This window comes from Pantoea sp. OVA07A (assembly GCF_019969975.1).
Classification (GTDB): Bacteria; Pseudomonadota; Gammaproteobacteria; order Enterobacterales; family Enterobacteriaceae; genus Pantoea; species Pantoea agglomerans.
The window spans coordinates 1-461,373 of sequence record NZ_JAHXYM010000002.1; the positions used below are offsets into that span (position 1 = coordinate 1).

Consider the following 461,373-nt stretch of genomic DNA (forward strand, 5'->3'; position numbering starts at 1 on the left):
CTGTAAAACGTCATAATGAATTTCATTATGTGTTCACTCGTGAGGCTTGATATTTTTTACGTCCGGAGACGCTGATATCAATCCTGCGAGTGCCCACACAGATTGTCTGATAAATTGTTAAAGAGCAGTGCGAACAGTGCGTTAGCGTCCTGTCGCGAGGTGGCGTATATTACGCTTTCCTCCTGCAGAGTCAACCTCTTTCTCAGAAGTTTTTCTCCGGCGGCGCAGTCTCCTGTGCCTCCTGACCCGTTTTCCGTTTCCGGTTTGCCGTGTCAGTGGAGGCGCATTATAGGGAACGGCTCAGATAGCGCAAGTGCAAATTGAGACTTTTTTTCTGTTCGTCTGAAATTTGCACAAAAGCGCCATTTTACCCCTTTTTAATGCGCGCCGGAAGCTCTGCCAGGCTATTAATCACCCAATCTGCTGCTGCTTCACCTTCAGCGGTGACCGGTTTGCCGCTGCGCACCAGTACTTTCATGCCGACACCGGCAGCCTGCCCTGCCAGCATGTCTTCCAGCTTGTCACCCACCATATAAGAAGCGGCCATATCAATATTCAGTTCTTCCTGTGCCGTCAGCAGCATACCCGGCTGAGGCTTGCGGCAGTCACAGGCCTGACGGAACTCTGCTACTGTTGCTTCAGGATGGTGAGGACAGAAATAGATGCCATCAAGGTCAACATCGCGATCGGCCAGCGACCAGTCCATCCATTCTGTCAGCCGCATAAAGGTATCTTCAGTAAACATACCGCGCGCGATGCCAGACTGATTGGTCACGACCACCAGCGCAAAACCCATTGCCTTCAGTTGTTGCAGCGCTTCAATCGTGCCGTCAATAAACTGGAAGTCATCGATCTCATGGACATAGCCATTGTCGACATTAAGGGTGCCATCACGATCAAGAAAAATAGCGGGGACTTTATTCGCCACGTAGAAACTCCTGCTGTAAAAATTGCCGATCAGTATCGCATGATTGCTATAAAAGGGAGAATGTCAGATTGAATCACTTCCATTGATTTAGACGTCTGGATGCCTTAACATCCATCCAGCTTTTATACCGAATAAAAGCGACGAGGCTTCCCACACCACGGACAACGCAACACGATAATAAATAACATAATGATTAAAATAGAAAATATCACCAAGGTGTTTCAGCAAGGCACGCGGTCTGTTCCGGCGTTAACGGATGTCAGCCTGCACGTGCCTGCCGGACAGATTTATGGCGTTATCGGTGCTTCCGGTGCCGGTAAAAGTACGTTGATTCGTTGCGTTAACCTGCTGGAGCGCCCTACTTCGGGCCGCGTACTGGTAGACGGTGCTGATTTAACCGCACTCAACGAACGTCAGTTAACCCAGGCGCGCCGCCAGATCGGCATGATCTTCCAGCACTTTAATCTGATGAACTCCCGTACCGTCGCGGGTAACGTCTCTCTTCCACTGGAACTCGGTAATCTCTCCCACGCTCAGATCACGGCTCGCGTAACTGAACTGCTGGAACTGGTGGGATTATCAGATAAGCATGATGCCTGGCCTGCGAATCTCTCGGGCGGTCAGAAGCAGCGTGTCGCGATTGCCCGCGCCCTGGCCAGCAATCCCAAGGTTCTGTTGTGTGATGAAGCTACCAGTGCACTGGATCCCGCGACGACCCGCTCTATTCTGGAATTGCTTAAAGACATTAACCGCCGGCTTGGGCTGACGATTCTGCTGATCACCCATGAAATGGATGTAGTGAAACGCATCTGCGATCAGGTTGCGGTCATCAGTCACGGTGAGCTGATTGAGAAAGATAGCGTCAGTGAGGTCTTCTCTCATCCTAAGACACCGCTGGCGCAGCAGTTTATTCAGTCTACGCTGCATCTGGATATTCCGGATGATTACCAGCAGCGCCTTTCTGCCACCGCCGCTGAAGGCACCGTGCCCCTGCTGCGACTGGAATTCACCGGTAAATCGGTTGATGCGCCGCTGCTGTCTGAAGCCGCGCGCCGTTACAACGTGAATAACAACATTATCAGTGCCCAGATGGATTACGCCGGTGGCGTGAAGTTCGGCATTATGCTGGCCGAAATGCACGGCACAGAAAGCGATACCCGCGAGGCGATAGCCTGGCTGAAGGAGAATCATGTGAAAGTAGAGGTGTTAGGTTATGTCTGAAGCGATGATGTGGTTGCTGGGACGGGGCGTGTGGGAAACGCTGATGATGACCTTCGTCTCGGGCTTTTTCGGTTTTGTGCTGGGTCTGCCGGTCGGCGTTTTACTCTATGTCACCCGTCCGGGCCAGATTCTGCAGAATCAGGGACTTTATCGCGTGCTCTCCGCGCTGGTGAATATCTTCCGCTCCATTCCTTTCATTATCTTACTGGTCTGGATGATTCCTTTTACTCGCGTAATCGTCGGCACCTCAATCGGACTGCAGGCGGCCATCGTGCCGTTGACCGTTGGCGCGGCACCGTTTATCGCACGTATGGTTGAAAATGCCTTGCTGGAACTGCCAACCGGACTGATTGAAGCGTCACGAGCTATGGGCGCCACGCCAATGCAGATCATCCGTAAGGTTCTGCTGCCGGAAGCGATGCCTGGCCTGGTGAATGCTGCGACCATCACCCTGATTACCCTGGTTGGTTACTCCGCCATGGGTGGCGCGGTGGGTGCCGGTGGTCTGGGCCAGATCGGTTATCAGTATGGTTATATCGGATATAACGCCACTGTGATGAATACGGTATTGGTGTTGTTAGTGGTTTTGGTGTATCTCATTCAATTCTGTGGCGACCGCATCGTGCATGCGGTGTCCCATAAATAAGCCAGCAATATCACATTATTAAGAAGGAAAGGATATGTCTTTCAGATTCAAGAAAATTGCCGCTGTGGGTGCACTGATTGGCGCGATTGCGCTGGCAGGATGCGATCAAAAAGAGAAAGACCCTAACCACATCAAAGTGGGTGTGATTGTCGGTGCTGAGCAGCAGGTTGCTGAAGCAGCGCAGAAAGTTGCCAAAGAGAAATATGGTCTGGACGTTGAGCTGGTCACCTTCAACGATTACGTACTGCCGAATGAAGCGCTGAGCAAAGGCGATATCGACGTCAACGCTTTCCAGCACAAACCGTATCTGGATCAGCAAATCAAAGATCGTGGCTACAAGCTGGTTTCAGTGGGTAACTCCTTCGTCTACCCAATCGCGGGCTATTCGAAAAAGATTAAGTCACTGGATGAGCTGCAGGATGGCGCTCAGGTTGCCATTCCAAACGACCCGACCAACCTGGGCCGTACGCTGCTGCTGCTGCAGAAAGTGGGTCTGATCAAGCTGAAAGATGGCGTGGGCCTGCTGCCAACCTCGCTGGATATCACTGAAAACCCTAAGCATCTGAAAATTGTTGAGCTGGAAGCGCCGCAGCTGCCACGCTCACTGGACGATCAGCAGATCGCGCTGGCGGTTATCAACACCACCTACGCCAGCCAGATTGGCCTGACACCAGCCAAAGATGGTATTTTCGTCGAAGATAAAGATTCACCGTACGTGAACCTGATTGTGGCGCGCGAAGATAATAAAGATGCGGAAAACGTGAAGAAATTTGTCAAGGCTTATCAGTCTGACGAAGTCTACGATGCCGCTAACAAAGTCTTTAACGGCGGCGCGGTTAAAGGCTGGTAATTCAGCTGTTCATCTCCTTAAGGGCGGCGCTATGCCGCCCTTTCTGTTATTGGGTGCCCTGCCCGACTTGTTATTTATTCTTGTCCTTGTTTCAATAACGCCACTTTTTGAAACCTGAGGATGTTGCCATGCGTTTTTTACCGCTCTGCTTGTTAGCATTGATGCTGACAGGGTGTGTTCATGAGTATCACCCGATAAGCAGCGCACCGTCCCGGCCGCAGCAATCCAGTGAACCCACCCGCAAGCCTGTGTCACGACCGGCACCGGTTAAGCTCTATACCGATGCCGCCGATCTGGTCAGCAAGCCGTTCCGCGATCTGGGTGAAGTCTCCGCTGAAGATTGCCAGATGAGTAATCAGAACTCCCCAGCCAACATCGCTACTGCACGTAAACGTCTGCAGATCAAAGCGTCACAGATGAAAGCTAATGCGGTGCTGCTGCATCAGTGTGAAATCGTCACCGGCACGCCAGGCTGCTATCGTCAGGCGGTGTGTCAGGGTTCGGCACTGAAAGTCAGCAATCAATGAGTGAATTCGCCTTTGCGCAAATTGGGGTAATCCGCTCACCGTGGAAGGAGAAGTTTGCCGTGCCGCGCCAGCCAGGGCTGGTGCAGGATGGCGGCGGCGAACTGCACCTGCAGCCACCTTACAATCAGCCGGAAGCGGTGCGTGGACTGGAAGCGTTCAGCCACCTCTGGCTGCTGTTTGTCTTCCATCAGACGATGGAGGGCGGCTGGCGTCCCACGGTTCGCCCTCCCCGGCTGGGCGGCAATGCGCGCATGGGTGTATTTGCGACACGTTCAACGTTCCGTCCCAATCCCATTGGCATGTCGCTGGTTGAGCTAAAAGGTATCAGGATTGAAAAACAGCAGGTGATCCTGCAGCTTGGCAGTCTGGATCTGGTCGATGGCACCCCGGTGGTGGATATCAAACCTTATCTGCCCTTTGCCGAAGCATTGCCGCATGCCCAGGCGGGTTTTGCTCAGGCGGCACCTGCGGCTGATATGCCGGTTCGCTTCTCCGCGCTGGCACAACAGCAGCTTCACCAGCAGTCGCGCTACCCCAATCTGGCTCGCTTTATCAGTGAAGTGCTGGCACAGGATCCCCGTCCCGCTTACCGTCAGGGCGAAACGCAGGCGCGGGAATATGCGGCCTGGCTGATGGATTTTAATGTACGCTGGCGCATTGACGATGCCGGTACTGAAGTGATCGCTATCGACCCGCGTTAAAACCCGCTTTTGAGCCGGTGATCTCACTGGTACACTAGCCGCCAGCAAAATTCTGTCTGTGACTTTCCGATCAACTGGAACCGTAATCAATGCGTACTACTCAATATCTGCTCTCTACTCAGAAAGAGACGCCTTCCGACGCTGAAGTGATCAGCCACCAGCTGATGCTGCGCGCCGGTATGATCCGCAAACTGGCTTCTGGCTTGTACACCTGGTTACCGACCGGGGTTCGCGTGCTGAAAAAAGTCGAAAACATCGTGCGCGAAGAGATGAACAACGCGGGCGCGGTTGAGATTTTAATGCCGGTTGTGCAGCCCGCCGACCTGTGGCAGGAGAGCGGTCGCTGGGAGGAGTATGGCCCGGAACTGTTACGTATTGCAGATCGCCACGAGCGTCCGTTCGTGCTGGGTCCGACGCATGAAGAGGTGGTCACTGACCTGATCCGCAATGAGCTGAGCTCTTATAAGCAACTGCCGCTCAACCTCTATCAGATCCAGACCAAATTTCGTGATGAAGTCCGTCCGCGCTTTGGCGTGATGCGGTCACGTGAATTCATCATGAAAGATGCTTACTCGTTCCACGTTTCGCAGGAGTCGCTGCAGGAAACGTATGACGCGATGTACCGCGCCTATAGCCAGATCTTCAGCCGTATGGGTCTGGATTTCCGCGCCGTGCAGGCCGACACCGGCTCGATTGGCGGCAGCGCCTCCCATGAGTTCCAGGTTCTGGCGCAGAGCGGTGAAGATGATGTGATCTTCTCTACCGATTCTGATTACGCGGCCAACATTGAGCTGGCCGAAGCCGTCGCACCCGCTGGTGAGCGCGCAGCGCCGTCGCAGGAGATGCAACTGGTCGAGACGCCAGACGCAAAAACCATCGCGGAGCTGGTTGAGCAATTCAATGTGCCTGTTGAAAAAACAGTGAAAACGCTGATTGTTAAAGGTGCTGAAGAGAGCGGCCACGCGCTGGTTGCCCTGCTGGTACGCGGCGATCATCAGCTTAATGAGATCAAAGCGGAGAAGTCAGAGATCGTTGCGTCACCGCTGGTGTTCGCGACCGAAGAAGAGATTCGCGCTGCAGTGGGTGCCGGACCGGGTTCAATCGGCCCGGTTGGTCTGCAGATGCCTGTTATTGCTGATCGTACCGTGGCGAAGATGAGCGACTTCAGCGCCGGTGCCAACGTCGATGGTAAGCACTACTTCGGCATTAACTGGGAGCGCGATCTGCCGCTGGCCAGCGTTGCGGATATCCGTAACGTGGTCGAAGGCGATTTAAGCCCGGATGGTAAAGGCACGCTGCAGATTAAGCGCGGCATCGAAGTCGGTCATATTTTCCAGCTCGGCACCAAGTATTCTGACGCGCTGAAAGCGTCTGTTCAGGGCGAAGATGGCCGCAATCAGGTGATGAGCATGGGCTGCTACGGCATCGGCATCACCCGCGTTGTTGCGGCAGCCATTGAGCAGAACCATGATGACCGCGGCATTATCTGGCCAGCCGCACTGGCACCTTTCGAGGTTGCGATTCTGCCAATGAATATGCAGAAATCGTTCCGGGTTAAAGAGCTGGCGGAAGAGCTGTATGCCACCCTGCGTGCTAAAGGCGTTGAGGTTATTCTGGATGACCGTAAAGAGCGTCCGGGCGTGATGTTCGCTGATATGGAACTGATCGGTGTGCCACACACCATCGTCATTGGTGACCGCAATCTCGATAATCAGGAGATTGAGTACAAATCACGTCGTGCCGGTGAGAAGCAGATGATTAAGCAGGATGAAATTGTTGAATTCCTGCTGAAGGCTCTGAGTAAGTAAGTTCTTAGCGTTAATCAAAGCGGGCTGAATCTGGCCACAACAGATGAGCTCAACACGAAGGGAACCGGGTCAGGAGAGGAAAGCGTCCCGCGCCAGGGACGGTGCGGGCCGAGCGGCCATGGATGGCGTTAGCGACTTTCCGATCTGACCCCGTTCCCTGAGCAGGCTCGATCTCTTCGCCGCTCGCCCCTGACGTTGTAAGTACTCAAACGCCCCGCCTGCGAGGCGTTTTTTATTGTACCTTGCCGCGCATAGATTTAGTTGAACTGCGGCGGGCTTTTCCTTCCAGACGGCGCTCTTTTGAGGCGCGGGTCGGCCGCGTGGCGCGCCGGGCTTTTTCCACGGTACTCAGCTCCTGGATCAGATTAACCAGACGTTGCAGCGCCGCTTCACGATTCATCTCCTGACTGCGATACTCCTGCGCCTTGATCACTACAACGCCATCACCGGTAATCAAATGATGAGTGGCGGTGAGCAGCCGCTCTTTATAAAACGCGGGCAGTGAAGAGGCAGCGATATCGAAGCGCAGATGAATGGCGGTGCTGGCTTTATTGACATGTTGTCCGCCTGCGCCCTGAGCACGAATCGCCGTCAGCTCAATCTCACTCTCCGGAATCTCAACCGAACGGGATAGCATAATCATAAGCTCGCTCCCCACACCTTAACCACGTTGACCTCCGATAACCTGTTCATCAAATTAACCTTTTGTGCTCTGATTTATTCCGCCTAAGACAGCGGAATCTGTCACTTTAGCAGTGATTCGCGCACTGTTCCTGCTTTACGCAGGCTGATTTCCTCTAAATGGCTATGATATAGTCGCCAGTTAACCAGAGTATTTACGCTCTGCCGAGGAGGGCCACGTGCAAAATTATTGTGAGTTAGTTCGCCGGAAGTATGCCGAAATCGGCAGCGGGGATTTAGGTTACATACCGGATGCGATTGGCTGCGCATTGAAGGCACTTAATGATGTTGCCGCAAATACTGAGCTAAACTCTTCTGTCAGGGAACAGGCGGCCTACGCCGCTGCTAACTTATTGGTGAGCGACTATGTTGATAAATGAAGCGTACCAACCTATCAATTGCGATGATTACGATAATCTGGAACTCGCCTGCCAGAACAACTGGATGCTGTCGCTGGAAATGAAAGATGGCGAGCAGCTTAAGGCAAAAGCCAAAGAGATCTTTTCACGTAAGAACGTTGAATATCTGGCTATCGATCTTTCCGGTGAACATCGCGAATTACGTCTCGACCATATCGCCAGCTTCACCCATCCCGAGTTGGGTACGGTGGTTGTCAGCGCAGAGTAACCTACGCATTCAGGGCGGGACCTTTCCGCCCTGTTAAACTTCAGGGCTGCAACGAACTGTAGTACGCCGCTAAATCCGCCATATCGCTGTCACTCAATCCCGCCACAAACGCCTTCATGACTTCAGCCTGACCGCCACTGCGTTCGCCCTTTTTATAGGCCTGCAGCGCATGTTCCAGATAAGGTGCGTGCTGCCCGGCCAGGTCAGGATAGAGCGGCACCGCCGCTTTTCCTGCTGCGCCATGACAGGCCATGCAACTGCCCGCTTTCTGTGCGCCGCGCTGCGCATCACCCGCTGCCCATGCCGGTAACACGGTGACCGCTAAACAGGCAATAAGCCACTGTTTCATTATTGTTGTTCTCCTGCGCCGGATGCCCCATCCCAGACTATCTGCCAGCCCTGCTGATCAGGGGCCGCGCCATCACGGGTGACAAAGAGAGTCGGAACGCAGACCAGCGTCTGGTTATAAAAAATTAACGGCAGCCGTTCACGCTGCCACGGCGGTATCTGCAACTCCTGCCACAGTTTTTTCATTTCCCTTCCGCCACGACGGCCCACCAGATGGACATGACCCTGTGCGTGAAACCGCACGCTGACCTGCTCATCCGGCTCAGGATAGCGCAACAGGCTCTGCGACTGGCTGGCACGCAGCGTGCCGAGATTCTGCGGTAACGCCAGCGGCTGGCAGAGATCGGGCCATGCCAGCGCGGTGTCGCGCAGTGAATTGAACAACGGCAGCCAGTAGAGCTGCTGACGGTAACGACGGAGTTCAGCCTGACCGAATCGCAGCCGGGGCTGCGCATCCTCCCGGCTCGCCATCACTTCGTCGTGGATGTGTTTCAGCGCTTCACGGGACGGCATCGCCCCCCCCTGTCCGGCGATCCAGCGCCGCAATAAGGCATTAGCACGCAGCTCACTCATGGCCATTAAGGGTGGAAAGTGCAGGCTGCCATCAGGCTGGATCAGCTCTGCCAGTTGCCCGACGAGCAGTTCATCCAGCAACTGCTCCTGCTCACTGCATAACGCCGCACTGCGGGCCGCTGCCTCGGCAAAATGGGGCCAGCGCTGGTGAAGCTCAGGCAGCAGCCGCTGACGCAGAAAGTTGCGGTCGTAGCGAAGATCCTGATTGCTCTCATCTTCAATCCACACCAGCTGATGCGCGTCGGCATAGGCTTCAAGCGACTGTCGCGTCTGATTCAGCAGCGGACGCACCAGCTGATGAGAACCCAGCGCGCGTGTAGCGGGCATCGCTGCCAGCCCGGCGGGACCACTGCCGCGCTTCAGCGCCAGCAGGAATGTTTCGCACTGATCGTCGAGGTGCTGCGCAGTGAGTAACACTTCGCCCGGCTGCAGTGCCGCACTCAGCGCCTGATAACGGGCGGTTCGGGCGGCCGCTTCAATGCCGTTTTCCCGGCCATCAACGTTAACGCGGAGCACTTCACAGGGCAGCTGCCACTGCGCGCAAATCGTCTGGCAATGGGTTGCCCAGCGATCGGCATTCGGGCTAAGCCCATGGTGAACATGCAGTGCCCGCAGGCGCAACTGAGGATGCTGCTGCTGCCAGCCGCGAAGCTGATGCAGCAGCACGGTTGAATCCAGTCCACCGCTGAATGCGACCACCAGGGCGGCATCAGATTGCAACAGAGTGTCAAAAGCGGGCAAAGACATGGCAGAATCCAGAAAATCGGGCCACTGAATGTCGCCCGCTGAGCGCGCTATTTTACGCCTGATAAAGCTCCAGCGGCAAACCATCCGGATCGGCAAAGAAAGTGCATTGTTTACCGGTCAGGTCATCAATGCGAATCGGCTCGCAGATAACGCCTTTATCGGCCAGCGTCGCGACGGCAGCGGCAACATCCGGCACGGTAAAGGCCAGATGACGCAGGCCACACGCCTCGGGATGGCTGACTCGCGCCGGCGGCTCAGGAAAAGAGAACAGCTCAATGGTATAGCGATCCTGTAGGGCAAGGTCGCCTTTCCAGGAGTCCCGCGCTTCGCGGTAATATTCGCCCATCAGACGGAAACCCAGTACGTCACAATAGAATGCTTTGCTGCGCTGATAGTCAGAGGCGATGATGGCGATGTGGTGAATAGCGGTTAACTGCAACATGTTCAATTCCCTGATTCGGGCAGGCTGTCCGCAGACACCCTGCCGCTGATAGTCGTTTAAAGGTTTATGCGAGGTCGTTTTTCAGCACGCGGACGCGATACTCGCCCTCTTCGGTCAGGCTGGCACCGTGAATATCCGTTTCGAAGCCCGGATAATGCCGTCCAATGCTGCACAGCATCAGCAGAAAATCGAGCACCGCGCGGCTCTTCTCAGTAATCATCTCGCCTGGCATCACCAGTGGAACGCCTGGCGGATAAGGCAGAATCATATTGGCCGACACCCGCCCGACCAGCTCGCTGAGATCCACCGTTTCGATGTTGCCCTTCACCTGCTGCTGAAACGCCTGATGCGGCGTCATCTTCATTTCGGGCAGGACATCAAATGCCTGCAGCATCAGACGTGGCAGATCGTGATGGCGGATCAGCTGATGGATCCCCTGCGCCAGTGTCTGGATGCGCATATTGCGATAGAAGTCAGGATCTTCGGCATAGAGATCCGGCAGCATGTTTTTCACCCGCAGATTAAGATCGTAGGCGCGTTTGAACTCGGTCAGTCCGCGCAGCACGCTCATCGCTTTGGTTTTGTCGATACCGATGCTGAACAGGAACAGCAGGTTATAGGGACCGGTTTTCTCCACCACGATGCCGCGCTCATCCAGAAACTTCGCCACCAGCGCCGCCGGGATCCCCTCTTCCGCCATCTTCCCCAGTTCGCTCATGCCCGGCGTCAGAATGGTGACTTTGATCGGATCCAGGTACATGTGATCGCGATCGGCCTGAGTAAATCCGTGCCACTCTTCGTCGCCGGGCTGGATCGGCCAGCATTGCGCTTCATCAACCTCTTCCGGCTGCCAGATATCAAAGAACCAGCTATCGGACTCCTCGCGCAGGCGCTGGATCTCCCGACGGAAGTGCAGCGCGCGCTCCACCGAGCGATTGATCAGTCGTTTACCGGGATTGCCACGCAGCATAGCAGCAGCAGTTTCAATAGAGGAGACGATGGCGTAATTGGGCGAGGTGGTGGTGTGCATCATGTAGGCTTCGTTAAACGTCTGTTCGTCGTAGTCGCCCTTAATGTGAATCATTGATGCCTGCGAAAACGCCGCCAGCAGTTTGTGGGTCGATTGCGTCTCATACACCACTTTGCCCGGGATGCGGTCGCCACTCATGCCACTTTTACCGGCGTAGATCGGATGGAAATTGGTGTAAGGCACCCACGCTGAATCGAAATGAATCGACGGTACATCCAGTGTCTCTTTGATGTACTGGGTATTGTAGAGCAGCCCATCATAGGTGGAGTTGGTGATCACCGCATGAACCGGCCACGTGGCACGGTCGGTGGCAGCCACCTTGAGCGAAATACTCTCGCGGGTGAACTCCTGCTTCGGGATACCGCCGAGAATACCCAACGCATTGCGGGTCGGCTTCAGCCAGATGGGGATAAGATCGCTCATCATCAGCAGATGGGTCAGTGACTTGTGGCAGTTGCGATCGATCAGCACGGTGCTGCCCGCCGGTGCGGCATACATGCCGACAATTTTGTTCGACGTTGAGGTCCCGTTGGTCACCATGTAACTCTGCTCGGCACCAAAAGTGCGTGCAATGTACTCCTCCGCTTCAAGGTGCGGACCGGTGTGATCAAGCAGCGAACCCAGTTCGGTAACGGAAATTGAGATGTCCGATTTCAGGGTATTGGCCCCGAAGAAATCGTAGAACAGGCAGCCCACCGGGCTCTTCTGAAACGCGGTACCCGCCATATGGCCCGGCGTGCAGAAGGTGTACTTGCCCTCTTTCACATAGGTGAACAACGCTTTAGTCAGCGGCGGCGTAATGTGGTCGAGATAGTCATCGGTATATTGCCGGATATGCAGCGCGATATCGTCAGCGGCATTCAGCGCGTACTCAAAAAAGTGCAGCGGCATACGCATCTCATTGACGCTGATGTCCATCTGCGAGTGGGTGTTGATAAAGGCGTACAGCGGCAGGTATTCGTTGAGCTGATTAATCTCACCGCAGAGTTCCGGACTGTTGTGCGCGTCCCAGTCGAAGATGACGCCGCTGATACGCGGATTGTGCTCGATCAGTTTCAGCAGATCGTCACTGTTTTTCGGGTAAAGCAGCCTGAAGCCTTGCAGATTTAACGCCGCGTCGAGTTCGCGTAACGGTTCATCTTTATAAAACACGCCGTGCGCGCCCATGATCGCCAGAATATTCAATGCCCATCTCCCTGATTATTGTGGAACCGGACAAGCATAACCGCTAACCCGCGGAAGGTGTAGCAAGGCGGCTATCGGATGGCGCTGAAAGAGAGGGGAATAGCGTGCGGAGATAAACCGGCGGCATAAAAAAGCGGACCGGAGTCCGCTTTTATGGATGGGGCTAAATCAGGCGTAGCCGTAGCTCATCAGGCGCTGATAACGACGATCCAGCAGCTCTTCAGTGCTAAATCCATCGAGATCGGCCAGATCGGCCAGCAGCTGCTGCTTCAGTGACTGCGCCATATCAACCGGACGGCGATGCGCGCCACCCAGCGGCTCAGGGATCACGGAGTCAATCAGCTTCAGCTCTTTCAGACGGTGAGCGGTAATGCCCATCGCTTCAGCGGCCAGCGGCGCTTTGTCAGCGCTTTTCCACAGAATAGATGCACAGCCTTCCGGCGAGATCACTGAATAGGTGCTGTACTGCAGCATATTCACTTTGTCGCCCACGCCAATCGCCAGCGCACCACCTGAACCACCCTCACCGATGACCGTACAGATCACCGGCACTTTCAGGCCAGACATTTCACGCAGGTTGCGGGCAATCGCTTCAGACTGCCCACGCTCTTCCGCGCCCACACCCGGATAGGCACCCGGTGTGTCGATGAAGGTGATGATTGGCATTTTGAAACGCTCAGCCATCTCCATCAGGCGCAGCGCTTTGCGATAGCCTTCCGGTGCTGGCATGCCGAAGTTACGGCGAATTTTCTCTTTGGTTTCACGGCCTTTCTGGTGCCCGATGATCATCACCGGACGTCCATCAAGACGTGCAATCCCGCCCACAATCGCTTTGTCATCGGCATAAGCACGGTCGCCCGCCAGCTCATCGAAATCGTCGAAGGCGTTGCGCACGTAGTCAAAGGTGTAAGGACGCAAAGGATGACGCGCCAGCTGAGCGATTTGCCATGCGCCCAAATCGGCGAAGATCTTACGGGTCAGCTCAACGCTTTTCTCACGCAGACGCTGAACTTCTTCATCCAGATTAACGTGTTTATCATCCTGACGACCAATTGAGGTCAGCGAATCGATCTTCGCTTCCAGTTCTGCAATTGGCTGTTCAAAATCCAGGTAATTAAGACTCATAATGTTCCTGTTCTAGTCAAACTCCAGTTCCACCTGCTCCGATCCAATCAACGAGCGCAGATCGTTAAGTAAACGATCGCTGGGCGAAATTCGCCACGCTGCACCAAAGCGCAGCTTCGCTCGCGCGTCGGCTCTCTGATAGTAGAGATGCACCGGAATAGTCCCTGATCGATGAGGTTCCAGAGACTGACGGAGTCGGTTTAATAGCTGGTCATCAATTTGCCTGTCCGTCAGCGAGATAGCAAGTCCGCGCGCGTATTTTTCGCGAGCTTCGTCGATGTCCATGACTTCACGAGCGGTCATTTTAAGGCCACCACTGAAGTCATCAAAGCTGACCTGTCCGCTGACGATCAGAATTCGGTCTTTCTCCAGCAACTGCTGGTATTTATCTAACGCATCGGTAAATAACATCACCTCAAGACGACCGGAGCGATCGTCCAGAGTACAGATACCAATTCGGTTGCCGCGTTTGGTGACCATTACCCGTGCCGCGATCACCAGACCGGCCGCCACGGTAATTTTACCCCGATCGGTAGGATGCATATCTTTCAGCCGCACCCCGCCAACGTAACGCTCAATTTCTTTCAGGTACTGATTAATCGGGTGGCCGGTAAGGTAAAGCCCCAGCGTTTCCCGTTCGCCATCCAGCTGCACCTGCTCAGGCCACGGCGTGACGCTGGCGTACGATTTCTCAACCTGCTCCGGCTCTTCCGCCAGTACGCCAAACATATCAGCCTGGCCAATCGCTTCCGCTTTCGCGTGCTGATCGGCCGCTTTTAACGCGTCACTGAGTGAACTCATCAGCGCAGCACGATGCGGTCCAAGGCGATCAAAGGCCCCGGACATGATCAATTTTTCCATTACCCGACGGTTGATCTTTTTGGTGTCGGTACGGGCGCAGAGATCAAATAACTCGCGGAAATAACCGCCTTCGTTACGGGCGTCGATGATCGCTTCGATCGGGCCTTCACCGACGCCTTTGATCGCGCCGATACCGTAAACGATCTCGCCCGCGTCATTAACATGGAACTGATAGAGACCGGAGTTGATATCAGGCGGCAGGACTTTCAGTCCCATCCGCCAGCACTCATCGACCAGGCCAACCACTTTCTCGGTGTTATCCATATCGGCGGTCATGACCGCAGCCATAAATTCAGCCGGATAGTGCGCCTTCAGCCACAGCGTCTGGTAGGAGACGAGTGCGTAGGCCGCAGAGTGTGACTTGTTAAAGCCATAACCTGCAAATTTTTCTACCAGATCGAAGATCTTCATCGACAGTTCCCCGTCGATGCCCATGCTTTCGGCACCGTCGCGGAATACAGAACGCTGTTTGGCCATCTCCTCGGGTTTCTTTTTACCCATGGCGCGACGCAGCATATCCGCACCGCCCAGCGTGTAACCGGAGAGAACCTGGGCGATCTGCATCACCTGTTCCTGATAGAGGATGATGCCGTAGGTCGGTTCCAGCACCGGCTTCAGGCTTTCGTGCTGCCACTGAATGTCAGGATAGGAGATCGCTTCACGGCCATGCTTACGGTCAATGAAGTTATCCACCATGCCGGACTGCAGTGGGCCAGGACGGAACAGCGCCACCAGTGCGATCATATCTTCGAAGCAGTCGGGCTTCAGACGCTTAATCAGATCTTTCATGCCGCGCGATTCAAGCTGGAACACCGCAGTGGTTTCCGAGCGCTGCAGCATATCGAAGCTTTTCTTATCGTCCAGCGGGATAGAGGCGATATCGATCGGCTCCAGCCCCTGCTTTTCCCGGCGCGGGTTGATCATCTTCAGCGCCCAGTCGATGATGGTCAGCGTACGCAGACCCAGGAAGTCGAACTTCACCAGGCCGGCATATTCCACATCATTTTTATCGAACTGAGTTACCGGGAACTGCCCATGCTCATCACAATAGAGCGGCGCAAAATCGGTGATCTTCGTTGGCGCAATGACCACGCCGCCCGCATGTTTACCGGCGTTACGCGTGACCCCTTCCAGCTTGCGCGCCATGTCGATCAGCGCTTTAACCTCTTCGTCCGCGTCATACATGGCGGGAAGCTGCGGTTCAGCAATAAAAGCTTTTTCCAGCGTCATGCCGGGATCGGGCGGGATCAGTTTTGAAATGCGGTCAACGAAGCCGTAAGGATGTCCCAGCACGCGGCCCACATCGCGAATGACCGCTTTCGCCGCCATGGTGCCAAAGGTAATAATCTGGGAAACCGCTTCACGTCCGTACATATCTGCAACGTGTTCGATCACCTGATCGCGCTTCTCCATGCAGAAGTCGACGTCGAAATCGGGCATCGAGACGCGTTCCGGGTTCAGGAAGCGTTCGAACAGCAGGTCAAATTCCAGCGGATCGATATCGGTGATTTTCAGCGCATAGGCCACCAGCGAACCGGCACCGGAACCACGCCCCGGCCCGACCGGCACGCCGTTGTCCTTGGACCACTGGATGAACTCCATTACGATCAGGAAGTAGCCGGGGAAACCCATCTGGTTAATAACGTTGAGTTCAATCTCCAGACGTTCATCATATTCCGGGCGTTTCTCAAGGCGTTCGGCTTCGTCCGGGAACAGGAACTCCAGACGCTCTTCCAGACCCTCACGGGATTTCACCACCAGATAATCTTCGGTGGTCATATCACCGGTCGGGAACTGCGGCAGGAAGTATTCGCCCAGCCGGACCGTGACGTTACAACGCTTAGCAATCTCTACGCTGTTTTCCAGCGCTTCCGGGATGTCCGAGAAGAGCTCGCACATCTCCTCTTCGCTGCGCATATATTGCTGAGGACTGTAGTTGCGCGGACGCTTGGGATCATCCAGCGTATAGCCATCATGAATGGCAACGCGAATTTCGTGCGCATCGAAATCTTCTGCATTGATAAAGCAGACTTCATTGGTGGCAACCACCGGTATTCCCTCTGCAATCGCCAGTTCAACTGCCGCATGCAGATAGCTCTCTTCGTCCTGACGGCCGGTACGTATCAGCTCCAGGTAGTAGCGATCGGGGAAATGTTGCTGGTAAAACGACAGGCATTGCGAAACCAGGGCATTGTTGCCGCGCAGCAGGCTGCGACCCACATCGCCGCGCCGTCCGCCCGACAGCAGGATTAATCCTTCCTGCAATTCAATCAGCCAGTCGCGGTCGATGATCGGTCCGTCCACGCCATACCCACGCTGATAGGCACGGGAGATCAGCAGCGTCAGGTTCTGATATCCGGTATTACTGGACGCCAGCACAGTAAGCTGTGTCAGTTCATCCCCCATCAGCTCACTGGCAACGTTGAAATCGGCACCAATGACCGGCTTTATCCCTGCGCTATGTGCGCCACCGTAAAATTTCACCAGGCCACAGAGGTTAGTGAAGTCGGTAATCGCGATAGCCGGCATGCCAAGGGCTGCCGCCTTCTTGATTAACGGCCCGGTTTTCGCCAGGCCATCAATCATCGAATAGTCACTGTGGACACGCAGATGTATAAAACGGGGTTCAGCCATATCAGTTTCCGGTTAAAACAGCGTCAGGCTATTAAAGCGTAAGGGTCTGGCGTGCAGCCAGTACTTCAGCATCGAGCAGCGCATTGCGTACGGGCGCAAAACTGCGACGGTGGTGCGGCGTGACGCCATACTGCGTCAGTTTTTCCATATGCAGCGCCGTCGGATAACCTTTGTGCTGCGCAAAACCATACTGCGGGAACAGCAGATCGAGTTCGGTCATCTCCTGGTCACGCGACACTTTGGCGATGATCGATGCTGCACTGATTTCGGCAACCAGACTATCCCCTTTAACTACCGCCTGTGAAGGCATTGGCAATGCCGGGCAACGATTACCATCAATCAGCACATAATCGGGCTGAATGCCAAGGCCAGCTACGGCGCGCTGCATCGCCAGCATAGTGGCATGCAGAATGTTGAGCTGATCGATCTCTTCAGGCTCTGCGCGTCCCAGACTCCATGCCAGCGCTTTCTCTTTGATTTCGTCATACAACGCGAGGCGGCGCTTTTCAGACAGTTTCTTCGAGTCGGCCAGGCCGGTAATCGGGTTTGCCGGATCGAGGATCACCGCGGCAGTAACGACCGCGCCAACCAGCGGACCGCGCCCCACTTCGTCCACACCGGCAATCAGTCTGGCGACAGGATAGATAAAATCAGGCATTCACCAGCTCCAGTACCGCATCCGCTGCCTGCTCATCGGCGTTCCAGCGGATCTGTTGATGTAATTCATGAAACGTCTGCAGGAGTGTTTCTCGCTCAGGCCCGGCATGCAGCAGCGGATCTAACGCTGCGGCCAGGGCTTCAGGCTGACACTCATCCTGCAGTAACTCTTTGACCAGCTCACGCCCTGCCAGCAGGTTTGGCAGCGAGACGTAAGGGGTTTTGACAAGCCGTTTCGCCAGCCAGAAGGTGGCCGGCTTCATGCGATAACCGACGACCATTGGGCATTTTGCCAGCATGCACTCCAGTGCGGCAGTGCCTGACGCCAGGAGTGCGGCATCGCTCGCAATCATCGCCTCACGTCCCTGACCATCAAGCAGATGCATCGGCAGTTCGGGGGCGGTTTCGGCTTTAATCTTCTCAAACTGTTCGCGGCGACGGGCGTTGACCAGCGGCACCACGATTTCCAGCGCCGGATAGTGACGACGCAGCAACTGAGCGGTTTTCAGAAAATCGGCGCTGAGCATTTCCACTTCCGCACCCCGGCTGCCGGGCAGCAAGGCCAGGCAGAGCGCATCATCGGCAATGCCCAGATGACGGCGTGCAGCCAGCTTATCGGGTTGCAGCGGCATGGCATCCGCCATGGTGTGACCGATAAAACGACAGGGAACGTTATAGCGATCGTAAAAAGCTTTTTCAAATGGCAGGAACGCCAGCACCAGGTCGGTGTTACGACCAATCTTAAAGACACGCTTTTGCCGCCATGCCCACACCGAGGGGCTGACATAATGGATAGTGCGAATGCCAGTGCGTTTAAGATTGCCTTCCAGCGTGATATTGAAATCGGGCGCATCAATCCCGACAAAGACATCGGGTCGGAGTTCGGTAAAACGCCGGGTGAGATCGCGACGGATTGTCAGCAGGCGTCGCAGGCGACCGAGCACCTCGACAATGCCCATCACCGCCAGCTCTTCCATCTCATACCAGGCTTCACACCCTTCTGCCTGCATCAGGGGACCCGCCACGCCGACAAAGCGTGCATCCGGATGACGGGCTTTCAGGGCACGGATCAGACCTGCACCAAGAATATCGCCGGAGGTTTCTCCGGCGACCAGGGCAATCGTTAAGGGACGCGCTGACATGGATTAACGAATTAATCCACGGGTTGAACGGGTGAAGAAATCGTAGAAAGGTTGCACTTCGCTGTGCTGTTGTGCGATGGCTTCGATCTCCGGTTTCACTTCCTCCAGCGTTCTGCCGCTGCGATAGAGCAACTTGTAGGCGTTGCGGATAGCGTGCAACGACTCTTTGCTGAAGCCACGACGCTTGAGACCTTCGATATTGATCCCGAACGGCGTAGCGTGGTTGCCCTGCGCAATAACGTAAGGCGGCACATCCTGCGCCACGCCCGAACAGCCGCCAACCATCACGTGAGCACCGATGATGCACCACTGATGTACCGCTGTCATGCCGCCAATAATGGCGAAATCATCGACCGTCACGTGACCACCCAGGGTGGCGTTGTTGGCGAAGATACAGCGGTTGCCAATCACGCAGTCATGCGCGATGTGAGCATTAACCATCAGCAGATTATCGCTGCCCACTGTGGTGACCTGGCCACCCTGCGTGGTGCCGCGATGAATCGTCACGCTTTCACGGATGCGGTTACGATCACCGATCTCAACCCGTGTTGGCTCACCGGCATATTTCAGATCCTGATTCACTTCGCCAATTGAGGCGAACTGATAAATCTGATTATCTTTACCGATGCGCGTGTGGCCGTTCACCACAACATGTGACTTCAGTACCGTTCCTTCACCGATCTCAACATTCGCACCAATAAAGCAAAACGGGCCAATGTGAACGCGGGCGCCAATAATAGCGCCCTCTTCGATGACAGAACTGGGATGGATAGTGGCTGTTGGATCAATCACGAATTATGCCTCCCGGCTGCGGGCACACATCATGGTCGCTTCACAAACGATTTTCCCGTCGACAGTCGCCACGCCTTTAAAGCGGGTCAGACCACGGCGGGTTTTCTCGAAAGTGACTTCCATGATCATTTGGTCGCCTGGTACCACAGGGCGCTTGAAACGGGCACTGTCGATACCGGCAAAGTAGTAGAGTTCGCCTGGCTCCAGTTTACCTACGCTTTTAAACGCCAGAATACCGGTAGCCTGCGCCATCGCTTCCAGGATCAGAACGCCAGGAAAAATCGGTTTACCAGGGAAGTGCCCCTGGAAAAACGGTTCATTAACAGAAACGTTCTTCACTGCACGCAGGTATTTGTGCTCTTCAAATTCCAGCACGCGGTCTACCAGCAGAAACGGATAGCGGTGCGGCAGCAGCTCTAAAATCTCTTCAATTTTCAGAGTATGAGTTTCAGTAGTCAAAATACTCTTCCTGTCCTAAAAATCTGATGACATCAATAACACGGCCTGCACAGATCAAAATGATCTTCCGCAGGCCGCAAATAGGTTCTGTGGCGCCGGGCTTCCCTGCTTAACATTTTTATTATGAAAGCCGGTCAGTTTTGGGATGGCGGTTAGTCGTCTTTGCCGACCTTGCGCTCGATGGCTTTTAAGCGTTTGCTCATGTCATCGATGTTCATCACCAGCGCTGCAGTTTTGCGCCAGGTTTTGTTGGGTTGCAGCGGAATGCCTGATGAATAGACACCAGGCTCTGTGATAGGACGCATGACCATACCCATACCGGTCACCGTTACTTTGTCACAGATTTCCATATGGCCGTTAATAACGCTGGCACCGCCAATCATACAGTAACGCCCAATTTTCAAACTACCCGCCATGATCACACCGCCTGCAACCGCAGTATTGTCGCCAATAACTACGTTGTGAGCGATCTGGCACTGGTTGTCTATGATAACACCATTGCCGATCAGAGTGTTATCCAGCGCACCGCGATCGATAGTGGTGCAGGCACCTATTTCTACGCGATCGCCGATTATCACCGCGCCTAACTGCGGGATTTTCACCCAGTTACCACGATCGTTGGCATAGCCGAAACCATCAGAACCGATGACGGTACCTGACTGAATCAGGCAATCCTGACCGATTTCAATTTCGTGATAAACAGAGACGTTGGCCCAGAGACGGGTACCGCTGCCGATACGGGTTTTTTTGCCAACAAAACATCCTGCACCAATGACCACGTTATCGCCCAGCTCAACATTCGCTTCGATCACTGCATTGGCGCCAATGGCGACGTTGCTGCCGAGTCGGGCTGAGGGATCGATCACTGCACTGGGGGCAATATTTTGCGCTGGCTGTGGCGTGGTATCGAGTATTTGTGCCATACGCGCATAGGTCAGGTAGGGATCTTTCACCACCAGCGCTGCGGTATTGCACCACTCCAGATCCGCTTCCGTCAGCACCACGGCTGAGGCCTTAATCAGGGCGAGTTGCTCGCGGTAACGGCTGTTTGCAAGAAAAGTGATTTGGCCAGTTGTGGCGGATTGCATAGAAGCAATGCCGGAGATGACGATATCGCCATCTCCGTGCAATTCTGCATCCAACTGCTGGGCTAAATCAGCCAGTCGAATAGATGACATGAATTATTTAACCTGTTTCAGCACGTCAGCAGTGATGTCTTTTGCGTTTGACGCATAAGCCACCGCGTTAGCGTCGATCACGACGTCGTAACCATCGCTGTCAGCGACTTTCTTCACGGCATCCTGAATACGGCTCAGCAGCTTGTTACGCTCTTCCATCTGACGACGGCGATTATCCTGCTCAAAAGACTGGGCTTTTGTAGAGAAAGCTTCACGCTGAGACATGACATCTTTTTCCATACGGCTGCGTTCGCTCGCCTTCATGGTAGAACCGTCACGCTGCAGACGCTGCATTTTGGTTTGCAGATCGCGCTCCTGGCTCTGCAACTCAGTTGCACGGCCTTTGAACTCGTTTTCCAGCTGCTTAGCAACAGTCGCACGTTGCGGTAACTGTTGGAAAATGCTGGACACGTTTACCACTGCAATTTTGTCGGCAGCCTGAACACCAGCGGAAACCGCTAAAGCAAGACCCAGACCTGCGGCACACAACAACTTTTTCACTATAAACTCCTTACCATCAACGTTTGTGTCAGCGACACAGTGTTTGCCCCGGAACAGCAACAGGTGCTGTCCGGCAGCAATACTTCAGCTATGCATCCATGCTCAGAACATTACCAGGTTTTACCAATGTTAAACTGGAACTGCTCTGACTTGTCTCCATCGACTTTCTTCATCGGCTGGGCGTAAGAGAACACCAGCGGGCCGAGCGGTGACATCCACTGTAGCGCAACACCGCTGGATACACGGATATTGTTTGGATCGCTGTAGTCAGGAATGCCCGCCGCACGCGTTTCCGCGGTATTTTCCCAATGGGTATCCCACGCTGTACCGGCATCGACAAACACCGAGGTACGAACCGAGTTAGCATACTTCTCGCTCAGGAACGGCGTTGGCGTAATCAGCTCAAGGCTGGCAATCGCCATGGCGTTACCGCCCACCGCATCGTCAGACTTACAGACGCCATTTGGATCGGCGATTCGGCAGTTCGACGAGTTGTTATTTAAGTAGGCTGCTTTCGGTCCAATGGTGTTGGACTGGAAGCCACGCACGGTGCTTGAACCACCGGCGTAGAAGTTCTCGTAGAACGGCATTTCTTTGCCGTCGAGACCATCGCCATAACCTACGCGACCACGGCCTAACAGCACCCAGGTACGATCCTGGTTAATCGGCACATACTGCTGAGTATCCAGCGTGGCCTTATAGAAGCTGTTATCCGAGCCCGGAATCGTCACCTTACCGTTCAGGTTGGTACGGTTACCGGACGTCGGGAAGAAGCCGCGGTCCAGGGTGTTATAAGTCCAGCCGTAGTTAAAGGTGAAGTCATCTGCTGAGAAATCACCTTCATCATTGAGCTGCTGCGGCTTGCCGACCGAGTCAAGATAACGCCACATCGCCACCTGCGGCTGCATGTTTGACAGGTCATTGTGGACATAGCCCAGACCGACACGCAGGGTGTTGTTTTCGTTAACCGGGAAGCCAAGCGTGCCATCCAGACCATAACTTTTGTTGGTATAGTCAGAAAGGTCCGCGTTATCTGCTTTAAAGTCGTTGTAGAACAGACGACCACCCAGACTGACACCATCAACGGTAAAGTAAGGGTCAGTCAGCGAGAATTCAGCATAGGTCTGGTAATCGTTCTTGGTCCCGCTGATGCCCACGGTATTACCGGTGCCCAGCCAGTTATCCTGCGTGACGCCGACCTGGAAGCTCACACCACTTTCGGTGCCGTAGCCGACGCCGAAGTTAAAGGTACCGGTGTTACGCTCTTTAACCTTGTAGACCACGTCAACCTGGTCCGACGAACCTGGCACACGCTGAGTATCCACATCAACGGTTTCAAAGTAACCGGTACGGTTCAGACGCTCTTTACCCTGTTCAACCAGATCGCTGCCCAGCCACGCGCCTTCCATCTGACGCATTTCGCGACGTAACACGGAGTCTTTCGACGTGTCATTGCCTTCGAAACGGACGTTACGGACATAATAACGGTTACCTGCATCCACATTGATATGCAGTTTTACGGTTTTGTCGGCGTCGTTGATTTCTGGCTGTGTTGCCACGCGCGGATAGGCATAGCCGTAGCGGCCCAGCAGTTTCTTGATGTCATCTTCCATTTTCGTGACTTTGGCGCCGTTATAGAGCTCGCCTGCCGGAATCTTGGTCAGATGTTCAATTTCTGCTGAATGGCCCGCCATGCTGCCATTGACGATCACGCCAGCGATTTTGTACTGGTCACCTTCGGTGATGTTCACCGTGATGTAGATACCTTTTTTATCAGGCGTCAGGCTGACCTGCGTTGAATCGATGTTAAAGCGTGCATAGCCACGATCCAGATAGAAGCTGCGCAGGGTTTCAAGGTCACCCGCCAGTTTCTGCTTCTGATATTTACGATCGCCGACCACGTTCCACCATGGCACTTCATCGCGCAGCTGGAAGCGGGAAATCAGCTCATCGGAGCTAAAGGCTTTATTACCGACGATGTTGATCTGCTGAATTTTTGCAGAGACACCTTCAGTAAAGACCAGCTTCAGATCCACACGGTTACGCGGCAGTGGCGTGACCACGGCTTTCACGTTGGCGGTATATTTACCTACGCTGTAGTAGAAATCCTCAAGTCCCTTCTCGATAGAGGAGATGGTGGTACGGTCCAGCGCTTCGCCGACACGGACACCTGAGGCTTCCAGATTTTGTTTGAGCTGATCCTCTTTCACCGCTTTGTTACCGGTGAAGGTAATGCTGGCAATGGTAGGACGTTCTTTGACCTGGACAATCAGCGTTGTACCGTCTCGCAGGACCTGAACATCCTCAAAGTTGCCAGTAGCGAACAGCGAGCGAATGGTATTTCTGACATCATCGTCATTCACCGTATCGCCAACCCGTACTGGCATGCTCAGCAGAGCCGCGCCGACGGCGACTCGCTGCAGCCCTTCGAAATGAATATCCTTCACTACGAAATCGTCTGCACCGTAAACGGTGGCGCTGCTAAACAGCAGCGACGCTATGAGCAACTTTTTCATCGCCATCGTTGTTATGCGTTTTCCTAACACATCCCTCGAATGTTCGCGTTCCAGCGGTTACAAACGTGAGAAATCATTGAAAAGTGCAAGCCCCATTAACAGCACCAGTAAAATTGAACCGATGCGATAACTAAAGTCCTGAACTCGCTCGGACACCGGTCCACCCTTGATCTTTTCGATCGCCAGGAAGAGCAAGTGCCCACCATCTAAAACCGGCAAAGGGAACAGGTTGATGATGCCCAGGTTGACGCTAATCAACGCCAGGAACATCAGGTAGTAAATCAACCCATACTCTGCTGACAACCCTGCACCCTGCGCAATCGAAATTGGCCCGCTCAGGTTGTTCAGCTTCACATCACCGGTTATTAACTTGCCCAGCATGGAGACGGTGAGCTTCATCAGTTGCCAGGTTTTTACACTAGCCTCACCGATAGCCGCAAACGCGCCATACTGTCTTACCGTCTTGTACTCTTCTGGCAGAGGAACAATGCGCGGAATGACACCCGCAAATCCCGCTTTACTGCCAGATTTCGCTTCTGGCGTCATCGTCAGCGCAATAGACTCACCGCCGCGATCCACCTCAAGCGCCATGCTTTTGCCGGGGTTATCCCGGACCTGCGTGACAAAAGTCTGCCACTGCGATAATGGCTGACCATCGACTTTAACGATCCTGTCGCCTGCTTGCAAACCGGCTTCACTGGCTGGCGAGTTCGCCTGCACTTCTGCCAGCGTGGTCTCAATCTGCGGACCGCGTGGCTGAATCCCTAACGCGACGACCGGATCCTGCTTATCAGGCTCAAACTGCCAGTTACGCAAATCCAGCTGTTTCTGCTGGGTCGCGTCCTCGCCAAATCGAGCCACCGTTAAGGTGGTGCTGCTGTCGCCGATTTTACCCACCAGCGCCATACGCACAGCATCCCAGTCAGGCGTTTCGATACCGTCAACAGCCTTAAGTTCCATGCCGGGCGTAATTTGAGCTTCCGCAGCCACCGAACCGTTTAAAATTTCACCGATTACCGGGCGCACGCCGGGCACGCCGTGAATAAACACAACCCAGTAGGCAAAGATGGCAAAGATGAAATTAGCGACAGGACCTGCCGCAATGATGGAGGCGCGTTGCCAGACGGCTTTGTTGTTAAAAGCCTGATGACGAAATTCGGCTGGCACGCTTTCAACACGCTCGTCGAGCATTTTAACGTAGCCGCCAAGGGGAATCAGCGCGATGACAAATTCGGTGCCGTGGCGGTCACGGCGCTGCCAGAGCGACTTACCAAAACCAATGGAAAAGCGCTCAACTTTGACGCCACAGCGACGAGCGACCCAGAAATGGCCAAACTCATGAACGGTAATTAATACGCCCAGCGCAACGATAAAGGCGACGAAACTCCAGAGTATGCTCAACATCTTTGCCTGTCCTTAAAGGGTGCGAAACACCAGCAGCAATAAACAGGCAAACACCGGCACCGCCGCAGTCAGACTATCAATACGATCAAGAATGCCGCCGTGACCAGGAATCAGATTACCACTGTCTTTGATGCCCGCTTCACGTTTAAACATGCTCTCAGTGAGGTCGCCCAGCACAGAGGCCAGCGTCGCGATAATCGCGCAAATCACCAGCGTACCGGTGGAAACCGTCAGTGGCGCCAGCGTCGCAAACAGCACTGCAATCAGCGCCGAGGTGACCAGACCGCCCAGGAAGCCTTCCCAGGTTTTGCCTGGTGAGACCTTTGGCGCCAGCTTGTGCTTGCCGAACATCTTGCCAAACATATAGGCACCTGAATCCGCTCCCCATACCAGCAGCAATACAAACAGCAGCCACCAGGCACCGGCGAAGTGGTCGGTGTCATAGTGATACTGGCGCAGCGCCACCATGCCCCAGAAAAAAGGGACCAGCGTTAACACGCCGAACAGTAAGCGAAGGGGACGCGAATGGCGCCAGAAGGCCGCAGAAGCGGGATAGGAGAGCACCAGCAGCAGTGCAACGACCCACCACACCAGCGACGCCCAAAGCGATGTCGCGATCTGTGGCAGATGCACCGTGTGTTGATAAGGTGGCAGCGTAAACTGCATCAGCGCCAGCAGCAGACCACAAAGTACAGCCAGCCAGACGCGCTGTTGCCGTGATGCCATCCCTGCAAACTGGCCCCATTCCCAGGCTGCCAGCATACAGATAACGATGGTTGTCAGGGCGAAGCCAACAGGCGGTAACCAGAACAGTGCAGCTATTACCAGCGGAATTAAAATCAACGCGGTAATCAGACGAGACTTCAGCAAAGGTTACCCCCAGATTGCTCAGGCGCCGCCTGGTGCAGCGCCGCCAAAACGACGCTCCCGCAGAGAGAATGCATTCAGTGCACCTTCAAAAACGTGTTCATCGAAATCCGGCCAGAGCACATCGGTAAAATAGAATTCAGCATAGGCAATCTGCCACAGCAGGAAGTTGCTAATCCGATGCTCTCCCCCGGTCCTTATCACTAAATCCACTGGCGCCAGCTCCTGCATACAGAGCTGCGACGTCAGGCTCTCTTCGGTAATCTGGTCAGGTCGCAGTAATCCTTCCTGAACCTGTTCAGCCAGTTTTTTCACGCCTTCGATAATATCCCAACGGCCGCCATAGTTGGCAGCAATGTTGAGCGTCAGGCCACTATTATTTGCGGTCAGCGTCTCAGAACGGCGAATACGTTCCTGAATACGCGGGCTGAAACGGCTGGTATCGCCAATGACGCGTAAGCGAACATTGTGTTTGTGCAGGCTCTTCACTTCACTATCAAGCGCCCAGACAAAGAGTTCCATTAACGCGGTGACTTCCTGCGGCGGACGACTCCAGTTTTCACTGCTGAAGGCGTAAAGCGTCAGGGCTTCAAGATTGTTACTGACCGCAAAGCTGACGGCACGGCGTACCGATTTAACGCCAGCTTTGTGGCCTGAAATGCGCAATTTTCCCTGATTTTTGGCCCAGCGGCCATTGCCATCCATGATGATAGCGACGTGGCGCGGACCGTTTCCCTGCTGGTCATCAGTGTTGTTGTGATTGTTAGACGACATAACGCTTAACCAATTCCTTTCATCAGAAATGCTGTGGTTTCTGAATACATTGCGCCCGATTCAAATCCCGACACACTCTCAGTGCCGGGCCACACCGAATTCGGTGACAGACCGTGAAACGCGAGCCAGCGACTATATCATTTTCACCTGAAGCGAACAAATGGCCTCATAACGATCGGCATCACGACGTGAAACGCGGCAACATTTCTGTCGCCAGCGCGCGCGCAGTGCGATCGATTTCAAGGACAGCGTCCACCGAATCCGGCTCCGGACACACTTGTGCCGCCATCACCTCACTATTAAGCGCGGCAATGTCGGTGAAGCGGATCTGGTGATTCAGGAAAGCCGCGACGGCAACCTCGTTGGCTGCATTCAGCGTGGTGGTCGCCGCCTGCCCTGCATCACAGGCATCAATGGCCAGTTTCAGACAGGGGTAGCGACTAAAATCAGGTTCTGCAAAGGAGAGCGCCGACATGCGGGTAAAATCCAGCGGCGTCACGCCTGCATTGATGCGCGAAGGCCAGGCCATGCTGTGGGCAATCGGCGTACGCATATCAGGAGAACCTAATTGAGCCAGCACGCTGCCATCGCAGTATCGCACCATGGAGTGAATCACCGACTGTGGGTGGAGTATCACTTCCATCTGCGCTGCGCTGGCATTAAACAACCAACGGGCTTCAATGTACTCAAGACCTTTATTCATCATGGTGGCCGAATCGACAGAGATTTTTCTCCCCATCGACCAGTTCGGATGTGCACAGGCCTGATCTGGCGACATGGCGCTGAGATCCGCTAAATCTGTGTCACGAAAAGGACCACCCGATCCCGTAAGGATAATCGACTCAATGCCATTATCCCGCAGGTCAGCGTAACCTAACTGATGCTGGATGGTAGCCGGTAAACTCTGAAAAATGGCGTTATGCTCGCTGTCGACCGGTAGTAACTGTGCGTTATGATGACGCACGGCCTCCATAAACAAACGGCCGCAGGTGACAAGCGATTCTTTGTTGGCCAGCAGCACCGTTTTTCCGGCGCGAATGGCCGCCAGCGTCGGCAGCAAACCCGATGCGCCAACGATCGCCGCCATCACCTGATCCACCTCATCCAGCGCGGCCAGCTCACAGGCTGCCTGAACGCCGGAGAGCACTTCAGTATTGACCCTGATTGCTCTCAGTCGCTCACGCAACGCAGCGGCGGATGCCTCGTCTGCCATGCAGGCGTAGCGCGGTGTAAAGGCCGCACACTGCTCGGCCATCAGCGCCACGTTATGGCCGGCAACCAGCGCCGTAATCTGATAAAGCGCCGGGTTGGCGCGCACCACCGCCAGCGTACTGGTGCCGATTGATCCGGTGGATCCCAGCAGAGTTAATCGCTTCATGAAGCTATCCGTGTGAAGTCAGCGTGCCCACAGGCACAATGTAAAACGCCGCCAGATGTCGCATTCATACGAATACCTCTCTGTACGGCGTTTTGTCCGGCAGTGATGAGATTAGAAATCCATCAGCTCCGTCTCTTTTTCTGACAGTGCAGCATCAACTTTCTTGATGTACGCATCGGTCATTTTTTGCACTTCATCCTGCGCACGACGTTCGTCGTCTTCGCTGATCTCTTTATCTTTCAGCAGCGCTTTGATTTTATCGTTGGCATCGCGACGGACGTTACGTACCGACACACGGCCCTGCTCGGCTTCGCCGCGCACGATTTTAATCAGATCTTTACGACGCTCTTCTGTCAGCGCAGGCAGCGGAACACGGATGTCGGTACCGGCTGAACTTGGGTTCAGACCGAGATCGGACTTCATGATCGCTTTTTCGACTGCCGGACTCAGTGAACGATCAAACACGTTGATTTTCAGCGTGCGTGAATCTTCCACAGTGACAGAAGCCAGCTGACGCAGTGGCGTCGGCGTGCCGTAATATTCGACGACGATGCCGTCGAGCAGCGAAGGTGAAGCACGACCGGTGCGCACTTTGCTGATGGTGGTTTTGAATGCTTCAACGCATTTTTCCATGCGCGTGTCAGCATCTTTTTTGATGTCGTTAATCACGTTGAAACCCTTGGATTCGGTTTGACCTGGCCAGTTCCGGCGTAACCGGAAGCGGGATCGATAATCATCGATAATCCTGACTGGTGCGCGATGCATTATCATCGCGCTGACAGAATATACCTTATTTTATCTCGCCTCGGGTATTAATGCGTAATCAGGGTGCCTTCTTTTTCACCCATCACTACGCGACGCAGTGCGCCAGGCTTATTCATGTTGAAAACACGGATAGGTAATTTGTGGTCACGCGCCAGGGTAAAGGCCGCCAGATCCATCACTTTCAGCTCCTGATCCAGCACTTCAGCATAGGTCAGTTGCTCATACAGCGTTGCGTCCGGGCTTTTCACCGGATCCGCAGAGTAGACGCCGTCCACTTTGGTCGCTTTCAGCACGACGTCCGCTTCAATCTCAATGCCGCGCAGACACGCTGCAGAGTCAGTGGTGAAGAACGGGTTACCGGTACCGGCGGAGAAGATCACCACGCGGTTGTTACGCAGCAGGCTGATTGCTTCTGCCCAGCTGTAGTTGTCACAGACGCCATTCAGTGGAATCGCTGACATCAGGCGTGCATTCACATAGGCGCGGTGCAGTGCATCACGCATCGCCAGGCCGTTCATCACGGTTGCCAGCATACCCATGTGGTCACCCACAACGCGGTTCATGCCGGCCTGCTGCAGGCTCGCTCCACGGAACAGGTTCCCTCCGCCAATCACCACGCCAACCTGGATGCCCAGTTCAACCAGCTCTTTTACCTCTTGTGCCATGCGGTCAAGCACACTCGCGTCGATACCAAAACCTTCAGCGCCTTGCAGGGCTTCGCCGCTGAGTTTAAGCAGGATACGTTGATAAACAGGTTTTGCGTTGGTCGCCATGGTCAGTTCTTCCTGGAAGATTGGGTGTAAAGGAGAAGTAAATTCTGATCGATCATCCGCTTACCGCAATGAAATTGCTATTGGGATGAAACTGAAAACGTATCTGTTGCGATTCACAGACAAAAAAGAACCGCCATCTGGCGGTTCTTTCAAAGCATTAAGACTGTTTGGACATTGCTGCAACTTCTGCAGCGAAGTCAGACTCAACTTTCTCGATGCCTTCACCAACTTCGAAGCGGATGAAGTTGATAACGTCAGCGCCCTGCTCTTTCAGAGCCTGGCCAACGGTTTTGCTTGGGTCGATAACGAAAGCCTGACCAGTCAGAGAGACTTCGCCGGTGAATTTCTTCATACGGCCTTCAACCATCTTCTCTGCGATCTCTTTTGGCTTGCCAGACTGCATCGCGATGTCCAGCTGAACCTGGTACTCTTTATCAACCACGTCAGCAGAAACGTCTTCTGGCTTAACGAATTCAGGCTTGCTTGCCGCAACGTGCATCGCGATCTGTTTGATCAGATCTTCGTTAGCGCCTTTGGTTGAAACCAGAACGCCGATACGTGCGCCGTGCAGGTAGCTGCCCAGCTCTGCGCCTTCCAGGATAGCAACGCGACGGATGTTGATGTTCTCACCGATTTTAGCAACCAGTGCAACGCGCTCTTCTTCGAACTGCGCTTTCAGAACTTCAACGTCGGTAACGCGATCAGCTGCAGCCACATCCAGAACTTTGTCTGCGAACGCCTGGAAACCGCCATCTTTTGCAACGAAGTCAGTCTGGCAGTTTACTTCCAGAATCACGCCGTAGTCGCCAACGATCTTGGTTTTGATTACGCCATCAGCAGCAACGTTGCCTGCTTTTTTCGCTGCTTTGATTGCGCCAGACTTACGCATGTTCTCAATCGCCAGCTCAATGTCGCCGTTCGCTTCAGTCAGCGCTTTTTTGCAATCCATCATGCCAGCGCCAGTACGCTCACGCAGTTCTTTTACCAATGCAGCGGTAATGTCAGCCATTCCAGAATCCTCGGTTCGTGCCTGTGTACGTTTGCACCAGCAGACACTTATTTGCGGAAAATTTACTCTGTCCCGCCGTCCGGTTGGGGGCGTAACAGACTTAGATAAAATAAAGGGGCCAGTATAGGCCCCTTACAGATCACATCTGAATGCTAAGGGCTCTTATGCAGAGCAAACCTTATTAAGCGTTTTCTAAAGACGCTTCTTCAGCTTGCTCAGCCAGGTCCTGAGAGCGGCCTTCGCGAACGGTGGTCGCAACGGCAGTCAGGTACAGGTTTACAGCACGGATTGCATCGTCGTTACCTGGGATAACGAAATCAACGCCATCTGGATCTGAGTTGGTATCAACGATAGCAAATACCGGGATACCCAGGTTGTTTGCTTCTTTGATTGCGATGTGTTCGTGGTCAGCATCGACAACAAACAGCGCGTCTGGCAGACCGCCCATATCTTTGATACCGCCCAGGCTGTTTTCCAGCTTGGCCAGCTCACGCGCACGCATCAGCGCTTCTTTTTTGGTCAGTTTGTCGAAAGTACCATCCTGAGACTGAATCTCCAGATCTTTCAGACGCTTGATTGACTGACGCACGGTTTTCCAGTTAGTCAGCATGCCACCCAACCAGCGGTGGTTTACGAAGAACTGGTCGCAGCTCAGTGCAGACTCTTTTACCGCCTGAGCAGCAGCACGCTTAGTACCTACGATCAGGATCTTACCTTTACGGGAAGAGATCTTGTTCAGTTCAGCCAGAGCTTCGTTGAACATAGGTACAGTTTTTTCCAGGTTGATGATGTGAACCTTGTTACGAGCACCAAAGATGAATGGCTTCATTTTTGGGTTCCAGTAACGGGTCTGGTGACCGAAGTGAACACCAGCCTGGAGCATGTCGCGCATGGAAACAGTTGCCATGATAAAACCTCTAAAGTTTGATTGGGGTTGGGCCTCCATGTATCCCATACGACCGACCTCTTTCAAGGCACCCCGGCGTATGTGTCGATACATGTGTGTTTTATTACACATAATGAGAGTTATGCGTTTCCTGCTGACCGAAACGGCCATACAGAGAATCGTCGGCGCGCTTTATACCACAACCAGCCCAGGGACGCCAATAAATGATCGCTGACGGAGGTCAGCGCGTTCTCTATTTGGCAGCCCATTTGCTGGCTGCTAACATGACAGCACAGAACTTATTATTGTCGAAAATTTCGACAACTGCGGATTAATTTAATGGCAATTTCAATTAAAACCCCTGAAGAAATCGAAAAAATGCGCGTCGCGGGCCGACTGGCCGCCGAAGTGCTGGAGATGATCGAGCCTTACGTAAAACCGGGTGTGACCACCGGTGAACTGGACCGCATCTGCCACGATCACATTACTCAAAAGCAACAGGCTGTCTCCGCCTGCCTCGGCTATCACGGCTTTCCGAAGTCAGTCTGCATCTCGGTGAATGAAGTGGTGTGCCACGGGATCCCCAGCGATGATCGTCCGTTAAAAGATGGCGATGTAGTGAATATCGATGTCACCGTAATTAAAGATGAATACCACGGCGATACCTCAAAGATGTTTATCGTCGGTAAGCCGACCATTCAGGGCGAACGCCTGTGCCGTGTCACGCAGGAGAGCCTCTATCTCTCACTGCGTCTGATCAAGCCCGGCATCCGCCTGCGCGAACTGGGCCGCGCCATCCAGAAATATGTTGAAGCCAACGACTTCTCTGTGGTGCGCGAATATTGCGGTCACGGTATCGGCAAGGGTTTCCATGAAGAGCCTCAGGTGCTGCATTACGATGCCGATGATGGCGGCGTAGTACTCCAGGCGGGCATGACCTTTACGGTAGAACCGATGGTCAATGCCGGGGATTACCGCATCCGCACCATGAAAGATGGCTGGACGGTAAAAACCAAAGATCGCAGCTTGTCCGCGCAGTATGAGCATACTATTGTGGTGACGGAGAACGGCTGTGAGATTTTAACCCTGCGCAAAGACGACACGCTGCCCGCTGTGCTTGTCGCCGAAGGGTAATTCCCCCATTACAGATCAAGCCGGCGCTGAGCCGGCTTTTTTTTGGCTAAAAAAGAGAAGAGCTGCATGAGCGTGAGTCTGTCAGAAGATGTGAAAAACGGTCTGGTCGATTCGCCAGCCGAATGGGGTGACGACCAGCTGACGCGTGACATTCTGAAGCCGCGGCTGGAGCAGTTTCAGCAACATCTGGCCGCCGCGTTTGATGCCGGTGAACCCGTTGAGCCGCTGATTGATGCCCGCACGCTGTTTATCGATCGGCTGCTGCGTCGCCTGTGGCGCTTCTTTGGCTTTGATGAGATGCCGGCTATCGCGCTGGTCGCCGTTGGCGGCTATGGCCGTGCCGAACTGCATCCGCTCTCTGATATTGACGTCCTGATCCTGAGCCGCCAGCCGCTGGATGAACAGGCTGCGCAGCGCACCAGCGACCTGTTAACGCTGATGTGGGACCTTAAGCTGGAAGTGGGTCACAGCGTTCGCACGCTAGAAGAGTGTCTGCTTGAGGGGTTATCTGACCTGACCGTTGCCACCAATCTGATTGAGTCACGCATGCTGACCGGCGATGTGGCGCTGTTTCTGGAATTACAGAAAAACATCTTCAGCGACGGTTTCTGGCCCTCATCCTGCTTTTTCGCCGCCAAAATTGAAGAGCAGCAGGAGCGCCACAAGCGTTACCACGGCACCAGCTATAACCTTGAACCGGACATTAAAAGCAGCCCCGGTGGCCTGCGGGATATTCATACGCTGCAGTGGGTCGCCCGACGCCATTTTGGCGCCACCACGCTGGATGAGATGGTCGGCTTTGGTTTCCTCACCGACGCCGAGCGCAGCGAACTCAACGAATGTCAGGCATTTCTCTGGCGCATCCGCTTTGCCCTGCACCTCTCCCTGCCCCGCTACGATAATCGCCTGCTGTTTGATCGCCAGCTCAGCGTGGCACAACGCCTGAATTATCAGGGCGAGGGCAATGAGCCGGTCGAGCGGATGATGAAAGATTTCTATCGGGTCACGCGGCGTATCGGCGAACTGAATCAGATGCTGCTGCAGCTGTTTGATGAGGCGATTCTGGCGCTCTCCACCAGCGAAAAGCCCAGGCCTATTGATGACGATTTCCAGCTGCGTGGCGATTTGATCGACCTGCGCGACGAAACGCTGTTCCGGCGAGAGCCGCAGGCGATCCTGCGCATGTTCTACGTCATGGTGCGTAACGACAGCATCAAAGGGATCTACTCCACCACCCTGCGTCACCTGCGCCATGCGCGTCGTCATCTTAAACAGCCGCTGTGTCAGATCCCGGAAGCGCGCCGCACCTTTATGTCGATTCTGCGCCATCCCGGCGCGGTCAGCCGGGCGCTGGTGCCAATGCATCGCTATAGCGTGCTGTGGGCTTATACGCCGCTGTGGGGCCATATCGTCGGACAGATGCAGTTCGATCTGTTTCACGCCTACACCGTAGATGAGCACACCATTCGGGTGTTGCAGAAGCTGGAAAGTTTTGCCAATGAAAGCACCCGCCCGCAGCATCCACTGTGCGTCGAGTTATGGCCGCGCCTGCCGCAACAGGAGCTGTTGCTGATGGCCGCGCTGCTGCATGACATTGCCAAAGGGCGCGGCGGCGATCACTCTATTCTCGGCGCGCAGGATGCGCTCGACTTTGCTGAAATGCACGGTCTCAACTCACGTGAAACCCAGCTGGTGGCCTGGCTGGTGCGTCATCATCTGCTGATGTCGGTGACAGCACAGCGGCGCGATATTCAGGACCCGACGGTGATACAGCAGTTCGCCGAGGTGATGCAGAATGAGAACCGGCTGCGCTATCTGGTTTGCCTGACCGTAGCCGATATCTGTGCCACCAATGAAAGTCTGTGGAACAGCTGGAAGCAGAGCCTGTTGCGTGAGCTCTTTTTCGCCACCGAGAAGCAGTTGCGACGCGGCATGGAAAACAGTCCGGATCTGCGTGAGCGGGTGCGTCATCATCGCCTGCAGGCGCTGGCGCTGCTGCGGATGGACAACATTGATGAAGAGCGTCTGCACCAGATCTGGAATCGCTGCCGCGCTGACTATTTCCTGCGCCATACGCCGAATCAGATCGCCTGGCATGCCCGTCACCTGCTGGTTCACGACCTGAAAAAACCGCTGGTGCTGGTCAGTCCGCAGGCCACGCGCGGCGGGACTGAAATCTTTATCTGGAGTCCCGATCGCCCGCACCTGTTTGCCGCCGTGGCAGGTGAACTCGATCGCCGTAATCTCAGCGTGCACGATGCGCAAATCTTTACCAGCCGCGACGGCATGGCGATGGATACCTTTATTGTGCTGGAGCCGGATGGCAGCCCGCTCTCTCCGGATCGCCATCCGATGATCATTCAGGCGCTGGAGCAGGCGATAACCCAGTCAGAGTGGGCGCCGCCGCGTACCCGCCGTCCGTCGGCCAAACTCAGGCATTTCAGCGTCGATACCGAAGTCAATTTCCTGCCGACGCATACCGATCGTCGCAGCTATCTGGAACTGGTGGCGCTGGATCAGCCAGGCCTGCTGGCGCGGGTCGGTGAAGTCTTTGCCGATCTCGGAGTCTCACTGCATGGCGCACGCATCAGCACCATCGGCGAGAGGGTCGAAGATTTGTTTATTCTGGCCAACAGTGAACGTCAGGCACTGGACGAAGAAATGCGAAAAGCGTTGCGACAACGGTTGACAGAGGCCCTTAATCCAAACGATAAAGTGTGACCAGACTCGATTTGTAAACATTAATCTCTTTACTTGTGTCGGGGTATTGCCCGGCATCGCACATGACAGATCAGGAAAAAAATATGCAACAGTTACAGAGCGTTATTGAATCCGCCTTCGAACGTCGCGCTGACATCACACCCGCCAGCGTCGACAGCGAAACCCGTGATGCCATCAACCAGGTGATCGCCCTGCTGGACAGCGGTGCACTGCGCGTTTCTGAGAAGATCGACGGCGAGTGGGTAACGCATCAGTGGCTGAAGAAAGCCGTACTGCTCTCTTTCCGCATCAATGACAATCAGGTGATGGAAGGTGCAGAAACCCGCTTTTACGACAAAGTGCCGATGAAGTTTGCAGGCTGGGATGAAGCGCGTTTCAAAGAAGCCGGTTTCCGCGTCGTGCCGCCTGCGGCTGTGCGCCAGGGTGCCTATATCGCCCGCAACACGGTGCTGATGCCTTCTTACGTCAACATTGGCGCCTTTGTGGATGAAGGCACCATGGTGGACACCTGGGCGACCGTTGGCTCCTGTGCACAGATTGGTAAAAACGTTCACCTTTCTGGCGGCGTGGGTATCGGTGGCGTGCTGGAGCCGCTGCAGGCGAACCCGACCATCATCGAAGATAACTGCTTCATTGGCGCGCGCTCTGAAATCGTTGAAGGCGTGATTGTTGAAGAAGGTTCCGTGATCTCAATGGGCGTTTACATCGGTCAGAGCACCAAAATCTATGACCGCGAGACCGGCGAAGTGCATTACGGCCGTGTTCCTGCGGGATCCGTGGTGGTCTCAGGTAACCTGCCCTCTAAAGATGGCAGCTACAGCCTCTACTGTGCCGTAATCGTGAAGAAAGTGGATGCGAAAACGCTGGGCAAAACCGGCATCAACGAACTGCTGCGCACCATCGACTGATTTAAGTGACGGGCTGGTTTCCAGCCCGTCATCTTTTCTTTACAGTGATTCCCAAATAACATGCTTCGCGTCGCGAATTAACTGGTGCGTTTAGTTTTTATCCAGGTCATAATCCGCGCCAGTTAAATCCTGTCGCGCAATGTTCATCCCGCTTATTTATGTCTACAGTTGACGGACGTCATGAACAAGTCTGCGCGCTTCTCACTTTTGATGGAAACAACGCTATGTATGACAATCTGAAAAGCTTAGGTATCAGTAACCCGGACGACATTGACCGCTACAGCCTGCGTCAGGAAGCCAATAACGACATTCTGAAAATCTACTTCCGCAAAGATAAAGGTGAGTTTTTCGCGAAGAGCGTCAAATTCAAATATCCGCGCCAGCGCAAAACGGTTGTTGCCGATCACGCGACCCAGGGCTACAAAGAAGTTCAGGAAATCAGCCCGAATCTGCGTTATGTCATCGATGAACTGGACCAGATTTGCCAGCGCGATCAGGTTGAAGTGGATCTGAAACGCAAAATTCTGGATGACCTGCGTCACCTGGAAAGCGTGGTTTCTCACAAGATCACTGAAATTGAATCGGATCTGGAAAAATTAACCCGTAACGGTCGTTAATTTCCTGCCCGACCAGAGAGGCCAGCATTGCTGGCCTTTTTTATGCCGCAAATCTTCACTTCAGCCCTGCTCATCCAGTTGCAAAGCAACATAGAGCAACAGCCTGTCATCAAAATGGCCAAGATTCAGTCCGGTCAGTTCAGAAATCCGGTTCAGCCGGTATTCCAGCGTATTACGATGAATGAACAGCGCACGCGCGGTGGCGCTCGGCTGGACGTTATGGGTGAACCAGGCGATCAGCGTGCGGCGCAGCAAGCCGTTGTTATCCATGCTCTTGAGCTTCGCCAGTGGCCGGGCGAGCTCATTGGCCTGCCAGCCACCCCGCAGGCTGTCGAGCAGCACGGGCAGCACCAGATCCTGATAAAAATAGCTGCGCACCTCGGGCATACGTTGCTTGCCCACCATCATCGTGGTGCGCGCCGTCCGGTAAGAGCGTGCGATGCTGCCGGGTCCGGTAAAGAAGTTGCCCAGCGCGATACGCATCCGAAGATGACCGCTCTCTTTCATCCGCTGTAGTAGCTGCTCTACGCGGCGGCGATGATCTTCCTGATCGTGACGCCCATGCCCATTCAGGGCCGGTTTCAGCACCACCATTTCGGTCAGTGACACAATCGCGATCAGATTGTCCCGCTCCGGCGTGGTCAGCAGCGTTTGCAGCTGCTGTAACTCTGACATCGCGCTGTCTACCCCGAGCTGACCACTATCCACTTCCACCACGGCGACCACACGCGGCTGATTGAGATCGATACCGAGCCGCTGCGCCCATTCGGTCAGCTGTGGCGACAGGGTATCGCTGCGGATCAGGTTCAGCACCAGCTCTTCACGCAGACGGCTGTCCTGCGCCAGCATATGCAGCAGCCGGGCCTGCTCCAGCATCATCTCTGCGGTCATGCAGACCAGCTCGCCATAATGCCGCAGCGCCAGCGGCTCACCGGTCAGGCCGATCACCCCGACGATGTCACCATCAATGCGCAGCGGCAGGTTAATGCCAGGCCGCACGCCATGGAGATGTTTAGCCACGGCCTCATCGATGTCGACAACGCGCCCCTGAGAGAGCACCAGCAATGCACCTTCGTGCAACTCCCCAATACGTTCCCGGTCACCGCTGCCGATAATCCGGCCCCGCGCATCCATCACGTTGACATTGCTGTCAATAATTTTCATGGTGCGCGCCACGATATCCTGTGCCAGCCGGGCATCAAGGTGATAGGTAGCCATCCATTACTCCTGAAAAAGAGGGGGAGAAACAGAATACGCATGCACAGCACGCAGAACATTGTGCAATTGCACAGAGCCAGGCCGTCATTTGCCGAATTTGCGGTGAGCATCACACTCTGAGGAGGCAGAGAGTGGACATAAAAAAGGCGGACCGCAGTCCGCCTCTTCATCCGTTGCTGTTCGCTTACTGCATCAGCAGATAGATACTGCTGTCGCCGCGTTTCACATTCAGCGCCAGAACGGACGGCTTGCTGTCGAGAACTTTGCGCAGCTCACCCAGGTTGGTCACTACCTGCTGGTTAACGCCCTGGATCACATCGCCCTTTTTCAGGCCGATACGCGCCGCAGCACTGCCCGGTTTCACGTTATCAACCCGGACACCTTTGGCACCCGCTTCGATATTACTGAGATCGGCGCCTTCAATACCGGTGTAGATGGTCGCGGACTGCACTTTTGACTGGCTGCTCTGCTGCAACTGAACAGAGACATCGACCGGTTTGCCGTCACGCAGCAGTCCCAGTTTCAGGGTGGTGCCAACCGGCAGTGAGCCCACTTCCGCACGCAGCGAAGCAAAGCTGCTCAGCGGTTTACCGTTCATCGAGACAATGACGTCACCCGCCTTAATACCGGCTTTGGCGGCCGCTGAGTCTGGCAGCACCTGGCTGACAAAGGCACCACGTTGTGCGTCGACCTTCATCGCTTTTGCCAGCTCAGAGTTCAGCTCAGTCCCCTGCACGCCCAGCTCGCCGCGTTTCACCTGACCAAACTCGACCATCTGTGCCGTCAGGTTTTTCACCATGTTGCTGGGGATAGCAAAGCCGATACCGATGTTGCCGCCATCGGGCGCCAGAATGGCGGTGTTAATCCCGATCAGTTCACCGTTGAGGTTAACCAGCGCACCACCGGAGTTGCCCCGGTTAATGGCCGCATCTGTCTGGATAAAGTTTTCGTAGTTTTCCACGTTCAGGCCACTGCGTCCCAGCGCGGAGACGATACCTGAGGTGACCGTTTCACCCAGACCATAAGGGTTGCCGATCGCCACGGTATAATCGCCGACGCGCAGGTTGTCAGAGTCAGCGATTTTGACTGCGGTAAGATTTTTGGCTTCCTGCAGCTGAATCAGGGCAATGTCAGAGCTGGGATCTTTACCGATGACTTTGGCGTCATAGCGACGACCGTCGCTGAGCTGTACCTGAATTTTGGTGGCATTATTCACGACGTGGTTATTAGTTACCACATAGCCTTTTTCAGCGTTAATGATGACGCCCGATCCCAGAGCACGGAATTTTTCCTGCTGGGTATCAGGCACTGGCGCGCCGCCGTTACCGCCTGCACCGTCGCCGTTCTGGCACATCGGTGAACCCTGGAACGGGGAACCATCCTGGCAGAATGGCGAATTGTCGCCAAAGAATTGCTGAAATTGCTGCGGCATACGCGGGGTTTTCACCGTGGTGGTCCCCTCGACGCTGATACTGACCACAGACGGCATCACCTTCTCCAGCATCGGTGCCAGACTTGGCTGTTGCAGGCTATCGGAAGAGGCCGTTTGCGCAGCAGAAACAGTAACAGGGGCGAGCGCCATGCTCAGGCTCAACGCCAGCGCACTTAACATTAAGGTCTTTTTTTTCATTTTTCGTTTCTCAATAAGATTACTGTTCAGACCATTGCTGTGGTCGAAAGGTGAGATAAATGTTTTAGCGCGAAGTTCCTTTAAAAGTTTAAGGCAAAAGTAAAAATTTATTCGCGCTCTTTACAATTGGCGGCTTATTCTACCGCCATCAGTCGCCGGTACTCATCCCAGGCATAGAGATCGGTCATACCACTGATATAATCCTGAATGAGCCGGAAGCGATAATAACGTTCCCACAACAGACGCTGATATTTATGTTCTACAACCAGATTACGCATCTTATGCAAATAGGCTTTACGGTGTTTACCCGAGAGCTTATGAAAAAGCCGGGTTTCGATCGGATGCTGACGCAGGAAATCTTCATTTATTAGCGTGGTAAAGGCTTCGTAATTAAGGCGCATCAGCGGCTGATAGATCTCCAGCAGCCCTTTAATCACCCGGTAACCCTGCAACTCCAGCTGCTCTACTTCAGAATGATTAAAGACCTGCTGGCGCGCAACGGTTTTAAACAATTGCAGTAAGCGGCCCTCTTCACCCTCATCTTCCAGTAGCGCATGGTTAAAACTTCCATCGAATATAGCAGGAAGATTATCAACAAAACGTTTCACCGCATAGCTTACCAGCACGCTCTGAACATTTACGCGGAGTGACATAAAAAATTGATCGCTGCGGCTTCGGCGTTTTTTACTGCAGGCTTCACGCCAGGCTTCGCCAATAGTCCGGCTGAAAGCGTCATTATTTTTAACCGGCCCCCAGGCTTTATTGAGAAACTCATACAAACTTTCAACATTAAAGATATCTTTTTCTACAGCGTCGTCCAAATCGGCAATACAATAGGAGATATCATCCGCAGCTTCCATTATATAAGTCAGCGGAAAACGGTGGTGTTCTTCAATATTGGTGGCAGCACGCAGGTCGGCAATATAATCCTGCTCAGAGAGATAAAACCCAGGCTTCTTCATGAGTACGCTAAATTCGGCGGGCTTTTCCCCCTGCCACCAGGCAGGCGCGGTATATTTCAGGATGCAGGCGACCTGAGAATAACTGAGATTCAGTTGCAGCAGCGTATGCACCATCCGGATCGCCTGCGCATTGCCTTCAAAGTGACAGAGATCCTGGCGGATCATGGCGTTGAGTTGATCAAAGGCTTTACGCTGTGCTTCTCCTTCCACGCCGGCCACCAGCGGATCCACCAGCTCGGCTGAGAGGTTCTCTTCAAACCAGTCGTTAATCGCCGCCTCGCCAAAATGGCCAAAAGGTGGATTACCGACATCATGCATCAGACAGGCCATCTCAATCAGACTTTCAAACGCGCCTTCCAGCTCATCAAGACCATACAGCGCCAGCCCGCCCTGCATCTTCAGGGTTTGCAGGATCTCTTTGGTGATGTAACGCCCGGTCTGCTGCACCTCCAGCGAATGCGTCAGGCGGGAACGAACGGCAGCGTTACGCTCCAGCGGAAACACCTGCGTTTTTTGCTGCAAACGCCGGATTGCGGCGGAGTTTATAATCCGTCCGCGATCGCTCTCAAAATGGCGCGTAATGTAATATTCGCCTTCCGGTTCCTTGCGGCTGTTATAAGGGCGCGAGAAGCTGATCTTCTTCCTGAAATTGATCGCTGACATGGATTACCCCTTATTTTTTCGTGAATTAATCCCCTGAATGCCATGGTAGACTATGCCCTAAATTTTGATTCTTTACATTAGCGGAACTCACTATGAAAGCAGGCATTATTGGCGCGATGGAGCAGGAAGTCACACTGCTGCGCGACAAAATTGAAAACCGTCAAACGCTGTCGCTGGCGGGTTGTGAAATTTATACCGGCACCCTGCAGGGCGTTGAGGTGGCTCTGCTGAAATCGGGCATTGGTAAAACCTCTGCCGCGCTGGGTACCACGCTGCTGCTGCAGCTCTGCAAGCCGGATGTGGTGATCAACACCGGTTCGGCTGGCGGTTTAGCGCCGTCGCTCAGCGTCGGCGATATCGTGGTGTCAGAAGAAGTGCGTTATCACGATGCTGACGTCACCGCTTTTGGTTATGAGCCGGGTCAGATGGCAGGTTGTCCGGCCGCGTTTGTGGCAGACAGCAAGCTTATCGCCGCTGCAGAAGCCTGTATTCAGCAGCTGGATCTGAAAGCCGTACGCGGTCTGGTGGTCAGCGGTGATGCCTTTATCAATGGTGCCGAACCGCTGGCGCGCATTCGTAATCTGTTCCCGCAGGCGATTGCCGTTGAGATGGAAGCCACCGCTATCGGCCATGTCTGTCATCAGTTCCAGGTGCCTTTTGTGGTCGTTCGCGCCATTTCCGACGTGGCCGATAAGCAATCTCACCTCAGCTTTGATGAGTTCTTAAGCGTTGCGGCGAAGCAATCTTCGCTGATGGTGGAGAACCTGCTGGCGCATCTGGCGCGTGGCTAAAACGCTACTCCTCTGCTGGCTGCTGCTGTTAAGCGGCAGCCTGCTGGCTTCACCGCCACGCGTGATTACCCTCTCCCCCCATCTTACCGAACTCGCCTTTGCTGCCGGGATTACCCCGATTGCGGTCAGCGCCTGGTCCGACTATCCGCCGCAGGCGAAACAGATTGAGCAGGTCGCAAACTGGCAGGGCATCAAGGCTGAACGTATTCTGCAGCTTAAGCCGGATCTGGTATTAGCCTGGCGAGGCGGTAATCCGCAGCGGCAGATTAACCAGCTACAGCAGCTCGGCGTGCCGGTTAAATGGATTGATCCGCTGACGCTGGATGAGATGTTCACGGCGCTGGCCGATCTGGGCCACTGGAGTCCCAGACCGGAGCAGGCAACTCGCGCTGCCCACCAGTTACGTCAGCAGGAAGCCGCGCTGCGTCAGCGCTATGCTCATCTGACTGCGGTTCCGCTTTTTTTGCAGTTTGGTCAGCAGCCCCTGTTTACCGCCGCCAGAGCCACGCTGCAGAATGAAATTATTACGTTATGTGGTGGCAGGAACATCTTTGCTGACAGCCGCGTCAGCTGGCCGCAGGTCAGCCGTGAGCAGGTGCTGATGCGCCATCCTCAGGCCGTTGTGACGGGTGGCAGTGCGCAGCAGGCGGAAAACATCCGGGTGTTCTGGCGACCGCAGCTGGATGTACCGGTGATTGCCATCAACGAGGACTGGCTTAGCCGGCCAGGCCCGCGACTGCTGCTGGCCGCGCAGCAACTCTGTGCGGCCCTGCATCCCGATGAATAAATCGGCGAATTGATTAAAGTCACTGCGATTTTTGCCGTTGATCAATACCAGAGACGAACGCGCCACGTATGCTCGCCGTCCTTTTAGCGCCCCGGCGCTTTTTTAAAACACCAGGAACCTTATATGACCAGAGCACTGCTGCTGGCCATAGGGCTGTCGATCGCCGGTTCTGCCTTTGCAGGATCGATAAATGGCTCTATTGGCGCCAGACTTGTCATCTATTCACGCTGTGAAATCAACACGGCTAACGGCCAGCCCGCACCGCAGATCAACTGCGGCAGACAGGCAAGCGCGCAGCCGCGCGTAACAAACGGCCAGATTCAATCGCAGGGAAGTGTGAAGCAAAGTAACCGGCTGGTCACAATAGAATGGTAAACGAGGCCGTCTGTATGACGGCCTGCATTATCAGATACTGAAGGAAGAGCCACAGCCACAGGTGGTTTTGGCATTCGGGTTGGTCACGATAAAGCGTGAGCCTTCCAGACCTTCCGTGTAATCCACTGAACCGCCCACCAGATATTGCAGGCTCATCGGATCAACCACCAGTGAGACGCCCTGCTTTTCAATCGTCATGTCGCCATCATTCATCTGGTCATCAAAGGTGAAGCCGTACTGGAAACCACTGCAACCGCCACCGGTGATATAGACGCGAAGTTTCAGCGCCGGGTTCTCTTCGTCGGCAATCAGGTTCTTCACCTTGGTGGCTGCGGCGTCGGTAAACTGCAACGGCAGTGCTACTACTTCATCACTCATGTTTTACTCCGGTAAACGCCCAGGTCAGAAAACGACCTTAATTACGCTATTATCAGCCAGCACCTCAGCGCAATCAAGCTCTGCCCTTCGCACTCTGTGCCGCTTTCGCTCCTGTTAAGGGCACAGGGGGCGAATCCACCTTTCGTCTGCTGCCCCTCTTCCGTAGAATGGCGCAATATTTTTATGAACCGCTGGAGCCGAAAATGAGTAAGTCCGAACAACTGTTTGCAGAGGCACAACGCCTGATCCCGGGTGGGGTAAACTCGCCAGTACGCGCATTTACCGGTGTGGGCGGCGTTCCGCTGTTTATTGAACACGCTGATGGCGCCTATCTCTATGACGCTGACGGCAAAGCCTATATCGACTATGTCGGCTCATGGGGTCCGATGGTGCTGGGTCATAACAACGCGGCGATCCGTAACGCCGTGATTGAAGCGGCACAGCGCGGCCTAAGTTTTGGCGCACCAACCGAAATGGAAGTGACCATGGCGCAGCTGGTGTGTGAGCTGGTGCCGAGCATGGAGATGGTGCGGATGGTCAACTCCGGCACCGAAGCGACCATGAGCGCTATCCGTCTGGCGCGTGGCTTTACCGGCCGCGATAAAATCATCAAGTTTGAAGGCTGCTACCACGGCCACGCCGATCATCTGCTGGTGAAAGCCGGCTCCGGTGCGTTAACACTGGGTCAGCCGAACTCGCCGGGCGTACCGGCCGATTTCGCTAAACATACCCTGACCTGCACCTTTAACGATCTCGACTCAGTGCGCAGCGCTTTTGAGCAATACCCCGAGTCGATTGCGGCCATCATCGTTGAGCCGGTGGCTGGCAACATGAACTGCATCCCACCGCAGCCAGAGTTCCTGCCGGGTCTGCGTTCACTGTGTGATGAGTTCGGCGCACTGCTGATTATTGATGAAGTGATGACCGGTTTCCGTGTCGCGCTGGGTGGCGCGCAGGCTCATTACAATGTGCGCCCTGATTTGACCTGCCTTGGGAAAATCATTGGTGGCGGCATGCCCGTCGGTGCGTTCGGTGGCCGTCGCGAAGTGATGGCGGCGCTGGCTCCGACCGGTCCGGTTTATCAGGCGGGAACGCTATCCGGTAACCCGATCGCCATGGCGGCGGGTTTCGCCTGCCTGACGCAGATCGCGCAGCCGGGCACCCATGAGAAGCTGGATGCCCTGACCCGCAAGCTGGCAGAGGGTCTGCGCGAAGCAGCACAACAGCACAATATCCCGCTGGTGATTAACCATGTTGGCGGGATGTTCGGTCTCTTCTTCACCGATGCTGACAGTGTGACCTGTTACGCCGATGTGACCCGCTGCGATGTGGAGCGCTTTAAAACCTTCTTCCACCTGATGCTTGAAGAGGGCGTTTACTTTGCGCCTTCAGCCTATGAAGCGGGCTTTATGTCGCTGGCGCACAGCGAAGAGGATATTCAGCGCACTGTCGACGCCGCGCGTCGTTGTTTCGCGAAGCTGTAATTGCGGCAGCGTTAGAGGCAAAGACCGGCAGCGGCACCCGGTCCAGGATCTCACAGCAACATAAAACTCAACGCGCAGGGAACACGGGCAGAGGAGGAAAGAGTCCCGCGCCAGGGACAAAAGCGCCGGGAGCGCTTTTGAACAACGCAAAGCGTTGGCCCGTTTACGGGCGCACCTCAAGGATGAGGTGCGTAATAGCGCGGGCCGAGCGTGTCAGGGATGACGGCTTTTGCGTCTTTCCGATCTGACCGTGTTCCCTTCGCAGGCTCAGTCTCACAGCCAATCGGGCCAGACTTTGTTAATAATCTCAGACCGGTTTGCGCCGGTCGTTTTTTAACCTGAACGCCGCAGCAGCCAGATAAAGTAAGGCGCGCCTAAAAAGGTCGCCATCAGCCCGGCTGGGATCTGATCCGGGAATGCCAGCATTCGTCCGCACCAGTCAGCCAGCACCATCAATCCCGCCCCCAGTAATCCTGACAGCAGCAGTTGCGGCAACGCCCGCCGGAATCCCAGCATGCGTGCCATATGGGGCGCCATTAGTCCGACAAAACTCAGCGGGCCGATAGTCAGTGTCGCGCTGGCGGTCAGCGCGGCCGCCAGCAGCAGCAGACTCAGCCGCGCAGGCGTCAACGCCATACCGGCCGAGCGTGCGGTAGCGCTTCCCAGCGGCAGCAACGTCAGCCAGCGACTGGCCAGCGGTGCCAGCGACACCAGCACCAGCGCGCAGATTGCGCTCTGAACCGCCTGAGTGCCGCTGATGTTATAGGTCGAGCCGGAGATCCAGCTAAGCAGCCCGCCCATACGCGGATCGCCACTCGCCAGCAGTAGCATCAGCAGGGTGACAAAGGCGCTGTTAAGCGCCATGCCCGCCAGCAGCATTCGTTCCGGCGAAAAGCCGCCCCGACTGGCTACCGCCATGATCACCAGCAACGTCAGCGCCGCGCCCAGCGCACCGGCGGGCAGCAGCCAGGCCAGCGCATCGCCCGGCACAAAGAACATCATCATCACTACGCCAAAAGCGGCACCCGAACTGATGCCCAGCACTTCCGGGCTGGCCATGGGATTGCCGGTCAGCCGCTGAATCAGACTCCCCGCCACGCCCAGCATCAGGCCGGTCACCAGCGCGGCCAGCACGCGCGGTGCGCGCCATGGCAGCAGCGATTGCAGCATCTCACCCGCAGACCAGACCCAGCCCTGCGCATCACGACCAAACGCCAGACCACCCCACCCCAGCAGCGCCAGGATGGCAAGTCCCGTCAGCGCCCAGCGCAGCAGGTTCTGTCGCTCGGCGGGCACCTTATCACCCTGATTCAGCGCGGGCGGCACCGAACCGGTGCGCAGTCGCGGCAGCAGCCACAGCAGAATCGGTACGCCGAGCAGCGCCGTGGCGGTGCCGGTCGGGATATCGCGCCAGTGAGTGCTGAGCCACAACACGCAACTGTCCGCCAGCCACAGCAGCAGCGCGCCAGTCAGCGGAGCCAGCAGCATCCGGGTGATGAGCCGTCGTCCACCCAGCAGCTTCGCCAGCAGCGGCGCAAACAGCCCGATAAAGCCGATGATACCGGCGACGTTGACCAGCTGTGCGCTGAGCAGAATCGCCAGCCCGAGGCCACCGACACGCGCCACGGAGAGTGCAAGGCCAAGGTTTTTCGCTACGCCATCATCCAGCCCCATCAGCGTCAGCGGACGCAGCAGCGCCAGCGCCAGCACAAACGCCAGCAGCAGGCGCGGCCAGAGTTGCTGCACATTTTCCCAGCTCATCTGATTCAGCGCGCCGGTGCTCCACAGAAACATGTTCTGCAGCTGATCGTGATTGAAGATAGCGAAGATTTGATTCACCGCGCCGCTGTAGAGGCTCAGCACCAGCCCGGCCAGAATCAGCGTTACCGGCGACAGACGTTTGCCCCAGGCCACACCAAACACCAGCGCGCCCACCAGCAGCGCGCCACTGAGCGCGGCAAACTGCTGTGTCAGCGCCCCGCCCGGCAGATGCCACAGCGTCGCCACAGTAATGCCCAGCTGTGCGCCGGAAGAGACGCCCAGCGTGGTTGGCTCCGCCAGCGGATTACGCAATATCTGCTGAAACAGCAGACCGGCTAACCCCAGTCCACTCCCCACCAGCAGCGCCAGCACGATACGCGGCAGCAGGCTGTGGTGAAACACCATCTGCGGCAGGCTATCGACCGCCGGTGACCAGAGTGCCTGCCACCATTCAGCCTGTGGTAACGCCTGATGCAGATTGACCAGCGTCAGGCTGAGCGCCAGCAGAAACAGCAGACTGAGGAGGCCTGCGGGAAACAGAGCATGGCGCATCAGTGCGTCTCCAGCGCGCATTCCAGCACGCGAACAAAGTGCAGCGCCGAGAGCGTCGCACCGTAATACCAGACGGCCGGGACGCGCTGAAAGCGTCCGGTGCGTACAAACGGCAGCGACTGCCATAGCGGGCTGCGCATCAGTTGCTGCATCTCCGCATCGTTATCATGATCAAAGCAGATGACATCCACATCCCCGACCTGCGCCAGCTTTTCAATGCCGATCACCGCGCTGCCCCAGAAATTTGTTTCGCCCTGCCAGCCATTTTTCAGGCCCAGCAGAGTCATCACTTCCAGAAACAGACTATTTTTGCCGAAGGTAATGGCGTGACGACTGTCGAGCAGCGACATCAGCAGGATAGTGCGTCCGGCATAGGGCGCCAGCCGCTGGCGCGCCGCCGCCAGCTGATCATCGACCTCGCGCAAATGCTGTTCCGCTCGCGCGCTTAATCCAAGGCGCGCCGCCAGCTGACGCAGCGATGCGCGCGCGGCAGTGAGAGGTTTCCCGTCGCCGCTGTGGAGGTCGAAGCCCATGATGGGCGCGATGCGCGTCAGTTTCTCTTTAGGCGGGCCGTAGCCGTTGGAGCAGAGGATCAGCGACGGCTGCATTTGCGCCATCAGCTCAAGATTGGGTTCGGTGCGCAGACCTACATCGATCACACCCTGAGGAAGCGGCGGCTCCCCTACCCAGATATTGTAGTTGTGCAGATCGGCCACGCCCCAGGGCGTGACGCCTAGTGCTATCAGCAGTTCGGTGGGTAACCACTCCAGTGCAATAATCCGACCCGGATTTGGCGTGGCGGCACGCAGGGGAAGCGCACAAAACAGCGGAGAGACTGCCAGCGCCAGCATCAGTCGGCGGCGATTAAAATCGGGCATGATCCTCTCCTTAACAGACAAAACTGACCGGCGCGCCACCCTGCGGGTGCGGTAAAATGCCCATCGGAATGCCATAAATCGCACCGAGCACCTCAGGCTGCATAATCGCCTCTGCGTCACCTTCGGCAATCATCGCGCCCTGACGCAGCGCCACCAGATGATCGCAGTAGCGTGCTGCCATATTGATATCATGCAGCACCGCAATCACGGTTAAGCCGCGCTGCTGGCTCAACGCTTTTATCAGCGCCAGCACCTCAACCTGATGGGCAATATCCAGCGCCGACGTCGGTTCATCCAGCAGCAGACAGCGGCTGTTCTGCGCCACCATCATCGCCAGCCAGGCGCGCTGACGCTCGCCGCCCGACAGGCTATCTACCAGCCGTCCGGCAAAGGCGTTAAGTCCGACCTGGGCAATCGCATCCTCTACCCGGTCGCGATCTTCCTGACCAAAGCGCCCCAGCGCGCCGTGCCAGGGATAGCGGCCAATCGCCACCAGTTCACGCACCGTCATCCCTTCGGCTGCCGGTAACTGCTGCGGAAGATAGGCTACCTGACGGGCAAAGGCTTTGCTGTTCCAGCGCCCGACGGGCCGCTGATTCAACAGCACCTCTCCGCTGCTGGCCGCGTGGTGACGACCCAGCATTTTTAACAGTGTTGATTTGCCCGAGCCGTTGTGACCGATCAACCCGGTCACTTTTCCCGGCGGAAAGGTCAGCGACAGTGGCTGAAGGAGAGTCCGGCCCGGCACTTCAAAACTGGCGTTTTTCAGCGTAAAGGTCGCCTCTTCTGCGTGCGGATGCGGCATGGTTATCCCTGTGAACGGGCGCCGAAGCGCCCGGTTAAATCAGAATCTGAAGGTCGCGGTGCCGACAATCTGGCGCTCCGCACCCCAGTAGCAGGCGTATTCACGGTAGCAGCTGGCGACGTAGTCGCGGTCAAACAGATTGTTGACGTTGACGCCCACTGTCGAACCCGGCAAACCGAAACGACCCAGATCATATTTCAGCGCCGCATCCACCGTGGTGTAACCGGCAACTTTAAAGTTCTGGTTCTGCTCAGTGCCAGTGCTGTAAAGGCCCTGACTCTCACCGACATAACGCACACCCGCGCCGATCGTCACGCCTGACAAAGCGGTTTCGTGGAAGGTGTAGTCGCTCCACAGTGAGGCCATGTGTTTCGGCACCTGTACCGGCGTTTTGCCTTTGAGCTGGGTGTCTTCGGTATATTCCGCATCGGTGTAGGTGTAGGACGCCGTCAGGTTAACGTTGGCATTCAGCGCCGCTTTAGCTTCCAGCTCTACGCCCCGTGACCGGATCTCACCGCTCTGCACGCTGGCAAACGGGTGATTAAACGTATCAGGGTCCGCAGTCAGGTTTTTGGTTTTGGTCAGCTGATAAAGCGCGGCGGTGAGCACCACCGGACGATCTTTCGGCACATACTTCACGCCCGCTTCATACTGCTTAGCACGTGACGGATCAAATGCCTGACCCTCATAGGTCGAACCTGCATTCGGAATAAAGGCTTCGCTGTAGCTGAAGTAAGGCGCGATGCCATTATCAAACACATAGTTCAGGCCGCCGCGCCAGGTAAAGGCCTGATCGTTCTGGCGATCAACGCTATCCGCTACCCGATCGTAAACCGAGTTCATGGCATAGTCGTAGCGGCCACCCAGCGTCAGCACCCAGCGGTTCCACTCCATCTGGTCCTGAGCATAGAGGCCGGTCTGACGCTGTTTGTTGAGATGCTGATAGGGATCGGCAAATGGCGTTACGCTGTTATCGCCATATTGCGGATTAACCGCATTCAGGCTGGAGGCAGTGCCAAACTGTGCGTCGATATCATTGCGGGTACGCTGGAAGTCCACGCCCAGCAGCAGCGTATGATCAACCTGGCCGGTGGCGAATTTCGCCTGCGCCTGGGTATCGACCGCCAGTTGGTTGAGTTTCTCTTCTGAAACCGCCGAACCGCGCGTGATTTCCTGAGTCGCCGGCAGGAAACCATTGCCATAAATGCTGCGGTAATCGGTGCGCAGGTCGGCATAACGCAGGTTCTGGCGCAGCGTCCAGGTGTCGTTAAAGCTGTGCTCGGCGTTATAACCGACCATTTTGGTGTTGCGTGAAATCTTGTTGCTCTGCTCGCCCTCATCGAAGTTGGTCGGCAGTTTGTACTGGCTGCCATCAGCGCGGGTGATCGGTACCACCGTGCCCTGACGCGGCAGCCAGCCGTAATAACCGGTTTCTGGCTCGTTCTGGAAATAGGTCAGCAGGTCAATGCGGGTGCGATCGTCGGGACGCCAGCTGAAAGCCGGTGCGATGGTGTAGCGCTTCTCTTTGTTCATCGCCTGCTGCGCATCCTGACTGCGCGCCTGGCCGGTCAGGCGATAGCTGTAGACGCCGTCGTCGTCCAGCGCGCCGCCAAAGTCAAAGCCGGTCGAGAAGAGGTTATCGTTGCCCATCTGGAACTGCACTTCGCGCAGCGTTTCCTGGGTCGGACGCTTACTCACCAGCGAGACCACGCCGCCGGGATTGCTCTTACCGTAGAGCACCGAAACCGGGCCGCGCAGCAGTTCAGCGCGTTCCAGGAAGTAAGGATCGATGGCAAACTCAGAGTAGTTGTCACCCTGCAGTTTCAGACCATCCAGATACTGATTGGTGTTGGTTTCGCTGAAACCGCGAATCGACAGCGCATCAATCACGTCTGAGCTGCCCCGGTTACCGGTCAGCACGCCAGGCGTGTAGTTAAACGCCCCTTTCACGCTGGTTACGTTACGCATCTCCATCTCTTCACGGGTGACCACGGAGATGGACTGCGGATTTTTTTCAATGGGGGTATCAGTTTTGGTCCCGGTGGCGCTGCGTTTCGCTGCCACGGTGGGTGCCGGTCCCCAGGCGCTTTCCGCCTCGACGCCGCTGCCGCCATCAGCCGAGACGACCATCGTCTCCGCCTGCGCGGCGTAAAGAGAGGAGCTCAGGCTCAGTGAGATCATGATGCCCAGAAGCGGTCGGGAAAATGTTTTTTTGGTGTTGTCAGAAAAAGTCGTTCGCGCATTCATAAAAGTGTCTCTTAACAATAGGCTCAGGCAGGCGAATCGAAACGATAATGATTATTATAACGCTTAGATAATATGCGAAATTCAGCAGGCACTGCAAGAAGAAATCCCAGTAGTGACGCCGTTTGCAGGCCGATTGACGCGTATTGATCAGGAACAAAAAAAGGGCGCCGAAGCGCCCTTTTTAACCTGTCTGACTGATTTATTTGCCAAACATATCTTTTATCCACCCTGCTACGCCGTCGCTATCTTTCTGCTCCTGCTGTTGCTGGGCCGGTTGTTGCGGCTGCTGCTGCTGCTGTTGTTGCTGCTGATCGAAGAGCTGTTGTTGCTGCTGAACCTGCTGCTGCTGTTGCTGACACAGCGCATTCGGATCCAGCGCCCACACCGGCAGAGAACGCCAGGTACTGCTGCCCGTGCCGCAGACAAAGTTACCGGCAGAATCCACATTCATCAGCGACACATCTTCCGGTGGCGTCAGCTGTAATGGCATCGGGGCCTGAATGTCCAGGTAGCGACGGTAGAGCTGCATCGCGCCGCTGGCACCATAGAGTTTGGTCGGCTGGTTGTTATCGCGTCCCACCCAGGTGATCGCCACTTCTTTACCATCAATACCGGCAAACCAGCTGTCCACCAGATCGTTGGTGGTACCGGTTTTGCCCGCCAGATGCGCATTCGGGAAACGCGCGCCCAGCGCACGGGCGGTACCGTGGTCAGCTACCTGTTGCATGGTGTAGAGCGTCAGATAAGCGGCCTGCGCCGGCTCAACACGCTGCGCCTGCGGATAGCTCTGATAGAGCACGCTGCCATCTTCCGCAATCACCGAACGCACCGCTGACAGCGACGCGCGGTTGCCGCCGCTGGCAATCGACTGGAACGCCTGAGCCACTTCAACCGGCGTCAGGTTTAAGGCACCCAGCAGCATCGATGGCACCGGATGCAGCTGCTCTTTCGGCACGCCCAGTTTGTTCCAGGTATCCACCACCGCATCCAGCCCCAGCGTCATGCCGAGGTTTACGGTCGGCACGTTCATTGAGTTGGTCAGCGCATCCACCAGCATCACTTTGCCGCTGAAGCGACGATCGTCGTTCATCGGTTTCCAGATGCTGCCGTTTGGCTGTTTCAGCGCAATCGGTTCATCGGCGATCCAGCTGTTCAGCCGGTAGCTGTTTGGCTGACTCAGCGCGGTCAGGTAAGTCGCCGGTTTCGCCAGTGAGCCGATAGAGCGGCGTGCCTGCAGCGCACGGTTGTAACCGGCATACTGCGGATCGGCACCGCCGACCATAGCGCGGACTTCGCCGCTGAAACGGTCAACCACCACCATCGCGGTTTCCAGATCTTTCAGACCACGCTGTTTTTTCAGCGTCGGAATGCCATCGATCACCGCCTTTTCGGCCGCATCCTGCGACACCGGATCCAGCGTGGTGAAGATTTTCACCCCGGAGAGATCTTTCACCTTGTCGCCCAGTTTCGCCTGAAGCTCGTTACGCACCATCTGCATAAAGGCCGGCTGCGGCGTAATCACGCCGCCTTTCGGCTGCACGCCCAGCGGACGGGCCGACAGCATGTCATACAGCTCCTGGTCGATTACTTTCTGCTGCTGCAACAGGCGCAGCACGAGGTTGCGTCGTTCCAGCGCCAGTTTCGGGTTACGCCACGGATTATAGAGCGACGCACCTTTCACCATGCCGACCAGCATCGCCTGCTGATCCAGACTCAGCTCATCAACCGGACGGCCAAAGTAGTAGAGGCTGGCCAGCGGGAAACCGCGGATCTGATCGCTGCCAGCCTGACCGAGATAGACCTCGTTCAGGTAGAGCTCCAGGATGCGATCTTTGCTGTAGCGCGCATCCATGATCACCGCCATGTAGGCTTCACGCGCTTTACGCCACAGCGAACGCTCGTTGGTGAGGAACAGGTTCTTCACCAGCTGCTGCGTCAGCGTACTGCCGCCCTGCACCGCTTTCCCGGCCGTGATGTTCGCCAGGAAGGCGCGGCCGATGGAGTAAGGGCTGATGCCATCATGCTCATAGAAATGGCGATCTTCGGTGGCGATCAGCGTATCGACCAGCAGATCCGGGAAACCGGCGCGCGGTACGAAGAGTCGCTGTTCACCGTTCGGCGACTGCAGCATGGTGATCAGACGCGGATCGAGGCGGAAAAAGCCAAAATCACGACCGGTTTCGAGGTTTTTAATCTCGCTCAGCTCATCTTTACTGAAGCTCATGCGCGCGTGGATCTGCCCCTCTTTACTGTCGGGGAAATCAAACGGGCGACGCAGCAGATCGATGGTGTTGCCCTTCACCGAAAACTCGCCAGGGCGGGTAATACGGGAGACTTCGCGATACTGAGTACCTTCCAGCAGCGCCACCATTTCACTTTTGTTGTAGGCCATGCCGGGTTCCAGGCTGACCATGCGGCCATAGACGGTGGCGGGCAGTTGCCACACTTTACCGTCAATCCGGCTGCGAATTTCCGAGTCGAGGTAGATGCCCCACGCGGCCATGACCACCACAAACACCAGGAACAGTTTGATTACCCATCCCAGCCAACGGCGTTTGCCGCGCGGCGGTTTTCCACCTTTACCTTTACGTGGCACCGGCGCTTCCTCCTCGTCATCATTAAAATCGTCCTGATCGATATCCTGTTCGATATCCCTGCGTCGTCCCCGGCCCGCACTGCTGCGCGGCGGCAACGGTTTACCTTTGCGCCCTATTGGTTCGCGATCGTTCCCAGACATTACTTTTCTTCTCCAGGCAGTGCTTACGGCAGCGCCGCTACTCTAACTGCTTTCTCGCGTGCCGCATGGCAGAACCCTCTGAATTCGATCCAGCGGACTCAACCCTGCGGGGACATTTTTTTGGTTCGCCTTGTTGGCAAGGCGGTGGCCGGATCCTCGGGCCAGGGATGTTTAGGATAACGTCCCTTCATCTCTTTCCTGACCTCCGGCCAGGCACCGCGCCAGAACGCCGCCAGATCGCGGGTGATCTGCAACGGGCGCTGGGCGGGCGATAACAGCTCCAGCACCAGCGGAATACGTCCTTCCGCTACGGTGGGATTCTGCGCTTCGCCAAACATCTCCTGAATCCTTACCGCCAGCGCGGGCGGCTTCTCCGCATCGTAGCGGATTGGCAGCCGGCTTCCGGTGGGCACAGTGTAATGAGTTGGCAGCACAGTATCCAGCCGCTGACGCTGTGACCATGTGAGTAAATGTAAGAGTGCCGTGGTCAGGTTCACCGCCTGCAGGCTGCGGAGATCGCGTACCGCTGACATCTGCGGCAACAGCCACTGCGGCAGGCTCTCAAGCAGGGTTTCATCGTCGGTCGCGGGCCAGCTCTCTTCCGGCAGCCACCGGGCCGCACACTGGATGCGCAGACGCAGCTGTTCGGCCTCCGGCGTCCAGCCCAGTACCGACAGACCTTTTTCAGCGATCCAGCGCAGCATGGCCGCGTGCAGCACCTCTTGTTCCGGGCGCGCCATCGGCTGGGTTTTCAGTATCAGCGCGCCAATCTGCTCACGTCTGAACGCACGCAGCGTGCCTTTCTCTTCGTCCCACTCTACTTCGGTCCGGCGCTCAATCAGGGCGGGCTTCTGCTGGCACAGCGTTTCAATATCGACCGGCAGTGCCAGCAACATCCGGGCATCCGGTGTGGCACTGCCCTGCAACAGAGCAGGCGCAATCAGCCATTCATTACGCGTCAGGCCATCCTGCTCATCGAGTCTGGCGCCCAGCCCGTTGGCCAGCTGATAGCGACCACTCTGATCGCGTCGCCGCGCCAGCCGATCGCCAAAGCCCACCGCCAGCAATCCGGCGAAACGATCTTCATCGATGCGCCCGCCACGGATTTTAAGCCGCTGCTGCCACTGCTGCGCCCGCCGCTGCCATTGCGCCTGCAGCCGATGCAGCGCATCACGCAGGTCGGCGCTGCCGCTGCGGGGAGGATCTTCCAGAATCGCCACCAGCAGCGCGGCGCTGGCGACCGCATCCGGCTCATCGCCTGCGGCACACAGTATGGCGGCGAGTCGGGGATCGCATCCCAGCTGCGCCATGCGCCGTCCCAGCGTGTTGAGCAGGCCGTTGTTGTCCAGTGCTCCCAGTCGGGTCAGCTGCTGCTGCGCCGCATCCAGATTTCTGGCGGGCGGCAGATCCAGCCACTGCAGCTGTTGCGGCTGGGTACAGCCCCACTGCAGCAGATCCAGCCACAGTGACGAGAGATCGCTGTTAACGATTTCCGGTTCGCTCTGCGCCGCCGCTCGTGATGCCTGCTCCTGCGGCACCAGATGCAGGCAGAGCCCCGGCATCAGTCGCCCGGCGCGACCCGCTCGCTGGATCATCGATGCCTGGCTGATTCGCTGGGTCTGCAGACGCGTCACGCCGCTGCGGGCGTCAAACAGAGCGCTGCGTTCCAGCGCACTGTCGACCACCAGCCGAATCCCCTCAATGGTCAGGCTGGTTTCGGCGATATTGGTGGCAAGCACCACTTTGCGGCGGCCGTCAGCGGCAGGCAGAATTGCCCGGCGCTGCGCCGCCAGCGGCAGTGCGCCATAGAGCGGCGTCAGATCAACGTCGTCACTGATGCGTGATTCCAGCTCGCGCTTCACCCGTTCGATCTCCGCCACACCCGGCAGAAACAGCAGCAGCGAACCGCTCTCATCCCGCAGCAGCTGGGCGACTTCACGCGCGACCGCCTCTTCAAAACGCACATTCTGATTCAGTGACGCGTAACGCCGCTCAACCGGATAGCTGCGCCCTTCTGAGACGATCAGTGGCGCATCCGGCAGCAGCGCCGCCAGCCGGGCGTTGTCCAGCGTGGCGGACATCAGCATGATTTTAAGGTCGTCGCGCAGCCCCTGCTGCACATCAAGCAGCAGCGCCAGCGCCAGATCGGCCTGCAGGCTGCGCTCGTGAAATTCATCGAGGATCACCAGCGACACGCCTTCCAGCATCGGGTCGTGCTGAAGCATGCGCGTGAGCATGCCTTCGGTCACCACTTCCAGCCGGGTCTGCGGCCCGACGCAGCTTTCGCCACGCATCCGGAATCCCACCGTGCCACCCGGCTGCTCGCCGAGTTGCTCCGCCAGCCGCTGCGCCACATTACGCGCCGCCAGCCGACGTGGCTCCAGCATGATGATCCGTCCCGGCAGCGCCGCCTGCTGTAACAACTGCAGCGGCAGCCAGGTCGATTTGCCTGCCCCCGTGGGCGCGGCCAGCAGGATTTGTGGGGCGTCACTCAGCGCCGCCAGGATGTCAGGCAGCACCGCGCTGACCGGTAAATCGCTCACAGCAAACTCCGCTTCTGCCTGTGCTAAGATGGCGCGCATTGTAGCATCCATCCGTGATATTTGCCGGAGAGCGCCATGGCGACACAACGCTTATTTTTTGCCATCAGCCTGCCTGACGAGATGCAGCAAGAGCTGGTGCGCTGGCGGGCCGATACCTTTCCTGCGGAGGCGGGCCAGCCGGTGGTCGCGGCGAATCTGCACCTGACGCTGGCGTTTCTGGGTGAAGTTGCGCCGGAAACCTCACAGCGCCTGCAGACGCTGGCCTCCCGTATTGTGCAGCCCGGTTTTGATCTCGACCTGGATGATGCCGGACACTGGCCGCGCCCCGGCGTGGTCTGGCTCGGCTGCCAGCGCGCGCCACGCGGTCTGTTGCAGCTCGCCAGCCTGCTGCGGGCCCAGGCCGCCCGGCATGGCTGTTACCAGAGCCCCCAGCCGTTTCATCCGCACATCACGCTGTTACGCCACGCCACGCAGCCGGTGACGTTACCGCCGCGCGGCTTTCACTGGCGTTTTCGCGTCTCTACCTTTTCTCTGTTCGCCTCTGAATATGCCCGGGGCCGCACCCGCTATCGCGCCCTGGCTAGCTGGCCATTACATTCTCAGGATCCACATGCACTTCTCTCCGCCCCTTAAACCCGCCCGTCTGATTGCCCGTTACAAACGTTTTTTGGCCGATGTGGTGACGCCAGAGGGCGACGTTCTGACGATTCACTGCGCCAATACCGGCGCCATGACCGGCTGCGCCACGCCGGGCGATCGGGTCTGGTATTCGACGTCCGATAGCCTGACGCGCAAATACCCCCACAGCTGGGAGCTGACCGAAACGCAACAGGGCCACTGGATCTGCGTGAATACGCTGCGCGCCAACCAACTGTTGGCTGAGGCGCTGGAGCAGGAACGGCTGCCGGCGCTGGCCGGTTATACGCATCGTCAGGCGGAAGTGAGATATGGCACTGAAAAAAGCAGAATTGATTTCCTGCTCAAAGCAGAGGCCCGGCGCAACTGCTATATTGAGGTGAAATCCGTAACCCTTCTACATGAAGGAAAAGGGTATTTTCCGGATGCGGTGACGATTCGAGGACAGAAACACCTGCGTGAACTGGCAACAGTTGCGGCAGAGGGTCATCGGGCCGTTTTGTTGTTTGCCGTTTTGCACTCGGGGATTGAGGACGTTTCTCCGGCACGTCACATTGATGTGGCGTATGCAGAACAACTGGCTCAGGCGCAGCAGGAGGGCGTAGAGGTTTTAGCGTATCAGGCAGACTTATCGGCGGAGGGAATGTTTCTTAAATCGCCGATCAACGTAACCTTGTAATATCTTTTGCAATTTTATGTGTTAAGAATGTTCTGAGCTAAGGGCCAATTACGCTGTTCCTCACAGGCTTGTCAAGGTGTGTTCATGAAGAATTGCCAACCCTGACTGCTTCTGTTATTTATAGCGGCCTGTTTTTTTCCCCAATGGGGGATCGATGTACCCCGCAGACGTCAAATGCAGGCTGGCAGCAAGGCCCCTGCGAGACGAAATTCGAAGGGTATAGTGCGTGTTATCCAGGAGAAGCAACATGCAAGAAGGTCAAAACCGTAAAACATCGTCCCTGAGTATTCTCTCTATTGCTGGCGTCGAACCTTATCAGGTGAAGCCTGGCGAAGAGTATATGAATGATGCGCAGCTGACCCATTTTCGCAAGATTCTGGAAGCCTGGCGTAATCAATTACGGGACGAAGTCGATCGTACCGTTTCTCATATGCAGGATGAAGCCGCTAACTTCCCGGACCCGGTTGACCGTGCCGCGCAGGAAGAGGAGTTCAGCCTGGAGCTGCGTAACCGCGATCGCGAACGTAAACTGATCAAAAAGATCGAAAAGACGCTGAAGAAAGTTGAAGATGACGACTTCGGCTATTGCGATTCCTGTGGCGTTGAGATTGGTATCCGCCGTCTCGAAGCCCGTCCTACTGCCGATCTCTGCATCGACTGTAAGACGTTAGCAGAAATTCGTGAGAAACAAATGGCCGGCTGATGCCGCGTCCAGCCTGTTACCACGCAGTGGAACAACTGCTGTTTTGTCCGCTGCGTGGTCACTTCTGAAACCTATGTCATCCTCCTGTATCGGTCGCTTCGCCCCTTCTCCCTCTGGTGAACTCCACTTCGGATCGCTGATTGCTGCCCTGGGCAGTTACCTGAGCGCGCGTGCGCAAAACGGCGTCTGGCGGGTGAGAATTGAAGATATCGATCCGCCACGGGAAGTACCGGGTGCCGCCAGCCGTATCCTGCATCAGCTGGAGCACTACGGTTTAGAGTGGGATGGCGAGGTTCTGTGGCAGTCACAACGTCATGAGGCCTACCGTGACGCGCTGGCCTGGCTGCAGCAGCATCGTCAAAGCTATTACTGCACCTGCCCCCGGCGTCGCATTCAGCAGATTGGCGGTTTCTATGATGGTTACTGCCGTGAACGGCAACGCGGACCGGAGAATGCCGCGCTGCGTTTACGCCAGCATGCGCCGGTCTTTGCGTTTGACGATCGTCTGCGTGGCCGTGTGGAGGCGGACAGGCGTCTGGCACAGGAAGATTTTATTATTCACCGCCGTGATGGCCTGTTTGCCTATAACCTGGCGGTCGTTGTCGATGATCATTTTCAGGGCATTACCGAAGTGGTTCGCGGCGCAGATTTGATTGAGCCGACGGTGCGACAGATTGCGCTCTGCCAGCAATTTGGCTGGCCGGTGCCTGACTGGCTGCATCTGCCGCTGGCGCTTAACCACGATGGTCATAAGTTGTCGAAGCAGAATCATGCACCTGCGCTGCCGGATGGCGATGCCAGACCCCTGTTGGTGGCGGCGTTACGCTTCCTCGGACAGCCGGTTTCAGGCGGCTGGCAGGACTTAACGCAGGACAAACTGCTGTCTGATGCGGTGTCGCAGTGGAATATCGCTTTGATGCCGCAAGAGAACGCCCTGAAACCGGATGCATAGACAACAGCATTCTCAAACGGTTCTCAACAGGCTATGATTAGCCGCTGATTTTACCTACACCCTAATTGCCACTGTCGAGGTGTCCCATTTTTACCCGAGTAGCTAATTTTTGCCGGAAAGTCCTGAAGCGTGATGAAGAGGAAGCCCCAGCAGAGGTTGAACCAGAGCGTCTGATGACCATCATTCCTCGTGAAAGCCATACCATCTCACGTAAAGACATCAGCGAAAATGCCCTCAAAGTGCTCTATCGCCTGAACAAAGCCGGTTATGAAGCCTATCTGGTAGGCGGTGGCGTGCGCGATTTGCTACTGGGGCAAAAACCCAAAGATTTCGACGTGACCACCAATGCCACGCCTGAGCAGATGCGTAAGTTGTTCCGCAACTGTCGCCTGGTTGGCCGTCGTTTCCGTCTGGCGCACGTGATGTTTGGCCCGGAAGTGATCGAAGTCGCCACCTTCCGTGGACATCATCAGGCGGAAGAGCCGGAAGAGGATCGCAACAGCTCGCAGCGTGCCCAGAGCGGTATGCTGCTGCGCGACAACATCTTCGGCTCAATCGAAGATGATGCCCAGCGACGCGATCTCACCATCAACAGCCTCTACTACAGCGTGGCTGATTTCAGCGTGCGTGACTATGTCGGCGGCATCAGCGATCTCGAACAGGGCATCATTCGCCTGATTGGCGATCCGGAAACCCGCTATCGCGAAGATCCGGTCCGCATGCTGCGCGTCGCACGCTTTGCTGCCAAACTCAATATGAGCATTGCGCCGGAAACCGCCGAGCCGATTCCACGTCTGGCCTCGCTGTTGCGTGATATTCCGCCTGCTCGCCTGTTTGAAGAGTCGCTGAAGATGTTGCAGGCTGGCTACGGCTACAGCACATATCTCAAGCTGTGTGAATATCAGCTGTTCCAGCCACTGTTCCCGACGCTGGCGCGCAACTTCACCGAAAACAGCGACAGCCACATGGAGCGGATGCTGGCGCAGGTGCTGAAAAACACCGATAACCGCATTCACAACGACATGCGCGTTAATCCGGCGTTCCTGTTTGCCGCGATGTTCTGGTATCCGCAGCTTGAAACGGCAGAACGCATTGCGCAGGAGAGTGGCCTGACCTACTTCGAAGCTTTTGCGATGGCGATGAACGATACGCTGGACGAAGCCTGCCGTGCGCTGGCGATTCCGAAACGTATTACGTCGCTAATCCGCGATATCTGGCTGCTGCAGTTACGCATGTCCCGCCGTCACGGTAAACGCGCCTGGAAACTGATGGAGCATCCGAAATTCCGCGCCGCTTACGATCTGCTGGCACTGCGTGCAGAAGTGGAAAATAACCCGGAACTGCTGCGCCTGAGCCAGTGGTGGGGTGAATTCCAGGTGGCTGCGCCGCCGCATCAGAAAAACATGCTCAATAACCTGGGTGACGATCCGGTGCCGCGTAATAAATCGCGTCGTCCGCGCCGCCGTCCTTCCGCACCGCGTCGTGACAACCAGAACGTCTCATGACACGGGTTTACCTCGCGTTAGGCAGTAACCTGGCCGATCCGCTGCATCAGGTTGATGCAGCGCTGACCGCACTGGATGCGTTGCCGCAGACGCAACGCATCGCTACCTCGCCGTTCTACCGCACGCCGCCTTATGGCCCGCCCGATCAGCCCGATTTTCTCAATGCCGCCGTGGCGCTGGAGACCGATCTCAGTGCCGAAGCCATACTTGACCATACCCAGCGGATCGAGCGGGAGCATGGCCGGGTGCGCAAGGCAGAACGCTGGGGGCCGCGCACGCTGGATATCGATCTGATGCTGTTTGGCGAGGCGCATATCAACACGGAGCGGCTGATTGTGCCGCACTATGATCTGCTTAATCGTGCGTTTATGCTGGTGCCCCTGCTGGCGATTGCGCCAGACGCCCGCCTGCCCGACGGTCGCGCACTCAGCACAATCCTGGCTAACCTCGACAGTAGCAGCATCGTGCTGTGGCACGGCTGAGCAGACAAACGCACATCTCTGATTCCGCTCTTTCACGCTATCCAGTAAACTGCGCCCATCAGAATTCCTGAGTTGAGAGCGCCATGAAACCCACCACGATTTCACATCTGCGTCAGGCGAAAGCCAGCGGTAAAAAATTCGCGACCCTGACCGCCTACGATTTCAGTTTTGCCCGCTTGTTTGCCGATGAAGGCATTCAGGTGCTGCTGGTTGGTGATTCTTTAGGGATGACGGTGCAGGGGCATGATTCCACCCTGCCGGTCACGGTCAGCGACATCGCCTATCACACCGCCGCCGTGCGCCGTGGCGCACCACAGGCACTGCTGCTCGCCGACCTGCCGTTTATGAGTTATGCCACGCCACAGCAGACCTTTGACAACGCCGCGCAGCTGATGCGTGCCGGTGCTAACATGGTGAAGCTGGAAGGCGGCAGCTGGCTGGCTGAGACCGTGCAGATGCTGACCGAGCGGGCCGTTCCGGTATGTGGTCATCTGGGCCTGACACCGCAGTCGGTCAATATCTTTGGCGGCTATAAAGTGCAGGGCCGGGATGAAGCCGGTGCAGAGCAGTTGCTGGCCGATGCGCTGGCGCTGGAAGCCGCAGGTGCACAGCTGATGGTGCTGGAGTGTGTGCCGGTGTCGGTAGCGCAGCGGATTACCGACGCGCTCACCATCCCGGTGATCGGTATCGGTGCCGGCAATGTCACCGATGGTCAGATTCTGGTGATGCATGACGCGCTGGGCGTGACCGGCGGCCACATTCCCAAATTTGCCAAAAATTTCCTGGCGGAGACCGGCGATGTTCGCGCGGCGATTCGCCACTATATCGCCGAAGTCGAGGCCGGAACCTATCCGGCGGCAGAGCACAGTTTCCAGTAATCCAGGAGAGTCACCGTGTTGATCATTGAAACGCTGCTGATGCTGCGCCAGGAAGTCCGTCGCTGGCGCCAGCAGGGTAAACGCATTGCGCTGGTGCCGACCATGGGCAACCTGCATGAAGGTCATCTGACGCTGGTGGATGAAGCACGGGCGCGCGGCGACATCGTGATTGTTTCAATCTTTGTCAATCCGATGCAGTTCGATCGCGCCGATGATTTAGCGCGCTACCCGCGCACGCTGCAGGAAGATTGTGAAAAGCTGAATCGCCACCAGGTTGACGTGGTCTTCGCCCCCTCACCTGCTGAAGTCTATCCGCAGGGCGCGCAGAATCAGACCTTTGTTGAGGTGCCGGTGCTCTCTTCCCTGCTGGAAGGGGCCACACGTCCAGGCCATTTTCGCGGTGTGGCCACTATCGTCAGCAAACTGTTTAATCTGGTACAGCCCGATATTGCCTGTTTCGGTGAAAAGGATTTTCAGCAGCTGGCTATCATTCGTAAGATGGTGGCCGATATGGGCTTCGACATTGAGATTGTTGGTGTGCCTACGGTGCGCGCTAAAGATGGCCTGGCGCTGAGTTCGCGCAACGGCTACCTGACGGCAGATGAGCGTAAGCTGGCACCGGCCCTGAGCCAGGTGATGCATCAGATGGCGACGCAGCTGGAGAATGGCGAGCGTCATGTTGACGAGATCATTGAGGCAGCCAGTGAGGCACTGCTGGCGCAGGGATTGCGTCCTGATGGCCTGGCGATCTGTGATGCGGAAACGCTGCAACCGCTGACGGTGGACAGCCAGCGCGCGGTGGTGCTGATGGCCGCCTGGCTGGGCAAGGCCCGCCTGATTGATAATCAAACCGTTGACCTGACGCAGTAATCAATCCCGCTGCAGGTTATTTTATTTCTCTGACAAGGTTTCTGGCTATGATTCGCACAGTTCTGCAAGGCAAATTGCACCGCGTGAAGGTGACGCAGGCGGACCTCAATTATGAAGGTTCCTGCGCTATCGATCAGGATTTCCTGGATGCTTCCGGCATTCTGCAATATGAAGCGATCGATATTTATAACGTCACCAACGGTCAGCGCTTTTCCACCTACGCTATCGCGGCTGAGCGTGGCTCGAAAATCATCTCGGTCAACGGTGCGGCCGCCCGCTGTGCCTGCGAAGGCGATATTTTAATTATCTGCTCCTATGTGCAGGTAGACGATGCCGAAGCGCGTCAGTGGCAGCCTAAGGTCGCCTATTTCGAAGGTGACAACCAGATGAAGCGTCTGGCGAAAGCGCTGCCGGTGCAGATTGCCTGATTACAACCTGATTAAAAAAGGGCCGCCGGTAAAACGGGCGGCCCTTTTTATTTCTGCTGCAGTAATTAAACCGGTTTGGTTGTCATCGGCTTCGATGACTTTTTCATCGTAAAGAGGAAATTAAACCAGCCGCGTTTTCTCATCAGACATAATGTCCACGGTAACGCCAGCGCCACCAGGAATGCCGAAATAAACTTCAGGTCATTTACCCAGGCAGACGGGCTTTCAAACTTCACAATCTTACTGAAGAACTGAATCGCCAGATAATGCGACAGGTAGAAGACGATAGAATTGACGCCTATGTAGTAGACCAGTTCAGACTTCAGTTTCAGCGCAATCCAGACAAAGAACGGAACCGATAATAGTGCCAGCGGTGACAATAACGCCTGGGAATGACGCTCCAGTACAAAGATATTCAGGCAGGAGAGCAGCACAAAACTAATTACCGAGATAAACAGCGTCGGGCCATGCTGCACTTTCTCTGCGATATCCACCTGCTTCCTCACGACGTAATCGCCGAGATAGAAGAATACAAACAGATAAAGCGATTTATTGATGTGGGTATTGTCGAAGCTGGCAAACACGCCATCCGCCTCAATCGCTGGCAGCGCCCAGCTCAGCGTCATACAGATGGCAAATACCAGCAGGAACGGCAAGTGACGGGCAAAGATAATCACAATAAAGAAGATAAACAGCGAATGCAGGAACCAGGTCATATCACCGCCACCGGTCAGGTGGGAGAGAATAATATTCATCGGTGATTGCGGCGTATTAGCCATCGAGCTGAACAGGATTTTCAACCCGCCGTAGACTGCAACCCAGACCACAAATGGATAGAGAATACTGCGCACCTTGTTATTAAAAAAAGGACCCAGGCCTTTTCTTAACCCGGCATCGACAAATAAACCTGAAACAAAGAACATCAGCCCCAGCCTTACCGGTGCCAGCATCTCATTTAACAGGCCGCTGAAGGCGGTAAAGTGTCCGGCGTTATTATGTACGGCAATAGTGCTGTGCAAAAAAATGATTGCGAGAATACTCAATCCCCGCAGATTATCGATCCACGTTATACGATTCATCTTTTCCTGCCTTTGATTAAAAACTGGCCCTGATTCGGTTGCCATTTTTCTTATTAAGAAGACGCTTAGCCTACTCATTCGTCCCTGAGCAGAGGAATAACCTTATTCCGGCGCTATTCTGATAATTCATAATCAAATAAACAACAGCCAGACTTTAAGGCTATTCTTAAAAAATATTTAATAGTTAAGAATCATTCAGATAGCGAAAGATGTCAGAGTATTATCAGATAATACTTAGGGTTATTTTTTGTGAGCAAGGGTGTAAGCGAGGCGTCGGGCGGCTTCAGAGACAAAATATAACGAATGAGGCGGGTTTTAAGGTGATTTTTAAGGCCAGGCAGAACCGTAGTCAGCGTGATTTGCTCTCCACCCAAAAAAAAGCCACGCCCTTATCGCAGCGTGGCCCTTACCATTCAGCTTAACGTCAGGTGCGTAATCCGCGTCCGCGCTGTATCAGCGCATAGACCAGCCAGTAGAACACCAGAATAAAGGCCACCAGCACCGAGAGGGTAAACACCAGCGGCACATCATTAATGCCGAGGAAGCCATAACGGAATCCGCTAATCATATAAACGATTGGATTGAGTTTAGAGACAGCCTGCCAGATCGGCGGCAGCAAACTCAGTGAATAGAATACGCCGCCCAGATAAGTCAGTGGCGTCAGCACAAAGGTCGGGATCAGGCTGATATCGTCAAACGTGCGCGCGAAGACAGCGTTCAGCAGACCTGCCAGTGAAAACAGAATCGCGGTCAGCAGCAGCGTGACCGCCACCATTGTCCAGGAATGCACGTGGAACGGCACAAAGAACAGCGAAATGGCCGTCACCAGAATACCCACGCAGACACCACGCGCCACCCCGCCGCCAACATAACCGGCAATAATGATGTGGGTCGGCACCGGCGCGACCAGCAGCTCTTCAATGTTGCGCTGGAACTTGGCGCTGAAGAACGACGACGCCACGTTGGCATAGGCGTTAGTAATGACCGCCATCATAATCAATCCCGGCACGATGAACTGCATATAGCTGAAGCCGTGCATCTCACCGATGCGCGACCCGATCAGGTTGCCAAAAATGATGAAATAGAGCGTCATGGTGATAACCGGCGGCACCAGCGTCTGGATCCAGATGCGGGCGAAACGGTTAACCTCTTTGGCCCAGATGCTCTTCAGCGCCACCCAGTAGAGATGTGTCATGCTTTTGCTCCTGTTTTTCCCTGCGTCGTCAGACCCACAAACAGCTCTTCAAGACGGTTGGCTTTATTGCGCATACTCAGCACCTGCACACCCTGCGCGCTAAGCTGGCTGAAGACGCTGTTGAGCCCCTGCTCACGCAGCACTTCCACTTCGAGCGTTGAGGTATCGGTCAGCCGGTACTGGAACCCTTCCAGCGAGGGCAGCGGACTGCGGGGTGCCAGATCCAGGATAAAGGTTTCTGATTTGAGCTTGGAGAGCAGCCCTTTCATTGAGGTGTTCTCCACCAGCTCACCGCTCTGGATGATGCCGATGTTGCGGCACAGCATCTCCGCCTCTTCCAGATAGTGGGTAGTGAGAATAATGGTCGTGCCTTTGGCATTGAGATCTTTCAGGAACACCCACATCGAGCGTCGCAGTTCGATATCCACGCCAGCGGTGGGTTCATCCAGAATCAGCAGCTTAGGCTCATGCATCAGCGCACGGGCGATCATCAGGCGACGCTTCATCCCGCCGGAAAGCATGCGTGCACGTTCAGCGCGTTTTCCCCACAGATCGAGCTGCTTCAGATACTTTTCTGCCCGCTCATTGGCTTCACGACGCTCAACGCCGTAGTAACCCGCCTGATTAACGACGATTTGCATCACCGTCTCAAACGGGTTGAAGTTAAACTCCTGCGGCACCAGGCCGAGCTGGCGCTTGGCATTCACCACATCTTTTTCAAGATCGTAGCCAAACACCCGCACGCTGCCCTCGGACTTGTTAACCAGCGAACTGATAATTCCGATGGTGGTCGATTTACCGGCACCGTTTGGCCCCAGCAGCGCATAAAAGTCACCCGCTTCAACGTTAAGATCGATGCCCTTCAGCGCCTGCACGCCGCCGGGATAGGTCTTGGTCAGCCGGGAAAGTTCCAGTGCATAAGTCATTCTGCATCCATACCCTGTTTTGATGGCATTGCAATGCCGTTTAAATTTATCAGGCCCTGTCATATAGTACGCGCGCGCACTCTGCGCAGTAACCGGTCGCTCAACACCATGACAGACATCAACACCCTGATCAGAAACAACCGCGAATGGTCAAAATTACTGGTTGAAGAAGATCCCAGCTTTTTTGAGCGGCTCGCCCAGGCACAAAAACCGCGCTTCCTGTGGATTGGCTGTTCTGACAGCCGTGTTCCTGCCGAACGTCTGACCGGGCTCGAACCCGGCGAACTCTTCGTTCACCGCAACGTGGCCAATCTGGTGATCCACACCGACCTGAACTGTCTGTCCGTGGTGCAGTACGCTATCGAAGTGCTGGAAGTGGAACACGTTATCGTCTGCGGCCATTACGGCTGCGGCGGCGTGCAGGCGGCGATGGATAACCCGGAACTGGGATTAATCGACAACTGGCTGCTGCACATCCGCGACCTCTGGTACAAGCATAGCGTGTTGCTGGGGGAACTCCCGCCGGATAAGCGCCTGGACAAACTGTGCGAAATCAACGTTATTGAACAAGTCTATAACCTGGGGCACTCCACCGTACTGCAATCTGCCTGGAAACGCGGAAAGGATGTCTCCCTGCACGGCTGGGTATACGGCATTCAGGACGGCTGTCTGCGTAACCTTGATGTGACGGCAAACAGCCGGGAGATCCTCGAACAGCGCTACCGCCACGGCATTGCTAATCTGCGGAAGAACGGCGAGGCCTGAGCCGATCGCAGCGCAAAGCGCGGCATAGCCTACACCAGGCAACAGGTGCAGGCCTTGGAAGAATGTGCGGTAGAGCGGTATCAGGATTCCAGCGGCACCACTTTGCCAATATAAGGCAGATGGCGATAGTGCTGAGCATAGTCGATACCAAAGCCCACCACGAACTCATCCGGAATCGCAAAGCCGACATATTCGACGTTCACTTCGACTTCACGGCGCTCTGGCTTATCCAGCAGCGTACAGATCGCCAGGGATTTTGGCTGACGCAGTTGCAGAATCTCACGCACTTTGCTCAGGGTGTTGCCGGAGTCGATGATATCTTCGACGATCAGCACATCCTTGCCACGAATGTCTTCATCCAGATCTTTCAGGATTTTCACATCACGCGTGCTGGACATCCCGCTGCCGTAACTGGAAGCCGTCATAAAGTCGACTTCATGCGGCACATCGATGGCGCGACAGAGATCAGCCATGAACATAAAGGAGCCGCGCAGCAGCCCCACCAGCACCATATCGCTGCCGCTGTCGCGGTAGTGGTCGTTAATCTCTTTGCCCAGTTCAGCGATGCGCGTGGCGATTGCCTGTTCAGGGATCATCACTTCAACAGTGTGTTTCATTGCGTTCAGCCCGGTTACGTCAGAAAAGCCCCGGAGTCTATCACAGACGCAGCAGCGACGGCTGCGCGGCCCTATAAGCAAACGATTACGTCGCGAAAATTATTACCCGCCGCCTGCGGCTCGCTGAAATGCGCATTACCTTAGAACATTCTGGCATTTACCAGCATGATTCGCTGCATGGTAGCCTTTATCCAACAGATCGTTACCCTACTCGCGCCGCTGGCCGGAGATCACAATGACTTCATCTTCAAGCAAAAAAACGCATATCGGCGACAGGCCGCTGCACCCTGAAACCCAGATGCTGAACTATGGCTATGATCCCCGCCTCTCTGAAGGTGCGGTGAAGCCGCCGGTGTTTCTGACATCAACCTTTGTCTTTGACAGCGCCGAAGAGGGACGGGATTTCTTTGATTATGTCTCTGGCCGACGTGAGCCGCCGGAAGGCAAATCGGGTGGGCTGGTCTATTCCCGCTTTAACCACCCTAACAGCGAAATTGTAGAAGATCGGCTGGCGGTCTATGAGCAGGCGGAGAGCTGTTCGCTCTTCTCTTCCGGTATGGCCGCCATCTCCACTGCCCTGCTGACGTTTGCCCGTCCGGGCGAGGTGATCCTGCATTCCCAGCCGCTGTATGGCGGCACCGAAACCCTGCTTAGCAAGACGCTGCACAATCTGGACATCAAAGCGGTGGGTTTCAGCGACGGCAATGATGAAGTCAAAGTGCGTGAAGCCGCTCAGCAGGCGATGGCCCAGGGCCGGGTAGCGGTGATCCTGATTGAAACGCCAGCGAATCCCACCAACAGCCTGGTCAATATCCGTCTGATGGCGCGTATCGCTGATGAGATTGATCAGCAGCAGGGTTCACGACCGATTATCGCCTGTGACAACACGCTGCTCGGCCCGCTGTTCCAGCAGCCGCTAACGCTGGGCGCTGACCTGTCGCTCTACTCGCTGACCAAGTATGTTGGCGGTCACTCTGACCTGATTGCAGGCGCGGCGATGGGCAGTAAAGCGCTGATGGCGAAAGTGCGCGCCCTGCGCAGCGCTATCGGCACGCAGCTGGATCCACACTCAAGCTGGATGCTCAGCCGCTCGCTGGAAACGCTGTCGCTACGCATGGAGAAAGCCTGGCAGAATGCGGAAGCGGTCGCGGCGTTTCTGCGCGATCACCCGAAAGTGGCGAAGCTGCACTGGCTGCCCTATCTGGATGCGGAGAGCGCCGAAGGGAAAACCTATCGCGAGCAGTGCAGCGGTGCCGGTTCGACCTTCTCATTTGATATCGTCGGCGATCAGCCCGCTGCGTTCCGTTTTCTTAATGCGCTGTCGCTGTTTAAGCAGGCGGTAAGCCTGGGCGGGACCGAGTCGCTGGCCAGCCATCCTGGCAGCACCACCCACTCCGGCGTGCCGCAGGCGGTGCGTCAGCGTATTGGGATCACTGACGCCACGGTGCGGCTGTCGATTGGCATCGAAAACGCCGGCGACCTGATTGAAGATGTGAAGCTGGCGCTGGAGCAGGCGTAATCAGCTGACGGTAAAACCCAGCATCATGCCGGTGTCTTCATGCTCCAGCAGATGGCAATGGGCCATGTAAGCGTGTTCTGCGGCGGCGACATAGTTGAAGCGTACCAGCACTTCACTGCGCCAGCCGTCGACATTCACCATATCCTTCCAGCCCTGCCGGTGCGGGGCTGGCGGTTTGCCGTTTTCTGAAAGAATACGAAACTGGGTGCCGTGAATGTGGAACGGGTGCAGCATCGCGTCGCCTTCACCTGAAATCGTCCACTTCTCGTAATCACCCAGCTTCACCGCAAACGACGGTTTCGTCATATCAAAGGCCTGGCCATTAATCTTATTGCCGTTGCGGAAATCGTAACCGGCGGGCGGCGTATTGCCGTGCATGCTGTGATCCATGCTTTCCATAGGCGGCATCGGCTCTGCCGTCGTTTTCTCCTCCGGCGTCTGCGACATCGTGTGATGACCGCCCTTGCCCATCGCTTTCTCGCCGTAGCGCTGCATCAGCGCCTGCATGCCCTGCTGGTCCAGCTGCGGGTCCATCATCAGCTGCAGCCAGCGTGTCGTCAGGCCGTCGGTTGAGGGCAGCGCTGGCAGCGTCGCCAGCTGATCCGGCAGCGTGGCGCTGGCCATCACCCGCAGCGGCAGGATCTGCACCAGCGGCAGCGGCTGGTCAAACGGCGGCAGCGTCATGCCCATCTGCTCTGTCGGCAGCGTCACCAGATCGAAGCTGTTACCGTCAGAAGTATCGATCATCACCTCAAAACGCTCGCCCGGCAGGATCGGCAGCGAGTCGAGCTTTACCGGCTCAGCCAGCAGGCCACCATCGCTGGCGATCACGTAGAGAGGACGTTTATCGCTGGCGGCAACATGCAGCGAACGGGCATTGCAGCCGTTGAGCAGGCGCAGACGCAGCCAGCCACGCGGCACCGCATGCTGCGGATAGTGCACGCCGTTGGTCAGCATCATGTTGCCAAACCAGCCCACCGCGGCGCGCATCACGTCGAGCTGATAATCAATGCGGCTGCCATCTTTGGTCAGTTGCTTATCCTGAAAAATCAGCGGCACATCATCCACACCCCACTGCGAGGGCAAACGCAGCGTTCCGCTCTCTTTATCTTCCAGCAGGATCAGTCCCGCCAGCCCCTGAGCCACCTGATGCCCGGTCTTGCCATGCAGATGCGGGTGATACCAGCAGGTTGCAGCGGGCTGATCGGGCGTAAAAGAGACCTGACGCGAGCCGCCAGGCGCAATCACTGCCTGCGGGCCGCCATCCACTGCGCCGGGGATTTCCAGCCCGTGCCAGTGCAGTGTGGTCGCTTCGCTGAGCCGGTTATGGATGTTCACCGTCACCGGTTTACCACTCTGCATCTTCAGCACCGGTCCCAGCAGGCTGCCGTTATAGCCCCAGGTCGGCACCGCTTTGCCGTTCCACTGGGTGGTACCCTGCATCGCGGTGAGGCTGTAGCTGCCCCTGGCATCGGGTTCCAGCAGAGACGGAATCGGCAGCAGCGGACGGGTGGCTGCCATCAGCGAACGGCTCCAGAGCGGTAATGCTCCGGCTGCACTCAGTGCGGCAGTGAGTTTCAGGAAATGGCGACGTTGCATGGTGATCATCCTTGTGGCATCAGAGCGCACAGCCTAAACCCTGACCTTATGGGAAGGTCAAGTCTTACCCGTGCGAATCTGACGAAAAAAGGCGGTGCAGCAGCCCACAGCGGCAAATTAATCGAAAACCTGAGAGCAACTGTGCTAACGTCATTAGCAATATCCATTGAAGAGAACGACTATGAAGCAAAGTATCAGGATCCTGCTGCTGACGGGACTCCTTGGCTTCTCCTCCACCAGTTTTGCCCTGAGCGAATCCGAAGCGGAAGATCTGGCCGATCTGACGGCGGTTTTCGTCTATCTGAAAAATGATTGTGGCTATCAGGATTTACCGGACGCGCAGATTCGCAAAGCGCTGGTCTTTTTTGCTCAGCAGAACCGCTGGGATTTAAGCAACTACAGCAACTACAACATGAAAGCGCTGGGTGAAGATAGCTATCGCGATCTCAGCGGCATCGCCATCACCAACGACAAAAAGTGCAAGTCACTGGCCCGCGATTCGCTGAGCCTGCTGGCCTACGTCAGGTAACGATTCTTCCCTCTGCAGCCGGACATTGACCGTGCAACCACGGTCAGTGTTAGCTATCATATGCCGCCCATCTTCATGGCGATGTCATCAGAGGAGAGCACCATGGCCCACAATGAAACGTGGTATGAAACCCTTCATGCCGGTTTTGGCCAGTATTTCACGGTCGATAAAGAGCTGTACCGTGAGAAGACTGCGCATCAGGATTTAATCATTTTCGAAAATGCCGCGATGGGCCGCGTAATGGCGCTGGACGGCGTCGTTCAGACCACCGAACGCGACGAATTTATCTACCATGAAATGATGACCCACGTTCCGCTGCTGGCGCACGGCGCGGCGAAGAGCGTTCTGATTATCGGCGGCGGTGACGGCGCAATGCTGCGTGAAGTGTCACGTCATCCCGGGATCGAAAAGATTACCATGGTGGAGATCGATGCAGGCGTGGTGACCTTTTGTCGCCAGTATCTGCCGAACCACAGCGCGGGTGCCTATGACGATCCGCGCTTTACGCTGGTGATTGATGACGGGGTGAACTTCGTTAATCAGACGCAGGAAAAGTTTGATGTCATTATCTCCGACTGCACCGATCCGATTGGTCCGGGCGAGAGTCTGTTTACCTCGGAATTTTATGCCGGGTGCAAAGCGGCCCTTAATGAAAATGGCATCTTTGTGGCGCAGAATGGCGTCTGCTTCCTGCAGCAGGATGAGGCCGTTAACAGCCATCGTAAGCTGGGACATTACTTTGCGGACGTCAGTTTCTATCAGGCGGCGATTCCGACCTACTACGGCGGCATTATGACCTTTGCCTGGGCGAGTGATAATCCGGCGCTGCGCCAGCTCGACACCGCGACCTTAAAGGCGCGTTTCGAGGCCGCTGGCCTGACCTGCCGTTATTACACGCCAGCAATCCATACCGGCAGCTTTGCCCTGCCGCAATATCTGTTGAATGCGTTATCTGCCGCGTGCTGATAGTGCATTTCTAAGGGGGTGAACGAAATTGCAAAAGCTAAAACTACATGGCTTCAACAACCTGACGAAAAGCCTGAGTTTTTGTATTTACGATATTTGCTATGCGAATACTGAAGCTGAACGCGATGGTTACATCGCCTACATTGACGAACAATATAACGCTAACCGTCTGACGGAAATTCTGACTGAGACCTGCTCCATTATCGGGGCTAACGTGCTCAACATTGCGCGCCAGGATTATGAACCGCAGGGAGCCAGCGTCACGATTCTGGTCAGCGAAGAGCCGATCGATCCGAAAGATATCGATAACTCAGAGCACCCCGGTCCGCTGCCCAACTCGGTGGTGGCTCATCTCGATAAAAGTCATATCTGCGTGCACACCTATCCGGAGAGCCATCCGGCAGGCGGCCTGTGCACCTTCCGTGCGGACATTGAAGTCTCAACCTGTGGCGTCATTTCGCCACTGAAAGCGCTGAACTATCTGATCCACCAGCTGGAGTCAGATATTGTCACCGTCGATTACCGGGTGCGAGGTTTTACCCGTGACGTGAAAGGGATGAAGCACTTCATCGATCACGAGATCAATTCGATTCAGAACTTCATGTCTGAAGATATGAAAGCGATGTATGACATGGTGGATGTGAATGTCTATCAGGAAAACATCTTCCATACCAAGATGTTGCTGAAAGAGTTCGACCTTAAACACTACCTGTTTAACACCCGCCCGGAAGATCTCACTCCGCAGGAGCACAAGCGCATTACCGATCTGCTCTGGAAAGAGATGCGCGAGATCTACTACGGCAGAAATATCCCCTCAGTGGGCCTGAAGACCCTCTGATTATCAGGCGCGCAGCGTTATAACCCATAACCTGCGCGTCTGCCCTCCTTGTTCCCCCTGCTTTTTCATCACGGCAACCGCCGGAATGAGGTTTGAGCGGGTTTCGGTGGACGCCCCCGCGATTACGTGCGAAGAGAATGATACCTACGCGCGATAAGGGCACGCGTTAACGGCGAGAGTTAAAGATAAACGCGCGGTGCTGTTCTCGTCCTGCTGATCAGGTCAGAGCAACACGGCGCGTTCTGTTCAGGCGGAGGTCAGCGCCAGCGTAATCCCGCGCTCGCGCAGCGTGCGGCAGACAGCCTCATCTAACCGGCTGTCGGTCACCACATCGGTCAGGTCATCCACCGGAGAAGCGCAGAATAACGACCAGGAGCCATATTTACTGCTGTCCGCCAGCAAGACCCGACGAGCCGCATTGGCCAGAAGATCGTGTTTCAGCCCCGCTTTCTCCTCCGTCGGCGTGGTAATGCCGCGCTCAAGGCTCCAGGAGTTACAGCTGACAAAGGCGATATCGGGATTGATGCTGCGCAGCAGCCGCCGTCCATGTTCGCCCACACAGGACTGACTGGAGTCGTCGATACGTCCGCCGATAATCGTCACTTCGATCTGCTTAAACTCAGACAAAAACAGTGCAATGTGCAGATCGGCAGTGATGACCCGCAGCGGCAGATGCGTGAGCTGCCGCGCCAGCTCCAGCATCGTGGTGCCCGCATCCAGCACGACCGCATCGCCCGCCCGGACAAAGCTGGCGGCACATTCTGCAATCGCCTGCTTCTCGGCCAGGTTACGCTGCATCTTCTCCAGCGTGGTCGGCTGGGCAGGAATAAAACGATTCAGGGTAACGCCGCCATGACTGCGGCTGATCACGCCCTCTTTATCCAGCTTAATCAAATCACGGCGAATCGTGGCGGGTGAGGCGGAAATCGCACTGACCAGTTGCTCAACAGTCACCAGATTATGGCTTTTCAGGTAATCCATAATCTGGTCAAGACGGCTCTGTCCCTTCATATATCCCTATGCGAGCTGCATCGCGAGTTTAATAGAGATCGCCATGCTGTCAGACTTCGCTTTACCTGTCCAGGCGATATCAAATGCGGTGCCATGGTCAGCAGAGGTGCGGATAAACGGCAGGCCTGCGGTGATGTTAACGCCATCATAAAAGCCCAGCAGTTTAAGCGGAATATGCCCCTGATCGTGGTACATCGCGACCACCATGTCATACCGTCCATCCTGGCACTGCAGGAACACCGTGTCCGGCGGACAAGGCCCGTAGACATCAATCCCCTGCGCTTTCATCGCCTCAATAGCGGGTGCCACGGTGGTGATCTCCTCATCGCCAAACAGGCCGTTCTCACCAGCGTGCGGATTAACGCCCGCCACGGCGATACGCGGGGCGCTGTAACCGACACGACGCAGGAAAGTGTCCGCCATACCAATCACGGTTTTGATGCGCGTCTGGTTCAGCGTATCGAGGAACTTACGCAGCGCAATGTGGGTCGTGACATGAATCACTTTCAGCTTATCGGTGTAGAGGACCATGGCGTAATCTTTGGTCCCGGTAAGATGCGCCAGCAGTTCAGTGTGACCAGGATAGAGATGGCCCGCCGCATGCAGCGCCTCTTTGTTCAGCGGCGCGGTGGCTATGGCATGCACGTCGCCTGCCAGTGCCAGCTCTGTAGCACGCTTCACGCAACGCCACGCCAGATCTCCCGCCTCTTTCTGCACCACGCCAGGTTTCAGCGCGTCGGGATCGGCCAGGGGCTCATCGATGACGTTGATAATGCCGGGTGCAAACCGCGCATCCTGCACCCGGTCCAGCACCCGCAGCTCGGCCTGTGGCGTAATGTTCATCGCCATAATGCGGCGCAGCGTACTGGCACAGCCTATCACCACCGCAGGAATGCCATTCAGCTCACCTTCAGAGAGTGACTTAATGATGATTTCCGGGCTGATGCCCGCCGGATCGCCCATGGTGATCGCAATAATTTTACTCACTCGACTTCTCCTCAATAAAACCAATGGCTGCTACCAGGGTATTTTCATCACCAAAGCCACCCGCTTTGGTCATCACCGGCAGAGTAAATTCACTGTTAAGCAGAACCCCGTGCGGCACACAGCCCGCCACCAGACCCTGAATTTTAAAGCCGCTGGCCCCCAGTGCCTGGGCAACGGCAATCGCCACGTCGCCTCCCGACAGATAGAGCGCATGCGGCAGCTGTGTCCGGCACAGGCTGTGGGTTATTTCGCCCAGCAACTGACTGATCCCCTCGCCCAGCTGCTGGCGGGTCACGCTGTGCTGCTGGCTGAGATGCCCGATGTCGTGACGCTGGGATTCATGCTGGCAGGTGCGGATCACCGTATGGCGACCGGCACGCAGTGCGGCGGCAGCCTGTTCGATCCAGCGATCCCGGTCGGGCCAGGCGGGCTGCTGAAACAGCTGACGGATATCGACATCCACGATCTCAACTGCCCGCTGTTTAAGCAGCGTGGCGATCTGCTGCTGCGCGCTGCTACTCATCGATCCCACTACTGCCAGCACGGGCCGCGACGGGCGAACAGAGAGCGCTGCGCCCAGCGCATCGCTTAATCCGGCGGCTCCCACCAGCAGCGGCTTCTCTGCCAGCCGCGCCGCAGCGGTTATCAGTCGCGCCAGATCGGCTTCATTTTCGGCATCCACCACCACCACGCCGTGCACCGCCGCTAACACCGCATCAAGCCGATCGCTGCGCAGCGTCGGGAGATCGATCTCCGTGCCGTCGATCTGCATCTGATCGAGTACGCGGGGGCTGAGGATCGGGGTTTTCGGATCGCTGGCAAATTCGGTGTCTGTCAGTAAGCGCTGATTGACCCACACTTTACCTTCGCATGTGGTGCGGCCCAGTCGTGGCACGGCCGGTGCCACCAGCGCCAGCCTTTTGCCGCTGGCGTGCAGCGCAGCCGCGGTTTCAGCACCGACGTTGCCGCGCAGCGTGGAGTCGATCTTTTTAAACAGCCAGCCCTGCTGAAGCTGTGCGGCGAAGTGCTGCACCACCTGAGCCACGCGCTCTGCGGCCTGGCTGGCGCTGACTGCCCGACTGTCGGTGCTGATAACCAGCACATCCGCAGCGTCGTCTGGCAACGGTGCCTTAGTGCCAAACAGCACATGTACGCGGGCGCCAGCCTGTGCCAGTCCGCTACCCGCATCATTGGCACCGGTAAAGTCATCAGCGATGACCAGCACCGGGGTTTTCCATAATGATGAGCCCATCCTCACTCCTGTCAGGCGATTGCCGCTGCATTTGATTATATTCAATCATGATTGATTATATGTGAGCAAGTTCAAATTAATCGAAATCGATATGCCTTATAAAATTAGCCACAGAGAGTGACTGACTTCGCATTGCGCTGAGCAAGATTAATCATCTGCTCAGCCAGGACAGAAATAAGGGTATGAAATGAACATTAACAGCACGGTGATTAGCGGTTATCAGGCGTTAAACGACATGCGCTATCTGCTGAAGGGGATATCGACAGCAGTCGTGGTCACTGACCGGAACATTGAGGCTATTCCGGCAGTGCAGGCGCTGATGGGTCAACTTCGGGATCAGATTCCGGGTATCAGCGTGGTCAACAGCGTCCCGCCTGAACCAAGCCAGCATGATGTGGCAGCGATTATCGCGACGCTCTCCCGGCCCCATGTCGATATGGTGATTGGCATCGGCGGCGGCAGCGTGCTGGATGTGGCGAAGCTGCTCTCAGTGCTGTGCATCGACGCCGCGCCTTCGCTGGACGCCCTGCTGGCAGGCGAAAAACCGCAGCGCCGTACCCGTTCAATACTGATCCCTACCACCGCAGGCACGGGTTCTGAAGCGACGCCCAATGCGATCCTGGCGATCCCGGAGAAAGAGACCAAAGTCGGCATTATTTCACCGGTGATGCTACCCGATGTGGTGGCCCTGGTGCCGGAACTGACCACCAGCATGCCGGCCCACATCGCCTCTTCAACCGGTATTGACGCCCTCTGCCATCTGATTGAGTGCTTTACCGCCAATGTCGCCAACCCGGTCAGCGACAACTATGCGCTGACTGGGATGAAGAAACTGTTCGCTAATCTCGAAACCACCCTGCGCGAGCCAGAAAATTTGCAGGCACGCCTGGAGATGCTCTGGGCTTCTTATTATGGCGGTGCATCGATTGCCCATGCCGGGACACATCTGGTGCATGCCCTCTCTTACCCGCTCGGCGGCAGATATCATCTGCCACACGGCGTCGCCAACGCCATCCTGCTGGCTCCCTGCATGCGCTTTGTCCGTCCGGCGGCGGTGAGCAAATTCGCTCAGGCCTATGATCTGCTGCCCGACGCCGACGTCCGTTTAAGCGATGAAGCGAAATCACACGCGCTGGTCGACTACTTCACCGCGCTGGTGGCGCGGCTGCAGCTGCCTGCCAGCCTGGAAGCACTGGGCATCAGCCCGGATCACCTGCCCTGGTTAGTGGAAGCCGCGCTCGACGTCCAGCGTCTGATGAACAACGTGCCGATGGCGGTCACCGCCGACGATGTGCGCGCCGTCTACCTGACGCTTTTCCCTTCCTGCCAGGCGTAATGAGGATTGTCATGAATAAGAAAATAAACGGCGTACTGACCGCCATCGTCACCACTTTTGACCGGGAAGGTGCCTTTGATCCGGAGAGGCAGCGCGAACAGGTCAGACGCCAGATCAACGCCGGTAACGGCATCTTCTGTGGCGGAACCAACGGCGAATTCTTTGTGCTGAACGAGCAGGAGAAGATCGCGGTTACCACCACCTGCGTCGATGAAGTTAACGGCCAGGCGTCGGTGGTGGCGCATATCGGGGAGATTTCGACCCGTGAAACTATCCGGCTCGGCAAACAGATTGCCCGCCTTGGCGTAGATGCTGTTTCCGCGATCACCCCGTGGTTTGTTCCGCTTAAGCAGCAGGAGCTGATCGACCACTATCAGCGCGTGGCTGACGCGCTTACGGTACCGCTGTTCCTCTACAACATCCCGGCGCGTACCGGCAATACCTTGCAGCCAGAGACCGTTCGTACGCTGGCCGCGCATCCGAACATCATCGGCATTAAAGATTCAGCAGGCAGCTATGAAAGTCTGAGCGGCTTTCTGCAGGCTACCGCCGACTGTCAGGACTTTGCTGTGCTGAACGGCCCGGATTCGCTGATCCACCAGGGTTTTGTGGATGGCTGCTCCGCCTCAATTTCCGGGCTGGCAAACGTGGCACCGGAGGCGATTAACGCCATCTGGGCGCGCTTCCATGCGGGCGATATTGCCGGTTCGCATCAGGCACAGGAGAACGTCACCGGCCTGCGCACCGCGCTTTACAGCATCGGTTTCTCACCGGCCGCCGTGAAAAAAGCGGTCAGCCTGCAGGGCTTTGAGGTGGGTGAAAGCCGCTATGCGGTGCAGTTCAGCGCCGAAGAGCAGCAGCAGATCCGCCAAATCGTGAACCACTACCTGCAATAACGTCCATCACCTTTGCACCCTACCGGTCAGATGAGAACGAACCTGATGGTCGCCATCTGCCAGAACAATCGAGGTCATGATGAAAGCATTTTCAACTGAGAGCACCTTACTGATCGTCGGCATGGTGGTCGCCTATATCCTGTTCACCACCTGGCTCACCTGGCGGCTGCGCAGTAAAACCAGCGGCGACTTTATGGAAGGCTCGCGCGCCATGCCTGCTTTTATCGTCGGCATTATGCTGATGTCTGAATATATCGGGGCAAAATCCACCATCGGCACCGCGCAGGCGGCCTTTGAAGATGGCTTCGCCGCCTCATGGTCGGTGATTGGCGCGGCAATTGGCTTCCCGCTGTTTGGCCTGATACTGGTCAAACGCATCTACAACACCGGAAAGATCACTATTTCCGGTGCTATCGCCGAGAAATATGGCAGTTCGACCAAAAATATTATTTCGCTGATCATGATCTATGCGCTGTTGCTGGTGAACGTCGGCAACTACATCAGCGGCGCGGCGGCGATCTCCACCGTGCTGAAGATTGACCTGACTCAGGCTGCCTTTATCACTGCGGTGGTCAGCACCTTCTACTTTGCATTTGGCGGCATGAAAGGTGTGGCCTGGGTCACGCTGCTGCACAGCGCCATCAAGTATATGGGGATCCTGATTATCCTCTATGTGGCGCTGAAGATGACCGGCGGCGTCGCCCCGATGATGGAGAAAATGCCGGCGTTCTACTGGACATGGGATGGTCACGTCGGTGCCAGTACCATTGTGGCCTGGCTGATCGGGACCGTAGGTTCGATCTTCTGTACCCAGTTTGTGATTCAGGCGATATCCTCCACCAAAGATGTGAAGTCAGCGAAGCGCGCCACCTGGGTCGCCTTCTTCTTCTGCCTGCCGATTGGTCTGGCGATGGCGCTGATTGGCGTGGCAGCGAAGTTTGCTCACCCGGATATCAAGAGCCTCTATGCGCTGCCGGTGTTTCTGCAGGATATGTCACCGTGGCTGGCGGGCATTGTCACCACCTCGCTGGTGGCCTCGATTTTCGTCAGCGTCGGTACCGTGGCGCTGGCCATCGCCTCGCTGGTGGTGAAAGACTTTTACGTGCCTTATCGTAACCCGACCCCAGAGCGCGAATTTAAAATGACGCGCTGGATCTCGATTGGCATCGGCTTCTTCCCGCTGCTGTTTGTTCTGTTCTTCCCGGAAGTGCTGAAGCTCTCGTTCTTTACCCGTGCGATTCGTCTGTCGATTACCGTTGTGGCGATCATGGCGTTTTACCTGCCGTGGTTTAAGAGCACACGTGGCGCCAATGCCGGTCTGATTGGCGCCTGCGTTGTCACTTCCGTCTGGTTCCTGATGGGTAACCCGTTTGGTATCGACAATATGTACGTGGCGCTGATCACCCCGGCAATTATTATGGTGATTGACCGCTGTATCCCGTCACGCCAGTCTCAGCCTCAATCGCAACACAATGCACAAAATAGTGGAGCCTAAAATGACTCAGGAAACCGTCACCGCAGAACGCACCGGCCTGCTTGCGCCTCACCCGCAGGATAGCGCGCAGCAGGTTGCGATGCTGCCCTCCTCCTGCCCGCAAAACCACGCGGCTAACCTGCTGCCGCTGCCCGATGGCGATCTGCTTTGCGTCTGGTTTGGCGGCACGCAGGAAGGGATTGCCGATATCTCTGTCTGGTGTTCACGGCTGCGAAAAGGCAGCGATCGCTGGAGTGAAGCCCAAAAACTCTCTGACGATCCGGGCCGTTCAGAACAGAATCCGGTGCTGTTTCTCGATCCCGACCAGGTGCTGTGGCTGCTGTGGACGGCGCAGAAATCGGGCAATCAGGACACCGCAATTGTGCGCTATCGCCAGTCTCACGATCTGGGCCAGAGCTGGGGGGAGATCAAAACGCTGCTGGATAAGCCCGGCACCTTTATTCGCCAGCCGATTGTGGTGCTGCCCAACGGTAACTGGTTGCTGCCAGTGTTTTACTGTCTGACCCAGCCCGGCGAAAAGTGGGTCGGCAGCTATGACGTGAGCGCGGTAAAAATCTCAGAAGATAAAGGCCAGAGCTGGCGTGACGTCAGCGTGCCTGACAGCACCGGCTGCGTTCATATGAACGTTACCCTGCTGGATGATGGCTCGCTGCTGGCGCTCTACCGCAGCCGCTGGGCCGACCACATCTATCAGAGCCGCTCATTTGATCAGGGCGAAAGCTGGAGCGCGCCACAGCCGTTATCGCTGCCCAACAATAACTCCTCAATTCAGGTCACAACACTGCGCAATGGTCATCTGGCGCTGGTGTTCAATGCCATGAGCGCCGAAGGTGCCAGCGAACGCCGGTTGTCGCTGTATGACGAAATTGAAGATGATGAAGAGGAAAGTGATGTTGCCGTCGCCGCTGAGCCGGTGGTGCACAGTGGTCGCACCGCTTTCTGGGGTGCGCCACGTGCGCCGATGACGCTGGCTATCTCAACGGATGGCGGTAAAAGCTGGCCGCTGCAGCGCAATCTGGACGAGGGCGATGGCTACTGCATGACCAATAACTCCCAGCAGAAATTAAACCGTGAGTTCTCTTATCCCAGCATTAAACAGGGCCTGGATGGCGAACTGCATATCGCCTACACCTGGTATCGTCAGGCGATTAAGTATGTGCGGGTCGCGGAGTCATGGGTGAAGGGAGGTGATGCGTGATTGAACGGATGGCGCTGGTGACCGGGGCCAGCTCCGGCATCGGTCAGGCGATTGCTGACCGTTTACTCGATGAGGGCTGGCAGGTTATCGGCCTGAGTCGCTCGGCGATAAGCCGGGCAGAAGCGGGCTGGCAGAGCCATCAAATCGATATCAGCGACAGCGCGGCACTGCAGGCTTTACTGGACGCGCTACCGGTGCCGCAGGCGGTAATCCATGCAGCCGGTATGATGCAGGCCGCGCCGCTTGGGGAGCTGGATCTGAACGCCAGCGCACGCTTATGGCAACTGCACGTTGCCGCTGCTGAGCAGCTGGCGAATCATTTTGCACCGCGGATGCGTGTGGGCGGCAGAATTGTGCTGCTGGGCAGCCGGACATCAGGCGGTGCGGCGGGCCGCAGTCAGTATGTCGCCACCAAATCGGCGATGATCGGTATGGTGCGCAGCTGGGCGGCGGAACTCGCTCCGCGCGGCATTACCGCCAATATTGTGGCGCCAGGCGCCACCGAAACGCCGATGCTGCAACAGCCGGGCCGTGCCAGTTCACCGCCCCGTCTGCCACCCATTGGCCGCTATATTCAGCCGCAGGAAGTGGCCGGGCTGGTCGATTTCCTGCTCTCCCCTGCGGCGGCGGCGATCACCGGCCAGCAGCTGGTAATGTGCGGTGGTGCATCACTGAGTTAGTTAACAGGCCGGGCTGCTGAGTTCGCCCGGCCTTATAACCGTAAAAGATTGCCTTTCTGTATTACCGTACGGGTTTGCCGTACTGGTTCATAAACTGGCGATAAGCAGCGATCACCAGCTGAAAATCTTCAATGCCGCAGAACGAGAGGCTCTCTTCGTCGTAGTAGTTCATCCCCTCTTCCATACCGTCATCTTCCAGAGCCAGCAGGTTGGCGCGGATCATCACCTCCTCTTCATCCAGCAGAATGGTGTACTCGCTGCCGATCCGCTGCCACTGACGTACGCTGCCTTTGACATCTTCAATGGCGGCTTCAACTTCATCCAGCAATCCCGGATCGTTTTTGACCTCTTCGTTGAACCAGTGGCCGACCGCTTCATGATCCATCGACATGCGAACCTTAATCTGTCCGGTCACATCGCGTAAAAATTCATATTCCATCGCCCGTTCCTCTCAACGTCGTCGTCTCACCTGGTAAGTGTCCGTGCTGCTCTCGCGGCAAAGTGTGACACGTCGCGCATTATTACAGGCTGTCTGCCGAAAGCCAGCTTTTGATCGTCTCTCTACCCCATGCTGAGACGAAAAAAAGGGGCGAATCATCGCCCCTTATTCATGCCTGCAAGGTGAAGAATCAGACCGCAGTCTGGAAAATCACGCCATCAGCTTTGTCGGTGTACTGCGTCAGCTGGTCGAAGTTGAGATAGCGATACGTGTCGCTGGCCGTTTTATCGACCTGCGCCATGAATTGCTGATACTCATCTGGCGTTGGCAGTTTGCCAAGCAGAGACGCGACCGCAGCCAGCTCCGCTGACGCCAGGTAGACGTTAGCGCCGTTACCCAGACGGTTCGGGAAGTTACGGGTCGAAGTCGAAACCACCGTCGAACCATCTGCAACACGTGCCTGGTTACCCATGCAGAGTGAACAGCCTGGGATCTCGATACGCGCACCGCTTTTGCCGAATACGCTGTAGTAGCCTTCTTCGGTCAGCTGTGCCGCATCCATCTTGGTTGGCGGTGCCACCCACAGACGGGTTGGCAGCTGGCCTTTGTGGCTATCCAGCAGTTTACCCGCAGCACGGAAGTGACCAATGTTGGTCATGCATGAGCCGATAAACACTTCGTCGATCTTCTCACCCTGAACGTCAGAAAGCAGACGTGCATCGTCCGGATCGTTTGGCGCACAGAGGATTGGCTCTTTGATTTCAGCCAGATCGATTTCGATCACGGCGGCATATTCAGCATCGGCATCCGGCTCAAGCAACTGAGGATCGGCCAGCCATTTCTCCATACCTTCAATGCGACGCTCCAGCGTACGACGATCGCCGTAGCCTTCTGCGATCATCCACTTCAGCAGCACGATGTTGGAGCTGAGGTATTCGATAATCGGCGCTTTATCCAGCTTGATGGTACAGCCCGCAGCGGAACGTTCTGCTGACGCATCGGACAGCTCAAACGCCTGCTCGACTTTCAGATCCGGCAGACCTTCAATCTCCAGGATGCGACCAGAGAAGATGTTTTTCTTACCTTTCTTCTCAACGGTCAGCAGACCCTGTTTGATGGCATACAGCGGAATGGCGTGAACCAGATCGCGCAGGGTAATGCCCGGCTCCATCTTACCTTTGAAGCGCACCAGAACCGATTCCGGCATGTCGAGCGGCATTACGCCAGTCGCGGCGGCAAACGCCACCAGGCCTGAACCCGCCGGGAAAGAGATGCCGATAGGGAAACGGGTGTGCGAGTCACCACCGGTACCGACGGTATCCGGAAGCAGCATACGGTTCAGCCAGCTGTGGATAATGCCGTCACCCGGACGCAGTGACACACCACCGCGGTTCATGATGAAGTCTGGCAGCGTATGGTGCGTGCTCACATCCACCGGCTTCGGATACGCGGCGGTGTGACAGAACGACTGCATCACCAGATCGGTCGAAAAGCCCAGGCAAGCCAGATCTTTCAGCTCGTCACGGGTCATCGGGCCGGTGGTATCCTGCGAGCCAACCGAGGTCATCTTAGGTTCGCAATAGGCACCCGGACGAACGCCGGTCACGCCACAGGCGCGGCCAACCATTTTCTGCGCCAGCGAGAAACCACGGGTGCTCTCCGCGACATCTTTCGCCTGACGGAATACGGTGCTGTGTGGCAGACCCAGCGACTCGCGCGCTTTGGTGGTCAGGCCGCGACCGATGATCAGCGGAATACGGCCACCGGCGCGCACTTCGTCAATCACTACTTCGGTTTTGAGCTCGAAGCTGGCCAGCAGCTCATTGGTTTCATGGTTGCGGACTTCGCCTTTGAATGGATAGATGTCGATCACATCGCCCATGTTCAGGTTGTTTACGTCCACTTCAATGGGCAGAGCGCCCGCATCTTCCATGGTGTTAAAGAAGATGGGTGCAATTTTGCTGCCCAGCACCACGCCGCCGCCTTTTTTATTTGGCACGTTCGGGATGTCGTCGCCCATAAACCACAGCACCGAGTTGGTGGCGGATTTACGTGAAGAACCAGTTCCGACAACATCACCGACATACGCCAGCGGGAAGCCTTTGGTCTTCAGAGCTTCAATCTGTTTGATCGGGCCGATATTGCCCGCGTCATCAGGCTCAATGCCTTCACGGGCATTTTTCAGCATCGCCAGGGCGTGCAGAGGAATATCTGGACGTGACCAGGCATCCTGAGCCGGAGAGAGATCGTCGGTGTTGGTTTCGCCAGTGACTTTAAACACGGTAACCGTGATCTTCTCTGCCAGTTCAGGCCGTGACAGATACCATTCCGCATCTGCCCAGGATTGCATCACCTGCTTCGCGTATTCATTACCCGCTTTCGCTTTCTCTTCGACATCATAGAAGTTGTCGAACATCAGCAGCGTGTGTGAAAGGGCTTTCGCGGCAATCGGAGCCAGTTTGCTATCGTCCAGCGCCTCAATCAGCGGATGAATATTGTAACCGCCCTGCATGGTGCCAAGCAGTTCAACCGCTTTTTCAGAAGATATCAGAGGAGAGGTTGCTTCGCCTTTGGCGACAGCCGCCAGGAAACCGGCTTTGACATACGCCGCTTCATCGACGCCAGGTGGGACGCGGTTGACCAATAAATCGATCAAAAATTCTTCTTCACCCGCAGGTGGATTTTTTAGCAGTTCAACCAGCGCGGCCATTTGGGAAGCCTCTAAAGGCTTAGGTACAATTCCCTGGGCAGCACGCTCGGCAACGTGCTTACGGTATTCTTCTAGCACGACGTTATCCTCGCTCTCATTATGTAGGGCTTTCCGACCACCTTGCTCACTTATGGAGAACAATCTTCCCTTTCTCGTCCAGGTTGAGGTGCCCGGTTTCGCGGAGGGCAGAATAGCAGTATTTCGTCTGTTTGTTAATCTGTTTACAAAAATACAACATAATCCACTACGGCCATTCTGCCCGTTTAACTCCCTGCATCAGCCAGCTGAGTCGGCTGAATGGGTCTCTCTGCAGCGTACCGTATTCCACACAAATGGCTGCAGGTTTATGTCAGTTTTGCCGTGGCTTTAGCGAAGTGATTCAGGGAAATAGATAACTGGCAGGAATAGAAGCCGGCGTGTTTATGGGGTACAGCGGAGGTGAGCTCAGGAGGATAACAACACCAGGCCGGAAATCAGCCTGATGCAACTGACACCGAATCCGTCCTGCTGATTACTACTGATAAAACCCTGGTCGGTAAAGCTCTTTTTCATTCTCGTAAGTTACACGTCAGAAGCTACAAGACAGAAACTGCTATTCAGAAGAGGTCGTCATGACCTCTTCTGTGCATGTTTAATTTTTCAGATTTTCCGGAAAATTGGCGGGCAACTGGTCAGGCGGACAGTCGATCACGCTTTCGTTATTTTCGCCCACATCGCGGATTATGGTCAGCGTCGCGAACTCATCAATCACTTCGGTTGGATAAGCCGGACCCGCTTCGCGGAATTTTGCCATCTCTTCCAGATGATCATTCTGGAAGCAGACGGTTTTCTCCGGATTATTCATTACCCAGCGTGGGAAGAAGATGGTGCCGTGGAAAATTTTATCAGCCAGATTAACGGCCAGGCTGACATCGGTACCGGTTGGTTCAGTCCAGGAAACTTTATAGACATCCTGCGCCAGACGAACGACATAGACATGCTGGTTTTTAACCCAGCGATTACCGACCATACCGCTGTGAATGCGATAGTCGATGGTGCTGGCATTTTTAATATAGAGCTCGTAATTCCAGCCGTTGTCATAGGTGTAAACCAGATGTTTGCCGACGATGCCAGACAGGTCATGTTTATCGAAAGTGCTCATGGTTAATTCCTCATTTGTTTTCCTTGAGGAGATTATTGCGCGTTACAAAACCGATTAATAACGCTATTTTTAGCACTAAATCATTTAATTTTTAGATGAGTTATCATGTACAAGACAACACTCGAACAGTGGTATCTGCTCGACGCAGTAGTGAATGAGGGGAGTTTTGCGCAGGCAGCGGAGAAGAACAATCGCAGCCAGTCCTCACTGAGTTATCAGCTGAGCCTGTTACAGCAGCGGCTGGGTTTGACCCTATTACAGCAGAAGGGCCGCCGCGCTGTCCTGAGTGCAGAGGGACATCAGTTGCTGGCACAGGTGCGTCCGCTGCTGGAGGGATTCGGCGCGCTTGAGGCGCAGGCCAGTGCACTGCAACGCGGCGAGCGTTCGCGCATCGATCTGATGGTCGATGCGACTCTACCCAAACCCTTGCTATTCGATGTGCTTCAGACCTTTCAGCAACGCTATCCGCATGTCCGCATCTGGTTTAGCGAAATCGTCCGAAGCGAAACGCCGGAAAGACTGGCGGAGCATCAGGCTGATCTCTGGCTGGTAGCGCAATATGGTGACACGCCGTTAGCAGGCGAAAGCCTGATGAGTGTCGATTTCGTCGCCGTCGCCCATCGCGACCACCCGCTGCACCGCGAACCCGCCCCGCTTAATGCTGCTACGCTGGCACGCTGGCCCTGCATTACCATTCTGGATCGTCAGCAACAGCAGCAGTCAGAGGTCAATGGCGATCAGGCGGAGAACTGGTCCTTCACGACGCTGTCGGCAGCCATTGAAGCGGTCCAGCATCAGTTAGGTTATGGCTGGCTGCCGGAACAGAATATCGCCGCGCTGTTAGAGAGCGGTGAGCTCCGTCCCCTGCCGCTGCTGCAGGGCCGCCGACGCAGTAGTTCGCTGGTGATGTATATCAATGAAGAAAGACTACCCGGCAACAGCGCCATTACTGCCCTGGCGCAGATGTTTATTGAACGGGTGGCTGCATGGGAGATGCGTGGTTAGATGAAGGTTAGCTTGCTGCCTAATCTTCTGAGAATTTGACTGTCAGAGAGCCACCGTCCAGCATCCCATATTGTGTTTACCGGGTGTACTGGAAACAGTGAAAGGGATAAGCCAGACCTTAGCCGGCCCCTGAATTTTAGCATCCAGGAAGGTTATGCCCTGCTGATCTGCAGCCCTCTTCGCTTCCTCCCAGGAACTCCACCTATCCTGATGTTTAAGCCAGGAGCCCCGGTAATTTTGTCATAACAGTCGAATTGCTTTGTGATGAGTTTCGGGAATGGCAGAAAAGCACGCTCGTAATTATAGTCAGTTAACCTAGGAGACTGTGTCAGCGCACTAACTGATGAGCAGCGCCTGCGTTTCATTAAATTTGTTAAGCCCTGTAGTGCAGGGCTTTACGTTGCCGAGCCGTTTTCTGACATCAAAATCAGTGACGGATCTGTGAAAGTTCATCTTCTGAGAGACCGGTCATTTTCATGACGGTGTTACGGTCGATGCCGTTCTGCAGCATAGTGCGGGCAACCTCGAGTTTGCCTTCATTTCGGCCTTTCTCGATTCCACGCTGTTCACCAAGCTGAATACCTTTCTCGATACCCTTCTGCTCCAGCTGCTGTGCGATGGTCATAAGTGCGTCTCCGTGTTGCGGCACTCGCTGTGCCAGTTCGCGCACGAAGGCTTCGGAGTCAGCCGACTCGCCTGCCTGCAGTAAATAGTGTATCAGCGCTGTTACCTGGGGTGAAGAAAGATAATCGGCCATCAGTAACGTGGCCAGCCGATCGGTGAGAGTCGCGATGTCACGCTGATGTATGTGCTTCTGTAACAGCGTCAGCGCCGCCATGCTGCGGTGCCCCATGATTTCCTCATCCGGGATCACCGTGACATCCACCAGTGGAAAGGTACTGCCATAGAGGTTTTCCGCCAGCGAAGGGTCTTCAAATTCGTCGAGCCAGCGTGTTGAATACGGATAAGGGCTGCGTTTGCCGGTATAGAACAGTACCGGTATAACCAGCGGCAGCTGCTTATGGCCCGCTTCAAGGTGGCGGTGCATAGCCGCCACAGCGTATCGCATCAGCCTGAATGCCATATGCCTGTCCGGCGTAGACTGATGCTCAACCAGGACGTGTATGTACCCATCCCCGTTACTGGTCTTCAGGCTGTAGAGGATATCGCTGAAATACTAGCGAAGATCGTCTTCAACGAACGAACCGGATTCAAGTTTCAGGGTGCTGAGGTCGCATATAGCGCGCAGTTCGGCGGGCAGATGCAGTTCCATGAAGTTGCGGGCAATGTCCGGCTGTGAGAGAAACTGCCGGAAAGTGGCATCGTGAGGTGTGGGAGTGCTGTTCTTTTTTTTCATCGGGCCTGACTCTGATATTCACATTCGTAGGGGATTACAGGCCAGATGTCTGGCCACCTCCATCATCAATGCGGTTTATCCCCGCTAGCGCGGGGAACACTCTTAATGTATGCGGCTGTAAAATATGATGATTTTGCCCTCATAAAAAAATCACCACTAAATTCACGTATTTAAAGATCAGTAACTCACTGATTTGTAAGAGTCAGGAAGAGAATCAGCAGCAGTCCATCCAGATTCACCGGAATATGCATTCTTACGCCGGTTTTATCAATCTGGATAAAAGCATCATCAAAGACATCAACCTGACCATACGTGAGAAAGATCATGGCAACGGCTTAAGGGGTAAAAACTCATAAACGGTGCCTTTTGATTCCTCTGCCACCAATAAATTTAGCTATCACGCGGACTTACTTTTGTGGCCTGTTAATCGGAGCAGTAATACGCTCAAGCGCTACCTGAGCCAGAAAGCCCGAGCGACTTTTGTATTCGGGGTGTGAAGCCACACAACGATCAATCCGATCAATTAACGACTTGGGTAAAGTGACATTGATTTTTTCAGAGCCGCCCAGCAAACGAATGACATCTACATCAACCAATGCCCAGATATAACCCTGATAGTCAGGATTCGTGGCCAGAGTCTCAATGGTGGACACGGCAGGGATCTCATGACCGAGCTCTACACATAATTCGATATGCCCTGTGATAGCCTCTTTGGCGTTTTTAATGGCTTCATCAAGAGTATCCCCGGCAGAGAAACACCCTGGTAAATCGGGAACGATTACGCCGTATGCGTGTTCGTGATCACCCGCTTCAATCGCGATTGGATAAAACATATTTATACCTCTACGGGCAAGCGGGATTAAATTCTCGCTTGTTTCCTGATGCTCTTTACCGTACCGATCGGTAAGTCTTTTTTAGGATGGGGTACTGTAACCAGCCCCGGTTTTGTCGGATGTGTGAAATGGTGATGGCTACCGTCTATCCTTGTCAGAACCCAGCCATCAGCCTTCATTTCGGAAATTAACGTGCTGCTATCCATCCCTGTGTCCTGTCGCGTCCCGATGAAAGCACGATAACTCTAATAACTCTCACAGGCAACGTTTTCAGGGTTATTGGGGTTACCTTTAGTCTTAACCCAAATCGATTCTTGCCATACAGCACCAAACTCCAGGCGAAAAAAAAGCCCCCATAACGGGAGCTTTCTTCTTTAGTAGCAGAAAGTTATTTCTTCTTCGCTTTCGCGTTAGGCAGATCGGTGATGCTGCCTTCGAAGATTTCTGCCGCCAGACCGACTGACTCATGCAGGGTCGGGTGAGCGTGGATGGTCAGCGCAATATCTTCCGCATCACAACCCATCTCAATCGCCAGACCGATTTCGCCTAACAGCTCGCCGCCGTTAGTACCGACAATCGCGCCACCAATAATCCGGTGCGTCTCTTTGTCGAAAATCAGTTTGGTCATACCGTCTGCACAATCAGAAGCGATAGCACGGCCTGAGGCTGCCCACGGGAAGGTGGAGGTCTCGTAGCTGATGCCCTTCTCTTTCGCTTCTTTCTCGGTCAGACCGACCCAGGCAACTTCTGGCTCAGTATAGGCAATTGAAGGGATCACTTTCGGATCGAAGTAGTGCTTCAGACCGGAGATCACTTCTGCCGCCACGTGGCCTTCGTGCACGCCTTTGTGCGCCAGCATTGGCTGACCGACGATGTCGCCGATAGCATAGATGTGTGGCACGTTGGTGCGCATCTGCTTGTCGACGCGAATGAAGCCGCGATCGTCCACTTCCACGCCCGCTTTACCGGCATCCAGACCTTTACCGTTCGGCACACGACCGATGGCCACCAGCACCGCGTCGTAACGCTGCGCTTCGCCTGGTGCTTTTTTACCTTCCATTGAAACGTAAATGCCATCGTCTTTTGCTTCAACGGCGGTCACTTTGGTTTCCAGCATCAGGTTAAATTTCTTGCTGATTTTCTTGGTAAAGACTTTCACCACGTCTTTATCCGCAGCCGGGATAACCTGGTCGAACATCTCAACCACATCAATCTCTGAACCCAGCGCATGATAAACCGTCGCCATTTCCAGACCGATGATGCCGCCGCCCATGACCAGCAAGCGCTTCGGCACTTCTTTCAGTTCCAGCGCATCGGTAGAGTCCCAGACACGTGGATCTTCATGTGGAATGAATGGCAGTTCGATTGGACGTGAACCCGCAGCGATAATGGCATTATCGAAGTTGATGGTGGTCGCGCCGCCTTCTCCTTCAACCACCAGGGTGTTAGCACCGGTGAATTTGCCAAGGCCGTTAACCACGGTGACTTTACGACCTTTTGCCATTCCTGACAGGCCGCCAGTCAACTGGTTGATAACCTTCTCTTTCCAGCTGCGAATCTTGTTGATATCAGTAGATGGCTGGCCAAACACAATGCCGTGCTCTTCAAGGGCTTTCGCCTCTTCAATCACTTTAGCAACGTGCAGCAGCGCTTTAGATGGGATACAACCGACGTTCAGACAAACACCACCCAGGGTGCTGTAACGCTCTACCAGTACGGTTTCCAGACCTAAATCCGCACAACGGAAGGCTGCAGAGTAACCTGCAGGACCTGCCCCAAGTACTACGACCTGGGTTTTAATCTCTGTACTCATCATGACCTCTTAATTGATATCCGGCGGGTCAGACTTTCTTATAATGCCCTTGTTCCACCGGGACTTTCACCGCAAGAGTTTACAGAATTGTTAACAAACTGCCAACCGCGGCGCGACGAATCGTTACAGGAAGGCCGGCTTCCGCCGGCCTTCTTTACATTTACATAACTAAACGACGAATGTCAGACAACATATTGCCGATGATGGTGATGAATCGTGCACCATCAGCACCGTCGATTACGCGGTGGTCGAAGGAGAGAGAAATCGGCATCATCAGACGCGGAGTAAACTCTTTACCGTTCCACACCGGCTCCATCGCCGATTTAGAGACACCCAGGATAGCCACTTCCGGCGCGTTCACGATCGGCGCGAAGTGCGTAGTGCCCAGGCCGCCCAGGCTGGAGATGGTGAAACATCCGCCCTGCATGTCACCCGCTGTCAGCTTACCGTCACGCGCTTTCTTCGAAATCGCCATCAGTTCACGCGACAGCTCGGTGATGCCTTTCTTGTTCACGTCTTTGAAGACCGGAACCACCAGGCCATTTGGTGTATCAACCGCCACACCGATGTTGATATATTTTTTCAGCGTCAGTTTCTGCGCATCTTCAGACAACGAGCTGTTGAAGCGTGGCATCTGCTCAAGCGCCGCCGCGACCGCTTTCATGATGAACACCACCGGGGTGTACTTCACATCCAGCTTACGCTTCTCTGCTTCAGCATTCTGCTGCTTACGGAAGGCTTCCAGATCGGTGATATCGGTTTTGTCGAAATGCGTAACGTGCGGGATCATCACCCAGTTACGGCTCAGGTTCGCGCCAGAAATTTTCTGGATACGCCCCAGTTCGACTTCTTCGATTTCGCCAAACTTACTGAAATCAACTTTCGGCCATGGCAGCATGCCTGGCAGACCGCCGCCGCTGGCTGCAGCTGGTGCCGCTTCAGCGCGTTTCACGGCCTCTTTCACGTAAGTCTGCACGTCTTCTTTCAGAATGCGACCTTTACGGCCGGTGCCTTTGACTTTCGCCAGGTTAACACCGAACTCGCGCGCCAGGCGACGGATCACCGGGGTAGCGTGAACGTAAGCGTCGTTCTCTGCGAACTCACCTTTGCTTTCCGCTTTAGCTGGAGCGGGTGCCGCGGCTTTAGCGTCAGATTTGGCAGCAGGGGCCGGTGCGGCTTCCTGTTTCGCGGCCGCAGGGGCAGCCGGAGCAGCACCTTCGACTTCGAACACCATGATCAGTGAGCCGGTGCTGACTTTATCGCCGGTCGCCACTTTCAGCTCTTTGACGGTTCCTGCAAACGGCGCAGGCACTTCCATAGAGGCTTTGTCGCCTTCAACCACAATCAGTGACTGCTCAGCTTCAACTTTGTCGCCAACTTTGACCAGGATCTCGGTAACTTCAACTTCATCACCGCCGATATCCGGAACGTTAACGTCTTTTGCGCCTGCAGCCGCGGCAGGTGCCGATGCCGCTTCTTCTTTCACTTCTGGCTTCGCGTCAGAGGCCGGTGCTGCGCCTTCTGCTTCAAAGACCATGATGGCTGAACCGGTGCTGACTTTGTCGCCGGTGGAAATAGTGATCTCTTTGACCACACCCGCGAACGGAGCCGGGACTTCCATCGACGCTTTATCGCCTTCCACCACAATCAGTGACTGCTCGGCTTCGACTTTGTCGCCAACCTTAACCAGAATCTCAGTGACTTCAACTTCGTCACCGCCGATATCCGGCACAGCCACTTCTTTGCTGGCAGTGGCCGCAGCAGCGGCTGGCGCTGGCGCCGCGTCCGCTTTTTTCTCTTCGGCGGCGGCAGGTGCTGCTTCCGCAGCGCCTTCAGCATCAAACACCATGATCAGTGAGCCGGTCTCAACTTTGTCACCGGTAGAGATTTTGATCTCTTTCACTACGCCAGCCTGCGGCGACGGCACTTCCATTGAGGCTTTGTCGCCTTCCACGGTGATCAGCGACTGCTCGGCTTCCACCTTGTCGCCAACTTTCACCAGAATCTCGGTGACTTCAACTTCGTCAGACCCGATATCCGGTACCTTAATTTCGATAGCCATTACTCTATTACCTCTTAAGCCAGACGCGGGTTAACTTTATCGGCATCGATATTGAATCGGGTGATCGCGTCGGCCACCACTTTCTTCTCGATCTCGCCGCGTTTAGCCAGCTCACCCAGCGCGGCAACCACCACATAAGATGCATCAACTTCAAAGTGATGACGCAGGTTCTCACGGCTGTCAGAGCGACCAAAGCCATCGGTACCCAGTACGCGATAATCGCTGGCCGGGACATAGCTACGAACCTGCTCAGCGAACAGTTTCATGTAGTCGGTTGAGGCGACAGCAGGTGCGTCGTTCATCACCTGAGCGATGTAAGGTACGCGCGCTTCTTCTGTCGGATGCAGCATGTTCCAGCGCTCACAATCCTGGCCATCACGTGCCAGTTCAGTGAACGAGGTGACGCTGTAGACATCAGAGCCGATACCGTAATCTTTCGCCAGGATCTGCGCAGCTTCACGCACATGACGCAGGATAGAACCTGAGCCCAGCAGCTGCACTTTGCCTTTGCTGCCGTCTACCGTTTCAAGTTTGTAGATACCCTTACGGATACCCTCTTCTGCACCAGCGGGCATTGCTGGCATATGGTAGTTTTCGTTCAGCGTGGTGATGTAGTAGTAAACGTTCTCCTGCGCTTCGCCATACATACGCACCAGACCGTCATGCATGATGACAGCGACTTCATAGGCGTAAGAAGGATCGTAGGAGATACAGTTCGGGATAGTCAGCGACTGAATGTGGCTGTGACCATCTTCATGCTGCAAACCTTCGCCGTTCAGGGTAGTACGACCTGAGGTGCCGCCGACCAGGAAGCCGCGCGCCTGTTGGTCGCCCGCCAGCCACATCAGATCGCCGATACGCTGGAAGCCGAACATCGAGTAATAGATGTAGAACGGGATCATCGGCAGGTTGTTGGTGCTGTAAGAGGTCGCCGCAGCCAGCCAGGATGAACCTGCGCCCAGCTCGTTGATCCCTTCCTGCAGAATCTGGCCTTTCTCGTCTTCTTTGTAGTAAGCCACCTGCTCGCGGTCCTGCGGGGTGTACTGCTGACCGTTCGGGCTGTAGATACCAATCTGACGGAACAGACCTTCCATACCAAAGGTACGCGCTTCATCGGCGAGGATCGGAACCAGGCGATCTTTGATCGACTTGTTCTTCAGCATCACGTTCAGGGCACGTACAAAGGCGATGGTGGTTGAGATCTCTTTGTTCTGCTCATCCAGCAGCGCACTGAACTCTTCGAGTGCTGGCATTTCCAGCTTTTCAGTAAACTTCGGCTGACGCGTTGGCAGGTAGCCGCCTAACTTCTCACGCTGACCGTGCAGATACGTGTGCTCTTCAGAGCCCTTTTCAAAGGTCACGTACGGCAGGGATTCAATTTTGTCATCTGCAACTGGCACGTTGAAGCGATCACGGATATAGCGCACGCCATCCATGTTCATCTTCTTCACCTGGTGGGCAATGTTTTTGCCTTCCGCGGTGTCGCCCATACCATAACCTTTGATGGTATGCGCCAGGATCAGTACTGGCTTGCCTTTGGTGTCCTGCGCTTTTTTCAGTGCCGCGTAGATTTTCTTCGGATCGTGGCCGCCACGGTTCAATGCCCAGATTTCATCATCGGACAGATCTTTAACCAGCGCGGCGGTTTCCGGATATTTACCAAAGAAGTGCTCACGCACATAGGCACCATCACGGGATTTGAAGGTCTGGTAATCGCCGTCGACGGTTTCGTTCATCAGCTGAATAAGCTTGCCGCTGGTATCTTTGCGCAGCAGCTCATCCCAGCGACCGCCCCAGATGACCTTGATCACTTCCCAGCCAGCGCCGGCAAAGATGCCTTCCAGCTCGTTGATGATCTTGCCATTACCGGTAACCGGACCATCCAGACGCTGCAGGTTGCAGTTGATGATGAAGACCAGGTTATCCAGTTTTTCACGGGTCGCGATGGTGATCGCGCCTTTAGATTCTGGCTCATCCATCTCACCGTCACCCAGGAAGGCGTAAACGGTCTGAGCAGAGGTATCTTTCAGTCCACGGTGTTCCAGATACTTCAGGAACTTCGCCTGGTAGATAGCCGACAGCGGACCCAGACCCATTGATACGGTCGGGAACTGCCAGAATTCCGGCATTAATTTCGGGTGCGGATAAGAAGAGAGGCCTTTACCGTCAACTTCCTGACGGAAGTTATTCATCTGGTCTTCGGTCAGGCGGCCTTCAAGGAACGCACGGGCATAGATGCCGGGAGAGATGTGGCCCTGGAAATAGACCAGATCGCCGCCATCCTTCTCACTGCGCGCGCGGAAGAAGTGGTTGAAGCACACTTCATAAATCGTCGCAGAAGACTGGAAGGAGGACATGTGGCCGCCGAGTTCCAGATCTTTCTTCGATGCGCGCAGCACCGACATGATGGCGTTCCAGCGAATTGCGGAACGGATACGACGTTCAAGAGAGGTATTGCCCGGATAATCGGGTTCATCTTCAACGGCAATAGAGTTGATGTAGTTGCTGATTGCAGAAGATCCTGCAGCCACGTTTACGCCGCCTTTGCGGGCTGCACCCAGTACCTGATCAATCAGATACTGTGCACGTTCAACACCTTCTTCACGGATGACCGATTCGATCGCCTGTAGCCAGTCACGAGTTTCAATCGGATCCACGTCATTGTGTAAACGTTCTGACATGGGTGTGTTCCTTATCTGTGTCTAATACGTTGAATAATCGGGAGCCTGTTAAAGCAGATGCAGGCAGGCTCGTCGCACATGTCCGTACGATCTTTGTCGCACGTTATTCCTTACGTTGCTGTAAACGACGCAGGGAGCGTTCTCGACGGCTCTGCTCCCGACTTCTGTCCAGCAAGATTTCCTCTATGAACGCCAGGTGACGGTGTGAAGCCTCGCGCGCTTTTTCTGGCTCACGAGCCACAATCGCCTCAAAGATTCTGGCGCGGTGACCGCTCACTTTTGCCAGCATTTCCCGGCGCGAGTAGAGCAATTCGAAATTCTGGCGAACGTTTTGTTCCAGCATAGGGCCCATTGAGCGTAGCAAATGTAAAAGCACAACATTATGGGCCGCTTCTGTGACAGCGATCTGATACTGCATCACTGCGTCCGCTTCGGCGTCTAAATCGCCGCTGTCCTGCGCCTGCTGGATATTCACATGGCAGTCGCGAATGCGCAGCAGGTCTTCCTCTGTGCCGCGCAGCGCCGCGTAATAGGCGGCGATGCCTTCTAAGGCATGGCGCGTTTCCAGCAGATCAAACTGTGATTCCGGATGGTCGGCGAGAAGCTCAACGAGTGGATCGCTTAAGCTTTGCCAGAGATTCTCCTGCACGAACGTTCCGCCACCCTGTCGGCGCAGCAATAATCCTTTGGCTTCTAAGCGCTGGATCGCTTCGCGGAGAGACGGACGTGAGACATCGAATTGTTTGGCGAGTTCGCGCTCAGGCAGCAGCTTCTCTCCCGGACGCAGGGTCCCTTCCATAATCAGCGATTCGAGCTGTTGCTCGATAGCGTCGGAGAGCTTAGGTTGGCGAATCTTACTGTAAGCCATCATCCCTTCTTATTAAGCCAATCGTCCTGAGTAAATTGGTAATACCAATTGAAAAGAGGTGCCGGTAAAGTAACAAAGTATTCACCTTGTGTCTATATGGTGTCTGCGACATTCACCTGCCCCCAAAGCCTGTGCTGGCGCTAACTTGCGGTTAAAAAAATGAAAAATTCGCGTTACCGCAAATGTTAAATAATTTCACTTTTACCAAACCTTACACCCGCTTAGCGCGTTAGCGCAGCGGCAGACATAAGTGAAAGCTATTCGTCATTAACGGAATTTCATGGCAGAAGTTGCTGTGGGCAGACGTGACCAGGACGGCGTTTTTTCAGTCAACTCTCAGCACGAAAGGCGAAAGCAGGTGCAAAGCGATTCGCTTATCACTATTCTTGTCGCCAGGGTAGCAGATGGCACTATTCAGCACGCCAGATACCGTAAAATAATCAATACGTTATTGTAACCACTTCATTACAGCGTCCTGCGCTGCGAACGAAGAATAAAAACATCACGAGGTTTGTATGGAACAACAGCAAGGCGAAGCGCTGAAACGTGGTCTCAAGAACCGCCATATTCAGCTCATCGCGCTGGGTGGTGCAGTGGGAACCGGCCTGTTTCTGGGCAGTGCATCGGTCATTGAATCCGCCGGACCGGCCGTAATTCTGGGCTATGCGATTGCCGGTTTTATTGCCTTTTTAATCATGCGCCAGTTAGGCGAAATGGTCGTGGAAGAGCCGGTCGCCGGCAGCTTCAGCCACTTCGCGTATAAATACTGGGGCAACTTTGCAGGCTTCGCTTCGGGCTGGAACTACTGGGTGCTCTATGTGCTGGTCGCCATGGCGGAACTCACCGCCGTTGGCAAATATGTCCAGTTCTGGTGGCCAGACTTTCCGACCTGGGCTTCGGCTGCCATCTTCTTCGTGATGATTAACGCCATTAACCTGACCAATGTGAAAGTGTTTGGTGAGATGGAGTTCTGGTTCGCCATCGTTAAAGTGGTTGCGGTGATTGGCATGATCCTGTTCGGAGGCTGGTTGCTGTTCAGCGGTCACGCGGGTCCGCAGGCTACCGTGCGCAACCTGTGGGAACAGGGCGGATTTTTCCCGCATGGCATCGGTGGTCTGGTGATGGTCATGGCGATTATCATGTTCTCGTTTGGTGGGCTGGAGCTGGTGGGTATCACCGCCGCCGAAGCGGATAACCCGGAAGTGAGCATTCCAAAAGCGACCAACCAGGTGCTGTGGCGTATTCTGATTTTCTATATTGGTTCGCTGGCGGTGCTGCTGTCACTGATGCCGTGGACGCGTGTCACGTCAGAAGTCAGCCCGTTTGTCTTTATCTTCCACGAACTGGGCGATGCCATGGTGGCGAATGCGCTCAACGTGGTCATCCTGACAGCGGCGCTGTCGGTCTATAACAGCTGCGTTTACTGTAACAGCCGTATGCTGTTTGGTCTGGCACAGCAGGGTAATGCGCCAAAAGCGCTGCTGAAAGTCGATCGTCGCGGTGTGCCGGTGTTAACGATTCTGGTCTCTGCTGTCGCCACTGCGCTGTGTGTGCTGATCAACTATCTGATGCCGGGTGAAGCGTTTGGTCTGCTGATGTCGCTGGTCGTCTCTGCGCTGGTGATCAACTGGGCGATGATCAGCCTGGCGCACCTTAAGTTCCGTCGTAAGAAAGATAAGCAGGGCGTAACCACGCGCTTTAAAGCGCTGCTCTATCCGGCCGGTAACTGGATTTGCCTGATTTTCCTGGCGGCGATTCTGGTACTGATGGCGACCACGCCGGGCATGGCGATCTCTGTCTGGCTGATTCCGGTCTGGCTGGTGATTCTGGGCGTGGGTTACTTTATCAAGAACCAGACACAGAAAGCCTGATGCTTTACCACGTGCTGCGACCTCCTGCGGGGTTGCAGCACGTCACCCGCGCCTCTCTGACCGTCTCAACTGTCCCGATCCAGTTCACACTTCTCTCCCCGCAACTGTTTTGTCCATCTTCATAACGAATTACTCCCGTTCATCTCGCTGATTTCCTGCCAATAATTCCTGTTCACACTGGATGCGCAGGAGAAAACCATGAAAGGTACAGCCCTCCCGTTTCGGGAAAAACTGGGATATGGCATGGGCGATGCCGGATGCAACATGATTGGCGGTGCCATCATGCTGTTCCTGAACTACTTCTATACCGACGTTTTCGGCCTGGCCCCGGCGCTGGTGGGGACCCTGCTGCTCTCGGTCAGAGTGCTCGATGCGGTAACCGATCCGATTATGGGCGCGATCGCCGATCGCACCCAGAGTCGCTGGGGACGTTTTCGTCCCTGGCTGCTGTGGGTTTCCGTACCTTATGTGGTGTTCAGCGTTTTGATGTTCACCACGCCAGACTGGACCTATCACAACAAGGTGATCTGGGCCTTCGTCACCTACTTCCTGATGTCGCTGACCTACACGGCGATTAACATTCCTTACTGCTCTCTGGGCGGCGTGATTACTAACGATCCCGGTGAGCGCGTCTCCTGCCAGTCATACCGCTTTGTCATGGTCGGCATCGCTACGCTGATACTCTCTCTGTCCCTGCTGCCGATGGCAGAGTGGTTCGGTGGCGAAGACAAAGCGCGCGGCTACCAGATGGCGATGGCGGTACTGGCAACCATCGGCCTGGCGATGTTTCTGTTCTGCTTTGCCACGGTACGTGAACGTATCCGCCCTGCCGTGCCGAGTAATGATGACCTGAAAAAAGATCTGCGTGACGTCTGGAAGAATGATCAGTGGGTACGCATTCTGCTGCTGACCTTCTGTAACGTCTGTCCCGGCTTCATCCGCATGGCGGCCACCATGTATTACGTGACCTGGGTTATGGGCCAGTCGACGCACTTCGCCACGCTGTTTATCAGCCTGGGTGTGATTGGCATGATGGTCGGCAGCACGCTGGCGAAACTGCTCACCGATCGCTGGTGCAAACTCAAAGTCTTCTTCTGGACCAATATCGCGCTGGCACTCTTCTCCAGCGGTTTTTACTGGATCGATCCCCACGCCACCGTGATGGTCGTGGTCGCCTACTTTGTGCTGAATATCCTGCATCAGATCCCCTCTCCGCTGCACTGGTCACTGATGGCCGATGTGGATGACTACGGCGAATGGAAAACCGGCAAACGCATCACCGGCATCAGCTTCTCCGGCAACCTGTTCTTCCTCAAGGTGGGACTGGCGGTTGCCGGTGCGATGGTCGGCTTTCTGCTGTCGATCTATGGCTACAATGCGGGCGCTAAGCAGCAGTCACCTGAGGCGATTAACGGCATCATGCTGCTGTTCACCATTATTCCTGGCGTCGGCTATCTGATTACCGCAGGTGTGGTACGACTGATGAAGGTCGACCGCAAAATGATGATTACCATCCAGCAGGATCTCGCGCTGCGCCGCGAAAACTTCCATGATTTACACACTGTCCGCCTGCGCGACGGTGCTGCCCCGCAAACAGGAGATGTAAAATGACCCCAGACTGGCCGAATCCTTTTATCGAGCAGCGCGCCGACCCCTTTATCCTGCGTCATGAACATTACTATTACTTTGTGGCATCGGTGCCGGAGTATGACCGGCTGGAGATCCGTCGCGCCACGACGCTGGCTGGCCTGCGCAGCGCCGAGCCGGTGGTCGTCTGGCGCAAGCCCGAGAGCGGCCCCTTTAGCGAGTTAATCTGGGCACCTGAGCTGCACTACATTGACGGACAGTGGGTCATCTATTTCGCGGCAGCACCGACGCGTGAAATCAAAGAGGGACTGTTTCAGCACCGGATGTATGCGCTGGTGTGTGAGGCGGAAGATCCGCTGCAGGGCGATTGGCAGCCCTGTCGCCGGGTCTTCAGCCAGTTCGACAGCTTCTCACTGGATGCTACCCACTTCGTGCATCAGGGTAAAAACTGGTATCTCTGGGCGCAGAAAGATCCATTGATTCCCGGCAACTCTAACCTCTATCTGGCTGAGCTGCTTAATCCCTGGACGCTGAAAGGCACGCCGGTGATGCTGAGCCGGCCAGAATATGAGTGGGAGTGCGCAGGCTTTAGCGTTAATGAAGGACCGGCGGTTATCCGTCACGGGGATCGGCTGTTTGTGACCTACTCTGCCAGCGCCACCGATGAGAATTACTGTCTGGGGATACTGTCGATTGACGTTGATGCCGATCCGCTTGATGTCGCCGCATGGCAAAAGTCTGCACGGCCGGTATTTGTTTCCAGCTGGGACAACCATCAGTATGGACCGGGTCACAACAGTTTTACCCAGGATGAGGCGGGACGCGACGTGCTGGTATACCACGCGCGTAACTACACTGAAATTGAAGGCGATCCGTTATGGGATCCGAACCGCCATACCCGACTGAAATATTTCAGCTGGCGGGAAGATGGCACGCCTGATTTCGGCGTGCCGCCTGCCGATTACACCAGCGTGCCGTAAATCGTCAGCAACGCGACAGCGACCACCAGTACCAGTGAGGTACGTTTCGCTAACGCCACGGCAACCCGTGGCGTTTCGACTTTATCGGTGTGCGGATCGCGTGACAGTGAGAACTGCGCCAGAGTCGTCAGCACCTGATACTGAGAACGATGCCGATCGGTCAGCGAAGCAAACCAGGCAGGCAGCGCTTTCTCGCCATGACCCAGCAGGGCGTAAGCCACACCCGCCAGCCGCGCCGGGATCCAGTCGAGAAGATGCAGAATGGCATCCACGCCAGATTGTGAACGCGCCATCGGTGTTCCATGCTTTGCCAGCCAGCCTTGCCAGGCCCGCAGAAAAGCGTAACCCACCAGCAGCACTGGCCCCCATGGACCGCCCGCCACCAGCCAGAACATTGGCGCAAGGTAGAAACGGAAGTTTATCCAGATCAGGGCATTCTGCAGTTCACGCAGGAACTCGCGCTCGCTGCATTCCACCGGCACGCCATGAATCAGCGTCAGTTCAGCCGCCATCGCCTGATGCGCAGCGTCGTCATCATGACTGGCCGCTTTCAGGTAGCTGTGGTAGTGCTGTCGCACCGACCCCGCACCGATACAGAGCAGTCCGGCAACAATCCAGAAGAGCAGTTGCAGCACGCCAAACAGCAGCCCTTTCAGACTCCAGATCACCAGCGCGGTCAGCGCCATCGCCAGCACGGTCATCAGCAGGGTACGCATCATTGAAAAATGGTGGCGCTGGCGAAAGATCGGCTCCAGCCGGTGTTCGAGTTGCCAGTGCTCGCCCAGTTTAAACAGGCGCTCCCAGCCTAAAACCAACAACAAGGTAAACAACGTCATACTGACTCCGCAAAAATCAGGATTTTTGCTGCGTTAACAGCTGTTTGTAGTAGTCCCAGTCAAAAGCAGGTCCGGGATCGGTTTTGCGTACCGGTGCGATGTCACTGTGCCCCGTGATACGTGCAGGCGTTAACGGGTAGTGTTGCAGCAGTAATTGCGTCACCTGCTGCAAGGCCCGATATTGCGCCTCGCTATAAGGCTCACTGTCTGTTCCTTCCAGTTCGATGCCTATGGAGAAGTCGTTGCAGTTCTCACGTCCTTCGAACTGCGAAATGCCTGCATGCCAGGCGCGTTTATCAAAGGGGACATACTGCACGATCTCCCCGTCACGGCGAATCAGGCAGTGTGCCGCCACTTTCAGCGCGGCGATATCCGCAAAATAGGGATGGGCATCGGGCGGTAAGGTGCCGGTGAACAGTTTATCGATCCATGGCCCGCCAAATTCACCGGGTGGCAGGCTGATATTGTGGATCACCAGCAGTGAAGGTGCCTCATTATCAGGGCGTTCGTTGCAATGCGGCGACGGCACATGACGCACGCGGGTCAGCCAGCCCTGTTTGATTTTCATAGCGGTTTTCCTTATTTCACCTGGCTGAGAATAGCATGAATAATAAAGGATTCTTGCTTCTTAGTGTGCCGGTCTGATGACATTCACGCACCGCGTGTTAAGGATACTAAACAAAATGCTATCAGTTGCTGGAACCGAATGGCGGTTCAGGCTATTGTGACCGCCTCTGTCATTCCCCTTTCAGGAGTAAAACGTCTATGTCATCCCGTGGTTATGATCCCGACAGCCGTCGTCAGGCGCTGATTAAACGCATTGAAAGTGACATTCCGGATAGCGTTGCGCTGGCGTTAAAAGAGGATCTCGGGGGCGAGATCGACGCTGACCGCGATATCACCGCGCAGCTGTTACCCGCCGATACCCAGGCCGATGCGCAGGTCATCACCCGCGAAGCCGGTGTTTTCTGTGGTAAACGCTGGGTTGAAGAGGTGTTCATTCAGCTCGGCTCAAACGCGACCCTGATCTGGCATGTCGAAGATGGTGATCAGATCGAGGCTGACCAGCTGCTGTTTGAAATCGAGGGGCCTGCCCGGCTGCTGCTGACCGCCGAGCGAACGGCGCTTAATTTTGTGCAGACGCTCTCAGGCGTTGCTACCGAAGTCAGCCGCTATGTCGCGCTGCTGGCGGGAAGCCAGACGCAACTGCTGGACACGCGTAAAACCCTGCCCGGACTGCGGACTGCGCTGAAATATGCCGTGTTGTGCGGCGGTGGCAGCAACCATCGGCTGGGCCTCTCTGACGCTTATCTCATCAAAGAGAACCATATTATTGCCAGCGGCTCGATTCGGCAGGCAGTGGAAAGAGCGCAATGGCTGCAGCCCGATGTGCCGGTTGAAGTTGAGGTGGAATCGCTGGAGGAGTTACGTCAGGCGCTGGAAGCGGAAGCCGATATCGTGATGCTGGATAACTTTAGCCTGGAAGCGATGCGTGCCGCCGTCGAACTTAATCAGGGTCGGGCGTTGCTGGAGGTCTCCGGTAACGTCACCGAAACTACCCTGCCACAGATCGCCCTGACCGGCGTGGACTATGTTTCGGTTGGCGCGCTGACCAAGCATGTGCGGGCGCTGGATCTCTCGATGCGCTTTAAACAAAAATAGCCTGCCTCGCCGTCACTCAGCACGGCGATTTTGCGACCCTGCTTCCGGCGCAGTTTCGACTGCGCTGTAAGTCTGAAATCTGTTCACATCACGCTTTCCAGTTTGCCCATCTCTGCCTGTCTTTTACTGCCCCCGATTTTTAACCTGTCGCCTTCTTAATACGGAGACGATGTGATGAATTATCAACGTGGATTTACGCTGGTTGAACTGATGATTGTGGTGGGTATTGTGGCAATCTTAAGTGCCATCGGCCTGCCCGCTTATCAAAATTATCTGCAGCGTGCTGCCCTTACCGACATGCTGCAAACCATGGTGCCCTATAAAACTGCTGTTGAGCTTTGCGCCATGGAGCGCGGCGGCCCGACGCAGTGCCAGGCCGGAGAAGCGGGTATTCCTGCTGCCAGGGGATCGCGCTATGTCTCGGCACTGAGCGTGACCAACGGGGTCATTACGCTGACCGGCCAGGAGAGCCTGAATGGCCTGAGTGTTGAAATGCTGCCGCTCTGGGACAGCAACGAGGGCGGCATCAGCTGGCAACGCAGTTGCACCAGCAGCAACAATAGCCTGCGTGACAATTGCCTGCAGCAGTTCCGCTTTGCGGATAAAGGAGCCAGCGATGAGCAAGCCTGATGAGGCGATCGCGGCATTATGTCAGCGCTATCGCGCCCTGGTTTTGCACCATGATGCCAGCCAGCTGCGTGTTGCCGTCGCGGAGAGCGTGCCGCCAGGGCTGGCTGAAGCCCTCCATTTTGCCAGCCAGTGTCAGATTGAGATTGAATGCTGGCCGCAGGCCCGGCTCGACCAGCTTCAGCACGCTGACACACCGCTGGTGGCGCGCGAAGAGGCACCAGCAGAATCAGCGATCGAAGCGACACAGCTGATCCTGCGTCAGGCGCTGGAGCGTCGCGCCTCTGATGTACATATCGAACCCGGCCGTGATGGCCTGCGTGTGCGTCTGCGTATCGATGGTGTATTGCACCCTCTATCTTCCCTGCCCGCCACCCAGCCTGCTGCGCTGCTGGCGCGACTGAAGATCCTCGGCGGACTGGATATCGCCGAACGCCGGTTACCGCAGGATGGTCAGTTCAGTCTGGAGATCGCCGGTAAACCTGCCTCTTTTCGCCTGGCGACCTTACCCATCTACGGTGGTGAGAAAGCGGTGGTCCGGCTGTTGCAGAGTGAAAGCGCGGCGCTGTCGCTGGATAAACTCGGCTTACCCGCCGCGCAGTTGCGCCTGTTCTGCGCCGCGCTGGCGCAGCCGCAGGGGCTGATTCTGGTCACCGGGCCTACCGGCAGCGGCAAGACGTTTACGCTCTATAGCGGACTCAGTGCCCTGAATACGCCGGAAAAAAATCTGTGCAGCGTTGAAGATCCGATTGAGATCCCCCTGCCCGGCATTAACCAGACGCAGATCCATGCTAAAAACGGCCTCGATTTTAACCGCGTGCTGCGGGCGCTGCTGAGACAGGATCCGGATGTAATCATGGTCGGGGAGATCCGCGATGCTGAAACGGCGGAGATTGCGGTTAAAGCGGCACAGACCGGGCATCTGGTGCTGTCGACGCTGCACACCAACTCCACCGCCGAGACCCTGACCCGGCTGCGACAGATGGGTATTCCCGGTTATCTTCTGGGGTCGGCGCTGAAACTGATTGTTGCTCAGCGCCTGGTTCGACGCCTCTGTCCCCACTGCCGTCAGCCCGCTCAGGCGGTGGCGCACTATCCTGCGGAACTCTGGCCCGGTACCTTGCAAACCTGGCGGGCATCCGGCTGCGACCACTGTTTTTCCGGCTATTTTGGCCGGCTGGCGCTGTTTGAACTGCTGCCGATCAATGCCAGGCTGCAAAATGCGATCGCCGCCGAAATGCCGCTGGAGAATCTGCTCAGCCTGGCGAAACAGCAGGGATTACGCACCCTGCTGGTGTCTGGCCTGGAAGCGGTAAGCCGGGGTGATACCTCGCTGGAAGAGATGCAACGGGTGATTGGGCTGGACGATGGCTGATGCGTCTTTATTTCGCTGGCAGGCGGTCGATAGCCAGGGCCAGTTAGTCAGTGGCCAGCTACTGGCTATCGACAGTGATAACCTGCTGCTGATGCTGGCGCAGCGCGATCTTCTGCCGGTGAGCTGGAAGCGAGAAAAAGTGTGGCGTCAGAGGGAGTGGAAGTGGCAGCACAAAACCGATCTGATTCGTCAGCTGGCAACCCTGCTCAAAGCGGGACTGCCGCTGGCAGAGAGTCTGGCTTTGCTGGCTGAGGGCCATCCGCATGCAGGCTGGCGTGCTCTGATGCTTGTCCTGCATCATCGGGTACTCAGCGGTGCCCCTTTTTCGCAGGCTTTACGTGAATGGCCGCAGATTTTTCCGGCACTCTATCCGGCCCTGATGGAGGTGGGCGAACTGACCGGTCAGTTGGATACCTGTTGCAGTGAGCTGGCCCGGCAGCAGATCCGGCAACAGCAGTTATGGCATCAGGTGGCGAAGGCGCTGCGTTATCCTCTGTTCATTCTGCTGGTGGCGATTGCGGTCACCTGCGGCATGCTGCTGTTCGTTCTGCCAGAGTTCGTTGCCGTCTATGACTCCTTTGATGCCCCTCTGCCCGCCTTTACGGCAGCGGTAATGCAGTTATCTGCCGCGCTTCAGGAGTGGGGAGCGGTGTTAGCCATCAGCGTATCGCTGATGCTGGCAGCCTGGCATCAGTTACGACGACGCTCTGCGGGCTGGCAGCGCCGTGAGCAGGCGATTTTCCTGCGCATCCCGCTGCTTTCCGGGTTATGGCGTGGCACGCAGCTGACGCAGATCTACACCATTCTGAATCTGACACAGCGCGCCGGGTTAACTTTGCTACAGGGACTGGCTGCCGTTGAAGTGACGCTCTCATCATTGCTATGGCGGGAAGCAATGGCCGGACTGCAGCAGCACATTGCTCAGGGGAATCCTCTGCATCAGGCGCTGATGCATCATCCGCTGTTCACACCATTATGCGGTCAGCTGGTTCGCGTCGGCGAAGAGGCGGGCGCGCTGGATTTAATGCTGGCTCGTCTGGCGGAATGGCATGAGGCAGAAACCCGTGAGCGCGCTGACACACTGGCTGCTTCGCTGGAACCGATGATGATGGTGGTGATTGGCGGCATTGTCGGCACGCTGGTGATTGCGATGTATCTGCCGGTGTTCGGGCTGGGTGATGCGATGCATTAAGGGGCGCAGGCTGCGCCCCGGATAACTATCGGTTGAAAACGCGGTTTTCCTGCTCATTAACCCGAATAAAGGTGGTGCGCTTGGTCAGCTCTTTCAGCCGCTCCGCCCCCACATAAGTGCAGGCGGAACGCAGTCCACCCAGGATATCGCGCGCGGTGTCAGCAACCGGGCCACGTAATGGCAGCTTCACCGTTTTACCTTCTGCTGCGCGATATTGCGCCACACCGCCAACGTGACGCTTCATCGCCGATTCGGAACTCATGCCGTAAAACAGCATAAAGCTTTCGCCATTCTCTTCGACCACCTGCCCTTCACACTCATCATGTGCCGCCAGCATGCCACCCAGCATCACGAAGTCGGCACCGCCGCCAAACGCTTTCGCAATATCGCCAGGCACTGAACAGCCGCCATCACTGACAATCTGTCCGCTTAAGCCATGCGCCGCATCGGCACATTCAATGACAGCGGAAAGCTGCGGATAGCCCACGCCGGTTTTCACCCGGGTTGTACAGACCGAACCCGGGCCAATGCCGACTTTGACGATATCCGCGCCAGAGAGAATCAGCTCTTCCACCATTTCGCCCGTTACCACGTTACCGGCACAGATGGTTTTAGCCGGGAAGGTTTCACGGGCGCGCTGCAGAAAATCAACAAAATGCTGAGAATAGCCGTTGGCCACGTCGATGCAGATAAACTGCAGATCGTCTGACAGCGCCATAATCGCAACCAGTTTATTGAGATCGGCCTCCGAGGTGCCGGTTGAAACCATCACATGTTTCAATACCGTCGCGGGGACGCGCTGAATAAACGCGCGCCACTCATCTACGCTGTAATGCTTATGGACTGCTGTAAGGATATTGAAGCTGGCCAGCGCCTCAGCCATTGAAAATGTGCCGACGGTATCCATGTTGGCGGCGATAATCGGTACGCCGCTCCAGCTCAGGCCCGAATGTCTGAAGGTAAAGCTGCGTTCCAGCTCAACCTGTGAGCGACTTTGCAGCGTGGAGCGTTTGGGGCGGATTAAGACATCTTTAAAGCCCAGTTTTAAATCTTCTTCAATACGCATAAACAGTGTCCTGGTAAGTGGCAATGAATCGTCGTTCACGAAGTAAGCACAGCTCCAGTGACGTTATGATACGCGCCTCTCGCTGCGCGACAAGACTGCGAATTTCACTTTATTTACGCTACAATCCGTTAAATTTAATTGTGCTTTATCGGTGTGATCTGAAGCGCATTTTTGCGTTTTTTATACAGATCATTACCCTGAAGCCCTGTCGAAAAGAGAAGTCAGGTGAAAAACATGCCCTATATCGTCGCGCTTACAGGGGGGATCGGCAGTGGTAAAAGTACGATTGCCCAGGCATTCGCAGCGTCTGGCGTGGAAATTATTGATGCTGACCTGATAGCACGTGAAGTTGTCGAACCCGGCACACCCGCTTTGCAGGCCATTCAGGCGCGCTATGGCACGTCGATAGTGACTGATGAGGGGAAGCTTGATCGTAGCCGGCTTCGCGACATTATTTTTCAGCAGCCGGAAGAGAAAAGCTGGTTAAACGCGCTGCTGCATCCACTGATTAATGCCCGGACGCGTCAATTGATCGCCGAAGCCACCACACCTTATGTGCTCTGGGTGGTGCCGCTACTGGTGGAAAATCAGTTACAGCACCAGGCTGATCGGGTACTGGTGGTGGATGTTGATGAGGCAACGCAGTTAGCGCGCACCCGGCAGCGTGATCATCTTTCCGTCGCGCAGGCGAAACGCATTCTTGCCGCACAGGCGACGCGCCAGCAGCGCCTCGCCTGTGCCGATGACATTATTGATAACAGTGGCGAGCCCGACGACGCCTTGCCGCAGGTTGCCGAACTCCATCAGCGCTATCTCAGGCTGGCGGCAACGAAACAGGATTAATACCATGAGCACACCCGTTCTGTTTGAACACCCTCTGAATGAAAAAATGCGAACCTGGTTACGGGTTGAGTTTTTGATCAATCAGTTAGATGAAATTGTCCCACTGGATAAAACCGTTAATGCGCTGACCTTTTTTCGCCTGATTAGCGAACTGCTCGACATTTTTGAGCGTGGCGATATGCGTACTGAATTGTTAAAAGAGCTGGAGCGTCAGCAGCAAAAGTTACGTGCATGGGCTGATGTGCCAGGTGTTGATATGACGCTGGTTAATGCCCTGCGCGATAAACTCAAAATTCAGTCGACGCAGTTAATGAATGCCCCACGTATGGGCCAGCAACTACGCGAGGACCGTCTGATTGCCCTGGTGCGGCAGCGCCTGAGCATCCCTGGTGGATGCTGCAGCTTTGATTTGCCGGGCCTGCACATCTGGCTCCATCTGCCACAGGAAGCACGCGATGCGCAGGTCGAAGCCTGGATGCTGACGCTGGAGCCACTGCATCATGCGCTGGCGATGATACTGGATTTGATCCGCCAGTCCGGCGCGTTTCATGTGCAGACCAGCCTTAATGGTTTTTATCAGGATAATGCCGAAGGCGCCGATCTGCTGCGACTGCAGTTGTCGCTGGAGGATGCGCTCTATCCACAGGTGTCCGGACATAAAAGCCGCTACGCCATTCGTTTTATGCCGCTTGATAGTGAGCGTGGTGAAGTTCCGGCCCGCCTTAATTTTCAACTGGCCTGTTGTTAGAGGTAAAAATGCAGCAAGAAGTGATGACCGTTGCCTGTCCGCAGTGCGGCAAAGATGTGATCTGGGATGAACTCAGCCCGTGGCGCCCCTTTTGCAGTAAGCGCTGCCAGCTCATTGATTTAGGTGAGTGGGCCGCAGAAGAGAAACGCATTCCCAGCCGCGACGATATGAACGACAGTGACAACTGGAGTGAAGAAGATCGCTGACAGCCGAACCGGATGGGGCACGCTGCCCCATCCGCTCAGAGTTCGCCGGCGATCAGACGCGCAATCAGCTGATGATTCGCGGGCGGAAACTCCTCCGCGACCAACGCATGCTGATCAACCCAACGCTGCGGCTGACCCTCTTTGCCCCACGGCTCTCCTTTCCACCCTTCGACCAGAAAGAAATGCAGCGTCACGCGCAGATCGTCATAACTGTGGTCTGCATGACCAATCGGGCGTGCCTCGGTGACCTCAATCCCGGTCTCTTCCTGAAGTTCCCTTATCAATCCCTGTTCGGCGCTTTCGCCCACTTCAATCTTACCGCCAGGAAACTCCCACTTGTTCGCCATGTAAGAGGTCGCCGCGCGCTGGGCAAGGAAAATTTGTTTACTGGCATTGCGAATGATGCCAACTGCAACCTGCAGGTGCTTCATGGAGACTATCCGGTAGTAATGGGTGAATGAAGCCTGATTTTAGAGCATGCCGTAGCGGATGTTAACCGCTTTAGCTCAGCGGAGTCACAGTTGCCTGGGTGGCAGAGACCATAAAAAAAGGAGCCAGCGGCTCCTTTTTTATTAGCATTCAGTCTCAGGCGATGCGGCCATGACACTGCTTGTACTTTTTACCGGAACCACATGGGCAGGGATCGTTGCGGCCGACTTTGCGTTCACCACTCTGCTCCGCCACAGGCTCTGCGGCTGCCAGCAGATCCTCTTCAACATGGCTCAGCTGCTGTTGCTGTGCCAGACGTTCAGCTTCTTCGCGACGTTGTTGCTCCATCGCTTCAACTTCTTCTGGCATGCGCACCTGCACTTTGCTCAGTGTACTGATCACTTCATATTTCAGTGATTCAAGCATCGCAGCAAACATGGCAAAGGATTCACGTTTGTACTCCTGCTTCGGATCTTTCTGCGCATAGCCGCGCAGATGGATGCCCTGACGCAGATAGTCCATCGCTGCCAGATGCTCTTTCCACAGCGAATCCAGCGTCTGAAGCATCACGCCTTTTTCGAAGTTGCGCATCATTTCTGCGCCAACGATCTCTTCTTTCTCAGCGTAGCTTTCCATAGCATGGGTCATGATGCGCTCACGCAGCACTTCTTCATGCAGATCGGGCTCTTTATCCAGCCACTCTGCAATCGGCAGGTTTAGATCGAAGTCGGTGCGCAGACGCTCTTCCAGGCCTGGCACGTCCCACATCTCCTCCAGCGACTGCGGCGGAATGTAAGTATCGATGGTGACTTTGTAGACGTCGTGGCGAATGCTGTTGATGGTTTCGCTAACGTCAGACACATCCAGCAGCTCGTTACGCTGACTGTAGATCGCGCGACGCTGGTCATTAGCCACATCATCATATTCCAGCAGCTGCTTACGAATATCGAAGTTACGGCTCTCAACTTTGCGCTGGGCATTGGCAATCGCTTTGGTGACCCACGGATGCTCAATCGCTTCGCCTGGCTTCATGCCCAGTTTACGCATCATATTCGAGACGCGGTCTGAGGCAAAAATACGCATCAGCGCATCTTCCATCGACAGGTAGAAGCGAGAAGAACCGGCGTCACCCTGACGACCTGCACGACCACGCAGCTGGTTGTCGATACGACGCGATTCGTGACGCTCAGTACCGACGATGTGTAAACCACCTGACGCCAGAACCGCATCATGACGAATCTGCCATGCCGCTTTAATTTCTTCGATTTGCGCTTCAGTTGGCTCTTCCAGTTCGGCCACTTCAGCGTGCCAGCTGCCGCCCAGCATAATATCTGTACCACGTCCGGCCATGTTGGTGGCGATAGTGACCGCACCCGGCTGACCGGCCTGCGCCACGATATCCGCTTCGCGGGCGTGGAATTTGGCGTTCAGAACGTTATGTTTGATACCGGCACGGGTCAGTTCGTTAGAGACCACTTCTGATTTCTCAATCGAGATGGTTCCCACCAGCACCGGCTGACCATTGGCGGTGCGCTCACGGATATCTTCGATAATGGCATCGATCTTCTCTTTCTCGGTCATGTAGACCAGGTCAGCCAGATCTTTACGCACCATCGGACGGTTGGTCGGCACGACAATGGTGTCGAGCTTATAAATGGAGCTGAATTCAAATGCTTCGGTATCAGCGGTACCGGTCATACCGGCCAGCTTCTCGTAAATACGGAAGTAGTTCTGGAAGGTGATAGAGGCCAGCGTCTGGTTCTCGTTCTGGATCTCAACGCCTTCTTTCGCTTCAATCGCCTGATGCAGACCATCAGACCAGCGACGACCCTGCATGGTACGGCCGGTGTGTTCATCAACAATCACCACTTCACCATCTTTCACGATGTAATCCACATCGCGGGTAAAGAGTGCGTGCGCACGCAGCGCCGCAGTGACGTGGTGCATCAGCATGATGTTGGTCGGAGAGTAGAGTGACTCGCCCGCTTCCATGATGCCCTCGCTGACCAGCAGCTCTTCCACTTTGACCAGACCGCGCTCAGACATGTGAGCCTGACGCGCTTTTTCATCGACCCAGAAGTCGCCTTCACCCTGATGGGTTTCGGTATCTTCTTTATCCTGGCGCACCAGATGAGGGATGATCTTGTTCACTTTGGTGTAAAGTTCAGAACTGTCTTCTGCCGGACCAGAGATGATCAGCGGCGTACGCGCTTCATCGATCAGGATGGAGTCGACCTCATCCACCAGCGCATAGTGCAGTTTACGCTGTACACGCTCTTCCGGGCTGAAAGCCATGTTATCGCGCAGGTAGTCGAAGCCATATTCGTTGTTGGTGCCGTAGGTGATGTCTGCTGCGTAAGCTTCACGCTTTGCCACCGCCGGCAGCCCCGACATGTTGATACCAATGGTTAAACCCAGGAACTCAAACAGCGGACGGTTGTTTTCCGCATCACGCTGTGCCAGATAGTCGTTGACGGTAACCACGTGAACGCCTTTGCCGGACAGCGCATTCAGATAGGCTGGCAGCGTTGCGGTCAGCGTTTTACCTTCACCGGTTCGCATCTCAGCAATGCAGCGATCGTTCAGCACCATGCCGCCGATCAGCTGCACGTCGAAGTGACGCATCCCGAACACGCGTTTACTGGCTTCACGCACGGTTGCGAACGCTTCCGGGATCAGGCTTTCCAGCGATTCACCTTTTTTCAGGCGTTCGCGGAACAGGTCAGTTTTCGCTTTCAGTTCATCATCAGAGAGCTTCTCAAAATCGGGCTCCATCTTATTGATGACGTCCACCACTTTACGCATACGACGCAGGGTACGATCGTTACTGCTACCAAAAACCTTGGTTAATATTTTGCTTAACATAATAAATATATTCTCAATTCAGCCGGAGCATTCCGGACTGCGAAATCTTAACAGAGTGAATAAAACCAAAAATATTAGCAGAACAATCGGGCAGGTCCGGCGCGAATGCCATGCACGCTGGCATGCCACTCTACCCATGAACGGGTAACGGCCGTGAAAAGAGGCGGCGTAGAGATCTGCTGCGGTGCAGTGTGCATCGCAGAATGTGATGTCAGTAAACTATGCAGTGAGTCGATCAGCGCCAGCTTTTGTGCCGCCAGCGGTAATGTCTGTTGCTCCGCCTGCGCCTGGGGCGCCAGCGTGAAAGAGAGATGACGAATAACGGTGCGGATGGCGTGCTGATGCCAGTAATCCACGCTGAAGCTCGGGCGTCGGGACGCTTCCTGCAGCCGGATCAGGTGATCAAAGCGTGTGGCACTGCCAAGAAAGAGACTGCTGGCCGGAGATTCAGACGACGCGTTGAGTTCGGAGCTTTGCGCACAGGCTGGCAGGCCAAAGCTGGCCGCTACCATCCCTAACAGGAGATGAGGCCAGAAGTAGCGTCTACCTAATTGTCGCCAGCGCAGAAGAATCCCGATCACAACCTTTCCATCGCGCATGCTCTGTTGCGCTCTTGTTTTCTGGTACCCGCCGCGAGCCGCAACGGATTTCGGCCTGTAAAAGCGCCACAGATAGTATCATTAATGTGGGGCATCCACACCTGGGATTAAAGTGATGGCGAGAGAAAACGCGTGTGATTGTTCAGCAAATCAGCAGAACAGACAACGCTTTGCGAGCGAGGTCGCAGTCATCAGGCGTGTGATAAGAGGCAATAAAAAACGGCTGGCGCCGCTGACCGGAGAGGGTGTCAGCATAACCAGCCGTTTCACGTTCCGGGGTAATTAAGCCAGAACCAGATTCGGTGCTTTGAATGCCAGCGGCAGTTCAGCTTCGTCTTCGAAGGTTGCCCATTCCCAGGCTTCCTGCTTAGCCAGAACCGCTTGCAGCAGCTTGTTGTTCAGCGCGTGGCCCGATTTGAACGCAGTGAATGCGCCAATGATGTTGTGACCACACATAAACAAGTCGCCAATCGCGTCCAGCATTTTGTGACGGACAAACTCGTCCTCAAAACGCAGGCCTTCTTCATTCAGTACGCGGAAATCATCCAGACCTATCGCACAATCTAAGCTACCGCCCAGGCACAGGCCTTTAGACTGCAGATATTCGATTTCACGCATAAAGCCAAATGTACGCGCCCGGCTGATTTGACGAACAAAGGCGTCAGCAGAGAAGTTCATCGCATAACGCTGTGAGCTGGAATCGATAGCCGGGTGTTTGAAGTCGATGGTGAAATCGAGTGAGAAGCCGTTAAACGGTTTGATCTCGGCCCATTTGTCACCCTCTTCCACACGCACGGTCTGCTTAACACGCACAAATTTCTTCGCGCTGTTGAGCTGCTCGATACCCGCATCCATCAGCAGATAGATAAACGGTGCTGCGCTGCCATCCATGATCGGGATTTCTGGCGCATCGACTTCAACAATAATGTTGTCGATACCCAGACCCGCCAGGGCGGCATTGAGGTGTTCAACCGTGGAAATACGCACGCCTTCATCATTCACCAGGCAGGTACTCAGCATGGTGTCGCGCACGTATTTTGCATCAGCCGGAAAATCTACCGGTGGATTCAAGTCGGTGCGACGATAGATGACCCCGGTATTAGCCGACGCAGGGCGTAATGTCAGGGTGACTTTTTTGCCGGTATGTAAACCGACACCAGTCGCCTGAACAATACGTTTTAATGTCCTTTGTTTGATCATCGTATTATCTCGCAATATCACCTGTCCGACCGCCAGTATACTTTACCAGCGGACAGAGACTTTAGCACAAAGAGCGGAGAATCCCAATTATAGGGTTAATCCTAATCGGCCTGCTTACGTAAAAAGGCCGGAATATCAAGATAGTCGGGCTCTTTGTTCGACTGCGCAGCCTGGTCGTTAACGACTTTGGCAGCAGGTTTCTGCTCCTGCGGCAGCGGTGACATACCGTGCTGCTGATAGCGATGATCCATCACTGGCTGACTGGCTGGCTTGTTGGTTACCAGGGTGATTTCAGGACGCTTGTCCATGCCGATACCGGTTGCCACCACGGTGACGCGCAGTTCGTCATTCATTTCCGGATCCAGTGAGGTACCGATCACGACGGTCGCGTTGTCAGAGGCGAAGGCGCGGATAGTGTTACCCACGGTCTCGAACTCATCCAGACGCAGGTCGAAGCCCGCCGTAATGTTGACCAGCACGCCACGCGCACCAGAAAGGTCGATATCTTCCAGCAGTGGGCTGGAGATCGCCATTTCAGCCGCTTCTTCCGCACGATCTTCACCGCACGCGACGCCTGAACCCATCATCGCATAGCCCATTTCGGACATGACGGTACGCACGTCAGCAAAGTCGACGTTCATCAGGCCAGGACGGGTAATCAGCTCAGCGATACCCTGAACGGCGCCTTTCAGCACGTCATTAGCTGCACCAAACGCATCCAGCAGAGAGATACCACGGCCCAGCACTTTCAGCAGCTTGTCGTTTGGAATGGTGATCAGTGAATCGACATGCTTAGAGAGTTCGGCGATCCCCTGCTCGGCAAACGCCATGCGCTTTTTGCCTTCGAAGTTGAACGGCTTGGTGACAACCGCCACCGTCAGGATACCCAGCTCCTTAGCCACTTCAGCCACGACAGGCGCTGCACCGGTACCGGTACCGCCGCCCATACCTGCTGCGATGAAGACCATGTCTGCCCCTTCCAGCGCAGAACGCAGTGCTTCGCGATCTTCTTCTGCAGAGTTACGGCCCACTTCCGGGTTCGCACCCGCACCCAGACCTTTGGTAATGTTATTACCGATCTGAATGGTCTGGCCGACAGCTGTTTTACGCAGCGCTTGCGCGTCGGTATTCACAGCAAAGAATTCCACACCTTCGATACGCTCGCGTACCATGTGCTCTACGGCGTTACCGCCGCCGCCACCGACGCCGATGACTTTAATCACCGCGTCGTTGGTTAATTCCATAGGTTCAAACATGATTTCTCTCCGTTATGTGCCTGTCGCCTGGAGATCACTAAAGAAAACAGCATGATCCCCTTTCACAAAAATTAAAACTCTTTTTTTAACCAACTGTTAATACGCTTGAACCAGTTACCTACTGAGACCCGTTTTTCGGTCTCTGCATCACCGTTCATGTGCGACTCTTTGCCGTAATGCAACAGTCCCACGGCAGTGGAGTAGTACGATTCCTGCGCATAGTCAGTCAGGCCGGTAATATTCAGCGGCTGTCCGATACGCACCTGCGTATGGAATACGCGTTGCGCACAGGCCGCCAGTCCTTCGATTTGCGCTGCACCACCGGTCAGGACAATGCCTGCGGCTAAGTGATGCTTCACGCCCTGCTGACGCAGTTGTTCCTGTAACTGCAGAATCTCGTCATTGACCAGATTCAAAAGTTCGGTATAACGCGGCTCAATCACTTCAGCCAGCGTCTGACGTTGCAGGCTACGTGGTGGACGTCCGCCCACACTCGGCACCTCAACGTTCTCGTCTTTGCCGACAATCGAGCCCAGCGCGCAACCATGGCGCACTTTGATCGCCTCAGCATCCGTTGGTGGTGTGCCAAACGCATAGGCGATGTCGCTGGTAACGACGTTGCCTGCATACGGAATAACCTTAGTGTGCCGTAAAGCGCCGCCGGTATATACGGCTATGTCCATTGTACCGCCACCAATATCGACAACACACACGCCCAGCTCACGTTCGTCTTCAGTCAGAACGGCAAAACTGGAGGCGAGACCGGCAAAAATCAGCTGATCCACTTTCAGCCCGCAACGCTCAACGGCTTTAACGATGTTCTTCGCCATATCGTTGTGGCAGGTGATCAGATGCACTTTCGCCTGCATACGCACGCCGGAAAGCCCGACCGGATTTTTAATCCCTTCCTGATAGTCGATGGCGTATTCCTGAGGAATGACGTGCAGGATGCGATGCTCGTCACGTACTCTCACCGATTTGGCGGTATGTACGACGTTCTCTACATCATCCTGAGTCACTTCCTCTTCGGAAATCGGAACCATCCCGATTTCGTTCTGACAACTAATATGTTTGCCCGATAAAGCAAGGTAGACGGAGGAGATCTGGCAATCTGCCATCAGCTCAGCCTGATCGATGGCGCGCTGAACGCATTTCACCACCGACTCAAGGTCGTTTACGCCACCTTTATCCATACCGCGGGAAGGGCAGCTGCCCACCCCAATAATGTTGACCATACCATCGGGCAGAACTTCCCCAACCAGGGCGGCAACCTTCGCAGTGCCGATTTCGAGTCCAACTACCAGTTTTCTGTCCGTTGCCTTGATCATTGTTGTTTAGCCTGTGCCTGGTTCTGTTGCTGATTACTGTCCTGTGGCTCCATCACGATCGGTGTCCAGCCAACAGAAGCGCCAGAGTCGTATCGTAAATCCACGTAGCTGATACGTTTGCTCTCGTTCTGACCTTGCTGTTGCAGCACCGGGTAGAGCTCAATAAAGCGATTCAGTCGTTTCATGGTGTCGCTGCGGCCCAGTTCGATACGAACATCGTCGCTGGTGACCAGCTGCCATGAACGCCGCGCCGTCATCGACGCCACCTTCAGAGTAAACTTCCGGGCTTTCAGCACATCATCCATGCTGTGATAGCCCGCCAGGACCTCTTTCTCACTCCCTTCCGGCCCGTACAACATCGGCATTGTCTCTTTGCCGACATGACTGGCGGGTACGCTGAAGGAGACACCCTCAGCATCCACCATGTGCAAATCGTTCCAGCGCGCCACCGGTGTGTACTCCACAAGGTGGATCTTCAGTTCGTCCGGCCACTGCTTACGTACGCTGACCTGCTTAATCCAGGGCAGCCGCTCAATCTGCTGCTGCAGGATGTCCACGTCCTGAGACATAAACGTACCAGGCGGACCCAGCGACAAAATCGCCTGACGAATATCATCGTGTGTGGTGTAATGCGTCTGTCCTGTCACCACCAGTTTTGACAATGGCAGCCGGGACGCATCGTTCATCCACTTCAGTACCACCAGCCCGCCAGCAACCATAATCCCGATGACGATCAGCAGAAAAATAATGCCGAACAGTCGGGCACCGTTACTGCGCCCGGTGCGAATACGCTCCTGCGGTTCACGGTTTCGAACTCTCATCGCCGCCTGTGACATATCAGTCGGCCAGCTCCAGAATATGGGCAACCAGCTGCGGGAAGCTCATGCCCGCCTGTTTCGCTGCCATTGGCACCAGACTGTGGCTGGTCATGCCCGGTGAGGTATTGGCTTCCAGTAACTGAAAGCGCCCTTCCCCGTCGGTCATCACATCAACCCGTCCCCAGCCGCGACATCCCAGCGCACGCCAGGCCGCCAGTACCAGCTGTTGTAATTCCGCTTCACGTTCAGCGCTTAAATCGGCCGGACAGACGTACTGAGTATCGTCAGAAATGTATTTAGCTTCATAGTCATAGAACTCGCTGGCGCTCTTTATTTCAATCGAGGGCAGAATACGATCGCCCACAATCGCGACGGTGTACTCCGCGCCGCTGAGAAACGCTTCGACCAGCACGTCATTGTCGTGCTTAAACGCCATGTCCAGTGCCGCCGGCAGCGCGCTCAGATCGTTAACCCGACTGATGCCCACGCTGGAGCCTTCACAGGCTGGCTTGACGAACAACGGCAGGCCAAGTGCCGCAATTGCCGCGTTGTTTTCTGCGTCCAGACCGGCATCAAACTGCTGACGCGTCAGCCAGACAAACTTTCCTGACGGTAAACCACGTCCCTGCCACAGCAGCTTGGTGCGCAGCTTATCCATAGTCACGGCCGATGCCATCACGCCGCTGCCGGTATACGGCAGTTGCAGGAACTCCAGCACCGCCTGCAGCGTGCCATCTTCTCCGCCCCGGCCATGCAGTGCGATAAAGGCTTTGGTAAAGCCCTGCTCTTTCAGCGTCAGCACAGAGACATCACGGGTATCGATGCCATGCGCATCAATGCCCATTTCCCGTAATCCGGCGAGGACGGCCTGACCTGAGTTCAGCGAAACCTCGCGCTCTGCCGAGGTGCCACCCATTAATACTGCAACTTTATCCGCCATGACGATCCTCCGCTTTGCGTTCCGGCTGGAGCTTAGTGTCAGCCAGCTTGCGGGCAACCTTGCCGACGTTACCGGCTCCCTGCACCAGAATCAGGTCATTGCCTGACAGCAGCGGTGCCAGCATCTCTGGCAGCGCGTCATGTTCCGGCACCAGAATCGGATCCACCTTGCCGCGATTACGAATCGCACGGCACAGCGACCGGCTGTCAGCACCCGGAATAGCGGTTTCACCGGCAGAGTAAACATCCAGCATCAGCAACACATCCACATGCGACAGTACGTTGGCGAAATCATCAAACAGATCGCGGGTGCGGCTGTAACGGTGCGGCTGAAACACCATCACCAGTTTTTTATCCGGCCAGCCTGCGCGCGCGGCTTTAATTGTCGCGTCCACTTCGGTGGGATGATGACCGTAATCATCAACCAGCATCGCGGTGCCCGGCTGTCCGTTGACCGGCTCTGTCGGGAATTCACCCAGCAGATCAAAGCGACGGCCCGTGCCCTGGAAACTCTCCAGCGCAGCCAGGATAGCATTGTCTTCAATGCCCTCTTCACTGGCGACGGCGACGGCGGCTGCCGCATTCAGGGCGTTGTGGCGTCCCGGCGCGTTCAGCGTAATCTGCAGCGGTGCTTTATCCTGACGGATCAAGGTGAAATGCCCCTGCGCGCCACTCTGTTCATAATTTTCAATGCGCAGGTCAGCATCATCACTGAAACCGTACGTGGTGATATGGCGTCCCACGCGAGGGATCAGATCACGAATAACCGCATCGTCCACACACATTACCGCACGACCGTAAAACGGCAGGTTGTGCAGGAAGTTAATAAACGTCTGCTTCAGGTTCTCAAAATCGCCCTGATAAGTGTCCATATGATCAGCTTCGATGTTGGTCACAATCGCCACCATCGGCTGCAGATGCAGGAACGACGCATCGCTCTCATCCGCTTCAGCAATCAGATACCGGCTGTGACCCAGACGGGCATGGGTGCCTGCTGCTTTGACCAGTCCACCGTTAACAAAAGTCGGATCGAGACCCGCTTCCGCATAAATACTCGACACCATCGCCGTGGTGGTCGTTTTGCCATGGGTACCCGCAACGGCGATGCCGTGACGAAAACGCATCAGCTCAGCCAGCATCTCCGCGCGACGGATCACCGGGATACGCTGTTCACGTGCCGCCACCAGTTCGGGGTTATCCTGCGAAACGGCGCTGGAAACCACCACGACGCTGGCATCGGTCACGTTTTCGGGGCGATGGTTAAAATAAATGGTGGCACCCAGCGCAATCAGGTTCTGCGTCACCGGGTTAGGGGCCAGATCTGAACCGCTGATATGGTAGCCTTCATTTGCTAACACTTCGGCAATACCGCCCATGCCAGCACCGCCGATGCCGACAAAGTGGATGTGCCGGACGCGACGCATCTCGGGCACGATAGAACGCAGTTTTGCCAATTGTTGTGTATTCATCGCTCTCAGTTACCTGCTATTTCAGTTTGTACCCAGTCCGGGTACAGGTCAGACGCGCTGACCGGAATGATTACTTTGCGGCGCGAGCCACTTCCTGAGCGACCCGTTCAGTCGCATCGGGGATCGCCACCTGACGGGCCTGCTCAGCCATCGTCAGCAGTGTTGCGCGATCCCAGTGGCGTAGCTGATCCGCTACAGCCTCCGCAGTAAATTGCGGCTGCTCAAAAATTCTGGCGGCGCCCGCTTTCTCCAGCGGCAGCGCGTTCCAGTACTGCTGGCGATCTTTGTGCTGAAATGGCACGAAAATCGCCGGTAAGCCAGCGGCAGCGACTTCGCTCACGGTTAACGCGCCGGAGCGGCACACCACCACATCAGCCCAGGCGTAGGCGGCAGCCATGTCATCAATAAACTCGGTCACCTTGTGCTGCGTCTGCCCGACCTGCTGATAAGCTTTCTCTGTTTCGGGCAACGACCCTTTACCGGTCTGATGCCACAGGGTGATCTCATCACCCACCAGCGCGGCAACCTGCGGCAGCGTCTGGTTCAGTATCCGCGCACCCTGACTGCCACCGATCACCAGCACCCGTATCGGGCCATGACGATTCGCGAGACGTTGCGCGGGTAAAGGCAGTGCCAGTACATCAGTGCGAACCGGATTTCCCACCACATCGGCGGCCGGAAACGCGCCCGGGAACGCCTGCAATACTTTCGTGGCGATTTTCGCCAGCCATTTGTTGGTCAGCCCGGCAATGCCGTTCTGCTCATGCAGCACCACCGGAATACCGCAGCTCCAGGCCGCTAAGCCGCCAGGACCGGAAACGTAGCCACCCATGCCCAGCACCACATCCGGCTGCCAGGCTTTCATGATGCGACGGGCCTGACGCCATGCATTAAAGATGCGCAGCGGTGCCAGCAGCAACGCCTTCATGCCTTTACCACGTAATCCGCTGATGCGGATGAAGTCGATGTCGATGCCGTGCTTTGGCACCAGATCGGCTTCCATACGGTCGGCAGTGCCTAACCAGCGGACCTGCCAGCCCTGTTCCATCAGATGATGGGCGACAGCCAGACCGGGAAAGACATGTCCGCCGGTTCCGCCTGCCATCACCATCAATCGCTTACCGCTCATCGACCACCTCGGGTAAACGCCTGCGCTTTCGCCAGGCGCGTTTCATAATCTATGCGTAATAAAAAGACGATGGCAGTCGACATAATGATCAGACTTGACCCACCGTAACTGATCAGCGGTAAGGTCAGACCTTTGGTCGGTAACATACCGGCTGCCGCACCGACGTTAACCAGCGCCTGAAAGCTGAACCAGACTCCGATTGAACACGCTAAAAAGCCGGAAAAACGCTGATCCAGTTCCAGAGCACGACGGCCAATCGACATCGCACGAAAAGCGACGAAGAATACCATTAAAAGTGCCATTACCACACCGACGTAGCCGAGTTCTTCCCCGATGATGGCGAAAATAAAGTCGGTATGCGCTTCGGGCAGATATTCCAGCTTTTGCACGGAGTTACCAAGCCCCTGGCCCCAGAATTCCCCGCGACCAAATGCCATCAGTGACTGGGTCAGCTGGTAGCCGCTACCAAAGGGATCTTCCCACGGGTTCCAGAACGAGGTCACACGGCGCATACGGTAGGGTTCTGCAATGATCAGCAGGATCACCGCAAAGATGCCGGAACCGATGATTGCCAGGAACTGCCACAGTTTGGCGCCCGCCAGGAACAGCATCGCCAGGGTCGTCACAAACAGCACAACCACCGTACCGAGATCCGGCTGCGCCAGCAGTAACACGGCCAGCACCACCATCACGCCCATCGGCTTACAGAAGCCCCAGAAGTTGTTACGCACCTCTTCCACTTTGCGCACCAGATAACTGGCGAGATAGCAGAACAGAGAGAGCTTCGACAGCTCTGCAGGCTGAATACGCAGCGGACCCAGCGCGATCCAGCGCGATGCACCGTTAACCGAGCTACCGACTACCAGAACAATCAGCAGCATCGCGACCGTGACCATCAGCATCACGTTGCTGTAGCGCTGCCAGAAATCCATCGGCACCCGCAGCGTGACCAGCGCCATACATACAGCCAGCACGATGTAGAAGGCATCGCGCTTGGCGAAATAAAAGAGATCGTCATTCAGACGCTGACCCACCGGCATTGAAGCCGACGTCACCATCACGAAACCAATCACCGCCAGGCCCAGCGTCAGCCATAGCAGTGTGCGGTCATAGAGCACCAGCGAAGAGTCATCACTTTCGCGTGCGCCCATGACCCAGTCTTTCAGGCGTCCTGAGAAATATCCCGCCAGTCCGGCGCCAGGAATACGCATCAGCTCAGCTCCTTCGCCAGTTGCGCGAACTGCTCACCGCGCTGCTCAAAGTTACGGAACTGGTCAAGGCTGGCGCAGGCTGGCGACAGCAGAACCATATCGCCTGCTTTAACCTGCGGCGCAATCTGCTCCATCGCCTGGCGCATGGTCTCAGTGCGCACGGCGATTTCAGGACGCAGCGCCGCCAGCGCATCGCCATCGCGACCAAAGCAGTAAAGGCGCACATTGTCGCCCTGCAGCCAGGGGATCAGCGGCGTAAAATCGGCCGACTTGCCATCACCGCCCATCAGCAGCCACAGCGTTCCCTTCACCTGCAGGCCATTCAGCGCTGCTTCGGTGCTGCCGACGTTGGTGGCTTTGGAGTCATTGATCCAGCGCACGCCCTGATGCTCATGGACCAGCTGGAAGCGATGCGCCAGACCGTTAAAGTGCGTTAAGGCGGCCAGACTGGAGGCACGTGGCAGACCCACCGCATCGGCCAGCGCCAGCGCAGCCAGCGCATTGGTGTAGTTGTGCTGTCCCACCATCTTCATTTCAGCCGTGTTCAGGACCTTCTCGCCTTTTACCCGCAGCCAGATACTGCCCTGCTGCTTGTTAAGGTGGTAGTCCCCGAAATCGACACCAAAGCTGACGCAGCGGGTGTCCGCGCCGCGTACCGGCATCGTCAGGGCATCATCGGCGTTAACGATGCAGACCTGTGCATTCTCATAGACCCGCAGCTTAGCAGCGCGATACTGCTGCATACCCAGCGGATAGCGATCCATATGATCTTCGCTGACGTTAAGTATGGTTGCCGCCGCGGCTTTCAGACTGTGCGTGGTCTCCAGCTGAAAACTCGAAAGTTCCAGTACATAGAGTTGCGCCGGTGACTGCAGCAGACTCAGCGCGGGAAGACCAATATTGCCGCCGACGCCCACCTGCCAGCCTGCGGCTTTCGCCATTTCACCCACCAGCGTCGTGACCGTGCTTTTACCGTTGGAGCCGGTGATCGCCACGATCGGCGCCTGCGCCTCGCGGCAAAAGAGCTCAATGTCACCGACAATTTCGATGCCGGCTTCGACGGCTTCGCTGAGAATCGGATGCGCCAGCGCGACGCCAGGGCTGGCAACAATCAGATCGGCCGCCAGCAGCCAGTCGCCGTTGATGCCGCCCAGATGGCGTTCAACCTGCCCGGGCAATTTATCCAGCCCCGGCGGCGAGACACGGGTGTCCATCACGCGAGGCGTAACGCCCTGCGCTAAAAAGAAATCAACACAGGAGAGCCCGGTGAGGCCCAGCCCGATGATGACGACTTTTCTACCCCGATAGTCAGCCATGATTAACGCACCTTCAGCGTGGCCAGGCCAATCAGCACCAGCATTAGCGAAATAATCCAGAAGCGCACAATGACGCGCGGTTCCGGCCAGCCCTTAAGTTCATAGTGGTGATGGATCGGTGCCATGCGGAAAATACGCTGGCCGCGCAACTTAAACGATCCCACCTGCAGGATCACCGACAGCGTTTCAACCACAAATACGCCGCCCATGATCACCAGTAAAAATTCCTGACGCAGCAACACCGCAATGGTGCCCAGCGCGCCGCCCAGCGCCAGCGAACCCACGTCGCCCATAAAGACCTGAGCCGGATAGGTGTTGAACCACAGGAAGCCCAGCCCTGCCCCGACAATGGCGGTACAGACAATCACCAGCTCACCGGCGTGACGCAGATAGGGAATATGCAGATATTCAGCAAACTTCACGTTACCGGTGGCCCAGGCAACCAGCGCAAAGCCCGCGGCGACAAAGACGGTTGGCATAATCGCCAGCCCATCCAGGCCATCGGTCAGATTGACCGCATTACCCGTTCCGACAATCACAAAGTAAGCCAGCAGCACATAAAACAGACCTAGCTGCGGCATGATGTCTTTGAAAAAGGGCACGACCAGTTGGGTCGCGGGGGTATCTTTACCTGCCGCATAGAGCCCGAACGCGACGCCCAGCGAAATCACCGACATCCAGAAATATTTCCAGCGGGCGATCAGGCCTTTGGTGTCTTTGCGTACCACTTTGCGGTAGTCATCGACAAAACCGATGATGCCAAAGCCGATTAACACGAACAGCACGCACCAGACATAGGGATTCGACGGATATGCCCACATCAGCACCGAAATAGTGATGGAGGTCAGAATCATGATGCCGCCCATGGTCGGCGTGCCGCGCTTACTGAAATGCGATTCCGGGCCATCGTTACGGACGACCTGACCAATCTGTAATTTCTGGAGCCACGCGATCAGGCGCGGCCCCATCCAGAGAGAGATGAATAACGCGGTCAGCAGGCTGACAATGGCGCGAAACGTCAGATAGGAAAAGACGTTAAATCCCGAATAAAAAGCGACCAGATGCTCGGCCAGCCAAACTAACATGTTCCTTTCTCCTTTAAGCTCTGTACTACCTGCTCCATGGCGGCACTACGTGAACCTTTTATCAGGACGGTAATTTCTGAGTGTTCGGACAACAATTGACGCAAACGTTCAGTCAGCGCAGTCTTATCGCTGAAATGTTCGCCAACTTCACTGCTTTCACTGATGAAATGGCTGAATTTTCCGGTGCTCAGCACGCGATCAATGCCTGCGTCACGTGCCGCTTGCCCCACTTCGCGGTGACAACTTTCGGTCTCTTCACCCAGTTCCGCCATATCACCCGTGACCAGCACCCGGTAACCCGGCATCTCTGACAGGACCTGAACAGCTGCTGTCATCGAACCGACGTTAGCGTTATAGCTGTCATCCAGCAGCAGCTGATGCGCAGAGAGGCGAACCGGGAACAAACGACCTGGCACCGACTGCAGGTTTTTCAGCCCCTGCTGAACGGCGCTAAGCGGTGCATCCACTGACAGAGCCAGTGCCGCCGCCGCCAGGGCGTTGGCGATGTTATGCCGACCCGGCAATGGCAGCACGATCTCAGCTTCGCCACGCGGCGTTATCATCACAAAATGAGTACCATCCTGAGCAATGCGGATATCACGGGCGGAGAATTCACACTCTGCCGCCTGCGGTGAGAAACGCCACACGGTTTTATCCTGCAGCGTGCTCTGCCAGTTGGGCCAGTCATTGCTCTCTGCGTTCAGAATCGCAATGCCGTGAGCCGGTAAGCCCTGGAAAATCTCGCCCTTGGCTTTAGCAACACCGGCCAGCGAACCAAAGCCTTCCAGATGCGCCGCGGCCAGGTTATTCACCAGCGCGCTTTCCGGTTGAACCAGTCCGGTGGTGTAGGCGATTTCGCCCTGATGATTCGCACCGAGTTCGATGACCGCATACTGATGTTCTGCGGTCAGCCGCAGCAGCGTCATCGGTACGCCATAATCGTTGTTAAGATTGCCTGCGGTGTAGAGCGTTTCGCCACACTCACGCAGAATCGCCGCCGTCATCTCTTTAACCGAGGTTTTGCCGGAGGAGCCGGTCAGCGCCACTACACTGGCGTTCGACTGCTGACGAACCCATGCGCCCAGCCTGCCAAAGGCGAGACGGGTATCTTCAACCACCACCTGTGGCACAGCGACAGGTAAATGCTTACTTACCAGCAGCGCCTGTGCGCCATTCGCAATGGCATCGCCGACGAAGTCGTGCGCATCAAAGCGTTCGCCCACCAGTGCAACAAACAGGCTGCCCGCCGTCACTTTGCGGGTATCGGTGGTCACGTCACTCAGCGTTAAATCGCTGCCGTGCAGCGTGCCGCCGGTGATCTCTGCCAGGGTTTTTAATGAAACCGGAATCATGCAACGCCCCCCAGCAGTGCCGCAACGGTGGCACGATCGGAGTAGTCGAGACGGCGGTTGCCGATGATCTGATAATCTTCATGGCCTTTGCCAGCCACCAGCACGATATCGTCGGGCTGCGCCTGCATAATGGTGTTAGTGACCGCCTGCGCACGACCAGAGACCACGCGGGCGCGGCCTGGGTCCAGCAAACCGGTCAGAATATCTTTTACAATCGCCTGCGGATCTTCGCTGCGCGGATTGTCATCCGTAATCACCACCACATCCGCATATTGCTCAGCAATCGCGCCCATTAACGGACGTTTGCCTTTGTCACGGTCGCCGCCGCAGCCAAACAGGCACCAGAGTTTTCCTTTGCAGTGCAGGCGTGCCGCTTCCAGCGCTTTTTCCAGCGCATCCGGGGTGTGGGCATAATCCACGACAACCGTCGGTTTTCCTGCGGCGCTGAACACTTCCATACGCCCGTTGACCGGCTGCAACTGCGGTGCAACGCTGATTAGCGTCGCCAGCGGATAATCCAGTGACAGCAGCGTCGCCAGCGCCAGCATCAGATTGCTGACGTTGAAGGCACCCATCAGCGGACTGTCGATTTCGCCGTTGCCCCAGCTGGAGCTGAAACGAATATGTGCGCCGTTATCGTGGTAATCCACCGCATCGGCTTTAAGCCAGCGCCCGTGGCAGCCCGGCTGGAGGTTATCCTCCATGGTGACCGCAACGGCATCAGGTAAGCGCGCCAGCCAGCGACGACCGACTTCGTCATCCGCGTTAAGAATCGCCTGCCCGACCTGATGCTCAGAAAAGAGCAGCCATTTAGCTGACTCATAGCTCTGCATATCACCGTGGTAATCGAGGTGATCGCGGCTGAGATTGGTGAAGACCGCTGCGGCAAACGGCAGCGCAGCGACGCGATGCTGAACCAGTCCGTGTGACGAGACTTCCATTGCGGTCAGGGTCGCCCCTTTTTCAGCCAGATCGTGCAGCAGATGCTGAACATCAACCGCTGAACCCGTGGTATTTTCTGCCGCCGCTAAGTGACCTACCAGCCCATTACCGACGGTGCCCATCACCGCGCTGGTCTCACCCAGTAGCGTCGCCCACTGCGCCAGCAGCTGGGTGGTGGTGGTTTTACCGTTGGTGCCGGTGACGCCAATCAGCTTCTGTTTTTCGCCCGGCTGCTGATAAAAACGGCCTGCCAGGGCCGAAAGGCGCTGATGCAGCTGCGCCAGATAGATAACCGGTACGCCGTGCATTTCACGGATTTCGCCGTCGACCGCTTCACCCTCAGCTTCCGCCACCACAGCGGCAACGCCCTGCGCAATTGCCTGCGGAATGAAACGGCGTCCATCAACCTGATGGCCTGCAACAGCGACAAACAGATCGCCAGAAGCCGCAATGCGGCTATCCAGGGTCATGTCACGCAGTGGGCGCGCCGGCGCGCCTGGCACCCAGGGGCCGAGTAAATCGCGCAGGTTACGATCTGTCACTTGATTCCTCACTTCTGTTAGTCACCAGCTCATTCTTGTCATTGGTCGGTAACGCGTCCGGCTCGATGTTCATGGTACGCAGTACGCCACCCATGATGGCTCCAAATACCGGTGCAGAGACCGCACCGCCGTAATACTTGCCGGCCTGGGGATCGTTAATCACCACCACCAGCGCGAATCGGGGATGACTGGCAGGCGCGACGCCTGCGGTGTAGGCAATGTATTTATTGACGTAGCGGCCGTCCGGCCCGACCTTTTTCGCCGTACCGGTTTTTATCGCAATGCGATAACCCTTGATTGCCGCTTTGACGCCCCCGCCACCGGGCAGCGCCACGCTTTCCATCATGTGCATCACGGTTTTCACCAGTGACTCATCGAAAACGCGTTGTCCCGCGACGGGCGGATCCACTTTGGTGATCGACAGCGGGCGATTAATGCCATAGCTGCCAATCGTTGCGTAGACTCGCGCTAACTGTAACGGCGTTACCATTAGCCCGTAGCCGAAAGAGAAGGTGGCCCTCTCTATGTCAGACCACCGTTGTTTTTTAGGGTATAAGCCACTGCTTTCCCCGACCAGCCCCAAATTGGTCGGTTTGCCCAGTCCAAAGCGCGCGTAAGTTTCTACCAGCGCTGAGGAAGGCATCGCTAACGCCAGACGTGAAACACCGACGTTACTCGACTTCTGTAAAACCCCTGTCAGGGTCAATTCGTTGTAGCGCGCCACATCTTTGATCTCATGACCATTGACGCGGTACGGCACGGTATTCAGGACGCTGTTCTCTCTCACCACACCACGCTGCAGCGCCGTCATCACCACCATCGGCTTCACGGTAGAGCCAGGTTCGAAAATGTCGGTGATGGCGCGGTTACGCATCAGATCTTTTGGCGTATTGCCGAGATTGTTCGGGTTGTAAGCCGGGCTGTTGGCCATCGCCAGCACTTCACCGGTATTGACATCCACCAGCACCGCCGTACCCGATTCCGCTTTGTTAAAGGCAACGGCGTTATTCAGTTCACGGTAAACCAGCGCCTGTAACCGCTCATCAATGCTCAGCGTCAGGTTATGAGCGGCCCGGCTGTCCACCGAAGAGATATCCTCGATGACCCGACCATACCGATCTTTACGCACCGTCCGCTCGCCGGGTGCACCGGTCAGCCACTTATCAAAGCTCTTCTCGATGCCTTCAATGCCCTGCCCGTCGATGTTGGTAAAGCCAATGAGATGGGAGGTGACCTGCCCGGCAGGATAGTAACGGCGCGACTCTTCGCGCAGATGAATACCGGGAAGTTTGAGTTTTTTAACGTAGTCGCCGATAGCCGGATTGACCTGGCGCGCCAGATAGACAAAGCGGCCTTTGGGATTGGCATTCACGCGGGCGGCCAGTTGATCAAGGGGAATAGAGAGCGCATCGGAAAGCGCCTTCCAGCGGCTGTCCAGCGTCACGCCGCCACCGGCGTGCAGCTCTTTGGGATCGGCCCAGATAGCGTTGACCGGCACGCTGACTGCCAGCGGACGTCCGGCGCGATCGCTGATCATGCCGCGTGAGGTGGGCACCGCCTGAACACGCAGCGAGCGCAGATCGCCCTCTTTTACCAGCTTGCCAGGATTGATCACCTGCAGCCAGGCCACACGTGACAGCAATCCACCCAGCGCCAGTAAAATACAGCCGCACAGCAACGCAAAACGCCAGCTTACAAAGCTGGCTTTATCTTCCGGTTTCTTCAATTTCAGCGTTCTGCCTGTGCCGCTCATTCGCTATCTGAGGTCCTTATTTCTGCACCACGATATTTTCTTGTGAAGGATCAACGTGCTGCAGTTGCAGCTTCTCGGTGGCGATGCGTTCAACACGGCTGTGATCGCCCAGTGCATTCTCTTCCAGGATCAGGTTGCGCCACTCGATATCGAGTGCGTCACGCTCCAGCACCAGCTGTTCGCGCTGCGCGGTTAACAGTCGTGTTTTATGGGTGGTCGTCACCACCAGCACGGCAGAAACCACCACAGCGATCAGCAACAGCACCGGAATCTTGCCCTTTCGCAGCAGATCCCCGCCGATAACGGCAGGCAGACTGTGACGCTCATTACCGATCATGCGTCGGTTTTCTCCGCGATACGTAATACCGAGCTGCGCGCACGTGGGTTCTCAGAGACTTCAGCATCACCCGGCGACATTTTGCCGAGCAACTTCAGTTCACGCCCACCCAGGGCACGCAGCTGATGTTCAGTCATGGGAATCCCAGGCGGCACCTGCGGTCCGCGACTCTGATCGCGCATAAAGCGCTTCACCAGCCGATCTTCCAGTGAATGGAAGCTGATAACAGAGAGACGACCCTGCGGAGCCAGCACTTCAACAGCGCCTTTCAGGGCAATATCGATCTCTTCCAGTTCGCTGTTAATCCAGATACGAATCGCCTGGAAGCTGCGCGTGGCCGGATGCTTAAACTTATCTTTTACCGGCATGGCGATTGAGATCACCTCAGCCAGTTCCCGGGTCCGGGTCATCGGCTGTTCGCGATTACGCTCGACAATGGCCCGGGCGATGCGTTTGGCGAATCGCTCTTCACCGTAGGTCTTCAGGACAAACGCGATATCCGCCTCTTCTGCGTGCAGCAACCATTCTGCGGCGGAGTGCCCGCGCGACGGGTCCATTCGCATATCCAGCGGTCCGTCACGCATAAAGGAGAAGCCACGTTCGGCGTCATCCAGCTGCGGTGATGAAACCCCCAGGTCCAGCAAAATGCCGTCAATCTTTCCGACCAGATCCCGTTCAGAGACATACTCTGCCAGCGCGGAAAAAGGGCCATGAATAATTGAAAAACGCGGGTCGGTGATCTCTGCGGCAGCGGCGATAGCTTGCGGATCACGATCGATGGCGATCAGCTTTCCCTTCTCTCCCAGCTGCGAAAGAATCAGGCGTGAATGGCCACCACGACCAAAAGTGCCGTCGATGTAAATACCGTCTTCCCTGATATTGAGGCCGTTAACCGCCTCATCCAACAGCACGGTGGTATGTTTGAAATTTTCCTGCATAGCTATAGCGACAAGTCCTGCAACCGCTCAGATAAAGGCTCCTGAGCCGACTGTTCTGCGTCAATATCGTCCCTGACTTGTTGATACCAGGTCTGTTCATCCCACAGCTCAAACTTATTGAACTGTCCAACCAGCATCACTTCTTTGGTTAATTTTGCGTGCTGCCGAAGCGTATTCGCCAGCAGCAGGCGGCCTGCATTATCCATCTGACATTCACTGGCATGCCCCAGCAGCAAACGCTGCACGCGGCGCTCAAGTGGATTCATACTGGAAAGGCGTGCCAGCTTTTTTTCAATGATTTCCCATTCGGGCAGGGTATAAAGCAACAGGCATGGCTGGTGGAGGTCGATGGTACAGACCATCTGCCCCTGAGACTCCCCAATCAGCAAATCGCGATATCGCGTAGGTACGGCGAGCCGCCCTTTGCTGTCGAGATTGACTAACGTTGCTCCGCGGAACATGCCAGTCTCTTCTCCTCATCACCCATTTACGCCACTTTATCCCACTTTTTACCACGAAACGAGTTTAAGGATCCCATGAAATCCTTGTCAAGCCGGAGCGGCAGGTGAATATCACTATTTACAGAGTGAAGAATTAATCTCTGGCGACGATATAAACGAATAAAAGGGGAAAGTAAAAATTAAGCCGATGAATACCTGAATAAAAAAAACGACCCGGGAAAAAACGACTAAAAATGAAACAATGTAAAGGGCTAAATATTAATCGTGGTTTCTGAGACAGCGGCGGCATTTTAGGGGATTTCCGAAAGGAAGCCCAGCGGCTTCAGGCCAGACGGGAAAGTAAGTTTGTTGAAGTTGTAAGCAGATAATAAAAATAACCCTTTCTGCTTTGTTAGATTTGATGAGCAGAATTTACGCTTTTTTACGTCGACCTGTTTATTTAATCAGTTAAATCGTTAAATAAAATGGGCGGGCAGCGTAATACTGCCCGTGGCTCATTTAACTTTTCGGCTTAATTGTCCGCGACGGTATAAATTACGGCGAATGCGGGTTAACCCGGGTTTTGGTTTTCTGGGTTCATCCAGCGAGGCTAAAACTAATTCCAGCACGCGCTCTGCCACGTCGCGATGACGCTGACCCACCGCCAGCACCGGACACTCAAGAAAGTCCAGTAATTCGTGGTCGCCAAAGGTGGCGATGGCCAGCTCGGTCGGAAGCCGTCCGTCTCGTTTCAGCGTCACATCCATCACACCCTGCAGCAGACCAAATGAGGTGGTAAAAAGCGCCTCCGGCATCGGGTGATCTTCAAGGTATTGTTCAAACAGTGCCGCGGCGGCTGTGCGTTCGAAGCTATTGCAGTAGATATAGTCAATCGGCCGGGGATCGTCTTTCCATGCATCGCGGAAACCCAGCTCGCGCAGGAAACTTACCGACAGCTCGGGTAACGCACCGAGGAACAGCACATTTTTGACCTCAAGCTGACGCAGTTCAGCCGCCAGCATATGGGCATCGTCCTGATCGGCACCCACTACGCTGGTGAAATGTTCACGATCCAGCGCGCGATCTAACGCAATAATCGGCAGGGGATCGTTGATCCAGCGCTGATAAAAGGGATGCTCTGGCGGTAACGAGGTAGAGACGATGATCGCATCGACCTGCCGCTGTAACAGATGCTCAATGCAGCGCATCTCGTTATCGGGCTGATCTTCAGAACAGGCGATCAGCAGCTGATAGCCGCGCTGACGGGCCTGCCGCTCAAGATAGTTCGCAATACGGGTATAACTGGTATTTTCCAGATCGGGGATCACTAACCCAATTGAGCGCGTACGCCCGGCGCGCAGCCCGGCAGCCACTGCATTGGGGTGATAATTATGCTCACGTACCACCGCCATGACTTTCTCAACGGTTTTGTCGCTGACACGATACTGCCGCGCTTTGCCATTGATCACATAACTGGCCGTGGTGCGCGACACGCCTGCCAAACGCGCAATTTCATCCAGTTTCACGATAACCCCACCATCAAATCCGCTTTTACGGCAGAAATAGCCGCAGTTAAGCTATGGATAACTCATGGCTATCATCTAACAGCAGAAAAGTGCGCGGAGCAACCGCTTTTCTGAATGTAACTCGCCTGGCGCATAAAAAATAAAAAAACCCGGCATTTCGCCGGGTTAGGTGTGGATTGATGATGACGCTGCGTGATTAACGCATGATACGATCGCCGCGTGAAACGCCGACGATACCGGAGCGTGCCACTTCAACAATTTCAGCCACATCGCGAACGGTACTCAGGAAGGCGTCCAGTTTGTCACTGGTGCCTGCCAGCTGAACCGTGTACAGCGTCGGCGTTACGTCGATGATCTGACCACGGAAGATCTCGGCGTTACGCTTCACCTCTTCGCGGCCATAACCGCTCGCCTGAATCTTCACCAGCATGATTTCGCGCTCAACATAGGCGCCCTGCCCCAGCTCGGTAACGCGCAGCACATCTACCAGCTTGTGCAGCTGCTTTTCAATCTGCTCCAGCACCTTCTGATCGCCCACCGTCTGAATGGTCATCCGCGACAGCGTAGGATCATCCGTTGGCGCCACGGTCAGGCTCTCAATGTTATAGCCGCGCTGCGAGAACAGGCCGACGACACGGGATAATGCGCCGGATTCGTTCTCCAGCAGAACTGATAAAATACGACGCATAATTATGTCCTCTCCGTTTTGCTCAACCACATCTCATCCATGCTGCCACCGCGAATCTGCATCGGGTAAACATGCTCGCTACCGTCAACGGTGACATCCACAAATACCAGACGTCCCTTCGCCAGGGTTTCCAGCGCCAGCGCCAGCTTCTCTTCCAGCTCAGCCGGGTGCTCAATCGCGATCCCGACGTGGCCGTAGGCTTCCGCCAGACGCACGAAGTCAGGCAGTGACTCCATATAAGACTGGGAGTGACGACCGGAGTAGATCATATCCTGCCACTGCTTCACCATGCCCAGCACCCGGTTGTTCAGGTTCAGCACCAGCACCGGCAGATCGTACTGCAGCGCGGTGGAAAGCTCCTGAATGTTCATCTGGATACTGCCATCGCCCGTTACGCAGATGACTGTTTCGTCCGGCAGCGCCATCTTCACACCCAGCGCAGCGGGCAGGCCAAAGCCCATGGTGCCCAGACCACCGGAGTTGATCCAGCGACGCGGTTTATCGAAAGGATAATAGAGCGCAGCAAACATCTGGTGCTGGCCCACATCCGAGGTCACATACGCATCGCCTTTGGTCAGACGGCTGATGGTTTCAATCACCGCCTGCGGCTTGATTTTGTCGCTGGTGCGATCAAATTCCAGGCAGTGACGACTGCGCCAGCCCTCAATCTCCTGCCACCAGTCGTGCAGGCTCTCAGCGCGCTGGCTTTCGCTTTGCGCCAGTAACTCCAGCATCTGCTGCAGCACCTGCTTCGCATCACCGACAATCGGGATATCCGCCGCCACCGTCTTAGAGATAGAGGTCGGGTCGATATCGATATGCATCACCGTGGCGTTGGGACAATACTTCGCCAGGTTGTTGGTGGTGCGGTCATCGAAGCGCACACCAATACCAAAAATCAGGTCGGTATTGTGCATCGTCATATTGGCTTCGTACGTGCCGTGCATACCGAGCATGCCAACGCACTGACGATGAGTGCCAGGGAACGCGCCCAGGCCCATCAGCGAGGTCGTCACCGGAATATTCAGGCTTTCGGCCAGCTTTAACAGTTCGGCTTCGCAGCCTGCGGTAATGGCACCACCACCGGCGTAGATCACCGGCTTCTTCGCGGCCAGCAACGTGGTCAGCGCACGCTTAATCTGACCTTTATGGCCCTGAATAGTCGGATTGTAGGAGCGCATGCTCACCGTATCCGGCCAGTGATAAGGCAACTTGTTGGCCGGATTCAGAATATCTTTTGGCAGATCGATCACCACCGGCCCCGGACGTCCGGTGGAAGCCAGCCAGAACGCCTTTTTCAACACGGTTGGGATCTCTTCGGTACTTTTCACCAGGAAGCTGTGCTTCACTACCGGACGAGAGATGCCGACCATGTCGCACTCCTGAAAGGCGTCATAGCCAATCAGCGACGAGGGAACCTGACCCGAAAGGATCACCAGCGGAATCGAGTCCATATAGGCGGTGGCGATACCGGTAATCGCATTGGTTGCGCCGGGTCCGGAGGTGACGAGCACCACGCCGACTTCACCGGTGGCGCGCGCCAGGCCGTCAGCCATGTGCACCGCACCCTGCTCATGACGCACCAGAATGTGATCGATACCCCCGACGGTTTGCAGCGCATCATAGATATCCAACACTGCGCCACCCGGATAACCGAATACCTGCTTAACGCCCTGATCGATTAACGAACGGACGACCATTTCGGCTCCTGACAACATCTCCATCTTCTGCCTCCAGGCTTGAGGACCCGGCTCTGTTAATACGCCCGTTAGCGCGTACCACAAAGCCCCGGTGCCTGCTTTGCCAATCAAAATCTTATGTTTATGCATGACAGCGGAAACAACTGCCGCTGTCCGGTTACAGAGAAATCTGTTGAGTTTATTTTTCTGAGAGTAGGTCGATTACCATAACCGCAGTTAACCGGGCAGGCAAACCGCAAACCCACGTAAATTAAAAGGCAGGGGCGTAAAGGCTCTGCCCGATAAGAATTGGCTGCGCGGATTAAACTAATTACGCGGCAGAACCGCAGAGGAAAATGCTGATTAAGAAATTATTTTCAGCGTGATCTAAGAAATAACGAAAACTTATAACCTGGCTGCCCTGGCCCACAATCGCCTGACACTTTTCTTTTCTGGCGTAATTAACCATTAAATCGTTGAAGCGCATTCGATTATGCTAAAGAGCAGGTGATACATCCTGCGTCCTCGTAGGGCACCTTCCCGATAAAATCTTTTATTTTCAAGAAAATAAAATCAAACACCCGCAAAATCAGTGCTCATTCCCGGGTCGATTGCCTCCGCAGCCACTACGGCGCTGTTCATTACGCTGCCTGACCGTTAAATAACAGAATATCTTCCTCTGGCACCACTAAGAATACCCCTGCATTGAAGGTTGACATCCCTGAGTGATTCCAGTACCAATATGTACAGCACAACATTTTATAAGGTTTGAATCCATGTTTCGTTCTGTTCGCCTTCTCGGTCTACTACTAAACGCACTCAGCTTGCGCGGTAGACTTGTGGGCGGAATCAAACACTGATTCAAACCTGCTGAAAGTTAAAAACCCGCGCCTGTCGCGGGTTTTTTTATGCTCGTTGCCAGGCCAGAAAAAGCATAAGGATGATTACGATGAGCCAGCAAGTCATTATTTTCGATACCACTCTGCGCGACGGTGAGCAGGCATTACAGGCCAGCCTGAGTGTGAAAGAAAAATTGCAGATTGCTTTAGCGCTGGAGCGCATGGGCGTGGATGTGATGGAAGTCGGTTTCCCGGTCTCCTCACCGGGCGACTTTGAGTCTGTGCAGACCATTGCGCGCACCATTAAAAACAGTCGGGTTTGCGGTCTGGCACGCTGTGTGGAAAAAGATATTGATGCGGCGTACGAATCACTGCGTGTTGCCGAAGCCTTCCGTATTCATACCTTTATCGCCACCTCGCCGATGCACATCGCCACCAAACTGCGCAGCACGCTGCCGGAAGTGATTGAGCGTGCGGTGCATATGGTGAAACGTGCGCGTAATTATACCAGCGACGTTGAGTTCTCCTGCGAAGATGGCGGCCGTACCCCGATTGATGACCTGTGCCGGATGGTAGAAGCCACGATTAACGCCGGTGCCACCACCATCAACATCCCCGATACCGTTGGCTACACCCTGCCAGGCGAGTATGCCCACATCATCGGCGAGCTGATGAATCGCGTTCCTAACATCGACAAAGCAATTATCTCTGTTCACACCCACGATGACCTGGGTATGGCAACCGGCAACGCCCTGGCTGCCGTACAGGCGGGCGCGCGTCAGGTGGAAGGAACGATGAATGGCCTGGGTGAACGTGCCGGTAACTGTGCGCTGGAAGAGGTGATCATGGCGATTAAAACCCGCCAGCAGATCATGAACGTGCATACCAATATCAATCATCAGGAAATCTACCGTACCAGCCAGATGGTCAGCCAGATCTGCAACATGCCGATCCCGGCGAACAAGGCAGTGGTCGGCTCTAACGCCTTCGCTCACTCCTCGGGTATTCATCAGGATGGCGTGCTGAAGAACCGCGAGAACTATGAAATCCTGACGCCGGAATCGATCGGCTTACACAAAATCCAGCTGAACCTGACCTCACGTTCTGGCCGCGCGGCGGTAAAACATCGCATGGAAGAGATGGGCTATGCCGAGCAGGATTACAATCTGGATACGCTGTATGACGCCTTCCTGAAACTGGCCGATAAAAAAGGGCAGGTTTTCGATTACGACCTGGAAGCGCTGGCCTTCATCAACAAACAGAATGAAGAGCCGGAACATTTCCAGCTGCACGAATTTAACGTCCAGACCGGTTCCAGCATCACCGCCACCGCCTCTGTCAATCTGGGCTGCGGCGATGTCGCTAAATCGGATGCAGCCACCGGTAACGGCCCGGTTGACGCGGTCTACCAGGCGATTAACCGTATCACCCAGTTCGACGCTGAGCTGGTTAACTACAAGCTGACCGCGAAAGGCCACGGCGAGAATGCGCTGGGTCAGGTCGATATCGTCGTGAGCTACAACGGCCGCAAGTTCCACGGCATTGGTCTGGCGACCGATATTGTGGAGTCCTCCGCCAAAGCGATGGTCAACGCTCTGAACAATATCTGGCGTGCCCGTCAGGTTGAACAAGAATTGCAGCGCAAATTTAAAGATCAGAAGGAAACCGTATAACCATGTCCAGCTCATCTCATATCGCTGTTTTACCCGGTGATGGTATCGGCCCGGAAGTGATGGCGCAGGCTATGAAAGTGCTGGATGCCATTCGTCAGCGCTTTGATATGCAGATCACCACCCAGGAGTATGCGGTCGGCGGCATTGCTATCGATCAGCATGGTGAACCCCTGCCACCCGCAACGATTGCAGGCTGCGAGCAGGCCGACGCAATTCTGTTTGGTTCCGTTGGCGGCCCGAAATGGGAACACTTACCGCCGGCATCGCAACCGGAGCGCGGTGCGCTGCTGCCGCTGCGCAAACACTTTAAGCTGTTCAGTAACCTCCGTCCGGCTGCACTCTACAGCGGACTGGAGGCGTTTTGCCCGCTGCGCGCCGACATTGCTGCCAAAGGTTTCGACATTCTGTGCGTGCGTGAACTGACCGGCGGCATCTACTTTGGTCAGCCGAAAGGACGTGAAGGCAGCGGCCCGGAAGAGCATGCATTTGATACCGAGGTTTATCACCGTTTCGAAATTGAGCGCATCGCCCGCATCGCGTTTGAATCGGCGCGCAAACGCCGTAACAAAGTCACCTCGGTTGATAAAGCCAACGTGCTGCAGACCTCCGTGATGTGGCGTGAAATCGTCAACGAAGTGGCCAAAGAGTACCCGGACGTGCAGCTGAGCCACATCTATATCGACAACGCCACTATGCAGTTGATCAAAGACCCGTCGCAGTTTGACGTGCTGCTCTGCTCCAACCTGTTCGGTGACATTCTCTCTGATGAGTGCGCCATGATCACCGGCTCAATGGGGATGCTGCCTTCCGCCAGCCTGAATGAAGCGGGCTTTGGCCTGTTCGAACCCGCGGGTGGCTCGGCGCCGGATATCGCCGGTCAGAATATTGCCAACCCGGTCGCCCAGATCCTGTCGCTGTCGCTGCTGCTGCGTTACAGCCTGAATGCCGATGAGGCTGCCGACAGTATCGAACACGCCATCAGCCGTGCGCTGGAACAGGGCTATCGCACCAAAGATTTAGCCGGTGATGGTCCAGCGGTCAGCACAGATGAGATGGGCAGCATCATTGCCCGCTTTATCGCCGAGGAAAAATAAAAAAATGAAAACCTTATACCAGAAGTTATTTGATGCACATGTCGTCCACGAAACGCCAGAAGAAACGCCGTTACTCTACATTGATCGCCATCTGATCCATGAAGTGACCTCGCCCCAGGCCTTTGATGGTCTGCGCGCCCACGGACGTAAAGTCCGTCAGCCGGGCAAAACCTTTGCCACTATGGATCACAACGTTTCTACGCAGACCAAAGATATCAATGCATCGGGCGAGATGGCGCGTATCCAGATGCAGGAGCTGATGAAGAACTGCGCTGAGTTTGGCGTACAGCTGTATGACCTGAATCATCCGTTCCAGGGCATCGTCCACGTTATCGGTCCTGAGCAGGGCATGACGCTGCCGGGCATGACGATTGTGTGCGGCGACTCGCACACCGCCACGCACGGTGCGTTTGGCTCGCTGGCCTTTGGTATCGGCACCTCTGAAGTTGAACATGTGTTTGCTACCCAGACCCTGAAACAGGGTCGGGCAAAAACCATGAAGATTGAAGTGCTGGGCCAGGCGTCAACCGGCATTACGGCTAAAGATATCGTGCTGGCGATCATCGGCAAAACCGGCAGCGCAGGCGGAACCGGCTATGTGGTCGAATTCTGCGGTCCGGCGATTCAGGCGCTGAGCATGGAAGGTCGTATGACCCTGTGCAACATGGCGATTGAGATGGGTGCGAAAGCGGGCCTGGTGGCACCGGATGAGACCACCTTCAACTATCTGAAAGGTCGTCAGTTCTCGCCGCAGGGTGAGAAATGGGAGCAGGCCGTTGATTACTGGCGCACCCTGAAGTCTGACGAAGGCGCGAAATATGATGCGGTGGTAACGCTGCATGCTGAAGAGATTGCACCGCAGGTCACCTGGGGCACCAATCCGGGTCAGGTTATTGCCGTTGATCAGGTGATACCAAATCCGGCCTCGTTCGCCGATCCGGTTGAGCGCGCCTCAGCCGAAAAAGCCCTGGCCTACATGAACCTGCAGCCAGGCATCAAACTGACTGATGTGGCGATTGATAAAGTGTTTATCGGCTCCTGCACCAACTCACGCATCGAAGATCTGCGTGCCGCAGCCGCCATCGCCAAAGGCCGCAAAGTCGCGCCTGGCGTGGTCGCCATGGTGGTACCGGGTTCCGGCCCGGTGAAAGCGCAGGCCGAAGCGGAAGGTCTGGACAAAATCTTCCTGGAAGCGGGCTTTGAATGGCGTCTGCCAGGCTGCTCAATGTGTCTGGCGATGAACAATGACCGCCTGAATCCGGGCGAGCGTTGCGCGTCAACCAGCAACCGTAACTTTGAAGGCCGTCAGGGCCGTGGTGGACGTACTCATCTGGTCAGCCCGGCGATGGCCGCGGCGGCTGCCGTAACCGGCCACTTTGCCGACATCCGTGAACTGACGACAGGAGCTTAAGTCATGGCGAATAAATTTACTCAGCACACCGGCATTGTTGCGCCGCTGGATGCCGCGAACGTCGATACGGACGCGATCATTCCCAAGCAGTTTTTGCAGAAGGTCACCCGCACCGGTTTTGGACAGCATCTGTTCCACGATTGGCGCTTTGAAGATGACGCGGGCACCGTGCCAACGCCCGGCTTTGTGCTGAACAAGCCTGAGTTCAAAGGCACGAGCATCCTGCTGGCGCGTGAAAACTTTGGCTGCGGCTCTTCACGTGAGCATGCGCCTTGGGCACTGACCGATTTTGGTTTTCACGTGGTGATTGCGCCGAGCTTCGCGGATATCTTTTATGGCAACAGCTTCAACAACCAGCTGCTGCCGGTGAAGTTAAGCGAAGAGGAAGTGGATGAGCTGTTCAGACTGGTTGCGGACCAGCCCGGCATCAGCTTTACGGTAGACCTGGAAGCGCAGACGGTCACCGCTGGCGATAAAGTCTATTCGTTCGAGCTCGACAGCTTCCGCCGCCACTGCATGATTAACGGCCTGGACAGCATCGGCCTGACGCTGCAGCACGAAGCCTCCATTTCGAAGTATGAGCAGAATCAGCCCGCCTTCCTGCGCTAATTGAGTAAAATCAGGGCGACATTGGGTCGTAATGCTGATCAGTTAAGATTAGATTTGTAAAGGCTGTCACGGTCAAACGTGGCAGCCTTTTTTCTGGCCGAGCAAGCCGCAGTGCGGGCCAGCGCACCTCTGCTGCTGCCGGGCCGTCCTCGCGCCGCTCACGCGGTACCTTCGGCTTTGAGCCTCCACTCTCGTGCCCTTCTTAACAATACACACTGAAGTTTCAGAGCAGGCCGGTGCCGGGCAGGAGCAGGCAATCCGCAGCGCTGAACAGAATGAGTCTGCCAGGAGAGCCCGCAGGACGCGGGCGAAAGGCGGGGCGGCACAGGATGTGCCATCCCCGGCGGTCCGTCAGGCAGAGGAATGAAGTGAAGGAACCGCGCAGCGGCGCGAGGACCGCCAGCCCCTGCCCGGCACCAGACTGCGTTATCACCTGTCGCTTAACTGACTGGCATTACGCCCTTCTTCTTTATACGTCGCGCACTCGTGCCGACATCACCAGCGCCACAATAGCCAGCCCGAATGCCAGCCAGTAAACCGCCTCATGTCCCAGTCGCTCACTGAGTGTGCCCTGAATCACCCCAGCCAGAATCATGCCGGTCGAGATCGAGTTGGTGAACATGGTGGTCGCTGCACCAGGCCGTCCTGGCATCAGATCCTGAAACCACAGCATCCCTATGCCAGCAATAATCCCGACAAACACCGCGTTAAACAGCTGCAACACCATCAGCGACGTGCGGGAATTGAATAGCACCAGCCCCAGATAAAACAGTACGCCAGCCGCCACCGCGATCAGCATTAACCGGCGCTTGCCGATACGCCGCGCGTAATGTCCGGCCAGCAGCATCACCGGGATCTCCAGCCCTGCCGCCGTCCCCATCAGCAGACCGGCCAGCTTCTCGGGCAGGCCCAGCGTGGTGCTGATATAGAGCGGCATATCGATGATATACATAGTGTTGCAGGTCCACATCGCGACTGAGGCCAGGAACAGTAAACGCACATCCCGATCGCGCCAGCCACTTAGCGGCAGCCCGCCGCTTTGCATCAGGGGCTGCGAACGTGGCACCGACGGCACGGTGAACCAGACCAGCAAGATACAGATCAGAAACAGTGCGGCGGCCACCATAAATAGCGTCACAAAGCCGTAGTTCAGCGCCAGCGCGAAGGAGAGCGGCGGCCCAATCACCCACGCCAGCGACAGCTGTGCACGCATCACCGAACTGAACATCACCGCTTCACGCGCCGACTGATCGGCATATTCCCGCGCCAGCGCAAACAGCTGAGGCATCGAGACGCTGGCCAGCGCCGACAGCAGCACGCCCAGCGTCAGCAAGGTCAGATAGTGGCGGGTAAAGGCAAACAGCAGCGCATTGACCAGCGCCATCAGGCAGCAGAAGAGAATGATATGACGACGATCGCCGACGCTGTCAGAGCGCTTTGCCACCAGCATGCTCACCACGATACCGGCCACCGCATTGATGGTGAAAAACAGTCCGACCCAGAAGGGCCGCGCCTGCACCTCGCGCGTCAGAAACAGGCTGAGCGTCGGCGCCTGCAGTGCGCCCGCAATGCCCAGCATGAACGAGGCGACCATAAAAGCGAGGTAAACCGGATTGATGCGGCGCTGCCGCGTTAACAGCGATTTCATACCGAAATCCCTTACAGAACAAACAGAGGGGAAAAAGAAGGGTAGACGATACCGCGCAACATGAAAAAAGCCAGCAGAGATCATCTGCTGGCGGTGTAAATGCACCCTACTCAGAAAAGCACTCCGCTGAACAGCGAAGTCAGGGTCGAACGCCATTCAGTGCTGAATGCCTCCCGCTCTTCCCATAACGCAAAGTTTGCTCTTAAAATAGGGCAAGAAAAACAGAGCGCTTTTCACCGGGAGTTCCTCTTTTATGTCCTCATCACGTCTGAAGCAGCAGTTCATTCGCCTGTGGCAGAGCTGTCAGGGGCAAACGCAGGAGATTACCCTTAGCGAACTGGCTGACCTGCTGCACTGCTCGCGCCGCCATATGCGCAATCTGCTCAACCGGATGCAGGCCGCGGGCTGGCTGATCTGGCAGGCGGAAGCCGGACGCGGCAAGCGTTCACAGCTTACCTTCTGCTATACCGGACTGGCCCTGCAGCAGCAACGTGCCGAGGATTTGCTGGAGCAGGATCGCATCGATCAGCTGGTCCAGCTGGTGGGCGATAAAAATCAGGTACGGCAGATGATCGCCGCGCATCTGGGCCGCAGTTTCCGTCAGGGCAAGCATATCCTGCGGGTGCTCTACTATCGTCCGCTGCTCAATCTGCTGCCCGGTTCGCCGCTGCGGCGCTCCGAAACCCACATTGCGCGACAGATTTTCAACGGCCTGACGCGGATAAATGAGGAAAACGGGGAAATCGAGCCCGATATTGCGCACCACTGGCAGCAGACTTCCCCGCTTCACTGGCGCTTTTTTCTGCGTCCGGCGATTCGCTTTCATCACGGCAGAGAACTGGAAATGGAGGATGTGCTGGCCACGCTCGAGCGTCAGCGCCCTCATCCGCTCTTTTCCCATATCGAGCAGATCGACTCGCCCGCGCCCTGGACGCTGGATATCCGCTTAAGCCAGCCCGATGAAGGGTTGCCCTGGCTGCTGGGCAGCGTCAGTGCGATGATCCTGCCGCGCGAATGGCCGACGCTGCACGATTTTGCCCGCCAGCCGGTTGGCACCGGTCCTTACCGGGTGATCCGCAATCAGGAGAGTCAGCTGAAGATCGAAGCGTTTGATGACTATTTTGGTTTTCGCGCCCTGATTGATGATGTCTCTATCTGGGTACTGCCCGACATCAGCGATGAGCTGGTCTATGCCGGTGTCCGTCTGCAGGGCGATGGAGCCGATGAGATTCAGGAGGAGAGCCGTCTTGAAGAGGGCTGCTACTATCTGCTGTTCGACCAGCGTTCAGAACAGGGACGCAACGAGGCGGTCCGGCGCTGGGTCAGCTACCTGTTTAATCCTATCGCCCTGCTCAATCACGCCGGTGTCGGCTACCAGCGCTACTGGTTTCCGGCGTATGGCCTGCTGCCGCGCTGGCATCACCGGCGCGACCTGACGCCAGTGGAAAAACCGCCCGGCTTAACCCATCTGACGATGACCTGGTACAGCCAGCACGTGGAGCATGAAGGCATCGCTAACGCGCTGCGTCCGCTGCTGGCAAAGCATGGCGTCACGCTGGAGACCCGCGAGATCAGCTACGAAAGCTGGTATCAGGGCGAAGCGGAAAGTGATATCTGGCTTGGCAGCGTGAACTTTACCCTGCCGCTGACTTATTCTCTGTTTGCGCAGCTTTATGAGATCCCGTTGCTGCATCACTGTCTGCCGATCGACTGGCACAGCGATGCGGCCCGCTGGCGCGAGAAAACGCTGCCGCTGGCCGAATGGAGTAAACAGTTAGTCGAAGAAGCGGGTCTGCATCCGCTGTTTCACCACTGGCTGCTGCTTGAAGGTCAGCGCAGCATGCGCGGCGTTCGGATGAATACGCTGGGCTGGTTTGATTTTAAATCCGCCTGGTTCGCGCCACCCGCGCTGTGAGGCTTTCGCCCCGGCGCTGAAATGACTAGAATGTGACGTTCTCAACGGGGTGCCGCCTGCCACCAGCAAGCAGCTGAGAGATACCCGTCGAACCTGATTCGGTTAATACCGACGTAGGGATTTGGGAGGCCTCTGTGCTCAGATCCTTTGCGACTCATCCCCTATTCTCCTGAAGGAGCGCAAAGTGTTAAACAAAGTTCTGCCGGTGCTGCTGTTACTCTCCGCCCCCGTTCTGGCGGCTAAGCCGGTTCTCACGGTCTACACCTACGACTCCTTCTCCGCTGACTGGGGCCCTGGCCCGGCGGTTAAAAAAGCCTTCGAGGCGCAGTGCAACTGCGAGCTGAAATTCGTCACGCTGGAAGATGGCGTGTCGCTGCTGAACCGCGTGCGCATGGAAGGGAAAAACAGCAAAGCCGATCTGGTACTGGGGCTGGATAACAATCTGGTACAGGCGGCGCAGAAAACCGGTCTGTTTGCCGAAAGTCAGGTCGATACCTCGACATTAAAACTGCCCGGCGGCTGGCACAACACTACCTTCGTGCCGTTTGATTATGGCTACTTCGCGTTTGTCTATGACAAAACCCGGCTGAAGAATCCGCCAAAAAGCCTGAAAGAACTGGTCGACAGCCCGGAGAAGTGGCGGGTGATCTACGAAGATCCCCGTACCAGCACCCCCGGCTTAGGCCTTCTGTTGTGGATGCAGAAAGTCTATGGCGATCAGGCACCGCAGGCGTGGCAGAAGCTGGCGCAGAAAACCGTGACGGTGACCAAAGGCTGGAGTGAAGCCTATGGCCTGTTCCTCAAGGGCGAAGGCGATCTGGTGCTGAGCTACACCACCTCACCGGCTTACCACATCATCGAAGAGAAAAAAGAGAACTATGCCGCCGCGCCGTTTGCAGAGGGCCACTATCTGCAGGTTGAAGTTGCCGCGCAGTTAGCCAGCAGCAAGCAGCCGGCGCTGGCACAGCAGTTTATGAAGTTTATGGTGTCACCCGACTTCCAGCGCACGATTCCCACCGGTAACTGGATGTACCCGGTAATCGACACGCCACTGCCTGCCGGTTTTAGCGCACTCACTGTGCCCGCCACCGCTCTGCAGTTCTCGCCGGAAGAGGTTGCCAGCCAGCGTTCAGGCTGGATCAGCCAGTGGCAACGCGCCGTCAGCCGCTGATGCCGCGCTGGCTTATCCCCGGTTCGCTCGCCACGCTGCTGTTAATCAGCGTGGCGCTGCTGGCCTTCGGTGCACTCTGGAGCGCCGCGCCAGAGAATGACTGGCGCAGCGTGCTGCAGGATGATTACCTGCATCACGTTATCGCCTTCTCTTTTGGTCAGGCGCTGCTCTCCGCGCTGTTGTCGCTGCTGCCAGCGGTGCCGCTGGCGCGCGCGCTCTATCGACGCCGTTTCCCTGGCCGTCAGCTGCTGCTGCGTCTGTGCGCCATGACCCTGGTACTGCCGGTGCTGGTGGCGGTATTTGGTCTGCTCACCGTCTATGGTCGTGTCGGCTGGCTGGCGCAGCTGTGCCAGCTGGCAGGGATTGATTACCACTTCTCTCCCTACGGTCTGTCGGGCATTTTGCTGGCGCACGTCTTCTTTAACCTGCCGCTGGCGACCCGCCTGATGCTGCAGGCGCTGGAGAGCATTCCGGCGGAACAGCGTCAGCTGGCGGCACAGCTCGACCTGCGCGGCTGGCACCATTTTCGTCTGCTGGAGTGGCCATGGCTGCGGCGTCAGCTGCTGCCGACCGGCGCGCTGATCTTCATGCTCTGTTTCGCCAGCTTTGCTACCGTGCTCTCGCTGGGCGGCGGCCCGCAGGCGACGACCATCGAGCTGGCGATTTTCCAGGCGCTGAGTTATGACTACGATCCGGGGCGCGCTGCACTGCTGGCGCTGATCCAGCTTGGCTGCTGCGTGACGCTGGTGCTGCTCAGCCAGCGCTTCAGCAAAGCGATTCCCGCCGGAACCAGCCAGCTGAACGGCTGGCGCGATCCGCAGGATTCGCGCGGGGCGCAGCTGGTTGATGCGCTGCTGATCCTGCTGGCGCTGATCCTGCTGCTGCCCCCGCTGGCGGCGGTTATCATCGATGGTCTGCACGGCGGACTGCGCGGCGCGCTGGCGCAGCCTGCACTCTGGCAGGCGACGTTTACCTCACTGCGCATCGCCACCGGCGCCGGTCTGCTCTGTGTGGTGCTGACCATGATGCTGCTGTGGAGCAGCCGCGAGCTGCGCCTGCGTCAGCGCCCGGCGGCGGCAACCCTTATCGACACCAGCGGCATGCTGATTCTGGCGATGCCAGGCATCGTGCTCGCCACCGGCTTTTTCCTGTTGTTTAACGCCACTATTGGTCTGCCGGCGTCGGCGGACGGGCTGGTGATCTTCACCAATGCGCTGATCGCCATTCCCTATGCGCTGAAAGTGCTGGAGAACCCTATGCGTGACGTCGCGGAGCGTTACGGCAGACTATGTGATTCGCTGGATATCCACGGCTGGAACCGGCTGCGGCTGATTGAACTGCGGGCGCTGAAACGTCCGCTGGCCCAGGCGCTGGCCTTTGCCTGCGTGCTGTCGATCGGTGATTTTGGCGTGGTGGCGCTGTTTGGTACTGCCGATTTCCGCACCCTGCCGTTCTACCTTTATCAACAGATCGGTGCCTATCGCGGTGCTGACGGTGCAGTGACCGCGCTGCTGCTGCTGCTGCTCTGTTTGTTGCTGTTCACCCTGATGGAAAAATTACCAGGCCGCCATGCTGACACTGAATAACCTCACGTACCTTTATCAGCATCTGCCGATGCGTTTTAGTCTCAACGCCACCCGCGGCGAGCGCATCGCGATCCTCGGCCCCAGCGGGGCCGGTAAAAGCACCCTGCTGAGCCTGATTGCCGGTTTCCTGCCGGTGAAACAGGGCACCCTGATGATTGACGGCCAGGAGCACACCCACAGCGTGCCGGCCAGACGGCCCGTGTCGATGCTGTTTCAGGAGAACAACCTGTTTCCGCACCTCAGCGTGCAGCAGAACATGGCGCTGGGATTGCACCCCGGACTGAAGCTGAGCGCCGGGCAGCGCCAGCAGCTTGCGGCGCTGGCCGATCAGGTGGGATTAGGCGATCTGCTGACGCGGCTGCCGGGCGAGCTGTCAGGCGGACAGCGACAGCGCGTGGCGCTGGCACGCTGTCTGCTGCGTGACCGTCCGGTGCTGCTGCTGGATGAGCCTTTTTCTGCGCTGGATCCTGCGCTGCGCGGAGAGATGCTGCAACTGGTGCGTTCGGTGTGTGAAGCGCGCAGCATCACGCTGCTGATGGTGTCGCACAGTCTTGAAGATGCCCAGCAGATTGCGCCGCGCAGCGTGGTGATTGTGGATGGCCGGGTTTACTGGGATGGCGAGACCCGGCAGTTACTGTCGGGCGACACGCGGGAGGCCGAAGTGCTCGGCATCCCGCGTCGTTAAGCGATTCAGGCGAAGAAAACCTGCCACAGAAGATGACGGAAAATGGGCATCATCGGATGGAACTGAATACCGACGAAAGCCGCGACGGCAATCACCAGCCCCAGCGGCCCTGCCCAGCGCAGGCGCTCAGGCGGCAGCCAGGCTGATGCCCAGTCGCGACTCTTGCCGCTGCGCCACCAGCGCCAGCATAACCAGACACCCAGCCAGATCAGCAGTGCTGCGCCGAGTAACAGCCATTTAAAGCTGCCGCCCTGCGCGGCTTTGGGCACATCGATCGCCACACCCGCCAGAATACCGGGCAGCAGGTAGAGCGGCGGCCAGAGAATGCAGCCGATAATGTTTGGCGGCAGGAATTTACGCACCGGCAGCTCCAGCATACCGGCCGCCAGCGGGATCAGCGGACGCGTGGGGCCAACAAAGCGTCCGACCAGAATCGTAAACATGCTGTGCTGATGCAGGGCGTGCTCGGTTTTATCCAGCAGGCCTTTATACTTTTGCAGATACTTCCAGCGATGCAGCGGCCCCTGAAATTTCCAGCCGATGCCGTAGGAAACCCAGTCACCAATCAGGCAGCCCGCAAAGCCCGCCGCCCAGGCCGGGTAAAGGCCAAGTTCGCCACTGCCGACCAGCGCGCCCAGACTGGCCATCATCACCGTACCTGGCAGCAACAGCCCGACCAGCGCCAGCGACTCCAGAAACGTCACCAGCGCAACGGCAAACAGCGCCCACTCCAGGGACTGCGTAATCAGTTGTTGAATCCAGGCTTCCATAATCATCCTAAGTAAAAGCAGAAGGCTGGATTGTCCTGAGCCAGCCACACAGCGTCAAGGCAAGAATTGTAGGACAATGTTGACAAAAGCGGGTGGCGGGAACTGTATAAATATCCATGTTATACTGAAGCGGTTTTCTCATCCTGAAATGCTGAGTCCGGAGAACATCTGAATATGCCCCGCGCAGGTTTTCTGCTCACCCGCCACTGGCGCGACAGCCCGCATGGCACCGAAATTATCCTCTGGCTCGCGACCGATGCGGGCGCGCAGCGCGTGGTGCTGCCGGTGCAGGAGTCCGTCGCGTTTATTCCTGAGGAATTTCAGGCGCAGGTCAGCGAATTACTGAAAGATGAACGTCAGTTTCGGATTCAGTCGCTGGCGCTGAAAGATTTTCGGCGTCGCCCGGTTTTCGGCCTCTACTGCCAGCAGAACCGCCAGCTACAGCGCATTGAAAAACGGCTGCGCGAAGAGGGTATTCCGGTCTATGAAGCCGATATCCGTCCGCCGGAGCGCTACCTGATGGAGCGTTTTATTACCGCGCCGGTCTGGTTTGACGGCGAGCAGCGCGGTGACAGCGTGGTCAATGCACGGCTCAAACCCCATCCCGACTATCGCCCGCCGCTGAAATGGGTCTCGCTGGACATTGAAACCACACAGCATGGCGAGCTTTACTGCATCGGGCTGGAGGGATGCGGTCAGCGCCAGGTCTTTATGCTCGGCCCGGCCAACGGTGATGCCAGCACGCTGGATTTCGAGCTGATCTATCTCGACAGCCGGCCGCAGTTACTTGAAGCGCTGAACCAGTGGTTTGCAGAGCATGATCCGGATGTCTTAATTGGCTGGAACGTCGTGCAGTTTGACCTGCGGGTATTGCAAAAGCATGCCGATCGTTACGGCATTCCGCTGCGCCTGGGACGCCAGCAGGCCGCGCTGGAGTGGCGTGAACATGGCTTCAAACCCGGCGTATTTTTCGCTCAGGCCAGTGGCCGGTTGATTATTGATGGTATTGACGCGCTGAAATCGGCGTTCTGGGATTTTCCCTCATTCAGCCTCGAGTCCGTGTCGCAGCAACTGCTGGGAGAAGGAAAAGCGATTGATAATCCCTGGCAGCGTATGGAGGAGATCAACTGGCGCTTTGCCAACGATAAACCGGCGCTGGCGCGCTACAACCTGAAAGACTGCGAACTGGTGACGCGCATTTTTCACAAAACGGCGATTATGCCGTTTCTGCTGGAACGCGCGGCGGTCAATGGACTGGCGGTGGATCGCCACGGCGGTTCGGTAGCGGCCTTTGGTCATCTCTATATTCCGCGGATGCATCGCGCCGGGTTTGTCGCCCCGAACATGGGTGATGTGGCCCCGGAAGCCAGTCCTGGCGGTTATGTAATGGATTCGCGCCCAGGCCTGTATGACTCAGTGCTGGTGCTGGATTACAAAAGCCTCTACCCGTCGATTATCCGCACCTTCCTGATTGACCCGGTGGGTCTGGTGGAAGGGCTGGCTCATCCTGATGATGCCGATTCGATTGAGGGTTTCCGGGAAGCGCGTTTTTCGCGGCATACCCACTGCCTGCCTGCGATTGTTGAACAGATCTGGCTGGGTCGCGAAGCGGCGAAAAAGCAGAATAATCAGCCGCTGTCCCAGGCGCTGAAAATCATCATGAACGCTTTTTACGGCGTGCTCGGCACCAGCGCCTGCCGCTTCTTTGATCCGCGGCTCGCCTCCTCTATTACGCTGCGTGGTCACGCCATCATGCAGCAGACCCGAACGCTGATTGAGGCGGAAGGCTACGACGTCATCTATGGCGACACCGACTCCACCTTTGTCTGGCTGAAGTCGGCGCACAGTGAAGAAGATGCCGCCGCGATTGGTCAGCAGCTGGTGCAGAAAGTGAACGCCTGGTGGCGCGACCATCTGCAGCAGACGCAGGGGCTGACCAGCACACTGGAACTGGAGTATGAAAATCACTTCTGCCGTTTTCTGATGCCCACCATTCGCGGCGCGGAACAGGGCAGCAAGAAACGCTACGCCGGACTGATTCGTGACGCCGCCGGTGAGCGCATGGTCTTTAAGGGGCTGGAGTCGGTGCGAACAGACTGGACGCCGCTGGCAAAAGCGTTCCAGCAGCAGCTCTACCACCGTATCTTCCACCGTCAGCCGTGGCAGGATTATATCCGTACAACCGTGGCGCAGCTGCTGGCAGGTGAACTCGACGATCAGCTGATCTACAAAAAGCGGCTGCGGCGTCCGCTGAAAGAATATGAACGAAACGTGCCCCCGCACGTGCGCGCCGCCAGGCTGGCCGATGAGCACAATCGTAAATTAAACCGGCCCTTGCAGTACCAGAATGGCGGCCGAATCCGTTATGTCATCGCCACCGCAGGCCCCGAGCCACTGGAGGCGCGCAGCACGCCGCTGGACTATGACCACTACGTGACGAAGCAACTTCAGCCGGTCGCAGAGGGGATTCTGCCTTTTGTTGAAGGGGACTTTGCTACACTTATTACCGGACAGCTGGGGCTTTTTTGACAGGTGACGAACGTCCTGCCATCCAGTACCATAGCGCCCTTCCTGAAACTCACCGCTCTTAAGTACGCTCCAGGCCTTGTTGTCTGGCGGTAACGCTATTGCCTGAGCTTTGGGAACACCTCTAAAAACGTTAAAATTCGAGCAAAAAATATATGGTTTTTACATTAGGTCAGCGCTGGATTAGTGATACGGAAAGTGAACTGGGACTGGGCACCGTGGTGGCGATCGATACCCGCATGATCACCCTGCTGTTTCCGGCCACGGGGGAAAACCGCCTCTACGCCCGCAACGATTCGCCGGTTACCCGCGTCATCTTTAATCCGGGTGATACCATCACCAGCCACGAAGGCTGGCAGATGCGCGTCGATGAAGTACGCAACGAAAATGACCTGATGACCTATATCGGTACCCGTCTGGATACCGAAGAGAGCGAAGTGATGCTGCGCGAAGTCATGCTCGACAGCAAGCTGGTGTTCAGTAAGCCGCAGGATCGCCTGTTTGCCGGCCAGCTCGACCGGATGGATCGTTTTGCCCTGCGCTTCCGCGCCCGTAAATACCAGAGTGAGCAATATCGCCTGCCAATCAGCGGCTTACGCGGCATGCGCACCAACCTGATCCCTCACCAGCTGCATATCGCCCACGATGTCGGCCGTCGCCATGCGCCGCGCGTCCTGCTGGCCGATGAAGTTGGCCTGGGTAAAACTATTGAAGCCGGGATGATCATCCAGCAGCAGCTGCTGGCTGGCCGCGCCGATCGCGTCCTGATCGTGGTGCCTGAAACTTTACAGCATCAGTGGCTGGTCGAGATGCTGCGCCGCTTCAACCTGCGCTTTGCGCTGTTTGATGACGATCGCTATACCGAAGCGCAGCACGACAGCGATAATCCGTTTGAGACGGAGCAGCTGATTATCTGCTCACTGGACTTCGTGCGCCGTAACAAGCAGCGTCTTGAGATGCTGGCCGATGCCGAATGGGATCTGCTGGTGGTCGATGAAGCGCACCATCTGGCCTGGTCAGAAGGCGAGCCCAGCCGTGAATATCAGGTTATCGAACAGCTGGCTGAGAAAACCGCCGGGGTTCTGTTGCTGACCGCAACGCCGGAGCAGTTGGGCATGGAGAGTCACTTCGCCCGTCTGCGTCTGCTCGACCCTAATCGTTTCCATGACTTTGCCGCCTTTGTTGAAGAGCAGCAGCATTTCCGTCCGATTGCCGATGCCGTCACCGCGCTGCTGGCCGATAAAGCGATCTCCCAGGAGGAGATGAACCGGATCAACGATCTGGTCGGCGAGCAGGATATTGAGCCACTGCTGCAGGTCGCCAACAGCGACCGTGACGGCAAGCTGGAGGCGCGTCAGGAGCTGATCTCCATGCTGATGGACCGCCACGGCACCAGCCGCGTGCTGTTCCGTAACACCCGTAACGGGGTTAAAGGCTTCCCGAAACGCGAACTGCACCAGATCCGCCTGCCGCTGCCTGCCCAGTATCAGACGGCGATTAAAGTCTCCGGCATTATGGGCGCGCGCAAAAGTGCAGAAGAGCGGGCGCGTGACCTGCTCTATCCGGAACAGATTTATCAGGAATTTGAAGGCGACAGCGGCACCTGGTGGAACTTCGATCCGCGCGTGGAATGGCTGATGGGCTATCTCACCACCAACCGCAAAGAGAAAGTGCTGGTGATCTGCGCCAAAGCGGCCACCGCGCTGCAGCTGGAGCAGGTACTGCGTGAACGCGAAGGTATCCGCGCAGCGGTGTTCCACGAAGGGCTGTCGATCATTGAACGTGACCGTGCTGCCGCCTGGTTCGCCTCAGAAGAGAATGGCGCGCAGGTGCTGTTGTGCTCCGAGATCGGTTCTGAAGGCCGTAACTTCCAGTTTGCCAGCCGTCTGGTGATGTTCGACCTGCCGTCTAACCCGGACCTGCTGGAGCAGCGTATTGGTCGTCTGGATCGTATTGGCCAGGCGCACGACATTCAGATTCTGGTGCCGTGGCTGGAGCAGACCGCACAGGCGGTGCTGCTGCGCTGGTATCACGAAGGGCTGGACGCGTTTGAACACACCTGCCCGACCGGCCGGACAATCTACGACAGCGTCCATTCGCAACTGATCGGCTATCTGGCCGCGCCGGAAAACAGCGAAGGTTTTGATGCGTTTATCACCGACTGCCGTAAACAGCATGACGCGCTGAAACTGCAGCTGGAACAGGGTCGCGATCGCCTGCTGGAGCTGAACTCCAACGGCGGCGAATCGGCTCAGCTACTGGCCAATGCCATCAGCGAGCAGGATAACGACACCGGTCTGGTGAACTTCGCGCTTAACCTGTTTGATATCGTTGGTATCAATCAGGAAGATCGCAGCGATAACCTGATCGTGCTGACCCCTTCCGACCACATGCTGGTGCCCGATTTCCCTGGCCTGCCGGAAGATGGCTGCACCATCACCTTCAACCGCGATCAGGCGCTGTCGCGCGAAGATACCCAGTTCATTACCTGGGAACATCCGCTGATCCGCAACGGTCTGGATCTGATTCTGTCGGGCGATACCGGCAGCAGCGCACTGTCACTGCTGAAGAACAAGGCGCTGCCGGTGGGGACGCTGCTGGTCGAGCTGATCTATGTGGTTGAAGCACAGGCACCGAAGCATCTGCAGCTGACCCGGTTCCTGCCGCCAACGCCAATCCGTCTGCTGATGGATACCAAAGGCACTAACCTGGCGGACAAAGTAGAGTTCGAAAGCTTTAACCGTCAGCTGAATGCGGTTAACCGTCATACCGCCAGTAAACTGGTGAATGCGGTGCAGCAGGATGTGCATGCGATTCTGACCCAGGGCGAAGAGAGCGTGGTTAGCGAAGCGCGTGCGGTGATTGATGCAGCGCGTGCCGAAGCGAACGAGAAGCTGGGCGCAGAGCTCTCCCGTCTCAACGCGCTGAAAGCGGTGAACCCGAACATCCGTGACGATGAAGTCGAGGCGCTGGAAAGCAACCGTGAACAGGTGCTGGAAAGTCTCGATCAGGCCAACTGGCGTCTCGACGCGCTGCGCCTGATTGTGGTGACACACCAGTAAGCTCAGGGGCCGCATGGCCCCTTATTTTTGGAAAGCCCCATGGAACCTTACAATCCACCGCGTGAACCCTGGCTGCACATCCTTTATCAGGATGCGCACATCATGGTGGTGAACAAACCCAGCGGTCTGCTCTCGGTACCCGGTCGGCTGGACGAAAATAAAGATAGCGTGATGACGCGGGTTCAGCGTGATTTCCCGCAGGCTGAATCTGTCCACCGACTGGATATGGCGACCAGCGGCGTGATGGTCGTGGCGCTGACTAAGGCTGCTGAGCGCGAGCTGAAACGACAGTTCCGTGAGCGGGAGCCTTCCAAGACTTACGTGGCCTGCATCTGGGGTCATCCGGCGAAGGAAGAGGGATTGGTTGACCTGCCGCTGATTTGCGACTGGCCAAATCGTCCGAAGCAGATGGTCTGCTTCGAGACCGGCAAAGCCGCGCAGACGGAATATCAGGTGCTGGAATATCGTGCGGATAACAGTGCGCGTGTTTCGCTGAAACCGATTACCGGCCGCTCACACCAGCTGCGGGTGCATATGCTGGCACTGGGCCATCCGATTCTGGGGGATAACTTCTATGCGCATCCGGAGGCCAAAGCGATGGCGCCCCGTTTACTGCTGCATGCGGAGTCACTGACCATTACCCATCCGGCATTTGGTAATGCCATGACGTTTCGTCAGCCCGCCGATTTTTAAGGTTTACTGCTCGCCAGTCAGTCACCGTGGCCTCCTCTGTTGCAGAAGCGGCCACGGAACATGGTGTTTACTTAAAGCCTTTCTCTTTGCGAATCAGATCGTACGCCGCCTGGATTTCCTGGGCTTTCTGCTTCGCCATCTCCATCATCTCTGGCGGCAACCCTTTCGCTACCAGCTTGTCAGGATGATGTTCGCTCATGAGTTTGCGGTAGGCGCGTTTGATGGTGGTGGCGTCGTCGCTGCTCTTCACACCCAGCACGCTACAGGCATCTTCCAGCGTTGGCCCGCGTTGCGCCTGCTGAAAACCGCCTGAACTGCGCTGACCACCGCCAAACTGCTGGCCACCTTCCATCATGCGCAGGAACTGATCAAACTGACCGCGTGAAATGCCCAGCTCTTCGGCAATCACATAGAGCACCTGTCGCTCATTAGGATGCAGTGAACCGTCGGCAAAGGCGGCCTGAATCTGGATCTCCAGGAACATCCGAATCAGATCAAACCGGCCAAAACAGGCGCTGCGCAGTTCACGCAGTTTGCTGCGTAACGGATAATCCGCCTGCTTGCCTTCGCGGAACGCGCGCTGGGCAGCCGTGCGAGAGTCACCGTGCAGTTGCATCCGCTCCATTAACAGCGAAGCAATCTGAATATCCGCTTCCGTGACGCGCCCTTTTGACTTGGTCAGATGGCCCATCACCTGAAAGGTGGTGCTGAAAAACAGCGTCTGTCGGGTCTGATTATTTGAGAAGTAAGCCTTGCCTTGCGCGCCGCGTACTTTGTCAATCATATGGCCAATGATCAAACCGATCACAATACCCCAAAAGCCTGCGCCGGAAAGTAATCCCACCGCCAGACCCACAACTTTTCCCCAGTAGCGCATAAACTCCTCAATTCGCCATGCTTGCGGCTGAAAATTGCATTATCATACCTGTCATTTATCTCAGCGCCTAACGGCAACGCTGACTGACCAGGATTAACACTGGCGCAACGCCGGGCAGTAAGTTAGTCTCTGACCCGATTGTCGGCATGATGCCAGTTTTCATGGAATTCTCGATACCGCGTATGAAAAAACATATACCTACCCTGCTGGCCACACTGATCGGCGCAGCCATTAGCCAGCAAGCCTTTGCCGACGATTTGATGTCGCAGTGTATGTTAGGCGTGCCGAGTTATAACCGCCCGCTGGTGAATGGCGATACGAATCAGATGCCCGTCACCATTCACTCCGACGCCGCCAAAGGGAACTATCCCAACGATGCGGTATTCACCGGTAATGTGAATATTGAGCAGGGCAACAGCCGTATGCAGGCGGATGAAGTCCAGCTTCATCAGCGTCAGCAGGAAGGCCAGACCGCGCCCGTACGTACCGTCGATGCGCTGGGTAATGTGCACTACGATGACAATCAGGTCATCCTGAAAGGTCCGAAAGCCTGGTCAAACCTCAACAGCAAAGATACCAACGTCTGGAATGGTCAGTACCAGATGGTAGATCGTCAGGGACGCGGCGTCGCAGATCAGATGAAGCTGCGCGGCGATAACCGCTACACCATTCTGGAAAACGGCACCTTTACCTCCTGTCTGCCCGGCTCCAACAGCTGGAGCGTGGTGGGTTCAGAGGTAATCCAGGATCGCGAAGAGGAAGTAGCGGAGATCTGGAACGCCCGCTTTAAGATCGGTTCCGTTCCGGTGTTCTACAGCCCCTATCTGCAGTTACCGATTGGCGATCGTCGCCGCTCCGGTTTCCTGATCCCGAATGCAAAATATGGCAGCAACAATGGCTTTGAGTTCACGCTGCCCTATTACTGGAACATCGCGCCGCAGGCCGATGCGACCATTACGCCGCACTACATGAGTAAGCGCGGCATGCAGTTCCAGAACGAATTCCGTTATCTGACCACGCTGGGTGCAGGTCTGGTTGAATTCGACTACCTCGGCTCGGACAAACAGTACGATAACGACAAAGCGGTGCGCGGCATTGCCGAAAATGACAGCTCCGATCGCTGGCTGTTCTACTGGCGTCATGCCGGTGTCTATGACCAGAACTGGCGTTTCAGCGCGGACTACACCAAGGTCAGTGATAAGTACTACTTCAACGATCTCGACTCGAAGTACTACAGCTCCACCGACAACTACGCCACGCAGAAATTCAGCATCGGCTATGCGGACACCAACTGGGATGCCACGCTCTCCACCAAAGATTTCCAGGTGTTCGGCGATACCACCAGCAATAACGTCTACCGCGCCATGCCGCAGCTGGACGTCAATCTCTATCAGAACGATATCGGCCCGTTTGATGGCCGGGTTTATGCCCAGGCGGTGAAGTTCACCAACGTCAGCAGCCGCTATCCCGAAGCGACCCGTTTACATGTTGAGCCAACGCTGAACCTGCCGCTGTCAAACGGCTGGGCCAGCCTGGATACCGAAGCGAAGTTCCTGGCGACCCACTATCAGCAGACTGACGTTGATTATTACAACAATAACTTTGCGAACAATAACGGCAAAAGTGGCGATCTGGATGAGTCTGTCAACCGCACCCTGCCGCAATTTAAAGTTGATGGCCGTCTGGTGTTTGACCGCGATATGAACTCGGCGGTGGGTTATACCCAGACGCTGGAACCGCGCGTGCAGTACCTTTATATCCCGTATCGTAATCAGAGCAATATCTATCCGTACGACTCAACGTTGCTGCAAACCGACTACACCGGTCTGTTCCGCGATCGTACTTATAGCGGCCTGGATCGCATCGCTTCCGCCAATGAAGTGGCTACCGGCGTCACCTCGCGTATTTATGATAACGATCTGGTTGAACGTTTTAACGTTTCTGTAGGTCAAATCTACTCGTTTACCCCTTCTCGTACTGGTGTGAATCAAACCAGTAAAGAAGATGATACCGGCAGCCTGATCTGGGCTGGCGATACATACTGGAAAATCAGCGATCGCTGGGGCGTCCGTGGTGGGCTGCAATATGACACCAAACTCGACAACGTCTCCCAGGGCAATACCGTACTGGAATACCGTCGTGATGCCGACCGCATGGTGCAGCTGAGCTACCGTTACAGCAGCCCGGAGTATGTTGCGACCGCGCTGAACGATAGCAGCCTGGTCACAAATCCTATCTACAAAAATGGGATTTCACAGGTAGGTACCACGGCCAGCTGGCCGATTGCCGATGCATGGTCTGTGGTAGGCGCTTACTACTACGATACCCGCAACACGCGTCCGGCTTCACAACTGGTTGGCCTGCAATACAGCTCATGCTGTTACGCTATCCGGGTCGGTTATGAACGCAAAATTAACGGTTGGGAAAACAACGACAGTAAGTATGACAACCAAATCTCATTCAACATTGAGCTGCGTGGTCTGAGTCCGAACTATGGCTTAGGCACCAACGATATGCTGCGTCAGGGCATTATCCCTTACCAGCCTGCTTTCTGATGTTGTGATGTTTGACAGGCAATCCCGCAGTGCGGAACCAACAATGGATAAAGTATGAAGAACTGGAGAATGCTGATTCTTGGTGTGGCAATCAGTGCCAACACCGCGTTCGCAGCACCACAAGTCGTTGATAAAGTTGCAGCCGTGGTCAATAACGGCGTGGTTCTTGAGAGTGACGTGGATGGCATGATGAGCACCGTTAAATCTCAGGCCCAGCAGGCTGGTCAGCAGTTGCCGGATGATAAAACGTTGCGCCATCAGATTCTGGAACGTCAGATCATGGACAACATCATTCTGCAGATGGGTGATAAAGCGGGAATTCAGATCAGCGACGAGCAGCTGGACCAGGCTATTCAGAACATCGCTGCGCAGAACAAGATGAGCCTTGATCAGCTGCGTAGCCGTCTGGCTTATGACGGCATGAACTACAGCGTGTATCGTTCTCAGATCCGCAAAGAGATGACTATCGCCGAAGTGCGCAACAACGAAGTGCGTCGTCGTGTCACGATTCTGCCGCAGGAAGTGGATACGCTTGCTACCCAGATCGGCTCTCAGAACAGCCAGGGTACTGAACTGAACGTCAGTCATATTCTGCTGCCGCTGCCGGAAAACCCGACGCAACAGCAGGTTGATGAGCAGGAAACGCTGGCGAAACAGCTGGTTGGCGAACTGAAAAATGGTGCTGACTTCGGCAAGATGGCCGTGACCTACTCTGCCGACTCCCAGGCGCTGAAAGGCGGCAACATGGGCTGGGGTAAAATCGAAGAGTTACCGACCCTGTTTGCTCAGGCACTCTCAAGCGCCAAAAAAGGCGATATCGTCGGGCCGGTGCGCTCTGGTGTGGGCTTCCACATCCTGAAAGTGAACGACCTGCGTGGCGAGAGCAAAAATGTCTCGGTCACCGAAGTCCATTCGCGTCACATTCTGCTGAAGCCATCGCCGATCCTGACAGACGATCAGGCACGCGCGCAGCTGGAGCAGATTGCTAACGATATCCGCAGTGGCAAAACCACCTTTGCGGCGGCGGCTAAACAGTACTCTGACGATCCGGGTTCGGCGAACCAGGGCGGCGACCTCGGCTGGACCTCTCCGGAAGTCTTTGATCCGGCGTTCCGTGACGCGCTGCTGCGCCTGCAGAAAGGCCAGACCAGCCAGCCGGTTCACTCCTCTTTCGGCTGGCATCTGATTCAGTTGCTGGATACCCGTCAGGTGGATAAAACCGATGCGGCCCAGAAAGAGCGTGCTTACCGTATGCTGTTTAACCGTAAGTTCGCGGAAGAAGCGCAGACCTGGATGCAGGAACAACGTGCCAGTGCCTACGTGAAGATTCTGGATGGCAATGCGCAGTAATGCCCGTGTGGTGATCACGCCCGGCGAACCTGCCGGGATTGGTCCCGATCTTACCGTTCAGCTGGCCCAGCAGTCGTGGCCGGTTGAACTGGTGGTCTGCGCCTCGCCTGCCCTGTTGCAGCAGCGTGCGGCGCAACTCGGTCTGCCGCTGACGCTGCTGCCCTACCAGCCTGGTGTGGCAGCCGAGCCACAGCAGGCGGGTACACTGACTATCCTGCCAATTGAAACGGCAGCGCCGGTCACACCCGGCGAGCTTTGCGTCGCCAACAGCGACTATGTGCTGGCCACGCTGACGCGCGCCTGCGACGGTTGTCTCGACGGTGAATTCGCTGCCCTGATTACCGGCCCGGTGCATAAAGGCGTGATTAACGATGCCGGCATCGCCTTTACCGGCCATACCGAATTCTTCGCCGATCGCGCAGGCGGCCATCGGGTGGTCATGATGCTGGCGACAGAAGAGCTACGAGTCGCACTGGCCACCACCCATCTGCCGCTGAAAGATGTGCCCGCTGCGGTAACCCGTGAATGTCTGCATGAAGTGATTACGATTCTGCATCGTGATCTGCAGCAGAAGTTTGCGATTGCCGAGCCGCATATTTACGTCTGTGGTCTTAACCCTCATGCCGGCGAAAGCGGTCACATGGGTCGGGAAGAGATCGAGACCATCACGCCGGCACTCAATGAACTGCGTCAGCAGGGCATTAATCTGACCGGCCCGCTGCCTGCGGATACCCTTTTCCAGCCCAAATATCTGCAATACGCCGATGCGGTGCTGGCGATGTATCACGACCAGGGCCTGCCGGTACTCAAATTTCAGGGGTTTGGCCGGGCGGTAAATATCACCCTGGGCCTGCCCTTTATCCGGACTTCAGTTGACCACGGCACCGCGCTTGAACTCGCTGGCCTGGGTCAGGCTGAACCGGGCAGCTTCATCACGGCGCTTAACCTCGCCATCACTATGATCAAGAGCAGTAATGAATAATCGCGTCCATCAGGGGCACTACGCCCGTAAACGTTTCGGGCAGAACTTCCTGAACGATCAGTACATTATCGACAGCATTGTCTCCGCCATCCATCCTCAGCGCGACGAAGCGCTGGTGGAGATCGGCCCAGGCCTGGGTGCCTTAACCGAGCCGGTAGGCGAACGCCTCGATAAATTAACGGTGATAGAGCTGGACCGCGATCTCGCTGCGCGTCTGGAAACGCATCCATTCCTTGGCCCGAAACTGACTATCTTCCAGCAGGATGCCATGACCTTCGACTTCGCCGCGCTGGCGCAGGAGAGAGGCCAGCCGCTGCGGGTATTTGGTAACCTGCCGTACAATATTTCGACCCCGCTGATGTTCCACCTTTTCAGCTATACTGGTTCGATCAAAGATATGCACTTCATGCTGCAGAAAGAGGTGGTTAATCGTCTGGTTGCCGGTCCGGGTAACAAAACCTACGGTCGTCTGACAGTGATGGCGCAGTACTACTGCCAGATCATTCCGGTGCTGGAAGTGCCTCCGCACTCTTTCACGCCACCACCGAAAGTGGACTCTGCCGTGGTGCGTCTGGTGCCGTATGCCGAGCCGCCGTATCCGGTCAGCGATGTGCGTATCCTGAGCCGTATTACCACTGAAGCGTTCGGCCAGCGTCGTAAAACGCTGCGCAACAGCCTGAGCCACATGGTGGCCGCCGGTGCGCTGGAAGAGTTATCCATAGATCCAACCCTGCGTGCCGAGAACGTCTCGGTGGCGCAATATTGTCAGCTGGCGAACTGGCTGGCGAATCATCAGGGAAAATCGCAGGAGTAAGTCATGAGTGAAACGGCCCGCGTCTCCGTCCATGTGCAAAGCCAGTACGTCGCCTCACAATCCTCACCGGATGATGATCGCTACGTCTTCGCCTATACCATTACGATACGCAATCTGGGCCGTTCCTCAGTGCAACTGCTGGGACGCTACTGGTTGATTACCAACGGTAACGGCCGCGAAACGGAAGTTCAGGGTGAAGGCGTGGTCGGTGAACAGCCGCTTATCGCGCCAGGCAATGAATTTCAGTACACCAGCGGTGCCGTGATCGAAACACCGATGGGCACCATGCAGGGGCACTATGTGATGGTCGACGAACAGGGCGACACCTTTCACGTAGAGATCCCGGTGTTCCGCCTCGCCATTCAGACCCACATTCATTGATTCACACGCTTTTTGCCCGTTAAGTCGGGCACCTTCCTGATGGATAAAACGTTATGAGCACATACCTGATTGGCGACGTTCACGGTTGCTACGATGAATTACGTGCATTGCTGCAACAGGTCGACTTCAATCCTGAGCAGGATACCCTGTGGCTGACCGGCGACTTAGTGGCGCGCGGTCCTGGCTCACTGGAAGTCTTACGCTACGTAAAATCGCTGGGCGACGCGGTGCGTCTGGTGCTGGGCAATCACGACTTGCATCTGCTGGCGGTCTACGCCGGCATCAGCCGTAACAAGCCTAAAGATCGCCTGACCCCGTTGCTGGAAGCGGATGATGCGGATGAGCTGATCAACTGGCTGCGTCGTCAGCCGCTGTTACAGGTTGATGAAGAGAAAAAGCTGGTGATGGGACACGCCGGTATCACGCCGCAATGGGATATTGAGACCGCGAAAAAGTGCGCGCGTGAAGTCGAAGCGGTTCTCGCCAGCGACAGTTATCCGCTGTTCCTGGATGCCATGTATGGCGACATGCCGAACAACTGGAGTGAAGATCTGACCGGCCTGGCGCGTCTGCGCTTCAGCACCAACGCCCTCACCCGCATGCGCTACTGCTTCCCTAACGGCCAGCTGGACATGATCTGCAAAGATGCCCCGGAATCGGCGCTTCCGCCGCTGAAACCCTGGTTTAACATTGAGGGGCCGGTCGCACGTGACTACACTATCGTCTTTGGTCACTGGGCCTCGCTGGAAGGCAAAGGCACGCCAGAGGGCATTATCGGGCTGGATACCGGCTGCTGCTGGGGCGGAACGCTGACCCTGCTGCACTGGGAGACACAACGCTATGTGGTGCAACCCTCTAATCGCGAAAAAGCCCTGGCCTCCAGCGAAAGTCTGGCACCGCCCACGCTATAACGGCGATGCTGGCCATCAGGCCAGCATCCTGTTTTATGCGCCGATAATTCCGCCATCTTCACGGGTGATCATAATCACCGACGACCGCGGACGCGGACTGTTGTCCGGGAAGTGCGAGTCACCCTCTTCGCCGGGATGCTGCACATTCACGAACAGCGTTTTGTAATCGGGCGTGAAGGTAATACCGGTCAGCTCGCACGATTTTGGACCGACCATAAACCGGCGGATCTCGCCACTATCAGGATCACCCACCAGCATCTGATTATTCCCCTGCCCCTGATAATCCTCTTTGTTGCTGTATTTGCCATCGGTCAGGATCCATAACCGCCCCTGCGCATCAAACCCCAGCCCATCCGGACTGTTAAAGGTATTCTCCGCGGTGATGTTCGGTGTGCCACGATAGATCCCCTCAGGATGCGCTATCGGGTTGCCACACAGCGCATAGATATCCCACTCAAACGTCTGCGCGGTAGCATCGCCTTTCTCATCCCAGCGAATAATCTGACCGTAGATATTTTTTGGCCGCGGATTCGCTGCATTGACCGGCATGCCTTCATTTCCGCGCTTGTTGTTGTTGGTCAGGGTGCAGTAGGCACGGCCGTCATGCGGGTTAACCGCAATCCACTCCGGCCGGTCCATTCGCGTTGCGTTGACCACATCTGCCGCGGCACGCGCATTGATCAAAACATCTGCCTGGCTATTGAATCCCTTTTCAGCGGTGAGTCCATTTTCGCCCCACGTCAGCGCCAGCCAGCGCCCGGTGCCTTTAAGCGGCGTGCCCTGCGCATCGCCGTTGAACTGCGCCACATAGAGCGTGCCCTTATCAAGCAGTCCGTGATTGGCTTTAGCATCATCCGGAGTGACCTTGTCATCTGAGACAAATTTATAGATATATTCGCCGCGCTCATCGTCGCCCATATAAACCACCAGCTGGCCGGTTTTCGCGACCGTCACGGCGGCATTCTCGTGCTTGAAGCGGCCCAGCGCGGTCCGCTTTACCGGCACGGAGTGAGGATCGAAAGGATCGATTTCGACAATCCAGCCGTGACGGTTGAATTCGTTGGGATTCTTAGCGATATCGAAGCGGGGATCAAAGTCGGCCCAGTTGCGCTCCGGCTCAGCGGCATTCAGGGTATAGCGCTTCTGCTGTGGGGTCGGCGTAAAGTCCGCCTGATGGGTGCCAAAGTAGGTGTCGTAGTTCTCTTCACAGGTGAGATAGGTGCCCCACGGCGTTTTGCCGTTGGCGCAGTTACCAAAGGTGCCCAGGACATGCATTCCCTGCGGATCGGCGGCAGTCTGCAGCGCTTTATCCCCCGCTGCCGGACCGGAGAAGCGCATCGGGGTATTGGCGGTAATGCGGCGGTTATAGTCAGAAGGACGTACCACCTGCCAGCGATTGTCCTCACCCCGTTTGATTTCAACGATGGAGATACCATGCGCCGCCTGCGACTTTTTGACATCTTCCAGGCTGGTCGCTTTACTGCCGCCGTGGGCGAACAGCGTCGGCTCATTCACATATTCATTGTTAATCGCCATCACGCCGCGATGGTCATTAATCGCGAAGAAGCTCATACCGTCGTTGTTGTCACCGAACTGCTTTTCCTGATCTTCGGCGCTGTTATTGCCCTGCGGATCAAACGCGGCTGCGCCATTCACCAGCGGATCACCCCAGGAGATCAACACGTCGGCGCGATAGCCGGGGGCCACCACAATCTCATCGGCCGTGGACGCGGCAATCGCCTGAAAGCCCAGCAGCGGACTGCCCGCAGGCTTCTCCTGCGCCAGTGCGCTGCCCGAGAGCGTCAGGCCGCCGCTGAGAAAGCCGGTCAGGCCGATAGCACCGGAACCGGCAAGGAATTTACGACGCAGTGGATCAGGCAGGCGGTCAGTGCTTAATGCGGAGAGTTCGATTTTCATTAGTGATTGCTTCCTTTGTGTCGATCCCAGAAAAGAAGCAATGCTAATGAATAAAGATGACAGCCAGGTTACAGCCCGGCAGGGGGGGATTAGCGACGACGGTCAAGGATCTCAAAGCAGTAGCTGTGGGAATTTTGCTCGTCAGCGTCGTGGAATTCGCTGAACGTTGACTGCCACTCATCCGGCTCGTAATCCGGAAACTGCGTATCACCTTCGACTTCCGCATCAATGTGCGTCAGATAGAGACGATCGGCACGCTTCAGCATCTGCTCATAGACGCGGCCACCGCCAATCACCATGATCTCTTCAGCGTCACCGGCTGCCTGTAACGCCTCATCCAGCGAAGTGACCCAGGTAACGCCTTCGGTGGTGCCCGGCTGGCTGCTGACCACGATATTCAGTCGGCCAGGTAACGGACGGCCAATAGATTCAAAGGTCAGTCGGCCCATAATCACCGGTTTCTTCAGCGTATGGCGCTTGAACCACGCCAGATCTGCAGGCAGGTCCCACGGCATGGCGTTCTCCATTCCAATAATGCGATCTGCTGCTAATGCCGCGATAAGACTAATCATGTTAACCACTCACTGAAAAAAATTGGCGCCATGATACGTAAAGGTGAAACTTTCGTCGATAGGGGGAAAGGTCTAATTGCGTAAAGCTTTTCATGACGTCGTTTTTCACGGCCTGTGCAGCGTTTTTCACCGCCTAATCGCGTCAGTTTGCCGCAGCTCGCCAGCGATCGGCCTCAGGCTGGCACAAAAGTCGTGCGCAAAAGAAAACGGCTCCCGGAGGAGCCGTCAGGGTTATCAGAAGTCGTAGCGCAGACGCACCAGATTCATATCACCCAGGTTATCGGTGCTGGAGGTAAACACATGTTCGTAATCGACACGGAAACCGTAGTCGAGGAACAGCACCACACCCAGACCGTTGTCGATGCGCTGATAATTACGGCCTGTCGCATACTCAATGCGATCGCCCATGACATACGGCTGTACCGCTTTCAGACCATACTGCCCCACCGGAATCTTGTAACCGGCGAAATATTCAATGCCCCACGCGTCGCCGGCAAAGTAGTCATGCACATCTTTGCGTTTGGTGGTCATGAAGTTCTCATACCAGCCACCGCCGGCTGACAACGTCCAGTTACCTGGAGTCCAGCTCAGCGCGGTGCCGTAGATGTTCTGATCGTAATCGCGGCTGTCGCCGTTGTTCGGGTTACGCATCGCCGCGCGGGTGTAGTTCCACGCCGTGCCCCAGCTCAGATCGTCCGTGATGTGGTAGTCCACACCCAGCGAGCCGCCGCCTTTGCGCTTATAGCGCAGGCCGTTGCCTGGCAGATACTCGTTATCTTCGAACAGATAAGAGGCGTAAAGATCCGCATCGCCGAAGCTGTTTTTATACTTCAGCTGTTTGCGTGAGCGGTAAGATCCGTCGTAGTCGCCATTGATCCCGTTACCCGGAGCCTGGCCGACCATGTCGTAATCCCAGATATCGGTCTTGGCGCCCACGGTATCGTAATAGACACTGTTCTGCTGACCAAAGGTAAGCTGGCCCCAGGTTTTGCTTTTCAGACCGGTGTAGAGCTGACGACGCGTGGTGTTATTGGCACCGTCCGCATAGTGACGATCCCAGCTGAAGACCGCCGGGACGTTAACGCCCAGTTCGTAGTAGCTGATCCAGCTGACGTCATCAAACAGGTAGTAGTCAGCGCCGAAACGGAAACGGGTGCCGCCATCAAAACCGTCGCGCTTGTAGGATTTGTCATCCACGCCGGTCTGATGATTGAACTGAGCACGAATGCTACCGCCAAAAGTAAAGTTAAGACGGCTAAGCGGATCGCCTGCCTGCGGATCCTGTTTTAACAGGGTAATTTCCGCCTGGCTGGCGAAAGGAAGAATTGCCATCAGTGCAGCCACTGCACTCAGAGAAAAAGTACGCATTTTCATTTTTTATTTATGTCCTGATACGCTCCAGTGATGAGCGGCAGGCATAGTACTGACGAAAAATCCGCACAGGAAGTGTTTATATTATAAATTTGTGCGAACCGGCCTTATTCGCACCTATAGCTAAAAAATTAAGCCAAATCAGTCACTTTAACGCAAACTCTTTGCTTTCCCTGGACCCTATTTTCGGATTATCGCCAATAAGATGGTCAAAAAAAAACGGCTCCCGCAGGAGCCGTTCAGACAGCTGACAAATTCAATTCAGGTTTTTTTTCCACAATGCATAGGCTCAACGCGCAGGGAACACGGGCAGAAGAGGAAAGCGTCCCGCGCCATGGACAAAAACGTCAGGAGCGTTTTTGAACAACGCAAAGCGTTGGCCCGGCTACGGGCGCACCTCAGGGATGAGGTGCGTAATCGCGCGGGCCGAGCGGCCAGGGATTGGCTTAAGCGACTTTCCGATCTGACCGTGTTCCCTTCGCAGGCTCGATCTCACAGCTGACCGGGCCAGATTTTGGTCAAAAAAAACGGCTCCCGCAGGAGCCGTTTTTCACATTACATCGCCTTACATCGCCTTGATCTGGGCATGCATCTCCTGAACGGAGATAACCTGTTCCGTCGGGTCTGCATTCAGCGCCATCGCGGTGGCGAAGCCGCCGTTCAGCGTGGTGTCGTAGTGCACTTTATACTGCAGAGCACTGCGGCGAATCAGTTTCGAATCTTCAATCGCCTGACGACCCGCCGTGGTATTGACGATGTAGCTATACTCGCCATTCTTCAGACGGTCCTGAATGTGCGGACGCCCTTCGTGCACCTTGTTCACCAGGCGCGGATTGATGCCCGCTTCGCCCAGCACAACCGCCGTGCCGTGAGTCGCATCCAGTTCGAAACCAAACTTCTGCAGCTTAGCGGCCAGGTCGACAATACGTTTCTTGTCGCCTTCACGCACCGACAGCAGCGCACGGCCCGACTTCTTCATGTTGCTCTGTGCGCCCAGCATCGCTTTGGAAAACGCCTCAGCGAAGGTGCGGCCCACGCCCATGACTTCACCGGTAGAGCGCATTTCTGGCCCCAGAATCGGGTCAACGCCCTGGAACTTGTTAAACGGCAGCACCACTTCTTTGACAGAGTAGTAAGGCGGAATCACCTCTTCAGTGACGCCCTGCTCTGCCAGCGTTTTACCTGCCATCACGCGCGCGGCAACTTTCGCCAGCGGGACCCCGGTCGCTTTAGAGACGAACGGCACGGTACGCGCCGCACGAGGGTTAACTTCGATCAGGTAGACTTCGTTGTCTTTCACCGCGAACTGGACGTTCATCAGGCCACGAACGTTCAGCTCAAACGCCAGCTTCTCAACCTGCTGACGCATCACATTCTGAATCTCCTGACTCAGGGTGTAGGCCGGCAGTGAACAGGCGGAGTCACCGGAGTGAACGCCAGCCTGCTCGATGTGTTCCATGATGCCGCCAATCAGCACCCGCTCGCCGTCGCAAATCGCATCAACATCTACTTCGACCGCATCATCCAGGAAGCGATCCAGCAGCACCGGTGCATCGTTGGAAACCGAGACCGCCGTCTGGAAGTAGCGCTTGAGGTCGATCTCGTCGTAGACGATCTCCATGGCACGGCCACCCAGCACATAAGAAGGACGCACCACCAGCGGATAACCCAGGCCCGCGGCTTTCTCAACCGCCTGCTCCAGTGTGGCCACCGTGGCGTTGGCGGGTTGCTTCAGGTTCAGTCGATCAACCGCCTGCTGGAAACGTTCACGGTCTTCAGCACGGTCGATGGAATCCGGGCTGGTGCCGATAACCGGTACGCCTGCGGCTTCCAGGGCACGCGCCAGTTTCAGCGGAGTCTGACCGCCATACTGCACAATCACACCTTTTGGCTGCTCAATGCGCACAATCTCCAGCACATCTTCCAGCGTGACCGGCTCGAAGTAGAGGCGATCAGAGGTGTCGTAATCGGTCGAGACTGTTTCCGGGTTACAGTTGACCATAATGGTCTGATAACCATCTTCACGCAGCGCGAGGGCGGCGTGAACGCAGCAATAGTCGAATTCGATACCCTGACCGATACGGTTTGGCCCACCGCCCAGAATCATGATTTTTTCGCGATCCGGACTTGGATTGGCTTCGCACTCCTCCTCATAGGTGGAGTACATGTAGGCGGTGTCTGTCGCGAACTCTGCGGCGCAGGTATCCACGCGCTTGTAAACCGGGTGCAGGTTAAACTGCTGACGCAGCTTGCGGATTTCGCTCTCTGCCACGCCCGCCAGTGTTGCCAGCCGTGCATCAGCAAAGCCTTTACGCTTCAGGGCGCGCAGGAACGTCTCATCCAGGCTATTAACCCCTTCACGGGCAACCTGCTCTTCCAGCCGCACCAGTTCTTCGATCTGCACCAGGAACCAGCGGTCAATATTGGTCAGGTTAAACACGCCATCCACTGACATGCCGGCACGGAAAGCGTCTGCGATGTACCAGATGCGGTCTGAACCGGCATCTTTCAGCTCACGGCGGATGCGGGTTAATGCTTCCGGGTCGTCGAGGTGGACTTTCGGGTCGAAGCCGTTAGCGCCCACTTCCAGGCCGCGCAGCGCTTTCTGCATGGATTCCTGGAAAGTACGACCAATTGCCATCACTTCCCCGACCGACTTCATCTGCGTGGTCAGGCGATCGTTGGCACCGGCAAATTTTTCGAAGTTGAAACGCGGGATCTTGGTGACAACGTAGTCGATGGAAGGCTCGAACGAGGCTGGCGTTAAACCGCCGGTGATATCATTCATCAGCTCGTCGAGGGTATAGCCGACCGCCAGTTTGGCCGCCACTTTAGCAATCGGGAAACCGGTCGCTTTGGAGGCCAGCGCCGAGGAGCGTGACACGCGCGGGTTCATCTCAATGACAATCAGGCGGCCATCTTTCGGGTTAACCGAGAACTGCACGTTGGAGCCACCGGTTTCAACACCGATCTCACGCAGTACCGCCAGCGAGGCGTTACGCATGATCTGATACTCTTTGTCGGTCAGCGTCTGGGCAGGTGCCACCGTGATGGAGTCACCGGTGTGGATCCCCATCGCATCGAAGTTTTCAATTGAGCAGACGATGATGCAGTTGTCGTTTTTATCGCGCACCACTTCCATCTCATACTCTTTCCAGCCAATCAGCGACTCATCAATCAGCAGCTCATTGGTCGGTGAAAGGTCGAGACCGCGTTCGCAAATCTCTTCAAACTCTTCGCGGTTGTAGGCGATGCCGCCACCGGTTCCGCCCATAGTAAATGAGGGACGGATAATGCAGGGGAAACCGACATCTTCAGCCACGGCCAGCGCTTCTTCCATGGTGTGCGCAATGCCGGAGCGCGCGGTATCCAGACCGATGCTTTTCATCGCCACGTCGAAACGACGACGATCTTCTGCTTTGTCGATCGCATCAGCCGTTGCGCCGATCATGGTGACGCCAAACTCTTCCAGCACGCCATGACGTTCCAGCTCCAGCGCACAGTTCAGCGCTGTCTGACCGCCCATGGTCGGCAGTACCGCGTCCGGGCGCTCTTTTTCGATGATTTTGCGCACCACTTCCCAGTTAATCGGCTCAATGTAAGTCGCATCAGCCATTTCCGGGTCGGTCATGATCGTCGCCGGGTTGGAGTTCACCAGAATGACGCGGTAACCCTCTTCACGCAGCGCTTTACACGCCTGCGCACCGGAATAGTCAAATTCGCAGGCCTGGCCGATCACAATCGGACCGGCACCAAGAATCAGGATGGATTTTAGGTCTGTACGTTTTGGCATGAATTAGCTCCTGATTACTTCGCTTGCAGACGGAATGCGTCAATCAATTCAATAAAGTGGTCAAACAGCGGCGCAGCATCGCCTGGGCCCGGGCTCGCTTCCGGGTGTCCCTGGAAGCTGAATGCGGGCTTGTCAGTGCGGTGAATGCCCTGCACGGTTTTATCGAACAACGAAATGTGAGTTACACGCAGGTTAGCGGGAAGATTGTTCTCATCGACCGCAAAACCGTGGTTCTGCGCGGTGATCATCACGCGATTGTTATCGAGATCTTTCACCGGATGGTTGCCGCCGTGGTGGCCCAGCTTCATCTTCACGGTCTTAGCCCCGCTGGCCAGCGCCAGCAGCTGATGACCCAGACAGATTCCGAACACCGGGATCTCTGTTTTCAGGAAGGCCTGAATTGCGCTGATAGCGTAGTCGCACGGCTCCGGGTCGCCAGGACCGTTAGAGAGGAAGATGCCATCCGGATTAAGCTTAAGTACTTCTTCCGCAGGCGTCTGTGCCGGAACGACGGTCAGACGACAGCCGCGATCGACCAGCATCCGCAGAATGTTGCGCTTGGCACCGTAATCGTAAGCCACCACATGGTAAGGCAGTGATTCAGCGTCGGCCTGCTCTGGCAGCCCTCCCTCCAGCGTCCAGCTGCCCTGCTGCCAGCTGTAGGTCTCAGTGGTGCAGACCTCTTTCGCCAAATCCATCCCTTTCAGTCCCGGGAACGCCTGAGCTTTTTGCAGCGCCAGCGCGGCATCCGGATTATCGCCCGCAATGATGCAGCCGTTTTGTGCACCTTTCTCACGCAGCAAGCGCGTCAGCTTGCGGGTATCGATATCGGCAATCGCCACGATGTTGTTGCGCTGCAGGTAGGCGGATAAGCCCTCTTCACTACGGAAGTTGCTGGCAATCAGCGGCAGGTCACGGATAACCAGGCCCTGCGCATGAATCTGGCTGGATTCTTCGTCGGCGGTATTGGTTCCGACATTACCGATATGGGGATAAGTGAGAGTAACGATTTGGCGGGAATAGGAAGGATCAGTGAGGATTTCTTGATAACCGGTCATTGAGGTATTGAAAACGACTTCTCCCACTGCCGACCCTGTTGCCCCGATGGCCCGACCGTGGAATTGGGTTCCGTCTTCCAGAACCAAGAGCGCTGACTTAATCAAAACATCCTCCAGGGAATAAACAGTCACATTATCTGCATATTAATTCAAAATAGCCGCCTGAATCAATGCAAAAACCGCCTGAATTGTCGATTTTTGGCAAATTGCGCGCATTCTAATGATCGCCCTGGCCATTGTCTACCCTGCGGCGGGATTTTTTCACCCTTATCTGCCTTCTGAGGAAAATAACGGGCATAAGCAGCAAAAAGAGAGGAAAACTCGGCGGAATAATCGTTTGCCAGGCAGCGTAAAAGCAAAACAGAAGCAGCGCGGCCTTTATTTTTGACCAAATGGTCAAAAACAGCATCCGGCAGAGCAAATAAATGAAGAAAACAGGCAAAAACAGAAGTCAGAGCTAACTTTTATATCGGGAAGGCATATTTCAGATAAAATTAAGGGCAATGAAAACATTGCCCCTTTTCAATCAAGCGATTATCGATTGAAACAACCACATCACGATGGTTAACAACACTCACAACATCGACAAATCCAGCACATCACGCATGTCAAACAGGCCAGATTTCTTATCTTTCAACCATAAAGCGGACTTAACCGCGCCATTTGCAAAGGTCATACGGCTTGAAGCCTTGTGGGTTATCTCTACGCGCTCGCCAATATCTGCAAACATCGCAGTATGCTCACCGACGATGTCGCCCGCGCGTACTGTCGCAAAACCGATGCTCTGCGGCTGGCGTTCGCCGGTGTAGCCCTCACGCGTATAGACCGCATGCTCATCCAGTTTCCACTGCATCGCATCGGCAATCGCCTCACCCATCGCCAGCGCGGTCCCGGAGGGCGCATCCACTTTATGGCGGTGGTGCGCTTCAACGATCTCAATATCCGCGTACTCCCCCATCACTTTGGCAGCCTTCTCCAGCAGCTTCAGCACCAGGTTAACCCCCACGCTGAAGTTAGCGGCGAACACAATGGGGATATCTTCCGCTGCGGCGCGAATGGCCGCTTTGCCTGCTTCATCAAAACCGGTGGTGCCGATCACCATCGCTTTGCCCTGCTCACGGCAGATCGCCATATACTCCAGCGTGCCTTCCGGGCGGGTGAAGTCGACCAGCACATCAAAATCGTTAATCACCGCGCGTAAATCGTCAGCGATGATGATGCCATTTTTTCCGATGCCCGCTAATTCACCAGCGTCGCTGCCGGTCAGCGATGAGCCCGGGCGAGCCAGTGCCGCACCCAGTTCAGCGCCTTCTGCCTGCTGCGTTGCCTGAATCAGATTACGGCCCATACGGCCCGGCGCGCCCACAATAGCAATGCGGATTGTGTTCATATTTATTCATTCCTAAAACAAAACTATGCATCCAAAGCGTCATCAGGTTAACGATGAGTTAACAGTCACGCCACTATTAATCCGTGATAATAAGAATTTTATGCCAGCCGCCCGTGATTATCAGTAAAAGCAATCACCGCAGCAAATAACGACTTTTTTTGTCAGATTCAAAAAACAAAAAAGGCCGAACAGAGTCGGCCTTTTTATCAGTAATATCGCAGAGTTACTGCACGTTACGCACTTCGACACGCAGCTCTTTGGGCACTTCGAAGACAATATTCTCTTCACGGCCAATCAGCTCAATTGCCGCTTCGCCGCCCAGTTCACGCAGCCGCTGGATCACCTGCTGCACCAGAATATCGGGCGCTGACGCGCCTGCGGTGACGCCGATGCAGGCCACGCCTTTTACCCACTCTTCCTGAATATCATCCGCAGAGTCGATCAGCTTCGCCAGCTTACCGGCACGCTGAGCCAGCTCAGCCAGACGGTTAGAGTTAGAGGAGTTCTTCGACCCCACCACCAGCACCACTTCCGCATCTTTAGCCAGAGTACGAACCGCTTCCTGACGGTTGGTGGTGGCGTAGCAGATATCATCTTTACGCGGCCCGATAATCGCCGGGAAGCGCTGACGCAGAGCATCAATGATGTCAGAGGTGTCGTCCACCGACAGCGTGGTCTGCGTCATGAAGCTCAGATTGTTTTCGTCTTTCACTGTCAGTCTGAAGACATCTTCCGGTGACTCCACCAGATACATGCCGCCATTAGGGTTGTTGTACTGCCCCATGGTGCCTTCGACTTCCGGATGACCTGCATGACCAATCAGTATTGCCTCAACGCCTTTACGGCTGGCGCGAGCCACTTCCATATGCACCTTGGTCACCAGCGGACAGGTAGCGTCAAACAGCATAGTCAGATTGCGCGCTTTGGCTTCGGCACGCACCGCCTGAGAAACACCGTGCGCGGAGAAGATCAGAATCGCGTTATCCGGCACTTCACTGATCTCTTCAATGAAGATGGCACCGCGCTCACGCAGGCTGTTTACCACGTAACGGTTATGCACCACTTCGTGACGGACATAGATTGGCGCGCCATACATCTCCAGCGCGCGCTCAACAATACTGATGGCACGATCAACGCCAGCGCAGAAGCCGCGCGGATTAGCTAACAGGATTTGCATCGTTGGCCTCCAGTGCGGGATCGATTTCCAGCACCTCTACATCAAACTGAATACGACGACCTGCCAGCGGATGATTGAAATCCACGGTGATAGAGTCACCGGAGATTTCACGGATCACGCCAGGCATTTCACTGCCGCCCATGCCGCTGAACAGCATGATGGCTCCCACTTCCGGCTCACCCGCATCGATAAAGTCCCGACGCGAGAAATACTGGATCAGGTCAGGGCTGACGCCGCCAAAGGCGTCGTCCGGTTCCAGGGTAAACTGTTTAGTTTCACCCGCTTTCAGCCCCAGCAGTGCCTGCTCAAGTGCCGCAGAGAGGCTGCCATCACCGAGACGGAACAGCGCGGGCTTGCCGTTTGCACGGGTCGATTCCGCCGTCGAGCCATCTTCCAGCTTCAGCGTAAAATGCACCAACACCGCGCTTTCGCGCTGTACGGACTCAGTCATCACTTACCCTTTCTGTTTAGCCTGTTTGCCGTTCGGGCTGAAAAAGCCCTCCAGCACCACCAATGCAGCACCGATACAGATGCCGCAGTCAGCGATATTAAATGTAGCGAAGTGCCAGTTACCGACATAGAAATCGATAAAATCGACCACAAAGCCATGGTATGAGCGATCAAACAGATTGCCTATCGCGCCGCCGATGATCAGGGCATACGCGATGTTAGCGATCTTCTGACTGGCATGATTACGATACATCATCACGACCAGTGAGATCACGATAGCCAGCGCAATACCGGCAAAGAACCAGCGCTGCCAGCCGCCTTTGTCCGCCAGGAAACTGAACGCCGCGCCGTAGTTGTGCGCGTAGAACAGGTTCAGGTAGGGCATCAGTGGCTGGGTTTCATGCAGCATCATGTTGTTCATCACCCACTGCTTGCTGGCGAAGTCGACAACAATCACCACCAGCACCAGCCACAGCCAGCGCAATCCGGTTGATAAAATAGGTTTACGCATCAGGCAAATTCACGCTGTTCGCCGTCACCGGCTACGTTAGTGTAACAACGACCACAGACCTCAGCATGCTCAGGATTCTGTCCGACGTCGGTAGTGTAATGCCAGCAGCGCTGACATTTCTCGCCTTCCGCCTTGTGCAGCGCGATTTTCAGACCTTTCAGCAGCTCACTCTGCTGCGCTTCGTCGTTCGCCAGGGCGTAATCAGCCACCTGTGCGCCAGAGGTCAGCAGCACAAAGCGCAGCTCATTACCCAGCGCCTGCAGTTTAGCCGCCAGCTCCGGATCGGCATAGAGCGTTACCGTTGCTTCCAGTGCGCCACCGATACGTTTATCCGCACGCGCCTGCTCGATCACCTTGTTCACTTCGCCACGCACTTTCAGCAGCTCAGCCCAGTAGGCGTCATTCAGCGCTTCATCTTCAGCCAGGCCAAACAGCCCCTGATACCACTCTTCGGTAAAGACATACTGCGCACGTTCGCCCGGCAGGTAGCCCCAGATCTCATCTGCCGTAAAGGACATGATCGGTGCCATCCAGCGTACCAGCGCTTCGACGATATGCCACAGCGCGGTCTGGCAGCTGCGACGCGCCAGGCCATCGCCTTTCGCGGTGTACTGACGATCCTTGATGATGTCGAGATAGAAGCTGCCCATCTCAATTGAGCAGAACTGCATCAGACGCTGGATCACTTCGTGGAAATCGTAGTTCTCGTAAGAGGCAACGATATCGGCCTGTGCCGCCTGAGCGCGACCGACGGCCCAGCGATCCACCACCACCATCTCTTCCGGTTTCACCAGATCGGTAGCCGGGTTAAAGCCGCTGAGGTTAGCCAGCAGGAAACGCGCTGTGTTACGGATGCGGCGATAGGCATCGGCAGAACGTTTAAGGATCTCATCGGAGACCGCCATTTCGCCCGAGTAGTCGGTTGATGCCACCCACAGGCGCAGAATATCGGCGCCCAGTTTGTTCATCACATCCTGCGGCGCAACCGTGTTACCGATCGATTTCGACATCTTGCGGCCCTGACCATCCACGGTGAAACCGTGTGTCAGTACCTGACGATAAGGCGCTTTGCCCTTCATCGCCGTGGAGATCATCAGCGAGGACATAAACCAGCCGCGATGCTGATCGGACCCTTCCAGATAGAGGTCAGGCGCATGTCCGCCAAATTCCGGACGCGCATCAACCACGGAATAGCTGGTTGAACCGGAGTCAAACCAGACATCCAGCGTATCCGGCACTTTTACGTAATGATCGGCATCGTCGCCCATCAGTTCGCGCGGATCGAGATCCCACCAGGCCTGAATCCCCTCCTGCTCAACGCGCTGCGCCACTTTTTCCATCAGCGCCAGCGTGTCCGGGTGCAGCTCTTCGCTCTCTTTATGAACGAACAGGGCCATCGGTACGCCCCAGGTACGCTGACGAGAGATACACCAGTCAGGACGGTTCGCCACCATCGATTCGATACGCGCCTGGCCCCAGTCCGGGATCCACTGCACACCTTTGATCTCCTTCAGCGACTGCGCACGCAATCCTTTCTGATCCATGCTGATGAACCATTGCGGTGTGGCGCGGAAGATGATCGGCGTTTTATGGCGCCAGCAGTGCGGGTAGCTGTGCAGCAGTTTCTCAACGTGCAGCAGCGCGCCCTTCTCTTTCAGCAGCTCAACGATCATGTCGTTGGCTTTAAAGACGTTGACCCCATCCAGCGTCGGATAGGTGCCTGGCAGATAGCGGCCATCCGGTCCGACCGGATTGGCGGTTTCGATGCCATATTTCTGACCGATAACATAGTCATCCGGACCGTGGCCAGGTGCCGTGTGGACTGCACCGGTACCCGCTTCCAGGGTGACGTGATCGCCCAGCACCACCAGCGACTCAAGCGCCAGGAACGGATGCTGGAATTTCTGTAGCTCCAGCGCCGCGCCTTTGCATTCGCCCAGTACCTGCCATTCGCTGACGCCCGCGCGCTTCATCACGCTCTCGACCAGATCTTTTGCCAGGATCAGCGCGCGACCGTCGATCTGCAGCAGCTGATACTCAAATTCCGCGTTTAACGAGATGGCGCGGTTAGCTGGCAGCGTCCACGGTGTCGTCGTCCAGATCACCAGTGAAATCGGACCATTAACCTGTGCCACACCAAACGCCTGACGCACCGCGTCGGCATCAATGGCGTTGAACATCACATCAATCGACGGTGACGTTTTGTCGTAATACTCCACTTCCGCTTCTGCTAAGGCAGAACGGCAATCCAGGCACCAGTGCACGGGCTTAGCGCCTTTGTGCAGGTGGCCGTTGCCGATGATTTTACTCAGCGCACGAATGATGTTGGCTTCGGTACCGAAATCCATGGTCAGGTAAGGACGATCCCAGTCGCCCAGCACGCCCAGACGGATAAAGTCCGCCTTCTGGCCTTCAACCTGTTCTGCGGCGTATTTGCGGCACGCTTCGCGGAATTCAGCAGCGGTGACTTTCTCGCCTGGCTTGCCGATCATCTGCTCAACTTTGTGTTCGATTGGCAGACCGTGACAGTCCCAGCCCGGCACATACGGCGAGTCATAACCCGCCATGCCTTTCGACTTAACGATAATGTCTTTCAGAATCTTGTTAACGGAGTGACCAATATGAATGCTGCCGTTCGCATACGGAGGGCCATCATGCAGGATAAAGGTTTTTTTCCCTTTTTTGGCTTCGCGGATGATGCCGTACAGATTGTCGGCATACCAGCGTTGCAACATTCCCGGTTCGCGTTTGGCCAGATCGCCACGCATCGGGAATCCCGTTTCCGGCAAATTCAGGGTAGATTTATAGTCACTCATCAGATTCTCGATTCCGTTTTTCGCTCAGGTTAAAGCAGCCCAAAGAACTGCCGGGCCGTTACCACATCGTTCGCAATTTGTTCTTTCAACGCCTCCAGTGAGGCAAAGCGCTGCTCGTTTCGTATTTTCTGTTTCAGCACCACATCAATGTGACGACCATAGAGATCCATATTGATGTCGAGCAGGTGAACTTCAAGCTGCTGGCGTAAACCTTTTACGGTCGGACGGGTGCCGATATTGGCGACACCTGGCAGTGGCTCGGGCGTCAGACCCCGTACCTCTACCGCATAAACCCCTTTCACCGGCGAGACGCTGCGGCGTAAAGGGAGGTTCGCCGTGGGGAAACCCAGCGTGCGTCCCAGTGCATCACCGTGCACAACGCGGCCGGAAATAGTGAAAGGGTGACCAAGCAGCGACTGCGCCAGCGCTAAATCATCCACGGCCAGCGCCTGACGCACGGCAGTACTGCTGATTCGCTTACCGCCATCACAGAAGGTTTCGGTGCTGACGACCTCAAAGCCGTACTCCGCACCGGCTTTCTGTAATAACAGGAAATCACCCTGGCGACCAGCGCCGAAGCGGAAATCATCGCCTACCGCAAGGTACTTTACGTCCAGCTTTTCGACTAACAGGTCACTGATAAAACGCTGGGCGGACAAGGCCGCAAAGCGACGGTCGAACCGCACGCACAACACTTTATCGACGCCGGCTTCCGCCATGTATCGCAGTTTTTCACGCAGACGCGTCAGACGAGCCGGCGCTTTGTCACCGGCAAACAGCTCCAGCGGCTGTGGCTCAAAAACCATGACCACCACCGGCAGATTGCGCTTACGTCCCTCTTCACACAGCCGCGACATCAGCGCCTGATGCCCACGGTGCACGCCATCGAAATTACCAATGGTCAGAACGCAGCCGCGATGCTGCTCGTTAAGATTATGAATACCGCGGATAAACTTCATGGCTGGCCCAAACCGGTGGAAATCGGCGGATTATACCCTTGAAAGCGACTCAGGTTAACCCGTCAGCACGCCTTTCATGCTTTAGGCGCTGCATTTCCTGTTGCAGAAGCGCATGTTAAGAATTTTGTCGCGAAATACTGTATTCAGCGAGGGGAAGCTGGTAGAATCCTGCGCCATCAAATACGTAACCGAGTGCCGCTCTCAGGGCGACGCTTATTTGCACAAATCCATTGACAAAATCAGGTTAGAAGGGCATAGTCCTCGGCCTTTGATTTGTCTCTATAGAACACATTTGGGAGTTGTACCTTGGCTAATATCAAATCAGCTAAGAAACGCGCCGTAACATCTGAGAAACGCCGTAAGCATAACGCTAGCCGCCGCTCTATGATGCGTACCTTCGTTAAGAAAGTATACGCGGCGATCGCTTCAGGCGACAAAGCTGCTGCGCAGAACGCATTCAATGAAATGCAACCACTCGTGGACCGTCAGGCTGCTAAAGGTCTGATCCACAAGAACAAAGCTGCACGTTATAAGTCTAACCTGACTGCACAGATCAACAAACTGGCTTAATCGCCTGTTGTTAATCGCTTTGTTAAAAAAGCCGGCGCTTACGCCGGTTTTTTTTCGTCTGTCCCCTGGCGGGGAAAGAGTTCGCTGAAGTCTGCGTGACAGAGTCGCTGCACCGCCGGATGCTGAATCATCCGCTCCGCGAAGAGTATGTGATACTCCTCTGATACCGCGTCGAGCCGCCCGACTTCATATATCCCCTCACGTTGACCCATCTCCAGCAAAGGCGCGACAAAAATCGCATTCTGTCGCGCACCAAACGCCGTCATCAGTGCCGCATCATCAAACTCACCGAGAATCTCCACCTGCACTCCCTGGGTGCTGATCCAGTTGAGGATTTTGCGCCCCAGCATGGAGCGGCGCCCCGGAATCAGCAGGGGACGCGTCTCCAGGCAGACCGGAAAAGAGAGATCGCTGAGCGGCTGGGTTGACCAGAAGCTGATCGGGCATTCCCCCAGCTTCACCGAAAATAGCCCTTCCTGTTGGGTGGGGTCGATGGAGCAGTCAGAGATAATCATATCCAGCTTATGCTGACTGAGCTGCTCCAGCAGCATTTCGTGGGTCGATTCAAAACATCGCAGATGAATTTTCTCTTCTGCGACCACCGCCGTCTCCAGCACCTTGCTGACCAGCTGCTTTGAGAGCGCATCTGCCACGCCAACATCCAGCAGCAGATGGGACTCTTTGCGGTAATTCACAATATCCAGCATCTCCTGACTCAGCATAAACATGCGGTCAGCATAGCGAAAAACCAGCTGCCCCAGCTCCGTCGGTACCAGGCCCCGCCCCTGACGCCGGAACAGCTTGCCCTGCAGGCGCTCCTCCAGTGCCTTAATCTGCCCGGTAATGGTCTGTGGCGTCAGGGAGAGTGCCTCTGCTGCTGCCGTAATTGATCCCGCACGGCAGGCGTGCCAGAAGTAGTAGAGATGATTGAAATTGAGCTGATTCATAGAAAAAAGGAGGCTTACGCCTCCTCTCCATTAGCGCAGTTTAATTCGCAGCAGCGTATAGCCGATGACGGCTGAAAGCAGAGAGCCGGTCAGAATGCCCAGTTTAGAAAAGGTCACCAGCTGTTCATGCGCGGCATCAAAGGCCAGCGAACTGATAAAAATTGACATAGTGAAGCCAATTCCGCACAGCACACCAATCGCCATAATATCGCGTATGGTTGTGCCGTTGGGTAATACTGCCAGCCGCAGTTTTACCGCCAGCCAGCAGAAGAGCGTAATGCCTAATGGCTTACCGATTAACAGGCCGAAGATGATACCTGACGGTTCAGGCGAGAGGACATCACTCAGCGTAATGCCAGCAAGTGAGATACCAGCATTAGCAAAGGCAAACAGCGGCAGAATCATCCAGTTCACCCACGGCATCAGACCATGCGCCAGATGTTCCGCTGGAGAGTGCCCCTCTTTCTTCTCCAGAGGCACGAAAAAGCCCACAATGACGCCAGCCAGGGTTGCGTGGACGCCCGACTTCAGCACGGCGGTCCAGAGTACGATACCCACCAGTATGTAGACTGAGATTCTACGGACGTTAAAGCGGTTCAGGAGTGCCAGCACGACAATTGCGCCAGCAGCCACGCACAGGGAGAGTACTGAGAGATCACTGGTATAGAACAGAGCGATAATCACAATGGCACCCAGGTCATCAATAATCGCCAGTGCCATCAAAAAGACTTTCAGCGCAACGGGAACACGGCTGCCCAGAAGGGCCAGCACACCCAGCGCAAAAGCAATATCGGTTGCGGTAGGAATGGCCCAGCCGTTACGTGCAATCTCATCACCATGGTTGAAAAGCAGGAAGATCAGAGCGGGTAACGCCATGCCGCCTATTGCCGCGATGACCGGGAAGATAGCCTTGTCACGGCTGGCAAGTTCGCCGACCATCAACTCACGCTTTACTTCCAGGCCAATAACCAGAAAGAAAAGCGCCATCAGCGCATCGTTGATCCACAACAGCAAGTTTTTGCTGATATCCAGCGCCCCGAAGCGGATTTGTACCGGTTCATTCAGCAACGCCTGGTAACCCTGGGCGGTAGCGGCCGTATTGGCGAGGATCATCGCCGCGACCGCCGCCACGATCAACATCACGCCATTGCTGGCATCACTTTCAATAAAACTTTTTAGCAGATTCTTTAATTTGCGCGGCTTGTTCAACGTTCATCTTCCTGAGCAGAGACAGAATGTTAAACAGTGTAACGATTCATATAGTTCGTTAAAAGCAGCTTATACCGCGCTATATGCTCGGTTTCGCCGAGCAGTAAAAGCAGTAAACGTCGACATTTTTATGAGTGCTGCGGTGAGGGAGAGATAATGCAGCCATCACAGGCAGGGGATTTAAAGTAAAAAAAAGCGGAGCCGGGGCTCCAATGCTGGTCAGTTAAGATTAGATTTGTAAAGGCTGTCACGGTCAAACGTGGCAGCTTTTTTGTCAGTGCGAGCGAGCCGCAGTGCGGGCCTGAGCACCTCTGCTGCTGCCGGGCCGTCCTCGCGCCGCTCACGCGGTACCTTCGGCTTTGACGGCGTGCCGACGAACCGTTCGGGGATCGGCCCTCCCTGGCCGGCCCCGAACTGTCCACGCTTCCCGGCGTGGACTTCTGGCCCACCGTCACGCCTCAGCGCTGCGGATAGCCCTTTCAGCAGCAGAGGCGCTCAGGCCTCCACTCTCGTGCCCTTTTTAACACTACACACTGAAGTTTCAGAGCAGGCTGGGGTCGGGCAGGGGCAGGTAATCCGCAGCGCTGAACAGAATGAGTCTGCCAGGAGAGCCCGCAGGACGCGGGCGAAAGGCGGGGCGGCACAGGATGTGCCATCCCCGCCGGTCCGTCAGGCAGAGGAATGAAGTGAAGGAACCGCGCAGCGGCGCGAGGACCGCCAGCCCCTGCGCGGCACCAGACTGCGTTATCACCTGTCGCTTAACTGACTGGCATCAGAGCCGGGGCTCCACTTTTTATCAGGCAGACTTAACGAGTCAGATCATCAAAGAATTTTTTCACGCCGTCGAAAAAGCTCTTTGAGCGTGGGCTGTTATGCTCGCCGCTCGGGCCGCCAAAACTCTCTTCCAGTTCACGCAACAGCGCTTTCTGTTTCTCATTCAGGCTGACCGGTGTTTCCACCACGACACGACACAGCAGATCGCCGACCGCGCCGCCACGCACAGATTTCACGCCACGTCCGCGCATGCGGAACAGCTTGCCGGTCTGAGTTTCTGACGGCACTTTCAGCTTCACGCGACCATCCAGGGTCGGTACTTCAATCTCACCGCCCAGCGCTGCCATCGCAAAGTTGATCGGCACTTCACAGTAAAGATTGTTCTCTTCACGCTCGAAGATCGGGTGTTTCTTCACCGAGACCTGAACGTAGAGATCGCCTGCTGGTGCGCCCTGCTCGCCCGCTTCGCCTTCGCCGCTCAGACGAATGCGATCGCCGGTGTCGACCCCTGCCGGGATTTTCACTGACAGCGTTTTCGACTTCTCAACGCGGCCATGACCATGACAGGCGTTGCACGGATCTTTAATCACCGAGCCGCGACCATGACAGGTCGGACAGGCCTGCTGAACGGTGAAGAAGCCCTGGCGCATCTGCACCTGGCCTGCACCGTGACAGGTTGAACAGGTTTGTGGCTGCGTTCCCGCTTTCGCGCCGCTGCCGTGGCAGACGTCACACTCTTCCAGCGTTGGAATGCGGATCTCTTTGGTCACGCCGCGTACCGCTTCTTCCAGCGACAGCTCCATGTTGTAGCGTAAATCGGCGCCACGGGATGCGCGCTGACGGCGTCCACCACCAAAGATGTCACCGAACACGTCGCCAAAGATATCGCTGAAGTCTGCGCCGCCGCCACCAAAGCCGCCGCCGCCGTATCCACCGCCACCCATACCGCCCTGTTCAAAGGCTGCATGACCATATTGATCGTAGGCCGCACGCTTCTGCGCATCGGTCAGGATTTCGTACGCTTCCTTGACCTCTTTGAATTTGGCTTCGGCTTCTTTGTCACCGGGATTACGGTCCGGGTGAAATTTCATTGCCAGGCGTTTGTAAGCCTTTTTGATTTCACGCTCGTCCGCGGATTTGGCGACGCCTAAAATCTCGTAGTAATCACTCTTCGCCATGTTTATTTAGCCCTTAACATGATCGCACGGGCGTGGAGAGATCTCCTACGCCCGTGCTGGTTTCAACGGCTGTCAGGCCAACCGTCGCGCCCGGTCAGGGGCAATTATTTCTTGTTGTCTTTCACTTCTTCGAATTCAGCATCGACAACGTCGTCATCTTTCTTCGCTGACGCGTCACCGGCATCCGCTGCACCCGCCTGAGACTGCTGTGCTGCTTCCATCAGTTTGCCGGACACTTCCATCAGCGCCTGCATTTTGGCGTCGATTTCCGCTTTGTCTTCGCCTCTCAGCGCAGTTTCCAGCGCGGCCAGAGCGGCTTCGATTGGCGCTTTGTCATCAGCTGACAGTTTGTCGCCGGCTTCTTCCAGCTGCTTACGCGTGCTGTGGGCAATCTGATCGCCCTGGTTACGCGTCTGTACCAGCTCTTCGAACTTGCGGTCAGATTCAGCGTTCGCTTCCGCATCACGCACCATTTTCTGGATCTCTTCATCGCTCAGACCTGAAGAGGCTTTGATGGTGATTTTCTGCTCTTTACCGCTGTTCTTATCTTTCGCCGACACGTGCAGGATACCATCCGCATCGATGTCGAAGGTCACTTCGATCTGCGGCAGACCGCGTGGCGCGTTCTGGATACCGTCGAGGTTGAACTGGCCCAGTGACTTGTTGTCATTGGCGCGCTTACGCTCACCCTGCAGCACGTGAATGGTCACGGCTGACTGGTTATCTTCAGCAGTCGAGAAGACCTGGCTGTGCTTGGTTGGGATGGTGGTGTTCTTGCTGATCAGCGAAGTCATCACGCCACCCATGGTTTCGATACCCAGTGACAGCGGGGTAACGTCCAGCAGCAGCACGTCTTTCACGTCGCCACCCAGTACACCACCCTGAACCGCAGCACCAACCGCGACCGCTTCGTCCGGGTTCACGTCTTTACGTGGCTCTTTACCGAAGAACTCAGTCACTTTGGCCTGAACCAGTGGCATACGAGTCTGACCACCCACCAGGATAACGTCGTTGATGTCTGAAACAGACAGTCCGGCATCCTGCAGCGCAACTTTCAGTGGCGCGATTGAGCGAGCAACCAGATCTTCAACCAGTGACTCCAGTTTAGAGCGGGTCACTTTGATGTTCAGGTGCTTAGGACCAGTCGCATCTGCCGTGATATATGGCAGGTTAACGTCGGTCTGCTGTGCAGAAGAAAGTTCGATTTTCGCTTTCTCTGCCGCTTCTTTCAGACGCTGCATCGCCAGTGGATCGTTGTGCAGATCGATGCCCTGGTCTTTCTTGAATTCAGCAACCAGATAGTTAATCAGGCGGCTATCGAAGTCTTCACCACCCAGGTGGGTATCACCGTTGGTCGCCAGAACTTCAAAGGTTTTTTCGCCGTCAACTTCGTCGATCTCAATGATTGAGATATCGAAGGTACCGCCACCCAGGTCATAAACCGCGATGGTGCGGTTACCCTGGCCTTTATCCAGACCATATGCCAGTGCAGCAGCAGTCGGTTCGTTAATGATACGTTTGACTTCCAGACCTGCGATACGGCCGGCGTCTTTGGTTGCCTGACGCTGCGCATCGTTGAAGTAAGCCGGTACGGTAATAACCGCTTCAGTCACTGGCTCACCGAGGTAATCTTCGGCGGTCTTTTTCATTTTCTTCAGCACTTCAGCAGAGATCTGCGGCGGTGCCATTCTCTGACCTTTCACTTCCAGCCATGCGTCGCCGTTGTCAGCGCCGGTGATTTTGTACGGCATGATTTTAATATCACGCTGTACTTCTTCGTCCTGGAAGCGACGACCGATCAGACGCTTAATTGCGAACAGGGTATTCTGCGGGTTGGTCACTGCCTGACGTTTAGCCGGTTGACCGACCAGAATTTCGCCATCCTGTGTATACGCAATAATTGAAGGCGTGGTGCGATCGCCCTCGGCATTTTCCAGCACGCGTGCTTTAGTGCCATCCATGATCGCAACACAAGAGTTGGTTGTACCCAGGTCAATACCAATAATCTTACCCATCTAAACATCTCCCACTTAAATTCGTTGCCAATTTGGGTTGTGAACCTTTTATGTGGGCGGGTTGTTTGCATTCAACTGCCAGCACATGCTTTTTTTCCAACGTTCACAACGCTCGATGACAAGTAAATGGGGCCGCTTCGATGCGCATCAAGGGCTAAACCAAAAAAAAATTTTTACCTTTGGCCCTGTCGGGATCAAAGAACGCTGCCACAACGCTGAATATGATGCGTCGCCTTGTTCCCCTCAGGGAGCAGGACGAAATCCGTTTATTACATCAACGATCATTTTACTGCCGAGGAACTATGGCAAATTCAACGCTGGCTAACCCTGCCCCGCTGGGATTAATGGGATTTGGCATGACGACCATTCTGCTGAACCTGCACAACACGGGCCTGTTTGCCATGGACGTGGCGATTTTAGCCATGGGCATTTTTTATGGCGGAATTGCGCAGGTGCTGGCCGGTCTGCTGGAGTTTAAAAACAACAACACTTTCGGGCTGACCGCCTTTACCTCTTACGGCATGTTCTGGTTAAGCTTTGTGGCGATCCAGCTGTTACCTGAAATGGGTCTGGCAAAAGCGCCAGACGAACGTTTCCTGGGGGCCTGGCTGGCACTGTGGGGCATTTTCACGCTGTTTATGTTCGTCGGTACGCTGAAAGGTGCGCGGATGCTGCAGTTTGTTTTCGGCTCGCTCACGCTGCTGTTTCTGCTGCTGGCCGTGGCTCATCTTATGCACCTGCCGGCGCTGGTGGTCTCCGCGGGCTGGGTCGGGATACTCTGTGGAGTCAGCGCCTGCTATCTGGCGATGGGTGAAGTGCTGAACGAAACCTTTGGCCGCACCATTCTGCCGATTGGCGCGAAATCGCTTTAAGCCTGCTTTTACGCATAAAAAAAAGACGCGGAGCCAGGCTCCGCGTCTCCGCATTACAAAGAGTTAATCCCCTGCTGCAGGTCAGGCTCGTGGCTGACATCACGCCGCAGCCAGATCCCCGTCAGCAATCCTACCAGCGCCAGCGCCATCACATACCAGCAGGGTGCCATCTCTGAGACGTTCATCAGCAGCGACACAAAGATCGGTGTCAGCCCGCCAAAGATCGCATAGGAGAGGTTGTAGGAAAATGAGAGTCCGGTAAAACGCACTTCTGCCGGAAAGGCGCGCACCATCACAAAGGGCACCACGCCGACGATACCGACGCTGAAACCCGCCATGCCATAAAGCAGGAAGAGCTGCTGTGGATAGAGGGCGGTCAGGTGATAAAACTGCCAGCTACAGATCGCCAGCAGCAGGCTGCCGACACACAGCGTACGACTGGCACCAAAGCGATCGGCCGCGAGTCCGGCAATAATGCAGCCAATGCAGAGCATCACGGTGGCGATGCTGTTGGCCTGCAGGGTCAGCGCAGGCGCGATGCCCTGCTGTTTTTGCAGCCAGACCGGCGACATCAGGATCACCACCACGATGCAGGCGGAAAGCAGCCAGGTCAGCAGCATAGAGATGACAATCGACTTTTTATGCTCTGCCAGCACGGTCTTCAGCGGCAGGGTTTCCGCCAGCGCTTTACGCTGCTGCATCTCAATAAACACCGGCGTCTCATGCAGCCAGCGACGCAGGTACATCGCGACCAGCCCGAACACGCCGCCGAGGAAGAAAGGGATGCGCCAGCCGCCATCATGGATCGCCTGCTGCGACATTGAGGTATTGATCAGCGTGGCTACCAGCGACCCCAGTAAAATGCCGATAGTCAGCCCGGCCGTCAGCGTGCCGCAGGCGATGCCGATACGTTTATAGGGCACGTGTTCCGCGACAAACACCCAGGCGCCCGGCACTTCACCGCCAATCGCCGCGCCCTGTAACATCCGCATCAGCAGCATCAGCAGTGGCGCAGCAATACCAATCGTCTGCCAGGTGGGTAAAGCGCCCATCATCAGGGTCGGCAGCGCCATCAGCAGAATGCTCAGGCTGAACATCTTTTTGCGCCCGAGCTTATCGCCAAAATGCGCCATCACGATGCCGCCCAGCGGACGAGCCAGATAGCCTGCGGCAAAAATGGCAAACGTCTGCAGCTGACGCAGCCATTCCGGGATATCCGAGGGGAAAAAGAGTTCGCCAATCACGGTGGCGAAGAAGACGAAGATAATGAAGTCGTAGAATTCCAGCGCGCCGCCCAGCGCGGCCAGCGCCAGGGTCTTGTAATCCTTACCGGTCAGACGCTGAGTGTGAGTCGGATTCATAATATTCCAGAGGCAAAAGAGATAAGGTTGTAAAGATCTTATTACTATACCGTCAATCTTTTGCCACACCAGCAAGGCTATAGCTTATGCCTGAAATGGGGAATATTTAGTTATTTATCTCACGTATCGCGCTTTTAGGCCGAAATGCTGCTACTACGCTGGAATGCGTTTCGACGTAAGGCCCTTCCAGCAACTGTAAACAATAAGGTACAGATGCAAAGATGCCGTGAACTTTTACGTTGCCCTGCTCATCCTTCTGCCCTTCCAGCGTCTCTTTGATCGACTTCGGCTGACCAGGCAGATTGAGGATCAGCGACTGCTTGCGGATCACCCCGACCTGACGCGACAGAATCGCGGTCGGTACGAACTGCAGGCTGATCTGGCGCATCTGCTCACCAAAACCAGGCATTTCACGATCGGCAACGGCTAAGGTGGCATCGGGCGTGACATCGCGTCGGGCCGGACCGGTGCCGCCGGTGGTTAACACCAGATGGCAAAAACGTTCATCGACCAGTTCGCAAATCGCCTGCTCAATCATCGGCTGCTCGTCGGGCACCAGTCGGGACTCAATCTCAAACGGGCTGCTGATTGCGCTGCCGAGCCAGCTCTCCAGCGCGGGAATACCCTGATCCTGATAAATGCCGTTCGCGGCGCGATCGGAGACCGAGATCAGGCCAATGCGTAATGTATTCATGATTAGCTTCGCTGTGATTTACCGCGGTGCGGTTGGAGTAAAAGGGGAATAGCCGAGAGGATAATATAAAGTGAAAGGGTCGGAAAAGGGAAAACCGTGGCAGCCTGCGCCGCCACGGTCAACAGATTACAGCAGTTCTGCCAGCATCTTCTCAAGTTTGCCCTGATCAACGGCAAAATTGCGGATACCTTCTGCCAGCTTCGCAACCGCCATCGGATCCTGGTTGTGCTGCCACAGGAACTCAGACTCGGTCATGCGGGCCGGACGCGCTTTCACTTCGCCGCTGTAGCTCAGTTTACGCTCCAGGGTGCCTTCGCTCTCCGCCAGCTCTTTCAGTAGCGCAGGAGAAATGGTCAGGCGGTCACAGCCAGCCAGCTCGATGATTTCGCCGACGTTACGGAAGCTGGCGCCCATCACCACGGTTTCATAGCCGTGCTGCTTGTAGTAGTTGTAGATTTCAGAAACTGAAACCACGCCTGGATCTTCGTGCGCGGCATACTCTTTCTTGTCGGTGTTGGCTTTGTACCAGTCGAGGATACGGCCAACAAACGGAGAGATCAGGAACACGCCCGCTTCAGCACAGGCACGCGCCTGAGCAAAGGAGAACAGCAGCGTCAGGTTACAGTTGATACCCTCTTTTTCCAGCTGCTCTGCAGCACGGATGCCCTGCCAGGTAGAGGCCAGTTTGATCAGGATGCGGTCGTTGCTGATACCGGCATCATTGTAGAGTTTGATCAGGCTGCGGGCTTTGGCGATGCTGCCTTCAGTGTCGTAAGAGAGACGCGCATCTACTTCCGTCGAGATGCGGCCTGGGATCAGTTTGAGGATTTCCAGACCAATGTTCACGGCCAGCTTGTCAGAAACCAGCTGCAGCTGCTCTTCTTTGTTGCTGCTCTGATCACGCGCCCAGCCGATCGCTTCATCGATCAGTTTACGGTATTCAGGAATTTGCGCGGCGTTGAGAATCAGAGAAGGGTTGGTGGTGGCGTCTTGTGGCTGATACAGCTTCATGGCTGCAATATCACCGGTGTCGGCGACGACGGTGGTGAGCTGACGCAGGGAGGTAAGTTTGTCCGTCATGTTCTTTTCTCTTAGTTAACTGTCAGTGTGAAAAAAGGCTGTTGCGATAATATCACGCGGCAACGGTGGCGCAAGGTCAGGGAATGCCGTTTACGATAGCGCGAACAAATAGGTGTGATTCGTCATTCTTTGCGGCTTTTTTGGTACACTGCGAAGCCTGATAAGCAGCCAATGCCCTGTTAAACCAGGCATTAACCGAGGAAGCAACTATGTTGATGGTGATCTCTCCCGCCAAGACGCTGGATTATGAAAGCCCGCTGGCGACAACGCGTTTCACCCAGCCTGCGCTGTTAGAAAAGTCACAACAGCTGATTGAAATTGCGCGCGAGCTGTCACCCGCCAGCATCGCCTCGTTAATGGGCATCAGCGATAAACTGGCGCACCTCAATGCCGAGCGCTTTAACAGCTGGCAGCCCGATTTTTCCCCTAAGAATGCCCGTCAGGCTATCCTGGCGTTCAAAGGTGATGTCTACACCGGTTTACAGGCAGAGACCTTCAGCGATCAGGATTTCGATTTTGCTCAGCAGCACCTGCGTATGTTATCAGGCCTGTATGGCGTACTGCGTCCACTCGATTTAATGCAGCCTTACCGTCTGGAGATGGGCATTCGCCTGGCGAATCCGGCGGGCAAAGATCTCTACACCTTCTGGGGCGATCTCATCACTGAAACGCTGAATGCCGCGCTGGCGGAACAGGGCGATGAGGTGCTGATCAACCTCGCCTCGGACGAATATTTCCGGGCGGTTAAGCCGAAGACGCTGCGGGCACAGATGATTAAGCCGGTGTTCCTCGACGAGAAGAATGGCAGTTACAAAGTGATTAGCTTCTATGCCAAAAAGGCGCGTGGATTAATGAGTCGCTATGTGATTCAGCAGCGTCTGACAAAGCCGGAACAGCTTAAGGCGTTTGATCTGGATGGCTATCGTTTTGATGCAGCCAGCAGCAGCGAGAGCGAGCTGGTCTTTAAGCGCGCAGAGCAGTAACACCCCGCGCCCTCTGCTTTCCACAAACAGGCTTCCCGCAACCGGGAAGCCTTTCACAGGTTTACTTCAGCAGAAACGCCCGCAGCGAGGCGAAATCACCCTTCATCTGATGCGACAGCAGCGGCAGGTCGGCACGCTCCGCTAACTCCGGTGGCAGCGTCAGGGTCTGCTCAAGGATCGCTTCCACACTTTCGCGGAATTTCGCCGGATGCGCGGTTCCCAGGAACACACCATATTCCCCTTCCTGCAGCTGATCGCGCAGCAGACGCCAGGCGATGGCGGCATGCGGCTCGGAAATGTAGCCCATCTCAGCCAGTTCACGCATGGCGGCGCGCGTGGTCTCATCCGAGACCGCACCACAGGCCAGATCGGTTAAGCGCCAGGTTTTACGGCGGAACAGCTCTTCCACACGCGGCCAGTTATTAGGCTGGCTGACATCCATGGCATTCGACAGCGTAGAGACCGTCTGGTTTGGCTGCCACTCGCCGTTGCCCAGGAAGCGCGGCACCGTGTCGTTGGCGTTGGTGGCGGCGATAAAACGTTTGATCGGCAGGCCCAGCGATTTCGCCAGCAGACCGGCGGTCAAATCACCAAAGTTGCCGCTCGGCACTGACACCACCAGCTGATTACGTTTTTCCTGAGGCAGCTGTGCGACCGCTTCAAAGTAGTAGCAGATCTGCGCCAGCAGGCGGCTGATGTTGATGGAGTTAGCCGAGTTCAGGCCAATCGCGCGCTTCAGCTCTTCGTCATCAAACGCCTGTTTCACCAGCGACTGGCAGGCATCAAAATCGCCGTCGATAGAGATGGTTTCGATGTTGCCGCCCAGGGTACAGAAGAGTTTCTCCTGCAGCGGACTGATTTTGCCCTGCGGATAGAGGATCACCACGCGCACGTTCTTCATGCCGTAAAAGGCGTGCGCCACGGCCGCGCCGGTATCACCGGAGGTGGCGGTCAGAATGGTGATCTGCTCATCTGAGCCTGAGACATACGACAGCATCTGCGCCATAAAACGGCCGCCGAAATCTTTAAACGCCAGCGTCGGGCCGTGGAACAGCTCCAGACAGGCGATATCTTCGCTGACGGCTTTCACCGGGGCCGGAAAAGCAAAAGCGGCTTTAACACGCTCATGCAGCTGCTGGGCCGGAATCTCGTCACCAATGAAAGCCGAGAGAATTTTGCTGCTGCGGCTGACAAAATCCATCTCCAGCATCGCGTCGATGTCGGTCAGTTCAAACTCCGGCAGTTCCAGCGGAAAGAACAGACCCTGCTGCGAACCCAGACCCTGTTTCACCGCCTGGGCGAAGCTGACCTGCTCGTTGTGATCCTTAAGATTGTAGAGTTTCATGCGTTATCCCAATTGTCGTGCGCCAGCCGTGTCGAGACGGCAGATATGGACGAAGCCTTCATCATTCTGCAGATAGTGCTGGCTCAGCCAGTCAGCCATCCGCTGTGCCGTTTCCATCTGATTGCAAACGGCGAAAAGTGTCGGACCAGAGCCTGAGATACCGCACGCCAGTGCGCCAATATCTTTCGCGGCCTGCCGCGCCTCGGTGAAGCCTGGCAGCAGCCGGGTCCGGTAAGGTTCGGCAATCACATCCTGCATAAGTTTAGCTGCCAGCTGCGGCTGACGCGTATGGCAGGCGTGAATGAAGCCAGCCAGCAAGCGGCCATGCCTGATGCAGTCCTCTTTGCGGTACTGGGCCGGTAAAATGGCGCGCGCTTCTGCGGTTGAGACTTTAATGCCCGGATAGGCCATTACCCACAGCCAGTCATCAAAGCCCGGCACCGCCTGGCTGATAATGTCATTCTCCTGCAGCATCAGCTGAATGCCGCCGAGGAAGCAGGGGGCGACATTATCATAGTGCACGCTGCCGGAGATCCGCCCTTCCAGCTCGCCCATCAGGGTCAGTAACGTGCTGTCGCTGAGAGGCTTGCCGCAAAACTCGTTCATCGCCATTAAACCGGCCACCACCGAGCAGGCGCTGGAACCCAGCCCGGAGCCGATGGGCATGTTCTTCTCCAGCGTCATCGCCACCGGGATCGCTTTGCCGATTTCCTGGCAGAAACGCTGCCAGCACTGGTAAACAATATTCTCTTTCGGATCGGCGGGCAGCTTACTGACAAAACGTCCGGCGTTGGTCAGTGAAAACTGCTCTGCCGCTTCCACGGAGACGCAGTCACCCAGCAGGGAGCCATCTACCGGCGAAACCGCCGCGCCCAGCACATCGAAGCCGACGCTGACGTTACCAATCGAGGCCGGTGCGTAAATTTTTACCATGATTAAACTCCCAACTTCCATGACAGTGTCCGCAGCAGGTCGGCAAAGACACCGGCCGCTGTGACATCATTTCCTGCACCGTATCCGCGCAGCACCAGCGGAATCGGTTGATAGTAGCGGCTGTAAAACGCCAGCGCATTCTCGCCGTTTTTCACCTTATAGAGTGGATCGTTGCCGTCAACGGCGTCGATCTTCACTTTGCAGATGCCGCCCTCTTCAATCACGCCAACATAGCGCAATACTTTGCCCTCATCCTGCGCCTGCGCAACCCGGGCGGCAAAAGCGTTATCCAGCTCAGGCAGACGCTGCATAAACTGCTCAATGTCCTGGATTTCGGTCAGGCTGGCGGGCAGCAGCGGCTCAATCTCAATGTCGCTCAGCTCCAGCTGATGACCCGCTTCACGGGCCAGGATCAGCAGCTTACGCGCCACATCGGTGCCGGAGAGGTCGTCACGCGGATCGGGCTCGGTAAAGCCCATCTCACGCGCCATCGTTGTCGCCTGCGACAGTGACATTCCGTCATCCAGCTGGCCGAAAATGTAGGACAGCGAGCCAGAGAGGATACCGGAGAAGCGCAGCAGCTCATCACCGGCGTTCATCAGGTTCTGCAGGTTTTCGATCACCGGCAGTCCGGCGCCGACGTTGGTATCATAAAGGAATTTACGCCGCGATTTGGCAGCGGCGGCGCGCATCTGCTGATAGTAATTCCAGGATGAGGTGTTGGCCTTTTTGTTTGGCGTCACCACATGGAAACCTTCGCTGAGAAAATCAGCATACTGATCGGCGACCGCCTGGCTGGAGGTACAGTCCACAATCACCGGATTGAGCAGATGATACTCTTTCACCAGACGGGTCAGACGACCGAGATTGAACGGCTCTTTCGCTTCGCCTAATGCCGCCTGCCAGTTGCTTAAATCGATGCCGTGGACGTGGGTTAACAGCGCACGGGAGTTAGCGATGCCGCAGACGCGCAGATCGATATGCTTTTTCTTCAGCCACGCCTGCTGGCGATGTAACTGATCCAGCAGCGCGCCGCCGACGCCGCCGACGCCGACCACAAACACTTCGATTACCTGATCGGTGGCGAACAGCATCTGATGCACCACGCGAACCCCGGTGATCACTTCATCATTGTTCACCACCACCGAGATTGAACGCTCGGAGGAGCCCTGAGCAATCGCCACGATATTGATATTGGCGCGCGCCAGCGCCGAGAAGAATTTGGCTGAAATGCCGCGCAGCGTGCGCATGCCATCGCCCACCACCGAAATCACCGCCAGGTTTTCAATGATATCCAGCGGATCCAGCAGGCCATCTTTCAGCTCCAGGTAGAACTCCTCCTCCAGCACCTGACGCGCCCGCGCCAGCTCGCTCTGCGGCACGCAGAAACTGATGCTGTATTCGGAAGAGGATTGGGTGATCAGCACTACAGAGATGCCGGTGCGCGACATCGCAGCAAAGACTCTGGCCGCCATCCCGACCATCCCTTTCATGCCAGGACCGGAGACGTTGACCATCGCCATATTATTCAGGTTGGTGATGCCTTTTACCGGGTTCTCATCCTGTTCGCCTTCTGCTCCAATCAGGGTGCCGGGTGCCTGCGGATTGGCCGTGTTTTTGATCAGGCAGGGGATCTGGAACTGGGCAATGGGCGCGATGGTGCGGGGATGCAGCACTTTGGCGCCGAAATAGGAGAGCTCCATCGCCTCCTGATAGGACATCGACTTCAGCAGGCGCGCATCCGGCACCTGGCGCGGATCGCAGGTATAGACGCCATCCACATCGGTCCAGATTTCACAGCAGTCGGCGCGCAGACAGGCGGCCAGCACAGCGGCTGAATAGTCTGAACCGTTACGGCCCAGTACGACCAGCTCGCCTCGCTCGTTACCAGCCGTGAAGCCTGCCATCAGGATCATGTTCTGCGGCGGAATCTGACTCGCTTCAATGCGGCGGGTTGATTCGGCGATATCAACAGTGGATTCAAGGTAGTGGCCGACCGCCAGCAATTTCTCCACCGGATCGATCACGCTGACCTCATGGCCGCGCGCCTGCAGCAGCGCTTCCATGATCGCAATCGAGAGTTTTTCACCGCGGCAGATAATCGCCGCGTTGACGCTGTCCGGGCACTGTCCCAGCAGGCTGATACCGTGCAGGACCTGCTTCAGCTGCGCAAACTCCAGGTCAACGCGGGTTTTCAGTCGATCGTACTCAAAGCCCGGCTGCGCGTCAGCCAGTCCCTGCAACAGCTCGCTGAAGATGCGTTCGGCGTCGCTGATATTCGGCAAAGCATCCTGACCACTGATGGTTTTTTCAATCATCGCCACCAGATGGTTAGTGATCTTTGCTGGCGCAGAGAGCACGGTTGCAACCTGTCCTTGTTGCGCATTACTTTCCAGAATGTCAGCGACGCGAAGAAACCGCTCCGCATTCGCTACCGAGGTCCCGCCGAATTTCAGCACTCGCATAATATAAACTCTCCTGAATTTAAGCCGAAAAAAAAGCCCGCACTGTTTAGGTGCGGGCTTATTTTCTGTTTTTCCTGTATGCGTCAGCCCGCACCGTTACCTGTGGTAATGGTGGTGGTAATAATTGTGGTGTTCAGGCTGATTTTACGCATTTAGATTTATTTTCTGTCTGTTTTTGTCTGTCCGTCTTGCTTCCAGAAGTAAAGCAAAGCGCACATTAAGTCAACCCGATTTGTCCGGCGGACAGATTTCCACCACTGCGCACAGCCACCGGTGAAAGCGTAAAACGCTGTTCGATCGGTTGCTATGCAGAAATTCCCTGCGATCTGTTGCTGTAAAATCAGCTTTTTGCCGAGGATTTATCTGTGAGTTTTTTTTCAATATCGTGCAGCAGACGATGCAGCATCGCACTGTCGCGCTGTTCCAGCAGCCCTACCCGCTGATCGATCCAGTCTGACAGCTTCTCATCATCACTGACCTCCAGTTGCGCCAGCAGCTGATGGAAACGCTGACGCAGCGCCTGCAACTGCTGCCCATCCGCCGCAGAGGCTTTTGATGCCTCAACCTGATTCAGCTTCGACAGCTGATAGCAGTAGACCATCACCGCCTGTCCGAGATTGAGTGAAGGATAGTCATTCGCCATCGGGATGCCGGTCAGCAGGTCTACCTGCTCCAGCTCCTCGTTGGTCAGCCCGCTATCTTCGCGGCCAAACACCAGCGCCATACTGTTTACCCACTGGCGTTTCTCCAGCAGTTGCGTTTCAACCTGCTCCGGTGTGGCGTAATAACGAAACTTTGCCCGGCTGCGCGCGGTGGTCGCGACCGAAAAATCGATGTCCGCTAACGCGTCGGCCAGGGTTGCGAAGGTCTGAACGTTGTCGAGAATTTCGCCGGCACCATGTGCCACCCGGCGCGCGGCGGGATCCTGCCAGGCGTCACTGGCAACGATGCGCAGCTGACTGAATCCCATGGTTTTCATGGCACGCGCCGCAGCGCCGATATTTTCTGGCCGCGCGGGCGAGACGAGAATCAGGGGAAAAAGCATATTTATTCCATTGGTCCATTAACATAACGCCATATTAACATGGCTGTTAATGATTCAGTCGCCAGAAGGTAATAAGAAAATCGTGTGTTAACCATGTTAAAACTGGTTAAAAGTGATGGCCTGAATCTTTTTATCCCTGAAACGAGCTTTATTAAAGAAATCATTATTAAACCATTTAACTTCAACGAGATAGAATGTGATTTCCGGCGGGTTTTATTTTGGCCCGACTGCGTAAAAAATGTAACGAAAATGATGCTTTTTGTGAGCTAAACAGGCAATCTGCGAGAAGTTTTTCACAAAAGTGTTAACGTGCTACAATTGCATTTGATATAAGTCAACGAAGCGTTGTTTTTATGCTTATCGGTTGTAGTTGGTGCTGTTAGGTTGCTGTTAATACAGTTAGGATATGCGCCATTATCATTAACGCCCGGGGCATGCAATTTTCATCCTGACTGGCTGAGCTAATACTGTTGTTGACGTTGATAGATGGCTTATCAAAATATGATTTCGTACAACGGTTCAGCGCGGCCCGCCGCTCTCGATGATGGAGAACGCCATACCGCTGTACGCCCTGTTTTCAATTTGTTGGCAAATTTTAGGTAGCTAAACATGCAGACCCCGCACATTCTTATCGTTGAAGACGAACTGGTCACGCGTAATACCCTCAAGAGTATTTTTGAGGCGGAAGGTTATGTGGTGTATGAGGCGACTGATGGTGCTGAAATGCATCAGGTGCTGACTGACAATGACGTTAACCTGGTCATCATGGACATCAACCTGCCCGGTAAAAACGGCCTGTTGCTGGCCCGTGAACTGCGTGAGCAGGCCAATGTCGCCCTGATGTTCCTGACCGGTCGTGACAACGAAGTCGATAAAATTCTTGGTCTGGAAATTGGCGCTGACGACTACATCACCAAACCGTTTAATCCGCGTGAGCTGACTATTCGTGCCCGCAACCTGCTGTCGCGCACCATGAATCTGGCCATGCCAGGCGAAGAGCGCCGTCAGGTAGAGAGCTACAAGTTCAACGGTTGGGAGCTGGATATCAACAGCCGCTCACTGATCAACCCGAACGGCGAGCACTACAAACTGCCACGCAGTGAGTTCCGCGCCATGCTGCACTTCTGCGAAAACCCGGGTAAAATTCAGACCCGTGCCGATCTGCTAAAAAAAATGACCGGCCGCGACCTCAAGCCACACGATCGCACCGTTGATGTCACCATCCGTCGTATTCGTAAGCATTTCGAATCAACGCCGGACACGCCAGAGATCATCGCCACCATTCATGGTGAAGGTTATCGCTTCTGCGGTGACCTGCAGGATTAAGCCCCTGTCAGACGCGGCAAATAAAAAACGCCCCTGCGGGCGTTTTTTTTGTCCTTAGTGTGACGGCATAATCAGTGCCACGGCATAATTGGCACAGCGCTAATCGCATTTTTCGGTGAGCCATCAACCACTTTATCGGAATAGGTCAGATAGACCAGGGCGTTGCGCTTTTTGTCGAAGAAGCGTACAACCTGCAGCTTCTTGAAGATCAATGAGGTGCGCTGGCGGAATACCACTTCGCCCTCTGCTTTGCCCTGCGCGATTTTATCACTCAGTTCGACCGGCCCCACCTGCTGACAGGAGATCGCGGCATCAGAGGTATCTTCTGCCAGACCCAGTCCGCCTTTAATACCCCCGGTTTTCGCCCGGCTGATATAACAGGTTACATTTTTAACGTCCGGGTCATCGAAAGCCTCAACGACAATCTTGTGGTCAGGCCCGAATATCTTGAATACCGTATCAACAGAGCCAATCTGTTCGGCAAACAGCGGGCTGGAAAAGGTCAGCGTGGTCAGCGCAGCGATCATAAGTCGGAATATTGTCATGGAGTTACCATTGCAAATGGAATAGATGAGAATGTAATGTACTGTTAATCGAGTTAATGACCAAACCAAAACGGGTTGAAGCCCGTACTGATTTAGCACAACCTTCCCCGGAAAACGGCCCACGTCTTTTGAGCAATGAGTGCTAATATTCTTCGAATGCGTTTAGCTGCACCACCAGAGTATGAGGATGTTTTATGGACCAAGCCGGTATCATTCGCGATTTGCTTGTCTGGCTGGAGAGCCATCTGGATCAACCCCTTTCACTGGACAATGTTGCCCAGAAAGCCGGTTACTCTAAATGGCATTTACAGAGGATGTTTAAAGACGTAACCGGACACGCAATAGGTGCCTATATTCGTGCGCGTCGTCTGTCTAAAGCCGCCGTGGCGCTGCGCCTGACCAGCCGCCCGATTCTGGACATCGCACTGCAGTATCGTTTTGATTCACAACAGACTTTTACTCGCGCATTCAAGAAGCAGTTTGCTCAGACACCGGCGTGGTATCGCCGCTCTTCAGACTGGAACTCATTCGGTATTCGTCCCCCTATTCGCCTGGATGATGAGACGCAGCCGGAACCGGCTTTCGTCACCCTGCCGGAGACGGTGCTGGTAGGACAAACCCAGAACTACACCTGTATTCTGGAGCAGATTTCCAGCTACCGCGACGAAATGCGTATTCATTTCTGGAAGCAGTTCCTGCTGGAAACCGACACGGTGCCGCCGGTACTGTATGGCCTGCATCAGGTGCGCGCCAGCCAGGACAAAGATGATGAGCAGGAGATTCTCTACACCACGGCGGTGCCTGCTGACAGCGCGGTCAACCTGCACTCCGGGCAGAACGTGATTCTGGAAGCGGGCGACTACGTGCAGTTCACCTATACCGGCCCGCGCGTCAATCTGCAGGAGTTTATTCTGCTGCTCTATGGCACCTGCATGCCGACGCTGGGGCTGACCCGCCGTCAGGGACAGGACATCGAACGCTTTTACACCGATGGCGGTAAAAAACGCGCTGAGCCACCGACCGAGATCCGTTGCGAATATCTGATTCCCATTCGCCGCCAGACCGTAGCCAGCTGACGTTAAGGCTGCCGTCATCGCGACGGCAGCCTTAAGTAGATCAGCGTTGAAGCTCGTCGAGTGCAGGCGCATCCAGATGGGAGATATCCCCCGCCGTCTCGACAATCCAGCCTTCTGCCAGCCAGGCGCTCTGCTGATAATCAACACGTGAGAGTGAGCAGTTACGCAGACGCAGACGACGTTCCGCATAGGCGGGCAGACCGAGGATCGTGCTGACCAGCGCCCCCAGCGCCATACCGTGACTGACGAGCAGTGGACGGCTTCCGGCTGGAAGATCAAGACAGGCATTCAGCGCGGCGTGCATGCGCGTCGCCATCTCAGTCATCGACTCCCCTTCAGGAATACGGCCCCCTTCGGTGCCGTTGACCAGCGTGGCGCGCCACTGCTCTTCTTCCGCGGTTAAGCCATCCAGCGGACGCTTCTCCAGCACCCCCATATTCAGCTCACGCAACCGCGGATCAAGCGTGACTGAGCAACCGCAGGCATCCGCAATAATCTCCGCGGTGCGGCGCGTACGCCCCAGATCGCTGGCAATAATGTGCGTAATGCCCAGATGTTTCACGCGCTCACCCACCTGCCAGGCTTGCTGCTCACCTTTTTCCGTCAGCGGACTGTCGGACTGACCCTGAATGCGACGCTCCGCATTCCATACCGTTTCACCGTGACGAACAAGATAGACCTGTAGCATGTTAGTTTCCGTTATACTGCGACAAAAATCGCTTTAGAGCTTACCCCATCAGGCGTCATTGTTGCAGTCAGTCTGCACACGGAGAGCGCGAAACAACCGGCGCGTACGGAAAGTACGTGAGGATTGTGAGCACTGCCCGGGTTCAGAATGACAAATCAAACAGCCCGATAGGCCAGGCGCTTAATCACCTGAGGGTTCAACCAATTATGTACCATGTTGTCGCAGCCACCACCAATCCAGCGAAAATTCATGCGATTGCTCAGGCATTCAACGACGTTTTCGGCGAGGGATCCTGCCATATTGAAGGGGTCGAGGTCGATAGCGGCGTAGCAGCACAACCGTTAACCCATCTCGAAACGCGAACTGGCGCACGTCAGCGCGTGATGAATGCCCGGCAGGTCCGGCCAGAAGCGGCGTTCTGGGTAGCGATTGAGGCGGGCATTGAAGATGACAGCGCGTTTGCCTGGATGGTGGTAGAAAATCAGAAGCAGCGCGGCGAATCGCGCTCGGCCAGTTTCACCCTGCCGCCGGTGGTGCTGGCGGGTCTGCGTGAAGGCCGGGAGCTGGGTGAAGAGATGGCGCGGTTAACCGGCATCGAAAATATCAAACACCAGGGTGGCGCTATCGGGGCGTTCACAAATGGCCTGCTCAGCCGCTCCAGTGTCTATCATCAGGCACTGATTCTGGCGCTCTGCCCGTTCATCCATCCGCTTTACCAGCAGTGATCAGGCGCGTCCCAGACGCGCCTCCAGCCAGCGTTTCAGCTCCGGCGGCGCCTCTTTCAGGCTGTTCGAGCCACGTGTAATGGTCGCAATGCCAACGCCGAGCTCATTTTTCAGTTCGCGCTGGCTCATCTCGCCGTTCATTAACTCTTCGATAATCCGCAGGCGGGTGCCGAACGCTTCCCGCTCGTCGGGCGTCATCATCAGTTGCATCAGTGGCAGCGCATGACCATCAGCAAAGGCCTGCTGCATCAGCACGACAAAGCGTTGCCAGCTATCTTCTGCCGGATGCGCATCGGTGGGGGAATCAGAATGGGTCATGAAGAGGCTTCCGTACTCACTAAAGAGTACGGAAGCTTAGCACAGCTAGTAACGGCGATTCCACTCAGCATCTGACAGGATCTTGTCAGGCTTGCCCATGAAGTGACGATAGTAGGCGTCGTACGCCAGCACATTCTTCACATAGCCACGCGTTTCAGAGAACGGGATGGTCTCGATAAACGCGACGGCATCAAGATTGCCTGCACTGGTTTTCTGCCAGCTTCGCACCCGGCCCGGCCCGGCATTGTAGGCCGCCGAGGCGAAAATCCGGTTCTGATTGAACTGCTGATAGACATATTCCAGATACTGGGTGCCGATCTGAATATTGGTTTCCGGATCGAGCAGCTGGCTGGTGTTGCTGTAGCCAGGGATGTTGTACATCTTCACGGTATGCGCCGCCGTGGCAGGCATAATCTGCATCAGACCGCTGGCGCCGACCGGTGAACGCGCTTTCGGATTCCAGGCGCTCTCCTGACGCGAAATCGCCATCGCATAGCTCGGCGGGATCTGCTTCACCGCGGTGTTGCGCTCATAGACGCTCTGCCACGCCAGCGGGAAACGCTCTTTCAGGCTGTCCCACATTTTGGCCGTGATGGTCGCCTGCACGCTGAGATCCCACCAGTCCTGCTCATTGGCGTAGCGCGCCAGCATCTGCTGCTGCGTGTGCGTGCGGCTGCCGATCAGATTGCTCCACTCGCTGCGCGCCAGGTTATCCAGACCCCAGTACATCAGCTCGCGAACGCGGGCCAGCTCCGGTCCCTGCACCGTGGCACTGTCAGGCTTCGGCGCTTCATCCACCTGCAACGGGTAGTCAACGCCCAGCCGCTGTGCGGCCACCATTGGATAGAAGCCACGCGCCTGCATCAGTTTGCGCAGGATCTCTTCCGCTTCCTCTTTGCGATCTTTCTCAAACAGCAGATCGGCCTGCCAGTACTGCCATTCATCTTTCTCTTTGGCTTCCAGCGGCAGACGGGCGATCCAGGTGTTAAGGCCGCGTCGGTCATGCTGAGAGAGTGCCAGTCGTACCCGGCGTTCTACCAGCGCGGTAGACTCGCTGTTCATCACCACCGCATCGCGCCAGCGTGCCTGCTCAGAGGTGAGATCGCTGCCCATCATGCGCCAGACCACAATCTCCTTCAGCGCCTGCTCATCCTCCGGCCCCATCTTCTGCGCCCGGACCAGGATCGGAATCAGGCTGCGGGCATTTTCCATGTCCTGCCGCGCCACACGCGTAAAGGCGTAAATCGTCGCCTGGCGGGTAAAGTCGGTTGGCCCGACGGCGCTGGCGAAGGTGCTGACCGTTAACGGGTCCTGCTGCAGGGCCTGTATCGCGTCAGACATGGTCTGATAGTCAGTTGGCAACGTTTTCGCCAGATAGCTCACCAGGCTGTCGTTGCCTGCTTTCATCGCCAGCCGGATACGCTCCAGGATCGTAATTGGCGAAATCTGACCGGACGCCTGCCAGACCGAGAAGAGCTTATCGCAGTCCGCGGGCAGCGCCGTGCCGCGCAGCCAGATCTGCTTCGCGCCGTCAAACGCGGCCTGCTGCTGACCGGTGGCCCATTTGGCGTAATACCAGTTACAGCGTGCCTGCACCGGCTTAGGTTCGGTCGGACTGAAGTTCAGCACCCCCTGCCAGTCCTGTCGGTAAGCCAGCACATTAATAAAGCGGGTGCTGAGCGAACGCGCGGGTGGCAACGTTGGATACTGGCGAATAAAGTTCTGTACCGCCAGGGTGGTCTCCTGATCGAGATCCTGTGCCAGCAGGCGATATTGCAGATAAGGATAGAGCGGATAATCCTGTAGCGTGGGCAACAGCTGATCCACGGTGGCCATCTGATTGCTGTCCCAGGCCTGTTTAATTTGTTGATAACGTTGCCGTTGTTGATCAAGCGAATCGGCCCATGCGCTGCTGGCCGTGCCGGCCATGCAGATCCCTATTATCCAGTTACGCCACTTCACCACGTAAATCTCCTCTGTTGCTGGGGCCGGCGAGTTGCCAGACAGTCTTCATGCTAACCAGGCCACCGGACTCTTGCCATGTTCTTCACAAAATTTACGCACACGAAAGGTAAACGCACCGTCATCGTTCAGCGCGCGCGCCGTAATTGTGCAAATTATCATCAGAAAATCTTATCACTACACGCATTAAACTGTTGAATCATTGCGTTAAAAAAGTGGCACAGCCTTTGCTCTGTTGAATTCCATCTTGTATACCAGCTGGAATTCTTCGTATGACTTCAACCTTTGGCCTGACGCTTCACGCCTGGCAGCAGCGCTATCAGCAGGCGCCGCAACAGATTACTTCGCTGCTGAGCGCACACCTGGCGGCTCTCGACACGCACGATAATGCCTGGATCTATCTGGCGACACCGGAGCAGTTAGCGGCTCAGATTGAGCCACTGCTGGCGCACTATCAGCGCGATCCCGGATCCCTGCCGCTGTTTGGTGTTCCCTTCGCCGTCAAAGACAACATTGATGTGGCGGGCTGGCCGACCAGCGCCGCCTGCCCCGCCTTTACCTATACCGCCAGCGAAGACGCGGTAGCGGTCGCCCGGCTGAAAGCCGCCGGCGCGATAGTCATCGGCAAAACCAACCTCGATCAGTTCGCTACCGGCCTGGTGGGCACCCGCTCCCCGTTTGGCGAGGTCAGTAACACCTTTGATGCCGATTACGTCAGTGGCGGCTCCAGCTCCGGCTCCGCGTCGGTGCTGGCGCGCGGGCTGGTCGCCTTTTCACTGGGCACCGATACAGCGGGATCGGGCCGCGTTCCGGCGGGCTTTAACAATATTGTCGGACTGAAGCCGACCAAGGGCTGGTTCTCTGCACGCGGCGTGGTGCCCGCCTGCCGCCTCAACGACACGATTTCCGTGTTTGCGCTGACGGCAGAAGATGCCTTTAGCGTCGCCAGCGTCATGGGTGGCTATGATGCCGGTGACGCCTATTCGCGCATTAATCCGCGCACCGCCCCGGCCAGCCTGCCCGTCCATCCCCATTTTGCGGTACCTTTGAACCCGGAGTTTTTTGATGATGCCGCCGCCGAAGCCGCCTGGGACCAGGCGCTGGAGGCGTTGCAGGCGGGTGGCGTGACGCTACACCCTATCGACTTCACCCCGTTCCGGAAGCTGGCTGAACAGCTCTACTACGGTGCCTGGGTCGCTGAACGCACGGCGGCGGTGGGCGGGATGCTTGATCGCCCGGCGGAGATGGACCCGGTGGTACACGAGATTATTGCCAGTGGCCTGAAATACAGCGCAGTCGACGCCTATAAGGCGGAGTATCTGCGGGCCGAACTGACGCGCCAGATTCAGCAGACGCTGGCACAGTTTGACGCGCTGGTGGTGCCGACCTCGCCCACGATTCATACCCTGGAGGAGATGAAGCAGGAGCCGATTCACTACAACTCGCAGTTTGGCACCTATACCAACTTTACCAACCTTGCCGACCTCGCCGCGCTGGCGCTGCCCGCACCGTTTCGCAATGACGATCTCCCGGCAGGCATCACGCTGATTGCGCCCGCCTGGCACGATCGGGCGCTGGCTGAGTTTGGCATTCGCTGGCAGCAGCAGCTTGCTCTGCCGCTGGGCGCGACCGGCCAGCCCTGCCCTGCCTGGCGCACCAGCCTGCCCGCCTCCGCCGACCATGTCCGGCTGGCGGTAGTGGGCGCGCATCTCACCGGAATGCCGCTTAATTTCCAGCTCACCGATCGCCATGCCGTCTGGGTGGAAGAGACGAAGACCGCGCCACACTATCGCCTGTTTGCCCTGCTGGAGGGCGCGATCAAAAAACCCGGCCTGATGCGTGACGAACAGGGCGCCGCTATCACCGTGGAGCTGTGGGATATCCCGCTGGCGCGCTTTGGTGAGTTTGTGGCCGAGATTCCCGCACCGCTGGGCATCGGCAACCTGACGCTGGCGGATGGGCGGGTGGTGAAAGGCTTTATCTGCGAAGGCGCGGCGCTGAACAACGCGCTGGAGATTACTGAGACGGGCGGCTGGCGCAACTGGCTGGCATCACAGGGGAGTCACTGATTATGTTCACCACCGTACTGATTGCCAACCGCGGCGAAATTGCCTGTCGCGCCATTCGGACCCTGAAGCGCCTGGGCGTCAGAAGTGTCGCGGTCTATTCAGATGCTGACCGCAACGCGCAGCACGTTAAGCAGGCGGATATCGCTATTGCGCTGGGTGGCGATAAGGCCAGCGACAGCTATCTGCGCATCGACAAAATTCTGGCGGCGGCTCAGCAGAGCGGCGCGCAGGCTATCTGGCCGGGCTACGGTTTTCTTTCAGAAAGCCAGCCGTTTGCCGAAGCCTGCGAAGCGGCGGGGATCGCCTTTGTCGGCCCCACCGCGCAGCAGATTGGTGAGTTCGGCCTTAAACACCGTGCCCGTGAGCTGGCAGCCAGTGCGGGTGTACCGATGACGCCAGGTACACCGCTGCTTGCGTCGCTGGAGGAGGCGATGCAGGCGGCCGATAAGATCGGCTATCCGGTGATGCTGAAAAGCACGGCGGGCGGCGGCGGCATTGGCCTGACGCGCTGCGCCGACGCCGGTGCGCTCGCCAGCGCCTGGGAGAGCGTACGCCGTCTTGGCGAGCAGTTCTTCAGTGATGCGGGCGTGTTTCTGGAGCGCTGCATCGATCGCGCCCGCCACGTAGAAGTGCAGATTTTTGGTGACGGTAACGGCACTGTGGTCGCGCTGGGTGAACGCGACTGCTCACTGCAGCGCCGCAATCAAAAGGTGGTGGAAGAGACGCCCGCGCCCGGCCTGTCTCCGGCGACGCGTGACGCCCTGCTCGCCTCGGCGGTGCGGCTCGGCGAGCGGGTGAACTACCGCAGCGCAGGCACCGTGGAGTATATCTACGACGTCGACCAGCAGGCCTTTTACTTTCTGGAAGTGAACACCCGCCTGCAGGTGGAGCATCCGGTCACTGAGTGCGTCACCGGACTCGATCTGGTGGAGTGCATGTTGCAGGTGGCGGCGGGCGATGCGGTTGACTGGCCACGTCTGCAGCAGGCGCCGCAGGGCGCCGCCATTGAAGTGCGGCTCTATGCGGAAGATCCACTCAAGAACTTTCAGCCCAGCCCCGGCCTGCTAACCGGCGTAACTTTCCCTGACGGCGTGCGGGTCGACAGCGGCATCGAAACCGGCAGCGAGGTCTCCAGCTTCTACGATCCGATGATCGCCAAACTGATCGTGCATGCCGACACCCGCGATGCTGCTCTGGAAAAACTTCGCCATGCGCTGGATGCCACTCAGCTGCACGGCATCGCCACCAACCTCGACTATCTGCGCCAGATTACCGCCAGCGACGCGTTTCGCAGCGGCAACGTCTGGACGCGCTACCTCGACAGCGTGGTGCCTGCCTCCTCCGTGGTGGAAGTGCTGCAACCTGGTACCTTCAGTTCGGTTCAGGACTATCCAGGCCGCCTCGGCTACTGGGATATCGGCGTGCCGCCTTCCGGCCCGATGGATGACTTCGCTTTCCGGCTGGCTAACCGCATCGTCGGTAATCATGACGCGGCGGCGGGGCTGGAATTTACCCTGCAGGGGCCGACGCTGCGTTTCCACTGTGATGCCATCGTGGCGCTGACCGGTGCTGACTGCGACGCCACGCTGGAGGGCGAACCGGTCAGCACCTGGCAGCCGCTGGCGGTGAAAGCGGGAGAGACTCTGGCGCTGGGACGCGCCCGGACGGGCTGCCGCAGCTATCTGGCCGTACGTAACGGCTTCGACGTGCCGGAGTATCTGGGCAGCCGCAGCACCTTTTCGCTGGGCCAGTTTGGCGGTCACGCCGGACGCACCCTGCGGGTTGCCGATATGCTGGCGATCTCCCAGCCTGATCGGGCAGCCTGCACCACGCCTGCCCCGGTCAGCGATCCGCAGCCGCTCGATGCGGCGCTGATTCCGCACTACGGCAGCGAGTGGCGCATCGGCGTGCTCTACGGCCCGCACGGCGCACCGGACTTCTTCACCCAGGCCGCCATCGATGCGTTCTTCGCCAGTGACTGGCAGGTGCACTACAACTCCAACCGCCTCGGCGTGCGGCTGGTCGGCCCGAAACCGACCTGGACCCGCGCCAACGGCGGCGAAGCGGGCCTGCATCCCTCCAACGTTCACGACTGTGAATATGCCATTGGCGCGGTCAATTTTACCGGCGACTTCCCGGTGATCCTGACGCACGACGGCCCAAGCCTCGGCGGCTTTGTCTGTCCGGTGACCATCGCCAAAGCCGAGCTGTGGAAAGTGGGCCAGGTTAAACCTGGCGACACCATCCGCTTCCACCCCATCACCGCAGACGATGCGCTGGCGCGGGAAAAAGCGCAGATGCATCTGATTGAGACATTGCGGCCTGAGCATCCGCCCACATTTGCCGTGCCGTCACTGGCCGAAACCGCCCACGGTTCCGCCACGATTCTGGCCGCTCTGGAGGCCACGACCAGCACGCCGAAAGTGGTCTATCGCCAGGCGGGCGACAAATATGTGCTGATTGAGTATGGCGACAACGTGCTGGATCTGGCGCTGCGTCTGCGTGTCCATCTGCTGATGAATGCGCTGACGGCGCAGGCGGAGCCCGGCGTAGAGGAGTTGTCGCCTGGCGTGCGTTCGCTGCAGGTGCGCTACGACAGCCGCATCATTCACCAGTCCGGGCTGATGTCGCTGCTGCTGGCGCTGGAAGCGACGCTGGGCGACGTCAGCACGCTGAAAGTGCCCTCCCGCGTGGTGTGGATGCCGATGGCATTTGAAGACAGCGCCACGCTGGGCGCCGTCAGCCGCTATCAGGAGACGGTGCGCGCCAGCGCCCCCTGGCTGCCCAACAACGTGGACTTTATCCAGCGGATTAATGGCTTAAGCAGCCGCGATGAGGTGCGCGATACCCTGTTCAACGCCAGCTATCTGGTGCTGGGGCTGGGCGACGTCTACCTTGGCGCGCCCTGTGCCGTTCCGATCGATCCGCGCCATCGCCTGCTGAGTTCCAAATACAGTCCGGCGCGCACTTTCACCGCCGAAGGCACCGTAGGGATCGGCGGCATGTACATGTGCATCTACGGCATGGATTCGCCCGGCGGCTATCAGCTGGTGGGCCGCACGCTGCCCATCTGGAATACCTTCCTGAAAAATCCGCAGTTCGCTACCGATGCGCCGTGGCTGCTGCGCTTCTTCGATCAGGTGCGCTTCTATCCGGTGAGTGAAACCGAACTGACCCAGCTGCGCGAAGATTTCCGCGAAGGCCGCGCCAGCCTGCGTATTGAAGAGACGCAGTTTGATTTTGCCGCCCACCAGCAGTTCCTCGCCGACCACGCCGCTGAAATTGCAGCGTTCCGCCAGCGCCAGGCCGCCGCCTTTGAACAGGAAGTGCAGCTATGGGCGCAGGAGGAGCAGAACGCGCCTCCGGAGGATGAAACGCGCGCCAGCGTCAGCGAAGAAGAGGAGAGCGGGCTGGCGGTGCAGGCGGATCTCAATGGCAACATCTGGAAAGTGCTGGTGCAGCCGGGCGACGAGGTCAGCGCCGGGCAGACGCTGATTATCGTAGAGGCGATGAAGATGGAGCTGGCGATTGTCGCCCCGCAGGCCGGTCGTGTGACGCGGATTGCCTGCCAGGCGGGCCGTCCGGTCAGTCCTGGCGATAACCTGCTGTGGCTGGAATAAGGAGCGGTAATGACAACGCAACCCCACTCCCCGAAAGCCCGCCCGGAAGCGCTGGCGGAACGGGTTTATCAGGCGCTGAAGGCCGATATCTTCGCCTTTCGCCTGATGCCCGGCGATCGCTTCAGCGAAAGCGAAATCGCCGGACGGATGGCGGTCAGCCGCACCCCGGTCCGTCAGGCGCTGTTCCGGCTGGAACGCGAAGGCTTTGTCGACGTCTGGTTTCGCAGCGGCTGGCAGATTAAGAACTTCGATTTCGCCTGGTTCGAATCGCTGTATGACCTGCGCACCGTGCTGGAGTGCGAGGCGGTAAAACGCCTCTGCGCCCTGCCCGCGCCGCAGTGTGCCGCGCTGTTAAACGAACTGAACCAGTTCTGGTGCGAGGCAGAGCCGCTTACAGAGGGCCTGGTGGTATCGCAGCATGACGAGGCATTTCACATGACGCTGGTGGCGGCAGCGGGTAACCCAGAGATGGCACGCATTCACGCCGAACTCACCGAGAAGATCCGCATTATCCGTCGGCTCGACTTCACTCGCGACGATCGCATCTGTGCCACTTATCAGGAACATGCACAGATTTTACAGGCGATTTTTCAGCAGCAGACCGCCGGGGCGCAACGCATCCTGACCGATCACATCGCCGTGAGTAAGGCGGAGGTCAGAAAGATCACGCTGCACCGCCTCCAGCAGGCCCGGCTCCAGCTCACCGAATAACACAACAACTACTCAGGGGTTTCAGATGATGAAAAGACGTTCGTTGATCAAGGCTTTCGCCCTCTCCGCCACCGTTGTCAGCATGGGGTGCGCCTGGAGTGCGCAGGCGGCTGACACCATCAAAGTGGGGATCATGCATTCGCTCTCCGGCACCATGGCGATTTCAGAAACGCCGCTGAAGGATGTGGCGCTGATGACCATCGATGAGATCAACGCCAAAGGGGGCGTGCTGGGGAAAAAGCTGGAGCCGGTGGTGGTCGATCCCGCCTCTAACTGGCCGCTATTTGCCGAGAAGGCGCGGCAGCTGCTGACTCAGGATAAGGCGGCGGTGGTGTTTGGCTGCTGGACCTCGGTGTCGCGCAAATCGGTGCTGCCGGTGTTTGAAGAGCTGAACGGCCTGCTGTTCTATCCGGTGCAGTATGAAGGGGAAGAGATGTCACCCAACGTCTTCTACACCGGCGCTGCGCCTAACCAGCAGGCGATTCCGGCCGTGGAGTATCTGATGAGCGAAGATGGCGGCAGCGCGAAACGCTTCTTCCTGCTTGGCACCGACTATGTCTATCCGCGCACCACCAACAAGATCCTGCGCGCCTTCCTGCACAGCAAAGGCGTGGCGGATAAAGATATCGAAGAGGTCTACACGCCGTTTGGTTACAGCGACTACCAGACCATTGTCTCCAACATCAAAAAGTTTGCGGCTGGCGGCAAAACGGCAGTGGTTTCCACGATCAACGGCGACTCCAACGTGCCGTTCTACAAAGAGCTGGCGAACCAGGGGATCAAAGCCACTGACATTCCGGTGGTCGCCTTCTCGGTGGGCGAAGAGGAGCTGCGCGGCATCGATACCAAACCGCTGGTGGGTCAGTTAGCCGCCTGGAACTATTTCGAGTCTATTGATAATCCGACCAACGCGAAGTTTGTCGCCGACTACCGCGCATATGCCAAAGCACATAACCTGCCGAACGCCGCCACCGTCGTCACCAACGACCCGATGGAAGCGACCTATGTTGGCATTCATATGTGGGCGCAGGCGGTGGAAAAAGCGGGCACCACGGATGTGGACAAAGTGCGGGCGGCGATGGCCGGTCAGACCTTTAAAGCGCCGGATGGCTTTACCCTGACCATGGATCAGACCAACCATCATCTGCATAAGCCGGTCATGATTGGCGAAGTGGAAGAGAACGGCCAGTTCAGCGTGGTGTGGCAGACCGATCAGCCGGTACGCGCGCAGCCGTGGAGCCCGTACATTGCCGGTAACGACAAAAAACCCGATCACCCGGTGAAGACCGCGCAGTAATCGCGGGTTGCTGATAGATACGCAGCGTCACCCGCTGTGAAGCGGCAGCACGGCACCCCGCCGTGCTGCCCTCCCCTGACGAGGCTCCTTTTATGAATCTATGTCGCTGCTTTTTCAGCCTGCTGCTGCTGATGCCGCTGTTGGCCAGTGCCGGACCAGCGGCTGACTTTGCCGCCGCCAGCCGCAGTCAGCAGGCCACGCTGCTGCAACAGTGGGCCGCCGCACCGGACAGCCATCGCCTGCCGCTGCTGGAAGCGCTGCATGCCGAAACGGTGGTCATCGACCAGAATAAACAGCCGTTCAGCCAGCAGGGATCCACGCTGCAGCCGCTGGATGCGGTGGCGCAGCCCACGGGCAACCTGAAAAAGCTGTTTATGAACAATCGCCTGCGCGTGCTGGTTAACAACGCGCTGGCCGCCCACCAGCTTGTCAGCACTGATACGACCCTGCGTCTGCGCGCAGCGCAGCAGCTGCAAAGTGAGGGCGTTGCCGACCAGCTGCCGCTGCTGGAGCAGCGTTTTGCCGCCGAGCAGGACAGCCGGGTCCATGCCGCACTGGCGCTGGCGCTGGCGAACCTGCAACTGGCAGATGGCGAGCCGATGGTGCGCCTGCGGGCGGTGAAACTGCTGGGTGAGTCCAGCGATCCCAATACGCAAGCCAGCCTGCAACGCCTGACCCAGCCCGCGAATGAGCCGGACGCCACGGTGCGGTCGGCCGCGGCGGAAAGTCTGCAACAGATTCAGAAACGGCTGATGTGGGGCGATCTGCTGGGGCAGGCCTTCAGCGGCCTGTCGCTGGGTTCCATACTGCTGCTGGCCGCGCTGGGTCTGGCGATCACCTATGGCCTGCTCGGGGTGATCAACATGGCGCACGGTGAAATGCTGATGCTCGGTGCTTACGCCACCTGGTGGGTACAGAGCCTGTTTCAGCAGTTTGCGCCGCACTATTTAGCCTGGTATCCGCTGCTGGCGCTGCCGGTCGCCTTTCTGGTCACCGCCGCCATCGGCATGGCGCTGGAACGCACGGTGATCCGCCATCTCTATGGCCGTCCGCTGGAGACGCTGCTCGCCACCTGGGGGATCAGCCTGATGCTGATCCAGCTGGTGCGGGTGCTGTTCGGGGCGCAAAACCTGGAGGTGGCGAATCCGGCGTGGCTCTCCGGCGGCTTACAGCTGCTGCCCAATCTGGTGCTGCCGTGGAACCGCATCGCGGTGATCCTGTTTGTGGTGTTTGTGCTGGCGCTCACCTGGCTGCTGCTGAACCGGACCCGCCTTGGCATGAACGTGCGCGCCGTGACCCAGAACCGCGCCATGGCGGATTGCTGCGGCGTGCCGACCGGTCGCGTCGATATGCTGGCGTTTGGACTCGGCTCGGGCATTGCCGGGCTGGGTGGCGTGGCGCTGTCGCAGCTCGGTAACGTCGGACCGGAGCTGGGCCAGGGCTACATTATCGACTCGTTCCTGGTGGTGGTGCTGGGTGGCGTCGGTCAGCTGGCGGGCACCGTGGTTGCCGCGTTCAGCCTGGGCATTCTCAACAAAGTGCTGGAGCCGCAGATTGGCGCCGTGCTGGGCAAGATCCTGATTCTGGTGATTATCGTGCTGTTTATTCAGAAACGTCCGCAGGGGCTGTTTGCGGTAAAAGGAAGGGTGACTGACTGATGACGCAACCCATCACGCTTCGCGTGGCGCGCACCGCGCCGCGCCTGACCATCAGCATTGGCCTGGCGATTACCGTAGCGCTCCTGGTGATGCCGTTTCTGGCGCTGCTGCCCGCCACGCATCCGCTGGCGATCTCCACCTATACCCTGACGCTGGTCGGCAAAATCCTCTGCTACGCGGTGGTCGCGGTGGCGCTGGATCTGGTGTGGGGCTACGCCGGACTGCTGTCGCTGGGCCACGGCATCTTTTTCGCCCTGGGTGGATATGCCATGGGCATGTACCTGATGCGCCAGGCCGCAGGCGAGGGTTTACCCGCCTTTATGTCCTTTCTCTCCTGGCGGGAACTGCCCTGGTTCTGGACCGGCACCGACTATTTCGCCTGGGCGCTCTGCCTGAGCATGCTGGTGCCGGGCCTGCTGGCGCTGATTTTTGGCTTCTTCGCCTTTCGCTCGAAGATTAAAGGCGTCTACTTCTCCATCATGACCCAGGCGCTGACCTACGCCGGGATGCTGCTGTTCTTCCGCAACGAAACCGGTTTTGGCGGCAACAATGGCTTTACCGGCTTTACCACCCTGCTCGGCTTTTCGGTGACGGCAACCCCCACCCGTATCGGGCTGTTTATCGCCACGGTGCTGCTGCTGCTGCTGAGCCTGGCGATCGGCTTCGCCCTGGCGCGCAGCAAATTTGGCCGGGTGCTGACTGCGGTGCGGGATGCGGAGAACCGCCTGATGTTCTGTGGTTACGACCCGCGCGGTTTCAAGCTGTTTGTCTGGACGCTCTCCGCCGTGCTGTGCGGCCTGGCCGGGGCGCTCTATGTGCCGCAGGTCGGCATTATCAATCCGGGTGAGATGTCACCGGCCAACTCGATTGAAGCGGCGATCTGGGTGGCGCTGGGCGGACGCGGCACGCTGATAGGCCCGCTGCTGGGCGCGGCGATTGTTAACGGCGCACGCAGCTTCTTCACCGTCGCCTTTCCCGAATACTGGCTCTTTTTCCTGGGGCTGATGTTTATCCTGGTCACGCTGTTTCTGCCGCACGGCGTGATTGGCCTGCTGCGCCGGAGGAAAAAATGAGTGATGCCCTGTTTACCCAAACTCAACTGGCGGATCGCCATCGGGTGCAGCGCGATCCGGTGCTGCAACTGGAGAAGATCAGCGTGTCGTTTGAAGGCTTCCGGGCGCTGACCGATCTTTCGCTGCAGATCGGCGTCGGGGAACTGCGCTGCGTGATCGGCCCCAACGGTGCGGGCAAAACCACGCTGATGGATGTGATCACCGGCAAAACCCGGCCCGACGCCGGCCGGGTGATCTACGACCAGGACAGCGATCTGACCCGTCTCTCGCCGGTGGAGATCGCCCGCGCCGGGATCGGCCGCAAGTTCCAGAAGCCCACGGTGTTTGAGGCGTTAACCGTGTTCGAAAATCTGGAGATCGCGCTTAAAGCCGATAAATCGGTCTGGGCCAGCCTGCGCGCCCGCCTCAGCGGCGAACAGCGTGACCGCATTGATGAGGTGCTGAAACTGCTGCGGCTGGGCGGCGAACGCCAGCGTCGCGCGGGCCTGCTGTCGCATGGCCAGAAGCAGTTTCTGGAGATCGGCATGCTGCTGGTGCAGGAGCCGCATCTGCTGCTGCTGGATGAACCGGCCGCGGGTATGACCGATGCCGAAACGGACTACACCGCCGAGCTGTTCCGCAGCCTGGCGGGCAAGCATTCGCTGATGGTGGTGGAGCATGACATGGGCTTTGTCGAAACCATTGCCGACCACGTGACGGTGCTGCATCAGGGCCAGGTGCTGGCCGAGGGTTCGCTGCGCGACGTGCAGGCCAACGAGCAGGTTATCGACGTTTATCTGGGGCGCTGAAATGTTACAGGTTACTGAACTGAATCAATATTATGGCGGCAGTCATATTCTGCGCGGCCTGTCGTTTGAGGTAAAGATTGGCGAAATCACCTGTTTGCTGGGGCGCAATGGCGTTGGGAAGACCACGCTGCTGAAATGCCTGATGGGGCTGATCCCGGCGAAGTCGGGCGAGATTCACTGGCAGCAGCAGCGCATGAATGGCCGCAAGCCGCACCAGCGGGTGCAGGCTGGCATCGCCTGGGTGCCCCAGGGGCGGGAAATCTTTCCGCGTCTGACGGTGGAAGAGAATCTGCTGATGGGGCTGTCACGCTTTCCGGCTGCGCAGGCGCGTGAAGTGCCGGAGGAGATCTACCAGCTCTTTCCGGTGCTGCTGGCGATGAAGTCACGCCGGGGCGGCGACCTCTCTGGCGGTCAGCAGCAGCAACTGGCGATTGGCCGGGCGCTGGCCTGTCGGCCTCAGCTGCTGATCCTTGATGAGCCGACCGAAGGGATCCAGCCTTCGGTGATCAAAGAGATCGGCGCAGTGATCCGCCAGCTGGCGCAACGGGGAGATATGGCGATCCTGCTGGTGGAGCAGTTTTATGACTTCGCGGCGGAGCTGGCGGACAGCTATCTGGTGATGTCGCGCGGAGAAATTGTGCAGCGTGGCCGCGGTGACACCATGGAAGCAGAGGGTGTGCGCGGCCTGGTGGCGATTTAAACCCGGCTCAGAGTAAGCCGGTCTCGACAGAAAAGTGGCGCTGTTCACCGTGCGCCAGGGTGATCAGCGTGCCAGCCTGCTGCGCGGCAAGAGAGCCCTCTGGCCGGCAGGTGGCGGGCAGAATATAGGCCGCCACCTGCTGATCGTGGTTGTGCAGCAGCCAGCGAGTGGCGTGCGGGAACTGCGCGGTGGAGAAGCGCGTCATCAGCGCATAGCCCTGCGGCGCATGCAACTCAAACTGCACCTCATCGCTATACTGCGACAGGTCGTCCGCGAAGAAGACGATCTCCGGATCGCAGAGCTGCGGCTGATCGAGCTGCTGTAAAGCCTGCGGATCGCGCGCCAGCCGATCGGTGTAATCCCGCCAGGCGGGCGTCGGTCGCAGATGCGCCGGGATCGAGCGACGCAGCTGGAATGCCTGTTCGGGGATCGACTGCCGGAAGCGGCCCTGATCGATCCACGCACTGTTGAGGTGACACATATACTGCAGCGGCATCGGCGCGCCAGCCAGATTAGTGACTGTCATTTCAATCGTCAGCCGGGGCTGATCGGCCGGAATGCGGACGGCGGGTGCGGCCAGGTAGTGATGGCCGAAGCCTTTGACATATTCACACTCCCCTTCCAGCGACAGCGTCTGATCCTCCAGCACCAGCCAGGCGCTGTCCATGCGGGCGCAGGCCATCTCACCGTGCAGCGGATGATCGTCCTCTGGTGCGGGACAGCCGTTGGCCAGCAGTCCCGAATGAAACGCAAAACAGCCATAGGTGTCGATGATCGAATTTGCGGGCAGCGGCTGCTTAAAACTGTGGCCCATGGTCAGGTTATGATCGTCGAACTCTGCGTCCCAGATCATCTGCCCGAGAAACGGCAGCACGGTCACGCTGCCACGCCGGTTATGAATGCGCACCGCCTCAATGCCCGCCGGATAGCGAAACAGCTCAACCCGGAAATTATCGCTTTCTAAAAGCACCCAGGGTGTGGTGTGAAACTGTTCACGCGCTAAGGGTAAACGGGTTTTCATGGTAACTCCTCCGCCAGACGACCGGTCGCAACCGGCTGTTTTTTATGGCGCAGTTCGCCATAGAAGTAGAATCCGACCCAGGCGAAACAGAGCAGCGAGACGCCAAATGCCAGCTGCATAGAACCCAGTGAGTCCGAAACCAGGCCCTGCAGCGCCGGGACAAAGGCCGCACCGACAATCGCCATCACGATAAACGCGCCCGCGACTTCGGTGTATTTGTTATCGACCGTCGCCAGCGTTCCCGCGTAGATCGTCGCCCAGCAGGGACCAAACAGCACGCTGACAAAGACGGCAGCGTAGACGGCGGTAAAGTTCGGCACCAGCATCACATAAGCCAGCGTCAGCACGCCCAGCACCGAATAGGCAATCAGCACCTTCTCTGCGCGGAAACGGGTCATCAGGAAGTTCGCCACGAACTTGCCGATAAAGAAGCAGATGAAGCTGTAGATCATAAAGTTCGAGGCGTGACGTTCATTAGTCGCCCCCAGCGTCAGCGCCAGACGAATGGTAAACGACCAGACGGCCACCTGCATGCCGACATAGAGGAACTGGGTCACAATTCCGCGTTTAAAGTGTCGGTTGCCAGCCAGATAGCGGAAAGTCTCGCCCAGCGAGGGGCGCGACATCTCGCTGCTTTCGGGTTTACAGCGCGGATAGCGGGTGAACATAAACAGCAGCATCACCACCACCAGCACCATCACCAGATATTTGTAGGGCTCCAGCGTGTGTTCCAGCATCGTCAGGCGGAACGCATGCGCCTGCTCTGCCGTCATGGTCGCCATCTGACTCTCCAGGCTGTCGCCATCCTGGAACACCAGATATTTGCCCAGCACGATCCCCATCAGCGCACCGATCGGATAGAAGGTCTGGCTGACGTTGAGGCGCAGCGTGGCGTGATCACGATGGCCAATCATCGAGCTGTAGGTGTTGGCGGCGGTTTCCAGGAAACTCAGGCCGATGGCGATGGCAAATATCGCCGCCAGGAACATGGTGTAAGTCGCCATGTGCGAGGCGGGATAGAAGGCGATACAGCCGGCAATGTAGAGCGCCAGGCCGATCATGATCGCCATCTTATAACTGGTCTTGCGGATCACCAGCGACGCGGGGATCGCAATCAGAAAATAGCCGCCATAAAAGGCACTCTGCACCAGTGCACTGGCAAAGTCGCTCAGGGCAAATACGCTTTTAAACTGGGTGATCAGGATATCGTTAAGACTCGCCGCACAGCCCCAGAGCGGAAAGAGGCACGACAGCAGAATGAACTGGAACAGCGGCGTTTTATTCAGATAGCCATCAGATTGCTGAACAATTTTCTGTTGCATGGCAGACCCTCAGTTACGGTTGAGAAAGCGCTGGAAACTCTCTGCGTCGGGATAGGCGCGCTGGGTGCCGCGCCCGGTGACGCTGCAGGCGGCATAGGCAGACGCCTGGGTCATGGCGGCGGCCACATCGCCGGTTTCCACCAGCAGATACGCAAAGCAGCCGATAAAGGCATCGCCCGCGCCGCTGGTGTCGACCGCCTGAACCGGTGTGGCATCCACGCGATGGATCTCGTCGCCGCTCATCCAGACCGATCCCCGGCTGCCCAGGGTGATGATCAGATTTTTAAGGCCGCGCTTCAGCAGCGACTGTCCGGCGAGGATCACCTCTTCATCGCTGCTGACCGGCAGACCGGTGAGGATCTCCAGCTCGGTTTCATTGGGCATAAAGAAGTCGCATTTGCAGGCGTAATCAATATCAAGCGTGGCGACGGCCGGAGCCGGATTAAGGATCACTGTGATCTGATGCTGGCGGGCAAAATCGATGGCGTAATAGACCGTCTCCAGTGGGATCTCCAGCTGCAGGATGATCAGCTGGCAGGCTTTCAGCGCCTCAGCCGCGTCGTCGATATCGGCCGGTTTCAGCTGCTGGTTAGCACCTTTGATAATCAGAATGCGGTTCTGCGACTGGTCATCGACAAAAATCGGTGCCACGCCGCTGGAGGTGCCCGGTGCGGTGGTGACGAAGCGCGTGTCCACGCCCTGCTGTTGAAGGTTTGCAACGGTGTTCGGAGCAAAGAGATCGTCACCGACCTTGCTGACCATCATTACGTTGCCACCCATTTTTGCCGCCGCGACCGCCTGGTTGGCCCCTTTACCGCCGCAGCCAATGGCAAAGTCGGGCGCTTCAAGGGTTTCGCCCGCTTTCGGCAGGCTGTTGGTATAGGTAATCAGATCGACCATGTTTGAGCCGATGACCGCAATTGTCATGACCTTTCTCCCGGATGTTTTTTTAAACTTAAAATGTTATTAAATTAACAATAACAATTCTTAAAGGTTAAATATGTGACAAAAACCACATCCTGAGGCGGTGAGAACAGGCAGGTGACGCCATGAAAGGGGATTTTCAGTGTTATTATTATAACAAGCCAACATCACTAACCGCGGTGGATGAAAGCCACAGCCGCCCGCGGTGATGTGCCGATATCACCACGCGCTGACAGCACGGCGGAGGTTTGCGGCCCTCACGGAATGCGGGTAAGATTGACTGCCAGCCTGGCGGATGAGACGCAACTCATTCAAATCTGTGAGGTTTGTAGCGTATTGACGTCGATCCCGGCGTCTTTCCTCCGCACTGCAGGATAGGGAACAGAGAGATGACCATGGAAACCCGGCGCGACGAACGCATTCACAAGCTGACGCAGGCGCTGAAACGCACCGACAAACTGCATCTGAAAGATGCGGCCCAGCTGCTTGGCGTCTCAGAGATGACGGTTCGCCGCGATTTAACCGAGCCGGGCTCCAGCGTGGTCCTGCTGGGCGGCTATATCGTCAGCGATCCGAAAAGTCATGCCAGCCACTATTTTGTCAGCGATCAGCATGGCCAGAATGCCGCCAGAAAGCAGCGACTGGCACAGGCGGCCGCCAGCCTGATCAACGAGAACGATACGGTCTTTTTTGACTGCGGCACCACCCTGCCCTACATCGTGGATGCGATTCCTGACACTCTGTCGTTTACCGCCATCTGCTGCGCCATGAATACCTTTCTGACCCTGAAAGAGAAACCGGCCTGTAACGTGATTCTCAGCGGCGGTGAATTTCATGCCGACAACGCGCTGTTTACGCCGATTGGCGTGCATACCATCCTTGACGATCTCTGCCCGACGCTGGCCTTTATCTCTGCGGCGGGCATCGACAAAGATCAGGGCGCAACCTGCTACAACACCAATGAGCTGATGATGAAGCATCACGCCATGCTGCGCGCCCGAAAGTCGGTGCTGGTGGCTGACAGCAGTAAATATGGCAAGGTGCTGCCTGCCCGCATCGCCGAGCTGCAGCGCTTTGATCTGCTGGTGAGTGACAGCGCGCCCGATCAGGCGTTGCAAAACTGGCTGGCCCAGCAGGCGATCCCGCTGCGCCTGCCCTGACGCCTCTTTCTGACATCCTCTCCTGACCCTGTCAGCGATTGAGCGTGGAAATCAGTCAGTTATGCCTGGCATCGCCCGGCATCGGCTCCGCCACGCTAATATTCGCCGCCCCCCGGCTGGGATTAAACGGTGAAAAAGGCTAAACTTCGACATCATTCAAACGACCAACAGACCCAGAGGCTCAAACCAACGTGGCTCAATTCGTCTATAGCATGCATCGCGTCGGCAAAGTGGTTCCGCCGAAGCGACATATCCTGAAAAACATCTCGCTCAGCTTCTTCCCTGGCGCAAAAATTGGCGTACTCGGCCTGAACGGCGCGGGTAAATCTACCCTGCTGCGCATCATGGCCGGCATCGATAAAGATATCGAAGGGGAAGCGCGTCCGCAGCCAGGCCTCAAGATTGGCTACCTGCCGCAGGAACCGCAGCTTAACCTTGAACACACCGTGCGTGAGTCGGTAGAAGAAGCGCTGTCAGAAGTCGTTGGCGCACTGAAGCGTCTCGACGAAGTCTATGCGCTCTATGCTGAAGAAGGTGCAGACTTCGACAAACTGGCCGCTGAACAGGGCCGTCTGGAAGAGATCATCCAGGCTCACGATGGTCACAACCTGAATACCCAGCTGGAACGTGCTGCCGATGCGCTGCGCCTGCCTGACTGGGACGCGAAAATCGCCACCCTTTCCGGTGGTGAACGTCGTCGCGTCGCCCTCTGCCGCCTGCTGCTGGAAAAACCAGACATGCTGCTGCTGGACGAACCAACGAACCACCTGGACGCCGAATCTGTCGCCTGGCTGGAGCGCTTCCTGCACGACTTCGAAGGCACCGTCGTCGCGATTACGCATGACCGTTACTTCCTGGATAACGTTGCAGGCTGGATTCTGGAACTTGACCGCGGTGAAGGGATTCCGTGGGAAGGTAACTACTCCTCCTGGCTGGAGCAGAAAGATGCGCGTCTGGCGCAGGAAGCCTCCTCTGAAGCCGCTCGTCGCAAGTCGATTGAGAAAGAGCTGGAGTGGGTACGCAAAGGGCCAAAAGGCCAGCAGTCTAAAGGCAAAGCCCGTCTGGCACGCTTTGAAGAGCTGAACAACACCGATTACCAGAAACGTAACGAAACCAACGAACTGTTCATTCCGCCAGGTGCCCGTCTGGGTGACAAAGTGCTGGAAGTCAGCAATCTGCGTAAGTCTTATGGCGACCGTGTGCTGATTGACGATCTCTCGTTCTCGGTACCGAAAGGCGCGATTGTCGGGATTATCGGTCCAAACGGCGCGGGTAAATCAACGCTGTTCCGCATGATGTCTGGTCAGGAACAACCTGATTCTGGCGAGATTGTACTGGGTGAAACCGTCAAGCTGGCCTCTGTGGATCAGTTCCGCGACAGCATGGATAACGCCAAAACCGTGTGGGAAGAGGTTTCCGGCGGTCAGGACATCATGCGCATCGGTAACACCGAGATGCCAAGCCGCGCCTATGTCGGCCGCTTTAACTTTAAAGGCGTCGATCAGGGCAAACGCGTAGGCGAACTGTCGGGTGGTGAGCGTGGTCGTCTGCACCTCGCGAAGCTGCTGCAGGTTGGCGGCAACATGCTGCTGCTCGATGAGCCAACCAACGACCTGGACATTGAAACCCTGCGCGCGCTGGAAAACGCCCTGCTGGAGTTCCCGGGTTGTGCCATGGTGATCTCGCATGACCGCTGGTTCCTGGACCGTATCGCCACGCACATCCTGGATTATCAGGATGAGGGCAACATCGAATTCTTCGAAGGTAACTTTACCGAATATGAAGAGTACAAGAAGCGTACTCTCGGCGCCGAAGCGCTGGAGCCGAAGCGCATCAAGTACAAGCGTATGACGAAGTAACGATGTCAGGGGGAGGCTCAGGCCTCCTCCTGCTTCACCAGTGACGTTTTAAGGGCTGAATGCAATGAAGAAAAAAGCTGAGCGGCCAGTGGCTAAAAAAGCTGAAGCGATTTATGAAGCCACTAAAGTCGCAAACTTTGCCGCAAGTTCCCTGCTGGAGGGGATACGTATTTCAGCAGATGCTGAATTATCGACCCTGGAACAGGTTCGACGCCGCTATAAGCAGTAGCAGGAAGCCAACGTGAATCGTTATCTTGTCTGGCGAGATCACTACTGTTATCCCGATTCCGATGTGCTGATCAATCGCTATGATATTCGCGAACAAACCCTGCTGGATCAGGCTGAGCGTGATGTGACCGCGCTGACCATTCACACCATTAAGCTCTCTCATCCTCCTTTTACCCTTCAGTCACTGTGTCACATTCATTACTGCCTGTTTAACGAGCTTTATAGCTGGGCGGGGCAGATACGCGATATCTCTATCAGCAAAGGAGAGACCCGCTTTTGCCAGCCCGCTTTTATTCTGCGTGAAGCGGAGAAATTATGTGCAAAACTGGCATGTGAAAGATGGCTTGAGCAGGCTGACCATGAAGCTTTTTGTCATCAGGTTGCCTGGTATTACTGCGAGTTCAATATCCTGCATCCCTTTCGGGAAGGAAACGGTCGGGCATTACGCATTCTGTTCGAACATATCATTCTTCACGCAGGCTATCAGGTGAACTGGGAAGGCGTGAGCCCCAGCGACTGGTTAGCGGCAAATATCGCGGGTTACCAGAGTGGCCCGGAAAAAATGGCGGCACTCTTCCTGCGCCACATTGTACCGGTCAGCGATAAAACTCCCTGAACACCGGTGACTGCAGCGCGAACTCAATAAACCGCGCCAGCGCAGGTGAATTCAGTTTACGGCCCGGATAGACCAGCCAGAGCTCATTCCCCTCGATTTCCCATTCCGGCAATACCGGCACCAGCCGGGGATCCGCCATCGCCCCGTCGGTCAGAAAGTGCGGCAGCAGCGTAATGCCCGCATCGCCCAGCGCAGATTCGCGCGCATAGAGTAAATTATCCGTGAGATGGCCTGGCGGCAGCAGCCAGCGGTAGAACTCGTCATCGCGCTGCAACACCCATTCATTCCAGGCGCGATGCGCTATACAGCGGTGGGCCGACAACTGCTGTGGATGAACCAGCGGCGGATGCTGATCAAGATAGCGCTGTGAAGCGACCAGCAGTCGCGGGCAGTTGCCTATCCGGCGGCCAATCAGCGAGGACTCCTGCGGCTGACCGGTGCGCAGCGCCACATCAAAGCCCTCCTGCACCAGATCACGCATCTCATCGGAGATCGAGACATCCAGCGTCACATCGGGATAGAGACGTAAAAACGCCGCGTTACAGCGCGCCAGCAGCGTGGCACCAATCCCCGCCGGGCTGGTGATACGCAGACGCCCGCTGGGATTTTCACGCAGGCTGGCGATCGCCTGATCGGCGCGTTCACTGGCCTGCATCATCTCCTGGCAATGCAGCAGATAGCGCTCACCGGCAAAGGTCAGATTGAGCTGGCGGGTGGTGCGGTTCAGCAACCGAATTCCCAGCCGCTGCTCCAGCTGGCTGATGCGCTGACTGACGCTCGATTTTGGCAGCCCTGCGCGTTCTGCCGCGCCGGTAAAGCTGCCGCACTCCGCCACCAGCGCAAACAGTGCCATATCCTGCCACTGACGAAATGCCATTGTTCACCTCAGACGAACACTCTATGAAAGATTGTCCATCTTATCACTGCTAAAATCAGGTTCTACACTTAAAGCCTGTTCCGAATCATCAGCCAGTCTGCCACGGACAGCGTGGCACAGCCCCTGCGGAGTGTGAGCACTCTTCAGGGCCAGAATGGCAACCACCAGATCCAGGCTTTTAGCCTGACTAAACAGGAAAAATGTATGTCTATTCGCGCTGTCGCAATTAATCCGGAAAGTCCTGAAAACTTCACTGAAATTTTCCCTGACACCCCAGCGCCAGGGGAGTATGACCTGCGGGTCGAAGTCAAAGCCGCGTCGGTCAACCCGGTCGATACTAAGGTTCACAAAGGGGCGAAGAAGAACGGACTAGAGCAGCCACGCATCCTCGGCTGGGATGCCAGCGGTGTGGTGCTGGAAGTGGGCAGCAAAGTCAGCAACTTTAAGCCAGGCGATAAAGTTTTTTATGCGGGTGACCTGACCCGTCCTGGCAGTAACAGCACCGAGCAGCTGGTTGACTCACGCATTACCGGTCACAAGCCAGAGAGCCTGGACTGGGCGCAGTCCGCCGCGATCCCGCTGACGGCCCTGACCGCCTGGGAAGGACTGTTTGAGCGACTGAACCTGGAGTCAGCAACGGAAGATCAGACGCTGCTGATCGTGGGCGGCGCAGGCGGCGTCGGATCGCTGGCGATCCCACTGGCAAAACTGCGCAGCAAGGTGAAGATCATTGCCACCGCTTCGCGTGAAGATTCCGCGCAGTGGTGCCGCGATCGTGGCGCCGATCTGGTGATCAACTACAAAGATATGATTGGAGAGCTGGAAAAACAGGGCATTAAACAGGTCGATTATATCTTCTGCCTGAATGATACCGACGGTCACTGGGAAACCATGGCAAAGCTTATTGCCCCGCAGGGTCATATCTGCACCATCGTGGAAAACGAACATCCGCTGTCGATGGATCAGCTGAAGCTGAAGAGTGCCGCACTGCACTTCGAGCTGATGTACACCCGCAGCATGTTTAATACCCCGGATATGGCGCGTCAGGGTGAGATTCTGGATGCCGTCTCGGCGTTACTGGATGAAGGTAAGCTGCAAACCACACTGAGCGAGACGCTGCACGGCTTAAGCGTTGAGACCTTAACTGCTGCCCATCAGCGCGTACTGGAAGGCCACATGCGCGGCAAAGTAGTGATGGTGTATTAATGCGCTGACCCGGCTGCCCTGCGGCAGACCGGGTCACAGCATGCGTTACGGCTGGGCGTTTTTCTCGCCCAGCATCGCTTTCACCAGTTCAATGCAGCGCAGGAACCGGGTGTCATAATCATCTTCCTGCACGTGCAGGAATTCGATGTTGTTTTCCCGCAGCATCGTCACCAGCATCGACTGAAACTCCCGTCGATCCACGGAACTGCCCAGGCTGCGCAAGCCATCGGCAACCCACGGCACGTTGTTCTCCAGCAGGATCACCAGATCAAAGCGATATTCATCGATCAGTGCCTGCACAAATGGATGTTCACGCCCTTCATACTTCAGACAAAACGCCTGCGTGGTCACAAAGTCGGTGTCGATAAACGCCACTTTATTGGCGTATTTAACCGCGAAATCGATGTACTGCGCCTGGCCCAGCGCGATCTTGTCGTAATCTGAATATTGCAGCGCCATTTCATCACCGCCCAGGTGGGAGAAGACATAGTCGCGGCCATATTCCCAGGCACTGGTGGTATTGAAGATGTTGGCGAGTTTATTCACCAGCGTCGATTTACCGCTCGACTCCCCGCCGAGGATCGCCACGGTGCGCACAAAGAAAGGTTTCACTTCGGTCGGGATATAATCCCAGAAGCGGAAAGGATCCTGACGGATCTGCGCGCCGCTGATGCTCATAAAGGATCGGCTGGGATCGACCAGTACGGTCTGAATGCCAAGATGCTGCTGATACATCTCCGCATCGGGCGCTTCGCTGGTGTAGATGCAATCCGGCGCAATACCATGCTCGCTGAGAAACGCGCTGACGCCCTTACTCCAGACATCCCAGCCGTGCGGATAGGGCTCAATCCCCTCCTCATCAAAGGCGTGAATGCGGATATTTTTCTGATACTTAAAGGTCTGCAGCAGCCAGCGCAGTCGATCGCTGACCGTGGGCTGTTGTGACATCGCGCTGTTCTCAAACAGTTCGCGGTCACGTGGCTCGTCGTAGCCCATAATGATATGCAGCTCATCGACCTGGCTACAGGCGCGCTGAATCAGATAGATATGGCCGGTGTGCAGCGGATAGAATTTACCAAACACCACGCCGACCGTTTTATCGCGGCGCGGAAACTCCAGACCCAGAAAACGGTGCAGCGCCTCAAGCTTTTGCGCGCTGGGGCTTTTGATTTTGGCATTGAGCAACTGGCTCAGATAGCCTTTGGTCATGCCGCTGGCATCAGCGACCTGTTGCAGCGTGTGACCCTGCTGGCGAATGGCCGTTTTCAGATAATCAAACGACGACATGTCGTGCCTCCTGCATCAATGCGGTTAAGGTGGGAGCGGCCTGCCAGCGGCTTTTCGCTGGCGGCCGCAGGCGCGTTACAGATCGTCCAGAATCGCCAGCGCATCGGCCAGCTTCTTCGCGCTGAAAACCTGCATCCCGGCAATCGGTTTTTTCGGTGCATTCCCTGCCGGCACAATGGCGCGTTTGAAGCCATGCTTCGCCGCTTCAGCGATGCGCTCCTGACCGCTGGGCACCGGACGGATTTCGCCCGCCAGTCCCACTTCGCCGAAGATCACCAGATCCTGCGGTAACGGACGATCGCGCAGGCTCGACACCATCGACAGCATCAGCGCCAGGTCAGCACTGGTTTCGGTGACTTTGACGCCGCCGACCACGTTGACGAACACATCCTGATCCGCCATCTGCAATCCGCCGTGACGGTGCAATACTGCCAGCAGAATCGCCAGGCGGTTCTGCTCCAGACCTACCGCCACGCGGCGTGGATTGCCCATCATCGAGTGATCGACCAGCGCCTGAATCTCCACCAGCAGCGGTCGCGTTCCCTCCCACAGCACCATCACCGAACTGCCCGAGGTGATCTCTTCGCCGCGCGACAGGAAAATAGCTGACGGGTTGCTGACTTCACGCATGCCCTGCTCGGTCATGGCAAACACACCCAGTTCATTGACCGCGCCGAAGCGGTTTTTATGACTGCGCAGGGTGCGGAAGCGGGAATCGGCATCGCCATCCAGCAGCACCGAACAGTCGATACAGTGTTCCAGCACTTTCGGTCCGGCCAGGGAGCCATCTTTGGTAACGTGACCAACCATGATGATCGCCACGCCGCGCGTCTTGGCGAAGCGCGTCAGGTAAGCGGCGGTTTCACGCACCTGGGCGACGCTGCCCGGCGATGACTGGATCTCCGCCATGTGCATCACCTGGATCGAGTCGATCACCATCAGTTGCGGCTGCTCCTGTTCGGCGATCAGGCAGATCTGCTCAATGCTGGTTTCCGACAGCATATTCACATTTTCGGTAGGTAATCCCAGACGATGGGCGCGCATCGCCACCTGCTGCAGTGACTCTTCACCGGTGACATACAGGGTTTTCATCCCCTCTGACAACCGGCACATCACCTGCAGCAGCAGCGTGGATTTGCCTGCGCCGGGGCTGCCGCCAATCAGAATGGCGCTGCCCGGCACCACCCCGCCGCCCAGCACCCGGTCAAACTCTTTGAAGCTGGTCGAGAAGCGCGGTAACGCCTCCAGGCTGATTTCAGAGAGCTTCTGCACCCGGCTGGTGCCGGCGCTGCCAGCATAGCCACTCAGGCGCTCGTTACGCGCAGCCGCGGGCGAGGCGGCAATGCGCACCTCGGTGATGGTGTTCCAGGCGTGACAGGCGCTGCACTGCCCCTGCCAGCGTGGGTAATCTGCGCCACATTCGTTACAGACAAATGCGCGTTTTGCCGCTTTGGCCAAATCAATACCTCAGTTAACGCTCTTCGTGGATCAGGCTGCCGGTGAGGATGCAGAACACCCCCATTAAATCGGCATGGCGAATGGTGACCGCAGTCTGCTCATTCACCTTAGGTTTAGCATGGAACGCAATGCCCAGTGCTGAGGCTTTGATCATCAGCAGGTCATTGGCACCATCGCCGATCGCCACCGTCTGTTCCGGCGCGATGTCAAAACGCTGCGCCAGCTTCTTCAGGGTATCGGCTTTGTATTGTGCGTCGACAATCGGTCCCAGCACCTTGCCGGTCAGTTTGCCGTCGCGAATTTCGAGTTCATTAGCCACCACCGCCGACAGATGCAGCTTGTCGCGCAGGTATTCGGCGTAGTAGGTAAAGCCGCCAGACGCGATGGCAACCTGCCAGCCCAGCGCCTGCAGCTTCTGCGTCAGCGTCGTTAAGCCCGGCATCAGCGGCAGAACATCACGTACCTGTTTCAGAATATTGGCGTCTGCCCCCTGCAGCGTAGCCACGCGCTGACGCAGGCTGGCGGTGAAATCGAGTTCGCCGCGCATCGCACGTTCCGTGACTTCCGCCACCTGCTCGCCACAGCCCGCCAGTTTTGCAATCTCGTCGATGCACTCGATCTGAATCGCGGTGGAGTCCATATCCATCACCAGCAGGCCTGGCGTTTTGAGATGCGGGATTTTGCCCAGCGGCGCAACATCCAGGCCAGCGTCGTGCGCCAGCTTGCTGGCAAACGGCGTCAGCGATCCCGCCAGGCGAATCACCTGATACTCATCGACGTTCCAGGCGCTGACGATCACCATGGCGGCACCCAGCTGGTGCTGGTAATCGGTCAGCCGCTGCTTATCCAGCCCGCGGCCATACAGCAGCCAGCCGGTACGGCCAGCGCGATAATCCAGCGGCATCACTTCATCACCGCTAAGAGAAAGGGGCAAACCCGGCCAGAGGGAGACATCGGCGGGAAGATCGCACCAGGTTAAACGATTTGGCATCAGAGCTCCTGTAGGGACAACAAAACCACGCAAGAGGCTACCTTGTCTGCGCCGCTTCTGGCAACATAATCTCCAGGCTTTCTGTTGTGATATGACCCGGATGATTAATGGCTAAAACCGCACTGAAATTTCGCTTACATCGTACCGTGATCGTTCTCATCTCGATGGCGCTGCTGGTCGTGCTGATGCAGGGCGCATCCTGGTTCAGCCTCGGCCATCAGGCGGCGCGTTCTGAACAGGTCGAGGAGCTGGCGCATACGCTGACCAGCCAGGTGGCGTTCAGCCTTAAGCCGTTGATGGACAACAGTGAAAATAATCGGACTCAGATAGAAGCCATTCTTAATCAGATGACGGCTAACAGCCGTATTCTGGATGCATCGGTCTATGACGGCGACGGCAGCCTGGTGGCGCACAGCGGTGAAAACATCAATGTCCGCGATCGGCTGGCGCTCGACGGCCAGCGCGCGGGCAGCTATTTCAACCATCAGATTGTGCAGCCGCTGGCCGGAAACGAGGGTCCGCTGGGCTTTTTGCGCGTGACGCTGGATACCCACGTACTTGTCACCGACTCGCATCAGGTCGATAACACCACCAATATTCTGCGTCTGATGATGCTGCTGGCGCTGGCAATTGGCATCATTCTCTCACGCACCCTGCTGCGCCACCGCCGCACCCGCTGGCAGCAGTCGCCTTTCCTGCTCACCGCCAGCACCCCGGTGAAAGAGGATCGGGATGAGGACGACGAGAAGAAAGAGTAACGCTCCGGCTGCGGTAAAGATAAAACAAAAAAGGCCCGCACAACGGTAATGCTGGTCAGTTAAGATTAGATTTGTAAAGGCTGTCACGGTCAAACGTGGCAGCTTTTTTTCCGGGCGAGCGAGCCGCAGTGCGGGCCAGCGCACCTCTGCTGCTGCCGGGCCGTCCTCGCGCCGCTCACGCGGTACCTTCGGCTTTGACGTCGTGCCGACGAACCGTTCGGGGATCGGCCCTCCCTGGCCGGCCCCGACCTGTCCACGCTTCCCGGCGTGGACTTCTGGCCCACCGTCACGCCTCAGCGCTGCGGATAGCCCTTTCAGCAGCAGAGGCGCTCAGGCCTCCACTCTCGTGCCCTTTTTAACAGTACGCACCAGAAGCTTCAGAGCAGGCCGGTGGCGATCAGGAGCAGGCAATCCGCAGCGCTGAACAGAATGAGTCTGCCAGGAGAGCCCGCAGGACGCGGGCGAAAGGCGGGGCGGCACAGGAAGTGCCATCCCCGGCGGTCCGTCAGGCAGGCGAATGAAGTGAAGGAACCGCGCAGCGGCGCGAGGACCGCCAGCCCCTGAGCGGCACCAGACTGCGTTATCACCTGTCGCTTAACTGACCAGCATTACCGCTGTGCGGGCCTTTTTTATGGGAAAGATGCTGATTTGCGAGGCGTCTTGCGTTAGCCGATGAGCAGCGCTTCCAGCTCGCCCAGCGATTTGACCTGCCAGGTGGGCTTAATATGTTCCGGCAATGGCCGGGTGCCATGATCGAGCCAGCAGGTTTTAATACCGGCATTCATGCCGCCCAGAATGTCTGACTCTGGCGTATCACCCACCATCAGCACCCGCTCACGATCCGGGTTGCTCATCAGATTCAGTGCGTAATCAAAAATCTCTGGCGCCGGTTTTGGCTGGCCGACCTGCTCCGAGATTACCAGCGCCGAGAAGTAATCGCGAAAACCGGTGCGCTCCAGACGCGTCTGCTGCAGCGCAGTAAAACCGTTGGTGATGATGCCCATTTTCACCCGGCCATGCAGCTGGTTCATCAGGCTGACCGCGCCCGGCAGCGGCGTACAGATCTCTCCCATTGCGCTGAGGAAGCCGCTGTTGAGGATCTCCGGCGCAACGCTGAGCTTTTCGCTCCAGTGGTTGAAACGCTGAGTCTGCAGCTGTAACGCGGAGATAGCACCGTTCTGATAATCGACCCACAGCGGCTTATTTATCGCCTGATAATCGCTGTAATCCTGGTCGGTGAACTGCACGTCATAACCGGCGAACAGGCGCTGCAAACCGGCATAGGCGTCGAAATGAAAAAGGGTATCGTCGGCATCAAACAGGATGCAATCCCAGTTATCAATCATTAAAGCTCCTTAACACCGCTACGGCGTCAGTGCCATGAGAATGGCATCTTCACGGCCGCTGGCGGTGGGATAATAGTTGGGGCGACGACTGACCTGATTGAATCCAAGCTGCTCATAGAGCGCGATGGCGGGCAGGTTCGAGGCCCGCACTTCCAGCCACAGCGTCAGCACGTCGCGTTTGATCAACTCATCGATCAGATGCTGCAACAGCTGGCGGCCCAATCCCCGGCGCTGAAAAGCGGGATCGACCGCGATGTTAAACAGCGAGGCTTCGTCCAGTACCACCTGCGTAATCGCAAAGGCGGCCATTTGGCCGTCAACGTCGAGACGTAAATTGATAAAGCGCTCGCCCTGATTGCTGGCAAACGTCTTTTCACTCCAGGGAAACGCGTGACTACGACACTCAATGGCGAAGGCCTGCGCCAGATCGTCAGGGGTGAGTAAAGAGATGGCTGTCATGGTTACACATCTGTTGCCAGAGCGCGCGTTTGGCGACGCCGCTGCTGGTCAGTTCATTGAAAGAGGCGCTGGTTAATGCCACGCCATTGAAAGTCTGTTCGCTCTCTACGCCGAGCAACCAGCCCGCGCAGTTCAGCGTTTCCGGCAGCATTTGCAGCTGATCCGGTGTCACGGTCATTACCTGAGCGGGTTGCAGATTGAGGGCATGCAGCACATCGCACATCAGCGGTTCATGCAAACCGGGGGGCGCGTCAGCGACAATAATTAACTGCGTGTCCGGTGCCAGCGTGACGGCAATTTCGCCCTGAAGCACGCGCGGGCGGCGCAGTTGGTACTGCGTAATTCCCATTTGCTGTAAAAGCCAGTCGCGCCTGGACGTCATGGTGTTACCTGTTCTGCTGCCTGAATGCGACGCTATGCTAGCAAACCCATCGAACATGCGCCAACAAACCACTATAATCCCCGCTCAGATCTTACAGGAGCCCTACATGTCTGCTTTTACCCCGGCCAGCGAAGTCATTCTGCGCCACAGTGATGAATTTACCGCCCGCCATGTTTTATTTGCTGGCGATCTGCAGGATGACCTGCCCGCTCAGCTGGAAACCGCCTCATCGCGCGTTCACACCCAGCAATATCATCACTGGCAAAACCTGAGCCGCCGTATGGGCGAACAGGCGCGTTACGGAATGGTTGCGCAGGCCGAAGATGTGCAGGGCTGCGATACCCTGGTCTACTTCTGGACCAAGAATAAGCCGGAAGTGCAGTTCCAGCTGCAGAACCTGCTGTCGCTGCTGCCGGTGGGCTGCGACGTGTTCGTGGTCGGTGAAAACCGCAGCGGCGTGCGCAGCGCCGAAGGCATGATGGAGTCGTGGGTGAAGCTGGAGAAGATCGACAGCGCGCGTCGCTGTGGTCTCTACCACGGTCGCCTCGACAAACAGCCTGAATTCGATGCCAGCACTTTTGGTCACCAGTATCAGCTTGATGGTCTGACGATTCATACCCTGCCTGGCGTCTTCAGCCGTGACGGTCTGGATAGCGGCAGCGCCCTGCTGCTGTCGACCTTTACCCCGCACACCAAAGGTAAAGTGCTGGATATGGGCTGTGGCGCGGGCGTGATTGCCGCCTCGCTGCCTGCCCGTTCGCCTAAAGTGCGTCTGTGGCTGTGTGACGTGCATGCAGCGGCGATTGAAGCAAGTAAAGCGACGCTGGCCGCCAATGGCATCGAGGGCGAAGTCTTCGCCAGCAATGTCTTCTCTGACGTGACCGGTCGTTTCGACATGATTATCTCTAATCCGCCCTTCCATGAAGGCACTCAGACCAGCCTCGACGCCGCACAGGCGCTGATTCGTGGTGCGGTGAAGCACCTGAATACCGGCGGCGAGCTGCGTATCGTTGCTAACACCTTCCTGCCCTATCCGCAGGCGCTGGATGAAGCCTTCGGCAGTCACGAAGTCATCGCGCAAACCGGGCGCTTTAAAGTTTACCGTGCCGTCTATGGTCGCGGTGCCAAAACGCGCTAAGGGTTTTTCCTGCTGTTAACTGCTTTGCCGGGCTGAAAACGTTGCTTTTTACAGCGATCGTTTCAGCCCGACGAAATAGTTGTTGACGCAAAGAGTAAAATCTCTAGAATGCGCCTCCGTGGTTGTAACATTCTCAAGGTGTTACGGGTATGCGAAGGTGGCGGAATTGGTAGACGCGCTAGCTTCAGGTGTTAGTGTCCTAACGGACGTGAGGGTTCAAGTCCCTCTCTTCGCACCAAAATCACAAGTTTCATATCGCGAGCACTGCGCGAAGGTGGCGGAATTGGTAGACGCGCTAGCTTCAGGTGTTAGTGTCTTAACGGACGTGAGGGTTCAAGTCCCTCTCTTCGCACCATTGCGGTGATATGAACAGACAACTCGATGCGAAGGTGGCGGAATTGGTAGACGCGCTAGCTTCAGGTGTTAGTGTCTTAACGGACGTGAGGGTTCAAGTCCCTCTCTTCGCACCAACGTTGTCATCTTCAGGCCTTTCCCGCTCATCTCTTCTGTTCCCCTGTAGTTTCGTTTTACCCCCTGCTCGTTTTACCTTTTCCAGTTGTTCTGTTTTCCGGTCGCTTTACCTTTTCCAGCCGCTTTACCCCGTTCGCCGGTTTTAACCACTCCGCTTATGTTAATTCAGATGAAAATTCACAGAGACAGCCGCCAGTCCGCCCGCTAACGCCAGACAGGATGGCAGCAGCAGATAGTGACGCAGCCGCTGGTTAAACAGCATCACGACTGTCAGCAGCAGTGCAACCGTCATCACCATCCGCCACTGGCTGAAGCTTGGTTCCCATAAGGCGAACAGCGGCAGCGCAATGCACGGCAGCAACACGCCCCACGCACTATCCAGCTTTTTACCCAGCGCCCAACTGACTCCCCACAGGCCGCAGGCCGCGATAATCGCTATCCCCATGACACCAACCTCAAATGATAAGCATTCCCATTATCATATGACAGTTTTGCCTGCTCTGCAGCCTGTTTTTGTCACGCCCGGCAACGAAGATGACAGACCAGTTGGAAAATGCTAGATTGCGGCCGATAACACCTTTAATAACAGCAACAGCAATAATTTGCTCATTGTCTGGCAGAACCTGGTTTTGCCGGCGTGCGCTTTGGTATTTCAGGGTCGTCACGAGTACTTATAATGAAATTACAATCTTATGAAGAACTGAAACAGAGTAAATACCGGCTTTCAGTGATGCTTTTTCTGTTTCTGAATATCGCCGTTTCGCTATTTCATCTGCTGCCAATAATGAGCAGTGAGCAAAGTGAGACGACCCTGCCGGTAATGAGTGTCGCGGCCTTTAGCGTCATCATGTTAATTTTTCTTTTAATATGGCCTAAAGTAAAACTTCCCCTGTTAAATCCTGTGGCGCTGCTGCTTGGAATGCTCTGGGCCTGGCATATTAATTATCGCTTTCATCAGGTGTTCTATTTTGATGGTGGCTTTCTTATTATCAGTTTGATTAGTGTGTTATTTATCAGTGCCATCGCCCTGAGCGACTATCTGGGGGCTTTTTGTCTGCATGTCACGCCACCGGTGCTCACCGTTTTATTGCTCGACAATGCGCAGCACCTGCCGCTGATCCTGCTGACCATTACGCTGCCGCTGATTGGTTTTTCACTACAGCATCTGATGCGCCGCCGTGCCGACAACTTTACTCTGCGCCTGATGCATCAGCTCTACGAAGAGAAAGAGACATTCAGCGACCTCAGCATGCTCGACCCGCTGACCGGGCTTTATAACCGTCGTGGTCTTAAGAACCGGCTCGATAATATTCTGGAAAACCATGCTGGCAGCCACTATGTGCTGCTGCTGGATATCGATCACTTTAAGTCCTATAACGACAATTACGGGCATGCGATGGGCGATCAGGCTCTGGCGCGGGTCTCTGTCGCAATTCGTGATGCGGTGCGTTCACGCGATGTTGTCACCCGCTATGGCGGCGAAGAGTTTCTGGTATTGATGACCAATGTGAACAGTTCCATCGCCATGAAACTGGCAGAGCGAATCCGTCAGTACGTGCTGGATTTAGAAATTCCTCATCTTTTCAATGAAACCGTTTCAACCCACGTCACCATCAGTGCCGGCATCGCGCCTATTTACGATAATGAATTTGACCTGGCGGTCGCCAATGCTGACAGCGCATTATATGTGGCTAAAAATCAGGGCCGGAATACCATTCTCGCCTGGGAGGATTTACCCCGAAAACAGCATCAGACCGCCAGTGAACATGCCTAATTAAACGTAACGCCATCGGTAATAACGGAGGCTTCGGCGCGATATGCCCGGCTCTCTGCTGCTCTGTCCGATCGGATAACTGACCTCAAACCCGCCGTTTTCCCACCCGCAACGACGATTTTTTACACGACTTGTAGAGTTAATCAATAACGATTATCATTTGCTTTCTTATCTACACTTTTCGCGAGTCGTCATGGCAACCGTTTCAGCTCAGGAACAGCGTTTTAACGCTCAGTCGATGATCTTCCGGCAGAATGACCGTCCACTGGCGGAAAGTCTGCATGAGCGGCTGCAACAACAGCGCAGCTATCTGCTTGAATCGACGAAGCTCAGCCAGCCTGCTCCGCGCGACACGCTGACCCTCGCCGCCTGGTCACAATCAGAAGCCTTTACCCCAATTATTCAGCGCTACAGCGATTACCTCTATCGCGATCATCCTGATGCGGTTCGTGAAGCGAAACCGGTGCTGTCACTCTGGGCGCAATGGTATTTTGGCCTGCTGCTGCCAACACTGATCATGGCATTGTTGCAGGAGTCGCGTGCGCTGGACTGCTCGCCAGAGCATATCCGCGTCGGTTTTCATGAGAATGGTCATCCGGCCACTTTCTGGATCGATGTGCAGGAGGATGAAGAAGCGCGCTACCTTAACCCTCAGCAGCGTATCGATCGGCTGATTCAGCAGCATCTGATCCCGGTGGTCAATGGTATTACGCAGCATGGTGATATCAACGCCCGACTCATCTGGAACAATATGGGCTACTCATTTCAGTGGTTCCTGGGTGAGCTGAAAAGCCAGATCGATGAGTCGCTGGTGCTGCAACTGGAGCAGGCGCTGTTCTTCAACCAGCGGCTGCTGGATGGCAGCGAAAACCCGCTCTACCGCACCATGATCCCGCGCAACGGCGAACTGGTCCGTCGCAGCTGCTGCCAGCGTTATCGCATTCCCGATGTCGAACAATGCGGCAACTGCACCCTGAGCGGCAGCTAAACAGACTTAATTACGCTGAATTCTCCGTTTATCTCGTTTACAGGCACTGAGGCTTGTGGCAATTTTTACGCCTTCGATCAGCCTGGAGAGAAAGATGAGCCTGGAGTCCGTGCGCCAGTTCTTCGCCGAACACGCCCCTGAAATTGAAATTATTGAACTGGCCGAAAGCACTGCGACGGTCGGGATGGCTGCCCGCGCCCATGGCGTGACGCCAGGAGAAATTGCCAAAACCCTGTCACTGAAAGTGAAAAACGACGTGGTGCTGATTGTGACACGAGGCGATGCCCGGCTGGATAATCGCAAGCTGAAAGCGGCGCTGGGGGCGAAAGCGCGGATGCTGAGCGTGGACGAGGTGATTAACTGGACCGGCCATCCGGTGGGCGGCGTCTGTCCTTTCGGTCTTGAGAATCCGCTGACCGTTTACTGTGATGTCTCACTACGCAGTTTCGAGGAAGTCCTGCCCGCCGCCGGCGCTATCCACAGCGCCGTCCGCATTACCCCACAGCTGATGGCTGAACTGACTAACGCCCGCTGGATCGACGTGTGCGAAGCAATGTAATGCCAGGTATCAGCTAGCACCTTCTGCCCGCGTCCTGATGCTGCTGATAAACTGACGGATACCGTCAGCGTTTGATGGCAACAGCGATCTTCAGGAAACCGATCCGCCGCAGCCAGCACGCGGACGAGTTAATCGCCCACGACATCAGGATTTCAGGCGCTTAAATGCCTGTTCAATAATCGATAACAGCAGCGTGTTATCGACACGATGCAGCACATGTACCGATGCGCCGCACTGCTCAGGCACGCCGACAGTGACCCGAAGGGGCTGACGATAACGCCAGCTTTTGCCGCGCGTCGCACCGGGACGCAGTTCGATATCCACCCGGTAATCGATGCCTGAAGCGACCCGCTGATTCAGCAACCAGGCGACCACCAGCGCATCGTGGATCCAGCATCCCGCCAGCTGCCGGGTCGCCATCGAATAGTCGATCCAGGGACGCAGCGTATCGCGTACAAATTCGGTCAGCGGATGATCGACGGCGGTCAGGCGGGTCAAATCCTGCTGGGTCAGCAGCGTCTGCGTGGTGACATCCATCGGAACCAGCGTTACTGCTGCACCACTGTGCAGCACCTGATGGGCCGCTTCCGGATCCAGTCCAAAATTGGTGTCTTTGATATAATCATCCAGCGTAAATACGCCGCCCATAATGACAATTTCCGCCACAGCGTCGGCCATGGCGGGATAGCGCTGCATTGCCAGCGCCACATTCGTCAGCGGGCCAATCGCCACCAGGGTAATCTCGCCCGGATTGTCGCAAATCAGTTTGCCGATAGCGTCAGCGGCATCAATCGCATCCGCCGCGACATCCGCTGGCTGGCGCACGCCCTGCCACATCTCACCCAGCGCAAGCTGATTGACCCGGTTATCCAGCGTCTCGCGCCACGGCGCAGGATCTTCCTGTAGCGCCTGCGTCGCCCCCTGGATTACCGGGATAGATAATCCCAGCCGGACGATCAGATCTTTGGCGACGCGCGCGCCAACTTCACATGGCGTGTTACCGGCCACGGTGGTGATCAATTCCAGCGACAGTGCAGGTGAAGCTAAGGCCAGCGCAATCGCCAGCCCATCATCGGTGTTGGCACCCGCGATACCGTTGCCGGGATCGCAGTCAATAATAATTCTTTTCATATTTTTATAGGCTAACTCTGGCTTTGCGGCTCACAGCCGCAGGATTCACCGATTTCAAGGTAGTGTGGAAACTCCTTTAATTGCGCTTCGCTCTGTCCCTCTTTCAGCATATGAATCGCAGAGCGAGCCATCTCACGCAGTGGCTGGCGCACGGTCGTTAATGTCGGGACGTGAAACGACGAGTGATTGGTACCGTTAAAACAGACCAGCGCCACATCCTGTGGCACACGGATCTGATGTTCGGAAAAGGCGCGAAGCGCACCAATCGCCTGACCTTCGTTGCTGGTAAACAGCGCACGAGGCACACGACCCCGGGCGATCATGGTTTGTGCCGCAGCGTATCCGCCCTGTGGGGTGTAGCTGGCGGGAAACATCAGCGATTCATCAATCGGCAGACCGCGATCCTGCATGGCATCACGCCAGCCCTGAATACGATCCTGCGCGTTAAGCATATCGACCGGGCCGCTGATTATGCCGACCTGCTGATAACCATGACTCAAGAGATGTGCCGTCACCTGCCAGGCGGCCTGACGCTCATTGACCCGCAGCATGTTAACGCCCGGCTGAGGCTCAACCCGCTCCAGCATGACCAGTGGCGTACCGCTGGCTTTAATCAGGTCAATGTAAGGATGGCGATCGACGCTGTTGTAAAAGAGTCCATCGACCTGCCGATTAAGCAGTCCCTGAATTAACTCCAGTTCGCGCTTCCGGTCATCACCTGCATCACCCAGCAGCATAACGTGGCCGTGATTCATCGACTCCTGCAACAACACGTGCGCCATTGAGGCCACAAAAGGATTGCCGATGTTGGGCACCACCAATCCGAAGGTTTTGGTGTTACCGGATGCCAGTGCGCGTGCTGCCGCATTTGGCCGGTAACCGGTGGCTTTAATCGCCTCCAGTACCCGCTGACGGGTCGCCTCGGCAACCGGGCGAGGCCCGTTATTGATGACATAACTGACAACTGCCACTGAGGTGCCTGCCGCTTTCGCAACTTCACTGCGGGTCACTTTTCCCGTTAACGACTTAGGCACATCACGTTCCTCCATAAAAAAACAGGCCGCTTTACACGGCCTGCTGCTTTTCGCGCTATCCTGGCAGATGGCATCCTCAGGCAAAGCTAGATGGCATCTTCAGGCAGATTGAGATCCCGCCCTCGCGTTTCAGGCGCGACAAAGGTGGTAAAGAACCCAATTGCGGCCATCGCAGAGAAATAAACCGCAATCGGCCACCAGTGACCGGTATAAGAAAGCATAGCAGCGGCAATAAGTGGTGCGGTTCCGCCGGACAAAATGGAACCCAGTTCTTTAGCCACTGCCATTTTGGTGTAGCGATGATGAACGCCGAACATCTCCACGCCCCATGCCGCCTGCACACCAAAAATACCCAGCGACGCCAGCGCCATACCGACCACGATAACCGGGATCACCAGCATCGGTTCACGCGTGTCGAGCAGCGTAAAGGCGGGCCAGGCGTAGAACATCAGTAACAGACAGAACACGCGATAAACCACCCGGCGACCAAAGCGGTCAGAGAGCCAGCCCGCTAAAGGAATGATCAGGAAACCCAGCAACGACGCCAGGAACACCGCAGTGGTTGGTACGGACTTGTCGACCATCAGCACCTTCGCGACGTAACCGACGATGAAGCCCTGCGCCAGGTAGGAGGGGCCATTTTCGCCGATACGCAGGCCAACCATGGTCCAGAAGGCACGGGTACGCTGGAAGAAAGGCCGCTGATCCACCACCGGAGCGGCCAGTACGCCTGCGCGTTCCGCTTCCATTTCCGCTTTTCTGCGCTCAAACACCGGTGTTTCGCGCAGATGACGTCGAATCCACAAGGCAACCAGCGCAATCAGCGCACTGCTGAGGAACGGAATACGCCAGCCCCACTCCAGCAGGCTCTGCTGATCCATTTGTACCACCAGCAACCAGACCAGCGAAGCCAGCAGTGTGCCGCTGTTAGAACCCAGCGCGATCACGGAGGAGATCAGTCCGCGACGCTCTGTCGGCGCATATTCGCCCAGCATCACCGTCCCGCCCGATAACTCCGCGCCAGCGCCAAAACCCTGCGTAAAGCGCAGCAGAACCAGACAGGCAGGAGCCCAGACGCCAATAGAGGCATAGCTCGGGATTAGGCCGATCAACGTCGTGGAAGCGCCCATCAGAATGATGGTGGAGATCATCACCACCTTTCGGCCTTTGCGGTCACCGAGCCAGCCGAAAAAGAGTGCGCCGATAGGCCGGGCAACAAAGCCGACTGACCAGGTAGCAAAGCTGGAGAGCAGTGCCATGGCAGGGGTTGATTCCGGAAAGAAGACGTCGCCGAAGATAATACCGGCCGCCAGGCCATAGAGCGCGAAATCCGCGTACTCCATTGCCGTTCCGAGCCAGCATGAGAAAGTGGCGCGCCAGAAATCTTTGCGGCCTGAAGGGGTGTTAAACCGCTCATCGGCGGCTGAAGTGGATGACAGTGATGCCTGCTGATTAACGGAGTTGTGTGCCGTCATAACCCTATCCCTGAATGAGTATGCAGATCGATAAACGCCCGTCCATGGGTCGATTCCCTGATAAAAGCGGAAATTCCCCGGTGACGACGTTCAGTTGACTAACCATGATGAAAGGTTAAAGGATTCCCTGGTGTTGGAATCTTGTTCTTCGCCCCATTTCGCCGGTGTATTTTTCACCGGTCGCTTAAACTGAGCGAATGTAACTTAACAATCGATGGGTCTACTGTGCATCGGGCACCGTGAGCAATCACTGGGGACCTAGTGTATCTACGCGCGTAGATAAATCAATAGATCCTGATGAAAATTATTAGTAAAACTTCACTATCACATCCCGTCATCACGCATTTTTAGCGCAAATTCAGCCAGTTACCCGCAACACATCGCCTGAAAAAAATCACCATCGACTATAAGTTACCATTTTCTCTTATGATTAAGCGTTATAAGACTGACTAAAATCCTTTCATCGGGCTCTGTTGTCGCACACGCCTGTGACCATGAGATGACACGTGTATTTATTCTGAAAAATCGCTGTAAGCGCAGACAATACGTTACCCTGACAAAAAGGGCGGACAGAGATGCTATGAAAATTATCCTGATGCGACACGGTAAACCTGACCACCAGGCTGCGGGTCGCCAGAGCGTGCAGGCGCTGGCAGACTGGTGCGAAGCCTACGATCAGTCACAGGTCAGTGACGGGCCGCCGCCGCGCAGTATTGAGATTGCACGTCAGGCCGCGGTGATTGTCTGTAGTCCCCTGCCCCGCGCACAATCCTCCCTGAGCCAGCTCGGTCTGCAGCCCCATGAGGTTGATGCCGTGTTCAGCGAAGTCGCCGTGCCACTGCTGCGAACCGGCGCGGTGCAGTTGCCTACCCTGTGCTGGCTGGCCCTGTTGCGGTTATTGTGGTTCTGCGGGTATGCGGGTGAAGCGGAGTCGCTGCAACATGCGCGCAGCCGCGCCTCCGCGGCGGCAGAGAAGCTGATCGATCACTCACGGCATGGCACGGTGCTGCTGCTGGGCCACGGCATCATGAATAAGATGATTGCGCGCGAATTACGTAAACGCGGCTGGCAGGCGGAGAAGCACGCCAGCAGCCGCCACTGGAGTTCCGCGATCTATCATCGTCCGTTTATCTGACCGATCGGAAAATAACCCAGCACCTCACAGCCCGTTCCAACACGCGGCGTGGCAATCACTTTACGCTGCGCCAGATCGATGACGCTCAGCGTGCCATCATCCTGATTGGCAATCAGCAGCTGTTGCCTGTCTGGCGTAAAACAGCCATCCATCGGCATGTTACCTACCCGGATGTCGCCCAGCGGATTCAGCAGATCGTCAAACAGCGTCACCAGCGGTTCCTGATCGCCTATCGCCACCAACTGCTCGCCATCGGCGCTGAAGCGTACCACCTGACAGGGCCGCTCATGACCTGGCAGCGTCAGGCGCTGGCGAATGCGGTGGCTTTGCCGATCGATCACATAGAGCAACGGTGCATCAGCGGCGCTGGCGACCAGATAGGGGTGTTTCGGAGAGGCAGCGATGCCCGCAATCGGCCCGGGCAGCAGGATGGTGTCGATAACCCGCCCCTCTGCTTCACAGAGATCCACCACGGTGATGGTCGCATCCTCTTCGTTATCGGTGAACAGCTTGCGGCCGCTGGGTGACAGCGTCAGGCGATGCGCGTTGTGAGAAGGAACTGGAATGATTTTTTCCACTTTGTCGCTCTGCGGATCGATCACCGCCACTGCGGCACTCTGCTCACAGCAGAGATAGACTTTGCCATCGCGGCCCAGCTGCCCGCTGTGGGGTGCCCGCAGCGGCGACAGATCGATAAAGCCGCTGATCTCCCGACGCTGTAAATCGATAATCGCCACTTTGTGACCCGGATGCGGGTTATTACCATGAACGCCGTCGCCAAAAATGGGTACATAGGCTTTACCCCAGGGGGCCAGCATCAGGAGTTCATGCGGCCGCGGTGGAAAAGCGTTCAGTTCCCGCTCGACCGCGAAGGTTTCCGGATTAAGAAACAGGACGCGATTACCCTGCTTATCAACCGCCAGTAACCCGTAAGATTCACTCTGCATGCGCGCTCCTTTCTCAGTAAGTTCTTCTTAAGCGTAGACAATCCTCTTCAGGCTGTCTGATTCCGCGGATTGATGAGCCGGGCTTACACCACCAGTTAAGTACAATAGCCACTGTTCCTGTGGCCCGGGCCGCAGGATAACGCGCAGGTTAAGAATAATATTCAGATATTCCTTAACTGCGTTTATTCCCGCATTTAAATAAATGATTAACAGTGACGACATTATTATTTTCATAACGTGACCGGATTATTTCCGTATTATCCTAAAGTCAAAAAAAGACATAGCTAATGTGTAAATAATGTTTTATTAAAAAGGTGCAGTGCAATTAAACAGCCGTGAGGAAACTATCGCGCGCTCCAGCACTGCGTCGCCACCAGGGAAAACTATTCATTAATTCCCGCACTCATCGGGATTGCAGTCAGTATGTAATTCCGGCCGTTCCCGCCGCTGGCGGAACGGGCAGAGCCTGCACTATGACGGGAAAATAAAAATAACAGGTGTACCATGACTTCACATCGCCAACGTCCAGCGCATAAAATCTGGCGTAACTGGAAAAGAATATCGTTCAGTAGCCAGATGTTATGGAATAGAAAACAGCAGAAACTCTGTCAGGCACCGGAATATGATCCGGGTCAGGAAGATAATGTCGTATTGATCGCGCAGCAGAAAGATCTGCCGGAGATTCCAAAAATCGTCTGGATGGTCTGGCATAACGATCACCTGCCTGCCTCAATGGCGCTGAATATCAGTAAAATCCGGCGGGACAACCCCGACCACCAGGTTTATCTGATTACGCAGCGCACCCTGTCGCAGTGGCTGCCCGATCTCAACTTTATCTCTTCCGATCTGACGCTGGCACATAAAAGTGAAATCATCCGGCTTGAGCTGATTCACCGTTATGGCGGCATCGGCATCGATTGCAGCACATTGCTGTTTGAGAATCTCGCCTGGGTGCATCGCGTTCACGAAGCGCGGTCAATGGATCTCATTGGTTACTATGGTGAGCAATCGACGCTGAATCTGCTTGCGCCGGTCACCGAGAGCTGGTTTCTTGCTGCCGCCCCGCAAAATCCCTTTATCCGCGAATGGCTGAAACAGCTGGCGCCGGTTAAAAACGTCGGCATCCGCAACTATTTCCATGAGCTGAAGAAGCGTGATGATTTTCCGCTGATTGTGCAGAATATGGAGAATCCGTCTCGTCAGCTCCTGTCGCTGGCGCAGCAGGTTGCGATGCGGGAATACCGGCGGGCGAATCTCTATCTGCGTAAAAGTGAAGCCAGCGCCTGGTTCTATCAGCGCCTGCATGCCGACAGCAGCAGCGCCTTTGCGCAGTCAGTGATGTTTCAGCAGCGGCCACAGACGCCGCCACCCATTATAAAATTAACCGGCAACGAGCGGCTGCATCTCGACTTCAATCTGCGGCTTGGTTTATATAACCGCAGCAGCCTGATTGGCGAGATGATGCACACCACGCCACCTGCGCTGGCATTGCCTTCAACGGTCAAAGCGCGCGCGTAGCCAGTGTGTAAACGTGGTGACCGCGCGGGGCACCTGCGCCGCCCAGGGTCGTACGATCCACAGGCGAGCGGCAAAGGCCTCAACCGGCTGCCACGCAGGCAACACCTGCTGCAATGACCCTGCTGCCAGCGCCTCCCGGGCGCTGAAATCGGGCAGCATAGCGATCCCTAACCCCTGCAGGGCCGCATCGCGTATCGACTCGCTGTTGTTAGTGGCAAAGCTGCCCTGGATCCGTATCTGGACCTGTTCGCTATCCGCGGTGGTGGTAAACCGCCAGCGCGGTGATTCGACGCCGCGTGGATAGTAAAGGCAGTTATGCTGCGCCAGATCCTGCGGCGTACGCGGTATCCCCTGTTCGTTGAGATAGGCGGGTGATGCCACCAGTAATGTTCGCGTGTCACACAGCGGCAGTGCCACGTGGGTTTCCGGCAGGGTGTCGCTGTGTCGAATGGCCAGCTCAAATCCCTCGCTGCTCAGCGACACAATGCGGTCAGTCACATCCAGTTGCAGACGCACCTGCGGATAATCACGCAGAAACTCACCGATAATCGGCACCAGTTGCTGACGGGCAAACGCCACCGGTGCGGTAATGCGCACCAGGCCACGGACCGGCCCGGCGGTGTCCCGCACGCTGAAAAAACTCTGTTCAATGCGGGCAAAAGGCTCGCGTAGCTCCTCCACCAGCTTCTCACCGGCAGAGGTCAGCCGCACGCTGCGCGTAGTGCGTTGTACCAGCAACACACCGGCCATCTCCTCCAGCTCTTTGATTTTCTGACTCATCGCCGCCTTGCTGACGTCGAGCCGCTCTGCCGCGCGGGTAAAGCTGCCCTGCTCTGCCAGTACGGTCAGCCAGTGCAGATGATCCCACAGCGTATCCGTTTTCATCTCTTTCATCGTGATTGTTCACTATAGTGAATAATCATTTCAGGCTACGCGCTTTTTCCCGCCGGATAAAGGGGTCACCATAAGGTTCTTAATCACCGGGAGGAATCCGCTATGCCACTGCTACAATTTGATGTTATCCAGGGTCGTTCAGAATCAGAGCTTCGTACACTGCTGGATGCGGCACACCGCGCCGTGCTCACGGCCTTTAAGGTGCCGGAACGCGATCGCTACCAGATTGTTCAGGAAAACAAGCACTACCAGATGGTGTTTCAGGATACCGGACTGGGATTCAGCCGGAGCGATAATCTGGTGATGGTGCGGGTCTATACCAGCCCACGCAGCAGTGAACAGAAACAGCTGTTTATGGCCGAGCTGGCGCGTGAGCTGCGTGAGCATTGTGGTGTGCAGGGCAACGATTTAATGATCAGCTTTATCACCAATGACAAAGGTGACTGGAGTTTTGCCGACGGCGAAGCACAATATCTCACCGGCAAACTCTGAAAATCGCCCTGACTTCTGCTCTGCTGACGGTGCGCGCCAGCCACCGTCACGCCTGATAACCTCACTTCTGAAATGACAATAAACCAATCTGCTCTTCACCGCACAAATCGGGCCGGATATGTTGCAGCCGGATTACAGCCAATATAGATTGTCGAAAAACCATCCCCCGAAGGTGGCCGGTTGCGTGAAGCCTCGCGTAGCCCTGAAGAGAGGATTTGCCGTTGTCCGAATTGGTGTCCGTCGCGTTGTTTCTGGCCGCTATTGCAATCTATTCCTGTAAAGCCGGGCGTAACAAATTCTGGTTTATTGTCGTTCTTATTCTGCTGGTGCTTTTCGTTGTGCTGAACGCCACCCTCTATGCCAGCAACTATTTTACCGGTGACGGCATCAACGATGCGGTGCTCTATACCCTGACCAACAGTCTGACCGGCGCGGGTGTCAGCAAATATGTGGTGCCGGCGATTGGGCTGATCATCGTGCTGTTTCTGCTGTTCTGCCTGCTGTCGTGGATTCTGCAGCGGCGTAAGCGTCCGCATCACATGGGCTGGTCGCTGCTGGCTGCCGCCTGCGCACTTGGCTCAGTGCAGACCACCCCGGCCTTTCGCCAGGTCGCGACCCTGATTGTGTCGCATACCCAACTGGCAGATTCTGACTTCGACAACTTCTATAAAGTGCCGCGTAATCGCATTGAACAGCCGCACCTCAACGTGGTTTACATCTATGGTGAAAGCTTAGAGCGCACCTATTTTGACCCTATCGCCTTTCCCGGCTTAGCGCCGGAGCTGAGCCGGCAGAAAGAACAGAGCATCGACTTCAGCGAAACCGAACAGCTGCCAGGTACCGATTACACCATTGCGGGTATGGTCGCCTCACAGTGTGGCATTCCGCTGTTTGCCCCGTTTGATGGCAATGCGTCAGCATCGCTCTCCAGCTTCTATCCTCAGAACGTCTGTCTGGGCGACATCCTGAAAAACTCTGGCTACGAGAACTGGTTTATTCAGGGTGCCGATCTGCGTTTCGCCGGGAAAGATGTCTTCCTGAAATCACACGGTTTTGATCCCGCTAACCTTTATGGTTCGCAGGAGCTGAAAAGCCGCGTCGCCGATCCCACCTACCGTAATAACTGGGGTTATTACGACGATACGGTAATGGATGAGGTGTTTGAGAAGTATCAGGAACTCTCTCAGGCCGGTAAACCTTTTGCGCTGTTTACGCTGACCGTCGACACCCATCATCCTGACGGATTTATCTCACGCAACTGCGATCGCAGGAGCTACAGCATTGAGGGCAAACCGAATCAGTCATTCAGTGCGGTCGCCTGCTCGCAGGAGCATGTGGCGCGCCTGATTGCGCGCATTAAAGCGTCGCCGTGGTTCAAAAACACCGTGATTGTGGTGAGCTCGGATCATCTGGCGATGAACAACACTGCGCATCCGTGGCTGGTCAAACAGCCCCGTCGCAATCTTTTCATGGTGATCCGTGGTGACAAGCCGCAGGCGGAATTGATGGAGGCGAAGCGCAGCACGCTGGATAACGGCGCCACGCTGCTCGATATTCTCGGCGGCGATAACGCGATTGGCCTGGGCCGCAGCAGCCTCTCATCGCTTTCACTCTCCACCCAGTTCGACGATATGAAGAGTAAGGTGGCGAGCTGGAAGCCCGACATTATCCAGCTGTGGAACTTCCCGAAGAAGATAGACAACTTCACGGTGGATCAGGCGAAGAATATCTTCAGCTTCTCGGGGACCACCTTCAAATTGCCGATTCTGTTCCGCATCAGTGATAAGCACGTTGAGCCGATGCCGGAGGGGGAATATTCGGCACCGCTGCGCTATCAGCTGGCGGATTTCGCCTCAGCCGATAAATTTCTCTGGGTGGATCGCTGTTTTAAGATGGCGCGACTCTGGCAGCCTTCGCTGGCACTTTCCGGCGATCTCTGTGTGGCGATGGGACAGCTCGGCGGCACGCCGTCGGTGACGCATGTCGACAAACCGCAGTGGAAAGGCAAAGTCCGTTTCCCGGAGGGCGCTATCAGCGATGCGCGTTACCAGCAGAACCTCGCGCAGATCCGTATTGAAGATAACAACATTCGCTACAGCGCCGATAGCTTCAGGCTTGACGTGCCTGGCGCACCGGAGAGTGTTAAAAGCTTCAGCGGCATCTCACGGCCAGAGAGCTGGGGACGCTGGTCTAACGCTAATCTCGCGCCCGAGGTTCATATCGACTATATCGATGCGCTGCCCGCGAAGTTCGATCTGGTGATCACCGCGCGTGCGTATGGCCCCAACGCGCACCGGGCGATTCCGGTGCGGGTCGGCGATCAGCAGCAACTGCTGTCACTGAGTGAAGAGATATCGACACATACCCTGCATTTTGATAACCCAGGCGCCAGCCATCGTCTGGTGATTGCACCACCTGAACCGCAGCTGAGTAACACCGGCAATATCACCGGTCAGGATCCGCGCAAACTGGGCATCGGCATGGTTGAAATTAAAATCGTGCCACAGCCCTGACGCCCGCTTTTTTCTTTCCGACTCTGCGGATTTCCGCAGAGTCGCCTCATCCTGCCATCAGCTAAATGTTGCGAGACAGCCCGCACTCTGTTGCACGTTACTTGTTGTACTAATTGATATTTTTCGGCGAGGCGCGCAAAATATAACCGGCTTAGTGGCGATACGTCTTTTGCCTGTCATGATGCCGTTATCGCTGAAGTGCACAGGGAGGTGTCGTGATGACAAGCACAATGATGAGTACCCACAAAGCCTTTAAAGCGCTGCAACAGGCAGGGATCGACGATCAGCAAGCGGAGGCGATGGTGGAGGTGTTTACTGATATGCAGCAGAGGCAGCCCGGCGGACAGGTTGGAAAGCAACTCGGTCAGATTCAGACCAAAGCCAACCATATAGACATTCGGCTCGGCCAGCTTCAGGCAAAAGCCGACCAGACAGACGATCGGGTCAGTCAGCTCAGGACCAAAGTCGACGAAACAAACGATCGGGTCAGACACCTTACAACAAAAGTCGACGAAACAAATGATCGGGTCAGTCACCTTACGACCAAAGTCGACGAAACAAACGATCGGGTCAGCCACCTTACAACCAAAATCGACGAAACAAACGATCGAGTCAGCCACCTTACGACTAAAATCGACGAAACAAACGATCTGGTCAGCCATCTTACGACCAGAGTCGACGAGACAAACGATCGGGTCAGTCACCTTACGACCAAAGTCGACCTGATGGATGATCGACTCGGCAATCTTACATTGAAAGTCGACCAGACAGACAGCCGGGTCAGCCAGCTTTCAATAAAAGTTGATCAAATAGACAACCGGCTCGGCCAGCTTACAATAAAAGTTGATCAGATAGACATTCGGCTCGGCCAGCTTACAACCAAAGTCGATCAGATAGATGGGCAGCTTGGTCAGCTCACAACAAAAGTACATCAGATAGACGAGCGGCTTGGCCATGTTGAAAGAAAAACGGACAAACTGGCCATCCGTTTTAATCAGTTAGAAGCCAAGGTGGATAAGCTGGATGTCGCTCTCAGTGAAATGAATTTCCGATTAACTTCGGCTGTGGACAGCCTCAGAAATGACGTTGTTACCCTGACCACCGATATGCGCTGGATCAAACGATTATCAATTCTCATGACCACCACCCTGCTGGCGGCGGTCCTGAAAGATATTTTAATGTGATCGCGTTATCACCCGGTCAGGGTCTGTCGCGCAGCGCCTCCAGCTTTTCGCGCTGCTGACCGTCGGCGGTAAAGTTATCCTCCGCCAGCCAGCGCTGCAGGCCCTTTTTCACCTGCGGCCATTCGCTATCGATAAGCGAGAACCAGCTGGTGTCACGTGAACGCCCTTTGTAGATGATTGCCTGACGGAAATCGCCTTCATAACGAAAACCGAGACGTGCCGCCGCCTTACGGGAAGGGGCGTTACAGCTATCGCATTTCCATTCATAACGGCGATAACCCAGCGTCTCAAAGGCGTAACGCATCAGCAGGAAATGCGCCTCCGTTGCCATGCGGGTCTGTTTCAGCCGGGCCGAAAACATGACATGCCCGACTTCCATTACGCCATGTTCAGGCTGAATGCGCATTAACGACAGGCTACCCACCGCCTGGTCGGTGGCGAGCTCGATCACGGCAAAATGCAGCGGATCGCGGCTCACTTCAAGCTGTGCGGCATACGCCTGCCATGCCGGACGTTCGGTAAAGGGACCGGCAGGAAGGTAAGTCCAGTCACGCCCATCCTCAGCCAGCGCCCATGCCTCAAACAGTGCCTCAGCATGACGCGCCACACTGAACGGCTCCAGCCGACAAACTTCGCCAGTAAAAACCTGATGCTGGGGCAGAGGTCGGGGCTGCCAGTCTGGCATTGGCTCACCGACCGGCTGTCCGAACTGATTGGTATGTTGTGGCATGTTGTCTCCTGGCTGCAGATTATCTCTGCAGATTGCCACGATCATAATTGATTAAAAAGGACCAAAACTGGCGAAAATGATAGAACCATTGCCTGCGAACGCATCAGCCAGGCGATATACCAGTTACCGGGCTGGCCGGGTTAACCGCATCATTCCGCACTAATGAGGCTGGCCGGTGCGGCAATGGACTGGCGAATCATCAGACGGGCATCAAAGCGCGGCATCGGTCCGACGGCTTCGCCGTGTATCTCCGCGATCAGGCGTCGTGCCGCTTCACGGCCCATCTCATACACCGGTTGCGCTACCACCGTCAGCGGTGGCGTGACAATCTCACTCCACGGAAAATTGTCATACATCACGAATGAGAGATCAGCAGGGATTCGCAGTCCGCGCTGCGTCACTTCGCGCAGCAGCCACATCGCCACCACGCTGTCAGAAGCCACCAGCGCAGTGGGCGGCTGCGGACGCTGCCACAGCTCGGCCACGATACGGGCAATCTCCGCTTCGTCCAGCGCATTCACTTTCACCATCGTCGGATCAAATTCCACGCCCGCAGCAGCAAATGCCTGCATCATGCCGCCCACGCGCTGGGCGACCGGCGTCAGGCCAAAATCCCCTGGCGTGCTGTAGTCGGTTGCCAGTGCCATGCTGGTGATATAGGCGATGTGGCGATGGCCCGCTTCCAGTAACTGCGAGGTTGCTTCTGCAGCCACTTCGGTAAATTCGCAACAGATCGCCTCCACATCAAGGTCAGTTACTGCGCGATCAAATAATTTCAGCGCTCTGCCCTCTTCCAGTACCTGAGTCAGGTGACTGTTGTGACGGTGTTCTGAACAGCAGGGCGCAACGATGATGCCGTCGACCCGCTTTTCCAGCATCACCCGCACCGCATCCTGCTCAGCCTGCAACTTCTCATCGCTGTTACTGAGCAGCAGATGGTAACCGGCAGTGCGCGCCACATCCGCCATACCGCGCAGCGCAAGACCGAAATGGGGATTCTCAATGTCGCCGACAATCACACCAATGGTATTGGAACGTCCGGTGTTCATACTGCGGGCCAGGGCATTCAGACGGTAGCCGAGCGCGGAGGCCGCGCTGTTGACCCGCTCCTGCACCTCATCACTGACCGCCCCATAGCCACCCAGCGCACGCGCCGCCTGGGCTTTAGATACTTTTGCTGCGCGCGCCACATCCGCCACGGTAGGCGCTTTAGATTGTCGTTTCTGGCTGGTCATAATTATTTTGAATCACAGGTTGATGACAGGAATATTGACGCCGAAAAAAGGCTGTGCTTAAACTCATTGTAACCCCTTGAGACCGGTCTCACAACATCAGTGTCTTAAGGTGTCACCTGTGTTGAGACCGGTCTCAATAATAATCGCTGGCTCAACAGTCTCTGATGTTTAAACCTGCAAAAACGGATGAGCTATGAAATCGCAAACCACCCTGGGCAAACTGCTCGGCACCACGCTCGCACTCTGTTCACTGTCGTTCTGTACGCTGGCTGCCAGCGATAACAATCCCTATGGGCTGATCGAACCGGGTCAGCTACGCATCGCCAGCGTCGGCGACTCAAAACCTTACACCTTCACGGATGCCAGCGGTCAGTTCACCGGCTTTGACGTCGAATTCTTCAAAGATGTCGCCCATCGTATCGGGATCGATAAGGTCGATTTTATTGGACAGGACTTCTCGGCCATCATGCCGGCGGTGGCCAACGGTCAGTATGACGCGGCGGTGGCGGCTATCGGCATCACCCCTGCGCGTGAAAAGACGGTGGATTTTTCAACCGGCTATCTGGCGGGATTTCTCACCGTTCTGACCCGCCACGACAGCGGCGTGAAGAATGTCGCCAGCCTGGCAAAACACCGGCTCGGGGTGGTTCAGGGTACGCTGCAGGAGAGCTATGCCGTCGAACACTTCACCCAGACCGATCTCGTACGCTTCCCGGATAACAACAGCGCAGTCTCTGCGCTCAACAACGGTACGCTCGACGCGATCTTCCTCGACTACGAGGCGGCAAAAAGCTACGCCGACCGCTTTAAGCTGGTCTCTGCCGCCGACATCCCCTCGTTTGATGCACCGGCCGGCATTGCCATTGCCAAAGGCAAACCCGCCTTCAAGGCCGCGCTGGACAGTGCCATCAAAGCAGCCATGCAGGATGGCACCTGGCAACGGCTCTATCAGAAGTGGTTCCCCGGATCGCCGATGCCAAAACAGTATCTGCCTGGCGGGCAGTAAAGATGCGGACGTTCGCGTCCTGAGTTAACCGGGGGATCCCCCACTCTGCATGGAGACGGCGATGGACTTGCTCACGATTCTTTCCCGCACCTTCTTTGATTTTCCATCAATGATGGAAGTACTGCCGCAGATGCTGACCACCGGGCTGGTCAACACGGTGATTATCTCGCTGGCGGCAACGCTGCTCGGCACGCTATTCGGCCTTCTGCTGGCGCTGATGGGCATCTCGCCCTCACGCTGGCTGCGTCTGCCTGCCCGGCTCTATACCGATCTGTTCCGCGGTCTGCCATCGATTCTGACCATTCTGCTGATTGGTCAGGGCCTGGCGCGCTTCAGCTATCAGCTGTTCGGTCCTACGCCCTATCCGCTGGGGATCTTCGCCCTTAGCCTGATCGCCAGCGCCTACATGGGCGAGATTTTCCGCGCCGGTATTCAGAGTGTTGAACGCGGCCAGATGGAAGCCTGCCGTGCGCTGGGGATGAGTTATGGCCGGGCAATGCGACTGGTGGTGATCCCGCAGGGGATCCGCCGCGTATTGCCCGCCATCGTTAACCAGTTCATCGCCATTATTAAAGATTCCTCGCTGGTTTACCTGCTGGGCCTCATGACCCAACAACGGGAACTGTTTCGCGTGGGCCAGGACGCGGCGGTGCTCACCGGCAATCTCTCGCCCCTGATGCTGGCAGGGCTGTTCTATCTGATTATCACTGTGCCGCTGACGCACATGGTCAACTATGTCGATGTGCGTTATCGCACCGGCCGACGTCGCCTGACTGCCCCGCAAAGTGGCTTAAAAGAGGTGGAGGAAGTCAGAGCGCCCGGCGGCGCACTGGTCTCTCATCCCCGGATCGGAGGCAACCATGAATAATCTGAACAGCACCACTGCCGCGAGCTGGCACGGTGCCAGCCTGGAGCTGCGCGATCTGACTCTGGCTTATGGCCCGATTGAGGTGTTGCGTAACGTCTCGCTGCGGGTCGCGCCCGGCAGCACTACCTGCATTATCGGGCCATCTGGTTCGGGTAAGTCGACGCTGCTGCGCGGCATCAACCGGCTGCATGAACCGCAATCGGGGGATGTACTTCTGGCTGATCGGTCAGTGTTGCGCGACAAGCCAGATGCGCTGCGGTTACGGATCGGCATGGTGTTTCAACATTTCAATCTCTTCCCCGATCACAGCGCGCTGGAGAACGTGGCGCTGGCACCGTGGCGGGTTAAAGGCCTGCCCAAAGCGCAGGCGATGGCGATTGCGCGTCAGCGGCTGGAAGAAGTGGGTCTGGGTCAGCGCGCCGATCACCGGCCACGCGATCTCTCCGGCGGCCAGCAGCAGCGTGTCGCGATTGCCCGCGCGCTGGCGATGGATCCCGAGGTCATGCTGTTTGATGAGGCGACCTCCGCGCTCGATCCCGAACTGGTGAAGGGTGTCCTGACGCTGATGGCGGATCTCTGTCGTCGCGGCATGACGATGGTTGTGGTGACACATGAAATGGGCTTTGCGCGCAAAGTGGCGGATCAGGTGGTGTTTATGGACGAAGGCGAGATTGTTGAAGCCGGGCCGCCGGGCGCCATTTTTGATACGCCACAGTCGCCGCGACTGCAACGTTTTCTCTCTGAAGTGCTGTAACTGAGCAAGGAACCTGATAATGGCGGTAAAAACTGAAATGAAAGTAGTTGTTCTGGGCGGTGGCGTAATAGGTGTCTCGACGGCGCTGGAGCTGACAAAACGGGGAGCGGCGGTGACGCTGGTGACCGAAGCCGCGCTCTGTTCTGGCGCATCGGGACGTTCACTCTCCTGGCTCAACTCGGCGGGTGAACGCTCCCGCCCCTATCACGCGCTGCGCATGGCGGGCATTGATCGCTATCGCACCCTGTTTGCTCAACAACCTACCCTCGACTGGCTGCGTTTTGATGGCGGCGTTTGCTGGTTCAGCAATGATGCAGCCGGCACGCAGGCGCGGCACGCCTATGAGAAAGCACACGGCTACGACTCACAACTCATCACCCCTGATAACGTGGCACAGGCGGATGCGACGATCGATCCCGACGCGCTGCCGTCGCAGGCGATTTTTAACCCCGGTGAAGGCTGGGTCAGTCTGCCGCACCTGTCAGAGTATCTGGTGAATCAGTTCCGGGCGCGGGGTGGTGAAGTGATTGAACACGCCGGTAAAGCCAGTGTGATCACCGATCAGGGCCGGGCCTGCGGCATTCGCAGTGAGCTGGGCGAACTGCGGGCAGATGCGGTAGTGGTCGCCTGCGGGCCCTGGACACCGGATGTGATTGCGCCACTGGGCGTGACGATTCCCAACGGATCGCCCGTCTCCATGCTGGTGATCACTGAACCGGGCAAACATGAACTCAAGGCGGTGCTGAACACGCCTCGCGCCGCCATCCGGCCAAACCCCGGCAACCGTTACGCCCTGGATCACGACTGGTACGAGGCTGATATCCAGAAGCTGGCCGGAGGCGATTACCATATTGATAAGCAGGTTGTAGCAAAGCTGGCCGAGGAAGCGAGTCAGCTGTTACGGGGTGACGAGCCACTCAGCGTCCAGAGCTGGAAAATTGGCCTGAAGCCGATTCCGGGCGATGGCGATCCGGTGCTGGGGCAACTGCAGAAGGTGCCGGGCTGTTATGTGGCGTTCACGCATTCGGGTGCAACCCTGGCGCTGATTGTCGGTGAGTTACTGGCTGAGGAGATTGTAAGCGGTGAAAAGCATCCGATGCTGGCAAGCTTTGGTGCTGAGCGTTTCAGCTAAAAAAAGCCGGTCATCACGACCGGCTGATTTTTACCGCTTATTTTAACCGCGCTTATTTTAACCGCGGAAGAAGATATCGCCCGATTTACCCATGACGATTTTGCCGGTGTCATTAGTAATAAGAATGTAATTGGCGTTGATATAGGCCCAGTGGGTGTTTTCCTGCGGAGCAGGCAGATTACGCTTTTGCCACTCATTGATGGTGTACGTTTTATCGGTGTACTTCTCTGGCACTGTGTCACCGATTTGGTACTGTTTGTAGTCGATGATGATGGTGCTGAGGTCGTAATTAGGGTGCGCGCCATTGGAAGGTGCCGGCGTGGTCGGCGTAATACCATCATTAGATTGTGAGCTGGTCGGCGCCTGGCTTTGCGCGGCACCGGCATCCGGCTGAACGCTGCCCGTATCAGGCGTAGCGGGCTGCGCATCCGGATTAGCAGGCTGAATCTGCGGCGGTGGCGGAACGGTATCCGTTGCTTCGCCAGCGGCTTGTACAGCGGGGATCAGGCTCAGCGAGCCAACCAGTAATCCCATTGATAAAAGTACACGTTGAGTCCTGCGCATAATGATTTCCACGTTGAATTTTGACAGTCAGGCTAAAGACAATGTTTATCGCACTTCAGTTCCGGCGCACTGACGCTATGTGTAAGGAAAAACAGCGCTATTCACTTTACTGCACACAGGCCAGGTAGCGGATCACTGTCCGACCACTTTATCCTGAGTTGCCAGATCGACCAACAACGCAATGCCTAAATAGTTACTCCAGTTAAAGCCGTTCTGCAGCACCACAATCGCATTGCCGTTACGTTTATCGTAGCCGATAAAACTGGCATAGCCGCCGATATAGCCCACCTGATAGGTAATCTGCTGCTGTTCGAAAGTGTCGGTCACCCAGGCGATATTCTGCGCCTGCGCGCCCTGCTGATACCACGCCTGATCTACCGCCGCGAAAGCCCGGTCCCGCGCAGCATCACCGGTAGCGCTGAGATGTGCGCGCAAATAAGCACTCAGATCGCGCGCATTACTGTAAAGACTGGCCGCGGCCACCATGTTGCCGTGAAAATGCCAGTCAGGCGTCAGCGTGCCGCGGCGAATAAATTTCGGCTGATCGCCTGCATGGCCCAGCGCACGCAGCGGATAGCCCGTCAGCGTTTCCGGTACAAAGCTGCTTTGGTTCATTTTTAACGGTGTGAAGATAAGCTGTGACGCCAGCGTCTGAATATCCTGATGACAACGCGTGCGCAGGATATAACCGAGCAGCGCATAGCCGAGGTTGGAGTAGTGTGGCATGCGTACCGCAGGTGCAGAGAAGTCCGCCAGATAACTCAGCAGCTTGTCGCTATCAAGATTGCCATAGAAGTTCTCGCCGGTGTCCAGATAACGAACGAACTGCTGCAGCATCGTCAGATCCATATCCTGTCGCGGCAGACCCGAGGTGTGCGTCACCAGCTGCAGCAGCGTGATGCGCCGCGCGTCAGCGCTGAGGCGAACGCCTTCCGGCAGAAGATCCGCCAGTGTATCGCTCCAGCGCAGCTTACCCTGATCAACCAGCTGGATAATCACTTCTGCCGTCACGCCTTTACTCAGCGATCCCAGCGCAAACAGGGTATCGGGCGTGATCGGATAGCGATGCACACGATCGGTGATGCCAAAAGCGTAATAGCGGGTCGGGCCACCGCGATGAATGACCGCAATGCTGATGCCGGGAACCTGCTTCTGTTGCATGTAATGCTGCACGATGTCATCGACATTTTCATGAAAGGTGGCGTGTGTCAGATAAACGCGGTCGCCCACCGGGGCGGAGGTTTGCGACAGGGTTCCACATCCCGCCAGCAGGAAGATAAAGGCTGGCATGAATCGCGTCATTAATCTGCTGATCCACTGGCCGCCAGGGGTCAGCCGTGCAAGGGAGACTGCAACAGCCGGCCTGCCAGTAAATCCATTTTTAATATATTAATCATTTACTTATTATTATTTAACACGCAACTGTCTGGCTGGAGCGCAAAAATGTACCATAAAGTGCTGTGGGCTATCGCCTGCACAACGGGGTGAAAGTGGTGCTAAACGCAGTTTAATCACCGCAGCATGCCCGAACAGGGTTAGCTGTGTTGCAGTCCTCAAGGGTGTACACTGCTGCGGTTTTAAGGCTCAACGCCGCTGAAATTTTTGAAATGCCCGGGAGGCAACCGCATGAAAGAAGGCCCACTGTCCGAAAAAGAGCTGCAATGGCTGGAAGATATGCTGGAAAAATATGGCAGCGAAGCATCGATTATTGATGTCTCCGAGCTCGACGGCCTGCTGACTGCCGTTCTCTCCGGTCCCGTCACCGTCGAGCCAAGCCAGTGGCTGGTGGCACTGTGGGGTGGCGAGAAGCAGATCCCAAAATGGAGCAACGAGCGTGAAATGACGCGCTTTATGTCGCTTTGCTTCCAGCATATGAATGATGTGGCTGACCGCTTATCTGAATTCCCTGAGCAGTTCGAACCGCTGTTTGGCATCCGCGAAATGGAAGGTCTGGAATTTACCGTGGTGGAAGAGTGGTGCTTCGGCTATATGCGCGGTGTCGCGCTGACCGACTGGTCTGCCCTGCCGCAGGATCTGCAACCTGCGCTGGACGCCATCGCTCTGCACGGCGTGGAAGAGAACCTTGAAAAGATCGATGCCATGACGCCGGACGAGATGGAAGCCAGCATTGAAGCTATTCGTCCTGCTGCGCTGGCGCTGCACGATCACTGGATCTCCCAGCCAGAAGCGATTCCCGTTCCCCAGAAGCCTGTCGCGGCAGAGAAACTGCCCGGCCGCAACGATCCCTGCCCGTGCGGCAGCGGCAAAAAATATAAGCAGTGCTGTCTGCACTGATCGGCTGCTTAGCCTCACGATCTGCCGGGCGGCGATTCAGCCCGGCATGCTTCTCTCACGATCCACGACAGTTTGACCTGCATCACTCTACCCACTCCCTTACCTGAATAGACTGCTCACGACTTGAACAGCTTCGTGCTTATCGCTAAGGTAAGCGCGATTTTACCCGCCAGGAATAAACATGATCACCATCGCGCTTATTGACGATCACCTTATCGTCCGCTCCGGCTTTGCCCAGTTGCTGGGCCTGGAATCGGATTTCCAGGTCGTAGCGGAATTTGGTTCTGGCCGTGAGGCGCTGGCAGGTTTACCGGGCCGGGGCGTTCAGGTCTGTATCTGCGATATTTCGATGCCGGATCTCTCCGGGCTGGAGCTGCTGAGCAAGCTGCCGACGGGCCTGGCCACCATCATGCTGTCAGTCCATGACAGTCCGGCCCTGGTGGAGCAGGCGCTTAATGCCGGTGCGCGCGGATTCCTCTCTAAACGCTGTCGTCCCGATGAACTGATCGCGGCGGTGCGCACGGTCTCCACAGGCGGCTGTTATCTGACGCCAGAGATTGCGATCAAGCTGGCCGCTGGTCGGCAGGACCCGCTGACCCGACGCGAACGTCAGGTGGCAGAAAAACTGTCGCAGGGCATGGCGGTAAAGGAAATTGCCGTTGAGCTGGCGCTGTCACCGAAAACCGTACATGTCCATCGCGCGAATCTGATGGAGAAGCTCGGCGTCAGCAATGATGTGGAGCTGGCGCGCCGCATGTTTGATGGCTGGCAATGAGCCCCTGTGTTTCGCGGCTGATCTCCATTGTCGCCAGCTTTTTCATCTTCTCGGCGGCCTGGTTCTGCCTGTGGAGTATCAGCCTGCACCTGGTGGAACGCCCGGAGCTGGCGGTGCTGCTATTCCCGTTTGGCCTGCGTCTGGGGCTGATGCTGCAATGTCCACGCGCTTACTGGCCGGTGTTGCTGGCAGCTGAGTGGATCATGCTGATCTGGCTGGCGAAGGTGGTCGCGCTGGCGCATCTGCCGCTATTAATGGCGGGCAGTGTACTGACGCTGCTGCCGGTGGCGCTGATCTCCCATTACCGCCATCAGCGTGACTGGCGCACGCTGCTGAGCCAGGGCGCGGCTTTGATCGCCGCAGCGCTGCTGCAATCCCTGGCGTGGGCGGGACAGCAGGAGATGCTGAACGCCCTGCTGCTGACGCTTACCGGTGGTCTGACGCTGGCTCCGACCTGCCTGGTCATCTGGCACTATCTCACCAGCACCCGCTGGCAGCCGCTGGGACCGGCGCTGGTCTCGCAACCGGTCAACTGGCGCGCCCGGCATCTTATCTGGTATCTGCTGCTGTTTGTCATCAGTCTGTGGTTGCAGCTTGGCCTGCCCGCTGAACTGTCGCGCTTTACGCCATTCTGTCTGGCGCTGCCGATTATTGCGCTGGCCTGGCACTACGGCTGGCAGGGTGCACTGATCGCGACGCTGATGAACGCTATCGCGCTGATCGCCAGCCAGACCTGGCACGATCATCCGGTCGATCTCCTGCTTTCGCTACTGGCACAAAGCCTGACCGGCCTGCTGCTGGGTGCCGGTATCCAGCGGCTGCGCGAGCTGAATCAGTCGCTGCAGAGTGAGCTGGCGCGCAACCGACGCCTGGCGGAACGGCTGGTCGAGACAGAAGAGAATGTGCGCCAGGAGGTGGCACGCGAACTGCACGATGATATCGGTCAGACGATTACGGCAATACGCACCCAGGCGGGCATTGTGCAGCGCCTTGCGCCGGATAATGGCCGGGTGATCCAGAGCGGCGTCCATATTGAGCAGCTCTCACTGGGTGTCTACGATTCAGTGCGGCGACTGCTGGGACGTCTGCGACCCCGCCAGCTAGATGACCTGTCACTTGAACAGGCAGTTCGCTCCCTGATGCGTGAGATGGAGCTGGAGGATTGCGGCATCGTCAGTCACCTTGAGTGGCGTATTGATGAGACGCTGCTGAGCGAAGCGCAGCGCGTCACGCTGTTTCGCGTCTGTCAGGAGGGGCTGAACAACATTGTGAAACACGCCAGCGCCAGCGCCGTGATGCTCAAAGGCTGGCAACAGAATGGTCGCGTTTTGCTGGTGATTGAAGATGATGGCTGCGGTCTGCCGCCAGGTTCCGGTCAGCAGAGCTTTGGTCTGGTCGGGATGCGCGAACGCGTGAGTGCGCTGGGCGGATCGCTGACTATCTCCTGCACCCATGGAACCCGCGTCAGCGTGCATCTGCCGCTGCGTATGGCCTGAGGAACCACCGTGTTTAACTTTCTGAAAACGCCCGCTAACGCCGCTCCGCTGCAGGACAAAAGTGAGATTGACAGCCGCTATCGCTACTGGCGACGGCACATCATGTCGACCATCTGGATCGGCTATGCCCTGTTCTACTTTACCCGCAAAAGCTTCAATGCGGCAGCGCCGGAAGTGATCGCCAGCGGCGTGATGATGCGCACCGATATTGGCCTGCTGGCGACGCTATTTTACATCACCTACGGCCTGTCGAAGTTCTTCTCCGGCATCGTCAGTGACCGCTCCAACGCCCGTTACTTTATGGGGCTGGGGCTGATCGCTACCGGCGTGGTCAATATCCTGTTTGGCTTCTCGACCTCACTGTGGGCCTTTGCGCTGCTGTGGACCATCAACGCCTTTTTCCAGGGCTGGGGCGCGCCGGTCTGCGCGCGCCTGCTGACCAGTTGGTATTCACGTAACGAGCGCGGCGGCTGGTGGGCATTATGGAACACCGCGCACAACGTTGGCGGTGCGGTTATCCCGATCGTTATCGGCGCAGTGGCGCTGCACTATGGCTGGCGAATCGGAATGATGATTGCGGGCGGTTTAGCGATTCTCGCCGGACTGTTTCTCTGCTGGCGTCTGCGCGACCGGCCTCAGACTGTCGGCCTGCCCGCGGTAGGCGACTGGCGACAGGATGAGATGGAGATGGCGCAGCAGCAGGAAGGCGCAGGTCTGAGTCGCAAAGCGATCCTGACCCGCTACGTGCTATTCAACCCCTATATCTGGCTGCTGTCGTTGTGTTACGTGCTGGTCTATGTGGTTCGCGCGGCGCTCAATGACTGGGGAAATCTCTACATCTCCGACACGCTGGGGGTGGATCTGGTGACGGCCAACTCGGTAGTCACCCTGTTTGAGCTGGGCGGTGTGATAGGCGCACTGGTCGCGGGCTGGGGCTCGGACAAGCTGTTTAACGGCAACCGTGGCCCGATGAACCTGATTTTTGCAGCCGGTATTTTACTTTCCGTCGGCTCACTGTGGCTGATGCCCTTTACCAGTTACGTGATGCAGGCAGCCTGCTTTTTTACTACCGGTTTCTTTGTCTTTGGCCCGCAGATGCTGATTGGTATGGCGGCAGCCGAATGTTCCCATAAAGATGCGGCAGGCGCAGCAACCGGCTTCGTCGGCCTTTTCGCCTATCTTGGTGCGTCACTCTCCGGCTGGCCGCTGGCGTGGGTTATCGACGTCTGGCACTGGAGCGGCTTCTTTGCGGTCATTGCCACGGCGGCGGGGATCTCCGCCCTGCTGCTGCTGCCGTTTTTAAATGCTCAGGCACCGCGCCCCCTGCCTGAAGCGTGATACGCCTCTCCTTTTTGCCCCGAGTGGGGCAAAACTAAGAAATTTTCCTGGTTTCGCCTGGATGCTGTCTCAGGCCAGTCTGGCGGCAGGTTTTTACAATGCCAGCCATTCGCTGCCCATTGCAGCTATTCCAACCAGGAGAATCCCCTTCCATGCTGGCATTCCTCAAACAGGTGCGCAGACCGACGCTGGATCTGCCCATCGAACTGCGGCGCAAGATGTGGTTCAAGCCGTTTATGCAGTCCTATCTGGTGGTCTTTATCGGCTACCTGACCATGTATCTGATCCGCAAAAACTTCAATATCGCGCAGAACGATATGATCACCACCTACGGACTGAGCATGACGCAGCTGGGGATGATCGGTCTGGGCTTCTCCATCACCTATGGCGTCGGGAAAACCCTGGTCTCCTATTATGCTGACGGCAAAAACACCAAGCAGTTCCTGCCGTTTATGCTGATCCTCTCGGCCATCTGTATGCTGGGTTTCAGCGCCAGCATGGGCACCGGATCCGTCAGCCTGTTCCTGATGATCGCCTTCTATGCCTTAAGCGGATTCTTCCAGAGTACCGGCGGCTCCTGTAGTTACTCCACCATCACCAAATGGACGCCGCGCCGCAAGCGTGGCACCTATCTTGGCATGTGGAATATCTCACATAACCTCGGCGGTGCCGGTGCGGCAGGCGTTGCGCTGTTTGGCGCCAATGTGCTGTTCAACGGCCACGTAATTGGGATGTTTATCTTCCCGTCTATTATCGCGCTGATTGTTGGTTTTATCGGCCTGCGCTACGGCAGCGACTCCCCGGAATCTTATGGCCTGGGCAAGGCCGAAGAGTTGTTTGACGAAGAGCTGAGCGATGAGGACAAAGAAGCCGAAGATGAGTCGATGACCAAATGGCAGATCTTTGTTGAGTACGTACTGAAGAACAAGGTGATCTGGCTGCTCTGCTTCGCCAACATCTTCCTCTATGTGGTGCGCATCGGGATCGATCAATGGTCAACGGTTTATGCCTTCCAGGAGCTGAAACTCTCTAAAGAGGTGGCGATTCAGGGCTTTACCCTGTTTGAAGTCGGCGCACTGGTGGGCACGCTGATGTGGGGCTGGTTATCCGATCTGGCCAATGGCCGCCGTGCGCTGGTGGCCTGCGTCGCGTTAGCGCTGATTATTGCCACGCTCGGGATCTATCAGCATGCCAGCAACCAGTATGTCTATCTGGCGTCGCTGTTCGCCCTGGGCTTCCTGGTCTTTGGCCCGCAGCTGTTAATCGGCGTCGCCGCGGTCGGCTTTGTACCGAAAAAGGCAATTGGCGCAGCGGATGGTATCAAAGGCACTTTCGCCTATCTGATTGGTGACAGCTTCGCCAAACTGGGCCTGGGCATGATTGCCGACGGCACGCCGATATTTGGCCTGACCGGCTGGGCAGGCACCTTTGCCGCACTGGATGCCGCTGCTATCGCCTGTATCTGCCTGATGGCGCTGGTTGCGGTGATGGAAGAGCGTAAGATTCGCCGCGAGAAACGGCTACAGCGTTTGAAGATGGCGTAAAGATAAAATCTGGCCCGGCGTAAGCCGGGCTTTCCCGCCAGGTTCCGCCCTCAGCCATTGATGTAGCCCCACCAATCGGATCACTGCCAGTCAGCCCGCCAAACCCTCCCATCCCCTTTCACTTATTCTTTCACCTCGTCCCCGATTATTTAAGAAATTCACTGTCAGGTGGTCAGCCTGCACACTTAGTTGTGGCCATGTTTTAATATTTACATGGCATAGTGCCTTTGCTTAGATGATAACTGACAAGGCGAATAACGGATTAAGCGGAACCTGATGATGATGAAGGCGCTGACTGAACGGCAACTGACGATTATGCGACAGCTTATTTCTCATAACAGTTATGTGAGCCTGCACGCTATTTCAGAAAAAACAGCAATCACCACCCGAACCTTGCGCCGCGACATCGCCGATATTAACGAAAAACTTTCTGACCAGGGAATCAATCTCAGCGGAAAAAGTGGGAGAGGGATCACAATTAAATTCGCTGATGCGCAGTCGGAAATAGCCGCGCGCCGGATTTTCTCAACCGAAGTGGATGATTTCAGCAGTAACTTCAGGATGCTGAAAATAGCGTCGGATTTATTAATGCTGTCACCAAAAAGTTCATCCATCAGCGAACTGGCGGATAAATATTTTATCAGCCGCGCCTCGATAGTGAATGATTTAAAAACATTAGAAGCATGGTTACATCAGTTTGATTTAACCTTATTAAAAAGCCGTGTCGGAACCAGCATAAAAGGCAGTGACCATAATATTCGCATGGCGATGAAAGCGCTGGTGTTAAAATCGATTTATAACCGTCAGGACATGATGGAAAGCCGTCTGGATGAAAGCACGCTGCAGGAGCTTTCAGAGAAGTTTGGTCAGCAGGCTGTCCATTTTACCCTGCAATTAATTAATTTTATTGAACAGCAACTGCAATATACGATAAGCGATCCTTACTACATCAATTTATTTACGCATATTCTGGTGCTGATCCACCGCAGTCACTCGCCGATGCACAGGACCGACGCCCGCGCGGTGTCGATGAACCGGGTCAGCGACCATCACGCCTGGCAGGTGTCACTGGCGGTGATAGAACGCATTGAGACCGCTTACAACACGGTACTGGTGGCCGAAGAGTCTCACTCTATCTATCAGTATCTGGTCTCTTCCGGTAAGGCGGGCGGTGAGTCACCACAGCACGATGACTCCCTGATTTCAGAGCGTGAAACCCGCTTTGCTGAGGCGCTGATCGCCCGGGTGGCGCAGCGCATCAACATTGAAATCACTACCGACCAGAACCTGCAGGCGTCATTGTCCTCGCATATCAAGCCGATGCTGAACCGCCTCAGATATCACATCCGGATTAAAAATCCGCTGCTGCATGATATCCAGACCGAGCTGGGAACGGTGTTTGCCGCCGTGAAAGCGGTAATCAGCCAGCTGACGCAGGAGTACAGCCTGGATGAGATCAGTGATGACGAAGTGGCTTACCTGACGGTGCATATTCAGGCAGCCATCGAAAACAGCATCAAGGTAAAACGGGTCTTGCTGGTCTGCTCCAGCGGTCTGGGCACCTCGCAGCTGCTTTACGGACGCATTATCCGCGCCTTTCCCGACTGGAAAATTATCGACATCGTGCCAGGGAAAAATATTGCTGACTCCCTGAAACGACACGAGTGTGACGTGGTGATTTCCACCATCAGGCTGGAACCGCTGGAAAAACCGGTGGTGTATGTCTCTGCCCTGTTCTCGGCGAAAGATATCGCAAGAGTAACGGAGTGTCTGGTATCGAATTCGATTAATTAATGATAATGGAGAAGCAAAATGACGACAGCCGTGGCTATTAACGAAGTATTAAAAGAAGAGTGCATTATTCTCGATGTCGATTGCCAGACCAAAGAGCAGATTATTTCTCAACTGACCGACCTGCTCTGCCAGACCGGGGCCGTCACCGATAAAGTCGCTTTCCTTAAAGATGTTTATCTGCGTGAGGAATTAGGCTCCACCGGATTTGAAAATCATATTGCTATTCCGCACGGTAAATCTGCCGCCGTCGCCAAAACCCGCATTGCCGTGGGTCGTTTACGCCAGGATATTCCGTGGGAGACCATCGACGGCACTAAAGTCCGGCTGGTTATTCTGTTCGCAGTAAAAGAGTCCGATAAAGATGTGGGCCATATCAAAATGCTCGCCAAAATATCCATTGCGTTAGGCGATGAGGATGTTGTCGAGCAATTACTTAATGTCCCGCATCGCGAAGAGATGTTTCATTTACTGTTATCCCGATCGGGAGCCTGAATAAACCGGAGAGCAGCATGCAATAAAAAATAAAGGAGGTATTCCAGGTTGTAGCCATCCCTTCAGACCGAAAAACATAAATATAAAATTTTCACTGGAGAACATTTATGAACATTATTGCCATTACCGCCTGTCCTACAGGTGTCGCCCACACCTACCTTGCCGAAAGTAATTTAAAAAAAGCGGCTAAAAAACTGGGCCTGAATGTATTAGTTGAAACCCAGGGCGCGATTGAAAGCGAATATATTTTCAGCGATGACGATATTCATCGGGCGGACGTCGTGTTAATCGCCGCAGATAAAAAAGTTGAGATGGCGCGCTTCCAGCATAAAAACGTGATTGAGGTGCCCGTTACCCGTGCCGCGAAGGACGCTGAAGGCCTGTTAAACGCCATTGTTAACGGCGAGCTGGCTCCCAGGCTGGCCAACTCCGCTCCGCAGGCCAGTGCATCTGAACCGGCTAACAGTGCCCGTGAGGCATCGGGTTCCCGTTCCTGGATTTCAGAGATTTATGTGCACCTCATCACCGGCGTGAACCTGATGATCCCTTTTGTGGTGGCGGGTGGCATTCTGATCGCGCTGAGTTTTTCATTCGGGATTACGGCGGCCACACCAGGGGACGCGAACTTCAGCCCGATAGCGAAGATGCTCTCTGACATTGGTGGCGGTTCCGCCTTTGCCCTGATGCTGCCGATTCTTGCGCTGGGGATCAGCCAGTCTGTCAGCGGCAAAGCGGGCATCGTGGCGGGCGCCGTGGGCGGGATGATGGCGATCCACACTGGCTCCGGCTTTCTCGGCGCGCTGATTGCCGGCTTCCTTGCCGGATACATCACGCTGTTGATCAACAACCATATCCATCTGCCCAAAGCGGTCGCCGGGCTGAAACCTATTTTAATCGTGCCTCTGTTAAGCGTGCTGCTGACCGGCGCATTGATGGCGCTGCTGATTGGTGAGCCGATCAAAATGCTGCTCGGCTGGCTGACCGACTTCCTCAGTTCGCTGGGTAACACCAACGCGGCCATCCTCGGCCTGCTGTTCGGCATGATGGTGGCCTTTGATATGGGCGGCCCGCTGAATAAAACCGTCTGTATGTTTGCGATTGGCCTGATGTCGAGCGGGGTTTACGGACCGATTGCCGCCTGTATGGCGGCAGGCATGGTGCCGCCACTGGGCATCGCGCTGGCAACCACCCTCTTCCGCCGCAAGTTTACCGAGCAGGAGCGTGAGACCGGCAAGGTCACCTACATCCTCGGTCTGTCATTCATTACCGAAGGCGCAATCCCTTACGCGGTCGCCGATCCACTGCGCGTCATCCCGGCCATTGTGGCGGGCTCCGGTTTAGCGGGCGCCCTCTCAATGATGCTGGGCTGTGCTTCCCGCGCTCCGCACGGCGGCATTTTCGTCATCTTCATTCCTAACGTGATCAGCAATGTCATGGGTTATCTGTTTGCGATTGCCGCAGGCAGTTTGCTGACAGCGCTGATCCTGCTGTTCCTGAAAAAAGATATCTCCGTTCCTGCAAAACAAGGATAAAACCTATGCTTTACAACATGAAAGATCTGCTCAGCGTTGCCCGACAGCATCAGTTTGGCGTTGGCGCGTTTAACATCGCCAGCGCGGAGTTTGGACGTGTGGCGGTTGAGACTGCCGAGAGACTGGATTCACCGCTGATTCTGGAGATCCATCCTGAAGAGATGGCCTTTACCGGCCCGGAATTTATCGGCTATCTGCGGACGCTGGCGATTCAGGCGCGCGTGCCGGTGGTGATCCATCTGGACCATGGCCGCTCGCTGGAAGAGGTGATGAAAGCGATCTACGCCGGTTTTACCTCGGTAATGATTGATGCCTCTTCTCATCCTTTTGAGCAGAACATTGCGCTGACGAAGAAGATTGTCGAGATAGCGCACACGATTAATGTCTCTGTGGAAGCGGAGCTGGGCACCATCGGTGTGGCGGAAGGCAGCGGCGAAGGCGGCAGTAACGAGATTCTCTACACCGATCCGCAGCAGGCCGAGACCTTTGTGCGCGAGACCGGCACCGACACGCTGGCGGTTGCCATCGGTACCTCGCATGGCCTCTACCCCAAAGGTAAACAGCCAAAGCTGGATATCGAGCGCCTGCAGCAGATCCGTAAGTTGGTTGATATCCCGCTGGTGCTGCATGGCGGTTCGGGCAACAAAGACAGCGAGGTCGCGGAATCGATCCGTTATGGCGTCGGTAAAATCAATATCTCCAGTGATATGAAGAAGGCGTTCTTCGTGGCGCTGGAGCAGGAACTGAAGCTTGGGGGTCACGAGCCTAATTCCCTCTTTGTTAAACCGATGCAGGCGGCAAGTAAAGTGGTCGCGGCGAAGATGGCGCTGTTTAGTTCGGTGGGGAAAGCGGCGTTGTATCGGTAAGGGGTTGGTGGGGGATGGCTGGGGTGAGGTTGAGTTACTTCCCGGCTGAAACCTCAGCTGGCGGCGCTGAAAGAATAGCGCAGCGTTTATCCAGCAGCGACTCAACGGACGCCCGATTGCCCTTATCCCAGCCGCGCCGGGTAGTTAGCAGGATAAATCCTTTTTCTCCCGAAAACGTCGCCGGGATGAGCGCCACACCAGACTCTGCCAGCTGCGGCGGCGACAGCCGGAAATGGCGTGCCACGGAGGAGACAGGATAAATACCCATCGCCGTCGGCTGCATAACGCGACGGGCATAGTAGGTGTGGTTCAGCAAACGGTCGGGCAAGGGTCGCCAGTCATTATGAACAAAGGGGCGCTCGGCCTGAAGCTGCCGATAGACATCCTCCCGCAGGCAGGTCAGATGAATATGCAGTTGATTCTGGCTGCGGCCATAAGCGGAATTCAGCGCCATGCCGAGCCGATCCTCAGGCACTTCTGCACCATAGGCCGCCATCAGACGATAGCGCATTAACCAGGCGTAGCCGAAATAGTCGGGACGTCGGGGGTGCGTCAGCGCGATGCTCTCAATGCCGGACATCGCCACCGTCGGCACCAGAATAAAGTGCAGCCTGTGGCGAGGATTCTGGATGATGCTGTAGCCCTGCGTGCTGTCCTGCGGCAGATAGATTTGCTGGCAGGGAGCCGGATCGCGACGATAGTGATAGTTATTCATGCAGAGATCATGTGTGACCGTCCACAGCGCGTCAGAGCGGGCGCATCCTGTCAGCAGCAGCGCGATGACCAGTGGCAGAGAACGGCATCGCCACAATAATTTCCCGTTCAGCGGATGGCGTCCGGTCAGGCGACTCAATGCAGGTACAACCTCATCAACAAGGGTTCATATTGGGGGAGCGTTTATCCAGTTTAGCACGGAGCCAGTGGTAACCAGCTTCGGGTTGGTTAGTATAGCGCTGGTGTTGCAGGGTGGTTAGGGCAACTGAGTGAATGTTCTGCCTCCTTATTCTTTGGAATAAGAAAAATCAGCAGTGACTAAATGCGACACTGATTTATCAGATTGAACATCATAGGCGAAATAATAACGTTCTCCAGTTGTGAACTTAAATCCAAACACAGGAAGGCACTCACCTTTTGGAACATAAACAGGTTTGTCATCAAAAACCTTGTGAAGAGAGTTGCTTTTATCGCTGTTGATTTGAATGGCAGTAATCCTTTCTTGTGGCTCCAGTGGCGACACCACACAAACCTGCTTGTCTTTGATAAATGCCGTTGTAGATTCGCGCTCCACCATTCGGTCGCCAGGCCCAGGGCATCCCGTTAAGAGAAATACGACACCCAGCATCATCTTGTTTTTCATGATTAACGCCCCTTCCCTGTTACGATTTTCTGATAAAGCGTGGGGACATCCTGCAACATATCATTGCCCCTGTACATCCCCATGCGCCCTGGCCTCTGATAGAAAGACCACTTACTCATCCCATAAACCAGTAGTAACCAATAATCAGCTAAAATAGAGACTTGCTGTTCAGGAGAGTAATCAGGTTACTGGCCTACTTACACGACCTGATGTGCCTCCTGCTGATTAACACTCGCTTGTCATCACCTATATGGCCAGTGAAAGCGCAGGCGTTAAGCCGGCTGCAGGGTTGACCTGAACGTTTGCCATCAGGCCCTATGTCCGAAACCCACAGGGGTTAGCGCAGCAGAACTGACGACCCGATAACGCCGGGTAGCCAAAGGGGTGCATAAGCATCAGGATTTTAAAACCGTCAGCAGCCAGATACTGACTCGGTGTCTGTTTAATTACGCCTGCCAGCATGAGTTTTGTTATGAAAAATGCTGCTGTCGGTTCACTCCAGTCCGCAATAACTTAAAATCGCGAATCATTATTCGAATAATCCTGCTGTCCCCGCAGATTTTTGTGAATCCCGATAATTCATCTGTAGTCCTGTAAGCTGATCTTTACATCCGTTTTGTAAAGCAAAAACATCCAGAATATTGGTGGCAGATGTCGTTTCCACTGTCCATAGCTGGATTAAAATACGATTAGCAACAGCTAACGAAGCGGATTATACTGGTTTATCCACTCATCCCGGAGGTAGAAACTGACGTGAAGGATACATACTACAACGATACAAGAATCAATTTGTTAATCCAGAGTGAACTGAATGCATTCTTTGAGGATTACAAGGGTATTATCTATGCCTACGCCATTATGAACAAGAAAGACCCTTCACAGATGCGTATTATTAATAACAATCCTGAGTGGTTCGACATATACCTTGAAAGAAAGTATCAGTTTATTGATCCTGTCATTATTCAGAGTTTACGTTGTGTTGAAGATTTTTTTTGGGAAAACAACGTTATTCTGTCAGGCGGCTACAATCTCACGCGAATTTTTAATGAAAGCTTTCAATATAATATTTTCCAGGGACAGACATTCCCTCTGCATGACTACCTGAACAACCTGGCTTTGCTATCCATTATCAGTCAGAAAGATTCTGGTATTGACATGAAAAAAAATCGTTCGAAAATAGCTAGTTTTCTTATTAAATTGCATCAGAAGACGCTTAACTTATACAGTCAACACCATCAGAAAAAGAACGTTTTTTTGTCACCGCGTGAACGCCAAATACTTAAGTGGGTCGGCGCCGGGAAAACATACGCCGAAGTTGCGGTCATTTTATCTATTGCGGAACGCACCGTAAAATTTCATATGGGCAACGTCATGAAAAAGCTCGGAGTGAATAACGCCACACATGCGGTAAAACTCGGGACGGAGCTCCGGCTGCTGGACAACTGAGCCAGCGTTACGGGTTAAAGATGGCGTAAGTGCCGGGACATCTCACGAAGCCAGCCACTGGCTTTGTCCCTGGTGATAATATCTTCCACGATGCTCATGCTGGCAGGCATGAAAATGTAGTAGATAACTTCCCCTTTTTCAGAAAGGCCTTTCTGAATAACTTCTATTTTCCAGTTCGCATGGCGAAATATTGCATACATGCCGCGACTTGCCACAGCGTACATCCCCCGATAGTTTCTCTTCATGCAATAAAAAATCATTGCAAGGAATAACACTTTACTGGCGGGCAAGCCATGAAGGCCTGCAGAGTCACGTCTTTCTTTATCTAAAAACAGCCGGCTAATCTCACAACAGGGGATATCTGTGGGGAGACCACTTATGCCCTCGAAATATTCATGAAAAATTTCGCTCATCATCGTCGGCTGCGTCGAATCTATAAACCGTGCACCACATAGCAACTTCCCGTTATGCATGCCCAGCAGGTAAGTCGTATTTTCGTTGTCAAATTGATCCTTTTCCATGCCGTCAATGCATTCGACTTTCCAGTCGAGCCTCTCACGAAATGTTTTTCTTCTGAGCCGGTAGAGTTCGGTTGCTAATTCTGGCGGAAATTCATCGTAATCACGCAAAAAAAACTCAATAGCAGAATTCATTCATTCATTCCTGATAATCACACATGGAAACCATTACCCCTGTCTTTTAAGACAGCTTTTATTACACCTGCGCAGACCCTATACTTAAAAAAGTACCTGACCACCGGGCACTCACCATGCTTAGCGGTCAGGAGGTCAAAGACCAAGTCAACACCAGGGAAAACCCACCCGCGATTATCTGATATTTCAGGTACCGGGTACAGAGTGCAATAAGCGCTCAAACGATAATTATATTAAAATACGAAAAACATCAATTAACTATAGTTTAATTATTGCCCTTTATAATTTTAAGGGGCAAGCTTTCCTGTTGTATTGACTAAAGCAACTATTATCTAATCTGTGATACAGGTTAACCGGGGGTTTCCCCGCCTGACACTAATCTGTTGCTGAAGACATCGCCACCAAACTGTTCAGCCGTTATACGAAACCCCTCACCATTATCGTTACAGATACCGCCAGCAGCGAGTAACCGGCCGACGCCTTTGATGTTAAGCGTTCCGTAGGTTTCTGGCTGGCTGTCTCCCGCCTCCCACGCTGAGCTGCCTTAATGAGGTTGGCGCAGGTATTCCGTCAGAGCGTCGGTGATCACGCTTACTCACTGCATGATTAAACGCACCGATAGTGTTTTGTCTCCACCGAATCTGAAGGCATTTTCATTGCCGCAAATTAACTTACCGTTGTCGTCAATGTAAAACAGCCCGGCGGACAGAACACACACATCATTCAGGCATACCACATCACCACACTCTATCATGGCTTTTAGTTGTTCCTTTGACCGTTCTCCGTGTCTGGAAAGCGTTCCGGATTATCCCTCGACAGGCAAATAAGACGGTTTCCTGGCAAGCTCAATCACGTATAAACATCCCTGTGTTGTCTCTTTCATTCCCAGAGGGATAATCGGACTGCAGGAAAGTGAATTAAACAATCACGCAACGAAAACCCGATGTCCAGGTGGGGGTACACCAGAAAAGGGTCAGCAGGTTACAATGCAACTCAATCAATTGCGCATGCACGTATTTTGGGGCAAGAAAACCTAAGATTTAGCCGTACATATCATAATAATTTAATGCGCAATGTGAGCAAATTTACATCATTCAATTTATAAGCAGTTTTTTAACTTCTGCCAGAATTAATTCACATCTTATAAAATCATTGTTTAGTGTTAAGTTGCTTCTCAATGAATCTGATTATAATCTGATAACCGATGAGTGTTACCATTGTACAGATCACTAATAGCGCAATCCCCACAAAACCCTCAATATCGCGTTGATTAAATAGCCCTGCTAATTTTATCCAAAACCGCTGTTGTTCTTCTGTCGATGGATCTGACGGTCTTACCAGAAGGAACGTCATTACAAACAAAGATACTGCGATAAGGATTCTAAACCCCGCTGGGACACGTTTTGCTTCCATTTAAAACCACCTCAATTGTGCCAAAAGACATTAGTCCATTACGTAATTTCACTTGTGAAGTAGAGAGTAATACTTGCCGAATAGCGATGAAATCAGTTCTGTGTTGCAAAGTGATACAACCTAAAGATACACCAAGAGGCCCGCGAGGATGTAGTCTGAAATTCCCACGCTCTACATTATTAACCCACATATGATCATCTATCCTTCCATCATCACGATACAAAGCAAACCATTCATACTTGATAACTGGTGTTGAAGTAGGCCATGAGTAGAAATCATGCAAGTCAGTTCGGATTATACCTTTCCAGCCACCGGTTGGGCGCTTAACGATGTGATATAAACCATCAGGTATTGGCCCGTTGTCTGGAACTGCAATACATCCTGCACGATTGCGATATTCCCTGTTACCAGAATACGCCATAAACGTCCCGATCCCATACATGAGTAAAGGTGAGTAATCTGCATCATTGACAGTAAAAATTCCTTTTAATACCATGTCTGGCTCCTTCTACTTTGATCATTTTATAGATGAGTGTGATTTATCATAATGCCTCATCATAAAATGAAAATGATCTGCGTCTAATATTCAACACAATCATGAGTTAGTGATATATCTAATATTTAGTGTGTTTCTATTTCGCCAACGTGCTGAAAACGCTGATAGACTTTGATAACTCAGTGCTGAATGTAGATAACACTCTTTATAATTCTACCGCCAGAAGACCTGCGCCAGATGCAGGAGGTCACAGCGGAGATAGTGTGCTTAACACAGAGTTCCGTTGCACGAACTCCAGTTTCAGATTCGGCTTGGCAGAGGTGCTGATTCGGGAAAATATCTTTTATGACAATGTCATCATGAGACTTATTAAGACATTACTAACTGTGCCGTATGTTAATCTATTAGGTGCAGCTCATTGGCAGCAAGTCAATTAACAGAGATAATCGGCATGCGTTTATAAATCACAATTAAACCTGCTGGGACTAATTAATCTATAAATCAGAATCTATGCAAAGGTCACGAATTTATGAATGATTTAACAAGCCGATTAGCGATTTATACTTGAACGATAGGTATGAAAATACGAAATCTCAATTAGCCAATCAGGATAAAAAATTAACTTATTATAAAAAATCTTTTTACGGGAGCGACACACTCAAAAAAAAGAATAGAGATGTGCTCCCGCTAGTTGATATTCTGTATTTACTATCAGGCTTGAAAAGACCTACTACTATAATACTAATAAATTATTTTTGAATGATCAGCACCCAATATGTTTTGGCTAAATCACCTGGGTTTGGCGGCATTTTACCAGATTTCATTGAAGATAAAGCTGACATATCTGATTGCTCCAGAACATGCGTAATCTTCCAGCCTGCTTTTGACAAAGCAGGTACTGTGCCTGAGATATCGCTACCACATGAAAAAGAGGTGTTGTCAGAGAGGGTTGCTGCACTATTGGATTGAGGCAGCGAGGCCGAGCGACAGACGTGTGCCTCATCAGCTAAAGCAGCGGTAGAGAACAGGCCGAGAGCGAAAAGAGACACTGAGAATTTTAACGCTTTCATAAGTAAATCCTTATATTGTGGAAAGTTTTCATTAACCCTCTGAATTGAAATACATCCTTATAGCCACTTCTTACGCGTCATGAGGCGGAAAATAACAAGGGAAGTCTATTCCTACTTATCACTTAAACACCCCACTCACCGACGACTTAAAAAATTATGCCCCTTTCAACATATCAAACACCACCCGGGCAAAGCCTTTCGCCAGTTCAGGGTTAGAGAGGTATTGCACCATCATCTCCTGCTGGGCCTCGTTGCTGTCCATCACGGCATCATCAATGGCTTTCGGGAAATCCCCCAGCATCGCCTGTTCGCGAGTATTGTTGGCAATCTGGGTCATCACAGCCTGGTTTTCTGACAGCTTGTCGCGCACCGCGAAGGCATAATTGATCATGTCTTTATCGGTGAGATTATCGGTGAAAAATAGCTCATTAAGGCGAGACAGAATATTCGACAGAAACTCTTCTTTCTTGTCCTTCGGCTTCGCCGTGCCGACATCATTCCCCGGCTTGATTTTGTATTCTTCAGCATCCTCTTGCAGCTTCAGGTGCTGTTCGTGAAGCTTCGACAGGCGATAATGACTCATCTCCACGTTGCTTAAATCAATCTCATCTTCTTCGATACGCTGTTCATGCAGTAACGGGCGCAGATGGCGTGCAAACAGGCTTAGCTTCTCCAGGTTCTTGTCGTCGTAATCGACGATTTGCGACATAAACTCGTAAAAGCGGACAAAGCTGCCGAGATCTTTTTTGAAGATATCCAGCTTACTTTTTTCTTTCTCGCAGTCCTTAAAGGTGTTTTCCGCATTGGTGATCAGCACAACATCGCCGGTCTTCCTGGTGCGTTCGAACATCTCTTTGGCCAGCACATAGGCATCAATCGCTGAAGTGTAGCGATGCTTCCAGCGCTCCACCGCAGGTTTGCAGATATTACTGATGGCAGCGTTGGATTTGTTTTTGCTGAAGAAAGCCTCACAGAATTGCTCGACTTCGTTCCACAGGAAAATACCGCTGGTACGCAGCTTTTCATAAAGCTCGAAGACCAACTGCGGATCGCTGACATCCATCAGCTCGGCTGTCTGGTAGTACGGCTGGAAAGCCCCCAAAATCTCGTCAGGTTCGTTGTAGAAATCGAGCACAAACGTGCCGGACTGCGCCTTCCCGGGATAGGTACGGTTTAGGCGCGACAGCGTCTGTACGCACTCCACGCCGCCCAGCTTTTTATCCACATACATAGCGCACAGCTTGGGCTGGTCAAAACCGGTCTGGAATTTGTTGGCCACCAGCATCACCTGATAGTCATCGGTATCAAACGCTTTGCGCATATCCCGGCCTTTCAGCCCTGGGTTCATATTGATCTCGGTGAATTTCTGGTTAAGCAGCGCAAGGCTGTTGTGGTCATCTTCATGGAACTCAACTTCACCAGAGAACGCCACCATTGCACTGATCTTGTCGTAATTTTGCTGGGCGATGTATTTATCGAATGCCAGCTTGTAGCGCACCGCCGCCTTACGCGAACTGGTTACCACCATCGCTTTGGCCTGGCCGGCCAGTAGGTGCATCACATGCTTACGGAAGTGCTCAACAATCACCTTCACTTTCTGCGACACGTTATGATCGTGCAGCGACACCCACTGGTTGAGTTTGATCTTTGCTTTCTTGCTGTCCACTTCCCGATCAGGATCGTCCAGCTTTTGCAGCAGCTTGTAGGCTACCTTGTAGTTGGTGTAGTTCTTCAGCACATCAAGAATAAAGCCTTCTTCAATGGCCTGACGCATGGAGTAAACGTGGAACGCTTCCGGTTTGTTCGTTTTCGACGCCGGTTCCAGCGGATGAGGACGACGACCAAACAACTCCAGTGTTTTGGCTTTAGGCGTGGCGGTGAAGGCGTAATAGCTAAGGTTGTTGCTGCCTTTACGCGCGGCAACGGTGGCATCCAGAATATCTTCTGAAGATATCTCCACATAGTCATCCGCCTCTTCGGTCATCAGCACTTCTTTCAGCTGCCGCGCCGTAGAACCGCTCTGCGAGGAGTGCGCTTCATCGGCTATCACAGCGTATTTGCGCTGCTTGAGGCTGACGCTGTTTTCAATTGCCTTCAGGACAAACGGGAAGGTCTGAATGGTGACGATAATGATCGGTTGCGAGTTTTCCAGCGCGCTCGCCAGCTTCTCTGATTTTGAACCGTCGCCTTCTTTGTTATTGATACGCCCGACCACACCATCCTGATGCTCAAACTGATAGATGGTGTCCTGCAGCTGATCGTCCAGCACGGTGCGGTCCGTCACCACAATCACAGAGTGGAACTGCTTCTCGCCATTTTTATCATACAGGCGGGAAAGCTGGTGGGCCGTCCAGGCGATAGAGTTCGATTTTCCCGACCCGGCGCTGTGCTGAATCAGGTATTTATTGCCGGTGCCTTCCTCAGTGGCAGCAGTGATCAGTTTGTTCACCACATCCCACTGGTGATAGCGCGGGAAAATCAGGCTCTCGCGTTTGTACTTCAGGCCAATGGCGTCTTCTTTCTCTTCGATTTGCAGGTGCACGAAGCTCGCGAGAATTTTCAGCAGATTGTCCGGCAGCAGCACCTCGTTCCACAGGTAGCTGGTGGCGTAGTCGTTGCTATCTTCCGGAATGTCGTTTCCCGCGCCGCCGTCATGGGTGCCTTTGTTAAACGGCAGGAAGAAGGTTTTATCACCCTCAAGTTTGGTCGCCATAAATACTTCATACTGGCTGACGGCAAAGTGCACCAGCGCCCCGCGTTTAAAGGTCAGCAGTGGCTCAGGTTTATGGGTGCCCGAGTCCTTTGGCAAACGCGTTTTCTTATACTGCGTAATGGCGTTTTGCACTGTCTGCTTAAATTCAGACTTCAGTTCCAGCGTCGCTATTGGCAGGCCATTGACGAACAACACCAGGTCGATACGCCATTTCTTCGCCTTTACGCCTGTCTCTTCAAATACGGCGCTCGACGCATGCGGGCTGTAAACCAGTTCCGGCACAATGCGGCAGATATTCTGTTTATAGCGCGTCAGGGTTTCCGGATTGAGATTATGTTCCGGCTTAAACTGGCACAGAGAAAAACGCGCGTTATGGCTTTTGATACCGTGACGCAGCACGCCGAGCGTACCGTAAGTGCGCGACAGCATATCGGTAGCGTTGATATCCGCTTTTTTCAGCTGCGCCACCAGCGCATCGAGGAAATGACGCTCGGTATCGCCAGGATAAATTTTGGCAAATTTCTCCCACTCCTGCGGCTGAGTGGTTTGCACGAAGGCGATGGCATCCTGCGAGAACAGAGCGCGTTCGCGGTCATAGCCGTCAGACTTGCCACGAATCCAGCCTTTATCTTCCATCTGAGCAATCATTTCATCCTGGAAAATCAGCTCTTTGGTGGTATCCATACTCATGCGGTAGCTTCCTCTGTTGCCTCGATATCGCTGATGCCTGGCGCAACCCAATCGCGCACGTCGATTTTGCCGGTGACGGCGGCAGAGATAAGGGCGGTGCGACGTTCCTGAAGTAAAGACAGCATTACAAACTGTTTTTCAACTAGCATATCTATTTTGCTAATTTCTTTATCAAGAAAGCTCACAATCTGTCTCTGTTCATTCATTGGCGGTAACAACTTACGCAAATAAACAAAACGTTCTGCTTTTATTCCCTGAGCTGTACTACCTGATGAGTAAAGGTTAAGTGATTGCTGAAATTCTGAAGACATAATGAAATATTTCAAATAGAAATTATCAAGGCATGACACCATACCCTTAAATTTAATTATACGTTGAGCAAGAGCAATATCAGTTCTATCAACATTGGCTACCTCACCTAACGGAGCTTCAGTTGTAAATAATACATCCCCGATATCAGGCAGACCGCGACTCATGACTTCATTATAATTAGAGTAAGCAATAAATTCCTGAGATAACTGATAATCAAGCCTTCCTTTCTTAATATTTCTTGCAGTAACAAGCAATATTCCATCATCTGTCTTATTAGGTGTTTTTCCTCGATAGTCAACAATTGAGGATAAATATTTTTTGAACCCAGAAACAATCCAATGTTCCGGCACTTCCCCCAACCACTCAACACCCGAATCTTTCACCGGCACATCAGGATTTAACCCTTTTGTGACGGCATGGCTAATCACTGCCTGACGTTTTTCTTTTAGCAGCTCAATCAGTTGCTGTTGCTTTTCGATCAGGTTATCGATTTTTGCGGTTTCATGATCGAGGAAATCCGCTATTTTAACTTGCTCTTCTAACGAAGGTAGCGGATATATAATCTCGTTAAACGCCTCTGTAGGTAAACGCCATCTACCTAAGTGCGCACTTCCTTGTCCAAGATGGAAGAATCGACGTTGTTTGTAGCCATCTTGCAATAAATAAAGGAAATATCGGCTATAAAAATCATTATTATCACGAACAGAGAACACCCGATAGTCAGGACTTGTAACGCCATCATATTTTGATATATCAACATACCCAGTCAATAAATCCATATGATTCATTGCAAATTCACCAGGCAATACTCTCTGGTATTTTGAATAGTCCATTGATAGTTGCCCTTCACCACTATCAATATCTTTTATTTTAACACCCTTCTGAGTTACAGAAAGAATATCGAACCCGAGTGTCCCTGCAATTCTCTTTTTTATTTCAAAAATATATTTAAGTCTAAGTGCCGACCATTTCTTAGGAATAGATCCAAAAGATTCAACCCCAGAACCCTTATATTCCGGATAAGCCTTATATTTAGTCATCAGGAATGTACCTCCTGCAGCAACTTCATAATCTCAGCGCTGACGGCATCCAAGTCGGCATCAATCTCTTCTAACGGGCGCGGCGGCTGATAAACGTAAAAGTGGCGGTTAAATGGAATTTCATAACCGACAATCCCCACCTCACCGTCTTGGGCATCGCGCTTATCGGCGTTAATCCAGGCATCGGCAACGTGCGGCAGCACTTCCGCTTTAAAGTAGTTTTCAATCAGGTCACTGGTGGCAATCGCCGGATTTAACGGCACGTTTTCGTTATCACGCAGATCGCCGTCCTGCTCGAACTCCACCACTTTGCTTTTATACTCAAACGCACCGTACAGCGGCTGGGCAGCTTCTTTCAGTACCTTTTTCACTACCGGTTCAGCGGCTGGGTTTTTCGTGGTGATGGTGTCGATAAACTGTTTGTTTTCTTTGGTATCCAGCTTAACGCCTGCGGTTTTCATCGCGCCTTTCAGCGTCAACTGGAACTCATTAAAGTCATTACTGACAAGCTCTTTGCCACCCGCTTTAGCACCCAACGCCGTCTGGATTTGCTGCGCCTTATTCATTAAAGCACGTTGAGCCAGCCACAGTTTGCTATCCAGCAGGTCTTTAATCTGCTTCTCTTTCAGCTCGGCAAATTCAGCTTTGATAATCGCGCGGGCTTCAACTTCGATATCGGTAAAGTCGCCGTAGTTATCGTCTTGCCACTGTGCGCAGAACTCTTCATACAGGCGTTCCATCGGTGCATTCAGGGGTTTGGTGGCAAAGCGCAGCGTGGCAATCGCTTCGTCAGTCACCTGGGCTGACAAACGCAGTGGGCGCTCAATGGTCAGGCGGCGGTAGCCAAAATCGGTGCTGTTAAAGATTTTACTGGCGAAGGTTTTCACCGCTTCAGTTTTAGCAGTGGCTGACTGGCGTCCACGGTTAGATTTTTGCTCCGGTGCTTTATCAAGGCCTAACGCTTCAAGAGAAGTCGCATCCACCACTTCAAACTCACCAAAGGTCTGAGTGATAAGCTTAATATCGTCCTCGCCCATCAGGTTACGCTTGGAACCTAAAGACTTACGCATTTTGCCGCACAGGTTGGTGCCGTCAATCAGCTGGACTTTGCCTTTACGCTCGGCAGCTTTCTTGTTCGACAAAATCCACACGTAAGTGGCAATGCCGGTGTTGTAGAACATATCCGTTGGTAGCGCGACAATGCCTTCCAGCAAATCGGCTTCCAGAATGTAGCGACGGATTTCGCTCTCACCGCTGCCCGCCCCGCCGGTAAACAGTGGGGAGCCGTTAAGGATAATCCCTATTCGCCCACCGTTGCTCACGGTGCCATCCACATCGTGGTTGTCGCGCATTTTGCTGATCAGGTGCATCAGGAACAGCAGCGAGCCGTCGGAAACACGCGGCAGGCCCGGACCAAAGCGACCGTTAAAGCCTTTCTGCGTATGTTCGTCGTTAATCTCGCCCTCAATCTTCTTCCAGTCCACGCCAAACGGTGGGTTAGATAGCATGTAGTCGAACTGATCCTGCGGCAACTGGTCGTTAGAGAGGGTGTTACCCAGCTTAATACGGCTGACGTCCTGACCTTTGATCAGCATGTCGGCTTTACAGATAGCGTAGGATTCAGGGTTGAGCTCCTGACCAAAGGCACGCATCACCGCGTTAGGGTTCAATTCGTGGACATATTCCATGCCTGAAGAGAGGAAGCCGCCAGTCCCGGCCGTCGGGTCGTAAATGGTACGGATGATACCGTCCTGCGTCAGTGCTTCATCATCCTCCATAAACACCAGCGAGGTGGTCAGGCGCACGATATCACGAGGGGTGAAGTGCTCACCGGCGGTCTCATTGGAGCTTTCCGCAAAACGACGGATAAGCTCTTCAAACACCAGGCCCATATCATGATTGGAAATCGCTTTTGGGCTTAAATCGGTGGTGGCGAATTTCTTAACCACTTTGAACAGCAGGTTGGCATCTTCAAGCAGGCCGACAAACTCGCTGAATTTGAAGTGTTCGAAGATTTCACGTGCGTCCGGAGAGAACGCCTGTACGTAGCTTTCCAGGTTGGCTTTGATGTCATTCTGCCCCATTTTACCCAAATCCATCTTCGAGGTGTTGAAGAAGGAAAATGTGCTGGTGCGCAGCAGAAACTTCTCTTTGGCATCTTCCGGCAGTGGGCTGTTTTTTAGTTCATCATACTTCGCCACCACCGCGTCTTTAGTCTCCGCCAGCACACACTCAAGACGGCGCAACAGCGTAAAGGGCAGGATCACGCGCCCGTACTGAGACTGTTTGAAATCACCGCGCAGTAGGTCAGCGACAGACCAGATAAAGGCAGCCGTTTGCGAAAAATTTTTGTCAGACATAGGAATTCCGGAAAAACGTTGAATACGCTACCTGCCGCATACGGTCGACAGCCTGTCGAAACGGCAAACGGAGGGCAATAAATGAGATGGGTAAAATCATACATCGCATGCGCTCAAGCACAAGCATCAACTTTCCCTCAGTAAAACTTCCCCTTAGCTTCAGGAATCCCCTGCAAAACTAATACTTCTCTTTAAATTCACCAGCCAAGGTCGCGGCAACCGCCAAGTAATTATTTGATTATTAAAGTTAAAAATGTAGAACCCAAACTTCTTCTTAAGAAGTGCTGTTAAGATAGATAAGAATAATGAAATCTATTAGAGTATTCCCAAAAGAAACACTTCCCTTCTTCTTGTTATCTATGGTGTAAAAATGGATTCGCTGCTGCTTCCCGGCGTGCTGGTGCGTAATGGCATTTTGTCTATCGCTTCAGTTTTAAAAAATGATGCTGCCCCTGGATTTGTAACTATCCTGCTGGTTGCCACGCTTTGCTTTGCCGTTGTCCGCTGGCGCAAGCTGGTAAAAAGCCGCCGCAATGCTCTCAGCAGCATTCACAGCATTATCGCAAACACGCCTGAAGATCAGTTCAGCCAGCATGTGACTGAAATCGACGCCAGTATTGCAGCAGCCGATAAAACGGAAGAACAAAAGAATGTTGCTGAAGCCTGGTATGAATATCGCGAAACCCACGTAATCGACGATCAGAACGGTACACTTGTCGTGCGCAATGCGGTCCGTCCCAGCCAATTTTTTAATCTGGATGACCTGCACTTTACGCAAGGCTTCTGGCGCATCGTTCCGGGACTCTTTGTCACTGTAGGCCTGTCTCTGACCTTTCTCGGCCTGATTTCTGCACTTAATTCGATGAGTACTTCTCTGGATGACGGCGGGAGTGCAGCCTTAGAGGGCTTACTTACCATCGCTTCAGCAAAATTCATCATGTCCCTGACCGGTCTCTGCTGTTCGATTGTCTTTACCGTAGCTTTAAGACGCGGTACGTCACATTTAGAAAAAGCGGTTCATGGCCTCAATAGCCTGATTGAAAAGCGCCTGACGTTTATTAGCCTCGAAGATCTCTCCATTCGCCAGTTGAAAGCAACCATTGAAAGTCGTGAGCATTTCCGCAAGCTGGGACTGGAGATGGTGGCTGAGATTGGCCGCCCGCTACGTGAAGATCTCCCAAGAGCGATCTCGGAATCGATTAGTACAGCTATTACGCCGGTTATCGAACAGGTCAGCCGTTTGGGCAATGATGGCGTGGGAGAGATGGTACAAAACCTCTCTTCACGCTTTTCTGAGGATGTCGGTCGGGCTCTGGCACAAGCCAGCGAACGTATTTCTCTGGCAGGAGACCAGATCAAATTGCTGGCAGAGCGAATGGATCAAAGCTCAGGAAAAATGGGCAATGAAATGGAAAGCGCGATTGGCCGCTTAGGCCAGGCGGTGGAAACGCTGCGTGATGGCATGCAGCAAACGGCAGAGACGGCAACATCGGCATTCAACCAAGGTGCCGAAAACCTGCTGGCAACCATGAATTCAACCCTGCAGGGCATTAAAGACAATACCGGTGAAGGCGCGCGTGCGATGGGCGAAGCGGCTGCTGATATGAAAGCCGCCGCCTTGGGTATTCGAACCGAACTCGAAGTTGCAGCGAAACAGGGGGCTGAAGCAGCGCAGGCACGTATGTCTGAATCAGCGTCTAAGGCCAGCGACGCGATTGGTCAGGCCGCAACACAAGTGCTGGGTGCTTTTGGCAATACCGCAGGTGAAATCACTAAAGCAACTGAGGCGATGGCCCAGAAAGCCAGCAGCGAACTGCTTTCCCCTCTTTCAGTTATTGCTGAAAAACTGGAAGACGTGATGGGCATGCTGACCGAAACCAGCACTGCCTTACGACGGGCTTCTGATGGGATTAAAGAAGGCGCTGTCGCCTCGGAAAACGCCTCGGGCAGCTTCCGCACATCAGCACAATCACTGACCAGTGCAGCCGATCCGATTCGGGCGATGATGGAGCGCATTGAAGTCAGCACGCGCCAGTTACGTGAGAGCAGTGAAAATAGCCTTTCAGCCATCGCCAATGCCGCTAAAACCAATGCTGAACAATCTGCAATGACGCTTTCAGCTGCACAAGAGACATTGGGCGGGCAACATCGTGCGGTTGAATCCACGCTGACTAATCTTCAGTCTTTGATTGCGGCTTTACGCAGTCAGGGCGAACGTCTGGATGGCATTGACGAGAAACTTGGCAAGGCATTCGACAGCTACCAACAGCAAGTTGCTACATCAGTTGAAACGCTCTTCGATCATGTCAAAACCATGCAGAACGAACTCATGCCAGCGCTGGACACAATGCAGAGCATTGTCGACCAGGCTGAAAACTTCGCACCGAAACAGGCGCGGATGTCATGAGAGCCAATGCCGGTCGTAAGCGCTCACATGAAGAGGAAGAAGAGTCCGTTTTTGTCTCAATGACAGATATGACGGTCAGCTTTCTTTTCATTGTCATGGTGTTGCTCGCTTTTTTTGCCAGCCGCTACAACGATAAGAACACTGTCCCACGTGATGAGTATGAACAGGCGGTACAAACACGCGATAAAACCATCGTGGATTTGCGCGCTGAGATTGCGTTGTTAAAGCAGGTTGATCCGCTGGAACAGTATATGTCGCAGGCTGCTGCTGCCCGGCTCAACTTACTCTATCAATTGCGCAATAATCTGAAGCAGTCGTTTCCTGAACTGCCAGTTGATGTCATTCCTGAAGAAGGCACGCTGCGCTTTCAGGGGGAAGGCTTGTTTACCAGCAACAGCTATACGTTAAGCGACGATAAGCGGAAAATCGTCGAAGCATTGGCGAAGACGCTCGATTCCCTGCTGCCCTGCTATACCTTCAGCCAAAGCGTTGGATGGAATAAAAGCTGTAATCCTTCGTTTGCCATTATTGAAGCGGTACAGATTGAGGGTCACACCGATTCCAAAGGCGAAGATGTTTATAACCTGAATCTTTCGACTAACCGAGCCATCACCACGTTTACCAGCATGCTTGCCGCAGCGCCAGACCTGGTCGCACATTTTAATATGCGCACCCAACCCGTTCTTTCTGTGGCGGGCTACGGCAAAATGCGTCCGGTTAAGCCCAATGACACCCCGCAAAATATGGCGATGAATCGCCGTATCGATCTCCGCATCATTATGCATACACCGGCCAATGCAGCGGAAATTGAAGACATCCGCAAGCGCCTGATCGAGCCGCTGAGGAAGAGTACGCTATGAAATTGAGCGATGTTTTTCTTAAGCCTGTGGCCCTCGTCAAGCCAGCAATAGCTGTATCAAAAGGTTTAACGGTAAAGATCCAAGCCATTCATGAGCGCTGGCCCGATGTCGTTAAGGAGATTGCCGATCGCGATCGTGAAAAGATGTTACGCAAGCTGCTTGACTATATAGAACGCTGGGAATGGAATGATGTAAAAATGTCCTTTATCTGCTCTGGCGCACCGATTGTGTTTGATAAAGAATTCAGAACCCAGGAGGAGTTTGCTGTACTACAGGAGTTCTATTTACGGGAAACCATCGTTACGGACTCACAGCCCTTTATTTCTGCAATGATATCGGCCTATATCCGTAGTTATGAACCGGGCTCTGTTCACACAATCAAAATTAAAAACTGCCTTGATATCGCAAGCGAACATATGAGCGATAAGTGGAAAGATATTGTCGAGCAACTACCCGAATTCTTTAACTCTCACCAGGCACACCAAGCTTTAGCAGAGAGAATGACGGAGATGGATGCGCCATGGAAAGAGCTTAAACAGTTTGGTATTACACGCCCGCACGATCCGGGGTTAATGTCGCACGCTCATCTGGCCTATATAGCATCACTGGCACCTGGATTGAATGAAAGAGCCGCTATTGAGAAGCTTTTTGCCTGGTTAAAACCGGAGGGCAGAAGTGGCGCTTTGATGAATGGCGCAGCGGAAGCCATCAATGCGCTGTTATCACACTGGTTGTATAAACAACCCGACGAAGAACTTTCTCGCTATCTGACCGAAACGCTGGTGGCCTTTTATGAAGATCCACGCCTGAGCCGCGGTGGCGTATGGGGAAGTGTAGATGAAGCTTGCCGAAACCTGATTATAAACTGGCTGACACGCGAAAATATTTTGTTCTTCTTAGATGTAGTTTCTGACGTCGAAGACAGCCATATGTGGGAGCCTCGACGCAAGTTCTGGCTTAATTTATACCATCAGGACAAAATTGATTCCGCATGGGTTGCTTTTAGTGCTGAAGCAGATGTGCGGGCCAGATCGATAAAAAAGACTATGCGGGAAAGTGCGACCTTAACCTTCGGACGGCAAGTTGCTGGCAGCCGCAGAAATACCTCTTTGCTTATTCTGAAAATTGGACGTTGCATTGTGGTTGAAGGATCACACAACTACAAAGTGCATATTTTTAGCAGTGATAATAAAAAAGCGCCTGAACTATTTAGATTGACCTATGACTGCGAACATATTCGCATGCTCCCTAATCCTGTTGCGATTCCACATCTCAGCGGTTGGCAGGATAAAGTGCGCGAACAAATTGAGTATCTGTCATGACATTTGCTTTCAATCATAATGCAGAAGCGATTACCCTCAATATTGCTGAAGAAAAAAAGAGCGTTATTCATCGTCTGTTTAAAAGACAGCAACCTGCGACTTTGTCTGGCCTGACACATAACGATCGCGCCTTAGCTTTTGCTATCGCCGATCTGAAAGCGCTGGCAGAAGAATTTAGTGAACCTTTACACATCAGTGATGACGCTATCGTAATGAGTCATCATCTGGCAGGCCGACTGGACGCCGAAACGGCGCAGACGCTGGGCCTACCCCCTCTCGTCGATCTGACGTTGAAAACTGATATCGAAGGCTCACTCGGAAGCGATACCTTTCGCCTGCAGTATGAATGGCTACGCAACGGTGTTCGCCAAATACCACGTCGGACCGGATCAATTTTAACCACATCTCAAGGGCCACGCCGGTTGCCATTATGGATGATGGAGGCTGTTGAAGTTGCCGAAAACTTTACGCCAGGCGGCGGAGAAGCATCGGACTGGGAATCGCTGGCGCGCTTCCGTCAGGCCCTTGATCCTGGCGTCCAGATGGGCCATGAAATCAATGCCGTTCGTGTCTCGCTGACCGACTTTATGCAAGGTTTAGAAGTTCGCATTGCCGATCGTTTTTCTATTTCCACCAGCTTACATGGAGCTGATGATTTCGAAATCGTCCCTTTTTCCGGTAAGAACGTGGAAGAACTGGAAAGCAGCGGAGAAGCGGTTAGCGAGGCTGCAGGTGAGCTAAGTGAGCAAACGTTACGTCGGTTCCAACAACGTGTCAGAACTCAAGGAGCGCTTTCCGCTTACCGTGTTGGCGAAGGCAATTATCTGGTCATTGACCGCAGCGCTCGGCCCATCCTTGATGTCATGGTGGAGAAGCAAAAGTCTTCACCTGACGAAAGACGCGCTTTTATCGAAAACCCACGACCTGCAATTACCAGTGCTGTTGAAAAATACTTAAGACAATCAGGCAGGCTGGATGGTCTCGACGATGTGGGTGAAGAAGAAGCTATTGAAGCTGCAGCAGGTCCTGCATTTGTTGAAACCATTGAATATTCCGAGCGTGTTAAAGGAATTTTGCATTACCGAAAAGGTGCTGTTTCTACGCCTATGACCGGAGAAACGGTCTGGTTGCCTGAGGTAATCCCTGATGCCCTGACCAACATTATCACTGCGATGGATAGCCAGGCGCTGGCAAGCATCTGCGATCAGTTGCGTAATGCTATAGATGCATCTCAGAATGAAGTTGAGATCGCGTCTCATCCTGTTAAAGCCACAGAAGAGACATTGCACGCGCTAGAAAAGCGTTTGGCTAATCTTATAGAGATAGAAGGTTCAGCAGAAACAACAGAAAGCGAAGATAAGGTGGCTGTGGATGTTCAACCTCCCGCTACGGTGATCCTGGATACCAAAGACAACTTTGAGGAGCTGTTCTGGCAGCCTGACCTTAAAAAGCGTTCCGTATTTATTGATGAACAACTTCCCGCAGGCATTAAAACAGTTTTGCGGCCGCATCAGCTGGAGAGCTTTAGCTTGCAGCTTTCATCATGGAAGTCAGGCATGCCAGGCATTTTGAACGCAGATGAGCAAGGCTTGGGTAAGACACTTCAAACCATCGCATTTCTACGCTGGTTGAAAGAGAACAATAACGTTAGCACTGCCAGCAATAAAGAGCGCGGGCCAATACTTATTGTTGCTCCGACCTCATTGCTGGAAAACTGGAATGCTGAGGTCAGGCAGCATACTGATAGTGACGGACTTGGTCATTTGCTGCGTCTCTATGGTTCATCGCTAAGCCACTATAAAAATTTCGATGCTAAAGGTGTCGAGACAAAAGATGGCAATACTTTACTGAATTTTCAGCAGTTGCATGAGTCAATCAGGGAAGGAAAAGGCCATCGTTTCTGGATACTAACGACCTATACAACGCTGACTAATTACCAGCACTCTTTTGCGAAAATCCATTTCTCGGCCGTGGTGTTTGATGAAATACAGGCGGTCAAAAATCCTGACTCGCTACGGGCTCGCGCCGCCCGCGCCGTCAATGCTAACTATCGAATTGGCCTGACAGGCACACCGATTGAAAATACCACAACCGATCTATGGGCGGTAATGGACCAATTGGCCCCCGGTTCTCTGGATACGTTGCGTAATTTCAATACGCTGTATAGCGAACCTGATGAACAGAATATGCTTCAGCTGTATCAGCGAGTCTTTGAACCTCACAATCAACTGCCACCTTTAGCCTTCCGCCGTTTGAAAGAAGATGTTGCGAAAGAGCTGCCTGCAAAAACACGCTTTCTTCATCCGCGCCTGATGCCGGAAGGACAAGCTATTGCTTACGAAACAGCCCGGTTAAAACTTTCTCAGGGCGGTCCCGGCGCTGCACTTAAAATGCTGCAGCATATCCGCGGCGTTTCAGTACATCCAGCTATGGAAATGAGCGGCGACAATCAGAGTTTTATCGATGCCTCTGCGCGTCTAAATGCATGCTTTGAGATTTTGCATCATATTAAAGCAAAAGGTGAGCGTGTTCTGGTTTTCATTGAACACCGGAAAATGCAGTTTCGGTTTATGGAACTGGCTCGCCAGGAATTCGGGCTTGAATATATTGATCATATTAACGGCGATACGCCCATTCAGAAGCGCCAGGCTATCGTGCGTCGATTCCAGCGCCATCTTGAGCAAGATGGTGGCTTTGACTTGCTGGTGCTCGGCCCTAAAGCAGCCGGAACGGGTTTAACGTTGACTGCCGCAACACATGTCATTCACCTGTCTCGCTGGTGGAACCCTGCTGTTGAAGAGCAATGTAATGACCGTGTCCATCGTATCGGCCAGCTGCACCCAGTCCAAATCCATATGCCAATGGCCATACATGCTGGCTACCAGGAACACTCTTTCGACTGTTTACTCCAGGGGCTTATGTCACGCAAACGAAGTTTAGCGCGAGCAGCCCTATGGCCAATGGGTGATAGTGCTGGTGACATCTCACAGCTACAGGCAGCTTTAAGAAAAGACAAGTCTGAAGCGAGCGGAGATATTTTAGAAACAACTATCCGAATGATGTTTGAAAGAGATGCTGAAACTGACGGTACGCGAATGGATAATGGGTCATATCGAATCAGTTAGCTTCGTAATTTGCTCACTATTTAAAAGAGGATAACAAGGATGAGCCGCTATACCGGTGCAGAGCAAGCAGATCAGATTTTAAAAGCAGCCAGTGAATGGCGACAACGTTGCCTGATTGATGGTGGCTCACTTTTCAGTAATAAAAATCTGTGGAACAGTCAGTATTTGGCCGAAATTGAGCGCGATGTGATCAACAGCCAGCTAGAGCTTGAAGGCAACTTCATGCATCGCCTTAAAGAACAGTTAGCTGGCGTTTCTCCAGAGGCGAAGCAGCTCGCTGCAGAAATGCTTTGGCTACTGTTTCTTTGTGCCAGCAATATCAGCGTCAGAACCAAGCGTGAACAGATATCTACCCTTTGGGAACTTGCTAATGAACCGCTAAATAGTGACAACCCCTTGCTAAAAGACGTTGTGCTTTCAGGCGTAGGCAGTGCTGGGACTGGATTTAACACCTTCCGGGCACGCGAATTTGCCTACCTTACCAATGTTATTAAAGCTCTATTAGCACAGCCATCAGCTGAACGAGAGGCGCGCCTAAGTGATGGCTTCACCTTTGCAGAGTGGCTAAGCGTAATCCCTGAGAACGCTAGCCGCCAGTTTCGTCATATGCTGATGTTTATGCTGTTTCCGGATGATTTTGAACGCATCTTTAGTAACAATGATCGCCGCATCATCATCAACGCCTTCAAGCCACAACAAAAAGAAGAGCTGTCAGCTGTGGGAATGGACAGAGCGCTGCTTGAGATCCGTCGTGAGCAGGAAGAAAAACAGAATAGTAAGCAGCTCGACTTCTACGTTCCACCGCTATCGGAAATCTGGCAAAAACGCGAGGAACCTGCTGAAAAACCTGCGGCAATCGCGCCCATTGATGAAGTGCTCACTCAGCCGGAAACTATCGAACCTTTAAACTTAATTTTATTCGGCCCACCGGGAACAGGCAAAACCTACGAGCTAAACCAGCTAAAAGCGAAATATGTCAGTGAAGCGCAGACACTGACTCGCGAGCAATGGTTGGGGGAACAGCTTGCAGAGAGATCATGGCATGACGTAATTTTCATGGCACTGGCAGATATTGGCGGTAAATCAAAGGTTGCTCAAATTGCCACTCATGAATATGTACTCAGCAAAGCTAAAGCCCAAGGGCGTAGCAATGCACTCAATTCAACAATTTGGGCAACTTTGCAAACCCATACGCCGGAAGAGTCCACGACAGTTAAATATGCTCGCCGGGTTCCACCTTATCTATTTGATAAAACTGACGACAGCTTTTGGGTTACTTTGCCTGAAGCACAAGAGGAATCAGCTGAGCTGCTTACTCTGAGTAAACAGCTGAAGCAACAACCAGCCGAATCGGAAACTATAAGCCGCTACGAGTTTGTTACTTTTCATCAGGCATACAGCTATGAAGACTTCGTTGAAGGTATCCGCCCTGAGCTGGACGAAGATAGCGGTGAATTAAGCTACTCGCCGCAGGATGGCGTATTCCGTCGTATTTGCCAGCGTGCCGAAGCCGATCCTCTGCATCGCTACGCTATCTTTATCGATGAAATTAACCGTGGCAACGTGGCGAAAATTTTTGGTGAGCTAATCACGTTGATAGAAACCGACAAACGCATCAACGGCGACAAAGGAATGCGCATTACGCTACCCTACTCTCGCGAGCCATTTGGCGTACCTGAAAATCTGGATATATACGGCACGATGAACACCGCCGATCGCTCAATTGCACTACTGGATACCGCTTTACGTCGCCGCTTCCGTTTTAAAGAGCTGATGCCGGACAGCAGCAAAATCGCTGGCTCAGACGGTACGGGAAATATCGTTGATGAAGATGGCAATCAGATTAACCTGCGTAGAATGCTGGATGCGATGAATCACCGAATCCGTTTTCTTCTCAGCCGGGATCTCATGCTGGGCCATGCTTACCTTTGCCCGGTTGCTAACCTTACACAGCTAAAAACGGTTTTCCTGAATCAGTTTATTCCGCTACTGCAGGAATACTTTTATGAGGACTGGCACAAAATCCAGCTGGTGTTCCGCGATATCGACGCTACCGGCAAGCTGGTCGAGGCTCCACTGATTGGTCATGTTAAGTTGACCAGTAGAGATGTTTTCGGCTTTACCCATGATGACTTTGAAGAGGTCGTTGAATACCGTGTTTCAACTGCTCAGGAAATTACGCCCGACTCGATTCGCAAAATTTACGAGGATTAAACCGTGGCGGAAATATTGTCGGTTATTGAACATAGCTCGCTGCCGATTATTGCAGAAAGAACCATTGCTCAGTACGCGCTGGGCATTCATCATGCCCGCTTGCTGGAAAAGCTGGCGCCAAATCTTCCTGCCGGCACCTTTAGCTGGGGCCACCAATCGGTTCGTTTTGCACAATTTTGCGGCGTAATACAGCTTGATGATTTAACCCTGGAAATCCTGCCTAAGATATATGGTAAAGAAGAAAGACCTGAATCATGCCGTACAGCATTAGTGCAGATGCTGCATTCCGCCCGAATCATGCATACACATAAAGGGGCGCAGGCAGGTATCAATACTCAGCAACATAGTCTGCTGGATATTTTTATCCAGCACTTTTGCCATGATTTGCATACGCAGATCCTTCAGGGCAAGTTACGCAATTATATAGAAAAGGAAGAAAACTTGTCAGTAATGCGTGGCCGCCTGGTTATCCCACAACATGTCCGGCACAACTTAGTTCATAAAGAACGTCTTTATTGTCGCTTCGACGAGTTTAGCGAAGACATGCTGTTAAATCAGATACTCCGCTTTACCCTGCGTCTGCTGCTTCCCTGGACACGCTCCGGCAAAACCAAAAAGCAGTTATCCGGAATGTTAATGCATTTTGACGACATTAGCGATGCGCCCATCACCTTGCAATCATTCAATTTACTTAAAAGCGATCGCATTACCCAACGATTTCAGCCTGTACTTGAACAGTGTCGATTGTTTATTGCTGCAGTTAAGCCGGATGTATTAGCGGGCAGCACGCCGCTGTTCTCATTGCTGTTTGATATGAATCGCCTGTTTGAAGCATGGGTAGCAGAAAAGTTGAAGCCCTGGGCCCACCAGCAAGGCTGGCATCTTCGTACACAGGGTCCACGAAAATATCTGGCTATGCGTGATGGCGATTCCCCACAGTTTCAATTACGACCGGATATTGCACTTGTTGATGATAACGGAGTTCCACAACTGATAGCAGATACCAAGTGGAAATTATTGAATGAAGCGGACCGAAAACTGGGCGTTTCTAGCAGCGATATGTATCAGCTTTATGCTTATGCAGGGCGCTATAAAGCACCACACTTGCAATTAATTTATCCAAAACAGGCAGGATTACTTCCCCACTATAATTTTACTCTTCAGGGAATTCATGCACCAATGCTGAGAGTAAGAACTATTGCAATAGACGACATTAAAAGATGGAATGGGGATGATATAAATTAAATTTAATATTACTCAGAGCTAATGAAAAACAACCTTCACAAAATTTTTGTGTGGAGACCAACATTATCAAACTAAAATACATCTGCAAATTTACCAGCATCAGTAACTTAATTTTGATTGAATTAGATCATTCACATTGAGGAAAAAACGCCATCCTCTTGCGGGCACCCAATCCCAGACACAAAAAAAGCCGCCCTTGAGCGACTTTAATTTCCATACCTGGTGCCGAAGGCCGGAATCGAACCGGCACGCCTCGCGGCGGTTGATTTTGAATCAACTGCGTCTACCGATTTCGCCACTTCGGCACTGAAGGGTATGCGGAAAACGTTGAGGATTATACCGCTACCCCCTGTTTCCGCAACCCTTATCCGCAGGCAGTGGTGCAACTGCTGAAAAAACCGTCTTTTTGGTTCTCAGCTTCACCTGCTTAACCCGAAACAGCCTTCACGTCAGTTACCAGCGTAGGCAGATCCCAGGTGCCGCCCGCATGGATATAACGGCACATACCGGTCCCGCCGTCATAGCTTATGCGGAAAGCCTGGCCGTCCCATACCCAGCTTTCCTGACTCATACAGTCCCCGATACCCCGACCTTTCTGCACACTGGTAATTTCGCCCTTATCGTAGTCCGACCCGGAGATGGTCACCAGCACCGGCGTGCCTTTTAGCTGGTTATCAATGACCCAGTAGCCATATCCTTCGTTGTAAGCGGCACGCCAGCAGAGTGCTGAAAGCAAAGCGTGTGTGTCATCCAATGGCGTGAGCGTGAGTCCGTCAGTTTCGGGATCGCTGTTTTCTGCCGGTGAATACAGGCTGTCGCACGTGTCATCGTCATTATGATTGACCGTTGAAAGCAGTCGGGTTTTCAGGGCTTCCATTTCTGGTGCGGTCAGCAAACGGGGTTCGCCGCTGAGGGTTTTTGCCGCTTGAATAATCGGTGCGGGCACAGCCTTAGCCACGCTGCTTTCCGGCTTATTGCCCTTTTTAGTGAGTGCACCTGGCGTGCCGATACGGCCCTGCACGTCGTCCGCTTTCAGCAGCACGGCATAAGCGCCTTCGCCGGAAAGCAGGAATGGCTTGGTGCCGCCTTTAAATTCGACTTTACCGCTGCCTTTGACAGCGTTGATTACCGCATCGGTCTGGCTGGCAGACAGCCGCCAGTTATCATCAGCCGCCACCAGATCGCCTGCTGATTTCCCATCGATCCACAGTGTGAGCTTTTGCGCCGGTTCACTGTCATCTTCGGTGTCGCCCAGTGTCACCTCTCCCACTGGCTCCGTTCCAGGTCCAGCGGCACGGGTAAGCAGGATGGAGCCGGACGGATCCTCTTCTTTGGCATACCCCGCAATGCGACAGGTCAGGGTGTTATCACAGACAACTTCCCAGTCTTTGTGCTCAAGCGTTTTTCCGCTCTGAGCGGCCTGAGCCGACAGTGAGAGCATCGCCAGCACGAAAAGCATCGGTTTACAGTTCACTTTATTCCCTCAGGTTTTATTTCTGATATCAGCATAGGTATCACTCTGCCACCATGGATGCGAGGAAATCAAAAGCTAGCGTTATTTGATGACATTGATCAATGCCAGCATCTGCGCTTCTGACAACTACCAGTGATTAGCCGTTTGCATCGCTGCGCCTGCAGGCTCGCCATTTAGCCACAGCGTAATTTTTTACCGGCTTTTCGATTTCACTGTCCTGCGGCAGGATAATTTTGCCAGAGCTACCTCTCTCCGCGTCAGCCGCATGCCTAAGTAACACGCCGCCAATATTCTCTTATGTGCTCTGGCCGCCGATACAATAGGTGAAGGTATTATCGCAGACCAATGATCATGTCTTGTGATAAAAGGATAAGTCGCTTTCCTGGGCGAAAGCCGGAGCGGTAGAAATAGCCTGTACAGTAAAAAATTTATAAAAAGGATGCTCATAGTTATTAACAGGCTGCGTTGTTATAACCCCATTATATTGACAGGCCTTCCGATTGACAGGCGCATAACCAATTAATGATAGATTTATAATTCTATTAAAATCAAAGCCCATGCCCCTGTTTTCTCTCGATCCTCATGAATAGATCCTTTACACTGTGATATATAAGTTTTCCTTGTCATTAAGCGCACATATCGCTGATGGACCTATACACTGCCTCAGGGACGGTTAAAGTGGATAAGCAACAAGCATTACGCATTCTTAGCAGCTGGCATCTTATTGAATTCTTTCAAACCTATAACGTTGAGGAAGAAGAAAACAGCATTCAGATCCCTGCATCAGAGCTGGAAAGCTGCAGCGACGCTTTATTGCCGTGGCTGAATGAAGCACAGCGCGAAAGGGCCGGAATAAAAAATGCGGATGTGCATTATGTTCTTCATCTGGGATTGTTCCCTAAAAATGAGGCCGAGCTACTAAGCGAAAAGCTTTTTGGTGAAGAGGACTCTCCTCTTGCCAGCTACGAGCAGGAACAGCGACTAGATACGGAAGGTATGACCTGCTTCGCTAAACTGACTGTTGATAAAGAAGGAACGCCTGATTTTAAAGGCCTTTCAGTCAGCACCTTGCCCTGGGCGCTTGGCAAGCTTTCGCAGGGGTCTGCGGCTAAATTCTCCCTTGAGGCTTTCCGCAGCAGGAATACGTTGTTAACTGAGCAGTTGAACCGGCTCACTCATTTGTTACCGGTTCATCCACAGTCCGGTAAATCTTATCTGAATGCCGCCGCCCTGACAGGGCTTTTGGAGATTTTATGTCAGTGGGCGCAATATTTTCCCTCTTCGCCTTTTGCTTTGCAGCTTGACTGGTATCCCTTAAAAGCTTCTCGCTCAACAGAAAAAAATACACCGCGCCTGACACTGGAAAACACCGAACAGAATCGAAGCGAGCAAAGCGACCTGACAATCATCGGTGAGGCAGAAGAAGAACTGGAAAGTAGTACTGAAGTCCTGCCTATACTCAACAGTTTCTTTCTGGAAGATTTAGAACGAGCTATGCTAGCCGTGGCTCAGGATGAAGGCGGCAAGGCGTTGCATCAATATCTTTCAATTCGCCAGAATCGTCACAGCGATCTTTATTCCCCTAAAGGGCTGGAAACGATTATTCGCCATCTGGCACCGCAGCATACACCGCATGGTCGCTGGCCTTCCGATCCCCGCTTCAGCCTGTCGCTGATGCAGCAGTTTTCCATCAATACAGTCCTTCAGGAGTTGGATGAAGGCGGCCTGCTCTCGGTAAACGGCCCTCCGGGAACAGGGAAAACCACCATGCTGCGTGACCTGATGGCGCACAATGTGGTTGAGCGCGCCAAAGTCCTGACTTCTTTAAAACAGGCAACCGATGCCTTTAACGAAGACGGATTTTTGATCAAAAGCCTGACTGGTTTTGAAATGGTGGTAGCGTCTTCTAATAATGCAGCAGTAGAAAATATCTCTCGTGAACTGCCCCAGCGTAAATCTCTGGCAGAAGAGTTCTACAAAACGGACTATTTGAGTGCAGTTGCCAATCAGTTAAGCGCACGCGAAAAAAAAGGTCAGCTCCTGCCTCTTGCTGAAAAGGAGCAGTGCTGGGGATTAATTGCAGCGATTATGGGCAATAAAAAGAACCGGACTAAATTCGTCAATCGATTCTTTTTTACTTCGCACTTTGATAAAGACAGTACTGAAGAAGCCCATCGCCCGGATGAGTTTAATTTTCTTAATTACTGGCGCTGGTGTAAAACTGCCACGCCACTTTCCTTCTCACAGGCTAAAGAAAAATTTAACGCAGCGCTTGCAGAAGTGGATCAGTCGCAGCAGAAACTACTGCAACTGGATGAATTGACTACCTGGCTGGCGAAATACAGCGATGGAAAAATAATTAATGCTCTGGAGATAAAACATCATGAGGCGGTGTCACATCGTAACCAGGCAGAAAGTAAGCAGTGGCTGCTTCACCAATCCGCCAATCTTCTGGAAGAGAAGGTCAGCATCCTGCATGAAGAATACCAGGCACTACAGAAGCGTAATCCAGGCTGGCTGCAGCGTTTATTCAATCGAAAGCACTATCAGAGCTTTCTTCAGCAGTTGGAAGCGAAAAATCTTGAGCTAATTAATGAACGCAAAAAAAGACTGGCTGCACGCGAGCAACTGAGTGTGTCAGAAAATCATTTGTCGCAATGTATTGAGAATGAAAAAGCCGCGAAGCAAACCTGGACAGACGCCAAAACAGCATTGCATGACGCCACTCTGCATCAGGCGAAACTTAGAGAAGAACTCCCCGGCGTCATTATCCCCGGACCGGAACACAGCATTGAGGATGCAGATACACAGCGCTACGCTTTCTGGCAGAACGAAACCATCAACCGTCAGCGGTCTTTGTTATTTATTGCGGCAATGGAACTACATCAGGCCTGGCTGGCAGAAGTCTCCAGACACGGTAACTTCCGCAAAAAACTTTTTAAAATGGGCGCTTTTTTGAGTGCTCCCGGCTCTGAAGCCAATACTATAGGCATGTGGCAGCTTCTGTTTATGATAGTGCCCGTTGTTTCAACCACCTTTGCTTCGCTGGGGCGTATGTTCAATGGTGTCTCGGAAGCGCAATTGGGTTGGCTGATGATAGATGAAGCGGGTCAGGCGCTGCCACAGGCGGCGGTCGGCGCACTATGGCGTGCCAGACGTGTACTGGTGGTAGGCGATCCTTTACAGATTGAGCCGGTGTTTGTCACTCCACCACGTCTGACAAAATATCTGACCGAGGCGACACTCGCTAATGATGCTGAAGAGTGGACTCCCGCAAAATGGTCGGTACAGCAGATTGCCGATCGCGCTAATCCCTATGGCTGCACGTTGACGGTGATGAACAAGCCAGTGTGGGTTGGCATTCCTTTATGGGTTCATCGTCGCTGCATCGAACCTATGTTCAGCATCGCGAACCAGATAGCCTACGATAACCGTATGATCCACGGGCTGGAAGATCAGGCCATAGTCAGCCAGCCGCTTAAAAATGGCCTGAGCAACTGCTGGTACTCATCGGAAGGAGAGTGCATTCGTAAGCAATACAAATCAGAACTGGCTCGAGACACTGAAGACCTTCTCCTGAGGCTTTCTGACGCTGGCTATAAGCTTGCCGATATCTATGTTATTACGCCATTTAAAGCGGTGCGGGCAGGACTTTTAGATGCCCTGCAGCGACCAGATGTCTTAAATAAACTTGTCAGTAAAACAGCATTATCACGAACCGACCTGAAGGCGTGGCGCGGAAAAAATGTGGGAACCGTGCATACTTTTCAGGGCAAGGAAAATGACATTGTCATTCTTGTACTGGGCTGCGACGTGGCTCATCAGGGTGGAGCAGATTGGGCGGCAAGCAAACCTAACCTGTTGAACGTTGCACTCACCAGAGCAAAAAACAATATTTTTGTGATTGGTGACAGGAACGTATGGGCTGATAAGGCAGGGTTTGATGTTGTGGCACAGGTGCTCCCTGACAAAACGCTTATTTAATCAGCGCTCTGATAGGTAGGGCCATACGGCCCGGCCCGAACCAACATAAATTGTTTCCGCGATTTAAAGACGCGCTCGGCAAGCAGAGCGCGTCTTATTAACACTTCCTGCCCGAGCAACTGCTCTTGCCTCTCCTGAACCACCTATTCCGGCGCCCTGCTGCTTTTGCCCTCTTTCAATATTCCAACGGCTTCCAACAGCATTACAGCCTGTACGGTAAAAGTATATTCATCGATAGCGGGGGCCGGGCTAACCGCTGATCATGACGCGCGGCAATTAAGGGGCTCCTTTAAGCAGCTTAGCGTTAATATCCCTATCCAGCGCTAAATGCTGATGCATCATAGCCGGTGGATAACACTTTATTTTCCTACCTTTTAGTTATGCCATCATCCATCACAAACGCTTTTCTGCCCTTATCCACCATAAAGAACGCTCCGCTGCCCCTCCCACCTTTACGGTTTACATTTACCTGCATTTGTTATGTGATCCTGTTACGTGAATTCTTCGAGCTGTCTCGCAAAACAGGATCCTGCATGCGCTTTTACCAGGCCGATCCCCGCCTTGAAAACTACTGGCGCGGCGTTATCCTTTTTGGCAAAAACGTCGCGTCCTATAAATTTGCCCTTGCCCATGCGCTCTACGATCTGAAGCAGCCGGACAACGATTTGATTACGCTGGAAGCGCTGGCCGTGCCTTTTGTGAGGCATTTATGCGCCCACCTGCGTCATGCGCCAAAGCAGATCACCAGCAAAAGCAGCGAGTTTCTGGAGGCATGCAGACAATTCAACGCAGGCGAAATCAGCGAAGAACAGTTGATTGCTATTACCGTCAAACGCGGGTTCGCTAACGTCATCGATGCTTTTCACAATGTGAATCACGCCGAGATCGACAAACGCTTTTTCCTGGATGAACGGCGAAGCCATAAAGGCATCCGGCTGACGGATAACTTTTATCAGCTGACGGAAAACGAACAGTTTGCCAGTCTGAAAGCGGAAACGGATGCCAGATGGCGGCTGGTAGAAGAAGCCTGGGCGATGAACGTTTCACGCAACCTGATTGCGGTTGATTATGACGATAATGACAAGATGCTTTTCAGTCGCCAGAGCGGTCGCCGCGTCACCATTACCAGCTGCCGCAGCAGCCTGAACGGCTACCAGAAAGGCCGGTGCTTTTATTGCTTCCGTGCCATTGGCGTGACAGGTGGCGAAGAGAACCTGGCGGATGTCGATCACTTCCTGCCGCTGATGCTCAGCGAGCAAATCGGCAACCTTAACGGCGTCTGGAATCTGGTGCTGGCCTGCCAGACCTGTAATCGTGGCGCTCAGGGTAAATTTGCACGCATTCCCTCGATAATACTTTTGCAGCGACTGCATGATCGAAACGAATACTTTATTAACAGTCATCTGCCACTTCGGGAGACGTTAATCCGCCAGACCGGCGCAACGCCGCTGCTGCGGCACAGTTTCCTGCAAAACAGCTGGGATACGGCAAAATTTTCTCTGCTCCACGAATGGCAGCCAGCGGCACAGGGAGACAGCCTGTTTTGAACAACGAAGATTATTACCGGCAGAACGCTCAGCGGTTTTTTACCGATACGGCAAGCGTGGATATGTCTGCGCTTTACCCGCCTTTTATTGACTGCCTGCCGCCGGGCGCTCGCATTCTCGATGCAGGCTGCGGTTCAGGTCGTGACATTAAAGCCTTCAGCGAAATGGGTTTTATCGTCGAAGCCTTTGATGCCTCGGCGGAGCTGGTTGCGCTGGCCCGCCAGTTATCCGGAAAGCCTGTAATGCAGATGCGATTTCAGGATATTGATGCGGTTGAAAAATATGACGGTATCTGGTGCTGCGCCTCGCTGCTGCATGTTTCCGAAGCTGAACTACCCGGCGTCATGACAAAACTGGCCATGGCGCTGAAGCCTTGCGGCGTAGGGTATCTCTCTTTTAAATATGGCCGCGGCGAACGGGAAAAGGACGGACGCAGATTCACAGATATGGATGTGGCTGGATTACAGAAACTGGTAGATGGGGTAAACACACTCGGCGGTGACATTCTGACTACAAATAAGATAGGGATAAAAAGTGAGGCTGGCTCTGAGGACACAGCGGTAAAGAGATTCGCTATTGAAACAGAAAAAACCTGGCAGACCGGTGATGTACGAGCGGGACGCGGCGACGAAGTCTGGCTGAATGCGATTATCAGGAAAAAATAACGCAAAAGAGCCAACCTCACGGTTGGCCCCTTCTTGCATCTTGCATGCTCAGCATCGGGCATCAGCGGTGCCCGTTAGCGCCTGTTGTTGTCAGGATAAGCGCCTCAATGCGAGTGGTCGTGCAGTTTGTTCCCGACCTTATCCTTCACTTCGCTGGCTTTCTCACTCACCTTCTCAGTCAGGCTCTCTTTGTGGTCACGGTTATGTGCACCTGGTGACTGTGTGCCTACTGCTGCGGTCGCAGGTTTTACCCCTGCGGTCGTACCCGGCAGTTCACGCTCCAGACCACCTCGTGCATGGTCGATATCCACTTCCTGACGACGCACCGTGTCGTTAATGGTCTCGGTACGATCGCTGCCGTCGGTACGCACCACCACTTCTTCTTTCACGTGGGTCGTTTTGTTGATAACCGGCTGCTCATGGGTCTCAGCAACCTCGACAGTTTTCTCTGACCAGTCCACTTCCCCAGCCAGCGCGGGTTCATTAACCGAACGACGGAAGATGTCAGCGTGCTGCTCATGCAGCGAAATATCTTCAGATACGGTATCGGTCACGGTATAGCGGCGAACACGAGTCGAGCCTTCGCTCACCAGACGTTTACCCACTTCCACCTGCTCTTCGGCCAGACGCAGAATGTCAGCTTCGCTCTCATCACCAGTCAGTGAGGTGCGTCGCGGTTCAACCTGTCGGTCGTTGGTCTCACCAGCAAACTGCTTGCCTGCCGTCGTCGGGTTGATGCCCGGCGCGGTGGTGCCATTCTCAACCGAGCTTTGCATACGTGACGGAACGTCCACCGAGTCATGAGAATGGAGAATGGTCATGGCGCGAGCCAGCTTCTCCTCCTCGGTGCGGATAGTCAGCACTACGCCGCCCTTGTCCATCGCTCTGGTGTAAACATCGGCCTGCTCTTTATCAACGGAGTGACCAAACAGACGCTGCCAGATGCTTGGATGGCGGATAGAGTGTCCTTCCTCCTGCAAACGTTCTCCACTGATAAGACTGATGTCCCGATCAGAAAAGCCTGCTTTCACGAGATTTCTTTTCGCGGCCTCTGCCTGAATTGCAGAATCGAACAGTGTTACGATTTTTTCATGTGCCATGATAGGTTCCTCTCTGTTAGCTAATTTGATCGTCATCTCTTTCAACGTTCACCTGCTGCTCACGTCGGGTCACCACCTCCTGAAAAGGAACATTTTCCTGCACTTTTCGGATGTGGATCTCCTCTTTAAGCACCAGCTTTCTGACGATTTGGATTTCTTCCTCTACTACCGGGACAATCAGTACACCGTTCTCTTCCCTGATTTCGGGCATCGTTTCAACAGGTTGCGCTTTCGCTACATGCTCAACCTCAACCTTCTCCCGGTTAAGCAGTGTACTGATGACCTCGTCATGCTCAGTTGTGGAACGGGTAACACGGACATGTCCATCCACAATCTTTTGCTTCGTCAGGGCTATTTGCTCTTCAGCGAGTTTAAGCGTGACCTCTGCATTATTATTGTGCTCTGGCTGTCCAGCCATAATATCGCTCCCGTTAAATTAAATATCTGCCACAACTGCCTGACACAGTGATTAAGCATGAACACTCTGGCTGATTTCGCAAGCCGGAATAATAAAAAACCCTGCCAACTCAATTTAATTACGGCACAGAAAATCGCATCAAAAAACAGCAACCTTGCTTAAATCACCGCTACGTTAAAAATAAAAAATAACTAAAATACATGAATTTATATTAAGATGATTTCGCAGGTAAATATTACCAGACCAGACGCAAGCGCTTAGAAAACGCGCTATAAGCAAAGCGGTAACTTTAATTTAAACCAGGACGATTCCTGATAAACATCGTGAGAATATTAAATAATGTTTCCGCGGGATGTGCTTATTACTGCCTTCAGTTAATCACTTCACAGAATAATAACACCCACAAGCATCTGAATATTTTATCGCTCTTATTACAGAAGATTCCCAAAGTGCTATTTAAGACGCTTTTTATAAAAGGAAGTCAGGAACTTTCTGCCCGTCAGCCTTTCTTAGGAAAACTGAATAAGCACATACCGAGGTTGAAATGAAGCAAGCACAACACAGTGCGTGGGGATGGGGACTGGCGGCACTTCTGGTCGCAGGCAGTGCATCAGCGGCAAGCTGGCAGGATCAACTGAGCAGTGCAGCATCGCAGCTCAGCCAGCAGAACAACGGCAGCACCACCGGCACCACGCAGCAGAATGGCGGCATGTCGCTTTCTACCATTACCAGCATGCTGGGCGGCGGCGATAAAGCGGTCAGCGCCAACAGCATGACCAACGCCGCCGGTGTGATGCAGTACTGTGTCGAACATAACGTGGTGAAAAACAATGTGCAGTCGGTCAAAGATCAGGTGCTGAGCAAGCTCGGTCTGAATACCACCACCGCGCAGGAACAGAAAACCGACTACACCCAGGGCGTGGCCGGTCTGCTGAATACCGGTAACGGCCAGCAGTTGAATCTGCAAAGCCTGAGCAACTCGCCGATGGGTGAGAAGCTGAAAACCAAAGCCTGTGACGTGGTGCTGAAGCAGGGCAAAAACTTTATCTCCTGATCTCCTTCCCTTCTCTCTCCCCTCTCTGCTCTGAGGGGAGCGTTAAACGCCCCCCATGCTGTGACGCCTGACATTCCCTTAACCTGGGGTTGAGCGCTATAGTGTTGTTTTGATTTCTACAGGACAGCACGCATGAAAGGCATCAACATCGCACTTTACTTCGACCCCGATCAGATTCAGGCCTGCGTTCACGAACAGGACGACAGCTATGTCACCAAAAAATTCGAGTATGACGATGGCGTGATTGAAGAGATCTACCAGTGGCTGGAGCAGTACGAACCCAAACGTACCCACATCTGCGTGATTGAAAACGAAACCGCCGAGCTGCTGGCCGATGAGCTGGTCGACAGCGGCTTTCGCGTCCATCAGGTCACCATGCATCAGCTGCTGAGCTGGTTCGCTACCGAGCCGCCATCCACGCCAGACGGCACGCCAATGCGCGCCATGCTGCGTTTCCTGGAAGATGAACATCCGCGTGAATATGAGTCGCGCACGCCGCAGACCGAAGCGCTGATGGAGATGTTCGACGAGCTGGACGCGCTGGAGATGGTGGATGACGCCGACGATGAAGACGCGCTGCCAGGCGATCTGCTGCGCGCCATGAAGAAGCACAAAATCACCGCCAGCGCTGCGGCCCAGCGTCTGCTGCCGGACATCAATGAGCGTATCCGCGAGCATCTGATGCAGTATCCCGAACTGATGACGCCTGAAATCCTGCAGGACTTCTTTCCGGAACTGCTTGAGGCGCTGGAGCGTCCGAAGCACTAATCACCACGGAAAAGGCGATTTGTCATGCTGGAGTTAATTAAAGCAGTCAGTCTGGGGCTGGTGGTGATCCTGCCGCTCGCCAATCCACTCACCACCGTGGCGCTGTTCCTGGGGCTGGCGGGTGAGATGAACTTCCAGGAGCGCAACCGACAGGCGCGCCAGGCTTCTATCTATGTCTTCGCCATCATGATGGTGGCGTGGTACGCGGGCAGCGCGGTGCTGAATACCTTCGGCATCTCCATTCCTGGCCTGCGCATGGCGGGCGGTCTGATCGTCGCTTTTATCGGTTTTCGGATGCTGTTCCCGGCTAAACCTGCTGGCCATTCTGTCGAAGCAAAGCAGAAACTGGATGAGCTGGATGAAGCCAAAGAGCCGGTGAATATCGCCTTTGTGCCGCTGGCGATGCCAAGCACGGCCGGGCCGGGTACCATTGCGATGATCATCTCTTCCGCCTCGACGGTAAGAAGCGGCGTCGACTTTCCGGCCTGGGTCATCACCGTCGCGCCAGTGCTAATCTTCCTGCTGGTGAGCCTGATTCTGTGGGTTTCACTGCGCAGTTCAGGTGCCATCATGAAGCTGGTGGGTAAAAGCGGCATTGAGGCGATATCGCGCCTGATGGGATTTTTACTGGTCTGTATGGGCGTGCAGTTTATCATTAACGGCGTGCTGGAAGTGGTGCGCACCTTTCACTAATCCGGGATTTCCCCTCTCCGAACGGGCAGAGGGGAAAGCTCGATTACTTCAGCGTTTTACGCACTTCAGCAACCTGATCTTTGCTCACCGCTGGCGCGGTGTTGCTCCAGCCCTGACGAATAAAGGTCGCCAGCTGCGCGACTTCATCATCACTCAGACGCTGACCAAAGCCTGGCATCGCCAGTTTCGACGGGGCCTTCGCGGTGGAAGGCTGCTGTGCGCCGGCCAGGATGGTGTGGATCAGACCGGTTGGATCTTTGGCATTGACGATCGTCGCCTGATCCAGCTCCGGGAAGATCCCCGGGGCGCCTTTGCCGGTCACGAAGTGACAGGCACCGCAGTTATCCAGATAGAGACGCTCGCCTTCGCTCAGGTTCTTCGCCGCGGTCAGCTTCGCTTCCGTTGCCTGCTGCGCCTGCACGTTGTACGCCTGCAATGGCGGGTTGCCGCCCAGGAACTTCAGGTAGGCCGCGATGGCTTTCAGATCGGCGTCGGTCATGTGTGAGCTGCTGTGCTCAATCACCGAGGTCATCTCGCCGCCCACCGCCGCTTTATCGTTACGGCCGGTCTGCAGGTAGTCCACCACTTCCTGCTCGCTCCAGCGTGGCAGGCCACGCAGTGACGGCACATCCCAGTTATTCAGGCTGCCGCCTGCCAGGAATTTATCGTCACCGCTATCCAGCGCTTTCTCGTTCATGCCCAGACCGCGCGGCGTATGGCAGCTGCCGCAGTGGCCCAGACTCTCCACGATATAGGCACCGCGGTTGACCTCTTCAGAAGCGCCACCAATCGGCTGGAACGGCTTATCCGAGGCGAACGCCCAGTTCCAGAAACGCATGCCCCAGCGCTGGCTGAACGGGAAGCTCAGATCGGTTTCCGGCGGCTGTTCTGCACTTGGCTGCACGCCTTTCATGAAGTAGACGTAAAGCGCGTGGATGTCGGCATCACTGATTTTGGCGTAATCAGGATAAGGCATCGCCGGATAGAGATGCGAACCGTCCGGTAATACCCCTTTGCGCACCGCGTCAGAGAACTGCTGCTCGCTGTAGTTGCCGATGCCGTGCTGCTTATCGGGCGTGATGTTGGTGGAGAAGATGGTGCCAAGGTTCGACTCAATCGCCAGCCCGCCGGAATAGTCAGGCTTGCCAGGCAGTGAGTGGCACGCCATGCAGTCGCCCAGCCGCGAGAGATATTCGCCCTGCTTAATCAGTTGCGCTTCATCTTCGGCGTGAACCGGCAGCGCAAATCCGCTGGCTAACAGCACCGCGTTGGCAAAGATAAAAGATTTCAGTTTCAGCTTATTCATGCGCTTATGCCTGTACCAGTGGGCCGGGATTTTTCAGATACTGATCTTTGATCGCCTGTGCCGCCATCAGGGTGATCGCACCGATGGTATCGGTCGGGTTCGCCTGGAAGTTCTGCGGGAAAGCGTTACCGCCCGGCACAAAGACGTTATGCACGTCCCAGCTCTGCAGATACTTGTTCAGCGCCGAGGTTTTCGGGTTATCGCCCATTACGGCACCGCCCACGTTGTGGGTAGAGACATATTTGGTCAGGTCAAAGTCCGCGCCCATTGGCAGGAAGCTCATGCTCATGCTGTCAGGGTTCAGCTCTTTCGCGATATTGCCGACGATGCCTTTCAGGTGCTGCTGAAGTTTCAGCTCATTCTCTTTCCAGTTGAAGGTCATGCGCAGCAGTGGCAGGCCACGGTGATCGTTGTAGTTCGGATCGAGATCCAGATAGATATCGCGGTAAGACTGACAGGTGGTGGTAATGCTGATCTTCATCGAATGACCGTACCACTCCTCCAGACCTTCCTTGTATCCCATACCCCAGGTCGGCGTGCCTTTTGGCAGCGCGGTGCTGATCGGCGTACCGGTCGCCTGTGAGCTGTGGATCTTCGCGCCGCCGAGGAAGCCGAGTGATGGGCCGTCGAAGTTGCCTGGCGAGATATCGTTGAACATCTGGCCGGTCGCGCCCGCCGTAGCGTACGGATTGAAGTTTTTATCTTTAAAGAACAGCGTTGCGCCGCCGTTGGACAGGAACGCGTAGTTACGCCCTACCACACCCTCTTCGGTAATCGGGTTGTAAGGCTTGCCGATGCCGGAGAGCAGCATCAGACGCACGTTGTAGAGCTGGAAGCTGCTCAGCACCACGATTTTCGCTGGCTGGAAGCACTCGTTGCCCTGTGCATCGATGTAGATCACGCCTTTCGCGGTTTTCTTATCATCGTTCAGCACGACCTTGATCACTTCCGCATTCACTTCATAGGAGAAGTTCGGCATACGCTTCAGTGAATCCATTACGGCGGTCTGCGGCGACGCTTTGGAGTAGTTCAGGCAGGGATATTTACTGCAGTAGCCGCAGTAGTTGCACGGCGCGATCTGGTTGCCGTACGGGTTTTTCCACGCACGCGACACACAGGCCGACGGGTTCGGGAACGGATGGTAACCGAGTTTGGTCGCCACCTCTTTGAACATCACGTTGTTCAGCGTGTCATCCAGCGCAGGCAGCGGATAAGGCTCAGAACGCGGGCCTTCAAACGGATCGCCGCCTTCCAGAATTTTGCCGCGCAGGTTGCCGGTGTTGCCCGACTGGCCGCAAATCAGTTCGAATTTATAGTAGTAAGGCTCGATCTCTTCCCAGCTGAACGGGAAGTCCATCACCCGCATATCATCCTGCAGAATGCCCGGCTTGTAAGCCTCGTCGACATAGGTCTTCAGTTTGATATCAGTCGGTGTCGGACGGATCAGTACTGCGGTCCAGTGCAGGCCGGAACCGCCTACGCCGGTGCCCGGTGCAAACGCACCCCATTTACGGGTTGGCAATGCCGTCTGGCTGCTGTTGTAGCGGACGGTGACCGCCACTTCGGCGGGGGTGGCAAACACTTTATTGCGCACCGCATAGGCGTATTCATCCGCCGGTTTCGGGTAGGCGAACTCGTCATAATCGCGATCGCCGCCGCGCTCAAGGGCGCGCACATCCAGACCTGCCAGTGCCAGCTCGATGCTCATCAGCGAGCCTGCCCAGCCGAGGCCGCAGACCACGACGTCGACTTCTTTTTTAGTAACCTGTGCCATGATAATCCTGTTTCAAATACCTGATGTGGACGCGCCCTACGCGCGTTCGCCCTTCACACTGACCGGACCCAGCGGATAAGGAACGTTGTGCTGTTTCACCCATTCGGTGAAGCTGGCACGCGCGCCGGGGAAGCCGATGGCGATCCAGGCTTTCATGCCTTTATTACCGCCGTACATCGGGTCAGCAAGGTAGCCATGCTTGGTATCGGAAAGCAGCTGGCTGAAGAAATGCGCAGGCTTAAGATCGGCTTCGCCCAGTGCGGCAAAGTCGATCTCGTTTTTGTTTACCTGGGTCAGCACCGCATCTTTCTCTTCCAGCGTCAGCGCATGAAACGCTTTCTGATGGGCGTTCTGCGACCACTGATTAATCAGCCGGATACCGGTCTGATACATCTGCTGTGGGCGGAACGGGATCTGGTAACCCATGGTTGCGGGCGCCTGCGTATTGAACGGCCCCTGCATGTAGATTTCGCTGCCAAACGCTTCGCTGTGCAGTTGCTGATCGATAAAGATCGGCACGTTAGTTTCCAGCGCGCCCGGCGCTTTGCCTTTGCCGCCTGCCGGAATCAAACGGTCAGTGGCGGCCAGGATAAACTGCCACTCATCGGCACTAAAAAAGATCGGTTTGTAATCGGCTAACTCCGGTGCGGCCATCTCTGCCGCCTGTGCCGCAGTAATGCCTTTGAAGACCAGTTCACTTAATGGCAACGCCAGCAGTGAACCGAGCAAAAATTTACGCCTGGTGGTGGGTTTTTCTAAAAGCATATCCGCACGACTCTCATCTGCTAAATACCCGCTTTATTTGTTATGAAGCTGAAAGGCTGAGTGCAGGCGGAAAATTCCCCGCAGAGATCAACGCACGCGGCACAGACGACGGCAGAACAGACAAGGGCAGGTAGAATTATGGTTCGGTGACTAACGGAACTTATCGGTTAATAACCTGGCAATCTTAGGGATATAGATATGTCTGGATGTAAAAATTGAATTTAAGATGTGTCTTAGTAAAAGTTTATCATGGTGTTGCGAAAGGGTTGCGGAGAGGTAAAAGATTTACAGCGCGGAAATCGGGGGTAAAACCGCATAAACATCGGGTATTTAACTCTTTTAACGCAGGAATGAGGGTTATTATTTTCGCCCTGTCATCATCACGCCAGATAACCGATAAAAAAATATCATACTTCCATACAAGAGAATCATTCTCATCGTTAACACTATAGTGACTTTGATAGTCATACAATCAGACTGTGCGCAATTTGTGATCGGCTGAGTAAAACCGGCTTTATTCCGCCCGCTGTAAAATGACAATAAAATAATTACTGACCGTCATTATCTTATTTTGTCTCTTTGCCTGAATGACTACGCTAATAATTGTGCAAAGCTCATAAGAAACCCGCATTTGGAGATTATCCGGCGCCCGATAGAGTAGAGCTATCAACGACTCAGGATAACCCTCCATGCGAAAAACACTCTTGTCCCTGTTTACGGCTGTGGCACTGGTTCACCCGGCACACGCCGCCACGCCTGGCGACACGCTGGTAATTGCCGTTCCGCTTGATGGCATCATCAGTTTCGACCCGGCGGAAAGTTTTGAGACCGTCAGCAACAGTAGCCTGCGCAATATCTACCAGACGCTACTGGAGCCTGATCATCAGAATCCGCAGCAGCTCTCGCCGCTGGCGGCTACGCGCTGGCAGGCAGGCAAAACGCCTCATAGCCTGGTGTTTGATCTTAATCCGCAGGCCCGCTTCGCCAGTGGTCATCCCGTGACCGCACAGGATGTGGTCTTCTCATTAACCCGTGCAGTAAAACTCAATAAAGCGCCCTCTTTTATTCTGGGTGAATTTGGCTGGACGCCAGAAAACATCGATCAGCAGTTCACGGTAATTAATGACCACCAGCTTGAACTGCGCTGGCCAGCGGAGATCGGCAGCGATCTGGCGCTGCGCCTGCTGACCGCGCCGGTCTCCTCCATCGTCGACAGCAAACTGGCGCAGCAGCACGCCAGCAACAACGATTACGGTAATAGCTGGCTGAAGGTGCACTCCGCCGGCAGCGCCGCCTATGCCATAAAACAGTTTGTGCCGCTGCAGGCGCTGGTGCTGGAAGCCAATCCCAATAGCATCCGGAAGCCGCATCTGAAGCGGGTATTGCTAAAAGGTGTGGCCGATCCGGGCAGCCGCCGTCTGCTGATCCAGCAGGGTGATGTGGATGTCGCCTATCAGCTCGGCCCGGATCAGATTACCGCGCTGAAGAACACCGCCAATGTGCGTATTGATGCCTTCCCGTCCAGCCTGGTTTATTACATCGGCTTTAACACTCAAAGCCCACAGCAACCGGCGCTGGGGAATCCGGCGCTGTGGCAGGCGGCACGCTGGCTGGTTGACTATGACAGCCTGGCGAACCAGCTGCTGAAAGGTCAGTACCGCATTCATCAGAGCTTCCTGCCGGACGGCTTCGATGGTGCACTGAACACGACACCGTTCCATTACGATCTGAAAAAGGCACAGGCGATACTGCAAAAAGGCGGCATCAAACCTGGCACCCATATCGCGCTGACGGTGGTGAACCAGCCGCCTTACATTGATGTGGCGCAGGCACTGCAGGCCAGCTTTGCCAAAGCGGATGTGCAGCTTGATATCCAGCCGGTGGCGGAATCGGAGCTGTGGAGCAAAATGCGCAGCCGGGACTTCCAGGCCATCTTTACTTACTGGGGCGCGGACTACATCGATCCCAACACCAATGCCAGCACCTTTGCCTATAACGTGCCGGGCGGCGGCAAAACCCTGGCGTGGCGCGTCGGCTGGACGATTCCGGAGCTGAGTGCACAGACCCGTGCCGCCGCCGGAGAGAGCGATGCGGTGAAACGTCGCAACCTCTACACCGGGCTGCAAACCCGCATCCAGCAGGATTCGCCGTTTGTCATGCTGTTACAGGGCGCAACCCAGGTGGCGGTGCGCAGCAACCTCAGTCACCTGCAGCAGGGCATCGGGGTCAGCCTGCTCAATTTTGAAGAGGTTCAGAAGTAAACCACTGTTGCTGGCCGCTGCTCCCCGGGCAGCGGCCTTTTTTTGGTGAATAGTTCTCCTCCTGTGCCGCTCCGGCTTGCTATCCTTCAGGCATAACCTTCAGCCTGAGAGTGGAAAATCATGACTTCCCCGCTACTGATTGCCCGTACGCCAGACGTCGAACTTCATCTGTTGCCGCAAATGGCCAACCGCCATGGCCTGATCACCGGCGCGACCGGCACCGGTAAAACCGTTACGCTGCAGAAACTGGCTGAATCGTTCTCCGCCAGCGGCGTGCCGGTCTTTATGGCTGATGTTAAAGGCGATTTGACCGGCGTGGCGATGGCTGGCCAGTCCAGCGAAAAGCTGCAGGAGAGGCTGGCGAAAATCGGCGTCACCGACTGGCAGCCGCAGAGCAATCCGGTGGTGCTGTGGGATATCTTCGGCGAGAAAGGCCATCCGGTTCGCGCTACCGTCTCTGATCTCGGGCCGCTGCTGCTGGCGCGACTGCTGAACCTGAATGAGGTGCAGAGCGGCGTATTGCAGATTATTTTCCGCATCGCCGATGACCAGGGTTTACTGCTGCTGGACTTCAAAGATCTGCGCGCCATGACCCAGTACATCGGTGACAACGCCAAAAGCTTCCAGACCCACTACGGCAATATCAACAGCGCCTCGGTCGGCGCCATCCAGCGCGGGTTACTGACGCTGGAGCAACAGGGCGCGGAGCACTTCTTTGGTGAACCGATGCTGGATATCGCCGACTGGATGCGTGTCGACAGCAACGGCAAAGGCGTCATCAACATCCTCTCTGCTGAGAAGCTCTACCAGATGCCGAAACTCTACGCCACCAGCCTGCTGTGGCTGCTGTCGGAGCTTTATGAGCACCTGCCGGAAGCGGGCGATCTCGATCAGCCAAAGCTGGTGTTCTTCTTTGATGAGGCGCACCTGCTGTTCACCGACGCGCCGCCGGTGCTGCTGGAGAAAATAGAACAGGTCATGCGGCTGATCCGCTCCAAAGGGGTCGGCGTCTGGTTCGTCACCCAGAACCCGGCAGATATTCCCGATCGGGTGCTGGGCCAGCTTGGCAACCGCGTTCAGCACGCGCTGCGAGCCTTCACCCCCAAAGATCAGAAAGCGGTAAAAACCGCCGCCGATACCCTGCGCGCCAACCCAGCGTTTGACAGCGTCGAGGCGATTCAGGCGCTGGGCACCGGCGAAGCGCTAATCTCCTTCCTGGATGCCAAAGGCAGTCCGTCGGTGGTGGAACGGGCCATGGTGATCGCACCTGGCTCACGTATGGGTCCGGTCACAGGCGATGAACGCAACGGCCTGATCAACCATTCACCGCTCTATGGCAAATATGACAGCGAAGTTGATCGCGAATCGGCATTTGAGAAGCTGCAAAAAGGGTTTCAGGCCGCCAGCGATCAGGCCAGTGCGCCTCCGGCGAAAGGCGACGATGTCGCGGTAGATAACGGCATTCTCGGCGGGCTGAAAGAGATCCTGTTTGGCCGAACCGGCCCGCGCGGCGGCAAGCACGATGGCATGGTGCAGACCATGGCGAAAAGCGCCACGCGCCAGATTACCAATCAGATCATCCGTGGCGTACTCGGCAGCCTGCTGGGTGGTCGCCGCCGATGAAACCGGCTCTCTGCTAAGATCAGGATATGGATAAACAACACGAACTGAAACGGACGAAACGTCTGGCGCTGCTGCTGTTACTGCTGGCTGCAATTACCTTTATCGTTACGCTTTTTCTGCCGCCCGGCTTCTGGGTCAGCGGCGTAAAAGCGATTGCGGAAGCTGCGATGGTCGGCGCGCTGGCGGACTGGTTCGCGGTGGTCGCACTGTTCCGGCGCGTGCCGGTGCCCTTTATCTCGCGTCATACCGCCATCATTCCGCGAAACAAAGATCGTATCGGTGAAAACCTCGGTCGCTTTGTGCAGGAGAAGTTTCTTGATACCGACTCGCTGCTCAATCTGATTCGCCGTCACGATCCTTCCAACCTGCTGGCGCAATGGCTGAATGCGCCGGGCAATGCTGACCGCATTGGCCGCCATCTGCTGCAGGTCATGCGCGGCTTCCTTGATCTGACCGATGACACACGGATCCAGAATTTCATGCGCCGCGCAGTACATCGCGCCATCGACAAGGTCGATCTCAGCCAGACCAGCGCCCTGCTGCTGGAGAGCCTGACGAAAAACAACCGTCATCAGGCGCTGCTGGACGCGGCAATCGAACAGCTGCTGAAGCTGCTGCATAAGCCCAGTACCCGCGAGTTTATTGCCATGCAGCTGGTGCGCTGGCTGAAACGCGAGCATCCGATCAAAGCCAAAATGTTGCCGACCGAATGGCTGGGCGAGCACAGCGCCGAGCTGGTGGCAAACGCGGTCGATTCACTGCTGGATGATGTGGCGCTGGATCAGGGGCATGAGCTGCGCCTCGGCTTCAATCGGGCGGTCGACAAACTGATCGTTAAACTGCAGAACGACCCGGAAATGGCAGAGCGTGCCGAGGAGATCAAAGGCTGGCTGAAAGAGGATGCCTCGTTTAACCGCTACATCGGCGAGCTGTGGAATGATATGCGCAACTGGCTCAAGGCGGATCTCAGCAGTGATGATTCACGAGTGCAGGAGAAAGTGCGCGGTGCAGCATTGTGGCTGGGCGAAACCCTGGCGGCCGACCCGGCGCTGCGTGACTCGATGAATCAGCATCTGGAACAGGCCGCACGCAGCGTTGCACCAGAGTTTGCTGGCTTCCTGACGCGTCATATCAGCGACACCGTGAAGAGCTGGGATGCACGCGACATGTCGCAGCAGATCGAACTTAATATCGGCAAAGATCTGCAGTTTATCCGCATCAACGGCACGCTGGTTGGCGGCACCATCGGGCTGATTCTCTACCTGTTGTCGCAGCTGCCCCAGTTACTCCCGCTGCTGAGCCGATAACCGCCTGGTTTAGCCGGATTGGGGTGGATAGAGGCCAAACTCGGTGATAATGGCGCTAACAAAGCTGCGGATTTTCACCGTCTGGCGGCGGCCCGCCGGAATCAGCACATGCATGGGTCGTGCTGGCCCGGCATAATCGGGCAGCACCTGGACCAGCCGGCCCTGTCTGATCTCTTCAGAGAGAATGGAGGCCGGTCCCAGGGTAATGCCATAACCCTCAAGCGCCGCATGCAGCAGCGCTTTCCAGTCATTCGACCGCATGCGCCCCTGCGGATGTACCTCTTCAACCTTACCGGCCTGACTGAATACCCAGCGGCAGGGTTTTGAGGGCGACCAGATGCCATAAACGAGACAGGCGTGGTTCACCAGCTCTGCTGGCGTGGCAGGCACACCGTGCCGCGCCAGATAGGCTGGCGACGCGCAGGCTATCAGCCGGTAGGGCTGCAGTGGATGGGCGATGATCGAACTGTCCGCCAGCGCACCAATCCGGATCACCACCTCATAACCCTCTTCAAACGGATCGACCAGCCGATCGCTGAGTTCAAGATCGACCTGCGTTTCCGGAAACCGGTCAAGATAGCGGGTCACAAACGGCGCCAGGCTAAAAGAACCAAACGTGACCGGGGCGCTGACCTTCAGCGTACCGGACGGCCGCTGCTGCATATCCAGCGCGATCGCATCTGCTTCCTGCACCTCTGCCAGCACGATTTTGCAGCGTTCGTAATAGTTGCGGCCCACATCCGTCAGGCTTTGTCGTCGGGTGGTGCGATGCAGAAGTAGCGTACCGAGATGCTTCTCCAGCATGGCGATATGCTTCGCCACCATCTGCGGTGAGATTTGCAAGTGCCCGGCTGCGGCGGCAAACGAGCCCGATTCCGCGACGGTAACAAACACGTTCATGCTGGTAAACCGATCCATGATTCCCTCCTGTTGGTTGTTTATATTGCGTCTGTTTGTCGATTTATTCACCTCCTGTTTTTAATTAAGGTCAGTGCGTGAAACTCATCGAGGAGAAACGTATGAAAATAGGCATTATTGGCGCAGGCTTTGTTGGCCGGGCGATTGCAAAACTGGCGATTCAGGCGGGACATCAGGTGATGCTCAGCAACTCGCGCGATCCACGAACGCTGTTCAGCCTGAAACCGATGATTGGCTGTGAAACCGGCACCGCCACCGAGGCCGCAGAGTTCGGCGAAGTGGTGGTGATTGCCGTGCCGCTCACGGCAACGGAACAACTTCCGGCCACAGAATTGCGGGGAAAAATCGTGCTTGATGCGGTCAATTACTATCCCGACCGCGATGGCGAAATTGAAGAGCTGCTCAATGGCCGCATCAGCACCAGTGAACGGCTTGCCCGCCTGCTTCCTGACAGCCGCGTCACCAAGGCATTCAATGCCATCCGCATGACCGATCTTGAAACGCAGGGCCTGCCGCCGGGCGATGCTAACCGGCAGGCATTACCGCTGGCGGGAGATGATAGCGAAGGGAAAGCGACCGCCACGGCATTATATGAAGCCTTTGGATTTGATGCCGTGGATGCGGGCTCGTTAGCGGAAGGCTGGCGTTTCGAGCGTGGGACGCCCGCCTATTGCGTAGCCCTGAACAGAGAGCAACTCACCAGGACACTGAAAGAGACGACCCGGCACTCCGCATAAACAGGGCATCAGCGCAGAATAAAGCCGCTCACCGTCGCTGAAACCGCATCTTCCAGACGACTGCTAAACGTAAAGCGATGGAAGCCTGCCCTGAGCCTGAACACCGGTCACAAAAAAGGCCGCTTGCGCGGCCTTTTCTTTTACTGCATTCATTGCGCTTAGCGCCGCTTAATCAACATAAACATACTGATAGCGAAGAACGCAAAACTCGGCAGAATCGCTCCCAGAATCGGCGGCAGACCGTAAACCAGGCTCAGCGGACCGAAAATCTGGTCCAGCACGTAGAACAGGAAGCCAAAGCTGATACCGGTCACCACGCGTACACCCATCGACACGCTACGCAGCGGACCAAAGATAAACGACAGCGCCATCAGCATCATCACCGCCACCGACAACGGCTGGAAGATTTTGCTCCACATATTCAGCTGATAACGTCCCGATTCCTGGCCGCTCTGCTTCAGATATTTACTGTAGCTATGCAGACCGCGAATCGATAACGCGTCCGGATCCAGCGCAACCACACCCAGCTTGTCCGGCGTCAGATTGGTTTTCCACTCGCCACTCAGGCTCTGTGAACCGGTAATCTGCTTCGGATCGGTCAGGTTAGACTCATCAACCTGCGACAGTATCCAGCGCTTCTTAGCCGCATCCCAGGTCGCCGTCGCCGCGTAACGCACGCTCTGCAGACGACGCTGATCGTTAAAGCTGTAGATGCTCACGCCATCAATTTCGTTGTCGCCTTTGATGCGCTCGATAAAGATAAAGCTATTGCCATCTTTCGCCCACAGACCGTTCTGTGTTGAGACCAGCGCACCGCCGTAAAGCTGCTGCGCCCGGTAATTACGCGCCATCTGCTCGCCCGACGGCGCAACAAACTCGCCAATCGCCATGGTCAGCAGCACCAGCGGAATCGCTGTTTTCATCACTGACAGCGCAACCTGCATGCGGGTAAAGCCCGCCGCTTGCATCACCACCAGTTCACTACGCTGCGCCAGCGCACCCAGTCCCAGCAGCGCGCCCAACAGAGCCGCCATCGGGAAAAAGATCTCAATATCTTTGGGTACGCTCAGCAGGGTGTAGTAACCGGCACTCAGCGCGTTGTAGCTGCCCTGGCCGGTCTTGCGCAGCTGATCGACGAACTTGATGATGCCGGAAAGCGACACCAGCATGAACAGCGTCAGCATAATGGTATTGAAAATGGTTTTACCGATATAGCGGTCAAGTACGCGAAACATCAGACCGACCCTCCGCGGGTAAAGCGGGCGCGAATCCGACGCATCGGCACCGTATCCCACAGGTTAAGGAGCACCGCCAGCACCAGATAGCTGATATTCACCACCCACATCCAGAGCGCCGGATCAAGCCGCCCTTTCGCGCCGCTCGACTTCAGCGAGCTCTGCAACAGGAAGAAAATCAGATAGAGCATCATGGCGGGCAGCATCGACAGCACGCGCCCCTGACGTGGGTTCACCACGCTGAGCGGCACCACCATCAGCGCCATCACCAGCACCGCGAACACCAGCGTCAGACGCCAGTGCAGCTCGGCCTGAAACTCAGGTGTCTTGTTTGCGAACAGGTCGGTCAGACTCGCCTGTTCTGCATCGTTAGGATCGAGCGTTGCCGCTTTATAACCCACAATGGCCTGATAATTGGTGAAGTCGGTGATACGGAAATCACGCAGCAGTGCGGTGCCCTCAAAACGGGTGCCTTTATCCAGCGTCACCACCTGCGAGCCATCTTTATGCTGCTCCATGTGACCGCTGTCAGCCAGCACCACTGAAGGACGCGCGTTGCCCTTTGGCCGTAACTGCGCCAGGAACACGTTACCAAAGTTGTTGCCCTTCACATCCTCGACAAACAGTACGGCGCTGCCGTCACTGGAGGTCTGAAACTGTCCGGCGGCCATTGCTGCCGCACCCGGGTTCGCTTTGGCGTTCTGCGTCACCTCATCCTGATAGCGGGATGACCATGGTCCCAGCCAGATGACGTTCACGGCCGCCACTATCGAGGTAAACAGCATCAGCACCATCGCCGCTTTTACCAGGACGGCCTTACTCAGGCCGCAGGCGTGCATCACGGTAATTTCACTTTCCGTGTAGAGCCGCCCCAGCGTCATCAGGATCGCCAGAAACAGACTTAAGGGCAGTATAAGTTGTGCCATTTGAGGCACACCGAGTCCTAACAAGGTCAGAACGAGGTTTGTCGGCACTTCGCCATCCACCGCGGCACCCAGGATCCTGACTAACTTCTGACAAAAGAAGATGAGTAGCAGGATAAACAGGATAGCCAGCTGGCTTTTGAGCGTTTCCCGAACCAGATATCTAATGATGATCACGCTTAGTACGCCTGTGAAAACTTGTCTTTTTGCAGGAAAATCGCTAGTTTCAACGCTTATCAGCCATTTTTCTTCATCAATGGCCGTCGCCGTAGCTAAATTTGTATGAAAAACGCGTCCGGGTGGTGAAAAAACAACATCTTGTCACCCTGATTCATTATGACCTCCAGCAGCAGAATGTCATGCTGCGACGATGAATAAATGGGTCATGAGCGCGCTACATTCTAGCGGCAGCAGCGGCCGTTGTCTTTAAGATTCAGGAGAGTGCATGGAGTTCAGTGTAAAAAGCGGAAGCCCGGAAAAACAGCGCAGTGCCTGCATTGTCGTTGGCGTTTTCGAACCGCGTCGTCTGTCACCGATTGCCGAGCAGCTGGATAAAATCAGCGACGGCTACATCAGCGCCCTGCTGCGCCGCGGCGAGCTGGAAGGAAAAGTGGGCCAGACACTGCTGCTGCATCATGTGCCAAATATCCTGTCCGAGCGTATTCTGCTGATTGGCTGCGGTAAAGAGCGTGAGCTGGATGAACGCCAGTACAAGCAGGTCATTCAGAAAACCATTAACACGCTCAACGACACCGGCTCAATGGAAGCGGTCTGCTTCCTGACCGAGCTGCATGTCAAAGGCCGCAACACCTACTGGAAAGTGCGTCAGGCAGTAGAGACCTCAAAAGAGGCGCTCTACAACTTTGACCAGCTGAAAAGTAACAAAGCGGAGCCACGTCGTCCGCTGCGCAAGCTGGTCTTTAACGTGCCGACCCGCCGTGAACTGACCAGCGGCGAACGGGCGATCCAGCATGGATTAGCGGTCGCTGCCGGTATGAAAGCGGCTAAAGATCTCGGCAACATGCCACCTAATATCTGTAACGCCGCCTATCTGGCGTCACAGGCGCGTCAGCTGGCGGATGCCTTCAGCAAAAATGTCACCACCCGCGTCATCGGCGAACAGCAGATGAAAGAGCTGGGCATGAACGCCTATCTCGCGGTCGGGGCCGGTTCGCAAAACGAATCGCTGATGTCGGTAATTGAGTACAAAGGCAATCCGGATGCGGAAGCACGTCCGATTGTGCTGGTGGGTAAAGGGCTGACCTTTGACTCCGGCGGCATCTCCATCAAGCCTGCCGACAGCATGGACGAAATGAAGTATGACATGTGCGGCGCGGCCGCCGTCTATGGCGTGATGCGTATGGTGGCAGAGCTGAATCTGCCGCTGAACGTGGTCGGCGTGCTGGCAGGCTGTGAAAACATGCCGGATGGCCGGTCGATGCGTCCGGGCGACGTGCTGACCACCATGTCTGGCCAGACGGTTGAGGTGCTGAACACCGACGCTGAAGGCCGCCTGGTCCTGTGCGATGCGCTGACCTATGTTGAACGTTTCGATCCGGAAGTGGTGATTGACGTTGCGACGCTGACCGGTGCCTGCGTGATTGCGCTGGGTCATCACATCAGCGGCCTGCTGTCGAACCACAATCCGCTGGCGCATGAGCTGATCAGCGCCTCGGAGCAGTCAGGCGATCGCGCCTGGCGTCTGCCGATGGCGGATGAGTTCCAGGAGCAGCTGGAGTCCAACTTTGCCGATATGGCGAACATTGGTGGCCGTCCCGGCGGCGCGATTACCGCCGCCTGCTTCCTGGCACGCTTTGCCCGCAAATATAACTGGGCACACCTGGATATCGCCGGTACCGCCTGGCGCTCCGGCAAGGCCAAAGGCGCCACCGGACGTCCGGTGCCGATGCTGTCGCAATTTCTGTTGAATCGGGCAGGATTGAACGGCGACGATTAAGCGCCCTCTTTTCTGACAGCAAGGGCGGATATCATTCCGCCCTTGATCTTCTGATGAGCAAACCGATGAAAAACGCAACCTTCTACGTGCTGGAAACCGATGCAACGAGCGATGGCCTTAGCGCCGTTGAAGCGCTGGTGTGCAATCTGGCGGAAACACGCTGGCGGGCCGGAAAGCGGGTGTTGATCGCCTGCGAAGATGAACAGCAAGCCATTCGTCTCGACGAAGCGCTGTGGCAACGACCGGCAAACGCCTTCGTGCCGCATAACCTGGCGGGTGAAGGCCCGCGCTACGGTGCGCCGGTTGAGCTGGCCTGGCCACAGCGTCGCGGCAGTTCACCGCGTGACCTGCTGATTAGCCTGCTGCCCCACTTCGCAGATTTTGCTACTGCTTTCCATGAAGTGATAGACTTCGTTCCTTACGAAGACACGCTCAAACAACTGGCGCGCGACCGCTATAAAGCGTATCGCAGCGTTGGATTCCAATTGAATACGGCAGCGCCACCACAGCCGCAAACGACATAGCAGAAATGGAAAAGACATATAACCCGCAAGATATCGAGCAGCCGCTTTACGAGCATTGGGAAAAGCAGGGCTACTTCAAACCGAATGGCGATACCAGCCAGGAAAGCTTTTGCATCATGATCCCGCCGCCGAACGTCACCGGTAGCTTGCACATGGGTCACGCCTTCCAGCAAACCATCATGGACACCATGATCCGTTACCAGCGCATGCAGGGGAAAAATACCCTGTGGCAGGCGGGTACTGACCACGCGGGCATCGCCACGCAGATGGTGGTTGAGCGCAAAATTGCGGCTGAAGAGGGCAAGACGCGCCAGGACTATGGCCGTGATGCGTTCATCGACAAAATCTGGCAGTGGAAAGCAGAATCCGGCGGCACCATTACCCGCCAGATGCGCCGTCTGGGCAACTCCGTCGACTGGGAGCGCGAGCGCTTCACCATGGACGATGGCCTTTCCAACGCCGTGAAAGAGGTGTTTGTTCGCCTCTATAAAGAGAACCTGATCTACCGTGGCAAACGCCTGGTGAACTGGGATCCAAAACTGCGTACCGCAATCTCCGATTTGGAAGTGGAAAACCGCGAGAGCAAAGGCTCGATGTGGCATATCCGCTATCCGCTGGCTGACGGCGCAAAAACCGCCGACGGTAAAGATTATCTGGTGGTCGCCACCACCCGTCCGGAAACCCTGCTGGGCGATACCGGCGTCGCCGTTAACCCGGAAGATCCACGTTACAAAGATCTGATCGGCAAATTTGTGATGCTGCCGCTGGTTGGCCGCCTGATCCCTATCGTTGGCGACGAACATGCCGACATGGAAAAAGGCACCGGCTGCGTCAAGATCACCCCGGCGCATGACTTCAACGACTATGAAGTCGGCCGTCGTCACAAACTGCCGATGATCAACATCCTGACCTTCGACGGCGATATCCGCGACCGTGCTCAGGTGTATGACACCAATGGCGAAGCCAGCGATGCCTGTTCCGATGAGATCCCGGCGGCTTTCCAGAACATGGAACGCTTCGCGGCGCGTAAAGCGATTGTTGCCGCTGTCGATGAACTCGGCCTGCTTGAAGAGATCAAACCCCACGATCTGACCGTGCCCTACGGCGACCGTGGCGGCGTGGTTATCGAGCCGATGCTGACTGATCAGTGGTATGTGCGTACCGCACCGCTGGCGAAAGTCGCGGTTGAAGCCGTTGAAAACGGCGACATCCAGTTTGTACCGAAGCAGTACGAAAACATGTACTTCTCCTGGATGCGCGATATTCAGGACTGGTGTATCTCCCGTCAGCTCTGGTGGGGTCACCGCATCCCGGCGTGGTATGACGACAACGGTAACGTCTACGTCGGCCGCACCGAAGACGAAGTGCGCGCCGAGAATAACCTGGCCGCCGATGTGGCGCTGCGTCAGGATGATGACGTGCTGGATACCTGGTTCTCCTCAGGTCTGTGGACCTTCTCCACCCTGGGCTGGCCGGAAAACACCGAAGCGCTGCGTACTTTCCATCCGACCAGCGTGCTGGTCAGCGGCTTCGACATCATCTTCTTCTGGATTGCCCGCATGATCATGCTGACCATGCACTTCATCAAAGATGAAAACGGCAAACCACAGGTACCGTTTAAAACCGTCTACATGACCGGTCTGATCCGTGATGAAGAAGGTCAGAAGATGTCGAAATCCAAGGGCAACGTGATTGACCCGCTGGATATGGTCGACGGCATTTCACTGGAAGCACTGCTGGAAAAACGCACCGGCAACATGATGCAGCCACAGCTGGCGGAGAAAATCCGCAAACGTACCGAGAAGCAGTTCCCGGACGGCATCGAGCCATCAGGCACCGATGCGCTGCGTTTCACCCTGGCGGCGCTGGCCTCTACCGGTCGCGACATCAACTGGGACATGAAGCGCCTGGAAGGCTATCGCAACTTCTGTAACAAGCTGTGGAACGCCAGCCGCTTTGTGCTGATGAACACCGAAGAGCAGGATTGCGGACAGAATGGCGGCGAAATGACGCTGTCGCTGGCAGATCGCTGGATCCTGACCGAGTTCAACAACACGGTGAAAGCGTACCGTGAAGCGCTGGATAGCTACCGTTTCGATATCGCGGCTAACCTGCTGTATGACTTCACCTGGAACCAGTTCTGCGACTGGTATCTGGAGCTGACCAAGCCGGTCATGAACAGCGGCAGTGAATCTGAACTGCGTGGCACCCGTCATACGCTGGTTCACGTGCTCGAGGCGCTGCTGCGTCTGGCGCATCCGATCATTCCGTTTATCACTGAAACCATCTGGCAGCGCGTGAAGGGGCTGAAGAATATCAGCGACGACACCATCATGCTGCAGCCTTTCCCGCAGTACGATGCGGCGAAAGAAGATGCCGAAGCGAAAGCGGACATCGAGTGGATGAAACAGGCGATCGTGGCGGTGCGTAATATCCGTGCCGAGATGAACATCGCACTGAGCAAGCCGCTGGATGTGCTGCTGCGTGACTGCTCGCCTGCGGCACTGCGTCGCGTTGAAGCCAACCGCAACTTCCTGTCGCGCCTGGCGCGTCTGGAAAGCCTGACCATTCTGCCTGCGGGCGAGAAAGGTCCGGTGTCGGTGACCAAACTGGTTGAAGGTGCAGAGCTACTGATCCCGATGGCGGATCTGGTGGATAAAACCGCCGAGCTGGAGCGTCTGGCGAAAGAGCTGGTTAAGCTGGATGTGGAAATCGAGAAGATCGAAACCAAGCTGGCGAACGAAGGCTTTGTTTCGCGTGCCCCGGAAGCGGTGGTGGCGAAAGAGCGCGAACGCGTAGCGGACCTGCAACAATCAAAAGCAAAACTGATTGAACAGCAGGCGGTCATTGCGGCGCTCTGATTGATTCCTCGCTCTGAAAAAACCCCGCGCTCTCGCGCGGGGTTTTTAATATCATTTTTTCGATGACACCCTTCTCGTCCTTGTTTCAGCAGCAAGATGATCATGACTCTTTTCTAATACAGACAGGCATCTTTTTTCCCGGTCACTTTCTGACGTTAACTGAGTAAGCGCCGTGCGGGCTTTTAAAAAGTACGCATCTGTTTCATCCGGAGTCGGCTCAATAAATGGCATGCCGCATAGCTTATTAACATTGCCTTGATTAACGTATTTCATTACCGCGCCAGGATTTTCAGGTAAGGCATAGGCCATCGCGATGTCCAGACCTTCCTGAAAAGAGGTTGCGCCTAAGAATGGCGATCGATTAAGAATGGGGTAAAGTTCAATCCAGCGTGTCCGGCCCTGAGAAAGATATTCTGTTATCTTGTCATAATCAGCATCTGAAAGTGAACTGCTGTCATTATTGCGGGATGCCGTAATCACTTTATCTGACAAAACATGTTCTGCAGAATTGAACCTTCCTGATGAACAGGAGACGGAAAACAATGCTAATAGCAAAATAATGAGCCATTTCATTTCACTATTAACTCCCTGTCGCCGCTATCCGCAATACTTTTTCTTACATTGAAAGACGCGACAATACAGCCATTCGAAGCGGTACCAAAGCCGTTATCTCCATGAATAAGAAACCCGGCGCGACCACACATATTGTTACCCGCATAAGGTATAAGACGGAGAACAAACCGTCCGGCTGTAGGATGCTTTGCCATAGGACTGGCAATCTTATACTTTCCTGCTGGCAAAGGACCTTTGTTCACCTCACATGCTAATGCAGGATCGTCTTTATATCCTTCAGCCCCGGCATATAACGCATCGAATTTATAGACACCATCTCGTGTAAAAGATCGCTTTCTGACGTCATAGACCCATGTCATACACGCTCCTTAAAATGACTCACAGAATTGCTGCGCCATTGATAGTTGAATTATGTGCGTTCCTTCCATGAATCGGAGTGCTGAATATTGCCATCACAGTACTTCCAGGTGATTTTTTCATAGCGCAGCGTTACTGACTCAAGATGGTTCATATTTTCAATGGATTTGATGTTATGCATGAGTGGATTAACCGACACCACTTTCACTCCTTCAATGAACATATTGAAGTACTCCTCTTCCTGGCCAGCGTGATTAATACGGTACCATTTTATTTCAGCTGACCTGAGTGTTTGCCCGGAGGAGACTGCTTTATAGAGATAAGGGCTGGATGAGTCGAATTCTTTTTCGAATTCTAATGCACTATGAACACGCGTTCCTGTGAGTTTACCGGTGTGAGGATCGACCGGTATGCTCAAACCATGCATGAAACTAAGTACTTCAATACTTCCTTCTCGATGTTGGACGTCAACTGATCCTTTGATATCTGCGCCACCATCATCTTTCAGCCATAGGTAAGCTGGAATTGCCATGAAATTAATCCTTTAATTAGCGTTAAAGATATTAACTTACAGGAGTAGTAGTCAGCATTTTTGATTTACATCAATTAAGACAAACAAATTGATTGTGAAGTAATCAGCACTATTAAGACCAGAGGATAGAAACAATCCCTTATTACTGAACATAGTAAGGTGTAAATGATAAAACAGATTTTCAAGTGACATTAAAAAACATGACGCTTTTAAAGCCTCCCTGCATTGTCAGGAATATTGCTTTTACATGACGATAATGTTACTTCTGGTAAATGTCTAACCGATTTACATAGCTCAACTCCCACATGATTTCTGACTCTCAGCACCTCCAGGTGCGGCCGATTACTGCCGCCGATAATCCGCATATCGCCCAGGTGATTCGCGACGTTTCCGCGGAGTTCGGCCTGACGGCTGACAAGGGCTACACCGTTTCCGATCCGCAGCTCGACCAGCTGTTTGAGCTCTACAGTGCCGAACAGAGCGCCTACTGGATTGTTGAGTATCAGGGCAAGGTGGTCGGCGGCGGCGGTGTTGCGCCGCTCGCCTGTAGCGCGCCCGATATCTGCGAACTGCAAAAGATGTACTTTCTGCCGGAGGTGCGCGGTCAGGGTCTGGCACGCGAACTGGCGCTGCGGGCGATAGAACATGCACGCAGCCACGGCTTCCGTCGCTGCTATCTGGAAACCACCGCCAGCCTGACGCGGGCCATTAAACTTTATGAGTCACTCGGCTTCGAGCATATCGACAGCGCGATGGGCTGCACAGGCCATGTCGATTGCGAAGTGCGTATGTTGCGGAAGTTATAAGCCGCGCTCTACGTAACTCATATCGTTGATGGATTCAATCACGAACTCTCCGCTGTCGGTATAGCGCAGCCGGGTTACGCTCGCATTGTCCAGCGTCTGGTTTAACGACGTATCGCCAAGCGCCTGCAGTAGCGCTGTAATCGCCAGGCCATGCGTGACCACCAGAACGTTACCGCCGCCCTGCTGCCGGGCCTGCTGCGCTATCTCAGTCAGGCTATCGACCATTCGCTTCGCAACCTGCTGATAGCTTTCGGCCATGCCTGCTGATTTAATGCCTCTCAGTGCCGGCGTGCCTGACGCTTCCGCCTGCCGGATAGCGTCTATGATCCTGTCGACATGAACCTTGCCTTTGCCATAGGCCTCCATTAGCGCCGTATCGGATGCAAATCCCAACTGATGAGCAGCATCGTTCAACATATTATTATTCAGATCGCCCTCATACAGGCCAAAGCCCACTTCCCGCAATTCCCGGCGTTCGTTCAGCGGCAGCGGTGTTTTCCATGCCTGCATTACAAGCTGTGCGGTTTCTCTCGCTCTGCCAGCATCGCTGGACCAGACGGCGATAAACGGGATCGTCTGCAGACCGCGTCCCAGCTTTTGCGCCACCTCTACCCCCGCTGGCGTTAGCGGAGTATCTGCCCATCCCTGCGCGCGATGCACCGTGTTGAACATCGTTTTACCGTGCCGCGTAACGTAGAGAGTAACATCGGCGGCAAGGGCTTCGCCTGCGACAGCCCCAACCACAATAAGAATCAGCAACGCTTTAAAAATTCTTTTCATCGTATTTTCCTTATCTGAACAGGTTTAATTTATACTCAACCGCGATCTCTGCAGAAAGGCTGGGAGAACGCATATATTTTCCTTGCGCATTAAAAACCGGCGTTTCTTTATTATTCTTATATGACCAGCCATAACCGAATAGCGTAAAGACCGATAAATCCTTCAGGGCCGGATGGGGTTCGATAAAGCGATTTATGAGCGCGACTTCCCCCGAACGTATACGCGTATTACGGTAATTAAACTGTCCATAGTTAATCTGAAACCCGCTAAAAATGCCTTTTGAAATTTCAAATTCCGTCTGCGACACCAGCGCCAGTTCTTTATCACGGGTATAATCTTTTCCGGCAGAGGTCAGGGCGTTGAAACGCCCACGGGTATTTTTTGTCAGCGGGCGCACATAATATCCCACCGCATTATGTTTGGGCGCCGAAGTCCAGGCGGCAGCGAATTTCTGTGTCCATCTGTCGTTAATCCAGTCTGCTTCACCGACATAGTGCCACGCGTGGTTATCGAACGATCTTTTGCTGGCCGCCATGCTTTTATAATTTTCCAGCCCCTGACTGCCATAAATTTGAGAGGACAAGCGCCAGTTCGGCGAGAGCGAGTAATTCGCTTCGATAACATGACGCCGCTGGTAGGCTTCTGCTTCGCCAAATGCGTAGGCGAGACGTCCGCGATCACCGGTATAGCTCAGTGCGCCGGTATAGATCGCATTAATTTTTCGTCGGTCCTGGGTTTGCAGGGCAAGACTCTCCGGCGAGTCGTGGCGAAGCGTTTTGGTCACGTAAGCCAAATCCAGCCGTATCTTCTGCACGTTCAGCGCGCCGCTATAGCCTGAGTAACTGTTGCGTGACAAGCGGTCCGTGGTGGTCAGCACGCCGATGTTTTTTAACTCCTGCCAGCCCGCTTTTCCTTTAAATCCCGCATTCACGTCCCCCAGCTTCACTTTCAGATAGCGTTCACCAAACTTGCTGAAGCCGTGCGCGTCAGCTTTTTGCTGATGACCGCCGCTGTCGTAAAGCAGGCCGCGCGTGGCAAAGTAGTCGCTGGCTCCCAGCCTGATCGCTCGGGTATAAGTTGCATCGAAACCCAGCCAGTCCCACTGATAGCCGGAACGAAAATTCAGGCTTGACGCCTGTCCCCAGGCATTATGAACGGTGGCAGGCTGCGCTTCATTTTCCTTGAGATACTTCCAGTGATTACGCAGTCTGAGATCGAGTTGCGAATCACGCAGGAAAGCATTGTCAGAGAACGATAATGCGTCGGAAAAGTCAGCCCATGCGCCAGATGGCTGCAAAAACAGTAAAATAAATAACGGAATACCGCGCTTTCCCCTCATGTTAATGACTCCTTCCATTAAATGCTTATTAGCAAAACTGGCCGGGCGAAAAAAGTCGCTGATTCTTTTCCCCGGCTATAGCCGGTGCAAAAAAAACCTGATTCACAACCCTCTCTGGCAAAGAGGCGTTATGAATCAGGTTTTGCTTGAAAAATAACAATCCTAATCCGGCAAGAGCACTATAGTTATTCCGCAAAGAAAAAACAGAAGAGATAAAATATTTTGTGAGGGGTCACTCAAATTATATTTAGCGGAAGTAACGTGTTCACATTAGATTAATGGTTAATATTTATATTTTTATTATTAATAAAATCAACCCGGTTCAATATAAAAAATAAACGGCCATCGTAAGAGCGCCGTTTACTCTAATCAGAACGCCGGTACGCCGCTGTGAAAGCGTAATTCGTTGTCGGGTTCGCTAATTAACCGCCCTTCTGTTGCCCCAATCGCCTGCACCCGCGGCGTGATGTCTCTGGTGGCAATCTGCGCCGCCAGGGTTAAATAGTCCTGATAATGCCGCGCCTCTGAGCGCAGCAGCGACAGATAGAACTTCGCCAGTTCGTCATCAAGATAAGGAGCCAGACTGGCGAAACGTTCGCAGGAGCGCGCCTCGATGTAAGCGCCGCATATCAGCTTATCCACCAGCGTTTCCGGTTCATGGGTGGTGACTTCGCGCAGCAGCGATTTGGCATAGCGGCTGGAAGTGATCTTCTGATAGACCAGCCCGCGCGACTGCATAATTTCCCACACCTGATAGAAGTGATGCAGCTCCTCTTTAATCAGCAGCACCATCTTCTCCACCAGCTCATCCGCCCACGGCAGCGCATTGCGCACGATGATACGTTTTGTCAGGTTCTTATGGGCGTTGATAAAGTCGCTGTCGCCATCTTCGCGGAAGATAAAATCTTCATAGGGTTTCAGCCACGCCAGAATGGCGTCGCCGCTGGGTTTGTCGGCAACATATTTGCGGATCAACCACACCGCGGTCTGTGCGGCTTTCAGTTCGCACACCAGATGGTCGGTTAACAGCAGGGTCAGATTTTCCGGCTTGCGCGCCTCATCAATCCAGGCCTGTGGCGTGCGGCAGTGCAGAAACTGATAGATAGGTTCAAGTAAGGGTGCGTAGTTCATGATGTTAAAACAGGTGGCAGGGGTGACAGGCGGAGAACTCTCCGCCCCGGCTACTTAGTGGCGAATACCATCATCATCTTCATCTTCGATGGCGTCGTCATCTTCATCTTCGGCATCGGGATCTTCAAAATAGGTGCCCCAGCCGTCGTAATCGACGTTGTACTTACCAATCAGGTTCACCAGCTGCTCAACCTGCACATCGATCAGTTCAGGCTTCAGGGCGGATTCGCTGATGATGTCGACGCACATCACGGTGGTGCCATCTTCCAGCTCCAGCTCTTCCGGCTCGGTCACTTCATAACCCAGCTTGAACGCATCAACGGCCGCTTTTTCCAGCGAATCAAAATTATTGCATGAGAGATGGTGCTCGATGGTATAGAGCGCATCAGGATCGCTGCCATCCTCCAGCAGCTCTTCGATAATCTGCCGCGTCTCTTCCTGCTGCTCTTCCAGTAATGCTTCATATGCCATGACGATATCCTCTCTGAGTTCGGCAATAATCAATTATTTTCCCATACTGCCCGTCGCGCCACTACACAAAACGAAAAGTTTATTAGCCCTGCACTTGAAAATGCATATTCATACGGTTAGATTGAATTTTAATTCACTTTAATGATTACCGGAGTGTTGTATGAGTCAGCTGTATCAGCGCCATTTCCTCAGGCTTCTGGATTTTACGCCCGCCGAGATTGATCACCTGCTTACCCTTTCCGCTGAATTGAAACGGGCGAAAAAAAGCGCCCAGGAAGTGCAGCATCTGAAAGGTAAAAACATCGCGCTCATCTTCGAAAAAGACTCGACCCGTACCCGATGCTCTTTCGAAGTTGCCGCTTACGATCAGGGTGCGAACGTCACCTATCTTGGCCCGAGTGGCAGCCAGATCGGCCATAAAGAGTCGATGCGCGACACCGCGCGGGTGCTGGGCCGGATGTATGATGGCATTCAGTATCGCGGTTACGGTCAGGAACTGGTGGAAACGCTGGCGGAACATGCCGGTGTGCCGGTGTGGAACGGCCTGACCACCGAGTTTCATCCGACCCAGCTGCTGGCCGATCTGCTGACCATGCAGGAGCATCTGCCGGGCAAAAAACTCAGCGAGATGACGCTGGTTTATGTAGGTGATGCGCGCAACAACATGGGCAACACCATGCTGGAAGCCGCCGCACAGGTGGGGCTGGATCTGCGTCTGGTGGCACCAAAGAGCTGCTGGCCAGAGGAGCAACTGGTGGTGCAGTGCCGCGCAGCCGCGCAGCAGACCGGCGGGAAAATTACCCTCACCGAACATATTGCCGACGGCGTGAAAGGCGCTGACTTTATCTACACCGATGTCTGGGTGTCGATGGGCGAAGCCAAAGCGGTGTGGGCCGAGCGTATCGCGCTGCTGCGTGACTATCAGGTGAACCGGGCGATGCTCGATCTGACCGGCAACCCGCAGGTTAAATTTCTGCACTGTCTGCCCGCCTTCCACGACGATCAGACCACGCTGGGCCAGCAGATGGCGGAACAGTACGATCTGCCCAACGGCATGGAAGTGAGCAACGAGGTGTTCGAATCACCACACAGCATTGTGTTCGACCAGGCTGAGAACCGGATGCACACGATTAAAGCGGTAATGGTGGCCACGCTGGGCCAGCGCTGACCGACCAGCATCGTGCGGCTGAGGACGCTGAGTTGCGTCTGCTCATACCGGCCTATTCATCCGCCTGACCTGGCCCGGCCTCCGAGCGGCCAGGCAGGCGCAAACGTTTTCCTCTTGCTGACCCACCGCGAACGGGTATAATGCGGCCCAATTTGCCGGAGGAAATATGCTACAGCACAGCGGACAATTTGACGCTCAATCACGCCTGACCGCAGGCGGTGCTACTGTTTCTTTCGGTCATCGACCCGATCTTAAAAAAGCCCCTTAAGCAGGGGCTTTTTTTTGTCCGCAATCCGGCCGCGCAGAGGAGAAAGCTATGGCTAACCCGCTATATCGCAAGCACATTATTTCAATTAACGACCTCAGTCGTGAAGAGCTGGAACTGGCGTTGCACACCGCCGCAAAGCTGAAAGCCCACCCGCAGCCGGAACTGCTGAAGCACAAGGTTATCGCCAGCTGCTTCTTTGAGGCGTCGACCCGTACCCGCCTGTCGTTTGAAACCGCCATTCATCGCCTCGGCGCGTCAGCGGTGGGCTTTGCTGACGGCAGTAATACGTCGCTGGGCAAAAAGGGCGAAACCCTGGCCGACACCATTTCAGTGATTAGCACCTACGTCGATGCCATTGTGATGCGTCACCCGCAGGAAGGCGCGGCGCGGCTGGCGACCGAATTCTCCGGTGGCATCCCGATTCTCAACGCCGGTGACGGCGCGAACCAGCATCCGACCCAGACGCTGCTTGATCTCTTCACCATTCAGGAGACGCAGAGCCGTCTTAATCAGCTGAATGTGGCGATGGTCGGCGACCTGAAGTATGGCCGCACCGTCCACTCCCTGACCCAGGCGCTGGCGAAGTTTGACGGCAACCGCTTCTTCTTTATCGCGCCCGATGCGCTGGCGATGCCGGCCTATATCACCGATATGCTGGATGAGAAGAATATCAGCTGGTCACGTCACGACAGCTTTGAAGAGGTGATGCCGCAGCTCGATATCCTCTACATGACGCGGGTGCAGAAAGAGCGGCTCGATCCGTCAGAATATGCCAACGTCAAAGCGCAGTTCATTCTGCGCGCTGCCGATCTCGCTACAGCGCGCGACAATATGAAGGTACTGCACCCGCTGCCGCGCATCGACGAAATCACCACCGATGTCGATAAAACCCCGTATGCCTGGTATTTCCAGCAGGCGGGTAACGGCATCTATGCGCGCCAGGCTCTGCTGGCACTGGTTTTAAACAGCGAACTCGCCCTGTAAGGAGATACCCCCATGACGCAGGACAACAAACTGCAGGTCGAAGCGATCAAACGCGGCACGGTCATCGACCATATTCCGGCGCAGATCGGCTTTAAATTGCTCTCTCTGTTCCGGCTGACCGAAACCGATCAGCGCATTACCATTGGCCTGAATCTGCCCTCAGGCGAGATGGGCCGCAAAGATCTGATCAAGATTGAGAACACCTTTCTCACCGACGATCAGGTCAATCAGCTGGCGGTCTATGCGCCCCATGCCACGGTCAACCGCATCGACGACTATGAAGTGGTCGCAAAGATCGCCCCGACGCTGCCGGACCACGTTGAACGGGTGCTGACCTGCCCGAACAGCAACTGCATCAGCCGCAGCGAGCCGGTCTTCTCCAGCTTTGCCGTGAAGCAGCGCGCCGACGATGTGCATCTGAAGTGCAAATATTGCGAAAAAGAGTTCGCCCGCCATGTGGTGCTGGGTCACTGGTAATCGCCCTGCCCGACCTTATAATGGGCAACACCGGCGGCATCGCCGCCTGACGACGTAATCAAAGGAGCAATGATGTCTCGTGAAATCAGTACTGAAAAAGCCCCTGCCGCTATCGGCCCCTATGTTCAGGGTGTCGATCTGGGCAGCATGATCATCACCTCTGGCCAGATCCCGGTGGATCCGGCGACCGGCCAGGTGGCGGATGACGTTGCCGCACAGGCGCGTCAGTCACTGGAAAATGTGAAGGCGATTGTTGAAGCAGCAGGTCTGAAGGTCGGCGACATCGTGAAGACCACGGTGTTCGTAAAAGATTTAAATGACTTCGCCACGGTCAATGCGGCTTATGAGGCGTTTTTCACCGAGCATGAAGCGCACTTCCCGGCGCGTTCCTGTGTCGAAGTGGCGCGTCTGCCAAAAGATGTGAAGATCGAAATCGAAGCGATTGCCCTTCGTCGCTAATCTCCGTTGTTAACATCTATTGTTAACGAGGGCGCCCGCCTCTCTCCGGCTATCCCGGAGAGAGGCGGTGAATCGCTTAACGCTTAGCCGGTCGCCACAGCCACAGCAGCGCTATCGCCAGCGCAAACAGCACGCCAAAACCGACGCCCGTCGCCACCGCAGGGGCACCCGCCTTGATCGCCAGCGTATAGAGCCCCAGCATGATCAGCATGGCGCTGTTCTCACCCAGATTCTGCACCGCAATCGCATTACCTGAACCGACGCTCTCTTTGCCCCGCGCCTGCAACAGCGCATTCAGCGGCACCACAAAGAAACCGCCCAGCGCGCCAATCAGCATCAGCACCAGATAGGCATTCAGCAGAGAATGCTGCAGCGCGAAGACGACGACCATCACACCAATCAGCACACCGGCTGGCATACAGCGACGCACGGTTTCAAGCGTCACCAGCTTCGCCGCCGCCGCCGCCCCAATCACAATCCCGATCGCCACCATAGCATTCAGGGTCGTTGGTGTGGTGTTGTCACTGATGCCCAGCGCCACCGGCACCCACAGCACCAGCAGAAAACGCAGCGTCACGCCTGCGCCCCAGAACAGGCTGGTGCCGAGCAGCGAGAAGCGCGTTTCCGCATCACGCCATAGCAGCGCGGCGGCACTGAAGAAGCTGCGTGTCATCATGCCAAACTGCCAGCTCTGCCCCGGACGCGCCGCCTGCAGTTTCGGGATAAACAGGTTGGCTACCACGGCAATGCCGTAGGTCAGCGCACAGATCCCCAGCGCCGCCAGCAGATGCCAGTCAGCCAGCATCCCGCCCGCCACTGAGCCGAGCAGAATGGCGGCGATGGTCGATCCCTCCATCAGCCCGTTGGCTTTCACCAGCTTCTCACCGTGGGTGATCTCACCGAGGATGCCATATTTAGCCGGGGAGTAGGCCGCTGCGCCAGCGCCCACCAGGGTATATCCGAGGAAGGGGTTGAAGCCGAAGCAGATCACCAGCGCGCCCAGCAGCTTCAGGCTGTTGGCGAGCATCATCACCCGCCCTTTTGCCATGCTGTCCGCCACCTGACCGACAAACGGTGCCAGCAGAATGTAGGCCGCGACAAAGAGCATCTGCAGCACCGGCTGGCTCCAGTCGGGATAGAACTGGCTTTTCAGTACGGCCAGCGTGGCAAACAGCAGCGCGTTATCGCCGAAGGCCGAAAAGAACTGGGCGATAATCACGGCGATCATGCCGCGTGACATCAGCGGCGCATTACGATCAAGGCTCATGCCTGCTCCTCTTCCGCCATTTTTTTCAGCGTGACGTAATCGGGTTTACCGCTGCCCAGCTGCGGCAACTGCTTCATCACCCGGATATCACGCGGCAGCGCCAGTTCTGGCGCACCCAGCTCGCGGGCCGCTTTCTGCAGGCTGTCGCGCGCCAGTTCAGCGTCGGTGGTGAACAGCACCAGCGCCTCACCACGCTGACCATCCGGGCGCAGCGAGGCGGCATGTTGTTTGTCCGGCGACGCTTTCAGAGCGATCTGCTCGACGATCTCCAGCGACACCATCTCACCGGCAATCTTCGCGAAGCGTTTGGCGCGCCCCTGAATCTGGCAGAAACCGCCGTCATCAAAGCTGACGATATCACCCGTGTCATACCAGCCCGCTTCCTGATTGCCTTCGCCATCGTCGGCGACCGGCACTTCCAGCACGCCTGGATTCTCGACGCGCAGATAGCCCTTCATCACGTTCGGTCCGCGCAGCTGCAGCCGTCCGCCCTGCTCAATGCCCGGCACCGACATCAGCCGCGAATCCATGCCCGGCAGAATGCGTCCGACGGTGTGCGCCTTCGCCGCCATCGGCACGTTAATCGCGACCACTGGCGCGCATTCGGTTACGCCGTAGCCTTCAAGAATGCGAATGCCATACTTCTCCATGTAGAGCTGACGGGTGTTCTCCTGCAGCTTCTCCGCCCCCGCCACCACATAGCGCAGGCGGGCAAAATCATAGGGCGCGGCAAAGCGCGCGTAGTTGCCCAGGAAGGTCGAGGTGCCAAACAGCACGGTGCAGTTGCGGTCATAGACCAGCTCCGGCACGATGCGATAGTGCAGCGGGCTGGGATAGAGGAACACCTGCGCGCCGGTCATCAGCGGCGTAAACAGCCCGACGGTCAGACCAAACGCATGGAACAGCGGCAGCGCCGACATAAAGCGGTCACGCGGGGTGAAGTCGGCGATGGTGCGGATCTGTTCAACGTTTGCCAGCAGGCTTTTATGCGAATGCACCACCCCTTTAGGATTGCCTTCCGAGCCGGAGGTAAACAGTACCATCGCGGCGTCTTCCGGCTGCTGGGTCAGCTGCGCGCGATGCGGCATCAGCAGATGGGCGACGATCCACAGTTTGTCCTTACTGGTCACGGTATCTTTCAGATCTTCCAGATAGATCCACTGCACATCATCGAGCCCCTGCGGCAGATGCCACAGGTTGCCTTTGTCCAGGAACTGGCGCGACGTGAAGACCGTTTTGATCTGCGCGGCGGTCAGTGCCGCCCGCATGCCGTTTACGCCCGCCGTATAGTTGAGCATCGCCGGAACGCGTCCGCGCAGGGATGCCCCGAAAATCGCCGCCGCCGTGACGGTGGTATTGGGCAGCAGCAGTCCTACCACTTCGCGCGGCTGGCTGTAGCGCTCCAGGATACGGCCCACGCCCAGCGCCTTCTTCAGCAGTCCGTTGTAGCTGTCAGGTTTGAAATTGACATCTTCGATGCAGCGTTTAAACGCGCCATAACGCGTACGCGCCGCCAGAAATGCCTCAAACAGGGTTTCACGCGGACGCACCGCCATGCGCGCTTCCATCATCACATGATGCAGATGCTCACCGGCCAGCACGCGCCGATCGCGCGCCCGTTTCGCCTCCGGCATCGGAATGCGGGTGGCGGGCAGAATCGTCAGGGTGATGCGCGGGAACAGGCGACGTTTAAACACGCCCGCCAGACGACCAAACGGCGTGTACTCTGCGCCTTCAATGCGCATCGGCACCACATTCGCGCCCGAACGCGCCGCGACAAAACCCGCCCCGCTGTAGATCTTCATCAGCGATCCGGTGACGGTAATGCGTCCTTCCGGGAAGATCACCACCGGACGGCCACTGTCGATCAGCCTGACCAGCTGTTTGAGCGCCATGGGTTTGGTGGGATCGAGCGGCACATAGTCGATAAAGGGTTTAACCAGCCGCATAAACCAGCTTTCGCTGATGGTCGAATAGACCGCATAGACCGGCTTAATCGGCAAAAATAGCGCCAGAAATATGCCGTCGAGAAACGACATATGGTTCGGCGTGATCAATACCTTCTGCTTATGCAGTTCGGCGACGTCGCCACGCAGTTCGACCCGCCATAACAGGCGAAATATCAGGCGCAATAGTGTGAAAACCATGCCGGCTCCTTAGCATCGTGAAAATAGCCCCTCACGATGCAGGATTTGACGCGGTTCGACAACAGAATTATCGGTAACCTGACGCCGCCTTCAGGGTGCCTGCCAGCCACCGCCGAGTGCCGCAATCAGCGCCACACTGCTGACCCACTGCGTGCTCTGCAGCGTCAGCAAACTCTGCTGCGCACTCAGGCGGCTGTTTTCGGTGGTCGCCACATCCAGATACGTAATCATGCCCGCCTCATACTGCAAACGGGTCACCCGCGCCGAGGTCTGCGCCGCGTCGGTGGCGCGCTGCTGCGCGGCGATCTCACCCTGCAGCGTGTTCAGCTCCACCAGCTTATCTTCCACCTCCTGCATTGCGGTCAGCACCGTCTGACGATAGGTCGCAACGCTGGCATCCCAGCCCGCTCGTGCCTGATCGACCTGTGCTGCGGTCGCACCAAAATCCAGCAGCGTGCCGCTCAGCTCCGGCCCCAGCGACCAGACGCGATTCGGCAGCGAGAAGAGCGAATGCAGCACGGAAGAACTGACGCCACCGCTGGCGCTCAGGGTCAGGTCGGGATAGTAACCGGCCACCGCCACGCCCACCGCGGCATTGGCCGCGGCCATGTTACGTTCGGCGTAAGCAATGTCGGGACGGCGCTGCAACAGCTCGCCCGGCAGGGCTGCCGGAATCGCGGGCAGCGTGGCCGTCAGCGGCGCGGCGGTCAGGCTGAATTCAGCGGGTGCTTTGCCGATCAGCAGCGCAATGGCGTGCTCCATCTGCGCGCGCTGCCACTGATAATCCTGCGCCGAGGCGCTGGCGCTCTCCAGCTGCAGCTGCGCCTGAGCCAGGGTGGCACGCGACGCGGTGCCCGCCTGATACTGGCTGGTAATCACTTTCAGATAGCGCTGATAAGCATCAACGCTCTGCTGATAGAGCGCGATTTTCTGATCCATGATGCGCAGCTGGAAATAGTCCTGCGCCAGTTCAGACTGGGCGCTCAGGGTAATATTGGCCAGTTCCGCCGCGCTGGCCGAGGCGCTGGCGCGGTTCTCCTCCAGCGTGCGTCGCAGTTTGCCCCACAGATCAGGCTCCCAGCTGGCACTCAGCTCCGCCTGATGGCTGCTGCTGGTGGTGCGAACGCTGCTGTCAGTCGTGTGGCTGCCGCTGCGTGTCGCGCTGCCGTCATAGCCCAGCGAGGGAAACAGCGCCGCGCGTGACTCACTCGCCAGCGCCTGTGCCTGCCGGTACTGCGCGGCATAATTCGCCACGTTCTGGTTCGAGATGCTCACCTGGTTCAGCAGGCCGCTCAGGGTGGCGTCGTGATAAACCGCCCACCATTCGCCTTTGCTTTGCGCATCAAGCGGCGTCGCCTGCTGCCAGCCTCTGGCCTCTTTATAGTGGACCGGCATCGCCATCGCGGGGCGCTGATAGTCGGGACCGACGCTACAGCCGCTCAGCAGCATCACAACAAAGGGGATAAGCGGTTTCATGGATCAGGATTCCGTAGGGCGCAGACGACGCCATTGACGTTGAGTGGCACGGCCCAGACGATCGAGCCAAAGATAAACAACCGGCGTGGTAAACAGCGTCAGCAGCTGGCTGAGCGCCAGTCCGCCCGCGATAGCGATGCCCAGCGGGCTGCGCAGATCGGCATCACCGCCGCTGCCCAGCGCCAGCGGCAACGCGCCGAAAAAGGCGGCCAGCGTGGTCATCATGATGGGCCGGAAGCGCATCAGGCACGCCTGGGTGATCGCCTGCTGTGGCGACATGCCCTGCTGCCGTTCCGCGTCGATGGCGAAATCGATCATCATGATGGCGTTCTTTTTCACGATGCCGATCAGCAGGATGATGCCAATCAGCGCGATCACCGTGAGCTGCGTGCCGGTCAGCAGCAGCAGTAACAGCGCGCCGACGCCCGCTGACGGCAGGGTCGAAAGAATGGTCAGTGGATGGATGTAGCTCTCATAGAGCACGCCGAGCACGAGATAGACCGCCGCCAGCGCCGCCAGAATCAGCCACGGCATGGTCGCGGTCAGCTGAGAAAAGGCGGCGGCGGTGCCGGCAAAACCGGCATGAAGGGTCGACGGCAGGCCCAGCTTCGCCATCGCCTGTTTTATCAGTTCCTGCGCCTGTTCCAGTGACACCCCCTCGTTGAGATTAAACGCCAGGGTGCTGGTCGCGGCCTGGCCCTGATGCGCCACCGACAGCGGCGCGTTGCCGCCGCTGAAGCGGACAAAAGCGGAGAGCGGCACGCGGTCACCGCTGTCGTTAATCACATAAAGCTGCTGCAGCGTCTCGGGATTGGCAGTGTCGCTATCCTGCAGTGACATCACCACGTGATACTGATTCAGGGTGTGATAGAGCGTGGCGATCTGCCGCTGGCTGAACGCATTGTTCAGCAGCGTATCCAGCATGTTCACGTTGACGCCCAGCCGGGTGGCGCGATCACGATCGATGTTCAGCTCTACCTCCTGGCCGCCGGTCTGCGAATCGGAGTCCACGCTGTTAAGCTCGGGGATCGCCGCCAGCGCCGCCTGCACTTTCGGCGTCCAGGTGCGCAGCAGATCGAGATCGTCCGCCTGCAGACTGTACTGATACGTGGCGTTGGCGCTGCGTCCGCCAATGTGCAGGTCCTGCGCCGCCATCAGGAACATCTGCGCCCCGGCGATGTGACTGGTTTTGCGCGTCAGCCGGTTGGCCACCTCGGTGGCGGTCGCATCGCGCTGATCAAAATCTTTAAGCCGCACAAAGAAGTTGGCGCTGTTACGGGAGCCAAACATCCCGCTGCCCATCGACGACATCACGCTCTCTACCGCCGGATCTTCCTGAATGATCTGCGTGAACATCAGCATTTTCGGCTTCATCGCCTGGAACGAGATGTTCTGATCGGCGCGCAGCGCACCCATCAGCAGCCCGGTATCCTGATTGGGGAAGAAGCCCTTCTGCACCACGACGAAGAGAAAAACATTCAGTAGTACGGTCAGCAGCAGGCTGAGCAGCGTCAGTTTCTGATGGCGCATCACCCAGGCCAGCCCGCGCCCGTAGGCGGCCAGCAGACGATTCAGCTGGTTTTCAATCAACTGATAAAGCGGATGCGGCCGCTGGCTGACGGGCGGCTTTGGTTTCAGCAGGCGGGCGCAGAGCATCGGCGTCAGACTCAGCGAGACAAACAGCGAGATCAGCAGCGACACGGTGAGCGTCACGGCGAATTCGCGGAACAGCCGCCCGACAATACTGCCCATCAGCAGGATTGGGATGAACACCGCGATCAGCGACACGGTCATCGACAGCACGGTGAAGCTCACCTCCTGCGCCCCGCGCAGCGCTGCCCGCAGCGGGCTCAGCCCGCGCTCAATGTGACGGGTGATGTTCTCCAGCACCACAATCGCATCATCCACCACGAAGCCGGTGGCGATAATCAACGCCATCAGCGACAGGTTATCCAGGCTGTATCCCAGCAGATACATCACCGCGCAGGTGCCGATCAGCGACACCGGCAGTGCCAGCGCCGGAATGATCACCGCCTGCAGATTGCGCAGAAAAATAAACACCACCGCAATCACCAGCAGCACCGCGATCAGCAGCGTCTCTTCGGTGTCATACAGCGAGGCGCGCACGCCAGGCGAACGGTCAACCACCACGTTCAGCTGGCTGTCAGCAGGCAGACTCTTTTCCAGCTGCGGCAACTGCGCTTTTATCGCGTCGATGGTTTCCAGCATGTTGGCACCCGCCTGACGTTTGATACCGATCATCACCGCCGGTGTGGCATTCAGAAACCCCGCCTGATAGCGATCTTCTACCGAGTCATAGACCGTGGCGACGTCACGCAGCCGCACCGCGTTGCCCTGCTGATAAGTGATGATCAGATCGCGGTAGCTGGCCGCCTTCTCCAGCTGGCCGTTGCTGTCCACCAGCCACGACTGGTCACTGCCCTGTAAGATCCCTTTAGGCAGATTAGTGGTGCTGTTGGCGACGGCGGCACGCACCGTCTCCAGCGAGATGCCGTAATGGGTCAGCTTCAGCGGCTGCAGATCAATCCGCACCGCCGGTAAGGCGCTGCCCATCAGCGACACTTCGCCGACGCCCTGTACCTGCCCCATCTCCTGTTCGATTTTGCTCTCCGCCAGATCGTAGAGCTCGCCTGGCGTGCGGGTGGCAGAGGTCAGCGCCAGCATCACTATTGGCGCGTCTGACGGGTTGGCTTTGCGATAGGTTGGCAGCGAGGCCATTGCGCTGGGCAGCAGGCTGCGCGCCGCGTTGATTGCCGCCTGCACGTCGCGTGCCGCGCCATTAATATCGCGGTCCAGTTCAAACTGCAGGATGATGCTGCTGGAGCCCTGCGAGCTGCTGGAGGTCATCTCACTAATACCGGCAATCTGCCCCAGCGAACGTTCCAGCGGCGTAGCGACCGTCGCCGCCATGGTTTCCGGGCTGGCGCCTGCCAGACTGGCGCTGACCATGATGGTAGGAAAATCGACCTGCGGCAGCGGTGCCACCGGCAGCAGCCGGTAGCCCAGCGCGCCCAGCAGCAGGATCGCCAGCGTCAGCAGCAGCGTCGCCACCGGACGAAAGATAAACAGCCGGGTCAGATTCATTGCCCGCTCCGCGCCCGCTGCTGACGGCGTTTCACCCAGGCGCTACCGCGCTGCGCCAGCCCATCAAACAGGAGGTAAATGACCGGCGTGGAGAAGAGTGTCAGCACCTGACTGACAATCAGCCCGCCGACAATCACCAGCCCCAGCGGCTGACGCAGCTCTGCCCCGGAGCCGGAGGCCAGCATCAGTGGCAGCGCACCCAGCAGCGCCGCCATCGTCGTCATCAGAATCGGGCGGAAGCGCAGCAGGCAGGCCTGATGAATCGCGTCGCGTGCGCTGAGTTGCTGATGGTGTTCCGCCTCCAGCGCGAAGTCGATCATCATGATGGCGTTCTTTTTCACGATGCCGATCAGCAGTATCACCCCAATCAGCGCAATCAGGCTGAATTCGGTGCCCGCCAGCAGCAGCGTCAGCAACGCGCCCACCGCCGCCGACGGCAGCGTAGAGAGGATGGTCACCGGATGGATAAAGCTCTCGTAGAGGATGCCGAGCACCACATACATGGTGATCAGCGCCGCCAGAATCAGCCACAGCGTGTTGCCGGTGGCGCTCTGAAACGCCGAGGTTTCCCCCTGATAACGCAGCGTGGTGCTCTCCGGCAGATGCAGCTGCTGCCGTACTTCCGCGATCGCCCGCTGTCCATCCTCCAGCGAATAGCCCGGATTAAGGTTGAAGGAGATCATCACCGCCGGAAACTGATTCAGCCGCATGTGCATCAGCGAACCGGTGCGCTGGTGGATAGTGGCGATAGCAGTGAGTTTGACCATGCCGCTGCTGGTCGTGCTGGCGCTGGTGTCAGAGGCTGAAGTGGACGTTGACGAAGACGACGATGTTGACGAAGACGTTGACGTTGATGAAGTCGTGCTGGTGGATGACGACGCCGAACTGCTGCTGCCGGACGATTGCAGCCAGACATCATCAAACGATGCCGGACCCTGCTGGTATGCCGGAGCCACTTCCAGCACCACCCGATACTGATTCGACTGGGTGAAGATGGTCGAGACCAGCCGCTGACCAAAGGCGTTATAGAGCGCGGTGTCCACGTCCGAGGCAGTAATGCCGAAGCGCGCCGCTTTATCGCGGTTCAGCTCAACGTAAGAGACGCGCCCCTGATCCTGCAGGTTACTCACCACGCCATTAAACTCGGGCCGCTGCTGCAATGCCGCCACCAGTTTCGGCGACGCGCTGACCAGATTTTCACTGTCGGCATCATCGAGGGTGAACTGATACTGACTCGGCGAGACCTGATCGTTGACGGTGAGATCCTGCGCCGGTTGCAGATAGAGCCGGATGCCCGGCACATTGGCGGTCGCCTGTTTCAGCTGGCTGATCACCTCGCTGGCGCTGAGATCGCGGGAGCCAAACGGCTTCAGGTTGATCTGCAACCGCCCGCTGTTAAGGCTGGTGTTGGTGCCGTCGATGCCGATCGTCGATGAGACGCTCTCCACCGCCGGGTTTTTCAGGATCCGCGCCGACAACGCCTGCTGCCGCGTTGCCATGGCGTTAAACGAGACGTCCTGTGAGGCGACGGTAATGCCCTGAATCAGCCCGGTATCCTGGGTCGGGAAGAAGCCTTTCGGCACCATCATGTAGAGCAGCGCCGTCAGCCCGAAGGTGGCCAGCGCCACCAGCAGCGTCAGTTTCTGATGGTTCAGTACCACGGTCAGCAGCCGGTCATAGCCGCGCACCAGGGCATCAAACAGTTCGCCGCCCTTGCGGGCAAACGTCGACTGCTGTTCTGGCGGAATATGGCGCAGCAGACAGGCACACAGCATCGGTGTCAGGGTCAGCGACACCAGCATTGACACCAGAATCGCCACCGCCAGCGTAATCGCGAACTCCCGGAACAGTCGCCCGACCACATCGCCCATAAACAGCAGCGGGATCAGCACCGCAATCAGCGAAAAGGTCAGCGAGATGATGGTGAAGCCAATCTGCTGTGAGCCTTTCAGCGCGGCTTCCATCGGTGACTCGCCCTGCTCCAGCCGCCGGGAGATGTTCTCGACCACCACAATAGCGTCATCAATGACAAAACCGGTGGCGATGGTCAGCGCCATCAGCGACAGATTATTCAGGCTGAAGCCCGCCAGATACATCACACCAAAGGTGCCGACCAGCGACAGCGGCACTGCCACGCTCGGAATCAGCGTGGCGGCCACGTTGCGCAGGAACAGGAAAGTCACCATCACCACCAGCGCAATCGACAGCATCAGTTCAAACTGCACGTCACTGATCGAGGCGCGGATGGTCTGGGTGCGATCGGAGAGAATGGTCATCTTCACCCCCTCCGGCAGCGCCGCCTGCAGCGCGGGGAGCTGCGCCTTGATGTTGTCCACCACCTGGATCACGTTCGCGCCCGGCTGGCGCTGCACGCTGATCACAATCGCGGGCTGATTGTTGGCCCACGCCGACTGGAAGCTGTTTTCCGGACCCTGTTCAATGTGGGCGATATCTTTCAGGCGCAGCGCCGCGCCATTCTCATAGCTGAGGATCAGGTTCCCGTACTCGGTTGCGGTGCGCAGCTGGTCGTTGGCGTCGATGGTCACCGAATGATATTTCCCGTCAAAGCCGCCTTTGGAGCCATTGACGTTGCTGTTGCCAATCAGCGTATTTACCGCCTCCAGCGTCAGATGATGCGCCGCCAGCGCCTGAGGATTCATCTGCACCCGAATCGCCGGCTGGTGGCCGCCCGCCAGCGTCACCATCCCGACGCCGGAGATCTGCGACAACTTCAGTGCCACCCGGGTGTTGACCAGATCCTGCACCGCGGTCAACGGCAGCGTGCTGGAACTGGCCGCCAGCGTTACCACCGCGCTGTCCGCCGGATTAACCTTTTTGTAGGTCGGCGGATTGGGCAGGTCGTCGGGCAGCAGGTTATTTGCCGCATTGATCGCCGCCTGCACCTCCTGCTCGGCGACATCCAGCGACAGATCGAGGCTGAACTTCAGGGTAATGATCGACGAGCCGCTGGCGCTGGTGGAGCTCATCTGGCTCAGTCCCGCCATCTGCCCTAACTGGCGCTCCAGCGGTGAGGTGACCGACGACGCCATCACATCCGGGCTGGCACCCGGATAGAGCGTGGTGACCTGAATGATCGGATAGTCGACCTGCGGCAGCGCCGAGGTAGAGAGGAATTTCCAGGCAAAAATGCCGGCGATCAGCACGCCGACCATCAGCAGAATGGTGGCGACCGGACGCAGAATAAACAGGCGCGACGGGTTCATTTCGACACAGCACCCGCAGCGGCAGGCGTCTCATCAGCCAGCGACACTTTGCTGCCGCTGGTCAGACGATCGATCCCTTCCGTCACCAGCCGATCGCCCGGCGAAACGCCGCTGAGGATCGCCTGCTGATCGTCTCCGAAAGCGGGACCGGTGGTGACCGCTTTGCGCGTGACGCTGTGATCCTGATTGATCACAAAGACAAAACTGCCGTCGCTGCTCAGCTGCAGCGCCTGGGCCGGGATCACCGTCGCGCCTTTCAGCACCCGGGTCTGCAGCCGCAGATTCACAAACTGATTGGCAAACAGCGACTCATCCTGGTTGGCGAACACCGCTTTCAGCGCCACGGTGCCGGTGGCGGTGTCGATCTGGTTGCTGATGAACTTCACCTCGCCGCTGCCGAGCTGATGCTGGTTGTCCTGATCATACAGCGTGGCGGGCAGGCTCTGCCCCTGATGCAGCACGCTGACCAGCGTCGGGATTTCGCTTTGCGGCACGCTAAAGGTCACGGCGGCGGGCTGCATCTGGGTAATAGTCACCAGGCCGGTGCTGCTGGCACTCTGAACCATGTTGCCGGGATCGACCTGACGCAGGCCGACGCGCCCGCTGATCGGGGCGGTGATCCGGGCATATTCAATGCTGAGTTTCGCACTGGCGATCTGCGCCTGATCGGCGGCGACGGCACCGCGATACTGCCCGACAGTGGCAATCTGGCTGTCCAGATCCTGACGCGCCAGTGCATCCTGCGCCGCCAGTTTGCGGTAGCGCGCCAGCGTCAGCTCCGCACTTTTCAGCAGCGCCTGGTTTTCACTGAGTTCGCCCTGATACTGGTTCAGCGTGGCCTGAAAGCTGCGCGGATCGATCTGCGCCAGCAGCTGCCCGGCGCTGACTTTCTGCCCCTCGGTAAAGAAAACCTGCTCCAGCTGGCCGTCAACGCGGCTGGTCACCGTGACGCTGGCGTTGGGGATGACCGTGCCGAGCGCATTCAGCCACACCGGCACATCCGCCGTGCTGGCGACACCGCTGTGAACCAGCGTCGCCCCTCCGCCCATCATGCCATGCGCACCCGGTCTGCCCGACGGCATCCCCTCGCCCGGCCCGTGACCCGCCGCCAGCAGACGCCAGATAACCCCAGCGATAATCGCCATCACCAGCAACAGGAGCAGCCATTTAAGCCCAAAGGAACGCGCGGGGCGAGAAAGGTGAGTCATCGTCGAACTCTTCAGATAAGCAGAAAAAGAAATCCCGGAACGTGCGGAATGCGGCAGTGAGCGGCGGCGGACAAAAAACCGCCAGGCTTCACGGCGGCCATTATCAGTGAAAGGCGACGCGCCTTTCTATTGGCAAACTGTCAGGGTTTCGTTAAGAACGATGTTGATTTAGCGGCGGTTTTTACAGCGATAACGGCAGGCTCAGGCGAGCAGGCAAAAAAAACCCACGCATCTGCGTGGGTCGGTGTAATAACAGGGTCTCACTGCCGAAGCGGTGTTGTTTTCACACCCATCAATACCTCTGGGACTGCTATCCTCGCACTGATTGACCGCGCGGAGACAGCAGGAAAACGCAACCGAATTCGGGGAAGTGCAACGAGGTGTGAATATCCTTCACGCCTCGCTTACACTCTGATTTGTCTAAGATTTATCTGAAGGAGTGGCCGCCGGTTTGGTGTAGATGGCATCCGGTGCAATATTCATGTGTTTCAGTACCGGTCCCATGATATTGCCGAACACCGGCGCAGCAACCGAGCCACCGAAGTGATCGCCCGCCGTCGGATGGTTGATCATCACCACCAGCGCCACTTCAGGATGGCTGGCGGGAGCGAGACCGGCGGTGTAGTTGACGTAGCCGCCATCATACTTGCCGCTGGTGCCCATTTTTTCCGCCGTACCGGTTTTGGTTGCCAGACGGTAGCCCGGCACCGCGGCTTTCAACCCGGTTCCGCCCGGCAGGACGTCACTCTCCAGCATGTGCACCACCTCTTTCACCGTTTCCGGGTTGGCGACCTGGCGTCCCATGACCGGTGGCGTAACGCGGGTGATCGACAGCGGACGGTAAATGCCATAGGAGCCGAGCGTGGCGTATTCGCGGGCAATCTGCAGCGGCGTCACACGCAGGCCATAGCCAAAGGAGAAGGTGGCCCGCTCGATATCTGCCCAGCGGGTGCGGTGCAACGGAAAGTAGCCGACGCTTTCGCCGGTCAGCCCTAAGCCGGTTGGTTTGCCAAGGCCGAACGCATGATAGGTGTTGACCAGCGCTTCGGCGGGCATCGCCAGCGCGAGGTGTGACACGCCGATGTCGCTCGATTTTTGCAGAATGCCGGTCATGGTCAGGCGCGGCCAGTGGCCGACATCGCGGATCAGGTGGCCGTTAACGCTGTAAGGCGTGGTGTCGATCACCGAATCCGGGCGCACCAGGTGGCGCTCCAGCGCTTCCATCACCACTAACGGCTTGACGGTCGATCCCGGTTCATAGCTGTCATTGATGGCAGAGTTACGCATCTGCGCGGGCGTTGCCCCTTCATAGTTGTTGGGGTTGAACGACGGATAGGAGGCCATCGCCAGAATCTCGCCGGTGTCGATTTTCACCAGCACGGCCGCACCCGAGTCCGCCTTGTTGATCAGTACGCCGTCGCGCAGTTTGCTGTAGAGCGTGTACTGGTCATATTTGTCGATGCTGAGCTGTACCGTCGGCGGCTGGGTCGGCGGCTGATAGTTGATCATCGCGATGATATTGCCCGCGGCATCCTGCCGATAGACCTCTTTGCCCGGCTCGCCCTGCAATACTTTATCAAAGCCCTTTTCCAGTCCGTTCAGGCCGACGTTATCCGCCCCGACGATGCCGATCAGCGGCGCAGAGGCCTCGCTCATCGGGTAGAAACGGCTGTCGTCATAGACTTCGCTGATGCCTTTCAGCTTCAGCTCTTTAATATCTTTGGCGATGCCCAGCTCGACTTTACGCCCCAGATAGAGGAAGCGACGTTTCGGGTTGGCGGTGATCTGCGCCGCCAGCTCTTCGGGACGGGTGTTGAGCGCCGCCGCCAGATAGGCCCATTTGGCACTGGTAAAATCGGGGTTGCTCTCCAGCACGCGCTGCGGATCGGCAATCACGTCGCGCGACGGGACGCTGAGCGCCAGCGCTTCACCGTTACGATCCAGCAGCGTGCCGCGACTGGTCGGCAGCGTCACGGTACGCAGCGATCGCTGATCCGCTTCGTGCTCCAGCATCGGCTGATTCAGGAACTGCAGGTCCGCGACGCGCGCCAGCAGCACCACCAGACAGGTCGTGACACCCAGGCAGATCAGTCGGAAACGAAAAGGGTTAAACGGCGCTTTTATCTGGTCTTTTCCCAGTAGTTTTTTAATCCGGGGCATGGCATTCCGCTGCGCAAAATAAAGAGAAAGGGGCTGGTGCCAGCAGTTATAAAGAAAGCGCTGGCCGTATAACAGGAAAACTGTGTATCAGTTCGTTATCGGCAGCCGATTTCTGGCAAAAAAAAACCTGCGCATCTGCGCAGGTTGGTGTAATCAAGAAAATCTATTGATGTTCACCCATCAATACCTCTGGGACCCTGAATGTAGCAAGAGGGATCGATCGGCTGCCATCTCTCAAACGCAACAGTTACCGGCAAAATGTAACCAGCCATGAGATCCTTACGCTATTGTGCAATCCTGATGTTTTTTGATTTCCACCAGGCAGCTCATGGCGTTTGGCCCCTGCGTCAGCGACGAGGTGCCGATGTCGAGCGTCAGCACGTTGGGGTTACCCGCGCGATCGTGCGGCTGCCACGCCTTGCCAAAGCCGGGATCAAACCAGGCGCCGGTGGCGATAATCACCACGCCCTGCGTCACGCCATCGGTGATCCGCACGCCCGCCAGCATCACGCCGCGTGCGTTGCTCACCTCTATCTCGTCGCCCTCCACCAGCCCGCGCGCGGCCGCATCCTGCGGATGCATGTAGAGCGTTTCGTGTCCGGCGGTTTTATTGCCCTGCACCGTTTCTGTCGCATCCAGCTGACTGTGTAACCGGTCGGAAGGCTGAATTGAGATCATGTGCAGCGGATAGTCGCGGCTGACCGGCGAACCAAGCCACTCCTGGGGTTCACGCCATTCCGGATGGCCGGCGAAATCGTCCAGCTGGTAGTCCGCAATGGTCTGGCTGAAGAGTTCGATTTTGCCGCTGGCGGTTTTAATCGGATTGGCCTGCGGATCGGCACGGAAATCATCCATAAACTGATAGGGTTTGCCCCCTTCGGGGATCTCCACAAAGCCGCGCTGCCAGAACTCCTCAAACGACGGGAAATCGATGCCTTTACGCTGATGCGCCGTCGCACACTGCTGATAAAGATGGGCGATCCACTGCATCTCGTTGCGCCCTTCGGTGAAGGTATCGCGGTAGCCGAGGCGCTCCGCCAGGTCAGCAAAAATATCGAAGTCGTTGCGCGCCTGATGCTGCGGTTTAATCGCCTGATGCATCGCCAGCACAAAGCGGTCACGGGAGGAGCCGCCGATGTCATTGCGCTCCAGCGTGGTGGTCGCGGGCAGTACGATGTCCGCCATCTGCGCGGCGGGTGTCCAGACGATATCCTGCACCACGACCGTATCGGGCCGCTGCCAGCCCTCCACCAGCCGGTTGAGCTGCTGGTGATGATGGAAAGGATTGCCGCCCGCCCAGTGCACCATGTGAATGTCGGGATAGTGCAGGGTTTCGCCCTGAAAGCGGTAAGGCTGGCCGGGATTGAGCAGCATATCGCTGATCCGCGCCACCGGAATCGACAGCCCGGAAGGATTGGGGCCGGTGCTCATCATCGGAGCAGGACCTTCCTGGCGCGGGTTGCCGACGCTGTTCATCGAACCGTGACCAAAAGAGAAACCTGCGCCCGGCAGGCCTGGCTGGCCAAGCATCGACGACAGCGCAATCATCATCCAGTAAGGCTGCTCGCCGCGATGGGCGCGCTGAACGGAATAGGAGCAGGTAATAAAGCTGCGCTTGCCGGTGAGCTGCTGCGCCAGCTGCACAATGCGATCGGCCGGGATGCCGGTGATACGGCTGGCCCAGCCGGCGGTTTTCGCCACGCCGTCGGTTTCGCCCAGCAGATAGGCGCGCAGCTGCGGCCAGCCGGTGCAGTGGCTGGCGAGAAACGCTTCGTCAACTGCACCGCGCTGGGTGATCTCATGACCCAGCGCCAGCATCAGCGCCACGTCGGTGTTGGGGCGAATCGGAATCCACTCGGCGTTAACAAATTCCGGGCAGTCATCCCGCATCGGGCTGATGTTGATCACCGGCGTGCCTTTGGCCGCCAGCTGCATCAGCGCCGGTTTCAGGCTGTGCTGCCCTGCGCCCCCCGAGGCGACCTGGGCGTTTTTCAGCGCCAGCCCACCAAAGGCGACAAAAATTTCGGCATGTTCCACCACCTGCGGCCATTCGGTGACGCGCCCGGTCAGCGGCATGTAGGTGCCAATCACATAGGGCAGGAAGAACTGCGCGGCGCCCCAGCTGTAGTTACCCTGCTGATCAACACCGCCGCCGCCCTGAAAGTAGAAGCGACGAATCAGGGTGCGGGCATGGTTAACACGTCCGGCCGATGACCAGCCGTAGGAGCCGTTGAAAATGCCCGATGCGCCATAGCGCTCGCGAATGCGGCGATTCTCCTCCGCCACCAGATCCAGTGCGGTTTCCCAGTCGACGGCAACAAAATCCTCCCGGCCACGCAGCGTACGGTCGCTTTTTTCGCGTGACTTCAGCCACGAGCGCCGCACCATCGGCTGACGAATGCGTTTGTCGGAATAGACCAGTTCAGGAATGGTGTGGATCATCGGTGACGGATCGGCATCGGCGAAGAAAGGTTCGCAGCCAATCAGGCGATCGTTTTCAGTGACGGCGGTAAAGGCGCCCCAGTGCGCCAGATGTGGCACTTTGGTTTTCATCGTTGTTTTTCACGGTAGCCAGGTGGGAGATTGAGCATAGCATGGTGCGACGCCTCAGCAGAAGACGTGCAGCAGTGACCGTTTTTACCCCTTTTTGCGACGACGCTGGCATTCTGTCGGGTTGATGTGTCCGCCCTTTTCCGTAACACTGATGCGATGTGTAAACGTTTTCCCCAAAGCAGGTCAACGCATGGCTACCATAAAGGATGTTGCGCGACTGGCTGGCGTTTCTGTCGCCACAGTCTCCCGTGTAATCAATAATTCTCCCAAAGCCAGCGACAGCTCCCGACAGGCCGTAGGTCAGGCGATGGAGCAGCTTCAGTATCACCCGAACGCCAACGCACGCGCGCTGGCGCAGCAATCGACCGAAACGCTCGGCCTGATTGTCGGTGACGTCTCCGATCCCTTTTTTGGCGCAATGGTTAAAGCCGTGGATGAGGTTGCAGGTGACACCGGTAACTTTTTGCTGATTGGTAACGGTTACCATAATGAGCAAAAAGAGCGGCAGGCGATTGAACAACTGATGCGTCACCGCTGCGCGGCGCTGGTGGTTCACGCCAAGAAAATCCCCGATGCAGAGCTGGAAGTGCTGATGAAGCAGGTGCCTGGCATGGTGCTGCTGAACCGGCTGATAAAAGGCTTTGAAAAGCGCTGTATCGCGCTCGACGATCGCTACGGCGCCTGGCTGGCAACCCGTCATCTGATCCAGCTTGGCCACCAGAATATCGCCTTTATCTGCTCGACCCACACCATCTCCGATGCAGAAGATCGCCTGCAGGGTTACTACGATGCGCTGAAAGAACATGGCCTGCCGTGCAGCGATCGGCTGGTCACCTGGGGCGAACCAGATGAAGTGGGCGGTGAGCAGGCGATGACGGAACTGCTGGGTCGCGGCAAGAATTTCACCGCCGTCGCCTGCTACAACGACTCAATGGCCGCCGGCGCGCTGGCGGTGCTGAGCGATAACGGCGTTCGGGTGCCGGAAGAGATGTCGCTGATCGGCTTCGATGATGTGCTGGTTTCGCGCTATGTGCGACCGCGCCTCACCACCATCCGCTATCCGATTGTCACCATGGCGCAGCAGGCGGCCCAGCTGGCGCTGGCGCTGGCCAACAATCAGCCGCTGCCGGAAGTGACCCACATGTTCAGCCCGACCCTGGTGCGCCGCCACTCGGTCAGCGGCCCGGCCTGAGGACGCTATGGCCGGTTTATCCGGCCGCAGCGTTTACTGAAAGGCGCGCAGCAGCGTCTCCAGCGGCCTGACCAGCGCAATCACCGTTTCATCCTGTACCTCTGCGGCGGCATCCAGTGTCGCACGCATCTCCGCCACTTCACTGGCACCAAACGCCTGATTGCGAACGTAAGCATTAACCAGCGCGAGGCCCATGGCGCTCAGCGCCTCGATCTGCTGCACGCTCTGTGCCAGCGGCTTCAGCGTTGCACTGGCGTTAATGATCGGCAGCACCGCGCTGGTGTTAGCCTGCCAGCGCTGCAGCGGCGCGCGAACCGCAGAGGCGGCAGCCGGATTATTACGATTGGCGATTAACACGGCGACCTGCTGCTCCAGCTGACGTACCGCCTCACTCTCTGCGGGCAGTACGTCTGCCAGCCGGTTCAGGGGTTCATGGTAGTCGTAATGGCCCGCCTGAAACTTGAGATGCTGGCGCGTGTAGTATTGCGCCGGTTCCAGCACCTCAGCCAGTACCCGCAGTGGGGCGATGTCATGCCCACTGGCCAGCCGCATCATCTGCTGCTCCGTCTGCGCGTGTTGCAGCGTTCCGACCGACACGCTGCTCCAGCGATCCATCGCCGCCAGCCGCGAATACATCGAGTCGGTATTGGTGACATCCTGTGCCGACCATAACCGCTCGGCCACCACAAAGGCGCGCGGCCACAATTTGGTATCAATAATCTGGCTGTTGATGTTTTCCGCCCACAGCGCCGCCTCGCCACCCAGCAGATTTTGCTGCACCTGCTCAGGTGTGGGCAGCGCGGGCGCGATGCCCACAGGCGGCTGCGCCAGCCGTTGACCGCTGGTGGGATAACGCACGTTGCCTACCTCTGCATAACCTTTGAGGGCGTTCTGTTGCAGCGTAAACACCGGCTGGAACGGCCCCATCCAGCTATCCACGCTAAACCGCACCTGCCGCGTCGAGAGCCAGTTGATCTGACTGACCATCCGGCGGGCTTTGCCATCGAAGTCGATAAAACCGCGCCAGCCTGGTTCTCCCTGTATCAGCGTAAAGCTGCCCTTCACCGGGCTGCCTTTCAGCCGCGGCATGGTGAATGACCAGCTCTGCGCCTGATCGCCTGGCCGCAGACGATCCTGGCCGTTGAGGCCCTGTGGCGTGACCTCATTGCGGTAGTGATAGCTGGCAGGCTGAGGCTGATCAAGGTAGAAACCGGTGGAGAGGATGCCGCGGTAGTTCTCTTTTGCCAGCGCGCTCAGCGCATCCTGGCCCTGCCACGACTGGATCAGAATGCTGCGCGGCAGATCGGGATGGGCAATCTCATCCCAGCCCACCATCTGACGGTGATGGACTTCCAGGATCTTCTCTACCCGCTGATTGAAATATGCCTGAAGCGCATGGGCATCTTTCAGATCGTGATCGCGCATAAACTGCTGGATAGCAGGCGAGTCGTTCCACTGTGTCGGATCCACCTCATCGCCGCCAATGTGCAGCCAGGGATCGGGGAAGATCGCCGCCATCTCACCCACCAGCGTGTCGATCACCTGATAAACCTGTTCGTTGCTGGGATCGAGCAGCGGTTTAAAGACGCCCCAGCCGCGCTCCATCTGCCAGGGGCCGGGTGCGCTAATCAGCTCTGGCATCGCCACCGCCAGCGCGGAAGCATGTCCCGGCATATCCAGCTCCGGCACCACACGCACCCCGCGATCGGTGGCATATTTCACGATCTCCCGCATCTGCTGCTGACTGTAATAGTTGCCATCGCTGGCTTTCTGCTGCAGCTGGGGATAGTGGCTGGAGGCGAAGCGCCAGCCCTGATCGTCAGTAAGATGCCAGTGAAAGACGTTCATCCGCGCGGCGGCGATGCCGTCGATCTGCCGTTTAAGCGTCTCCACCGGCATAAAGTGACGCGCCGTGTCGATCAGCACGCCGCGCCACGGAAAGCGCGGATGATCGTGGATGGTGACGTAAGGAATGGTTGTCCCCTGTGCGCCGTTTTGTATCAGCTGCAGCAGGGTTTCCATGCCGCGCATCGCGCCGAAACGGCTGGGCGCGGTTAACAGGATGCCGTCGCCATCGACCTGCAACTGATAGCTCTCATCGCTATCAGGCAGCGGCTGCGGATCCACCGCCTTCGCAATGACGATGCGGATAGTCGGTGCTGCCACCGGCTGGGTGGCGGGCAACAGCGGCCAGCCGGTCTGATTACTGATTCGCTCCAGCCAGCGCGCTTCAGCACCCGCCAGATGATCGCCGGCGATTTGCAGCGTCAGCTGCGGCGTCAGGATAAGCGTGCCGCCGCTGGCGGGCTGTTCCACCTGTTGCGGCCAGGGCATCAGCGGCAGCGGACTTGCCAGGGCGATTGGGCTGAGGGCCGGGAGCAGGAGCAGGAGCAAAGAACGGGGTAACCACATTGGCGGGCATCCTTGTAACGTCAACGTTTTGACAGGGCAGAACGTTGATTAAAGTTGCTGCACGCCAATCCGCCAGTGAATCCTGCAGGAAACCTGAACCAGCACCCGATTTTTTACATCAGCCAGAGTTTACTGCGGGTTGAGGCTTCCTTGTTTCAGGTCAAATCAGATCGCAATAATTCTCAGCAATCACTACATGTAGCGAATAGAATCCTTTCGACCCCTATATGTAGTTTATGGAGAGAAAAATGGCGACGGTGGTAATCAAGCGTGATGGATGCCGGACAGGCTTTGATGCGCAGCGTATTGAGCAGGCCGTGGCGGCGGCGGCACGGGCAGCCGAAGTAGAAGACGCGGCCTGGTGCGCGCAGGTCGCTGAGCGCGTAGCATTGCGGCTGGCCGATTGTCCGGAAGTGGATATCCGTGAAATTCAGTGTGCGGTTGAAGAGACGCTGATGGCGGGTCCTTACCCTCAACTGGCCCGCGCCTACATTGAATACCGCCACGATCGCGATGTCGCCCGCGATCGTCAGAGCCAGTTACATCACGCCATTCGCGGACTGGTCGATCAGACCAATGCGGCGCTGCTGAACGAGAATGCCAACAAAGACAGCAAAGTGATCCCGACGCAGCGCGATCTGCTGGCCGGGATCGTGGCAAAACACTACGCACAGCAGCAGATCCTGCCGCGCGATGTGGTGCTGGCGCACGAGCGCGGCGAGATCCACTATCACGATCTCGACTACTCCCCTTTCTTCCCGATGTTCAACTGCATGCTGATCGATCTGAAAGGCATGCTGACCAACGGTTTCAAAATGGGCAATGCTGAAATCGAGCCGCCTAAATCGATCGCCACCGCCACCGCCGTGACGGCGCAGATCATCGCGCAGGTCGCCAGCCATATTTACGGCGGCACCACCATTAACCGTATTGATGAAGTGCTGGCCCCGTTTGTTGAGCAGAGCTATGCCCGGCATCTGGCGATTGCTGAGCAGTGGCAGATCCCGCAGGCCGAGCAGTATGCGCGCCAGCGTACGGAGAAAGAGTGCTACGACGCCTTTCAGTCGCTGGAGTATGAGGTGAATACCCTGCACACCGCCAACGGCCAGACGCCGTTTGTCACCTTTGGTTTTGGTCTGGGGACGGACTGGGCGGCCCGGCTGATTCAGCAGTCAATTCTGCTTAACCGGCTGGCCGGACTGGGTAAAAATCGCAAGACGGCGGTGTTCCCTAAACTGGTGTTCAGCATTCGCGAAGGCGTCAACCGCCGGGCGGGCGACGTTAATTACGATATCAAACAACTGGCGCTGGAGTGCGCCAGCAAGCGGATGTATCCCGACATCCTCAATTACGATCAGGTGGTTAAAGTCACCGGCTCGTTTAAAACCCCAATGGGCTGCCGTAGTTTCCTTGGCGTTTATGAAGAGAACGGCGAGCAGATTCATGAGGGCCGCAACAATATCGGGGTAATCAGCCTGAACCTGCCGCGCATCGCACTGGAAGCGGGCGGGGATGAAGCGCGCTTCTGGACGCTGCTTGATGCGCGACTGCTGCTGGCTAAGCGGGCGCTGATGACGCGGGTGGCGCGGCTGGAGAAGACCAAAGCGCGCGTGGCGCCCATCCTCTATATGGAAGGCGCCTGTGGCGTTCGGCTGAATGCGGATGATGAAGTCGGTCCTATTTTCCGTAATGGCCGCGCGTCGCTGTCGCTGGGCTATATCGGCCTGCATGAAACCCTGAATGCGCTCAGCGGCGGTCATCAGCATCCTTACGATGACGCGGCCCTGCGCGCCAAAGGGGTAGAGATCATTGCTTACATGCGCGATGCCACCGAGCGCTGGAAAGCTGAAACAGGCTATGGGTTCAGCCTTTACAGCACGCCAAGCGAGAATCTGTGCGACCGTTTCTGCCGTCTTGATGCGGCGCAGTTTGGCCTGGTGCCAGGCGTTACCGACAAGGGCTACTACACCAACAGCTTCCATCTTGACGTTGAGAAGAAGGTCAATCCTTACGACAAAATCGACTTTGAAGCGCCCTATCCGCCGCTGGCGAATGGCGGATTCATCTGTTACGGCGAATACCCGAATGTGCAGCACAACCTCAAGGCGCTGGAGGATGTCTGGGATTACAGCTACGACCGCGTGCCCTATTACGGCACCAATACCCCGATTGATGAGTGTTACGAGTGCGGCTTCAACGGCGAGTTCACCTGTACCAGCCGCGGCTTCACCTGTCCCAATTGCGGCAACCACGATCCGGCGCGCGTCTCCGTCACCCGGCGGGTCTGCGGCTATCTGGGCAGCCCGGATGCGCGGCCCTTTAATGCCGGTAAACAGCAGGAAGTGCAGCGTCGGGTGAAGCATCTGTCTGAAGGACCGCTGGGATGATGCACATCCATCGCTACTATGATGTGGATATCGTTAATGGACCCGGCACCCGCTGCACGCTGTTTGTCGCTGGTTGCGAACATCAGTGCCGCGGCTGCTACAACCAGAGCACCTGGCGGCTCGACTCCGGCGTGCCCTTTACGCTTGAGATGGAGGAGCAACTGCTGGCGGATTTGCAGGACACCCGCATTCCACGCCAGGGATTGTCGCTGAGTGGTGGCGATCCGCTGCACCCGCATAACGTGCCGCACATTCGCCGTCTGGTGAAACGGGTGCGACAGACGTGTCCCGGTAAAGATATCTGGCTCTGGACCGGTTACCGGATGCAGGAGCTGAATGCGGCGCAGCGCGCTGTGCTGGTCTATCTCGACGTGCTGATCGATGGCCGTTTTGTCGAAGAGGAGAAGGATGCCACGCTGCAATGGCGCGGCAGCCGTAATCAGATTATCTGGCAGTTACGCTGAGTGGCGCGGGATTTCGCCAGACTCAATGATATTGACGCTCTCACTCCCCGGCGTAAAAGCCTGCTGGTGCAGACAGCGTGCCACGTCGTGCGCGCTGACCGCCCGCCAGTTGCCCGGCAGCAGCGAAAACAGCGGTCCCGCCAGGCTTTCGCCCCGGCGCTTCTGCGCGCGATCCCCAAGCAGCAATGAAGGCCGCACCAGCGTCAGGCGCGGCCAGCCCTGATGGCGCAGCGCATTCTCCATTTCGCCTTTGACGCGATTGTACAAAAACGGCGAGTGACGACTGGCCCCGTGCGCACTGACCACCAGCATCTGCTTCGCCCCCAGACGTAATCCGCTTAACCCGCTGTCCACCACCAGGGTGTAATCAACGTGGATAAAAGCCTGTTTACTGCCCGCCTGCTTACGCGTGGTGCCCAGGCAGCAGAACACCGTGTCCAGCGAACTTTGCAGCGGCCCGAGGACATCGGTGAGATCGGCCTCAACCGGATTCACCACCTTGTTCATCGCGGGCAGTGGCCGACGGGTTGGCGCGATGATCTCATCGACGCGTGGATCCTCAATCAGTAAGCGCAGCAGATGCGACCCGACTAAGCCGGTGGCACCGGTCAGTAATACGCGATTCATCTCAGATTCATCCTTATTTCACTGCTGACTGGTTAAAAGATAGCTGATCTTAACGGGCTGGCTTGCGTTCTCACTCTCAGCGACCAGGCTTATAGCGTTATCCGGAAAGCGCGTCTCGCGCTCCACATGCTGAAGGAGGAAAAAAATGAGCAAGAAAGTGGCGGTTTTAATTACCGATGAATTTGAAGACTCAGAATTTACCTCACCTGCGGAAGTTTACAAACGCGCTGGTTTTGAGGTGGTTACCATTGAGAAACAAGCCGGTAATGTCGTTAAAGGCAAGAAAGGCGAAGCGGAAGTGACCATCGATCGCAGCATTGATGACGTCAGCCCGGCTGAATTTGACGCTCTGCTCCTGCCTGGCGGTCACTCGCCCGATGCCCTGCGCGGCGACGATCGTTTTGTTGCTTTTACCAAAGAGTTTGTCGCCAGCGGCAAGCCAATCTTTGCCATCTGCCACGGGCCACAGCTGCTGATTAGCGCTAACGGCGTGCGCGGTCGCAAGATGACTACCGTTAAAGCCGTTGCCATTGACCTGATCAATGCCGGTGCCGACTTCCATGATAAGGAAGTGGTAGTAGACGACGATAAGCTGGTCACCAGCCGCACCCCGGCCGATTTACCGGCCTTTAATCGTGAATCCCTGCGGATCCTCGAAGCGCTGTAAGCCGCGACGCCCTTTTCTGCTGAAAAGGGCGTTCCTATTTCTCCCGCTGCCAGGCAATTTTCTTGCCGAATCCCAGCGCATTATCCGTCATCTTCACTTCATCCAGCACAATCTCCCACAGCGGTGCCGACACTTTGCGTGAGACCGGAAAACGTTTCTGGTAAGCGGCTCTGGCGATCTGCTCTGTTGTCTCCTCCAGCCGTTTGACATGGCCACGATACTGCACCCCTTTAATCAGCAGCACACTTCTGGGCTGGCCATTGACGGTGCCCGCAACCTGCGGATTCTGCACCATTAACTCACCGTGGCGGGTATCGGGTTCCGTCATGATCCAGAAGGCCATGCGCGTCTCGTCAAAGACGTAGTAGCAGTTAGCGCACCACAGTTGATCGTCGGCGGTACAGCAGAGTGAAAGCACATGCTGCTTTCTCAGATAGCGAACCAGATGGGCGTGATCGGACAAGATAAACTCCTGGCGGTGCACCGGAGAGTGAAGCGCGCTACACTGCCCGGCACCTTTTTTTGGGAAATGATTGCGATGAGTCAGCAGTGGCAACTCTACATCGTCCGTACGGCGAAAGGGAGCCTGTACACCGGTATCACCACGGATGTGGTGCGCCGGGTCGCTCAGCACCAGAGCGGACGCGGCGCCCGCGCGCTGCGCGGCAAAGGGCCGCTGGACCTGGTGTTTCACTGTGACGCGGGCGATCGCGCCAGCGCCTCCAGGCTGGAGTATCAGGTCAAGCAACTGACCCGCCAGCAGAAATTACTGCTGGTGGCGGGCCAGCCCGGCTGTCTGGAGAGCTGGCTGGGTATTACGGCTGGCGATTAAAGGGTTCGGCGTAGTCGATCTGCCCTTCCGCCCCGTCATACGCATTATCGGCCAGACGGTAGACCTGGAACGTTGCCTCTGTACCCGGCCAGCGGCTGCGCAGGCCGTGGCGTGCCGCCGGTTCAAAACCAAAACGGTTGAACAGCGCCGGATCGCCCAGCACCACAACCGCGCTGTAGCCAAATTCATTGAGCGTATCCAGCCCCTCATAGATCAGCTTGCTGGCAATTCCCTGACCGCGCAGCGTCTCATCGACGGCCAGCGGTGCCAGCCCAACCCAGCCGCGATCTTCACCCTGAACGCTGACCGGACTGAATGCGGCATAACCCAGCACCTGTCCCTCGTCATCCGTCGCGACCACGCCTAAGGTCAGCAAGCCATCTTCACGCAGCGCCTGAGTCAGTTCCGCCTCTGCTGAGGTACTGAAGCAGCGTCTGAGCAGCGCGTCGATGCCTGCGGCATCCACGCCAATTTCACTACGAATCAACATGCAGCACCTGCGCGCGCCTGAGCGGCCTTCGCGTCCTGTTTCATGCCGGCGTCGACAAATGCCGCCATCTGCTCAATTGCCGTGCGTAACGCGGTGGGCATAGCCTCGGGTTCAATAGCATCCATTACGTTCTTCACCTCAAGTCCCAGTTCAGTGTCACCTTCAATCACCAGCCGGCGTTGAAAGAACAGCATGTCGGGATCTGCTTTACGTGCTGCCACCAGCAACAGATCATTGGCATTGCCCCGAAACCAGACATCCGCTTCGGACTGTTGCAATACCGCCAGTCGGCCGTCCTGCAGCGTGGTTATCCATTGCAGATTGAGATCGGCAATTTCAATACCCAGCAGGCGACCATCCAGAAAGTCTAACTCACCTTCAGCCAAAGCATGACGAAATTGCCAGTTTAAGAGTTGTTGCAGAAGCAACTTTTTGACCGGGAATGGGGTGAACGCAGCGGGTAACCCTAAGATTTTAGGACCGTTTTTCACACAATGGGCATGTATCCGCTCTAACACTTTCGTCACTCCCTTCAGAAAATTTTACGTATATTGCCATATCCTTTTCTGCGCGCCTCCTCTGAGATCAATAAAAACCGCTGCCATGCAGGTAAAAAAAGCGCCGTCGGGCGGATGAATTTGAATTTCACTGCCCCAAATCAACACGCAGCCCGGACCAGATGCCTAGACTCGACGCCCATCTGCATGTTGAGAGGAATATCTATGGAACTGCTCTGCCCGGCAGGAAACTTACCCGCAGTGCGCACCGCTGTAGAGAATGGCGCTGATGCGGTGTATGTGGGGCTGAAAGATGACACCAATGCCCGTCATTTTGCGGGTCTGAATTTCACCGATAAGAAACTGGCTGAAGCCGCGCGTTATCTTCATCAACATCGCCGCAAACTGCATGTCGCGATCAACACCTTTGCCCATCCGGATGGCATGGGCCGCTGGCAGCGGGCGATTGATGTGGCGGCGCAAAACGGAGCCGACGCGCTGATCCTGGCGGATATCGCCACGCTGGAGTATGCCGCGACGCGCTATCCCCAGGTTGAACGTCATCTTTCTGTACAGGCTTCGGCAACCAATCTGGAGGCGATTCGCTTTTACCATCGCCACTTCAATCTGCAGCGTGTGGTGTTGCCGCGCGTGCTGTCGATTCACCAGGTTAAACAGCTGGCGCGCAGCACGCCGGTGCCGCTGGAGGTGTTCGCCTTTGGCAGCCTGTGCATCATGGCGGAAGGCCGCTGCTACCTCTCTTCCTGGCTGACCGGTGAATCACCTAACAGCGCCGGTGCCTGCTCTCCGGCGAAGTTTGTGCGCTGGCAGCAGACGCCGCAGGGCATGGAGTCACGTCTTAATGAAGTGTTGATCGATCGCTACGCCCCGGACGAAAGCGCGGGTTATCCGACACTTTGCAAAGGACGCTATATGGTTAACGACAAGCGTTATCACGTGCTCGAGGAGCCCACCAGTCTGAACACGCTGGAGCTGCTGCCGGAACTGCTGCGGGCTGGCATCGCCTCGGTGAAAATCGAAGGCCGTCAGCGCAGCCCTGCCTATGTCGCTGACGTGGCGCGCGTCTGGCGTCAGGCAATTGATCGCTGCAAGGCGCAGCCGGAACAGTTTGAAGTCGCACCACAGTGGATGCAGACGCTGGGCGATCTCTCAGAAGGTTCGCAAACCACGCTGGGTGCTTATCACCGTGAATGGCAATAAGGAGTCATGATGCAATATGCCCTTGGGCCGGTGCTCTGGTACTGGCCGACCGATACGCTGGAAGATTTTTACCAGCAGGCTGCCCGCAGTAGCGCGGATATTATCTACCTCGGCGAAGCGGTGTGCAGTAAACGTCGCGCCACGCCCTATGCCCGCTGGATGGCGCTGGCTCGTGAACTCGCGGCCAGCGGCAAACAGGTGGTGCTGAGCACGCTGGCGCTGCTGCAATCGCCCTCTGAGCTGAAAGAGCTGCAGCGTTACGTAGAGAACGGTGAGTTCCTGATTGAAGCCAATGATATCGGCACGGTTAACATGGCCGCTGAGCGTCATCTGCCCTTTGTCGCGGGTCCGACGCTCAATGTTTATAACGCCGACACGCTGCAGCTGCTGGTCAAAGAGGGCATGACGCGCTGGTGTATGCCGGTGGAGATGTCACGTGACTGGCTGCTACAGCTGCTGGAGCAGTGCGAGACGCGGGGTATCCGGCAGCAGTTTGAGGTGGAGGTGCTGGGCTACGGTCATCTGCCGCTGGCGCTCTCAGCGCGCTGCTTCACCGCCCGCTCGGAAAACCGCGCGAAAGATGACTGCGAAACCTGCTGTATCAACTATCCGACAGGCCGGCGCGTCAACTCCCAGGAGGGGCAGCAGGTGTTCGTCCTCAATGGCATTCAGACCATGAGCGGCTACTGCTATAACCTGGGTAACGATCTGGCTGGTATGCACGGCCAGGTCGATTGCATACGGCTCTCGCCGCAGGATGTGACGACGCTGGCAGAGATCGACCGTTTCCGCGCCAATGAAAACGGTCAGGCTCCGCTAATGGTCGCAAAAGGCAGTGATTGTAACGGTTACTGGCGCAAACTGGCGGGCATGACGCTGGCATCCTGAATAAAAGCACATACCGGCTATATTCCTGCTGAGGTTAGCAGTTTTAATATAAGGAATGATGCGTAATACTAAATGGTGCAGGCCTTAACTTAACGCCTGCGCCATACAACGGGAGTAGTCATGTCTGATAAAAAACCTCTTCGCCTGTCCGTGCTGGATCTCGCGCCGATTCCACAGGGCGCGACCGCTCGGGATGCGTTCCATAATTCGCTGGCGCTGGCGCGTCAGGCTGAAAAACTGGGCTATCAACGCTACTGGCTGGCTGAACATCACAACATGACGGGGATTGCCAGCGCAGCCACCTCCGTGCTGATTGGCTATCTGGCGGCGAATACCGAGACTCTGAAGCTGGGCTCCGGCGGCATTATGTTGCCTAACCATGCGCCGCTGGTGATCGCCGAGCAGTTTGGTACGCTGGCCTCTCTCTATCCTGGCCGTATCGATCTCGGCTTAGGTCGCGCGCCAGGTTCTGACCAGCGCACCATGATGGCACTGCGCCGTCATCAGGCCAACATGCACATCGACACGTTCCCCGAGGATGTGGCTGAACTGATTAGCTGGTTCGATGCCGAAGCGGATGCGCAGCCGCCAGTGCAGCCGGTACCCGGTCTGGGCCTGCAGATTCCGGTCTGGCTGCTCGGCTCCAGTCTCTACAGCGCACAGCTTTCAGCGAAAATGGGCCTGCCGTTTGCGTTTGCCTCCCATTTTGCCCCTGACCAACTGTTCCAGGCGCTGCACGTCTACCGTGAAAACTTCCAGCCATCGGCGCGTCTCGACAAGCCTTATGCCATGGTCTGCATTAACGTGATCGCCGCAGACAGTGAGCGTGATGCGCGCTTCCTGTTTACCTCGCAGCAGCAGCAGTTTATCAACCTGCGCCGCGGCAAACCGGGCCCGTTACCGGCACCGGTTGAAAATATGGATAATCTCTGGTCGCCATCAGAACAGTATGGTGTACAGCAGGCGCTCAGCATGTCGCTGGTCGGCGATACGGACAAAGTGCGTCATGGGCTGGCCTCGCTGATGCGTGAAACCCAGGCGGATGAAATTATGGTCAATGGCCAGATTTTTGATTCCGAAGCGCGCCTGCGCTCCTTCGCCATTGCGATGGAAGCGGCTAACAGCCTGTAATCAGTTCTGCGGTGGGCGCAATCTCTCCGGGCTCACCGCCAGCTGACGACTATCCCTGGCCGGAGATTGCCCATACAGGCGGCGATACTCCCGGCTGAACTGTGACGCGCTCTGATACCCCACCCGATAGCCTGCCGTACCGGCATCCAGCTTTTCTACCATCATCAAACGTCGCGCCTCATTCAGCCGCAGTTGTTTCTGGTATTGCATCGGCGTCATAGCCGTCACGGCTTTGAAGTGATGATGCAGCGAAGAGATGCTCATGCCGACACTGCTGGCGAGCCGATCGATCTTCAGCGGCTGATGAAAATTTTCCCGCAGCCAGCGGGCAGCCTGCGCGACCCGGTTGCCCGGCCGCTCAGCCAGCGCCATATTCAGGATGCGCGAACCTTCCGGCCCGGTCAGCAGCCGATAGAAAATCTCCTGCTCAATGAGCGGGGCCAGCGCCTCAATGTCCTCAGGATGGTCAAGCAGGCGTACCAGCCGGATAACCGCATCCACCAGCAAAGGTGAGACCTTATGCACGGTGACGCCGCGTTCACTGTCTGGTGTCACCAGCGGCAGCGTCGGGGGAAACTGTTCGAGGTAGCGCATCAGCCGGGATTCATTGATGGCAATACCAATCCCCAGATTGGGTTTTTCCGGCGTGGCGACGGTGACGCAGGCGCGCACCGGCATATCCAGCGTCACCAGCAGCAGATCGCCCGGACCATAGTGCAGCACCTCATCACCGATATGCAGCGCCTTACCGCCCTGTGCCACCAGGGCAAAACTGGCCCATTGAGCAAAGTGCATTGGCTCAGTCGGTGCTGAAACCCGGCCAAAAAAAAGGCAATCTATGGCGCTTGAATGCCGCCCATCCTCCGGAGCATGACGGGCAATTAACTGCGCCAGCCCCTGCCACTTCTCACTCTCTGTCACTGTGTTCTCCCCTCCCGCTATCTGTGCTGATATTACCTGACGCTGAGCGGAATACCTGGCCCGCTGCGTTACTTTTGCAGGATCGTGCAAGAAGCTTGCAGGATTGCACTACCCGCTTTTCGGCACCAGCGCGCATAGTCTTTCGACGCAATCATTACGGCGGAGAACAACATAATGAAGGCACTGCAGAATAAAATCGCGCTGGTAACAGGCGCCTCAAAAGGCATTGGTGCGGCGATTGCCATCGCTTTTGCCGCGGCTGGCGCCCGCGTCGTGGTCAATTATCGTCAGGATGAAGTGGGAGCGGCTGACGTGGTCAGCGATATCGTCAACCTGGGCAGTGAAGCCGTGGCGGTACAGGCAGATATCTCTCTCCTGCGGGATGTGGAACGGCTCTTCGCCACCACCGCAGAGTGCTTCGGCGCGCCCGACATTGTGGTGAACAATGCGGGCAGTTTTCATCACGGCGAGTTTGCGGCGCTGACGCTGGAGGAGATGCAGCAGCAGATTAACGTTAACCTGCTGGGTACGCTGATGGTCTGTCAGCAGGCGATTCGTCACTTCCCGTCGCACGGCGGTAGCATTATTAATCTCAGCGCCCTGAACAGTAAAAACAGCACGCCAGGTTCCGTGCTCTGGGCAGCAACCAAAGGCGCAGTGGATACCCTGACCCAGGGACTGGCGCGCGAACTGGGCGCAAAGAACATCCGGGTTAACGCCCTGGCACCAGGCATGATTCTGACGGAGGGATTACTGGCCGCGAAGAGGATGAGTCCGCAGCTCAAAGCGCAACTGCTGGCAGCCACGCCGCTGGGACGCTTTGGTCTGCCGGAAGATGTGGCGCAGGTTGCGCTGTTTCTGGCCTCTGAAGAGTCCGCCTGGGTCAGCGGCGAGCGTGTGATGATCAGCGGCGGTGCCTGACAGGCATAAAAAAAGGGAAGCCACTGGCTTCCCTTTTTGTTACGACGCTAAGTCGTTATGCATCACGACGACGTGGAGCGGCGGCTGCGCCCTCTTCACGACGTGGACCACGGCTACCTTCACGGTTGAAAGTACGTCCGCCGCCTTCACGACCACCTTCACGGCGTTCAGAAGAGAAGCGACGACCACCTTCACGGTTAGCTGCGCCCGGACCGCCTGCACCAGGACCGCTGCGACGCTCACCGCCAGCACCAGCTGGACGACGATCACCACGGCCTTCGTTCGGCTGTGCATCACCCAGTAACTGCATATTCATCGGCTTGTTCAGAATACGGGTACGGGTAAAGTGCTGCAGCACATCGCCTGGCATGCCTTTCGGCAGCTCGATAGTCGAGTGGGTACCGAACAGCTTGATGTTACCGATGTAACGGCTGCTGATGTCGCCTTCGTTAGCGATAGCGCCAACGATGTGACGAACTTCAACACCATCATCGCGGCCTACTTCGATGCGGTACAGCTGCATTTCGCCAACGTCACGACGTTCGCGACGTGGACGATCGCCATCACGGCTTTCGCGGTTTTCACGCGGAGCACGAGAATCGCCACGCGCTTCACGGCTGTCACGACGGCCATCACGCTCGTCACGATCGCGGTATTCGCGACGTGCCGGACGCGGTGCTTCTGGTGGCAGAATCAGAGGACGTTCGCCCTGTGCCATCTTCAGCAGTGCGGCTGCCAGTGTTTCCAGATCCATTTCTTCTTCTGGCTGCATTTTAGCCAGCAGAGCACGGTACTGATCCAGATCGCTGCTTTCCAGCTGCTGCTGAACTTTAGCAGCAAACTTAGCCAGACGACGCTCACCCAGCAGTTCTGCGTTAGGCAGTTCTACCTCAGGTATAGTCAGCTTCATGGTACGTTCGATGTTACGCAGCAGACGGCGTTCGCGGTTCTCAACGAACAGCAGCGCACGGCCAGCACGACCAGCACGACCGGTACGGCCGATACGGTGAACGTAAGATTCTGAGTCCATCGGGATGTCGTAGTTAACAACCAGGCTGATGCGCTCAACGTCCAGGCCACGGGCCGCAACGTCGGTTGCAATCAGAATGTCGAGACGACCATCTTTCAGGCGCTCAAGCGTCTGCTCACGTAGAGCCTGGTTCATGTCACCGTTCAGCGCGGCGCTGTTATAGCCACTACGTTCCAGCGCTTCTGCTACTTCCATGGTTGCGTTTTTGGTACGCACGAAGATGATGGCAGCATCAAAGTCTTCTGCTTCCAGGAAGCGAACCAGTGCGTCTGTTTTACGACCGTAAGCGGTCCAGTAGCTCTGGCTGATATCAGGACGCGTGGTCAGGCTTGACTGAATACGCACTTCCTGTGGATCTTTCATGAAGCGTTTGGTGATACGACGAATCGCTTCCGGCATGGTTGCAGAGAACAGCGCGGTCTGATGATCGGCTGGAATTTGCGCCATGATGGTTTCAACGTCTTCGATGAAGCCCATGCGCAGCATTTCGTCTGCTTCATCCAGCACCAGGCCACGCAGGTTAGAAAGGTCTAACGTGCCGCGTTTCAGGTGGTCAAGCAGACGGCCAGGCGTACCCACAACAACCTGTGGTCCCTGACGCAGTGCGCGCAGCTGCACGTCATAACGCTGGCCGCCGTAAAGGGCAACCACGTTCAGGCCACGCATGTGTTTAGAGAATTCGGTAACTGCTTCAGCAACCTGTACCGCCAGTTCGCGGGTAGGTGCCAGCACCAGGATTTGTGGCGCTTTAACAGTAGGATCAATGTTATGTAACAGCGGCAGAGAGAACGCCGCGGTTTTACCACTCCCGGTCTGCGCCATGCCTAACACGTCACGGCCCGCCAGCAGGTGAGGAATACACTCAGCCTGGATTGGGGATGGCTTTACGTAGCCCATGCCATTCAGTGATTCAAGGATGTCGGCGTTCAGGCCAAGGTCAGCAAAAGTGGTTTGAATATCAGTCATGTAGTACACGTGCCTCTTAGATTGCGGCGGCCAGTCTACATAACTCGTCGTGAAAACTTTCAGTCATTTTCATCAAAAAGTGTGAACCGGCTCAAATTAAAAGTTTTGACGAACAGAAAAGCCTTCATCCTTTAAGATGATGACTTAACAGGTTTTACAGGCAAATTAAGTTCGTCAGCTATTGCTGGTCAGATTCTGATAAATCGTCTTGTGCCTGGCCGAGTTGCGCCAGTTCCAACAATGCGTATCGGTGTTCAACAAAGTTATTGACGTTGTTGGCCACCGCCAGTTTGAACAACGCTTTCGCGTCGTCCTTCTCCCCCAGACTTAGGTAGTACTTACCTAAATAGAAGTTGGTTTCACTGAGATGTTCAGCGAGCGAGGTGTTATCCGTTGCGTCCGCCTTGAGACTTTCCATCAACGTTTTCTCGTTGATATCTCCAAGGTAGAACTCGACAATATTCCATCCCCATTGATCTCTGACCGCTTTGTCGTGACGCTGTTGAAGCGCGACTTTTGCCTTGTCGACATCCATCTCACGTTCAACGAGATAGAGCCACAAACTGCGGAAAGGATCGTTAGGATCGTCTTGATAAAACGCCAGCAGATCATCTTGCGCTAACTTGTATCGACCGCCGTAATAGAGGGCGATACCACGGTTTAAATGCGCATAGTTGTAAGTTGGATCAAGCTCAAGTACAGAATCAAACGCTTCATAGGCGGCATCAAAGTTGCCCGCCTGCGTTAAATATATGCCTAAGTAGTTAAACACTTCGGGCATATCTGGTCTTATAGACAGCGCTTGCGAAAAATCGTTCCGCGCTAATGCCCGCAGACCTAAACTATCATACAACACTCCGCGCTCATATAACAGCTGTGCGCGTTCATCATCGGTGAGAGCGCGACTGGCAAGAATTTGTTCCATGCGCGCCAGTATCACTTCCTGCTGCAGTGTGGGCTGTAAAGGCACTGCAAGAACTTCGTTCTTACGCCAATTGGAGTTGCTGCATCCTGCCAGCGTCAAAGCTGTCGCAACAAAACACCAGCGCAGAAAAGGCTTCATTTCCCACTCCCGAATACAAACATTGGGATAACCATCCTGTCATCCGCCTGCTGTGCACAAGGATTCCCGCCCTCGCGATGATACAAACGCCCCTCTCTGCCAGGCAGAGAGGGGCAAATCAGCAACGACTTATTCAGCAGCGTCAGGCGTGGTCACCGCGCCAGCTTCTTCAGCCTGCGGCTTAGATTCTGTCGCTTCTTTGATGCTCAGACGTACACGGCCCTGGCGATCAACTTCCATCACCTTAACCGGTACTTCCTGACCCATCTGCAGATAGTCGGTCACTTTCTCAACGCGCTTATCAGCGATTTGTGAAATGTGAACCAGACCTTCTTTACCGCCGCCGATTGCAACGAAGGCGCCGAAGTCAACGATACGGGTCACTTTACCACTGTAAACGCGGCCCACTTCGATCTCTGCGGTAATCTCTTCGATACGACGAATCGCTTCTTTCGCTTTCAGACCATCGGTCGCAGCGATTTTCACGGTGCCGTCATCTTCAATTTCAATCGTTGTGCCGGTCTCTTCGGTCAGTGCACGAATCACTGAGCCGCCTTTACCGATCACATCTTTGATCTTGTCAGAGCTGATTTTGATGGTGTAAATGCGTGGTGCGAATTCAGAAATCTCAGTACGCGGCGTGCTGATAGCCTGTTCCATAACGCCCAGAATGTGCAGACGTGCACCCCGGGCCTGGTTCAGCGCTTCCTGCATGATTTCACGCGTGATGCCTTCGATTTTGATGTCCATCTGCAGCGCGGTGATACCTTCACGGCTACCGGCTACTTTGAAGTCCATGTCGCCCAGGTGATCTTCATCGCCCAGGATGTCAGACAGAACAACAAACTTCTCATCTTCTTTCACCAGACCCATTGCAATACCGGCAACGGCGGCTTTGATTGGCACACCTGCATCCATCAGCGCCAGTGAGGCACCGCAGACAGAGGCCATTGAAGAAGAGCCGTTAGATTCGGTGATTTCAGAAACAACACGAATGGTGTAAGGGAAATCTTCCGCTTTAGGCATTACCGCTAACACGCCGCGCTTCGCCAGACGACCGTGACCAATCTCACGACGCTTCGGCGAACCTACCATGCCGGTTTCGCCGACAGAGTATGGAGGGAAGTTGTAATGGAACAGGAAGCTGTCGGTACGTTCGCCCATCAGCTCATCAAGATTCTGCGCATCGCGGGTCGTACCCAGCGTTGCAGTAACCAGTGCCTGCGTCTCACCACGAGTGAACAGTGATGAACCGTGTGTACGTGGCAATACGCCAGTACGCACATCCAGACCACGGATCATATCTTTTTCACGACCATCAATGCGTGGCTCGCCATTCAGGATGCGAGTACGAACGACGGTTTTTTCAAGGCTATGCACGATGTCGCCGATTTCTGAGCCATCCAGCGTTTCATCTTCAGCCAGCAGCGCAGCGATGGTTTCGTCTTTAATGACGCCAACCTGGGTGTAACGCTCCTGCTTGTCAGTGATGCGGTAAGCATCGCTGATGCGCGCTTCTGCCAGGGCAGCAACGCGAGAAATCAGTGCGGTATTGGCCGCTTCTGGCTGCCAGTCCCAGCGTGGTTTGCCCGCTTCAGCAACCAGGGCATTGATGTTTTCGATAACGATCTGCTGCTGGTCGTGACCAAAGACCACGGCACCCAGCATCTGCTCTTCTGACAGGATCTCAGCTTCAGATTCAACCATCAGAACGGCATTCTGCGTACCGGCAACCACCAGATCCAGACGAGACTGTTTCAGCTCATCTGCGGTTGGGTTCAGGACATATTGATCGTTGATGTAACCAACACGCGCAGAACCAATTGGACCATTGAACGGCAGACCAGAAAGCGCCAGTGCAGCAGAAGCACCGATCATGGCAACGATGTCCGGATGAACCTGTGGGTTCACAGAGACAACAGTGGCGATAACCTGAACTTCGTTAACAAAACCTTCCGGGAACAGCGGACGAATCGGGCGGTCAATCAGACGCGAAATCAGGGTTTCGCCTTCGCTTGGACGGCCTTCACGACGGAAGAAGCTGCCTGGGATACGACCAGCAGCGTAAGTACGCTCCTGATAGTTCACGGTCAGTGGGAAGAAATCCTGACCTGGTTTAGATTTTTTCTGACCTACTACAGTGACGAATACTGCAGTATCGTCCATGCTCACCATAACAGCGGCTGTCGCCTGGCGAGCCATCATGCCGGTTTCCAGCGTGACGGTATGTTGACCATATTGGAATTTGCGTACGATCGGATTCAGCAAAATCAAAGTCCTTAACTTCGGGGCATGGCTATCTGTAGCCCGCCATTGATTACCAATCTTCAGTTGCATCCTCGCGACTAATGACAACCCTCGACCGCCCCTGCGGTAAAGCCTCTCATTAGCCGCGCGAAATTCTGCAAACTAAAGATCACACTAAGCAACAATACATCAGTTTGGTCCGGATTGCTGCCGATTGCTCGAAAAAAGGGGCCATAAAGGCCCCCTCTTCACGAAACTCGCACAAATCCGATCGTAAGCTGCACAGAGTGCAAAAGCCCGCATAATGCCCCGACGATCAGATTCTTCAGACTTAGCGACGCAGACCGAGACTTTCGATCAGGCTGCTGTAGCGTGCAACGTCTTTACGCTTCAGGTAGTCCAGCAGCTTACGACGCTGAGATACCATGCGCAGCAGACCGCGGCGACTGTGGTGGTCTTTTTTGTGCTCAGAGAAGTGACCCTGCAGATGGGTAATCTGCGCGGTCAACAGGGCAACCTGAACTTCAGTTGAACCGCTGTCGTTAGCACCACGGCCATATTTAGCAACGATCTCTGCTTTAGCTTCTACGCTTAGAGACATAATAAACTCCAGTAATAAATGAATGTATGGGTGCCGATCTCTAATTCAGCATCCCGCTTTAAAGCCGCGCTATTCTACTCTGCGCCCGATAGCAACGCAAATGCCCCATCAGCGAAAAGTGAACGCCTGGCTCAATCCTGATACTCAACCACTAAACGACGTGGCGCAAGCCGGCCATCGTCGGCAATTTCTGCCATACCGATAAACTTACGCGCTTCGCCTTCCGATACCCTTACCAGCCCCTGGGCAGGCGCATTGCTGGCCTGTACCGGCTGTCCCTGGCGGAAGAAATCTGCCACGGCAGGCGGGATATTCACTTCAGGGAAATCAGAGGCGGGGCTGTCCATTGGCAACAACAGCGGATCGAGCTGCGTTTCCAGTGGAATGCCGGCTTCTGTGGCTTCCGTCAGCAGGGTGTTGAGCTGTTCCAGCGTCACCATCCTTTCATACGGATAACGGGCAACCTGAACGCGACGCAGCATAATCACGTGCGCACCGCATCCCAGCTTTTCGCCCAGGTCATCGATGATGGTGCGGATATAGGTGCCTTTGGAGCAGTGAATTTCCAGCTCCAGCTCGTTATCCTGCCAGCGAATAAATTGCAGTTCATAGACAGTGATCGGACGCGGTTCACGCGCAATCTCAATGCCCTGACGCGCATATTCATACAGCGGGCGTCCCTGATGCTTCAGTGCCGAAAACATCGAAGGCACCTGCAGCGTTTCGCCACGGAAGCTCTCCAGAGCACTGTCCAGATCGGCCTGACTGAAGCTGACCGGACGCGTCTGCACGATGTTGCCATCGGCGTCTGACGTGTCGGTCCGCTCGCCCAGTCGGGCAATCACGCGATAGCGTTTGTCGGAATCGAGCAGATACTGCGAAAACTTAGTCGCTTCACCCAGGCAGATCGGCAACATGCCGGTAGCCAGAGGATCCAGCGCGCCGGTATGTCCTGCGCGATTCGCGTTAAAGATACGCTTCACTTTCTGCAGGACATCATTTGACGAGACGCCTTGTGGCTTATCCAGCAACAACACGCCATGGACGTCGCGACCGCGACGACGCGGACGACTCATTACGCCTCCTCGTCATCGCCAGTGGCGTCCGGACCACGGCGTTCAGTATCGTTCTTCACGACGCTGGTGACGAGATTGGACATGCGCATCCCTTCGACTAACGAGTTGTCGTAGAAGAAAGTCAGCTCAGGCACGATACGCAGACGCATCGCTTTGCCCAGCAGAATGCGGATATAACCTGACGCTTCTTTCAGCGCTTTCAGGCCATGTTTAATCGCTTCTTCATCTTTGTCATTGAGGAAAGTCACGAACACTTTTGCGTAAGCGAGATCGCGTGAGACTTCAACGCCTGATACGGTGACCATCATGCCAAGACGTGGATCTTTGATCTCACGCTGCAGGATCATCGCAATCTCTTTTTGCAGCTCTTGTGAAACGCGCTGCGGGCGACCAAATTCTTTCGCCATCATTATTTCTCCCAAATAATTCGGGAGGCCAGAGGCCTCCCAAATTGCAACACATCAGCAGTCTATTACTCGATGGTGCGTTTAATTTCGATGATTTCAAACACTTCGATCATATCGCCAACGCGAACGTCGTTGTAGTTCTTCACGCCGATACCGCACTCCATGCCGTTACGCACTTCGTTGACGTCATCTTTAAAGCGACGCAGAGATTCCAGCTCGCCTTCGTAAATTACCACGTTGTCGCGCAGGACACGGATTGGATTGTGACGCTTGATGTTACCTTCCGTCACCATACAACCGGCAATCGCGCCAAACTTCGGTGATTTGAACACATCGCGCACCGCAGCCAGACCGATGATCTGCTGTTTGTACTCTGGTGCCAGCATGCCGCTCATCGCCGCTTTAACTTCGTCAATCAGGTTATAGATGACAGAGTAGTAGCGCAGATCCAGGCTTTCTGCGTCAATGACGCGACGCGCAGAGGCATCGGCACGAACGTTGAAGCCAAGGAGGATGGCGTTAGAGGCAGCAGCCAGGGTCGCATCGGTTTCGGTAATCCCGCCCACGCCTGAACCCACAATCTTCACCTTCACTTCGTCGGTGGAGAGTTTCTGCAGGGAGTCGGAGATTGCTTCCACAGAACCCTGAACGTCAGCTTTCAGAACGATGTTCAGTTCAGACACTTCGCCTTCGGTCATGTTAGCAAACATGTTCTCGAGCTTAGATTTCTGCTGGCGAGCCAGTTTAACTTCGCGGAATTTGCCCTGACGATAGAGCGCAACTTCACGTGCTTTCTTCTCGTCACGTACCACGGTCGCTTCATCACCCGCAGCCGGCACGCCGGACAGGCCCAGAATCTCAACCGGGATAGATGGACCCGCTTCCATGACTTCGCGACCCAGTTCGTCACGCATTGCACGAACGCGGCCATATTCGAAACCACAAAGAACGATGTCGCCTTTGTTCAGCGTACCTTCACGTACCAGCACGGTGGCAACCGGACCACGACCTTTGTCGAGGAACGATTCGATCACCACGCCGCTCGCCATACCTTCACGGATAGCGGTCAGTTCCAGCACTTCCGCCTGCAGCAGGATAGCGTTTAACAGGTCATCAATGCCGGTACCCGCTTTCGCAGAGACATTAACGAACATGTTTTCGCCGCCCCACTCTTCCGGAATGATACCGTACTGAGTCAGTTCGTTTTTAACACGATCCGGATCCGCTTCTGGCTTATCGCACTTGTTCACTGCAACCACAACCGGCACTTTAGCGGCTTTGGCGTGCTGAATAGCTTCGACAGTCTGTGGCATCACGCCATCGTCTGCTGCAACCACCAGGATAACGATATCGGTCGCCTGCGCACCACGTGCACGCATCGCGGTAAACGCGGCGTGGCCCGGGGTATCCAGGAAGGTAACCATACCGTTGTCGGTTTCAACGTGGTAAGCACCGATGTGCTGAGTAATACCGCCCGCTTCGCCAGAGGCGATTTTAGTGGAACGGATATAGTCCAGCAGGGACGTTTTACCGTGGTCGACGTGGCCCATGATGGTGACAACCGGAGCACGAGACTCCTGCGCAGCATCAGTATCACGATCGTCCATTACCGCTTCTTCCAGCTCGTTCTCACGACGCAGGGTCACTTTGTGGCCCATCTCTTCGGCAACGAGCTGTGCAGTTTCCTGGTCGATGACCTGGTTGATGGTCGCCATGGCGCCCATTCTCATCATCGCTTTAATGACCAGAGAACCTTTCACCGCCATTTTGTTAGCCAGTTCGGCTACGGTGATAGTTTCGCCAATCACAACATCGCGGTTAACGGCCTGCGCTGGCTTGTTGAAGCCCTGCTGCAGTGCGCTAGGTTTGCGATGCTTGCCGCCTTTACCACCACGAACCTGCGCACGCGCTTCTTCACGGTCAGTTTTGGCTTCAGAGTGTTTGTTGCCTTTTTTCGCCGGACGCGCAGCTTTAGCAGTAGTACGCGCACGCGCACGACCTGCTTCAACCTGACGGTCGTTTTCATCTTCCGCCTGACGGGCATGGGTCGAAGTGGTGACGTGATAGTCGCCTTTATCCTCTTCTTCCGGTTTTTCCCATTCAGCTGATTTCTCTTCAGCCAGACGGCGGGCTTCTTCTGCTACGAGGCGGGCAGCCTCTTCAAGCTTACGGCGGGCTTCTTCTTCAGCTTTACGCTTCAGTTCGGCAGCTTCAGCTTCGCGACGGGCTTTGTCTGATTGCGCAGCCCTGGTCACTTCGTCGGTAGGTTGATTTGTCACTTTTTCATTTTCCGCTGCTGCACGTTTGGCCTTGTCAGCGGCTTCGCGCCTGGCTTTATCTTCGGCTTCACGTTGCGCTTTCTGTTCAGCTTCGCGACGGGCTTTTTCTTCAGCCTCGCGTTGCGCCTGCTCTTCCGCTTCACGCTGCGCCTCGGCTTCAGCTTCTGCCTGAGCTTGCTCAGCCTCTGCATCACCCTTCACATAGGTACGCTTTTTGCGGACTTCAATTTGCACCGACTTACTTTTACCCCCGGTGCCTGGAATATTCAAGGTGCTGCGCGTTTTACGCTGCAGCGTCAGCTTAGCTGAACCGACCTGACCGTGTTCACGGTTCAGATGAGATAGTAAGGTTTCTTTCTCTTGCTGGGTCACCGCGTCATTTTCAGACTTAGGGATCCCCGCATCAGCAAATTGCTGTACCAGGCGATCGACCGGAGTCTGAATTTCTGCGGCCAGCGATTTTACGGTTACATCTGTCATGCTGTTCCTTCCTGTTATTACGCGTCATCGCCGAACCAGCAGATATTACGTGCGGCCATAATCAGCGCGCCGGCTTGTTCATCAGACATGCCTTCAATATCCGTCAGATCGTCAACACCTTGCTCAGCGAGATCTTCCAGCGTGCAAACGCCTTTCGACGCCAGGCGGAACGCCAGCGCACGATCGAGGCCTTCAAGATTCAGAAGATCCTCAGCGGGCTCCTGATTTCCAAGACTCTCTTCTTTCGCCAGTGCCAGGGTGGTTAACGCATTTTTTGCTCGTTCACGCAGGGCTTCAATGGTCTCTTCGTCGAGGCCGTCGACTTCCAGCAGCTCGTTGATTGGCACGTATGCCAGCTCTTCCAGCGAGGAGAAGCCCTCTTCCACCAGTACGGTGGCGAACTCTTCGTCGATGTCGAGATGTTTAGTGAACATATCGATCGCTGCATGTGCTTCAGCCTGATGCTTAGCCTGCAGATCATCGACGGTCATCACGTTCAGCTCCCAGCCACTCAGCTGTGAAGCGAGACGCACGTTTTGGCCGTTACGGCCGATCGCCTGAGCCAGATTGCCAGCTTCTACGGCGATATCCATGGTGTGGTTATCTTCATCAACCACGATTGACGCCACATCGGCCGGAGCCATGGCGTTAATAACAAACTGCGCCGGGTTATCGTCCCACAGCACGATATCGATACGCTCGCCGCCCAGTTCACTGGAAACTGCCTGAACACGCGCGCCGCGCATGCCCACACAGGCACCCACCGGATCAATACGTTTGTCGTTGGTTTTGACTGCAATTTTAGCGCGCGAACCCGGATCACGGGCAGCGGCTTTAATTTCAATCAGTTCTTCGCCAATTTCTGGCACCTCGATGCGGAACAGTTCAATCAGCATTTCTGGTTTAGAACGCGTCACGAACAGTTGCGCGCCACGCGCTTCCGGACGTACAGAGTAGAGTACGCCACGAATACGGTCGCCTGGACGGAAGTTTTCACGCGGCAGCATATCTTCGCGCAGAATCACCGCTTCGGCATTGCTGCCTAAGTCGAGGGAGATGTTGTCGCGGTTAACTTTCTTCACCACGCCCGTGATAATTTCGCCTTCCTGCTCACGGAACTGATCAACCACCATTGCGCGCTCAGCTTCGCGCACTTTTTGCACGATAACCTGCTTAGCGGTCTGAGTGGTGATACGGTCAAAGGTGACCGATTCAATCTGATCTTCGACATATTCGCCCAGATTGAATGCTTCATCTTCGAAGCGGGCCGCATCCAGCGTGATCTCGCGCGTCGGCTGTGTCACCTCTTCTACGATTTCCCAGCGGCGGAAAGTATCGAAATCGCCACTGCGGCGATCAATGCTGACGCGTACCTCAATTTCCTGCTCATACTTTTTCTTGGTCGCAGTCGCCAGCGCGCTCTCCAGCGCTTCGAAGATTTTCTCACGCGGCAGGGCTTTTTCGTTAGAAACGGCTTCTACAACAGCTAAGATCTCTTTGTTCATCCTGGTTAGCCTCAATCCGGACTTTTAAAAGTGGGGGACCAGGTTCGCTTTCTGAATATTACTCAGTGCGAACACTTCATCGCTACCCTCAACGTGCACCGTGATCATCTCGCCATCAACTGACTTAATGGTTCCCTGCCATTTACGGCGGTTCTGCACGGCCATACGCAACACCAGACTCACTTCTTCACCCATAAAGCGGGTGTAGTGTTCTGCAGTGAACAGAGGACGATCGAGTCCCGGTGAAGAGACTTCTAGGTTGTAAGGGACCGTAATGGGATCTTCAACATCCATTACCGCACTTACCTGGTGGCTGACATCGGCGCAATCATCGACATTGATGCCATCTTCACTATCAATATAGATGCGCAGGATAGATGTGCGACTACGAACGAATTCAATTCCAACCAGTTCGTAACCCAGCGCTTCTACGGGAGCCGATACCAACTCTGTCAATTTTTGCTCTAATGTGGACAAGCCCACCCCCAAGACATAAAAAAAGGGCCTATAGCCCAGTATTACGATTCGCTAATAACAAAAAACCCCGAATATTCGGGGCTTTTAATCACTGGACCCTGTATGCCGCAATGCGGCCCGGACTCCATCCAAAGAATTTTCTTTCAAAAAATAACCGTGAATGCGTCCGTCGATGCATACAGTATATTTGAAAAAGAACTCAAAGGGAAAATTGGTTGCGGGGGCCGGATTTGAACCGACGACCTTCGGGTTATGAGCCCGACGAGCTACCAGGCTGCTCCACCCCGCGTCCGAAAACGTGGCGAATAATACGCCAGACCTGCATAAAATGCAAGGGATACTGCTATTTGGTACCGAGGACGGGACTTGAACCCGTAAGCCCAATCGGGCACTACCACCTCAAGGTAGCGTGTCTACCAATTCCACCACCACGGCACTACACTGATCACAACGATTCGTTGTGCTGACGACCTTACTTAGGAATATCGCTGCCCGGCGTTACCGGTTGAGCTGGCTTTTCAGTCTGTTGAGAAGACTGCGCCGGCGCAGAAAGATTTTCCCACTCGCTTCCTTTAGACGCTTTATTGCTGTTCAGATTACCCAGAATCAGGCTGATGATGAAAAACAGCGCTGCTAAGATGCCGGTTGTACGAGTCATGAAATTACCTGAACCCGAAGAACCAAACACCGTACCGGATGCGCCTGCACCGAATGAGGCTCCCATATCAGCGCCTTTGCCTTGCTGCAGCATGATCATACCCACGAGGGCGATAGCTACAATAAGGAAAACTACTAAAAGAGCTTGGTACATATCATCCTGTTCCTTGCACGGTAATCGTACAGTTAAAGCTTCAACCAGTATTGATGGGGAGTCTCGTCATCACCCATCAGAAGCGGGTGTGAATACTAACCAAAGGCGCATATCTCTGCAAGTGCAATTTTTACTACCCCTACTGTTTGCAGAAAAAAACGCCATCCCGGTGATTTTACAGGCAGTTCAGCACCCTGCAGACCGCCTGTTACGGTTTTAAACGGCCTTGACCTGGTCGGCGATGCGATTCGCCAGTTCGGTGACCTGCGCCTCATTTTCGCCTTCGACCATGACACGAATCAATGGCTCAGTACCTGATTTACGCAGCAGAACGCGTCCGCGACCCGCCAGCGCTTTTTCCACTTCGGCCGTGACAGCTTTCACCGCGTCACTCTGAAGCGGATCATGTTCGCCCGCAAAGCGTACGTTAACCAGAACCTGCGGCAGCATTTTCATGCCACTACAGAGATCGTGCAGGCTCATATGGTTACGCACCATCGCAGTGAGCACTTGCAAACTTGCAACGATACCGTCACCGGTTGTGGTTTTATCCAGCAGGATCACATGACCGGAGTTCTCTGCACCGAGACGCCAGCCCTTCTCCTGCATCTTCTCCAGTACATAACGGTCACCGACTTTGGCACGGGTAAACGGAATGCCAAGCTGTTTCAGCGCTAACTCCAGCCCCATGTTACTCATCAGCGTACCCACCACGCCGCCGCGTAACTGTCCCTGACGCAGGGCTTCACGCGCAATGATGTAGAGGATCTGGTCGCCATCAACTTTGTCACCCAGATGGTCAATCATCATGATGCGATCGCCGTCACCGTCGTAGGCCAGGCCGATATCGGCCTTCTCCGCCAGCACGCGCTGCTGCAGCAGTTTGAGATCGGTGGCACCGCACTCTTTGTTGATGTTCATGCCGTCTGGCTGGACACCGATAGCAATCACCGTCGCGCCCAGTTCACGCAATACATTCGGCGCAATGTGGTAGGTGGCGCCATTGGCGCAGTCGACCACAATTTTCAGGCCATTCAGATTCAGTTCGCTGGGGAACGTCCCTTTGCAGAACTCAATGTAACGCCCTGCTGCATCGACGATGCGGCTGGCGCGGCCTAACTGCGCTGATTCAACGCAGGTAATCGGCTTTTCCATCTCCAGCTCAATCGCCTCTTCGACGTCATCGGGCAGTTTGGTGCCCTCGGACGAGAAGAATTTAATCCCGTTGTCGTCAAACGGGTTATGTGACGCTGAAATCACAATGCCCGCCTCTGCGCGGAAGGTACGGGTCAGATAGGCGATGGCTGGTGTCGGCATCGGGCCGGTAAAGGCGGCCGTCAGGCCTGCTGCAGCGAGACCGGCTTCCAGCGCGGACTCCAGCATATAACCAGAGATACGGGTATCTTTACCGATGATGATCTTCTTTGAACCGTGGCGCGCCAGCACTTTACCTGCGGCCCAGCCCAGCTTCAGGACGAAATCGGGGGTGATGGGTGCTTCACCGACTTTGCCACGAATGCCGTCTGTACCGAAATATTTACGATTACTCATGATACTCCTTTTGCTCTTCGGGTCGCTTCGACCACGCGCATCGCTTCAGCCGTCTCTTTTACATCATGGGCGCGAATAATCTGCGCGCCCTGCATAGCAGCAATCACCGCGCAACTCAGGCTGCCGGTTAAACGCTGTGACGGGCCGACGTTTAACAGCTGGCCAATCATCGATTTACGCGACATCCCCACTAACAGCGGCAGGCCGAAGTGGTGAAAATCGCCAAGATGAGCCAGCAGTTCATAATTGTGGCTGAGATTTTTACCGAAACCGAAGCCCGGGTCGAGTATCAGACGCTCTTTTTTAATGCCCGCCGCTTCGCAGCGCGCTATCTGCTGAGCGAAGTAAGTGTCCACTTCGCTTAAAATATTTTCGTAAACCGGTGCCTGCTGCATGGTGCGCGGTTCGCCCTGCATATGCATTAAACAGACGGGCAGCCCGGTCGAGGCGGCGGCTTCCAGTGCTCCGGGTTCAGAAAGCGAACGCACGTCGTTTATGATGTGAGCACCTACTCGCGCGGCTTCCCGGATGACGTCAGCTTTAGAGGTGTCCACTGAAATCCAGACTTCGAAACGCTGGGCAATGGCATCGATGACCGGAATCACCCGCTCCAGCTCCTCCTCCACACTCACTTCATCCGCGCCAGGACGGGTTGATTCCCCACCCACATCGATGATGGTTGCGCCTGCATTGACCATCTCATTGGTATGCGTCAGCGCATCAACCAGCGCGTTATGCTTTCCACCATCTGAAAAGGAGTCCGGCGTGACGTTAAGAATGCCCATCACATGTGGAAAAGATAAATCGAGATGGGAATCACGGGCGAACAACTTCATGGCGGAAACTCCTTGCTGATCAATATCTGGATGTAAAAAACCCCGGACCAGCCGGGGTTTTGTCTGACGATGTTGCGTCTTATTTGTTGTACTGCTCTGACATGGTATTGCCTGGGTTTGGCGTACGCGGTTCATCAACCGGGCGTGGCGCCTTTGGCGTACCGTTGCTGTCTGAGTTGCTGCCTGGATCTTCCCAGCCCGCTGGCGGACGCACTTCGCGGCGCGCCATCAGGTCGTCGATCTGCGGTGCATCAATGGTTTCATACTTCATCAGCGCGTCTTTCATCGCGTGAAGGATGTCCATGTTCTCACCCAGAATCTGACGAGCACGCTGGTAGTTGCTGTCGATCAGGTGCTTAACTTCCTGGTCGATGATGCGGGCCGTTTCATCAGACATATGTTTCGCTTTCGCGACAGAACGTCCGAGGAACACTTCACCCTCTTCTTCTGCATAGAGCAACGGACCCAGTTTTTCAGAGAAGCCCCACTGCGTCACCATGTTACGCGCCAGATTGGTCGCAACTTTAATATCGTTGGACGCACCGGTAGAAACACGTTCTGCACCGTAGATGATCTCTTCTGCCAGACGACCGCCGTAAAGCGTTGAGATCTGGCTTTCCAGTTTCTGACGGCTGGCGCTGATCGCGTCGCCTTCAGGCAGGAAGAAGGTCACACCCAGTGCGCGACCGCGCGGGATAATCGTTACTTTATGAACCGGGTCATGCTCTGGCACCAGGCGACCAATAATGGCGTGGCCTGCTTCGTGGTAGGCAGTTGACTCTTTCTGCGATTCCGTCATCACCATGGAGCGACGTTCCGCACCCATCATGATTTTGTCTTTCGCTTTCTCGAACTCTACCATCGAAACCACACGCTTGTTTGAACGGGCCGCGAACAGCGCTGCTTCGTTAACAAGGTTGGCCAGATCGGCACCCGAGAAGCCTGGCGTACCACGTGCAATGATTGCTGCATCAACATCAGTTGCCAGCGGCACACGACGCATATGCACTTTCAGGATCTGCTCACGACCGCGAACATCTGGCAGGCCAACAACAACCTGACGGTCAAAGCGACCTGGACGCAGCAGCGCAGGGTCCAGTACGTCAGGACGGTTAGTTGCGGCGATAACAATAATACCTTCGTTACCTTCGAAACCATCCATCTCAACCAGCATCTGGTTCAGCGTCTGCTCACGTTCGTCATGTCCACCGCCTAAACCGGCGCCACGCTGACGACCGACTGCGTCGATCTCATCGATAAAGATGATGCACGGAGCCGCTTTTTTGGCCTGTTCGAACATGTCACGCACACGGGATGCACCGACACCGACAAACATTTCCACAAAGTCAGAACCGGAGATGGTAAAGAAAGGCACCTTCGCTTCGCCGGCAATCGCTTTTGCCAGCAAGGTTTTACCGGTACCCGGTGGCCCCACCATCAGAACGCCTTTTGGAATCTTACCGCCCAGCTTCTGGAAACGGCTCGGCTCACGCAGATATTCCACCAGTTCAGCAACTTCATCTTTCGCTTCGTCACAACCTGCTACGTCGGCGAAAGTGGTTTTAATCTGGTCTTCCGTCAACATGCGGGCTTTGCTCTTGCCGAAGGACATCGCGCCCTTACCGCCGCCGCCCTGCATCTGACGCATAAAGAAGATCCACACACCGATCAGCAGCAACATCGGGAACCACGAAATGAAGATTGAAGCCAGCAGGCTTGGTTCTTCCGGCGGTTCGCCAACCACTTTGACGTTTTTGGTCAAGAGGTTATCGAGCAACTTGGGATCGTTGACAGGAATGTAGGTCGTGTATTTATTGCTGTCTTTTTTAACGACGTTAATTTCACGCCCGTTAATACGTGCCTCGCGGACCTGATCCTGGTTCACTTCCGACAGGAAGGTTGAATAATCAACCCGACGGCCATTCGACTCGCTGGGCCCAAAGCTCTGGAATACTGACATCAGCACGACCGCGATGACTAACCAGAGAATCAGGTTTTTCGCCATGTCACTCAAGGGATTAACCTCATATTACAACGGTGTTAACAGATAGCGTAGGGTACTATAGATCCCGCATACATGGAATCGCAGCAAAACTGCGGACTTCTCCAGCAATTTGGTTATAGTTTGCGCCCAGTCGCCACAATATACACTTCACGTGAACGTGAACGTGAAGCGTCCGGCTTACGAATTTTCACTTTCGTAAACAGGGAGCGAATTTCCCGCAGGTATTCATCGAAGCCATCTCCCTGAAACACTTTCACTACAAAACTGCCGCCAGGTGCCAGGATATCCCGACACATCTCCAGCGCCAGCTCGACTAAATACATCGACCGGGGAATATCTACGGCAGGTGTACCACTCATATTCGGCGCCATATCGGACATGACAACCTGAACTTTTTGATCGCCAACGCGTTCAAGCAGCGCATTGACCACCGATTCTTCACGAAAATCGCCCTGAAGGAAATCGACACCGACTATCGGATCCATTGGCAGGATATCACAGGCAATGACTCGCCCTTTGTTCCCAATTTGCTGTACCACATATTGCGACCAGCCTCCGGGTGCAGCACCCAGATCTACCACGGTCATGCCGGGTTTGAAAAGCTTGTCACCCTGTTGTATTTCATCAAGTTTAAACCAGGCGCGCGAACGCAACCCTTTTTTATGCGCCTGGAGCACATATTTATCGCTAAAGTGTTCCTGAAGCCAGCGGCCGGAGCTGGCCGAACGCTTTTTACCCGTCATAATATTTCCAACTAAATCGTCATCGTAGCGATAAACCTGCACGCAATGGGTTGCGTCGATTTGGTGATATACCCGAGATGGCGGTAGAATGAACCGTTTTCAATCCCTGAGTAAGTAAAAAACTACGATGAATCTAAGTACCAAACAAAAACAGCACCTCAAGGGCCTCGCCCATCCGCTCAAGCCAGTGGTTATGCTGGGTGGCAATGGCCTGACTGAAGGCGTGCTGGCCGAAATCGAGCAGGCTCTGTCGCATCACGAACTGATCAAGGTAAAAATTGCCTCGGAAGATCGTGAAACGAAACAGCTGATCGTTGAGGCTATCGTGCGTGAGACCGGTGCCAGCAACGTACAGGTGATCGGCAAAACGCTGGTGCTGTATCGCCCCTCTAAAGAGAGCAAAATTTCTCTGCCACGCTAAGTGGGCAAAGAAAGTGACATGCTCTTACCTCAGATAAAAGGCCGCAATGCGGCCTTTTTCCTTTCTTTACATTGTGCTTTAACGCTTTTCAAAGCGTAGCAACATCTTAAAGGTATTCCACCTTCAGGATTTCATACTCAACGTCGCCGCCCGGGGTTTTCACGATAGCCACGTCATCGGCCTCTTTACCCACCAGGCCACGCGCCATCGGCGAATTGACCGAAATCAGATTTTGCTTAAAGTCCGCTTCGTCATCGCCCACAATGCGATACGTGGCTTCTTCGTCGGTTTCGACGTTCAGCACGGTGACGGTTGCACCGAAAATCACGCGTCCGGTTTTCGGCATCTGAGTGACGTCGATAACCTGCGCATTGGAGAGTTTGGCTTCAATCTCCTGAATACGACCTTCGCAAAAACCCTGCTCTTCACGCGCAGCGTGATATTCCGCGTTCTCTTTTAAATCGCCATGTTCGCGTGCATCAGCGATAGAGGCGATAATGCGCGGGCGCTTCACGGTTTTCAGCTCGTTCAGCTCTTCGCGCAATCTTTCAGCGCCTCTTAACGTCATCGGAATCTGATTCATTTAAGCTCCTCGCCATCTTTCCTGTTTAACGATGTCATCCTGACCGGTGACTGCAGAAAAAAGCGTTCTGCGGCGCATTAGCCCGTTTTTGCAAATAAAAGAATCCTGACCCGGAGATGCTTCCAGGCCAGAAAAGAGTTTTGCAATTTGATACGTATTTTACCCCAGAGTTCCCTGCGGGTCATCGTTTACTTTGCACCGTCCAGCGACGTAGTATTGACGCCCTCACCTGCCAGTTACCGCGAGATTATGCGATTTTCACGACTTGTTACCGGATTAAGCTGCGCATTTATGCTGCAGGCACACGCAGCGCCAGTTGATGAATACATGCAGTACCTGCCAGACGGCGCCAATCTGGCGCTGATGGTACAAAAAGTAGGCGCATCAACACCGATTATTGATTATCACGGAAAACAGATGGCCCTGCCCGCCAGTACCATGAAAGTGGTGACGGCGCTGGCAGCATTGCTGGAACTGGGTGGCGACTTCCGTTTTCAGACCACTTTTGAGACTCGCGGCGCCATTATCGATGGCACCCTGAACGGCGATTTAGTTGCACGTTTCGGCGGTGATCCCACCTTAAGCCGTCAGGATCTGCGCAACATGGTGGCGGCGATAAAGAAGCAGGGCATTAACCATATCAAAGGCAATCTGGTTATCGACACCTCCGTTTTTGCCAGTCACGATATGGCGCCGGGCTGGCCGTGGAACGATATGACCCAGTGCTTCAGTGCTCCGCCGGGTGCGGCAATCGTTGATAAAAACTGCTTCTCGGTGTCGCTCTACAGTGCTAATACGCCGGGTGAGAATGCCTTTGTACGTATCGCCTCCTATTATCCGGCGCATATGTACAGCCAGGTGCGCACCATTGGCCGCAACAGCGGCGAAGGGCAATATTGCGAACTGGATGTGGTGCCGGGCGAGCTGAACCGCTACACCCTCACGGGCTGTATGCGCCAGCGCGCGGAACCGCTGCCGCTGGCATTTGCGGTGCAGGATGGCGCGGCCTGGGCTGGCGAAATCCTCAAGGCGGAACTGCGGTCGTCTGAGATTGACTATAGCGGGCATCTGGTGCGACAGACGCAGGTCACCGAACCGGGTACCGTGCTGGCATCGACCCAGTCCGCGCCGCTGCATACGCTGCTGCACACCATGCTGAAGAAGTCAGACAACATGATTGCCGACACGGTGTTTCGCACCATTGGTCATCACTACTTCAATGTGCCCGGCACGTTCCGCGCCGGACAGGATGCCGTTCGCCGCATCCTGAAAGCCAAAGCCAATGTCGACATGGGTAATAGCATTCAGGTGGATGGTTCAGGTCTCTCCCGCCATGACCTGATTTCGCCGCAAACCATGATGCAGGTATTGCAGTTCATTGCGAAGAATGACAACACGCTGGATTATATTTCGATGCTGCCGCTGGCAGGTTACGACGGCACGCTGCAGTATCGCGGCGGGCTGCATGAGGCGGGGCTGGATGGCAAAGTCTCGGCGAAAACCGGCTCACTGCAGGGCGTCTATAACCTGGCGGGCTTTATCACCACCTCCAGTGGTGCGCGGGTGGCATTCGTTCAGTTCCTTTCCGGTTATGCGGTCCCGCCGGAAGATCAGCGTACCCGCCGTATTCCGCTGGTGCGATTTGAGAGCCGTCTCTACCGCGATATCAATCAGAACAACTGATTATTCAGTCATGAAAAAAGCGCAGCGGTCAGGTCAACCGCTGCGCTTTTTATTGCCCGTCCATCAGAAGCGGGTATTCACGCTCATATACCAGGTGCGGCCCGACTCGTTAAAGGTATTGGCCCCTGCGCCATAGAGCCACGCTCCGGTGGTGGCATTGCCGGTGGTCTGCGCGTTGCCCTGACGGAAATGGCGCTTGTCGAACAGGTTGTCGATACCCACGGTGACGCTGGCATATTTATTAACGTCATAGGTGCCGCTCATGCCCACAACCGAATAGGGGCTCACCTGATCGGTGGCGCTACCGGTGACGGCGTTACCTTTATAGTCATATTTCTTCGGTACCTGTTTACCGTACCAGGTCAGGGTCGTTTGCAGGGAGAGGTCCTGCATCGCCTGCCAGCTCAGCGTCGAATTGAGCGTATATTCCGGAATAATCGACAGACGATCGCCGGTCTCTTTATTCTTACTCTGCAGCATGTAAGTGAAGTTATTGTTCCACGTCACGCTGTCAGAGAACGGCACATTGACCGTGCCTTCCAGCCCCTCGACGACTGCTTTGGGCACATTTTCCCATTTGTAGATGTCGGTTTTGCCGTTAGATGCGGTGCCGGTTGGCGCCGTGCCAGCCTCGATCTTGTTACGATAGTCGTTGCGGAACCAGGTCAGGCCCGCCTGGTAACCGTCACGCTTCCATTCGACCCCAATCTCTTTATTGATGCTGTTTTCCGCTTTCAGTTCGTCATTACCCATCAGATAACAGGCACCGGCACTGGCGGCACAGCCCTGACCATTGCTGTAGAGCAGATAGTTCGGGTTGGTCTGATAGAGGCTCGGAGCTTTATAGGCGCGCGCAATGCCCATTTTCAGTGTGAACTCATCGCCTAATCCCTGTGACAGGTTGAGCGACGGGCTCCAGTTATCGCCGACAATCGAATGGTGATCGAAGCGCAGGCCCGGCGTCAGCATGGTGCTGTCGGTCAGCTCAATATTGTCTTCGGCAAACAGCGAGAAGATTTCCGCCTGTGAATAGGGTGTGCGGCCGGTCGTAGCGATACCGGGAATCGACCCGTAGCTGGCGGCCTGAGTCGTCGATGAAGGATCCTTCATCCGCTGCTGATTCCATTCCGTCCCGAAAGTCGCGGTCTGGTTCACCAGCCATTCAAACGGCACACTGATCTCACTGTGCAACAACACATCATCCAGCTGGATGGTATTGAAGTTGCTGTTGGCGAAGATGCCTTCGGTGCCGCCCGCCAGCCCCTCATTCAGACGCGCGTTGCGGGTATTCTCATATTGCGCGTAGGTATTGGTGCTGATGCCATTATCCCAGGCACCGGTCCACTTAACAGAAAAGTTCTGCCGATAGAGCCGGTTGGTCTCGTCACCATATTTGCTTTTCACCAGGGCGTTGGTATTGGTGTTCTGCGTGTCCCCGGCGTAGAGGTTGCCCTGACGACTGTAACCGGCCCCCACTTCCAGCGTCTGCATCGGCGCAAATGCCCAGCGCAGCAGGCCATGAATATCTTTGTTGATCGAGCCTTCCCGGCCCGCCGGGTACGATCCGGCATAACTGCCGGTGCGGTCTGCGGCGTGCCCTTCATTAATGTCGTAAGCATCAGCCTGCGTTTTTGCCAGTCCGCCATAGAGCCGGAAACTGACATCATCGCCCAGTGGCCCTTCAAGGCTGAAGTTGGTGCGACGGGTCGCGCCCTCCTCCTTGTGTTCCGGCACGTTGTAATAGGCGCTCCATGAGCCGTGCCACTGATTATCCATCTCTTTTTTGGTGATGATGTTCACCACGCCGCCCGCTGCACCGTTACCGTAACGAGCCGCTGCCGGACCGCGGATTACCTCAATGCGATCAATGATCTCTGGCGGCACCCAGTTAGTGTCGCCGCGCGTATCACGCTCGCCACGCCAGCCAAGCCGAACCGCGTTGCGGCTGGTCACCGGCAATCCATCGATCAGAATCAGGGTATTTTCCGGCCCCATGCCGCGGATATCGATCTGGCGATTGTTTCCGCGCTGGCCGCTGGTGGAGTTACCGGTCAGATTGACGCCAGGCATGGTGCGAATAATTTCGGCGACATCGCGTGCGGGTGGATGTTTTTTAATTTCGTCGGCGGTGATGGTCGACACGCCAGGTGCCTGCAACGTCTGCTCGGCGGCGGTCACCATCATGGTGTCGTCGTGGAGGGTATCGGAGGGGCTGCTGTCGATAGCCGGTTCGCGGGTGGCTTCAGCAGCCACGGCACCGGCAGAAATGAGAGAGGCGGTGAAACCCAGTTCAATCATAATGGCTAACGAAAGCCGGGATAACTTTTTCATTTTTCTGTTCCTGGAGTGCCGGCGAGGATGCCACTGCCGGCGTGCCGGTAAAAAAGTAATAACCTTGCCTGCAACGTTTTCCCCTTGTCGCCGGGCCAGCGTCAGAACCGCTTTGCATCAGTCTGAAAGCCGGTGCGGCAGAGAGGATGCGCGCGCTCCCTGTCGGGCGGAAACACCCTATTGCAAATGCAAATAATTATCAATACTATTATTCATAACATGCATGACCCTAATCAAGGGTGATCGAAAGATGGCGCGTATGACGTGGTTAAATGAAGAAACCGGCAGTGAACGCTGGTGGCAACAGCAGCAGCAACGGGGCATTCCTCTGGTTGAAGCTGGCGAAAAGGGAACCTGTCAGGTCACCTTTTTCTGGCGCGATCCCCAGGGTGACACGCAGCACTCCGATACCCGGCGCGTCTGGATCAATATTACCGGCGTAACCGATCATCATCATTCAGCGGTCCCCTCCTCATTAACGCCTGTTCCCGATACCGATGTCTGGTGGTGGCAAACCGCTCTGCCCGCTGACTGGCGCGGCAGCTACTGCCTGATTCCTGATAGTCAGGAAGAGACTTTTACCGGGCAGGCCGATATGCAGTCAGTGCGCCAGTGGTGGAGTCAGAAATTCCCGCAGGCGCAAAGCGATCCGCTGAATCCTCTGCGAAGCTGGGCGGGTGGACGCGGAATGAGGGTCTCGCCACTGCACCTGCCACACGCGCCGGATCAGCAGGTGTGGCGTGCAGTTGATGAGGGCCGTGCCGCCGATATTCCGCTGCAACACTATTTGTGGCGCAGCGAACGGCTGGGGAACCAGCGTCAGATCTGGATCTCTGTTACCGGAGACGCCAGTGCAGGCGATCGTCCGCTGGTACTGCTGCTGGATGGTCAGTTCTGGGCAAAGAACATGCCGGTTGCCGGCCCGCTTCAGCAACTGACAGAGGCAGGCGAACTGCCCCCTGCGGTCTATGTCATGATCGACATCATCGACCGCGAACACCGCACGCGTGAGCTGACCTGTAACCCTGACTTCTGGCTGGCGATTCAGCACGAGCTGTTGCCGCAGGTTCAGCGCTGGGCGCCGTTTCGTGCCGACAGCACGCTGGTAGCGGGACAGAGTTTTGGCGGCCTTTCTGCCGCTTACGCCACCCTGACCTGGCCGGAAACCTTTGCTGGGGCGATCAGCCTCTCCGGGTCGTTCTGGTGGCCCGCGCGCGGCGATCCCAATGGCTGGCTGCCACAGCAGTTACAACAGGGCTTACTGCAGGCCCCCCCTCGCCGCTTCTACCTGGAAGCGGGACGACGCGAACGGCTGATTCTGGCAGCAAACCAGCAGTTTCAGCACGATCTGACCGCTGCCGGACATCAGGTCAGCTATCACCCGGTCGAAGGTGGTCACGATGCGCTGTGCTGGCGCGGCGGACTGCTGGCAGGCCTTAAAGCCATATAGCAATAGCCCTAACCCGCTTATATTCCGCCTTCTGCGCGCCACTGAAAGATATCGGATATGCAGGACAGCGGCGTTAGCGCGCCCGGTGACTGCGGACAGGAGACCGACATGCAACAACTTAACCCTTTCGACGATCCGCAACAGGATTGTCAGGTGCTGAAGAACGATCAGCAGCAGTACAGCTTATGGCCCGCCTTTTGTGCGGTTCCGGCAGGATGGCAGCCGGTGTTTGGTCCCGGGCCACAGGCTGACTGTCTGAGCTGGCTGAATGAAAACTGGCACGATATCCGTCCGGTTATGACGCAGGACAGAGGCGAAAATGTCTGAGATCACTCTCAACCCGCAGACAGAACAAAAAACGCTGCCGCTGGTGGCCGCTCAGCCCGGAATCTGGATCGCTGACCAGCTATCGCCCTATTCCAATGCTTACGCCGTGGCGCATTTTGTCGAACTGCGCGGTGCGCTGAACAGCGCGTTGCTGTCACGGGCCATAATTGCTGGCATGCAGGAAGCAGACACACTGAATATGGCCTTTGGCGAGCAGGAGGGTGAACCGCTACAGTGGCCTGAACCCCAGGCTTTCCGCGAGCCTGAGGTGATCGATCTGCGCGACGCCGCCGATCCGGAGGCCGCAGCACGTGCGCTGATGCAGCAGGATATGACCGGCGATCTGCGGGTGCTGAGCGGCGCGCCGCTTTACCATCACAGCCTGCTTCGGCTGGGCGAGGATCACTGGTACTGGTATCAGCGATACCATCATCTGGTGGTCGATGGTTTTAGTTTCACCGCCCTGACCCGCCGTATCGCCAATCTTTACAGCGCCTGGCAGCGCGGCGACACGCCGGAGCCAAGCCCGTTTGTGCCGTTCAGCGACGTCGTTGATGAATATCAGCGCTATCAGCAATCTTCGGGCTGGCAGCGCGATCGCCAGTTCTGGCTGGAGAAAGGCGCGCAGCTACCTGCGCCCGCCTCGTTGTCCGCTCTGCCGCTGGCCGGTCAGAGCGCCAGTACCGACCTGCTGCGCCATACGTTTGCCGTGGATCGCGACACGTTTCAGGCTTTGCTGACGCACACCGGGCAGCACAACCTCAGCGCCGCAGATACCGCCTTTGCGCTGGTGGCGTTATGGCTGGCGCGCCTCACCGGTCAGCATGCGTTCGCCGCCGGTTTCATCTTTATGCGCCGCATCGGCTCGGCCGCGCTCTGCGCCACCGGTCCGGTGATTAACGTGCTGCCAATGGCGGTGCATTACGATCCGGCACAGCCGCTGACGGCACTGGCCGGGCGTCTGGCGGGCGAAGTCAAAAAAATGCGTCGCCATCAGCGCTACGACGCTGAACAGGTGCAGCGCGATCTGGGTCGCTCCGGCGACAGCGATCCGCTCTATGGGCCGGTAATCAACCTGAAGATGTTTGATTACCAGCTCGATTTCGCTGGCATCAAAGGCATAACCCATCAGCTGGCGTCAGGACCGGTACGCGATCTGGAGATTGCTATCTACCTCAGCGAACAGGGCGACCTGACGCTGGAGTTACTGGCTAATGCACAGCGCTACAGTGAGACAACGCTAAAGCAACACGCCAGCCGCTTTGGCCTGCTGCTTCAGCAGCTTGCCGTCCGGCCAGCCAGTGCCTGTGGCGAGCTGGACATGCTGATGCCGGAAGAGCATCAGCAGCTCGCGGCGATCAACCAGACTGCCGTAATGCTGCCCGCAGAAACCCTGAGCAGCCTGCTGCTCCGTCAGGCACAGCGTTCGCCGCGCGCTCCGGCACTGGCAGATGAGGGGCATCAGCTTGACTATCAACAGATGCAGCAGCAGGTCGCCGCGCTGGGGCAACAGTTGATTGCGCAGGGAGTGACGCCGGGTGATATCGTCGCCGTAGCGCTGCCGCGTTCGGTCTTTTTATCGCTGGCGCTGCAGGCGATCGTCAGCGTGGGGGCAACCTGGCTGCCGCTTGATACCGGCTACCCGGACGATCGGTTACAGATGATGCTGGAAGATGCCGCGCCGAAAACGCTGATCACCTGTCGTGAACTGGCCGAGCGGCTGGCGGCACTCTCACCCGTCGCGCCGCTGTTTTACGACGCGCTGTTAACACCCGTTGATAGCGTGCTGATGCAGGCCCCGCGTCTACAGGATGGCGCATACATCATCTATACCTCCGGCTCGACCGGTCGGCCAAAAGGGGTGCTGGTCAGTCATGAGGCGATCGTCAACCGTCTGTTATGGATGCAGGATCGCTATCCGCTCGGCAGCGATGATGTGGTGTTGCAGAAAACCCCGAGCAGCTTTGATGTTTCGGTATGGGAGTTCTTCTGGCCGCTTATCGTCGGCGCACGGCTGGTGATGGCTCCGCCCGATGCTCATCGCGACCCGGACGCGCTGCAGCAGCTGTTTGCCCGCTACCGCGTGACCACCACCCATTTTGTTCCGTCGATGCTGGCTGCTTTTGTCGCTTCGCTGCAGGAAGGTGACGCGATAGCGCGCTGCGCCACCCTGCGCCGGGTTTTCTGTAGCGGCGAAGCGCTGCCCGCAGAGTTATCGCGCCAGTGGCAGGCGCTGACCCGGGTGCCCTTGCATAATCTTTATGGCCCGACCGAAGCGGCGGTTGATGTCAGCTACTATCCGGCCTTTGGCCCGGAACTGGCGGCCGTCGAAGGGGCCAGCGTGCCGATTGGCTTCCCGGTCTGGAACACCGGCTTACGGATTCTGGATGCGCGTCTGCAGCCGGTGCCACCGGGCGTGGCTGGCGATCTCTATCTGACCGGCGTGCAGCTGGCACATGGCTATCTTGATCGTCCCGACCTCACCGCCAGCCGGTTTGTCGCCGATCCGTGGGGTCACGGCTCCCGGATGTACCGCACTGGTGATGTGGCGCGCTGGCTGCCGGATGGTGCGGTGGAGTATATGGGCCGCAGCGACGATCAGCTTAAAATTCGCGGACAGCGTATCGAGCTGAACGAGATCGACCACGCCATGGCTGCGCTACCTGGCATTGAGCAGGCCGTCACACATGCGGTGGTGCTGGGGAGCAGCAGCGATCAGCAGGGCGATGCCCGCCAGCTGGTCGGCTATGTGGTGGCTGATGGCTCGATCGATACCGACGCAATGCGTCAGACTCTGGCCACACAGTTACCGGCGCATATGGTGCCGGTGGCGATTGTTCAGCTGGCGGCGTTACCGCTCAGCAGCAACGGTAAACTGGATCGCAAAGCGCTGCCGCTGCCGCAAACGCAGGCAGCGCTGGCTGGTCGCGCGCCGCATCCCGGACTCGAAACGACACTGGCACAGGCGTTTGCCAGGCTGCTGGAGTGCGAACCGGTGAGCGCCCAGGATGATTTCTTCTCGCTGGGCGGCCACTCGCTGCTGGCGATGCGGCTGGCAGCACAACTGCGCCGGACGCTGAATCAGCCGGTGTCAGTGGGCCAGATCATGGTGGCATCCACGGTAGAAAAGCTGGCGAAACTGCTCAGCAGCGAGCCAGCGGATGTGGCTCGTGCCGGATTTGAAGCGGTATTACCCTTGCGACGCGGCACTGGCCCAACGCTGTTTTGCTTCCATCCCGCCTCCGGTTTTGCCTGGCAGTTCAGCGTGTTGCAGCGCTATCTGGATGCACGATGGTCGCTACTCGGCATTCAGTCACCCGACACCGCCAGCCCGCTGAACCAGGCGCAGCACCTTGACGCGGTGTGTGAGGCGCATCTGGCGACGGTGCGTCAGCAGCAGCCACAGGGGCCTTACTATTTCCTGGGCTACTCGCTGGGCGGCACGCTGGCGCAGGGTATCGCCGCGCGGCTGGAGGCCGAAGGTGAAACCGTTGCCTTCCTCGGACTGCTGGATACCTGGCCGCCGGAGACGCAGAACTGGGATGAACGGCGCGGTGAAAACGTGCTGGATCCGGCGGTGCTGGAAGAGGTTAATCGTGAGCGCGAGCAGTTTATCGCTGCGCAACGGCAGCAGGCCGGTGAAGGAATGGAGGCACTGTTTACTACCATTGAAGCCAACTACGCCAGTTCGGTGCGCCTGCTGGCAACAGCGCGCAGTGCCCGTTTCACCGGACACGCAACCCTGTTCCTGGCGGAACAGACGCAGCAGCCCGGTCAGGATGCGCGCCGCGCCTGGGCGCCCTATGTCGGCGAGCTGACTATCTGGCCGCTGGACTGTGCGCACGTCGAGATCATCTCACCGCGCATGTTCGAACAGATTGGGCCACGACTGCAGCAGTGCCTGGCGTCGCTGAATCCCTGAACCGTTCTGACTTTGCGCTTTCTCCACCTGAAGAAAGCGCAGGTCAGCCTCTTCCCAGCGGCACAATCATCGGCGTACCGGCCACCGGATCGTTAATGATGATGCAGCGCAGGCCGTAGATCGCTTCTATCAGTTCCGGCGTGACGATCTCCGCCGGTTTCCCTTCGGCAATGATTTTCCCGTCTCGCATCGCAATCAGGTGGCTGGCATAGCGGCACGCCTGATTGAGATCATGCAGCACCACCACCAGCGTACGGCCATGCTGCTGATTGAGATCCTGCATTAATTCCAGCAACTCAATCTGATGGGCGATGTCGAGCCAGGTGGTCGGTTCATCCAGCAGCAACAGTGGCGTCTGCTGAGCCAGCACCATCGCAATCCACACCCGCTGCCGCTGGCCGCCAGAGAGCGTATCAACCTGCTGCTGCGCTAAGTCTGCCACGCCGGTAGCCTGCATTGCCTGCTGAACAGCCGTCTCATCTTTCTGTCGCCAGCGACCAAACAGCGACTGGTGCGGATAACGCCCGCGCGCGACCAGTTCGCTGACGCTGATGCCCGCTGGTGCATTCGAGCTTTGCGGTAGCAGCCCCAGCCGACGCGCCACCTCTTTGGTAGCGTAGTGAGCAATCGCATTGCCATCCAGCAGCACCTGGCCTTTCAGGGGCGAGACCAGGCGGCTTAAGGTACGCAGCAGCGTCGACTTTCCACAGGCGTTGGGGCCAATAATAACGGTCAGTTCACCGTCGGGGATCGCGACGGTGAGATTCTCCGCCACGATTTTTTTGTCATACCCCAGCGTCAGCGCGTCGCCCTGCAAACGTGTTTTCACTGTCATTGGCGTCGCGCCTCCCGTACCAGTAGAGCAATCAGATAGAGTCCGCCCAGGCTAACCGTGATGACGCCAACCGGCAGCTGATAAGGCAGGAAAAAGTGCTGCGCGGCGTAATCCGCGGCGGTTAACAGCAGCGCGCCGCACAAGGCAGCCAGCGGCAGCGCGCCTTTGATACCGCCACACAGCCGACGAGCAATCTGCGGTGCCAGCAGCGCAATAAAGGAGACAGGACCGACCAGCGCGGTAGAGGCGGCGGTGAGGATCACGCCCGTCAGCATCAGCAAAACGCGGCTGCGTTCAACCGGTACGCCCAGCGCGCAGGCGGTGTCGTCACCCATCTCCAGCAGACGCATGCGCCGGGCCAGCATGCTTGTCGCCAGCAGCGCCAGCAGAAGCACGGTAATCACCGGCGTCGTTTTCGCCCAGGTAATGCCGTTGAGTGAACCGGCGCTCCAGAGCCCGGCGCTCAGTGCCGCCTCCAGTGAGGCGCTGATAATCAGCCAGCTGTTCAGCGCCATCAGCAGCGCCCGCACGCTGATGCCCACAATGATCAGACGAAAGGTCTCCACGCCGTTGCGCCAGCTGAACAGCCAGACCACGCCCGCCGTGAGCAGTCCGCCAAGCAGTGCCGCCAGCGTCATGCCCTCCATGTTTTGCTGGAACAGCACCAGTGCCACCAGCACGCCGCTGTAAGCGCCGGTATTGAAACCCAGAATATCGGGGCTGCCCAGCGGGTTGCGCAGCAGCGACTGAAAAATTGCCCCGCTGACGCCCAGTGCCGCACCAATCAGCAGCGCCATCATGACACGCGGCAGTCGCCACTCCAGTACAATCAGCTGTATGTTACGCGCCGCCTCGCCGTTGATAAGGGCCCACAACTGGCTGGCGGAGATCGGTAAGGTGCCGCGCGTAATGCTCAGAAAGGCCAGCACCCCGCAGGCCACCAGCAGCATCAGCGCATTAATCATCACCCGTTTCATAGCTGCCCTCTTCCCGACTTGCGGCGCACCAGCACAATCAGCATCGGCGCGCCCAGTATGGCCGTGACAATCGACACGCGCAGTTCGCCCGGTACCAGCAGCCGTCCCAGAATATCGGCGGCCAGCAGCAAACAGGGGGTGATAAGAAGGGTTCCGGGCAGCATCCAGCGATGATCGTTACCCAGCAGCCAGCGGGCCAGATGTGGCGTCATTAAGCCGACAAACGCGATGGGGCCGACAGCGGCTGTCGCCGCCCCACTCAGCAGCGCAATAGCCAGTAATCCCACCAGCTGGGTACGCATCACCCGGGTACCCAGCGCGGTCGCCATATCACCGCCCATACTCAGGCTGTTGAGCGAACGCGCCAGCAGCAGCGCCAGCAGGCTCCCGGCGACTACCGCCGGAAAGGTGGTGCGCAGAATGGCAAAATTGCGGATATCCAGCGAGCCACTGTGCCAGAAACGCAGATGATCGTAGATGTCAGGATTGAGCAGCGATAAACCAGAGGTTAACCCCTCCAGCACTGCACCCAGCGCCACGCCTGCCAGCGTCAGACGCACCGGATTAACGCGGCCACCGCCCAGCGCACCGGTCAGCGCCACCAGCAGGGAGGCCAGCAGTGCGCCCGTAAAGGCAAAGCCAAGCCAGTCCGCGGGGGAGTCAGCGCCAGACAGGGCGATGCCCAGCACTACCGCAAAGCCTGCACCGGCGTTGATACCGAGAATGCCGGGATCGGCCAGCGGATTGCGCGTCAGGCTCTGCATCAGCGCGCCCGCCAGACCTAAACTGATCCCGGCCAGCAGACCCGCCAGGGTGCGCGGCAGTCGGGCATCGCGCACGATGACACAATCGACGCGGTTACAGTCGCTGAATAAGGCCTGCGTGACATCATGAAAGGGGATAGATTTGGCACCCAGCATCAGGCTGAGCGCGAGAAGCAACAACAGCAGCATCCCTGAACCTGCTATTGCACGAAGTTGACGCATAACGTTTAAACCTTCACCGATTCATTTAGATCGCAGCACGAGTCATTATGATAATGATACTTGTTATCGTTATTAGTGATTTTTTGTATGTTACCATGACTCCCGGACTCAATGATGAGGAAAATGGGTGCAAAAAAGCGACGTTATGAACAAACCCTCCCACTTTATCGATCTCAGCCTGCTGAGAACCCACCCCGCCTTTCGCGCCATTTTTATCGCCCGCTTTATCTCCATCGTCGCCCTCGGCATGCTGGCGGTGGCGGTACCGGTTCAGATTCAGCAGCTAACGCAGTCGCCGCTGCTGGTGGGTCTGGCGGTGACGCTGGCCGGTGCCGGCATGTTTATCGGCCTGCTGACCGGCGGCGTGCTGGCGGATCGCTATGAGCGCCGACGTCTGATCCTGTTTGCCCGATCCACCTGTGGCCTGGGCTTTGTCGCCTTATGCATCAATGCCCTGCTCCCTTCGCCGTCGGTGATCGCCGTCTTTGTGCTGGGACTGTGGGATGGTTTTTTCGGCGCGATAGGCGTCACCGCGCTGCTGGCGGCGACTCCGGCGCTGGTCGGGCGTGAAAACCTGATGAAAGCAGGTGCGATTACCATGCTGACGGTGCGCTTTGGCGCGATTCTCTCCCCCGCCATTGCCGGACTGGTCATCGCGCAGGGCGGTGTGGCGTGGAACTACGGACTGGCGGCGTTCGGCACGTTGCTGACGGTGCTAACCCTGCTGCGGTTGCCGCGGCTGGCGCCACCGCCGCAGCCGCGTGAGCATCCGCTAAAAGCACTGGTCAGCGGCGTGCAATTCCTGTTTGCCAGCCCGATCGTTGGCATGGCGGCGCTGGTCGGCGCGCTGGTGACGTTAGCCAGCGCGGTGCGCGTGCTCTATCCGGCGCTGGCGCCACACTGGCAGGTCGGCGTGACGGAGTTAGGGCTGATGTATGCCGCCGTTCCGCTGGGTGCTGCCACAGGTGCCCTCACCAGCGGACGGCTGGCACAGTCACCGCAGCCGGGCCGCCTGATTCTGGCGAGTGCTATTGCTGCTTTCGTCGCGCTGGCTCTGTTCAGCCTGATGCCGTGGTTCAGCGCCAGTCTGGTCTGCCTCGCGGCCTTTGGCTATTTCAGTGCCATCAACAGCCTGGTGCAGTACGCGATGATCCAGACGCTGACGCCTGATGCGCTGCTCGGCAGGATCAACAGCCTCTGGACAGCGCAGAATGTCACCGGCGATGCGATAGGTGCAGCGATGATTGGCGCGATGGGTTCACTGCTGTTGCCCCAGCAGGCGGCCAGCCTGTCTGGTCTGGCAGCCACCGTGCTGGGCATCATCATGTGGCTGCTGATGGCGCGTCTGCGTCGCTATCAACCGCCTGCACCGGCGGAAACGGGATCATGATTTAACGAACAGCATTTCCAGCCGCGTCAGCAAATTGCTGGCGCTGTAGTAGTCGAGCCGGAAGCTATCCAGCCCCAGCGCATAGACCGCTTTGGCGCGTACCGCTGGGGTCTGCGCCAGGAAAGGGTTGCTCATCACCTGTGCGGCAGTGGGCTCTTCAGCGGCAAACAGCAGATATGATTGACCATTAAGGCCTGCCGCCAGATTTTCCCCTGACAGTTGCAGGATATCTTTACGCTGTCCCATGCTGTGACCAGCCTGAAGAGTGGCTGGCGGCGTCGCCAGGGTGAAGCCCAGTTGCTGCAGTAATTTCCCCTGCGCCGACGCATCCGTCCACAGATTGACTGCCCGGCCATCCCCGTTCCACACCATCGCTGAAACCGGTTGCGGCGGCAGGGTCAGCTTCGCTTTCAGAGCCTTTTCTCGCGCATCAAACTCAGCTTTCCGGGCGGCAGCTTCCGCTTCATGCCCGGTCGCCTCGCCCAGCAACGTCACCAGTTGCTGCCAGCTTTTATCGTCGTAATTCACCACCAGCACCGGCGCAATCGCCGCGAGTTGATCGACCAGTTTGAGCGCCGAATCATTCCCGGTGGCGCTGACCACAATCAGGTCTGGCGCTTCAGCAGCAATCGCTTCTGCACTGGGCTCACCAATGTAGAGACGTTTGACGCCGCGCTGTTTGGCCACTTCGCCCCACTGACGGAAGAATCCCTGCTTATCAGCCAGCCGACTGCCGGGTGCAGTTGCGCCACTGGCGACGACCGGCGCATCAATCGCCAGCAGCGAGCCTGTCAGGGTAACGCTGGTCGAAACAATGCGCATGGGTGCCTGGGTCAGCGTGATATTGCCCGTTGTCCCGGCGACAGTCCGCGGCCAGCCGGTCTGGGCAGCAGCGGTAACGCTGAACAGGCTGATACTCAGGAAAAACAGCGCTATCGCCGATGTGACACCATGTTTACTCATAGATTTTCGTCCACTTTTACCCGCAAAAAGAGAGAGACCATTTGTGCTGATTTAACCGGCCATGCCAGCTGAATCGCCGCGTAATTATTGACACTTTCGGCTAATCAACGTAGGTTACTGGCCCACAATACAAATGATAATCATTATTAGTTATCTTATCATTTATAGGTGGAAATTATGGTGGAATCGCTGGCATTTGAACATCCCTTGTTGCAGGATTTCCCGGCACTCTGCCGTGGCTTTCTGTTTACCTCTCCCTGGCAAAGCCTGACCACACAGGGCTGTTTTACTACCCTTACCGCGCCGGTGAAGCAGGGTGAGCAGCTGACAGGGGAGTTTCAACAGCAACTACAGCACCATTTTGCTTCAGCCAGAAAACAGGGCATTGCCCATCCCATTCTGGTGGGTGCAATCCCCTTCGACGTGGATCAGCCCGCTGCGCTGTTTATCCCTGAGTCGTATCAGACCTTTAACCGTGACGACCTCAACGCCAGTGCCTCTCTGGCTGAGGCTGAACTGCCGCAGGTGCGTCGCCGCACAGCGGTGCCGGAACATGACATTTTCATCGACATGGTTGCGCAGGCAGTGGCTGCCACGCAGCGCGGCGATCTGGATAAAGTGGTGTTGTCGCGGCTGATGGATATCGTGGCGGAACAGCCGGTTGATACGGCCGCCCTGATGCAGCGCATCGTGGCGCAGAACCCTAACAGCTACCACTTTCATCTGCCGCTGCCCGATGGCGGCGCGCTGGTTGGCGCCAGCCCGGAACTGATGCTTCGTAAGCAGGGCCGCCAGTTCAGCTCCTGTCCGCTGGCCGGTTCAGCGCCGCGTCATCGCGATCCGCAGCATGACCAGGCCTCTGGCGACAGCCTGATGCACTCAGCAAAAGATCGTCATGAGCATAAGCTGGTCACGGATGCGATGCGTGCGACGCTGCAGCCGCGCAGCCGCCTGCTGTCGGTCCCCGAGACACCTTCACTGCTGACCACCGCAACATTGTGGCATCTCGCTACGCAGATTCAGGGTGACGTGCTGGACGATCGCGAAAATGCGCTGTCACTGGCCTGTCTGCTGCATCCGACACCGGCCCTCAGCGGCTTCCCGTATCAGCGTGCTCAGGCGCTGATTCAGCGACTGGAGCCATTTGAACGTCAGCTGTTTGGCGGCATCGTCGGCTGGTGTGACGATCAGGGCAATGGCGAATGGGTCGTCACCATTCGCTGCGGTACGGTGAATGGCCCGCGGGTGCGGCTGTTTGCGGGCGCAGGCATCGTAGCGGACTCACAACCTGAATCAGAATGGCGTGAAACCGGCGTCAAACTCAACACCATGCTTCGCGCTTTTGGACTGCAATAAAGGAACCTGTATGACGATTTCCTATAGCCGCTGGCCGGACGATCTGGCTGCACGTTACCGTGAAAAAGGCTACTGGCTCGATCTGCCGATGACCGATATCCTGGAACGTCATCGCGACAGCGAGAGCGTAGCGGTGATTGATGGCGAACGACAATTTACCTATCGCCAGCTGGCGGCGCTGAGTGACAACCTGGCCGCGGCATTGCAGCGTCGCGGCCTGAAGTCAGGCGATACGGCGCTGGTGCAGCTTGGCAACGTGGCGGAATTTTACCTGACGCTGTTTGCCCTGTTCAAAATCGGCGTCGCCCCGGTTAACGCCCTGTTCAGCCATCAGCGCACCGAACTGGCCGCCTATGCCAGTCAGATCTCGCCGAGCCTGTTAATTGCCGATCGCAGCCACGCACTGTTCGCCGATGATGCGTTTATTGCGCAACTTCGCCGCGATCAGCGTTCACTCCAACAGGTGATCCTGCGTAATGACGCTCAGACGGAAAACAGCCTCGACGCCCTGCTGGCTGAACCCGCGGGCAACTTCATCGCAACCCCGACCGCAGGCGATGAAGTCGCCTTTTTCCAGCTGTCGGGTGGCAGTACCGGTACACCGAAACTGATCCCACGTACCCATAATGATTACTACTACAGCATCCGTGAGAGTGACGTTATCTGCGATGTTACCGCCGACACCCGCTACCTGATCGCCCTGCCCGCCGCGCATAACTTCCCGATGAGTTCGCCGGGCGCGCTGGGCGTTTTTTACGCGGGCGGACAGGTGATCTTAGCCGCCGATCCCAGCGCAACGCTCTGCTTCCCGCTGATTGAAAAACATCAGGTCACCGATACCGGCCTGGTTCCGCCCGCTGCCAGTCTCTGGCTGCAGGCAATTCAGGAATGGGGCAGCAATGCCGCGCTGGCCTCGCTGCAACGCATTCAGGTCGGTGGCGCAAAGCTGGGCGAAACGCTGGCCGCGCGCATCCAGAACGAGATCGGCTGCACCCTTCAGCAGGTATTTGGTATGGCGGAAGGTCTGGTGAACTACACCCGACTGGATGACGATGAGCAGACCATTCTCACCACGCAGGGACGCCCGATCTCCCCGGATGACGAGGTGTGGGTCGCCGACGATCAGGGTAACCCATTACCAGCAGGCTCCATCGGTCGACTGATGACCCGTGGTCCTTATACCTTCCGTGGCTACTACAACAGCCCGGAACATAACGCCGCCAGCTTCGATGACCAGGGCTTTTACTGCTCTGGCGATCTGATTGAGATCACGCCCTCTGGCAACATCATCGTGCAGGGCCGGGAGAAAGATCAGATCAACCGGGGTGGCGAAAAGATCGCAGCCGAAGAGATCGAAAACCTGCTGCAGCGCCATGCGGATGTGATCCACGCTGCGCTGGTATCCATGAGTGACGAGCTGATGGGTGAAAAAAGCTGTGCCTTTATCGTTACCCGTCAGCCGGTTAAGCCGGTGGCGCTGCGTCGTCACCTGCGTGAACTTGGCGTGGCAGAATTTAAGCTGCCCGACCGTATTACCTGCGTAGATGCCCTGCCGCTGACCGCGGTCGGAAAGGTGGACAAAAAACGTCTGCGCCAACAACTTGCCGATCAACAAGCGCAAGCCTGATCTGTCCGGAGATTTTCAATGGCTATTCCACAACTGACCTCTTATCCGCTGCCAGCCGCCACCGAGTTGCCCAACAACAAAGTGAAATGGATGCTGGAGCCGGACCGTGCCGCCCTGCTGATCCACGATATGCAGCGCTATTTTCTCAACTTCTGGGGCGAAAATAGCCCGCTGGTTGAGCAGGTAGTCGACAATATTGCCCGGCTGCGTCGCTACTGCAAAGCGCAGGGCATTCCGGTGTTTTACACCGCTCAGCCAAACGCGCAGAGCGATGAAGATCGTGCGCTGCTCAACGACATGTGGGGACCGGGACTGAATAAACATCCCGATCAGCAGAAGATCGTGGATGCGCTGGCACCGGATGAGGACGATCAGGTCCTGACCAAATGGCGCTACAGTGCATTTCACCGCTCGCCGCTGGAGTCGATCCTGCAGGAGATGGGCCGCGATCAGCTGATTATCACCGGCGTCTATGCTCATATTGGCTGCCTGACTACGGCCACCGATGCGTTTATGCGCAATATTCAGCCGTTTATGGTGGCCGATGCGCTGGCTGACTTCAGCCGTGAGGAACATATGATGGCGCTGACCTACACCGCGGGCCGTAGCGGAAAAGTGGTGATGACCGCCGATCTGATGCCTGTGCCACTCAGCAAAGATGATCTGCGCGCGTTGATCCTGCCGCTGCTGGAAGATGATGATGCGCCGGAAGATGATGAAAACCTGATTGATTACGGTCTGGATTCAGTACGCGTGATGGCGCTGGCGGCACGCTGGCGTCAGGTACATCGTGATATCGATTTCGTCAGCCTGGCGAAAAATCCGAGCATTGATGGCTGGTGGGCGCTGCTGGCGCGGGAGCCGGCGAAATGAGCCACACATTCGACTTCAGCGGTAAAATCGTCTGGGTAACCGGTGCCGGCCAGGGCATCGGCTATCATACTGCGTTAGCCTTTCATCAGGCTGGCGCGCAGGTCGAGGCCTTTGATCAACGTTTCAAGGGCCATGATTACCCGTTTCCCTGCCACACGATGGATGTAGCCGATCCGGCGCAGGTCAAAACGATCTGCCAGCGCGTATTGGCCGCGCAGCCGCGCATTGATGTGCTGGTCAACGCAGCCGGTATCTTACGGATTGGTGCTACCGATGAGCTGTCGTTTGCCGACTGGCAGGCGTGTCTTAACGTCAATGCGGGCGGCGCGTTTAATCTGTTCCAGCAGACATTGCCACGCTTTCGCGAACAGCGCGCCGGTGCCATCGTCACCGTCGCGTCTAATTCGGCTCACGCCCCGCGTATCGGCATGTCCGCTTATGGTGCTTCAAAAGCGGCGCTGCGCAGTCTCTGTCAGACCGTGGGTCTGGAGATGGCGCCCTATGGCGTCCGCTGCAACATCGTTTCACCCGGTTCCACCGACACCGATATGCAGCGCAGCCTGTGGCACACACCGACGGGTGAGCAGGAGATGATTGCCGGCTTCCCGGATCAGTTCAAGCTGGGTATCCCGCTGGGCAAGATCGCGCAGCCGCAGGAAATTGCAGCCACCGTACTGTTTCTCGCGTCGGATCTTGCCAGCCATGTGACGCTGCAGGATATTGTGGTTGATGGTGGCGCAACCCTGGGAGCCTGATGATGACAGCGATCTGGAAGCGATCCATTGATCTTCCCGCCCTGAATGCGCTGGGTGAGAACTCTCTGGTGGCCCATCTGGGTATCGTTTTTACCCTGATAGGTGATGATTATCTGGAAGCGACGATGCCGGTCGATGCCCGTACGCAACAGCCGTTCGGGCTGCTGCATGGCGGTGCGTCCGTGGTGCTGGCGGAGTCGATGGGCTCAATTGCCGGATATCTGGCGGTTGAGGAAGGCAGCAGCGTGGTTGGCGTAGAAGTGAATGCCAGCCATCATCGTGCGGTTTCTGCCGGTCTGGTGCGGGGAATTTGCCGTCCACTGCATCTGGGTAAACGCAGTCAGAGCTGGCAGATTGAGATTCGGAACGGTCGGGATCAGCTGTGCTGCAGTGCGCGACTGAGTGTAGCGGTGATGAGCTAGCTGCAGAAAGAACAATGCCCCCTTTCAGGCCTGAAAGGGGGCATTGCATATCACGCTGTAGCAGGCGATCGGTTAACGCTGATAGATAATTTCAACGCCTTCGTCGTCTTCATCATCCCAGTCGTCATCCCACTCTTCATCTTCCACTTCAACCGTGTTTTCAATGGTTTCTTTGTGGTAATCGTCCCACATGAACTCCACTTTCTCCGGCTGCTTCTCTTCAAGCTCCGCTTCTTTCGGATTAGCGTTGATGAAGCTCATCACGTCCCAGCAGAGTTCGTTGACACCGGTACGGCTTGCGGCAGAAATCAGGTAATACTTATCTTCCCAGCCCAGTGCTTCAGCCACCGCTTTAGCCCGTGACTGCGCTTCTTCTTCACTGATCAGATCAATTTTGTTGAAGACCAGCCAGCGTGGCTTGTTGAACAGCTTCTCGCTGTACTTTTCCAGCTCGCCGAGAATGATGCGGGCATTTTCAACCGGATCGCTTTCATCGATGGGGTCGATGTCGATCAGGTGCAGCAACACGCGGCAGCGCTCAAGGTGCTTCAGGAAGCGAATGCCGAGGCCTGCGCCATCGGCTGCGCCTTCAATCAGGCCAGGGATATCGGCCACGACGAAGCTCTGCTCGCTGTCCATACGAACCACGCCCAGGCTCGGCACCAGCGTGGTAAACGGATAGTCCGCCACTTTTGGCTTCGCTGCCGATACGGCACGGATAAAGGTCGATTTACCGGCATTCGGTAAGCCCAGCATCCCGACATCTGCCAGCAGCATCAGCTCCAGCTGCAGATCGCGCTTTTCACCTGGGGTACCCATGGTTTTCTGGCGCGGACTGCGGTTTACAGATGATTTAAAGCGGGTGTTACCCAGGCCATGCCAGCCGCCTTTGCCGACCATCAGTTTCTGGCCGTGACGCGTCATGTCGCCCAGTGTCTCGCCGGTACCCTGATCGATAACCCGGGTGCCGACCGGCACTTTAACTTCGATATCTTTACCGCGTTTGCCAGTACAGTCGCGGCTCTGGCCGTTCTGCCCACGCTCGGCGCGGAAAGATTTTTCGAAACGATAATCGATAAGGGTGTTGAGGTTTTCATCAGCGATCAGATAAACGTCACCGCCGTCACCGCCATCACCCCCATCAGGGCCGCCTCTCGGGATATATTTTTCGCGGCGGAAGCTTACGCAACCATTACCGCCATCACCGGCGACGACCAAAATTGTCGCTTCATCTACAAACTTCATTTTCTATCTCCGTCACACAATCGCCTGCAGCACTCTGCAGACGGGTCCGCCAGGGTCTTCTGCGCTGACCAGCGGCGGATAAATCAGGATTGGCTTTCGCCAGTGCGTACATAAAGTGTACAGCAAACTTTTGTGATGCGTCGCTTTTACCGCAACAGACCGCAGAATGTAAAAAGCCCCGCAGGAGCTGCGGGGCCTTCAATTCGTGCGTTCAGACGTTAAACGTCTGCGTCACGACAACCTTACTCAGCAACGATGCTGATGTATTTACGGTTGTTCGGACCTTTAACTTCGAACTGTACTTTACCGTCTGCGGTAGCAAACAGGGTGTGGTCACGACCACAACCTACATTGGTACCGGCGTGGAATTTGGTGCCACGCTGACGAACGATGATGCTACCTGCCAGAACAGATTCGCCACCGAAACGTTTTACACCCAGACGTTTTGCATTGGAGTCACGACCATTTCGAGTCGAACCACCAGCCTTTTTATGTGCCATTTGTCAGATCTCCTCTTATGCCGTGATACCAGTGATTTTCACATCAGTGAACCACTGGCGATGGCCTGCTTGCTTACGGTAGTGCTTACGACGACGAAACTTAACGATCTTAATTTTCTCGCCACGACCGTGAGCAACAACTTCTGCCTTGATCATTCCGCCTGAAACCAGTGGCGCGCCGATTTTCACGTCTTCGCCATTAGCAATCATCAGAACCTGGTCAAACTCAATCGTTTCACCGGTTGCGATGTCCAGCTTTTCCAGGCGAACGGTCTGACCTTCGCTTACTCGGTGTTGTTTACCACCACTTTGGAAAACCGCGTACATATAAAACTCCGCTTCTGCGCTTGCCTTTTAGTTCATCAGGCGGCGCGCTAAATATTCACAATAGGGCGCGAATTCTACGCAAAACTCCAGAAGAAGACAAGAGCACTTTGCACACTCTTGCAGAAAAAAAACACAGGCTGAATGCAACCGTTTCTCAGGCAGAAAATTCAAGTACAATCAGTAACAGATTACCTGAACGCTGGCTGGGTAAAAGCACTTACCATGGCAGAGATAACGAGTCATAGCTGAAAAGACGAATGAACTTAGAACAGATTAATGAATTAACCGCACAGGATATGGCTGCCGTTAACCAGACCATCCTCGACCAGCTGAATTCAGATGTCTCGCTCATCAACCAGTTGGGCTACTACATCATCAGTGGTGGGGGCAAGCGTATCCGTCCCATGATTGCCGTGCTATCCGCACGTGCCATGGGCTACAAGGGCGATCTGCACGTGACCAATGCGGCGCTGATCGAATTTATCCACACCGCCACGCTGCTGCATGACGATGTCGTGGATGAATCCGATATGCGTCGTGGCAAAGCGACCGCGAACGCGGCGTTTGGCAATGCGGCAAGCGTGCTGGTCGGTGATTTTATTTACACCCGCGCCTTCCAGATGATGACCAGCATGGGTTCGCTGCGTATCCTGGCGCTGATGTCAGAAGCGGTAAACGTGATTGCTGAGGGCGAAGTCCTGCAGCTGATGAACGTCAACGATCCCGACATCACCGAAGAGAGCTACATGCGCGTGATTTACAGCAAGACCGCGCGTCTGTTTGAAGCGGCCTCGCAGGCCTCGGCGATACTGGCTGAAGCCACACCTGAAGAGGAAAAAGCGCTACAGGATTATGGACGCTATCTGGGCACCGCTTTCCAGTTAATTGACGACTTACTGGATTACAGTGCTGATGGCGAGACGCTGGGCAAAAATACCGGCGATGATCTGAGTGAAGGCAAACCCACGCTGCCACTGCTGCATGCTATGCAGCACGGCTCACCTGAGCAGGCGAAGATGATCCGTGAAGCCATTGAGCAGGGAAATGGCCGCCATCTGCTGGAACCGGTACTGGAAGCGATGAATCAGTGTGGTTCACTCGAATGGACGCGCAGCCGCGCCGAACAGGAAGCGGATAAAGCCATTGAAGCCTTGCGCATTCTGCCTGAATCGCCGTGGCGCAGTGCGCTGGAGTCGCTGGCGCACATGTCAGTTCAGCGCGATTTCTGATCCCTCACGGAGCCTGACAGGCTCCGTTTTTACGTCCCTGCTCTCACTTCTTTTTGTTACCTCTTAGCTGTTGCACTCCTTTTGCATGCCACCCCACAGATCAGATGCTGGATCCAAATATTACTGGAAACTAATGGGAACTATTTGCTATAAAAACCTCAATCTTTCCAGATAACGGTAAAAAGGAAAGCTCACGTCCTGCGGGACGACGCAATGACAGGGAAAAGGAGAACAGGATATGCAAAAAAGGATGGAAGACTGGCACCCGGCTGACATTATCGCGGCGCTGCATAAGCGTGGAATGACACTCGCGGCGCTGTCACGCGCAGCAGGTCTCAGTTCATCAACGCTGGCTAATGCGCTCACGCGTCCATGGCCCAAGGGCGAATGGTTGATCGCTGACGCGATCAAGGTTCATCCTTGTGAGATCTGGCCCAGCCGCTATTACGATCCCGAGACCCACTGCCTGCTGGATCGCAGAAAACGTATCCGGGCGCCTGTCGATCATTCCGATACCGCCTGAAAACTCAGGCGATCCTCAGGCGAAAAAAAACCAGCCCCCAAAGGGGGCTGGCTCTTTCAGAGCATCTGCGGGATTACTCTTCGCTGACGCGCTCGATGTTTGCGCCCATGGCTTTCAGCTTATCTTCAATGTGCTCATAGCCACGATCGATGTGATAAATGCGATCAACAAACGTCGTTCCTTCCGCAATACAACCGGCCAGAACCAGGCTGGCAGACGCACGCAAATCGGTCGCCATCACCTGCGCACCTGACAGGGTTTCAACCCCATGACAGATCGCCGTGTTGCTCTCAATCTCAGCATGTCCGCCCATACGAATCAGTTCCGGGATATGCATGAAACGGTTTTCGAAGATGGTTTCGGTAATCACGCCCGTGCCTTCCGCAACCATGTTTAGCAGTGTGAACTGCGCCTGCATATCGGTCGGGAAACCTGGATGCGGTGCAGTGCGCACGTTGACCGCTTTTGGCCGCTTGCCGTGCATATCCAGACTGATCCAGTCTTCACCGGTTTCGATATCGGCACCCGCATCACGCAGCTTGGCCAGCACAGCATCCAGCGTATCCGGCTGGGTTTTGTGACACATCACTTTGCCACCCGAAATGGCCGCAGCCACCAGGAAGGTACCGGTTTCGATACGATCCGGCAGGACACGATAAACACCGCCACCCAGACGCTCTACGCCTTCGATGGTGATTTTATCGCTGCCTGCACCACTGATTCTGGCGCCCAGGGTGTTAAGGAAGTTGGCGGTATCGACAATTTCCGGCTCACGCGCCGCATTCTCAATCACGGTGGTACCGGTCGCCAGCGTCGCAGCACTCATGATGGTCACGGTCGCGCCGACGCTGATTTTGTCCATGACAATCAGTGCGCCCTTCAGGCGGCCATTGACTGACGCTTTCACGTAGCCCTCTTCCAGCTTGATCTCGGCACCCAGCTGTTCAAGACCGGTGATGTGCAGATCAACCGGACGCGCGCCGATAGCGCAGCCACCCGGCAGGGAAACCTGACCCTGACCAAAACGCGCCACCAGCGGGCCCAGCGCCCAGATTGAGGCACGCATAGTTTTGACCAGATCGTAAGGCGCACAAAATACATCTACCGCGCTGGCATCGACATGCACAGAACCGTTGCGTTCCACCTTCGCACCCAGCTGGCTCAGCAGCTTCATGGTGGTATCAATGTCGCGCAGCTTTGGCACATTCTGGATCTCGACCGGCTCTTCAGCCAGCAGCGCAGCAAACAGAATAGGAAGCGCGGCGTTCTTTGCCCCGGAAATGGTTACTTCACCACTTAAGCGGGTGGGGCCTTGCACACGAAATTTGTCCATTAACACGGCTCTCAATTAACTAGCTAAAGATTGGACTCGCCAGCGACGAGTTCACCACGCTGGGGATCAGAAACCGTTGAGTTTACGGTCACGCGCCCATTCAGCGGGAGTATAGGTTTTGATAGAGACAGCATGAATGCGGTTATCCGCGATAAATTCCATCAGCGGCGCGTAGACAGCCTGCTGCTTTTTTACGCGGCTCAGTTCGCCAAACAGTTCGCCTACGGCGATCACCTGAAAATGGCTGCCATCATTGCTCATCACATGCACTTCATCTAAAGGCAATGCTGCCATCAGCACGGCCTGAATTTCACTGTTTTCCATTGGGCTTAACTTCACTTAATAATAATAAGGCTGACATAGTAGAGGAAAGCGGCTGACTCTTAAATACGCAAAAGCCCCTGTTGAAAACAGGGGCTTAGCATAACAACCGGATATCAGGCGCTTTTATCCGCAGAAACAATAATCTGTTGCAGATTGTAAAGCGTTATCAGCGAATGCAGTTTGTCGCTGATGCCCGTAAAGCGAGGGGTAATACCCTGTGCCCGCGCGATTTCCCGCAGATGCACCAGCAGGGCAAGCCCGGAAGAGTCCACACGCTCCAGCGCCGCGACGTCGATGGTATCGACATCTTTAATCAGCGTTTCACGTTGATGCCACAGGCTCATCAGCGTGTCGCGATCCAGTTCGCCTTTCAGTAATAGCGTGCTGGCTTCCCGCTCCCAGCGTAACGATTCGTGCATTATTGTTGTTTATCCAGCGTGATTGGCTGTGCCGCAGAAGATTTCAGCTGCGCCGTCAGACCATCAATACCTTTGGTACGTAACAGATCGCTCCACTCATTTTGTTTGGTGGTGATCATGCTGACGCCTTCAGCAATCATGTCATACGCCTGCCAGTTACCGCTCTGGCTGTTTTTACGCCACTGGAAGTCGAGGCGAACCGGTGGACGGCCATTTGGATCGATAATGGAAACGCGAATAGCGACAATCTGGGCATCGCCTAACGGCTGCTCAGGCTGAATCTGGTAGCTCTGTCCGTTGTACAGTGCCAGTGCCTGACCATAAGCCTGCGCCAGATAGTCACCAAAGGCGCTGAAGTAGGCTTCACGCTGAGCGGGCGTCGAATCACGATAGTAGCGGCCCAGCACTAACGCGCCCGCATATTTGATCTGTACATAAGGCAGCAGCTCCTGACGCACAATCTGACGCAGGTAGTTAGGGTCCTGCTTGATTTTCGGCTGCTCGTTTTTCAGACGGGTGAACGTCTTTTGCGCCGCTTCATTCATCAGTTTGTAGGGGTTGCTCTGATCGGCTGCGGTTGCCGTCAGCGGTACCGCAACCACCAGCATGGCAATCATCAGTAAACGTTTAAACATGGTATACCCTCTTCTTTAAGGTTGAGCCGGTGCCGCAGGCGCAGCACTGTCGCCTTCCTGCGCATCCTTGTTTTCACTGTTTTGTTTATTATCGCCGCTCTTATAAAGGAACTGACCGATCAGGTCTTCGAGCACCATGGCGGATTTCGTATCGCGCAGCGTATCGCCATCTTTCAGCATCGCCGAACCCAGTTCAGGATCGTCAAATCCTAAATTGAGTGCCAGGAATTGCTCACCCAGTAGTCCCTGAGTGCGAACCGCCAGCGAGCTGGTGTCTGAAATTTTATTCGCATACTGATCGCTGATGTCCATGGTGACACGCGGCAGCAGCGTTTTCGGCTCTAACTCAATGTCGGTCACCCGGCCAATCACCACCCCACCAATCTTGACCGGCGAACTGGCTTTGAGACCACCAATATTGTCAAAGGTGGCGTAGAGCTTCCACGTCGGCTCGGTGCCCATTGACTTTAAATCGGCGACGCGCAGCGCGAGAAACAGCGCCGCCAGCAACGCCATAATCATAAATATGCCAACCCAGATTTCGCTTTTTTTGCTTTGCATTGCATCAATTCCCAAACATCAGTGCTGTCAGCACAAAATCCAATCCGAGCACCGCCAGTGACGCGTGCACCACAGTGCGCGTCGTCGCGCGACTGATCCCTTCAGAGGTTGGAATCGCATCATAGCCGTTAAACAGCGCAATCCACGTCACGGTAATGGCAAATACCGCACTTTTAATCAGGCAGTTAACCACATCGGCACGAAAATCGACGGCATTCTGCATCGCCGACCAGAAGAAACCAGGATCAATCCCTTTCCAGCTCACCCCGACCAGCGCCCCACCGGCAATCCCTACCGCGGTAAAAATCAGCGTCAGTAACGGCATACTGATAAAACCGGCCCAGAAGCGCGGCGAGACCACCCGGCGCAACGGGTCAACCGCCATCATCTCCATACTGGAGAGCTGTTCGGTGGCCTTCATCAGGCCGATTTCGGCGGTCAGTGCAGACCCTGCCCGTCCGGCGAACAGCAGCGCGGTCACAACCGGCCCCAGTTCGCGCAGCAATGACAGCGCCACCAGCATACCGAGGCTGGTTTCCGCGCCATAGGTGTTTAAGACCAGATAACCCTGAAGGCCAAGCACCATGCCGATAAACAGACCGGAAACCACGATGATCAGCAGCGACAGCACGCCGACGCTATAAAGTTGTTTAATCAGTAGCGGCGTGTGTCTGCGGAACGCTGGCTTGCCCACCAGCGCATGAAAGAGCATGAGTCCTGCGCGTCCAAAACTGGCGCACGTTTCAATTCCCTGACGTCCAAATGTCGCCAGCGCCTTCAACACCATCAGTTTAGTTACTCCCTGAGCCGGTTAAATCAGCGAGATAGTCGCCGGCAGGAAAACGGAAGGGAACCGGACCATCCGCATCGCCATCAATAAACTGGCGAACGCGCGGGTCATTGTTCGCTCGCAACTCCGGCGTGGTGCCGTGTGCGATAATTTTTTGTCCGGCCACGATATAGGCATAGTCCGCAATACTCAGTACTTCCGGTACGTCGTGCGAGACCACAATACAGGTCAGGCCCAGAGCATGGTTCAGTTCATCAATGAGTTTTACCAGCACACCCATCGTGATCGGATCCTGACCGACGAAAGGCTCATCAAACATGATCAGTTCCGGCTCCAGCGCGATAGCGCGCGCCAGTGCCACACGACGCGCCATTCCGCCCGACAGCTCCGCGGGCTTCAGCTGGGCCGCGCCACGCAGACCCACCGCTTCCAGCTTCATCAGCACTGTGCTGTGCAGCAACGGAGGAGGCAGACGGGTATGTTCACGCAGCGGCCAGGCAACATTTTCATAGACCGTCAGGTCAGTAAACAGCGCGCCAGACTGGAACAGCATGCTCATTTTTTTGCGCGCTTCGTACAATTTAGTGCGAGACAATGACGGAATGTTTTCACCACGGAAAAAGATTTCACCGCTGGTCGGCTGAAGTTGCCCCCCAATCAAGCGTAGCAGCGTGGTTTTTCCTATCCCCGACGGCCCCATTATCGCCGTCACTTTGCCTTTTGGCACGGTCAGCGAAATGTCATCGAAGATGGTGCGATCTCCGCGCGAAAAACTCACGCCACGAACCTCAACCAGATTCGATTGCTGCTGGATCATTATAACCTCTTGTAAGGATCGGGCGTAAACATGGGGTACGATGGTAGCCTGTTCGGTCCTGATTCACGATAGCTTTACAGAAACTTACCGCTAAGATTTGGCGAAAATGGTCATTAAATTTACTTTTGCCGTCCGGACGGTCAAAATCAGCGCCTGTCTCGCCAAACAGAACCTTAAACCGGTCGGGAAAGGCATTGCCGGCCTGGGTTTTTACGCAAGGATTTTTCATGTTCGTAGCTTCTGCACTGCTGATTATCGGTTTGCTTTTACTGGCATATGGTGCCGATCGTCTGGTGTTTAGCGCCTCTATACTGTGTCGATCATTTGGCATCCCGCCACTGATTATTGGCATGACCGTTGTCAGCATCGGCACCTCGCTGCCAGAGATGATCCTCTCCTTTTCCGCGGCGCAGCATGGCCAGATGGATCTTGCTGTTGGCACCGCGCTCGGCTCGAATATTACCAATATTTTACTCATCCTGGGTGCCGCTGCGCTTATGCACCCGCTCAGCGTCCATTCTAATCTGATACGCCGTGAACTACCGTTAATGTTGCTGGTTACCCTGCTCAGCGGTTTCATGCTGTTTGACAATCAGCTTAGTCGACTGGATGGAATAGGCCTGATCGCCATTGCCGCGATTTATCTGATGGTGGTGATTCGCATTGCGCGTAAAGCAGAACGGGATAACAACGACACCCTGACCCGCGAGCAGCTGGCCGAGCTGCCACGCGAAGAGAGCGGAAATACGGTGGCCTTTCTCTGGCTGGCCGTTGCGCTGATTATCCTGCCGATGTCGACACGAATGGTGATCGACAATGCCACGGCGTTTGCCGACTATTTTGGCGTCAGCGAGCTGGTGATGGGCCTGACGCTGATCGCCGTGGGCACCAGCCTGCCCGAGCTGGCAACGGTTATTGCCGGTGCGCTGAAAGGCGAAGATGATATCGCGATCGGCAATCTGATCGGCGCCAACATTTATAATATTGCCATTGTGCTGGGTCTGCCGGCGCTGATTCACCCTGGCAGTGTCGATTATCACGCCTTCGCCCGTGATTACTGGGTGATGCTGGGAGTCAGCGTGCTGTTTGCCCTGCTCTGCCTGCTACGTCGCCGCCGCGTTGGCCGTACGGCAGGCTTATTTTTACTCTGTGGTTTCTTCGTCTGGGTGACGCTGCTGTGGATGCAGCCGGCATTCATGGACGGCTAACAAGGACAGACTCACTATGTCATATCAGCAACCAACAGCATTTGATTTCCAGCAGGCGGGGAAAACCGTACTGCGCATTGAGCGCGAAGGTCTGGAACAACTCGATCAATATATTAACGACGATTTCGCCCGCGCCTGCGCCCTGATCTACGCCTGTCAGGGTAAAGTGGTGGTGATGGGCATGGGCAAGTCTGGCCATATCGGCAAAAAAATGGCGGCGACCTTTGCCAGTACTGGCACGCCCGCTTTTTTTGTTCATCCGGCCGAAGCCAGCCATGGCGATCTGGGCATGGTGAGCAAAAATGATGTGGTCATCGCCATCTCCAACAGCGGTGAGTCGAACGAAATCCTCGCGCTGATTCCGGTTTTAAAGCGTCAGCACATTACGCTGATCTGCATGACCGGAAGGCCTGACAGTGCGATGGGCCGGGTTGCCGATGTGCATCTGTGTGTCCATGTTCCGCAGGAAGCCTGCCCGCTGGGTCTGGCACCGACCACCAGCACCACGGCCACGCTGGTGATGGGTGACGCGCTGGCGGTTTCGCTGCTGGAAGCGCGCGGCTTCACCGCCGAAGACTTTGCTTTGTCCCATCCTGGCGGTGCGCTGGGCCGTAAACTGCTGCTGCATGTGGCTGATATCATGCACAGTGGCGATGAACTGCCGCACGTCACACGGGACGCCTCGCTGCGCGATGCGCTGCTGGAGATTACCCGCAAAAATCTGGGACTGACGGTGATCGTCGACGACCTGATGAAAATTGAAGGTATCTTTACCGATGGTGACCTGCGCCGCATCTTTGATATGGGCATCGATTTCCAGCGCGCCACCATCGGGGAAGTGATGACGCCAGGTGGCATCCGCGTCCGGCCTAATATGCTGGCGGTGGAAGCCCTGAACCTGATGCAGACCAAAAACATTACCTCGATTCTGGTGGCCGATGACGACCATCTGCTCGGTGTGGTACATATGCATGACATGCTGCGCGCTGGCGTAGTCTGAACAGGAAGAGAAAATGCAACAGGCAACCCACCCGATTGAAACCTGCTACGGCCCGGTCAGCGCTGACGTTATGGCGCGCGCCAGCAGGATTCGTCTGCTGATCTGCGATGTCGATGGCGTGATGTCCGACGGGGTGATCTACATGGGGAATAATGGCGAAGAGCTGAAGGCATTCAACGTGCGGGACGGTTACGGCGTTCGCTGTTTGCTGACCTCCGATGTGGAAGTGGCTATTATTACCGGCCGCAATGCCCGTCTGATGGAAGATCGCTGCAAAACGCTCGGCATCCGTCATCTTTATCAGGGACAATCGGATAAGCTTTTGGCCTATCGTGAACTTCTGGATAAACTGTCTCTTTCCGACGACCAGGTCGCCTACATCGGTGACGATCTGATCGACTGGCCGGTTATGGCGAAAGTGGGTTTAAGCGTGGCGGTGGCGGATGCACATCCGATCCTGTTGCCGCGCGCGCATTATGTCACGCGGATTGCCGGTGGACGCGGTGCAGTTCGCGAAGTATGTGACCTGATCTTAATGGCGCAGAACAAATTTGAGGATGCCAAAGGGCAATCAGTATGAGTAAAAGCAGGCGTTGGATAACGCTGATTCTGACCTTGATTGCACTGGTTTTGATCGGCTGGAATCTTACTAACCAGGATGACGATGGCACGCCAGTCGGCACGGACAGTCAGTCACCGACCTACACCAGTGCTGATTCACACACTGTGGTTTATAACCCGCAGGGCGCGCTGTCATATAAACTGGTCTCTGACAAAGTGACCTATTTCTCGGATGATGAACTGAGCTGGTTCGACAATCCGGTCATGACCACCTTTGATGAGAACAAAATCCCTACCTGGACGTTACGCGCGGATAAAGCAAAGCTCACCAAAGATCGTATGCTTTACCTGTATGGCCATGTTGAGCTGAATACGCTGACGCAGGATTCTCAGCTTGAGCGGATCAAAACCGATAACGCCCAGATTAATCTTGTCACTCAGGACGTTACCTCTGATGACCAGGTGACATTGTATGGCCGCAGTTTTAACTCCACCGGCATGAAAATGCGCGGCAATTTACGGACAAAAAACGCCGAGTTAATCGAGAAGGTCAAAACCTCTTATGAAATTCAAAATGAACAAAAATAGCCTGAAGCTTTTACTGGCCAGCATGCTGCTGGCAACCAGCGTTCCGGCGCTGGCTCTGACCGGTGACTCGGACAAGCCCGTCAATATTGACTCGCAGAATCAGGCGCTGGATTTGCAAGGCAATGTCGCGACCTTTACCGGCAATGTCATCGTGACGCAGGGCTCAATTAAAATCACGGCAGATAAAGTCGTGGTGACCCGTCCGGGCGGCGACAGCAAGAAAACCATCGTTGACGCCTACGGTAATCCCGCCACCTTCTATCAGATGCAGGACAGCGGTAAGCCGGTGCAGGGCCATGCCGCAAAACTGCACTATGAACTGGCTAACGATTTCGTTGAACTGACCGGCAATGCGTTCATTGAGCAGCAGGACAGCAACATCAAAGGCGATCGTATTACCTACCTGGTGAAAGAGCAGAAAATGCAGGCTTTCAGTCAGGGCCAGAACAAGCGCGTCACGACTGTACTGGTGCCGTCGCAACTTCAGGACAAAGGTTCGTCCAACAGCGGAAAGAAGAGTAACTGATAGCTATGGCCACATTAATCGCAGAAAACCTGGCGAAGGCATATAAAGGCCGTCGCGTGGTAGAAGATGTCAGCCTGCAGGTAAAATCCGGCGAGATTGTCGGCCTGCTAGGCCCGAACGGTGCCGGTAAAACCACCACCTTTTACATGGTAGTGGGCATTGTGCCGCGTGACGCTGGCCGCATTATTATTGATGATGAAGATATCAGTATCCTGCCGCTGCATGCCCGTGCGCGTCGTGGCATCGGCTATCTGCCGCAGGAGGCATCGATCTTCCGTCGCCTCAGCGTCTACGATAACCTGATGGCGGTCTTGCAGATCCGTGACGATCTGACCGAAGAGCAACGCCAGGATCGTGCCCGTGAGCTGATGGAAGAGTTTCACATTGAGCACCTGCGCGACAGCATGGGCCAGGCACTTTCAGGTGGTGAGCGACGTCGTGTTGAGATTGCGCGGGCACTGGCGGCTAATCCTAAATTTATCCTGCTGGATGAACCTTTTGCCGGTGTTGACCCCATCTCCGTTATCGACATTAAGAAGATCATTGAGCATCTGCGTGACAGCGGCCTCGGTGTGCTGATTACCGACCATAACGTACGCGAAACGTTAGCGGTCTGTGAGCGGGCTTATATCGTCAGCCAGGGGCACCTGATCGCACACGGCACACCGAATGAAATTCTTGCGGATGAGCAGGTTAAGCGGGTTTATTTGGGTGAAGAGTTCAGACTCTGATAAGGTGTCGTTAATACCGATGTTTACCTGGGAACGATCATCCTGTCTATGAAGCAAGGTTTACAACTCAGGTTCAGCCAACAGCTGGCAATGACTCCGCAATTGCAACAGGCGATTCGCCTGCTGCAACTCTCTACGCTTGAACTCCAGCAGGAGCTTCAGCTTGCGCTGGAAAGTAATCCGCTGCTTGAGCAGACTGACCTGCATGAAGAGATCGATTCACGGGAGTCTTCAGAGGCCGAGGCGCTGGATACACGCGAAGCGCTTGAGCAGAAAGAGATGCCTGATGAACTGCCGCTGGATGCGACCTGGGATGAGATCTACACCGCGGGTACGCCTTCCGGCACCGGCACCGATTACCAGGATGATGAGTTACCGGTTTATCAGGGCGAAACAACCCAGTCGCTGCAGGATTATCTGATGTGGCAGGTCGGCCTGACGCCGTTCAGCGATACCGATCGCGCCATTGCCACCTCTATTGTCGATGCTATTGATGACACCGGGTATCTCACCGTTTCGCTTGAGGAGATCCTTGACAGCATCGGCGATGATGAGCTCGAAGCGGATGAAGTTGAAGCGGTGCTGAAACGCATCCAGCGCTTTGACCCGATTGGTGTTGGCGCGCGCGACCTGCGTGACTGCCTGCTGGTGCAGCTTTCACAATATGCGCCCGAAACGCCGATGCTGGCAGAGGCGCGCCTGATCGTCAGCGAACATCTCGATCTGCTGGCAAACCACGATTTCCGCAGCCTGATGCGGGTCACACGCCTCAAAGAAGAGGTGCTGAAAGAGGCGATGCTGCTGATTCAGTCGCTGGACCCGCGTCCGGGTCAGTCGATCAACACCGGCGAACCAGAATATGTCATTCCCGATGTGCTGGTGCGTAAGATCGGCAGCCGCTGGACGGTTGAACTCAATGCCGATAGCGTGCCACGCCTGAAGATCAATCAGCACTATGCGGCAATGAGCGGCGCGACGCGGAACGACAGCGACAGCCAGTTCATTCGCAGTAATCTGCAGGAAGCCCGCTGGCTGATTAAGAGCCTGGAAAGCCGCAATGATACCCTGCTGAAAGTGACGCGCTGTATTGTTGAGCAACAGCAGGCCTTTTTCGAGCAGGGTGAAGAATTTATGCGCCCGATGGTGCTGGCGGATATCGCCCAGGCCGTTGAGATGCACGAATCGACCATCTCCCGCGTTACCACGCAGAAGTATCTGCACAGCCCGCGTGGCATTTTTGAACTGAAGTACTTTTTCTCCAGTCACGTGAATACCGAAGGTGGCGGTGAAGCCTCCTCTACCGCGATTCGTGCCCTGGTGAAAAAATTAATTTCGGCGGAAAATCCAGCCAAACCCTTGAGCGACAGTAAACTGACCTCCATGTTATCTGATCAGGGGATCATGGTGGCACGGCGTACCGTCGCCAAATATCGTGAGTCTTTATCCATCCCGCCATCGAACCAGCGTAAACAACTGGTTTGAAAGAAATGAGAAGGAAGACCTATGCAGCTGAACCTGACCGGGCAACACGTTGAAATCACTCCACCTCTGCGTGAATTCGTCAACGGTAAATTTGCCAAACTGGAACACTATTTTGAACATATCAATCAGGTCTATATTGTCCTGAAGGTTGAGAAAGTCACGCAGGTGGCTGACGCAACACTACACGTGAATGGTGGCGAGCTGCACGCCACATCCGAAGCGGAAGATATGTATGCGGCCATTGACGGACTGATCGATAAGCTCACCCGTCAGCTGACCAAACACAAAGATAAACTGAAAAAACACTAACCTTCACGCTAGCGACGCGCGCCTGGCGCGCAGAGCCGACAGGATGGGGCGGATAATCCGCCCCGTTTTGTCATCTGAGCAGGCGCCGTTTGTCACACGCGTCAATACGCGCTGGCGGTGAATGGCCTGGTGAACACGCAAGTGAAACGATAATGAACAACGATCTCACACTGGAATTGAGCACAGTGCTTTCGCCAGACTGCACCCGCAGCGGCGTCCACTGCCAGAGCAAAAAACGTGCGCTGGAAATCATCAGCGAACTGGCCGCTAAGCAGCTCAACCTGCCGCACCAGACGCTTTTCGAAGCGATCCTGACCCGCGAACGCATGGGCAGTACCGGTATTGGTAACGGGATAGCCATCCCGCACGGCAAGCTGGAAGAGGATACGCTGCGCGCGGTTGGGGTGTTTATCAGCCTCGAACAGCCGATTGCGTTTGATGCCGTCGACAACCAGCCGGTCGATCTGTTGTTTGCCTTACTGGTCCCGGCTGACCAGTGCAAAACACATCTGCACACCCTGTCACTGGTGGCAAAGCGTCTGGCAGATAAAACGGTTTGCCGTCGTCTGCGCGCAGCGCAGAGTGATGAAGAGCTCTATGCCATTATTACGGAAGTCCAGTCGGAGCAGTAACGCGTCTTTACCGGCCGGGTGCCGGTTTTAAAACGGGAGAGAAGGTCATGGTGCTGATGATCGTTAGCGGTCGTTCAGGCTCGGGGAAGTCAGTGGCGCTCCGTGCGCTGGAAGATATGGGGTTCTACTGCGTTGATAACCTGCCGGTCGTGCTGCTGCCTGAGTTAGCTAACTCGCTGGCTGAGCGCAATATTTCGGCGGCGGTCAGCATCGACGTGCGTAATATGCCAGAATCCCCGGAAATTTTTGAAACCGCACTGAATAATCTGCCTGATACATTTTCCCCTCAGCTGCTGTTTCTCGACGCCGATCGCAACACCCTGATTCGTCGTTACAGCGATACGCGCCGTCTGCATCCCCTCTCCAGCAAAAACCTCTCGCTGGAGAGCGCGATTGATGAAGAGAGCGATCTGCTGGAGCCACTTCGTTCGCGTGCCGATCTGATCATCGACACCTCAGAGATGTCGGTGCACGAGCTGGCAGAGATGCTGCGTACCCGCCTGCTGGGCAAGCGTGAACGTGAGCTGACCATGGTGTTTGAGTCGTTTGGCTTCAAGCATGGCATTCCGATTGACGCTGACTATGTATTTGACGTGCGCTTTCTGCCCAACCCCCACTGGGATCCCAAACTGCGCCCGATGACCGGCCTCGATCGTCCTGTGGCGGCCTTCCTTGATCGCCACACTGAAGTGCATAATTTTATCTACCAGACGCGCAGCTACCTTGAACTCTGGCTGCCGATGCTGGAGACCAATAACCGTAGCTATCTTACCGTGGCGATTGGCTGCACCGGCGGTAAACACCGCTCAGTCTATATTGCAGAACAGCTGGCAGATTACTTCCGTTCACGGGGTAAGAATGTGCAGTCACGCCATCGTACGCTGGAAAAGCGCAAATCATGACCGTCAGACAAACTGTAGAAATCAAAAATAAGCTGGGCATGCATGCACGTCCGGCGATGAAGTTATTTGAGCTGGTGCAGAGCTTTGATGCCGAAGTATTACTGCGCAATGAAGCGGGCACTGAAGCCGAAGCCAGCAGCGTGATTGCGCTGCTGATGCTCGACTCGGCAAAAGGCGGCCACATTGAGATTGAAGCCAGCGGCCCGGAGGAGATCCCGGCGCTGGCAGCGGTCATTGAGTTATTTGAAGCGGGTTTCGATGAAGATTAATGCTTAGTCGAGCTGATTACGCTGCAGGAAGCCTTCCCCACCAAGCTGGCGCATCTGACGCAGTATCCACTGCTGCCGCTCTCTGACGTAGCCTGAGGGTGCTGCAGCACGATAACGTATCGGATTAGGCAGCACCGCTGCCAGTAAGGCAGCATCTGCTGCGGTCAGCCGGCTGGCAGGCTTATGGAAGTAGCGCTGAGAAGCCGCCTCAACGCCAAAGATGCCGGGCCCGAACTCCGCAATATTGAGATAGACGGTTAAAATACGCCGCTTCGTCCAGACCGTTTCAATTCCTACCGTCAGACCCGCTTCTAGACCTTTACGCACCCAGCTGCGACCATCCCAGAGGAACAGATTCTTCGCCGTCTGTTGAGACAGCGTGGACGCCCCACGCATCCGGCTATCGCTGTTATCCAGTACAGACTCAATCGCCGCCACATCAAAGCCCCAATGGGTGGGAAACTTTTGATCTTCTGAGGCGATAACGGCCAGCCCCATCCAGGGCGAAATCTCGTCATGGCCGACCCAGTCTGAATGGGCGACATAACTAAAATCACCGCGTAACCAGGCTCCAATCTGTCGTTCAGCCATCACCGCTGAGAACGGCACGGGTAAGAACGAAAAGAGTAAAATGCCCGCCAGCCATATTCCCAGCCACACCAGTACGATACGACCAACAATACGTCTGATACGCTGTCCGACGCTTCCTTTATGCTTGTTCATGCAATCTTCCCACACTTGTTTCAGACGTTAATCAATCACTCATGTAATCACTGCTAAAAAAGCAGCCTTTTTACGATTATCGCTGAAAACTGACAGGCTGTTTCCAGACTTTATTCAATCATTTTGCATCAACATGCTGCAACAGTTCGAAATAGTTCAAGTACTTCCGCAAAAAAGGAATCGGTTCCATTCATTGCCATTGCTTAGCATCTTTCCAGATAAACACTTAATCATGAGTAATAAGCGCCCGCATGAATCATTTACCATGCTTAACTGTTATTATTTTCTTAATCCTGCCGCGCCCAAAGGTTAATCAGAATTATCGTTATAACGGATAAATAAGCAGCGCTTAATGGCGTCACGGGTTGCCAGAATGGCACTATTTCCTTCCAGGAATAACCCTGATAGCAGAACGACAGAAGGACAAACTTTTAGATTCTTTTTTATCATTCCAAATCGTTTTGGATAATTCGTGTCATTTCAGGCAGCGCGCTTGCAATATCAGCGCGTTAGCCTCACTCAAAAGGCAAATGTTAACGGCGGCTCACTTTGGTGCTGCTCAGCTTCAGTTTCCCTGCCCGGCAGCATTAAAACTACACGAAAAAGCGCAAAACTGATTAAAATAGCAGCAACACAGCACAGAAATTAATTCCTTACTTGACTGTGTTGCCAAATTAATGTTTTCTGTATTTAAACGCTGCTCAATATCACAAATTTTAATGAATCTTGTCGCATGAGAAGATGAATTTGCTAAGGTGATGACAGTGTTAACCAATACCCTGCGGCTGCATTAATTATTCAAATCATAGCGGCCGCAATGATTTCCCTGGTGTTGGCGCAGTATTTCGCGCACCCCGGCCTCGGCTGGGGTCATTTTTTTCCGGGGTATCACTTATCCTGCTCTGCCACCCAGTCGCGTAATACCTGCACATCGTGTCGCCATTCATGCTTCAGCTCATCAATCCATTCACCCACATTGTCCCACCACGCCGGTAACTCCGGACTCTGAATCTGTTTCGCCAGCATCTGCAAACGCTGCAGCCCGACCGAACCCGCCGCCCCTTTGATTTTGTGTCCCTCTTCAGCAATGCCTTTCTGATCGCGCGCCATCAGATTCGACTCCAGCACCGCAAGGTAGTCCGGCATCATCTTTTCAAACATCGTCAGACTTTGGGTAATCAGGCTGGGACCAACCAGCTCGATATACTGTTCGAGCATCGCGACATCCAGCAGCATCCGGGTTTTGTCATCGCTGACATCAGCGATCTCCTCTTCCGGTTCTGCCTGATAATCCCAGTACTTTTTAATCATCGCAGTGAGTGCCGGCACTGCCAGCGGTTTGCTGAGCACGTCATCCATTCCCGCATCGAAGTACTCTTTTTTGTCTTTGAGGACATTGGCGGTAAGAGCAACCAGCGGGGGCAGATGCGTTCCCTGGTACTGCTGGCGAATCGCACGTGAGACATCCAGCCCGGTCATATCGGGCAGCTGAATGTCCAGCAGCACCAGGTCAAACTCCAGCGGGTCAAACATCGCCAGCGCCTCGCTGCCGGTCATGGCGACCTCTACACTGCAGCCCAGCTTCTCCAGTACCGAGCGCGCCACAATCACATTGAGCTCAATATCTTCAACCAGCAGCACGTGCAGCGCAGGCAGTGGCAGGCTGTCGTCCACGCCTTCATCCTCCACCTCTTCAGCAATGCGTGGCGCTTTAATCTCTACGGTGAAGCAGGAACCCTGTCCCGGCGCACTGTGCACGCGGATATCACCGCCCATCGCCTGCGCCAGGCGGCGTGATACTGCCAGTCCGATGCCGGTACCGGTAGCCGGTTTACCACCATGCTGATCTTTGACCTGATAATACATAGCGAAGATCTTGTCCTGCTCCTCCTGACGGATACCCATGCCGGAGTCCTGCACCTCAAAGCGCAGCGTCTCGTCCTGCTCATAGGTTACCCGCACCACGATCTCGCCCTGCTGGGTGAACTTCACGGCGTTACCAATCAGGTTCCACAGAATCTGGCGCAGACGCGTTCCATCCGTCGAAATCATATGCGGCAGCGGCAGTTGCGGCGCGAGCACAAACTTCAGCCCTTTCGGCTGTGCCAGCAGGCCAGAGAGGTTTTCTAAATCGGCCAGGAAACCGGTGAAGTCGAGCGGCTGATTATCCAGCTGTACTTTACGGCGCTCGATTTTGTCCACCTCAATCACATCATTGAAGATGTTGCCCAGCGTGATGGCAGAGACGTGGATGGTTTTCAGGTATTTCAGCTGTTCCTGATTAAGGTCGGTGTCCAGCAGGATGCGGCTCAGGCCGACAATGCCATTAAGCGGCGTACGAAGCTCGTGGCTGATCGTAGAGATAAAGGTGGTCTTCTCACGGCTGGCGTTCTCTAACGCGTCCTGGTAGCGCTTACGTTCGGTTATATCGCGGCCAAAGCCCATCAATCCGCTGCGCTTACCCACGCGGTCGTAGTAAGGCACTTTACGGATCTCGAAGCAGGCTTTGCGTCCGTCGGGATATTGCAGCCACTGTTCATAGGTCAGCGAGACGTTGTGGCGGAACACCTTCTCGTCCGTTTCCAGCACCTTAGTGGCCGCTTCATCATCATAGATATCGCGCGGCGTCAGGCCAATCAGCTGCTTTTCGCTTTTGCCGGTCAGCAGCTCCATTGCACGGTTGCAGCCGGAGAACTGTTTATCGATGTTGCGATAGAACACCAGGTCAGGCGAGGCATCCAGGAAGGAGCGCAGGAAGGAGGATTGCTGTTCCAGCTCAATCTGTGCCTGCTCACGACGCGTTACCTCTTCACGCAGCTTATCCATCACCTGTTCGCGTGCCAGCTCCGCCTTTTTACGATCGCTGATCTCCTGATTCAGCTGCGTAATGGTCTCTTTCATCTGCTGATTGAGTTCCAGATCGCGGGTACGCATCTCTTCCAGCTTATCCACCAGCCGTGCCAGTCGTTGCCGTGACTCCTCCAGCTGATCGACCACCACCGAGAGAAAATAGACCGCCCAGGGCGTGATCAGCAGCCCGAAGAAGACCGAACGCACCACGTCAATGCTCTCGACATGGCCCCGCAGTACCATCGTGACCGCCATCTGGACAATCATCGCCAGCACCACCAGCGCAGACGCCAGCAGCAGCGAGAACCTCACCAGTCCAAGCTTCACCATTAAATCAACGTAGTACTGCGCCAACAGACGAATTTGTTTCATAACAACTCCCTGGAAGAGAAACAGCCTCATAATAGCGCAGTTAACCCGCTGCCGTCGCAGCACGTCGCGTGGAGATAAGGGATCAAATGCGCTTTTATGGTGCAGCAGCCTCGCCGATCGGCGACGTTAAGGACAAAGCGGTTAAAACCCTTGACTGACTGTGCCAAATGAATAATCTGTAAGGCCGCCAGCGAATCACCGATTTCTCTGTACGGCCTTTTTTCAATATCCTGGCAGCGTCCTGTTGCACAGGCACACCCTTTCATATGCATAGCCATTCATCTTTAATGCTGTTTTAAGCATGCCCATGCTGATTAATTTTTCTTATAACCAACCGCGGTTTCATTCAAATAGCCGGACATAAGAAAAACAGATACATGCTATGCATCATGGGTGCTGAACAGCATTTAATGCTGCTTAACACCCTGTCACCAGCATGGTGCAGAGATCTGACGCCTGCACTACAGTGAGTCAGTTCACATTTATCGGCCTGTCGCCAGGCATCAGAGTGATACATTTTAAACCTGAAAAATTATTAAATTCATACACTTAAACAGATAAAACGCCTGATAATCCCGTCTGACCGCCCTATTTGACCTGATTACGCTTTCCCGATAAGTTGGAAATCCGCTGAAAGCTTTCCAGACGGGCCATTGTCTCGGCATATCTATGCAACAAGAAGACTCCCGCGTGGTTTAAGTCATCTCCTTTAAGAGACCGGAAATCAGAGAGCAGCTCAATTAAGGACGTTTTACCGATGTCTGGAGAGAAATGCTCAGGGCTATGACGCGCGCTCGACAGAGCATGGCGATGAAAATGATAGCGCCCCCGTTGCGCTCAGACCCTGAAACAGTGCAGGTAATGTCAAAGCAGTTTAAGGAGACCCTCAATGTCCACTAAAAAACCTCAATCCTATGGCTTGTATGATCCGACAGCAGGCAGTGACAGCTGTGGTGTAGGTTTCATTACGCGTAAGGACGGCGAGCAGACCCACGAGATTCTGCAGATGGCGCACAGCGCCCTGTGTACGGTGCCTCACCGCGGCGGCATGTCAGCGGAAGGCGTTGGCGACGGCGCGGGGGTCAACGTTGATCTTTCGCTGCAATTCTTCCGCAAAATTACCGGCCAGCCGCTGGAAGCGGGACGCTTTGGTGTCGGTAACTTCTTTGTGCCGAAAGATGCTGAGCTGCGCGCGAATGCCGAACGTCTGGTGGATGAAACCCTCAGCAGCTTTGGTCTGCCGGTACTCATGAAGCGTGACATGCCGCTCGACAGCAGCGTAACGCGCCCGGCAGCCGCGCAGTTCCAGTTACCGATTCTGCAGTGGATTTTCACTGCGCCACAGGATGTAGTTGATCAGAACGACTTCGAAAAACGCATCTACCGTGCCCTGTTAACCATTGAAGCCCGAGCCTTTACCGAAAGCGAATTTGGCGGCCTCTATCCGCTGTCGCTGTCGTCACGCACGCAGGTATTCAAAGCCCGTCTGAATTCCAATGAGGTGATCCCTTACTTCAAAGATCTGACCGATCCGGATCATCAGGTGCGCGGGCTGTTTTTCCATACCCGCTTCTCCACTAACACCGATCCCCATACCACGATGGCGCAGCCGTTCCGCCTGATGGCGCACAACGGCGAGCTGAACACTGACCGTAAAAACCGCATCGCTGAGTCCGCGCTGGCACTGGCCCGTGGCAAGACAATCGTGCGGCCTAAAGGCCAGTCCGACAGTTCGCGCCTGGATCAGAGCATCCACAGCCGTCTGATGGAAGATGACCTCGATCTGATCACCGCCGTGGTGTCGATGATGCCGCCCGCCTGGGAAAACGACAGCGCGCTGTCGCCAGAAGTGCGTGACATGCTGGAGTACTTCTCGCTGTATGAAGAGAAGAACGACGGCCCTGCTGCCTTAATCTTTGGTAATGGCGAAGTAATTGGCGCCCGTCTTGATCGTCTGGGTCTGCGTCCCCTGCGTTCAGTGGAAACCGCTGACTATATCGGTGCGATGTCGGAAGCCGGCCAGATCGCCTTCCCACCTGAAAGCGTGTTGCGTCGTGGCCGTATCGAAGCGGGCGGTATGCTCTATTTCGATCACCGTGAAAAACGCAGCTATACCACGCTGCAGGCGCTGGAAAAACTGGCCGCAGAGAAAGATTATTCGGCGTTGCTGCGTGAAGCGCGCGTCGGTCTTGACGATCTGCCCGAGATCCCGGCAGAACAACAGGGTTCACCGCTGCGTTATCGTGGCGATCTGAAAACGTATCAGCGCTTTGTTGCCTACTACTACAACCAGGAAAGCTTCAAGTTCATGATGGACCCGATGCTGAATACCGGCGCAGAGAAGATCTCCGCGATGGGTTACGGCAACGCCATCAACGGCTTATCCGATCATGAAGGCGGCATGGCGCACTACTTCTCTCAGCGCTTTGCGCAGGTCACCAACCCGCCGCTGGACTCTATTCGCGAAGTGGATGGCATGACGTTGCGTGTCGCGCTGGGGGCGAAACCCCATCTGGGCCGCAGCAAAGGCCGTCAGATTGTGGTGCCGACCCCGATTCTCAGCCACCTCGATATGCTGCGTTTACGCGAGCAGACCATCGCACCTTATGCCCGCTTTGAGATGCTCTATGAGCCGGTGATCGGCAAAGATCTGCTGAGCACCACCGCGAACGCGAATGCCCTGGAAAAAGCGATTGATAACCTGGCGCAACAGGTGGTTGATTTTGCCCGTACCCAGGGTGGCATCGCCGTACTTACCGATCGCCATATCTCTTCAAAGCACGCCGCGATCCCGATGCTGCTGGTGGTTTCCGCCATCAACCAGCGCCTGATAAAGGAAGGGTTGCGTCTGGATGTTTCTCTGGTGGTTGAAAGCGGCCAGAGCATCTCGTCGCACCACATTGCCGCCACACTTGGCTTTGGGGCGTCAGCTATCTATCCGCTGGGCGTACAGATGCGCGCAGAGGAGAAATTTGGTGAAGGTGAAGAAGGTAACAAAGCCTTTAAGCGCTATGCCAAAGCGGCTGAAAAAGCACTGATGAAAACCATGGGCAAAGTGGGCCTCTGTACCGTTGAGAGCTACAGCAGCGGCGAGTTCTTTGAGCCTAACTTCCTCAACACCGATGATCCGGTGCTGAAAAAGTATTTCCCGAATATCAAAACGCCGGTGGGCGGCGCAGGCTTCGCGACGATCGCGCAGATGGCCGTTGACTGGCACCAGAGTGCACTGAAGATTCAGGGCGAATCTGAAGTTCCGTTGCTGGGCCTGTTCAAAGAGCGTGCAGAAGGCGCAGGTCACTCCTACGGCACCATCGCCGTGCGGACCTTTATCGATATGACCGAAGAGCCGATTCGCTTTGCCGACAAAGCGCGCGAAGAGGACAACTTCATCCGCCTGATGACGCTGGCTAAACTGGATAATGCGTTTGGCATCAAGCCAGAGACCTTTAAAGACAGCAGCTTTGAGCGCATCCCGGATGAGGTGATTAATAATTTCGCGATTACTGCTGATTACCGTCAGTTCTCAAGCCTGATGTATGAAGAGCGTAAACGTCGCCCGGCGGCCCTGCGCGACATCCTGACATTCCCGGCTGACCTGACCCACATCGACAGCGAAGCGGAGTTCCGCCGCAAGCTGGGACGCTACTCGCTGACCAACAACGGCTTTGCCATTCGTGGCATGGAGTGTGAGGCGGTAGATGGCAGCCTGAATCACTTTATGCTGCGTCTGACCGATGCGATTGAAGGACTGAAGCCTGAGAGCGAACGCCTGCAGAACCTGTCACGCGCCCTGAAATCCCGCTTCGGCGACGATATTGAAAGCAGCGAAGTGGTGACTGGCGGTCTGAAAGTGACCGCTTACGGTAAAGCGGCCGATTATCTGTCACGTATCTTCACCACCCTGCCTTCACTGCCGCTGAGCGAAGTGCAGCCAGCCTGTGAAATTACCCGTACCTTTGCCTCCGGGGCGATGAGCCACGGTGCGCTGGTGGCTCCCGCTCATGAAGCGGTCGCGCACGGCACCAATATGGTCGGCGGCATGAGTAACTGCGGTGAAGGCGGCGAGCATTACTCCCGTCACGGCACCATTCGTGCCTCACGCATCAAACAGCTGGCTTCGGGCCGTTTTGGCGTCTGGGCTGCCTATCTGGCGGATCCGATGCTGGAAGAGCTGGAGATCAAAATTGGTCAGGGTGCGAAACCTGGCGAAGGCGGCCAGCTACCGGCGGCCAAAGTTACCGTCGAGATTGCTGCCGCGCGTGGCGGTACGCCTGGCGTCGAGCTGGTCTCACCGCCGCCGCATCACGACACCTATTCCATCGAAGATCTGGCGCAGTTGATCCACGACTGCAAAGCCGCGCGGGTGCGCGTTATCGTCAAGCTGGTCTCGTCTGAAGGGATCGGCACCATCGCGGTCGGCGTGGCCAAAGCCGGTGCAGACGTGATTAACGTTGCGGGTAACACCGGCGGTACCGGCGCTGCGTCGGTGACCAGCCTGAAATATACCGGACGCGTGGCTGAAATCGGCATCGCTGAAGTCCACCAGGCGCTGTGCGCCAACGGCCTGCGTGAGAAAGTGCTGCTGCGCTGCTCTGGCGCACAGCAGACCGGCAGCGACGTGGTGAAATCTGCTTTGCTTGGCGGCGACAGCTTTGAGTTCGGTACGACGGCGCTGATGATGCTGAAATGCGTGATGGCGAAGAACTGTAACGTTAAGTGCCCGGCTGGCTTAACCACGAATGCCGAAGCGTTTGATGGCGATCCACGTCAGCTGGCGCAGTATTTCCTCAACGTGGCGCATGAAGTGCGTGAAATCCTGGCGCGTATGGGCCTGCGTTCCCTGCGTGAGGCACGCGGTCGCTCTGACCTGTTGCACCTGATGGATCACCCGCTGGAAGTGGGCAAGCTCGACTTACGCGCCATGCTTACCGTGGTGCCTGAGCTGAAAATCGACAAGCCGGTTTATCTGGAAAAAGATTTTGAGCTGGATGATGTCTGGATTGAGCAACTGAAGCTGTCGCTGGTGGATCAGGGAAATCCTGACGTCACTCTGGGCAACAACATCGTGCTGAATAACCGAAACAAAAGTGTCGGCGGCCAGCTGGCCATCGATATTGAGCGGATGCTGAACCATCAGCTGAGTTCTGAGCAGCTGCAGGCGATGCCTGCCGTAATGACTGACGATCGCGGTCGTCGCTATCTGGCCCCTGAGAGCGTAAAAATTTCCACCACCGGTTCTGCCGGTCAGTCGTTTGGCGCCTTCTGCAACGATGGCATGCAGCTGACCCATTACGGCACCTGTAACGACGGTGTCGGCAAAGGACAGTGTGGCGGCGAACTGATCGTGATGTCGCCTGGTGGCGGCGCGCAGGATGCCGATGGCAACGTGCTGATTGGTAACTTTGCGCTGTTTGGCGCGACAGGCGGACGTCTGTTCGTGCAGGGCCAGGCCGGTGACCGTTTCGCGGTGCGTAACTCCGGTGCCACCGCCGTGGTTGAAGGCGTCGGTGACTTCTGCTGCGAATATATGACCAATGGCGCCATCCTCAACCTGGGCACCTTCGGTAAAGGATTTGGCAACGGCATGAGCGGCGGCTTCGCCTACCAGTACGACCCCTATGGATCGCTGGCCAGCCATGCTGCCGGTGATTCGGTACAGTTCGGCTCGATTGCCGATCAGGATGAAATGGCCCAGGTGCATAAGCAGGCGGTGCTGACCATGCTGAACTGGCATCTGGAGGCGACCAAATCACCGCGTGCCGCCTGGCTGCTGGAGAACTGGGAAACGGAGTGTCACCACTTTGTTTACGTGATGCCGCGCTCGCTGCTGCTCTATCAGGATGGCGGCGAGATTCTGAAAGCCAAGAGCCGCAAAGATCTGCTCGAAGAGCTGTCGACGGCGCTGGCAGGCCATCAGGTGGCGAAGTTTAAAGCCGCATGGCGTCAGGGTAAAACCATCGCCAACGGTGCCGTACCGGCTTATGGCGCGACCGATACGCTGGAGATGTTTGTCCTGCTGAACAACTACACCGTGCTGAGTTTTGCCCAGCAGCTGGCGCTGGGGAAATTACCGAAAGGCACCCCGGTTGAAGATGCGGCAGTTGAAAAAGCGGTCCGTAATCTGTTGATGACGGAAGACTTTTCGCTGATAAGCAAGCTGCAGCGTCATGCCCGTTCCGCTATCGAGAGCTACAGCGATGATGAACTGGCGAGTCTGATTGGTACCAAACGCATGTCAGATTACAAAGCGGCGCTGACGCAACGTAACATCCGCTCCATGGACAGTCTGGCAACCTACGGCTGGATCATGTACCAGGATGCCTGTAACCGGGAAGTGCTGGGCCACCTGCCTGACTTTGAAGAGCTGTTTGCACGTGCGGCATTGCCGGAAATCGCCGCTGCGGTGGGTAAACTCTCCTGACAGTGATACTGATCAGGCTGAACTGAATATTATTAATTGATCATTGCCCGGATTAATCGTTGTACCGGACAGATGCAGCACCGCTCTCCCCTGTCGCACACGCTGCGGCGCGGGAAAGCGGAACCGCTTTCACACCGGACAATGCCACTGATGACGGGCGAGAACGGGATTGAGTAAAAGTACCCATGAAAATTCCTTATATTCCAGAAGATGCACCTTTTAATGGCGATCAGAAGTACTGGCTGGCTGGCTTTCTTGCGGGTCTGCACTCCCGTTTGCTGGTATTAGAAGACAAGCAGCAACCCGCCGCGGGCACAGGCGCAGCCGCGACGACGCAACTGCACATTCTTTATGGCTCACAGACTGGCAATGCTGAAGCACTGGCGCAGACCGCAGCGAAGTCTGCGCGCGCTAAAGGTCTGGTGCCGGTGGTTCAGGCGCTGGGCGATGTCGATCTCGACGTATTTGCCACCATGCGCCATGTACTGATCGTCACCTCGACCTATGGCGAAGGTGAAATGCCGGACAACGCGCAGCTGTTCTGGGATGCGATCTCTGCCAGTACCGCACCGCGTCTGGAGCAGATGCATTTCGCCGTGCTGGCGATTGGCGATACCGGCTACGATGGCTTCTGTCAGGCGGGCAAGTTTATTGATATGCGCCTTGAGCAGTTGGGCGCGAAACGCGTGGTTGATCGTATCGATTGTGATATCGATTTTGAGGAGCCTTCCAGCGAGTGGCTGAACAGCTCAATGCCACAGTTTGCCGCCAGCGCGGGCAGCAGCGGCACCGTGCTGGAAAGCGCGCCTGAAGCGCCAGTCATTCCAGGCAGCAACAAATCCAATCCTTACGCTGCTGCGCTGATCACCAACAAGCGTTTGTCAGGCGAGCAGTCGGCCAAAGATATTCGTCATTTCGAGTTCGACCTGTCTGACAGCGGCCTGAAGTATGAAGCGGGAGATGCGCTGGGCGTAATTCCGGTCAACGAGCCGTCGCTGGTCAGCCTGCTGCTGACCCAGCTTAACGCGGACTACGAGACGCCGGTGCCCGGCTTTGATCGCAGCCTTAGCGACCTGCTGACCTATCAGTTTGAGATCTCAGAGCCGTCGCGCAAGTTAATCGAATGGGTCGGGCAGAACACCACCAACCAGGAGCTGCGTCATGTGTTACAGCATGATGATAAAGATGCGCTGGGCGTGTGGCTGTGGGGCAAAGATACCCTTGACCTGCTGCAGCTTGAGCTGACGCGCACGCTGGCGGTACCCGAGTTTGTCGCGCTGCTGCGTCCGCTGCAGCATCGCGCTTACTCTATTTCATCCAGCTCTAAAGCCCATCCAGACCAGGTGCATCTGACCGTTGCCTCGGTGCGTTATCACAGTGGCGGCCGTAATCGCGGTGGCGTCTGCTCGACCTACCTGGCCGAGCGTGTGCGTCGCGGTGAGAAGCCCGCCATCTTTATCTCACCCAATAAATCGTTCCGCGTGCCTGCCAACAACAGCGCACCGCTGATCATGGTGGGACCAGGTACCGGTATCGCACCATTCCGTGCTTTCCTGCAGGAGCGCCAGGCAACCGGCGCGCAGGGCAAAAACTGGCTGTTCTTCGGCGATCAGCATCAGGAACATGACTTTATCTATCAGGATGAATTACTTGCCTGGCGCGATAATGGCTTGCTGACGCGTCTGGATCTGGCCTTCTCACGCGATCAGGAGAAGAAAATCTACGTGCAGAGCCGGATGCTTGAACAGGGCGCTGAGTTGTATGCCTGGCTGCAGGAAGGGGCTTACTTCTATGTCTGTGGCGATGCATCGCGTATGGCGAAGGATGTGGATAACGCGCTGTATGAAGTGGTTCGCCAGTTTGGTGGTCTCTCCACCGAGCGCGCTGCTGACTATGTCGATCAGCTGAAGAAAGAGAAGCGCTACCTGCGCGACGTCTATTGATCGCGATGGTCTGCTGAAAAAATCCGGCTTGCGCAGGCAGCCGGATTTTTTTATGGCCGACAGGCAAAAAAATACCCGTCGGATGGACGGGTATTCGCTGTTATGTCACTGCTATTTCACTACGCGCAGTGAAGGTCGTCCACCACGTGGCGGTGGATCGTCATCAGGCGGTGTCTCGTCATCGCTGGCATCGTCAGGACGATCACCATCAATCACCGACATCATAGTCTCTTCCTGACCCTCTGACGCCTCATGCGTGCCCAGCTCGTAAGCCGGTTCCGGTTCAAACATCGTCCCGGCGCCATTTTCACGCGCATAGATTGCCAGAATCGCCGCCATCGGCACGTTAACCTGGCGAGGAACGCCACCAAAGCGGGCGTTGAACGACACCTGATCGTTTGCCAGATCGAGGTTACCGACAGCACGTGGCGCAATGTTCAGGACTATCTGACCATCGCGCGCATACTCCAGCGGCACCTGCACACCCGGCAGATTTATGTCGACCACCAGATGCGGCGTCAGCTGATTGTCGAGCAACCAGTCATAAAAGGCGCGCAGCAGATAGGGACGACGTGCAGTAAGTTGCGACATTTCCATACGTTAAGCCCGGGCTTGCAGCCGCATTTCACGTTCAGCTTCAGTTAATGAAGCGAGGAAGGAGTCACGCTCAAATACGCGATTCATGTAACCTTTCAGCTCTTTTGAACCTGAGCCGATCAAATCGATACCCATTGACGGCAGACGCCATAACAGCGGAGCCAGATAGCAATCAACCAGGCTGAACTCTTCGCTCATGAAATAAGGCGTACGGCCAAACAGTGGCGCGATAGCCAGCAGCTCTTCACGCAGTTGCTTGCGTGCCGCTTCCGCTTCCTGACCGCTGCTGTTCTCTACTTTCCTCATCAGGCTATACCAGTCCTGCTCGATGCGGTGCATCATCAGGCGGCTATCACCACGGGCAACCGGATAAACCGGCATCAGTGGCGGATGCGGGAAGCGCTCATCTAAATATTCCATGATGATGCGTGATTCATACAGCGTCAGCTCACGATCTACCAGCGTCGGTACCGTGCGATACGGATTGAGGTCAATCAGATCCTGCGGCAGGTTATCCATTTCGACCTGCTCGATCTCTACGCTGACACCCTTCTCCGCCAGGACGATACGTACCTGATGGCTGAAAATGTCAGTAGGACCAGAAAACAGCGTCATTACCGAACGTTTGTTGGCAGCGACAGCCATGAAAACCTCCAAGTTTGTTCACAAAAAGATACTGCGAATAGCCAACCACACGGCGACTCACTTGCTTATCGAACTCGCACGCAACCTGGTTAGCTGCGTCACAGATACTGACGCCCCGACAGTGGGGAGGCGCATAACGCACCGGCCTGCGGGCGCAAAGTGACACAGAGTTTACCAGATTTTAGGCTGCTTGTGGGCGTGGAATGAATCTTTGCAGGTAAATTGAGCGCGGCGTTACGGTTTTCGCGGACAGTTTATGGGAAGGCAGAAAATAAAAAACCCGCCGAAGCGGGTTTTTTGAGCCAATTGCCGCAGCCGGAGCTGCAAACAATTAACGCTTGGAGAACTGAGGACGACGACGTGCTTTACGCAGGCCGACTTTCTTACGTTCAACCTGACGCGCATCACGCGTTACGAAGCCAGCTTTACGCAGCTCGCCACGCAGTGATTCGTCGTATTCCATCAGAGCGCGGGTGATACCGTGACGGATCGCACCAGCCTGACCAGAAATACCGCCACCTTTAACAGTGACATAGAGATCGAATTTACCAACCAGGTCCAGCAGCTCAAGCGGCTGACGAACTACCATGCGGGCAGTTTCGCGACCGAAGTACTGTTCCAGAGAACGTTGGTTAATTACGATGTTACCGCTACCCGGCTTAATGAATACGCGAGCGGTAGAGCTTTTGCGGCGACCAGTGCCGTAGTTTTGAGTTTCAGCCATTGCCTTTAATCCCGATTAAATGTCAAGAACTTGCGGTTGCTGTGCCGCATGGGTGTGCTCGTTGCCTGCGTAAACTTTCAGTTTACGGTACATAGCACGACCCAGCGGGCCCTTCGGCAGCATGCCTTTAACCGCGATCTCAATCACACGCTCAGGACGGCGAGCAATCATCTCTTCAAAGGTCGCCTGTTTGATACCACCGATGTGGCCAGTGTGGTGATAGTAGATCTTGTCAGTACGCTTGTTGCCGGTTACAGCAACTTTTTCTGCGTTCAGAACGATGATGTAATCACCCGTATCAACGTGCGGAGTGTATTCCGCTTTATGCTTACCACGCAGACGGCGCGCCAGTTCAGTCGCCAGGCGACCCAAAGTTTTGCCCGTTGCGTCAACTACAAACCAGTCACGTTGGACGGTTTCTGGTTTAGCTGTAAAAGTTTTCATCGAAAAGCTTACCCAAATTAAGTTACACGTTGGTGAAATCCCAAACGCTTAAGTAAACGAATGAGGCTCACACGACCATTTTGACCAGCAAGCCACCCCTTCGGATAGAGTTACTGGAACACAGAGGATTTGGGAAAAAAATCCTTTGCTGTAACGTGGGGTCGCAAGATTATAGAGAAGTCGGTTACAAAAATCGAACCCTATTTCGGTATTTATCCCGATTATTCTCACGGCAGGTGCGGTAAACGCAGATACTCTTCGCTCTGCATCTCCTGAAGTCGCGATAAACAGCGCTGGTATTCAAACTTCAGCCGCGTGCCCTGATAAATCTCGGTCAGTGACGTTTCTGCCGCGACCACCAGCTTCACATGCCGTTCATAGAACTCATCGACCAGTGCCAGGAAACGCCGTGCCTGATCTTCGGTTTTGTAGATCATCACCGGCACGTCATACAGCAGCACGCTGTGAAAACGGCGCGACAGCGCAATATAGTCATGCTGGCTGCGCCCTTCGCCACACAGGGTGGTGAAATTAATCGCCAGTACGCCCTCGCTGACGCCCAGCGTCGGCATCTGGCGGTGATTAATTTCCAGAACCGGCGCATCTTCAGGCTGGCTGCCCGACAGCGCTTTAAACATCCGCGCCATTTCAGCGTGCGTCTCTTTGTTCAGCGGAGAGTTCCACAGGTGCGCGGAGGTCAGCGTGCGTAACCGGTAGTCGATACCGGCATCCACATTCATCACATCACAATGACGTTTGATCTGCTCGATGGCAGGCAGGAAGCGCGCGCGCTGCAGACCATTACGATAGAGATCATCAGGCGGAATGTTCGAGGTGGCCACCAGCGCAATGCCGCGTTCAAACAGCGCCTCCATCAGCGTGCCCAGCAGCATCGCATCGGTGATATCGGAGACAAAAAATTCATCAAAACAGAGGATATCCGTTTCTGCTTTGAATTTGTCCGCAATAATCAGTAACGGATCGCTCTGCCCCTGAAGCTGCGTCAGCTCTTCATGCACCCGCAGCATAAAGCGGTGGAAGTGCAGACGCAGTTTGCGATCGCCAGGAATAGACTGAAAAAAAAGATCCATGACCCAGGTCTTACCGCGACCGACACCGCCCCACATATAGAGTCCACGTACCGGTTGTGGTGTCTCGTTTTTCTCTTTACCGATCAATTTTGACAGGCGACCCAGCAGGCTGGATGTGGCAGGCGCGGCGGATTGTTGCCGTGCAACCAGCGCCTGCTGCAGCGCGTCTAAACGGGTAATCGCTTCACGTTGTACGTCATCGGGCCTGAATTCGCCCTGCGACAGCGCCTGTTCATAGCGTGCAAGCGGAGTTGAGGTTTGCATTGTTGTTTCAAAGTCCCTGAATGGTGTCTGATTCATACCACGGTTGCTGAAAAAAAGGCCGTTCTACACTAAGCCATGCTGCTCCAGAGTTCCACATCCATAAGATTAACGGGTATAGTGACTATTATTGAAATGGTGCAATGCCCTACGGAACAATGGAAATAACACGGGAGTCATTATGACCTGGGAATACGGGCTAATTGGTTTAGTGGTTGGTATTATTGTCGGCGCAGTCGCCATGCGTTTTGGCAACAAAAAGCTGCGTGAGCAGCGCAGCATGCAGTACGAGCTGGAAAAATCGAAAGCGGAGCTGGCGGATTATCGCGAAGAGCTGACCAACCACTTCGCGCAGAGTGCGGAGCTGCTGGACAACATGGCGCGTGATTATCGTCAGCTCTATCAGCACATGGCAAAAGGCTCAAATGACCTGCTGCCGAATCTGCCTGGCCAGAAAAATCCGTTTGCCTATCAGCTGACTGAAGCCGAAGCGGACAACGATCAGGTGCCGGTGCAGATGCCGCGCGACTATTCTGAAGGCGCATCCGGTTTACTGCGTGGCGAGCGCCCTGCCCGCGACTAATCTTTTTGGGGCGCAGCCTGTCTGCGCCCGCTGTTTTTGCGAACCCTGACCGCAAACGACTGTCACACTTATTAATTCCTCCCACCTTTTGCAGCGAGAGCGTTGTAGCAATGAAAAAACAAGCACGCCTGTTTAGCGCATTAGCCCTGAGTATTGGGATGAGCCTTGCCGCCGCGCCAGACGCGATGGCAACGCTGCCAGCACAAGTTGCGGGCCAGCCGCTGCCGAGTCTGGCACCGATGCTGGAGAAAGTGCTACCTGCCGTGGTCAGTGTGCATGTGGAAGGCACTGATTCGGGTGCACAGGCTCAGGATATTCCTGAACCGCTGAAGCGTTTTTTTGGTCAGATGCCTGGCGGAAATAGTCAGCCACAGCCGTTTGAAGGTTTAGGTTCTGGCGTGATCATCGATGCCGCGAAAGGCTACGTGCTCACCAACAATCACGTAGTCAACGGTGCGGATAAAATCAACGTACAGCTTGGCGACGGCAGTGAATATGAAGCCAAACTCATTGGCCATGATGAGCAGACCGATATCGCGCTGATTCAGATTCAGGGCGCAAAAAACCTCACGCAGGTGAAAGTCGCGGACTCTGACCAGCTGAAAGTGGGTGATTTCGCGGTAGCGATCGGTAACCCGTTCGGGCTGGGACAGACGGCCACCTCCGGTATTATCTCCGCACTGGGCCGCAGCGGCCTGAACCTGGAAGGACTGGAAAACTTTATTCAGACCGATGCCGCGATCAACCGTGGCAACTCAGGCGGTGCGCTGGTCAACCTTAACGGCGAACTGATCGGTATCAACACTGCGATTCTCGCCTCCAGCGGCGGTAACATCGGTATCGGCTTTGCTATCCCGAGTGATATGGCGATGAACCTCGCGCAGCAGCTGATTAAATTTGGTGAAGTGAAGCGCGGTCAGCTCGGCATCAAAGGCACTGAAATGACAGCCGATATGGCTAAAGCATTCAATGTCGATGCACAGCGCGGCGCCTTTGTCTCTGAAGTCTTACCGCAATCTGCTGCGCAGAAAGCGGGCGTGAAGTCAGGCGATATCATTACGTCGATCAACGATAAGCCGATTACCAGCTTCGCTGAGTTGCGCGTCAAAGTGGGAACCACGCCGCCAGGTGAACAGGTTAAGCTTGGCCTGCTGCGTGAAGGTAAGCCATTAACGGTTACCGTTACGCTGGAGCAGAGCGCACAGAGCACCGCCAGCGCACAGCTGATGTCACCCGCGCTTCAGGGCGCAACCCTGAGTGATGGACAGACTAAAACCGGTGATAAAGGCGTGAAAGTCGATACCATCGAAAAAGGCACACCGGCTGAACAGGTTGGTCTGCAGAAAGATGATGTGATTATCGGCGTTAACCGCAACCGGGTTCAGACCATTGCTGAAATGCGTAAAATACTGGAAGGGAAACCGCCGGTACTGGCACTGAATGTGGTGCGCGGCGATGAAAGTATCTATCTGTTGTTGAGATAAACCTCGCATTACGGCGGACACAAGCGCGTGTGTGTCCGCCGCTCTCATGCTATTCTCCCCTGCGATCTCCCCTGGCGTAATTTAACACCATGTTTCTTAAACTTTTGCGTGCCGTGGTGCTGGGCCTGATTGTGGCGGGTATTTTGCTCGCAGCACTGCCTGCACTGCGTATGGGCAGCGACGCCCTCTATAACCACGAAAATATTACAGACGAAACACCCTTTAGCTTCAATCAAGGGGTGCGCCGCGCCGTGCCTGCCGTTGTGAACGTTTACAATCGTAGCGCCCACGGCAACAACAATCGTGGCATCACGACCCTGGGTTCAGGGGTGATCATGAATGCAAAAGGCTACATCCTTACCAATAAGCATGTGATCAATAATGCCGATCAAATTATCGTGGCGCTGCAGGATGGCCGCTTCTTTGAAGCGACGCTGGTGGGTTCCGATGGCATGACCGATCTGGCGGTACTGAAGATCACGGCCTCCGGCCTGCCCGTTATCCCCATCAATCCAAATCGCCAGGCGCATATCGGGGATGTGGTGATGGCTATCGGCAACCCCTATAACCTCGGTCAGACGGTCACGCAGGGCATCATCAGCGCCACGGGCCGGGTTGGCTTAAGCTCATCAGGCCGACAGAACTTCCTGCAGACCGATGCGTCAATCAATCAGGGTAACTCCGGCGGCGCGCTGATTAACTCGCTAGGCGAGCTGATGGGCATTAACACCCTGACCTTTGATAAAAGTAGTGATGGTGAAACCCCGGAAGGGATTGGTTTCGCCATTCCAACCGTTTTAGCCTCGAAGATCATGGATAAGCTGATTCGTGATGGTCGGGTGATACGCGGCTATATCGGCATTACCGGGCGTGAGCTGCCGCCGCTGCATGGACAGGGCAGCAATCTGGATCGGGTTCAGGGCATTATTGTCAGCGTGGTCACGCCAGATGGGCCAGCGGATAAAGCCGGAATTCAGGCCAACGATGTGCTGCTCAGCGTTAATGGCAAGCCGGCCATCTCCGCGCAGGAGACCATGGATCAGGTGGCAGAAATTCGTCCGGGTTCAGTGATTGATGTGCAGGTATTGCGAAACGATCAGAAACTGACGCTGCCGGTCACCATTCAGGAGTTTCCTGACAGCAGCAGTTAGCTGAAACCTGTGCCAGGTCAGGGATGGCCCGGCTGATCGCAAAGAAGGCCGCCATCCATGGCGGTCGGCCTCGCCATCCTGGCTCGGACGCTTTGCTCTTCATCCGGGCCAACCCTTCCCCTCTAATCCGCCATCGTTTGTGATTAACCGATTAGCAGCGATCCACCGGAAACGCGATGACATCGCTCAATGACTCCGCTTTCAACGCCAGCATGATCAGGCGATCAATACCCAGTGCGACCCCGGAACAGGCTGGCATGCCATGCGCCAGCGCATCCAGCAGATACGTATCAATAGGATGCACAGGCAGGCCGCGCGCCGCACGGCGACGGTTATCCTGCTCAAAACGCTGACGCTGCTCACGGCTGTCGGTCAGTTCACGGAAACCGTTCGCCAGCTCAATGCCTTTGTAATAGACCTCAAAGCGTTCGGCCACACGGTGATCTTCGGTGCTGATCTCCGCCAGGGCTGCCTGGCTGGCCGGGAAATGATAAACGAAGCAGGGTTTATCCTGACCAATCTTCGGTTCCACACCCAGCATAAACAGCAGCATCAGTAAGGTATCGCGATCTTCTTCTGCACGCGCCAGCTCGCCTTCACCCAGCTTCTCTGCCGCTTCACGCAACTGCGCTTTATCCGCTGACAGCGGATCCAGCTCAAGATGACGGATAAACGCCTGCTGATAGGAGAGCGACTCAGCGCTGTCACACTCCAGCACCTGCTGCATCAGATCGTCGACTTCGTTCATCAGACGGTACATGTCGTAATGCGGCCGGTACCACTCCAGCATGGTGAATTCCGGGTTGTGGTGACGTCCCGCCTCTTCATTGCGGAAGCTGCGCGCCATCTGATAGATCGGGCCACTGCCCGCTGCCAGCAGGCGTTTCATATGATATTCCGGGCTGGTCATCAGCCAGAGATCGCGCCCCTGCGCAGCGCCAGGCCCGACAAAACGCGTCTGGAATGGCACCAGATGGATATCGGTAATGGTGGCCTGGCTCATCGCCGGCGTATCCACTTCCAGCACGCCGCGATCGGCAAAGAAACGACGCACTTCTGCTAAAATAGCGGCGCGTTTTAACAAATTGGCGATGGATGCGCTTGGTTGCCAGCTTGCCGTTTCGCTCATGGTGATGACTCCTGATGCAAATTAGGGGGGGAAGTCTACCTGCAATGCCTGCGGCAAACAATCTCGTGCCCGTACTGCCAAAAACAGCGTTTCGGCTTCTATACTTAAGCGGTTAAATCACAAAGGAATCCCACTATGTCTCCATGGAAAACAGTTGTTGCCAGCCTGAGTGCTTTTCTCTCTGTCGCCTGCAGCACTACGCCGCCAAAGAACGTCACGGTCGTAGATAACTTTGACAGCCAGCGCTATCTCGGTCAGTGGTATGAGATTGCCCGCCTTAACCACCCTTTTGAGCGCGGCCTTGAACAGGTAACGGCAAACTACAGCCCGCGTGAAGATGGCGGCCTGAAGGTAATCAACCGTGGTTATAACGTCAAAAAGCAGCGCTGGCAGGAGAGCGTCGGCAAAGCCTACTTCACCGGTGAACCCACGCGGGCTTCTCTGAAAGTCTCTTTCTTCGGCCCCTTCTATGGCGGCTATAACGTGATTGCTCTCGATCCTGACTACCGCTATGCGCTGGTATGTGGACCAAATCGCCACTATCTCTGGATACTGTCACGCACACCACAACTGGAACCGGGCGTAAAAGAGAAACTGGTTGATCAGGCGCGTCGGGATGGTTTCCCGGTTGAAGAGTTAATCTGGGTAAAACAGAAATAGTGCAGAATCTGACAAGCCGGTACGAAAAGCATTTCGTACCGGTTGGAATAACAGGTTACTTCGTGCTGTTCTGAATCGCCTGGCCGCCCGCTTCGACATCTTCACCTACGCCACGCGTTGTATTACAAGCTGTGAGCAGGGAAGAGAGCACCAGTACAGAGAAGATTGCAGCAATACTTTTCTTTAACATAACAATGTCCTTTTTGATGGATGTAAAGTACAGCGCTTTAAGCATAGCCGGATTTCCGGCAGTTGCTGCTGGCGAGACTTTAAAAAGGACAATCAGTTAAGGTCATTTTGCTGCACGCGAAATGGCACCACCTAAGTGAGAGACATCTTCGCCAAAACCGTGGAATGTGTTGCAGGCGCTTAACGCAGAGGAGACCAGCAACGCGAACGCGATTAATTTTGCCAGCTTGATCATTTTTTTCTCTCAGACAAGAAAAAGGCGCACCAGAAGATGCGCCTGCGAATCTTATTTCACGCGTGACACGTATTCGCCAGAGCGGGTGTCAACTTTCACCACTTCGCCCTCTTGCACGAACAGTGGCACTTTCACCACGGCACCGGTAGAGAGTTTAGCTGGCTTGCCGCCAGTCCCTGCGGTATCACCTTTCAGGCCTGGATCGGTTTCGATAACTTCAGCTTCGATAAAGTTCGGCGGCTGAACGGCGATCGGACGACCGTTCCACAGCGTAACGATACATTCAGCGTTATCCTGCAGCCATTTCGCTGCATCGCTTACCGTCTTCTCTTCAACCTGGAACTGCTCAAAGCTTTCCGGATGCATGAAGTGGTAGAACTCACCGTCGTTGTACAGGTAGTTCAGGTTGGTATCTACTACGTCAGCGCCTTCGGCGGAGTCGGTAGATTTAAAAGTTTTCTCAACGCGAGAACCCGTCAGCAGGCGACGCATTTTAACGCGCGCGAATGCCTGACCTTTACCCGGTTTAACGAACTCACTGGATTCGATGGCATACGGCTCGCCTTCGAACATGATTTTAAGACCGGGACGGAAATCGTTGCTAGAATAAGTCGCCATGAAGGCCCTCTACGAAAATTGACACTGGTACTAAGCCAAAAAAATGGCACACATTGTAACCCTAAAAACACCTTCCAGAGAAGATTGGTTGCAGCAACTTGCGGATGTTGTCACCGAACCTGATGAATTACTGCGGATTTTAGCCCTTGATCAGCACACTGAGCTGGCTGAAGGTGCGGATGCGCGGCGTCTTTTCGCCTTACGTGTACCGCATGCGTTCATCCGCCGGATGAAAAAAGGCGATGCGCACGACCCGCTGCTGCTTCAGGTACTGACCCGCCGCCAGGAATTCACTGATGCGCCAGGTTATAGCACCGATCCGCTCGATGAACAAAGCAACGTTGTACCTGGATTGCTGCATAAATACCGAAACCGGGCTTTATTGTTGGTAAAAGGCGGCTGCGCCGTCAACTGTCGCTACTGCTTCCGTCGTCATTTCCCCTATCAGGATAATCCCGGCAACAAGCGTAGCTGGCAGGCTGCACTGAACTATATCGCCGATCATCCCGAGCTGGATGAGATCATTTTCTCCGGCGGCGATCCGCTGATGGCGAAAGATCATGAGCTCGCCTGGCTTATCGCCGCGCTGGAACAGATCCCGCATCTGAAACGTCTGCGCATCCACAGCCGTTTACCGGTGGTGATACCGGCGCGCATTACCGATCAGCTCTGTCAGATGCTCAGCGAGACGCATCTGCAGGTGGTGATGGTGACGCACATCAACCATGCGCAGGAGATTGATGATGAGCTGCGTGAGGCGATGAGCAGCCTGAAGCGTGCTGGAGTGACCCTGCTGAATCAGAGCGTCCTGTTGCGTGGCATCAACGATAATGCGCAGACGCTGGCCACCCTGAGCAATGCGCTATTTGATGCCGGCATTCTGCCCTACTATCTGCACGTGCTGGATAAGGTACAGGGTGCGGCGCATTTCTTTGTGTCAGATGACGAGGCCCGCCAGCTGGTGCGTGCATTACTGTCACAGGTCTCCGGCTATCTGGTGCCAAAGCTGGCGCGTGAAATTGGCGGAGAGCCAAGTAAAACACCGTTAGATTTACAGTTACGTCAGGAATAAAAACGGCCAGTAAAAGGCTGGCCGGTTCAATTTGGCAGACTGCCTGATTCACATTATGGGCACTTGTAGACCTGGCCGGTCATTTTGCTGTCGAGTGGCGCGAACGCGGACAACAGGTTCTGCGTCGGACTGGTTGCTCCATAAATCACGTTACCGCCCATCTCCGCTGCGCGATTGCGCAGGTCGTTTGCTGCGCCACGCAGTGCGCTGGTTTCCCCGCCTGCACCGCTCAGCCAGTTGCTCTGAGAGCCGGTAATATTGCCCAGAAGCTGACAGGTATTGCCAGGCTGCTGATCGGTGAACGTCACGCGCTGTCCTGCTGAAGAGAGTTGCGTAGAGCTGCTGCAGCCCGCCAGCAATAACGCGCCAGCCGTCAGTCCGAGCAAGAGGTTAATCCGCATTGTAATCCCCATTTATTATCATCAGAGTCGGGTGGCAGCGTAGCAGAAAAAGGATTTTTCTTTCTGCACATTCATTGCCCTTATCCCGTTATATCGTCTCAATATTTCACGCCGCTTGCAGGCTGGCAAGCGTGCCGATGCTGGTGAATAAAATGAAGCCAGTCGATCAGTCGGCGCAGCCGCAGACAGCGTGACATATCAAGAGGAAAGACGAACGATTGCGCCTTACTTATACTATTTTCCCACCCAAAAGAAAAACCCCCGACCGTTTCCGATCGGGGGTGATGTCAGAGCGTGATGCCCTTAACCGGTGTAGCCATTACGTCGTGCATTTTCGATGCAATCGGCTTTGTTAACGTAGCCCTGACTGGCGGCGCCGGTAATATTGCCGTTGGGCGCCGTTCTTCTCCAGCGCCACTTGTGTGCTTCGTCCTTATAAAAATCCCATTTATCGTGCATTTTAATTTTCCTTAATCTGTTGTTTATCCCTTTCAGAGCGCGCTATTTTGCGCCGGGATCCACGTTAGAGCATCCCGCCCTGACTAAACCATGATGCAGAACATAAAAAAAGTTAATGGGTTTTTCCTGCTGCTGCCAGCATTCAGACGCTGAAAAAGAAAAACCCCCGACCGTTTCCGATCGGGGGTTCTTTGATGACTTAAGCAGTCAACGGCAATTACATCATGCCGCCCATACCGCCCATGCCACCCATACCGCCAGCGCCGCCGCCTAAATCAGGTGCGTCACCTTTTGGCAGGTCAGTGACCATACATTCGGTTGTGATCATCAGACCCGCAACAGAGGCCGCGTACTGCAGAGCAGAACGGGTCACTTTGGTTGGATCCAGGATACCGAAGTCGATCATGTTGCCGTACTCTTCAGTCTGCGCGTTGTAACCGTAGTTACCGTCGCCCGCTTTCACGTTGTTAGCGACAACAGATGGCTCTTCACCGGCGTTAGAAACGATCTGACGCAGTGGAGATTCCATCGCGCGCAGCGCAACTTTGATACCGACGTTCTGATCTTCGTTCTGACCGCGCAGATCAACCAGCTGTGCTGCCACGCGAACCAGCGCCACACCACCACCAGCAACCACACCTTCTTCAACGGCAGCACGGGTTGCGTGCAGCGCATCTTCAACGCGGGCTTTCTTCTCTTTCATTTCAACTTCAGTTGCTGCGCCTACTTTCAGAACGGCTACGCCGCCTGCCAGTTTCGCTACGCGCTCCTGCAGTTTTTCTTTGTCGTAGTCAGACGTTGCTTCTTCGATCTGCTGACGAATCTGGGTTACACGGCCCTGAATTGTCGCTTCTTCACCCACACCGTCGATGATGGTGGTGGTGTCTTTGTTGATCACAACGCGTTTTGCCTGGCCCAGATCTTCCAGAGCCGCTTTCTCCAGTTCCATACCGATCTCTTCAGAGATTACGGTACCACCGGTCAGGATAGCGATATCCTGCAGCATAGCTTTACGACGGTCGCCGAAGCCTGGTGCTTTAACCGCAGCCACTTTCACGATGCCGCGCATGGTGTTAACCACCAGTGTTGCCAGCGCTTCGCCTTCAACATCTTCCGCGATGATCAGCAGTGGTTTGCCGGCTTTCGCAACGGCTTCCAGCACTGGCAGCATTTCACGGATGTTAGAGATTTTCTTGTCAGCCAGCAGGATGAACGGAGATTCCAGTTCAATCGCACCGGTTTCTGGCTTGTTGATGAAGTAAGGTGACAGGTAGCCGCGATCAAACTGCATACCTTCAACCACATCCAGCTCATCCTGCAGGCCGGTGCCTTCTTCAACGGTGATCACGCCTTCTTTACCCACTTTCTCCATCGCCTGAGCAATCAACTGGCCCACGGTTTCATCGGAGTTAGCAGAGATAGTACCTACCTGCGCAATCGCTTTAGAGTCAGAGCAAGGAACAGACAGCGCTTTCAGTTTCTCAACCGCAGCGATAACAGCCTGGTCAATACCGCGCTTCAGGTCCATCGGGTTCATACCCGCTGCGACCGCTTTCAGGCCTTCGGTGATGATAGACTGTGCCAGTACGGTTGCAGTGGTGGTACCGTCGCCCGCAGCGTCGTTCGCTTTAGAGGCAACTTCTTTCACCATCTGCGCGCCCATGTTCTCGAACTTGTCTTCCAGCTCGATTTCACGTGCAACAGAAACACCATCTTTAGTGATGGTCGGTGCACCAAAAGATTTATCCAGGACTACGTTACGGCCTTTAGGACCCAGGGTAACTTTTACTGCATCTGCCAGTACGTTCACGCCACGCAGCATTTTTACGCGTGCGTCATTACCGAATTTTACGTCTTTAGCTGCCATCTTTAAATATCCCTTAAATTCGTTTCGTTCAGTGAATTACGCGTAAAAATTACGCTTCAACAACGGCCAGAATGTCGCTCTCAGAGATGATAAGCACCTCTTCGTTGTCGATTTTCTCGGTTTTCGCGCCGTAACCTTCGCTGAAGATCACGATGTCGCCAACCTTCACGTCCAGCGGCTTAACGTCGCCACTCTCAAGGATGCGGCCATTGCCGACAGCCAGTACTTCACCACGGGTGGATTTACCGGCTGCGGAACCGGTCAGCACGATGCCGCCAGCTGATTTAGCTTCAACTTCTTTACGCTTGACGATAACGCGATCGTGCAATGGACGAATTTTCATTTGATAGCTCTCCTTTGAGAAGTCCAATCATTCAGTTTTGGGGTTGAACACCGGGCTGCATGGCTTCCGGCCTCGTGACCAGAGAGATAGGGCCGCTGCCACCCACTTTCAAGGGGGCGGACAACAAATTTTTTACGTGTGAGTGATAAGTGATGGCTTTTTGAACAGATGATGGGGCAAATAAAAAACGCAACCCGAAGGTTGCGCCAGCGTGCTGACAAACTCAGAACAGGATGACCCTGGCAGCAACGGCTAAGCTCAGGGCGCAGGAAACAGGGTCAGAAGAGGAAAGCGTCCCGCGCATGGACAAAAACGCCGGGAGCGTTTTTGAACAACGCAAAGCGTTGGCCCGGGCTACGGGCGCACCTCAGGGATGAGGTGCGTAATCGCGCGGGCCGAGCAGTCATGGATGACGATTTTGCGACTTTCCGATCTGACCCTGTTCCCTGTGCGGCTCCGGTCTCACAGCTGGCCGGGTCAGGCTTTTCAACAATCTCACGCAACCCGAGGGTTGCGCTTTCAGAGGTGACAGCTGCGGTTAACGATCCTTGTGATCGTCATGATGCTCAAGGCGATCGCTGTCTTTACGCTCGAACTCGCCATCCATGGTGTAGCCGCTGTCTGGTCCGGCTCCCGGTCCCCGCCAGACGCGCAGATGAGGCATCAGCTTCAGCGTCAGATGTTTCTGCACCGGTGGCAGCAGCAGCAGCAGGCCCAGCAGGTCGGTAAAGAAACCAGGCAGCAGCAGCAGGAAACCGGCGATGATCAGCGACACGCTTTTGATCATCTCATTGGCCGGGCTTTCATTACGTGCCAGCTTCTCCTGCATCAGCATAAAGTTTTTCATGCCCTGATTTTTGACCAGCGAGACGCCGATGCACGAGGTGAAGACCACCAGCAGCATGGTAAGCAGCACGCCCATGACGTGTGCAACCTGAATGAAGAGGGAAATCTCAATCCAGGCCAGAACGAAAAAGACTAATAACGGTATCCAGCGCACCGTACTCTCCTGTAAGTAGGGGCTGAACGGCAGCGTGCCGGTCAGCAGAAAGCGTTCATCCTGAGGATGATAAGAAAAGAGATGGGCACCCGCGCCGCCATTTTCAACCGATCCTGTCAAATTTATCCTGTGGGGTTAATTTTGTAACCAACTTCACATATCGTTAACCAGGCTGCAGCATTAAGTGATCTGCATGCGTGCTTTTCATATGCATCAGAATATGATCGCACACGCCCCTATGAAGACGGATAATATGTCGGCACGGGTACACCACGACAAAATAAACACATCCTTTGTGATGGTTAGCGGCAACAACAAGAAGGTTATCATGGCGAACAACATTCGTATCGAAGAAGACCTGTTAGGTATGCGCGAAGTTCCGGCGGATGCCTATTATGGCGTTCATACTCTGCGTGCGATTGAGAATTTTTATATCAGCAACAGCAAAATCAGCGACATACCTGAATTTGTCCGCGGCATGGTGATGGTAAAAAAAGCGGCGGCGATGGCCAACAAAGAGCTGCAGACCATCCCGCGCAACATTGCCGATACCATCATTAAGGCCTGCGACGAAGTGCTCAACAACGGCCGCTGTATGGACCAGTTCCCCGTGGATGTTTATCAGGGCGGTGCCGGGACCTCGGTCAACATGAACACCAATGAAGTGCTGGCGAACATCGGCCTTGAGCTGATGGGCCACCAGAAAGGGGAATATCAGTACCTCAACCCCAACGATCATGTGAACAAATGCCAGTCCACCAACGACGCTTACCCAACCGGTTTCCGCATCGCGGTCTACAGCTCGCTACTGAAACTGCTTGATGGCATCAGTCAGCTGGCCGAAGGCTTCCAGCACAAAGCCGATGAATTCCAGACCATCCTGAAAATGGGCCGTACCCAGTTGCAGGATGCCGTGCCGATGACCCTCGGGCAGGAATTTCACGCCTTCAGCGTACTGCTGAATGAAGAGACCAAAAGCATTCTGCGTACCGCTGAACTGCTGCTGGAAGTGAACCTGGGCGCGACCGCCATCGGCACCCGCCTCAACACGCCGGAAGGCTATCAGCACCTGGCGGTACAGCGTCTGGCGGAAGTCAGCAACCTGCCGGTGGTGCCGGCGGAAGATCTGATTGAAGCAACCTCCGACTGCGGCGCCTATGTGATGGTCCATTCATCGCTGAAACGTCTGGCGGTGAAGCTCTCTAAAATCTGTAACGACCTGCGCCTGCTCTCCTCTGGCCCGCGTGCAGGCCTGAATGAAATCAATCTGCCAGAGCTGCAGGCGGGTTCCTCTATCATGCCCGCCAAGGTCAATCCGGTTGTACCGGAGGTGGTAAACCAGGTCTGCTTCAAAGTGATTGGCAACGACATCACCGTGACGATGGCCTCTGAAGCGGGCCAGCTGCAGCTCAACGTGATGGAGCCGGTGATTGGCCAGGCGCTGTTTGAGTCGATCAGCATTCTGACTAACGCCTGCTACAACCTGCTGGAGAAGTGCATCAACGGCATTACCGCCAACCGCGCGGTGTGCGAAGCCTATGTCTTCAACTCGATTGGTATCGTGACTTACCTTAACCCTTACATCGGCCACCACAACGGCGACATCGTCGGCAAAATCTGTGCGGAAACCGGTAAAAGCGTACGTGAAGTCGTGCTGGAGCGCGGCCTGCTGACGGAAAGTGAGCTGGACGATATCTTCTCGGTGCAGAACCTGATGTACCCGGTTTATAAAGCCAAACGTTATACTGATGAAAACGAACAGTAAGGTTTAACCGACGCTGGTTAACCAAAGGCACACCGCGATCAACACGGTGTGCCTTTTTTTTTGTTAAACAGCACACCCGGCTATTACCGGTTTATCTTTCAGGAGTCATTCATGTTTGTGGTTGAGCTGCTTATCGTCTTGATGGCGATCTGGTTGGGCGCACGTCTTGGCGGCATTGGTATCGGGTTCGCAGGCGGAATGGGCGTGCTGATCCTGACGCTGGGATTTGGCATGGCACCCGGTGCTATTCCGTTCGATGTGATTGAAATCATCATGGCGGTGATCGCCGCGATAGCCGCCATGCAGGTGGCAGGCGGCATGGATTATCTGGTGAGCCTGGCGGAACGCCTGCTGCGCCGCCATCCTCGCCACGTTACGCTGCTGGCCCCGCTGGTGACCTACCTGATGACGCTGCTGGCCGGTACCGGACATACCGCGTTCTCAACATTACCGGTGATTGCCGAAGTGGCGAAAGAGCAAGGCGTTCGCCCTTCCCGGCCGCTGTCGATTGCGGTAGTGGCTTCGCAGATCGCGATTACCGCATCACCCATTTCAGCCGCAGTGGTTTTCTTCGCCACTTTGCTTGAGCCGCGCGGCGTCAGCTATATCACGCTGCTGGCGATTGCCATCCCCTCAACCATGGTGGGCCTCTTCCTGGCGGCTCTGGTGACTAACTTCTTAGGCCGTGAGCTAAAGGATGATGAGGTTTATCAGGCGCGTCTCGCCAAAGGCGAAGTCACGCTGCGCGGCGCCAGCCTCTACCAGGCAAAACCGGGCGCGAAAAAATCGGTGCTGCTGTTTCTGACGGGCATTGTGGCCGTGGTGCTTTATGCCACCGCGACCAGCGCCAGCGTCGGGCTGATCGTCAATCCGCCACTGCCACGCAATGAAGCGATTGTGGTGTTTATGCTGACCATCGCCACGCTGATCAGCCTGACCTGCAAACTCGACACCAGCGAAATCCTCAGCGCCAGCACCTTTAAGTCCGGCATGAGCGCCTGTATCTGCGTGATGGGCGTCGCCTGGCTGGGCGATACCTTTGTGAAGGCACATCTGGCGGAGATTCAGATGCTGGCGGGCGACACGCTGAAAACCTATCCGTGGATGCTGGCGCTGGTGCTGTTCTTCGCCTCGATGCTGCTCTACTCGCAGGCTGCGACCACCAAAGCGCTGATGCCCGCCGCGCTGCTGCTGGGCGTTACGCCGCTTACTGCCATCGCTTCCTTCGCGGCGGTTTCAGCGCTGTTTGTGCTGCCGACCTACCCGACCCTGCTGGCCGCAGTAGAGATGGATGACACGGGTTCGACCCGGATTGGCAAGTATGTGTTTAACCATGCCTTTATCATTCCCGGCGTGATCGCCATTGCGCTGTCGGTGCTCTCTGGCTTCGTTTTTGGCGGATTGCTGCTATAAGCGCACTCCTCGTGTTACGGATGGAGCGTGCTATCATCGGCGCTCTTTAAAACAGGAGTTACAGGATGAATGCTGTCGTTATCCTCTGCACCACGCCCGATCAGGCCACGGCGGAGCACCTTGCTGGCTTAGCGCTGGAAGCCAGGCTGGCGGCCTGTGTCACACTGCTGCCGGGCGCCACCTCCTGGTATCTCTGGCAGGGAAAAATGGAGCAGAGCAGCGAAGTCCAGATGCTGCTGAAATGCGACAGCGATCATCAGCAGGCGCTGTGTGATCTGCTCAAAGACGCTCACCCTTACGATGTGCCCGAACTGCTGGCGCTGCCGGTTCAATATGGAGACAGTGAATACTTGTCATGGCTGCACGCATCTCTCGCTTAATTACGCTTCTGCTGACGCTGTTTATCGGCCTGCAGGCGCACGCTTCACTCTTTTCAAATCCGGCGACCAGTCGCTTTGTGCCGGTCGATCAGGCCTTTACTTTTGACTTCGACCAGCAGGGCGCGCAGCTCAACCTGCACTGGAAAGTGAAATCGGGTTACTACCTCTATCGCCAGCAGATCCACATCACACCGCAGAACGCGACCATCGCGCCGTTAACGCTGCCGGCTGGTCAGCCGCATGAAGATGAATTCTTCGGCAAAAGTGAAATCTATCCGCAGGATCTGACGCTGCCGGTGACGCTGCAACAGGCGGCCAGCGGCGCCACGCTCAGTGTCACTTATCAGGGCTGTGCCGCCGCCGGATTCTGTTATCCGCCAGAAACGCGCAGCGTTCCGGTAAGTGCGGTGACCGCCAGCAGCGCACCGCCGCCCGTCAGCGCTCAGCCCGCGCCCGCCAGCCCGCTGCCTTTCTCGCCGCTCTGGGCGCTACTGATTGGTATCGGTGTCGCGTTTACGCCCTGCGTACTGCCGATGTATCCGCTGATCTCCGGCATTATCCTTGGCGGACAGCGCCACTATTCGCTGGGCCGGCTGTTCGCGCTGGCGATGGTCTATGTGCAGGGGATGGCGCTGACCTACACGCTGCTGGGAGTAGTCGTCGCGGCAGCGGGCCTGCGCTTCCAGGCTGCGTTGCAGCATCCTTATGTGCTGTTCACGCTCTCACTGCTGTTTATCGTGCTGGCGCTGTCGATGTTCGGCCTGTTTACGCTGCAACTGCCCGCCAGCCTGCAAACCCGCCTGACCCTGTGGAGTAATCGTCAGCAGGGTGGCTCGCTGCCCGGCGTCTTCCTGATGGGGGCACTGGCGGGTTTGATCTGCTCGCCCTGCACCACGGCCCCGCTCAGCGCCATTCTGCTTTACATCGCGCAGAGCGGAAATCTGTGGGCCGGTGCCGGGACGCTGTGGCTCTATGCGGTCGGAATGGGATTACCGCTGATCGCCGTGACCCTGTTTGGTAACCGGCTGCTGCCGAAAAGCGGCCCGTGGATGCAAACCGTTAAAGAGGGCTTTGGTTTTGTCATCCTGGCGCTGCCGGTCTTCCTGCTGGAGCGGGTGCTGGGCGATGCGTGGGGATTGCGACTCTGGAGCTTGCTCGGCGTCGCGTTCTTTGGCTGGGCGTTCAGCGTCAGCCTGCGCGCCAGCAGCGGTAAGTGGCGCGTAGTGCAGATTATCATGCTGGCCGCTGCGCTGATCAGCGCACGCCCGTTGCAGGACTGGGCCTTTGGCGGACCGGCGCAGCAGCAGGCTGTGGCACCGCTGCCGTTCCATACTATCCAGACGCCGCAGCAGCTCGATAGCGCGCTGCAGCAGGCCCGCGGCCGCATCACCATGGTTGATCTCTACGCTGACTGGTGCGTCGCCTGTAAAGAGTTTGAAAAATATACCTTTAGTGACAGCGCCGTGCGCGATAGCCTGAGTCAGGTACAGCTGCTCCAGGCTAACGTCACCGCCAACAACGCCAGTGACAACGCGCTGTTGCAGCACCTTCAGGTGCTGGGCTTACCGACGATTTTGTTCTTTGATGCGCAGGGCCGCGAAATCGCCGGATCGCGCATCACCGGGTTTCTCAATGCCGCCGAGTTCCGGGCGCATTTGCAGAAACTTACCCCGTAAACAACACTGGAGTCAGGTCATTGCCCGGTGCATTACCGGGCCTGCATACCAGAGGAGAGTCACTTGCAGCGTGAACAGATACTCGAGCATGCATTGAATGTGCTTGAACAGAACGGCCTCGCCGCCACCCTCTCATTGGAAACCCTGGCGGGATCCGAATTAACCCGTGACCAGCTTCAGCAGTTCTGGCCCGATCGTGACGCCCTGCTCTACGATGCACTGCGCTATCACGGGCAGCAGATTGATACCTGGCGACGCCAGATCCTGCTGGATGAATCGCTGTCGCCCGACCAGAAGCTGATGGCACGCTATGAGGTCCTGAGTGAGCAGGTCAGCAAAGGACGCTTTCCAGGCTGCCTGTTTATCGCCGCCTGCAGCTTCTACCCGCAGCCCGATCAGCCCATCCATCAACTGGCCGAACAGCAGAAACGCGGCTCATGGCAGTTCACCCACGACATTCTGGTGGAGCAGGCGCTGGACAACCCCAGCATGGTGGCCGATCAAATGGAGCTGATTCTTGAAGGCTGCCTCAGCAAGCTGCTGGTGAAGCGCAATGTGCAGGATGTCGCCACCGCACAGCGGCTGGCGGAGGATGTTTACAGCATCGCGCTGTGCCGTAAAAATGGCGCGCTGGCCTGAGGTTTTACCCGCTTTGACTGAAAATCAGGCAATCAGTCACGTTTCCAGGGGTTTTTTGGTGAAAGCCGTTGACGACCCGCGGCCTTTACGGTTTAATGCGCCCCGTTGCCCGAATAGCTCAGTCGGTAGAGCAGGGGATTGAAAATCCCCGTGTCCCTGGTTCGATTCCGGGTTCGGGCACCAAAATTTAAAGAACCCGCCTCTGGCGGGTTTTTTGCTTTTGTGGAGCGAACCCGTTATCGAAGGTTCGATACACTCGCCACATCCTGTGGCTCACCCTTCGGGTCGCGCGAAGCCGCGCGATGCAAAAATGCTCCCGGCATTTTTGTCCGGGTTCGGGCACCATATTTAAAGAACCCGCCTCTGGCGGGTTTTTGCTTTTGTGGAGCGAACCCGTTATCGAAGGTTCGATACACTCGCCACATCCTGTGGCTCACCCTCCGGGTCGCGCGAAGCCGCGCGATGCAAAAATGCTCCCGGCATTTTTGTCCGGGTTCGGGCACCATATTTAAAGAACCCGCCTCTGGCGGGTTTTTGCTTTTGTGGAGCGAACCCGTTATCGAAGGTTCGATACACTCGCCACATCCTGTGGCTCGCCCTCTGCTTCAGCACGCCACCCACACTGCACCGGCATCCGCCGATTTCACGCACTGCGCGACCCAGCGCACGCCCATTAATCCGGCATGCACGTCGGGATACCAGAAATCCTGCAGGAAGTCGGTGTCACGGCGATCGGTGGCATCCATCGCCAGTGCGAAGCGACGATAAAGATTGGACCAGGCTTCAAATAACCCCTCGGTATGCCCTCCGCCAATGCGGTCCTCTTCCAGCGCGCGCGGATTAAGATAGCCCATGCCGCGCTCCAGAATGCGCACCGGCTCGCCCTGCACTTCATAGCGCAACTGGTTCGGCTGCTCATCCCACCACTCCAGACTGGCTTTCGATCCGACGACCCGAATCTTCTGCCCGTGCATCGATCCGGCATTCACCGCCGACGCCCATAACGTGCCGACCGCGCCGTTGTCATACTCCATCATCACAAAGGCGTTGTCCTCCAGCGGCGCACGCGACGCGACAAAGCTCTGACGCGAACAGAGCAGACGCGTCACTTTCAGCTGTGGCAACATCGTTTCTGCGATAAATAACGGATGCGTCGCCAGGTCGCCTAACACGTAACTCGGGCCGACAAAGCGCGGATCAACCCGCCAGCGGGTGCTTTCACTCTGCAACTCCACCGCCTCATTATGGAAGCCGTGGGCAAACTGCATGTTAACGATGCGGATCTCACCCAAAGCCCCTTCGGCGATCATTTCCCTGGCCTGATGAACCAGCTGATGCCCGGCGTAACCGTAGGTGACGCCAACAACCTTCTGCTTCTCCCGGCTCAGCTGCTCCAGCTCATCCGCCTCTTCGACCGTAAAACAGAGGGGCTTCTCGCACACCACATGCAGCCCGGCATTAAGCGCCGCGCGGCAAATGGCGAAATGAGTATTATTAGGCGTGGCGACAGACACCGCCTCAATGCCATCTTCACGCGCGGCTTCCCCGGCGAACAGGCTGGCATAATCGGGATAACAGCGGTCCGGTGCCACACCCAGCGCCTGACCAAACTCACGCCCGCGTGCGGCATCAATATCAAACGCCCCCGCCAGCAGCACAAAGTTTCCGTCACGCTGTGCTGCAGAGCGATGGATATAGCCAATCTGGCTGGTGCCGCCGCCGCCGATCATGCCCCAGCGCAGCGAGCGATTAGCCGCTTTTTTACCGTTAATCATGCTGTTGTCCTCAGAATCCTGTTGATCGGAGATAGTCCAGGCTGGCTTTAACATCCCGCAGACTGGTGTCGGCATGGCGCGGATCACGCTCCTGTTCGATGGTGATCCAGCCCTGATAGTTACGCTCAGTCAGCAGCGTGCGCACCGCCGGATAGTCAATTGCGCCCTGCCCCAGCGGACACATCACCCCCTGCGCGCAGGCAGTGAAAAAGTCGAGTCCGCGAGAGAGGGCGTCTCGCCAGACCCGCTGGTTAACGTCTTTGAAGTGGAGGTAATCGATGCGGGTCCAGTACTGTTGCAGTGAAGCGACCGGATCCATCCCGGCGTAATAGAGATGGCCGGTATCCAGACATAAACCAGCCACCTGATGCGGAATATCACTGACCAGCCGCGCAAGCTCATCGGCAAACTCAATGCAGCCGCCCGCATGCGGATGGATCACCGGTCGCACGCCATACTCCTGCCAGGCAATCTCACTCAGAATGGTGATGTGTCGCATCATGCGCTGCCAGTCGTCAGCGGAGAGCCGTGGCGCTTTTTCTGACTGACCGGCATATTTCGCCCGCTCCGGATTCCCGAAGTCGATGACCACCAGATAAGGCGCGCTGGCGCCGGGCGTTTTGACGGCGGTTGGCACACTGGCCAGGGTACGGCACAGGTTGTGGGTCAGTGTGACCAGTTCAGGGAAATGCGCTTCACTGACCAAATCATCAAAAATCGTACCCGCCACCAGCGAAAGCTGATGCGCATTAAGCTGCCGGGTCAGTTCGGCTGCATCCGCTGGCAGATAGCCCCAGGGGCCAAGTTCGATACTGGGATAGCCAGCCAGAGCGGCTTCAGTCAGGACTTTCTGCCATGGCGGCAGCCAGGGATTAGCGGGATCGTCGACGCCCCAGCTACAGGGCGCATTAGCAATGTGAAAGGTCATGATATCTGCCTGTGCAGTGAGAACTGCTGGCAGTATCAAATGAAAATTTCATCTCAGACAACAATGAAAGTTTCATTTTTTGATAGAGATCGCGTTTAAATATTTCTTTATATGATAGTTTTCTATCAAATACCCGCTAACCTGCTCTTTCTACAGGTTTTCACGCGTCACGATTTCAAAGGGTACGGTCACCTGCGCAAAATGGTCGCGCTGTTCCATCCGGCTGTTGAGGCAGGTGGCGATCACCGCCGCAGCCATGGCATCAATACGATGGCGCAACATCAGCGTAATGGTGCCATCAATCAGCGCCAGCTCATCGCCGGGCAGCGGACCGTGGCACAGCAGATCGATCTGCCTGCGTCCGCTGTCACGCAGCGCCTGCACCACGCCCTCTATGCCGCCGCAGGGCGCATAAATCATCACCAGATCATCATGGGTGTCCAGCAACTGCCGGGTCGCCTGATAGCCTCCTTCACCCGACTCATGCGTTTTTAACGGTTCCAGTACCCGCTGGCTGATGCCTGACTCGCGCAGGTAAGAGCGGAAACTGATCTCGCTGCTCTCCTGGCAGGTAAAGCGGTGATCGCCCAGCAGCACCCCAACGCATCCCGGCTGACGCAGCAGATGCTGTGCCATCCAGGCCGCCGTACGTCCCGCTTTCTGATTATCAATGCCGATAAACCCCGCATGCTCACAGGGCGAGAAATCAGAAAAGAGCGCGTAAACCCGTACGCCCAGTCGTGACACATCCTGAATCGCGTGACGAATCAGCGGATGATCCAGCGCCACCAGCGCAATCACATCACTGCGCTGTGCCAGCAGACGCAGCGAGTGCGCCACCGCCTCCACTTCATGAATATCATGCCAGCAGAATTCAGGTTCGCTGCCCTGTGGCTGCTGCACCTTCAGCTGCTGTTTCAGCATCTCGCCCAGCTGCTGATAAAACGAATAACGGGCAGGCAGCAGGATAAAGCTCACGCGAACTGTTGCCGCAGCGAGCGGCGATGTTGTCCGGATGTGTGCCTGCGTCAGGTGATAGCCCAGCTCGCGGGCCGCAGCCAGCACTTTCTGCTCGGTCACGCTGCGCACCGGCGCGCGTCCATTCAGCACCCGATCCACGGTGGCCACGCCCACGCCCGCCGCCTGCGCAATAGCGGTCATCGTCACTTTTGACATCATCCTTCCCCCTGCTTCTGCTCTCTGTAGCGCTGGCTGACGGCTACGCCTAAATATTCTGTTGTCTGAGACATCAACACTCTATCGCGGCACAGCCATTTCCTCTCATTTATTTGATAGAAAGCCAGCGTTAATCTTGATCTTCCTCGCAAAATGAAACATTCATTTCTTTCTGCATTCTCTTTAAAACGCCCATTTGCTAAAACGGATAAAAATCCTGCGCCGATCGGGTTGATGGGATCACATCATTAAAAGGTTAGAGCGACGACGGCGGGCTTTCTATAGTGGAGCCCTGAGCAGCACCTGCCTGCACGTACAAAAGGAAAAGTTATGTTCCCTTCAACGCTTCCGGTTCCACGCCTGACCGCTGCCAGCCAGGTACCACAGTTGCGCTGGGGCATTATCGGGCCGGGCTGGATCGCCGACCATTTTGCCCATGCACTGCGCAAGCATACCCATCAGCAGATCACGGCGGTGGCTGCGCGTGACCCGGCAAAAGCACAGGCCTTTGCCGACAAATGGTCAATCAGCCATGCCACGGGCAGTATCGACGTGCTGCTGGCGCGGGAGGATGTTGATGCGGTCTATATCGCCACGCCCCACAACCACCATTTTCCCGATGGTCTGCGCGCGATTGCCGCCGGAAAGCATCTGCTGATTGAAAAGCCGCTGGCGCTGAATGCTCAACAGGCGACACAGCTTAAACAGGCCGCCGCTGCCGCGAACCTGCTCTGTATGGAGGCGATGTGGTGCAACTTCACACCGAAATATGACGTTATCCGTCAGTTGCTGGAGGATGGCGTGCTCGGCGATGTTCACACCCTGATTGCCGATCATGGCGAGTTTTTCACCCCGGACCACCGCATCTTCAACGCCGATCTGGCGGGCGGCCCGATGCTGGATCTGGGCAGCTATCTGGTGGCGCTTAGCGTGTTTGTTGGCGGCGGTGCGCCTGACACGATCGTCGCCCGGGGCCAGCCCGTCCCGGATGGGCGTGTAAACGGTCAGACGTCGATGCTGTTTACCCATCAGCACGGCATGCATTCGGTGCTGAATACCACCCTGTTCAGCAACACGCCAGGCGGCGCGGTGATCGCCGGACGCGAGGCCACGCTGGAACTGGCGGGCCAGTTCTATGCGCCCGGTAACTTCACCCTGACCTCCAGCGATCGGCGTCATCGCCTGCAGTGGCAGGAGCCTGCCAGCCGCTATGAACAGCTCTGTCATGAAATTAACCATTTCGCCTGGTGTATCGGTCAGAACCGGATCGATTCACCCATCCATTCGCTTGACCAGGCGATTACCACCCTGGCCACGATGGACAACGTCAGGCAGCAGATTGGCGTGACCTTCAATGAAGAACAGCAACCTTAATGTGCCCGGAGCAGAAAGATGAAAATCGCTTTTGATGTGGATGTGATTAAAGATTTAGGCATCACCCGTATGGTTCATCAGGTGGCCGACTGGGGATACAAATATATCGAACAGTCGCCGCATCCGCAGATCAACCCGTTTTATAAACATCCTAAAGCCAGCCGTGAAATCATCACCGAGTATAAGAATGCGTTAAACGCCACCGGGCTGGAGATCTCCTCGTTTATCGTGGTCTATCGCTGGTCCGGCCCGGATGAGCTGCGTCGTCAGGCGGCGGTGAAGAACTGGAAGCGGATGATCGAGATCGCGGTTGAGATGGGTGTGCAGGTGATCAACACCGAGCTCTCCGGCACGCCTAACGAGCCGGAAATCTGTGAAGAGATGTTCTATCGCTCCATGGAAGAGCTGCTGCCAATCATCGAACGTGAAGGCATCCGCGTCGAAATCCAGGCGCATCCATGGGATTTCTGCGAAGAGAACAACGAAACCGTGGATATCGTGAAGTCGTTTCGCAGCGATAATGTGAAGTATATCTACAGCGCGCCACACACTTTCTTTTATGACAAAGGCAAAGGTGATGTGAAACCGATGCTGGAGTATGCCGGTGACGATCTGTCACACATGCTGATCGCCGACACCATGAACCATACAAAACACTGTCGCTACATCGTTAACCCGCCAGGGGTGGATGCCACCATTCACCAGCATGTCGGCGTGGGCGAAGGCGAAGTGGACTTCGACACCCTGTTTAAAACGCTGCGCGACACCGGCTTTGCCACCCGCAGTTATAAAGTCGGCGGTGAACCGATCATCGCGGCGTCTCTGTTTGGCTACCCGGAAAAGATGAAGGTTCAGGCGGTAGAAACCCGCGAACTGATTGAGCGTGAACTGCTGTAACCCTGCCTGCCGTGCAGTCGCTGCTGACTGCACGGCCACCTCCGCTCAGGATAACGAACCACCTGCCTGACACACTTTTATTCACTTTTCTCCTGTGCCGCTGCCCGCCTGACATCAGCCCCCTGCAGCACGGCCTTGCGCAGCCAGCAGAGTTAAACCCCCTTCGCAGCACCTGCTACACTCCAGACCAATACCACACCATAAGGCGAACTTTCATTATGTCGGAAAATGCATATCAGCCCGCAAAAGTCTGGACCTGGGACCCTGAAGCCAAAGGTAACGGCGCTAAAACTAATCGTCCGTTCGCTGGTCCCACCCATGAAAAAGCGTTGCCGGTCGGCAAGCATCCTTTACAGCTCTATTCGCTTGGCACGCCTAACGGCCAGAAAGTGACCATCCTGCTGGAAGAGCTGCTGGCGCTTAACGTCAACGATGCGGAATATGATGCCTGGCTGATCCGTATCGGCGAAGGCGATCAGTTCTCCAGCGGTTTTGTCGACGTAAACCCGAACTCGAAAATCCCGGCGCTGAGCGACCACTCAGCAACGCCGCCGATTCGGGTATTTGAATCGGGCAACATCCTGCTCTATCTGGCGGAGAAGTATGGCTACTTCCTGCCGAAAGATATCGCTGGCCGCACCGAAACCCTGAACTGGCTCTTCTGGTTACAGGGCTCAGCGCCTTACCTGGGCGGTGGTTTCGGTCATTTCTATCACTACGCGCCAGAAAAAATTGAGTACGCCATTAACCGCTTCACGCTGGAAGCGAAGCGTCAGCTCGACGTGCTGGATCGTCAGCTGGCAGATAACCGCTATCTGGCCGGTGATGACTACACCATCGCTGATATCGCCACCTGGCCGTGGTACGGCAACATGGTGCTGAATGACCAGTATGGCGGTGCCGAATTCCTGGATGTGCAGTCCTATAAAAATGTGGTGCGCTGGGCGAAAGAGATCGCGCTGCGACCTGCTGTAATTCGTGGCCGCAAGGTCAACCGTGTCATGGGCGACCCGGCCGATCAGCTGCACGAGCGTCATGATGCCGCTGACTTCGATACCAAAACCCAGGATAAAAAAGCTTAAGGAGAGATCTGTGAGTGCATATGTTGTATTTATTCGTGATAACACCCTGAACCAGGACGAAATGGCGATCTATGCCGAGAAAGCGGGCGAGGCTCGCGGCGATCATCAGATCAATCCTCTCGCCTTTTATGGCGAACTTGAAACGCTGGAAGGACAGGAAGCGGAAGGCGTGGTGATTCTGGAATTCGCGAGCCGCGAAGCCGCACATGCCTGGTATGACAGCCCGGAATATCAGGCTGCCAAAGCGCACCGTCTGAAAGGCGCGAACTATCGCGTGGTGCTGGTAGAAGGTGTGGCTAAGTAAAGATGCAGGCGGCAGCGATGCCGCCTTTTCTTATTGCAGTGTGATACGCGCCACGCCATCCAGCCCCTGACTGCTGTGATCGTCATTGAAGCCCTGCTTCAGGGTGACGAACAGGGTCTGCCCGTCCGGTGAGACCAGCAGACTGTTGGGGTGGCTATCAAATGACCAGCTGTTTTTCACCTCATAGGTGGTGCCATCCAGCTGCAGCACCTTCTTCGATTCGCGCTGGCTGATATAAATCTCATTGCGCTTGCCATTAAACTTAATCCCCAGTGAGTCGCCCAGATTCAGACGCTTAATGACCTTGCCGCTGCGCTCATCAAACACCAGCGTATTTTTCGCTTTTGAATTATCCGTAACAAACAGGCGACCGGTTGCCGGATCCTCGGCCATATTCAGGAACAGATACTCCTGCCCGTCACCCGCCGTCAGGCGCTGCTCGATTTTGTTATTGCGCGGATTGATCACCAGGATTTCTCCGCTGCCGTTCGCCGCATAAATCCGGTCGCTGACCGGCGAGAAGATGATGCCTGTGACCCACTTCCCGGCATTTTTTATCCGGGTTTTCAGCGTCAGGGTTTTGGCATCAACCACCCAGATCACGCCCGGATCACCCACGCCGCCGACATAGAGCAGCCCGTCATGCAGAAAGATTTCACGCGTGCCATAGGGCATGCCTTTCTCGTTTTTCTCGTCAAACATCAGGCGCTTCAGCACCTTACCGTTATCAGGATCGATTTTAGAGATACCGCCATCCAGCGTGTTGGTGGCGTAGAGTGCGCTGCCGTCAGGCGCACTGATCAGACCAAAGTTTTTCAGGTCGAAGTGTCCCGCGCCGGTGCTCTGCAGCGTGGAAGCATCAAGACGGTAGATCATGCCGCCGCTGATATCTTTAAATCCCTGCGCGCTG

Annotated in this window: 395 protein-coding genes, 7 tRNA genes, 3 pseudogenes, 1 riboswitch and 1 other annotated feature (1 of these 407 only partly in view); of the genes and pseudogenes, 184 read left to right on the forward strand and 221 right to left on the reverse strand. The window is 55.7% G+C overall.

Features of this window, described 5'->3' with window-relative positions; genetic code table 11:
- Nucleotides 1-367 precede the first annotated feature (367 nt).
- The gene (gene gmhB, locus LC417_RS08570; RefSeq protein ID WP_031591190.1) at nt 368-928 is read right to left on the reverse strand and encodes a D-glycero-beta-D-manno-heptose 1,7-bisphosphate 7-phosphatase; all 561 of its coding nucleotides are present in this window, start codon (nt 926-928) and stop codon (nt 368-370) included.
- Between the two features lie 189 nt (nt 929-1,117).
- On the opposite strand from gmhB, the gene metN reads away from it, so the two are divergent.
- From metN to proS, 6 genes are all read left to right on the forward strand, one after another.
- The gene (metN, locus tag LC417_RS08575) at nt 1,118-2,149 is read left to right on the forward strand and encodes a methionine ABC transporter ATP-binding protein MetN (RefSeq protein ID WP_223565737.1); all 1,032 of its coding nucleotides are present in this window, start codon (nt 1,118-1,120) and stop codon (nt 2,147-2,149) included.
- Nucleotides 2,142-2,795: a methionine ABC transporter permease MetI gene (locus LC417_RS08580; protein WP_003852613.1), complete on the forward strand. Its 654-nt coding sequence runs from the start codon at nt 2,142-2,144 to the stop codon at nt 2,793-2,795. The genes metN and LC417_RS08580 overlap by 8 nt, the downstream gene beginning before the upstream one ends.
- 34 nt (nt 2,796-2,829) lie before the next feature.
- A complete protein-coding gene (locus LC417_RS08585) occupies nt 2,830-3,645 on the forward strand; it encodes a MetQ/NlpA family lipoprotein (RefSeq protein ID WP_010254184.1) in 816 nt (271 codons plus the stop codon).
- 128 nt (nt 3,646-3,773) lie between these two features.
- On the forward strand, nt 3,774-4,172 hold the full coding sequence (rcsF, locus tag LC417_RS08590; protein ID WP_010254182.1) for an Rcs stress response system protein RcsF: 399 nt from the start codon (nt 3,774-3,776) through the stop codon (nt 4,170-4,172).
- Nucleotides 4,169-4,873 (forward strand): tRNA (N6-threonylcarbamoyladenosine(37)-N6)-methyltransferase TrmO, encoded by a 705-nt coding sequence (gene tsaA / locus LC417_RS08595; protein WP_010254180.1) that lies wholly within the window; start codon nt 4,169-4,171, stop codon nt 4,871-4,873. Before rcsF ends, tsaA begins: the two co-directional genes overlap by 4 nt.
- 89 nt (nt 4,874-4,962) lie before the next feature.
- Nucleotides 4,963-6,681, forward strand: a complete 1,719-nt coding sequence (gene proS, locus LC417_RS08600; RefSeq protein ID WP_223565738.1) for a proline--tRNA ligase — start codon at nt 4,963-4,965, stop codon at nt 6,679-6,681.
- Nucleotides 6,682-6,913: 232 nt separating this feature from the next.
- Here the strand turns inward: proS and arfB are convergent, their stop codons facing one another.
- Nucleotides 6,914-7,324: an alternative ribosome rescue aminoacyl-tRNA hydrolase ArfB gene (gene arfB, locus LC417_RS08605; RefSeq protein WP_010254175.1), complete on the reverse strand. Its 411-nt coding sequence runs from the start codon at nt 7,322-7,324 to the stop codon at nt 6,914-6,916.
- A 217-nt stretch (nt 7,325-7,541) separates the two neighbouring features.
- On the opposite strand from arfB, the gene LC417_RS08610 reads away from it, so the two are divergent.
- The gene (locus LC417_RS08610) at nt 7,542-7,742 is read left to right on the forward strand and encodes a YaeP family protein (protein ID WP_010254172.1); all 201 of its coding nucleotides are present in this window, start codon (nt 7,542-7,544) and stop codon (nt 7,740-7,742) included.
- Entirely contained in the window at nt 7,729-7,989 is a 261-nt protein-coding gene (gene rof / locus LC417_RS08615) for a Rho-binding antiterminator (RefSeq protein WP_010254167.1), read from the forward strand. Before LC417_RS08610 ends, rof begins: the two co-directional genes overlap by 14 nt.
- Nucleotides 7,990-8,029: 40 nt before the next feature.
- On the opposite strand, the gene LC417_RS08620 is transcribed toward rof, so the two are convergent.
- From LC417_RS08620 to rpsB, 21 genes are all read right to left on the reverse strand, one after another.
- Nucleotides 8,030-8,338, reverse strand: coding sequence for a cytochrome c (locus tag LC417_RS08620; protein ID WP_010254164.1), 309 nt, complete (start codon nt 8,336-8,338; stop codon nt 8,030-8,032).
- A complete protein-coding gene (tilS, locus tag LC417_RS08625; RefSeq protein WP_223565739.1) occupies nt 8,338-9,657 on the reverse strand; it encodes a tRNA lysidine(34) synthetase TilS in 1,320 nt (439 codons plus the stop codon). Before tilS ends, LC417_RS08620 begins: the two co-directional genes overlap by 1 nt.
- 52 nt (nt 9,658-9,709) lie before the next feature.
- Complete coding sequence (locus LC417_RS08630; RefSeq protein WP_010671867.1) at nt 9,710-10,099, reverse strand: VOC family protein; 390 nt, start codon at nt 10,097-10,099, stop codon at nt 9,710-9,712.
- A gap of 64 nt (nt 10,100-10,163) precedes the next feature.
- A complete protein-coding gene (locus tag LC417_RS08635; protein ID WP_033756642.1) occupies nt 10,164-12,314 on the reverse strand; it encodes a lysine decarboxylase LdcC in 2,151 nt (716 codons plus the stop codon).
- Between the two features lie 168 nt (nt 12,315-12,482).
- A complete protein-coding gene (gene accA, locus LC417_RS08640; RefSeq protein WP_010254150.1) occupies nt 12,483-13,439 on the reverse strand; it encodes an acetyl-CoA carboxylase carboxyl transferase subunit alpha in 957 nt (318 codons plus the stop codon).
- A 12-nt stretch (nt 13,440-13,451) separates the two neighbouring features.
- Nucleotides 13,452-16,934 (reverse strand): DNA polymerase III subunit alpha, encoded by a 3,483-nt coding sequence (gene dnaE / locus LC417_RS08645; protein ID WP_033756640.1) that lies wholly within the window; start codon nt 16,932-16,934, stop codon nt 13,452-13,454.
- 31 nt (nt 16,935-16,965) lie between these two features.
- Nucleotides 16,966-17,592 (reverse strand): ribonuclease HII, encoded by a 627-nt coding sequence (rnhB, locus tag LC417_RS08650; protein ID WP_022625455.1) that lies wholly within the window; start codon nt 17,590-17,592, stop codon nt 16,966-16,968.
- The gene (gene lpxB / locus LC417_RS08655; RefSeq protein ID WP_010254138.1) at nt 17,585-18,733 is read right to left on the reverse strand and encodes a lipid-A-disaccharide synthase; all 1,149 of its coding nucleotides are present in this window, start codon (nt 18,731-18,733) and stop codon (nt 17,585-17,587) included. Before lpxB ends, rnhB begins: the two co-directional genes overlap by 8 nt.
- Before the next feature lie 3 nt (nt 18,734-18,736).
- Complete coding sequence (gene lpxA, locus LC417_RS08660; RefSeq protein WP_010254134.1) at nt 18,737-19,525, reverse strand: acyl-ACP--UDP-N-acetylglucosamine O-acyltransferase; 789 nt, start codon at nt 19,523-19,525, stop codon at nt 18,737-18,739.
- 3 nt (nt 19,526-19,528) lie between these two features.
- Nucleotides 19,529-19,984, reverse strand: a complete 456-nt coding sequence (fabZ, locus tag LC417_RS08665) for a 3-hydroxyacyl-ACP dehydratase FabZ (RefSeq protein WP_003852639.1) — start codon at nt 19,982-19,984, stop codon at nt 19,529-19,531.
- Between the two features lie 152 nt (nt 19,985-20,136).
- On the reverse strand, nt 20,137-21,162 hold the full coding sequence (lpxD, locus tag LC417_RS08670; RefSeq protein ID WP_050679571.1) for a UDP-3-O-(3-hydroxymyristoyl)glucosamine N-acyltransferase: 1,026 nt from the start codon (nt 21,160-21,162) through the stop codon (nt 20,137-20,139).
- 3 nt (nt 21,163-21,165) lie between these two features.
- The gene (gene skp / locus LC417_RS08675) at nt 21,166-21,663 is read right to left on the reverse strand and encodes a molecular chaperone Skp (protein WP_010254125.1); all 498 of its coding nucleotides are present in this window, start codon (nt 21,661-21,663) and stop codon (nt 21,166-21,168) included.
- Between the two features lie 110 nt (nt 21,664-21,773).
- Entirely contained in the window at nt 21,774-24,185 is a 2,412-nt protein-coding gene (gene bamA / locus LC417_RS08680; RefSeq protein WP_223565740.1) for an outer membrane protein assembly factor BamA, read from the reverse strand.
- Between the two features lie 51 nt (nt 24,186-24,236).
- Complete coding sequence (gene rseP / locus LC417_RS08685) at nt 24,237-25,583, reverse strand: sigma E protease regulator RseP (RefSeq protein ID WP_010671861.1); 1,347 nt, start codon at nt 25,581-25,583, stop codon at nt 24,237-24,239.
- Between the two features lie 12 nt (nt 25,584-25,595).
- On the reverse strand, nt 25,596-26,453 hold the full coding sequence (cdsA, locus tag LC417_RS08690; protein ID WP_010254111.1) for a phosphatidate cytidylyltransferase: 858 nt from the start codon (nt 26,451-26,453) through the stop codon (nt 25,596-25,598).
- Between the two features lie 18 nt (nt 26,454-26,471).
- A complete protein-coding gene (gene ispU, locus LC417_RS08695) occupies nt 26,472-27,224 on the reverse strand; it encodes a (2E,6E)-farnesyl-diphosphate-specific ditrans,polycis-undecaprenyl-diphosphate synthase (protein ID WP_010254107.1) in 753 nt (250 codons plus the stop codon).
- A gap of 181 nt (nt 27,225-27,405) precedes the next feature.
- The gene (gene ispC / locus LC417_RS08700) at nt 27,406-28,602 is read right to left on the reverse strand and encodes a 1-deoxy-D-xylulose-5-phosphate reductoisomerase (RefSeq protein ID WP_022625453.1); all 1,197 of its coding nucleotides are present in this window, start codon (nt 28,600-28,602) and stop codon (nt 27,406-27,408) included.
- 111 nt (nt 28,603-28,713) lie between these two features.
- Entirely contained in the window at nt 28,714-29,271 is a 558-nt protein-coding gene (gene frr, locus LC417_RS08705) for a ribosome recycling factor (RefSeq protein ID WP_010254103.1), read from the reverse strand.
- A gap of 143 nt (nt 29,272-29,414) precedes the next feature.
- A complete protein-coding gene (gene pyrH / locus LC417_RS08710) occupies nt 29,415-30,140 on the reverse strand; it encodes a UMP kinase (protein ID WP_010254099.1) in 726 nt (241 codons plus the stop codon).
- 157 nt (nt 30,141-30,297) lie between these two features.
- Complete coding sequence (gene tsf / locus LC417_RS08715; RefSeq protein WP_010254097.1) at nt 30,298-31,149, reverse strand: translation elongation factor Ts; 852 nt, start codon at nt 31,147-31,149, stop codon at nt 30,298-30,300.
- Between the two features lie 181 nt (nt 31,150-31,330).
- Nucleotides 31,331-32,056: a 30S ribosomal protein S2 gene (gene rpsB / locus LC417_RS08720; protein WP_008925636.1), complete on the reverse strand. Its 726-nt coding sequence runs from the start codon at nt 32,054-32,056 to the stop codon at nt 31,331-31,333.
- Between the two features lie 318 nt (nt 32,057-32,374).
- Between rpsB and map the strand changes: the two genes are divergently transcribed.
- From map to LC417_RS08740, 4 genes are all read left to right on the forward strand, one after another.
- A complete protein-coding gene (map, locus tag LC417_RS08725; protein WP_010254092.1) occupies nt 32,375-33,169 on the forward strand; it encodes a type I methionyl aminopeptidase in 795 nt (264 codons plus the stop codon).
- Nucleotides 33,170-33,235: 66 nt separating this feature from the next.
- Complete coding sequence (gene glnD, locus LC417_RS08730) at nt 33,236-35,890, forward strand: bifunctional uridylyltransferase/uridylyl-removing protein GlnD (protein ID WP_111534817.1); 2,655 nt, start codon at nt 33,236-33,238, stop codon at nt 35,888-35,890.
- Nucleotides 35,891-35,973: 83 nt separating this feature from the next.
- Nucleotides 35,974-36,798 carry a 2,3,4,5-tetrahydropyridine-2,6-dicarboxylate N-succinyltransferase gene (gene dapD / locus LC417_RS08735; protein WP_010671859.1) on the forward strand — a complete coding sequence of 275 codons (825 nt, stop codon included), beginning with the start codon at nt 35,974-35,976 and terminating at the stop codon, nt 36,796-36,798.
- Nucleotides 36,799-37,022: 224 nt separating this feature from the next.
- Nucleotides 37,023-37,415, forward strand: a complete 393-nt coding sequence (locus tag LC417_RS08740) for a DUF3461 family protein (RefSeq protein WP_010254085.1) — start codon at nt 37,023-37,025, stop codon at nt 37,413-37,415.
- A gap of 60 nt (nt 37,416-37,475) precedes the next feature.
- Here LC417_RS08740 and LC417_RS08745 read toward each other — a convergent pair whose 3' ends face one another.
- The 3 genes from LC417_RS08745 to dgt all read right to left on the reverse strand — a co-directional run bounded on the left by LC417_RS08745 (nt 37,476) and on the right by dgt (nt 41,888).
- The gene (locus tag LC417_RS08745; RefSeq protein ID WP_010254083.1) at nt 37,476-38,633 is read right to left on the reverse strand and encodes a CdaR family transcriptional regulator; all 1,158 of its coding nucleotides are present in this window, start codon (nt 38,631-38,633) and stop codon (nt 37,476-37,478) included.
- A 184-nt stretch (nt 38,634-38,817) separates the two neighbouring features.
- The gene (gene degP / locus LC417_RS08750) at nt 38,818-40,263 is read right to left on the reverse strand and encodes a serine endoprotease DegP (protein ID WP_061703657.1); all 1,446 of its coding nucleotides are present in this window, start codon (nt 40,261-40,263) and stop codon (nt 38,818-38,820) included.
- A gap of 134 nt (nt 40,264-40,397) precedes the next feature.
- Nucleotides 40,398-41,888, reverse strand: coding sequence for a dGTPase (dgt, locus tag LC417_RS08755; RefSeq protein WP_223565741.1), 1,491 nt, complete (start codon nt 41,886-41,888; stop codon nt 40,398-40,400).
- 92 nt (nt 41,889-41,980) lie between these two features.
- Between dgt and mtnN the strand changes: the two genes are divergently transcribed.
- From mtnN to LC417_RS08770, 3 genes are all read left to right on the forward strand, one after another.
- Nucleotides 41,981-42,679, forward strand: coding sequence for a 5'-methylthioadenosine/S-adenosylhomocysteine nucleosidase (gene mtnN, locus LC417_RS08760; protein ID WP_033756625.1), 699 nt, complete (start codon nt 41,981-41,983; stop codon nt 42,677-42,679).
- Nucleotides 42,672-43,466: a vitamin B12 ABC transporter substrate-binding protein BtuF gene (btuF, locus tag LC417_RS08765; protein WP_061703655.1), complete on the forward strand. Its 795-nt coding sequence runs from the start codon at nt 42,672-42,674 to the stop codon at nt 43,464-43,466. The genes mtnN and btuF overlap by 8 nt, the downstream gene beginning before the upstream one ends.
- A gap of 123 nt (nt 43,467-43,589) precedes the next feature.
- Nucleotides 43,590-43,841 carry a hypothetical protein gene (locus tag LC417_RS08770; protein ID WP_010254068.1) on the forward strand — a complete coding sequence of 84 codons (252 nt, stop codon included), beginning with the start codon at nt 43,590-43,592 and terminating at the stop codon, nt 43,839-43,841.
- Nucleotides 43,842-43,871: 30 nt separating this feature from the next.
- Here the strand turns inward: LC417_RS08770 and erpA are convergent, their stop codons facing one another.
- Nucleotides 43,872-44,219: an iron-sulfur cluster insertion protein ErpA gene (gene erpA / locus LC417_RS08775; protein WP_010254064.1), complete on the reverse strand. Its 348-nt coding sequence runs from the start codon at nt 44,217-44,219 to the stop codon at nt 43,872-43,874.
- Between the two features lie 203 nt (nt 44,220-44,422).
- Here erpA and hemL point away from each other — a divergent pair, with 203 nt between their 5' ends.
- A complete protein-coding gene (hemL, locus tag LC417_RS08780; protein WP_033787345.1) occupies nt 44,423-45,703 on the forward strand; it encodes a glutamate-1-semialdehyde 2,1-aminomutase in 1,281 nt (426 codons plus the stop codon).
- A gap of 333 nt (nt 45,704-46,036) precedes the next feature.
- Here the strand turns inward: hemL and fhuB are convergent, their stop codons facing one another.
- From fhuB to hrpB, 6 genes are all read right to left on the reverse strand, one after another.
- Nucleotides 46,037-48,016, reverse strand: a complete 1,980-nt coding sequence (fhuB, locus tag LC417_RS08785) for a Fe(3+)-hydroxamate ABC transporter permease FhuB (protein WP_061703654.1) — start codon at nt 48,014-48,016, stop codon at nt 46,037-46,039.
- Entirely contained in the window at nt 48,016-48,894 is an 879-nt protein-coding gene (gene fhuD / locus LC417_RS08790) for a Fe(3+)-hydroxamate ABC transporter substrate-binding protein FhuD (RefSeq protein WP_061703653.1), read from the reverse strand. The genes fhuB and fhuD overlap by 1 nt, the downstream gene beginning before the upstream one ends.
- A 10-nt stretch (nt 48,895-48,904) precedes the next feature.
- The gene (gene fhuC / locus LC417_RS08795) at nt 48,905-49,699 is read right to left on the reverse strand and encodes a Fe3+-hydroxamate ABC transporter ATP-binding protein FhuC (RefSeq protein ID WP_061703652.1); all 795 of its coding nucleotides are present in this window, start codon (nt 49,697-49,699) and stop codon (nt 48,905-48,907) included.
- 39 nt (nt 49,700-49,738) lie between these two features.
- On the reverse strand, nt 49,739-51,946 hold the full coding sequence (gene fhuA / locus LC417_RS08800) for a ferrichrome porin FhuA (protein ID WP_061703651.1): 2,208 nt from the start codon (nt 51,944-51,946) through the stop codon (nt 49,739-49,741).
- Nucleotides 51,947-52,145: 199 nt separating this feature from the next.
- Nucleotides 52,146-54,683: a bifunctional glycosyl transferase/transpeptidase gene (gene mrcB / locus LC417_RS08805; RefSeq protein ID WP_022625444.1), complete on the reverse strand. Its 2,538-nt coding sequence runs from the start codon at nt 54,681-54,683 to the stop codon at nt 52,146-52,148.
- Nucleotides 54,684-54,781: 98 nt separating this feature from the next.
- The gene (hrpB, locus tag LC417_RS08810; protein WP_223565742.1) at nt 54,782-57,265 is read right to left on the reverse strand and encodes an ATP-dependent helicase HrpB; all 2,484 of its coding nucleotides are present in this window, start codon (nt 57,263-57,265) and stop codon (nt 54,782-54,784) included.
- Nucleotides 57,266-57,301: 36 nt separating this feature from the next.
- Between hrpB and thpR the strand changes: the two genes are divergently transcribed.
- From thpR to panD, 9 genes are all read left to right on the forward strand, one after another.
- Nucleotides 57,302-57,859 carry an RNA 2',3'-cyclic phosphodiesterase gene (gene thpR, locus LC417_RS08815; protein ID WP_010671851.1) on the forward strand — a complete coding sequence of 186 codons (558 nt, stop codon included), beginning with the start codon at nt 57,302-57,304 and terminating at the stop codon, nt 57,857-57,859.
- The gene (gene sfsA, locus LC417_RS08820; RefSeq protein ID WP_223565743.1) at nt 57,837-58,541 is read left to right on the forward strand and encodes a DNA/RNA nuclease SfsA; all 705 of its coding nucleotides are present in this window, start codon (nt 57,837-57,839) and stop codon (nt 58,539-58,541) included. The genes thpR and sfsA overlap by 23 nt, the downstream gene beginning before the upstream one ends.
- Before the next feature lie 247 nt (nt 58,542-58,788).
- A complete protein-coding gene (dksA, locus tag LC417_RS08825; protein WP_010254035.1) occupies nt 58,789-59,244 on the forward strand; it encodes an RNA polymerase-binding protein DksA in 456 nt (151 codons plus the stop codon).
- A gap of 73 nt (nt 59,245-59,317) precedes the next feature.
- On the forward strand, nt 59,318-60,196 hold the full coding sequence (gene gluQRS, locus LC417_RS08830; RefSeq protein WP_010254032.1) for a tRNA glutamyl-Q(34) synthetase GluQRS: 879 nt from the start codon (nt 59,318-59,320) through the stop codon (nt 60,194-60,196).
- Between the two features lie 86 nt (nt 60,197-60,282).
- On the forward strand, nt 60,283-61,701 hold the full coding sequence (gene pcnB / locus LC417_RS08835; protein WP_203583884.1) for a polynucleotide adenylyltransferase PcnB: 1,419 nt from the start codon (nt 60,283-60,285) through the stop codon (nt 61,699-61,701).
- Complete coding sequence (gene folK, locus LC417_RS08840) at nt 61,698-62,183, forward strand: 2-amino-4-hydroxy-6-hydroxymethyldihydropteridine diphosphokinase (protein WP_033756609.1); 486 nt, start codon at nt 61,698-61,700, stop codon at nt 62,181-62,183. The genes pcnB and folK overlap by 4 nt, the downstream gene beginning before the upstream one ends.
- 83 nt (nt 62,184-62,266) lie before the next feature.
- Entirely contained in the window at nt 62,267-63,061 is a 795-nt protein-coding gene (panB, locus tag LC417_RS08845) for a 3-methyl-2-oxobutanoate hydroxymethyltransferase (RefSeq protein ID WP_010254026.1), read from the forward strand.
- 15 nt (nt 63,062-63,076) lie between these two features.
- Entirely contained in the window at nt 63,077-63,931 is an 855-nt protein-coding gene (panC, locus tag LC417_RS08850) for a pantoate--beta-alanine ligase (RefSeq protein WP_052271097.1), read from the forward strand.
- A 47-nt stretch (nt 63,932-63,978) separates the two neighbouring features.
- Nucleotides 63,979-64,359 (forward strand): aspartate 1-decarboxylase, encoded by a 381-nt coding sequence (gene panD / locus LC417_RS08855; protein WP_010254022.1) that lies wholly within the window; start codon nt 63,979-63,981, stop codon nt 64,357-64,359.
- Nucleotides 64,360-64,424: 65 nt separating this feature from the next.
- Here the strand turns inward: panD and LC417_RS08860 are convergent, their stop codons facing one another.
- The 3 genes from LC417_RS08860 to LC417_RS08870 all read right to left on the reverse strand — a co-directional run bounded on the left by LC417_RS08860 (nt 64,425) and on the right by LC417_RS08870 (nt 67,559).
- Nucleotides 64,425-65,438, reverse strand: a complete 1,014-nt coding sequence (locus tag LC417_RS08860) for an acyltransferase family protein (RefSeq protein WP_010671846.1) — start codon at nt 65,436-65,438, stop codon at nt 64,425-64,427.
- A gap of 424 nt (nt 65,439-65,862) precedes the next feature.
- Entirely contained in the window at nt 65,863-66,633 is a 771-nt protein-coding gene (locus LC417_RS08865; protein ID WP_010254018.1) for an ABC transporter permease, read from the reverse strand.
- Nucleotides 66,630-67,559, reverse strand: a complete 930-nt coding sequence (locus tag LC417_RS08870) for an ABC transporter ATP-binding protein (protein WP_010671845.1) — start codon at nt 67,557-67,559, stop codon at nt 66,630-66,632. The genes LC417_RS08865 and LC417_RS08870 overlap by 4 nt, the downstream gene beginning before the upstream one ends.
- A gap of 108 nt (nt 67,560-67,667) precedes the next feature.
- Between LC417_RS08870 and can the strand changes: the two genes are divergently transcribed.
- Complete coding sequence (can, locus tag LC417_RS08875) at nt 67,668-68,324, forward strand: carbonate dehydratase (protein WP_029519477.1); 657 nt, start codon at nt 67,668-67,670, stop codon at nt 68,322-68,324.
- An 80-nt stretch (nt 68,325-68,404) separates the two neighbouring features.
- Here can and hpt read toward each other — a convergent pair whose 3' ends face one another.
- Entirely contained in the window at nt 68,405-68,941 is a 537-nt protein-coding gene (hpt, locus tag LC417_RS08880) for a hypoxanthine phosphoribosyltransferase (protein ID WP_010254010.1), read from the reverse strand.
- 235 nt (nt 68,942-69,176) lie between these two features.
- On the opposite strand from hpt, the gene LC417_RS08885 reads away from it, so the two are divergent.
- Nucleotides 69,177-70,460 carry a cystathionine gamma-synthase family protein gene (locus tag LC417_RS08885; RefSeq protein WP_010671844.1) on the forward strand — a complete coding sequence of 428 codons (1,284 nt, stop codon included), beginning with the start codon at nt 69,177-69,179 and terminating at the stop codon, nt 70,458-70,460.
- Here the strand turns inward: LC417_RS08885 and cueO are convergent, their stop codons facing one another.
- Nucleotides 70,461-72,059, reverse strand: coding sequence for a multicopper oxidase CueO (gene cueO, locus LC417_RS08890; RefSeq protein ID WP_223565744.1), 1,599 nt, complete (start codon nt 72,057-72,059; stop codon nt 70,461-70,463).
- Nucleotides 72,060-72,240: 181 nt separating this feature from the next.
- Between cueO and LC417_RS08895 the strand changes: the two genes are divergently transcribed.
- From LC417_RS08895 to speD, 3 genes are all read left to right on the forward strand, one after another.
- Nucleotides 72,241-72,588 (forward strand): YacC family pilotin-like protein, encoded by a 348-nt coding sequence (locus LC417_RS08895; RefSeq protein ID WP_003854673.1) that lies wholly within the window; start codon nt 72,241-72,243, stop codon nt 72,586-72,588.
- Nucleotides 72,589-72,690: 102 nt separating this feature from the next.
- Nucleotides 72,691-73,554 (forward strand): polyamine aminopropyltransferase, encoded by an 864-nt coding sequence (speE, locus tag LC417_RS08900; protein ID WP_010253980.1) that lies wholly within the window; start codon nt 72,691-72,693, stop codon nt 73,552-73,554.
- A gap of 28 nt (nt 73,555-73,582) precedes the next feature.
- On the forward strand, nt 73,583-74,392 hold the full coding sequence (gene speD / locus LC417_RS08905) for an adenosylmethionine decarboxylase (RefSeq protein WP_010253978.1): 810 nt from the start codon (nt 73,583-73,585) through the stop codon (nt 74,390-74,392).
- A 246-nt stretch (nt 74,393-74,638) separates the two neighbouring features.
- Here the strand turns inward: speD and LC417_RS08910 are convergent, their stop codons facing one another.
- Genes LC417_RS08910 through LC417_RS08920 form a run of 3 tightly spaced genes read right to left on the reverse strand, consistent with a single transcriptional unit; the run spans nt 74,639 to nt 77,642 of the window.
- Entirely contained in the window at nt 74,639-75,403 is a 765-nt protein-coding gene (locus LC417_RS08910) for a DeoR/GlpR family DNA-binding transcription regulator (RefSeq protein WP_033756597.1), read from the reverse strand.
- A gap of 6 nt (nt 75,404-75,409) precedes the next feature.
- Nucleotides 75,410-76,390, reverse strand: a complete 981-nt coding sequence (locus LC417_RS08915; RefSeq protein WP_022625433.1) for a D-threonate 4-phosphate dehydrogenase — start codon at nt 76,388-76,390, stop codon at nt 75,410-75,412.
- On the reverse strand, nt 76,383-77,642 hold the full coding sequence (locus LC417_RS08920) for a four-carbon acid sugar kinase family protein (RefSeq protein ID WP_223565745.1): 1,260 nt from the start codon (nt 77,640-77,642) through the stop codon (nt 76,383-76,385). Before LC417_RS08920 ends, LC417_RS08915 begins: the two co-directional genes overlap by 8 nt.
- Nucleotides 77,643-77,829: 187 nt before the next feature.
- Here LC417_RS08920 and LC417_RS08925 point away from each other — a divergent pair, with 187 nt between their 5' ends.
- The 5 genes from LC417_RS08925 (at nt 77,830) to LC417_RS08945 (ending at nt 83,247) form a co-directional block, all read left to right on the forward strand.
- A complete protein-coding gene (locus LC417_RS08925) occupies nt 77,830-78,978 on the forward strand; it encodes an iron-containing alcohol dehydrogenase (protein ID WP_143789958.1) in 1,149 nt (382 codons plus the stop codon).
- Nucleotides 78,979-78,989: 11 nt separating this feature from the next.
- Nucleotides 78,990-79,874: a dihydrodipicolinate synthase family protein gene (locus LC417_RS08930; protein WP_033780594.1), complete on the forward strand. Its 885-nt coding sequence runs from the start codon at nt 78,990-78,992 to the stop codon at nt 79,872-79,874.
- Nucleotides 79,875-79,953: 79 nt separating this feature from the next.
- Nucleotides 79,954-81,369 carry a sodium:solute symporter family protein gene (locus tag LC417_RS08935; protein WP_031292876.1) on the forward strand — a complete coding sequence of 472 codons (1,416 nt, stop codon included), beginning with the start codon at nt 79,954-79,956 and terminating at the stop codon, nt 81,367-81,369.
- Nucleotide 81,370: 1 nt separating this feature from the next.
- On the forward strand, nt 81,371-82,567 hold the full coding sequence (locus LC417_RS08940) for an exo-alpha-sialidase (protein ID WP_060679469.1): 1,197 nt from the start codon (nt 81,371-81,373) through the stop codon (nt 82,565-82,567).
- Nucleotides 82,568-82,575: 8 nt separating this feature from the next.
- Nucleotides 82,576-83,247 (forward strand): SDR family NAD(P)-dependent oxidoreductase, encoded by a 672-nt coding sequence (locus LC417_RS08945; protein WP_154209932.1) that lies wholly within the window; start codon nt 82,576-82,578, stop codon nt 83,245-83,247.
- Nucleotides 83,248-83,308: 61 nt separating this feature from the next.
- Here LC417_RS08945 and yacL read toward each other — a convergent pair whose 3' ends face one another.
- The 3 genes from yacL to LC417_RS08960 all read right to left on the reverse strand — a co-directional run bounded on the left by yacL (nt 83,309) and on the right by LC417_RS08960 (nt 87,537).
- Complete coding sequence (gene yacL / locus LC417_RS08950) at nt 83,309-83,686, reverse strand: protein YacL (protein ID WP_010253973.1); 378 nt, start codon at nt 83,684-83,686, stop codon at nt 83,309-83,311.
- A 190-nt stretch (nt 83,687-83,876) separates the two neighbouring features.
- Nucleotides 83,877-86,474, reverse strand: coding sequence for a bifunctional aconitate hydratase 2/2-methylisocitrate dehydratase (acnB, locus tag LC417_RS08955; RefSeq protein ID WP_031593569.1), 2,598 nt, complete (start codon nt 86,472-86,474; stop codon nt 83,877-83,879).
- 553 nt (nt 86,475-87,027) lie between these two features.
- The gene (locus LC417_RS08960) at nt 87,028-87,537 is read right to left on the reverse strand and encodes a phenolic acid decarboxylase (RefSeq protein WP_033780591.1); all 510 of its coding nucleotides are present in this window, start codon (nt 87,535-87,537) and stop codon (nt 87,028-87,030) included.
- A gap of 105 nt (nt 87,538-87,642) precedes the next feature.
- Here LC417_RS08960 and LC417_RS08965 point away from each other — a divergent pair, with 105 nt between their 5' ends.
- A complete protein-coding gene (locus tag LC417_RS08965) occupies nt 87,643-88,542 on the forward strand; it encodes a LysR family transcriptional regulator (protein WP_223565746.1) in 900 nt (299 codons plus the stop codon).
- Between the two features lie 427 nt (nt 88,543-88,969).
- Here the strand turns inward: LC417_RS08965 and LC417_RS08970 are convergent.
- The 8 genes and pseudogenes from LC417_RS08970 to pdhR all read right to left on the reverse strand — a co-directional run bounded on the left by LC417_RS08970 (nt 88,970) and on the right by pdhR (nt 98,156).
- Nucleotides 88,970-89,899, reverse strand: a pseudogene (locus LC417_RS08970) (Rpn family recombination-promoting nuclease/putative transposase).
- Nucleotides 89,900-90,135: 236 nt separating this feature from the next.
- Nucleotides 90,136-90,225 (reverse strand): annotated as a pseudogene (locus tag LC417_RS08975) (CRISPR-associated protein Cas1); the annotation flags it as partial.
- Nucleotides 90,226-90,306: 81 nt separating this feature from the next.
- Nucleotides 90,307-90,732 (reverse strand): type II toxin-antitoxin system HicB family antitoxin, encoded by a 426-nt coding sequence (locus LC417_RS08980; RefSeq protein ID WP_223565747.1) that lies wholly within the window; start codon nt 90,730-90,732, stop codon nt 90,307-90,309.
- A 26-nt stretch (nt 90,733-90,758) separates the two neighbouring features.
- Nucleotides 90,759-90,938, reverse strand: coding sequence for a type II toxin-antitoxin system HicA family toxin (locus LC417_RS08985; protein WP_157353426.1), 180 nt, complete (start codon nt 90,936-90,938; stop codon nt 90,759-90,761).
- A gap of 182 nt (nt 90,939-91,120) precedes the next feature.
- On the reverse strand, nt 91,121-92,545 hold the full coding sequence (lpdA, locus tag LC417_RS08990) for a dihydrolipoyl dehydrogenase (RefSeq protein ID WP_010253950.1): 1,425 nt from the start codon (nt 92,543-92,545) through the stop codon (nt 91,121-91,123).
- Nucleotides 92,546-92,705: 160 nt separating this feature from the next.
- On the reverse strand, nt 92,706-94,607 hold the full coding sequence (gene aceF / locus LC417_RS08995) for a pyruvate dehydrogenase complex dihydrolipoyllysine-residue acetyltransferase (RefSeq protein ID WP_122459252.1): 1,902 nt from the start codon (nt 94,605-94,607) through the stop codon (nt 92,706-92,708).
- Between the two features lie 14 nt (nt 94,608-94,621).
- Nucleotides 94,622-97,288: a pyruvate dehydrogenase (acetyl-transferring), homodimeric type gene (gene aceE / locus LC417_RS09000; RefSeq protein ID WP_010253944.1), complete on the reverse strand. Its 2,667-nt coding sequence runs from the start codon at nt 97,286-97,288 to the stop codon at nt 94,622-94,624.
- A 103-nt stretch (nt 97,289-97,391) separates the two neighbouring features.
- Nucleotides 97,392-98,156 carry a pyruvate dehydrogenase complex transcriptional repressor PdhR gene (pdhR, locus tag LC417_RS09005; protein WP_010253942.1) on the reverse strand — a complete coding sequence of 255 codons (765 nt, stop codon included), beginning with the start codon at nt 98,154-98,156 and terminating at the stop codon, nt 97,392-97,394.
- 515 nt (nt 98,157-98,671) lie between these two features.
- Here pdhR and aroP point away from each other — a divergent pair.
- The 3 genes from aroP (at nt 98,672) to LC417_RS09020 (ending at nt 102,594) form a co-directional block, all read left to right on the forward strand.
- Nucleotides 98,672-100,027: an aromatic amino acid transporter AroP gene (gene aroP, locus LC417_RS09010; protein ID WP_033756570.1), complete on the forward strand. Its 1,356-nt coding sequence runs from the start codon at nt 98,672-98,674 to the stop codon at nt 100,025-100,027.
- Between the two features lie 198 nt (nt 100,028-100,225).
- A complete protein-coding gene (locus LC417_RS09015) occupies nt 100,226-101,638 on the forward strand; it encodes a glycoside-pentoside-hexuronide (GPH):cation symporter (protein WP_022625418.1) in 1,413 nt (470 codons plus the stop codon).
- Nucleotides 101,635-102,594 carry a family 43 glycosylhydrolase gene (locus tag LC417_RS09020; protein ID WP_223565748.1) on the forward strand — a complete coding sequence of 320 codons (960 nt, stop codon included), beginning with the start codon at nt 101,635-101,637 and terminating at the stop codon, nt 102,592-102,594. The genes LC417_RS09015 and LC417_RS09020 overlap by 4 nt, the downstream gene beginning before the upstream one ends.
- Here the strand turns inward: LC417_RS09020 and ampE are convergent.
- Both ampE and ampD read right to left on the reverse strand, forming a co-directional pair.
- Nucleotides 102,576-103,430, reverse strand: a complete 855-nt coding sequence (gene ampE, locus LC417_RS09025) for a beta-lactamase regulator AmpE (RefSeq protein WP_010253930.1) — start codon at nt 103,428-103,430, stop codon at nt 102,576-102,578. The two genes, LC417_RS09020 and ampE, sit on opposite strands and share 19 nt — an antisense overlap.
- Nucleotides 103,431-103,446: 16 nt before the next feature.
- Nucleotides 103,447-103,998, reverse strand: a complete 552-nt coding sequence (gene ampD, locus LC417_RS09030) for a 1,6-anhydro-N-acetylmuramyl-L-alanine amidase AmpD (RefSeq protein ID WP_010671836.1) — start codon at nt 103,996-103,998, stop codon at nt 103,447-103,449.
- 197 nt (nt 103,999-104,195) lie between these two features.
- Between ampD and nadC the strand changes: the two genes are divergently transcribed.
- The 4 genes from nadC (at nt 104,196) to hofC (ending at nt 108,286) form a co-directional block, all read left to right on the forward strand.
- Complete coding sequence (nadC, locus tag LC417_RS09035) at nt 104,196-105,092, forward strand: carboxylating nicotinate-nucleotide diphosphorylase (protein ID WP_033756563.1); 897 nt, start codon at nt 104,196-104,198, stop codon at nt 105,090-105,092.
- A 174-nt stretch (nt 105,093-105,266) separates the two neighbouring features.
- Entirely contained in the window at nt 105,267-105,722 is a 456-nt protein-coding gene (gene ppdD, locus LC417_RS09040; RefSeq protein ID WP_223565749.1) for a prepilin peptidase-dependent pilin, read from the forward strand.
- Nucleotides 105,709-107,094 carry a type II secretion system protein GspE gene (gene gspE / locus LC417_RS09045; protein WP_223565750.1) on the forward strand — a complete coding sequence of 462 codons (1,386 nt, stop codon included), beginning with the start codon at nt 105,709-105,711 and terminating at the stop codon, nt 107,092-107,094. Before ppdD ends, gspE begins: the two co-directional genes overlap by 14 nt.
- Nucleotides 107,087-108,286 (forward strand): protein transport protein HofC, encoded by a 1,200-nt coding sequence (gene hofC / locus LC417_RS09050; RefSeq protein WP_223565751.1) that lies wholly within the window; start codon nt 107,087-107,089, stop codon nt 108,284-108,286. The genes gspE and hofC overlap by 8 nt, the downstream gene beginning before the upstream one ends.
- Before the next feature lie 25 nt (nt 108,287-108,311).
- Here the strand turns inward: hofC and LC417_RS09055 are convergent, their stop codons facing one another.
- Nucleotides 108,312-109,352, reverse strand: a complete 1,041-nt coding sequence (locus LC417_RS09055; RefSeq protein WP_010671832.1) for a GMP reductase — start codon at nt 109,350-109,352, stop codon at nt 108,312-108,314.
- Between the two features lie 234 nt (nt 109,353-109,586).
- Here LC417_RS09055 and coaE point away from each other — a divergent pair, with 234 nt between their 5' ends.
- The 3 genes from coaE to yacG are packed head-to-tail and all read left to right on the forward strand — an operon-like array spanning nt 109,587 to nt 111,149.
- A complete protein-coding gene (coaE, locus tag LC417_RS09060; protein WP_010253911.1) occupies nt 109,587-110,195 on the forward strand; it encodes a dephospho-CoA kinase in 609 nt (202 codons plus the stop codon).
- 4 nt (nt 110,196-110,199) lie between these two features.
- Nucleotides 110,200-110,943, forward strand: coding sequence for a cell division protein ZapD (zapD, locus tag LC417_RS09065; protein WP_033756556.1), 744 nt, complete (start codon nt 110,200-110,202; stop codon nt 110,941-110,943).
- A gap of 8 nt (nt 110,944-110,951) precedes the next feature.
- On the forward strand, nt 110,952-111,149 hold the full coding sequence (gene yacG / locus LC417_RS09070; RefSeq protein ID WP_010253903.1) for a DNA gyrase inhibitor YacG: 198 nt from the start codon (nt 110,952-110,954) through the stop codon (nt 111,147-111,149).
- Between the two features lie 35 nt (nt 111,150-111,184).
- Here yacG and mutT read toward each other — a convergent pair whose 3' ends face one another.
- The 22 genes from mutT to ilvI form a co-directional block, all read right to left on the reverse strand.
- The gene (gene mutT / locus LC417_RS09075) at nt 111,185-111,580 is read right to left on the reverse strand and encodes an 8-oxo-dGTP diphosphatase MutT (protein ID WP_033780583.1); all 396 of its coding nucleotides are present in this window, start codon (nt 111,578-111,580) and stop codon (nt 111,185-111,187) included.
- 154 nt (nt 111,581-111,734) lie between these two features.
- Complete coding sequence (secA, locus tag LC417_RS09080) at nt 111,735-114,443, reverse strand: preprotein translocase subunit SecA (protein ID WP_010671827.1); 2,709 nt, start codon at nt 114,441-114,443, stop codon at nt 111,735-111,737.
- Between the two features lie 74 nt (nt 114,444-114,517).
- Complete coding sequence (gene secM / locus LC417_RS09085) at nt 114,518-115,024, reverse strand: secA translation cis-regulator SecM (RefSeq protein WP_223565752.1); 507 nt, start codon at nt 115,022-115,024, stop codon at nt 114,518-114,520.
- A 300-nt stretch (nt 115,025-115,324) separates the two neighbouring features.
- Nucleotides 115,325-116,242 carry a UDP-3-O-acyl-N-acetylglucosamine deacetylase gene (lpxC, locus tag LC417_RS09090; RefSeq protein WP_010253894.1) on the reverse strand — a complete coding sequence of 306 codons (918 nt, stop codon included), beginning with the start codon at nt 116,240-116,242 and terminating at the stop codon, nt 115,325-115,327.
- A 101-nt stretch (nt 116,243-116,343) separates the two neighbouring features.
- Complete coding sequence (gene ftsZ, locus LC417_RS09095) at nt 116,344-117,498, reverse strand: cell division protein FtsZ (protein ID WP_010253892.1); 1,155 nt, start codon at nt 117,496-117,498, stop codon at nt 116,344-116,346.
- Nucleotides 117,499-117,569: 71 nt separating this feature from the next.
- The gene (ftsA, locus tag LC417_RS09100; RefSeq protein ID WP_010253890.1) at nt 117,570-118,826 is read right to left on the reverse strand and encodes a cell division protein FtsA; all 1,257 of its coding nucleotides are present in this window, start codon (nt 118,824-118,826) and stop codon (nt 117,570-117,572) included.
- Nucleotides 118,823-119,662, reverse strand: coding sequence for a cell division protein FtsQ (ftsQ, locus tag LC417_RS09105; RefSeq protein WP_010253887.1), 840 nt, complete (start codon nt 119,660-119,662; stop codon nt 118,823-118,825). The genes ftsA and ftsQ overlap by 4 nt, the downstream gene beginning before the upstream one ends.
- A gap of 1 nt (nt 119,663) precedes the next feature.
- On the reverse strand, nt 119,664-120,584 hold the full coding sequence (locus tag LC417_RS09110) for a D-alanine--D-alanine ligase (protein WP_010253885.1): 921 nt from the start codon (nt 120,582-120,584) through the stop codon (nt 119,664-119,666).
- Nucleotides 120,574-122,052, reverse strand: coding sequence for a UDP-N-acetylmuramate--L-alanine ligase (murC, locus tag LC417_RS09115; RefSeq protein ID WP_010253883.1), 1,479 nt, complete (start codon nt 122,050-122,052; stop codon nt 120,574-120,576). The genes LC417_RS09110 and murC overlap by 11 nt, the downstream gene beginning before the upstream one ends.
- A gap of 70 nt (nt 122,053-122,122) precedes the next feature.
- Nucleotides 122,123-123,181, reverse strand: coding sequence for an undecaprenyldiphospho-muramoylpentapeptide beta-N-acetylglucosaminyltransferase (murG, locus tag LC417_RS09120; protein ID WP_033756551.1), 1,059 nt, complete (start codon nt 123,179-123,181; stop codon nt 122,123-122,125).
- Entirely contained in the window at nt 123,178-124,392 is a 1,215-nt protein-coding gene (gene ftsW / locus LC417_RS09125) for a cell division protein FtsW (RefSeq protein WP_010253879.1), read from the reverse strand. Before ftsW ends, murG begins: the two co-directional genes overlap by 4 nt.
- Nucleotides 124,392-125,708 carry a UDP-N-acetylmuramoyl-L-alanine--D-glutamate ligase gene (murD, locus tag LC417_RS09130; protein WP_010253876.1) on the reverse strand — a complete coding sequence of 439 codons (1,317 nt, stop codon included), beginning with the start codon at nt 125,706-125,708 and terminating at the stop codon, nt 124,392-124,394. Before murD ends, ftsW begins: the two co-directional genes overlap by 1 nt.
- 2 nt (nt 125,709-125,710) lie before the next feature.
- Nucleotides 125,711-126,793, reverse strand: a complete 1,083-nt coding sequence (gene mraY, locus LC417_RS09135; protein WP_003854755.1) for a phospho-N-acetylmuramoyl-pentapeptide-transferase — start codon at nt 126,791-126,793, stop codon at nt 125,711-125,713.
- Nucleotides 126,787-128,145, reverse strand: a complete 1,359-nt coding sequence (gene murF, locus LC417_RS09140; RefSeq protein ID WP_223565753.1) for a UDP-N-acetylmuramoyl-tripeptide--D-alanyl-D-alanine ligase — start codon at nt 128,143-128,145, stop codon at nt 126,787-126,789. The genes mraY and murF overlap by 7 nt, the downstream gene beginning before the upstream one ends.
- Nucleotides 128,142-129,629: a UDP-N-acetylmuramoyl-L-alanyl-D-glutamate--2,6-diaminopimelate ligase gene (murE, locus tag LC417_RS09145; RefSeq protein WP_010671822.1), complete on the reverse strand. Its 1,488-nt coding sequence runs from the start codon at nt 129,627-129,629 to the stop codon at nt 128,142-128,144. Before murE ends, murF begins: the two co-directional genes overlap by 4 nt.
- Nucleotides 129,616-131,382 (reverse strand): peptidoglycan glycosyltransferase FtsI, encoded by a 1,767-nt coding sequence (locus LC417_RS09150; protein WP_010671821.1) that lies wholly within the window; start codon nt 131,380-131,382, stop codon nt 129,616-129,618. Before LC417_RS09150 ends, murE begins: the two co-directional genes overlap by 14 nt.
- Nucleotides 131,383-131,398: 16 nt before the next feature.
- Nucleotides 131,399-131,719 (reverse strand): cell division protein FtsL, encoded by a 321-nt coding sequence (gene ftsL, locus LC417_RS09155; RefSeq protein WP_003854764.1) that lies wholly within the window; start codon nt 131,717-131,719, stop codon nt 131,399-131,401.
- The gene (rsmH, locus tag LC417_RS09160) at nt 131,716-132,657 is read right to left on the reverse strand and encodes a 16S rRNA (cytosine(1402)-N(4))-methyltransferase RsmH (RefSeq protein WP_010253859.1); all 942 of its coding nucleotides are present in this window, start codon (nt 132,655-132,657) and stop codon (nt 131,716-131,718) included. The genes ftsL and rsmH overlap by 4 nt, the downstream gene beginning before the upstream one ends.
- A 2-nt stretch (nt 132,658-132,659) precedes the next feature.
- Complete coding sequence (gene mraZ / locus LC417_RS09165) at nt 132,660-133,118, reverse strand: division/cell wall cluster transcriptional repressor MraZ (protein WP_009092149.1); 459 nt, start codon at nt 133,116-133,118, stop codon at nt 132,660-132,662.
- 494 nt (nt 133,119-133,612) lie between these two features.
- The gene (gene cra / locus LC417_RS09170) at nt 133,613-134,623 is read right to left on the reverse strand and encodes a catabolite repressor/activator (protein ID WP_010253851.1); all 1,011 of its coding nucleotides are present in this window, start codon (nt 134,621-134,623) and stop codon (nt 133,613-133,615) included.
- A 196-nt stretch (nt 134,624-134,819) separates the two neighbouring features.
- Nucleotides 134,820-135,311 carry an acetolactate synthase small subunit gene (gene ilvN / locus LC417_RS09175; RefSeq protein WP_003854770.1) on the reverse strand — a complete coding sequence of 164 codons (492 nt, stop codon included), beginning with the start codon at nt 135,309-135,311 and terminating at the stop codon, nt 134,820-134,822.
- Nucleotides 135,312-135,313: 2 nt separating this feature from the next.
- Nucleotides 135,314-137,035: an acetolactate synthase 3 large subunit gene (ilvI, locus tag LC417_RS09180; protein WP_010671820.1), complete on the reverse strand. Its 1,722-nt coding sequence runs from the start codon at nt 137,033-137,035 to the stop codon at nt 135,314-135,316.
- 731 nt (nt 137,036-137,766) lie between these two features.
- Between ilvI and leuL the strand changes: the two genes are divergently transcribed.
- From leuL to leuD, 5 genes are all read left to right on the forward strand, one after another.
- Nucleotides 137,767-137,850 (forward strand): leu operon leader peptide, encoded by an 84-nt coding sequence (gene leuL, locus LC417_RS22590; protein WP_099257765.1) that lies wholly within the window; start codon nt 137,767-137,769, stop codon nt 137,848-137,850.
- An 89-nt stretch (nt 137,851-137,939) separates the two neighbouring features.
- Nucleotides 137,940-139,502 (forward strand): 2-isopropylmalate synthase, encoded by a 1,563-nt coding sequence (gene leuA / locus LC417_RS09190; RefSeq protein ID WP_010253843.1) that lies wholly within the window; start codon nt 137,940-137,942, stop codon nt 139,500-139,502.
- A 2-nt stretch (nt 139,503-139,504) separates the two neighbouring features.
- Entirely contained in the window at nt 139,505-140,596 is a 1,092-nt protein-coding gene (gene leuB, locus LC417_RS09195) for a 3-isopropylmalate dehydrogenase (protein ID WP_223565754.1), read from the forward strand.
- 4 nt (nt 140,597-140,600) lie between these two features.
- Nucleotides 140,601-142,007, forward strand: a complete 1,407-nt coding sequence (leuC, locus tag LC417_RS09200) for a 3-isopropylmalate dehydratase large subunit (protein WP_010671818.1) — start codon at nt 140,601-140,603, stop codon at nt 142,005-142,007.
- A 3-nt stretch (nt 142,008-142,010) separates the two neighbouring features.
- Nucleotides 142,011-142,616: a 3-isopropylmalate dehydratase small subunit gene (gene leuD, locus LC417_RS09205; protein WP_179256887.1), complete on the forward strand. Its 606-nt coding sequence runs from the start codon at nt 142,011-142,013 to the stop codon at nt 142,614-142,616.
- A gap of 469 nt (nt 142,617-143,085) precedes the next feature.
- Here the strand turns inward: leuD and LC417_RS09210 are convergent, their stop codons facing one another.
- On the reverse strand, nt 143,086-144,264 hold the full coding sequence (locus LC417_RS09210) for an MFS transporter (protein ID WP_010253833.1): 1,179 nt from the start codon (nt 144,262-144,264) through the stop codon (nt 143,086-143,088).
- 253 nt (nt 144,265-144,517) lie between these two features.
- Here LC417_RS09210 and sgrR point away from each other — a divergent pair, with 253 nt between their 5' ends.
- The 4 genes from sgrR to thiQ all read left to right on the forward strand — a co-directional run bounded on the left by sgrR (nt 144,518) and on the right by thiQ (nt 149,621).
- Nucleotides 144,518-146,179, forward strand: coding sequence for an HTH-type transcriptional regulator SgrR (gene sgrR, locus LC417_RS09215; RefSeq protein ID WP_223565755.1), 1,662 nt, complete (start codon nt 144,518-144,520; stop codon nt 146,177-146,179).
- Between the two features lie 35 nt (nt 146,180-146,214).
- Nucleotides 146,215-146,317: riboswitch (TPP riboswitch) on the forward strand.
- Nucleotides 146,318-146,363: 46 nt separating this feature from the next.
- Nucleotides 146,364-147,350 (forward strand): thiamine ABC transporter substrate binding subunit, encoded by a 987-nt coding sequence (gene thiB, locus LC417_RS09220; protein ID WP_122889270.1) that lies wholly within the window; start codon nt 146,364-146,366, stop codon nt 147,348-147,350.
- Nucleotides 147,326-148,936, forward strand: a complete 1,611-nt coding sequence (thiP, locus tag LC417_RS09225) for a thiamine/thiamine pyrophosphate ABC transporter permease ThiP (RefSeq protein ID WP_033787387.1) — start codon at nt 147,326-147,328, stop codon at nt 148,934-148,936. The genes thiB and thiP overlap by 25 nt, the downstream gene beginning before the upstream one ends.
- Nucleotides 148,920-149,621: a thiamine ABC transporter ATP-binding protein ThiQ gene (thiQ, locus tag LC417_RS09230; RefSeq protein WP_022625397.1), complete on the forward strand. Its 702-nt coding sequence runs from the start codon at nt 148,920-148,922 to the stop codon at nt 149,619-149,621. The genes thiP and thiQ overlap by 17 nt, the downstream gene beginning before the upstream one ends.
- 5 nt (nt 149,622-149,626) lie before the next feature.
- Here the strand turns inward: thiQ and LC417_RS09235 are convergent, their stop codons facing one another.
- Nucleotides 149,627-150,391: a DedA family protein gene (locus LC417_RS09235; protein ID WP_010253821.1), complete on the reverse strand. Its 765-nt coding sequence runs from the start codon at nt 150,389-150,391 to the stop codon at nt 149,627-149,629.
- Between the two features lie 168 nt (nt 150,392-150,559).
- Between LC417_RS09235 and polB the strand changes: the two genes are divergently transcribed.
- The 3 genes from polB (at nt 150,560) to rluA (ending at nt 156,672) form a co-directional block, all read left to right on the forward strand.
- The gene (gene polB / locus LC417_RS09240; protein WP_095522737.1) at nt 150,560-152,920 is read left to right on the forward strand and encodes a DNA polymerase II; all 2,361 of its coding nucleotides are present in this window, start codon (nt 150,560-150,562) and stop codon (nt 152,918-152,920) included.
- 152 nt (nt 152,921-153,072) lie between these two features.
- The gene (gene rapA / locus LC417_RS09245) at nt 153,073-155,979 is read left to right on the forward strand and encodes an RNA polymerase-associated protein RapA (protein ID WP_223565756.1); all 2,907 of its coding nucleotides are present in this window, start codon (nt 153,073-153,075) and stop codon (nt 155,977-155,979) included.
- Between the two features lie 39 nt (nt 155,980-156,018).
- Nucleotides 156,019-156,672, forward strand: a complete 654-nt coding sequence (gene rluA, locus LC417_RS09250; RefSeq protein WP_223565757.1) for a bifunctional tRNA pseudouridine(32) synthase/23S rRNA pseudouridine(746) synthase RluA — start codon at nt 156,019-156,021, stop codon at nt 156,670-156,672.
- A 67-nt stretch (nt 156,673-156,739) separates the two neighbouring features.
- Here the strand turns inward: rluA and djlA are convergent, their stop codons facing one another.
- Nucleotides 156,740-157,549, reverse strand: coding sequence for a co-chaperone DjlA (gene djlA / locus LC417_RS09255; protein ID WP_010253811.1), 810 nt, complete (start codon nt 157,547-157,549; stop codon nt 156,740-156,742).
- A gap of 182 nt (nt 157,550-157,731) precedes the next feature.
- Between djlA and lptD the strand changes: the two genes are divergently transcribed.
- The 6 genes from lptD to apaH are packed head-to-tail and all read left to right on the forward strand — an operon-like array spanning nt 157,732 to nt 164,542.
- On the forward strand, nt 157,732-160,104 hold the full coding sequence (lptD, locus tag LC417_RS09260) for an LPS assembly protein LptD (protein ID WP_223565758.1): 2,373 nt from the start codon (nt 157,732-157,734) through the stop codon (nt 160,102-160,104).
- Nucleotides 160,105-160,158: 54 nt separating this feature from the next.
- Complete coding sequence (gene surA / locus LC417_RS09265; protein WP_010253800.1) at nt 160,159-161,454, forward strand: peptidylprolyl isomerase SurA; 1,296 nt, start codon at nt 160,159-160,161, stop codon at nt 161,452-161,454.
- On the forward strand, nt 161,444-162,436 hold the full coding sequence (gene pdxA, locus LC417_RS09270; RefSeq protein ID WP_033780624.1) for a 4-hydroxythreonine-4-phosphate dehydrogenase PdxA: 993 nt from the start codon (nt 161,444-161,446) through the stop codon (nt 162,434-162,436). The genes surA and pdxA overlap by 11 nt, the downstream gene beginning before the upstream one ends.
- Nucleotides 162,429-163,250: a 16S rRNA (adenine(1518)-N(6)/adenine(1519)-N(6))-dimethyltransferase RsmA gene (gene rsmA / locus LC417_RS09275; protein ID WP_003854805.1), complete on the forward strand. Its 822-nt coding sequence runs from the start codon at nt 162,429-162,431 to the stop codon at nt 163,248-163,250. The genes pdxA and rsmA overlap by 8 nt, the downstream gene beginning before the upstream one ends.
- A gap of 3 nt (nt 163,251-163,253) precedes the next feature.
- Nucleotides 163,254-163,631 (forward strand): Co2+/Mg2+ efflux protein ApaG, encoded by a 378-nt coding sequence (apaG, locus tag LC417_RS09280; protein ID WP_003854807.1) that lies wholly within the window; start codon nt 163,254-163,256, stop codon nt 163,629-163,631.
- A gap of 53 nt (nt 163,632-163,684) precedes the next feature.
- On the forward strand, nt 163,685-164,542 hold the full coding sequence (gene apaH, locus LC417_RS09285) for a bis(5'-nucleosyl)-tetraphosphatase (symmetrical) ApaH (RefSeq protein ID WP_033787393.1): 858 nt from the start codon (nt 163,685-163,687) through the stop codon (nt 164,540-164,542).
- A gap of 33 nt (nt 164,543-164,575) precedes the next feature.
- On the opposite strand, the gene LC417_RS09290 is transcribed toward apaH, so the two are convergent.
- The 11 genes from LC417_RS09290 to ribF all read right to left on the reverse strand — a co-directional run bounded on the left by LC417_RS09290 (nt 164,576) and on the right by ribF (nt 180,556).
- Nucleotides 164,576-166,459 carry a PhoX family phosphatase gene (locus LC417_RS09290; RefSeq protein WP_223565759.1) on the reverse strand — a complete coding sequence of 628 codons (1,884 nt, stop codon included), beginning with the start codon at nt 166,457-166,459 and terminating at the stop codon, nt 164,576-164,578.
- Nucleotides 166,460-166,548: 89 nt separating this feature from the next.
- Nucleotides 166,549-167,031 (reverse strand): type 3 dihydrofolate reductase, encoded by a 483-nt coding sequence (gene folA, locus LC417_RS09295; protein ID WP_010253752.1) that lies wholly within the window; start codon nt 167,029-167,031, stop codon nt 166,549-166,551.
- 234 nt (nt 167,032-167,265) lie between these two features.
- Nucleotides 167,266-168,405, reverse strand: coding sequence for a porin (locus tag LC417_RS09300; protein WP_033767894.1), 1,140 nt, complete (start codon nt 168,403-168,405; stop codon nt 167,266-167,268).
- A 562-nt stretch (nt 168,406-168,967) separates the two neighbouring features.
- Entirely contained in the window at nt 168,968-172,195 is a 3,228-nt protein-coding gene (gene carB, locus LC417_RS09305) for a carbamoyl-phosphate synthase large subunit (RefSeq protein WP_223564286.1), read from the reverse strand.
- Between the two features lie 14 nt (nt 172,196-172,209).
- Nucleotides 172,210-173,358, reverse strand: coding sequence for a glutamine-hydrolyzing carbamoyl-phosphate synthase small subunit (gene carA / locus LC417_RS09310; protein ID WP_033756525.1), 1,149 nt, complete (start codon nt 173,356-173,358; stop codon nt 172,210-172,212).
- A gap of 469 nt (nt 173,359-173,827) precedes the next feature.
- A complete protein-coding gene (gene dapB / locus LC417_RS09315) occupies nt 173,828-174,643 on the reverse strand; it encodes a 4-hydroxy-tetrahydrodipicolinate reductase (protein ID WP_223565760.1) in 816 nt (271 codons plus the stop codon).
- A 223-nt stretch (nt 174,644-174,866) separates the two neighbouring features.
- Complete coding sequence (ispH, locus tag LC417_RS09320) at nt 174,867-175,820, reverse strand: 4-hydroxy-3-methylbut-2-enyl diphosphate reductase (RefSeq protein ID WP_010253724.1); 954 nt, start codon at nt 175,818-175,820, stop codon at nt 174,867-174,869.
- The gene (gene fkpB, locus LC417_RS09325; RefSeq protein WP_010253720.1) at nt 175,801-176,271 is read right to left on the reverse strand and encodes an FKBP-type peptidyl-prolyl cis-trans isomerase; all 471 of its coding nucleotides are present in this window, start codon (nt 176,269-176,271) and stop codon (nt 175,801-175,803) included. The genes ispH and fkpB overlap by 20 nt, the downstream gene beginning before the upstream one ends.
- A gap of 3 nt (nt 176,272-176,274) precedes the next feature.
- Nucleotides 176,275-176,781 (reverse strand): signal peptidase II, encoded by a 507-nt coding sequence (lspA, locus tag LC417_RS09330; RefSeq protein WP_010253719.1) that lies wholly within the window; start codon nt 176,779-176,781, stop codon nt 176,275-176,277.
- Nucleotides 176,781-179,597 carry an isoleucine--tRNA ligase gene (gene ileS / locus LC417_RS09335; protein ID WP_010671810.1) on the reverse strand — a complete coding sequence of 939 codons (2,817 nt, stop codon included), beginning with the start codon at nt 179,595-179,597 and terminating at the stop codon, nt 176,781-176,783. The genes lspA and ileS overlap by 1 nt, the downstream gene beginning before the upstream one ends.
- Nucleotides 179,598-179,626: 29 nt before the next feature.
- The gene (gene ribF / locus LC417_RS09340) at nt 179,627-180,556 is read right to left on the reverse strand and encodes a bifunctional riboflavin kinase/FAD synthetase (RefSeq protein WP_010253714.1); all 930 of its coding nucleotides are present in this window, start codon (nt 180,554-180,556) and stop codon (nt 179,627-179,629) included.
- 306 nt (nt 180,557-180,862) lie between these two features.
- Here ribF and rpsT point away from each other — a divergent pair, with 306 nt between their 5' ends.
- Entirely contained in the window at nt 180,863-181,126 is a 264-nt protein-coding gene (gene rpsT, locus LC417_RS09345; protein WP_008925553.1) for a 30S ribosomal protein S20, read from the forward strand.
- Between the two features lie 38 nt (nt 181,127-181,164).
- On the opposite strand, the gene nhaR is transcribed toward rpsT, so the two are convergent.
- The 4 genes from nhaR to dnaK form a co-directional block, all read right to left on the reverse strand.
- On the reverse strand, nt 181,165-182,073 hold the full coding sequence (gene nhaR, locus LC417_RS09350; RefSeq protein ID WP_124889684.1) for a transcriptional activator NhaR: 909 nt from the start codon (nt 182,071-182,073) through the stop codon (nt 181,165-181,167).
- Between the two features lie 30 nt (nt 182,074-182,103).
- Nucleotides 182,104-183,282, reverse strand: coding sequence for a Na+/H+ antiporter NhaA (gene nhaA, locus LC417_RS09355; RefSeq protein ID WP_010253702.1), 1,179 nt, complete (start codon nt 183,280-183,282; stop codon nt 182,104-182,106).
- Nucleotides 183,283-184,088: 806 nt separating this feature from the next.
- Nucleotides 184,089-185,234, reverse strand: a complete 1,146-nt coding sequence (gene dnaJ, locus LC417_RS09360) for a molecular chaperone DnaJ (protein WP_010253699.1) — start codon at nt 185,232-185,234, stop codon at nt 184,089-184,091.
- Nucleotides 185,235-185,338: 104 nt separating this feature from the next.
- Nucleotides 185,339-187,249 (reverse strand): molecular chaperone DnaK, encoded by a 1,911-nt coding sequence (dnaK, locus tag LC417_RS09365; protein WP_010253698.1) that lies wholly within the window; start codon nt 187,247-187,249, stop codon nt 185,339-185,341.
- Between the two features lie 302 nt (nt 187,250-187,551).
- Between dnaK and satP the strand changes: the two genes are divergently transcribed.
- Nucleotides 187,552-188,121, forward strand: coding sequence for an acetate uptake transporter (satP, locus tag LC417_RS09370; RefSeq protein ID WP_062759475.1), 570 nt, complete (start codon nt 187,552-187,554; stop codon nt 188,119-188,121).
- 53 nt (nt 188,122-188,174) lie between these two features.
- On the opposite strand, the gene LC417_RS09375 is transcribed toward satP, so the two are convergent.
- The 3 genes from LC417_RS09375 to tal form a co-directional block, all read right to left on the reverse strand.
- Nucleotides 188,175-189,482: an MFS transporter gene (locus LC417_RS09375; RefSeq protein WP_223565761.1), complete on the reverse strand. Its 1,308-nt coding sequence runs from the start codon at nt 189,480-189,482 to the stop codon at nt 188,175-188,177.
- Nucleotides 189,483-189,588: 106 nt separating this feature from the next.
- Nucleotides 189,589-190,176 carry a molybdopterin adenylyltransferase gene (gene mog / locus LC417_RS09380; protein WP_223565762.1) on the reverse strand — a complete coding sequence of 196 codons (588 nt, stop codon included), beginning with the start codon at nt 190,174-190,176 and terminating at the stop codon, nt 189,589-189,591.
- 126 nt (nt 190,177-190,302) lie between these two features.
- Entirely contained in the window at nt 190,303-191,256 is a 954-nt protein-coding gene (tal, locus tag LC417_RS09385; protein WP_010253690.1) for a transaldolase, read from the reverse strand.
- A gap of 209 nt (nt 191,257-191,465) precedes the next feature.
- Here tal and yaaA point away from each other — a divergent pair, with 209 nt between their 5' ends.
- Nucleotides 191,466-192,239, forward strand: coding sequence for a peroxide stress protein YaaA (gene yaaA, locus LC417_RS09390; protein ID WP_010253688.1), 774 nt, complete (start codon nt 191,466-191,468; stop codon nt 192,237-192,239).
- Nucleotides 192,240-192,300: 61 nt separating this feature from the next.
- Here yaaA and thrC read toward each other — a convergent pair whose 3' ends face one another.
- The 5 genes from thrC to LC417_RS09415 form a co-directional block, all read right to left on the reverse strand.
- Nucleotides 192,301-193,584 (reverse strand): threonine synthase, encoded by a 1,284-nt coding sequence (gene thrC / locus LC417_RS09395; protein WP_010671693.1) that lies wholly within the window; start codon nt 193,582-193,584, stop codon nt 192,301-192,303.
- A 3-nt stretch (nt 193,585-193,587) separates the two neighbouring features.
- Nucleotides 193,588-194,517, reverse strand: coding sequence for a homoserine kinase (thrB, locus tag LC417_RS09400; protein ID WP_010671694.1), 930 nt, complete (start codon nt 194,515-194,517; stop codon nt 193,588-193,590).
- Between the two features lie 2 nt (nt 194,518-194,519).
- Nucleotides 194,520-196,982: a bifunctional aspartate kinase/homoserine dehydrogenase I gene (gene thrA / locus LC417_RS09405; protein ID WP_010671695.1), complete on the reverse strand. Its 2,463-nt coding sequence runs from the start codon at nt 196,980-196,982 to the stop codon at nt 194,520-194,522.
- Between the two features lie 26 nt (nt 196,983-197,008).
- Nucleotides 197,009-197,127, reverse strand: a sequence feature (Thr leader region).
- Nucleotides 197,066-197,134 (reverse strand): thr operon leader peptide, encoded by a 69-nt coding sequence (gene thrL, locus LC417_RS09410; protein WP_071591720.1) that lies wholly within the window; start codon nt 197,132-197,134, stop codon nt 197,066-197,068. Its footprint overlaps the feature before it by 62 nt.
- Nucleotides 197,135-197,322: 188 nt before the next feature.
- A complete protein-coding gene (locus LC417_RS09415) occupies nt 197,323-198,027 on the reverse strand; it encodes a tRNA/rRNA methyltransferase (RefSeq protein WP_033780562.1) in 705 nt (234 codons plus the stop codon).
- A gap of 609 nt (nt 198,028-198,636) precedes the next feature.
- Between LC417_RS09415 and arcA the strand changes: the two genes are divergently transcribed.
- Entirely contained in the window at nt 198,637-199,353 is a 717-nt protein-coding gene (arcA, locus tag LC417_RS09420; protein ID WP_010253677.1) for a two-component system response regulator ArcA, read from the forward strand.
- A 71-nt stretch (nt 199,354-199,424) separates the two neighbouring features.
- Here arcA and creA read toward each other — a convergent pair whose 3' ends face one another.
- Nucleotides 199,425-199,898: a protein CreA gene (gene creA / locus LC417_RS09425; RefSeq protein WP_010253671.1), complete on the reverse strand. Its 474-nt coding sequence runs from the start codon at nt 199,896-199,898 to the stop codon at nt 199,425-199,427.
- A gap of 194 nt (nt 199,899-200,092) precedes the next feature.
- Here creA and robA point away from each other — a divergent pair, with 194 nt between their 5' ends.
- On the forward strand, nt 200,093-200,974 hold the full coding sequence (robA, locus tag LC417_RS09430) for an MDR efflux pump AcrAB transcriptional activator RobA (protein WP_033756504.1): 882 nt from the start codon (nt 200,093-200,095) through the stop codon (nt 200,972-200,974).
- A 40-nt stretch (nt 200,975-201,014) separates the two neighbouring features.
- On the opposite strand, the gene gpmB is transcribed toward robA, so the two are convergent.
- On the reverse strand, nt 201,015-201,662 hold the full coding sequence (gene gpmB / locus LC417_RS09435; protein ID WP_010253664.1) for a 2,3-diphosphoglycerate-dependent phosphoglycerate mutase GpmB: 648 nt from the start codon (nt 201,660-201,662) through the stop codon (nt 201,015-201,017).
- A 206-nt stretch (nt 201,663-201,868) separates the two neighbouring features.
- On the opposite strand from gpmB, the gene yjjX reads away from it, so the two are divergent.
- Nucleotides 201,869-202,387 (forward strand): inosine/xanthosine triphosphatase, encoded by a 519-nt coding sequence (gene yjjX, locus LC417_RS09440; protein WP_010253660.1) that lies wholly within the window; start codon nt 201,869-201,871, stop codon nt 202,385-202,387.
- On the opposite strand, the gene trpR is transcribed toward yjjX, so the two are convergent.
- Nucleotides 202,388-202,705 (reverse strand): trp operon repressor, encoded by a 318-nt coding sequence (trpR, locus tag LC417_RS09445; RefSeq protein ID WP_010253656.1) that lies wholly within the window; start codon nt 202,703-202,705, stop codon nt 202,388-202,390.
- Between the two features lie 45 nt (nt 202,706-202,750).
- Nucleotides 202,751-204,670, reverse strand: coding sequence for a murein transglycosylase (gene sltY, locus LC417_RS09450; protein ID WP_033756501.1), 1,920 nt, complete (start codon nt 204,668-204,670; stop codon nt 202,751-202,753).
- A 269-nt stretch (nt 204,671-204,939) separates the two neighbouring features.
- Between sltY and atzF the strand changes: the two genes are divergently transcribed.
- The 8 genes from atzF to urtE all read left to right on the forward strand — a co-directional run bounded on the left by atzF (nt 204,940) and on the right by urtE (nt 216,583).
- Nucleotides 204,940-206,736: an allophanate hydrolase gene (gene atzF / locus LC417_RS09455; RefSeq protein WP_033756498.1), complete on the forward strand. Its 1,797-nt coding sequence runs from the start codon at nt 204,940-204,942 to the stop codon at nt 206,734-206,736.
- Between the two features lie 2 nt (nt 206,737-206,738).
- Entirely contained in the window at nt 206,739-210,356 is a 3,618-nt protein-coding gene (uca, locus tag LC417_RS09460; protein WP_223565763.1) for an urea carboxylase, read from the forward strand.
- 9 nt (nt 210,357-210,365) lie between these two features.
- A complete protein-coding gene (locus LC417_RS09465) occupies nt 210,366-211,067 on the forward strand; it encodes a GntR family transcriptional regulator (RefSeq protein ID WP_033780557.1) in 702 nt (233 codons plus the stop codon).
- Nucleotides 211,068-211,095: 28 nt separating this feature from the next.
- The gene (gene urtA, locus LC417_RS09470; protein WP_033780623.1) at nt 211,096-212,364 is read left to right on the forward strand and encodes an urea ABC transporter substrate-binding protein; all 1,269 of its coding nucleotides are present in this window, start codon (nt 211,096-211,098) and stop codon (nt 212,362-212,364) included.
- 92 nt (nt 212,365-212,456) lie between these two features.
- Nucleotides 212,457-214,022, forward strand: coding sequence for an urea ABC transporter permease subunit UrtB (urtB, locus tag LC417_RS09475; RefSeq protein ID WP_223565764.1), 1,566 nt, complete (start codon nt 212,457-212,459; stop codon nt 214,020-214,022).
- Complete coding sequence (gene urtC, locus LC417_RS09480) at nt 214,022-215,095, forward strand: urea ABC transporter permease subunit UrtC (RefSeq protein ID WP_010253637.1); 1,074 nt, start codon at nt 214,022-214,024, stop codon at nt 215,093-215,095. Before urtB ends, urtC begins: the two co-directional genes overlap by 1 nt.
- Nucleotides 215,092-215,883 (forward strand): urea ABC transporter ATP-binding protein UrtD, encoded by a 792-nt coding sequence (gene urtD / locus LC417_RS09485; protein WP_010671705.1) that lies wholly within the window; start codon nt 215,092-215,094, stop codon nt 215,881-215,883. Before urtC ends, urtD begins: the two co-directional genes overlap by 4 nt.
- 1 nt (nt 215,884) lies before the next feature.
- Nucleotides 215,885-216,583 (forward strand): urea ABC transporter ATP-binding subunit UrtE, encoded by a 699-nt coding sequence (gene urtE / locus LC417_RS09490; protein ID WP_010253632.1) that lies wholly within the window; start codon nt 215,885-215,887, stop codon nt 216,581-216,583.
- A 7-nt stretch (nt 216,584-216,590) separates the two neighbouring features.
- Here urtE and LC417_RS09495 read toward each other — a convergent pair whose 3' ends face one another.
- Genes LC417_RS09495 through rbsK form a run of 3 tightly spaced genes read right to left on the reverse strand, consistent with a single transcriptional unit; the run spans nt 216,591 to nt 219,853 of the window.
- Complete coding sequence (locus LC417_RS09495; RefSeq protein ID WP_129062780.1) at nt 216,591-217,604, reverse strand: aldose 1-epimerase family protein; 1,014 nt, start codon at nt 217,602-217,604, stop codon at nt 216,591-216,593.
- On the reverse strand, nt 217,601-218,926 hold the full coding sequence (fucP, locus tag LC417_RS09500; RefSeq protein ID WP_022625375.1) for an L-fucose:H+ symporter permease: 1,326 nt from the start codon (nt 218,924-218,926) through the stop codon (nt 217,601-217,603). The genes LC417_RS09495 and fucP overlap by 4 nt, the downstream gene beginning before the upstream one ends.
- 9 nt (nt 218,927-218,935) lie before the next feature.
- Nucleotides 218,936-219,853 carry a ribokinase gene (rbsK, locus tag LC417_RS09505; RefSeq protein WP_033787409.1) on the reverse strand — a complete coding sequence of 306 codons (918 nt, stop codon included), beginning with the start codon at nt 219,851-219,853 and terminating at the stop codon, nt 218,936-218,938.
- Between the two features lie 392 nt (nt 219,854-220,245).
- Between rbsK and deoR the strand changes: the two genes are divergently transcribed.
- The 4 genes from deoR (at nt 220,246) to LC417_RS09525 (ending at nt 223,713) form a co-directional block, all read left to right on the forward strand.
- Nucleotides 220,246-221,010, forward strand: coding sequence for a DNA-binding transcriptional repressor DeoR (deoR, locus tag LC417_RS09510; protein ID WP_010253621.1), 765 nt, complete (start codon nt 220,246-220,248; stop codon nt 221,008-221,010).
- A 191-nt stretch (nt 221,011-221,201) separates the two neighbouring features.
- Nucleotides 221,202-222,869 (forward strand): energy-dependent translational throttle protein EttA, encoded by a 1,668-nt coding sequence (gene ettA / locus LC417_RS09515; RefSeq protein WP_010253620.1) that lies wholly within the window; start codon nt 221,202-221,204, stop codon nt 222,867-222,869.
- A gap of 64 nt (nt 222,870-222,933) precedes the next feature.
- Nucleotides 222,934-223,098: a YhfG family protein gene (locus tag LC417_RS09520; protein WP_109652447.1), complete on the forward strand. Its 165-nt coding sequence runs from the start codon at nt 222,934-222,936 to the stop codon at nt 223,096-223,098.
- Between the two features lie 12 nt (nt 223,099-223,110).
- The gene (locus LC417_RS09525; protein WP_192034203.1) at nt 223,111-223,713 is read left to right on the forward strand and encodes a putative adenosine monophosphate-protein transferase Fic; all 603 of its coding nucleotides are present in this window, start codon (nt 223,111-223,113) and stop codon (nt 223,711-223,713) included.
- Here the strand turns inward: LC417_RS09525 and LC417_RS09530 are convergent.
- Nucleotides 223,694-224,590 (reverse strand): LysR family transcriptional regulator, encoded by an 897-nt coding sequence (locus LC417_RS09530; RefSeq protein WP_010253616.1) that lies wholly within the window; start codon nt 224,588-224,590, stop codon nt 223,694-223,696. The genes LC417_RS09525 and LC417_RS09530 overlap by 20 nt on opposite strands.
- 204 nt (nt 224,591-224,794) lie before the next feature.
- Between LC417_RS09530 and LC417_RS09535 the strand changes: the two genes are divergently transcribed.
- Nucleotides 224,795-225,796: a zinc-binding alcohol dehydrogenase family protein gene (locus tag LC417_RS09535; protein WP_192034205.1), complete on the forward strand. Its 1,002-nt coding sequence runs from the start codon at nt 224,795-224,797 to the stop codon at nt 225,794-225,796.
- Nucleotides 225,797-225,841: 45 nt separating this feature from the next.
- Here the strand turns inward: LC417_RS09535 and nadR are convergent, their stop codons facing one another.
- The 3 genes from nadR to serB all read right to left on the reverse strand — a co-directional run bounded on the left by nadR (nt 225,842) and on the right by serB (nt 229,532).
- Nucleotides 225,842-227,083: a multifunctional transcriptional regulator/nicotinamide-nucleotide adenylyltransferase/ribosylnicotinamide kinase NadR gene (gene nadR / locus LC417_RS09540; RefSeq protein WP_010253612.1), complete on the reverse strand. Its 1,242-nt coding sequence runs from the start codon at nt 227,081-227,083 to the stop codon at nt 225,842-225,844.
- A 75-nt stretch (nt 227,084-227,158) separates the two neighbouring features.
- Nucleotides 227,159-228,541: a DNA repair protein RadA gene (gene radA, locus LC417_RS09545; protein ID WP_010253610.1), complete on the reverse strand. Its 1,383-nt coding sequence runs from the start codon at nt 228,539-228,541 to the stop codon at nt 227,159-227,161.
- 13 nt (nt 228,542-228,554) lie between these two features.
- Nucleotides 228,555-229,532, reverse strand: coding sequence for a phosphoserine phosphatase (gene serB, locus LC417_RS09550; protein WP_050680501.1), 978 nt, complete (start codon nt 229,530-229,532; stop codon nt 228,555-228,557).
- A gap of 107 nt (nt 229,533-229,639) precedes the next feature.
- On the opposite strand from serB, the gene LC417_RS09555 reads away from it, so the two are divergent.
- Entirely contained in the window at nt 229,640-230,290 is a 651-nt protein-coding gene (locus LC417_RS09555; protein ID WP_010253606.1) for a YtjB family periplasmic protein, read from the forward strand.
- A gap of 665 nt (nt 230,291-230,955) precedes the next feature.
- On the opposite strand, the gene yjjG is transcribed toward LC417_RS09555, so the two are convergent.
- The 3 genes from yjjG to LC417_RS09570 are packed head-to-tail and all read right to left on the reverse strand — an operon-like array spanning nt 230,956 to nt 232,477.
- Complete coding sequence (gene yjjG, locus LC417_RS09560; RefSeq protein WP_010253605.1) at nt 230,956-231,636, reverse strand: pyrimidine 5'-nucleotidase; 681 nt, start codon at nt 231,634-231,636, stop codon at nt 230,956-230,958.
- Nucleotides 231,637-231,654: 18 nt separating this feature from the next.
- Nucleotides 231,655-232,095: a ribosomal protein S18-alanine N-acetyltransferase gene (gene rimI / locus LC417_RS09565; protein WP_010671713.1), complete on the reverse strand. Its 441-nt coding sequence runs from the start codon at nt 232,093-232,095 to the stop codon at nt 231,655-231,657.
- Complete coding sequence (locus LC417_RS09570) at nt 232,067-232,477, reverse strand: DNA polymerase III subunit psi (protein WP_223565765.1); 411 nt, start codon at nt 232,475-232,477, stop codon at nt 232,067-232,069. The genes rimI and LC417_RS09570 overlap by 29 nt, the downstream gene beginning before the upstream one ends.
- A 106-nt stretch (nt 232,478-232,583) precedes the next feature.
- Between LC417_RS09570 and rsmC the strand changes: the two genes are divergently transcribed.
- The 4 genes from rsmC (at nt 232,584) to LC417_RS09590 (ending at nt 234,085) form a co-directional block, all read left to right on the forward strand.
- On the forward strand, nt 232,584-233,615 hold the full coding sequence (rsmC, locus tag LC417_RS09575; protein WP_010253598.1) for a 16S rRNA (guanine(1207)-N(2))-methyltransferase RsmC: 1,032 nt from the start codon (nt 232,584-232,586) through the stop codon (nt 233,613-233,615).
- Between the two features lie 151 nt (nt 233,616-233,766).
- A tRNA-Leu gene (locus tag LC417_RS09580) sits at nt 233,767-233,853 on the forward strand.
- Nucleotides 233,854-233,883: 30 nt separating this feature from the next.
- Nucleotides 233,884-233,970, forward strand: a tRNA-Leu gene (locus LC417_RS09585).
- Nucleotides 233,971-233,998: 28 nt separating this feature from the next.
- Nucleotides 233,999-234,085, forward strand: a tRNA-Leu gene (locus tag LC417_RS09590).
- Between the two features lie 161 nt (nt 234,086-234,246).
- On the opposite strand, the gene LC417_RS09595 is transcribed toward LC417_RS09590, so the two are convergent.
- Nucleotides 234,247-234,531 carry a DUF1435 domain-containing protein gene (locus LC417_RS09595; protein WP_010251467.1) on the reverse strand — a complete coding sequence of 95 codons (285 nt, stop codon included), beginning with the start codon at nt 234,529-234,531 and terminating at the stop codon, nt 234,247-234,249.
- A 231-nt stretch (nt 234,532-234,762) separates the two neighbouring features.
- On the opposite strand from LC417_RS09595, the gene LC417_RS09600 reads away from it, so the two are divergent.
- The 3 genes from LC417_RS09600 to LC417_RS09610 all read left to right on the forward strand — a co-directional run bounded on the left by LC417_RS09600 (nt 234,763) and on the right by LC417_RS09610 (nt 237,407).
- Nucleotides 234,763-235,860 carry a diguanylate cyclase gene (locus tag LC417_RS09600; RefSeq protein WP_061703609.1) on the forward strand — a complete coding sequence of 366 codons (1,098 nt, stop codon included), beginning with the start codon at nt 234,763-234,765 and terminating at the stop codon, nt 235,858-235,860.
- Nucleotides 235,861-236,053: 193 nt separating this feature from the next.
- A complete protein-coding gene (gene fhuF, locus LC417_RS09605; protein WP_010251473.1) occupies nt 236,054-236,848 on the forward strand; it encodes a siderophore-iron reductase FhuF in 795 nt (264 codons plus the stop codon).
- Nucleotides 236,849-236,942: 94 nt separating this feature from the next.
- Entirely contained in the window at nt 236,943-237,407 is a 465-nt protein-coding gene (locus LC417_RS09610) for a YbaK/EbsC family protein (protein ID WP_010251476.1), read from the forward strand.
- A gap of 144 nt (nt 237,408-237,551) precedes the next feature.
- Here the strand turns inward: LC417_RS09610 and LC417_RS09615 are convergent, their stop codons facing one another.
- From LC417_RS09615 to LC417_RS09625, 3 genes are all read right to left on the reverse strand, one after another.
- Entirely contained in the window at nt 237,552-238,538 is a 987-nt protein-coding gene (locus LC417_RS09615) for a nucleoside hydrolase (RefSeq protein ID WP_223565766.1), read from the reverse strand.
- 11 nt (nt 238,539-238,549) lie between these two features.
- Nucleotides 238,550-239,572, reverse strand: coding sequence for a LacI family DNA-binding transcriptional regulator (locus tag LC417_RS09620; protein WP_029519642.1), 1,023 nt, complete (start codon nt 239,570-239,572; stop codon nt 238,550-238,552).
- Between the two features lie 86 nt (nt 239,573-239,658).
- The gene (locus LC417_RS09625) at nt 239,659-241,047 is read right to left on the reverse strand and encodes an MFS transporter (RefSeq protein WP_010251485.1); all 1,389 of its coding nucleotides are present in this window, start codon (nt 241,045-241,047) and stop codon (nt 239,659-239,661) included.
- 580 nt (nt 241,048-241,627) lie between these two features.
- On the opposite strand from LC417_RS09625, the gene LC417_RS09630 reads away from it, so the two are divergent.
- On the forward strand, nt 241,628-242,182 hold the full coding sequence (locus LC417_RS09630; RefSeq protein ID WP_010251487.1) for a histidine phosphatase family protein: 555 nt from the start codon (nt 241,628-241,630) through the stop codon (nt 242,180-242,182).
- Here LC417_RS09630 and LC417_RS09635 read toward each other — a convergent pair.
- The gene (locus LC417_RS09635; RefSeq protein ID WP_033759801.1) at nt 242,164-243,129 is read right to left on the reverse strand and encodes a hypothetical protein; all 966 of its coding nucleotides are present in this window, start codon (nt 243,127-243,129) and stop codon (nt 242,164-242,166) included. The genes LC417_RS09630 and LC417_RS09635 overlap by 19 nt on opposite strands.
- Nucleotides 243,130-243,633: 504 nt before the next feature.
- Between LC417_RS09635 and LC417_RS09640 the strand changes: the two genes are divergently transcribed.
- Entirely contained in the window at nt 243,634-244,647 is a 1,014-nt protein-coding gene (locus LC417_RS09640; RefSeq protein WP_061703607.1) for a glycosyltransferase family 32 protein, read from the forward strand.
- Here LC417_RS09640 and LC417_RS09645 read toward each other — a convergent pair.
- Nucleotides 244,624-245,541, reverse strand: coding sequence for a LysR family transcriptional regulator (locus LC417_RS09645; protein ID WP_201500109.1), 918 nt, complete (start codon nt 245,539-245,541; stop codon nt 244,624-244,626). The two genes, LC417_RS09640 and LC417_RS09645, sit on opposite strands and share 24 nt — an antisense overlap.
- Before the next feature lie 102 nt (nt 245,542-245,643).
- Between LC417_RS09645 and LC417_RS09650 the strand changes: the two genes are divergently transcribed.
- The 3 genes from LC417_RS09650 (at nt 245,644) to LC417_RS09660 (ending at nt 249,730) form a co-directional block, all read left to right on the forward strand.
- Nucleotides 245,644-246,033: a tautomerase family protein gene (locus tag LC417_RS09650; protein ID WP_010671724.1), complete on the forward strand. Its 390-nt coding sequence runs from the start codon at nt 245,644-245,646 to the stop codon at nt 246,031-246,033.
- A 221-nt stretch (nt 246,034-246,254) separates the two neighbouring features.
- Entirely contained in the window at nt 246,255-248,546 is a 2,292-nt protein-coding gene (gene opgB / locus LC417_RS09655; protein ID WP_223565768.1) for a phosphatidylglycerol--membrane-oligosaccharide glycerophosphotransferase, read from the forward strand.
- Nucleotides 248,547-248,764: 218 nt separating this feature from the next.
- On the forward strand, nt 248,765-249,730 hold the full coding sequence (locus LC417_RS09660) for a tropomyosin (RefSeq protein ID WP_223565769.1): 966 nt from the start codon (nt 248,765-248,767) through the stop codon (nt 249,728-249,730).
- Between the two features lie 16 nt (nt 249,731-249,746).
- On the opposite strand, the gene LC417_RS09665 is transcribed toward LC417_RS09660, so the two are convergent.
- Nucleotides 249,747-250,460, reverse strand: coding sequence for a GNAT family N-acetyltransferase (locus tag LC417_RS09665; RefSeq protein ID WP_187511941.1), 714 nt, complete (start codon nt 250,458-250,460; stop codon nt 249,747-249,749).
- Nucleotides 250,461-250,609: 149 nt separating this feature from the next.
- Entirely contained in the window at nt 250,610-251,695 is a 1,086-nt protein-coding gene (locus LC417_RS09670; RefSeq protein WP_223565770.1) for a LacI family DNA-binding transcriptional regulator, read from the reverse strand.
- Between the two features lie 193 nt (nt 251,696-251,888).
- On the opposite strand from LC417_RS09670, the gene LC417_RS09675 reads away from it, so the two are divergent.
- The 4 genes from LC417_RS09675 (at nt 251,889) to LC417_RS09690 (ending at nt 255,455) form a co-directional block, all read left to right on the forward strand.
- Nucleotides 251,889-252,701 carry an ABC transporter substrate-binding protein gene (locus LC417_RS09675; protein ID WP_031593265.1) on the forward strand — a complete coding sequence of 271 codons (813 nt, stop codon included), beginning with the start codon at nt 251,889-251,891 and terminating at the stop codon, nt 252,699-252,701.
- 61 nt (nt 252,702-252,762) lie between these two features.
- Nucleotides 252,763-253,569: an amino acid ABC transporter permease gene (locus LC417_RS09680; RefSeq protein WP_223565771.1), complete on the forward strand. Its 807-nt coding sequence runs from the start codon at nt 252,763-252,765 to the stop codon at nt 253,567-253,569.
- Nucleotides 253,562-254,323, forward strand: a complete 762-nt coding sequence (locus LC417_RS09685; protein WP_010671731.1) for an amino acid ABC transporter ATP-binding protein — start codon at nt 253,562-253,564, stop codon at nt 254,321-254,323. The genes LC417_RS09680 and LC417_RS09685 overlap by 8 nt, the downstream gene beginning before the upstream one ends.
- Nucleotides 254,324-254,342: 19 nt before the next feature.
- The gene (locus tag LC417_RS09690; RefSeq protein WP_033787431.1) at nt 254,343-255,455 is read left to right on the forward strand and encodes an FAD-binding oxidoreductase; all 1,113 of its coding nucleotides are present in this window, start codon (nt 254,343-254,345) and stop codon (nt 255,453-255,455) included.
- A 57-nt stretch (nt 255,456-255,512) separates the two neighbouring features.
- Here the strand turns inward: LC417_RS09690 and LC417_RS09695 are convergent, their stop codons facing one another.
- Both LC417_RS09695 and LC417_RS09700 read right to left on the reverse strand, forming a co-directional pair.
- The gene (locus LC417_RS09695) at nt 255,513-256,019 is read right to left on the reverse strand and encodes an RcnB family protein (protein ID WP_022625353.1); all 507 of its coding nucleotides are present in this window, start codon (nt 256,017-256,019) and stop codon (nt 255,513-255,515) included.
- A 132-nt stretch (nt 256,020-256,151) separates the two neighbouring features.
- Complete coding sequence (locus tag LC417_RS09700; protein WP_223565834.1) at nt 256,152-257,405, reverse strand: serine hydrolase; 1,254 nt, start codon at nt 257,403-257,405, stop codon at nt 256,152-256,154.
- 240 nt (nt 257,406-257,645) lie between these two features.
- Here LC417_RS09700 and LC417_RS09705 point away from each other — a divergent pair, with 240 nt between their 5' ends.
- From LC417_RS09705 to LC417_RS09745, 9 genes are all read left to right on the forward strand, one after another.
- Nucleotides 257,646-258,314 (forward strand): YecA family protein, encoded by a 669-nt coding sequence (locus LC417_RS09705; protein ID WP_033769584.1) that lies wholly within the window; start codon nt 257,646-257,648, stop codon nt 258,312-258,314.
- A 181-nt stretch (nt 258,315-258,495) separates the two neighbouring features.
- Nucleotides 258,496-259,089, forward strand: coding sequence for a transcriptional regulator UhpA (gene uhpA, locus LC417_RS09710; protein ID WP_010251517.1), 594 nt, complete (start codon nt 258,496-258,498; stop codon nt 259,087-259,089).
- Complete coding sequence (uhpB, locus tag LC417_RS09715; RefSeq protein ID WP_050679763.1) at nt 259,086-260,585, forward strand: signal transduction histidine-protein kinase/phosphatase UhpB; 1,500 nt, start codon at nt 259,086-259,088, stop codon at nt 260,583-260,585. Before uhpA ends, uhpB begins: the two co-directional genes overlap by 4 nt.
- A gap of 9 nt (nt 260,586-260,594) precedes the next feature.
- Nucleotides 260,595-261,923, forward strand: coding sequence for an MFS transporter (locus tag LC417_RS09720; RefSeq protein ID WP_045140806.1), 1,329 nt, complete (start codon nt 260,595-260,597; stop codon nt 261,921-261,923).
- A gap of 152 nt (nt 261,924-262,075) precedes the next feature.
- Nucleotides 262,076-263,467, forward strand: a complete 1,392-nt coding sequence (gene uhpT, locus LC417_RS09725; protein WP_010251526.1) for a hexose-6-phosphate:phosphate antiporter — start codon at nt 262,076-262,078, stop codon at nt 263,465-263,467.
- Nucleotides 263,468-263,743: 276 nt separating this feature from the next.
- Nucleotides 263,744-265,261: a transcription antiterminator gene (locus tag LC417_RS09730; protein ID WP_223565772.1), complete on the forward strand. Its 1,518-nt coding sequence runs from the start codon at nt 263,744-263,746 to the stop codon at nt 265,259-265,261.
- A gap of 18 nt (nt 265,262-265,279) precedes the next feature.
- A complete protein-coding gene (locus LC417_RS09735; RefSeq protein ID WP_010251532.1) occupies nt 265,280-265,753 on the forward strand; it encodes a PTS sugar transporter subunit IIA in 474 nt (157 codons plus the stop codon).
- Between the two features lie 107 nt (nt 265,754-265,860).
- Entirely contained in the window at nt 265,861-267,285 is a 1,425-nt protein-coding gene (locus LC417_RS09740; RefSeq protein ID WP_223565773.1) for a PTS fructose transporter subunit IIC, read from the forward strand.
- Nucleotides 267,286-267,290: 5 nt separating this feature from the next.
- Nucleotides 267,291-268,151 carry a ketose-bisphosphate aldolase gene (locus LC417_RS09745; RefSeq protein ID WP_223565774.1) on the forward strand — a complete coding sequence of 287 codons (861 nt, stop codon included), beginning with the start codon at nt 267,291-267,293 and terminating at the stop codon, nt 268,149-268,151.
- 34 nt (nt 268,152-268,185) lie between these two features.
- Here LC417_RS09745 and LC417_RS09750 read toward each other — a convergent pair whose 3' ends face one another.
- Entirely contained in the window at nt 268,186-269,004 is an 819-nt protein-coding gene (locus tag LC417_RS09750; protein WP_223565775.1) for a CDP-diacylglycerol diphosphatase, read from the reverse strand.
- A gap of 147 nt (nt 269,005-269,151) precedes the next feature.
- On the reverse strand, nt 269,152-269,508 hold the full coding sequence (locus LC417_RS09755; protein ID WP_223565776.1) for a putative T6SS immunity periplasmic lipoprotein: 357 nt from the start codon (nt 269,506-269,508) through the stop codon (nt 269,152-269,154).
- 753 nt (nt 269,509-270,261) lie between these two features.
- Between LC417_RS09755 and LC417_RS09760 the strand changes: the two genes are divergently transcribed.
- Nucleotides 270,262-270,954 (forward strand): LuxR family transcriptional regulator, encoded by a 693-nt coding sequence (locus LC417_RS09760; RefSeq protein WP_223565777.1) that lies wholly within the window; start codon nt 270,262-270,264, stop codon nt 270,952-270,954.
- A 14-nt stretch (nt 270,955-270,968) separates the two neighbouring features.
- Here LC417_RS09760 and LC417_RS09765 read toward each other — a convergent pair whose 3' ends face one another.
- From LC417_RS09765 to LC417_RS09795, 7 genes and pseudogenes are all read right to left on the reverse strand, one after another.
- A complete protein-coding gene (locus LC417_RS09765) occupies nt 270,969-271,607 on the reverse strand; it encodes an acyl-homoserine-lactone synthase (protein ID WP_191917294.1) in 639 nt (212 codons plus the stop codon).
- Between the two features lie 394 nt (nt 271,608-272,001).
- Nucleotides 272,002-272,109: pseudogene (locus tag LC417_RS09770) on the reverse strand (hypothetical protein); the annotation flags it as partial.
- Nucleotides 272,110-272,988: 879 nt separating this feature from the next.
- Nucleotides 272,989-273,516 (reverse strand): DUF2778 domain-containing protein, encoded by a 528-nt coding sequence (locus tag LC417_RS09775; protein WP_223565778.1) that lies wholly within the window; start codon nt 273,514-273,516, stop codon nt 272,989-272,991.
- 749 nt (nt 273,517-274,265) lie between these two features.
- Nucleotides 274,266-274,586, reverse strand: a complete 321-nt coding sequence (locus tag LC417_RS09780) for a hypothetical protein (RefSeq protein ID WP_223565779.1) — start codon at nt 274,584-274,586, stop codon at nt 274,266-274,268.
- Between the two features lie 154 nt (nt 274,587-274,740).
- A complete protein-coding gene (locus LC417_RS09785) occupies nt 274,741-277,989 on the reverse strand; it encodes a type I restriction endonuclease subunit R (RefSeq protein ID WP_223565780.1) in 3,249 nt (1,082 codons plus the stop codon).
- Nucleotides 277,986-279,341: a restriction endonuclease subunit S gene (locus LC417_RS09790; RefSeq protein WP_167430368.1), complete on the reverse strand. Its 1,356-nt coding sequence runs from the start codon at nt 279,339-279,341 to the stop codon at nt 277,986-277,988. Before LC417_RS09790 ends, LC417_RS09785 begins: the two co-directional genes overlap by 4 nt.
- Nucleotides 279,341-281,701 (reverse strand): class I SAM-dependent DNA methyltransferase, encoded by a 2,361-nt coding sequence (locus LC417_RS09795; RefSeq protein ID WP_167430367.1) that lies wholly within the window; start codon nt 281,699-281,701, stop codon nt 279,341-279,343. Before LC417_RS09795 ends, LC417_RS09790 begins: the two co-directional genes overlap by 1 nt.
- Before the next feature lie 370 nt (nt 281,702-282,071).
- On the opposite strand from LC417_RS09795, the gene LC417_RS09800 reads away from it, so the two are divergent.
- Genes LC417_RS09800 through LC417_RS09825 form a run of 6 tightly spaced genes read left to right on the forward strand, consistent with a single transcriptional unit; the run spans nt 282,072 to nt 292,874 of the window.
- Entirely contained in the window at nt 282,072-284,108 is a 2,037-nt protein-coding gene (locus tag LC417_RS09800; protein ID WP_223565781.1) for a hypothetical protein, read from the forward strand.
- Complete coding sequence (locus LC417_RS09805) at nt 284,105-284,968, forward strand: OmpA family protein (RefSeq protein WP_111534547.1); 864 nt, start codon at nt 284,105-284,107, stop codon at nt 284,966-284,968. Before LC417_RS09800 ends, LC417_RS09805 begins: the two co-directional genes overlap by 4 nt.
- Entirely contained in the window at nt 284,965-286,290 is a 1,326-nt protein-coding gene (locus tag LC417_RS09810; RefSeq protein ID WP_223565782.1) for an EH signature domain-containing protein, read from the forward strand. The genes LC417_RS09805 and LC417_RS09810 overlap by 4 nt, the downstream gene beginning before the upstream one ends.
- Nucleotides 286,287-289,415, forward strand: a complete 3,129-nt coding sequence (locus LC417_RS09815; protein WP_061703586.1) for a DEAD/DEAH box helicase — start codon at nt 286,287-286,289, stop codon at nt 289,413-289,415. The genes LC417_RS09810 and LC417_RS09815 overlap by 4 nt, the downstream gene beginning before the upstream one ends.
- A gap of 39 nt (nt 289,416-289,454) precedes the next feature.
- Nucleotides 289,455-291,629: an AAA family ATPase gene (locus LC417_RS09820; protein ID WP_223565783.1), complete on the forward strand. Its 2,175-nt coding sequence runs from the start codon at nt 289,455-289,457 to the stop codon at nt 291,627-291,629.
- Nucleotides 291,630-291,632: 3 nt separating this feature from the next.
- On the forward strand, nt 291,633-292,874 hold the full coding sequence (locus LC417_RS09825; protein WP_223565784.1) for an McrC family protein: 1,242 nt from the start codon (nt 291,633-291,635) through the stop codon (nt 292,872-292,874).
- A gap of 220 nt (nt 292,875-293,094) precedes the next feature.
- Here the strand turns inward: LC417_RS09825 and LC417_RS09830 are convergent.
- Both LC417_RS09830 and LC417_RS09835 read right to left on the reverse strand, forming a co-directional pair.
- Nucleotides 293,095-293,179, reverse strand: a tRNA-Leu gene (locus LC417_RS09830).
- Nucleotides 293,180-293,301: 122 nt separating this feature from the next.
- Nucleotides 293,302-294,333 carry a DUF1176 domain-containing protein gene (locus tag LC417_RS09835; RefSeq protein WP_223565835.1) on the reverse strand — a complete coding sequence of 344 codons (1,032 nt, stop codon included), beginning with the start codon at nt 294,331-294,333 and terminating at the stop codon, nt 293,302-293,304.
- Between the two features lie 693 nt (nt 294,334-295,026).
- On the opposite strand from LC417_RS09835, the gene LC417_RS22535 reads away from it, so the two are divergent.
- From LC417_RS22535 to LC417_RS09850, 3 genes are all read left to right on the forward strand, one after another.
- Nucleotides 295,027-298,332, forward strand: coding sequence for a DEAD/DEAH box helicase (locus tag LC417_RS22535; protein WP_223565785.1), 3,306 nt, complete (start codon nt 295,027-295,029; stop codon nt 298,330-298,332).
- A 533-nt stretch (nt 298,333-298,865) separates the two neighbouring features.
- Nucleotides 298,866-299,879, forward strand: coding sequence for an HNH endonuclease domain-containing protein (locus LC417_RS09845; RefSeq protein WP_223565786.1), 1,014 nt, complete (start codon nt 298,866-298,868; stop codon nt 299,877-299,879).
- Complete coding sequence (locus tag LC417_RS09850; RefSeq protein ID WP_191917299.1) at nt 299,876-300,544, forward strand: bifunctional 2-polyprenyl-6-hydroxyphenol methylase/3-demethylubiquinol 3-O-methyltransferase UbiG; 669 nt, start codon at nt 299,876-299,878, stop codon at nt 300,542-300,544. The genes LC417_RS09845 and LC417_RS09850 overlap by 4 nt, the downstream gene beginning before the upstream one ends.
- Before the next feature lie 104 nt (nt 300,545-300,648).
- Here LC417_RS09850 and LC417_RS09855 read toward each other — a convergent pair whose 3' ends face one another.
- Both LC417_RS09855 and LC417_RS09860 read right to left on the reverse strand, forming a co-directional pair.
- On the reverse strand, nt 300,649-301,644 hold the full coding sequence (locus LC417_RS09855) for a YsnF/AvaK domain-containing protein (protein ID WP_223565787.1): 996 nt from the start codon (nt 301,642-301,644) through the stop codon (nt 300,649-300,651).
- Between the two features lie 16 nt (nt 301,645-301,660).
- On the reverse strand, nt 301,661-302,062 hold the full coding sequence (locus LC417_RS09860) for a DUF2382 domain-containing protein (protein ID WP_010251609.1): 402 nt from the start codon (nt 302,060-302,062) through the stop codon (nt 301,661-301,663).
- Between the two features lie 544 nt (nt 302,063-302,606).
- On the opposite strand from LC417_RS09860, the gene LC417_RS09865 reads away from it, so the two are divergent.
- The 3 genes from LC417_RS09865 to LC417_RS09875 all read left to right on the forward strand — a co-directional run bounded on the left by LC417_RS09865 (nt 302,607) and on the right by LC417_RS09875 (nt 304,577).
- Nucleotides 302,607-303,116: a DUF2501 domain-containing protein gene (locus tag LC417_RS09865; RefSeq protein ID WP_223565788.1), complete on the forward strand. Its 510-nt coding sequence runs from the start codon at nt 302,607-302,609 to the stop codon at nt 303,114-303,116.
- Nucleotides 303,117-303,248: 132 nt separating this feature from the next.
- Nucleotides 303,249-303,884, forward strand: a complete 636-nt coding sequence (locus LC417_RS09870; RefSeq protein WP_010251615.1) for a hypothetical protein — start codon at nt 303,249-303,251, stop codon at nt 303,882-303,884.
- A 24-nt stretch (nt 303,885-303,908) separates the two neighbouring features.
- On the forward strand, nt 303,909-304,577 hold the full coding sequence (locus tag LC417_RS09875; RefSeq protein WP_022625312.1) for a MarC family NAAT transporter: 669 nt from the start codon (nt 303,909-303,911) through the stop codon (nt 304,575-304,577).
- 43 nt (nt 304,578-304,620) lie between these two features.
- On the opposite strand, the gene LC417_RS09880 is transcribed toward LC417_RS09875, so the two are convergent.
- From LC417_RS09880 to LC417_RS09890, 3 genes are read right to left on the reverse strand one after another with little or no spacing between them, the layout of a single operon-like run.
- Nucleotides 304,621-305,883, reverse strand: a complete 1,263-nt coding sequence (locus LC417_RS09880) for a cytochrome c (protein WP_064690566.1) — start codon at nt 305,881-305,883, stop codon at nt 304,621-304,623.
- A 4-nt stretch (nt 305,884-305,887) separates the two neighbouring features.
- Entirely contained in the window at nt 305,888-307,657 is a 1,770-nt protein-coding gene (locus LC417_RS09885) for a GMC family oxidoreductase (RefSeq protein WP_010251625.1), read from the reverse strand.
- 36 nt (nt 307,658-307,693) lie between these two features.
- Nucleotides 307,694-308,422, reverse strand: coding sequence for a gluconate 2-dehydrogenase subunit 3 family protein (locus LC417_RS09890; RefSeq protein ID WP_223565789.1), 729 nt, complete (start codon nt 308,420-308,422; stop codon nt 307,694-307,696).
- Nucleotides 308,423-309,111: 689 nt separating this feature from the next.
- Here LC417_RS09890 and LC417_RS09895 point away from each other — a divergent pair.
- From LC417_RS09895 to LC417_RS09905, 3 genes are all read left to right on the forward strand, one after another.
- Nucleotides 309,112-310,683 carry an ABC transporter substrate-binding protein gene (locus tag LC417_RS09895; protein WP_223565790.1) on the forward strand — a complete coding sequence of 524 codons (1,572 nt, stop codon included), beginning with the start codon at nt 309,112-309,114 and terminating at the stop codon, nt 310,681-310,683.
- Nucleotides 310,684-310,803: 120 nt separating this feature from the next.
- Nucleotides 310,804-312,306, forward strand: coding sequence for a helicase HerA-like C-terminal domain-containing protein (locus LC417_RS09900; RefSeq protein WP_223565791.1), 1,503 nt, complete (start codon nt 310,804-310,806; stop codon nt 312,304-312,306).
- A 26-nt stretch (nt 312,307-312,332) separates the two neighbouring features.
- Entirely contained in the window at nt 312,333-313,613 is a 1,281-nt protein-coding gene (locus LC417_RS09905; protein ID WP_033759683.1) for a DUF445 domain-containing protein, read from the forward strand.
- Nucleotides 313,614-313,622: 9 nt separating this feature from the next.
- Here LC417_RS09905 and LC417_RS09910 read toward each other — a convergent pair whose 3' ends face one another.
- The gene (locus LC417_RS09910; RefSeq protein ID WP_223565792.1) at nt 313,623-314,531 is read right to left on the reverse strand and encodes a LysR family transcriptional regulator; all 909 of its coding nucleotides are present in this window, start codon (nt 314,529-314,531) and stop codon (nt 313,623-313,625) included.
- 101 nt (nt 314,532-314,632) lie between these two features.
- On the opposite strand from LC417_RS09910, the gene LC417_RS09915 reads away from it, so the two are divergent.
- Nucleotides 314,633-315,268 carry an NADPH-dependent F420 reductase gene (locus LC417_RS09915; protein ID WP_223565793.1) on the forward strand — a complete coding sequence of 212 codons (636 nt, stop codon included), beginning with the start codon at nt 314,633-314,635 and terminating at the stop codon, nt 315,266-315,268.
- Between the two features lie 158 nt (nt 315,269-315,426).
- On the opposite strand, the gene lptG is transcribed toward LC417_RS09915, so the two are convergent.
- Both lptG and lptF read right to left on the reverse strand, forming a co-directional pair.
- Nucleotides 315,427-316,503 carry an LPS export ABC transporter permease LptG gene (gene lptG / locus LC417_RS09920; protein ID WP_010251648.1) on the reverse strand — a complete coding sequence of 359 codons (1,077 nt, stop codon included), beginning with the start codon at nt 316,501-316,503 and terminating at the stop codon, nt 315,427-315,429.
- The gene (gene lptF / locus LC417_RS09925; protein ID WP_010671780.1) at nt 316,503-317,603 is read right to left on the reverse strand and encodes an LPS export ABC transporter permease LptF; all 1,101 of its coding nucleotides are present in this window, start codon (nt 317,601-317,603) and stop codon (nt 316,503-316,505) included. Before lptF ends, lptG begins: the two co-directional genes overlap by 1 nt.
- A 268-nt stretch (nt 317,604-317,871) precedes the next feature.
- On the opposite strand from lptF, the gene pepA reads away from it, so the two are divergent.
- The 3 genes from pepA (at nt 317,872) to LC417_RS09940 (ending at nt 322,768) form a co-directional block, all read left to right on the forward strand.
- Entirely contained in the window at nt 317,872-319,383 is a 1,512-nt protein-coding gene (gene pepA, locus LC417_RS09930; protein ID WP_010251654.1) for a leucyl aminopeptidase, read from the forward strand.
- A gap of 65 nt (nt 319,384-319,448) precedes the next feature.
- Nucleotides 319,449-319,907, forward strand: coding sequence for a DNA polymerase III subunit chi (locus LC417_RS09935; RefSeq protein ID WP_010251657.1), 459 nt, complete (start codon nt 319,449-319,451; stop codon nt 319,905-319,907).
- A 5-nt stretch (nt 319,908-319,912) separates the two neighbouring features.
- Nucleotides 319,913-322,768 carry a valine--tRNA ligase gene (locus LC417_RS09940; protein ID WP_010671782.1) on the forward strand — a complete coding sequence of 952 codons (2,856 nt, stop codon included), beginning with the start codon at nt 319,913-319,915 and terminating at the stop codon, nt 322,766-322,768.
- A gap of 51 nt (nt 322,769-322,819) precedes the next feature.
- On the opposite strand, the gene LC417_RS09945 is transcribed toward LC417_RS09940, so the two are convergent.
- Genes LC417_RS09945 through LC417_RS09955 form a run of 3 tightly spaced genes read right to left on the reverse strand, consistent with a single transcriptional unit; the run spans nt 322,820 to nt 324,230 of the window.
- Nucleotides 322,820-323,341: a hypothetical protein gene (locus tag LC417_RS09945; RefSeq protein WP_124889642.1), complete on the reverse strand. Its 522-nt coding sequence runs from the start codon at nt 323,339-323,341 to the stop codon at nt 322,820-322,822.
- A complete protein-coding gene (locus LC417_RS09950) occupies nt 323,338-323,700 on the reverse strand; it encodes a tlde1 domain-containing protein (protein WP_010671784.1) in 363 nt (120 codons plus the stop codon). The genes LC417_RS09945 and LC417_RS09950 overlap by 4 nt, the downstream gene beginning before the upstream one ends.
- A gap of 50 nt (nt 323,701-323,750) precedes the next feature.
- Nucleotides 323,751-324,230 (reverse strand): Hcp family type VI secretion system effector, encoded by a 480-nt coding sequence (locus LC417_RS09955; protein WP_010671785.1) that lies wholly within the window; start codon nt 324,228-324,230, stop codon nt 323,751-323,753.
- 305 nt (nt 324,231-324,535) lie between these two features.
- Here LC417_RS09955 and LC417_RS09960 point away from each other — a divergent pair, with 305 nt between their 5' ends.
- Complete coding sequence (locus tag LC417_RS09960) at nt 324,536-325,036, forward strand: GNAT family N-acetyltransferase (RefSeq protein WP_010671786.1); 501 nt, start codon at nt 324,536-324,538, stop codon at nt 325,034-325,036.
- Here LC417_RS09960 and LC417_RS09965 read toward each other — a convergent pair.
- From LC417_RS09965 to rraB, 4 genes are all read right to left on the reverse strand, one after another.
- Nucleotides 325,031-325,816, reverse strand: coding sequence for a histidine phosphatase family protein (locus LC417_RS09965; protein WP_061901813.1), 786 nt, complete (start codon nt 325,814-325,816; stop codon nt 325,031-325,033). The genes LC417_RS09960 and LC417_RS09965 overlap by 6 nt on opposite strands.
- A gap of 10 nt (nt 325,817-325,826) precedes the next feature.
- Nucleotides 325,827-327,155: an OprD family porin gene (locus LC417_RS09970; RefSeq protein ID WP_223565794.1), complete on the reverse strand. Its 1,329-nt coding sequence runs from the start codon at nt 327,153-327,155 to the stop codon at nt 325,827-325,829.
- A 369-nt stretch (nt 327,156-327,524) separates the two neighbouring features.
- On the reverse strand, nt 327,525-328,286 hold the full coding sequence (locus LC417_RS09975) for a tRNA-(ms[2]io[6]A)-hydroxylase (protein WP_033769520.1): 762 nt from the start codon (nt 328,284-328,286) through the stop codon (nt 327,525-327,527).
- A gap of 54 nt (nt 328,287-328,340) precedes the next feature.
- Nucleotides 328,341-328,757 (reverse strand): ribonuclease E inhibitor RraB, encoded by a 417-nt coding sequence (gene rraB, locus LC417_RS09980; protein WP_010251675.1) that lies wholly within the window; start codon nt 328,755-328,757, stop codon nt 328,341-328,343.
- A 160-nt stretch (nt 328,758-328,917) separates the two neighbouring features.
- Between rraB and argF the strand changes: the two genes are divergently transcribed.
- The 4 genes from argF to ridA all read left to right on the forward strand — a co-directional run bounded on the left by argF (nt 328,918) and on the right by ridA (nt 332,113).
- Nucleotides 328,918-329,925 (forward strand): ornithine carbamoyltransferase, encoded by a 1,008-nt coding sequence (argF, locus tag LC417_RS09985; protein ID WP_223565795.1) that lies wholly within the window; start codon nt 328,918-328,920, stop codon nt 329,923-329,925.
- A gap of 316 nt (nt 329,926-330,241) precedes the next feature.
- Nucleotides 330,242-331,177 carry an aspartate carbamoyltransferase gene (gene pyrB, locus LC417_RS09990; protein ID WP_010251681.1) on the forward strand — a complete coding sequence of 312 codons (936 nt, stop codon included), beginning with the start codon at nt 330,242-330,244 and terminating at the stop codon, nt 331,175-331,177.
- A 12-nt stretch (nt 331,178-331,189) separates the two neighbouring features.
- Nucleotides 331,190-331,654 carry an aspartate carbamoyltransferase regulatory subunit gene (gene pyrI, locus LC417_RS09995; RefSeq protein ID WP_010251684.1) on the forward strand — a complete coding sequence of 155 codons (465 nt, stop codon included), beginning with the start codon at nt 331,190-331,192 and terminating at the stop codon, nt 331,652-331,654.
- A gap of 72 nt (nt 331,655-331,726) precedes the next feature.
- A complete protein-coding gene (gene ridA, locus LC417_RS10000) occupies nt 331,727-332,113 on the forward strand; it encodes a 2-iminobutanoate/2-iminopropanoate deaminase (RefSeq protein WP_010251687.1) in 387 nt (128 codons plus the stop codon).
- 76 nt (nt 332,114-332,189) lie between these two features.
- Here the strand turns inward: ridA and lplT are convergent, their stop codons facing one another.
- From lplT to LC417_RS10040, 8 genes are all read right to left on the reverse strand, one after another.
- Nucleotides 332,190-333,380 (reverse strand): lysophospholipid transporter LplT, encoded by a 1,191-nt coding sequence (gene lplT / locus LC417_RS10005; protein WP_033759668.1) that lies wholly within the window; start codon nt 333,378-333,380, stop codon nt 332,190-332,192.
- Nucleotides 333,377-335,527: a bifunctional acyl-ACP--phospholipid O-acyltransferase/long-chain-fatty-acid--ACP ligase gene (gene aas, locus LC417_RS10010; RefSeq protein WP_223565796.1), complete on the reverse strand. Its 2,151-nt coding sequence runs from the start codon at nt 335,525-335,527 to the stop codon at nt 333,377-333,379. The genes lplT and aas overlap by 4 nt, the downstream gene beginning before the upstream one ends.
- Before the next feature lie 90 nt (nt 335,528-335,617).
- A complete protein-coding gene (locus LC417_RS10015) occupies nt 335,618-337,003 on the reverse strand; it encodes an efflux transporter outer membrane subunit (RefSeq protein ID WP_223565797.1) in 1,386 nt (461 codons plus the stop codon).
- 3 nt (nt 337,004-337,006) lie between these two features.
- Nucleotides 337,007-340,108, reverse strand: coding sequence for a multidrug efflux RND transporter permease subunit (locus tag LC417_RS10020; RefSeq protein WP_223565798.1), 3,102 nt, complete (start codon nt 340,106-340,108; stop codon nt 337,007-337,009).
- Nucleotides 340,105-343,332 carry an efflux RND transporter permease subunit gene (locus LC417_RS10025; protein WP_223565799.1) on the reverse strand — a complete coding sequence of 1,076 codons (3,228 nt, stop codon included), beginning with the start codon at nt 343,330-343,332 and terminating at the stop codon, nt 340,105-340,107. The genes LC417_RS10020 and LC417_RS10025 overlap by 4 nt, the downstream gene beginning before the upstream one ends.
- On the reverse strand, nt 343,329-344,540 hold the full coding sequence (locus LC417_RS10030) for an efflux RND transporter periplasmic adaptor subunit (protein WP_187511265.1): 1,212 nt from the start codon (nt 344,538-344,540) through the stop codon (nt 343,329-343,331). The genes LC417_RS10025 and LC417_RS10030 overlap by 4 nt, the downstream gene beginning before the upstream one ends.
- A gap of 420 nt (nt 344,541-344,960) precedes the next feature.
- A complete protein-coding gene (locus LC417_RS10035) occupies nt 344,961-346,700 on the reverse strand; it encodes a penicillin-binding transpeptidase domain-containing protein (protein WP_010251720.1) in 1,740 nt (579 codons plus the stop codon).
- Between the two features lie 279 nt (nt 346,701-346,979).
- Nucleotides 346,980-349,253, reverse strand: a complete 2,274-nt coding sequence (locus tag LC417_RS10040; protein WP_010251724.1) for a molybdopterin guanine dinucleotide-containing S/N-oxide reductase — start codon at nt 349,251-349,253, stop codon at nt 346,980-346,982.
- Nucleotides 349,254-349,443: 190 nt separating this feature from the next.
- On the opposite strand from LC417_RS10040, the gene galR reads away from it, so the two are divergent.
- Entirely contained in the window at nt 349,444-350,445 is a 1,002-nt protein-coding gene (gene galR, locus LC417_RS10045; protein WP_010251726.1) for an HTH-type transcriptional regulator GalR, read from the forward strand.
- A gap of 33 nt (nt 350,446-350,478) precedes the next feature.
- Here galR and LC417_RS10050 read toward each other — a convergent pair whose 3' ends face one another.
- Nucleotides 350,479-352,857: a beta-N-acetylhexosaminidase gene (locus tag LC417_RS10050; RefSeq protein WP_223565800.1), complete on the reverse strand. Its 2,379-nt coding sequence runs from the start codon at nt 352,855-352,857 to the stop codon at nt 350,479-350,481.
- 248 nt (nt 352,858-353,105) lie between these two features.
- Here LC417_RS10050 and nrdD point away from each other — a divergent pair, with 248 nt between their 5' ends.
- Both nrdD and nrdG read left to right on the forward strand, forming a co-directional pair.
- Nucleotides 353,106-355,244, forward strand: a complete 2,139-nt coding sequence (gene nrdD / locus LC417_RS10055) for an anaerobic ribonucleoside-triphosphate reductase (protein WP_111534525.1) — start codon at nt 353,106-353,108, stop codon at nt 355,242-355,244.
- Nucleotides 355,241-355,708, forward strand: coding sequence for an anaerobic ribonucleoside-triphosphate reductase-activating protein (gene nrdG, locus LC417_RS10060; protein WP_033778405.1), 468 nt, complete (start codon nt 355,241-355,243; stop codon nt 355,706-355,708). The genes nrdD and nrdG overlap by 4 nt, the downstream gene beginning before the upstream one ends.
- Here nrdG and LC417_RS10065 read toward each other — a convergent pair.
- Entirely contained in the window at nt 355,700-356,335 is a 636-nt protein-coding gene (locus LC417_RS10065; protein ID WP_033759652.1) for an NAD(P)H-binding protein, read from the reverse strand. The genes nrdG and LC417_RS10065 overlap by 9 nt on opposite strands.
- Nucleotides 356,336-356,480: 145 nt before the next feature.
- Between LC417_RS10065 and LC417_RS10070 the strand changes: the two genes are divergently transcribed.
- A complete protein-coding gene (locus LC417_RS10070) occupies nt 356,481-357,002 on the forward strand; it encodes a type 1 glutamine amidotransferase domain-containing protein (protein ID WP_010251739.1) in 522 nt (173 codons plus the stop codon).
- Nucleotides 357,003-357,036: 34 nt separating this feature from the next.
- Here LC417_RS10070 and LC417_RS10075 read toward each other — a convergent pair whose 3' ends face one another.
- Nucleotides 357,037-357,465 (reverse strand): YhbP family protein, encoded by a 429-nt coding sequence (locus tag LC417_RS10075; RefSeq protein ID WP_029519474.1) that lies wholly within the window; start codon nt 357,463-357,465, stop codon nt 357,037-357,039.
- Nucleotides 357,466-357,540: 75 nt separating this feature from the next.
- Between LC417_RS10075 and LC417_RS10080 the strand changes: the two genes are divergently transcribed.
- Entirely contained in the window at nt 357,541-357,834 is a 294-nt protein-coding gene (locus LC417_RS10080; protein WP_031292823.1) for a GIY-YIG nuclease family protein, read from the forward strand.
- On the opposite strand, the gene LC417_RS10085 is transcribed toward LC417_RS10080, so the two are convergent.
- Nucleotides 357,818-358,324: a GNAT family N-acetyltransferase gene (locus tag LC417_RS10085; RefSeq protein ID WP_010251747.1), complete on the reverse strand. Its 507-nt coding sequence runs from the start codon at nt 358,322-358,324 to the stop codon at nt 357,818-357,820. The two genes, LC417_RS10080 and LC417_RS10085, sit on opposite strands and share 17 nt — an antisense overlap.
- Nucleotides 358,318-358,842, reverse strand: a complete 525-nt coding sequence (locus LC417_RS10090; protein WP_010251750.1) for an SCP2 domain-containing protein — start codon at nt 358,840-358,842, stop codon at nt 358,318-358,320. The genes LC417_RS10085 and LC417_RS10090 overlap by 7 nt, the downstream gene beginning before the upstream one ends.
- Before the next feature lie 204 nt (nt 358,843-359,046).
- Between LC417_RS10090 and LC417_RS10095 the strand changes: the two genes are divergently transcribed.
- The 3 genes from LC417_RS10095 to LC417_RS10105 all read left to right on the forward strand — a co-directional run bounded on the left by LC417_RS10095 (nt 359,047) and on the right by LC417_RS10105 (nt 362,061).
- Nucleotides 359,047-360,042: a peptidase U32 family protein gene (locus LC417_RS10095; RefSeq protein WP_010251751.1), complete on the forward strand. Its 996-nt coding sequence runs from the start codon at nt 359,047-359,049 to the stop codon at nt 360,040-360,042.
- Between the two features lie 9 nt (nt 360,043-360,051).
- Nucleotides 360,052-360,930, forward strand: coding sequence for a U32 family peptidase (locus tag LC417_RS10100; protein ID WP_033759648.1), 879 nt, complete (start codon nt 360,052-360,054; stop codon nt 360,928-360,930).
- A gap of 120 nt (nt 360,931-361,050) precedes the next feature.
- Nucleotides 361,051-362,061, forward strand: a complete 1,011-nt coding sequence (locus LC417_RS10105; RefSeq protein WP_010251755.1) for a luciferase-like monooxygenase — start codon at nt 361,051-361,053, stop codon at nt 362,059-362,061.
- On the opposite strand, the gene LC417_RS10110 is transcribed toward LC417_RS10105, so the two are convergent.
- The gene (locus tag LC417_RS10110; protein WP_022625283.1) at nt 362,062-362,982 is read right to left on the reverse strand and encodes an AraC family transcriptional regulator; all 921 of its coding nucleotides are present in this window, start codon (nt 362,980-362,982) and stop codon (nt 362,062-362,064) included.
- 174 nt (nt 362,983-363,156) lie between these two features.
- On the opposite strand from LC417_RS10110, the gene LC417_RS10115 reads away from it, so the two are divergent.
- Entirely contained in the window at nt 363,157-363,903 is a 747-nt protein-coding gene (locus LC417_RS10115) for an SDR family NAD(P)-dependent oxidoreductase (protein ID WP_223565801.1), read from the forward strand.
- Between the two features lie 55 nt (nt 363,904-363,958).
- Here LC417_RS10115 and LC417_RS10120 read toward each other — a convergent pair whose 3' ends face one another.
- The 17 genes from LC417_RS10120 to rlmE form a co-directional block, all read right to left on the reverse strand.
- Nucleotides 363,959-365,899 (reverse strand): DEAD/DEAH family ATP-dependent RNA helicase, encoded by a 1,941-nt coding sequence (locus tag LC417_RS10120; protein WP_031592043.1) that lies wholly within the window; start codon nt 365,897-365,899, stop codon nt 363,959-363,961.
- Nucleotides 365,900-365,915: 16 nt separating this feature from the next.
- Nucleotides 365,916-365,972, reverse strand: a complete 57-nt coding sequence (yrbN, locus tag LC417_RS22595; RefSeq protein WP_098053093.1) for a protein YrbN — start codon at nt 365,970-365,972, stop codon at nt 365,916-365,918.
- A gap of 105 nt (nt 365,973-366,077) precedes the next feature.
- Entirely contained in the window at nt 366,078-366,962 is an 885-nt protein-coding gene (gene nlpI, locus LC417_RS10130; protein WP_010251765.1) for a lipoprotein NlpI, read from the reverse strand.
- Nucleotides 366,963-367,091: 129 nt separating this feature from the next.
- Entirely contained in the window at nt 367,092-369,230 is a 2,139-nt protein-coding gene (pnp, locus tag LC417_RS10135) for a polyribonucleotide nucleotidyltransferase (protein WP_187515180.1), read from the reverse strand.
- Between the two features lie 310 nt (nt 369,231-369,540).
- Nucleotides 369,541-369,810 (reverse strand): 30S ribosomal protein S15, encoded by a 270-nt coding sequence (gene rpsO / locus LC417_RS10140; protein WP_003851063.1) that lies wholly within the window; start codon nt 369,808-369,810, stop codon nt 369,541-369,543.
- Between the two features lie 131 nt (nt 369,811-369,941).
- Nucleotides 369,942-370,886 carry a tRNA pseudouridine(55) synthase TruB gene (gene truB / locus LC417_RS10145; RefSeq protein WP_010251781.1) on the reverse strand — a complete coding sequence of 315 codons (945 nt, stop codon included), beginning with the start codon at nt 370,884-370,886 and terminating at the stop codon, nt 369,942-369,944.
- Nucleotides 370,886-371,293 (reverse strand): 30S ribosome-binding factor RbfA, encoded by a 408-nt coding sequence (gene rbfA, locus LC417_RS10150; RefSeq protein WP_010251785.1) that lies wholly within the window; start codon nt 371,291-371,293, stop codon nt 370,886-370,888. The genes truB and rbfA overlap by 1 nt, the downstream gene beginning before the upstream one ends.
- Nucleotides 371,294-371,358: 65 nt before the next feature.
- Entirely contained in the window at nt 371,359-374,052 is a 2,694-nt protein-coding gene (infB, locus tag LC417_RS10155) for a translation initiation factor IF-2 (protein WP_010251789.1), read from the reverse strand.
- Nucleotides 374,053-374,069: 17 nt separating this feature from the next.
- Complete coding sequence (gene nusA / locus LC417_RS10160) at nt 374,070-375,557, reverse strand: transcription termination factor NusA (RefSeq protein ID WP_010251792.1); 1,488 nt, start codon at nt 375,555-375,557, stop codon at nt 374,070-374,072.
- Between the two features lie 24 nt (nt 375,558-375,581).
- Nucleotides 375,582-376,034 (reverse strand): ribosome maturation factor RimP, encoded by a 453-nt coding sequence (gene rimP / locus LC417_RS10165; protein ID WP_010251795.1) that lies wholly within the window; start codon nt 376,032-376,034, stop codon nt 375,582-375,584.
- Between the two features lie 212 nt (nt 376,035-376,246).
- Nucleotides 376,247-376,323, reverse strand: a tRNA-Met gene (locus tag LC417_RS10170).
- Nucleotides 376,324-376,382: 59 nt separating this feature from the next.
- Nucleotides 376,383-376,469, reverse strand: a tRNA-Leu gene (locus LC417_RS10175).
- 37 nt (nt 376,470-376,506) lie between these two features.
- Nucleotides 376,507-376,845: a preprotein translocase subunit SecG gene (gene secG, locus LC417_RS10180; RefSeq protein ID WP_223565802.1), complete on the reverse strand. Its 339-nt coding sequence runs from the start codon at nt 376,843-376,845 to the stop codon at nt 376,507-376,509.
- 216 nt (nt 376,846-377,061) lie between these two features.
- On the reverse strand, nt 377,062-378,396 hold the full coding sequence (glmM, locus tag LC417_RS10185) for a phosphoglucosamine mutase (protein WP_010251799.1): 1,335 nt from the start codon (nt 378,394-378,396) through the stop codon (nt 377,062-377,064).
- Nucleotides 378,393-379,232 carry a dihydropteroate synthase gene (gene folP / locus LC417_RS10190; RefSeq protein ID WP_010671999.1) on the reverse strand — a complete coding sequence of 280 codons (840 nt, stop codon included), beginning with the start codon at nt 379,230-379,232 and terminating at the stop codon, nt 378,393-378,395. Before folP ends, glmM begins: the two co-directional genes overlap by 4 nt.
- A 79-nt stretch (nt 379,233-379,311) precedes the next feature.
- Nucleotides 379,312-381,237 carry an ATP-dependent zinc metalloprotease FtsH gene (ftsH, locus tag LC417_RS10195; RefSeq protein ID WP_010251805.1) on the reverse strand — a complete coding sequence of 642 codons (1,926 nt, stop codon included), beginning with the start codon at nt 381,235-381,237 and terminating at the stop codon, nt 379,312-379,314.
- A 113-nt stretch (nt 381,238-381,350) separates the two neighbouring features.
- Nucleotides 381,351-381,980: a 23S rRNA (uridine(2552)-2'-O)-methyltransferase RlmE gene (gene rlmE, locus LC417_RS10200; protein WP_010251807.1), complete on the reverse strand. Its 630-nt coding sequence runs from the start codon at nt 381,978-381,980 to the stop codon at nt 381,351-381,353.
- Nucleotides 381,981-382,107: 127 nt separating this feature from the next.
- On the opposite strand from rlmE, the gene yhbY reads away from it, so the two are divergent.
- Nucleotides 382,108-382,401: a ribosome assembly RNA-binding protein YhbY gene (gene yhbY / locus LC417_RS10205; protein ID WP_010251809.1), complete on the forward strand. Its 294-nt coding sequence runs from the start codon at nt 382,108-382,110 to the stop codon at nt 382,399-382,401.
- Between the two features lie 106 nt (nt 382,402-382,507).
- Here yhbY and greA read toward each other — a convergent pair whose 3' ends face one another.
- Nucleotides 382,508-382,984 carry a transcription elongation factor GreA gene (gene greA, locus LC417_RS10210; protein WP_010251811.1) on the reverse strand — a complete coding sequence of 159 codons (477 nt, stop codon included), beginning with the start codon at nt 382,982-382,984 and terminating at the stop codon, nt 382,508-382,510.
- 249 nt (nt 382,985-383,233) lie between these two features.
- Between greA and dacB the strand changes: the two genes are divergently transcribed.
- Entirely contained in the window at nt 383,234-384,667 is a 1,434-nt protein-coding gene (dacB, locus tag LC417_RS10215) for a serine-type D-Ala-D-Ala carboxypeptidase (protein ID WP_010251813.1), read from the forward strand.
- A 63-nt stretch (nt 384,668-384,730) separates the two neighbouring features.
- Here the strand turns inward: dacB and LC417_RS10220 are convergent, their stop codons facing one another.
- Nucleotides 384,731-386,998: a TonB-dependent siderophore receptor gene (locus LC417_RS10220; RefSeq protein ID WP_223565803.1), complete on the reverse strand. Its 2,268-nt coding sequence runs from the start codon at nt 386,996-386,998 to the stop codon at nt 384,731-384,733.
- A 250-nt stretch (nt 386,999-387,248) separates the two neighbouring features.
- Here LC417_RS10220 and fes point away from each other — a divergent pair, with 250 nt between their 5' ends.
- From fes to LC417_RS10235, 3 genes are all read left to right on the forward strand, one after another.
- Entirely contained in the window at nt 387,249-388,448 is a 1,200-nt protein-coding gene (gene fes, locus LC417_RS10225; protein WP_223565804.1) for an enterochelin esterase, read from the forward strand.
- A gap of 108 nt (nt 388,449-388,556) precedes the next feature.
- Nucleotides 388,557-388,775 carry an MbtH family protein gene (locus LC417_RS10230; protein ID WP_029519500.1) on the forward strand — a complete coding sequence of 73 codons (219 nt, stop codon included), beginning with the start codon at nt 388,557-388,559 and terminating at the stop codon, nt 388,773-388,775.
- The gene (locus LC417_RS10235) at nt 388,768-392,697 is read left to right on the forward strand and encodes an enterobactin synthase subunit F (protein WP_223565805.1); all 3,930 of its coding nucleotides are present in this window, start codon (nt 388,768-388,770) and stop codon (nt 392,695-392,697) included. The genes LC417_RS10230 and LC417_RS10235 overlap by 8 nt, the downstream gene beginning before the upstream one ends.
- Before the next feature lie 43 nt (nt 392,698-392,740).
- Here LC417_RS10235 and LC417_RS10240 read toward each other — a convergent pair whose 3' ends face one another.
- The 3 genes from LC417_RS10240 to fepD are packed head-to-tail and all read right to left on the reverse strand — an operon-like array spanning nt 392,741 to nt 395,495.
- On the reverse strand, nt 392,741-393,532 hold the full coding sequence (locus LC417_RS10240; protein ID WP_182504621.1) for an ATP-binding cassette domain-containing protein: 792 nt from the start codon (nt 393,530-393,532) through the stop codon (nt 392,741-392,743).
- Nucleotides 393,529-394,509 carry an iron-enterobactin ABC transporter permease gene (fepG, locus tag LC417_RS10245; RefSeq protein ID WP_167433133.1) on the reverse strand — a complete coding sequence of 327 codons (981 nt, stop codon included), beginning with the start codon at nt 394,507-394,509 and terminating at the stop codon, nt 393,529-393,531. Before fepG ends, LC417_RS10240 begins: the two co-directional genes overlap by 4 nt.
- A complete protein-coding gene (gene fepD, locus LC417_RS10250) occupies nt 394,506-395,495 on the reverse strand; it encodes a Fe(3+)-siderophore ABC transporter permease (RefSeq protein WP_072171285.1) in 990 nt (329 codons plus the stop codon). The genes fepG and fepD overlap by 4 nt, the downstream gene beginning before the upstream one ends.
- Nucleotides 395,496-395,640: 145 nt before the next feature.
- On the opposite strand from fepD, the gene entS reads away from it, so the two are divergent.
- The gene (gene entS / locus LC417_RS10255) at nt 395,641-396,885 is read left to right on the forward strand and encodes an enterobactin transporter EntS (RefSeq protein WP_069026566.1); all 1,245 of its coding nucleotides are present in this window, start codon (nt 395,641-395,643) and stop codon (nt 396,883-396,885) included.
- On the opposite strand, the gene fepB is transcribed toward entS, so the two are convergent.
- Entirely contained in the window at nt 396,880-397,848 is a 969-nt protein-coding gene (gene fepB / locus LC417_RS10260; protein WP_223565806.1) for a Fe2+-enterobactin ABC transporter substrate-binding protein, read from the reverse strand. The genes entS and fepB overlap by 6 nt on opposite strands.
- Nucleotides 397,849-398,025: 177 nt before the next feature.
- Between fepB and LC417_RS10265 the strand changes: the two genes are divergently transcribed.
- Genes LC417_RS10265 through LC417_RS10285 form a run of 5 tightly spaced genes read left to right on the forward strand, consistent with a single transcriptional unit; the run spans nt 398,026 to nt 402,881 of the window.
- Nucleotides 398,026-399,204, forward strand: coding sequence for an isochorismate synthase (locus tag LC417_RS10265; RefSeq protein WP_223565807.1), 1,179 nt, complete (start codon nt 398,026-398,028; stop codon nt 399,202-399,204).
- A gap of 10 nt (nt 399,205-399,214) precedes the next feature.
- Nucleotides 399,215-400,831, forward strand: coding sequence for a (2,3-dihydroxybenzoyl)adenylate synthase (locus LC417_RS10270; RefSeq protein WP_010251844.1), 1,617 nt, complete (start codon nt 399,215-399,217; stop codon nt 400,829-400,831).
- A gap of 18 nt (nt 400,832-400,849) precedes the next feature.
- Nucleotides 400,850-401,704, forward strand: coding sequence for an isochorismatase family protein (locus tag LC417_RS10275; RefSeq protein ID WP_069025735.1), 855 nt, complete (start codon nt 400,850-400,852; stop codon nt 401,702-401,704).
- Nucleotides 401,701-402,459 carry a 2,3-dihydro-2,3-dihydroxybenzoate dehydrogenase gene (dhbA, locus tag LC417_RS10280; protein ID WP_033759623.1) on the forward strand — a complete coding sequence of 253 codons (759 nt, stop codon included), beginning with the start codon at nt 401,701-401,703 and terminating at the stop codon, nt 402,457-402,459. Before LC417_RS10275 ends, dhbA begins: the two co-directional genes overlap by 4 nt.
- A gap of 2 nt (nt 402,460-402,461) precedes the next feature.
- Complete coding sequence (locus tag LC417_RS10285) at nt 402,462-402,881, forward strand: hotdog fold thioesterase (protein ID WP_029519501.1); 420 nt, start codon at nt 402,462-402,464, stop codon at nt 402,879-402,881.
- A 72-nt stretch (nt 402,882-402,953) separates the two neighbouring features.
- Here the strand turns inward: LC417_RS10285 and cgtA are convergent, their stop codons facing one another.
- The 3 genes from cgtA to rplU form a co-directional block, all read right to left on the reverse strand.
- Nucleotides 402,954-404,126, reverse strand: a complete 1,173-nt coding sequence (cgtA, locus tag LC417_RS10290; protein ID WP_003851092.1) for an Obg family GTPase CgtA — start codon at nt 404,124-404,126, stop codon at nt 402,954-402,956.
- 242 nt (nt 404,127-404,368) lie between these two features.
- Nucleotides 404,369-404,626: a 50S ribosomal protein L27 gene (gene rpmA, locus LC417_RS10295; RefSeq protein ID WP_003851093.1), complete on the reverse strand. Its 258-nt coding sequence runs from the start codon at nt 404,624-404,626 to the stop codon at nt 404,369-404,371.
- 15 nt (nt 404,627-404,641) lie between these two features.
- Entirely contained in the window at nt 404,642-404,953 is a 312-nt protein-coding gene (gene rplU / locus LC417_RS10300) for a 50S ribosomal protein L21 (protein ID WP_008925416.1), read from the reverse strand.
- A 257-nt stretch (nt 404,954-405,210) separates the two neighbouring features.
- Here rplU and ispB point away from each other — a divergent pair, with 257 nt between their 5' ends.
- Together ispB and LC417_RS10310 are read left to right on the forward strand one after the other, a co-directional pair.
- Nucleotides 405,211-406,182 carry an octaprenyl diphosphate synthase gene (gene ispB, locus LC417_RS10305; RefSeq protein WP_008925415.1) on the forward strand — a complete coding sequence of 324 codons (972 nt, stop codon included), beginning with the start codon at nt 405,211-405,213 and terminating at the stop codon, nt 406,180-406,182.
- Between the two features lie 238 nt (nt 406,183-406,420).
- Nucleotides 406,421-406,705: a helix-turn-helix transcriptional regulator gene (locus tag LC417_RS10310; protein WP_022625265.1), complete on the forward strand. Its 285-nt coding sequence runs from the start codon at nt 406,421-406,423 to the stop codon at nt 406,703-406,705.
- Between the two features lie 73 nt (nt 406,706-406,778).
- Here the strand turns inward: LC417_RS10310 and murA are convergent, their stop codons facing one another.
- The 8 genes from murA to LC417_RS10350 form a co-directional block, all read right to left on the reverse strand.
- Nucleotides 406,779-408,038: a UDP-N-acetylglucosamine 1-carboxyvinyltransferase gene (gene murA, locus LC417_RS10315; protein ID WP_010251868.1), complete on the reverse strand. Its 1,260-nt coding sequence runs from the start codon at nt 408,036-408,038 to the stop codon at nt 406,779-406,781.
- A gap of 66 nt (nt 408,039-408,104) precedes the next feature.
- Nucleotides 408,105-408,362, reverse strand: coding sequence for a BolA family iron metabolism protein IbaG (gene ibaG / locus LC417_RS10320; protein WP_010251880.1), 258 nt, complete (start codon nt 408,360-408,362; stop codon nt 408,105-408,107).
- A 113-nt stretch (nt 408,363-408,475) separates the two neighbouring features.
- A complete protein-coding gene (mlaB, locus tag LC417_RS10325) occupies nt 408,476-408,781 on the reverse strand; it encodes a lipid asymmetry maintenance protein MlaB (protein WP_110331230.1) in 306 nt (101 codons plus the stop codon).
- A complete protein-coding gene (mlaC, locus tag LC417_RS10330; RefSeq protein WP_010251887.1) occupies nt 408,781-409,416 on the reverse strand; it encodes a phospholipid-binding protein MlaC in 636 nt (211 codons plus the stop codon). The genes mlaB and mlaC overlap by 1 nt, the downstream gene beginning before the upstream one ends.
- Before the next feature lie 15 nt (nt 409,417-409,431).
- A complete protein-coding gene (mlaD, locus tag LC417_RS10335) occupies nt 409,432-409,977 on the reverse strand; it encodes an outer membrane lipid asymmetry maintenance protein MlaD (protein ID WP_010251890.1) in 546 nt (181 codons plus the stop codon).
- Between the two features lie 4 nt (nt 409,978-409,981).
- A complete protein-coding gene (gene mlaE, locus LC417_RS10340; protein ID WP_010251894.1) occupies nt 409,982-410,764 on the reverse strand; it encodes a lipid asymmetry maintenance ABC transporter permease subunit MlaE in 783 nt (260 codons plus the stop codon).
- A 4-nt stretch (nt 410,765-410,768) separates the two neighbouring features.
- Nucleotides 410,769-411,584 carry a phospholipid ABC transporter ATP-binding protein MlaF gene (gene mlaF / locus LC417_RS10345; protein WP_010251897.1) on the reverse strand — a complete coding sequence of 272 codons (816 nt, stop codon included), beginning with the start codon at nt 411,582-411,584 and terminating at the stop codon, nt 410,769-410,771.
- Nucleotides 411,556-411,813, reverse strand: a complete 258-nt coding sequence (locus tag LC417_RS10350; protein ID WP_124889623.1) for a hypothetical protein — start codon at nt 411,811-411,813, stop codon at nt 411,556-411,558. Before LC417_RS10350 ends, mlaF begins: the two co-directional genes overlap by 29 nt.
- Between LC417_RS10350 and LC417_RS10355 the strand changes: the two genes are divergently transcribed.
- From LC417_RS10355 to npr, 11 genes are all read left to right on the forward strand, one after another.
- Nucleotides 411,812-412,792: a calcium/sodium antiporter gene (locus LC417_RS10355; RefSeq protein WP_010251901.1), complete on the forward strand. Its 981-nt coding sequence runs from the start codon at nt 411,812-411,814 to the stop codon at nt 412,790-412,792. The genes LC417_RS10350 and LC417_RS10355 overlap by 2 nt on opposite strands.
- A 16-nt stretch (nt 412,793-412,808) precedes the next feature.
- Nucleotides 412,809-413,792: an arabinose-5-phosphate isomerase KdsD gene (kdsD, locus tag LC417_RS10360; RefSeq protein WP_010251903.1), complete on the forward strand. Its 984-nt coding sequence runs from the start codon at nt 412,809-412,811 to the stop codon at nt 413,790-413,792.
- A 13-nt stretch (nt 413,793-413,805) separates the two neighbouring features.
- On the forward strand, nt 413,806-414,372 hold the full coding sequence (kdsC, locus tag LC417_RS10365; protein WP_010251905.1) for a 3-deoxy-manno-octulosonate-8-phosphatase KdsC: 567 nt from the start codon (nt 413,806-413,808) through the stop codon (nt 414,370-414,372).
- The gene (lptC, locus tag LC417_RS10370; protein ID WP_010251907.1) at nt 414,369-414,941 is read left to right on the forward strand and encodes an LPS export ABC transporter periplasmic protein LptC; all 573 of its coding nucleotides are present in this window, start codon (nt 414,369-414,371) and stop codon (nt 414,939-414,941) included. Before kdsC ends, lptC begins: the two co-directional genes overlap by 4 nt.
- Complete coding sequence (lptA, locus tag LC417_RS10375; RefSeq protein WP_010672013.1) at nt 414,916-415,467, forward strand: lipopolysaccharide ABC transporter substrate-binding protein LptA; 552 nt, start codon at nt 414,916-414,918, stop codon at nt 415,465-415,467. The genes lptC and lptA overlap by 26 nt, the downstream gene beginning before the upstream one ends.
- A 5-nt stretch (nt 415,468-415,472) precedes the next feature.
- Complete coding sequence (lptB, locus tag LC417_RS10380) at nt 415,473-416,198, forward strand: LPS export ABC transporter ATP-binding protein (protein ID WP_003851107.1); 726 nt, start codon at nt 415,473-415,475, stop codon at nt 416,196-416,198.
- A gap of 48 nt (nt 416,199-416,246) precedes the next feature.
- The gene (rpoN, locus tag LC417_RS10385) at nt 416,247-417,680 is read left to right on the forward strand and encodes an RNA polymerase factor sigma-54 (RefSeq protein WP_010251911.1); all 1,434 of its coding nucleotides are present in this window, start codon (nt 416,247-416,249) and stop codon (nt 417,678-417,680) included.
- Nucleotides 417,681-417,701: 21 nt separating this feature from the next.
- Nucleotides 417,702-417,989 (forward strand): ribosome hibernation promoting factor, encoded by a 288-nt coding sequence (gene hpf / locus LC417_RS10390; protein WP_010251913.1) that lies wholly within the window; start codon nt 417,702-417,704, stop codon nt 417,987-417,989.
- A 152-nt stretch (nt 417,990-418,141) separates the two neighbouring features.
- Nucleotides 418,142-418,621, forward strand: coding sequence for a PTS IIA-like nitrogen regulatory protein PtsN (gene ptsN, locus LC417_RS10395; RefSeq protein WP_010251916.1), 480 nt, complete (start codon nt 418,142-418,144; stop codon nt 418,619-418,621).
- A 47-nt stretch (nt 418,622-418,668) separates the two neighbouring features.
- Nucleotides 418,669-419,523 (forward strand): RNase adapter RapZ, encoded by an 855-nt coding sequence (rapZ, locus tag LC417_RS10400; RefSeq protein WP_010251920.1) that lies wholly within the window; start codon nt 418,669-418,671, stop codon nt 419,521-419,523.
- Nucleotides 419,520-419,792 carry a PTS phosphocarrier protein NPr gene (npr, locus tag LC417_RS10405; protein WP_010251923.1) on the forward strand — a complete coding sequence of 91 codons (273 nt, stop codon included), beginning with the start codon at nt 419,520-419,522 and terminating at the stop codon, nt 419,790-419,792. The genes rapZ and npr overlap by 4 nt, the downstream gene beginning before the upstream one ends.
- Nucleotides 419,793-419,795: 3 nt before the next feature.
- On the opposite strand, the gene mtgA is transcribed toward npr, so the two are convergent.
- The gene (gene mtgA / locus LC417_RS10410; RefSeq protein WP_010251926.1) at nt 419,796-420,515 is read right to left on the reverse strand and encodes a monofunctional biosynthetic peptidoglycan transglycosylase; all 720 of its coding nucleotides are present in this window, start codon (nt 420,513-420,515) and stop codon (nt 419,796-419,798) included.
- An 888-nt stretch (nt 420,516-421,403) separates the two neighbouring features.
- A complete protein-coding gene (gene arcB / locus LC417_RS10415) occupies nt 421,404-423,737 on the reverse strand; it encodes an aerobic respiration two-component sensor histidine kinase ArcB (RefSeq protein ID WP_010251930.1) in 2,334 nt (777 codons plus the stop codon).
- Nucleotides 423,738-424,626: 889 nt separating this feature from the next.
- Between arcB and LC417_RS10420 the strand changes: the two genes are divergently transcribed.
- Together LC417_RS10420 and LC417_RS10425 are read left to right on the forward strand one after the other, a co-directional pair.
- On the forward strand, nt 424,627-430,158 hold the full coding sequence (locus LC417_RS10420) for a glutamate synthase-related protein (RefSeq protein ID WP_033759617.1): 5,532 nt from the start codon (nt 424,627-424,629) through the stop codon (nt 430,156-430,158).
- 185 nt (nt 430,159-430,343) lie between these two features.
- Nucleotides 430,344-432,101, forward strand: a complete 1,758-nt coding sequence (locus tag LC417_RS10425) for a sulfite reductase subunit alpha (protein WP_223565808.1) — start codon at nt 430,344-430,346, stop codon at nt 432,099-432,101.
- 111 nt (nt 432,102-432,212) lie between these two features.
- Here LC417_RS10425 and sspB read toward each other — a convergent pair whose 3' ends face one another.
- The 5 genes from sspB to zapE all read right to left on the reverse strand — a co-directional run bounded on the left by sspB (nt 432,213) and on the right by zapE (nt 435,866).
- On the reverse strand, nt 432,213-432,698 hold the full coding sequence (gene sspB, locus LC417_RS10430; protein WP_010251939.1) for a ClpXP protease specificity-enhancing factor: 486 nt from the start codon (nt 432,696-432,698) through the stop codon (nt 432,213-432,215).
- Between the two features lie 3 nt (nt 432,699-432,701).
- Nucleotides 432,702-433,343 carry a stringent starvation protein SspA gene (gene sspA, locus LC417_RS10435; protein ID WP_009092481.1) on the reverse strand — a complete coding sequence of 214 codons (642 nt, stop codon included), beginning with the start codon at nt 433,341-433,343 and terminating at the stop codon, nt 432,702-432,704.
- 331 nt (nt 433,344-433,674) lie between these two features.
- Nucleotides 433,675-434,067 carry a 30S ribosomal protein S9 gene (gene rpsI / locus LC417_RS10440; protein ID WP_008925401.1) on the reverse strand — a complete coding sequence of 131 codons (393 nt, stop codon included), beginning with the start codon at nt 434,065-434,067 and terminating at the stop codon, nt 433,675-433,677.
- Nucleotides 434,068-434,082: 15 nt separating this feature from the next.
- The gene (rplM, locus tag LC417_RS10445; protein WP_008925400.1) at nt 434,083-434,511 is read right to left on the reverse strand and encodes a 50S ribosomal protein L13; all 429 of its coding nucleotides are present in this window, start codon (nt 434,509-434,511) and stop codon (nt 434,083-434,085) included.
- 227 nt (nt 434,512-434,738) lie between these two features.
- Nucleotides 434,739-435,866, reverse strand: coding sequence for a cell division protein ZapE (zapE, locus tag LC417_RS10450; protein ID WP_033759613.1), 1,128 nt, complete (start codon nt 435,864-435,866; stop codon nt 434,739-434,741).
- 178 nt (nt 435,867-436,044) lie between these two features.
- Here zapE and zapG point away from each other — a divergent pair, with 178 nt between their 5' ends.
- The 3 genes from zapG to degS all read left to right on the forward strand — a co-directional run bounded on the left by zapG (nt 436,045) and on the right by degS (nt 439,081).
- Entirely contained in the window at nt 436,045-436,446 is a 402-nt protein-coding gene (gene zapG, locus LC417_RS10455; RefSeq protein WP_003848291.1) for a Z-ring associated protein ZapG, read from the forward strand.
- Between the two features lie 110 nt (nt 436,447-436,556).
- Nucleotides 436,557-437,930 carry a serine endoprotease DegQ gene (gene degQ / locus LC417_RS10460; protein ID WP_223565809.1) on the forward strand — a complete coding sequence of 458 codons (1,374 nt, stop codon included), beginning with the start codon at nt 436,557-436,559 and terminating at the stop codon, nt 437,928-437,930.
- 89 nt (nt 437,931-438,019) lie between these two features.
- On the forward strand, nt 438,020-439,081 hold the full coding sequence (degS, locus tag LC417_RS10465; protein ID WP_010251964.1) for an outer membrane-stress sensor serine endopeptidase DegS: 1,062 nt from the start codon (nt 438,020-438,022) through the stop codon (nt 439,079-439,081).
- A gap of 151 nt (nt 439,082-439,232) precedes the next feature.
- Here the strand turns inward: degS and epmA are convergent, their stop codons facing one another.
- On the reverse strand, nt 439,233-440,210 hold the full coding sequence (gene epmA, locus LC417_RS10470; protein WP_003848297.1) for an elongation factor P--(R)-beta-lysine ligase: 978 nt from the start codon (nt 440,208-440,210) through the stop codon (nt 439,233-439,235).
- A gap of 135 nt (nt 440,211-440,345) precedes the next feature.
- On the opposite strand from epmA, the gene LC417_RS10475 reads away from it, so the two are divergent.
- A complete protein-coding gene (locus tag LC417_RS10475) occupies nt 440,346-440,870 on the forward strand; it encodes a lipocalin family protein (protein ID WP_010672015.1) in 525 nt (174 codons plus the stop codon).
- 55 nt (nt 440,871-440,925) lie between these two features.
- On the opposite strand, the gene LC417_RS10480 is transcribed toward LC417_RS10475, so the two are convergent.
- From LC417_RS10480 to efp, 3 genes are all read right to left on the reverse strand, one after another.
- A complete protein-coding gene (locus LC417_RS10480) occupies nt 440,926-441,060 on the reverse strand; it encodes an entericidin A/B family lipoprotein (RefSeq protein WP_003848302.1) in 135 nt (44 codons plus the stop codon).
- A 102-nt stretch (nt 441,061-441,162) separates the two neighbouring features.
- On the reverse strand, nt 441,163-441,294 hold the full coding sequence (locus tag LC417_RS10485) for an entericidin A/B family lipoprotein (RefSeq protein ID WP_003848306.1): 132 nt from the start codon (nt 441,292-441,294) through the stop codon (nt 441,163-441,165).
- 51 nt (nt 441,295-441,345) lie between these two features.
- Nucleotides 441,346-441,912, reverse strand: coding sequence for an elongation factor P (gene efp / locus LC417_RS10490; RefSeq protein WP_010251979.1), 567 nt, complete (start codon nt 441,910-441,912; stop codon nt 441,346-441,348).
- 43 nt (nt 441,913-441,955) lie between these two features.
- Here efp and epmB point away from each other — a divergent pair, with 43 nt between their 5' ends.
- Nucleotides 441,956-442,984: an EF-P beta-lysylation protein EpmB gene (epmB, locus tag LC417_RS10495; protein WP_033787515.1), complete on the forward strand. Its 1,029-nt coding sequence runs from the start codon at nt 441,956-441,958 to the stop codon at nt 442,982-442,984.
- Nucleotides 442,985-443,037: 53 nt separating this feature from the next.
- Here epmB and LC417_RS10500 read toward each other — a convergent pair whose 3' ends face one another.
- From LC417_RS10500 to LC417_RS10520, 5 genes are all read right to left on the reverse strand, one after another.
- Nucleotides 443,038-443,385, reverse strand: coding sequence for a DUF4156 domain-containing protein (locus LC417_RS10500; RefSeq protein ID WP_010251983.1), 348 nt, complete (start codon nt 443,383-443,385; stop codon nt 443,038-443,040).
- Nucleotides 443,386-443,688: 303 nt separating this feature from the next.
- A complete protein-coding gene (locus tag LC417_RS10505) occupies nt 443,689-443,844 on the reverse strand; it encodes a DUF1508 domain-containing protein (RefSeq protein ID WP_073999522.1) in 156 nt (51 codons plus the stop codon).
- Between the two features lie 217 nt (nt 443,845-444,061).
- Nucleotides 444,062-445,711 carry a chaperonin GroEL gene (gene groL / locus LC417_RS10510; RefSeq protein WP_010251987.1) on the reverse strand — a complete coding sequence of 550 codons (1,650 nt, stop codon included), beginning with the start codon at nt 445,709-445,711 and terminating at the stop codon, nt 444,062-444,064.
- Between the two features lie 49 nt (nt 445,712-445,760).
- Nucleotides 445,761-446,054 carry a co-chaperone GroES gene (locus tag LC417_RS10515; protein WP_022625257.1) on the reverse strand — a complete coding sequence of 98 codons (294 nt, stop codon included), beginning with the start codon at nt 446,052-446,054 and terminating at the stop codon, nt 445,761-445,763.
- A gap of 538 nt (nt 446,055-446,592) precedes the next feature.
- Complete coding sequence (locus LC417_RS10520; protein WP_010251992.1) at nt 446,593-447,054, reverse strand: FxsA family protein; 462 nt, start codon at nt 447,052-447,054, stop codon at nt 446,593-446,595.
- Between the two features lie 328 nt (nt 447,055-447,382).
- Between LC417_RS10520 and aspA the strand changes: the two genes are divergently transcribed.
- The 6 genes from aspA to LC417_RS10550 all read left to right on the forward strand — a co-directional run bounded on the left by aspA (nt 447,383) and on the right by LC417_RS10550 (nt 453,110).
- Entirely contained in the window at nt 447,383-448,819 is a 1,437-nt protein-coding gene (aspA, locus tag LC417_RS10525) for an aspartate ammonia-lyase (RefSeq protein ID WP_010251996.1), read from the forward strand.
- Between the two features lie 111 nt (nt 448,820-448,930).
- Nucleotides 448,931-450,232: an anaerobic C4-dicarboxylate transporter gene (locus tag LC417_RS10530; protein ID WP_033759606.1), complete on the forward strand. Its 1,302-nt coding sequence runs from the start codon at nt 448,931-448,933 to the stop codon at nt 450,230-450,232.
- Between the two features lie 65 nt (nt 450,233-450,297).
- Complete coding sequence (cutA, locus tag LC417_RS10535) at nt 450,298-450,612, forward strand: divalent cation tolerance protein CutA (RefSeq protein ID WP_010672018.1); 315 nt, start codon at nt 450,298-450,300, stop codon at nt 450,610-450,612.
- Nucleotides 450,588-452,288: a protein-disulfide reductase DsbD gene (locus LC417_RS10540; protein WP_033787517.1), complete on the forward strand. Its 1,701-nt coding sequence runs from the start codon at nt 450,588-450,590 to the stop codon at nt 452,286-452,288. Before cutA ends, LC417_RS10540 begins: the two co-directional genes overlap by 25 nt.
- Before the next feature lie 63 nt (nt 452,289-452,351).
- Nucleotides 452,352-452,927, forward strand: a complete 576-nt coding sequence (locus LC417_RS10545; protein WP_010252014.1) for a transcriptional regulator — start codon at nt 452,352-452,354, stop codon at nt 452,925-452,927.
- Nucleotides 452,928-453,034: 107 nt separating this feature from the next.
- Nucleotides 453,035-453,110: transfer RNA gene (locus LC417_RS10550), tRNA-Phe, on the forward strand.
- A gap of 422 nt (nt 453,111-453,532) precedes the next feature.
- On the opposite strand, the gene LC417_RS10555 is transcribed toward LC417_RS10550, so the two are convergent.
- The 3 genes from LC417_RS10555 to LC417_RS10565 form a co-directional block, all read right to left on the reverse strand.
- Nucleotides 453,533-454,702: a Gfo/Idh/MocA family protein gene (locus LC417_RS10555; protein ID WP_010252017.1), complete on the reverse strand. Its 1,170-nt coding sequence runs from the start codon at nt 454,700-454,702 to the stop codon at nt 453,533-453,535.
- Nucleotides 454,703-454,712: 10 nt separating this feature from the next.
- Nucleotides 454,713-455,630 (reverse strand): TIM barrel protein, encoded by a 918-nt coding sequence (locus tag LC417_RS10560; protein WP_223565810.1) that lies wholly within the window; start codon nt 455,628-455,630, stop codon nt 454,713-454,715.
- 150 nt (nt 455,631-455,780) lie between these two features.
- Nucleotides 455,781-456,806 (reverse strand): LacI family DNA-binding transcriptional regulator, encoded by a 1,026-nt coding sequence (locus LC417_RS10565; RefSeq protein WP_223565836.1) that lies wholly within the window; start codon nt 456,804-456,806, stop codon nt 455,781-455,783.
- A 330-nt stretch (nt 456,807-457,136) separates the two neighbouring features.
- Between LC417_RS10565 and LC417_RS10570 the strand changes: the two genes are divergently transcribed.
- From LC417_RS10570 to LC417_RS10585, 4 genes are all read left to right on the forward strand, one after another.
- The gene (locus LC417_RS10570) at nt 457,137-458,180 is read left to right on the forward strand and encodes a Gfo/Idh/MocA family protein (protein ID WP_223565811.1); all 1,044 of its coding nucleotides are present in this window, start codon (nt 457,137-457,139) and stop codon (nt 458,178-458,180) included.
- 18 nt (nt 458,181-458,198) lie between these two features.
- Complete coding sequence (locus LC417_RS10575; protein ID WP_010252025.1) at nt 458,199-459,077, forward strand: sugar phosphate isomerase/epimerase family protein; 879 nt, start codon at nt 458,199-458,201, stop codon at nt 459,075-459,077.
- A gap of 218 nt (nt 459,078-459,295) precedes the next feature.
- Nucleotides 459,296-460,159 (forward strand): glutathione-dependent disulfide-bond oxidoreductase, encoded by an 864-nt coding sequence (gene yghU / locus LC417_RS10580; protein ID WP_010252027.1) that lies wholly within the window; start codon nt 459,296-459,298, stop codon nt 460,157-460,159.
- 10 nt (nt 460,160-460,169) lie between these two features.
- Nucleotides 460,170-460,463 (forward strand): DUF1330 domain-containing protein, encoded by a 294-nt coding sequence (locus LC417_RS10585; RefSeq protein ID WP_010252030.1) that lies wholly within the window; start codon nt 460,170-460,172, stop codon nt 460,461-460,463.
- Nucleotides 460,464-460,493: 30 nt separating this feature from the next.
- Here the strand turns inward: LC417_RS10585 and LC417_RS10590 are convergent, their stop codons facing one another.
- Nucleotides 460,494-461,373: the 3' portion of a YncE family protein gene (locus LC417_RS10590; protein WP_223565812.1), read on the reverse strand. 215 nt of this gene lie beyond the right edge of the window; 880 of the gene's 1,095 nt are visible here — the last part of the coding sequence; its start codon lies off the right edge, out of view; the stop codon is at nt 460,494-460,496.

What these genes read in the sequence shown, in the direction of transcription:
- LC417_RS10240 (WP_182504621.1), bottom strand. Translation starts at nt 393,532, where the DNA reads ATGACAGTGAAAACACGTTTGCAGGGCGACGCGCTGACGCTGGGGTAT.
- LC417_RS10355 (WP_010251901.1), top strand. Translation starts at nt 411,812, where the DNA reads ATGTTCGTAGCTTCTGCACTGCTGATTATCGGTTTGCTTTTACTGGCA.
- urtB (WP_223565764.1), top strand. Translation starts at nt 212,457, where the DNA reads ATGAATCTATGTCGCTGCTTTTTCAGCCTGCTGCTGCTGATGCCGCTG.
- djlA (WP_010253811.1), bottom strand. Translation starts at nt 157,549, where the DNA reads ATGCGCTACTGGGGAAAAGTTGTGGGTCTGGCGGTGGGATTACTTTCC.
- ibaG (WP_010251880.1), bottom strand. Translation starts at nt 408,362, where the DNA reads ATGGAAAACAGTGAAATTCAGGCCGTGCTGATGGCAGCATTGCCTTTA.
- aceE (WP_010253944.1), bottom strand. Translation starts at nt 97,288, where the DNA reads ATGTCAGAACGTTTACACAATGACGTGGATCCGATTGAAACTCGTGAC.
- LC417_RS08940 (WP_060679469.1), top strand. Translation starts at nt 81,371, where the DNA reads ATGACTCAGGAAACCGTCACCGCAGAACGCACCGGCCTGCTTGCGCCT.
- uhpT (WP_010251526.1), top strand. Translation starts at nt 262,076, where the DNA reads ATGCTGGCATTCCTCAAACAGGTGCGCAGACCGACGCTGGATCTGCCC.
- yhbY (WP_010251809.1), top strand. Translation starts at nt 382,108, where the DNA reads ATGAATCTAAGTACCAAACAAAAACAGCACCTCAAGGGCCTCGCCCAT.
- LC417_RS10505 (WP_073999522.1), bottom strand. Translation starts at nt 443,844, where the DNA reads ATGCACGATAAATGGGATTTTTATAAGGACGAAGCACACAAGTGGCGC.
- LC417_RS09845 (WP_223565786.1), top strand. Translation starts at nt 298,866, where the DNA reads ATGCGCTTTTACCAGGCCGATCCCCGCCTTGAAAACTACTGGCGCGGC.
- LC417_RS10565 (WP_223565836.1), bottom strand. Translation starts at nt 456,806, where the DNA reads ATGTCAAAAGTGACGATGACCGCTATTGCGCAGGCGGCGGGCGTGGGC.
- cgtA (WP_003851092.1), bottom strand. Translation starts at nt 404,126, where the DNA reads ATGAAGTTTGTAGATGAAGCGACAATTTTGGTCGTCGCCGGTGATGGC.
- rraB (WP_010251675.1), bottom strand. Translation starts at nt 328,757, where the DNA reads ATGGCATATGAAGCATTACTGGAAGAGCAGCAGGAAGAGACGCGGCAG.
- LC417_RS08925 (WP_143789958.1), top strand. Translation starts at nt 77,830, where the DNA reads ATGAACATTAACAGCACGGTGATTAGCGGTTATCAGGCGTTAAACGAC.
- dacB (WP_010251813.1), top strand. Translation starts at nt 383,234, where the DNA reads ATGCGATTTTCACGACTTGTTACCGGATTAAGCTGCGCATTTATGCTG.
- LC417_RS10480 (WP_003848302.1), bottom strand. Translation starts at nt 441,060, where the DNA reads ATGTTAAAGAAAAGTATTGCTGCAATCTTCTCTGTACTGGTGCTCTCT.
- uhpA (WP_010251517.1), top strand. Translation starts at nt 258,496, where the DNA reads ATGATCACCATCGCGCTTATTGACGATCACCTTATCGTCCGCTCCGGC.
- rbsK (WP_033787409.1), bottom strand. Translation starts at nt 219,853, where the DNA reads ATGACAATTGCGGTCATCGGCTCAAACATGGTCGATCTGATTACCTAT.
- leuL (WP_099257765.1), top strand. Translation starts at nt 137,767, where the DNA reads ATGTTTCGTTCTGTTCGCCTTCTCGGTCTACTACTAAACGCACTCAGC.
- aas (WP_223565796.1), bottom strand. Translation starts at nt 335,527, where the DNA reads ATGGTTTTCACACTATTGCGCCTGATATTTCGCCTGTTATGGCGGGTC.
- LC417_RS08585 (WP_010254184.1), top strand. Translation starts at nt 2,830, where the DNA reads ATGTCTTTCAGATTCAAGAAAATTGCCGCTGTGGGTGCACTGATTGGC.
- LC417_RS09730 (WP_223565772.1), top strand. Translation starts at nt 263,744, where the DNA reads ATGATGATGAAGGCGCTGACTGAACGGCAACTGACGATTATGCGACAG.
- LC417_RS09785 (WP_223565780.1), bottom strand. Translation starts at nt 277,989, where the DNA reads ATGAGTATGGATACCACCAAAGAGCTGATTTTCCAGGATGAAATGATT.
- mrcB (WP_022625444.1), bottom strand. Translation starts at nt 54,683, where the DNA reads ATGTCTGGGAACGATCGCGAACCAATAGGGCGCAAAGGTAAACCGTTG.
- lpxD (WP_050679571.1), bottom strand. Translation starts at nt 21,162, where the DNA reads ATGTCATCTATTCGACTGGCTGATTTAGCCCAGCAGTTGGATGCAGAA.
- LC417_RS08745 (WP_010254083.1), bottom strand. Translation starts at nt 38,633, where the DNA reads ATGGCTACCTATCACCTTGATGCCCGGCTGGCACAGGATATCGTGGCG.
- folP (WP_010671999.1), bottom strand. Translation starts at nt 379,232, where the DNA reads ATGAAGTTGTTCGCCCGTGATTCCCATCTCGATTTATCTTTTCCACAT.
- urtE (WP_010253632.1), top strand. Translation starts at nt 215,885, where the DNA reads ATGTTACAGGTTACTGAACTGAATCAATATTATGGCGGCAGTCATATT.
- LC417_RS10035 (WP_010251720.1), bottom strand. Translation starts at nt 346,700, where the DNA reads ATGCCCCGGATTAAAAAACTACTGGGAAAAGACCAGATAAAAGCGCCG.
- LC417_RS09910 (WP_223565792.1), bottom strand. Translation starts at nt 314,531, where the DNA reads ATGGATCGGTTTACCAGCATGAACGTGTTTGTTACCGTCGCGGAATCG.
- metN (WP_223565737.1), top strand. Translation starts at nt 1,118, where the DNA reads ATGATTAAAATAGAAAATATCACCAAGGTGTTTCAGCAAGGCACGCGG.
- LC417_RS09570 (WP_223565765.1), bottom strand. Translation starts at nt 232,477, where the DNA reads ATGACGTCCAGGCGCGACTGGCTTTTACAGCAAATGGGAATTACGCAG.
- LC417_RS09235 (WP_010253821.1), bottom strand. Translation starts at nt 150,391, where the DNA reads ATGGAAGCCTGGATTCAACAACTGATTACGCAGTCCCTGGAGTGGGCG.
- secG (WP_223565802.1), bottom strand. Translation starts at nt 376,845, where the DNA reads ATGTACCAAGCTCTTTTAGTAGTTTTCCTTATTGTAGCTATCGCCCTC.
- hrpB (WP_223565742.1), bottom strand. Translation starts at nt 57,265, where the DNA reads ATGCGCGCCATCTTAGCACAGGCAGAAGCGGAGTTTGCTGTGAGCGAT.
- ileS (WP_010671810.1), bottom strand. Translation starts at nt 179,597, where the DNA reads ATGAGTGACTATAAATCTACCCTGAATTTGCCGGAAACGGGATTCCCG.
- fepB (WP_223565806.1), bottom strand. Translation starts at nt 397,848, where the DNA reads ATGAGTAAACATGGTGTCACATCGGCGATAGCGCTGTTTTTCCTGAGT.
- LC417_RS09415 (WP_033780562.1), bottom strand. Translation starts at nt 198,027, where the DNA reads ATGCTTTTTCCCCTGATTCTCGTCTCGCCCGCGCGGCCAGAAAATATC.
- LC417_RS10570 (WP_223565811.1), top strand. Translation starts at nt 457,137, where the DNA reads ATGTTCCCTTCAACGCTTCCGGTTCCACGCCTGACCGCTGCCAGCCAG.
- sgrR (WP_223565755.1), top strand. Translation starts at nt 144,518, where the DNA reads ATGTCCTCATCACGTCTGAAGCAGCAGTTCATTCGCCTGTGGCAGAGC.
- deoR (WP_010253621.1), top strand. Translation starts at nt 220,246, where the DNA reads ATGGAAACCCGGCGCGACGAACGCATTCACAAGCTGACGCAGGCGCTG.
- LC417_RS09300 (WP_033767894.1), bottom strand. Translation starts at nt 168,405, where the DNA reads ATGAAAATGCGTACTTTTTCTCTGAGTGCAGTGGCTGCACTGATGGCA.
- arfB (WP_010254175.1), bottom strand. Translation starts at nt 7,324, where the DNA reads ATGATTATGCTATCCCGTTCGGTTGAGATTCCGGAGAGTGAGATTGAG.
- rplU (WP_008925416.1), bottom strand. Translation starts at nt 404,953, where the DNA reads ATGTACGCGGTTTTCCAAAGTGGTGGTAAACAACACCGAGTAAGCGAA.
- LC417_RS09860 (WP_010251609.1), bottom strand. Translation starts at nt 302,062, where the DNA reads ATGGCTGGACAGCCAGAGCACAATAATAATGCAGAGGTCACGCTTAAA.
- sfsA (WP_223565743.1), top strand. Translation starts at nt 57,837, where the DNA reads ATGCACTTCTCTCCGCCCCTTAAACCCGCCCGTCTGATTGCCCGTTAC.
- LC417_RS10515 (WP_022625257.1), bottom strand. Translation starts at nt 446,054, where the DNA reads ATGAAAATTCGTCCATTGCACGATCGCGTTATCGTCAAGCGTAAAGAA.
- LC417_RS09680 (WP_223565771.1), top strand. Translation starts at nt 252,763, where the DNA reads ATGGACTTGCTCACGATTCTTTCCCGCACCTTCTTTGATTTTCCATCA.
- urtC (WP_010253637.1), top strand. Translation starts at nt 214,022, where the DNA reads ATGACGCAACCCATCACGCTTCGCGTGGCGCGCACCGCGCCGCGCCTG.
- rbfA (WP_010251785.1), bottom strand. Translation starts at nt 371,293, where the DNA reads ATGGCGAAAGAATTTGGTCGCCCGCAGCGCGTTTCACAAGAGCTGCAA.
- zapD (WP_033756556.1), top strand. Translation starts at nt 110,200, where the DNA reads ATGAGCACACCCGTTCTGTTTGAACACCCTCTGAATGAAAAAATGCGA.
- LC417_RS09895 (WP_223565790.1), top strand. Translation starts at nt 309,112, where the DNA reads ATGCGAAAAACACTCTTGTCCCTGTTTACGGCTGTGGCACTGGTTCAC.
- LC417_RS09690 (WP_033787431.1), top strand. Translation starts at nt 254,343, where the DNA reads ATGGCGGTAAAAACTGAAATGAAAGTAGTTGTTCTGGGCGGTGGCGTA.
- ilvN (WP_003854770.1), bottom strand. Translation starts at nt 135,311, where the DNA reads ATGCGTCGTATTTTATCAGTTCTGCTGGAGAACGAATCCGGCGCATTA.
- sspA (WP_009092481.1), bottom strand. Translation starts at nt 433,343, where the DNA reads ATGGCTGTCGCTGCCAACAAACGTTCGGTAATGACGCTGTTTTCTGGT.
- speE (WP_010253980.1), top strand. Translation starts at nt 72,691, where the DNA reads ATGGCCCACAATGAAACGTGGTATGAAACCCTTCATGCCGGTTTTGGC.
- LC417_RS09960 (WP_010671786.1), top strand. Translation starts at nt 324,536, where the DNA reads ATGATTTCTGACTCTCAGCACCTCCAGGTGCGGCCGATTACTGCCGCC.
- arcA (WP_010253677.1), top strand. Translation starts at nt 198,637, where the DNA reads ATGCAGACCCCGCACATTCTTATCGTTGAAGACGAACTGGTCACGCGT.
- thpR (WP_010671851.1), top strand. Translation starts at nt 57,302, where the DNA reads ATGGCGACACAACGCTTATTTTTTGCCATCAGCCTGCCTGACGAGATG.
- nusA (WP_010251792.1), bottom strand. Translation starts at nt 375,557, where the DNA reads ATGAACAAAGAGATCTTAGCTGTTGTAGAAGCCGTTTCTAACGAAAAA.
- LC417_RS10540 (WP_033787517.1), top strand. Translation starts at nt 450,588, where the DNA reads ATGGCTGCACGCATCTCTCGCTTAATTACGCTTCTGCTGACGCTGTTT.
- LC417_RS10065 (WP_033759652.1), bottom strand. Translation starts at nt 356,335, where the DNA reads ATGAATCGCGTATTACTGACCGGTGCCACCGGCTTAGTCGGGTCGCAT.
- rsmA (WP_003854805.1), top strand. Translation starts at nt 162,429, where the DNA reads ATGAATAATCGCGTCCATCAGGGGCACTACGCCCGTAAACGTTTCGGG.
- aspA (WP_010251996.1), top strand. Translation starts at nt 447,383, where the DNA reads ATGGCGAACAACATTCGTATCGAAGAAGACCTGTTAGGTATGCGCGAA.
- LC417_RS10085 (WP_010251747.1), bottom strand. Translation starts at nt 358,324, where the DNA reads ATGTTGATTCGTAGTGAAATTGGCGTGGATGCCGCAGGCATCGACGCG.
- yaaA (WP_010253688.1), top strand. Translation starts at nt 191,466, where the DNA reads ATGTTGATGGTGATCTCTCCCGCCAAGACGCTGGATTATGAAAGCCCG.
- zapG (WP_003848291.1), top strand. Translation starts at nt 436,045, where the DNA reads ATGACCTGGGAATACGGGCTAATTGGTTTAGTGGTTGGTATTATTGTC.
- yjjG (WP_010253605.1), bottom strand. Translation starts at nt 231,636, where the DNA reads ATGATTGATAACTGGGATTGCATCCTGTTTGATGCCGACGATACCCTT.
- entS (WP_069026566.1), top strand. Translation starts at nt 395,641, where the DNA reads ATGAACAAACCCTCCCACTTTATCGATCTCAGCCTGCTGAGAACCCAC.
- npr (WP_010251923.1), top strand. Translation starts at nt 419,520, where the DNA reads ATGACCGTCAGACAAACTGTAGAAATCAAAAATAAGCTGGGCATGCAT.
- yacL (WP_010253973.1), bottom strand. Translation starts at nt 83,686, where the DNA reads ATGGAATATGAATTTTTACGCGATGTGACCGGACAGATTAAGGTTCGC.
- mtgA (WP_010251926.1), bottom strand. Translation starts at nt 420,515, where the DNA reads ATGAACAAGCATAAAGGAAGCGTCGGACAGCGTATCAGACGTATTGTT.
- lspA (WP_010253719.1), bottom strand. Translation starts at nt 176,781, where the DNA reads ATGCGTAAACCTATTTTATCAACCGGATTGCGCTGGCTGTGGCTGGTG.
- LC417_RS09595 (WP_010251467.1), bottom strand. Translation starts at nt 234,531, where the DNA reads ATGGGGATAGCGATTATCGCGGCCTGCGGCCTGTGGGGAGTCAGTTGG.
- LC417_RS08980 (WP_223565747.1), bottom strand. Translation starts at nt 90,732, where the DNA reads ATGTTTTATCCAATCGCGATTGAAGCGGGTGATCACGAACACGCATAC.
- pyrH (WP_010254099.1), bottom strand. Translation starts at nt 30,140, where the DNA reads ATGGCGACCAACGCAAAACCTGTTTATCAACGTATCCTGCTTAAACTC.
- LC417_RS09905 (WP_033759683.1), top strand. Translation starts at nt 312,333, where the DNA reads ATGGATAAACAACACGAACTGAAACGGACGAAACGTCTGGCGCTGCTG.
- LC417_RS09970 (WP_223565794.1), bottom strand. Translation starts at nt 327,155, where the DNA reads ATGAGGGGAAAGCGCGGTATTCCGTTATTTATTTTACTGTTTTTGCAG.
- fepD (WP_072171285.1), bottom strand. Translation starts at nt 395,495, where the DNA reads ATGCGTCAACTTCGTGCAATAGCAGGTTCAGGGATGCTGCTGTTGTTG.
- LC417_RS09660 (WP_223565769.1), top strand. Translation starts at nt 248,765, where the DNA reads ATGACAAGCACAATGATGAGTACCCACAAAGCCTTTAAAGCGCTGCAA.
- tal (WP_010253690.1), bottom strand. Translation starts at nt 191,256, where the DNA reads ATGACGGACAAACTTACCTCCCTGCGTCAGCTCACCACCGTCGTCGCC.
- glmM (WP_010251799.1), bottom strand. Translation starts at nt 378,396, where the DNA reads ATGAGTAATCGTAAATATTTCGGTACAGACGGCATTCGTGGCAAAGTC.
- LC417_RS09610 (WP_010251476.1), top strand. Translation starts at nt 236,943, where the DNA reads ATGAGCCTGGAGTCCGTGCGCCAGTTCTTCGCCGAACACGCCCCTGAA.
- nlpI (WP_010251765.1), bottom strand. Translation starts at nt 366,962, where the DNA reads ATGAAGCCTTTTCTGCGCTGGTGTTTTGTTGCGACAGCTTTGACGCTG.
- cutA (WP_010672018.1), top strand. Translation starts at nt 450,298, where the DNA reads ATGAATGCTGTCGTTATCCTCTGCACCACGCCCGATCAGGCCACGGCG.
- serB (WP_050680501.1), bottom strand. Translation starts at nt 229,532, where the DNA reads ATGCCAAATCGTTTAACCTGGTGCGATCTTCCCGCCGATGTCTCCCTC.
- LC417_RS09015 (WP_022625418.1), top strand. Translation starts at nt 100,226, where the DNA reads ATGAAAGGTACAGCCCTCCCGTTTCGGGAAAAACTGGGATATGGCATG.
- LC417_RS09810 (WP_223565782.1), top strand. Translation starts at nt 284,965, where the DNA reads ATGAAATTGAGCGATGTTTTTCTTAAGCCTGTGGCCCTCGTCAAGCCA.
- zapE (WP_033759613.1), bottom strand. Translation starts at nt 435,866, where the DNA reads ATGCAAACCTCAACTCCGCTTGCACGCTATGAACAGGCGCTGTCGCAG.
- LC417_RS10095 (WP_010251751.1), top strand. Translation starts at nt 359,047, where the DNA reads ATGGAACTGCTCTGCCCGGCAGGAAACTTACCCGCAGTGCGCACCGCT.
- mlaC (WP_010251887.1), bottom strand. Translation starts at nt 409,416, where the DNA reads ATGTTTAAACGTTTACTGATGATTGCCATGCTGGTGGTTGCGGTACCG.
- LC417_RS09520 (WP_109652447.1), top strand. Translation starts at nt 222,934, where the DNA reads ATGAAGAAAAAAGCTGAGCGGCCAGTGGCTAAAAAAGCTGAAGCGATT.
- LC417_RS09775 (WP_223565778.1), bottom strand. Translation starts at nt 273,516, where the DNA reads ATGGTATTAAAAGGAATTTTTACTGTCAATGATGCAGATTACTCACCT.
- LC417_RS08580 (WP_003852613.1), top strand. Translation starts at nt 2,142, where the DNA reads ATGTCTGAAGCGATGATGTGGTTGCTGGGACGGGGCGTGTGGGAAACG.
- atzF (WP_033756498.1), top strand. Translation starts at nt 204,940, where the DNA reads ATGACTTCAACCTTTGGCCTGACGCTTCACGCCTGGCAGCAGCGCTAT.
- urtA (WP_033780623.1), top strand. Translation starts at nt 211,096, where the DNA reads ATGAAAAGACGTTCGTTGATCAAGGCTTTCGCCCTCTCCGCCACCGTT.
- dapB (WP_223565760.1), bottom strand. Translation starts at nt 174,643, where the DNA reads ATGAACACAATCCGCATTGCTATTGTGGGCGCGCCGGGCCGTATGGGC.
- degS (WP_010251964.1), top strand. Translation starts at nt 438,020, where the DNA reads ATGTTTCTTAAACTTTTGCGTGCCGTGGTGCTGGGCCTGATTGTGGCG.
- leuD (WP_179256887.1), top strand. Translation starts at nt 142,011, where the DNA reads ATGGCGAATAAATTTACTCAGCACACCGGCATTGTTGCGCCGCTGGAT.
- epmB (WP_033787515.1), top strand. Translation starts at nt 441,956, where the DNA reads ATGGCACACATTGTAACCCTAAAAACACCTTCCAGAGAAGATTGGTTG.
- glnD (WP_111534817.1), top strand. Translation starts at nt 33,236, where the DNA reads ATGAGCGTGAGTCTGTCAGAAGATGTGAAAAACGGTCTGGTCGATTCG.
- ispU (WP_010254107.1), bottom strand. Translation starts at nt 27,224, where the DNA reads ATGTCGTCTAACAATCACAACAACACTGATGACCAGCAGGGAAACGGT.
- leuA (WP_010253843.1), top strand. Translation starts at nt 137,940, where the DNA reads ATGAGCCAGCAAGTCATTATTTTCGATACCACTCTGCGCGACGGTGAG.
- yghU (WP_010252027.1), top strand. Translation starts at nt 459,296, where the DNA reads ATGTCGGAAAATGCATATCAGCCCGCAAAAGTCTGGACCTGGGACCCT.
- mlaE (WP_010251894.1), bottom strand. Translation starts at nt 410,764, where the DNA reads ATGGTGTTGAAGGCGCTGGCGACATTTGGACGTCAGGGAATTGAAACG.
- LC417_RS10115 (WP_223565801.1), top strand. Translation starts at nt 363,157, where the DNA reads ATGAAGGCACTGCAGAATAAAATCGCGCTGGTAACAGGCGCCTCAAAA.
- LC417_RS09020 (WP_223565748.1), top strand. Translation starts at nt 101,635, where the DNA reads ATGACCCCAGACTGGCCGAATCCTTTTATCGAGCAGCGCGCCGACCCC.
- LC417_RS09890 (WP_223565789.1), bottom strand. Translation starts at nt 308,422, where the DNA reads ATGCTTTTAGAAAAACCCACCACCAGGCGTAAATTTTTGCTCGGTTCA.
- panB (WP_010254026.1), top strand. Translation starts at nt 62,267, where the DNA reads ATGAAACCCACCACGATTTCACATCTGCGTCAGGCGAAAGCCAGCGGT.
- LC417_RS08985 (WP_157353426.1), bottom strand. Translation starts at nt 90,938, where the DNA reads ATGGATAGCAGCACGTTAATTTCCGAAATGAAGGCTGATGGCTGGGTT.
- LC417_RS10020 (WP_223565798.1), bottom strand. Translation starts at nt 340,108, where the DNA reads ATGAATCTGACCCGGCTGTTTATCTTTCGTCCGGTGGCGACGCTGCTG.
- yacG (WP_010253903.1), top strand. Translation starts at nt 110,952, where the DNA reads ATGCAGCAAGAAGTGATGACCGTTGCCTGTCCGCAGTGCGGCAAAGAT.
- LC417_RS10485 (WP_003848306.1), bottom strand. Translation starts at nt 441,294, where the DNA reads ATGATCAAGCTGGCAAAATTAATCGCGTTCGCGTTGCTGGTCTCCTCT.
- infB (WP_010251789.1), bottom strand. Translation starts at nt 374,052, where the DNA reads ATGACAGATGTAACCGTAAAATCGCTGGCCGCAGAAATTCAGACTCCG.
- murC (WP_010253883.1), bottom strand. Translation starts at nt 122,052, where the DNA reads ATGAATACACAACAATTGGCAAAACTGCGTTCTATCGTGCCCGAGATG.
- LC417_RS08885 (WP_010671844.1), top strand. Translation starts at nt 69,177, where the DNA reads ATGACTTCATCTTCAAGCAAAAAAACGCATATCGGCGACAGGCCGCTG.
- thrA (WP_010671695.1), bottom strand. Translation starts at nt 196,982, where the DNA reads ATGCGAGTGCTGAAATTCGGCGGGACCTCGGTAGCGAATGCGGAGCGG.
- nadC (WP_033756563.1), top strand. Translation starts at nt 104,196, where the DNA reads ATGTCATCCCGTGGTTATGATCCCGACAGCCGTCGTCAGGCGCTGATT.
- LC417_RS09805 (WP_111534547.1), top strand. Translation starts at nt 284,105, where the DNA reads ATGAGAGCCAATGCCGGTCGTAAGCGCTCACATGAAGAGGAAGAAGAG.
- mraY (WP_003854755.1), bottom strand. Translation starts at nt 126,793, where the DNA reads ATGTTAGTTTGGCTGGCCGAGCATCTGGTCGCTTTTTATTCGGGATTT.
- gpmB (WP_010253664.1), bottom strand. Translation starts at nt 201,662, where the DNA reads ATGCTACAGGTCTATCTTGTTCGTCACGGTGAAACGGTATGGAATGCG.
- LC417_RS10015 (WP_223565797.1), bottom strand. Translation starts at nt 337,003, where the DNA reads ATGAAACCGCTTATCCCCTTTGTTGTGATGCTGCTGAGCGGCTGTAGC.
- pyrB (WP_010251681.1), top strand. Translation starts at nt 330,242, where the DNA reads ATGGCTAACCCGCTATATCGCAAGCACATTATTTCAATTAACGACCTC.
- rapA (WP_223565756.1), top strand. Translation starts at nt 153,073, where the DNA reads ATGGTTTTTACATTAGGTCAGCGCTGGATTAGTGATACGGAAAGTGAA.
- leuC (WP_010671818.1), top strand. Translation starts at nt 140,601, where the DNA reads ATGAAAACCTTATACCAGAAGTTATTTGATGCACATGTCGTCCACGAA.
- LC417_RS09625 (WP_010251485.1), bottom strand. Translation starts at nt 241,047, where the DNA reads ATGACGGCACACAACTCCGTTAATCAGCAGGCATCACTGTCATCCACT.
- LC417_RS08770 (WP_010254068.1), top strand. Translation starts at nt 43,590, where the DNA reads ATGACCAGAGCACTGCTGCTGGCCATAGGGCTGTCGATCGCCGGTTCT.
- LC417_RS09915 (WP_223565793.1), top strand. Translation starts at nt 314,633, where the DNA reads ATGAAAATAGGCATTATTGGCGCAGGCTTTGTTGGCCGGGCGATTGCA.
- efp (WP_010251979.1), bottom strand. Translation starts at nt 441,912, where the DNA reads ATGGCGACTTATTCTAGCAACGATTTCCGTCCCGGTCTTAAAATCATG.
- LC417_RS09735 (WP_010251532.1), top strand. Translation starts at nt 265,280, where the DNA reads ATGACGACAGCCGTGGCTATTAACGAAGTATTAAAAGAAGAGTGCATT.
- LC417_RS08920 (WP_223565745.1), bottom strand. Translation starts at nt 77,642, where the DNA reads ATGGGCTCATCATTATGGAAAACCCCGGTGCTGGTCATCGCTGATGAC.
- lptD (WP_223565758.1), top strand. Translation starts at nt 157,732, where the DNA reads ATGAAAAAACATATACCTACCCTGCTGGCCACACTGATCGGCGCAGCC.
- fhuD (WP_061703653.1), bottom strand. Translation starts at nt 48,894, where the DNA reads ATGCCCGATTTTAATCGCCGCCGACTGATGCTGGCGCTGGCAGTCTCT.
- lptC (WP_010251907.1), top strand. Translation starts at nt 414,369, where the DNA reads ATGAGTAAAAGCAGGCGTTGGATAACGCTGATTCTGACCTTGATTGCA.
- fes (WP_223565804.1), top strand. Translation starts at nt 387,249, where the DNA reads ATGGCGCGTATGACGTGGTTAAATGAAGAAACCGGCAGTGAACGCTGG.
- LC417_RS09210 (WP_010253833.1), bottom strand. Translation starts at nt 144,264, where the DNA reads ATGAAATCGCTGTTAACGCGGCAGCGCCGCATCAATCCGGTTTACCTC.
- murA (WP_010251868.1), bottom strand. Translation starts at nt 408,038, where the DNA reads ATGGACAAATTTCGTGTGCAAGGCCCCACCCGCTTAAGTGGTGAAGTA.
- dksA (WP_010254035.1), top strand. Translation starts at nt 58,789, where the DNA reads ATGCAAGAAGGTCAAAACCGTAAAACATCGTCCCTGAGTATTCTCTCT.
- LC417_RS09955 (WP_010671785.1), bottom strand. Translation starts at nt 324,230, where the DNA reads ATGGCAATTCCAGCTTACCTATGGCTGAAAGATGATGGTGGCGCAGAT.
- LC417_RS09820 (WP_223565783.1), top strand. Translation starts at nt 289,455, where the DNA reads ATGAGCCGCTATACCGGTGCAGAGCAAGCAGATCAGATTTTAAAAGCA.
- panD (WP_010254022.1), top strand. Translation starts at nt 63,979, where the DNA reads ATGATTCGCACAGTTCTGCAAGGCAAATTGCACCGCGTGAAGGTGACG.
- LC417_RS08630 (WP_010671867.1), bottom strand. Translation starts at nt 10,099, where the DNA reads ATGTTGCAGTTAACCGCTATTCACCACATCGCCATCATCGCCTCTGAC.
- mog (WP_223565762.1), bottom strand. Translation starts at nt 190,176, where the DNA reads ATGAATACATTACGCATTGGCCTGATCTCGGTCTCCGATCGCGCCGCG.
- rseP (WP_010671861.1), bottom strand. Translation starts at nt 25,583, where the DNA reads ATGTTGAGCATACTCTGGAGTTTCGTCGCCTTTATCGTTGCGCTGGGC.
- fucP (WP_022625375.1), bottom strand. Translation starts at nt 218,926, where the DNA reads ATGCAACAGAAAATTGTTCAGCAATCTGATGGCTATCTGAATAAAACG.
- epmA (WP_003848297.1), bottom strand. Translation starts at nt 440,210, where the DNA reads ATGAGCGAAACGGCAAGCTGGCAACCAAGCGCATCCATCGCCAATTTG.
- LC417_RS09150 (WP_010671821.1), bottom strand. Translation starts at nt 131,382, where the DNA reads ATGAGCGGCACAGGCAGAACGCTGAAATTGAAGAAACCGGAAGATAAA.
- LC417_RS10070 (WP_010251739.1), top strand. Translation starts at nt 356,481, where the DNA reads ATGAGCAAGAAAGTGGCGGTTTTAATTACCGATGAATTTGAAGACTCA.
- surA (WP_010253800.1), top strand. Translation starts at nt 160,159, where the DNA reads ATGAAGAACTGGAGAATGCTGATTCTTGGTGTGGCAATCAGTGCCAAC.
- LC417_RS09465 (WP_033780557.1), top strand. Translation starts at nt 210,366, where the DNA reads ATGACAACGCAACCCCACTCCCCGAAAGCCCGCCCGGAAGCGCTGGCG.
- LC417_RS09790 (WP_167430368.1), bottom strand. Translation starts at nt 279,341, where the DNA reads ATGACTAAATATAAGGCTTATCCGGAATATAAGGGTTCTGGGGTTGAA.
- degP (WP_061703657.1), bottom strand. Translation starts at nt 40,263, where the DNA reads ATGAAAAAAAAGACCTTAATGTTAAGTGCGCTGGCGTTGAGCCTGAGC.
- LC417_RS10235 (WP_223565805.1), top strand. Translation starts at nt 388,768, where the DNA reads ATGTCTGAGATCACTCTCAACCCGCAGACAGAACAAAAAACGCTGCCG.
- mlaD (WP_010251890.1), bottom strand. Translation starts at nt 409,977, where the DNA reads ATGCAAAGCAAAAAAAGCGAAATCTGGGTTGGCATATTTATGATTATG.
- tilS (WP_223565739.1), bottom strand. Translation starts at nt 9,657, where the DNA reads ATGTCTTTGCCCGCTTTTGACACTCTGTTGCAATCTGATGCCGCCCTG.
- kdsD (WP_010251903.1), top strand. Translation starts at nt 412,809, where the DNA reads ATGTCATATCAGCAACCAACAGCATTTGATTTCCAGCAGGCGGGGAAA.
- lptB (WP_003851107.1), top strand. Translation starts at nt 415,473, where the DNA reads ATGGCCACATTAATCGCAGAAAACCTGGCGAAGGCATATAAAGGCCGT.
- LC417_RS08945 (WP_154209932.1), top strand. Translation starts at nt 82,576, where the DNA reads ATGGCGCTGGTGACCGGGGCCAGCTCCGGCATCGGTCAGGCGATTGCT.
- rpsO (WP_003851063.1), bottom strand. Translation starts at nt 369,810, where the DNA reads ATGTCTCTAAGCGTAGAAGCTAAAGCAGAGATCGTTGCTAAATATGGC.
- ispC (WP_022625453.1), bottom strand. Translation starts at nt 28,602, where the DNA reads ATGAAGCGATTAACTCTGCTGGGATCCACCGGATCAATCGGCACCAGT.
- LC417_RS09645 (WP_201500109.1), bottom strand. Translation starts at nt 245,541, where the DNA reads ATGAAAGAGATGAAAACGGATACGCTGTGGGATCATCTGCACTGGCTG.
- LC417_RS09940 (WP_010671782.1), top strand. Translation starts at nt 319,913, where the DNA reads ATGGAAAAGACATATAACCCGCAAGATATCGAGCAGCCGCTTTACGAG.
- LC417_RS10575 (WP_010252025.1), top strand. Translation starts at nt 458,199, where the DNA reads ATGAAAATCGCTTTTGATGTGGATGTGATTAAAGATTTAGGCATCACC.
- LC417_RS09965 (WP_061901813.1), bottom strand. Translation starts at nt 325,816, where the DNA reads ATGAAAAGAATTTTTAAAGCGTTGCTGATTCTTATTGTGGTTGGGGCT.
- mlaF (WP_010251897.1), bottom strand. Translation starts at nt 411,584, where the DNA reads ATGATCCAGCAGCAATCGAATCTGGTTGAGGTTCGTGGCGTGAGTTTT.
- rpmA (WP_003851093.1), bottom strand. Translation starts at nt 404,626, where the DNA reads ATGGCACATAAAAAGGCTGGTGGTTCGACTCGAAATGGTCGTGACTCC.
- mtnN (WP_033756625.1), top strand. Translation starts at nt 41,981, where the DNA reads ATGAAAGCAGGCATTATTGGCGCGATGGAGCAGGAAGTCACACTGCTG.
- LC417_RS10475 (WP_010672015.1), top strand. Translation starts at nt 440,346, where the DNA reads ATGTCTCCATGGAAAACAGTTGTTGCCAGCCTGAGTGCTTTTCTCTCT.
- LC417_RS09880 (WP_064690566.1), bottom strand. Translation starts at nt 305,883, where the DNA reads ATGAATAAGCTGAAACTGAAATCTTTTATCTTTGCCAACGCGGTGCTG.
- ampE (WP_010253930.1), bottom strand. Translation starts at nt 103,430, where the DNA reads ATGACGTTGTTTACCTTGTTGTTGGTTTTAGGCTGGGAGCGCCTGTTT.
- ftsZ (WP_010253892.1), bottom strand. Translation starts at nt 117,498, where the DNA reads ATGTTTGAACCTATGGAATTAACCAACGACGCGGTGATTAAAGTCATC.
- LC417_RS10100 (WP_033759648.1), top strand. Translation starts at nt 360,052, where the DNA reads ATGCAATATGCCCTTGGGCCGGTGCTCTGGTACTGGCCGACCGATACG.
- ampD (WP_010671836.1), bottom strand. Translation starts at nt 103,998, where the DNA reads ATGAAAATCAAACAGGGCTGGCTGACCCGCGTGCGTCATGTGCCGTCG.
- ftsA (WP_010253890.1), bottom strand. Translation starts at nt 118,826, where the DNA reads ATGATCAAGGCAACGGACAGAAAACTGGTAGTTGGACTCGAAATCGGC.
- LC417_RS09950 (WP_010671784.1), bottom strand. Translation starts at nt 323,700, where the DNA reads ATGACATGGGTCTATGACGTCAGAAAGCGATCTTTTACACGAGATGGT.
- satP (WP_062759475.1), top strand. Translation starts at nt 187,552, where the DNA reads ATGGCAAATTCAACGCTGGCTAACCCTGCCCCGCTGGGATTAATGGGA.
- pdhR (WP_010253942.1), bottom strand. Translation starts at nt 98,156, where the DNA reads ATGGCTTACAGTAAGATTCGCCAACCTAAGCTCTCCGACGCTATCGAG.
- ftsH (WP_010251805.1), bottom strand. Translation starts at nt 381,237, where the DNA reads ATGGCGAAAAACCTGATTCTCTGGTTAGTCATCGCGGTCGTGCTGATG.
- LC417_RS09875 (WP_022625312.1), top strand. Translation starts at nt 303,909, where the DNA reads ATGCTGGAGTTAATTAAAGCAGTCAGTCTGGGGCTGGTGGTGATCCTG.
- sspB (WP_010251939.1), bottom strand. Translation starts at nt 432,698, where the DNA reads ATGGAAATGTCGCAACTTACTGCACGTCGTCCCTATCTGCTGCGCGCC.
- pdxA (WP_033780624.1), top strand. Translation starts at nt 161,444, where the DNA reads ATGCGCAGTAATGCCCGTGTGGTGATCACGCCCGGCGAACCTGCCGGG.
- ilvI (WP_010671820.1), bottom strand. Translation starts at nt 137,035, where the DNA reads ATGGAGATGTTGTCAGGAGCCGAAATGGTCGTCCGTTCGTTAATCGAT.
- greA (WP_010251811.1), bottom strand. Translation starts at nt 382,984, where the DNA reads ATGAATCAGATTCCGATGACGTTAAGAGGCGCTGAAAGATTGCGCGAA.
- rof (WP_010254167.1), top strand. Translation starts at nt 7,729, where the DNA reads ATGTTGATAAATGAAGCGTACCAACCTATCAATTGCGATGATTACGAT.
- dnaE (WP_033756640.1), bottom strand. Translation starts at nt 16,934, where the DNA reads ATGGCTGAACCCCGTTTTATACATCTGCGTGTCCACAGTGACTATTCG.
- LC417_RS10120 (WP_031592043.1), bottom strand. Translation starts at nt 365,899, where the DNA reads ATGACTGATATTCAAACCACTTTTGCTGACCTTGGCCTGAACGCCGAC.
- LC417_RS09745 (WP_223565774.1), top strand. Translation starts at nt 267,291, where the DNA reads ATGCTTTACAACATGAAAGATCTGCTCAGCGTTGCCCGACAGCATCAG.
- rsmC (WP_010253598.1), top strand. Translation starts at nt 232,584, where the DNA reads ATGTCTGCTTTTACCCCGGCCAGCGAAGTCATTCTGCGCCACAGTGAT.
- lptA (WP_010672013.1), top strand. Translation starts at nt 414,916, where the DNA reads ATGAAATTCAAAATGAACAAAAATAGCCTGAAGCTTTTACTGGCCAGC.
- LC417_RS08860 (WP_010671846.1), bottom strand. Translation starts at nt 65,438, where the DNA reads ATGAATCGTATAACGTGGATCGATAATCTGCGGGGATTGAGTATTCTC.
- LC417_RS09375 (WP_223565761.1), bottom strand. Translation starts at nt 189,482, where the DNA reads ATGAATCCGACTCACACTCAGCGTCTGACCGGTAAGGATTACAAGACC.
- LC417_RS09530 (WP_010253616.1), bottom strand. Translation starts at nt 224,590, where the DNA reads ATGGCATTTCGTCAGTGGCAGGATATGGCACTGTTTGCGCTGGTGGCG.
- galR (WP_010251726.1), top strand. Translation starts at nt 349,444, where the DNA reads ATGGCTACCATAAAGGATGTTGCGCGACTGGCTGGCGTTTCTGTCGCC.
- ppdD (WP_223565749.1), top strand. Translation starts at nt 105,267, where the DNA reads ATGAATTATCAACGTGGATTTACGCTGGTTGAACTGATGATTGTGGTG.
- LC417_RS09815 (WP_061703586.1), top strand. Translation starts at nt 286,287, where the DNA reads ATGACATTTGCTTTCAATCATAATGCAGAAGCGATTACCCTCAATATT.
- lpxB (WP_010254138.1), bottom strand. Translation starts at nt 18,733, where the DNA reads ATGTCAGCGCGTCCCTTAACGATTGCCCTGGTCGCCGGAGAAACCTCC.
- LC417_RS10310 (WP_022625265.1), top strand. Translation starts at nt 406,421, where the DNA reads ATGCAAAAAAGGATGGAAGACTGGCACCCGGCTGACATTATCGCGGCG.
- proS (WP_223565738.1), top strand. Translation starts at nt 4,963, where the DNA reads ATGCGTACTACTCAATATCTGCTCTCTACTCAGAAAGAGACGCCTTCC.
- dnaJ (WP_010253699.1), bottom strand. Translation starts at nt 185,234, where the DNA reads ATGGCGAAGAGTGATTACTACGAGATTTTAGGCGTCGCCAAATCCGCG.
- nadR (WP_010253612.1), bottom strand. Translation starts at nt 227,083, where the DNA reads ATGTCGTCGTTTGATTATCTGAAAACGGCCATTCGCCAGCAGGGTCAC.
- LC417_RS08870 (WP_010671845.1), bottom strand. Translation starts at nt 67,559, where the DNA reads ATGACTTATGCACTGGAACTTTCCCGGCTGACCAAGACCTATCCCGGC.
- fhuA (WP_061703651.1), bottom strand. Translation starts at nt 51,946, where the DNA reads ATGAATGCGCGAACGACTTTTTCTGACAACACCAAAAAAACATTTTCC.
- LC417_RS10560 (WP_223565810.1), bottom strand. Translation starts at nt 455,630, where the DNA reads ATGACCTTTCACATTGCTAATGCGCCCTGTAGCTGGGGCGTCGACGAT.
- kdsC (WP_010251905.1), top strand. Translation starts at nt 413,806, where the DNA reads ATGCAACAGGCAACCCACCCGATTGAAACCTGCTACGGCCCGGTCAGC.
- LC417_RS09650 (WP_010671724.1), top strand. Translation starts at nt 245,644, where the DNA reads ATGCCACTGCTACAATTTGATGTTATCCAGGGTCGTTCAGAATCAGAG.
- rcsF (WP_010254182.1), top strand. Translation starts at nt 3,774, where the DNA reads ATGCGTTTTTTACCGCTCTGCTTGTTAGCATTGATGCTGACAGGGTGT.
- LC417_RS10265 (WP_223565807.1), top strand. Translation starts at nt 398,026, where the DNA reads ATGGTGGAATCGCTGGCATTTGAACATCCCTTGTTGCAGGATTTCCCG.
- robA (WP_033756504.1), top strand. Translation starts at nt 200,093, where the DNA reads ATGGACCAAGCCGGTATCATTCGCGATTTGCTTGTCTGGCTGGAGAGC.
- rluA (WP_223565757.1), top strand. Translation starts at nt 156,019, where the DNA reads ATGGAACCTTACAATCCACCGCGTGAACCCTGGCTGCACATCCTTTAT.
- LC417_RS09695 (WP_022625353.1), bottom strand. Translation starts at nt 256,019, where the DNA reads ATGCGCAGGACTCAACGTGTACTTTTATCAATGGGATTACTGGTTGGC.
- hofC (WP_223565751.1), top strand. Translation starts at nt 107,087, where the DNA reads ATGGCTGATGCGTCTTTATTTCGCTGGCAGGCGGTCGATAGCCAGGGC.
- nrdG (WP_033778405.1), top strand. Translation starts at nt 355,241, where the DNA reads ATGATGCACATCCATCGCTACTATGATGTGGATATCGTTAATGGACCC.
- pyrI (WP_010251684.1), top strand. Translation starts at nt 331,190, where the DNA reads ATGACGCAGGACAACAAACTGCAGGTCGAAGCGATCAAACGCGGCACG.
- LC417_RS10350 (WP_124889623.1), bottom strand. Translation starts at nt 411,813, where the DNA reads ATGAAAAATCCTTGCGTAAAAACCCAGGCCGGCAATGCCTTTCCCGAC.
- degQ (WP_223565809.1), top strand. Translation starts at nt 436,557, where the DNA reads ATGAAAAAACAAGCACGCCTGTTTAGCGCATTAGCCCTGAGTATTGGG.
- LC417_RS08620 (WP_010254164.1), bottom strand. Translation starts at nt 8,338, where the DNA reads ATGAAACAGTGGCTTATTGCCTGTTTAGCGGTCACCGTGTTACCGGCA.
- LC417_RS09535 (WP_192034205.1), top strand. Translation starts at nt 224,795, where the DNA reads ATGTCTATTCGCGCTGTCGCAATTAATCCGGAAAGTCCTGAAAACTTC.
- LC417_RS10420 (WP_033759617.1), top strand. Translation starts at nt 424,627, where the DNA reads ATGTCCACTAAAAAACCTCAATCCTATGGCTTGTATGATCCGACAGCA.
- mutT (WP_033780583.1), bottom strand. Translation starts at nt 111,580, where the DNA reads ATGAAGCACCTGCAGGTTGCAGTTGGCATCATTCGCAATGCCAGTAAA.
- LC417_RS09835 (WP_223565835.1), bottom strand. Translation starts at nt 294,333, where the DNA reads ATGCTTTTCGTGCTGGCGATGCTCTCACTGTCGGCTCAGGCCGCTCAG.
- leuB (WP_223565754.1), top strand. Translation starts at nt 139,505, where the DNA reads ATGTCCAGCTCATCTCATATCGCTGTTTTACCCGGTGATGGTATCGGC.
- LC417_RS10025 (WP_223565799.1), bottom strand. Translation starts at nt 343,332, where the DNA reads ATGAACCCGTCGCGCCTGTTTATTCTGCGTCCGGTCGCCACCATTCTG.
- urtD (WP_010671705.1), top strand. Translation starts at nt 215,092, where the DNA reads ATGAGTGATGCCCTGTTTACCCAAACTCAACTGGCGGATCGCCATCGG.
- LC417_RS09780 (WP_223565779.1), bottom strand. Translation starts at nt 274,586, where the DNA reads ATGAAAGCGTTAAAATTCTCAGTGTCTCTTTTCGCTCTCGGCCTGTTC.
- mlaB (WP_110331230.1), bottom strand. Translation starts at nt 408,781, where the DNA reads ATGCACGAATCGTTACGCTGGGAGCGGGAAGCCAGCACGCTATTACTG.
- dhbA (WP_033759623.1), top strand. Translation starts at nt 401,701, where the DNA reads ATGAGCCACACATTCGACTTCAGCGGTAAAATCGTCTGGGTAACCGGT.
- rlmE (WP_010251807.1), bottom strand. Translation starts at nt 381,980, where the DNA reads ATGACGGGTAAAAAGCGTTCGGCCAGCTCCGGCCGCTGGCTTCAGGAA.
- ftsL (WP_003854764.1), bottom strand. Translation starts at nt 131,719, where the DNA reads ATGATCGGTAATGAGCGTCACAGTCTGCCTGCCGTTATCGGCGGGGAT.
- dapD (WP_010671859.1), top strand. Translation starts at nt 35,974, where the DNA reads ATGCAACAGTTACAGAGCGTTATTGAATCCGCCTTCGAACGTCGCGCT.
- rpsB (WP_008925636.1), bottom strand. Translation starts at nt 32,056, where the DNA reads ATGGCAACTGTTTCCATGCGCGACATGCTCCAGGCTGGTGTTCACTTC.
- LC417_RS10030 (WP_187511265.1), bottom strand. Translation starts at nt 344,540, where the DNA reads ATGACTCACCTTTCTCGCCCCGCGCGTTCCTTTGGGCTTAAATGGCTG.
- LC417_RS08965 (WP_223565746.1), top strand. Translation starts at nt 87,643, where the DNA reads ATGTACAAGACAACACTCGAACAGTGGTATCTGCTCGACGCAGTAGTG.
- LC417_RS08930 (WP_033780594.1), top strand. Translation starts at nt 78,990, where the DNA reads ATGAATAAGAAAATAAACGGCGTACTGACCGCCATCGTCACCACTTTT.
- bamA (WP_223565740.1), bottom strand. Translation starts at nt 24,185, where the DNA reads ATGGCGATGAAAAAGTTGCTCATAGCGTCGCTGCTGTTTAGCAGCGCC.
- LC417_RS09795 (WP_167430367.1), bottom strand. Translation starts at nt 281,701, where the DNA reads ATGTCTGACAAAAATTTTTCGCAAACGGCTGCCTTTATCTGGTCTGTC.
- LC417_RS09665 (WP_187511941.1), bottom strand. Translation starts at nt 250,460, where the DNA reads ATGCCACAACATACCAATCAGTTCGGACAGCCGGTCGGTGAGCCAATG.
- accA (WP_010254150.1), bottom strand. Translation starts at nt 13,439, where the DNA reads ATGAGTCTTAATTACCTGGATTTTGAACAGCCAATTGCAGAACTGGAA.
- folK (WP_033756609.1), top strand. Translation starts at nt 61,698, where the DNA reads ATGACACGGGTTTACCTCGCGTTAGGCAGTAACCTGGCCGATCCGCTG.
- LC417_RS09740 (WP_223565773.1), top strand. Translation starts at nt 265,861, where the DNA reads ATGAACATTATTGCCATTACCGCCTGTCCTACAGGTGTCGCCCACACC.
- LC417_RS10220 (WP_223565803.1), bottom strand. Translation starts at nt 386,998, where the DNA reads ATGAAAAAGTTATCCCGGCTTTCGTTAGCCATTATGATTGAACTGGGT.
- LC417_RS09800 (WP_223565781.1), top strand. Translation starts at nt 282,072, where the DNA reads ATGGATTCGCTGCTGCTTCCCGGCGTGCTGGTGCGTAATGGCATTTTG.
- LC417_RS09635 (WP_033759801.1), bottom strand. Translation starts at nt 243,129, where the DNA reads ATGCAGAGTGAATCTTACGGGTTACTGGCGGTTGATAAGCAGGGTAAT.
- thrB (WP_010671694.1), bottom strand. Translation starts at nt 194,517, where the DNA reads ATGGTAAAAATTTACGCACCGGCCTCGATTGGTAACGTCAGCGTCGGC.
- rsmH (WP_010253859.1), bottom strand. Translation starts at nt 132,657, where the DNA reads ATGCAGGAAAATTTCAAACATACCACCGTGCTGTTGGATGAGGCGGTT.
- thrC (WP_010671693.1), bottom strand. Translation starts at nt 193,584, where the DNA reads ATGAAACTCTACAATCTTAAGGATCACAACGAGCAGGTCAGCTTCGCC.
- ftsW (WP_010253879.1), bottom strand. Translation starts at nt 124,392, where the DNA reads ATGCGTATTCCTGGCGCCGGACTGGCGGGATATTTCTCAGGACGCCTG.
- gspE (WP_223565750.1), top strand. Translation starts at nt 105,709, where the DNA reads ATGAGCAAGCCTGATGAGGCGATCGCGGCATTATGTCAGCGCTATCGC.
- LC417_RS09640 (WP_061703607.1), top strand. Translation starts at nt 243,634, where the DNA reads ATGACTTCACATCGCCAACGTCCAGCGCATAAAATCTGGCGTAACTGG.
- LC417_RS09900 (WP_223565791.1), top strand. Translation starts at nt 310,804, where the DNA reads ATGACTTCCCCGCTACTGATTGCCCGTACGCCAGACGTCGAACTTCAT.
- LC417_RS09675 (WP_031593265.1), top strand. Translation starts at nt 251,889, where the DNA reads ATGAAATCGCAAACCACCCTGGGCAAACTGCTCGGCACCACGCTCGCA.
- cueO (WP_223565744.1), bottom strand. Translation starts at nt 72,059, where the DNA reads ATGCAACGTCGCCATTTCCTGAAACTCACTGCCGCACTGAGTGCAGCC.
- LC417_RS08895 (WP_003854673.1), top strand. Translation starts at nt 72,241, where the DNA reads ATGAAGCAAAGTATCAGGATCCTGCTGCTGACGGGACTCCTTGGCTTC.
- fepG (WP_167433133.1), bottom strand. Translation starts at nt 394,509, where the DNA reads ATGAAACGGGTGATGATTAATGCGCTGATGCTGCTGGTGGCCTGCGGG.
- coaE (WP_010253911.1), top strand. Translation starts at nt 109,587, where the DNA reads ATGCCCTATATCGTCGCGCTTACAGGGGGGATCGGCAGTGGTAAAAGT.
- trpR (WP_010253656.1), bottom strand. Translation starts at nt 202,705, where the DNA reads ATGACCCATTCTGATTCCCCCACCGATGCGCATCCGGCAGAAGATAGC.
- murF (WP_223565753.1), bottom strand. Translation starts at nt 128,145, where the DNA reads ATGATTCCGGTTTCATTAAAAACCCTGGCAGAGATCACCGGCGGCACG.
- nhaR (WP_124889684.1), bottom strand. Translation starts at nt 182,073, where the DNA reads ATGAATCAGCTCAATTTCAATCATCTCTACTACTTCTGGCACGCCTGC.
- dgt (WP_223565741.1), bottom strand. Translation starts at nt 41,888, where the DNA reads ATGTCAGCGATCAATTTCAGGAAGAAGATCAGCTTCTCGCGCCCTTAT.
- hemL (WP_033787345.1), top strand. Translation starts at nt 44,423, where the DNA reads ATGAGTAAGTCCGAACAACTGTTTGCAGAGGCACAACGCCTGATCCCG.
- LC417_RS09055 (WP_010671832.1), bottom strand. Translation starts at nt 109,352, where the DNA reads ATGCGTATTGAAGAAGATTTAAAACTGGGCTTTAAAGATGTCTTAATC.
- fkpB (WP_010253720.1), bottom strand. Translation starts at nt 176,271, where the DNA reads ATGACTGAGTCCGTACAGCGCGAAAGCGCGGTGTTGGTGCATTTTACG.
- lpxC (WP_010253894.1), bottom strand. Translation starts at nt 116,242, where the DNA reads ATGATCAAACAAAGGACATTAAAACGTATTGTTCAGGCGACTGGTGTC.
- LC417_RS09685 (WP_010671731.1), top strand. Translation starts at nt 253,562, where the DNA reads ATGAATAATCTGAACAGCACCACTGCCGCGAGCTGGCACGGTGCCAGC.
- LC417_RS10425 (WP_223565808.1), top strand. Translation starts at nt 430,344, where the DNA reads ATGAAAATTCCTTATATTCCAGAAGATGCACCTTTTAATGGCGATCAG.
- ribF (WP_010253714.1), bottom strand. Translation starts at nt 180,556, where the DNA reads ATGAAGTTTATCCGCGGTATTCATAATCTTAACGAGCAGCATCGCGGC.
- rpsI (WP_008925401.1), bottom strand. Translation starts at nt 434,067, where the DNA reads ATGGCTGAAACTCAAAACTACGGCACTGGTCGCCGCAAAAGCTCTACC.
- LC417_RS09870 (WP_010251615.1), top strand. Translation starts at nt 303,249, where the DNA reads ATGAAAGGCATCAACATCGCACTTTACTTCGACCCCGATCAGATTCAG.
- lptG (WP_010251648.1), bottom strand. Translation starts at nt 316,503, where the DNA reads ATGTTTCGCGTACTTGACCGCTATATCGGTAAAACCATTTTCAATACC.
- argF (WP_223565795.1), top strand. Translation starts at nt 328,918, where the DNA reads ATGAGTCAGCTGTATCAGCGCCATTTCCTCAGGCTTCTGGATTTTACG.
- thiQ (WP_022625397.1), top strand. Translation starts at nt 148,920, where the DNA reads ATGCTGACACTGAATAACCTCACGTACCTTTATCAGCATCTGCCGATG.
- LC417_RS10275 (WP_069025735.1), top strand. Translation starts at nt 400,850, where the DNA reads ATGGCTATTCCACAACTGACCTCTTATCCGCTGCCAGCCGCCACCGAG.
- groL (WP_010251987.1), bottom strand. Translation starts at nt 445,711, where the DNA reads ATGGCAGCTAAAGACGTAAAATTCGGTAATGACGCACGCGTAAAAATG.
- LC417_RS09975 (WP_033769520.1), bottom strand. Translation starts at nt 328,286, where the DNA reads ATGAACTACGCACCCTTACTTGAACCTATCTATCAGTTTCTGCACTGC.
- creA (WP_010253671.1), bottom strand. Translation starts at nt 199,898, where the DNA reads ATGACAATATTCCGACTTATGATCGCTGCGCTGACCACGCTGACCTTT.
- LC417_RS09670 (WP_223565770.1), bottom strand. Translation starts at nt 251,695, where the DNA reads ATGACCAGCCAGAAACGACAATCTAAAGCGCCTACCGTGGCGGATGTG.
- hpf (WP_010251913.1), top strand. Translation starts at nt 417,702, where the DNA reads ATGCAGCTGAACCTGACCGGGCAACACGTTGAAATCACTCCACCTCTG.
- truB (WP_010251781.1), bottom strand. Translation starts at nt 370,886, where the DNA reads ATGAGTCGTCCGCGTCGTCGCGGTCGCGACGTCCATGGCGTGTTGTTG.
- LC417_RS09945 (WP_124889642.1), bottom strand. Translation starts at nt 323,341, where the DNA reads ATGAAATGGCTCATTATTTTGCTATTAGCATTGTTTTCCGTCTCCTGT.
- dnaK (WP_010253698.1), bottom strand. Translation starts at nt 187,249, where the DNA reads ATGGGTAAGATTATTGGTATTGACCTGGGTACAACCAACTCTTGTGTT.
- LC417_RS10530 (WP_033759606.1), top strand. Translation starts at nt 448,931, where the DNA reads ATGTTTGTGGTTGAGCTGCTTATCGTCTTGATGGCGATCTGGTTGGGC.
- LC417_RS08740 (WP_010254085.1), top strand. Translation starts at nt 37,023, where the DNA reads ATGTATGACAATCTGAAAAGCTTAGGTATCAGTAACCCGGACGACATT.
- murD (WP_010253876.1), bottom strand. Translation starts at nt 125,708, where the DNA reads ATGGCTGACTATCGGGGTAGAAAAGTCGTCATCATCGGGCTGGGCCTC.
- ftsQ (WP_010253887.1), bottom strand. Translation starts at nt 119,662, where the DNA reads ATGTCACAGGCGGCGATGAGAGTTCGAAACCGTGAACCGCAGGAGCGT.
- pepA (WP_010251654.1), top strand. Translation starts at nt 317,872, where the DNA reads ATGGAGTTCAGTGTAAAAAGCGGAAGCCCGGAAAAACAGCGCAGTGCC.
- LC417_RS08960 (WP_033780591.1), bottom strand. Translation starts at nt 87,537, where the DNA reads ATGAGCACTTTCGATAAACATGACCTGTCTGGCATCGTCGGCAAACAT.
- ptsN (WP_010251916.1), top strand. Translation starts at nt 418,142, where the DNA reads ATGAACAACGATCTCACACTGGAATTGAGCACAGTGCTTTCGCCAGAC.
- LC417_RS09705 (WP_033769584.1), top strand. Translation starts at nt 257,646, where the DNA reads ATGAAAGAAGGCCCACTGTCCGAAAAAGAGCTGCAATGGCTGGAAGAT.
- LC417_RS09615 (WP_223565766.1), bottom strand. Translation starts at nt 238,538, where the DNA reads ATGAAAAGAATTATTATTGACTGCGATCCCGGCAACGGTATCGCGGGT.
- LC417_RS10230 (WP_029519500.1), top strand. Translation starts at nt 388,557, where the DNA reads ATGCAACAACTTAACCCTTTCGACGATCCGCAACAGGATTGTCAGGTG.
- LC417_RS09630 (WP_010251487.1), top strand. Translation starts at nt 241,628, where the DNA reads ATGAAAATTATCCTGATGCGACACGGTAAACCTGACCACCAGGCTGCG.
- LC417_RS09755 (WP_223565776.1), bottom strand. Translation starts at nt 269,508, where the DNA reads ATGAAAAACAAGATGATGCTGGGTGTCGTATTTCTCTTAACGGGATGC.
- rimI (WP_010671713.1), bottom strand. Translation starts at nt 232,095, where the DNA reads ATGACAGCCATCTCTTTACTCACCCCTGACGATCTGGCGCAGGCCTTC.
- LC417_RS08935 (WP_031292876.1), top strand. Translation starts at nt 79,954, where the DNA reads ATGAAAGCATTTTCAACTGAGAGCACCTTACTGATCGTCGGCATGGTG.
- LC417_RS09765 (WP_191917294.1), bottom strand. Translation starts at nt 271,607, where the DNA reads ATGAATTCTGCTATTGAGTTTTTTTTGCGTGATTACGATGAATTTCCG.
- LC417_RS10500 (WP_010251983.1), bottom strand. Translation starts at nt 443,385, where the DNA reads ATGCGGATTAACCTCTTGCTCGGACTGACGGCTGGCGCGTTATTGCTG.
- nrdD (WP_111534525.1), top strand. Translation starts at nt 353,106, where the DNA reads ATGGCGACGGTGGTAATCAAGCGTGATGGATGCCGGACAGGCTTTGAT.
- fhuF (WP_010251473.1), top strand. Translation starts at nt 236,054, where the DNA reads ATGGCAACCGTTTCAGCTCAGGAACAGCGTTTTAACGCTCAGTCGATG.
- LC417_RS09935 (WP_010251657.1), top strand. Translation starts at nt 319,449, where the DNA reads ATGAAAAACGCAACCTTCTACGTGCTGGAAACCGATGCAACGAGCGAT.
- ispH (WP_010253724.1), bottom strand. Translation starts at nt 175,820, where the DNA reads ATGCAAATCCTGTTAGCTAATCCGCGCGGCTTCTGCGCTGGCGTTGAT.
- gluQRS (WP_010254032.1), top strand. Translation starts at nt 59,318, where the DNA reads ATGTCATCCTCCTGTATCGGTCGCTTCGCCCCTTCTCCCTCTGGTGAA.
- apaG (WP_003854807.1), top strand. Translation starts at nt 163,254, where the DNA reads ATGAGTGAAACGGCCCGCGTCTCCGTCCATGTGCAAAGCCAGTACGTC.
- aceF (WP_122459252.1), bottom strand. Translation starts at nt 94,607, where the DNA reads ATGGCTATCGAAATTAAGGTACCGGATATCGGGTCTGACGAAGTTGAA.
- uhpB (WP_050679763.1), top strand. Translation starts at nt 259,086, where the DNA reads ATGAGCCCCTGTGTTTCGCGGCTGATCTCCATTGTCGCCAGCTTTTTC.
- tsaA (WP_010254180.1), top strand. Translation starts at nt 4,169, where the DNA reads ATGAGTGAATTCGCCTTTGCGCAAATTGGGGTAATCCGCTCACCGTGG.
- hpt (WP_010254010.1), bottom strand. Translation starts at nt 68,941, where the DNA reads ATGAAACACACTGTTGAAGTGATGATCCCTGAACAGGCAATCGCCACG.
- rpoN (WP_010251911.1), top strand. Translation starts at nt 416,247, where the DNA reads ATGAAGCAAGGTTTACAACTCAGGTTCAGCCAACAGCTGGCAATGACT.
- ridA (WP_010251687.1), top strand. Translation starts at nt 331,727, where the DNA reads ATGTCTCGTGAAATCAGTACTGAAAAAGCCCCTGCCGCTATCGGCCCC.
- rnhB (WP_022625455.1), bottom strand. Translation starts at nt 17,592, where the DNA reads ATGCCTGATTTTATCTATCCTGTCGCCAGACTGATTGCCGGTGTGGAC.
- LC417_RS10285 (WP_029519501.1), top strand. Translation starts at nt 402,462, where the DNA reads ATGACAGCGATCTGGAAGCGATCCATTGATCTTCCCGCCCTGAATGCG.
- aroP (WP_033756570.1), top strand. Translation starts at nt 98,672, where the DNA reads ATGGAACAACAGCAAGGCGAAGCGCTGAAACGTGGTCTCAAGAACCGC.
- LC417_RS10040 (WP_010251724.1), bottom strand. Translation starts at nt 349,253, where the DNA reads ATGAAAACCAAAGTGCCACATCTGGCGCACTGGGGCGCCTTTACCGCC.
- LC417_RS09865 (WP_223565788.1), top strand. Translation starts at nt 302,607, where the DNA reads ATGAAGCAAGCACAACACAGTGCGTGGGGATGGGGACTGGCGGCACTT.
- LC417_RS09495 (WP_129062780.1), bottom strand. Translation starts at nt 217,604, where the DNA reads ATGAAAACCCGTTTACCCTTAGCGCGTGAACAGTTTCACACCACACCC.
- LC417_RS10555 (WP_010252017.1), bottom strand. Translation starts at nt 454,702, where the DNA reads ATGATTAACGGTAAAAAAGCGGCTAATCGCTCGCTGCGCTGGGGCATG.
- LC417_RS10080 (WP_031292823.1), top strand. Translation starts at nt 357,541, where the DNA reads ATGAGTCAGCAGTGGCAACTCTACATCGTCCGTACGGCGAAAGGGAGC.
- secA (WP_010671827.1), bottom strand. Translation starts at nt 114,443, where the DNA reads ATGTTAAGCAAAATATTAACCAAGGTTTTTGGTAGCAGTAACGATCGT.
- apaH (WP_033787393.1), top strand. Translation starts at nt 163,685, where the DNA reads ATGAGCACATACCTGATTGGCGACGTTCACGGTTGCTACGATGAATTA.
- ispB (WP_008925415.1), top strand. Translation starts at nt 405,211, where the DNA reads ATGAACTTAGAACAGATTAATGAATTAACCGCACAGGATATGGCTGCC.
- fhuB (WP_061703654.1), bottom strand. Translation starts at nt 48,016, where the DNA reads ATGCGCCATGCTCTGTTTCCCGCAGGCCTCCTCAGTCTGCTGTTTCTG.
- rplM (WP_008925400.1), bottom strand. Translation starts at nt 434,511, where the DNA reads ATGAAAACTTTTACAGCTAAACCAGAAACCGTCCAACGTGACTGGTTT.
- LC417_RS09885 (WP_010251625.1), bottom strand. Translation starts at nt 307,657, where the DNA reads ATGGCACAGGTTACTAAAAAAGAAGTCGACGTCGTGGTCTGCGGCCTC.
- tsf (WP_010254097.1), bottom strand. Translation starts at nt 31,149, where the DNA reads ATGGCTGACATTACCGCTGCATTGGTAAAAGAACTGCGTGAGCGTACT.
- LC417_RS09600 (WP_061703609.1), top strand. Translation starts at nt 234,763, where the DNA reads ATGAAATTACAATCTTATGAAGAACTGAAACAGAGTAAATACCGGCTT.
- mraZ (WP_009092149.1), bottom strand. Translation starts at nt 133,118, where the DNA reads ATGTTCCGCGGAGCAACGTTAGTCAATCTCGACAGCAAAGGGCGGCTC.
- rapZ (WP_010251920.1), top strand. Translation starts at nt 418,669, where the DNA reads ATGGTGCTGATGATCGTTAGCGGTCGTTCAGGCTCGGGGAAGTCAGTG.
- LC417_RS10270 (WP_010251844.1), top strand. Translation starts at nt 399,215, where the DNA reads ATGACGATTTCCTATAGCCGCTGGCCGGACGATCTGGCTGCACGTTAC.
- LC417_RS08910 (WP_033756597.1), bottom strand. Translation starts at nt 75,403, where the DNA reads ATGAAGGGACAGAGCCGTCTTGACCAGATTATGGATTACCTGAAAAGC.
- erpA (WP_010254064.1), bottom strand. Translation starts at nt 44,219, where the DNA reads ATGAGTGATGAAGTAGTAGCACTGCCGTTGCAGTTTACCGACGCCGCA.
- map (WP_010254092.1), top strand. Translation starts at nt 32,375, where the DNA reads ATGGCAATTTCAATTAAAACCCCTGAAGAAATCGAAAAAATGCGCGTC.
- yjjX (WP_010253660.1), top strand. Translation starts at nt 201,869, where the DNA reads ATGTACCATGTTGTCGCAGCCACCACCAATCCAGCGAAAATTCATGCG.
- fhuC (WP_061703652.1), bottom strand. Translation starts at nt 49,699, where the DNA reads ATGCCGCATCCGCACGCAGAAGAGGCGACCTTTACGCTGAAAAACGCC.
- LC417_RS09555 (WP_010253606.1), top strand. Translation starts at nt 229,640, where the DNA reads ATGGCTAAAACCGCACTGAAATTTCGCTTACATCGTACCGTGATCGTT.
- carB (WP_223564286.1), bottom strand. Translation starts at nt 172,195, where the DNA reads ATGCCAAAACGTACAGACCTAAAATCCATCCTGATTCTTGGTGCCGGT.
- LC417_RS09290 (WP_223565759.1), bottom strand. Translation starts at nt 166,459, where the DNA reads ATGAAAATCGAACTCTCCGCATTAAGCACTGACCGCCTGCCTGATCCA.
- uca (WP_223565763.1), top strand. Translation starts at nt 206,739, where the DNA reads ATGTTCACCACCGTACTGATTGCCAACCGCGGCGAAATTGCCTGTCGC.
- LC417_RS09110 (WP_010253885.1), bottom strand. Translation starts at nt 120,584, where the DNA reads ATGGCGGATAAAGTTGCAGTATTAATGGGTGGCACCTCGGCAGAGCGC.
- LC417_RS10105 (WP_010251755.1), top strand. Translation starts at nt 361,051, where the DNA reads ATGTCTGATAAAAAACCTCTTCGCCTGTCCGTGCTGGATCTCGCGCCG.
- lplT (WP_033759668.1), bottom strand. Translation starts at nt 333,380, where the DNA reads ATGAGCCTTGATCGTAATGCGCCGCTGATGTCACGCGGCATGATCGCC.
- LC417_RS10050 (WP_223565800.1), bottom strand. Translation starts at nt 352,857, where the DNA reads ATGTGGTTACCCCGTTCTTTGCTCCTGCTCCTGCTCCCGGCCCTCAGC.
- LC417_RS08865 (WP_010254018.1), bottom strand. Translation starts at nt 66,633, where the DNA reads ATGACACATCTCTACTGGGTGGCGCTGAAGAGCATCTGGGCCAAAGAG.
- lpdA (WP_010253950.1), bottom strand. Translation starts at nt 92,545, where the DNA reads ATGAGTACAGAGATTAAAACCCAGGTCGTAGTACTTGGGGCAGGTCCT.
- folA (WP_010253752.1), bottom strand. Translation starts at nt 167,031, where the DNA reads ATGATTAGTCTTATCGCGGCATTAGCAGCAGATCGCATTATTGGAATG.
- murG (WP_033756551.1), bottom strand. Translation starts at nt 123,181, where the DNA reads ATGAGCGGTAAGCGATTGATGGTGATGGCAGGCGGAACCGGCGGACAT.
- LC417_RS09855 (WP_223565787.1), bottom strand. Translation starts at nt 301,644, where the DNA reads ATGGCACATGAAAAAATCGTAACACTGTTCGATTCTGCAATTCAGGCA.
- can (WP_029519477.1), top strand. Translation starts at nt 67,668, where the DNA reads ATGACAGACATCAACACCCTGATCAGAAACAACCGCGAATGGTCAAAA.
- arcB (WP_010251930.1), bottom strand. Translation starts at nt 423,737, where the DNA reads ATGAAACAAATTCGTCTGTTGGCGCAGTACTACGTTGATTTAATGGTG.